The organism is Desulfosediminicola sp. (assembly GCF_048381775.1).
Lineage (GTDB): Bacteria > Desulfobacterota > Desulfobulbia > Desulfobulbales > Desulfocapsaceae > Desulfopila > Desulfopila ganghwensis.
In genome coordinates, this window is record NZ_JBLXGE010000002.1 from 57,672 (window position 1) to 391,712 (window position 334,041).

A 334,041-nucleotide genomic window follows, 5' to 3' on the forward strand; every position below is an offset into this window, starting at 1 on the left:
CGGCTAAAGCATTTGCGACCTTAGCAACCTTTCCCTGGTCCTCCCCACTAAACGAAATCTCAAAAGTGTCACCACGACGGGAAGGTTCGATCGAAATATCCATCCGCATCATATTAATGACATCTTCCATTGGATATTCCTCGCGAGCATCTCTGTATAGATCAAAGCTCTTGATTATCTCTTCTAAATTTGTTCTGGAGGTTACAATCTGCGTGAGTGTACTGACCACGTCACGAATTCGTGCAGTTACATCACGGGGCGTCTTGTTGGGACTTATCTGCGGCTGCTGATAACTCAGCAAAGATGTTGCCATGTATGTCTTCGGGGTGATTATGTAACTCACCATTCCACCCACCAGGCCAACCACAAACAGCAACAGCAGCAGATACTTCCAGCGAAACACAAGATCAACATACTTCTTCAGCATTAAACTCTGTTGTGTGTCCATGGGAAACTCTTGTGTCGAACAGATATTAAATGTTTACCCCCAATCGCCAGAGAGGCATCCAGTAGTTAGGTAGAGCATATTCGATTTATATTTATCCCGCAATAAAACATTCGATCTATGTCATATAATCGTATTAAACAATTACTAATTATGAATACGACCAGCCAGATTGACAGCTGCGAGTCACCTGATTGCAAACACTTTTGTCTGCTGGCCGACACAATACCTGAAAATTCCCGTCAACCTCTATTATGTGTTGAAAATATTAGGCTTTGACCGTTAATGGAAAGGGGTCTCTCCTGATAGAGTCAGTACCTTTTGTGGATAGAAATAAACAGGACAATTTAGACCCTTCGGACGAATCGATACGACCAGCTCTTCCGCGTCTTTTTTTGAGCTTTACACACTAAAGCATCATAAACCTCAAGCCTCCTTGACCTGGCAGACCGTCTCAACTCTAGAGTTAGGAGGCTAGATCATGTCATCGGGGGCAAAAGTCACTACTGACTGAATAGTATCACTTCCTGTAAGGAGCATAAGTAAGCGGTCGAGGCCGAATGCGATACCTGCTGCATCCGCCAGTTGGTTAAGATCGTTCAGAAATCTTTCGGGTATCTCCTGCTGTCGACCCTGATCGTTTTTAATCGCAGCCTGTTCGGCTAAAAATCTGGTTCTCTGCTCATCCGCATCGGTCAACTCAGTAAAACCATTTGCGAGCTCAATGCCATCTATGTAGAGTTCGAACCGCTCGGCAACCTGAGGATTATCTGCAGATACCTTTGCCAGGGAGGCGAGCTGGACAGGGTAATCCGTAAGAAATGTCGGTTTGCCGATTCCAAGCTTTGGTTCAATGTGTTCAACAACGATTTCGTCAAAAAGATCCTGTTCCAGCGCACGCGCCATCGGAACAGGAGAAAAACGGTTAAACGCTTCTTCGACTGTTATATGTTCTGCTGGTTCAAGAAATTTTGAGAAATCGATATGTGCAAGACGCCTTGTCTCAAATTTTTTCTCAGCCTCGAAGGCTGGCAGACCCAGCACCACAAATCTCAGCAGATCCTCACAATCAGCCATTAATGAACGGTAATCCTCACCACGCCTGTACCACTCAAGCATGGTAAATTCCTCCAGATGACGGCGCCCCCGCTCACCTTTTCTAAAGCATGGGCAAATCTGAAATATTGTGTCTGCACCGGCCGCGAGGATCCGCTTCATGCACAATTCCGGCGATGTCTGCAGGAACTGGCCTTCAGCAGTAATTGGCTCTATATACTGTTCCGGGATTATGACTGGTTGGCGGACAGGGGTATCCACCTCGAGAAAACCGCGTTCGAAAAAAAATTCCCTCAGCAGTCGCAGGAGGGCTGCACGAATGTGCAGCCCGTGAAGATCCAGCATGGAGTTACTCTTTTACTCGAGTCACATATTCTCCGGTGCGGGTGTCGATCTGAATTTTATCACCCTCTTCCACAAATGGTGGAACCTGAAGCTGATATCCGGTTTCTACGGTTACAGGCTTGGTATCTGTCCCGGAAGTGTCGCCTTTGACCCATGGATCAGCTTTGGTCACAGCCAGATTAACGAAAATCGGTAAACTGACATCGATCGGACGATCATCAAAAAACAGAACCTCAAGCTCCATATTGTCCATCAGGAAGTTCACATTGTCACCCAGCTGCTCGACGGTCAGAAAAAGCTGATCGTAATTCTGGGTATCCATGAAGTGATACTCTTCATCCTGGTGATAGAGGTACTGCATCTTTCTCTCTTCCAGGTTCGCTTTCTCAAACTTATCACCAGAGCGATAGGTCTTGGAAAACTGGTTACCGTTGATCATGTTTTTCATTCTGCAACGGTACAGGGCCTGGCCCTTTCCCGGTTTTGAAAATTCAAAATCAGTTATAATGTATGGATTGCCATCAATCTGCAGTTTAAGCCCTTTACGCAAGTCCGAAGCGCTCAGCATAATTTTTTCTCCATCTACATCGGCAAAACCGATCTTCGTGATTATTTTGCTCATTCCCGGCGCTGTTGCAAGGTAAGCACCGAAAAATCACTATTTGCTATTTAGATCTGAACAAAGCAGTATACCTGTCTTTATGCCTGTTACGCAACCGTTAAAGCCTGATTCAGGTAGAAGCCTACTTGCACGTATCAATCAAAATAATCACTGCCCTCTCAGGTTATAGTGAGTAAATCTATTTTTTCTCATGCTTCCCTTCGCTCTCTGTTATACTATCTTCCGAAATTTCAGTGGAGACCACACATGATCAGAGTAGGAATATTATCGGATACACATCTTGACAACTGTAAACCCGCATTCGTTAAGACAGTACAAAATGTCTTTTCAGAGTGTCAGGTGATCATACATGCCGGGGACATCACAGATATCTCACTGCTTGATTCCTTTGTGGGAAAAGACATCTACGCTGTACATGGCAATATGTGCAACCACAAAACCTGCACGACCTTGCCTGAAAAGCGCCTTGTCTCTCTTGGTGGCTATGCCATTGGTATCTGCCACGGTGCCGGTCCACGTCATAATATAGAAGATCGCATGTATGACCTGTTCCCACTTGCAGATTGTATAGTTTACGGCCACACTCACCAGCCGGTCTGTCACAGGATCGGCAAAACGCTGATAATCAACCCCGGCAGTTTTCAAGCTACCGGCCGGTATGGTGCTCCCGGTACTTATGCACTGCTGACAATTACTGCGGATGGGCTGAACGCCACCCTGCATGAAATACCAGCCCAGCCATGAAAACCGCGCGCTCATCGACATGGTCTGGACTGCTACCGCTCCGCTATCCTACCGAAATTTTTCTTACCGGACGGAATGCGCACTATAGCAGAATATATCGACGTAACCTTTGACAAGCCCTTACCAGAAATCAACAAACTCAGCTAAACAGTACCTGGAATGACCGCTAATCTAAAACTCACCCCAATGCTTCAGCAGTACCTCGAAATCAAGGAACAACACAAAGACACCATTCTCTTTTACAGGATGGGTGACTTTTACGAAATGTTCTTTGACGATGCAGAGGTTGCTTCGAAAATATTAGGCATCACGCTTACATCCAGAAATAACAAGAGCGATGCCTCTAAGGTTCCTATGTGCGGGATCCCCTTTCACGCTGCCCAGGCATATCTTGCAAAACTTGTTCGGGCAGGTAAACGTGTCGCCATCTGTGAACAGGTCGAAAACCCGGCTGAGGCCAAGGGAATTGTTAAACGAGAAGTAGTTCGGGTCGTCTCCCCCGGTGTGATCACCGATGACGGTTTGCTTGACGACAAAGACAACAATTATGTCTGTAGCATCTGTTGTGATATCAGCGGTGCCAGAGCCCTCTTCGGCTTGAGCTTTCTCGATGCCACCACCGGCGAATTCCTGGTGGGCGAATTTATCGATGAAGACCAGAGTGCGGAAATCGTTCTCGACCAGCTGACCAGACTCACCCCTTCTGAGATATTAATCAGCGACAAGGAAAATCAGCTGATAAATGAATTACTCGACACTGCCCGGATTCTCCTGCCAGGTCTCTGTGTAACCACACGCTCTTCCTCATTGTTCCATAAGGCCACCTTGGAACAGCAAATGCTTGAGCATTTCCAGGTTACCACCCTGGACGGGTTCGGCTGCTCCGGCTACACGCAAGGGATAGTCGCAGCTGGTATATTGCTCGATTATATCGTTGAAACCCAAAAGGCAGGCATTGACCACATCAGTAAGGTTGTCCCTCTGGACCTCGAAACGATTCTGCAGATCGATGATTCTTCCAGGAGAAATCTCGAACTGACCCAGACCCTAATCGGTGGCAAACGGGACGGGTCGCTGCTCTCTGTCATGGATCAGACCTGCACCCCCATGGGTGCCCGTATGTTGAAACAGAATCTGCTTTTTCCGCTTCAGGATCTCTCCCGAATCAAGCTCAGACTGAACGCAGTAGAATTCCTCTTTGGCCATCCGACCTTGCGCCAACAGCTCCGTGAACAGCTCGATTCCGTCTATGACATCGAGCGACTCACCAGCCGTATGATCCTTGGATCAGCTAACGGCAAAGATATGCTCGCGCTTGACCATTCTCTCGCGCGTCTTCCGGATCTGCTTGCCACCCTGGCCAAATGCCCTGCCGATAAGCTTATCGAACTGCATGAAGATCTTGATCCGCTTGAAGATCTGCACGAACTCCTAAACCAGGCTATCAACCCGGAAGCGCCGATCACCCTGAGAGACGGCAACCTGATCCGCGAGGGATATAACGCCGAACTGGACGAGTTGATAGCAATTCAACGAGATGGCAAACAAACTATCCTCCAACTTGAGAGTTCAGAACGGAAAGCTACCGGAATAGCTAAATTGAAAGTAGGGTTCAACAAGGTTTTCGGATATTTCTTTGAAGTGAGCAAACTCCATTCTGAAAAAGTTCCTTATTATTACATTCGTAAACAGACACTGGTCAATGCGGAACGCTTTATCACTCCTGAACTCAAGGAATTCGAAAATAAGGTTCTCGGAGCCCAGGACCGTCGCCTTGAACTCGAATATGACCTGTTCATCGAAGTCAGGAACCATATGGCCGCACATAGCGGACGGCTGCTTTCCACAGCACAACTGCTGGCAAAACTCGACTTTCTCTGCTCTCTTGCCGAGATCGCCCATAAATACAAGTACAGCAGGCCAACTGTGACAGAAGGTGACCTCATTCAAGTCACCGAGGGCAGACACCCTGTAATCGAACGTTCACTCCCTGCCGGCAAATTCGTCCCCAACAACGTTCATCTTGATCAGGCCGACCAGCAGTTGCTTATTATCACCGGCCCTAATATGGCCGGTAAATCCACGGTGCTCAGGCAAACGGCCCTCATCGTGCTCATGGCCCAGATGGGAAGCTTCGTCCCTGCGGAGTGTGCTGAAATCGGCATCGTAGACAAGATCTTCACCAGGGTTGGCGCCATGGACGATCTTCGCCGGGGCCAGTCAACATTCATGGTAGAAATGAGTGAGACGGCAAATATTCTCAACAATGCGACCCCGAAAAGTCTGGTCATTCTAGATGAAATCGGCCGGGGGACATCCACGTACGACGGTTTATCAATCGCCTGGGCGGTCGCTGAGGATCTGGTTCAAAAAGATGGGCAAGGCGTTAAAACCCTGTTCGCCACTCACTATCACGAACTTACAGACCTGACCTCGACCATGCCACGGGTAAAGAACTTTTCCATCGCAGTCCGTGAGTGGAATGATTCGATCATTTTCCTCCACAAACTGGTCAAGGGATCTGCCAATCGCAGCTATGGTATCCAGGTTGCCGGTCTTGCCGGTGTGCCCCAGGATGTCGTTGCGCGTGCCGGGGAGATACTCACCAATATCGAACGAGGAGAATTTGATCATGCCGGCCTGCCCAGGATCGCACACTCTGTCAAACCCAAAACTACCAAGCGTAAAGCACACCCGGACCAGCTATCCCTATTTCGTCCTCCTGCTGAACCTGATCCCGTCAAAGAAGTTCTGGATGAGCTTGATGCCGACGAGCTGACCCCAAAAATGGCTCTTGATGTTATCTATAAGCTCAAAGAGTTGATGAGAAATTAGTTTTTTATCATTTTCATGACCAAATGTAGCCGTGTCGCGCTATTATTTCATTGGCTCGACTCGGCTACTTCATATGCGATATACACTTCACACCTTTTTTACGTCGCACTGCATGCCTGCCAAGATTGTTTTGTTTTGCCTTACAGGGTCCTTTTTTGTATACTCATTCTGCATATTTCAAGCAAATTCGCTTCTCTGGATTGTATCCAATTATTCCTGTAAGTATCGGCTGTGAAAAAAGGTAAACAACAACTCGAAGCATCTGCGTCGCTCAGATTTTTTTCAAATCTTCTGATAGGATTAGCACTTATCCTCATCATTTCGACACTTTCGCCATTAGCTATTGCTTCTTCAATAGCTGGCAGCTCCCAGGGGAGCGAAGTCGAACTCCCACTGGATAAGCGATATGACAAGGCTAAGTTCTACTTTAACCAGCTGCTTACCAATCAGTCTCTCGCACAGGAACGATATAATTGGTCCAAGGGTGCGCAGAATTTTCGCAGAATCTATCTCTCCAACAGTAAATCCGAATTTGCAGCCCCCTGCCTCTATATGCTTGGCAGGATGTACCATTTGATGTACAAGCAGTTTGATCACGATTCAGATCTCAATGAATCTATCAGTTATTACAAAGATACCGCACGGCTGTTCTCCAACCACTCTCTGGCAGACGACGCATACTATGCTCTTGGTTTAATCTACCTCGGTGATAAAAACAGTGCGGAGGAATCCGCAGAATATTTTGCGCGCATTGTAAGGAAGTATCCCTCCGGTGATATGCTTGCACGAGCCGAGGATATGCTCAAGCAAATCTCCAGAGACCACGACATAGCCCTGCCCAAAAGCATGGTCGGCAACTCTCCACTTGGTAAACTTAACAACGTGCTGCCAGTCAAATACTGGTCATCCGATAACTATACCCGGATTGTCGTCAAAGCTTCCGGCCCGGTCAGTTATGAAGACAGTATCCTTCCCAAAACCAACAATGCCCCGCGTCGTCTGTACGTCGACTTTCACGATAGTTATATAGAACCTCGATATCGTGCACCAATCCCCATATCCGATGGCCTCCTCAAATCTATCAGAACCGGTCAGTATTCGAAAAATACGGTCAGGGTTGTATTGGACATAGACCGTATTGACAGCTATAAAATATACAGCCTTCCAGACCCTTTTCGAGTGGTCATTGACGTGCGCGGAGATAGCATCACCTCTGCCAAGTCTATTCAACGGATAGCCTCTCAGAAAACCAAACGATATTTTGGGTCATCCTCTTCAGTTGAAGCGAGCGGTATGGTCGTTCTCAAGGACCGCAAGAAATACGTACCTGGTGAAAATTTATCCTTTCCAGCTGCCACTGGTTCGGAATCAGACCAGGCACCAGATCAAACCGAACTTTCCCTCGCCCAGCAGCTCGGCCTCGGAGTCCGGACAATCGTGCTTGATCCAGGCCATGGCGGCAAGGATCCCGGAGCCGTAGCCAATGGCGTAATGGAAAAGGACATTGTACTCACTTTGGCCCATCAACTTAAGCCCCTGCTTGAGAATCAACTGGGATGTGAGGTTATTCTCACCAGAGATGATGACACCTTTATTTCCCTCGAGGAGAGAACGGCGATTGCCAACACCAAAGGAGCCGATCTCTTCATTTCACTTCATGTGAATGCCCATCGTTCCAGCAAAGTGCGCGGCGTTGAGACCTACTTCCTGAATCTGACAACCAGTACTGATGCCATGAAGGTTGCAGCGAGGGAGAATGCCACCTCAACTCATCAAATGAGCGATCTGCAGGATATCCTTTCGGATATTATGAAAAACTCAAAGATCGAGGAATCATCGAGGCTTGCCCAAAAAGTCCAGACGGCAATTGTTCAGGGACAATCAGGCACCTCCTTTAATGAGCTGCGCAATTTAGGAGTCAAACAGGCTCCCTTTTACGTCCTTATTGGTGCGGAAATGCCCGCAATCCTGCTTGAAACCTCATTTATCAGCAACGGGGGTGATGTGGAAAATCTCAAGTCACCTTCCTTTATCAAGGCACTGGCTGATGATATCTCCATTGGCATAGGGTCGTATATTAATGGCAATCTGGTCGGTTTCAACAATACCCTGTAGCTCTATAAAACCCTTGTAATCAACTCCCCATCTTCTCCGGAACCCTGCCTGAAACAGGCAGCTACCCTTTATCATGAACTCTTTGCTCAGGCTGAGCTTTTCATTGAGTTCGTATACAAAAAAAAAAGGCCTCCCGAATTTCGGGAGGCCTTTTTTTATATGACTATTTCGGCTGCTGCTAATTACAGCTTTGCAGTCTTAAGTCTGGCAACCGCACGCTGCAAAGATGCTTCAGCGCGGGTCAGGTTTAAGTTTTCGTTTTGTGCTGAGGCTTGGGCAAGGCGCTTTTCAGCGCGCTCTTTTGCCCTCATAGCCCTGTCCACATCAATGTCACGACCGAATTCGGCACTCTCTACAAGAAAAGTGATCTTGTTATTTGAGACTTCACAAAAGCCACCACTAATCATTAGTGCATGACGCTCTTTGCTCGCCTCATAAGTCAGAGTTCCGATCTTGATGGTAGACAAAAATGGGGCATGATTAGCCAGCACACCAAAGTCGCCACCATAACCAGGTGCGTTAACGATATCAACATCTTCGTTAACCACTGCCCCGCTCGGTGTAACAACTTCAAGTCTAATCTGCTCTGCCATCGGTTTGCCCTCTCTAGTTCAATGGTTGTTTATTCTTTGGACGCTGCGTCTTTTGCAACTGCCTCGTCGATGGTACCAACCATATAGAAAGAGTTCTCATTCAGGTCGTCATGCTTACCTTCGAGGATCTCTTTAAAGCCCTGTACGGTGTCAGCAACCTTTACGAATTTACCTGACATACCGGTGAAAACCTCAGCAACGGTGAATGGCTGAGAGAGGTAACGCTGAACCTTACGGGCACGGGCAACAAGAATCTGATCTTCTTCAGAAAGCTCGTCCATACCAAGAATTGCAATAATGTCCTGAAGATCCTTATACTTCTGCAAGGTAACCTGAACACCACGGGCAACCAGGTAATGCTCTTCACCGATAACGTTCGGATCGAGAATCCTGGAGGTGGAATCCAGAGGATCAACCGCAGGGTAGATACCAAGCTCGGAAATCTGACGGGAAAGAACAACAGTACCGTCAAGATGGGCGAAAGTGGTAGCTGGTGCAGGATCGGTCAAGTCATCCGCAGGTACGTATACGCACTGTACCGCGGTAATGGAACCTTTGGTGGTGGAGGTAATACGCTCCTGCAGGGCACCAAGATCGGTGGCCAGTGTCGGCTGGTAACCAACAGCAGAAGGAATACGTCCAAGCAGCGCGGATACCTCAGAACCTGCCTGGGTAAAACGGAAAATGTTATCAACGAAGAAGAGAACGTCCTGGCCTTCCTCATCACGGAAGTACTCTGCCGCGGTCAGACCGGTCAGAGCAACACGTGCACGTGCTCCTGGAGGTTCAGTCATCTGACCGTAGATCAGGGCTGCTTTCGGCAATACGCCGGAATCCTTCATCTCATGGTAGAGATCGTTACCCTCACGAGTACGCTCACCAACACCACAGAATACTGAAATACCACCATGATGCATGGCGATGTTGTTAACCATCTCCATCATGATAACGGTCTTGCCACAACCAGCGCCACCGAAGAGTCCCATTTTACCACCAAGTGGGAATGGAACCAGAAGATCGATTACCTTGATACCGGTCTCAAGAACACGTACCTCGGTGTCCTGCTCGGTGAAAGCAGGTGCCGGACGATGAATCGGCATTTTCTTCTCGGATGCGATATCACCAAGACCATCAACAGGCCGGCCGACAACGTTCATAATGCGACCAAGAGATGCCTCACCTACAGGAATCTCAATCGGCTTGCCGCTATCACGAACTTCCATTCCACGAACAAGACCATCGGTCTGATCCATGGCGATACAGCGACAAACGTTGTCACCAAGGTGCTGAGCTACCTCAATAACAAGGTTGTCGGCAACATCAGAGATACCTGGGTTGCTCACAAAGAGCGCATTCATGATTTCGGGAAGATTCCCGGCTTCGAACTCAACGTCAACTACAGGACCAATTACCTGTGTTACTTTACCAATTCTCTGCTCACTCATAGGGCCTTACCCCTCCTAAAAGTATTTAGATTTTCTGTATAGTCAAAAATTATTTCAGGGCTTCTGCACCGCCAACGATATCCATAAGCTCATTTGTAACGGCGGCCTGGCGAGCCTTGTTGTATACAACTGTCAGATTAGCAACGATATCCTTACATGCGTTGGTCGCATTATCCATCGCCGTCATACGTGCTGCATGCTCACCTGCTCCGATTTCGAGCATTGCTGCGTACATAACAACGTTGAGATATAACGGCTGCAAGACATCCATGATCTCTTCTTCTGAAGGCTCATAGATGTAGTCACCAGAAGTACTTGCTTTAGCAGCCTCATCGGATTCAATCGGCTGAACCGGAAGCATCGCCGCGACTGTCGGTACCTGTGATGCTACTGACTTGAACTCGCTGTACAGAATTTCCACTTTATCAGATCCACCTTTGAGGAACTGATCAGCAAGGTCCGAAGCGATCTCCCTGGCGTTGAACATCTGGAAGTTCGCCATGATATCACCATAAGATTTCCGGACTTTGCCGGTCTTCTTCAGGACCTGAAATCCTTTTTTTCCTACACATACGAGGCTAACTGTTTTCCCTTCCGCTTCGTAGGCCGCCATCATTCTTTCGGCAAGCTTAACGACATTCGCGTTGAAGGAACCACAAAGTCCTCGATCAGAGGTGACCACGACGAGCTCTACAGTTTTCACATCACGGGCTTCCATGAGTGGGAACTGATCTGGGTTGGCACCTCCGGACAAATTCGACATAGCCTCATTGAACTTGGATGTATAAGGACGGAATGCTTCCATCTTATCCTGGGCACCACGCAGTTTCGCTGCGGCGACCATGTTCATGGCTTTGGTGATCTGGGATGTCTTCTTGACACCCGTGATCTTAGTTTTGACCTCTTTTAAACTCGGCATATCGGTACCTACCTGTATTAGTTAAGACCTTTAGTTGCCTTGAAAGTTTCACCAAAGCTGGTCAGCACTTTATTGAGTTTATCCTTGATTCCATCAGTAAAAGTCTGCTCTGTCTGCAGATCGGTAAAGATGCTTGGCTCGTTGGATTCGATGTAGTTATAAAGTTCCTGCTCGTAGTCGGCAAGGGTATCAACCGGCAGAGGATCAAGATAACCATTAGAACCTGCATAAATGATGGTAACCTGCTTTTCCATCGGCAGCGGCTGGTACTGTGGCTGCTTGAGGATCTCAACGAGACGCTCACCACGGGTCAGCTTGGCCTGGGTTGATGCATCCAGATCGGAACCGAAGGCTGCGAACGCCGCCAACTCACGATACTGAGCAAGGTCAAGACGGAGGGTACCGGCAACCTGCTTCATAGCTTTAACCTGGGCAGCACCACCAACACGGGATACAGAAAGACCTACGTTAATCGCAGGGCGTACACCAGAGAAGAACAGGTTTGGCTCAAGATAAACCTGGCCATCGGTAATGGAAATAACGTTGGTAGGAATAAACGCAGAAACGTCACCGGCCTGGGTCTCAATGATCGGAAGTGCGGTAAGCGAACCTGCACCCAGATCATCGTTAACTTTAGAAGCGCGCTCAAGAAGACGGGAGTGGTTGAAGAAAATGTCACCAGGATACGCCTCACGTCCCGGTGGACGTCTGAGGAGCAGGGAAAGCTCACGATATGCAACAGCCTGCTTGGAGAGATCATCATAAATGATAAGAGCATGCTTGCCGTTATCACGGAAGTACTCACCCATGGAACAACCGGCAAAAGGTGCGATGTACTGCATTGGTGCTGGATCAGAAGCACATGCGGCAACAACAGTGGTGTACTCCATGGCGCCGTGCTTTCTGAGTGCTTCAACAACCAGGGCAACAGTGGATTTTTTCTGACCAACAGCTACGTAAATACAGTGCACATCGGTGTTTTTCTGGGCGATGATCGCGTCAACACAAAGAGCAGTTTTACCAATCTGGCGATCGCCGATTACCAGCTCACGCTGACCACGTCCAACAGGAGTCATAGCATCAACTGCTTTTGCGCCGGTGTAACATGGTTCATGAACACCTTTACGAGCAATAACACCAGGAGCAAGAACCTCGATTTTAGCGCTCAAGGCTGCGTTGATTGGCCCCTGTCCGTCAATCGGAGCACCAATAGCATCAACAACACGACCTTCCATTTCCGGTCCAACAGGAACCTCAGCGATCTTGCCGGTACGCTTAACGATATCGCCTTCTTTAATACCTGAAACATTACCGAGAACAGCACAACCAACGTTGTCTTCTTCAAGGTTCAGGGCAAGACCCATAATACCGCCAGGGAACTCGAGAAGCTCCATGGCCATACAATTCTGAACACCATAAACGCGGGCAATACCATCACCAACAGAGATAACGGTACCTGTCTCGTTCAGGTCAATGCTTGTCTCGTACTCACCAATCTGGTCTTTGATAATCTGACTGATTTCTTCGGCTTTAATCTGCATCTATTCTCTCCCCTTAATGGAATCTTTTAAACCTGCAAGCTGTGCTTTAATACTTCCATCCAGTACCAGATCACCTACCTTGGCGATCACCCCGCCGATAATGGACGGATCAACACTGGTTGTAAGTTCCACCTTCTTGCCTGTTAACTTTTCAAGTGTAGCCTGAACCTTGGCTTGTAATTCATCACTAAGTTCAACTGCTGAAATAACACTGCCATGACTGATGTTTTTCTCATCATCAACCATGGCCTTATATTCTTCTGCAATTTCAGGAAGTATTTCAGCACGTTTCTTCTGAACCAGCAAATTCAGAAAATTCCCCATGACCTTATCAGCATCCATCGAGCTGACTATGCCGGTCATGACTTTTTCCCGGATATCCATCGGGTAGAGTGGGTTGGTCAAAGCATCTGCAACTGCAGGGGTGCTGTTATAAAGCGCCGCTACCGCCTGGAGAGCGTCGCCATATGCTTCGAATTTATCCTGCTCTTTTCCAACCGCAAATAAAGCCTTGGCGTATCTTCGTGCAAGGATTGTCTGTTTCACTGTACGGCCCCCACTTTAGCTAAATAATCTTCAACAATCTTCACCTGATCATCGGCGGTGAGATTTTTCACGATCAGTTCTTCAGCCATTACAGCGGCCTGCTCGGCGACATCATCCTTTAAGGTGCGCTTGGCTTCCATAACTTCTTTCTGGATGGCCATCTCAGCCTGTCTTTTGATATCAGCTGCAGCAAGTTCAGCTTTTTCGATAATTTTGGCTTTTTCAACCTTTGCCTGGGCAATGGCTTTGTCTACAACCGTATCGATCTCCTTCTCAACACCAGCAAGCTTGGTCGTAAATTCCTGATACGATTTCTCAGCCGTGGCTTTCTTGGCCTCAAGCTCTTCGATCTCATCTCTGATCTGCTTGCGCCGTGCAGAGAGTCCGTTACCGATTGGCTTGGCAGCAAATTTAACCAGCAGAAACACCAAAACGGCGAAGTTCATGATCCTGAAACCAAGATCTTTGATCTTCTCCGCTGAGAGACTGCCACCGGCAGCTGCGCTATGCCCGCCGGCAGCTTCACCGTGTGCGTCAGCAGGTGCTGCGTGGGTTGCCTGGTCTGTTGTGCTGTGACTTGCCTGGTCTGAAGAAGAGGCCCAAACGGGTGCCGATGACAGGGTAAAACACAGCGTCATAATTGCCAGAATCGTCAGTCTGACTGCTTCCTTCACTCCTCTCATCGTTAAAGACTCCTTCCCAGAATTTTACTGGCCATTTCGGTTGCGAAGCCGTCGAGATTCTCCTGAAGGCTTTTCTTAGCACTCTCGAACTGAGCACTGATATCAGCCAGCTGCTTTTTCTTTTCACCATCAGCCTCAGCCTTGATCTCAGTAAGTTTAGCATCTCCGGCTGCCTGTGCCTCAGCACGGGCGGATTCCAGAGCAGCTTTCGCTTTACCGGATGCCTTGGCCATCTTGGCATCTACCTCTTCCTGTCGGAGTTGGGCGTTTTTCTCGTAGTCCGAGACTTCCGCTCTCATCCCCTGCAGCTTTTCAGATCTCTCCTTCAAGATTTTCTTTACTGGTTTGTAAAGAACACCATTAAGGAGAAACATGAGTACAAACATGTTGATGATCTGAATCACCAAAGTAATGTCCATCGTAATCATGTTAGTAAGCCCCCGATTAACTTGGATAAAAAAATAAAAAAACTAACATCCATAAAAATGAATGATGACCGCAACCAAGACAGAAAACATGCGTCAATGAATGGAATTATTACTGATTTTACACTGAACGACCATTCACAATAGCAAAAAATCAATACTCAATATAGTGTTACCTGTCAACCACTTTATAAGATTTAACCCTGTACCTTTTCGCCTGAAACTGGAAAGAGTTAGCCCCATCAACATCTCAAAAAAACAAAATCCGGTTCCCGCCAGGAAACCGGATTTCTCTCTACTTACTCCCCTTTCAACAAACTACCGACTATAACCGGCACCTGCTTAATCGACTCCGACAGCTTATCCGTCATTGGCCCTCCGGCCTGGGCCATATCTGGCCTGCCGCCGCCTTTACCGCCGACAATCTGCGCAACCTGGCTGACCACATCTCCCGCCTTTATTCGCTTAGTGAGATCCTTGGTGACGATGGCTAAAAGGGCCGCTTTACCCTTAATAACTCCACCAAGAACGGCCACACCTGAGTCAAGATTGTCTCGCACCTTATCACCAACCTCACGTAATGTTTTCGGGCTATCAAGCGGGATTTCAGCAGCGATGACCTTGATACCGTCCACCTCGACGCCTCCACTCAACACGGAATCAAGATCGGAGGTTGCAAGCTTGGCGGAAAGTTCGCCAACCTGCTTTTCCAGAGCCTTCTGCCCGGCCAGCAGTGCCTCGATTTTTACGATAACCTCATCGTCCTTGGAGTTAAGCAACTCAGAAATCCTGCTTTGACGGGCAAATACCTGCTGCACGTGGACAAAGGCCGAGCTTCCGGCGATCGCCTCAATACGACGCACGCCAGCGGCAATACCCCCCTCAGAGAGGATTTTAAAGAGCCCGATATCACCAGAAGCGTGAACGTGGGTACCGCCACAGAGCTCTTTGCTGAACTCACCCATTGAAACAACCCGCACCTTTTCATCATATTTTTCACCGAAAAGGGCTGTCGCGCCTTCTTCAATTGCCTGCTCACGGTCGAGCAGGGAAGTGGCGATGTCAATATTGGCTCGAATTTGTTCATTAACGAGATTTTCAACACGAGCGATTTCTTCATCAGACAGCGGTGAAAAGTGGGTAAAGTCAAACCGTAGTCTGTCAGGCCCCACCAGAGAACCAGACTGCTTGACATGATCCCCGAGAACAGAAATGAGAGCTGCCTGCAGCAGGTGTGTGGCAGAGTGGTTCGCAGCAGTTGCCTGGCGAGCGTCAGTGGAGACCTGCAGGTTCACCTCATCCCCGACTGCGAGTTGCCCCTCGCTTACCTCAATCTCACTTAAAATGAGGTTATCGCCCTCTTTAATGGTGTTCAGGACCTTCGCCTTGCCAGCTTTTGAGGACACCTCACCGGTATCTCCCAGCTGGCCACCAGCCTCTGCATAAAATGGCGTTTCCGGAACCAGTAAACGCCCTGAGGCGCCGGCAGCCAGCACCTGGACAGACTGCCCGTCAGCATCGACCAGACCGGCGATTGTCGTCGCAGCAGCAAGCCCGTCATAGCCGACAAATTTTGAGGTCAACCCTTGATCGGCCAGGGCCTTCACACCCTCATCCTTCAAGCGGACACCTTCACCTTTTCTCGAAGCACGGGACTTTGAGCGCTGCTCTTCCATCGCCGTCAGAAAACCGGGTTCATCGAAACCAACATTTCTCTCCAGGGCAATATCACGCACGATATCGAATGGAAAACCGAAGGTGTCGTAGAGCTTGAAGATGAATTTGCCATCGATTACTTTCTTGTCTTCATCTGCCAGCCCGGCAATTTTTTCATCAAGCAGCTGCAGACCATTTTCCAAAGTTTCGCGGAAACGCTCCTCCTCATTATTGACAACCTTGGCCAATAGAGTCGCTGCATCGTTGAGCTGCGGGTAGGCATGGGACATAGAGGCCACAACTGCATCCGTGACCTCCTCCATGAACGGTTTGTCGAGTCCCAGATTTTTTCCATACCGAACCGCGCGGCGCATGATACGTCGCAGGACATACCCCCTTCCCTCGTTGGATGGCAGCACACCATCCGAAACCAGAAAGGATGTCGCCCTGGCATGGTCTGCAATGACCCGCATGGCTACATTTACCGCATCACTCTTGCCGTATTCTTTGCCGGAGAGTTTCTCAAGACGCTCGATGATCGGAGAGAAAAGATCAGAGTCGTAATTATTCAATTTGCCCTGCAGCACCGCAGCAACACGCTCAAGCCCCATGCCGGTATCAATACTCGGCTTTGGCAGCGGTGTCATGGTGCCATCTTCTGTGCGGTTGAACTGCATGAAAACCAGATTCCACAACTCGAGAAAACGATCACAGTCACAACCCAGTTTGCAATCAGGGCTGCCGCAACCAGCAGCTTCCCCTTGATCGATATGGATTTCCGAGCATGGTCCGCAGGGACCTGTGTCCCCCATAGCCCAGAAGTTATCCTTTTCACCCATACGGACGATGCGGCCCTTGGGCAGATCTTCGACCTTATCCCAGAGTTCATAGGCCTCATCATCGTCATCAAAAATCGAGACCCAGAGATCTTTCGGATCAAGTCCCAGTTCTTTGGTTAAAAAGGTCCAGGCAAAACTGATAGCCTCTTCCTTGAAATAGTCACCAAACGAGAAATTACCGAGCATCTCAAAAAACGTGTGATGGCGTGCAGTATAGCCAACGTTTTCCAGGTCATTGTGTTTTCCACCCGCACGGACACATTTCTGAGAGGTCACTGCTTTGGTGTAGTCTCTCTTATCCTCACCCATAAACACGGTCTTGAACTGAACCATGCCAGCATTGACGAAGAGCAGTGTCGGATCGTCCTTTGGCACAAGGGAAGAACTTTCTACCTTTTTGTGCCCATTTTGTTCAAAATATTCCAGAAATTTTCTACGTATTTCGTCGCCTTTCATGTCTTTCGTCTATGCTCGTATGAATAGTGAGAAGGTCATCCGCACTGCCAGAATTTCAGCAGATTGGCACAACCGATCTAAAAATCCTAAATTTATCTTTTTATCCCTGTTTGAGGATCAACGGGAGAATTTCCTTGAACCTCGGAGTCCCTGCCTTGTGGAGCAACTCGTATATCAACATCTCGGCAGGACCGATATCGGCGCCGACTCCTGCCAGTCGTTCCAGAGCCATCTGGTGATGCTCTCGTCTCCGACTCGATACACCGTCTGATACAATCCAGACTTTAAGACCCAGGTCCAGAGCCGCCATGGCTGTCTGGTAAACACAGATATGAGTCTCGACTCCTACGAGAATCATGGTGTCTATTGCCGACGGCAAGGAATTAACCCTGGCCATTGTCTCAGCATTCGCCAGCGCATTAAACTCCACTTTGTCGTGCCGGGGTATGTCCTCAAACAAAGGCTCAAGGTCAGAAACATATGGCCCGAGACCTTTTTTATACTGAGTATTACCCATGATAGGCATACCGAATATTCTAGCACTGTGGACCATCATACCGGTAATATCCGCAACCTTATCCGCGCCATGCACATGTTTCATGAGGCTCTCTTGGACATCAATAACATGCAGGTAACATGACTCAGGTGTCAATAGCTTCGTATTTGCCATACCAGCTCCTCCGCCTCTCATCGGTCATATAGTGTTCAACATGGAGCCTGGGTGCAGATGAATACCCAAGCCGGACATCTCATTCATTAACGACCTAATAAACTCTTTTCTCAGCCGAGATTCAAGAGTATCCTCTTTTTCCAGCAAAAAATGAGATCCATCACAGTACACCCTTTATTGAAAATCCTGATATCCTTAGCCCAATCCATTTTTTTACCTCAACTCCTTCAACCTCATCACCAGGTGACCGCAACTGACCCGGAACACGATAAACACCCACTCATATGCCAATCACCTGCCATCAGCTTCTTTTCTACAACAGCCAACGGCTTTCGCCAGCCACTTCATTAAATATGCTTCCTATGGGTTTTATAGGGAAATTATATTTGATCAGGCGCCAACATGTTCAGATCAGAACAATTTTCTCAGCGCTGCAAAGATGGTATGGTATTTTTTTTATGCCCAGTCTCGACAATTCCTGGTAAATAAAGGAACCAAAAAAAGCTTTACAAAGAAAATATTACTATTAAATTAAAAGCTAAAAAACAATAAGGTACAAAATGGAAGACCAACAGATTGACGCAATGTCAAAAATCCTCAAATCGATGTCTCATCCGATCAGACTTAAAATCCTCTGCCTTCTTCAGGATAAAGAACTTTCGGTTGGGGATATTCGCGATCAGGTAGAGACAACCAACGCAAATGTTTCTCAACACCTTAACATTTTGCGCGGCCAGGGAATCATCGATTATAGAAAGGACGCTAATTTTATCTATAACCGGATAACAGATCAGCGCATAATCGAACTCATTCATACCATGCGCAAGTTGTTCTGCCCGACTTTTGATGATTAAATTGGGATGATTGTTCCCTGAAGACAAGAGAGGTGCGTCATGATCATAACAGATTGGATACACTCTATAGCCGGTTCATTGATTCTCGTCAGCCTTGCTCTTGGCGTTGAGGCCAGCCCGGCATTCCTGAGTCAATACTGGCTGCTGCTAGCCGCTTTTGTGGGCCTCAACCTTTTCCAATACGGAATCACCAAGTTCTGCCCCATGGAACTCATTCTGCGCAAGCTCGGAGTAAGGGAAATCAGATAGCCCTCAAGTACTATTCCGGTCTGTCAGGCGCAAACTCCCCTACGCCTTTCCAGTCTTCCCTTTATTTATCATCTTGGTGTTGCATGATGCCTGCCAGCAACAGTTAAGCTGAGTACATACCTCACGACGCTGATAGCACGGCAGATTCCCCTCTCTCTCCTGTATCCTGCAAATCAACTCGGAAAGCTTTATCCCCTTATGTTGGGGAATATCCATCCGTAACGCTTTTTTACGAGCAAGAGAGAATAATTTCGGTCCTTTGAGATAAGCCTTTGGTGCCATAAACCTTCACCTCATCCGGATTGGAATATGAATATTTACACACTCTTTTTTGACGAAAAAATAAATGACAATAACAAGGAAAACTTAAAGCACATATCGGAGGTTCGCGCTGCCGATCCTAACAAGTTTTAAACATCGTTCAATTATATAAAAATATCACCTAAAATGTCCACAACAATCGGCAAATCCCACAAAGATGATCCATATTTATTACTCCATCGCTGACGATGAAAAATTGTAGCTCAACACCACGAGCCAGCGACGGAGTTCACAAAGGCCACAGCATCCGACCGAAAAGTCCATGTCATATTGCTAGATTGGCAAGATATGGTGTTCTTCCCTGATCTTATGCATACCCATCAAAACAACACCATTTCGGCCATCTATGGAAACAGCATCCCCAAAGCTGATTCGATGTTCGCCTATTTCGCAATATTGCGCTGTTTCATATACTTTGAGCTGGCGCACACCAACGACACAGGTTTTCTCCAGCCGCACAGCAACGACGGATGCGTGGGACGTCTGGCCTCCCCTGGATGTCAGGAGCGCGTCAGCCATGCTGATAACTTTTATATCCTCAGGAACAGTATCGGCACGTATGAGCACCAGTGGCGCATTCGGATCTTTTGCCCGCATCTCAAGAATATTTTCCTCGGTGAAAACTGCCCGACCAGAAAGTGCTGAACCTGACACACCAACTCCCTGCCCAAGATAGGCCTGCTCGACAGCATCCGGCTCGTCGAACACCCTGAAGTGCTCCTTTTTCTTGATAGTGATCATGTCACGGGTTTGCAGAAGATAGAGATTTTCTGGCTTGGGACCTTCGAAAGTAAATTCTATTTCCTGCGGATTCCACCGCTTCTCGTAGACCAGTTCCCTTGAAATTTCGAGCAGTCTGGAATATATCTGGGGAAAGCGTCTCTCTAACGTTTCATCTATATTTCGGCCATCCAGCTCGGCCTGCTCCACGGAAACAGCACAACTCGTCACCAGGCCTGACACGATATCCTCTCCCTGATCGCCGTAGGCATAATCCCCCCAGAGAGCGACACGCTGAACCTTCCGGTAAGGATGAGCTGTAAAAACTACACCCGCACCGGATGTGTCACTGAGGTTACCCAGCACCATCGCCTGCACAATAACAGCAGTACCCCAGGAATCACTTACATCCATAATACTCCGATATTCTACTGCTTTTTGAGAGTTCCATGAATCCTGAACCAACTCAATAGCGTTAACAAGCTGCAACCATGGATCATCAGGAATACCGAGCCCTCTCTGGCGAACAAGTTTCTGGTAGGCCAGAGCCAACTCCTTCATCTGCGTGGAAGAGAACTGCCTCTTCAGAGCCACCCCATGCTTTGCTTTGGCCTCGTTCATAAGACCCTGAAAATCCTCGCGCTCAACTCCTGAAATCATTGCCCAGCTTTGCAGAAAACGGCGGTAATTGTCCCAGGCGACATATTCATTCCCATGCCGTAGGACATATTCTTCAATCAGGTCCTCGTTATAGCCGACATTGTGGACCGTAGCCATCATACCTGGCATTGAGATAGCACCACCACTTCGTACGGAAAGAAGCAGTGGTGTATCCACAGAACCGTATTTCTTACCTGTGACATTTTCAAGCTCAGTCAGCGATTCACGTATTCGCTGCATAAACTCATCCCTGGCCTGTGAATAGCCAAACACCACCTCCCGGCAGCGGAAAATCTCTGTGGTTATCACGAAAGCAGGCGGAACTTTGATATTTTCTGCCATCAAAGTGGTGAGATTGAAGCCTTTATTGCCTAACAAAATCAGGTTATCCGTAAAAGGATTTTGCTGATGCAAAAGGGATATCGCTCTCTCCTGATTGTACGTCATGAGCAAATCGAGATGTTCCTTATTTAAAACATCCTTCTGACTCTCCAGGGTCTGGATAATTCGCAAAATAAAATTATCGAGATGTTGCAGACCGAACGTTGAGGCAATCAGTTCACGCAAAAATGTTTCGGACAGGCGCTGGATTGAATTCGCCTGCTCCTCTTCATCATATAGCCCCTTGTATTTCGCGAGGAGATTCTCCTTACCGATCTGGGGGATGATGATTGACAGATTATTTTGGTGGATATTGGTGTAGTAGGCATAGATAATATCCTTCACACCTTCTGAAAGACCCCGGAAAATATCAAGATATTGCGTATATGAAAAGCGCCTGATTTTCAGTGAGTTCACCAGGAGGTTGAGGTGGATCGTCAGCCTCCTCGAGGTGATACCATCTATTCGCAGAGCTTTCATAAAGAGCCGCAGACATCGTATGATATTCCAGAATGTTGCCTGGGTTATGAGGTTCAGGTTCACCGTATCAGGCAATTTCTCCAGATAGATATTGGCAAGGTTTTCCAATCTGAAGCTCAGACTCAGAGCATCGAATTTCTTCTCCTTGTATCTGCCGTAAACAGACGGAATATCTACCGCAATATGTCTTTTATAGTAAATATCCTCCCGCGACTCAAACTTCTCATCCGAGAGAATGATTGCCTTGAGCCCTTCCAGGGCGTCGAGTATAACCTCCAAAGCCTGTTCCGTATCATCTGACTCGAGAACCTGCAGTACTTTCTCCATATCAGTGAAGCCATCATTTACCGCAGCCTGCAATTCAGAGCGAATCTCCTGAAAACCAAGCTTGTACTTCTGGTGCAGCAGCTTGAACATTTTCACCAGCAACTCAAACCGTCTGGTCTCATGGGCCTGAAGATCGGTCTGGGTCGCCAGAAATTCTTTCAATTCACCCTGATCAAGAGTGAGCAAATCATTTACGCTCTTGAGGCTGAAGCGCAGAATAACTCTATCGCTTAGAATCTGCTGATCATCGATAAACGGCCCTGATGACTCTACCTGGGCATACACGTCCTCCGGCAGATACGGGACCAACAGCATTTTGTCCTTGGTACGCCAGAATTTAAAAATTGCCCGGATAAAATCGACAATCAGATTGGAACTTTCCACATGCCCCTGCTTTCGCAGAAAGTGAATGAGCAAATCCTTACGCTTGTGAATCTCATCCAGTTCAGTCGAGACATCACGCAGCTCCCCTTCTGAGCCGATCTCATTATAAAAAACCGGCATCAGCTTGGTGAACTGTTTCGACAAATTATAGATGGGCTCAATCGGATGGTTGAGCAGCTGGGTAATATCCCGTTGGAACAGATCAGTATCTTTAATGCAGGTTCCCGATAATTTCAGATGAATTATCAGTGCCGAAAATAGCGTTCCACACCACTTCGGCTCGCGCATGATCAGATGCAGCCAGACCCTGATATTGCTCAGATGCGCCGGGTTGACAAGTGGTTGCCAGTTCTCATCCACACCAACGACATTCGCATGCTGGAAACCAAAGCGAACCACTCCCCACAGGAACGCCTCAACCATCCGGCTATTGCCCCTGTCAAAGATCTCCCCGCCAAGCACCTGAATGCATTGCAGGGAAGTATGGGGAAACTTGACCACATTAGCCTTGAGTAACTTGAACGTGGTCAGCAGAAAATCCTCGATTTCCTCAAAAGATTGCTGACGAACCAACAGGACCAGGCCACGATTGATCTCACGCAATGTCTCTTCGTGGATCAAGTATAAGCCTTTGGTGTCCATAATACGGAATAAGAACAGCAGCCTCTGGTTTTCGATAAAATTATGTACTCTCTTTTCATCCTCCCCGCTATCGAGGTGCTGCTCCGCCTTGGCAATAACTGACGGGATCTGACGATAATACCGCACAACATCGACATGCCCGGGTAACTTCAGAATCTCTTTCAGCCCTCCCAGAGGGTCTTCGTCAATCGCTATCTCTTCCAGTATGGCAATGTTGTTCCGCATTGCTCCGTGGGAAATTTTTTCAAAAAGTTCTTTCGAGTCCGTATCGTCTTTCAATATCGAACAATGTTCAAAGAACCATTGCTGCGGGTCACCTTCACTGAGCCAGTAGTCATAGTTTCTTCTGAGAACTGTACGTACCATGGAGGCAAGGTTGAAGTAATCGAACGTCAGGGATTCGGCCTCACTGAATTTGACCAGACGGATAGCCAGTTTTTTCACCGAATGCTGGCCGTGGACGATATTCATAATGATTTCATCATTGGCCCTGTCCAGCTCTGCAATTCGATAGAACATCTCGTTGAGCGGATCTGCGAATCGCTCGAGATCGCTGGTGCTGAACAAAGTGATCATCTTGTCTATCCAGGCAAGCTTGGCAGCCACCACCTGGCTCAGCAGGAACGGATATCTCAACGAATCTTCCAGTGCTTCGAAAAACAGCCCGCTAAACAGACGAAAGGCCTCGGGCCCTTCGGGATGGGCACGATAATGCCCGCTGTTTTTCAGCACAAAGCTCCGCAGTTGTGGCAAAATCATCTTCCAGTTGCGAAAAGGATGACACACTTCATAGAGCAGTTTTTCTAAAGATGCGTGAAGCCCCTTGTACCTCTCCACCACCTCCAGAAGAAGCATATACTTCGGCTCGATTTCAACCTGCCCTGCTGTTTCCAGAAGGTTCGCCCTCAACGCATCCGATTCAATCGGGTCAACCTTATTCAGCGGCCCGTAGAAATCCGAGTTGCTCATGATCTATCCTGATGATTCTGGTTTGTCGCAACTCCATCGACTGGATTTGCAACCTTGATGAAACCAGAAGTTACCTTGTAAGCATCTGGCTACCCTGCGGGACACTGGTGCGCAAACATTACAGCCCCTGGCCCGCTGTCTCTTATTTGCTATAATCGCATTCTTGAGCAAACGCAATAACGCCCCGGAAGTGAACCTTACGGGGCGTTATCATTATGCCACATTTTCTCTACAGCCTGCTACAGAGCTTTATTTGCCTCCATATGTCTGATGAGATCGAGCATTCTGTTCGAATAACCCCACTCATTATCGTACCAGCTCATTACTTTCACTGTTTTCCCGATAACTTTGGTCGACTGACCATCCACAATTGAAGATCTTCCATCACCCTGAAAATCAATGGATACCAGCGGCAGGTCGGTGTAGCCGAGATAACGATTAGCAGCGTCCTTCAAAGCCTGATTCACTTCGTCCACCGTTGTTTCACGCCCTACCTCCATAACAGCATCGACTAAAGAAACAGTCGGCGTAGGAACACGCACCGCGAGGCCATCGAATTTCCCTTTCAACTCTGGAATAACCAGAGATACGGCGGCAGCTGCGCCGGTTTTGGTTGGTATCATCGACAGAGCTGCAGCACGTGCCCTGCGTAAATCAGAATGGGGGAAATCCAGCAACCGCTGGTCGCCGGTATAGGCATGCACGGTGGTCATCAGACCACGCTCAATACCGAAATTGTCGAGAATTACCTTGGCAAACGGAGCCAGGCAGTTGGTAGTACAGGAAGCGTTGGAAACAATATGGTGCAGGGTGGCATCATACTCATCCTCATTTACACCCATGACAAAAGTCTTCACGTTACCTTTGGCAGGGGCGGAGATAACTACTTTACTGGCACCGGCATCAATATGCGCCTGAGTGGAGTCTGCGTCCCTGAAAATACCTGTGCATTCAGCGACATAATCAACACCCATATCACCCCAGGGGATATCAGCAGGGTTGCGATGGCTGGAAACAGCGACACGCTTTCCACCGACAGTTACTCCAGTATCATCGCTTTCGACTTCAGGTTCGAATTGGCCCATCACCGAATCATACTTGAGCAGGTGGGCAAGAGTGGCATTATCAGTAAGATCATTGATAGCGACTACTTCAATATCCGAAAATTCAGGATCCTTAGTCATTGCCCTGAAAATATTCCTGCCAATACGACCAAATCCGTTTATACCGATCTTTATTGTCATCGTCGTTCTCCTAAAGTTACAAGATGTTCAACACATCTTCATTTCATCAGGTACCTGCAGCACAAAGGTCTGATGCACATGCTTTCAGATTCTATTTATGATGCCTTTTGGCGGCGTAACATTGCTTGCCGATACAACTCCAGATATTTTGTCTTCACAACATCCCAGGTATATTCTTCCCTGATCTTTCTGACAGCCATCCTTTGCATTTTTCTCATCTTGTCAGGCTGCAGGTAAAGTTCCTGCGCCCTGACAAGTGCCCCATACAACTCATCGGCTGAATCACCGCGATACGCGATGCCTGTCTCGTTATCCACAACCTTAACCAGCCCGCCCACATGGTGCACCACAGGAACGGCACCGAATAACTGAGCCATATAGTCAGTCAGGCCGCACGGTTCATAACGGGATGGTATGACGAAAAAGTCTCCTGCTGCATAAATATGATTAGCCAATTCCAGGCTGAACCCTCTTACAAAACATAACCGGCCTGCAAGCTCTTTCTTCAGGCTCAATGATCGAATGGCTGCATCGAGATACTCACTACCGCTCCCAAGAATTACGGCCTGACAATCCTCGTACTCACTGAACAAATTCTCAATAGCGACCAGGAAATGATCGACCCCTTTCTGCTCACTGAGTCTGCCGATAAAGGTAAAAAGCGGGTCGTCTGGCTTAACGGCGATTTTCCCGAACAGCTCCAGCCCTGCAGGCAATTTCTTTTCCGCCAACGTCTGCAGCAAACGCTCCTTGCACTGTCTCTTGCCAGCCAGCTCATCTTCTTCTGAAGAAGGATCATAACTGGCAGCCAGACCAAGCTCTTTTGCCTTCAATGGGTTAAATGACTCGGGCTGAATACCGTTTGTTACACCTTCAATGGTGTACCCCCGGGCCGCAAGGGCATGCCCCAGCCAATCAGTACGTGCGTCTTCCTCACTCTCCATGAGTTCTTTGGCATAGTTGCTGCTTACCGTATTTAAGACAGCATAGCTCCCTGCGGCTAACAGGGGATCAAACTTGCCGGACAGCCTGTTCTCACCGATCACACTCCAGGGCAATCCGGTAATACCATGAGCAAAGGGCAGATCCGCAACTTCCTGGTGATAACCAACGCCAGCGTTGTGTATTGTTACCAGACAGCCCGTGTCTTTAAAGAAACAGCGCCAGCCCTGGCATTCATAGATAAGGGCGGGGATAAGCGCAGTGTGGCCGTCATGACAATGAATAACATCAGGTTTCTCATCCAGACAGACCATCAGTTCAAGAGCCGCCTTCTGCAAAAGGACATTCATGGCAAAATAATCATAATGCCCGGTACCGGTTTTCTTCCAGGCCTCTCTGGCCGCCTCTTCATCCGTATAGGTATAGACATCGAATTTTTCTGAAAAGCGGTCGGCCTCGATGAGATAAAGGGTTACAGCTTTTTCTTTCTTGAACCAGACCATGCAGGATTCCCTACGCTCTTCAAGGCCATAATTCATATCCACGCCGAACCGCAGCCTATCCTGCCGCTTGCCTCGTCTGTAAATTGGCTTGAAGCCGGCTTGTTCAGGGTTGATAAACCCGTATCCAGGCAACACAATGCTCACCCGGCAGCTATCCTCTTTGATCAGACTCTCCGACAGCTGGAACACTACATCCTTCACCCCGCCGGCCCCTGCAAGATCATTGTACTCGCGACTTATCATCCAGATGTTGCTTATGATGCCGCCACCGTTTAACGCCGGAATCTTTTCCATCAACCTCCGCCAATATCAGTGATGATGCTCACCAGTGTCTCCATCGCTGCCTACTCACCTTCCGGAAAACATGTTGCGTTTTGTCTCAACAGTTGGTCAAGCAAGGTTATGCGAACCATTGCCTCACATACCGGAATAACTCTTGGAATAGCGGAGATATCGTGACGGCCACCTATCTTGATTTTGACAGCCTCACCATCGCTACCCACTGTTTGCTGCTCTTTGGCAATAGAGGGGATGGGTTTTACGGCTACCCGTATGACCAATTCCTGCCCGCTGGAAATTCCCGCCAGCATGCCACCAGCATTATTGCTGGCAAATCCTTCCGGGGTAATCGGGTCATTACTCTCTGAGCCGACCATGTCAGCCACCGCAAAACCCGCACCGAACTCAACCCCCTTCACCGCTCCTATGGAGAGAAGTCCGTGGCCCAGTTCTGCTTCAAGTTTATCAAAAACAGGTTCACCAAGTCCCGGCGGGCAGGTGGCGCGAATCTCCACGATGCCTCCCAGAGTATCTCCCTGCTTTCTGACCTCTTGAACGCGCATATCCATCTTTTCCGCGGCAACAGGGTCCGGACAGTAATAGAGATTTTCGTCAATCACTGAAAGATCACAACTTTCGATATGCACCCCGCCAAGCGCCACAGTGTAACCAATCACTTGAATATCGAAGTGATTCAGCACCTGTTCCGCAACAGCCCCTGCGGCTACCCTGGCTGCCGTCTCACGAGCGGAAGCTCTGCCCCCGCCCCGATGATCCCGCAGACCATACTTAGCATCATAGGTTATGTCCCCATGCCCCGGTCGGTAGATCCCTTTGAGGTGATCATAGGATTTAGAATGGGCATCCTTGTTAAAGATGGCAAGCGATATAGGTGTCCCCGTAGTCACTGGAGGAAGATCATCTTCCAGTTTTACGATTCCTGAAAGTATCTCAAGCTGATCAGGCTCCTTCCGGGGGCTTGATGCACCACCCTGGCCAGGCCGTCTGCGGTCCATCGTCTGCTGCAATGCGTCGAGATCAAGAGATATACCTGCGGGACAACCATCTACCACAGCGCCGATCGCCGTGCCATGAGACTCTCCCCAACTGGTTACCCTGAAAATTTTACCAAAAGTGCTTCCTGCCATATTCAGCTATTCTCCCACTGCGATCGAATGAAATTTCTCTGTAATCGAATCCACGGCAACCGCAATACTCATCCTGCCGGTATCCACTGCGTAATCTGAAAGCTCCCTGTAAATCGGAGTTCGTACCTCCAGGATATCGGCAATTTCCTGGTCTATCGCCTTACCGGTTAAAGTTGGCCGCTCAGAATTACCTGTATCGTTGCCGCCAAGTCTGCCTGCCAATACGGATAAGTCTGCTGTGAGCCATACCACGAGCGCCTTTCTGCCATATTGCGCCCATATGTCACGATGCATAATCGCCCCCCCACCGGTTGCGACAACGGTGTTGGACGACTCAAACGCTTTGATGAGAGCTTCAGCCTCGTATTTCCTGAACGCGTCCCACCCCTGGCTTCCCACAATTTCCTCAATTGATGAGTTGCACTTTGAGCGAATGAGCGAATCGGTATCTAAAAAGGAAAAGCTGAGTTTGGAGGCTAACGCACGGCCAATCGTGGACTTACCAGTGGCTCGATATCCAATGAGAACAATCTTATCTATCATAATCCATTACCAAATTTTCATTATCTATACTATTCGCAAATCAAATGATGTCAAGCATTGTTGCAGTAAACATGTACTTCAAATTTATTGATAAACCGTAGGTTTTATAGTGATTTCAGCCTCGATTCCCCATGGATCATTCCCAGCTTCAAGATGTGCAACCTTCGTTTCAGAGACATTTGGGCGCGGATTGACTGGAATTACGAAACAACCTATAGTAACGACAAATTATTCATTTCGGCAGGTCATTGTTGCAGTTGCAGAAATACTCTCGTATTTTCCAAGACTGCTGCGACAGTGGTCAGTCAGAGGTGCTCGATTTTGGCATCGATTCCTGTCCCAGACAAAACGATTTTACTACCTGCTGCCTCTACATTCAGCAACTATCCGGAGCTATCATGTTATCAGGAACTTTTTCACTCAAGACAAATACATACATGAAAATGGTCGACATTACTGACTCTGTTGATGCCATCCTGCATGAGCATAGCATGCAAAACGGGTTCTGCTATCTGTTTAACCCGCATACCACCGCGGGCCTTACGATCAACGAAGGTGCGGATCCCGATGTCCAGACAGATATCATTGCCGCTCTGCAGCACATTGTCCCCTTAAAATTTAATTACCGGCATAGCGAGGGAAATTCTCCATCGCATGTCATGGCCTCGCTAATGGGTTGTTCTCTTACCATAGCTGTAGAGAACGGTAAACTTCAGCTAGGTACCTGGCAACGCGTTTTTTTCTGTGAGTTTGACGGCCCGAGGACCCGCAAAGTATACTGGCGACTTGACAATAACCTTAATCAATAGCAGATTACCTGCCTTATTATGAAATCAATAACACCTGATCAGATCTGTTTCGGCCTCAACAGGCAACTTGACGAAGCATCGTTTTCCTGCTACCTGCAGCTTCTTGGACGTCCCGAATTTGCAGATGTCCTGGCAGAGAGAATGACAAGCGAAGAAATCAATGTCTTCATCGACAACATGACGGCATTACTCAAAAAGCATCTGCGGGGTAACGAATATCACGCCTTATTTCTCCAACAACAAGGCCACCACTCCCATGCTCACTCCCATGATGAATAGAGAACACCTGTGAAAAAAGAAAAGCTCCAAGATTTACGCGGATTTATAGATTTACTCAAAGAGGATGGCGACCTTCTGGTTATTGAGGAAGAAGTTGACCCCTATCTGGAAATTGCCGAAATCCACCGGCGGGTGATTTCCCGCGGCGGCCCTGCACTCCTTTTCACCAATGTAAAAGGCTCCGATTTCCCTGTGGTCACCAACCTGTTTGGCACCAGCAATCGGCTTGAGCTGGCCTTCGGCGGCAAACCAAAACAATTTGTCCGCGACATTGTCAACCTTGCAGAAACCGCAATGCCGCTTACCGCCAAAAAAATATGGGACAACCGTTCCCTGGTTGGCGATTGCATGAAGCTGGGCCTGAAGAAAACAAAGCGGGCACCAATCCTCGAGAATTGCCAGCAACCTGCCGAACTGTGTAAACTCCCAATGCTTACCTCATGGCACAGCGATGGCGGACCATTCGTCACCTTGCCATTGGTTTATACCGAGCATCCTGATGGTCATGGCCACAACCTTGGCATGTACCGCATTCAACGTTTCGATGATACCACCACCGGTATTCACTGGCAAATACACAAGGGAGGAGGCTACCACTATTTCGAAGCCGAGAAACAGAACAAACCCCTGCCTGTCACCCTCTACATAGGCGGACCACCGGCTCTTATTCTCTCCGCCATTGCCCCACTGCCGGAAGATCTGCCGGAACTGATGCTTGCTTCCCTGGTCATTGGCGACAAACTTAAAATGGCCACGGACCCCCTTGGCAGCCACGATCTCGTTGCCAATGCCGAGTTTGCAATCAAAGGCGTAGTCCCTCCCCACCTGAGACGCCCTGAAGGGCCTTTTGGGGATCACTACGGCTACAACTCCCTACAGCATGATTACCCAGTTTTTCAGGTAAGCCACCTTTATCACAGAAATAATGCTATCTACCCGGCCACCGTTGTTGGCCGTCCGCGGCAGGAGGATTATTTCATAGGCGACTACCTCCAGGAAATGCTCTCCCCCCTCTTCCCGCTGGTAATGAAAGGCGTGAGGGAATTAAAGACATTTGGCGAGACGGGTTTTCATTGCCTTGCTGCTGCACGGGTTACCGATCGCTATCCCCGCGAGGCATTTGCCTGCGGTCTCCGCATTCTTGGTGAGGGGCAGCTTTCGCTGACCAAATTCCTCATCATCACAGATGGTGATATCGATATTACTGATTTTGGCGCACTCTGGTGTCATGTATTAGAACGCGTGAAGTGGGATCGTGACCTTTTCGTTTTCGCCAACGTCTCACAGGACACTCTGGATTACACCGGTCCTGCGGTAAACAAGGGCTCCAAGGCCTTAATGATGGGGCTTGGTGAGGAAAAGCTGCGAACTCTTTCACACGAATTTACCGGTACTCTTCCTGCAGAATGCAGGAAACCGAAAGTCTACCTGCCTGGTACTCTCGTGGTCGAGGGAACTTCTTATGTAGAAAACCAGGAGCTTGGAGCCCAGCTGGCGTGTTGGGACGGTCTCGGTGACTGGCCTTTCGTACTCCTGGTGGATAATGTTGAAGAGGCAACCTGTTCAATGCAGGAATTCCTCTGGACGTTTTTTACCCGGTTTGAACCTGCCAACGATATTCACGCCTCTGCCACGAATGTCCGCAGATTCCATATCGGCCTCCGGGGACCTATCGTGATCGATTGCCGAATGAAGCCGTGGTACACAGATGTCCTGGAAGTCGATCAGGCTACTAAAGATCTTGTCGATGAAAAATTTGAACGAATCATTCCAAAGAGATACCGATGACAGAAAAGGTACGTTTACAGAAATACCTCGCCAGTTGTGGCGTCGCCTCCAGGCGAAAGGCCGAAGAGTACATCAGTCACGGTCGGGTCAAGATCAATGGCCAGACCATCATCTCAATGGGGGAGAAAATCACTCCCGGAGAAGATCTGATACAATTTGACGGCAAAAATGTAGTGCCGCCGGAAGAGTTTGTTTATGTTCTGCTCAATAAACCAGCAGGCTATGTCACCACTTTATCTGACCCCCAGGGACGCCCCATCGTCACCTCCCTGGTTAAAGACATTGGCCACAGACTCTTTCCCGTGGGTCGACTCGATCTTGACACAGAAGGCGCACTTATTCTGACCAACGATGGCAGCCTGGCCCAAAAAATTCAACATCCAAGTCACAAGACCAACAAAACATACCACGCACTCGTCCAGGGCCATCCAGGCAAAAGCAAACTCCGCCAGCTGGAAGAAGGTGTTGTAATAGAAGAAAAAATTACAGCCCCTGCAAAAGTGAAAGTCGTCAAACACTATCAGAAACAAACCCTGGTCGAAATTACCCTCCACGAAGGCCGAAAGCGGCAGGTTAAAAAGATGTTTGAGTTGATAGGCAATCCTGTCATTCAGTTGAAACGAATCTCATATGGGAAGTTACACCTAGGAAAACTCCCTACCGGCAAGCATAAGATACTTAACTCCAGAGATTTAAATAAAATATTTTTATAAAATTCTCTTTACAAACCAAAAATTAACTGATTAAATCTAAACAGTTAGGCATGCATTGGTGATTTTGCAATTTCCTCCAATCGCCCTAACGCTCTGGTTTTTAAAGACTAATCACCCTAACACCAGTAACATCATCCAGAAAAGTTTGAACTGTACCAGTTCAATTTTGCTGCATGACTAGAAATGAGTGGGTTTTTTCAATTCCCTACAGGCGGGGCCATAATCAGACTTCTTGACAGGAGTACAGCATGAACAAATCAGAACTCATCGAGACTTTAGCACAGGACATCAACATCCCACACCGTGAAGCAGCTGCTATCACAAATACCGTCATAGAAACAATGACGGAAGCCCTTTCACGGGGCGAGAGTATAGAGATACGGGGATTCGGGAGCTTTGTGATCAAGAAGTATGATGCGTACGAAGGAAGAAATCCTAAGACCGGTAAGAAAATACTGGTGAAGCCAAAGAAGCTGCCTTTCTTTAAAGTGGGAAAGGATCTTCGCGAAAAGGTAAATATCAGTAAATAATAGCTGACCCCCACCAGATATTTTATCTGAGTGGGGGTTTGGTGTCTTAGCCCTCCAACCTGCCAGAATAGGCGGAGGGGTGATCCTCAATAATGAAAAACGCTTTTCTTTTCAGTGGTGCCAGCTGATTCTTGGCTTTGGCGAGCGGTGAAGAATGTCTCCAATTCCAAGTGACATGTTCTCACTGTGCCCACGGCTCAGTATCGTTAGCGCACAATTCCACCGACCAGATCATAAGTCTGTGCCTCACTGATCAGAACCTCAACCAACTCACCAGGGCTGGCTTCCCCGTCGTTGATGTAGACACAGCCATCCACATCCGGTGCCTGGAATCGCGTTCGTCCCTCAAGGAGAAGGTCCGTCTCCCTGCTGAGCCCTTCCACCAGGACCAACTCTTTTCTCCCAACATATTTTTGTTGTATGCCTGCCGATAGCTCAGCCTGCAAAGTCAATACAGCATCCCGTCTTGCGATTTTGTCTTCTTCTGTGACCTGATCAGGGAAGAGCTGTGAAGGTGCGCCTTCCTCGTTTGCATAAGGAAACACCCCTACATGATCCAGCCGGACGTCTCTCATAAAAGCCATTAATTGTTCTACATCAGCCTCTGTTTCACCCGGAAAGCCAACAAGGAAGGTCGTACGAATCGCAACGTCAGGCAAATAGTGACGAATGCGCTCAACAAGACTGTAAAGGTCTTCGGTTGAATATCGCCTGTTCATCCTGTGCAGTACGCTCGTCGATACATGCTGAAAGGGAATATCCAGATATGGCACAATCCTGCTGTTTGCAGCCATAAGCTCCAGCAGCCTGTCGGTGATCCCCGAAGGATAAAGATAAAGCAACCTGAACCACGGTATTGCCGTGTCTGTCAACAAGCGCTGCAGCAGGTTTGTGAGGGTGCTCTCGCTATCCAGGTCGTTACCATACGCTGTTATATCCTGGGCGATGAGGGATAGCTCACGGGCCCCCTTTTGTTCGAGATTAACCGCTTCCTGAACCAGGTCATCAATGGGCCTGCTTCTGAGATCTCCTCTTATTGATGGAATCATGCAGTACGAACACCTGTTATCACAGCCTTCGGTAATCTTGAACCAGGCCCTGAAAGATGGTGTAGTGAGGATTCTGGGCATGCTGCTATCCATAATAAAGCGATCAGGCAACTGGACCTTGGCGTGCTGCTCTCCATGGTTTTCAAAGAGCCCAGCAAGCCTGGCCGGCATGTCGTGACATCCTTCTGTACCAACAAAAAGATCGACCTCCGGCAACTCGGCCGGCAGGCTGTTTCCATAACGCTGAACAAGGCATCCCACTACCACGAGTTTCTGACCGGGGTTTTGCGCCTTGATCTCGGCAAGACCAAGTATCTCATCAACAGCCTCCTCTACAGCCGGTTGGATAAAGCCGCAGGTATTCAGCATAAGCACCTGCGCTTTTTCCGGTGACTCTTCATAGGTCCACCCGGCTTCAGCTAAACCACCAATAATCATTTCGGAATCAACAAGATTTTTGGCACACCCCAAACTCACCAAATGAAACGAATGCATGAGTAAAACTCCATTTATGTTTTCAAATATATGCTATCTAATGAAAGAAGTAAGAATACGAGCTGCCCATCTTATTTTGGATAATACAGCAGTCCCTGAGAGACTATTTGCCAATAGTCGTTAACAATGCCACGAGTTCACTACTTTTATCTCGGAAATCCCGCCTTACGTAACCTGGTTGCCATTTATCCCGATAGAGTTCGTCCGACACCAGAAAGAGTGCACTGAATTCTACATTTCTGAATTGAGCTACTGCACACAAAGCTGAATACTCCATATCAACGCATTTAACATCTGCATTTTTGTGGAGTTCTGCAAGATAACTTCGCTCTTCTCTGTATGGAGCATCCGTTGACCAGATATTCGCATGTGAGTGCTGAATCCCTGCCCTATCCAACAAATCAGAAAGGCTATCGCATAAAGGCATGGACGGCATTGCAGGAGAATCCAGTGGGTAGTGGTGACTTGTCCCTTCCCCGCTCACAGGCACTCCACCGACAACCACATCCCCAACGGAATATTCTTCAGTGACTGCACCACACCAGCCGAAAAGAATAATTTTCCTGGCACCAAGCGCAATAAGTTTCTCCATGGTCATCACTGCAAATGGAGCCCCGATAGTAGGCCCGGCCGCAAATAGATCAGCCTCAGCGGAGACAGCAAGTTTTGATATATATATGTTTTGCTGTCTACCGCCGTTATTCATCAACAGCTTTTGGGCCAATCGTGCTTCACCAGCTGTTGCAACCAGTAGCCCGGTCTCAGGAACCGTTTTTTCCTTTTTCCCCTTAGCAGGGTGGATAATAATTTGTTCTTTCATAGTGGTATACGACTAGCAACTGATGGTAGAAAAAGTAATCATATATACGCCTTCACCAAACGCAAAAAGGGCCGCAGATTTCTCTGCGGCCCTTTCACTTCGATCTTAAGTAAGATCGAAACAATCTTTTTGCTTATCCGAGCAGCGGGTTAGCATAAAGAAGGATCAGGGAGATAACCAGTCCGTAAATCGCGATGGACTCAGCAAGAGCGATACCAAGAATCATGAATACCATGAGCTTCGGCTGTACTTCTGGGTTACGAGCAAGACCCATACATGCGCCCTGACCGATAGAACCGATACCAATACCTGCTCCAAGTCCTGCAAGACCGATTGAAAGTGCTGCACCAATACATACGAGAGCTAATTCCATTGCTTTCTCCTTACGTGTTTAAAAATTGTGTGTTTGGCCTTCTTCGATTACTGCAAAATATTCAAAGACTCACTGTGAGCCCTTTAAATTGTACAAGTCTTTTCTCAAATCAGTGTGCATGCTCCTGGGCCTGTGCAAAGTAGATGACGGTCAGAAGTACAAAGACCATCGCCTGCACCAGGGATACCAGAACACCAAGAACCATGATCGGCAGTGGTGCGAAGAACATTCCCGCCAGGGTAAACAGGATACCGAGCAGGGTCTCTTTCGCCATGATGTTACCGAAGAGACGAATTGAGAGAGAGAGAATACGAGCAAAGTTACTGATAAGTTCGATTGGCAACATCAGCGGAATGAGCACCGGCATAGGACCAAGAAAGTGCTTGATGTATCCTGCACCATGCTCCTTAAAGCCAATGATGTGATGGGTAAACCATACGATCAGTGTCAGGGCGAGAGTGGTGTTGATGCTGGAAGTCGGTGACATAAAGCCTGGAATCAAACCAATCAGGTTTGCAACTGCGATGTACAGTGCAAAGGTGGCAATCATCGGAAAGAACTTGTCAGCCATCTCTCTGCCCATGTTTTCGACAAAGAAATCATCAAGGCCACCAATTAAGATTTCCCAGAAGTTCTGCCCTGCACCAGGAATCATTTCAAGATTTCCCAAGGTCAGCTTGGAAACAAGAAAAAGAAATGCCATGACCAACCAGGTGTAGGTCATATACGGTGCACACAGTTGCTCCAATATCCCGTGGCCGACAAAGCCATGAGGAACCGGCAAGCCGAGCTTCTCAAGGATAATTGAAATAAATAGTATCGGATGTTCCATAACTTCTTTTACCTCCTCCCACTGAAGTAATAGTGTCTAACAATCTCCACTGCTGTGAGTGCGACCGCAAACACTACTGTTGACAACCCCATAATAAGCCCAAAGGCGTTTATTGAACTGAACCGAATCAGGAGCAGGACAACAACACCTATAATTACAATGCGAATCCAGAATCTGAGCAAAAACCCGCTTTTCTTGAATTGTGATTTGGCCTGCCCCTCGGTCATCTCTTCACCCACCGGGAGCGTCTCAAGAAACTGTGTCAAATCACGCTGAGAAACCCAAAAGCTCAGAATCGCTATCAATCCACCGACGAGAACCGACCAGGCCAAGGCCCAGGAAAACAACCCCCATGCCCCCAAGGTCAAAACCGCCAGGTAGACCCAGCTCACAACCTGCATCTTCTGCAGGGAAATAATACCTCTGGTCACGTTATCCTCAATCGTCCGTCTTATCGTCTTTATCTTTCGGTTGATTTTTCCACAAAACATCTAGCAAGGTCTTAAACCCTGCAGCAATACCGAATGCCAGACCGATAAACGTGAACCATGGAGCGGTCCTCCCATCAAAGACTTTCTGGTCCAGATAAATGCCACCTCCCAACCCGATGAAGATGGAGGCAACAAAAGTAAAACCAACATGGCCGTAGTGAGCCATCAACTGAACCAGCTCTTTTCTCATTCCCGACATCATTTTCCTCCTAAATCCCGAGAGGATAAATCGGTTACATTACTAGAAGGTTTTGGTATCATGCCTCCCTTCCAAAGTCAACGCATTTTTCATTTTTCGAGCAATTTTTTGAATGACCATTCAGTCATTTCTGCTGCTTTCAGCAGCTCTTTTTCGGTATGAGCTGCTGAAACAAATGCCACCTCAAACTGAGATGGAGCAATGTTAAATCCGCTACCAAGCATCTGCCTGAAGTGTTGAGCATAGCGATCAGTATCGGCAGTCATGGCGCTATCAAAATCAAAGACTGCGCTTTCAGTAAAAAAGCCGGTCATCAGTGAACCGACCCTGTTCAGGGTAACCGGTACACCTGCACGCTCTGCCGCAGCATTGAGCTGCTCTGCATAAGCAGACGCCTTTCCATTGAGCTTCGTATAGAAATCAGACTCCTGCAGTTGCTTCAGGGTTGCAATACCTGCCGCCATCGCCAATGGGTTACCAGAGAGCGTTCCAGCCTGATATACCGGTCCATCCGGGGCAATGCAATTCATGATATCAGCTTTACCACCATACGCGCCGACTGGCAGACCACCGCCAATAATTTTACCGAGGCAAGTGAGATCAGGCTGAACTCCGAAATACTCCTGAGCCCCACCATAGGCGAGTCTGAAGCCGGTGATAACTTCGTCGAATATGAGAACAATACCCATCTCGCTGGTCAGCTCACGCAGTTTAGCGAGGAACCCATCAGCTGGCGGCACACAGCCCATGTTGCCTGCGACCGGTTCCAGGATAACGCAGGCAATGTCCAGCGATGCGTCACGCAATGTCTTTTCAAGTATTTCCAGATTATTATACGGAATAGAAATGGTGTTTTTGACGATATCATCAGGAACTCCAGGGCTACCGGGAATACCAAGGGTCAAAACACCTGAGCCCGCCTTCACCAGAAAAGAGTCGGCGTGACCGTGGTAACAACCGTCAAATTTAACGACCACCTTTTTACCGGTGTAGCCCCGCGCCAGGCGAACCGCACTCATGGTTGCCTCGGTGCCAGAGTTCACAAACCGCACTTTCTCAATTGAAGGCACCGCCTCAACTACCATCGATGCAAGTTCGATCTCAGAGGGTGTGGACGCGCCGAAACTGGTGCCCGAGGCAGCGGCCTCATTGACAGCTTTCAAAATCAGAGGGTTAGCGTGGCCCAGGATCATAGGACCCCAGGACCCAACAAAATCCAGGTATTCATTGCCATCGACATCATAGACATAGGTGCCCTGAGCACGTTCGATAAACACCGGATTACAGCCTACAGAACGACACGCTCTTACCGGGCTGTTCACGCCACCCGGAATATATTTTTGCGCTTCCTGAAAGAGACGCTGGGAAGTTTCAGTTTTCATAGAGTCACATCCTCATTGATAGTATTTAAAAAAACTCCCTGGTGAGAGCTTCATTCACATAGTATTGATTCCAACTGTTGAAAAGACGCCGAAAATCAGTATCAGGCAGCGGACACAATAACCTGAATATATAGCACGGAGATCATTTTAATGTCAAACATCCTGATACTTGATTTTTCCTGTTTCATACACAAAATAGGTAGGCAAATTAGCCACCAGTAAGGTTAAAGGTGCTGTCCAACATTTTCCTTGTCAGCTTTCCGGCCAAAAGGTAAACTGAGCCCGGAATTCATGAACTTCGAGAATTCAACAGCATAGACATACATGACCTTCTGATAACATCTAAAGGAAAGGAGCACATAATGGCAAACGATAAAGTCCAGCAAGTTAACGATGCTGAGTTTGATACGCTGATCGGCTCTGATCAGCCAACCCTGGTTGATTTCTGGGCCCCCTGGTGTGGTCCCTGTAAAGCTATCGGGCCGGTCATCGAGGATCTCGCCGATGAATTTACAGGCAAAGTCAACATCGCTAAAATGAATGTAGACGATAATCCCGTCACACCAGGTAAGTATGGCATTCGTGCTATCCCTACACTGATCCTGTTCAAGAGCGGTGAAGTTGTAGACCAGATCACCGGCGCCGTTGGCAAGGCCCAGCTGGTAGACCTCATCAACAAAGCCCTGTAACAGCGTTCACCATACACGCTGCCAATCGCGATTGCATGAGCTCCGCCGGTCGGCAGCGTTTTTCTTTCAGCAGTACGACACATAAAAATCATGATTAAAGAGCACTACGAATTGGTAATCCTTGGCGGAGGTCCGGCTGGTCTTTCTGCCGGTCTGTATGCTGCCCGCGCCCGCCTGGACCATGTGGTTATTGAAAAAGGCGCTCCTGGTGGTCAGGTCCTGAACACTGACTGGGTAGATAATTACCCCGGTTACCCCGAAGGGCTATCCGGTTTTGAACTTGCCGACAACATGCTCAAGCATGCACAGCGGTTTGAAGTTAATATACAGCACGGTGAAGTCGAGCGAGTTGACCTGAGCAACCCTGATAGCAAAATCCTGCACATGGGTGACGGCTCTACCGTACGGTGCGATACCTTGATACTCTGCACCGGAGCTCGTCCCAACACCTTGAATGTACCCGGTGAGAACGAATTTCGCGGCAAGGGAGTATCTTATTGCGGCACGTGTGACGCACCTTTTTACAGAAACGTGCCCGTCGTCGTTGTAGGTGGTGGAGACACTGCCGTTGAAGAAGCATGTTACCTGACACGTTTTGCCAGCAAGGTAAGTATCATCCATCGTCGCGATGAGCTCAGAGCTACCAAAATCATTCAGGAACATGCGTACGCCAACGATAAAATCGAGTTTGTCTGGAACAGCCAGGTAAGCTCCATCGAAGGAGATAACGGCGTAAAGGAAATCAAACTGTTAGACAACGATGGCAACACCTCCACTCTGGAGGCAGAGGGTATCTTTGTTCTTATCGGCATTACGCCAAACAACAGTTGTCTGCCACTGGAGTTGCTGAATGCAGATCAGTGGGGTTTTATTCCCGTCGATAGCGAATGCCGTACTGCTATTCCCGGAGTTATGGCCGCAGGTGACATCATCAGCAAAAACGTTCGTCAGGTTGTCAACGCAGCAGGTGAAGGGGCTGTCGCAATGCTTGCCGCCGAGGCATACCTGAACAGATTAAAAGAAAAATAACAGACATGATTGCATGAACTTCTCTACTCAGCAGTTCCGGAAAATTGCAGCTTCAAGTCTGGCAGGGGTATTTCTCGCCAGCATACTCGTTCTTAGTGGATGCAGTAAGGTTTCTGATTATTTTGATTTCACCTCTGATGCCGACCTCGATCTTCAAGTACCATCCAAGACCCTCGCAACCAAGGGTATGGAAGACTATAACGTCGGGAAATACTTCACAGCGATAGAGTATTTTGAGGAAATTCTAGACCGCTACCCGTTCAGCCCCGAGGCGACCCTTGCTGAGTTGAAGGCAGCCGATTGTAACTATCAGATGGGCAGGTACATGGAAGCCCTGGTACTTTACAAGGAGTTTGAGGAAAGGCACCCCACAAATGAGGCAATTCCTTACGTGATGTTCCAGAAAGGCATGACTCATTACATGCGTATCGACCGTATTGACCGTGATACCAGCGGTGCAGTCGAGTCTATCAAGGCATTTAATCAATTGCTGCGAGCATACCCTGATTCGCCATATAGTGCCGAAGCAAAGGGACGAGTGGCCTCCGCCAGAGAGTTCCTGGCGAACCATGAATTTTTCGTAGTCGATTTCTACGTGCGCACAGAAGAATATGAACAGGCCAAAAAGAGACTCGGTTATCTTTTGGCAATGTATCCTGACTCGACAATCTCAGGCGACGCCCAGGAGTTGCTCGCCCAACTTGAGGCCGGCGAACCACCAGAACGGGGGATACTGCATTATCTACCAAGCCTGTCACTGCCGGACTGGAAACTTTTCAAATAAACCTCTTGTCCCGGTAGTCTCTTCACGTAAAAAGCCCGGCTGGATTTCAAATATCCACCGGGCTTTTTTTTTGTATTCTCTACTGACTGGTTACAGGAATTTCCTTGCCTCTGCCCGCTATACCGCCTGAATTTATCAGCTCAGGCAGTGTCATGCCTCAAAGCCCCTGCCAGCAAACCACAGCAGCCAGCAATGGCAGAGCTGATATCTCGAGGGACCAGCTGTCATTTTGCAAAATGTATAAGAAGATCATACTGCGTGCACTGTGGTCCCGGCCATTTTTCCCCGGGGCACACTGGATGGACACCAGATTACACCTTCTCTGCTGGCGGTAGCATCCAGTCTTTATCCAGTGAGACTTCCATGGCACGTACAGGGCAGATAGGAACGCACAGGCTGCAACCGGTGCATTTTTCCGCATCAAAGATCACTTCCATTTCAGGCCGCTTCAGGTAAAGGGCCCCAACGGGACAAATACCTGTGCAAGCTCCACACTGAAAGCACTGCTCATCGTCTCTGCGAATTCTGGTAGCCAGCCGCTCGGTCTGCACCCCAAGTCCACCCAGAAAAGACAGCCCTGCATCGACACTGGTTTTACTACTCCCTGTCAGTTCGAGGATCATCACCCCTTCACGCTGCAACAGGATATCGGCCTTCAGTATGTTGAATTCGAGATCATACTCTTTGACCAGCTGATAAATAAACGGTTTGTCACTGGTATCTTTTGGAAAACGTAAAATATAAATCTGAGTATACACGTGCGGTCCCTTCGGTAGTTATTGATTAGGCGAGGCATCCTTCCTGTCGGCGGAAGGTGCAGAAGTGACAAAATCCTCAAGACGGGCTATAAGGTGCTCAACTGACGCGTCGGTATCAAGCTCAAGCAGCAGTTCATTCGGTATCTCAACTGGATATTCGAATTTTTTCAACTGATCGAGGTAGACCTCCAGACGACCATCCGACACCGCGTCAGGCTCTGCAAGACGCTTCTTCAGACGCTGTAGCGTAACATTTTCACTACAAAAACAATAGATAAACAGTACCTGATAATCTCTGCTGAAGGTATCAATAACGCGCTGTCGCTGATTTTGCAAATGAAAGGAAGCATCCAGGATCGCAATTGGATGCCCATCCTCCAGTGCTCCGAGCGCACAATTCAACATCTCTTCATAGGTTTTTTTGCTGTATTCAGGGTGATAAATGCCGCTGTTAATACCATCCCTGCACTGTTGGGTAGGCACTATCCCCACAAGCTGTTTACGTATGACATCTGAATTAAAATAGGCAAAACCATTCTTTTCGGCCCACCGGCTTGCCAGGTAACTTTTGCCTGAACCAGTAAGGCCAAAAAAAATCAGTAACCTTTGTACGTTATCTACACTCAATTTGCTCTCCATACTCCTCAGCCAACATGAAGTACTTCTTTGCAGATTCTTCAGCATTCTTTCGGGTCTCGGCTGACACATGGCTATCAGCTGAAGTCAATAACCCTATTTTTCCACGAACATACGCCCGGTAGCACATATAAAAAGCCAGCACGTCCATAAGTTTTTCATCTTCAGACCTCTCCAGATAACTGTTGATGAAGAGATCAGAGTAATCGTGCAAGCTATGATAATCGAGATCCATAGCCATAAAAGCAAGGTCTGCTGCAATATCTGTACACCTGAGTCTCTCGTTGAACTCAATACAGTCAAATATCGCCACCTCCTGCTCCAGGCATATATTGCCTGAATGCAGATCCCCATGACACTCACAAATTTTATTGAGTCGTACCCTCTGCGCAAAAATCTGCTCTTTTCCCAGGAACCGCAGAGCAATACGTTGTATTTTTTTAAAGCGACTCTCCGGCAGTGCGACACCGCCCACAAACTGGCGGGTCTCCATGAAATTTTCCTGGATAGTCCTGCTTACAACTCTGACATCTCCAAATTGTTTCACCCGGTCGGAGCGACCGGCACGTTCATAAAAAGGTATAAGGACATCGGCTATTCGTATGATATCAGCCTTCTGAAGCTGCCCTCGCGCTATGAGCAGACCCATCATTCTGTCTTCCTTCAGACGTCTCATTTGAACCGCATATTCGATCGGCTCATCGCCTTCTCCCCAGCAGAAGTCATCGCAACATTTGCCGAGTTCTACAGTACGCAGATAAACATTGGGGCATAATCGTCTGTTCAAGCGCAGCTCTTCATTACAGAAATATTTTCGTTTCTCCAATGATGTAAAATCCAGAAAACCAAAATCAACGGGCTTTTTAAATTTATACGCATACGCCCCGGCCAGAACAATGTAGGAGATATGTGTCTGAATAAGTTCAACTGACTCCACCTGGTGTGGATAATTCTCTTTATCCATAAGCCATTGGACATAATCAGGGAGTAGAGCATCCATCTGTACCTCCGAAAAAAAACCGATAACCTGAAACGACCATGATATTACCAACAATCTTTTCGATAGTTATTGATGTCAACGGAACCGGTTAACTCGCTGGCCCAGCCTGCAGGCCAGCCGACGAACACTTCTAAATGGCAGTGTTGAATTTCCATTTCCGGCACAGTACGATTATTACTTTACCACTACACGAAAGGACGTGAAAACGGGATGTATCCTCTCTTTCTTTCATCTTCCAAAGCCCGTATACTTATCTTGCTTTTTCAGTACATCAACGTCTGACAGCATGAAAGTTTGATACAGATTTATTCGCACCGGCCCCATGAATTTGGCTGGACCCAGCATAAATCATCGGCCTGTTCATGCATCATTACGTGAATAATTCGACGCATAACCTTGCAAGAATCAGTCATCACGTTATAATCGCTGCATTTGAAACCATACAATGATAGTGGTTTACCGCTTGAATAGATCATAACCTATTACAGATACTTTCTTTAGGGCTATCAATGAACACATCACTAAAGCTGAAACTTGGTCTCATGGCCATGTTGGTCGTACTCTCCGTAGTCACGATTGTCCCCTCATTCTATTCTTCCACCCCAAACTGGTGGAAGCAATATCTTGCCCCTGAAGGGCTCAGGCTTGGCCTTGACCTTCAAGGAGGTATGCACCTGATCTTAAAGGTCAATCTTGACAAAGCCCAGGAAAACGCCCTCGAATTTTCAGCCAACGATATCAAGGATACCCTGGCAGAGGAATCAATCAGTGCTGTACGCACACCGTCCAATGACCCTGCAACGGTTATCTTTACCCTGCCCAATACGGGAGCGGTAAAACAGGTTCAGGCCCTCATCACCGATGACTTCCCTGACATTGACGCCCGTCTCGAATCAAAGGAAGGAACCTTTCCCCGCATTTTTCTCAGTTTGAAAGATGAGCGAATCTCCTACATCAAAACCCACGCTGTTGATCAGTCTCTTGAGATCATCAGAAACAGGATTGACCAGTTTGGTGTGGCCGAGCCTGTTATTCTCCGTCAGGGTGCCGATGAGATCGTTATTCAGCTTCCAGGCATACGTGATCCGGAACGCGCCATGAAACTCCTTGGCGACACCGCTCAGCTCGAATTCCAGATGGTTGCAGATTCAAGCGGACTCAATCTCCGTGAGCTGGTGAATCAGGCTGTTCAATCCGGACAGTGGCAAGACGGTGAAGAAATCGGCAAGCTGAATCGTGCACTCAGTTCCATTTTGCCCGAGAACACTTCTATTCACTTTGAAAAATCCATCGACCCCAACACCAAGCAGGAAGTCTCCGTACCTATTCTGCTTGAGAATCAGGTGTTAATGACCGGCGACATGGTTAAAGACGCCCAGGTACGCATAGGCGGCACCTTCAATGAGCCGTACGTCAGCCTTGATCTTACCAGTCGCGGCGGCAAACTCTTCGGCCACATCACCGAGCAGAACGTCAACAAGCGGATGGCCATTGTCCTTGATAACGTTGTGCGCTCAGCGCCTGTTATTCGTGAGAAAATTCTTGGTGGCTCGGCACAGATCTCCGGCAGCTTCAGTCACGAAGAGGCATCAGATCTGGCAATCGTGCTCAGAGTTGGCGCCCTGCCGGCTCCTGTTGACATTATCCAGAACATGACCGTTGGCGCAACACTTGGCCAGGACTCCATCCAAAGGGGCCTGAGTTCCGGCGTTTTCGGGGCGATACTCGTCTTGACCTTTATGTTCATCTACTACAGGCTCTCCGGTATTATTGCCAACTTCGCCCTGACCCTGAACATATTGCTTCTCTTCACCGGTCTGGCCATTTTGAATGCCACACTTACCCTTCCTGGTATCGCCGGTATCGTCCTCTCCATCGGTATGGCCGTTGACGCGAATGTCCTTATTTTTGAACGAATGCGGGAAGAGTATGCGCTAGGAAAATCGGTGCGCTCAAGTGTCGACTCCGGTTTCGGCAAAGCATTCTGGACCATTGTCGACTCCCAGGTCACCACACTTATTACCGCAACTGCACTGTTTCTCTTCGGCACCGGCCCGATTAAAGGTTTTGCCGTTACCCTCTCTCTGGGTATTATTTTCAACCTTTTCACCGCTCTATTCTTCTCCCGCCTGCTCTTTGACACCTTCAATTCTGGCAAGCCAATGAAGAAACTGCGCTTCATGCAGTTCACCAAGAAGCCGAACCTCGACTTCATGAGCCTACGCAAATTCACCTATGTCGGCTCCGGCATAATGGTTTGTATTGGCCTTTTCGCATTCATGCAGATCGCTCGTGGTACTGCCAACCTTGGCGTTGACTTCTCCGGTGGCTCCCTGCTCCAGTATCAGGCAAGCCAGAACTTCACAATGAGTGAAGTTCGTTCAGCTTTTGACGGCAGTAACCTCGAAGGTTTTAACCTGCAGGAGGTTGAAAACGAGAACCGTCTGATCGTCAAAATAAAGCAGGATGAAGCAACCGTCGCCAATCTCGCTGAAAGTGTTGACGTCATCTTGCATGAGAATCTTGCAGATAAAGGCTTTGTCCTCGAAAGCCAGTCTGAAATCGGCTCTTCCGTCTCCGCTGCGCTACGTAATAAGGCTATCCAGGCTATCCTGATTTCCCTTGTCGGTGTTATCTTCTACCTGGCAATGCGCTTTGACATCCGTTTTGGCCTGGCCGCAGCGGCAGCTACAGCCCATGACGTACTGGTGGTGCTTGCAATTTGTTACCTGTTGAATGTGGAAATCACGCTGCTTATCGTAACAGCCTTACTCACTATCGCTGGTTATTCACTCAACGACTCCGTTGTTGTCTTCGACCGCATACGTGAGAACCTGAAGAAGGCCAGTGAGGATAAGCTTATCCCCATTATCAACATGAGCGTTAATGAGGTAATCAGTAGAACAATCGTTACTTCGCTTACTTCGGCAATGGTATTGGCGGCCCTGTTCGTACTTGGCGGTTCCGTAATCCATGACTTCTCGTTCGCACTGCTTACAGGTGTACTTGTCGGTACCTATTCCTCGATTTTTATCGCGAGTCCGCTGCTGACACTTTGGAAACGCGAACAGTAATCACAGGAGATACGTCAACATGTCACGACCACAATTCCCTGAGGCGGTTTACCGCCTCAAGTCAGACGAGCCTTTCAACTTTGCCTGCCACCCTGGTGTGCCATGCTTCACCGACTGCTGCAAAATGCTTGAGCTTGCACTGACACCATATGACGTACTGCGAATGCGCCGGGGTACCGGTTTAACCTCCCAGCAGTTACACGACCAGTACATCATTGAGGAGCGCGGGGAGCAAGACATGTTCCCCAAATATTACCTGACCATGATAGATGATGGGCAGGCAAGTTGTGCCTTCGTTGACAAGGAAAAGGGCTGTGCGATCTATTCGCACCGCCCTGGGGCCTGCCGGGCATACCCGCTCGGCAGAGCAGCCGTTCGGACTCGAAGCGGTGAACTTCATCAACATTTTGTGCTGATGAAAGAGTCTCATTGTAAAGGGTTTGCTGAATCTGTGGAACAGACTCCTGAGAAGTACTCGCAGGATCAGGATCTGGTCTCCTATAATCGGTTCAATGACGCCATCGCCACCCTGATCCAGCACGATAAAATCAGGCAGGGGTTGTTTATGCCTAATGATGAGCAACTCAGGTTTTACACCCTGGCTCTGTACAATATTGACGTATTTAGGGCCCAGGTTCACGCCGGTACACTAAATATTGGCGAAGTACCTTCTTCTGTTTTAGATAATGATGAAGAGTTATTGCTTTTTGCCATCGACTGGCTGAAAGATCTGTATTTTCAATCTTAGATTCCCGTTCCCGACGCTGTACCCATGCTGAAAACTATTATTTTTGACTGCGATGGCGTGATGTTCGACTCACAGAACTCAAACCGCCACTACTATAACTCTCTCCTCACCCACTTCGGATTCTCTGAGATGAACGAGGATGAACTGCACTATGTGCATATCCATAGTGTCTACGACTCGGTTAAACACATTTTCCGCAATTATCCGCAACAGTCCATCGAGCAGGTGCACGAATACCGCAGGGCTAACAGTTATCTGCCTTTCCTGAAACACATGGATATGGAACCGGATCTACTCAATTTCCTGGAAAAGACCCGTGACAACTATAATCTGGCTATTGCCACAAACAGGTCTGATACCATGATGCCCCTCTTAAAGGAATTTAAGCTTGAGCACTATTTCGGTAAGGTAATGACCGCTGACAACTCGCCAAGACCCAAACCGGCTGCAGATCCATTGCTCGAAATCATTAAACATTTTGACTGTATGATTGGTGAGGCCATTTACATTGGGGATTCTACAGTGGATGAAGAAACTGCAAAGAATTGCGGGATGCGGCTGATCGCTTTTAAAAACGATGAATTAGACGCGGACTACCACGTGGAAAGCTTTACGGAAATTCTGAAGCTGCCTGTTTTTGCCGACTAAAAAGACCTGATTTCATACTCTGGGGATGCAAGGTGCTGAACTGACCGGACTGCTCAGCCCTTGCCCTCTTCGTCGACTCTTTTAATACCTTCCATGAGCAGTGCCATGAAATCGCCAATTTCGGCGGCGCGCATCTCTTTGGCTGACAATCCTGTAATGAAGCGATAGTAGCCACTCCTTTCGGCCAGAATTGCAAAAATCGCTTCCTGGCTTTCTTTGTCGCCATACGTGGCGTTGATAATACAACCTTCCCGGAATGAAACCCGCGCCTCCCCACCATCAAGATTCATCGACAGCACACCTGTTTTCTGGTGCATGTGAAACACCTGGAATAATTCAGCAGGGAGGACTTCGTCGAGTTTCCCGGTCATGCACGATTCGAAATCACGAGCACGAGCCTGGTTGATCTGTTGTAGTCTATTCGCCAAAAGGCGGGCCATATAACTCTGTACGGAGGATTCAGATTCGAGCATTTCGCAAAAATCCTCTATGGGTACAGTAAGGACCTGTGCATCATCCAGTGACCTCACGGTGGCAATTGCCGTGCCGGGACTCAAATAGCTCATCTCGCCGAAAATATCACCGGCAACAAGGGTTGCTATCTGCTCCCCCCTCGTTTCCACCGCAAACTCTCCAGTTACCACGAGATAGAGATTGGAGTTTTTGTCGCCCTGCTCTACCAGCACGGTATTACCCGGAACAACAACTTCCTTGAAGGATTTCAGCACCTGATGGAGTTTTTCAGGCGGGATGGAATGCAGGAATTGACTCTCAACGGTTGTACCGTGAATCTCCTGCATGACTGTCTCAACACGGCTATCGATATTTTCTTTTCCCTCTGGTATCCCCTGTACCGGTTCCTCGGCCTGCCTGAATTTAATCAGCCCAGTGCAACCGCTACAGCTATGTAGTTTAGGAGATATTTCTTTACGTCCTTTTCCGGCCTCGTTCAGCAAGGTGAATAAGAGCTGGGTCATATCCCTGACCAGGATGAGACACACCTCCTTGCCAACTGGGCAAGTGAAGGTTTTGTCACTGAGTTGCATGAATTCACCCTGAGCATACAGGGGGCAATTTATATCTTCTGCTATTTCAAAATAGGCTTTGAGGGATTTCATAAATTTTACGACGAAGCTATCAGAGCAATGACCACAACAGCTTCAGGAATTCCGTGTAAGTGTTTTTTGCTGAATATTATACATGATTCACCGTTGATTGACCGACCACCTGAAATCAACCTTTCAATTCCCTGCACAACAAATCACATCATAACCTTTTTATCATGGAGTTCGCAGGGTGAAATTGATATAGTAAGCGGAAATTATGATTTTTTTCTTAACTATATTATTTATTTGTGATGACTGTAGACAATCAGACGCTTGGTAAGCTGTTCTCTGACATCGAGAACGAATTTCAACAGGACTCCGATATAACCATAACTCCTGTTGCAGGTGATCCACCAAACGAGTATGAGATTACCTTTCATATTCCTTGTACCACGAAGGATGAACAAGGTAACATAGAGATCACATCTGAACATGTGGTCAGCATGTCAATACCGTTTGGTTTCCCACACTTCCCACCAAGTTGCAAGCCGAAAAGCTCTATATTTCACCCAGACTTCGATAACTCTGCTGTCTGTCTTGGGGATTTCTGGAGCAACACGCCTTCGCTGGTTGAGTTGATCCGCCACCTCAAAATGATGATTGGTGGGGAAAGATATTCCACACAGAATCCCTTTAACCCCGCCGCCGCTGACTGGTTCCTTGCCAATCAATCCCAATTGCCTTTTGCAAAAGAGCATACTGGGGATTTAAAGCAGCCGCCACCCCTGGAACTTGAAAAAACAAAACAGGAGTTCGATGTAGTTCAGGATTCTGATTTCGCCGATGATTTCACCTTCGAGGAGGAAACCCTCGAATACCATCCACCAGACCAAAGCAACATTTCCCAATCCGTTCCTGTTGAGCAATCTGTACCAAAAGATGTGGCGCCACGGCCATATATTCTCAGTGACATTGATCTCCAACGATTTAACCTTTTGGCATCCAAGAGACATTTTCAGGAACTGGACGCTGAACTGTCAGCGCTACCCGACACCGCAGACTCCAAAGAGATCAGACAACTTCGAAAAATTGCCTCTACAGCAATGGAGAAGGGTTCTGCTCTTCATCAGCAGGCTTTGCAATTACAGCAACAGGATGAACCGTTAAAAGCCCTTGAATGTTTCCAGGCGGTCGAAAAACACGTTGCAGACTTTCCCAATATCCTGGAGAAGATCAGTAAGATTGAGCATCTTTTAGAAAATGAAACTACCGAGCCAGACGATTTCAGCGACCTGCAGACAGATTTTGCTGTCGATGCGCCTGTGGCTCAAAAGGTAGAGAGTACCCCCACTCGCAAAAAAAACGCCCCCCCAGTTACCAAACAGGCTTCAGTGCTAGAGCATAAGAAAGGCCGAAAGGGTAAACTGGCCGTGCCGAAGTTTAGCAGACCTCTCGTCTACTCCCTAGCCGGGCTGGTCGTAATAGCCGGTTCCGGGTTAGGCTTTCTTGCCATAAACGGCTCAAGCAAGCTCGAACAAAGTCGATCTTTTTTGCAGCAATGCACTACCGCCGTAAAGAATCAACAGTTCCGTGCAGCACAGAATGCCTGCCTGGACTCCAGAAAAGCAAGCGATTCCATAATACTATTTCATCAGGCTGAGGTTGCCGCTTTACAGCAACAGATACATTCGGCGCTTAACTCGCAGCCCTTACAACAGGGGCTCAAGGGTAAGGTACTGTTCGAAGGAGAATACGTCCTCAAAGCTACAGTCTCGCAACGTCAGGAACTCATCCAGGTACTGGCCTCCGGCGAAACCGCGTTCAGTGAATCCGATTGGCTTGCTGCCGAGACCAACCTTAGAAGAGCCATCGAACTTGACAATGACCTGAAGATTCTACCTGATGAAGAACTGACCCGGCTTTCCCGACAAGCCGCTCATGCAGCTTTTATTGCCAAGCTGGAGGCGATAGAAAATGCTTTTCTTCAAGGGAATGATTCTGTTGATCTGGCCGCACTTAACTCTTTAAGTGATGAACTCAACTCGCTGCCTGCCGCAAGCGCTGCTCCCTTGCGTTCAAGGGTTGAAGTCATACTCGCCAAATATCAATTTTCTTCGCTGAAGGAGCAGGCAGATACCCTCTTTTCACAATCTGACTGGCCAGGTGCGATGTCGCTTTTCGCCAAAGCGGCCGAAACCGGCAAACTCCTCTCAGAGACTGAACCGCCAGAACTCACCGATATCAGAAAGAACATCACCCGAGCTGAACTTTACTCAAACATTGACGCCGGAAATAGTCTCTTTGCCGATGGCAGATGGGACGATGCCATCAGCCACTACCAACAGGCCATTGCAATTCTAAAAAGCAGCTACCAGCTGCTCAATCAGGGAGATTATCAACATTCAGTTGAAAAGCTTGAGCGGATCATCCTGCAATCCACCATAATACGAGACCGTCAAGCGGTGGAAATACTGAGAGGAGAAGGTAAATTCAATGAGGCTCTGGACAAACTTGCTGTAGTCATGGCAAGTATCACCGGTAGCGCTTACGCTGATGAGGCTGAGTTTTCTGAGATTCTCACCGATGCCAGGGACACATCTCAAGAGTTGAAAAGAATGGCCCTCCTTGATTACTGCACGACATACCTGGTGGAAAATTATTATTCCTTTGTAACCAGAAATTACGTTGCAGCCAGTAAAGACACCATTTCCTCACCATCGGCTGAGTTTGTCAAAGAGCTCGACCCCAGCCATTATCTTTTTAAGCTTGAATGCACGGAAAGCGGGCGAGGACGTCCACTCAAGCTCGTAATGTACTACTCATATGACCTTAACCAGGACAAATGGGAGTTTGCAAACGCCGATAGTTCGCAATAAAAAGGGGCATCCGGTTCTGACGTAAACCGGACGCCCCTCTGCAAATGCTGACTTTGCGTTTATTTCAATCAGACGAGGAAGCGAAATTCACCTTTACCAAGCAAGTCGTGGAGGTGAAGGATACCCACCAGTTTTTCCTCTTCCCCCTGCACTGGCAACACAGTAATCTCATGCTGCTGCATGATAGACAGAGCATCAGCTGCCATTGCCTCACCGGTTATCGATAAAGGATTTCTTGTCATAATATCACCAGCAGTCTTGCCGGTAAGATCTGCTGCTTCTGCAAGCAGCCTGCGAACATCACCGTCTGTTACTATTCCTCCCACCAGGTTGTCAGCACCCACCACCAATACTGCACCAATATTCTTGGCATTTAAAATAGCAATTGCGGCAGACGCTAGCTCAGTCTCAGAAATGACCGGCATCTCGTCCCCCTTAAGCATCACCTCTTCAACTTTGACTTTAAGTCGTTGACCGAGACTACCGCCTGGATGGTTGAAACGAAAATCCTCAGCCTGAAAGTTTCTTCTGTTCAACAGCACAACAGACAGGGCATCACCCAGGGCCAGGGTTGCGGTGGTGCTGGCTGTTGGCGCCAATCCCAATGGGCACGCCTCTTTCGGGACTCGGATATTCAAAACGATATCGGCATAACTGGCCAGGGTCGAAGTGGCACCACCCGTCATGGCAATAATAGTATTGCCTCTCTGTTTCAATGAATTGAGCAGACCATTAAGCTCCGCAGTTTCACCCGAGTACGAGATCGCGATAACCACATCGGATTTCATAACCATGCCGAGATCGCCATGCAATGCCTCTACCGGGTGCAGAAAAAACGATGGCGTGCCTGTACTGTTCAGCGTAGCTGAAATCTTCTGACCGATGAGGCCAGACTTTCCAATTCCGGTGATAACAAGCCTGGTCTTGCAGGCGAGAATCTTCTCCACCGCCTCAATAAACTCGGAACCGATCCGTTCCCTTACAGCGGCAAGCCCCTGCTCCTCAATTTTCAGCACATTTTGTGCTTCAGCTATAGACATTTTTTGATTCCTTCACCAGCATTTGCATATAACAGGCAGTTGGCCGGCAAACGCAGTCTTAAGTAATTAAAATTCAATGTATTTTTCAAATCAGCCGCGTGAACTGCTGCTTTTGAAAGGTCTCTTCTCTTTCGCTTGTATCTTTATATCACTTACCTGATTGTTACAGATAAGATGAGAACCTGGTCATAGTTCAATATTCTTGGCATGCTTTCAAGCCATTTTAAGCGTCCCGAAAATTTCGGCCAAAATGCGCATGGCAATATCTCAAATAGTTGATTCATGCTTATTATTTTTTAATATGAAAACTGCCTCTGCACCTAACACACCAACTGCCCGCACAATTTCACTACCCTTTTACTGCAAATCTGGTATAAAGTACGATGTTTTTTTGCATCTTCCTTGATTCAGCAGCGACTTCGTATTACAAATCTCGGATAGTCCTGTAACATTCTTGGTTACCAAATATAAACTCGATGTAATATTTACGGTTTACAATCTATATACTGGTTTCATCCAGCACAATTACAGCGGAGATAATCCATGTCTAACTATCTTTTTACTTCTGAATCTGTTTCCGAGGGACATCCGGATAAAGTCGCCGATCAGATTTCAGACGCAATTCTTGACTCCATCCTCGCCCAGGATGCAAATGCCCGTGTTGCATGCGAAACACTTGTTACCACCGGCATGGCCCTCATTGCAGGAGAGATCACCACATCTGCGTGGGTCGATATGCCCGATGTAGTTCGCCAGACCATTAAGAGCATTGGTTACAACTCCAGCGATATGGGTTTTGATTGGCAATCCTGCGCTGTGATGACCTCGATTGATAAGCAGTCTTCTGATATTGCCCAGGGTGTTGACGAAGGCAGCGGTCTTGACCTTGATCAGGGCGCCGGTGATCAGGGCCTCATGTTCGGCTACGCCTGCAATGAAACAGAAGTGCTGATGCCAATGCCCATCTACTATGCACACAGGCTCACCAAAATGCAATCGGAAGTACGTAAGAATCGTGTCCTCCCATGGCTTCGCCCAGACGCAAAAAGCCAGGTTACAGTTGAGTACGATCAGGGCAAGCCCAAACGCATAGAGGCTGTTGTCCTCTCCACGCAGCATGATGAGAGTGTATCCCATAAGGATCTCAAAGAATCCGTGCTCGAAGAGATCATCCGGCCTGTACTGCCTGCAAACATGATTGATGCCAACACTAAATTTTACATCAACCCAACCGGACGCTTTGTTATCGGTGGCCCTGTCGGCGACTGCGGCGTTACCGGCCGTAAGATTATTGTCGATACCTACGGCGGACGGGGATCACATGGCGGAGGCGCATTCTCAGGTAAAGATCCCTCCAAGGTAGACCGATCCTCATCTTATATGGGACGCTATGTTGCAAAGAACATCGTTGCAGCAGGGATTGCTGATGAGTTTGAAGTGCAGGTGGCCTATGCCATCGGTATCTCCCATCCCGTTTCCATCAATGTAAACAGCTTTGGTACCGGTAAACTCTCTGACCAGGAGATCAAAGCACTTATTGTTGACACCTTCGATCTTCGTCCTAAAGCTATCATTCATCACCTTAATCTCCTCAGACCGATCTACAAAAAGACTGCTGCCTACGGCCATTTCGGTAGAGAGGATTCTGATTTCACCTGGGAAAAAACCGACAAAGCAGAACAACTGCGGATCGCTGCTAAACTGTAATCGCGTCCACTAAAAGATTAACCTGAATTATAGCTGGTACACACTATGTCTACTCAAACCCAAGACTATAAAGTCGCTGATATTTCCCTGGCTGAATGGGGACGTAAAGAAATTGAGATCGCCGAAACCGAAATGCCGGGACTGATGGCGCTCCGTGAAGATTATCGCGATCAGCAGCCGCTGAAGGGTGCACGTATCGCAGGCTGCCTGCATATGACCATCCAGACTGCGGTATTGATGGAGACTCTCGTCGAGCTTGGCGCAGAGCTTCGTTGGTCAAGCTGCAACATATTTTCCACCCAGGATCATGCCGCAGCAGCAATGGCTGCCGCCGGCCTTCCGACCTTTGCCTGGAAGGGTGAAAGTGAGGAGGAATTCTGGTGGTGCATCGATCAGACAATCTTCGGTCCCGACGGCTGGACCCCGAATATGATTCTCGATGATGGCGGTGACCTCACCCAGATAATGCACGAGAAATACCCGGAAGAGATTAAAAAGATTAAAGGTATCAGTGAAGAGACCACTACCGGTGTTCTTCGTCTCAACGAGATGGCCGCTGAAGGCACACTTAAGTGCCCAGCCATCAATGTAAACGACTCTGTAACCAAATCAAAATTCGACAACCTCTATGGCTGCCGCGAGTCACTGATCGACGGTATCAAACGCGCCACTGACGTAATGATCGCAGGCAAAAATGCCGTGGTGGTCGGTTATGGTGATGTTGGAAAAGGTTGTGCACAGGCACTTCGCGGCATGGGTGCTTCTGTCTATGTTACTGAAATTGATCCTATCTGTGCTCTTCAGGCGGCCATGGAAGGCTTTAAAGTCGTTACCATGGAAGAGGCTGCCAGTTACGGTAACATCTTTGTAACCTGCACAGGCAACGTCAACGTAGTCACCCGCGCCCACATGGAACAGATGCCTAATGAGGCTATTGTTTGCAACATCGGCCATTTTGATTCAGAGATCGACATCGCTGGCATCCGCGATCTCCCCTGGGAGAACATCAAACCACAGGTGGACCACGTGGTCTTTCCTGATGGCAAGAAAATAATCGTACTGGCAGAAGGTCGTCTGGTTAATCTTGGTTGCGCCACCGGCCACCCGAGCTTTGTTATGAGCAACTCCTTCACCAATCAGGTACTGGCGCAGATTGAGCTTTGGAATAACTCAGAGAAATATGAGAAGCGTGTCTACTTCCTTCCCAAACAACTCGATGAGATGGTGGCCAAACTGCACCTGAAAAAAATCGGTGCCAAGCTTACCGACCTTACACCTGAACAGGCCAAATACATTGGTGTTTCAGTCGAAGGCCCTTACAAGCCTGATTATTACAGATATTAGAACAATAACTGTACAGGTCAGACGCAAAAGCCCTCACGGATACTCTCCGTGAGGGCTTTTTTTATTTCAAGTAGCCTGTACTTGGTTGCCTCAGCTTGTTCCCAGCTGCACATCACCTGAGAGTACTTCGTGAACCTTTCCTGAATCGTCACGAATGTGGAGTCTGCCAAGATTGTCAGGTCCCAGCGAGATACCTTCTACCACCTTACCATTGACCGCAACCCAAGCCAGTCTCTTCCCAAACATACAGTCTAACTCTCGCCACCTCTTAATTACAGGTGTAAAACCGTGACGTTCGAATGATTGAACCTCGAGCAGCAGCTGGGCATGGATCTTGGTGAATACCTCATCTACGGACATTTCCCGGCCAGATTCTATAAACAGAGACGTTGCCCTTGTGACTACCTCAGCAGGAAAATCATTTATTGTAGTGTTCACATTCAAGCCTATCCCAACAACAGCAAAACGGCAGGACGGATCTACGGTTAAAGCCGAAGACTCACTTAAAATACCACCGCACTTCTTCATGAAAAAGTAGATGTCGTTAGGCCATTTCAGGCCAGGCTGCAAATTGTACAGTTGCTTGATAGCATCTGCCACCGCAAGACCTGCCACAAAAGTCAGATATGGAAAGTCCTCAGCCTTGAGGACAGGTCGAAGTATCACTGAGGTATACAGCCCTTTTCCGGCTGGAGACTGCCATACTTTACCTAACCGGCCACGTCCCTTGGTCTGAGTGGCTGAGATAATCGCAGTTCCATGAGCTGCACCGTCCGCAGCCATCTCCATGGCTACACGATTTGTTGAATCGGTTGATTGCAGGCGAACAATTTTCATAGTCAGAAATCCAGGCAAAAAAAAAGTGCAGAGTCCTGAGACTCTGCACTTTAACAACGATCTACTCAGTGACAGGTAATAATAAATTAATTAATACCTTCTTCACCTTCCTCGTTCTTGATACGACTTGGTACACCGTACATGGTTGTAGAACCGGAAGACCAGAACATCAGTTTTCCTTCACGTACAAGCTCATTCGCGATGTTTTTGATCTGACGAGGCTTGGTATCAGGATCACATTTGTAGAAATCCTTGATGTACAGCTGTGGCTTCGGAGACTTTTCAGCCTTCTCAATCATTGCTGCTTTGATTTCGTCTATGCTTTTAGGCATAACGACCCCTCCTAGAGATAGGTAGAAGTCCAACGGCGCCGTCTTTTCACCGCGATATTGCGATGAAAAGACAAACGTCTGTCAAGGCTTCAATTACTTGATATGGCTGGTGTACTTAAACTGAGTGGTTGTACGCCAGGTGTCATAAGCAAGACGATAGTCATCAATAGACTTATCGGTAAATGGGATCTCACACTTTTCGAAGAATTTCTCCCAACCGATACGCTCTGCCCACTCACCAACACGCTCATATTTGCGAGCGTCTGCAGCGTAAGCCTCAAGAATTTTCTTGATAGCATCAACAGTCTCAGGCCAACGTGGAGTGGTGTTTGGCAGGAAAGGAATAACCAACTTGGAGAACTTAGGAGCAGTTCTGGAGTTAGAAACCTTACCACCAACGAGGATAGCAATACCGTCACCCTCTGGATCAGCAAGAGGCATAGCAGGACACATGGTGTAGCAGTTACCACAGAACATACAACGCTCAACGGTAACTTTTACGGTCTTGATCTCTTTACCATCAACCTCTGCTTTAGCAGGCTTAACAGCACCAAGCGGACAAGAAGCGATTGCGAGCGGAAGCTCACAAACACCGGTGATACGCTTGTTATCGATCATAGGTGGCTTACGATGTACACCAAGAATAGCGATATCGGAAGCATGTACAGCACCACACATGTTGAGACAACATGCGAGAGCAATACGTACCTGTGCAGGCAGGGTCATGGAAGTGAAGTAATCAAACAGCTCATCCATTACCGCCTTAACAACACCAGAAGCGTCGGTTGCAGGGGTGTGACAATGTACCCAACCCTGGGTGTGAACGATGTTGGTTACACCAGCACCGGTACCACCTACCGGGAATCTGTTACCACGGCCAGCAAGGTCATCCAGCAGAGGCTGAACTTTATCCTTGGCATCAACCATGAACTCTACGTTGTTACGGGTGGTCCAACGCATGAAACCATCACAATGTGCATCAGCAACATCGCAGATCTCACGAATGAGATTGATGGTGATCAGACGTGCGGTACCAACACGAACGGTGTATACCTCGTCACCGGTCTCTGACTTATGCATCAGAACGCCAGGCTGGAGGATTTCGTGCCAAAGCCACTTACCTTTGTTAGCTTTGATTACTTCAGGAAAAAATTGCTCGTAATGTGGTGGACCAAGATCGGAAATACGTCCGTCCATCGGTTTATCTGGATTGTAGCCCATGATAAATCTCCTTATATTTCTTTAATATGAATTGTTAGCTCAAATTAAAACAGGTATTAGGCTGCGTGCTTAGCACGGAACTCATCAATGTCACGCTCAAAGCCGCCCTCAACCTCTTCCTCTTTCCAGAAGACGTATGGGTTAGAACGAGGCTCTTTAACGTGCTGCGGAATCGGATCGAGTCCCATAACCTTGATGAAGGTCGGCAGGCCAATACGCTGCATGGTCTCACCTACACGCTCACGGTTCTTACCAACTTCCATCCACCAGTCCCAAACGTTCTCAATGAAGTCAACGAGTTCCTGGAACTCATTGTCAGCAGACATTGGGATGAACGGGAGAACCAGAGTAGAGAACTGAGCACCATCGAGGATCGGAGCTTTCGCACCAACCAGAATGGAAGCACCCTGCTCTGCACCCGGACGAAGCGCGCGTGGCATTACGTTGATGCAATGCATACAACGGGTACACTCTGCGTTATCGATCTTGAGCTCATCGCCTTCCATCCACATACACTCGGTAGGACAGAGACCAAGAACCTCTTTCTCGATGTCAAACTTACCCCAGTCACGACCAGCATGGGCGCCACCGTTTGCAGGGTAATTACCAGCTACGTACTCTTTTACCGCTGCCTGGTCGATACGGATATCGTCTTTCCAGGTACCGATAACGGAGATGTCGGAACGTGCGATAGAAGCAACACAGTCGTTCGGACAACCGGAGAACTTGAACTTGAACTTGTATGGGAACGCTGGACGATGAATCTCATCCTGATACATCATGGTCAGCTGATGACAACACTCTTCAGTGTCGTAGCAGGACCACTCACAGCGGGACTGACCGATACAGTTCGCAGGGGTACGAAGGTTTGAACCGGAACCACCAAGATCCTGTCCCATGTCGTGGGTCAGATCCCAGAAGAAAGGCTCAAGGTTCTCGGTACGGGTACCAAGAAGAATGATGTCACCGGTGGAACCGTGCATGTTGGTAACACCAGAACCATGCTTCTCCCACAGATCACAGAGCTGACGGAGATTTGAAGAAGAATAGTATTTAGATGCAGGCTGAGCTACACGTACGGTGTGAAAGTGCTCAACACCTGGGAACTGCTCGGGAACGTCAGCGTAACGTCCAACGATACCACCACCGTATCCGAAAACACCAACGATACCGCCGTGCTTCCAGTGGGTGATTCTGTCCTTGAAGGACAGCTCCAGGATACCAAGAATGTCCCAGCACTCAGGCTTGGTCTCAGCCTGCTGCTTTAAGTCGGTGACGAAACTCGGCCACGGGCCTTTCTCAAGTTCGTCCAACAAGGGCGTCTCATGTTTTGCCATGATTTCCTCCTTTGAATTACTGTTTAAACTACAACCTCTACCAAAAGATATAGCGAATCTTATAGTTCTTATCCTGAACAGGCAGGCAAGCAACTTGCAGAGCAATATGTGCCCACCCGACTACTTCATGTTCAACTTTCGAACCGGCCCTGACATGTTTCTCCTGTCAAGACAATACAAAACACTATCACAGTGTATAGTGATTCAGCGGCTGAGAATATCGCCCACCGGAAATTTTGTCAACAAAAAACGGTGTAATTGTCTTTGGGAAAATGAACGCATATTCACCGTGCAATTCTACTGCTACTGCCATTTCCAGCAACTTTCAGAAACCGATTTTCAAGCTCATTATCTTCGACACCCATACCCTTTATGAGTTTCAGGATTCTGGTAGCCAGCACCTTTCCGAGTTGCACTCCTTCCTGATCAAATGAATTGATATCCCATAAAAAGCCCTGATAGACTATCTTTGCTTCATAAATAGCCAACAGAGCTCCCATAGTGTGAGGTGTCAACTTATCAGCCAGCAGCAATGAACTCGGACGATTGCCTTCAAACTTTTTATTTGGATTTTCATGCAATCTGCCAACCGCCATGGCGATCGATTGCGCCAGGAGATTCGCAAAAAGTTTCTGTTGCGAGGTGGTATCTTCAACAATGAGATCAAGATTTCGCTGATTTTTTATAAAACCAATGAACTCAACAGGAACTATCTCAGTTCCCTGGTGAAGCAATTGATAAAATGCATGCTGCCCGTTGGTGCCAGGCTCCCCCCAGACAATCGGTCCGGTTTTGATTTTTACCTGGCTGCCGTCCCGATGAATCGATTTGCCGTTGCTCTCCATATCACATTGCTGGAGATGGGCAGGGAAACGATGGAGCGCCTGGCTGTACGGCAATACCGCCACAGTAGAACGGTCCAGATAATTATGATTCCACACCCCGATCAAGGCCAATAGTAAGGGAAGGTTACTCCTAATGTCGGGGATAGTTTCCGCAGCCTGATCCACCTCATTTGCACCCTTGAGAAATTCGAGCAATTGATCATAACCCAGATAAAAACCCAACATAACAGAGCCCACCATAGAGGTAGAACTGTACCGTCCGCCGATGTAGTCGAACATGTAAAATGATCGAAGATATTTGTCAGGGTCATCCATGGGGCTGCCTTCTCCGGTCACTGCCAGGCAATGCTTCGCAGGATCGATGCCGGCCGCGCGCAACTGTTCAATTACCAGTCTCTCGTTGGTCAGGGTCTCAAGTGTGGTACCGCTTTTTGAGACGATATTTATCAGGGTTCTGCTCAAATCCACCCGACTGAGCACATCAGCAGCATCATCGGGATCGACGTTGGCAATGAAATGGACGGATCGCCCACTGATACCGAAAGGTTTGAGTGCCTCATAAATAGAGCGCGGGCCCAGATCCGAACCACCAATGCCAACGTTGACCAGAGTAGTGAAACTCTCTCCCTCTGCGTTTGTTATCTTACCGTTCTCAAGATCTGTTAAAAATTCTTTGAGCTTGGCGAGTTCATCTCGGGCCCTGGCCGACTCGGCCGGAGCGGCGGCCGTATCACCGAAGACATCTCTGGTCGCGGTATGCAGAACCTGCCTCTCCTCACTCTCGAAACCTTGAATGCGATTCATCACCGCGCCACTTCTCATCTCTTTAAACTGAGCGGTAAGAGCGCATTGATCGGCAAGAGCCTGCAAAGCGTTCAGGACATCATCATCCACCCGTTGCGTGGCATATAGCATTCTGAACGGACCAGTCTCGCAAATATATCTCTCAATCCTGCCGGTTTCAGTCAAGGCCCCGCTTGCCGTTAGATCATAAGGCTGACCTGCCAGACGACTCAAACTTTCTGCAGCTTCCGCTGTGGTCAGATTCTTATATTTGGGATCCATAGTCTTCTCCGCAAGGCTAATATAAAAGATTCATTACCAGTGGACCTCTGCATTGAAACTCAAGGTCCACCTAAGCCTGAAGTCGCCTGTATTACTGACAGTCGACCGCGCTACTCAATTCTCGCAGCAGCACCATTTTCGGCAAGCTTCCGTAATTCGCCGATAGTAGCGGTATAATCGTCACTGTTATAAACAGCAGAGCCAGCCACAAAAATATTGGCACCAGCCTGGGCTACATCCTGAATGGTCTTTTTGCTCACGCCACCATCCACTTCGATTCCCACCTCAAGCCCCATACTATCGATACGTTGCCTGAGCTGCCAGATTTTCTCAAGCGAGGATGGGATGAATGACTGCCCGCCAAATCCAGGGTTTACCGACATCAGCATGACCAGATCAAGATCTTCAAGCACATAATCAAGTGTTGAAAGAGACGTTGCCGGGTTTAATACCGCACCGGCTTTCAAACCGCGCTGCTTGATCTGGCCGATCACGCGATGCAGGTGGGTGCACGCCTCAACATGCACTGTAATCCAGTCTGCGCCAGCATCTGCGAAAGCGTCTATATAGTCACCGGGATTACTGATCATCAGATGGACATCCAGAACCCGGTCTGTCACTCTCTTCGCCGCCTCGACAACCAAAGGCCCGATGGTGATGTTTGGTACGAAGTGTCCGTCCATGACGTCAATATGAATAACCTCTGCACCGGCCTGATCCACCGCCCTGATCTCATTGCCCAGTTGACTGAAGTCGGCTGAAAGTATTGATGGTGCAATCTGTATTTCCCGCATGATATCTCCTGATATGTAAATACATTCAAAGCTGTTTTACCTGATGGAAAAACAGCATAATACTTAATTTTTTCGTAATTAGACCGTTCTTCGTACCATATCACCGGGGCCCATTTCAACCACCCCTTCCAGTTCCAGATAAAGAAAGAGTTCGCTCAACCGGGCAGGGCTCAGATGAAGCTTCTCTGAAACCTCTTCCCTGGAAACAGGGTACGGCTCCAATTGCTTCAACAGTTCAATGGCATCCGGTTCAAGCCCCGGAGCCAATTGTTCTATATTATTATCAGGTTGATTGTCAAAAGTTCCTACGCCGCAAGTGTTATAATAGGCAGAAGTGCCTGCCACGATATCGGCAGCTGACATTACCAACTGCGCGCCCTGTTGCAGCAGCCAGTGTGCGCCTTCACTTTTATACGAATCAACCTGGCCGGGCACAGCAAAAATCTCACGGCCAAAATCCAGGCCAAGCTGGGCAGTAATCAGAGAACCTGACTTTCTGGCAGCCTCAACCACCACAACCCCTTTGCTCAGGCCCGCAATAATTCTGTTTCTTGCCGGAAATCTAAATCCCTCAGGTCTCGTCCCGGGAGGATACTCACTGATAAGCAGTCCCTTTGTTTTGACCTCATGATACAGAGAACTATTCTGCCTCGGATAAACGACATCAATACCACACCCGAGAACTCCAATAGTGCCGCCCCGGCCCTGCAGGGCACCGATGTGTGACTCCGAATCGATGCCAAGCGCCATACCGGAGACCACGGTCAGGCCTTCGCGCGACAGCCCCTCGGCCAATGACCGTGCCACCCTGCGACCATAACTGGTCGCTGATCGTGATCCAACCATGGCTACGCTGGAAGATGTCAGTAAACCGATATCCCCAAGACAGTAAAGCACAGCAGGCGGGTCGGGTATCTCGCGAAGTAATTCTGGGAATGCCGCATCGTCAATGCTCAGCAATTGCCCTCCCATGGATATTGTCCGGTTTGCCAGCAAACGGGCTGTTTTACTGCACTCATCAATGCAATTCCAGGCCGCAAGCTGTTTTGAGCCAAGCCCTGACAGATCACTCCATTGCCGTCTGGTAGCAGCAAGCGCTGCCCCGGGGGAACCAAAATGATCGACCAGTTTCCTGATAGTTCCCGGACCGCAGCCAGGCAACAATGTCAGGGTCAGCCAATCGGCAACAGCCGGATCGTATGCAGACTGCTCCGCAGCCTGAGAAGTTGGAGGTGGAGGATTACACGACGTGTTTTGGCTTTCAACCAAGTCCATCTTACTTTGAACTCCAGGATCAACTACCGCTTCAGACGACATAGTTCCCCTCTTCCCCAAAGACAATGGCACCTATCCGTTTCCGAATTGGTGCCATTTATAATGAACCCGCTATCGGATTTCTCCGGCCAATCAGCAGATACATACTCCCAGAAAAATACCTGATGGGCTGTACGGGTCTGCCAATTACCTTTCTGTCATGAATACCCGCAGTTCTTCAATACGGGAAGGATGCTTCAATTTTGATATCGCCTGCGCCTCGATTTGACGAATACGCTCCCTGGTCACGGCAAAGCAACGCCCTACCTCCTCAAGAGTATGGTCATATTCGACATTGATGCCATAACGCATGCGCAAAACTTTTGCCTCACGAGGTGAAAGCGATGACATTACCTGGTTAAGGCACTCTCTCAGGCTGTTGATCATGGTCTGCTCGTGGGGGCCGACCCGTTCACCATCTTCAATAAAATCGCCTAAAAAGGTTTCTCCATCATCACCCACCGGCGTATCAAGAGAAATTGCATCCTTGGCTATCTTTAGAGCTGATTTCACCTTGTTTACATCAGAGCCAAGAAGTTCGGCCATCTCTTCCGGGGTCGGCTCTCGGTGTTCTTCCAATAGAAAATCCTTGGAAACCCTGAGCAACCTGTTGATGGTCTCGATCATGTGAACAGGCAAACGGATTGTTCGCCCCTGATCGGCTATACCACGGGTAATGGATTGACGAATCCACCAGGTGGCATACGTGCTGAACTTGTAGCCGCGGTGGTAGTCAAATTTCTCGACAGCTTTCATCAGGCCAATGTTCCCTTCCTGAATGAGATCTGAAAACTGCAATCCACGATTGACAAATTTCTTGGAAACAGAGATGACAAGCCTGAGGTTGGCCCGAACCAAGGCCTCTTTGGCATGTTTCGTCATCTCCTTGCCAACTTCAATTTCTTTTAACAGTTTCTGTATCTTTCTACCATCCAGGCCTGCATCGATAATAAACTGCCTGTTGACAAAACGTTCTATTTTTTCTGGCGGCGGCTCCGAGCCATCTTCCGTCACCAGTTTTTTGGACCGTACCAGGTCAACGAAGACGCGCCGAAACTTTCTGGAAATTTCCTCTAAACCTTTGGCGGCCGCATTAACACAATCTGCACAAACAACCTTATCCTTAAAAAGTGCTGCTATCTCTTCGCCAATTACCCCGACTTTGTCGTACAGTTCGGCAACCTTTTCAGGCTTGAGATCAAAATCCTGTAACTGTTTCAGGAGAGCACTACGTTTTTTATCCAGTTGCAAAGCCTTCTCGACGTTCTTCAGGAAAAGCTTGCTCTCTGACTCTATGAGCTCAGGATTATTATCCGGGACCCCCATGATAGTCTGACAGATCTTGCCTTTGTTTTTCTGGAGATCTGCGGCCAGAGCCTGAAGGGATGGAATGGCGAGAACCGTCTGGAAAGCGCACGCCTGTACCCTCTGCTTGCCCTCTTCCATCATCTTCGCAAGCTTCAGCTCCTCATCATGACTGAGGAGCGTGAGCGTTCCCATCTCACGGAGATAGATATTCATCGGGTCTATGGAATGACTTCCATTTTTGCCAGCTTTGGGTGAGCGCGCAGCCCTGCGCTTCGCTCCTTTACGACGACCAGCCACTACTCCGACCTGATTTTCTTTATCAGAACCGGCTGCTATGTCATCCGGTACGTCATCTTGGAAACCGTTCCCTCTTCTATCTTCGTCTGAACCAAAGATCCCTGTTAAATCATACATCGCAGGATCATCTTCATTTTCATATGAATCCTCATCCTGTTCGTACTCATTATCATTTGCGCGTTCATCGTGATTCATGAAATTCTCCCTGATAGCACAGAAGCCTACCGATAGTGCTTCTATGGAAAATCTCTTCTTTTTCCCTTAATGGAAATTTCCACTTTCTCCTCTAGTGCTCAACGAAACCATCGCTATTCCTTTAAGCACAAACATGCATCCTAACAATGCACACCATTGAAGCAAAATGTCAAGAATATTTCCTTCAATTCTCTATCGCAAAAAAAACAGCAGAAACACAGTTAGTAAAATAAATATCCGAGCTGGCTTATAATTCCGGCCCCTTGAGTTCTCTGTCTATATTCTGTTTTTTTTGCAGTAACTCCTGAAGTAAGGAAAAATCCCCACCAGTCTTCATCCCGGAGATTTGATCAAGCAATTGCCTGGAAGCACGTTGCAACCTGTAGACACGCATCCATTCGAGCAATTCCTCTGCTTCAGCACCAATCAGCGAATCAGCCTCATGTTCATCCCCTGCGTCAGGAGCCTCAAGCAGCAGGTCCGACACAAGTTCCCGCTCGGCTCCCCCCGGCAGCTTTGACAGCAGTTCCTCCGGTTCAATCTCGCCGTGCTCGGCAATCAGCGATCGCAACTGCAGAAACAGCACCTCCCCAACACTTCCGGCTATACACTCCCGCAATCCGCCATCTTCAAGGCGACCGAGGTACGAGGGATTGAGAACCATGAATTCCACCAGTCGCCTCTGTGATTTCGACAACGGCTCAATCTGCTCTACTGCCCGCATTACCGGTGGCTCCGGTGGTGGCGGCGGAGCTTCCTCCACTGGAGGTGGTACCGAACGGTCCAGCATGGAATCAAGCTGTTCGGCTGAGATACCAAGCTGCTCGGCAAAATGAGTAATAACAACAGTCCGCTGCAATGGTGAAGCCGCAGCTTTTACCAAAGGCCGCAATTCTTCAACAATCTTACTTTTACCATCCAGGGTAAGGCCATATTCCTTTACCAGCTGACCGAAAACAAATTCAGGCAGAGTCTCCGCCCCGGCGACCAACTCCTCAACGGCCACGAGCCCTCTTTCGCGCACAAAGGTATCCGGGTCATGTCCTTCAGGCAAAAGTGCCACCCTGCCGGAAACCTGTTCTGCCAGAAAATGAGGAACAGAACGCACCGCAGCCTTGACCCCTGCTTCATCACCGTCGAATAACAGTACTATTTCGTCACAGAACCGCTTCAGTAAGCGAAGCTGCTCGCGGGTAAGTGCTGTCCCCAGCGGTGCAACAACGTTTTCATACCCATTGCAGACCAGGGAAATAAGATCGAAATTTCCCTCGACAATTATTGCCTGGTTCTTCTTGCGAATAGCATCTTTTTGTTGATAGAGCCCAAGCAGAAGCTTGCTCTTGTTATAAATTCGGCTCTCCGGGGAATTCAGGTATTTCGGTTGACCTTCGCCGATGATACGACCGCCGAAACCACACACCTGACCACTGATCTCATAGATTGGAAACAGTACACGATCACGGAATCTGTCGTAAACCCCGCCTCTGTCGTTTTTCACGGAAAGGCCGGCTTCAAGGGATGCCTTCTTTTCACTTTCGGTCAGCTTGTCGGTGAAATAGTCCCAGCCTTCCCCCTCCACCGATGGCGCATATCCTATGCCGAAGCGGGTAAGAATGTCTTTGGGGATACCTCTTTCAGTCAGGTATGCTCTGGCGCCGGCAGCCTTGCCGGTACCGAGATAGCGGCTGTAGAGCGCTGCTGCCTTTTCACTGACCGCATACATCTCCTTTTTAAACTGGTCCTGCTTTGCCTGCTCGGCTGAGCGTGGCCGCTCAGGGAGAGCTATCGAGTATTTGGCTGCAAGCTCCTTTAAAGCTGATGGAAAATCGAGGTTGTGATACTTCATCATGAATGAGAAAACATCACCAGACTCCCCACAACCAAAACAGTGAAAAAACTGTTGCCCGGAATGGACCGAAAACGAAGGTGTTTTCTCGCCATGAAACGGGCAGAGCCCAAGGTATCGTGCACCACTTTTTTTCAGATCGACAACCTCGCCTATGATCTGTACAATATCAGCGCGTTCTTTGACCCGGGCTACTATATCTTCTCGTGATTCGTTTATTGCCATTTTTTATTTTCACTTGGGGAATTACGTCTCGCATCGTGCCATACTGCAAACGTTGCAATAAAGTACCAGGATTCTTTTTTCCTGTGGGGAGCATATCAGCGCTATGAGGCTGAGTAAGCAACGAAGTCAGGAAATCGGAGTAAATATGCTCTGGTCAACAGGTTAAGCGCGACAGGGCACTAACTGCTCAACTGCCAGCCCATAAACATATCACGGGAGGTGTGTTTACGCATGCCCTTTCATGACTGCAACTTCTCAGGCAGCAATACATAATCTGGTTAATGCACCGATATGGAAGATATTACACAGGTCCTGGCTTTCCAGGTAAAAAAGGATATGGCGGAGCGCTATTTCGGCTTTCGCAAGCGAATCGAAACCGACACCATCAATTACAAGCAGATGGTCACACAGTCAGCCGTGCAACTTGAAAACAACCTGGGTACCTCCCTGGTTCGCATCTATATCCTTCTTCAGCGTCGTGAGCTGATTACTGAATTTATCCATTTGATCGGGCTCAAAACGCCCCCATATTACGAGCCGTATACCGTCGAGTCCCCTACCATAAAAAAACGCGTATTCCAGGGCCTGAACTACAGAGGGTTAACCCAAAAAAGAGCGTACAAAAACATGCTCTACGACAGCTATTGTCAGCTCTACGAATATGCCTCAGATTATCTTGAAACCTTTCGGAATCTCCAGGAGGAGCATGAGACAATTCAAGAGGAAATAGCGCACTTTTACAGAAACAACGACATCGACACCATTCTGCAATTCCTCCGTCGGCTCGATCTCTATTCCGACGAACATTCCTCCAGCCAGCAATATCAACAAACCCCATCAAACTATCAGAAGTTATCCGACCAGATCAAGCTTCGCCCCCCCTTGCCTCCAGGTGAATTACTCCCCACTTTCCCGCCGCTTCCACCACCGAAGTCTATTCGAAAAAAGCTCGATAAGCTCATTGACAAAGCCATTCCCTACGAAAAGCCGTTCAATCTGCGAATGCTTACCCGGGAAGTCGGATAGCCTCTCAATTTCACAATTGATCCCGGCAGATGTACCTTTTCCTTTGCGCGAGACCATGCAACCCGGCAAAAAGAACGACAGCCTTTTCAGTGGCTCCTGCTGTCGCTATAATTAATAAGAATCAGCCCTTTACACTGAACCTCTTTTGGGTACTTGCAACAATACTCAGCAATTTCAGTAACAAAACATTGTATGTTGCCAAGCAGAAAACCCTGGCGGAACAATCAAATTTCGTGTGAAGGTAACTGTAGTACTTTAATAACATTCTTTTCCAATTCATTTGCTCGCAACATCTTTTACTTCTCCTTCTCATTATGAAGATAGGCAATATAAAACGCACCATCCGCAATACCAAGCGCCTCGCCGAAATCATACGCGTTCTGTCCCGTTTCGGTTTTCAACAGGTAGTTCTCGATACCGGAATATACCGGTTACTCGACCTGGTCAAAGAAGACGTTGACACCAGCCTCAGCCCCTCTGCTGCCGACCAGCCCCGTGCCGTCCGTTTTCGTTTGGTTCTTGAGGAGCTGGGACCAACCTTTATCAAGATTGGACAGATCCTTTCCACCAGGCCTGACCTCATCCCCCCTGAATGGGCAGATGAGTTGAAAAAACTGCAGGATCGCTGCACCAACGTCCCATACTCAGACATCCATAATGTACTTATAGAAGAGTTCCCCCAAGGGCTCGAAACTTTTTTTGAAAAAATCGATGAAGTACCTATGGCGGCGGCCTCCCTGGCCCAGGTACACAAAGCGGTAACAAACGAGGGTGACGAAGTTGTGCTCAAAGTGCTGCGGCCGGGCAGCCGCAAAATGGTTGAGGAGGATACCTCTCTGCTGGAAGGCCTGGCACAACTGGCAGAGCAATATTTCTACGATCTTGGATACAGCCCTACAGCAGTTGCCAAGGAATTTTCCCGCGAGTTGCTCAAGGAAATCAATCTGGTCCATGAGGGGCAGTCCACCGACCGGTTGAGAAGATATTTTGCAGACGACCCCACCGTGTCATTTCCCAGGGTCTATTGGCAGACCACTACCCGCAACGTATTGACCCTTGAAGAAATAAAGGGGAGAATTGTCTCCTCACTGACTCCAGGCGACCTTTCTGCCCAGGAGCGGCGGACTCTCGTTTCCAGAGGTACGGATGCCGTTTTTGCCCAATGCCTGCAGTTCGGTTTTTTCCATGCCGACCCGCACCCTGGCAATATCATCCTCAAACATGACAACACCATCTGTTTTATCGATTGCGGCATGACCGGCCAGCTCGACAAACATACCACCGACCAGCTCATAGATCTTGTCGCGGGGGTAATAAAAGCTGATATCGATAAACTCTGCAGGGTAGTCATCGAACTTACCGAGGCGGACCCTGCAATTACAGACCGCAGGGACTTTCGCACTGACCTGCAACATCTTATTTCCCATTTCCAGAGTAATGAACTGAAAAATCTTGATATCGCTTCCCTGCTCTCCGAGTTTTTCAAAATGCTCCAGCGCTACAAGATCAAGTGCCCGGGAGATCTCATTCTGCTCACCAAAGCCCTGACGACCATTGAGGGCGTTGCCGAGCAGTTCGATCCTGAATTCGATGTCATTTCCCACGTGGAGCCACGTATTCAGGAGATCGTCATCAGCCGTTACGGCTTAAATGCCCTTTACGGCCGGCTGCAAAGAACCATGAGCGGCTACCTCGAACTCTTCGAGAGCCTGCCCTCCGATCTACAGAGGTTTCTCGGCTATTTTCGCCATAGCCGCTTCACCCTCAACCTCGAACTGAAGCGACTTGAACATCTTGCCGATAAAATCGATCTCTCCAGCCGCATCATGGGCATGGCCATGATTATTGCCGCGCTGATCGTTGGTTCTTCGATTCTGATTCTCGCCGACAGCCTTGCCAGCAAACATGGTATTTTCGGTACCTTGGGTGTAATCGGCCTGATCCTGGCCGGAGTGAATACAGCGGGCTTTATTGCCTCCTTTCTGTTACCCAGAAAAAAGAAATAGCCCGCCAATATTTTTTTTTGTAAATCCCAGTCCTATCGATACGGCCACCATACCATCAAATCAAACCACGGCAGCCATTCATCGGCAGGGGCTGGTTGCTAAACTGCCACAAAATCCGGCTCGATGACCCTAATCATGGCATATCCACCCTGAATGATCCGGGTATTTGAGATACCCTGCGAATCGAGGTAGACCTGTGCCTCATAAGCTCTTGGGCCCGTATCGCAGAGAATGGAGATGTCTTGGTCGACAGGAATTTCCCTGGCTCTTTTGCGCAGCTCCGACTGAGGGATATGTAACCAGCGACTGCCATATTTTTCTTTTCCCGCACTCGACTCACGATCACCCCGGATATCAAGAACCGTAGTCCCGTTGTCGGCAAATCTATCCAGGAACTCAGGTACATCAATAGGCCTGTTCATGCCGCAAAGGATATTATCCAAAGCATTACCTGCGTTATTTACAACATCCATGGCCGAGGCAAATGGCGGTGCATAGCCGGTTTCAAGGCAGCAGACATCGTCAACGGTGATACCGTGCTCCAGCAACACCGCGAGAGCATCAACTCTTGCCTTCACTCCGTCTCCGTTCTTTCCAGCTGCCTGAACACCGAGTATTTTTCTTGAGTTACTATCTGCTATAAGCGTCATGTAAACGAGCTCGGAATTGGGGTAGAAATGGGCATGATCGGCCTGTGAGACCGTGGCACAGACAGGATCATAACCGGCATCGCGCGCCTTGGCTGCTGTAAGCCCTGCTGTACACACGCCAAAATCAAAGATCTTTATGCAAAACGTCCCGACAGTACCGCGAAAATACCCCATCCCACCAGCTATATTGGTGGCGATAATTCGCCCCTGTCGATTGGCAAGTGACCCAAGAGGCATCGGCATCTTCTGACCGTTAACATGATTGGTCAACTCTGCACAGTCGCCACCCGCATAGATGTCAGGATCACTGGTTCGCATCCGCTTGTCGACGACTACTCCGCCGCTTTGACCAATTGAAAGTCCGGCGTTGGCTGCCAGCTTTGCATTTGGGCGTGCACCCGTGGCAAGAATCACCAGATCACAGGTATATTGTTCCCCACCGGCATAAACAATCTGCTGACCACTCGTGGCATCCGTCTCTATCTTGCTCACGGTTGTCCCTAACCGGACCCGAACCCCTTTGTCCTCAAGCTCCCTTTTGGCAATTCTGGCGATATTTTTGCCCAGGACCATTGGCAATACTTTTTCGGCAACTTCAATGAGAGTCGTTTCAACTCCCCAAAGATCAGTGAAGGCTTCTACCATCTCCACACCTATAGCACCGGCACCGATGACCACAGCGCTGCCGATTTCGCCCTTTTTCATCTTGTTCTTCACCTGCTCTGCATGGTGCAGGTTGGTAACCGTCATGACTTTAGGAGAATCTATGCCAGGAATGGGAATACGAAAAGGTTCGGCGCCGGTTGCCAACACCAGGGTATCGTATTCCATCACCCCTTCTTCACCGTTTCTGAGATCCCTGACTGTAACTGTTTTTTCTTTCCTGTTGATTGACAGAGCCTCCATCTCCGCACGGATATGCACTCCTTTGCAATCTGTAAAAAAATCCTGATCGCGTACCGCGTGGGCTGTGGTCGAATAGAGATCCTCAAGGTCATTGACATCTCCACCCACATAATATGGGATTCCACAACCTCCATACGAGAATAAATTATCTCGTTCAATAACGGTTATCCTGGCCTCTGGATCAAGCCGGCGTAAACGACATGCAACCTTGGGCCCTAATGCGACTGCTCCGATAACGAGTATTCGTTTTGACATGCAACCTCCTTTCAGGTCAACCTGCACAACTACCGCAAACTGGTCGGTCGAATCCTGTTATCCGGCCTTCCGGTCCATTCCAATTGAATCAGAAACAGCCTCATCTTAAGTCTACATATGCACAAAACCAAGAACTTTTTCGCTCCTTTTCTATTTACATGGAACTTTTCTCAAAAACCCAATAATATAACAATATTAGATATATACTGCATTGTAAGACATCCCGGGGACAGATACCACAATGTCAGGTTTTTTCGAAGTGAAAGTGTATCTTATGTTGCGGGAAGAAATTAGTGCATGTCTGAAGCGACGTAGATATGAGGGTTGCTGCGTACCTTGAGATAACGATGTTATACAAGGGTCAGTTGCAGCAACCCGGATCGGGCAAGGAGGAGGGCGGGAATTAAGCAGCTTTGGAGACGATCCTCAGAAAGGAGCTGGCATCGAGACTGGCTGAACCGATAAACAGGCCGGAGACATTACCGAGGCGGAAATACTCATCTACACAGTCAGCTGTGAGAGAGCCACCATATATTACAGCTCGATCCGGATATATTCCCCTGATGAAATCAACAGATTCGGCGACCTTCTCCGGAGATTCGGGAATCCTGAAGCTGAGAGCATCCACCGGCGAGTAGGCAATGATGATATTCTCGTTTTCGATATCAGAAAGCGCGGTAAGCTGGGACATGGCATAGGGCTGATCGACACAAACTATCGGTCTGATCCCGGCATCAACGGCCTCGGCGACCTTGTTGGTTACATCGAGGGATTTTTCATGAAAATATCTGCGTCGCTCAGAGTGACCGACTATAACGAAATCAACAAGCCCTTTGAGCATATCTGCTGCCACAGCACCTGTATAACTCCCCTTGGGGAAAGGCGAGACATCCTGGGCACAGAGATAAAAGTTGTCGAGTTTCAGGCTGTCCAGATGCTTTCGGACATTTTCAAGACATAAAAAAGTGGGGGCTACGATAACATCAACATTTTCGGAAGCCTTGTAGCCTTCGGCAAACTCATCGAGCCATGCTTTTGCCTCATCGCTGTTCTTGTAACACTTCCAGTTGGCAATTACCAGACGATGACCGGAATGTTCCGGAATATCTTTTGGCTTGGGTGTCTCATTTTTTAAGAACCGATTCAATATACCCACGGATTTCCTCTTCAGTTATACCGCTGATTGCAATGGTCTTACGACGGGAGGTATGGCCGGAACGCAACTGAACGTCACGCTTGGCGACCTTGAAGGTCTTTGCCAGAAAGGCAGTCACAGCACTGTTGGCCTTGCCATCGACAGGCGGGGTGGTGATCGAAATTTTCAGGCTTCCATCATGCACTCCGCTTATCATGTTACGTGAAGCCCTTGGCTGAATGTAGAGGGACAGCAGGGCTGTTCCATCAGTGCCGCAGGTGAGATATGGCATCCATCAATCCAAAGTCGACTCAGGCTTACTCAGTAAAAAGAATCAGACCTTCTCCATCTCATCGTCATTGAGCCTGATGGACTGGAAAAGATCGGTAAGATCTTCATCCGCATCAGAGCCCATGGCGTGAACCACATCAAGCTGCTCGAGGTAGGTGTTGAGGACTGCTCTCAGATCCTCATGCACCTGCACTTTCTTCTCTTGTAGTTTTTTAATTTCCACCGGAAGGGCTGCCAATTCAGCTTCAGCTTTCATGCGGAAATCATCTACTTCCTGATGGGCACCGGAAATTATCTGATCTGCCTCCTGCTGAGCTTTACTCTTCACATCCTGGGCAAATTGCTGCGCAGCTACCAGAGTCGACTTGAAGTCCAGCTCTTCCTTCTTCAGTTCAGCGATCTGGTTGTTCAGCATATCAACCCGGGCCCGCAGCTTCTCGGCTTCGTTACTCGTTTCTGAGTCGGTCGCACTTCGCTCTTCAAGCTCAGTGGTCAGCTTTTCTATCTCTTCACGAAGTTCTGCTTCCTGCTTCTCCCAGGACTCCTGCTGGATCAGCTTTTCCTGCTCGGAGCTGTCAATCTTGCTTTCGAGCTCTGTAATGCGCTGGTCTTTTTCCAGGAACTCTTTCTCGCTTTCCTCAGAACGTTCTTCACGTACTCTGCCTTCCTGCAGCAACGCATCCCGCTCTTGCTTCAATGCCTTGTTTTCCACGAGGAGTTCGTCATAATCCTCTTCCTGTTTTCTCAGCTGTTCATGCAGCTCGAAAAACTCCTCTGCCAAAAGTTCCAGATACGCCTTGACTTCAATAGAGTCATAGCCCCTGAACTTAACCTGAAATTCCTGATCTTTAATAGCCTGTGGAGTAATAGACATTATGTTGCCCCATTAAGGAAAATTTTACTGTCAAAACAGAGGTTCCTATCCGATCCCCATGGCGATCTGTTTCATGGTTGGCACGATAAAGCTCTGCAGAAAAATGATCACCATGATCAGAATCATCGGAGAAAAATCTATACCGCCCATATTCAGCGGTATCAGGTTGCGTATTCTACTCAAAACCGGCTCGGTCGCTTCGTAAAGGAAGCGAACGATTGGATTATATGGGTCCGCACTGACCCACGACACTATGGCACGGCCAATGATGATCCATACATAGGCGGTAAAGAGGAAGTCGACTACTCCTGCAAGAGCCATCAGAAAGTTATTCACTACAAACATCTTCTCTCCTTCTCATATCAGGCAACGGTGCTGCCGACAGCTACAGGCTTGCTGACCGTGGCCAGAACCAGTCTGGTTTCTCCGTCAACTTCAGTCTTGGCGGCCAGTACCATACCCTGGGAGGGAATTCCCATGAGTTTGGCCGGCTTCAGGTTCGCAACGATCAATACCTGCAAACCAACGACTTCCTCAGGTGCATAATGTTCAGCAATACCTGCTACAATGGTACGTTCCTCAGGTGCTTTTACGGTAAGCTTGAGCAGTCTGTCCGATTTTTTGATCTTCTCGGCCGCCACGACCTCGGCTACCCGGATCTCCACCTGCTGAAACTGCTCAAAGGTGATCAACCCTTCAGCATCTGCAGGAACGCTCTTGTTCGCTTTCTTCTTCTCTTTTTTGGATGTATCGCTCTTTTTCTCATCTTTTCCCATATGCTGTTTTACATCAACACGTGGGAAAAGCGGATCAGCTTTCTGCAGCACTGTGCCTGGGTTCAGCACGTTCCACGCACCTCCCACAGCCAGCAGATTAACAGACGCGTCATCAGCGGCAATACCCAGCCCCGCTACCATCTTATCTGCAGTCTCGGGCATAACCGGCTTGAGCACCAGGGCCAGCAGACGCAAACATTCAGCCAGGTTATACAAGACGGTCTCAAGACGCGGACGCTGCCCCTCATCCTTGGCCAAGGCCCAGGGTTCGTTGGTCACGATATACTTGTTGGCATAGCTCACCAGCTCCCAGACAGCCTTCAATCCCCGATGGAACTGGAATGTCTCCATATTTTTGGTGTAAGCGGCCAGCATCTTTTCGGCAATTTCAGCGAGTTGCTTGTCATTTCCACCTTCCTGTTGCGGTGCAGGAACAACGCCATTGCAATACTTCTGCAGCATGGCCAGCGATCGGCTATAAAGATTTCCCAGGTCATTGGCCAGATCGGAATTCTTCCTGGAGACAATGGCCTCACTGGAAAAAGATGCATCAAGGCCAAACGACATCTCACGCAGGGTGAAATATCTGAGTGTGTCGATACCATACGCCTCCACCAGCTCTTTGGGGCGAACCACATTCCCGATGGATTTGCTCATTTTGGTGTTGTCTACGTTCCAGTAACCATGAACATGCAGTTTTTTGTAGAGCGGCACCTCCATGGAAAGCAGCATGGTCGGCCAGTAAATGGCATGCGGCTTCAGGATATCCTTGGCGATGACATGTTCAGCAACAGGCCAGAACTTATCGTATTTTTCGCCATCGGGATACCCGAGCCCGGTCAGGTAGTTAATGAGCGCATCAAACCAGACATAGGTCACAAAATTTTCATCAAACGGCAGTTCAATCCCCCAGGTAAGACGAGTCTTCGGCCGGGAAATGCAGAGATCCTCCAGTGGTTCACTCAGAAAAGAGAGCACCTCGTTCCGGTAACGCTCGGGGGTGATAAATTCCGGATTAGCCTTGATATGATTGATCAGCTGCTGCTGATATTTCGACATTCTGAAAAAGTAGTTCTGCTCGGCAATCTCCTGCGGCGGCTGCTGATGATCCGGGCAGTTGCCGTCAACCAGTTCCTTTTCCGTGAGGAATCGTTCACAGCCACGGCAATACAGACCTGAGTATTCGTCAAAATAGATATCGCCCTTGTCATAGACATTCTGCAGAATTTCCTGAACAACGGCTATATGATCAGCATCGGTGGTGCGGATAAAATTATCCGGCTCTACCTGGAGAATCGGCCAGGTGTCACGAAACATGCCACTGATACGATCCGCATACTCTTTTGGAGCGACATCTTCCTTATCGGCTGCTTCCGCAATCTTGTCGCCGTGTTCATCGGTTCCGGTCTGAAAGCGAACATCTTCTCCGGAGATTCTGCGGAAGCGGCTATAGGTATCCGCAACAATAGTGGTATATGCGTGTCCCAGGTGAGGCTGGGCGTTTACGTAGTAAATCGGGGTTGTGATATAAGTCGTCATTATCTATTTCGCCTTAGGCGGTCGACCGCCGCTTCTGCTGTTTCAGGGAAGAAGTAACCCTTACTCCCTGTTCTTTTTCTCTTTTTTTGGACCTTTGTCAACTCGGATAATCTCGTAATTTTGCCATTCTGCAGCTTGCAGAACTGTTTCGTCACCCGAATCGGTCTGAACTAATATAGATTGCTGTAACGGATTCTGGCGACGCACCTTGTAAGTTCTGCCATCAATTCTAATCCGTTTACCCGGCTTCGGCATACCTTTACGTTGTTGCCGATAGGTATCGTACTCGTAGGTGAGGCAACAGAGCAGCCTGTTACAAAGGCCTGATATCTTAGAAGGATTTAACGGAAGATCCTGTTCCTTCGCCATCTTGATGGAGACGGAATCGAATTTTTTTATAAACGAAGAGCAACAGAGTTCCCGCCCGCATGTTCCCATGCCACCGATCATCTTGGTCTCATGGCGAACACCCACCTGACGCATCTCGACCCTGGTACGGAACTCCTGAACCAGGTCCTTGACCAGTTCACGAAAATCGACTCGATTGTCAGCGGTGAAGTAGAAAATCATTTTGCTGCCGTTGAAAAACCGTTCGACACGAACCAGGCTCATTTCCAGCTTGTGGCGAACAATCAACCTCTGGCAAATATCAAAAGCTCTGTTTTCCTGATCGGGTAACTGTGTGTAGCGCTCAAGCTCATCATCCCCGGCCCTTCGCAATATCTCGTAGTTCACCTTGGCTTTCGCCTTGCAGCCGCAGATGGGGGCAGGACCGGATACCGCCGCCGGTTCCAGACCATGATCTGTCTTCACCATCACAATATCGCCCCGGACCGGCTTCTCCAGCTGTGAAGATGCGGTGAACATCTGTCCGTCTTCGCGAAAGCGTACCCGGTAATATTCAAGCTGTTTATCGGGTGATGTACCCTCAACTTCCTTTTCAGCTTCTTTATCCGACATGTAGATGTATCCTTTACGATGTGCCGCCATGCAGATGAAAAATCAGCACTTCGCACACAAGAGTTCGATTACAATTTCTTTTCAACTGTTTTTCAGCTGTATCAACCGCCTGCAGTTTAGCAAAAAGGTCTTCCGAACTCCAGCTTTTCAGTTGATGTGCAGTATCCGGATTAACGGCCACCAACGGTTTTTGCCAATTATTATAAGCGTCACCACCACCTTCAGGAATAAGCAATAAATCTCGCAGCCAAAGCCGCAACAAGCCGAGGAGTGGCGGAATGTGCTCTTTCAATTCGGAAAGTTCCTGGGCAACCTTGAGCAGCACACCAACATCACGGTTGGAATCAACCCCTGCGTCGCTGACCGTTGCAATTATTTTTCCGGCGATAGAGAGCAGTTCTGTTTCATGCAGTAATAACGCCTTACCCGGACTCCCTTCGGCGAGCCTGGCCAGGAGCATGGCCTGCTCTTTATCCATGACTGGCACCAGTTGCCGCAGAAGCTCTGCACACTGTTCCGCCGGCAAACCGAAAAACGGAATCACCTGACAACGGGAGGAAATGGTGGTCAGTACCTCCTGGGATGCCTCTGCGGTCAATATGAGCAGATTACCAGCCGGAGGTTCCTCGAGGGTTTTCAAGAGGCTGTTGGCTGCCTCCTGGCGCATGGTGTGAACATCCTCCAGCAGCACCACTCTCAGATCAGATTCATATGGCGCATAACCGAGGGTGCGACACATCTCCCGGATCTGATCAATTTTAATGGTGCCTTTTTCGGGTCGTATCACCATATAATCAGGATGATTATCCGAAAGGAACTTTTTACAGGAACTGCAGACGCCACAGGCTGACCCGGGAGTTTCACCACGACAGTTCAAGGTCGCCGCCAAACCACGGGCGAAGAGCTTTTTGCCAACGCCATCCGGCCCTTTAAAGACGTAGGCGTGAGGCATTCTGCCGGAGCGCATGGTTCTCTCCACCAGAGACTTTGCCTTATCCTGGCCGATGAGCTCCATATGGCTGAGTATGGTAGTAGGCTGATCCATGGCTTCGTAGCGTTACAGGGCGAAGTCGGTCTGCTCTGTCAGAAAGTATATTGTTAGAAAAGAGACTGCTGTTTCTGGCGGGCTATCAGCTGGGCTGGCTGCTCTACCGCCAACGCTTCCTCTTTTTGCAGGGCGTTGAGGTACAGATACCGTTCCAGAGAGCGCTGATAATCACTCCAGCTGAGCTCCGTACTGTTCAATTTTCGTCGTAACTGCTCCACCACGTTCATCTTCGAGTCCATCTCATCGATGTGATTGAGCAACATCGCCTCGACGGTCATCGGTACCACCGGGGAGCCAAACTCCTGCTTGCCGTGATGACTCAGGATCAGGTGCTGCAACTGTTCCAGCAGGTCTTCGGGAAAATCACGGATACCGGCAGCGACATTGCTGACCATCTCACTGCCCATGACCAGATGCCCTTTGAGCCGCCCACTATCAGTGTAATCAATGATACCGTTTTCCATGCGCAACTCATTCACCTTACCCAGATCATGCAACAGGGCACCGGCGATCAGCAGCGACCTGTTCACTCCCGGATAATGGGAAGAAAGCATGTCAGCGAGCTTGGCCATAGAGAGGGCGTGCTCCAGCAACCCGCCCACATATGCGTGGTGGATTCCTTTGGCAGCCGGCGCCTCTTGAAACATGGTCCAGGTCACTTGATCTTTCTTAAAAAAATGGCTGAGCAGCTTCTTGATAAACGGGTCATTGACGCTGCGGACCAGAGCTTGCAGCTCAGCGGCCATTTCTATGCGATCATGGGGCGTCGAGGGTAAGAAATCGGAGAGATCAACCTCACTGACAGGTACCGGCTGGATCTCATCCACCTTCAGCTGCAACTTGTCCCGGTAGGACTGCACCTGACCACGGACCCGGACACAATTTCCCGGCTTGCAGATATCGTGCAGCTGCTCGGCGTTATCCCAGACAGGCCCGCCAAGCTCACCGCTCTTATCCATCACTGTCAGTATCAGGTAGGGTTTGCCTGCCCGCGTTTCCGAAAGCCTGGCGGACTTGACCAGAAAGCGGTCATCTACTCTGGCTCCCTCCTGCAACTCCTCTATAAACATTCGTTTCGACATAGAGCTGGCCGTAATTATCAGACATTAAATCGAAAGTGCATGCAGTCGCCATCGGCCACTACATATTCCTTCCCTTCAACCCTCATAAGTCCTTTTCCCTTGGCTCCGTTTTCACCATTGCAGGTGACATAATCATCGTAGGCAATCACCTCTGCTCGAATGAAGCCATGCTCAAAATCCGTATGGATTTTTCCAGCAGCCTGGGGAGCCTTGGAACCGACCGGGATCGTCCAGGCGCGAGTCTCTTTTTCACCTACGGTGAAAAAGGTCTGCAGACCAAGCAGCTGATAACCGGCGGTGATCAACCTGTTCAGACCAGGCTCTTCCATACCGAGGTCATTCAGGAACTCCTGCTGTTCGTCTACTTCAAGCTGACTCAGTTCCTGCTCGATGGAACCGGCAATCATTACCAGGAGAGCACCCTCATCTTCAGCAGTAGCCCTGAGCTGGTCAACGTACTGGTTGCCGTCTATCACTTCTTCTTCAGTGACATTAGCAACGTAGAGTACAGGCTTGGCTGTAAGCAATGAAAGCTCTTTCACCACGCCCTCTTCCAGTTCACTCTGAATGTCGATCTTACGAGCCGGCTGACCGGAGTCGAGCAGATTCTGCAATCTCTCTAAAAAGACAGCCTGGGCCTTGTAGGTCTTATCACCGGATTTGGCCATGGACTGCGCCTTTTGCAGTCTCTTCTCAACGCTGTCCAGATCTGCCATGATCAACTCCATGGTGATCACTTCCCGATCACGATTCGGATCGATGGAGCCCTCAACATGGACGATATTGTCATCTTCGAAACAGCGGATTACATGAACAATTGCTTCAACTTGGCGAATATGGCCAAGAAACTGGTTGCCCAGCCCCTCACCTTTGCTTGCACCTTTTACCAGACCAGCGATATCAACAAACTCCATCTGGGTGTTGATTTTTTTTCTGGTTTTGGCAATATCCGCCAGTACGTCAAGACGCGCATCAGGCACCGGCACTACACCGACGTTTGGCTCAATTGTACAAAACGGGTAATTTTCAGCATCTATCCCAGCGGCAGTCAAAGCATTAAAAATAGTGGACTTGCCAACATTCGGCAAACCAACGATACCACAACGAAAACCCATTACAACGACTCCTTTCCTTCAATCACAGCAAGCTACAACACGCCTGTGTGCGCTCTTTCACGATATATGCATTACAGCAGAATACAGCTGACGACATTACTTTACTCTATGCCATGTCAGCCATTATAAGATGGCATCCTTTTTTACGCAGATGCAATCTGCAAAACAGAGTATCATACACGGAATTCGAGGAAAATACCCTCTTTTTCACTTTGAGGTTTCCAAAACCGACTGAATCCCATTCACCACAACGACCATGCAAACACTTTTCACCAATTGCACACTCTACACCGGGCCCGGCGCAACACTTGAGCCTGATTCGTATCTGCTTACTGATACCAGCTACATAGCCGATATCGGGCCAATGACCAAGGTAACCATCCCTCCCAGAGCCAGGGTGATCAACTGCAAAGGCCGCATGGTAATGCCCGGCCTGATAAATAGCCATAACCATGCTGCCATGACCCTTTTTCGTGGTCTCGCCGATGACCTGGAACTTTCCGAGTGGCTGCATAAACATATTTTCCCGGCTGAAAAGGCCCACGTGAACCGGGAAATGGTCTACTGGTGTTCACGCCTCGCCATCGCAGAAATGATACTTTCAGGAACCACCTGTGTTGCCGACGCCTACTTTTTTTCCGGTGACTCCGCCCGTGCCCTGCGCGACTGCGGCATGCGCGCCGTGGTCGGGCACGGCATTGTCGATTTTCCAGCACCCAGTGTGCCGGACCCGAAAAAGAATATAGACACTGTTGCCGACTTTATCGAAGAGTGGCTTGATAAGGACGAGTTGATAACCCCTGCCGTATTCGCCCACGCCCCCTACACCTGCTCCCCCAGGACGCTGGTAAAGGCCAAGGCACTTGCAGAAGATCGAGGCGTTCGCTTTTTCACCCATATCGCCGAAAGCCCAAAAGAGATGGAGATGATTATCGAACCCCAGGCGGACACCCCGCTAAGCCATCTTGCCGCACTCGATATCCTGGACCCCGATTCGACACTTATTCACGCCATCTGGCTCTCAGACAGTGACATTGCAATACTTGCTTCAACGGAAACGAAGATTGTCTGTTGCCCGCAATCCAACCTGAAACTTGCCTCAGGTATAGCCCGGGTCCCGGAAATGCTTGCAGCAGGTATACCCGTCGGCCTTGGCACTGACGGTTGCGCCTCAAACAATGGACTTGATATGTTTCGCGAGATGGATATTTTCGCCAAGCTCTACAAGGCCAGATACCTGGATGCCACAGTTATCCCGGCAGCCACCGCTCTTGCCAGTGCCACTTCCATCAACGCCGAGACCCTCGGCCTGCCCAAAATCGGCAGACTGGCTAAAGGTAATTACGCCGATCTCATAGTGATCGACACCAACTCACCTCACCTCACCCCAATGTACAACGCAGACCTGCTCGTCTACAGTGCGAGGGGTAGCGATGTGCACTCGACCATGATCCACGGCCGCATGGTTATGGAAAACAGGGAGATTCTCTCGTTTGACCTTACCGAAACAATGGCAAGGGTTCGGGAACTGGCTGGTACTATTTCATAAGGTGCATGGCTCCAGGCTATAGCCTCGCCCCGGAGCCTTGTTGTATCAGCTTACTGTCACCCGCCTGCTCACACTCTCCATGAGACTGTTGATACTCTCAAAATGTACGTTATGGTGTTCGAAATTGATAAAGACCCGCCGCACCGGTATACTGGTCGGCAACCTATGCCCCGCCTCATTGATAACTTCAAGCTGACCAATCAACTCATCGCCCACCAGGCTTTTGTGTACAATCTCAATTGTCCAGCTTTCGCAAGACACTCACTGCCATCGTCGATTGCATCGCTCAAATCTAGAATGTCAATCCCATCCTCTTCTGCAATTGACCGGATCACGCTCACTTGTCAGCCACAACCGAGTTGCTCTTTTTACGCCGTGATACTTATCTATGTGACAGCTGGGGTAAGGCTTGCCGCCAGCCTCATAGACAAATGCACTCGCCAGCCACTTTTTGGTGGGGAGTCTGCTCAGGAAAACGGCCTTCAGGATTTCGAGGATGGAAAAAACTACCACTTTTGATTATTTTCTTAAGAATCCACCAGCCCAAAAGGAATCGTTGAACTCATTCAGATTACCAGCTTGCCGGTGCCGATCGTTCCTGTTAACATCTTTTGGAAGTTGCTGAGTCGTAGGATAAAAAGTTACACCTGCTTTCAGCAACCACCTGTTTCCAACAGAAACACCAGCTAGAAACAGAGATCGCACATCACAAACCCATACGCCTTCCCATAGACATATTTCATAAAGGAAACATAATGACCAGACACGTTGCTCTGATAACAGCCGCCGGCAGTGGCATGGGGGCAGAAATAGCCCGTAATCTCTCGCAAAACGGCTATATAGTTGGCATCCTCTCATCCTCTGGTAGAGGCGAAAAACTCGCGGAGGAACTCGGTGGCTTTGGTGTTACCGGTTCCAACCTCAACCAGGATGATCTGAAAAAACTCGTCGATCTGGCCATGGAGAGGCACGGCAGAATAGATGCACTCGTAAACAGTGCCGGTCACGGCCCTAAAGGTGATATCCTTGAGTTAAGCGATGACGACTGGCACCGCGGCATGGATGTCTATTTTCTCAACGTCGTTCGAATGTGCAGGCTCATTACCCCTATCTTCGAAAAGCAGGGACAGGGAGCTATTGTCAACATCTCCACATTTGCAACCTTTGAACCGGAATCAGCCTTCCCCACCTCGGGGGCATTTCGGGCCAGCCTTGCCGCATTTACCAAACTTTATGCTGACAAATACGCTGCCGCAAACATCAGGATAAACAACATACTGCCAGGATTTATCAACAGCCTGCCAGAAAAAGAACACTTCAAATCCCGTATCCCCATGGGACGTTACGGGACTGTGGAAGAAATCGCTGCTACAGCAGCTTTTCTACTTTCCGACGGGGCAAATTACATCACCGGACAAAACCTGAGAGTGGACGGAGGCATTACCCGTTCTGTGTAAAATGAAAAGACAGCAAAAAAGGCCAGCCAAAAGCAGGCCATCCAGGCTAAAACAAAAAACGCATTTTCCCTTTGTCCCCCTTAGTCTTGGCCTGGCTTCTGCCCTGCTGTTTGGCCTTGCCACCCCTGCCAGCAAAATTCTTCTGGGTGAATTAAACATTTTCCTGTTGGCGGGGCTGCTCTACCTTGGAGCAGCCCTGGGAGTTATCCCCATATTTATCTTCGAATCACGCCGCCCCGGCACACTCGGGAAAAACAGACACTCGGCTTTTCCACCTAAAGCTCTCTCAGCCCCCCAGACCAGATACATTTCCGCAGCAATCGTTTGTGGCGGTTTTCTCGGTCCGCTGCTGATATTACAGGGCTTGAAAGCCGCCCAGGCCTCGTCCGTTGCCATCTGGCTGAACCTTGAACTGGTTGCCACCGCAATCCTCGGGGTACTGTTCTTCAGGGACCACCTCGGACGCAACGGTTGGACGGGTGTGCTCCTTGCCACAGCAGCCGGAGTGATCATAACGTTTTCAGAGGGTACTTCCGGCCTCACTGCCGCACTGCTTGTTACACTTGCCTGCATCTGCTGGGGATTCGACAATCACTGTACTGCTCTCATCGACAGTTTTTCCGCAGCAGGCATTACTCTCCTCAAGGGCATATTCGCAGGCAGTTTCAGTACCTTGATCGGCATTATCAACTCTCCTGTTCTGCCCGACCCTCTCCTGGTATTGAAAGCGTTGCTGCTGGGTGTAATCTGTTACGGCTTGAGCATTGTTTTATATGTAAGCTGCGCTCAACAAAGCGGTGCCACACGGGCGCAAATCCTCTTTTCCAGCAGCCCTTTTTTTGGTGTTGCCCTGGCTGTACTCCTTCTTGGTGAAGAGTTTTCGCCCGCCCACCTGGCCGCCCTTTGCTGCCTTGCCGGAGCCATCTACTTTTCACAAAAAACGAAGCATTATCATTTGCACAGCCACGAACCGCTCAGCCACACCCACCTGCACCGCCACAACGACGACCACCACAACCACGACCACAACGGCAGCAACCAGCCTAAAGAAGACGGATTTCACTCACACCACCACGACCATCGGCCAATCTGCCACAGCCATCCGCACTATCCAGACCTGCACCACCGCCACCAACATGATAATTGATTTTCCACGGAAACGAACTTGACCTGATATGCACATTAGCAGTACGTTCAACAGTCCACCTGTAAAAAGATCCGTTTAACAGCCACAAACGCTACAATAACTACCTACCTAAACCAGAAACACCATGCGCAAGATCATCCGCCAGATACTCACATCCCGGGTCTATGAGGCCGCGGTCGAAACCTCACTTGACCCCGCACCAGCCCTTTCTGCAAAATACAACAACACCATACTGTTGAAACGTGAAGACCAGCAGCCGGTATTTTCCTTTAAGCTTCGAGGGGCGTACAACAAAATTGCCAATTTGAGCGAGAATGAACTCTCCCGGGGAGTAATCGCCGCTTCAGCCGGCAACCATGCCCAGGGTGTTGCTTTCTCTGCCAGAAAGCTCGGCATCAAAGCGATGATCGTTATGCCGGTAACAACACCTGAGATCAAGATCGAAGCCGTTAAACGATTTGGCGCCGAGGTGGTACTCCATGGCAATAGTTATTCCGAAGCAGCAGAACGGGCCACCCAGCTTATTGAAGAGACCGGCATGACCTTTGTTCACCCATTCGACGACGAGCTGGTAATCGCCGGCCAGGGAACAGTGGCAGATGAGATCTTAAGACAAAATCCCGGCAGGCTGGATGCTGTCTTTGTGCCAGTCGGAGGTGGCGGCCTCATTGCCGGCATAGCGGCCTATATTAAAATGCTGCGGCCTGAGGTAAAAGTTATCGGAGTGGAGCCGGAAGACAGCGACGGTATGGCCTGCTCCCTTGAAGCAGGTAAATTAGTCAGCCTCCCCTCTGTTGGGATCTTTGCCGACGGCGTCGCCGTGAAACAGGTTGGCCGTAAAACCTATAACCTGTGTAAAGAGTTTGTCGATGACATCGTCCGGGTCAACACAGACGAGATTTGCGGGGGAATCAAGGCAATTTACCAATCCACCAGATCCATTGTCGAACCGGCCGGTGCCTTGGGCATAACCGGACTTCTGAAGTATATTCGTAACAGCGGCTGCCAGGGGGAAACCCTGGTCGCCATCAATTCAGGCGCAAACATGAATTTCGAGCGGCTGCGATACGTGGCCGAGCGCACCCTGGTTGGTGATAGCCAGGAGGCACTCTTCGCTGTGACCATTCCCGAAGAACCCGGCAGCCTGAAGAAGTTCTGTCATGATCTGGTCGGCGAAAGGAACATCACCGAATTCAACTACAGGCTATCAGACCGCTCCAAGGCTCATATCTTCGTCGGAATTTCCATTACCGACAGTGACGAAAGAGAACAATTCAGCAATGAACTGACTGCGGCAGGCTATATCAACATCGATCTGACCGACAACGAACTTGCCAAGACCCACATACGCTACATGGTTGGCGGTAGATCCGAAGAGGTGAAAGATGAACGACTGTTCCGCTTCTGGTTCCCTGAAACCCCGGGAGCACTGGTTCGATTCCTCGATGCCACCAAGGGCAGACGCAACATCTCGCTTTTTCATTATCGCATGCAGGGAGGGGATTTCGGCAGGGTTCTGATCGGCCTGGAATCAGCAAACGGAGATGACAGAGACCTGATAAGACGGCTTGATGAACTGGGCTACACCTACTTCGAAGAGACGGACAACCCGGCATACTCACTCTTTTTGTAGAGTATGCCTTACTTGACCCACAAATAGAAAGGAATTACCCGTAATGATTAGCTGTTTATCAATTCACTGACAATATTTTCCTTCTATATATTCAGGACTTAACCATGGACGTATTCGACGCGATCAACACCAGACGAAGTATTCGCAGTTATACAGACCAACCTGTTTCAGATGAAATGGTACAGGATATTATCAAAGCAGGCATGCTCGCACCTTCCGCCGGTAATCAACGCCCCTGGCATTTCATTGTTATCCGGGACCAGGAGTTACTTGCCAATGTCCCGGATTTTCACCCCTATGCCAAAATGGTAACCAAGGCGCCGGTCTCCATTCTGGTCTGCGGTGATCCTGAAGGAAAAAAATGGCCCGACTTCTGGCCGCAGGACTGCAGCGCAGCTCTCCAGAACATGCTGCTTGCCGCCCGCGGGCTTGGCCTGGGTACGGTCTGGGCAGGAATTTATCCTCTGGAAGAGCGTATCGTCGCCACCCGGAATCTGTTCGGCATTCCCGAAAACGTCATCCCTTTCGCCATAATGCCGATCGGTTGGCCCAAAGATGAGTTCACCGCCAAAGACAGATTCGAGCCGGAACTGATCCATCACGATCGCTGGTAAGCGGCCCTTATTTCCTGCAGCCGAAAAGCAACCAGACGATAGAACCTGAAACTGCGACGGGCTTAACGCATCTGAAGCAGCAGCCCGCAACAGTATCCGGATGCTGCTTCAGGCCAATCACATCCTGCCCATCCGTTCAGCGCATCACCTTCGTCCCCTCACATCCAGTGTGATTATCTTGATATCCCCAGGACCATCCGGTATTACCTTGAACCTCTTCACGGCATAGTTACAATTGAAATACCATAGTCCTACCGGGGCCCCGGGGCATTTCTACCCAGGGGACAGTGCCGTTACTATCAAGTACCCCCCGCCCTGATTCTGGCATACCCCTAAAGCTGTCACGATTATTTACCTGCTTCACACCCCGCTATTCACCGATCTTTGTCGGATTTTTTTTTTGCTTTTGCTTTTGCTTTAACCCGGCCAGGGCCGAAGCTGCTTTAAAATACGCTGCTCAGCGAGGAGGATGTATGAAAAGACCGACACAATTGGCGGCTTGCAAGCGGTTACTGTATGCGATGTGCCTGACCTTCTTTTTCACCTACCCTCTCTCAAAATGCATGGCCCATCGGCGAGATGTTCAATCATGCTGGCAAGCTTGATGACAACAAATCCGCCCGCCCCGGAGGATAACGATATAGTGGATGGAATGGCCAGGATCGGCCAGATTGAAATGGCACTGTTTCTGAAAAAGCAGAAAACCACCAACGGCTGGCTCTGCTTCACCAAAAGGGTCGGCAACTTCGACACCGATTACCTGCTGCGTGCCATGGCCAATCTGCTCGGTCCCGGCTGGAACAGGCCGGCTGATGCCGTCTATCCGCTGTCTCAAAAAGATGGTGATGCCAACAAGTATGACGGCTCCAGATACAACTATGTCATCCACTTTGAAAAGGGTCAGCTTCCCCCTGTTGATGGTTTCTGGACGCTCACAATGTATGACAAGGATCTCTTCCTGGCCCCCAACCAGATAGACAGGTACTACCTCAGCCAAAGCGATGATTTTATCTATAACCAGGACGAATCTGTGGATTTTGACCTCCAGGCCGAATCGCCGGGAAAGGATAAAAAGGCTAATTGGCTGCCTGCTCCCAGGGACACGTTCAGCCTGTGTCTGCGGGGATATTGGCCCTCCGACACCTCACCGTCAATCCTCGATGGCAGCTGGCAACCGCCACCGGTACTAAAGGTGTCAAAGGGCAAAGAGTAAAACATGTTTTCATCGCCCCTTATTCAATAACCGGCAAGCAAGGCAGATAAGCGCAGCACTACTGCGCGAACCCAATTTTTTAAATTTCAAAAAATGGAGACATGACAATGCATGCAGATACAAAAAAAACAATCGGATTTCTGACTATGGCTTGCTTTATGGTCGCTCTGCTCTGCGGTTTTGCAGATGTTCCCAAAGATGACGAGGATATTAAACTGCTACGATTCGACGGCATAAACGGCAACCGCTATTCCGAAATTTTTCTAATCAGCGGCAGCCCTGAGACCAAGGAACTCAAGGGTGGGGTATACCAGACCATCGGCCTCAATGACCCGAATAACGTCGGGGATACCGCCCCGGCTGCCATCCTGGACAAGATTGACATGAAAGCTTTAGCAGAAGAGTACGGCATTGTAAAAGCATACAAAAATGGCCCACGACTGTGGACCTTGGACTGGCCTGAAGTCAATGTTGGAACACAGAGAAATTTCCAGGGGTTGAACGGTGGCTGGATGTGCCGGAACATCTGGGGGGCAGTCAGGATAAAGTTGCCTATCGGCCGATGACAGGAAAGCGGGATACGCAATTTGGGATTAACAAGGGAACACGAGTCTATCTCCTCGATAGCCCCCGAGGGGATAACCTATTGCATGAAGTCAGCCAGCCAAATCCTCTTTCCTGACCAGACCTATGACAGCCTCAAGGATCTCGGCAATACGCCGACGCTCCCGGAAGGATGGAAATTCAGGACTGTTGTCCTGGATAAAGACCTCGTTTTGACACCAAACGACGGTAAATGCGAGATCTGCCAGGACAGTTTTGGCAACACCTACGATCGAACCGGTGGCCCTTACAGTAACTACAAACCATGATAGCTGACCGTGCAAAAGACAACCCCGGGCACACGGAGCCGGGATTATCTATCTGAATAACGATTGCCTCCCCTGCACACAAAATTGCAACAAGAAAGGCCAAGGCCGCAGTGCAGGCAGCATAAAATTACTGGGACGCGGTATCGGACTGTTCCATTTCTTCAACAAGCTCTTCAAAACTCTCTTTAATTTGTTCACCATCCTCAGCCATGGCTGCCTCGAGCTCATCGAGTTCAACTTCAGGGTTGAGGGAGGCAGAAAGTGGTGTTGGCGCAATGACTACGAACTTGCCGCGTTCGTCTTTGACCTCACCTCTCCGTTGTGATCGGTACGCGGCAAAAATACTTATAAACAACATCATCACTGCCAGGCTGGCATAAAAGGCTGAAGGGCCATAGAAATCCATAGCAAAAGCGGTGAGCGGTGAGCCGATCGTTGCCCCGGTCGCACTGAGCAGAACCAGGGTGCCGCTGGCGGCGACCATTTGGGTGGGAGTCAGGTAATCGTTGGTATGCACACCACAGAGCGCATAAAGCGGCATGGTGAGCCCGCCGATTACAGCTATCAGGAAGTATTGGAGCAAACCGGATTCCGGCAGGAAGATGGCGTACAATGAGGCACAGCCCCCTGCCAGTGAGGCAAAGATGATGACCTTGCTTCTGCCAACAGAATCGGACACCCAGCCCAGCGGATACTGGAGGACGAAACCTCCGACAACCAGTGCCCCCATGAAGAGAGATACCTGCTGCGCAGTCATACCGACTTCAGTGCCGTATACTGCGCCCATGCCGAAAATCGCTCCATAGCACATGCCGTTCATCAACATACCGACCACACCCAGCGGCGTAACCCGGTAAAGCTGGATGATAGAAATGTTCTCCATCAGCTCAAACTGCGGTGCCCGTGCTGTGGAGAGCAGGATGGGAATAACCGCGATGCTTATCAGCAGGGAGGAGAGCACGAAAAGCTCATAACTGTCGGGAGAGGAGATGTTCAACAATAACTGGCCGCCCGCCAGACCGGCCAGTGAGACCACCATGTAAATGGAGAGCAGCTTACCGCGGCTACCGTTGTCGGCAGCTTCATTGAGCCAGCTTTCCGCCACGATATAAAGACCTGCATAGGAAAAACCGGTGACCAGCCTCATGCACCACCAGACGGGAGGATTGACGAAAACGGCCTGTACCAGAATCGAGGTGGAAGCGAGGGAGGCGAGCGCACCGAAGGTCCGGATGTGGCCGACATTCAGCACCATCTTCGGAACCCGTCTGCAGCCGAGGATCAGGCCCAGGAAGTAACCCGACATGACGATACCGGTCAGGGTAGTGCCGAAATCCTCCATGGAGGCACGCACGCCGAGCAACGTACCCTGCAATCCGTTACCGAGCATAATGAGCCCCATACCAAGAAACAGTGCCCAGCAATTGGAAATAATCGGTAACATGTTGCTATGTCGGCTCCACGATGATTAGTACGTTGTCGGATTTATCCTGACAGCAACACCACTTTTTATAAACGTGGCTGCTCATCTGGACAGAGTGTTTTCATCCTTTAACTAATCTTACCGCCCGTTTCAATCTGAAACAGATGAATCTATAGAGAAATCGTCGAATCGTTCTTCTCGTAACGAGCGGTCAGTTTCCCCGCTACCTCAACGTTTCGCTCTTATCGATTATCCGGCATGGCGGCAAAACCGACTTCTACCAAGCAGGCCCGCATATCAGCAGGGAAGACCCTGAAGCACGGCCAGGCGAAGCCTCCGAACGGCGTTACCGGTATCGGTCAGGTACTGGATAAAGAAGTTAGAGAAGATAAGCGTAGACTTCCTGTGCGCGGTAGTCAGTGCCAGCTAACCTGGCCTGAAGGTGCGTTAAAGCCTGCACCTCCGGGAGATCATTTATCAAGTTACGCTTTTAAAACTTTTCAGGCGACACTATTGTATAAAAAATCACAAAAACACCCGACTCGTCCCACATCAATCATAACTCCACTTCCTGCGAAGTGACCAGATTCCACGCTGGCCCCCGCTCGGCTCAGGCTGGGTGACGATGATCTGATTGCCCTCACCCCACCAGGCAACTACATAATAATATTTTGTGTAGAGCATACCGATCCGCTCACAGTTTTTACCTGTTATCTCGATCTCGAAGTTGATTCCAACCTGAGCGTAAACGGCACCCGGATCTCAGGATCTGCTGGACGGGCTCATAGGAATTCGTGGTTATCTCAATTTTCAAGACAAATGGTTTCTGCCATACTACGCAGATGTCGGTACCGGTGATTCCGAAGTAAGCTACAACCTTTTTGCCGGCGTCGGATACCGGTTCAGCTGGGGAGATGTCAGGCTCGGCTACCGATATCTCGACTTTGATATGGATGATGAGAAGTACATGGAGGATCTATCAATGAGCGGCCCCGTACTCGGACTGGGGTTTCGATTCTAACCTGGATATTTCATGAAACATCCAGGTTAGAATCGTCAAACAGGGCTGCCTCAGGCACCATCGGTATTTATACCCTTTGTCAGTTCCTTATAGTCGATCTCCTGAACCTCTTTAGTGCTGAGCTTCGTCTGTTCCTTCGTATGGTTCTTTTTTGTCGAGGCAACGAAAAGGGGCACGGCATTCTCCTGTGTTGCCGTTTCATAAAATTTTGGAACGACTTCCCAGCCGCAAAGAACCATAAAGCCTATAAAAAGAAGAATTGAAGCCATCTTTTTCATTTCACTATCTCCCTGACTGGCTGTGCCTTTGCAGAGGCTGGCTGTGGTGCGAACGCCCTCCTTGCAAATCGCAAGTAGGAAATGATGGCACTGGTCGGGCAAAAGAGATGGCACCAGGGTCGCTTGAACATCAATGATGCAAGTACCACCAGGATTGTAATACTGTAAATTATCCCTGAACCAATGAAATTGAACACCTTCCCAAAAGGCTCATACATCGCGTATGAAGGCGATTTGTAGTAAAGGGCCGCCATCAGCACCATCAATACCCAGCTCCGGCCTGCCCATACCATCCATTTTTGTTGAACAGGTGCTGAACAACCGGTGATCTTGCCAAGCCCCTCCTGGATTGCTCCAAAAGGACAGATATAGGTACAGAAAAGATTCTTTCTGGTAACAAGGAAAGCGAGGATGGCTAACACAAGGCAGAGAAGTGCGGCATAGCTGGACATCCCTTTCACCCAGGAACCGTTAAGCAGTGAAACGACGGTGGCCAGCGAATATTGGGCACCAAGCCAAAAGCCGAGCACCACTACAGATGTGCTGAGAAGTACGGCCCGGGCTCGATTTTTCTTTTTGATTTTTCCAGTCGTTATGATAAACGCCGCGACAAAAAACAGGCAGATAACCGCAAGCTTGAGTGTTTCAGGAGTTGCAGGCTCCGCCTGTTTTTTTACCTGCCGTATTCCGAACTCTGTGGAACCTATCTGCTGGGCAGCGCGCTCGATCCCCCTGATGACAGCAGCCGAGGAAAGAGTCGCGCCACTCACCGCATCAACTTGCGGTGAGTGATCGATTCTTTTATCAATAAATCCTTGCAACACTCCGAGGCCTGTGATCTTTTCGAGATACGAACGAGTATCGGAACTGGAAAGTATTGCCGTATGGCGGATCTGCTTATCATTGTCGATAACCGCGGCAACCTCCATCAGGCCGCCGTAACTCGGTTCGCAGGCAGTGGCAACATAGAAGATTGTATCCTGATTGGTGCGGCTTTTGGCCTTGTAGAGGTTATCGCCTATCGGGCGTACCTCAATTATGTCATCAGCAATATTGGACAGCTGTTCTAATACAACTCCAGTAGCTCGATATTGCCCTCCCGCCCAGGCAAGAATCAGGGCGAGAGGAACCAGCAAAGAAGCGATTAGCCGGGAAAATCTAGACACAGGATCGTCCTCACAATTTACGCTTTTGCCTTTTTGAAGACGAAGAGTTTGACCAGTATAGCCATGATAATAACATGGGGGACCCCAAGGTATCCAATGAAGTAGTAGCCACCATGTGACTCGTATTCACCCATCAGGGTCGTGCCGCCAGCCACAACGAGGCAGAATGAGAGAAAGCAGCCGTACATCGCCGCCATCTGCCACCAGGCAACCTTCTTCTTGTAGTATTTCAGCCATTCGTAAGCGCCTGCAATGACCAACACCTGCAGAACTCCCATCCCCATCCAAAAGAGATAATCAAGTATCGTTGTTCCGGGAAACATCCTGTTCTCCTTATATGTTTTCTGATGTTCGATTGTAAATATAGGCTCTGTTAATCCATACCGTGGTATTCCCAGGTTTTTTCAATATCCTTGAACACTTCTTCAGCCCGCAGATACCATGGCGGATTGTGATAGACCGCTTCCTTGCCACCAAGCCAGTCCGCCTGAAAGTCTTCCCCTTTAGGGTACTTGAAGAAGTTTTTCTGCATGGCGAGCAAGCCTGAGGCAACCAGTCCGGTAGGATCGCGGGGCTCAATCTCTCTTGATAAGGTGTGAATCCAGGTGTTTTTTCTTGAATACGGGCAGACCCCGATGCAGACCCGGCAACCCAGGGCATCGACGGTATGTCCGGCAGCCCACTGGCTGTAACATTTTTCGTCGTCGAGCAACCATCGCTTGAAGCCACGAACCACAGTAGTAGGTTCATCTTCAAAGGAAATGGCTCCTGAAGGACAGGTCTCAGCGCAGATTTTGCATTTCATGCAGAATTCCGACATCTTTACGCTGATTGGCTCGTCGTACTCGAAATCGATATTGGTAACAACCGCCGCGGGCCTCACGTTGCAGCCGAGCTCCGGCACCATTACCATACCAGAGCGGCTGTACTCGCCGAGACCTGTGGTCAGCATGTAGGGCTCCATCATGATTTCATAATGGTAACCGGGGAATTGGGCACGGGCCGGGTAGCCGAGCTCATTGATAAAACGCTCAAGCAGACCGGCTGTGATACGAGAACGGAAATAGGCGTCATAGGATGTGCAGTAGCCGATGGCAGAATAGGTCTGATCCCAGTACATCGGAACCCCGAAAACAATGATCGATTTCCAGTGCTCAGGCACCTTGTCACCCCAGTCTGCACCGCCGTTCGGCATGCCGCGCATCTTGTTGGTAAACATAAACCTGGGATCGAACTTGCCAATTCCGACGATGGATGTACCGAAGAGATGTGCCATGCGTTTGATCAGGTCCGTTGCATGTTTCGGCGACTTGAACTCCATCGGTTTCTCACGCTTGACATGGCGGTAATCCCACTTTTCAGGCGGTTGTGGCTCACCTGTTTCCTTGTAGGCATCATCCGGTTCTTCCGGGACGGTGGAACCGTAGCGGTTGTACATACCGCCGTGAGCCAGCGCTTCGGTGTATGCTGCCGGCAGGGTGTACCGCTCATGTTTGCCCTTTTCCCAGTCTTCCCTGCTTTTCGCCCGCTTTTCGAGAGAGTCCAACATTATTCGATACTTTTCAGGATATTTCCTATAGTACTCTCCGACCTTGCCTGGAAGCTTTTCAAGCCCCATCCCGGGATTCCACTCCCCTTTTTGCAGCAGACCGACAACCTCTTTGAGCCTGTCGAAGATGAAGTCATACCGGTCCGGGCGCTCCACTTTACCCACAGGCTCCATCATAGCGGCAGTTTTTACCCGAAACGGCTCCCGGTTAAAAAACATGTCACCGCCCTGGTAGGTGCGACCATATCCTGTGTAGGCATCATCTGAACGGCCGATCTTGAATCCCGCCGCGCCTGCTCCCGCCAGGGTTGCGGCCGCCGCGGCAACTCCTCCGACCTTTAAAAAATTTCGCCTTGAGAGATTGGCGCAATCATCGACTGATGGATCATCGTTCACCTCCTGGTCCAGCTTTGTGTAATTTTTAGGATCGGTTATGATATCCATCGCCTCATTCTTTTCAGCCATTTACCTATCTCCTCTTTTTTCTTTTTGCGGCTGGTTGGTTGAACAGCCTGAGCAACTCTTTTTCCCCGCCGGTAATGATGACTTCACAAAAGCTGCAAATTCCGGGTAGGACTTTTGAACAATTTCGGCATAGGCATCATGCGCCTGCTTATCTCTGTTTTTCAGAATCTGTAGCCGGGAAACCACGAAGTCCCGGCTATCCAGGTCAATTCGGCATAAATCGATGTGACAGCGCACCGCCTCTTCGTACCTATCAAGGGCCAGCATCGCGTCTCCTTTCAATTGGAGGGGAAGAGTCGCTGTACCGTGTACCCTCATCGTTTCATCACAAATACATGCCGCCTCCTCAAAACGTTCCATGCTGAAGAGTGCTATGGTAAGCCCCTGGAGTGTCTCGAAATGGGCTGGATGAACACCATATGCGCCCCTGAAATATGGCAACGCCTCTTCTGCACGCCCGAGATTGAGGAGAATCTCCCCGGTGACATACTGCACCTGCCAGTCCTCGGGCTTAAGGGCCGCAGCCTTACTAAACCAGATTAGGGCCTGTTCTTTCTTTTCCAGATGCAGATGACACAGGCCGCCGTTGAATAGTGCTTCGAAATAGTCGGGACGCGAATTCACCGTATCTTCCAGACATTGCAATGCATCGTCCAGCCGCCCCTGCTGCATCAGTAGCGTCCCCAGCTTGCAATAAATGACCGGATCTTCATCGTGCGGGTCGATGAGTGCTTTCAGGAGCTCTTCGTCCAGGCTGTACATCTCCTGCAACTCGTCCACCATCGTTTCCCTTTGCTTCTCACTCACTTGCTCAGATGCTTCCATATCCATCACCTCTCGGTTGAACTGTTTACGATCACATCGATTTTAAAGCAAAGGGTGTGCCATAACATTTTATCCTGAAATTACAGACCTATAGGTTGTCGAAGAGATCAGACAACCGTTGACATTACGCTATTTCGTGAATATAAATGCTATTAGACAAGATGTATCAAATAGGGTAATCTCTCACACTCTTTAACTCTTAAAGGGATTTTATTTATGAAAGATGACGATTTTTTCCGTACTTTAGCGATCCATATATCCAACAGCCTTGAACTCTCCAAGTCACTCAGGGCTATCTATGATTTTCTCTCCAGGGAATTCCCCCTGGTGGGCATCTCACTTCACCGCTACAACCAGGAAATGCGCTCTATGCAGCTGGATTTCCTGGTAACATCCAGGGATTTTCATGAACTGGACCAGATCATTCCGATGGATGATGAAGATATTGAAATCATCATGGAACACGAGCAATGCTCACTGATCAGTTACTCCCCGACATCTTCCCAAAACTGTTTGGCCGCCAAACACCAGCGGGCAATTGCCGAGTACATTCCAACCGGGGATCGTGCCTACCTGGTTGTCATTCTCACTGCCGGCCAACAGACAGTCGGCCACTTCGCCCTGATTGGAGAAACGGTGGATTGCTTTTGCGAAAAGCATCTGCACAAGCTTAGCCTGGCCAGAATTCCGTTGAGCCTTGCCATGGTCAATATGCTCCACTACAAGAAAATAAAGATGCTGCAGCAGCGACTCGACGAGAAGAGAAAGCAGCTGGAGGGAGAGGTCGAACTGTTACGGGATACGGCAATCATCGGCCGGGATGGTGGCTTGCGGGATACCCTCAAAATGGTTGAACAGCTTGCAGGCAAGGAGATCCCGGTGCTCATCCTGGGTGAAACCGGAACCGGCAAAGAGGTTATAGCCGATGCTGTTCAGAGAGTATCGCCCAGGCGCGGTAAACCGTATGTAAAGGTAAACTGCGGTGCAATCCCCGAAAGCCTCATGGACAGTGAGCTGTTCGGTTATGAAAAAGGTGCTTTTACCGGAGCACTGACGACAAAGCCGGGGAAGTTTGAACAGGCCGATGGCGGCACCCTTTTTCTTGATGAGGTGGGAGAACTGTCACCGCAGGCCCAGGTACGACTCCTCAGGGTATTACAAGAGCATGTGGTGGAACGGGTTGGCGGAAGCAAATCCATAGCCGTGGATGTCAGGATTATAGCCGCAACGAATCGACCTCTCGAAAATATGCTGCAGGATGGAAGCTTCCGCGACGACCTCTTTTACCGCCTGAATGTCTTCCCTGTCACCTTACCGCCACTCAGGGAAAGAAAACAAGATATCCCCCTGTTGATACATACCTTTGCTCAGGAGTATGCAAAACGAATGAAGCTTTCCCACGAAATTCAAATTGAGAGCAACTCGCTGGACAGACTGGAGCGATATTCCTGGCCGGGAAATATCAGAGAGCTGAAAAACATTGTCGAAAGGGCACTCACCTTAAACAACACCAGTCCAGTCGACCTGGCCCGACACCTGCCCAAGGATGACGGCTGGTATCTTACTGAACAAGAAAAGGACGGCTATTTAAAAAAGCTGATCAAAGAGCAGTTGCTCGAGGTGTTGGATGGAGGGCTGGCAAAGCTTCCAGAGCACAGCAGCGAAAAGTCGCAACATGAGCAAAAAACCGAACTGCTCTCACTGGATGAAATCAACACCCGGCATATACGAAATGTTCTCCAGCACTGTCGTGGCAAAATAAGTGGCCCAGGAGGCGCGGCCGAGATACTCGGCATAAATCCCAATACTCTGAGAAAGAGGATGCAAAAACTAAAGATACCTTTTGGTGGTCGGGAATATGCATGACAGATTGTTGCGGAATGGCCTCGTGCTGCTGCAACAATCTCGCAATTCCACCATCACAGCTGCTACCCGGAGAAGACCACTCTCCCCATTTACCCGGCAAGCTAATGCGCTTTTAGTTTTCGATACAAGGTTGCAAGTCCGATCCCAAGCAGTTTTGCCGCTTCCCGCTTGTCGCCCCCTGTCAGTTCCAGTGTTCTTTTAATGTGATCTTTTTCTAATTGCCTTAAAGTCCTGCAACCTTCTGAACCGGTATAGGAGTCTTCTGCTTGCCGCAGCTCAACAGGCAGGTCCGCCCTGGTTATCATTCCCCTGTCACACAGGGCGGCAGCTCGGTAAATTACATTTTGCAATTCACGGACATTGCCGGGCCAGTTATATTGAAGTAGTGATTCTGCGGCAGCGGAAGAGAAACCGGTTGCCACGGATTGCATCTCATGGGCTGCCTCTTTTAAAAAGCAATGGGCCAAGGGCAAAATATCTGCTGCTCTTTTTCGTAAGGAGGGAATCGTCAGTTCTATTACCCTGAGGCGGTAATAGAGGTCCTGGCGGAAATTCCCCCCTTTAATCTCATCTGTCAGAACCTTATTCGTTGCGGAGATAATGCGAACCTTTACCTTTCGCGCACCGTTCTCCCCTATACGCCTGATCTCCTTTTCCTGTAACACCCGCAACAGCTTGACCTGCATTTTCAGGGAGGTTTCGCCAATCTCATCCAGGAAGAGTGTGCCGCCCTCCGCCTCTTCAAAAACGCCCTTGTGATCTCTTTCAGCACCTGTAAACGCTCCCTTTGTGTAACCGAAAAGTTCACTCTCCAGCAGCGTCTCGGAAAATGCACCACAGTTAACTGCAATAAAGGGCTTATTTCCACCGCAGGAGGTGTTGTGGATATAGCGGGCAAGGACCTCCTTCCCCACACCGCTTTCGCCGGTGATTAAGACAGGAGAGTTGACACGGGCTGTCCTGGAGGCCAGATCAACCACATCCTGCATTGCTTTGCTGCGCACAACCATCCCCTCCAGAAAAGTCCTCTTTCGTTCGAGATGTTCAAGGCTATGCCGGGTTTTTTTAAGTTGCTGCTCAGTATCACGAATCCGGGAGGTCAGTTCCTCGAGAATATCGTTTGTTGAAGCCATACCATAGAATGGCAACTGGGTTTGCAAGGTGCTTCCCCATTTTTCTGCATAACGTCCTTCCATTTCACAATATTCATCACCCTTTCCAATACATTTCGTTTCCAGAAAATAGACATCCTTTTGACGTTTGAAGGATTCATAGCCACTGGCAAAACCAGTCAGGGTCCAGCAGACGGCTTCATCTGCCACCCCGAAATGCATGAGGTGCTGCTCTGCCTCATAGGAATGTTCCAGCCGTGAATGGATAAGGGGTTGGTCGCTTTCACCGTCAGTCTCGGAGATCGCTGTGGTGAAGACGAGACCATAGAGCATATGCAGATGTGCTCCGCCCTTTGTTGCATGAAAGAGTTTGGGGGATTTACTCTTCAGCATCTCGGCTGTCCTCCAGCCATGTGCATAACCATAGCGAGTCAGTACGTTTTTAGCTCCATACTCCCCGAACACCTGAATAAGTTCTTTGCGTAAGAGACCGCGAGATATGGAATCGCCTATGAGTACCCGCTGATCAAGAAAAGAGATGATTTTAGTTTCCGAATCAACTTTGAGCAGGTCTTTCAAATGTAATTCTCTCATATCCATCCGCATTTTTCCTTATCTGGTTCAGTCCCTTGTTTTTGTTAATAAGAAATTAACATAACAGAATTTTTCAGTTTGAGAATCGTTTTCTCAAGTTGAGAATATATGACAGGCGCCATACACACAAAAACCCCTAAAAACCTGTTATTGTGCACATATGGCAAATGGCACTCAATTTGCAACTCCAGTCTCAATCAATGCTGGGCCTATGCCCTGACAAAAAAACAACAGGAGATGAGGATGGGTAAGAATACGAAAACAGATCTTTCAAGACGTACGTTTCTCAAAACCAGCGCAGTTGGTGCGGCAACACTGGCTACCGCAGCAGCTTTTCCCGGCGCTGTCAGCGCGAAAGAAAAAGAAGCAAAAGCCGTTGGTGAATGTGAAAGCAAATGGAGTTGGGAAAAACCGGCTAAGCCAATTCCTGCCAGCAAAATAAAAGAAACGGTTTCAACCGATGTTGTCGTTATTGGCGCGGGCCTGTCTGGTATAGTGGCGGCACTTTCTGCAGCAGAGCAGGGTGCCAGGGTATGTTTGGTGGAAAAGAACAAAAGCTGGGCAGCACGTGGAGGGCATATCACTGCTTTTGACAGTAATGTGCAGAAACAACTCGGCATTGAAAATGACTACCGGCAGATCATTCGTGCCTGGGTGGCCTGGGCACAGGGACGTGTCGATGAAAAACTTCTCTGGGACTTCGCCAGAAAAAGTGGCGGCTGCATGGATTGGGCAACAGAAATAGGTAAAAAGCACGGGCTTGAGGTGACCATGTGGGAAGGCTATTACAAAGGGCCAGACTACACGGAGTTCCCGGTCACCCATTTCTTCCACGAAGAAGATGCCGACCTTTCCTATGTTTATGGACACTCCAAGGGTATTGGCAACATCACCTTGCTGCCTGTACTCGAAAAAGAGGCCATATCCCAAGGGGTGAAATTCATGTACAAAACCCCCGCGGTGCAGATTCTGAAAGACGCACAGGGAAGAGCGGCCGGGATCATTGCGGGCAAGCCGGGCAAATACACCAGAATAAATGCAAAAAACGTCATTATTGCCACTGGCGACTATGCTTCCAACAATGAGATGGTCGAGCGCTTCTCGCCATTTAGCCTGAATGCTGACGCCCAGATCTACTTTCCCAATAAGTGCAATACTGGTGATGGTATGATCATGGCTATGCAGGCAGGTGGCGCGATGCAGAAACATGAGCCGCATGCAGCCGTAATTCACCTGGAGGCGGGAGCTGCAAGCTACGGCTTTCTGCATGTAAACGCCAATGGTGAACGTTTTAAAAACGAGGATGTCAATACCCAGTCCAAGAGCTGCACCAAGGAACTGGAGCCGGAGGGAATCGCCTGGACCATTTACGATAAGAACTGGGCCAATCAGGTCAAAGAGCAGGTGGATTCAAATCTCGCAGGCGGACTGTTCTATGGGCAGATGTGGCAGCCGTGGGGTAATGGCTGGAATCAGGAAGTGGAGGAAATGACCCAGCAGGCGCATATCAAGGACGGAAAAGTCCTCGTTGCAGACACCATCGAAGAACTCGCCAGGAAGATGAATGTGCCGGTCAAGAAGCTGGTTGCAACCATCAACCGTTACAATGAATTGCATAAAATGCAGGATGATCCGGATTACGGTAAACGCAAGGAACTGCTGACCCCGATAGCAAATCCTCCGTTTTATGCAGGAAAACTCGCCAGTACCCTGCTCACCATGTGCGGTGGCCTGAGAACCGACAGCAGCCTCCTGGTTATGGATGAAAATGATACCCCGATTGAAGGGTTGTATGTTGTAGGTGCCGCTCAGGGTGAGTTTTTTGCAAACGATTATCCGACCATCTGCCCGGGAATCGGACACGGCCGTTGTCTGACTTTCGGCAGGATGGCAGGGCTCATGGCAGCAGGAAAAGATCCTGAAAAACTTATCCCATCAATAAAAGTGTGATGTTGATCATGTTTAAAGACCTGGTGAAACTTCAGGCGGCAACTTTTCTGGCGGCAGCGCTTTTGGTCTGTTTCAGCGGCGTATTCAGCAAGGCGTCGGCGGACGCCTCGTGTGCAAGGTCCTGCCATATCATCGAGCCTTATGTTGAAAGTGTACGTGATATAACCCTGCTTGCTTACGCCCATGCCGAGGCTGGCCTGTCTTGCATGGACTGTCATGAGCAAACGGAAGAGACTCAAGTTTACGAACAGAAAATCTGGGACAGGGGGGAATATGACGATCCCCTTCCTGCCAGAGAGTATGACTCTGATTTTTGCTTCCGTTGCCATGATTCTTATGAAACGTTAGCTGATAAAACAAAAGACTTTTTAGAAAAATATGATAAGAACCCTCATGACTCGCATCTTGAGGAGCCTGACTGCTACGAATGTCATCGTGTCCATAAGCCGTCAAACTTTATCTGTGCCGGATGTCACACTGCGAACTGGCAGGAGAGGTTGCCACAAGGCTGGACTGCCGAATAAAGCCTGTAAAAAGGGGTGGGATCCTCCACCCCTTTTTACAGACTATCATAGAGCCGTATGCGTCCATTGCATTGAAACTTTCGGAAGATAAAATGTATTTTCCGAAAATTTCAATGCACTTCTGGCACTTTCCTGCAGTCTCAGTATCAATATGACGATGCCAGCTTGAACCAACTTGTGTAATGGGGCTGGCAGGTAAGATCTCACAACAGACTTTTCCAGGAATCCCGACCGTTTTAGAGGGCAGCCGATTTCCCTCCTGTAGATGTGCAAAAAACCAGTCTCCTGGAATTAATCATGGATTTGTCCCGGAAAATACGCTTAATGGGTTGAGGAGGTTATTCATTTGAACACTTCCAGGATATGCATGTGTGAATCTGGAAGATCAAGTTCCTGGTCACAGAAACACCAAACAGTACAATCCGCCTCCGAGATGATTGAAAAGGGAAAGATGGTCAAAGACGTTTACCGGGCTGGGGGAAGCAGTCGATCCAGGCACTGCAGTGCTTCGAAATTCTGGCTAAACATACAGTAAGCAGCTGTCATTGAGTCGATGACCGAAAATGGCAAGTTTTAATATGGACACGTTGCTGATAACCAAATTTCACAGACCTCATCTTCCGGGCGAGACTGTTACAAGGCCACGCCTCAGTGACAAACTGTCGTCCACGGCCAGGGTGTCTCTGATCTGTGCACCAGCCGGATTCGGGAAAACCACCCTCGCCAGCACCTGGCTCAGCCGGCAAAAAGCTGCTGCTGCCTGGCTATCCCTGGATGAAAACGACAATGAGGCGCAACGCTTTTTCAGCTACCTGTTTACAGCCTTGAACCGTATTGTGCCCGATATTGCCACAAAATCCCTCGACCTTCTAAAATCACCAATTCCAGCCATAATAACTTCAGCAATTACACAACTGATCAACGACCTCGAACAGGCAGGCCATACTCTCATCCTGGCCCTTGACGATTACCACCTGATCGAAAATCAGGAGATACATGAAGCCATTAGTTTTTTAATCAACCACCAGCCACAACACCTTCACCTGCTTATCATCAGCCGTACAGCCCCCCCGTTGCCAATTGCCAGGCTACGTGCTAAAAACCAGCTCAATGAGCTTGGAACCGAAGACTTGCGTTTTAACACAGAGGAGACCTGCGCCTTTCTCAACCGTGCCATGGCGCTGAGTCTGACAGGAGAACAGATCTCCAGACTGGAAAAACAATCCGAAGGATGGGTTACGGGATTGCAACTTGCCGCCCTGTCCCTGAGGGACCTCCCGGAGGCCAATGCATTCATCGACAATCTGTCAGGCGAGGATCGTCACATCACGGATTATCTTATAAGTGAAGTTATTGCCCATCAGAAAAAAGAACTACAGGAATTCCTGATTCGGACCTCTATTCTTAAACGGATGAATGCGGATATCTGTGACAACCTGCTTGGAATTACCAACAGCCAGCAGATTCTTGAGCAAATGGAAAAGGACAATCTGTTCATCATCCCCCTGGACAATTCCCGCTGCTGGTACCGCTATCACCATCTTTTTGCCCAAATGCTCAATAACCGCCTGCGTAGTGGTGACCAACAACAGCTCACCCATCTTCACCGACAAGCGGCAAATTGGTTTATGGCCCATGATATGTGGGAAGAAGCCATCGATCACGCACTGGAAGCAAAGGATTATGATCAGGTCATCAACCGTCTGGAGACGAACATCGACCAGATTCTGGCCCGGGGGGATTTCCACATTTACCTCCAGTGGTTCAATAAAGTTCCCGCAAACTATCTGCCTCCGGCCCTGACCCTGCATCAGTTGTTCTTTCTTCATGAAATGGGGGAGTTTGAAGCATTTGATCAATGCTTGCGACGCATTGAAAAACAACTCAGGCCACCAGCAGATTGCAAGCCTGGACAAGAAACTGCACAACATGGGATTCTTTCAGCCATCAAGGGGATTCGCAGTGCATCGTTCTTTGCCGTTGACGAAGCGAGAGTCCATTTGAACGACGCGCTGACCAGGCTTGACGAGGGGCAGAGTTTCTGGCGTATCCTTGCTCTCGGTTGCTACGGATTTTGCCACAGGGTCAGCGGCAACCACAGTGAGGCAATAGAGATTTTCAAACACGCCGCCGCAATGGCGCTGAAGGCAAATCTCCCTTTCTGCTTTTTTATGGATTCGATCGCTCTGACCAAACTTTACCTGGATTATGGGCAACTGGAACAAGCATTGCAGACCTGCCGAATGGTGGTTGACTACAGCACGGGTGACGACGGAGAAGTTCCTTTTTCCGGCCTTGCCCATGTGGTCATGGGACAACTGCTCTACCATTCCGGCGAGCTTATTCAGGCAGAACAACACCTCAGGCACGGCTTGAAAAGAGTATGCAAAGATGGCGACGTATTTTCAATCGTTGATGCCTATCTGACCCTGGCACGGTGTCTGCTCAATCAGGGAAAACCGGAACAAAGCATCGCGGCAATAAATGAGATGAGCACCACCATCGGCAGCCTGGCGCCTTCACGTGCGGTGACCATTATCGCCAGATCCTGTAAAGCCCTGATTCAAACCTTGAGTGGCCGGCCCGACCTGGCTGACAGGTCGTTTTCGCAAAACGATCAGCAGTATCTTGCAGGAAAAAGATATCCTGATCTATACCCACTGAACTTTCAGGGAATCTACCGCACCGGCCAGCAGCCTCTGACCTTTTACTCAAACGTCACCCACCTCATTACCGCCAAACTAGCCATCGAAAAAGGGAGGCCGGAGGATGCACTTGTCCTACTCAATGAGCTCGTTGCAAAGTGTGACGAAAAAACCAGCCTGCTGTTTCGATCCGAAGTACTGATCCAGGTGGCTTTAGCCCATCGCTTGCTCAGCCGTGAGCAACGAGCGCTGCACAGTCTGGGTAAAGCAATAGCCCTGGTCGCACCTGAAAACTACTGCCAGATATTCATAAGAGAGGGACGGGCCCTGTATGAGCTGCTGAAGCAGCTGGTCCAGATCACCGCTGATTGCGAAACCGTGTCTTTCATCAATGTATTATTAAAAAGAATTTCCTGTTCCGGCTGTTCTCTAAAAGCACAGCAGCCTCTTTTCGATCTGACCCCGCGTGAGGTAGAAGTCCTGAGCTACCTGACCAAAGGCAAGAGTTATCGGGAAACAGCCGGGCAACTGTTTGTCTCCGTCAACACTCTGAAAACACACGCCAAAAGAATATACAGCAAATTAGGTGTCGGCAACCGGACACAGGCGATCAATAAAGCCAAAGAACTCAGTCTGCTCCCACCGTATTCATCCTGAAAAAAACCTCCGCAAATTTCCTTTTCCCGGTCTATCACCCTTTTGGGTGACTTTCATCAAAAAGCAAAATCACCCGTAGGGGTGTTTTATTAATCCCCCCTCCCTCTAATATACACTCCCAAAAATCGATCTAGGCGCAGGGAACCAATATCCCTGTATTTTTTTAAACGATGGGAGGTATAAACATGAGCCAATCGGGTTCGCGAAAATCAACCTATCACTCAACAGTCGGGCGGCGAGACTTCCTGAAGATGTTGGGTCTGGGAGCCGGAGTCGTCGGTGCAGGAGCTATCGGGCTTGGCTCAACGTCCAAATCATCCTTTGCCGATCTGGATGAGATGATGGCCTCACCTTATGCGGAACGTAGTCTGCCCTGGTGGGTCAAGGAGGTCGATGAACCAACCGTGGAGATCGACTGGGACAATATGGAGATATTTCCAGGCGTCCATAAAACCCTGTTCAACCCTGAAAGCTGGGATAAGCCAGAGGAATACATGGCAATCCATGCCCAGAACATTGCCTCGACAACAGAGAAGGTCAGAAAAAACGTTCCAGGCTATTCTCTTCGTGACCGTGCCCTGGGAGATGCCAACTGTTGGGGTTGGGGCGCGCTGAGTTCAATCGCCCCTTCATGGACCGGTCCCGATATCAAATCGTTCAACGGCTGGGAACATCCGACCATGTTCTATACCCCGGATCAGTTTGGAGTCCCTCGGTACGAGGGTACTCCTGAGGAAAATTCTCGCATGTTACGGGTGGCCGGACGCATCCTCGGCGCAGCCGACATGGGCTTTGTCAAGCTCAACAAAAGAACCAAAAAGCTCCTGTACGGCTCCGTCCGCTTTGAAAACGTTGAAAAAGGCTACGATGCCGGGGACGGCACCTTCATCCTGCCCGACAAGGACCTGTGGGTCATCTGCGCAGTCATTCCACAATCGTTGTGGATGGCACAATACACCGACCGCATGAGCTGGGCATCTGCCAATACCGCCGCCTATTCCAGAGCCAATATTTATTCCAACCGCATCAACGTATTCCTGCGCGGCCTCGGCTACCAGCACTACGGCGGCCATACCGGCTCCGTTGGCCGCACCGTCGGTTTCGGTGTCATGGCCGGACTGGGCGAATACGGTCGTGCCGGCATTTTAGTCAGCCCGCAGTGGGGTACCAATTTCCGCACAGTCATGCTGACCGTAACAGATCTTCCGCTGGCAGAAACCAAGCCGATCGACGCGGGAATTCTCGAATTCTGCAAGGCCTGCAAAAAATGCGCTGAAATGTGTCCGTCTGAAGCAATTCCGAAAGACAGCGAACCTTTCTGGGGCGGCGATAAATCCTGGCAGGCAAAAGGGATCAAGGGCTGGTATCAGGATGCCAAGAAGTGCTACTCCTATATGCTCGGCGGAGACCCGGACTGCAGTCGTTGCCAGGCCGTCTGCCCTTTTACCAAGTTCGATGAAGCGGTCATGCATGATCTGGTTCGCATCGCCATTTCCAAAGCACCTGCTCTTAACAATGCCATACGCGAGCTGGATGATGTCTTTGGCTACGGTCAGGAACCTGCACAGGAGAAATCTCCATGGGATGTCAATCCGATGGACATTCCCCTGTTCGGTCTCGACAAATCACGCTCATAAAGAAAGGAGAATATCATGCGTATCGTTAGCTGGAACTGGTTCTGGTATGTGCTGCTCGGCTTTATCATGGGCGGTGGAGCGTTTTTCCTCTACTCATTGCTCAAGGAAAAATGTGTCAAGTTAGTCTGGCATGAACTGACCCTTACAACCCTGTCCTTTGTAACCTTCATGTTTCTGGGACAAACCTTTATCTCCTCATTTAATGAAGGTGAGCCCCGAGCTGCCTGGTTGAGTGTTGTGTTTCTGGGACTGCCGATCATTATCATGGCGGTTATCGTTCGACGCTCCATTCGAGGCAGGATGATTTCCAACCAGTAACCCTGAACAGGTTGACTCCATATCTTCCACGGCACTGTGGCACAGAAGAATTTCGACTGTCCGCAATAAAAATGCAGGCACTCTATAACAAAGGCAAAACAGCGGTACAACACGATGCAATCTGAATCCTTCACTGAAACGCCCACCCAGGCGGACAGCAGTCACAGGGCCAGATACCAGGCAGCACGAGCGGCTCAACCCGACAGGCGAAAAAAAAGAGAACGCGTTTTTGCCGTAGTAACAATCGTGCTGATCATTGCTGCCTGGATGATCGGCTTCAACCGTGAAAATGGGGACATGGAGCCTTATCTTCACCAGGCGATGCCCGAGGCCGAGCGCCTTGAAAAAACCCGAAGCGGAAGCTATGCGGCCTATAGTTCAGAACAGGTTATAGGCTACATCGTTGTCGGAGAAGGGAACGGCTACGGAGGACCGATGAACCTTGCAGTCGCAACCGATCTGCAGGGCAGGATCGTCGGTCTGGCTGTTGTCCGCCATCGTGAGACTCCCAGTTGGTTTAAACGGGTTCAGGAAAACGGATTTTTCTCCGGCCTGATCGGTAAAAGCTTTAGGGACCCGTTTACCCTCGGCCGTGATATTGATGCTGTCAGCGGAGCGACGTACACCTCCCGCGGGATTGCAGATGCCGCACTGCGCGGGAGCCGTCTGGTGGCCGAAAAGAACCTGAATTTTTCTGTTCCTGCGCAGGCACCGCCAAAAATTGTATTCGGTCTGCCGGAAATCGTGCTGCTGGCGCTGTTTGCCCTTGGCTTCATCGGCCATCGAAAATCGTTTCGCTACAAGAAAAAATTACGCTGGTTCTGCATGCTGACCGGCATGTTTCCCCTCGGCTTTATCTATACAAATCCTCTGACCATTTCTCTTATCAACAAGATGCTGCTCGGGTTCTGGCCGGACTGGCACACCCATCTCTACTGGTATCTGTTGCTCGGTGGGATCCTTTTCACTTTGACGGCGTCAGGCAAAAATCCCTACTGTGAATGGTTCTGCCCTTTTGGGGCCGCACAGGAGTGTATGGGCAAAATCGGTGGCGCCAAGCCCTATGCCATATCTCGCTACAGGTCTTTGCTGAAGTGGCTGCAGCGCGGCCTGGCCCTGGCAGCGATCCTCGTTGCCCTGATGTACCGCAATCCTGGAATATCCAGTTATGAAATATTCGGCACCCTGTTCGATCTGAAAGGGAATATCCCGCAGTTTTTTCTACTGGCCCTGGTGATATTGGCTTCCCTTTTTGTTCACCGCCCATGGTGCCGCTATCTTTGCCCGCTCAAGCCACTAGAAGCGTTTATCAGATTCCTTAAAACCTGGCTGAAAAATATATGGCCCAACAAAAACACAGTAACAGTAACAGTAACCCCAAAGAACAACTGATTGTTGCTTTTGTTCTTGTCAGCTCCATGTTGATCATGACCGACGTGGGGATGAATCTTGCCGAGGAAATCCGCATTACGTCTGAACTCAAAACCATTTCCACGGAATTGACAAAGCCCCAGCCGAAAATTGAGCCAACACTTTCGGGAGAAGAGCTGCAGGAATGGACTGAGCGCCTGAAAAAACAATCAGATACATGAACCCGCTAGACGAGCCGTCCCTCGAAGCAATGTCTAAATGAGAATACTGGTTTTCGTGCCGGAATCGCTAAAGAACAGTGTTTACCGATCCGGCTTAATTTGCAGCATAATCATTTCAAGGAAGGTAGATGAACCATGCGTCAAATCACCAAACTGTTGGCCACACTTGCTTTATGCGTCCTACTATTATGTTCAGTTGCAGGAGCCTTTGCTGCAACGTCAGGTTCTCATTATCCCTTCGGCGGCGAGGGCGTCATGGCCGCCTCCATGCCCCCTCCCGGGTTCCATTACCGAGTCTATAACACCTGGTACAATCCTACCCAGACAAACAACGATAGTGGCGATAACAGCGGCCTCGACTTCAATCTTGACGTGTTCTCCAGCGTTCACCGTTTTATCCATGTTACCGGCATCAAAATTCTGGGAGCAGATTACACCTATAACCTCATTGTGCCTTTGGTTTCAAAGGATATCAGCATCACCGACTTTGGCATTTCCGACAGCAAATCATTATCGATGGGAGATATAGTCCTTGAGCCGTTCGCGCTTGGCTGGCACGGCAAGCGCTGGGATGCTTCTCTCGGGCTGGCGATAATAGCACCTACAGGAGAGTATGACGCGCATAAGCCAGCCTCTCCAGGTCTGGGATACTGGTCCGGTATGCTGACTTTAGGCGGCACGTACTTCTTCGACGAACAGAAGACGCTCTCTTTCAGTGCCTTGACGAGAACCCTCGTCAATACTGAACAGGATGACACGGGCGTGACTCCCGGCTCCGAGTTTGTGGTCGAATACGGCCTGGGTAAAATGTTCCACGTCAGTGATAATTTTCTGGTACGACCGGGAATTGCCGGATGTGCTTACTGGCAGCTCGAAGATGACAGCGATGACGGCCCGGGCACATTTGCCGACGAACGCAAAAGAGCTGCGGCACTGGGGCTCGAGATCAACCTGATGCATCTGCCCAGCCTGATACAGGCCAACCTGCGGGTTCTGCGTGAATTTGAAGCCAGGAATACCGCAGAAGGCTCAATGGTTACCCTGACGTTGACCAAGTCATTCTAAGCCGGATTTCTCATGACTTTTTTGATCTGAATCTCAAATTATTGCTGACACACAATGAATTAGTTGAGTTGAAAATCGGAGTGTTTTTCGTTTCAGGTCAAAACAGGTCACCCTGCCGGTCAAGAGATTTCTTCCGCATACTCTTCGATACAGGCCATGGGCGGTAGATTAATACAGCACCACGGCCTGTATCTCGATCTGCGGAAAACTTTCTTGATGAGAAATTCGGGCTAATCCACCCTGAGCCACACGTCAAGGCAGTCCGATACTCGGACTGCCTGCCCCCCACATCAGATAACAGGAGAGAGTAGATGTTCGGAATTGGAACCCAGGAATTACTCATTGTCCTGATGCTGGTAATGATTGTCTTTGGTGCCGGCAAATTGCCGCAAATAGGATCTTCTCTGGGACAGGGAATTCGAAATTTCAAACACGGAATCAGGGGTGATGAAGAAAACACAGCCTGACCCGGGCTGCTCTGCTCATTACCCCGCCAGGCCCTGACCTGGTCCCCGGTATCTTCTGCTATGGTTCGGCACCCGGTATAACCTGCACAGGAGATACCGGTTTTTTCCCGCCAGGAATAATGCTGGTGACATTCAACACCCATAGGCTTGAATGTATCCCGGCTGTCGCCTCTCGCCTCTCAACAACAGCTCGGATATAATTTTTTCCTTTTCAGCCAGCACGATTGTATAGAAATCTCCAAACCACTCGACTCGCACCTGACTTCCGCCCCTGTTAATCATAACTCCACTTCCTGCGAAGTGACCAGATTCCACGCTGGCCCCCGCTCGGCTCCGGCTGGGTGACAATGATCTGATTGCCCTCACCCCACCAGGCAACTACGTAATAGTATTTTGTGTAGAGCATACCGATCCGCTCACCGTTTTTTCCTGTTATCTCCATACCGCGATATTTGATCTGGATATATTCTATATCATCGACTTCACCGAACTTACCGGGAAAGTTTTCCACCCAGCTCTTCAGCTGACCACCCACCTTGAACTCATGCCAGAACTCTGATTTGAGCTGATACTCTTTTCTCAATGCCAGCAAAGCGGTCGGCTCCCCCGAGGGACCGTTAAAATAATAGCGATATTCAGGTTGGAGTTTTCCGCTCTTGAACTCCTGATCAACCTGCCAGTTCATAGTTACCCTGGCATAGTCTTTTGCCGGCCCACAGCCACTCAAAAGAACCAGGAAACTGAACAACGCCATTACCACCAGTACATTGCCCCGATTCCCGAGAATACTTTTTATCACCATAACTTGCCTCTTATGTCTTTCTATGCTCCGTTCCATGGATTTTTTTCAACGTTTGGTAATTACGATTATAACCACATTTGTTCAATTTCACTTTTGAAACAACCTCACCCAACTATCTAAAACCATTTTCTGCAATATTTGGGTTGCTCAATCACAAAAACAGTGCGATATTGTCTGTCCATCTAGATAATCTACATCCTCCGCGTCACACAGTGTTTCGAGACGCTTATCAATTTCTTTCCCCCTATCGGACAGGAGTACCTTCCATGAAAAAGCAGATGATTATTTCCGTTATGTCAAAAGACAGACCCGGGGTAATTGCCGATATTACCGGAGCAATCTATACCCTCGACGGCGATCTGGCAGACCTCAACCAGTCTGTACTCTGCGGCTATCTGAACATGATCCTGATCGCCACGTTTGACGAGGATGTCACCCCCGAAGACGTGCATGCGGAAATTTCCCACATCAACACTCCAGTCAAGTTTGAGGTCGCTATCAAAGTGATGCATGAGCATGTCGAGTTAGCATCAATGCCGCTTCCTCCAGACACCTATGTGATGACCGCTCAGGGTAAAAACAAGAGTGGCCTGGTACATAAGGTCAGCAAATTCTGTCAGCATCACAATATAAATATCCGTGACCTCGCAACGACCCTGCGCGACGGCCAGTACACCATGGTGCTGCAACTCGATCTTACCCAGGTTGAATCCATTGCCACCGTTCAGGAGTCGCTGGCTCTGTTCTCCGAAGAGACCGACCTGAAAGTAATGATGCAGCATAATGATATTTTTCAGGCAACCCACGAAGTTACTTTGCATTAATCCTCACATTTCACGACCAGGAGTTGATCATGTTACGTTCAGACCAGATTCTCGCCACCGTTGAGATGATTCAGAAAGAGAATCTCGACGTGCGCACCGTCACCATGGGTATCAACCTGCTTGATTGCCGTGGCACCGATGTTGAGGATACCTGCCGAAAAGTTGAAGAAAAGATCGTCAGATTTGCCGGAAATTTCGTCGCAACCTGCAATGAGATCAGTCGAAATCTCGGCATCCCCATCGTTAATAAGCGTATTTCCGTCACCCCAATCGCCTTCGTTGGCTCGGGCTTTGATCAGCACGGCTTTGTTGAACTTGCCAAAGCTCTTGATCGCGCTGCTACAGCAGTGGGCGTTGATATCCTGGGTGGCTTCTCTGCCCAGGTGGAAAAAGGCATGACAGCCACCGACCATGAATACGTCAAGTCGCTGCCCGAAGCTCTTGCCCAGACTGATAAAATTTGCGCATCCATTAATATAGGTACCAGCCAGAAAGGTATCAACATGGATGCTCTGGCCATGATGGGGCCCACCATCAAGGAGATCGCCGAAAAAACCAAAGAGCAAAACGGCTTCGGCGCCGCCAAGTTTGTTGTGTTCTGCAATCAGCCCGGCGACAATCCTTTTATGGCCGGTGCCATCCACGGACTTGAAGAGGCTGACGTTGTGCTTAATGTCGGCGTCAGCGGTCCCGGCGTTATCGCCAGGTCACTGGAGAGACTGATCGAGGATCACAACGGTACCAAACCCCTGCCCCTTGACGAAATCGCAGAAGAGATCAAACAGACCACCTTCCGGGTTACCCGTTGCGGTGAGCTCGTCGGCCGACAGGTCTCCAAGGCCCTCGGTATCGAGTTCGGTGTGGTTGACCTCTCTCTTGCCCCAACCCCTGCTATCGGCGACAGCGTCGGCGAGATCTTCAAGATTCTCGGTGTTGACGCGGTCGGTGCTCCGGGTTCCACCGCTATTCTTGCCATGCTGAACGACGCGGTGAAAAAAGGCGGTATCTTCGCCTCTAAAAATGTCGGCGGGCTCTCCGGCGCCTTTATTCCGGTGATGGAAGATTCCGTGCTTGCCGATGCGGTCGGCGAGGGCGCACTCTGTATGGAAAAACTTGAGGCCATGACCTGCGTCTGCTCTGTTGGTCTTGATATGGTGCCCATTCCCGGGTCAACTGATGCCGACACCATCTCCGCCATTATCGCCGATGAAATGGCACTCGGCATGATCAACAACAAGACCACCGCAGCCCGCCTCATCCCTGTCCCCGGCATGGAAGCTGGTGATCATGTCAGCTTCGGCGGCCTGTTTGGAGCCAGCCCGATCATGGAGTTGCGCAATACCGGTAAGTCTTCCCGATTCATCGGTTGGGGCGGCCGTATTCCGGCCCCCATCCACAGCTTCAAAAACTAATTGAAGCACCACACGATTTGCCCACCCTGGCAAGAACTTCTAACCAGGGTCAGATAATCGGCAGGTACAAAACAGAATATTTTGTACCTGCCGATTATTGCACATTCTTTCCTCCCGGCTGCAGCCCCTTCTGGGGTTTGACATCCTCTCCCCCCCTCCAATACAATAAAAGAAAAGAATGAGCACAGTTCATGATGCTGCTCACGATCTGCATCCGGTTCCAGCTGTTTGCACGACCGGCTCCCCACTTCAGGCAGCAACCGTACCGCAACGGTCCTATCACCAAGGAGGCCCCGCAATGAAAAAATTCACCAAGATCCTGCTCCCCGTCGATGGTTCCAAAACATCCCGAACTGCCAAAGAGCATGCCATCGCCCTAGCCACGGCAATGGAGGCCGAAATCGTGCTGGTGTACATTACCGGGCTTATTCCTGCCATTATCACCGGTAAACCACGCGAAGAAGCTATTAACGCCCAGAAGGAAGAGGCGGATACCGTTCTCAAACCGTATCGCAACTACCTCAACGATCACAGAATTACCTATAACGAAGTCATCAGCTCTGCCTTTCACCCCGGTGATGAGATTTGCAAAATTGCCAATAACGAAGGATGTGATCTGATAGTCATGGGCTCAAGGGGACTGAGTGACATTGAGGGTCTTTTTCTGGGCAGTGTCACCCATCGGGTACTATCCCGCTGCGACATCCCGGTAATGGTCGTTCGCTAACTGAAGTCATTCGTCACCATTAAAAAAAAGAACACATTCCCATCTGAGAGGACTGGCTGCCGTATTTCTATCGCTCCTGCCGCGACCCTTATTGCCGTCTTTTACCGGTATAATCATTCAAGCTGTGATAAAAGGCGCCGACAGCCAGTTCTGCACAATGATGATGGTCAGCTGGAAGTGTTTTCAGGTACTCAATAATTTTTTCCGGCGTAATCTCCCAGCATTCACTTAACTGGCACCCCTCTGCCAGATAGCTGATAGTATTGGCGCAGGCAAATGTATTCAGACAGCCGTTTATTTGAAAAGTGAGCCCCTCGACACGCTCGTTCTCCACCAAAAGATAAAATTCTACAGTATCACCACAATCCCCGGTCCTGGTGCCGAAACCGTCAGGCGCTTCCATCACACCATAACGATCATAGCTGTACGCCATTATGATAAACTCATCTGAGTAGTCATCCAGAGACATCGTCAACCCTCCTGTAAAAAAATTCCCCTGCCCCTTGCTTTAAAAAACGCACCATAGCGCACGGAGATGCTCTTTTGCAACAATCCCCAAAAGATATCTTGTTGCCAGCACTGCCAGGCACAGGTATATAGAAAGCTAGCGGGTGCGTCCGGGCCTGATTACCAGTCAGGCACCGGGGATAATAGGAAAGCCGGTGCAAATCCGGCACAAGCCAGTCATTGCTGTAAGCGGAGTCTGCTGCGGCTGGGCAACGAACCGTTTTTTTCACCAGTTACCGGTCAATGTCCATGCCCTGAACTATTCGGCTGATCACTGGAGCTTATGCTCTGGGAAGGTGGCCGCAACAGGTTAATCCGTAAGTCAGAAAGCCTGCCCGCAGGCGATATGTTCATGTCGCCTTCAGAGTTCCACTGGAGTTCTCTGTATTGCCTGACAGATCCCGCCGAGGCATTTTTTTTTTAATGCAGCGGCAGGGCTTGCAGGAGATACAGAGAGAGGACCCACCTGCTTTGCCAGAATCCGCTATGAGGTCCCTCCTCTCATCCCTGCCAGGCTGATACTGCAGAGCTGTCCCGGGCTGCATCACACCTCGGTCAGTATTTTTTTACAACCTTCAGCCGGACAAAATCTCATGGACATTGATAACAACCAGAAATTCGGGGGACTCATCAGTCAGCTTATTAACAAGACCGACCTGAGCGAAGCTCAATCCTATGAAGCCTTCTGCATGGTACTCAACAACGAGGTAACCGAGATGCAGCAGGGCGCCTTTCTCGCAGCCCTCACCTCCAAAGGTGAATCCGCTCCCGAGGTTGCCGGTGGATGGCGAGCGATTTACGACCTCGACACCACTAAAACTCACCTGCGTTGTGCTGACGAGGTCGTTGACAATTGCGGTACCGGCATGGACAGTTTTAAGACTTTCAATATCTCCACTGCCGCCTCAATTATCGCCGCTGCCGGTGGCGTAAAGGTTGCCCGTCACGGCGCCCGGGCCATTTCCTCCACCTGCGGAACAGTGGACATTGCTGAAAGTCTCGGGGTCGATGTCGAATGCAGTGTCGATATTGTCGCTAACTCCATCGAGACCACAGGGCTTGGCCTGTTTAACGGTATGAGCCCGCAGGTTCACCCCCTGGCATTGGGGAGAATACTCTCACAGATTCGCTTCGGTTCACCATTAAATATCGCAGCCTCCCTGGCTAATCCCGCCCTGCCCAGATATGGAGTGCGCGGTGTCTACTCCCGTGAATTACTGATGCCTGTCGCCAGGGTGATGGACTCCATCGGCTATCTTGACGCAATGGTCATGTACGGCTCAATTGAGGGAAGTGATAAGGGGATGGACGAGGCGTCCGTCTGCGGCACTACCTACGGAGTCCGTCTGCATGGAGGTACGCTCACAGAATTCAGTTTCACCCCAGAGGATTGTGGCCTGATACAACATCAGCCTGAAGAACTTGCTCCCGAGACAGATCGTCAGGAAGCAGCAAAACAGATGCTCGCGCTGCTTGCCGGTCAGATAAACGGGGCGAAACGCGACGCAATCCTCTTAAACAGCGCCTGTATTTTCCACCTGCGTGGCCTCTGTACCACCATGAAAGAGGGTGTCAAAATGGCCGATGCCATCCTTACCAGCGGCAAGGCTCTTCAGCTTTTGCATGAGTGGGTACGAGCCCAAAGCAGTGACCGGGAGGCCAGCCTTTCCCGTCTTGAGAAACTGAAAAGCGAGGTTCTCAACTGATGAAGCTATTGGTCCTTAAAGAAGCCGACCGCTACTTCCGCTTCAGGCAGGAGAACATTGAAATCTGCAAGATGAGCAAAGCCAGTGTCTATCCCCCTGAGCAGTATCAGCTGGTTGTAGAGAACCTGAAACAGCTACATGAAAATGGTTATCCGGATGCCAGGATTATGCAGCTAACCATTACCGAAACCGAATACACTCCCTGACATGCAACAGCGAATTCAACTCACCGCGATACAACAGCTTTCCTCGACAAGCGTCAACCCCAAGCAGCTTGACCAACCGACTGAGGGCCACATCCGGCTCAAGGTGCTCTATTGCGCCATCTGTCGCACAGATGCCAAGATGTGGAAAAGTGGTCATCGCGATCTGAAACTGCCGAGAGTACTCGGTCATGAAGTGGCGGCGATCAATGAAAGCAGCGGTGAGTTGTTTACCATCTGGCCGGGCCAGGCCTGTTGGAAATGCAGCTATTGCCTCAACGGACGAGATAACCTCTGTGAAGAGATGAAAATCATCGGGTTTCACTCTGACGGGGGGTTCAGCAGTTGGCTTGATGTTCCCAACCGTTCACTCATACCGGCAGAAGGCATACAAGATCCCAGACTGTTGGTCTTTACCGAACCCATCGCCTGTGTTCTCCATTGCCTGGCAACGCTCAACATCTCAGGCCGGGAACGTGTCATTATTTATGGCGGTGGAACCGTAGGACTCCTCACCGCCCTGGCCTGCCAGGTCCGGGGTTGCATGGTTACTGTTATCGAACAAAGTGAAGAGAAGATAGCGAAAACGACACCATTCACCTCCACCCACCAAATTGCCGTGGTGAAAGATACCGTGGATAGCGATTTTGATCTGGCCATCAACTGTTGTGACAGCCCGATCGCCTGCGCACTTTGCATCACCAAGTTGAAAAAAGGCGGCAAACTTGGTTTTTTCTCCGGCCTCAAGAAAAATGAGGAGTTGGACACAAACCTCCTGAACCTACTACATTATAAAGAAAATCAGCTTATTGGCAGTTACGGCCCTACCAGGGCAGACATGTTCGAGGCTGTCAAATTCTGCAGGCTGCACGGGGAAGGGCTGCTCCTTCTTATTGAAAAGTTTTTAACGGCTGAAGACGCTGCCTCGGTAATGCCCGCAATAGCAGATGGCAACGCGCTGAAATATGTTCTCGATTTCAGCTCAGATACAACCACGTCTACTACATTTTCACCCGGCCCACCTGCCAGGGCCGTTCCTTCTACCAGCAACCAGTCTGCCGCCAACTCCCTGCTCTCCCTGCCACTGACCAATCTCATCCGGAAGATTCAGCCGCTGTCTGAAGAAATACGGACAGCAGCTCAAAAGAAAATTGACATGAAGACCAAGCCTCTTGGGGCCCTCGGCAAGATAGAGCGACTCGCCGTCAGGATTGCCGCCATCCAGTCCAACCTCATGCCTCGCATCGAGAATAAACAGATGGTCGTCTTTGCAGGAGATCACGGAGTAGTGGAGGAAGGTGTTTCCGCGTATCCGTCCAAGGTAACCAAACAAATGGTCGAAAACTTTCTCGATGGCGGAGCCGCGATCAATGCCTTTTGCCGACAGTTTGACATTAGTCTCAAAGTGGTCGATATGGGAGTCAAGGGGCAATTCGCCGCCCACCCATTGCTCATTCATGGCAAGGTGCGGGAGGGTACCAGCAATTTCACCCTGCAGCAGGCCATGACCATAGAAGAAGCTGTTGCGGCTATGGAGGTAGGCGCGCAAGTGTTTTCTAAAATACTTGATGCCGGCGGGTGCGACGTAATCGGCCTTGGTGAAATGGGTATTGGCAATACCAGCTCCGCTTCGGCGATAATCTCTCTTATTACCGGAACTCCTGTGGCGGAGCTGACCGGGCGCGGCACAGGGGTAGACAACAAAGGGTTAGAGCGAAAGATAGAGGTACTTGAAAAGGCACTCCACCTGCACAGGCTAAAGCCTCATCAACCGATAGAGATTCTCGCCGCAGTAGGCGGCTTTGAACTCTGCGGCATTGCGGGTTGCGTTCTTGCAGCCGCAGCCCATGGCAAATGTGTTGTCCTGGATGGACTCATATCCACAGCAGCCGGACTTGTCGTTTACCAGATCTGTCCTGATGTCGGTCCATACCTTATCGCTGGACATCGCTCAGTGGAGCAGGGGCAGATCGCAGCCCTGCAACACATGAATCTTCACCCGGTAGTGGACATGGAAATGCGTCTCGGAGAGGGTACCGGCGCAGCCCTCACCATCAATATGATAGAACTTGCAGCACGGGTAATGCGAGAAATGGCAACATTTGAAGAAGCAGGTATAGAAGCCGTTCACCGTTAACGAAAATTTCCCGTTTATACTCCAAAAAGAAACCTTCTGAATAGGTCTTGTCTATCGACCAGACAGCAACAGGTCTTTTAATGTCTTGAATCAAATATTGTCAGGATAGTATTCGACAGTCCCCATCGATACATTGTGCCATAGAAAAATACCGCACAATCGCCACAACACCACCCCTGCCTTCCCAACCAGGTTCAACAGCAAAAGATGGATAATATTGGGTCATCATTGGGTTTATATCAACCAATCAGAGACAAATCTGACACGCCAATCAGGCCGAAATTTACGGGACTACTACATTGTAGGTATTCGAAATTCCAGAAATAGAAACGGTCGGAACATATTACCAATTCAAGATAATTCTACGGTAAGCCTTTACCAGTAATAGCATTATTGGTGATACCAATATGCCTTTACTGTTTTAAACGCCGTTTTTTTTGCATTGGTATGTATTTTGAGGTATACGAACGAAGTGGTTTATGTTAGCATATGCTCCATTTGGTACCACTACGTCGCGCACGACTTTGTCGCATCCGACAATGTAGCATTTTTTTCAGTTGGTGCAACAAAGTTTTATCGAATATATGCAGAACCGGGCCTTAGTTTTCCGGAGCCGGATTTTTGGTGCCAGGCCCGCGAATTGCTCGACAGATTTAGATTACATGTGCAGTGCGAGACTGCACTCGAAGAGTTGTTACGGAAAATATACGAACGGGAATGAAACGATGAACGAAGCTTTGATTCTGGAAAAGTTGGACAACCTTGCAAGCGAAATTCAGTCGCTGAAATCAGAAGTGCAGGCTTTTAAGGACGCAAAGCCAGTGCCCGCCACTTCCGCACAACCGGCTGTTTCTGCATCTGTCCCAATGCTCGCCAAATTCGATGGCAAATACAATGAGAAGGATCTTGACTGCCTGGTCGAAAACCTGCTGATCAGTGTCAACGACATTAACTCCATGCTCTTTAAAATGAAGGCTGGTAACGAGTTGTGTCGCGACATCGAGCCCATTGCCCATCAGGTTTACCCACATCTCATCAAATTCCTTTACGAGATTGAAGGAGCCGTTACCCTCACCGATTTCGAGGCACTGCTGAGAAATCTGCTGATCAGTGTACCTGCCATGAACGAAGCTCTTGGCTTCCTCCGTGCCGGTATCGAACTGACAGACGATCTCATGCCTGTCGCCAAGATTGTCTATCCGAAGGTAATTGTGGCGCTTAACGAGCTGCAGCAAGCCATCGACAACTCTGGTGGTATCATCAAAGTTGTGGGAGCAGCCGCTTCCAACGTCAAGGAATTCACCATCTCCGAGGAACAGGCTGAAGAGATCATCAAAGTGATGAACTCTATTAATTTTAACAACATCAAGCCAGTATCACCTATTGGAGCTGTTAAACAACTCATGAATCCGGATGTCCAGAAATCACTTGGCGCAGCATTTATGATGCTTCAGTCCATGGGTGCCTGTGTTCAGATCATGCAGAAAAAATAATAACAGTCAATCGCTCGAAGTTACTATACAGAACAGGCCGGCAACAACCGTCCCTGTTCGAAACCTGCCCTAAAGGAGGCGATCAACGTCATGAAGAAGTTAGTCATTCTCGGTGCCGGTTGCGGTGGCACCATGATGGCGAACAAAATGAGGAACCACCTGGGTGATGACTGGTCTATCACCATCATCGATCGTGATAACAATCACGATTATCAGCCAGGCTACCTCTTCGTACCGTTCGACATCAATAAACCAAAGGATATCAGGCGAACCAAGAAAGAGTTCATGAATCCCGGAATTGACTTTGTTATCTCCGAGATTACCAACGTGGACTGGAATGCGCAGGAAATCACCACTGCCACCGAAGGTAAGTTCACCTATGATATCCTGATCATGTCCACCGGCTGTGATATCAAACCTGAAGAAGTTGAAGGCCTGAAAGAAGGCTGGGGTAATGATATTCACGGTTTCTACCGTTACGATGATTCCATCGCCCTGAACAAAGCTCTCAAGCAGTTCAAAGGCGGTAAGCTCGTTGTGAATATAGCAGAGATGCCTATCAAGTGTCCTGTTGCTCCTCTTGAGTTTGTATTCCTCGCTGACTGGTGGTTCCACACCCAGGGCATCCGTGAAAAAGTCGAAATCGAGTTTGTCACTCCGCTTTCCGGCGCTTTCACCAAGCCTGTTGCCACCAGAATTCTCACCGAGGCGTGTGAGCAGAAAAACATTAACATCACCCCGAACTTCGCTCTCGGTTCAGTAGATCCTGAGAAGAAGATTATCGAGGCGTGGGACGGAACCCAGGTCAACTACGACATGCTGGTCTCCATTCCGCCCAACTTCGGTGCTGATGCAATGATCGACTCAGATGTCGCCGACCCGATGGGATATATTCCTGTCGACAAGCACACCCTGCAGCCTGCCGGATATGACAATGTCTGGGTACTTGGTGACGGAACTGATGTTCCTACCTCCAAGGCTGGTGCGGTAGCGCACTTCCAGGGTGATATTCTCGAAGAGAATATTATGGCGTACATCGAAGGCGGTGAACAACATGCCCGGTCCGACGGGCATGCGGTCTGATTCATTGAATCAGGCTTCGGGAAAGCCTACATCATCGATTTCAACTACGACACTCAGCCATTCACCGGAAACTATCCGCTGCCAGCGGTAGGTCCACTCGGTCTTTTGAAAGACACTGAGATGAACCACATTTCCAAGCTGATGTTCAAATGGGTTTACTTCAACATGCTGCTCAAGGGCACCTGGCTCGGACCGCCAGCTCTTGACATGAGAGGCAAATGCGTTGAGTAACCCGCGTTGATTGGTGCTATACACCAGACGTGAGGAAGCGGCGGAATCAGAAATGATTCCGCCGCTTTTTTTGTTTTAGGATACAACTCATCAGCTGCCCTGGATAAGAGCAGCCAGTCGCTTCAGGGAAACCCGGAATTGCCAAAGCTTCAGACAATACGACAATTTGGGCAGATGGTATACTGAAAACGGGGATCATCTTTCTTTTCAGTATATTCCTCCATTGTGTGCCAGGAATCATCAAAATCCCTGATTTTGTTGCATATTGTGCAAGCTGGCAGGTTCGACTGAAGCATTTCGACATGATCCAGCACTGTTCGCAACTCGTTGTTTGAGATAACGAGTTCCTCCTGGATCGACACCAACCGTTCCGCGACCCGTACCCTGGCTCGCAATTCGTGCTCGTCAAAAGGCTTGGTAATATAATCGTCAGCTCCGGCATCAAATCCCTGAAGGATATCATTCTGGGCATCACGAGCAGTAAGAATGATCACGTACACCGGAGTGTCACGCTCAAGCATCTTTACCTTCTCACAGAGTTCCACGCCGTTTATGCCAGGCATCTCCCAGTCAAGAATCGCAATCTGGGGGCCATCCGGTTTTTTCAGTATCTCCCAGGCTTCGGTACCCTCTTCAACACCATCGACCTTGTAGCCCCAGCGTTCGAGAACTACCTGCACGGTAAGTCTAGTCGTATACTCATCCTCAGCAATCAGTAACTTCAAGGATATATCCTCCGTTTGCGATGTTTCATCAGGGTGCTGCCAATTATTGAGTAACACCTGCCAAACACACAAGATTATGCTCCATCCGCACCAGCTGCATGTTAGCTGATACAACACTCAAATACAGTTTATCCACCCGCTATTATCCTGAACAGATTGTGTTTTGTCCACCTTTTGTGCATAAAAAAACGTATTTTCGCGAATATTGCTCTACCAATACCTCGCTATGATCTCCTGAGAAAATACTTTTCCTTCGTTTTTCAACTGAGTATAGTACCAGCAATTTTGAACTTTTCACTTACACCAGTAGCTGCCCTGCCACATTATAATTGCTGCTTATCAGGCCTTTTTTGCTCCAGCCGGCCTTCATCTTCGACAAATGCAACTTGCCAGCCCAACTATGCAGACACTCAAAAATTTCAGCATTGGATTCCTTATTGGCCTCGCCAATCTTATACCTGGAGTATCCGGTGGCACTTTTGCGCTGATCCTTGGCGTCTATGAAAGGCTGATCCACTTTCTTAATCAACTGGGGCCCAAATCCGTTCGCACCCTGCTGTCGCTTATCAGCCAACTGTTCCGGTCAGGATTCACCAGAGACAACAGAACACGACTCTGGCGCTACCTCCAGGAAAACGACTATCCCTTCATGTCTATTCTTGCCCTGGGCGCACTGGTCTGCATCTTTAGCATGTCAGCCCTGATGAAACATCTGCTGCTTCATCACTTTGTCTATACCTACGCCTATTTCTTCGGCTTGATTATCGTCTCGATACTTGTGCCCTGGAAAATGATCAAGAGACGCCATATCGCACTGATCCTGCCTGCCTTAATCGGTATTATCCTCACTGTTTCAATAACGGCAACAGTCGACCCGTACCAGAAAGCCCTGCATAAATCTGAACTGTTGCAAACTGAATTCATCGGTGACAGTACCCAATCGGGCCAGTCGCTGCAACAGACTGCTACCGCGCCTTTGAGCTATGTAGGCAAGTACAGTTCCGGTGAATTCGCGTTTATCTTTATCTGTGGCGTACTGGCTATATCCGCCATGGTACTCCCTGGAGTGAGCGGCTCACTGGTGCTGATTCTACTTGGCCAGTATTTCACTGTCATCTCGGCAATTGCAGGAATAAGCAGCCTGTTGTTGGATGACATTAGCTTTCTGGCCGCAATGGCGCTTGGCATTGTCGTGGGGCTGCTCAGCTTTGCCCGGGTTATCGAATATGCGCTGACGCGATTTCACGACCTGACCGTGAGCTTTCTTATCGGACTGATCGGTGGTTCACTCTATACACTCTGGCCATTTAAAAGGGCCGAAATAATTGCCGAGTATTATGTCAAGAACGGTTCGATGATTGAAAAAATTGACAATTTCCAGGTCTATTCAAACATCAATATCCTGCCCGATGATCTGAAAACTGCCATGGTCGCCCTGGCAATTGTTATTGCCGGAATGGCGACCATGATCCCGTTTATTCGAGGGGGGAAAGCGTAATTATTCTCTGTTATACGATTAAGCCAGCGGCAAAGAGGAGGGAGAAGAAGAGAGAAAGCTTAGCCGTCCTGGCGAGGGTATAGTTGAGGTCGCTGCCGCTGATACCCCGGACTTCATCACAGAGCATAATTGCCATGGGCAGGGTGAAGAAGGTAAACAGCACAGAAAATCCAACGCCGGCAAAGGCGAGCGGTACCATCATAAAATACGGAACCAGCACCATAGCACGATAGAGGGTAATAGTTTTCATTCTACCAAGCCGAACAGCCAGAGTCCTCTTGCCAGCCTCTTCATCGGTCGGTATATCGCGGAGGTTATTGACCACCATGATAGCTGAAATCAACAGGCCCGGCGCGATAGATGCCACCACAACCAGCCAGGACAGGCTCAGCGCCTGAACCCAATAGGTTCCGCAAACTGCCACCAGCCCGAAGAAAATAAAGACAAACAACTCCCCGAGTCCATGGGATGCCAGCGGATAGGGGCCCCCGCTATATGCCAGGGCCGCCAGCACTGAAGCCACAGCCACCAGAAATATGACCAGCCCGCCAACCAGGGTGAGATAGCAGAAAACCAGACCGCTGGCAACCAGAGTCGCCACCATTGCCCCCTTCACCTGACTGGGTGGGATCAACCCGCTCTGGGTGACACGCACCGGCCCCAGCCGTTTCTCACCGTCGATCTCATTTTTGGCATCGAAATAGTCATTGGCCAGATTAACCGCTATCTGCAACAGCAGTGCCCCGAGAAACGCCGCAAAAGCAGGTAGAAAAGCAAAAACGCCATCGGCTATGGCCGCGGCACTGCCTACGGCAACAGGAGCCGCCGCCGCTGGCAGAGTTTTGGGCCGGATCGCCAGGTACCATAGGTATAATTTAGATTCTGAACCGTTCATCAAATTCGTTTCATTCCTTTACAATTATCTTAACTACAATCTCCTACCTGAGGTAGAGATGTTTACTTACCCGCAACTCGATAGAGTAGATGAGAAAATAGAGCGCCACCCCGAGCAATCCCATGGCGAGGATACCGGTATACATCTCCGGATACATCAGCACCTGGTAGGTTTCGACCACGATATAGTAGCCAAGACCATACTGGGTCAGGGACTGTTCCGCGATAAAAAGTACAGCGATTGCAGTGCCCACAGAAACCCGGAGAGCAGTCAATACCGCTGGAAGCGTTGCCGGCAGATAAACATATCGAAATAATGCCATTCGCCCTGCCCCCAGTGAACGTACGGAAAGGATCAGTTCTTTTCTCAGACAGGAGGCCTCGTCACGCACCACCACCAGAATCTGGAAGAAAATGATAATGGCAATAAGTGTTATCTTGGAAAAATCGCTTATGCCCATTACCACATAGATAACAGGCAGAAAGATGATCTTTGGTATGGGGTAGATTATCGCGATAAGCGGCGCCACCACCCTGTCCACCTGCGGCATCTGCCCAAGCAGCAACCCCGTCGGCGCAGCGAGTGCCGTGGCAATAAAGATGGCGGCCAGGACCCTCGCGCTACTCGCCAGAAGATGTAGGCCAAGTTCACCGAAGATGGTCTGGCAAAAGAGCGGTACCACCACCAGGGGAGAAGGGAGAATAGGTCTGTTAAGAAGCATCGCCCCTATCTGCCAGAGCATGAAGAACATGGCGAGACCGATCAATGTAGAACCAAGGGTTACTGGTTTTTTCATAATTACTGCTGTACTGCTGAATTTTGGGTGACTGTCTTCGAGCCGATGGTCATTCGCAATTGCTGGCAACGCTCAAGAAATTCAGAATCATTTCGTTTGTCGATCCTGCCGGTGAGGTTATTTTCTATCACCACCGGTTCGCGATTGGTATCGTTACCGAGAACCAGGATCTTCTCCCCGAGCACCACCGCCTCCTCAATATCGTGGGTAACGGTAATGGAGGTAAGACCTGACTCCAGGTGGAACGAGTTCATAACCTTCTGCAGCTCTTCCCGAATCGGTGCATCCAGGGCGGAAAACGGCTCATCCATCAGCAACAGATCCGGCTCAAGCACCAATGTCCTGGCAATGGCCGCCCTTTGCCGCTGCCCACGGGAGAGTTCGGCAGGATATTTCTGCTGCAACTCACTGATGCCTAGCCAGCTCAGCCAATACTCAATCCGCTCTGCAAGCTTTTTCTCATCGGTCTCCATATCAACCGGGCTGTGAACACCGTCTGGCCCGTAAAATTTACGGATTTTCAGTCCAAGTTCGGTGTTTTCTCTCACCGTGGCCCAGGGTAGAAGGCCATGATCCTGCAACACCAGCCCGGTTCTGGGCCTGGCCCGGAGCAGTTCCTCGCCATCCATGCGAATAACACCCTTATCCGGCTTCAGCATCCCGGCTATTATGGAAAGCAGCGTGGTTTTACCACAACCGGATGGTCCGATAATCGTCCAGGCTTCCCCGCTGCCAATCACCAGACCGAAGTCGGCAAAGATCTGTTTGCCATCTCCATAGGAAAAGCCTAATCCTTCTATTTCAATCATCTCACACCCTGCCGGCACATGCTGCACGTTACCTCTTCAGCCCTCAATGTTACACCCGATCAAAGTTACTGACGGTTAATATACTTCTCCGTTACCGAGTCTTCGTAGCTCACCTCTTTTTCAAGCAGCTTCTTCTCAAGCAGCCACTGCTGAACATCATCCCATTGCAGCTTGCTCGGAACCTGCCCCCTTGGAAAAGGTGGAATGCGAAACGACTGCTGAACATTTTTAGGCACTCGAATCCTGGCCAGCATCAGTTCCCGGTATCTGTCCGGATTATCATTCAGATCCGCAGCGGCCCTGTCCCAGGCCCGCATGAATTTTTCTATAGCCGCATGTTTCTCGTCGGCTGCTGCAACACTGAAGCTGATGACACTGGCACTCAACCCTGCCACTTTCAGATCATTGGTAACCTCCACCGCACCCGCCTGCAAAGCGGCAAAAGCGAGGGGATCAGGCAGAGTCGCCGCCTTGATCTGACCGGCGAGGAGCAGTTGCATCCGCTCTGGCAAAACCGGCACCGAGGCGAACTTGATATCCTGTGCAGCAACACCTCCACTGGCCATTAAACGACCGGTGATATACTCGATTACTGTATTTTTTGAGACCGCCACGGGTATTCCGGCAAGATCGCTTACGCTCGCCACCTCACTGCCGGGCGCAGCGAGTATTCTGAAAAGGGGTGCTTCATCAATTGGCACACGCGCATAGGAGACAATTTTCATCTGCACCCTGTCACGGTTAAAGAGCGCCGCCCCACCAACCTCATTGATCATGCCGTCAATTCTGCCAGCCTGCATCAACTGATCACGCTCCACGGCACTACCCACCGGCAGTGCTTCAACCACGATACCTTCCTCGGCAAAGTATCCATTTGCTTCCGCCACATAAATCGGCAGAACATCCGGGATTGGCAAGACTGCCATACGCAACTGATTGTCCACTCTTTCATCACTGGCCACTGCTGCACCAGCCACAGTGGCAATCACCAACAGACCCGCAATCAGCGCCACAACCAGCTCCCGCATACTACCGATTCCTGCTTCTTTCTTTTTCATCCCTCTCACCGGACTCCCCCCAGCTTTTATCCTGCACATTATTAATGAAATTCTAATCCTTGATTATTCCACACTATTCGGCCAGTTACCTCGTGCCACTGCACACATAGCACATTTCCTGCAACATATACAGTGTCAACTCAACCGGTACACGAGACGACACGTTTTTTATGGCGATTATTGCCAGCTCGAAATTGCTGGAAGACCAGATGGAGAGAATGGGAAATACATTTTTCCGACTCTCTCCTTAGCAGGGACGGTAATCAGCGTAACAGCGAATTACGGTAATTGAGGAGCTTTTCGGCAGTGTCTGGAATATCTTCGGAGGAGAGCTCCAACTCAAACATGTTCCGCGCCATGGAATTGCCATATCGTTTATCGTAGTACTCAACGAGCAGCAAGCGCACCAGTTCGGCGAGATTACCATGGCTCAGAAGCACAATCATTCTATCCACCAGCCCATGTCCAAGCTTTCGCCTCATTGAATTGAGTATCGCTTCAATCTTTTCCACTGTCTGTTCGTCTTCTACCGGGTAATCTTCCAGTATACGTGAAACCCGGGTCTCAACCGAGGCGGTGACCAGCACATGGTGCCCGCGTTTCATGGAATCCGCCACGCCTTTCGGCAAGAAAACCCCACCCATTTTCCTGCTTTCCCCTTCCACGAAAACCGGGCCTTTGTCAAGGGTGACTATCTTCGCAAAGAGGTAGGAATCAAAGCTTTTTTGAGTTCGTGGCGATCTGTTCAGGCCGCCAAAGAGAGAGCTTTGGTGTTGGGCCAGATCTTCAAGATCAATTACATTATCCAGATATTGCAGAATTCTGGTTTTACCAGTTCCGGTGAGACCGTGAAGCACTATGCATTCTGCGCTATAGCGTTCAAGTTCTTTAAGCACCAACTGGCGGTACGCCTTGTAACCACCTTCAACCTGGATGGCATCATAGCCCTTCAGGTTTAAAAGGTTCACAACAGAGCGGGAACGCATCCCCCCCCTGGCACAGAAGACAGCGATCCTCTCACCTCTATAGGGTTCAAGCTCTGCGAGCAAGGTACTCAGTCGCGAGGTAACCAGATCAAACCCGGTATCAATAGCCTCATCCCGTCCACCAAAGCGGTAGATGGTACCAACCAGTTCGCGTTCTTCATTATCAAAAACCGGAATATTTATAGCGCCGGGCAGAGAGCCTTCGAGGAACTCCTTGGGGGAACGAACATCGATACTTACGCAATCTGAGGTCAGAACCTCTGTAAAGCTGAGCGTTTTGGGGGAAGCGCCCAATATATCATTTTGCGACATCCCATACTCTTCATCCATCGTCTCTCACCACTCAGCCTTATCTCGTAACCAGTTACAATCGTATTAATCGTTATAATTCAATCAGCTCACAGCAGCCTGCGCCACCATAGCTCATCTTCTCGGTATATACCATGTTCCATCGGGGGTTCTGCAACCGATACCGGGATAGCGCCTCGTCAGCTCAGCGACCTGCACTTCCTGGTTATACTGCCTGCAAATGATGCCATTTTCATCTGCATAGACCGGCCCCGGAATCATAGTGATGACACTGTCACCCCCTGCCGCAATCCACAGATCAGACTGCCCCACGGCGGTCTCCTCCATAACCTCTTGAAATTGATGCTGAACCTGAACAAGGGCCTGGGGTGTCCTGGTTATCTTCTGCAAATCCGGAATAATTGCCACCAGCTCTTTTCTGGTGTCCGGTTTCAAGCTTCGGTTATCACGGGTACGCAACACCCAATGTCCGACGGAAGGGGCATAATACCATGTTTTATATTCACGTGCCCGCGATTTGGGAAATGAATAGCTGTCCCTGAATCTCGAGCAGCATATCCGCCAGGTGTCAAATTCTCCCGCTGCCACCTTTACCCTCTCCTGCCCTTCAACGTCGCAACGCCAGAACGAGTCGTAAACCCTCTCGATACCATCTTTGCCGATCCATTTCCCCTTCTCGTCATAACGGGTCTTACTCTTTAACGTGAGTGGCCAGAGGGTGGTGGTCGGTTTATCAAAAAGGTAAGAAGTCTGGGCAAAACTGCGCAGACCGACCCTGGTGTTTGTCTGCCATTCCGAGCGCTTGTAAGTGAAATCCGGAAAACCCACAGAACGGTTTCCATAATGATTCTGCCATTCAACCCGCTCGTTATCGGCAACAACAACCTGCTCCCAGCTTCCATCTGAATAGACATATGTGTCACCTTCTTCATACTCAGGCAGCGGTACATATTGATCAGCCATCGTTTCCGTCGTGCTCTGCTGCTCGTGGTCATGCCCCTCTTCCTGCGGCACAGAAAAGCCCCGTTCTTTGGCAGCGGTATCGCTCTCAAGTTCCGTAACACCTGCAGCGGTCTCAGCCAATAGCGGTTTCAATTCACCTATAAATCCAAGCCTGTTCCTGATAACCGCCCCAGCTGATGTACTGCACAATCCATCCACACTCATTTTTTTCTGCATGCTCATCGACTCGCTGCAGATACCCAGCATATCATCCGGCTCCGAATCGTCATCGCTGTCGGCGTCATCACTCAGATTGTCCAGGGCGTCTTCTCCATCGCCACCCTCGCCATCGTTGTCACCATCATCACCGGAGTCATCAGAATCATCCTCTTCGGCAGCGCCATCATCCTCATCCGGCTCATCTCCCGAATCCCCGTCTTCGGTGTCATCCTGATCATCAGTGTCGCCACCATCCTGATCATCATCGCCGCCGTCAGCATCTCCTGTCCCATCCTCCTGGGCTGTTGCATTTGCTGCCTGGCCCGCAGCCACACCCGTTGCACTCCCATTATCCCAACTCAACTGATACGTGGCGAGAAACAGTATCCCGATCATGAGCCAGGACAATATCCCGCCAGCGCCTCTCAACATCGTTCCTGCAATTTTCATCCACCCTCCTGAAAAGCTGCGAGTCAGTATGTTCTCAAAGACAACTGTTACAGAAAGCCCCACCTGCAACATCATCAATAGATATCGCACACAAGAGGGACCTATCCTCTGTTCAGCAATTCTGCTTCAGTTTGTATAAGGCTATGGAAAAATACTCTGTAAATAAACCGGGATTGCGTATTTTCAGTATATCTGAATGATTTGCGCAGTTGAAGAGATCTATTGATTTTCTTGACTTTAAGCCCTTGGGGTAAAGGCGTAGTCACGTAAAAACAGGCCTTGGGGTGGAACTCAACCAGACATTATTTCACACTATTACAAACACTAAACCGACCTTGCCAATATCCGACCGGGTTACACCCCGGCACCGGGGAAGAGAGCTTATCAGCAATACGGCGCTAACCACTCTTCGCAGGTACCGGGATGAATCTCACCACGTTCGGCCGGTTAACACATTTGCCTGACCGAAGCCGTTCCAGGCTACGCCGAAGCTTTCAACCAGGCTTCCTGCAGGCGTGACTTGAGATAATCCACCATTTCCCTGTCAGGAGAATACATGTCGAAGCAGTAGCCGTCATCCCCGGAAAGACCGCCTGGAATAACTTCGCCACGCTGGTCCGGATCGCTGATCATATCGCCATAGAAACAAACTGACAGCCAGCGTTCAGCCGGGTCATCATCGATAACATCAATGATAGCAAAGAGGTTACGCTCGCTCTGCCTGGCGTGTTTCGGCCGAAGCGAGTAACTCACCCCGGGCCTGCCGATAAATGTCAACGAAGTCTCCGCCAAATCAGCGGCAAAATTATACAGCTCCTGGAAGCTTGATTTCATCGGATCATCGGCCGGTCCCCATTCAGCCAGAAATGTTTCCACCTCCCTTGTATTCCCCTGTTGTTCAGACATAAAGTACCTCCTTGAAAGTATTTTTACTGCCAGCTACCCATTTTGACTTCCCGCTTCTGCCGTTTCAATCACTATTCAAATCTGGGCAACCGGCATCACAAAGTGTACACTTCATGGCAGATTAGCTTCTGATCTGCCGGTCCATTTTCCAGTCAGTCAGCTGCAGAAATGGCCCATTTACTGACAAATGCCCATAACTGGACACCTCACAGTAATAGCCGAAATGTATTTCGGCCGAAACATTTTTCTTTATGATTCCAAGTTAAAGAGGCTTGCATGCTTTTGATTACCGCCCCCTCCAAGACCCAGCGAAGTCAACTGTCCAATCCAGTGATGGCTTCGGAACACTTCACTCTGCCGGTATTTTTAGAGCGCAGTAAAAGGCTTAATTCAGAACTTGCCAAACTTTCGCTGACGGAACTCTGCCAACTCATGAAGATGAGCGAGACCCTGGGCAAAAGTACCCACCTGCGAATCTCACATTTCGTCGAAGAACCGACATCAACAAATTGTCTGCCTGCTCTCTTTACATTTCAAGGTGACGCTTACTCAAGCCTTACCCCTGAGAGTTATGATCAACAGCAACTGCTTCATGCCCAGGCTCATTTGCGCATCCTCTCCGGCCTTTACGGCATCCTGCGTCCCCTGGACCTGATGTCTCCATATCGACTGGAGATGGCAACCAGACTGCAAACGGAAAATTCGGCAAATCTCTACCAGTTCTGGGGCGATATGATCACCGAAAACATAAACGAAGACCTGGCCGGACTCGCTGAACCGGTTGTGGTCAATCTGGCCTCTACGGAATACTCTAAGGTCATACATGCCAAAAGACTCGAAGGCCGAATGCTGACTATCACCTTCAAGGAAAAAAAAGGCGATGACTACCGGACAGTTCCCATCCATTCCAAGAGAGCCCGTGGCATGATGATTCATTTCATGATCACCGAACAACTTACCGCCCCTGGACCCCTCCGGGATTTCAATCTCGGTGGATACACATACCGGGATGATCTCTCAAGTCTCTCCCAAAAAGATGAGTGGATCTTCACCAGAGGGTAACGTTTTCTCGATAAAAAGCCAAAAGGGGCAGCGCTAGCGCGCTGCCCCTTTTGGCTTTTTCGTCTCTTTTCAATACCCTGGAACAAGCCGGGCCATTTCAGGTTAGCAGTTGCAGTACCTCATCCGCTGCGACAGGGATTGAAGCGGCAACGCTCTCACTCAACTTTTCACCGAGTTGATCGAAACACTGCCCCTCTATGCCAACCAGCCATATAGTATGCGGCATCCGTTCCGGGTACAATTTTCTGCCAACTTCAATGGCCTCTTTCACCCCGATACCATGACCGCTGACCGGTCGCTCCGTCATACCGGGCAGCTGCTCCCAGGCAAGCACATGCACTGTGCCGCAATCAGCTCCGAGCTGTACCGCGTCCACCACCACCAGTACCTCTTCACCAGCCAGCTCCTCCAGCAGATCTATGCCGCCAAGCCCTAAGAACTTCAGGTGTACATCCGCTGGCAGCTGTCTCTCCCTTAGCTCCTCATACACGGCCGCGCCGGCACCATCATCACCGGCAATGGAGTTGCCAATACACAGAACAGTCGCGGTAGCCATTACCTGCCCACAGCTCTGGAAAAGGCCAGGTTAAAGGTACAGGTCTCTCCGGTCTCCACAGTTTTCGGCCGTACCGGCGAACCAGTGAGTTCTGCCATGATTCCTGCTATATAGTAATGAAACATCTGGCAGGTAAGACCGTCTATCTCCATGTTACGCTGCTCACAGACACTGCGGATCGGGCAGCGATGCAAGGAGATCACGGCTTCACCATCATCCACGTGACCGTTGATCTCCATCTGCTGATTCCGAAACACCCGGATAAACTCAGCCAATGCAGCCGCCGGAGTCGGGCTTTCAAGATGAATGGGCATATTCTGGGCCATTCTTCTGCCCGCCGCCACCGCCAGAGACGGAGTGGATTTACCGACAAATGTTTCAATGGTACCGACAAACATATCGAGCAGAAAGGACACCTCGGTGAAGGCCTTATCGTAGTCCTCGTCGGTGAGATTGAGTTCATTGGTTGTGATCATAAAAACTTCTCCATTCTCTGGCTGAAGTGGATGTTTCTGTAAAAGTTCTTCACCACATGGATATTACTATGGCTGATCGCCTGAGAGGGACAGATATAGGTGCAGCTCAGACAGGCAATACAATTCTCAACCGTCTTCACCACCGCTTTTTCATTTGCTTCGTCAAAGCTGAAGCAATCTGTCGGACAGACCTCCAGGCAGAGCCTGCAGCCGCGACAGCCTTTTTCCCTGATTGTCATTTCCAGCATCTCATCCCCTCCTCAATGTGCGGATGAGTTCTCCGCTCTTGCGAACTTCCACATCAAGCTCCATCCTGCCGATCGCATGTGTTGAACAGGCAAGACAAGGATCATAGCAACGGACAATGAACTCAAGACCATTCAGCGCCGCCTCATCATTTCCACTGGCAAAGAGTGAGTTCGCGCCTTCTTTTAACGAGCGATTGATAGCCGCTGTATTCTGCTGGGTGGCAATGATCATGTTGGCCGAACGAACAATACCGCGCTCGTCGATCTCATAGTCATGGATCAAGGTTCCCCTCGGGGCCTCAACGTGACCAACGCCCCGTTTGCCACGAAAATCCGCAGCTACCCGGGTATCGTCGCGCAGTCTGGGATTGTTGATAATCGCATCTGCCCGTTCTGAGGCATAGATCAGTTCGATCAGCTTGCAATACATCTGCAGCACTGCGTTATGATTGGGCTTGCCGAACCTGTTCCTGAACTCCTCAAATTCGGCCTGGGCGAGTGGAGTGTCGATGGAATCAATGACGTTCATTCTGGCCAGGGTGGATACACGATACAAATTCTCCCGGCCATCCAGATCGAAGTACACCTCTTTGGCATAGGAATTATCCACAGCCCGCTCGACAATATAGTTGGTATAGTCGGTGGCGGAGAATTCCGCCTGCACCACACCTGAATCATCCACCACTCGCAGGTCGCCGTCATAAAGATTGAGCGCACCGTCCTTCACAGTGCCCATGTACCATGATGGCATATTGAGCTGGTCCAGCAGCACCGGGTGCTTATCCAGAAAATTGAACAACAGCTTTTTGATGGCTGGCGCCAACTCTTTGGACAGGCTTACCGCCTCGGCGGTCAACTCCTGCAGCTTGGCATACTGGGCGTCGCTCAGTTTATAGGAAATTCCGCCAGCCACTGCGGTTACTGGGTGAATCCCCCTGCCGCCGATGGTCTCGTTGATCTTCTGACCGAGACTTCTTAATCTCAATCCTTTTCTGGTCAGATCCGGTTCTGCATCGACCATACCGACAATGTTCTGGGTGGCCGCATCGCCACCAAGCCCAAATACCAGATCCGGACCTGCAAGAATGAATAAAGAAAGGGCATGGGAGTGAATCACATGACCCATATACATGAATTCCCGTAGCAGCTTACCAGCCTCAGGCACTTCAATTCCCGCCGCATTATCAAGCGCCTTAGCTGCAGCCAGATGGTGCGCCGTAGGGCAGACACCACAGATACGAGCTGTAACCTGGGGCAGAGTTGAAGCCTCCATGCCCACCAGAATACGCTCAAAACCACGAAGCTCATTGACGCAGAAGAACGCCTCGTCAACCTTTCCTGCATCATCACACTCCAGCAGGATGCGGGCATGGCCTTCAATTCGGGTTACCGGGTCAATCTTAATTGTTTTTGCCATCAGCTTGCCTCCACATCCGCAATCCACTTCCTGATCAGGAAAGTCGGTTTGTTGCCTATCATTTTGGTTGCCATCGCATAGGCGTAATGGGTCTTGGCAGACTGCTCCATCCGCGCCTTGATAGCCTCTGCCGGGATACTGGTGAGTTGCGACATTCTCTGGCTCACCTCCGTTCTGAGATCCCGGTTGGGCTCTGTCAGAATCTGCATGGTGGGTCCTGCACAACCGGTACACATGATACCGTGGTTGGGGCATGGGGCCAGACACCTGTCCAGCGTTACGGACCCAAGGCAGATATGTCCCTGGCTGAGGAAACAGAGTTCTTCATCCATCACTTCATCAACACTGGATTTCAGCTCTGCCACCTCGGTTTTCTTCATCACCCTGTTGCAGGCACCGCAGATCGATTCCTGGCGCACACTCGGCTCCCTGCCCTCAACAATTGCAGTCAGCGCCTCAAAGATGAAATGGGCGTGGGGAGGACAACCCGGCATGTAGAGATCAACATCGATAACCTCATCAATTGGAATGACCACCTGTTCAAGCCCGTCGACAGCTGTAGCTGGCACAGTATCGGTTTTGGTCGTTGGACATTTTTTATAGACGTGATCGATAATCTCTTCTTTGGAGTGAGCCAGACCTGCTCCATGCAGACCGCCATATACTGCACAGGTACCGAAGGCAATTATGGTCTTGCACTTTTTGCGCATCTCAAGGGCCGCATGCCGGTCATGCTCTGTCCGGATAGAACCGGTGACAATACCGATCTCCGCTTCAGGATATAATTTTTCATCGGTCAGAACCGGACATTTCTGGATCTGAACGCTCTCTAAAAACTGCAGGATTTTTTCATGCAGGTCTACGATGGCCACGTGACAGCCTCCGCAGTCACACAGCCATTCGGTATTGAGTCGAACCTTACTGTTACTCATCTCTTTATCTCCGCGGAAACCAGGCTAACCCTGAATGGTAAGCAGCTTTAGACAGGCATTTTCACCTGCATGTTTAATCTCCAGAGTCGTCTTCTTACCCATGATCGTTTCCAGAGCACCCGCAAAGAATCCGTACATCATATTGCACAGGGAGCCCTCCTGGCTATGACCGAAACGAAACAGCGCCTGACGAATCATGCAGTCTCTGAATACCAGCAGAATCTGTGATTCACCTTTGTCATTGGTAGTAATCAACTCAGTCTGACCCAGCGGCTTGAAGGTTTCGAACCCCCAGAGACAACTATTTGCTGCGAGAATATTTCTGACCTCGTCGATTGCTTCCAACAGGTCATCAGTCTTTTGAGCGTTTTCCGAAAATGTCCTGCCCAGGTTACGACCTGCAGACATTGTCATGCTGTTTGCACCGCGTCCGAGAATGGGCTCTATACCGGCAGAAAGCGCTGCCATGAAATTCATGGTCTCCTGCAGCGTTCGCCGTTTTTTCAATACTTCCTCCACCTCATCCACCTCCCTTTTATATTGGCCGTATCCCCAAAAACAGCGAATCTGCATTTCAATGCTGCAGCTTCACTCTTTTCGTGCTGGAGAAAACCCTTTAAAAATGAACCACTTCAGAAATATCAGTGTAATGAGTATATTGGATAAGAACAAGAAAAAGTTAGCTATTTGGCCTCTTGGGCCTGTTGGGCTGATGAAGACAGGGGTGGTACAGCTGAATTGAGGGAGGCCCGACACACACCTTCAGATCGTCAGGCCACGGGAAGAAAATTCGTTGAACGAAGAATTGAAAATAGATGGAGGATGCTATTTTACAGATAAATAAACTTAAGTACCTGGTTACCAGCCATGCTCGCCGATAAGATCGACGAAACGAACACTGCTCAGGCGATCAATGCGTATTTTGTCATCTATTTTTTTTACAAGCTGGAGCTCCTGCACATTCTGGTCTCCCACCGGCATTATCAACCTGCCGGAATCAGCCAGCTGATCCAGAAGCGGTGTTGGAATCTCGGGACCGCCAGCGGTGACGATAATTGCATCATAGGGGCCATTTTCCGCCCACCCCAAAGTGCCGTCGTCAAGTTTGGCGACAATGTTAAAATATTTCAATTTGTCAAACACCTTTCGGGCAGTGGCCAGCAAGGTATTGAGTCGCTCGACGGTATAGACCCGCCGGCAGAGACGTGACAGCACAGCAGCCTGATAACCGGAACCGGTCCCGATTTCAAGAACTGTTTCATGTCCCTGTAATTGCAGGGCCTCTGTCATCAATGCCACGATGTACGGTGCGGAAATTGTCTGACCGGAAGCGATGGGCAACGGATAATCGCCATAGGCTCTCGCCCGCATGGCGTCATCCACAAAGAGATGTCTGGGTACCTCCGACATCGCCGCCAGGGTTCTTGGGTCAACCACGCCACGGGCCAGGATCTGTTCCTGCACCATCCTCTCCCGTGCGGTCTTATATCGATCTATCACTGCGGTGTCTTTTGCCAATCGAAGTCATTCGCCCAGGACGAGGAGTCCTGTAGTTGCGCGCCATATTTACACTCGGTAACCACGTTGTCTTTGATCAGTACGATAACAGTACCACTGTTCGGCTGACCGAAGTACCTGCCGACAACCGGCGCATTTTTAAGCTTAGATCTCTCATATTCGGTGTAAATCCACTTCTCTGCACCGTCATCGAGAACGAATTGTTCATCGGGCTCACCAAGAAAGGTCAGCACATCGTCCCGGCCGGAAACTCCGACCTCTACAAGGGCCGCATCGGAAGCCAGATGTCGTACTGGTTTATTATAGCATCCCGAAAGGGTAAATGTGGCCAGTAAAATTAGTATCAACGGTCGAAACATGGCAGGCATCGTGTTTTCTCCAGTGAATTACACAGCTATGGGATAATGAAAAGCTCTATAGTCTGTCCGCAAACATTTTTCAACACCAAATGTCAGGGAGGTTTGCCACGCCAGGCTATCGGCCAGACCGACCCGGCATAGAAAATCACAGCTGTCTATATAATCAGACAGCTGTGATTGATGCAATGTTTAAGGTGTGATCGAAAAGGGATGTGATCAGTCCTGAAGGGCTCGACCGAGGATTTTGTAGTTCCGCTCCACCATCACCAGCGGATCGACGATCAGGCCAGCCTGAATCATGGCGTTGTCGTAAATCTGCAAAGCAACGTCTGCGGCAAAATCAGCATCTGCTTTCTGCAGGTCGGCGAGCTTTTTGATAATCGGATTTTTGGGGTTGATCTCCAGATTTTTCTTGGAGTCACCTCCCATACCGAGCCCTTTTTCCGCCCTGCTGGCAGCAAGCACCCGCTCCATGGAAGATGTCATATAGCCATCGGGATTGACAATCATAGCCGGGGCATCAACCAGACGCTTGGAGACAATGACATCTCCGACCTGAGCTGCGAGGGTCTCCTTCAGCCAAGCAACCAGGGAGTCAGTCGACTGATCATCAAGCTTCTCACCGCTCTCATTTTCCGCCTCCTTACTCTCCTCTTCGCTCTCGCCAAGATCAAGATCCGCCCTGTCGGCAGAGACCAGTTTCTTGCCCTCAAACTCACCAAGATGACTCAGCACGAAGTCATCAATTGGCTCCATGGTGTAGATGATCTCAATATCCCTCTTCTTGAACATCTCCACATACGGACCCGCCTCGATCGCGTTCCTGCTCGGACCATTAATATAATATATGGTATCCTGATCTGCACCCATACGAAGCACGTAATCCGCCAGAGAAACCGGCTTACCCTCTTCAGATTTGGAAGATTCAAAGCGCAACAGTTTGCCTAGCTCTTTCTGGTACTCATAGTCGGAAGTCGCACCTTCTTTGATAAAAATGCCGAATGTCTTCCAGAACTCGAGATACTTCTCTTCGTCTTTTTTCGCCTCTTCAATGAGGTATTTGAGAAAACGCTTGGTGACAACTTTTCTTAACTTGGCAACCAGGGCGTTATCCTGCAGAGCCTGCCGTGAAATGTTCAGCGGCATATCCTCACTGTCCACCACACCTTTCAAAAAGCGCAACCACTCCGGCAGGATATTCTTGGAATGCTGATCGATGAGAATCCGCTGGCAGTAGAGATTGACACCCGGGTCCATCTTACCGAAACCAAGAACTTCAAAGTTCTCTTTCGGCACGAAAAGAAGAGCGTTGATCATGAGCGGTGCATCAGCGGAGAAGTGCAACCGATAATTCGGTTCATCCGTAGCGTTACCGATGAATTTATAAAATTCGTTATATTCTTCGTCAGTTATCTCGGCACGGTTTCTGGTCCAGAGCGCCTGTACGGTATTTACAACCTCTTCATCAAGCTTGATAGGGAAAGGCACAAAGGCTGAGTACTGTTTGATGATCGACTCGACTTTCCACTTGGTGGCATAATCCTTGGCATCATCTTTCAGTTCAACGATGATCCTGGTTCCCCTGCGTAATCCTTCCATCTCGGTGATGGAGAAAGCACCGGTTCCGTCAGAGACCCATTCATGCCCCTCGCTGCCATCCCAGGAACGACTCTGTACCCGCACCCTGTTACCAGCCATAAAGGCTGCATAAAACCCCACACCAAATTGGCCTATCAGGCTGACATCCTTCTGTGCTGCTTCGGCAAGTTCTGTGAGAAACGTGTTGGAGCCGGAGTGGGCAATGGTTCCGAGATTATGCTCCAGTTCACTGCGACTCATGCCGATTCCGGTGTCGGTAATGGTCAAAGTGCTCTTCTCTTCATCAAGACTGATGGTGATCTCCAGAGGCACATGGCCATCGAAGGGATCTTCTGCCGTCAGGCTCTCATGCCGGTATTTCTCAAGGGCATCAGAGGCGTTGGAGATCAGTTCGCGGATGAACACATCCCGCTCGGTGTAGAGCGAGTTTATTACAATATCCAGTAGTTTCTTGGTCTCCGCTTGAAATTCATGGGTTGTTGTCTTTGCTGTCATTGGCAAGTCCTCTTATATTAATTAAATAGACAGTCATATGGTGGCATCCGCTGCCATTGCTTTTTTCATAAAAGTCGGCGAAAATGTTAAGCATGTTGACCCTCGTGTCAAGAGTTTCTCCCCCCTGTATCTGTCCTTTATGGTAATGAGGATTTCCCAATGAGAATCATAGCCTTCGGTGATGTCCATATGTCAGTGCAAATCTGTGCAAACATCCCCGGCATCCGCGAGGCGGATCTGCTAATTGCCAATGGTGATCTTACTAATTACGGCAGAAAAGCAGACGCCAAAATCGTTCTCGACCAGTTACTTGCCATCAACCCGAATCTATTGGCCCAAATTGGTAATCTTGATAATTTTGAAATCAACGACTATCTTGAACAGCTGGATATGAACCTGCATAAGCAGGCGCGCTTACTACATTCCCGCATCTGCTTGATAGGTCTGGGCGGCTCCAACATCACCCCGTTTGGAACTCCCACTGAGTTCAAGGAGGACCAGCTTTGGGATATGCTGATGCAAGCATACCAACAGGGGACCGACTTCATCCATCTTGCGGCCCCAAAGGGAGAAGCTAAAATCCCCCTGGTACTTGTATCTCACACACCTCCCTATGGAACCTCGGTTGACACCATCCATGGCGGGCACCATGTGGGCTCGACCAGCGTAAGAACTTTTATTGAAAAATATCAACCAGAGCTATGCATAACAGGCCACATCCACGAGGCCAAAGGTGAAGACCGAATCGGCAAAACACACATAATAAACCCCGGCATGCTGCAACAAGGCGGCTGGGTCGATATTCAACTCATCCAATCTACTCTATCTGCGACCTTACAATGACCACACACTTTTCCACAATTATCGTAGGCGGCGGACTCTCCGGACTGACCGTTGCCCATAAACTTCGCCAGCAGGATCCTGAACATAAGCTTTTGGTGCTGGAAAAAAACGATGCAACCGGCGGCGTCATCCGCACCCATCGGGAAAAAGGTTTCATAACCGAGATAGGCCCCCATGGCTTTCTCGACAACTGCAATGAAAGCAAAGATATCCTGCGCGAAACCGGCCTGGATAAAGAGGCTGTTAAAGCGCCGCTTATTGAATTTGTGCGTTATGTCTACTTACGGGGCAAGCTCCAGTTGATTCCCCAGACGCCCTTGAAAATCAGCATGGCTCCCCTCATTCCCTGGAAAGATAAATTCAGGGCCGTCTCCGAAATATTCCGGCCGCCTCTGGCTGGTGAACCAACTGTGGCCAAATGGGTCGACTACCGCTTCGGCTCCGCCATGCTGCCCTATATCGACGCTGTCTTTACCGGAACCTACGCTGGTGACTTCGACAAACTGAAAATCGATGCGGTTATGCCGGGTGTACGCGCTCTCGAAAAAGAACACGGCTCTGTCATCAAAGGCGTTTTTGCCAAGATGATGGCTAATCGCAAGTCCGGCACAAAAAAGAAAATATCCATGCCCGCCATGACGAGCTTCCCTACAGGCATGAGCAGGCTACCTGAAAGGCTCACCGAACAGCTCACTGAAGGGAAAGATCTGTTACTCAACTGCGGCGTCAGCGCTGTTGCCAAAACCGAATCCGGCTGGCAGGTTGAAACAGAACAAGGGGTATTCACCGCCGACACCCTGGTCCTGGCCACACCGACCAACGTTGCCCTTAAGTTCCTCGAAGGTGTAAGCGACACAATGCCCATGACCAGCATTCCCGAAACCTGGATCGGCACCGTGGTTTTCGGCTTCGGACCCGGCGTTACCATTCCGCCTGGATTTGGTTATCTCACCCCTGAGGTTGAAAAACGATTTACTCTCGGCTCGCTGTTTTCTTCCAACATGTTTCCAGGAAGAGCACCGGAAAACCATGTGGTTTTTGAAACCCTTATCGGCGGAAGACGTCATCCGGAGCGCCTTGAACTGCCAAAGGAAGAACTCGTCGCCAAAGCTCTTGCCGACGTCAAGGAGATCCTGAAAATTGATCAAGAACCTGTTTACACGACCGTTCTCCAGTCAGATGGAGGCATCCCCCAGCTTGAAGAAGGGTATCCTGAATTGCTGGAATGGCGTGATGAGGTAGTACGCAGTAACCATGGCCTGCATATTTGCGGCTTTGGCTGGGAGGGCATCGGTTTAAACGATATGATGAAAGCTGGCACCAAAGTGGCCAAGGCTATAATAGATGCCACCGACAGCACGACCTCCGATGCCGAAGTAAAGAAAATCTACTTCTAGCCCCTATTTCTCATAATCAGGGTCAATTTTTGCAATTCAACCTGTCTGCCAGGCTCTGCAGCCGAGTGAGTATACGTCTCAGAATTCACAAACGTTCACTCAATTGCACCTGAACTGAAGAGAAATCCTGATTATCCTGAAACCCCTCCACGGGCAATCAAACAAAAAGGCCCTGGTCATATTCTGACCAGGGCCTTTTTTCAATTGTATAACTCTGCTGAGGGTTGGCGATAATTAGATATCAAAACTTGATATCAGAGATTCTTCACCTTACCGTTCAACAATTCCAGCTGGGCGTTGACAGAAGCATCACGGGCGGTCATCGTGGTGACCTTTTTAATGGAATGCAGTACCGTTGAGTGATCCCTGTTAAACGCTCTGCCGATTTCCGCAAGGGAGTCATCTGTATACTTCCGGCAAAGGAACATAGCGACCTGCCGTGGAAACGTCAGACTTTTTTTACGGGATTTGGATTTCATATCCCCAAGGCTCACCTTGAACTGGCTGGCAATCAGGTCACTGATCATGGCAATGGTCAACACTTTGTCGCCACCAACCACCTCCGCTACAACCTGGCGTATCATGTCCATGTCAACCTGGCCACCCATCAACCGTGACTTGGCCCGAATGGCAACAATCGCCGATTCGACCTTACGAACATCACCACGGATATGCTGGGCAAGGTAGTCAACACCATCTTCATCGATGCCGAGCTGATGTAAAGTCGCCTTTTTTTCAACAATACGAAAACGGGTAGCCGCATCCGGTTCCCTGATACTGGTCACCAGACCTGAAGACATCCGCGAACGAAAATCGTTATCGATCCCGACCAATTCCCGAGGAGTCTGGTTAGAGGTCATCACAACCCGTTTGCCAGACTTGATCAGGCAGTCAAGTACCTCATTCAGCTCTTCCTGGGTTTTCTTTTTGCCTGTCAGGGAGTGGACATCCTCAACCAGCAACATGTCGCACTGATCATGATATTTCTGTTTAAAGGAATCCATGGTTTTGGTCTGGATATTCCTGACCATCTCAGCGGCAAACTGCTGAGCAGTGACATAATGCAACCTGGTCATCGGTGACTCTTTAAAAACGCGGTGAGCAATGGCATGGGTCAGGTGACTCTTACCAAGCCCGGTTGTACTATTAATGTACAGGCAGGAACCAAAAGAATCATCATGCATGGAAATCGCCTTACAAGCTGACTCTGCCAGGATGTTAGACTCCCCCACCATGAATTCATTAAAAGTGTACCTCGGGTGCAGGGCCCGGATTGAGGAATTGTTTTGTGGTACCGTCGGTAGTCTCAACTGCGCCTTCGGTGCAGCGGACTCACTCTTGGCCGCACGATCATCCTCACAGAGCACAACTCGTCTCTGAACAGAACCGGACTCCTTTACAGTGGCCTCAATGACTGAAAGAAATTTCTGGGCAACATAGGCGCTGAAGTACCTGTCAGGGCTTAACAGGTAAATAGAATCATCGCGCACCTCAAGACATTTCAACGGTTCAATCCAGAGATTATAGACTGAGCTGGAAAGAGTGTCTTTAAGTATATCCTGTGTTTTATCCCAAAGCATAAACTACCCTACAATTCCCCAAAAAGAGCGATTTAGAATCGTTTCAATTAAATTCCAAAATTGACAATCACTATTATAAGACCTCCAATGCCATTAAAACCGGCCTGGAGCACCTACAGCTAAAACAAATTTGAGTACTTCAAAGATTTACCCGGGAAGACCCTCCCGGAAAACTGTTCGTGGGAAATGAATACCCAAAAACATCACATCCAGTCAAAGACTATTTTTCGATATTTTCCTGATAGCCTATACGGTTATTATCCGTAGTCGCAAAGACTGTCTTCGCGTGGCTTTCATCGAAATCACGCCCCTTTCCACCGACAAAACCGTCATTTTTGTCGGTTCCTTCTTAACAACGATATATAAAGGCTTTAGAGCGACCCGTGCAAAGTTATCAACAATTTAATCATAATGTTTAACTTCATTTTTCTGCACATATCTCATTTTTATTAAAAATTTCTCAATTTACTATCTATTCTCAATGGAGATTTCAGTAAAACAACCGCTTATACAACTATTAGCCATGCTATTTTTTTTTTAACTTTTATTTTTTTTTCTCATACTCATCCCTAACCATAACTACACCCTTTCAAAAAACTTTTTAGCGATTGACAATAACCCGCGCAAGAGTAACCACATAAATTTCAGTTGCTCCACCTTTTGACAAGGCATGACAACACTCCATTACCGTGGTACCGGTGGTGAACACGTCATCCACCAGGCAGATAGTTTTTCCCCTGAGCGATGCTTTATCATGTACCACAAACGCCCCTCGCAAATTTCGCCGCCGTTCAATACCGGTCAACCCCGTCTGAGGAATAGTCACCTTACCTCGCTTTAATGAAGAGCAATCCACCAATCCCGGCTTGAAAATTGCCTTCGCTATATAGGCAGACTGATTCAAACCTCGCTCTTTCAACCTACAGGGATGTAGCGGTACCGGCAGCACCAGATCCACATTTTTCAACTCCTGATGCATTGTTGTTGAAAGAGCTTCACTGACAATACTTTGTAGAGCCGGCATCACGGAGGTGTCAGCTCGATACTTGAGATTATGCAATAAATCAGATACAGGAGAATCATACTGGACAAGGGAAAAACATCTTTTCCATGGAGGGGGTACTTTTAAACAACTGCCACAGATTTGCTCCTCCAATAACGCTCCGGCAATGGGCCTTCCGCAACAATGACATGTCTGCCTGTCCAGTATTTGCATTTTATTCAAACAAATTCGACAGATACCTGGCCGATCAGCCTGACTGATAAACTCACCACACACCCGACAGCGGTCCGGCACAATGAGTTGCAGTACTGTTCTGACAAAATTAATAAATATTAACGATTTCATTATCTCCAGCTTGATCAGGTAATTATCACCCCACTCATTATCAACCATTCAGCAATAAAGCCGCTACTCTCATATGATGGTTAAATCATCTTTTTCTTCCTTATCCTTTTGTGACCTTTGCATTTTTCAACAAACATGGCATAATGGTCGCAATTTTCAGCGGCTCGACTTCACCGCTCGATTAACTGTTTTTACACGTGATATCAATAGTTAACACGGCACAATAAACACCGCAATACGGCTTTTGGCCCGGGGTGTATCCCCGCGACATTTTCAAGGAAAGGGATTTTTATGAATTTTTACAGAACACTACCGGTTTCAAACAGAGAAACCCGTACCTCTGTATACTTGGCTGTATATATGTTCGCAATCTTGGCCATGATGTTCAGTAGCACCGCTTCTGCAGCTGATAACAACACCGCCTTTTTGCCGCTGAAAATCAATACAGGCAAAAACCCTGGAGCTTTGACCAGCCAGGCCGATACAGCTTTGAGCCGTGCTCTTGCCGAGCACAACCTCACGCCGCTTTCCAGGTCCCAGGCCCAGAGTGTTGCCAACTACCAGGGGAGTTGGCCACCGCCTGCTGAAACCCTGCAGACTATTGCCGCCAAGAGCGACACCGATAACGTGGCTGCAGGCAGTCTCACCCAGATCGGCCAGCAGATCAGTATCGACATAAAAGTTTTTGACGCTCTTTCCCCATCGACCCCAAAATATTTCTTCCAGACCGTCAACAGCCCTGCAGAAATCCAACGGGCTCTGAATACTGTTATTCTTGATATCCTGGCCTACACCGGCAGGGAATACCGAATTGCCTCCATCGCCCCTGAAGGCAACACCCGGGTCGATTCCGGCGCGATACTCCGTAAAATCAAAAGCCGGGCAGGTGGAGCATATAATCAAACGATCCTCCGTGAAGACCTGCGAGCCATATATTCAATGGGCTATTTCAACGACGTCCAGATCCGCGTCTCTGACAGTGACAACGGCAAAGATGTTGTCTTCAGGGTTGTTGAAAAACCTGTCATTGCCTCCGTCACCTTTTCAGGCTTGAAAGACCTCTCAGAAGAAGATGTTCGCGGTGCCGCGAATGTTCGCGAACATTTCATCCTAAACCCCACTGCGGTCAATGAGGGTGTTGAGGCAATCAAAGAGCTCTACAAGTCGAAAGGGTACTATAATACCCAGGTCAGTGTTGAGACCACGTTCCCCAGCGATGCCGGAGCAGTAGTTCGCTATACCGTAGATGAAGGAAAGAAAATCTACATCAAAGAGATCTCTATCGAAGGCAACACCGCGTTCACTGACAAAGTGCTGCTCAAGCAGATAGAGGCTAAGGAAAAGGGATTTTTCAGCTGGCTGACAGCGTCCGGCCTGCTCGACATGGAGGTTATTCGCCAGGACTCAGGCCGTATAGCTGCTTTTTATCATGATAACGGCTACCTTGAGGCTAAAATTGGCGACCCGCAGATCAGACAGGAAAAAGAGTGGATCTACGTCACATTCAAAGTTGAAGAAGGCGACCGCTTCAAGGTAGGCAGTATTGACGTGAGCGGAGATCTCATCACCGATAAAGAGACCCTGCTGAAATTCATCACCCTGGGTAAGCAGACGTACATCAGCCGCAGCGTTATCCGTGAGGATGTAATGGCCATCACCGATTATTACTCCGAACAGGGATACGCTTTCGCCAACGTCCGGCCGGATATCCAGGAAGGTGCTATGCTGGAGCATCTCGACGTAAATTTTGTGATCGATAAGGCCGATCTGGTCTATATCAATCGTATCACCATAAGTGGCAATGACCGTACCCGGGACAATGTTATCCGCCGCGAACTGCGTATCGCCGAGGGAGGTGTCTTTAATTCCAAGGCGCTGCGCCAGTCAAGCCAGTCCCTGCAGCGGCTCCAGTATTTTGATGAGGTCAATATTACGCCCGAGCCCACCATTGACCCGACCCGAATGAACATTAACATTGAAGTGAAAGAACGCAGCACCGGCTCCTTCAGCATCGGTGCCGGTTACAGTTCGGTTGATAGTATTATCGTTATGGGCTCCATCTCTGAAAACAACTTTCTGGGACGCGGTGACACCCTGCAATTTTCTGCCAACCTCGGTGGATCAAGTACAGCCTATAATCTCAGTTATACTGATCCACGCCTGAATGACTCCCAGCTCTCCTGGGGTATTGATCTGTTTGACACCGAGCGCGAGTATGATGACTATACCAGGGAGTCTACCGGTGGTGGTATTCGTGTTGGCTATCCGATCTGGGAAAGATGGCGGGTGTACGGCAATTACAGTTATACAGATACAACAATCTCTGACTTTATCGAAGACGAAGATGATCCCGACTATAACTTCAGGATAGCCGAATCAGCCAAGGTACCAATTACCAGTGCCATGAAAGTTACCTTCTCCCGCGACACCAGAAATAAACTGTTCGGTGCCACGAAAGGTTCCAGGCACTCCATCAGCACCAAATATGCGGGTGGGCCGCTGAGTGGTGATTCTCAGTTCACAAAGTTAGAAGCATCGACTGAGTGGTACTTTCCGTTTATCATGAGCACCACCTTTCATGTTAAAGGTGCTGCCGGCCAGGCTTTTGAGAATGAGGACGATAAGTTCCCCATCTATGAACGGTTTTTCCTTGGTGGCATCAGGACCATGCGCGGTTTCGAATATGCCAAAATCAGCCCCACGGATGACAATGGCAACCGGCTGGGTGGCGATAAGATGTGGTACACTAATTTCGAGTTTATCTTCCCCATCATTGAAGAACAGGGTATCCAGGGCCTGACCTTCTTCGATGCCGGTAATGTTCTTGATGACTCTGAAGACTGGAATGTCGATAATGTCCGTACTTCAGTGGGTCTTGGTCTGCGCTGGCTGTCACCCCTTGGCCCGATCAGTTTTGTTTACGGTGTGAATCTTGATCCTGAAGAAGATGAGGACAGCTCAGTCTTCGATTTCAGTATCGGAGGCACCTTCTAATAATAATCGTATTTGCGCCAATGTGTGGCATACAGGACATACAATGCCGGTTGCAGATACTGCAACCGGCACTTTTTTTTCTATCATGGACAAGCAACTCCTCAAACAGTTCGACACCGATAAAATTGTCCGCGTTTCCGGACTCCGAGGCAGCAGTTCCGCCTGGTTATGCAGTCAGCTCGTCACCCAGGTAAACTGTTGTTGCATTCTTCCCGACGAACATCAGGTCTCAGTTTTTGAACAGGATCTCAGGCTTTTCACCACTGCCCAGGTGCTGGTCTACCCAGGGTACGAGATTCCTCCCTATACCCAGCTGAGTCCGGACCAGCACACCACCGCTGCCAGACTGGCGACCCTGTACCAACTGCATGAGCGAAAAGACCAGCAGATAGTCGTCACTTCGATAGAGGCCCTGATGCGAAGGGTACTGCCGGTTTCCGCCCTTACCGATTCTGCTGAACTTGTCATGTCCGGTGAAGACTGTGACCAGGATGAATTACGCACTACCCTGATTCGCCTGGGCTACGAACAGGTCGCACTGGTTCAGAACGTCGGTGATTTTGCTGTTCGGGGCGGCATTATCGACCTCTATCCACCACCGTTTATCAGCGAGGGCGGAGAGCTCCACGATGGTCCCCTGCGGTTGGATTTCTTTGGTGACACCATAGAATCCCTCAGATTTTTCGACCCGACCAGCCAGCGCTCCAGTGGAGAACTTCAGGAAGCGGTGCTGCTGCCTGTGCATGATGTGATTGCCAACCGCCCCGAAATCTCCAACAGACAGCTGGGGCGGGCCTTCAAAAAGTACGCCGAAAAGAATGGCTGGGAGGAAGACGAGGCATATAGAATGGCTGACAGGGTTTCCACCGGCAGGCGTTTTGCCGGTATGGAATTTTTTCTGCCCCTCTACTACCAGGATCCTCCGCCGGCCTCGGTTTTTGATTTCCTGCCCAAAGATATGCTGATGGTTCTGGTCGACCCGGAAGCCGTCAACCAGAATCTTGAACTGGTCTCTGAGCGGATCCAAAACAACTTTTTAGAGGCAAAAGAGACAGCCAAACCCGCCCTGCCCCCCGACTCAATCTTTTTATCTCCCGAGGCTGTAACCGACCAACTGGCCAATCATCGCCAACTCCTGATGAGTGATTTCTCCAGGGACGGTGTACCGGAAATTTCACTTGCCACCGCCAGCCACCAGCTCTTAAAGCAGCAGGTTTCTCTGGAACGTACCCAACGCGGACTTGTCGCTCCACTGAGCGAGCAGATCACTCACTGGCAACAGGAGAATGAGCGTGTACTATTGTGTTGTCGCTCACCCCGCCATACCAAAAATCTTGCCGAGCTCCTGTCTAAACACCAGCACAATGTCTCCATCGTTGAACCTCCATTAACCATCGAAAACCTGTTCAGCGGAAAAGCGGAAGACGAATTGCTGCTCTGCAACCATGAACTTTCCCAGGGTTTTTCACTTCGTCAGGAGAAAATCCACGTTCTCTCGGAGAGTGAACTGTTTGGCCAGATGCGCCTCGGCAAAAAGAAAAAGGGTCGCCATAAACAGGGTGAACCTATCCGTTTTGCCGAGCTCAGAGATGGCGACATCGTGGTGCACAGAGACCACGGACTTGGGCACTACCAGGGACTGCAGACTATCGATATCAACGGTGTCACCAACGATTTCATGCTGATTGAATATCGTGATGGCGACAAGCTGTACCTGCCGGTTGACAGACTCAACCTGATCAGCCGGTACGAAGGGCTATCCGACAAGCAACCGAAAATCGACAAACTTGGCAGTCAGAACTGGAAAATCACCACTTCCAAAGTCAAGGAAGAGGTGTGGAAGGTGGCCCATGAACTGCTTGATATCTATGCCAAGCGTGAGATGCAGGAAGGCCGCCGTTTCTCAGCGCCCGGCGGGTTATTCTCGGAACTTGAGGAATCCTTTCCTTTTGATGAAACTCCCGGCCAGGATCAGGCCATTACCGATGTAATCAATGACCTCACCTCTGATCAACCCATGGATCGCCTTGTTTGCGGCGATGTTGGCTACGGTAAGACTGAGGTTGCGATCCGGGCCGCATTCAAGGTCATGGAAGACTCGATGCAGGTTGCGGTACTGGTGCCCACCACGGTACTGGCCGAGCAGCATGCCAAGACCTTCAGGGAGCGGCTCTCCGGTTTTCCGGTTACCGTGGAGTGTATCAACCGGTTCCGCACCCCCGCCCAGCAGCGTACCACGCTGAAACGTCTCAAGGCCGGGGAGATCGATGTGCTGATCGGCACCCATCGCCTGCTCTCAAAAGATATCCAGTTCAATAATCTCGGTTTGCTCATCGTTGATGAAGAGCACCGCTTCGGGGTCAGCCATAAAGAAAAAATCAAAAAGTTGCGAGCCGAGGTTGATATCCTCACCCTCACCGCTACCCCGATTCCACGCACCCTGCAGATGTCACTGCTCGGTATCCGTGATCTCTCTGTTATCTCCAGCCCTCCCGAACACCGCCGACCGGTCAAAACCTTCATAGCCCGCCACGACACTCTGGTTATCAAGGAAGCCGTAAGCCGGGAACTGCGCAGAAACGGTCAGGTGTTTTTTATCCACAACAGGGTCAAATCCATCCACAAGACCGCCGCGGAGATCCAGAAACTGGTGCCGGAAGCACGGGTAGCCGTGGCCCATGGCCAGATGGCCGGCAAAGAACTTGAAGATATCATGGTGGCCTTCGTCAACCGCGACATAGATGTGCTGGTCTGTACCACCATCGTCGAGTCCGGCCTCGATATTCCCACCGCCAACACGATTATCATCAACCGGGCGGACATGCTTGGCCTGGCAGAAATATATCAGCTGCGGGGTCGGGTTGGCCGTTCGTCAACCCAGAGCTTCGCCTACCTGCTGGTCCCATCCATCGACAGCCTGAGTAAAGACAGCCGGGATCGGCTGCGGGCACTCATGGACTGTAACGAGCTGGGTGGTGGCTTCAAGCTGGCCATGAGCGATCTGCAGATCAGGGGTGGGGGAAACATCCTTGGCGTGTCTCAATCCGGGCATATCGCAGCCATCGGGTACGATCTTTACCTCGACCTGCTGCAAAAAACGGTGGCCGATCTCAAGGCCCGCGCCCTGGCCGGTGAAGAAGACATCTTCAAAGAAGAGCTCGACCCTGAAATCAACTTGCAGATCTCGGCCTATATACCAGAAAAATATATGCTCGACATCAGTCAGCGCTACGTTACCTATCGTCGAATAGCCGCCCTCGCCAATACCACTGAAGAACAGTACCTCGACCTTCGGGACGAACTCGAAGACCGCTACGGACCACTGCCCGAAGAAACCCGCAACCTGTTCAAATTAGTGGCACTCAAAAGATCATTAATCAAGCTGCAGATCAATAAGCTTGAAAAAGGTCGGGATACCCTGGTGTTCTCATTTCTTGACACCACCCCGATCAAGCCCGAGCAGCTGCTGGCCTATATCGATCAGCACAGTAAAAACCGTAAGGGTCCCCAGGTTAAGCTCACCCCGGATGGGCGGCTTGTCGTCTCTTGTGCCATGCCTACCCCCGAAACCGTTTTCAGCGTGGCTGAAAAAATTCTTTCCGACCTGGAGACTATGATTGATGTCCAGCAGTAATTATGCCCCTATCAAACCGTCTTTCACCTGGCCCGAGATCGATACCATCCTGCTCGATATGGACGGTACGCTTCTCGACAGCTATTTCGATGACTATTTCTGGGAAGAATACGTGCCGGTTGCATTCGCCGCCCATCACAACCTGAACCCAGAACAGGCTAGGCAAGCCCTGCTTGAGCGGTACCGGAGTGTTGAAAAAACCCTGCAATGGTCAAATGTTGATTACTGGTCTGAACAACTTGAGCTTGATATCCCCGGCCTGAAATGTACAATAGATCACTTGATCCAGGTTCATCCCCATGTAATTGATTTTCTCGACTTTATTCAAGGGGAACAAAAAGATATCTGTTTAGTCACCGCTGCCCACGAAAAGACCATTGAGATTAAACTGGGCAAAGCGGCAATCGGCACATACTTCGACCGTATCATTCCTATCGAGGAAATCGGCGAAGCTAAAGAGCAGCCACCGTTCTGGGCAGAACTGGAGCGGGTGTTGGGGTTTGATAAAGACCGCACCCTCATGGTGGACGACAACAGCAATGTGCTGCGCGCCGCTAAAAGCCACGGTGTAAAACATCTCGTTCATATTGCCAAACCAAGCTCGAAGAAGCCGGTTCGGTATTCAGAGGAATTTCCATCCATTGAATTTTTTAAAGAACTCTTGTCAGACCACTATGAAAACCGTAATCCTGCAGCTCATCCCTAGCCGCCCACGTTCAACTGTAAGTATTGGACTTTTTCTCATTGCCACCCTGATCTGTTGTGCAACAGCCACATCTTTTGCCCAGGGAAAAATCACCATCGCTGCCAATGGCGGAGGTAACGGCCCGCTCGCTGATACCCTGCCGGCCATTACCATCTCAGGCCTGGCAGACATTGATTTTATCGAGCTTAACCTTGCTGTTACCAGTGATGACGAGTTAATCATCTTCCCCCGGAACGACCTCGGCAATCTCACCAATGTTGATCAACTCTTCCCTGACCGTGCAAATGATGATGGCTCGTACCAGACCACGGATTTCACCCTTCAGGAAATACGCCAGCTCCGCAGATCCATTGATACCGGTTCTGATTCCGTCAACCCCGCCGCACCGGTACCACCGTCACTAGGCATTGCCAGCCTGGAAGAGACCCTAGCTCTTTTACGAACCATTGAACACCAGCAACAGCGTAGAATCGGGATCGCCCCCAAACTGAATGCAGTCAGTCAGTATACGAAGGCCGACAAGGATGTGAGTCGCCTGCTTGTCGCTATGCTGGTGACTTTTGGCTACGACCAGGATCAACCTGTCATGCTGCAGAGCAATAACGGCGATGAACTCCAGAGAATCAAGGAAGAATTATTGCCTATGTATGGGTTGGCAGTACCCCTCATACAACGAATCGATACAGCAGACGATGACACTCAGTCGGCGATATCTTCAGTGAAGAAACCGGATAACAGCTGGATTTTCACCCGACTTGGCCTACGCATGGTCAGCTCATACGCTGACGGTCTGCTCCTGCCAGGCAGTTATATTCACAAAGGGCTTCCCTCACCACTCCCTCCGGGATTTATAGATGACGCCAAAACTCTGGGCCTCGACCTGTTTGTAACAGATACCGTCTCCGGCTCCGATCAGCTCCCTGATTTTGCAGCCAGCTACGATGAACTGCTTGACTATTACTATCGGGAGTTGGGGGTCAACGGGGTTCTCACCACTGTTCCCGAAAAAGCGGTGGGTTACTTTCAGCACCAGGCCCAAAAAGAAGCTGAGAAACTGCAGCAGCAAGCTGAAAACCAGGTACTTCCTCTGTCAGTCTATCTGCAACGCCAGGCTGCTGCGCAGGAAAAGATCGCACAGCCCGAATCTGCGAACCTTTAGCCTGGATCTGGGAGTGAGAACATTGGGTCCTGAATGAAAACGAAACAACAGGTTTTTTGACACAATGTTCCCGCCCCCAAGTGGCCTTACAGAAAAAACTCCGGACCACAGTCCAAGTGCTGCAACTCAGGTCACTATTTTCTTATTGCAGCACGAGTCCATTTTGATTTACCGCCAGCGATATTGAATGATGCTTTTCCCGCCTGAACTGGTAACAGCTTCACTTTAACTCTTACAGATCGAAAATTTCCGGGTGAGCAATTGCTCCATTCGCCCGTATCTCCCACCCCTGCACCTGCGCCATGCCGCCATTGCCAAACCTCGACATTTTCACCCCTTTAGTTGACCACTACTGATCTTCGTAGTATAAAGACGAGCTTTACCAAAGAGAGTAGTCGGAGATATTTCTCCACCCAAACCGACTGTAGCAAAGCCACTTGTATCATTACATTTATGAGCAGTTTTTCCTTGCAGTCCATCTAACCCGAATTTCTCATGAGTATTGTGCTCAATATTACAATCATACCAACCAGATGATGAATACAGGAAACAGGATAAGATTTGGCACTTCCAGCAAATCCCAGCCCAGCTCCTTGAAGATAATCCCATGAGAAACCAGGGCTAATCGCCTGCGTCATTTTTCCGGCGCCACTTCACAGGTACAACCCGATCTGTACAGCTGTATTCAGGAGAACCCATGACCACGAGAGACCACCTCGATAAACTCCATGCCCTGCGAGCTGAAGCCCGTATGGGAGGAGGACAGGCACGTATTGATAAACAACACGCCCTCGGTCGAATGACCGCACGTGAGCGTATTGACCTGCTTCTTGACCAGGGCTCTTTTGAAGAGTTCGACATGTTTAAGACCCACCGTTGCCACGATTTCGGCATGGAGAAAAAGACTTTCCCCGGCGACGGTGTAGTGACCGGGTACGGTACGGTCAACGGACGCCTGGTCTATGTCTACGCCCAGGATTTCACTGTCCTCGGCGGTTCTTTGTCTGAGACCATGGCTGAAAAAATATGTAAAGTCATGGAATTGGCCATGAAAAACGGGGCTCCGGTCATCGGTCTTAACGACTCTGGCGGTGCACGCATACAAGAAGGTATCGAGAGCCTTGCCGGGTATTCCGATATCTTCCTGAAAAACGTTATGGCCTCTGGCGTAATCCCCCAGATATCAGCCATTTTCGGCCCCTGCGCCGGCGGTGCGGTCTACTCGCCCGCGCTCACAGACTTTATCGTCATGGTGCAGAAGAACTCCTACATGTTCCTCACCGGGCCTACTGTGGTAAAGGCTGTTACCCATGAGGATGTCACCGTCGAACAGCTTGGCGGTGCGGAAATGCACTCCAGCCAGTCCGGTGTTGCCGACTACGCAGCAGAAAGCGGCATGGACGCCATCGACTATGTCAAGACCCTGCTCAGCTATCTGCCCCAGAACAACATGGAGGCCCCGGCCACCATTGAGTGTACCGACCCTGTCGAGCGTCGCTCGGAGCTGCTCAATGAGATTGTCCCAACCAGGCCGAGCGCTGCTTATGACATGAAGAACGTCATCAATGAGATCGTCGACCATGGCGATTTTTTTGAGATCAAAGAGAATTTTGCCCCCAACCTTATCACCGGCTTTGCCCGCTTAGACGGCATGAGCGTCGGCATCGTCGCCAACCAGCCCTACAGCCTCTCAGGCGTGCTGGACATCAACGCCTCCGTAAAAGGCGCCCGCTTCGTACGCTTCTGCGACTGTTTCAACATCCCGGTTATCACCCTGGTTGATGTACCCGGCTTCCTGCCCGGAACTGTGCAGGAGTATGGTGGCATCATCCGCAACGGCGCCAAGATGCTTTACGCCTATGCCGAAGCCACCGTGCCGAAAATCACTGTCGTTACCAGAAAAGCTTACGGCGGTGCCTACTGCGTTATGTCTTCCAAACACCTGCGGGGTGATATCAACTACGCCTGGCCTACCTCCGAGATCGCTGTAATGGGTGCTAAAGGCGCTGCTGGCGTGCTTTACGCCAGACAGGCAAAGGGTACCGAAGACCCAGCCGCCTTTCTCGCTACCAAAGAGCAGGAGTATCAGGATGCCGTAGCCAACCCGTATGTCGCTGCTCGTCGGGGTTATGTGGACGATATTATTGAACCTGCCAACACCAGATTCCGTATCATCCGTGCCCTGCACATGAGCAAAAACAAGCAGGATGTAAACCCGATGAAAAAGCATGGCAATATGCCCCTGTAAAGGAGAGTTGTCTTTTCCCTGTACCACCGTATAAAAACCAATTGCTGCCCTTAGGTGACCGACCAAAATGAGACAGCAATGAGTTTTTCTCCAGCTCTGGTCAATTCCCGTGAACTGACCAAAGCTGAGGGGGGAAATGTACTTTCTTGAAATTTTTAGATATTGAGATCAACACCCTGAGCAGGAACAGATATGAACGACTCTGAAAAGCAGCAACTCATGGCGGAAGGAGAGATCCTGCTGGCCATAGCCACAGCTGTCCACCTCGAAACCAATTTCCCGGAAGGCAGGCAAAACCTCACCATCAAGGATGACCAGCAGTCACCATGGGGCTTCACCGGTAAGCTGCAGCGAATAACCAGCAGAAAAAATATTCAGATCCGGAGCAGAAAGTGAAACAGTATAAACTCGCCATTAATGGCAATCCGTATACCGTAAAGATTCTCGAACTTGCCAAAGATGTTGTTACCGCAGAGGTCAATGGCATCCGGCACACCGTCGCTATAGATGAGATAGAAAACCTGGCACTGTTTGGTACCGGACAACAGCCACCGCAATCTCAACCTGTGCCGGCAGCACCAAGCCGCAAAGCCGGGGAACAGAAAGCCACAGCAGCGCGCACCGCACCATCACTGTTTGGCTCAGACAATGTGATTGCCCCCATTCCCGGCCAGATTATCGCCATCAACGTGGCCAGGGGACAAGAGATCTGCAAAGGCGAGCCGGTTCTCGTTCTGGAGGCCATGAAGATGGAAAATATCATCACTGCCAAGCGTGACGGCGTCATCGCGGAAATTTGTGTTAGCGCAGGTGAAGCAGTGACCCAGGACCAGGTGCTGATAACCATGGCATAACCTTGCCAGGCCAGGCCTCCACTACCCGCCCCAATGCATAACCTGCTGCAGCCTGTTGAAGTCATCACACCCTTCCACAGGCTGCACCTCTCAACAGTGCACCTCTTTTTTTCCTTGCCTCTTATCTCCTAACTCATAAGATATAAGAGAATCAGCAGCAAACCACCAATCCCAGGTTTTGACCACAGTCGTGGAGACAACATGGCAACACCACCAGTCAGGCTCTTTGCACTCAGCACCTGTATCCACTGCAAGGCTCTCAAGAAACTGTTAACCAGAAACAACATTACCTTTGAGTGGACTGATGTCGACCTGCTCCCCAAAGAGGAGCGCGATCATTTTTTTGCCCAGATTGCCGAGCACAATCCGAAAAAAAGTTTCCCCATCGTCATGATAGGCAACAAAGCAATTATCGGAGATCAAAGAAAGCTTATACTCAAGGAGCTTGGACTCGTCGATGAACAGTGAAACGCTTTACCGGATACTCAAAAAAACGAATGAGCCCAAAGGGTACTTTTTCAACCGGGACCGTAAGATAACCATGGAACTGCTCGAAGGGCTGCTCACTAATAAAGCACGATATGGCTACATGTGCTGCCCATGCCGCATGGCCCAAGAGGATGTTGAAAAGGACCGTGATATTATCTGCCCCTGTGATTACCGGGAAGACGATGTACAAGAATTCGGCAGTTGTTATTGTGGACTCTATGTTTCCCGCAACTGGAATGATGGTGTAATTGAACACGCAACAGTTCCCGAGCGGCGTCCTGCGGAGAAATGCTGACCTGAAGATTTCACCTTCCCGCTCGCTCCAACCTGACAAGCTTCTGTCATCCCTCTCTTTTTCTATTGCAGCCCGATCATGATCTGTGCTAGTACTCAGCCCTTCCCCAACAATTTCTATTGTCGCATCAGCAATTTCTAATTTCCGGAGCGCAGGCCATGCCCCATAGCCGTTCATTTTCCATCCCTACTCTGGCCCTGCTGCTCGCCATGGTTCTCTGGGCAAGCTCATTTATCGCCCTGAAAATAGCCTTCCGGGAATATGACCCGATGATCGTTATTTTCGGCCGTATGCTGATTGCCAGTCTCTGCTTTTTATGTATCGGCAAAAGACTGGCCAAGTCCCTCGATTACCAGAAAGGTGATTACAAACCGATACTCTTCATGGCCTTCTGTGAACCATGCCTCTACTTCATATTTGAAGCCAAGGCCATTGAAAATACAACTGCCTCCCAGGCTGGCCTGATCACAGCCATGCTGCCGGTACTGGTTATGGCCTCGGCTTCCGTACTGCTCAAGGAGTTGGTCAGTAAAAAAGCATGGACCGGGGCCTTGCTGGCCGTGGCGGGGGTCTGCTGGCTAACCGCTGAATCGTCGCCCAGCGCCGATGCCCCTAATCCCGTACTCGGCAACTTCTATGAGTTTCTGGCAATGGTCTGTGCCGCTGGCTACACCATCTCTTTAAAAAAACTGACCAGCCGGTACTCTCCCTTTTTCCTTACTGCCATGCAGGCAATGGTCGGCTGCGTCTTTTACCTGCCACTCATCTTTTTACCGAGTACGGAGTTGCCAGAACGGTTTGTCTTCCTGCCCGCCATGGCAATCGTCTACCTGGGCGCAATTATCACCCTTGGTGCTTACGGGCTCTACAATTTCTCACTGAAACATGTACCGGCCAGCAGAGCTGCAGTCTTCGTCAATCTGATCCCGGTTTTTTCGGTACTCCTTGGCTGGATGGTACTGGGTGAAACCCTTTCGCCAAGACAACTTGTCGCCGCAGTGCTGGTGATGGTCGGGGTTTTTCTCAGTCAGCATGAGAGCAGGGAATAGCTGAGAGTTACCCTGACGGGCAGGGCAGCAGCAAGTGTAGAAACCATGCAGGATCGGCAAGCTGTATCTACTTCATATTTGCTCTCTCCAGGGAAGGGGAATCGGCAAACACAAGGTCAGTTCGCTTGTTTTTTACTGCCCCGATACCCCTTGTTTGAGTCCTGAAGTTCGTTGAAGCGCTCTTCAGACATAAATGACTTGAATGCAGGCATAATTATCTGGTCATGCCTACCCTCCCGGGCCAGCTCCTCGGCCTGATCCATGGCCTCACGTATCTCGCGATTGGCCTTTTTAGCCTGATATTTATCGTCATACCTGACATATGGCCGCTCTATAGAGTCTGGATTGGCCCCGTTCATCAACTGCCCGATATATGTTCTGGCATTCATCTGGTTCCTGGTGACCTTCTCCTGCCAGCCAGCAATTGCCGGAGAACTGCTGAAAATCAGCGCAGTAACCAGGACAAAAACTGTCAGGGCTATGTTTCTCATTTCCATCACCTTGCTACTTCTTTTCTATAAATATCAAAAGCTTGTCGAAGTCCTGCTCAGAGAGCATCGACTTGAAGCGAACATGCAGCATAAAATCATTGTAGTGCAGATCACTGACCCGAACAACCAGGCCAGGCAGATGCAGAATTCCCGCTCTAGTACCAGTGCTGCCCTGAAAGGCCAGATCCAGCTCGCACCCCAGGAGCATACGGGCATGGTCAGGTTGGGAACTGTGGATATCAAAGCTGACTCCGCCCAATGATATATCGACCAGAGAGCCGACGCCGTAACCATCGCCTTTCTGCAATTCATCAGTAATCAACGTGATCTTGACCCTGCCCTCCACGTTCTGTCTCTCATGGGAGCGCTTCTCAAATGAATTCTTCTTTAGTAACTCCAGAGCTCTTGAGTTTTTCTGACAGTACTCTGCAATCTTCGCATAGAGACCAGGGTGCTGATCTTCCCACCCCTCGGTATCACTTTTATTCAATACGTAGAGTTGTACGTCGCTCTGCGAGCCTACTGAAAAGGTTGGCGTGCTTAAAGAGAAGAAGGTCTCATCTCCAAGAATATCTCCACGTGAGAGTTGACCGAGCAAAATACGCTGACTTCCTCTGGTGTGAAAGAACGTTACCCGACCGCTGTCGATAAAAAGTAATCTCGTCTCCGGCTTTTCCTGCCGTATTAGAAACTTACCCTTCGGAACTGTTATCTTCCTCATGGAATGGAACAGGCAGTTTTTCTCTTCGAGGGTGAGCTGGTTGTAGAGCGTAGCCCAGATAGTCAAATGATCCTGGTCCAGCTTCCGGCTCATCTGCTCTTCGATAATTTCTGCCGAACGAACAATGGAACCCAGTTCCATCGGAAAGCGTTGCATCAGCTCTTCCCTGACGCTTCGGGCTCTGGCGAATTGTCCTTCCTGTGCCAGCGTTCTTACGCTTTCCACAAGTGACTCAGGCGTCTGTAAACCAATACTGCCTTTTTTCCTTAGCTCGGTCATCGTCTCACCCGTTTTGTTTATAACTTCAGCAATAGTTGCTCCTACCACAAGTTAAAACCAGACTCCCGCTTAAAATCAAAGTACCAGGAAATTGACAATGAGACTCGTATTAAAATTTAATTACCTATTAATTACAGTTTCTTCAACCCACCAGGCAGACACCGGAAGATGACAGTTGTGACTGTATCAGATCCCCAGGCAGTTCTCATTTTTATAAAAAAATGATGTGCACCATCCCCGGGTACTCAGGGCCCCCAGCCCCCAAAAGTCCAAGCGCTTAAACCCTGTCTCAGCCATTATCTGATAACCGGACTGATAGTGCTCTCTATCGCTGTTATCGACAATGACCACTCCTCTATCACGCAGGGCACCAAGCCCGTTTTCCATACAGGCAACCCGTTTTCTGCCATCCAACACCAGGATATCAAAGCTGTCCCTGTAGCATAAAATTTCCTCCTGGTAATCACTGTCCCCCCCTTTATAACGCCTCAGCAGATAGGTAACATTGTCTGGTACCAGTCGCCGATACCTGGCATACCACTCTTTGTCATGCTCACAACTCACCACCCTTTTCACCCGTTTACTCCACCAAAGCGTCGAATTACCGCTTCCATATTCAAAGATCTCCATCTCCGACTCTAACCTGGGTGCAAGAAACTCAATTGCAGGATAGGTGAGCCACGGTATCGGATCGCCCCTGCAGTCGACCACCTCTCCACCTTCCATTGAACGGAGCCAGCCAGTGGATTCCAGGTAGCCCGGCTCCCTGGCAAAATGCAACACCGTTTCGGCCACAGCGCTCTCCTCACTATTCTTGGCACTCAAATCTTCCGCTCCTCTACTGGTTTTTTTCCACCCTCGCTTTTCACCTGCCGCAGAGATCTGTACTCACCCGAAAGATCGGGTTCCCCAAGCCGGGTCAGAATTTTATGGCGGGTCATGTTCTTCAGTTCTATCGCCCCCTGCCAACCCTTTTGCTCCGTTGTACAACTGCTGCAAATAGTGATCCGGATAATGCCACGCCTTGGAAACCAGGATCCTCCCCGCAATATATTTCGGGTACCACTAATGACTATGGGAATAATCGGCAGCCGTTCTTCACTGGCCAGCACGAAAGCACCAAGCTGAAAAGGCAACAAACCCGGCATTCGCTGCAAGGTTCCCTCGGCAAAAAACAGCGGCCTGCTCCCTTTATGAATTGCCTCACCAATCGCCCGGGCATCCGCCACCCCCTTTTCCGCATCAAAACGCTCGACCAGATGCACCTCCAGCTTCTTTAAAGCCGGACTCAGAAACCAATTCCGGCCAAGTTCCGCCTTGCCTACAAAATTGCACGGCTGAGGCAGTATACCGGTCAAGACAATTGAATCGATATAGCTGGTGTGGTTACTGACCAGAATGAATCTCCCACCGTCAGGCCAATTTTCACCACCGACCAGGTTAGCCTGTATTCCTGTAATTTTAAGCATAAACCGTACCGCAGAGGACGCCACCTTCCAGGCGGGTCTGCCCGCCGGCACGACCATAATCGCACACCACACCGCCGCTCCAACCAGACACAGACTCAACCAGCAGTAACAGGCAAAGGCTGTGGCGACCATTCTCCTGCCGAGACGCCGCATTGTCGGCACTACTCCAGCCAGGGCCATACGCAATAATTGTAACCAGACCGCAGCCTTTTTCTGCCCGACATGACCACTCTCATAGAGCATGCGACACGCTGCCCTGCGTATCTTGCCACTTGAGGTTTTTAATACCGTCCCCGGACCTGCTATCACAATTTCATCCGGCGGCAATCCAAGCAGATCCATGGTGGCGGAAACGATATCTTTCTTCATTCTCAGCAATTCACCATCTTCTTTAAGGCGCGATTCAGTCAACACCACCAGCCGATCCGGACTGTCGCTGCTGTCCCGGGTGGCAAACACCGCAGTGCAGCCTTTACGGATCCCGTCAATTTCACCGATAACTTCCTCGAGTTCGTGGGGATAAATATTTCTACCAGCGCGAATAATGATATCTTTCTGCCTGCTGGTGAGATAAATCTCCCCTCGCACCATATAAGCCAGGTCCCCTGTTTCCAGCCATTCCCCGCAAAAGAGTTTTCTATTCTGCTCCGCATTTCGATAATAGCCACCGGTTGAAGACGGCCCCTTGAATTGCAGACGTCCCTCCTGCCGCTCCGGCAATTCCCTGTCGTCACTATCCACAACCCGCAACTGATGGCCAGGCAATGGTCTGCCGCAGCAGACGAACTCCAGAGCATCACCGGTCTCATCTGCAACCGTTTCCGCCATCCCGATTGAAGTGAAACAGTTCCGGTCCACCCTGTCGATCCGCATCCCCGTTCCGGGTTCAGGAAAGGCAAGACCGACAGTGGATTCAGCCAGGCCATACACCGGCGCCATAGCATTGGCCGAAAATCCGTATGGTGCAAATCTATCGACAAACTTTCTCAGCGTCGCCGGCAGCACAGGCTCAGCCCCATTAAAAGCTAGCCGCCAGCTTGAGAGATCAAGCCCCGCCAGATCTTCGTTGGCAATGCGGGTGGCGCAGATCTCAAAACCAAAGTTGGGGGAAGCCGAGAGCGTTCCTCCATATTTTTCTATTGTACGTAACCACCGAACAGGCCGGGCCAGAAAAGCCAGAGGTGACATAACCACCAGCCGGCAACCATGGCACATCGAGCCGAACCAGGCGCCGATCAACCCCATATCATGGTACAGAGGCAGCCAACTGACGAACCTGTCGCTGGTGGTGACCCTGCAGACCTTGCCCATGGCAGCTATATTGGCCAGCAGATTGCCATGCGTCAGCACAACCCCCTTCGGGTCACCTGTAGAGCCGGACGTATACTGGATAAAGGCGATATCTTCTCTCTGCGGCTCCCAGAATATCCCGGAAGAACCACTCGCCAGCTCACCGGCAACAACGATTTTTGCCAGTTCAGGAACCTGGCTTTTCAACAGTCTGCCCACCGCCCTCACTTCCGGCACGGTGATGAGTATCCTGGCTCCTGCATTGGCAAGAATCCGACGGTGACGACGTACATGCTCCTCTATCTGGGTAGGCCGGGCCGGCGGATAAAGCGGCACCGGTATACCACCAGCAAGCATCACGCCCATAAAACAGTAAAAATACTCGGCACTGGTTGGCAGCATTATAGCCACAGTGTCACCCCGCTCCAGCCCCGACCCATGCAATCCGGCGGCAACGCGCATGGCCTCTTGCCACAAGCGGAGGTAACTGATGTGAAACTCCCGGTCATCTTCAAGCAGGGTGATATGTTCAATTTCAGGCTGCGTCCGGGCATAGCTGTAAAGCACCTCCGGCAGGCTTGCGGCTGCTGAAAAGTTGAGCATATGCCGTTTATCCGAAGCTCTACTTTCCACCCCGGCTGAGACTTGGGCAATTTCACTTGCCATGGCCGAGACTGCAGAATCAGGGCGACTGTCTGCCATACTTCGCAGAGAGCGTAAGAGGTCCCTGGGCGTTTGTGCCGAGGCCAGTACTTTTTCCGGGAAATGAATCGAAAATTCTCTTTCAAGCCGTGTCAGCAGTTCCATTCTGGCCAGACTGTCGAGCCCGAGTTCACGGTCCAGTTCGGAATCGAGAGTAATTTTCAACTCTGAGGTTCCGGCCGGATGAATTTCCCCTACCAAGGCGGTAACTATTCCGAGCAATGTGGACTGTATGGAATCGGTATCATTCATGATGAATTTTAGCACATCCCATAATCTGCAGGCAAACAGATGCTACGCAACTTCGCGCACCTTTCCCTGAGAAAATTCTTGGTAAAACAGTCTATTATGCGATTACTTCGCGGGCACTTTTTTCAACAACCAGCCACCGATAAGAAAGAGCAGCAGAATACTCAGCACGCCCCATCTGGTTTCACCTGTCAGACGCCCCACCACGCCCATGAGCAACGGACCGGTGATAGCCGCAAATTTGCCGAATACATTATAAAAGCCAAAATATTCAGCACTTTTTTCGGCAGGGATAAGTTTTGCATAATAACTGCGGCTCAGCGCCTGAATCCCTCCCATGGATGAGGCGACCAGAAAGGCGATCAACCAGAACAAGGTACTCTTCACCGTAATATTTTCCACAGATGGCAGGGAAAAGCCAATGAGGGTGGCCAGGCTGAAAAGACCGATACCCGCCAGCAACATCGTTTTTGTGGTGAAGCGATTCGCCAGTTTACCGAAAATAAGGGCACAGGGAAATGCAACTATCTGGATGAAGAGCAGAACTGCAATCAGCATCACCACCCCGAAACCCAGGTCCCTGCCATAGGCCGTGGACATGGAGATAATGGTACCCACCCCATCGATGTAAAAGAAATAGGCCGCCAGAAAGAGAAACACCTGCCGGTGCTGCCGAACATGATGCAACGTCTGCCAGAGCCTGGTGAATGCGTCACGTACAGGTTTTGCGGATGGTTCTATGCCATGTGTCTGCTGCACATTTTTCAACATCGGCAAAGAAAATAGGAGCCACCAAAGCGCCACCACCACAAAACCGGTCTTCACGTGCAGCGTCGGCAACCCATCTGCCATACCACCGTAAAGAATCAGACCGGTCACCACCAAAAATGGAACCACGCTGCCGATATATCCCCAACCATACCCTTTGGCCGAGACGACATCCATTCGCTCCCGGGTCGTAACATCTGTTATAAATGCATCGTAAAAGATGTTGGCCCCGGCCCAGCCTACTCTGGCGACCACAAAAATCGCCAGGCAAAGTAACCATTGTCCGGCCTGGGGAATGGTCAAGGCCAGGGTGGAGCATATACCGACCAGCAGGAATCCTGTAAAATAGAGCTTTTTACGGCGGTGGTAATCGGCCAGTGCCCCAAGCATCGGCGCCAGGATTGCCAGAATCAGCGATGCCGTCGAATTGGCGAACCCCCAGTTCGCGGTGGAGATGGCTGCAGGTAGATCCTGTGCGGCATAGTCCTTAAAAAAAATAGGCATAATCGCCGTCACCATAACCAGCACAAAGGCAGAGTTGCCGACATCGTACTGAACCCAGCTTCGCTCTGTTCTGGTCATTGTCGTTGTGCTCTTCACCTGCGTCAGGCTCCTTTTTTTTGAGAAACGCTCACACATCCTGCCGTCGTGGTGCTGCATGCCCGATATATCGTCTATATCCAACCAGTAACTATTCAATATTGCCAGGAACTTTATCACAGCTAAATGATTCAGGCAATTTTCCTTGATGCGTGTGGTGGAAACCTCTACCTGACAAACGTCAACTTCCTGGAATAATAGTGTGCAACACTGACCCAATATAATCAAACACCCCAAGCTGCTCCGAAGCGTTAATTCTTGCATCGCGAGGTCGACAATTTCCTTTATGCTCCATATACTCTGCAACGAGTGGGGGCATCATCGGGTGGATTGCATGATGTTCCGCGTTGTTCCTCCAGCTCTTCGGAGTAGATCATGAATGCACAACTGGATAGATATATCCATGAGGTTCACCTCAACCTCAACGTCCGCGGTCTCGGTATTTCCCCCACCCTGGCCATCAATGAACTGAGCAGGAGCCTGGTAGAAAATGGCAGGAGTGTCTTTAAACTTGGCCTCGGCCAATCACCGTTTCCTGTGCCGGAGCCGGTGGTCCAGGCCCTGCGTGATAACGCTCACCAGAAAGATTATCTGTCAGTACATGGGCTTGAACAACTTCGCAAGGCCATCGCCACCTACTTCAACAATCGTCATGGGCTGCACGCAGACTGGCGGAGTATCCTGATTGCTCCAGGTTCCAAAGAGCTGATGTTCCTGCTGCAACTTGCCTATTATGGCGATCTGATTATTCCGATCCCGAGCTGGGTGAGCTATGCGCCCCAGGCGCACATCGTTGGCCGGCCCGTTCGTTGGATTAAGACCAGCAGGGAAAATGGCTGGCTTATCACCCCTGAAGATCTTGAACGGATCTGCTGCAGCGATCCGACCAAACCTCGCGTCGTGGTACTCAACTATCCAAACAACCCCACCGGCAGGACATACTCAGAACAGATGTTGCAAGAGCTGGCGGCGATCGCCAGAAAATACCACGTAATCCTGCTGTCAGATGAGATCTATGGCGAGCTGAATTTTTCCGGAAACTACTCTTCCGTTGCCAGATATTATCCGGAAGGGACCATCATCAGCAGCGGCCTCTCCAAGTGGTGCGGCGCCGGCGGCTGGCGACTTGGCCTGTTTACGTTCCCCGATGAACTGGACTGGCTCAGGCAGGGAATGGCTGCTGTCGCCAGCGAGACCTACACCTCCACCAGCGCCCCCATCCAATACGCAGCTGTGCATGCTTTTGACGGGGGAAAATGGCTGGAATCGTATCTTAAAAACAGTCGCAGAATTCTTGCCGCTCTGGCAGAATATAGCCGGCAAAGACTCGAAAAGGCAGGAGTCCTGGTGGAGAAAGCACAAGGCGGCTTTTATCTCTTCCCTGATTTCTCCCAGACTAATCTGCTTGACAGGAGATCGTTCAATTCCTCCGAGGAATTCTGCAACAGTCTGCTGCAGGAAACCGGTGTTGCCATTCTGCCAGGCTCCGCCTTTGGCCTGAACGGTGATAATATCCTGGCCAGACTTGCCTTTGTAGATTTTGACGGTGCCCGGACACTCCAGGCACTCGCCGACCTCACCGACGAAGCAGAACTGGATGAAGCCTTTCTTGTCACCTATTGCGAACGGGTCACCACCGGAGTAGAGAGAATATGCGATTGGTTGCACTCCTGAACCAAAGTACTACCCTGCCACGCTGTTGCGCTGATCTTTCAACCAAAATTTGTTACAATTCCCACAGATAAAAACACGCCTTCTCTATTCACCACCGCTGTCTCAGGAATTTACAGCATGAACTTCTGTTCCCATTGCGGCCACAAGGTAATCCAGAGCGTCCCGAACGGCGATGACCGCTCTCGTTTCGTCTGCCCCAACTGCGGGACGATCCATTACCAGAACCCAAAACTGGTGGTGGGCTGCATTCCCGAGTGGCAGGGAAATATCCTGCTCTGTAAAAGAAATATTGAACCCCGGCTGGGGTTCTGGACACTACCGGCCGGGTACCTGGAAAATGGGGAAAGCGCCAGAGAAGGTGCTATCCGTGAAACCTACGAGGAAACCTGCGCCAGGGTCAATGACCTGAAGGCCTACTTTCTCGCCGACCTGATCTCGATCAATCAGCTCTACCTGATGTTTCGCTGCAGCCTGGTGCGCCCTGATTTCAGAGCAACAGCCGAAAGCATAGAAGTGCGGTTATTCAGCGAGGAGGAAATCCCCTGGAACCAGATTGCCTTTCCTGTCATCCACACAGTACTCAAAAGCTATCTGGATGATCGCGCGCAGAATTCATTTCCCTTTCGCAATCAACGCCTGACCCAGATAATGCATTCAGATTGATCATTTTGGTTTGACAACAACAGAATGACTCACTTCACCGACGTTGCTCCAGCCATCGACTGAATGTTCAAAGCTCTTTTCGGTGAAAAAGATGTCATCGTTATAATCAATCAAGAGTACAGAGGAAGAGCGGGTGCCATAATTGCCACTATGGATAAAAAGTGAGCCAAGCAGTCGCTCCCAATCAAGTCCCACTCCGGTATCCGGCAACTGCTCATCCGGGGGGTGCACGTTGTTTGTCAGAGCAACAAAGAATTGCTCCCTGTCGGGCAGCGCAGTTGCGGCCAGGAGATTCTTCAACAAACGTTTGCCGAGGGTCACTTTAGGCCATGCCGTATCAAGCAGATGGTTGGAAAGCCCGTAGAGACCCGGACCAAGTCGCCTGCTTTTCATGGTTACATTGGAAAAGTAGCAAAGTTCCTTGCTATCTCCCAAAAGCAGGTTGAACGGATTATAGCGTGAAGACGTTTCAGCAAACCCGGCCAGAAATAATGAAGGACTTTGCCCGGAGCGAAGGTAATCGAGCACTATCTCGCCGCGGGACGGCGCCGCCGCCAGTTGACATGTGGGATCACGGTAATTGGTAATGGCCCCGACGCGGCCATCGCCGCCTGTCACCAGCCAGCTTCCACCTGCTTTCAGGTCCCGGCCACCAAGAATGTTCTCACCTGGGAAGTTATAGCCAAGAGGGGCCGTTGGACGATCGAGGAACTCATCCCGGTTGGCGGCAAAAATCAACTTGAATCCCGGATGATATTTATAGGCGAAGAGAATAAGGCACATGATTTACTCATCCTTCCGGATGCCGGAAACGGCCATTCAGCCCGGTTTCAGCTTCCCGACCGGCAGCTGAAACATGGGTACCGAAGCCCCTGTGATATGTTGCATTTTTCAGCACAGCGGTTACTGTACAATTGGTACCGTAAGCATCCAGGGCACATTTTTCATGAACATTGTGCCAAAGTAACGAAGGTATCGGTTTAGATGAGCGGTTCAGGCAATTATTGGTGATTGTTTAATTTTCACAACACCCGCAATGTTCTCTGAAACTGCCGTGAAAAGAATCCTCCGGGCTATGTTTTCATGATAACCATCAGGACAGGCTTGACACTATGTCATCAACACCAGCTGCAGCAGTCGCGATAATACGGGTTAGCGAGCCCATAGACAGCTTTCTCCTGCTGCGCCGCACCACGAATCCGCACGACCCATGGTCTGGCCATTTCTCATTCCCCGGGGGGCGCTGCGAGCCCGAAGACCGGCACCTGCTCGCAACCTGTATACGTGAAACCCATGAAGAGACCGGGATTTGCCTCTCTAAGGAGCTTGTCCAGGCAGAACTGACAGCAGCGTATGCCGGCAGCCGCACCGACTCAAGAATCCTGGTGCAACCTTACCTTTTTCAGCTGCAGACCCGCCCGAAACTCAAGCTTGATCCCCGGGAAATCCAGAGTTACCGCTGGCTCGATGCCACCATGTTTCAAAACAGGGCACTCCATGTAAAAGCCGAGGTACTCCCTGATCATTATTTTCCCGCCTTACCACTGGATGACTACTATCTCTGGGGCTTTACCTACAGGCTGATCAGCGAGGTGTTGGCCGCGGAAGAGATTTACAATTAGTCAGGTGGTGACAGTACAAATCACAAAAACACCCGACCGCAGTCTATTTCGCAAACCATCCTGTTTCAAAAAACACGCTGAGCTATTCGCTGCCAACAGTCTCTTTTAAGAAACTTCGCAGAAAAGTAATGTGCTGGAGCATATACCGGCTGGCACTGCCGCCGTCATTGCATTTGATGGCATCTAAAATCTTAAAATGCTGCTGGTCGATAATTTCGAGATTATTGTTCTTTTCATAGAGCATCACGTGCAACTTGTTAATGCCATGGAACATATAGTCATAAAAGCGGCGGGTCAGATCGACGTGAACAGAGTTGTGCGTGGCATAGGCGATCCCCATATGAAATTTCATATCCGCCTCTTTTGCCATCTCCCGATCCTGATGCATCTCGTTCATCTCGCAAAAAGCAGCTTCCAGAAGAGCGATGTCCATCTCGTTGGCCCGCTCCGCAGCCAACGCTACTCCCTGGCACTCCAGGCCAATGCGCACCTCCATGAGTTCATCCAGCGAAGACTGGTTAGGTGACATGGTATAGGCCAGCGGATTATTCAGGTCCCTCGCCCTGGGAAGTTTGACGAAGGTCCCGTGCCCGGCCCTATGTGCCACATACCCCATATCCACAAGTCTGCCGATTGCCTTTCGCACCGAAGACCGGCTCACCAGCATAACCTCGGCAAGTTCTCTCTCCGAGGGCAATTTATCCCCAATCTTCAATTCTCCCCGGTAAATGGATTCCCGAAGTTGTTCAAAAACCAGGTCTGATATCTGCTGTTTTTTTACTGGTGAAAAGCCCATGAAATTCTATATAAAACCGGCACCCGTAACCTGTCTCGAACGTGCTGCGGATTCCGCAAGACAAACCAGGCCAAAGATGACATAAGTAATAAATTTGAGTTGTTACCTTCCGAAATGGGTCAAGGGGAAATTGTTGCAGTTCTGCCCATGCCTGCGGTTTTGCCAACGTATCAACAATACCTGAATCTCTGAGAATTACAAGCTCACCGCCAGCGGCAATCACTCTTAGTCACAGCTATTTGCTACAATCAGCTAATCTGCTTACAATCATATAAGTATGCATTTTTCCACGGCGCTCAGCTGAATGCAGTCAACCATCGATAGGAGCGAAGTCAGTAATGGCCAATTCCCCCGCGAAACATAACATACTCATCACCGGCGCCACCGGCTATATCGGTCGCCGTTTGATGCGCAGATTGATTCGTCTACCCAACCTCAACGTTCGTGTCCTGGTGAGAAACAGATATAAGCTCCAGGCGCTGGTCCTGGATAAAATTGAAATCGCAGAAGGGGACACCTTAAAACCAGAGAGTCTGGTACGTGCACTTGAAAATATAGACACTGCCTTTTACCTCATCCATTCCATGGGCTCCGACTCTGACTACCAGCAATTGGATCGCGAGAGTGCCGAGAATTTCAGATCAGCCTGTGTCGCGGCCGGTGTCCGCCGAATCGTCTACCTGGGCGGTCTGGGAGTCAGTGAAACTGCCAGCAAACACCTTCTCAGCCGCATCGAAACAGGCGAAATTCTGTCAAAGGAGCCTGAAAAAATACAGACTATCTGGTTCAGGGCCGGCGTTATCATCGGCTCCGGGAGTGCCAGCTTTGAAATAATCCGTAACCTTGTTCAGAAACTTCCAGCAATGATCACCCCCAAATGGGTGAAAACCTATACCCAACCGGTTGGTATAGATGATGTCATCGAGTATCTGACCGCTTCCATCAATCTTCAAGTCCACGAAAACCTTGTCATTGACATTGGTACCGAGACCTTGAGTTTTAAAGAGATGATGCACCAGGCCGCAGAAGTGATGGGATTGAAGCGTGCTATGATCCCGGTGCCCGTGCTCAGCCCGAGACTTTCCTCCTACTGGCTTATTCTTTTTACTCCCGTACCCCTGAAGATCGCCGCAGAATTGGTTGAAGGGCTCAAAAGCGAGACGGTAGTGCAAAACGATAACGCCGGCAGGTACTTCCCAGAGATAACTCCGGCCAGCTATAAGCAGACTGTTCGCCAGGCAATAGACGAACTTGAGAAGAACCAGGTGGTGAGTCGCTGGTGTGACAGCAGCGGCAATGAAGCCTGTGACATCAAGGACTTTGATATCGCACCCGGCGCCATCCTCCGCGATATCCGCGAAGTACCTCTGGAAGGTACGCCCGCCGATCTGGTCTTCGAAAGCGCCTGCTCACTTGGCGGGGAACATGGCTGGTACCGTTACACCATACTCTGGAAAATGCGCGGCCTGATGGATAAACTCTCAGGCGGCTACGGGTTAAACCGCGGCAGAAGGATCAGCGGTGAGGTACGTATTGGTGACGCCATTGATTTCTGGCAGGTCGCAGACGTAAAGCACAACAAGCGGCTGTTGCTTTACGCCCAGATGAAAGTGCCGGGAAAAGCCTGGCTTGAGTTTGACATTCAGCCCAACATGTTGATCCAGACGGCTCACTTTCTGCCACGAGGTGTTTGGGGTCGGTTGTATTGGTACGCGGTCCTGCCCCTGCACTATTTCGTTTTCAGCGACCTCTCCCGAAAACTGGTACTCCGTGCCCGCCAGGAGCATAAGCAACGAACCGCCCAACCCTCGTCATAACAGCTCATCAGCTCTTGTGCCGTGCAAACCAGATAGCCAGTCCCTGCGCATTCAGTACCAGATCGTCCCGTAAAAATGTGGCCAGGTCGATATCTCTTTCCACCCCGTCGAGATAGGTGGCATAGGCGGACTGCAGCAGCTCAGTGAGGCCTTCGATTATCAGGCTCGAATCGCCCCCCTTATCCCGGGCCAGCGCGGCATGATCCACGACCAGTTTTTTCAAGCTCTCCACCGATTGAGCATCTGCGGCAACAGGGCCAAAGTGGGTCAGATAAAGGGTTTCCGGCTTCATTTCCATAACCCGCTCGATGGAGGCAACCATCGCCTCCGCCTCAAAAGCCGACGGGCTGGTGGTACAGATCAGAAATGGCCTTTTCCCTTCAAGCTGGAGTTGCGGATAGGCCAGACCGAAAGCATCGCCGGTGAATACTCCGCCACTCTTCTCATCCCAGACGCAGAAATGATGACGCGCATGGCCGGGAGTATCAATAAAGAGCAGCTGGCGACCATTGAAATCAAGCTGAAACCCATCACCGGCCTCAATGATTCGCTCTTTGGCAATAGGTCTGACCTCACCATACAGGCTATCAAACTTTTGCTGCCCGTAAACTTCAACGGCTGCCGCCATGAGTTTTTCCGGATTCACCATGTGACGGGCTCCTTTCGGATGTACCACCAGTCGTGCCCGGGGAAACATCTCCATGAGCTTTCCCGCGCCACCTGCGTGATCCAGATGAATATGGGTAACAATCACATACAGAACATCCGCTGCCGTGAGACCTCCATCAGCTAAAGCTGCCAACAGACGATCAGCTGAGCGGGTCGTCCCCACATCGATGAAGGCCGCCTTGCCATTTTCCACTACCATGTGGCTGGCGGCAAAGCCTTCTCGCAAATAACCTGTGTCGACGGTGTAAACACCTGTACTCTCTTTCATAAGCTCAATATTCCCTGCACTGATACATGAAGCATGCCAGATTTTTTCTGGTCAATTGCATATATTTTTATCATCTTCACCAGACTTGTTGAAAGCGATGTTACGGCAATTGGTCTCCTGCACCCAAAAGGACGAAAGTAAACCAAACACAAGAAAAGCCAGCATCATCAGCAAGCCGCTGCGATAATCAATGTTGCTGTACACCCGAACACCATTGTCGATAGTGCCGTCCCAGGTCCGATCAGCAAGCCAGCCGAACAACGGCTGGATCACCGTTGCCCCCACAAAACAGCCCGCATTGGAAATGCTTACCGCTATTCCTGAAAACTCGGGGTGTATAACCTCCTTTGCACTTGCAAAGGTAATTACGAATGAAGCCCCGGCAAACCCCAGGCAGCCAAAGAGCATCATGCCCGCCAAACCCGGCGTCCAATTCGCATATATCAGCACTATCCAGCAGAAGATGTAGGCTATGAGCCCGCCGATCAGCACCGATTTTCTCTTGCCGATCCGGTCTGAAAACCAACCGAAAAATAATGCTCCCAAAGCAAATGCGACCAGCATGGTAGTCATGTAGTTTGCGGCCTCCGGGCGACTGAGACCATGCACATCCCGAAGATACGGCACTCCCCAAAGCCCCATAAAGGCGTAGATGGAACCCGTTACGCCAAGCTGCACCCAGAAACATGGCCAGATCCTGCCAACACTCAGCACCTGTATCAGGTTCTGCCACCAACTCCGGGTATCGACCTGCCCTGTTACGGAGGGAACTACAGGATTGGGTGAGACAAAGCCCATATCCTCCGGCTTATTGCGCACAATAAGAAAACCGATCACAGACAATACCAGGGAGAAAATACCGATACCAATAAAAATGGTTCGCCATTCCAGAAATGTAAGCGCCATGGAAAGCGGGCCTGCTGCCGTTACTGAACCGAGATTACCTATAAGCAGAGTCACTCCGCTCATCAGCCCGAAAACCCTGGCAGGAAACCAGACAGCATTATTTTTCATAATACTTACAAATACAACCGATACCCCTAATCCAACCAGAAACCTGCCGACACAGGCCATCTCGAACGAACCGGCCAGGGCAAACACAATGGATCCTAACCCGGCGGCAAGGTTGCCACCAACAATAGACGTTCTCGTTCCCAGCGTATCGGCAAGCACCCCGGAAGGGAGTTGCATAACGGCATAGACCATGAAATATATGGCGGACAGGCTACCAAGCCGGGCACCCGTCGCCTGAAAATCAGCCATCAGGTACTCAGAGACCACGGCCGGTGCCATGCGATGAAAATAGACCAGAATATAGGTAAGTATCAGAACCAGGAAAATAGACCAGCGGGCAGTCTCAAACTTCATGTCACGAGCCATGACACTCTACTCCTTGCAAGGCGACTATAGAAAGGAAACAGGCAGGGTGGTGGATATTGCCTGGGCGCACGCGACCGGTGCACCTCTGATCGGGACATATGCGAACCTGTCCGGACAGTCGGAAAAACAGCGAACAAAATTTTATAAACTATTCCAAAACTTGACGCAAACCTATTCCCCATGGAGCATGGAAATTGTTTATCTCAGCCACCGTCCATGCCAAACGGCTTAAAACTACAACTGTTAGCGGAACCTTCAACCGGTCATAAGTCTACTCCCACTTCACTTCGCCGGCCCTTTTCAGCTATCCTGTAAAGAGAGATCCATTACGTGCATCCCCTTCATTTTTTGCTGAGAGGTACTACATGAAAGTAGAATTCCCCTGTGATAACGACCAAATCGCCCTCGAACTCCCTGAAACTGTAAAGATTATTCAAACAAGCGAATTCCTGACTGAAAATTATCCTGAACATGCTGTTTCCAGTGCCCTCGAAAGCCCCATTGGCACACCGGCTTTAAGTGAGTTAGCCAGAACCCGCTCCAGCGCCTGTATTGTTATCTCCGATATTACCCGGCCGGTCCCCAACAAGATCATATTGCCGCCCATCCTGAAAACCCTTGAAGAGAGCGGTATTGAACGGCAGAACATCACCATTCTCATCGCCACCGGCATGCATAGACCGAATCTTGGTGATGAACTGGAATCGATGATAGGGGCGGACATTATGAACAGCTACCGTGTCGTCAACCACTATTGTCAGAAGCAGGATGAACTCAAGGAGATAACCAGGATCGACGATGCACCGATTGAAATCAACACCCACTACCTGGACGCCGACCTGAAAATCCTCACCGGACTGATCGAACCCCATTTCTATGCCGGATTCTCCGGGAGCCGCAAGTCAATCCTGCCTGGTATTGCCAGCTTCGACACCATGAAATTTATGCATTCCTATAAAGTCATCAGCCAGCTCGAAGGGGCCAACTGCAGGCTCGACAACAACCTGTTCCACCAGTACGCCATGGAAGTAACACAAAAAGCCGGTGTGGATTTCATAGTCAATGTGGTGATCAACAAGATGCGGGAACTGTGCGGGGTTTTTGCAGGGCATTTTGAACAGGCACACCTTGCCGGCTGCGAGATGGTCAAGGATCACGCAGTGGTGGAGCTGGACCAGAAAGTTGACCTCGTTATCACCTCGGCCGGGGGCTATCCACTCGACTCCACCTACTACCAGGTGAGCAAATGTTTGATCAGCGCCATGGATATCCTCAACAAAGGCGGTACAATCGTGGTCTTCTGCGGCTGCAGGGAAGGACTCGGCAGTGAGGAGTTCTGCACTATCATGCGCAGCAATCCAACCCCTGAGGATTTCAGAAAGCATCACAGTCAACCTGATAATTTTGTTATAGACCAGTGGTGCGCTCAGAATATCTACCAGGCTCTTGACCATGCCGGTCAGGTCTATATCTACTCGCCTGGCTTAAGCGATGAAGATGTAGCCAGATTCAGCGGGAAAAAGCTGGCAGATGCCGCAGAATGTCAAGCCGTGGTGAAAGAGCTGTTGACAACCCACAAGCGGGTTGTCGCCATTCCTGAAGGGCCTTACGTGGTCGGCAAAGTGGTAGGGAGTTAGGTGACAGGTGTGAGGAGTTGGACGGTGGACGGCGGACGGTGAGTGTAGCTTTGATAATGGCTATATGTCATTATCCTCTAAGAATTTAGCCGCCCGTGCCTCAGACCAGTAGACTTCGCCCGGTTGCATAAAGCCGACATGACCGCCATATGAAGGAATCTCCAGATGGAGATAGGTCGAAGCTTCAGCTTCTTTAACCGGGTAACAGGAATCGGCCAGAAAAGGATCGTCTTTTGCCTGCACCAGGAGCGTTGGCACCTTGATCGAAGGTAAGAACTGCAGGGAGGCACACTTGGTATAATAGTCCCTGGCATCTTTAAACCCGTGGATCGGTGCCGTGTACTTATCATCAAAGGGCAAAAAGGTTCGCATCCCGGCAAGTCCCTGGGTATCCAGGATATCGGGAAACATCTGCGCCTTTATCCTCACCTTCTCCCGCAAGCCCTTCATAAAATACTCCATATACAGACGGTTCTCTAATCGATCCAGCCGCCTGGAGGCATTGGCCAGGTCACACGGCACGGAAAAAGTAACTGCCGCCACGACCTCTGTCGGCACCTTAGCCGGATCTTCGCCAAGATATTTCAGGGTCTGGTTACCACCCATACTGAAGCCGATCAGTGCAGCTTTCTTATAGCCGCCGGTTTGCAATGTGTGGCAGAGCACGGTATGCAGGTCATCCGTAACCCCGGAATGGTAGAACCTGGGCAAGAGATTAGGTTCCCCTGAACAGCCCCGGAAATTGAGGCAGACCACATCCCAGCCCTGCGAGTTGAGATGCCTGGCCATCCCCAGCGGATATTTTTTTCTGGAGTTACCCTCAAGGCCATGACTGACGACAACAACCCGCTCTGCGTATCCCTGGCCCGCCAGATGCCAGTCTATATCCAAAAAATCACCATCAGGAGTGTCGATGCGCTGCCTGCGGCAACCGCCTGCCTGCATCTTTCTTAACAGGGTCGGATACAGAGTCTGCACGTGGCCATAGATAAAGGGAAACGGCGGCTGATATGAAGGTACAGTTCCAATCGGCATAATAGTTATTCCCCTGGGCTGACTTTAAAGGTCGTCATGGCAATTCCGGTAAAAATCAGGGCAATTCCCTGAAGATGATAGCTGTATATTTTCTCACCTAAAAACAGCACCGCCAGGATGGCACTGAACACCGGCATCAGGTGAATAAACGGCCCCGCCTTGTTGGCGCCGACATCACGTACCGCCCGGTTCCAGAAAATATAGGCCAGGATCGAGGCAAAGAGTGCCACATAGACAATAGTGGCTACAGAACCGGGAGTCACGCTCATCACCTTGCCGCTGGCCATCTCATAGAGATAGAGCGGCAGCAGCACAACCAGGCCTACCATTACGATTCCCGACTGGTAGGCAAGCGGGTGCAGCCCTTGGGGATACCGTTTCAGGTTTGCCGAATAGAGCGCCCAGATCACTGCTGCCACCAGCATATACAAATCGCCCCGGTTAAAACTCACCTGCAGCAGATGGGCCAGCTCGCCATGGGCTATGATCAACACCACGCCGGTAAGCGATACGAGCACACCGAAGCACTGGCGCACACTCATTATCTCCTTATATAGTACCCAGGAGCAGACCGCGATCAAGACCGGAATGGAGGAATTAACCAGAACCGCGTTGATCGCGGTGGTGGTCTGCATGGCCAGATAGACCATGGTATTGAACCCCCCCACACCCAAAATCCCCTGCAGGATAATAAAACGCGAATGCGTGCGGGCAAGTTCCCGTTGCCGCCAGAGATGGACTACAGCAAAAGAGAGCAGAATCAAAAGAGCGGTCATCCAGCGCCAGAATGCGAGGGTAAACGGCGGAATTTCCGTGTGCATTCCCCGGCTGATGACGAAATTACCAGACCAGAACAGCGTCGTTAACACCAACAACACGTATGACATAACAACCTGCTAATATAATGAGAAGAAATGGCTTCTGCCAGCGAAAGGGAAAATTGATCAGAGGTATCTCGGAAATTGCTATTTTTGTTCAGGCCAAGGACTTGAGAGAAAATTAAGCGGAGCGATATGAACAGATATTGCAAGCAGTAATTTTCTCTCTATAGCGCTGAGCTGGGCCCAAAGAGCATTTCCAACCGGTTTTACACCACAGTGATATCAAACTCCGGCGGATTCAGTATATGCTGCTTGACCACACACTGGTCCATGGCCCGTAAAATCGCAGAATGGTATTTCTCGGGAAAACCCTCCGGCAGGGTCAACTCCAGATTCATTTTTGGGTACCGTTTTTGTTCCTTATCCCATTCATACTTCATATTCACCTTCATGCCGGTGGTATCTATCTCGCGGGCACGACAGAACTTTAAGGCAAAATATCCAGCGCAGGTGGCAATCGAGCTGGCAAACAGCACAAAAGGAGAAGGCGCACTCCCGTCACCACCCGATTTTTCTGGCTGATCGGTTTCGATGACAAAATCACCGATTTTAGCTTCAACTTTCAGATTACCGGGAAAACATACCTCGATCTCACTCATTATCGCGACTCCTTGATTCTTCTTTACAGTCGGCTGCAGCGGCATAGGACACGATGCCACCTCAGCGATTAGATACGTAGCACAAAATGGTTGAGCAAACCATTGAAACTACCACTTTCATCCACGTATTTCACGAATAGAGATAGTCTGTTTATGGAATTTTGGAGGTTAACCGGGTTTTTCATCGGCTTTGGTCTACAGCGACTGCAACAAATGCTTTCCGGGTTTCGGCTCAACGCGCTGCAGAAGACTGGTTAACGCACCGCATATCTCCTGGCAATTTCGCATAACATCCTGATAGCGGTGGGGATGGCTTCATCGTTGAAATCGAATTGAGGGTGATGCAGGGAAGGAAGGGGATCTCCCTTTGGCTGCAGACCGAGCCAGAAAAAAGCTCCCGCCACTTCGCCCAGATAAAACGAGAAATCCTCTGCCCCCATGGAGGGAGGATAATTACGGATTATTTTTCTGCCCGGCAAAAAGGATGAAGCAATCTCAGCCACATAAACTGCCTCTCCGGGGTCGTTTTCCAAGAGCGGATATCCTCCATAAAACTCGATATCAGCCGAAGCTCCATGGGCGGCGGCGGTCTGCTCCACCAGCTCCTTCAACCTTCTCTCCAGTAGCTTGCGGTTCTTGTTGGAAAGCGCCCGCAGGGTTCCCTCGAGTACCACCTTCTCCGGTATCACATTCGGTGCGGTTGATCCGGTAAACTTGGGGATGGTTATCAGCGCAGGTTCCAGAGGACTTACATTCCTGGTTATAATCGACTGTACCGCGCAGATGATCTGGCTGCCGATCACCACCGGATCAATACCACGGTGCGGGGAAGCTGCATGACAGCCACGCCCATTGATAGTGATGGTGAAATATTTACTAGCTGCCATCATGGCCCCGGGGTTTAGGCCAACACTCCCCAACGGGAGAGCGGTTGTGCCATGCAGACCGTAAACCACGTCAACTTTTGGATCTTCCAGGCAGCCCTCGTCAATCATAACCCTGGCACCACCCTTATTTTCCTCTGCCGGCTGGAAGATGAATTTAACAGGGCCGGCCAGGTCGTCTACACACTCGGCCAGAACCATCGCGGCCCCAAGCAGGCAGGCTGTATGGCCATCATGTCCGCAGGCATGCATCAAACCGTCTTTTACCGAGGCATGGTCGATGCTGCTCTCCTCCTGCATCCTGAGGCAGTCCATATCGGCCCGAAGCCCGACACAGGGCCCGCTTTTGTCGCGCCCCAGAGTTGCCACGATCCCGGTACCGGCCACATCGGTGCGTACTTCCATGCCACCTATAGCACCAAGCCTGGTGGCAATGCGGGCTGCGGTTTCATGTTCTTCGAATGCGGGCTCAGGGTGCTTATGCAGCTCTCTTCTAAACTCCCGGATTGCTGGAGTAATATCTTCTATCAAACGTCTGAAATCTGTCATTGATCTTCTCATAAGTAGTCTGAGTTTTTGGCAAATTGTCTACGATTGCATCAACTCTTTCACGCCCTGCTCCAGCCCTTCCAGCGAAAGCTCATACATGGGGAAAATATTTTTAATCACCTTGATTGTGTGCGTATACGGCCAGTGACTTTCAGGGATCGGGTTGAACCAGATCGCGTGGTTGAAGAGCTCGGTCATATATTTCAGCCGTTCCACACTGGGTTTACCGCTGCGCTCAAAGGCATAGATAGAACCATCCTGGGACATAAGCTCATAAGGCGCCATGGAGGCGTCGCCAACTACAATCAGGCGGGTATCAGGGTCCAGCGAAACCATGCTGTCGATGGAAACCGGCTCTTTTCTCCGAGCGGGGTCCTTCCAGAGGCAGTCGTAGATAGTGTTATGAAAATAATACGTCTTCAGTTCCTTGAACTGAGCCCGCGCGTAGGAGAAAAGCGTCTGTACAATCTCAACATGGGGCTCCATGGACCAACCACCATTATCAATGGCCAGAATAATTTTTAACCGATCAACCACTCTTCGGTCAAAGATCATCTCGATCTCTCCGCCATTTTTTACCGTTCTATAGATGGTTTCCTCTACGTTGAGCCGGTCCTTCGCTCCCTGGGGAACCAGATGCCGCAAACGCTTCAGCGCTTCACCGATCGTGTGCCTGGTGAGTGGACCATCAGTTGCGTAATCACGGTACCTGCGTTCGCCGGCCACCTTGACAGCCGACTTATTGCCCGATGTGCCACCCACCCGTAACCCTCCAGGGTGATAGCCCGAGTGACCGACCGGCGAGGTGCCGCCGGTGCCGATCCATTTCGAGCCACCATCGTGCCGCCCTTCCTGATCACGCAGTCGCTCCTTGAAATATTCAAGCAGTTCATCCTGGCTCATACTACTCAGCTTTTTCTCATCGAGCCCGAGTGATTGAGCCAATTCCTTCGGATTTTGCAGCCACTCCTGCAATAAACCCGAAGCCAGCAGCTCAAACTCTTCCTCTTCCGGCGTTTTCAGTTCAACCCCTGAAAAGGTGTAGGCAAAAACCCGGTCATAGAGATCAAAATACTTTTCGCTTTTCACCAAAATGGTGCGGGCGGCTGTATAAAAGTCTTCCACCGAATTCACCAGGCCACTGTGCATGGCGCGATGAAACAGCAGAAAAGCGGTGGGGCTGACTGGGATGCCAACCTCTCGCAAGGTATAGAAGAATTGGATAAACACCGTGTTCTCCCTTACTGTTCTTGACCGTACAAACTTAACGGAAAAATCGCTTCTTCATCACCATGTTGGCCGAGCGCTCATAGTCACCGCTCTTTTTAAAAAGCACTCCCAGATAGGGAATCTCCTTGGTCAACCTATCGCCCTGGGCAAAATCAGGGTCAGCCTGCAAGGCTCGAATCCAGTTGATCAACTCCCTGGTGGCAGGCTTTTTCTCTACCCCGTCGATTTCACGCAGATCATAAAAGGTCTGAATGGCATTATCGGCCAGCTTCCTGTTCAAATCCGGGAAATGGGCGCGAAGAATTTTCCTCATCATTTTCGGTTCCGGGAAAGCGATATGATGAAAATTACAACGCCCGAGAAAAGGGTCGGAAAGATCCTTTTTGGCATTTGAAGTGATGATGACCACAGGCCGGTGTCGTGCCTGGACCACCTCATCCGTCTCCATGATATCAAACTGCATCTGGTCGAGCACATCGAGCATATCATCCTGAAACTCCGTCTCAGCCTTGTCGACTTCATCAATCAGCAGTACACAGCGAGAGTCAACCGTGAAAGCCTGGCCGATCTTGCCCATCTTTATATAGTCTGAGATGTTACTGACATTACGGCTGGAGTCACCGAAGCGGCTGTCATTGAGTCGAGTCAGGGTATCATATTGATACAGCGCCTCGATCAATTTCATGCTCGATTTGACATTCAAAATAATCAATTCCATCTCAAGGGATGCCGCAATTGCATGAGCCAACATGGTCTTGCCGGTACCCGGTTCGCCTTTCAACAATAACGGCATCTCCAGGGCCATTGAAATATTAACAATCTTTGCAAGCTCTTCATCCAGGACATAATTGGCGGCACCTCTGAAACGATTCACATTCATTGTTTGCCTCTTAAAATAATTCCGGGGATTTTCTTCTATTGCTGTCTCCGCTTTCCTCACCTGCCCAACTCATCAACATTGCACCAATTTGTCAACTACTATTTTACGTAAACGGAAGCCGCTTGCCCCGAAAAACGTTCTCTTTTCAATTTCCTCCAGAATAGTGGCTTAATCTCCGTACAACGCTGCGTATTGCAACCTCAGCATGAGAAAACTTCAACTCAGCAATACAAACATTCACCCAGGGGAGCCCGAAACAAATGTCTGACATGTGACAACCCTATTTATTTCTCCCTGTGTTATACAATTTTAAGATACGAGCACTGGGTAACCGGGTCAGATTCAGTGAATTGCTGGCGAGCTTTTTATGACGGTTTTTTCCCTCTATCAACGTAATGCTCCACACGCCCATGGACAAGGTTATGGATATGAGACCTCTCTCAGATGAAAGCAAGGAGGCATTCACTACGCGCTCCGGAGATTACTCAATTTTTCTGGATATCATGGAAAACTAGAAAAGAGGCCAGGATCAGTTTCTCACCTCCCTGTTTCAGGCAATCGGAATCGATCAGGAGATCGTGCCGGACCTCTACACCAATGCCGTGCACTACGCAGATGAGCTAACCAACCGCTCAACTATACATTTCTCATTCCATATCAGGAAATCACAGGCTCTACCCTCACGACAACTCACGAAGTACAACTGCATTTCAGATACTTAAAAAGCCGAACACCTTTACATAACCCTCCTTCGATGACCACGACTTTTGTGCCAAAAGATTTACCTGGAAAAAACAGCACCCCTTTACCCCTGACTCTTGATTTATCCATTACAGCATGCTATTGTCGTTTGTCTCTGTGACCGGGGCTTATCGGTTGCAGAGACCCGGTCGGGACGTGGCTCAGTCTGGTAGAGCACAGCGTTCGGGACGCTGGGGTCGGAGGTTCGAATCCTCTCGTCCCGACCATGTTATCGCACATTTCAGCCCGTTGAGTTTTTCTCAACGGGCTTTTTTTTATTTGCTTATACTCTCTCTGAAACTCAGCAGGAACTGATCGGGCGTGAGGTGCCAGGCGCAACAGTTAAAATACCTGATGTCCACACGAACAGATTTGCAAACAATTGGCAGAGACCTCCATCACCGAAAGCGGTACTTATTCATAATAAGTGAGTAGACAAGCCTGAATACACTTGCATCCAGATATCGATTTGCCTAGGATGATAACAATCAATAGCATTCCAAAATCATAGACCCTGGCCAGTCCCCGACCGGATCGCCGAACTCCACATCAGCTATGGAAAAAACATGAAAATATACCCACTCATAGGATTTGATGATATTCAATTTGGTTATACCAGGACTCAAGTACAAGACATTTTGGGCGATCCATCATTTTCTGAAATTATAGAATTTCCTGATGGAGGTTCTACCGATAGCTGGATTTATGAGGATTCAGGAATAGAGCTTAACTTTGATTCTGAAGAAAAGTTCAGATTAACAAGAATAACCTTTTCGTCAGAAAATGCTCAATTCGAGGGTGTCTGCGTCATAGGCAAAAGCGAAAAAGAATTATTGCAGAAGTTCCCTCAATTATTCTTGGACGAGTCTGCTGATGAATTCGGAAAGAGCTATGAGTATCCCGAGAAAGAGGCATCATTCTGGTTTGTGGATGGGAAAGTGGCAAATTTCACCTTATTTGTTCCATTTGATGATTCCGGTAAAAATATAATTTGGCCCAAATGAAATCAAGGCCCAGCTTATCTTCCGGTCAACACTGACCGGAAGATTTCCCGAACTGAGCTTCAATCCAGCTTTTATTGATTCCTTCTGGTGAAGAACCCGTATCTATCCTGCCCGGGACGATAGCCTCCCCACGTACTTACTCCCTAAAGATTAGCGCGAGGATGTGAGTACAAACCCTATTCCATTGTTCAGTATCCACCGACCGCCCTTCTATCAGACTGAGGCAGTAACGTTCCGTGAAAATTTCAAGCAATTACTGGTTCTCCTCTATTAACCATTGCCTCCTGCATGCTGAAAAGCTAAGTTAAGCGCCGAAAGCATAAGCAACTGCAAATCGTTGCTGTAAATAAGATTGCATTCCGCTGCTTTTTTTCAGCAAGCAAATCAGGTATGAATCAGAGGATTGAATGAACTTTCCGTCAATTTCGCTCAAACATGTGCTGGTATCCTTCGGCTGTCTCTTTGTTGCTGCCGTTATCTTTGTCTCTATTCTTGGCGAAAACAACAATGGCGTCAACGCCACCAGAATATTTCTTACCGCAGTAAAGGATCGAGATCATAACGAGATGCAACGCTCCTACTCCAGAACTGCGAAGAGTTTTACCAGTCAAGAGGAATCCACCCGCTATCATTTTATGGTCGAACTTGCCATGCTGGACCACTTCGAATTGCTCGACGCTGATGATTACCGAATGGATATTGATGCCGAATCACTGTGGTTCCCTTTTATCAGCGACCGCCATCTGCAGATGAATGTGCGATTTACTCCGATGGATGGAGGAAGTCTCTTGCACAGCAGCAATCAACTCCCGTATATCGAACGGGCAGTTACTGCAATCCGTGAGGATGGCCGCTGGAAGATCGAAGGCTTTAACCTGAAGGATTCTGATCTGAAGCGCTACTACCAGGAAACTGTTGCCAAGGTTGAATACCACAAGTTTATCGCCATGGCCAATAATGTAATTACTCTCAACACCCAGGCAATCGACCTGAGACAGATGAGCTCACTTGATCGCAAAGTCTTTATACACAGTCTGGAAAATGCAATTGCAAGTACCAGGGCAAGCACCGGAACTGCAGCCGCTATGGCTGCGGTCCAGTAACTGCTACCTTTATTGGTAATTCCTGCCACAGTATGACTGAAAAAGTTTTTCAGCCATACTGTGGTCGGTCCCGGTCGGGAAGAACAGCAGGCCCAACCCAGGCCTATGTCAAGTAACTTCACTAAATCTGAAACATATGGACGTAACCATTGTCGATATATCCAGGCTGGCAGGAGTGAGCCTGGCCACGGTGTCACGGGTGATTAACACCCCTGAAAAAGTCTCCCCTGGCACACGGCAAAAAGTGTTGAAGATAATGGAGGAGCATAATTACATCTATAATTCTCTGGCGGGAGGGCTGGCAAACAAGAATACCCGTACTTTGGGGATCATAATTCCGACCATTACCAATCCGGTCTTTGCTTTGGCAACAAACGGCTTCCAAAAAGCCGCTGTGAGCAAAGGATACTCGGTATTACTCGGCAGCACTGAATATTCAGCGGCCCAGGAATACCATTTAATACAACTTTTCATTGGAAAACAAGTTGATGGCATAGTTTTCACTGGAAGACCAATGCATAGTCAATCCATCGAGTACCTGAGACAGAGAAACATCCCCCTCATCATTACCTGGGAAAAAATTACAGACGAAGAGATATCTTATGTGACTTTCGATAATGCCCTTGCTGCCAGAAAAGCTGTTGACCACCTTATCGCTTTGGGACATCGGCGTATTGCATTTATTTCCGGAAAATTTGAGGCAAGTGGCAGGTCAGAAAGACGCTGGAAGGGGTATAAGGAAAGTCTGCAGCAGGCCCATATTGCCTATGATGATGATCTGGTTGTACTGACAGAATTTACAGTAATGGCCGGAAAAACTGCCGCGACCCAGCTCCTTCAACTCGATATGCCACCAACAGCCATTTTCTGCACCACCGACCTGCTGGCCTATGGTGCCATGGCCTCGGTCCAGGATGAGGGCAAAAAAGTCGGTCCGGAGGTCAGCATAATCGGATTTGACGACCTCGAAATGTCAGGTGTGATGAACCCACCGTTGAGCTCCATCAGGATACCGGCCTTACAGATGGGGGAGATTGCCGCCAAGACACTGATCGACAACATCTCCGATAAAACCAAAAGTGCTGTAAAACACATCCTGGATTCAAAGCTGATTGTCAGAAAATCAGTCGCACCTCCATGCGGATAATCTGCAAAAAAGAAGGCCCGATCCCTCACAGGGAACAGCCTTAAGATGCAGAACGGTCAATCAACTACCGCATACCTGTAATATTCAGGATTTATCCCTAGTTTCTTGAGGCGGTATACCAGCGTCGACCGAGGCATATCGAGCAGGTTCGCAGCACCTTTTTTGCCACCGACCATGCCCTTCGTAACTTTCAGCACTCTGATTATATTTTCTTTTTCCGCCTGATCTCTGGTTACCAGTTGCGTCGACCGGGCAGGTGCACTGGTACTCATCAGAAACATTCGCTCGATATCGTGGGCACTGACACGCTTGCCGGGCTGGAGGATGATGAGGCGCTTGACCATATTCTTCAGCTCCCTGATATTGCCCGGCCAGGAGTACCCGCTGAGCAGGGCGAAAACCTCGTCAGTAAAAACCGGTGGAGCCTTATGCATTCGCTCAGCTTCACTGGCGGTAATACTTTTCAACAGAATCGGTATGTCTTCAGCTCTTTCGCGTAACGCAGGCACTTTAATGGTCAAGGTATCAAGGCGGTAAAACAGATCTTGTCGGAACTCGCCATCCTGCACACACTGAAAGAGATCCTTATTGGTTGCCGCTACGATCCTGGCATCCACCGGTGTTGAAGAACTCTCCCCTACCCTTTCGAATCTTTTTTCCTGTAGAACCTGCAGTAACTTTGCCTGCAAGCCCAGAGGCAACTCCCCAATCTCATCCAGAAATATTGTGCCCTTGTCTGCAAGTTCAAAGCGACCCAACCTCTGTTTGTCCGCTCCGGTGAACGAGCCTTTGACATGACCAAACAACTCGCTTTCAAATAGTGAAGTAGTCAGTCCGGGACAATTGGTTTTAACGAGAAGATGATTTTTTCGATGACTTTTTTCATGGATGAGACGTGCCAGGAAATCCTTACCGGTACCAGTCTCACCTGTAAGTAAGATCGTTTCATCAGTATTTGCAACTTGTTCTATTGTCTCAACAACCTCTTTCATTCGCTGGGAACCGTAGTAAAAGCCGTCGACCTGATAATCGTGGCTGTGAGTCAACAGATATTCCTTTTCTTTCTGCAGATGCTGATTGGTCTGCCTAAGCGCCGTATAAGCCAGCATATTGTCCACCGCAATGGCAATCTGCCTGGACAAGGCATCAAGTAACTCGGTCAATTCCGTAAACGCAGGTGGCTTCTCCATATAGCTGAAATGGAGTGTACCGAGAATTTTTTCTCTGACAATTAACGGATAAGCAAGAGTAGTCCTGAGGCCCGCCTCTACCAGGTAACGGATTGAGCTGATATCTGAATATTGGGTCAAGTCGTCAAAAATTGCCGGTTGACCGGACGAGATAACAATTCGTGCTATCGCGCTCTGGTCGAGCGATCGCGCTCGATCATTAACATGACCACCGGGTTGAACTCCCACCGCACTGGCAAAATATTCAATGGCCTTTTTGTCATGATCGTAGACATTAATGGACAGACGGTCGTAGCTGAAATGTTTATGCAACTCTTTGGAGAGGGATTTAAATAGCCCTTCCCGACTCTTGCGGGCAGCAATGGAGTTGTTGATTTCAAGGATCAGCTTATAGCGGGTCTCTGCATTCCATTTCATACTGGCTTCCTTTGTAGTTAGGCTGCTCGAGTTTGATGGTTCCGGCGCTATTGTTTTGTGAAAAGCCGACAGATAATCCGCCCTTGGTGAGATACCTATCTCAAGGACCAACCTCCTCCACCGACAAGCATTGCGCATTTGCAGCCAGATTTCCGGCTGCACAGCTTCAACGGCCACTATGCAGCTACCCCTCACCGGATTGAGTGATTGAGGAGATCAAGAACATTAGCAAACACTTTAACAGCTGTGCTGATATACCCCAAATCGCCCTCTGCTCAATCACGCCTGAGGCAGCTAGGACCGAAGATGTTTCCGGTTGTATGTTTCACCTGAATTTTCAAAGCATGAAGCCAAATCATGCACCTTAATGTTTAAGATCTTTACTCGATTGTGACCAATTTTCAAGTCCAATATTCACCTCGAAGACCAATATTAAACTCGGTTTCAAACTCTTCAACCTACCGCGATATTCTTTTTACCGTGTAATAACAGGTCACTCACGGCATTCTCCAATGTGGCATAGGATTTGTAATGTATATTTGAATATTTACCCAAGGATACGAATGGACATTGAACTCAAATACGGCACCGGGAAAATTGAATTACACGTACCAGAGATGGTAGAAGTGACGATTCTGGAACCACAGGCAAGAACTCCTGTAGCCTCAGTTCAGGAGGCGTTGCAGAATGCTCTGGCCGCAATTCAACCGTGCCATCCCTCTTTTATGCAACACCGCAATAAAGAGTTCAGTGCCGCAATTGCAATCCCTGACGAGACCCGGGCATTACCAACGTCGGAAATACTTGCCGGCCTGTATGACTGGCTTCTCAGCTCTATTCCTTATTTACAGCCTGGGCGGATTACCATCGTTATAGGCGGTGGCCTGCAGTCGCAAGACGCGCAGACCGATATAAGCAAACTCGTTCCGGCTCATATCATCAGCAATTGTAAAATCATTCGCCATAATGCAAGCAAGAGCCAGGTCGCCGACTATGGGCGCACCTCAAACGGCACTCCTGTCTATCTCAACCAGGCGTTTGCATCCGGAGATTATAAAATCGTTGTGGGTCAAATAGAACCACATCAGATTGCCGGCTTTACCGATAGTATGTCAGGCATGGTCATCGGCTGCAGCAATGAGGCCACCATTGAGCATAATCACAGCCTGATGTTCGACGATAACGCCCGGGTTGGTCTCCTGCACGGCAATCCTGTGCGTGAAGATCTGGATGAAGCGGGACGCTTGATCGATGTTGATTTCGCAGTCGATGTTGTTCTGGCCCCCAACAAAGAAGTCGTTGAAATATTGGCGGGACCACCAGCAGACAATCTGGCCAAAGGGGCGAAAATCGCGGCGGATCTATATGGCGTCACTCTTGATGAGAAATTCGATATTGTTGTTGCAGGTTGCGGCGGGTACCCGAATGACATCAGTCTTTACACTGCACAAAAGGGCTTGCATCTCGCCTCCCAGGCAGTCAAGGCCGGTGGACATATCTTTCTGGTAACAGCGTTACCCCAAGGAGACGGTAAGGATATCTATTTTGATTACGTCTCTCAGTTCACAACTCCCGAAGAGGTATTGGCCGATTTCCGCAAGCAGGAATTCAATATGGAAGCGCCCAAGGCCTATCTCTTTGGAAGGACCTTTTGCGAATTTGATGTGGCAGTTTACTCAAATCTCGACAAGGGAATCCTGAAAAAATGCCACCTGCGGGCCGCCAATCCATCGCAGGTTATCGCAGAGTGGCTTGAAAGCTATACGGACACCAAAAAAATTGGCGTAATCACCGACGCCGGGACAACCTATTTTCGCACCTAAAAGCTAGGTCCCGATGGGTTATTGGTAGATGATTGGCGTTGAAATGTAAACGTTTACATTGAGGTCGACCGAGGTCGTGTAACCGGCATTAAGAGCGTGACGTTGTACCCCTTGCGCTCATACTCGGCTCGTAAGTTATAAATTTCTGGGGCGTATTTCTAAAATGAATATGTGGAAAAATGACAAGCGAAAAAGACAAAGCTGAACAATCCAACGTTGGGAAAGTAGGTGTCATTCTATTTGCTATCTCTTTCGGCTTGTACGTACTGAACGTGCTGGTCGGAAAAGCATCAGTTGTTTACGGATGGGAGATTTTCCACCTGGGCAATGTGGGTGAATTCCTGCTGCTGTTCACGGCATCCATAGCATTTATCGTTGCCGCGTTACATTCTGAAGCGGTTTTGAAAAACCGAAAACTAAAAGGGTAGGAGGATATTATGAGTGAGAAAAAGCTAACCGATGGTCCAAAGTCAGTAGAACGCCGCCGTTTCATGGAAATTACTGCTAAAGCTGGTTTTACCGCCGCAGTTGTTGCCATGGGAGCAGGTGTACTCGGTTCCAAAGAGGCCTCTGCTCAGGTTGTCAATGAGGAGAAAGAGCGCCAGAAGACGGCAAAGTACACCATGAATGTGGCCACAGCCTATAGACTCGGCGCGTCACGGACATACCCGATTATGCAGCTCGACTTCAAGGAAAACATCCAGAATGCCACCAACGGTCAGGTCTACGTAAAACTTGCTCCCGGCGGGCAGCTGGGTGCAGGCAGCGCGCTGGTCCAGAAGGTTCAGGCGGGCACCATCCAGGCCGCGCAACACTCCATTGCCAACTTCGCTCCTTTTGCCCCGGCAGCGGACGTTATCAACATCCCTTACTGGTGTGGCGAGAACCAGAAATTTATGAATCTCGTTACCTCTGATGCCTGGAAACAGGAATTGGATCCTAAAATTGAAGCAAAGGGGTTCAAGGCACTCTGGTATGTATGTATCGATCCACGCACCGTTGCCGTTCGCCAGGGCATCGACGGCCCGATCAGAACCCCGGACCAGCTGCGCGGTATCAAATTTCGGGTACCAGGTTCCAAAATCCTGCAGCAGTTCTATCAACTTATTGGCGCCAACCCCACCCCGGTCGCCTGGGGAGAAACCTCGTCTGCCATCAAGCAGGGTGTAGCAGATGCCCTCGACCCATCTGTTGAGGCATTGCTGGTATTCGGTTTTAAGGAAATACTTTCAAGCGTTACCTTCAACGCTGCAGTACCTGATTCCCAGGTCTTTTCCTGTAACCTGAAATGGCTGAGGAGCCTGCCAATCGATGTTCAGGAAGGTATCGAATTCGCCTCAGAGATTACCAGCCGGCAGAACCTTGCCAAGGTACCCGCGGCACGTAACTATGCCATGGCCGAGATGGCCAAAGCCGGTGTCGACTTCTATGTACCCACCGAAGATGAGATTGAGCAATGGGTTGCCAAGGCTGGTGCCCAGTTGCCTGCCTGGGATGCAATCAAGAAGGAACTGGTCGGCTCACTGGCCAATTTCGATAAATTGCAGGAAGCAGCGAATTCCTATAACAACTTCTACGTTCACGACATTTAAAAACACGTAACATCTCGGAGTGACAGGTAGAATCATTCTACCTGTCACTTCACCGATTAGCGAATTGAGGCTGGTGTATGCAATTTAATAAAATTATTAGAGAAATTGACAAGAATGGTGAGCGTTACCTACTTTTGCCTTTCTACACTTTAATTGTGCTCACGATTTCCATAGAAGTGCTCAGGCGTTCTCTACTCTCCTATTCATCAATATGGGCGGAAGAAGTTGCCAGATACGCCTTTATCTATGTGGCCTGGATTGGTGCCTCGTCTGCTATTAAGGAACGGGCTCACATCCGCATTGATGTGCTCCTTCCTCTGTTCTCCCAGCGGATTCGCGGTTTCATCTTTCTCTTTGGCGATATTATCACCCTGATTTTGGCGATCCTCGCTATTTACTGGTCTATGGAACCTGTGCTTACCTCCATTCATTTTGACTCCGTCACCCACGGCTTACGGATCAGTCAGGCCTGGTTTCTGGCATCGGTTCCTCTTGGATTTTCCATGATGGTTGTCCGCCTTCTGCAATCGATGAAGCGGGATATTAGTGATTTGAAGGCTGGAAGACCAGTATTCGAAGGAAACAAACTTTTTGATTAGGGGTAGAGGAAATGTATTATGAACACTTGATGCAGGCACCTGTAATATCACTGGGATGGGAATTCTACCTACCCGTCATCGGAATGCTGATCATGATCCTGATGGCGGTTCGGATCTGGGTCGTAATCGGGCTCGGTTCACTGGTGATGCTGCTGACCACCGGAGTTCTGCCCCCCACCTTGATGGGAGAGGCATTATTTGAGGGCATAGACTCATTCGCCCTCATTGCCGTGCCATTATTTATCCTGACAGGAGATGTCCTGGTTCGAACAGGGTTGTCAAACAAACTCCTGAATGTCGCTGAAGCGACAATGGGCTGGCAGAAGGCCGGCCTGGGCACATCCACCGTTTTAGGCTGTGGTTTCTTTGCCTGTATCTCCGGCTCTGATGCCGCCGATGCCGCAGCAATCAGCCGGATCACCATTCACAGGCTGGTAGAGAAAGGATACCCGAGGGGTTACGCCTGTGCCCTGGTGGCAGCCGGCGCCTGTACCGGAATCTTGATTCCACCTTCCATCGCCTATATCATTATCGGTCTGGTACTTGGAATATCCGCCTCGACCCTGTTTCTTGCCGCAGCCGTACCGGGAGTGATGATACTGACCTCGGTGATGATTACCAACACGATCGTCAACAAATTTAAGCTCTACGAAAATTCGAATATCGGCTTCAGCTTCAAACACTGGCTGGCGGCAATTTATGATGGTCGTTATGCGCTTCTTATTCCGTTTATAATCCTGGGTGGAATCTATTCCGGCATTTTCACCCCCACCGAATCGGCTGCCATAGCAGTAATGACAACCATCTCTATCGGTTTCTTGCAGGGTACCCTGAAGATCGCTGATTTTCCTGAAATGCTTGAGACATCGGCCAAGGTGAATGGTGTTATCATCCCGATCATCGCCATGTCCCATCCTCTGGCTCAGGTGCTGGCTTCTCTACAGGTACCCCAGGCATTCGTCTTCTTCATGACCTCACTCACAACCAGTAAAGTACTGATCGTCCTTATCATGCTCTTTATTCTTATGGTTGCTGGCTGTGTTATGGAGACAACACCCAATATTGTTATCCTCTCGCCGCTGCTGCTCCCACTCGCATTGGAGATCGGTATGCACGAGATCCATTTCTGCATTTTTATGATTACTGCGTTGGGTATCGGTTTTATCACTCCCCCACTTGGGCTTAACCTCTTTGTGGTGTCGGGTGTTACCGGGACCTCGGTGCTGGAGATATCGCGATATGCCCTTGCTTTTGTGGCGATGATGTTGGTTGTGGTTTTGATCATTGCCTTTGTACCACCTATTACCATGTGGTTAATCTGACCAGGAGTTATATAAGTGATAATCTGTAACCTTCTTCAGGCAGGGGCCGGATGACGGCAGGAAGAAGTATATAGAACGCTATACTTGTAAAATCAGAGAATTTTCCTTCCATTGACCAGAAATTTGTGGAAGGGGACAGGGTTCGGAATCTATTCGCCCCCTGAACAGTTTTCGAATACCTGAGCCCGTTGGACCCTCCTCAACGGGCTTTTTTATTACAGTAGCATTGCAATCCAACCAGGAACTGGAAGGCACTTTATGGCTGGCCGTGTCCGTTACTACTTACCTGGTATTTCCCTCGGATCTGTCATGTTCTCCGGTCTTAGCAAGTCATCCAGCTCTTGCTGCGAAAGCAGTTCTTTCTCCAGCAATAATTCATAAACGCTGGCACCAGTCTTTAACGCCTCTTTGGCAATTGCCGCAGACTGTTCATAACCGATAACAGGCACCATTGCCGTGATCAGGCCAATACTGTTTTCCACATATCCGCGACAGACATCCCGATTAGCTTCAATCCCGGAAATACAACGGGCAGCCAGAGTCACGCAGCCGTTTTTCAACACCATCATGCCGTGGAGCAGGTCGTAGGCAATTACCGGCTCCGCCATGCAGAGTTCAAGCTCACTCGCCTCCGCCGCCATAGAAACCACCATATCGTAGCCCATAACCTGATAACAGATCTGGTTCACCAACTCCGGGATAACCGGGTTGACCTTGCCTGGCATAATGGATGAACCTGGCTGCATGGCCGGCAGATTGATCTCATTCAAGCCGCAACGCGGACCGGATGACATCCAGCGAAGGTCATTGCATATCTTGGAGATCTGCACCGCAGCCAGCTTGAGATTGGCAGACATCTGCACAAAAATAGAGGCATTTTGTGTGCCTTCCACCAGGTTTTTCGCCCTTCTGAGCTCAAAACCACTCACTTCTGCCAGCTTCTCAGTCACCAGGTTCGCGTAACCTGGAGGCGAGTTGATCCCTGTGCCGATTGCGGTTGCCCCCATATTGATATCAAGCAGAGCATAGGCTGCCCGCTCAATGGACTTGATCGCCCCCTCGATCATCACCGCATAGGCACTGAACTCCTGTCCCAGCGTCATCGGCACCGCATCCTGATTTTCGGTACGCCCCATCTTCAATACATCGCTGAACTCCTTCCCCTTTTCGTCCAGAGCATTTTTCAGATCTTCCATGGCTCTGATCAGGCTTCGATTCGAGAGCAATACCGCAAGCTTGATAGCCGTCGGGTAGGCATCGTTGGTGGACTGGGAACAGTTGACATGATCATTGGGGTGCAGGTAACGATATTCACCTTTTCGCTTGCCCAGCAACTCCAGGCCACGGTTGGCAATCACCTCGTTGGCATTCATATTGGTCGAGGTACCGGCACCGCCCTGGAACATATCCACCGTAAAAAATTCGTGCAGCTTACCGGCTATAATCTCCTCGCATGCATCGCAGATCGCCCCCGCTTTTTTCTCATCAAGCATACCCAGTTCATAGTTGGCCATTGCTGCCGCTTTTTTAACCATGGCCAACCCTTCAATCAAATGATCGAAATTTTTAACCAACACGCCGGAAATAGAAAAATTCTCCATTGCCCGCTGGGTCTGCACGCCATAATAGGCGTGATCACTAATCTCACGCTGCCCCAGGGAGTCACTCTCAAGCCTGAAACCGCTCATCTCGGCAATCTCGTGCTGGTTCTCATACAGGCGGGTTGAAAGTACCTTGAGCCTCCTGTTGATTCCCACTGCCACGCGCTCAACAATGCGAAAATAGATCTCTGGTTTCGACTTTTTATACTCATCCAGCTGTTTGCGGTTGATACGCCACACCACCGCACCTTCTCTGGTATACGCGCCGTTGCTGTGGGCATCATCTTCTAAAAATGCGCCTTCACTTATCAGGGATCCAGGTACCATCGTCGCTATATGCCGAGAAGCACCATGTAGCCCGCGAACCAGTTCAACCCTGCCCTCGAGCAGGATTCCAGCCCACTGCCTTGGTGTCGATTCCTGAAAGAGCCACTCATTGGCCACATACTCCCTCCGCTCTCCCTTTTCAAAAAAGAACCGGATTTCTTCCTTGTTCAAGCCTGTAGCCTTCTTCACCTGTTGAAAAATAGCCTGCTCAATCTGCATGTACATCTCCTATTAATAAGAGTTCCATTTCATTATAATTACAGAACAACACCACCGATCAGAAAGCCCAGAGCGACTGCGACTGTAATGGTCACTACACCTGGAATTAGAAAAGGGTGATCAAATACATATTTTCCGATTCTGGTTGACCCTGTATCGTCAAACTCAACTGCCGCCAGGAGAGTCGGATAGGTCGGCAACACAAAAAGCGCGCTCACTGCGGCAAAGGCCGCTATAGCTGCGACAGGGCTGACTCCCAGAGCCAGTGCCGCCGGCATCAGGGCTCTGGTTGTAGCTGCCTGCGAATAGAGCAGCATGGCGGCAAAAAAGAGCACAACGGCCAGCAGCCAGGGTTTTGCTTCTAATAGATTTCCGGCAAAGATATTTATTTCATCGAGATGGGCTGCCACGAAAGTTGTACCCAGCCAGGCCACACCAAGTACACAGATACAGGCGCTCATTCCCGACTTAAAGGTGGCGGCATTGAGGATGTTTTTTGCCTCGATCTTACAAAGTAACGTGATCAGCGTCGCCGCTGAGAGCATAAAGGTGATAATGGCGTGATCACGAGCCAGGATAGGCTCCTTGAGCAACCCCACCATGGGACTGATTGCCGTGGCATAGAAGACTACACCGATAATCGCCACACAAAAGATCAACACCGACCGTTTTGCTTCTTTGGTTATTTCGCGCCCCTTGTCACTGGCCGATTCGTCAGACACCAGCCCCTTGGCAAGTCTATCCTGATATACCGGGTCATCTGCCAGCTCTTTACCAAGAAAATTTGTTACCAATGCCCCGACCATTACCGCAATAAAGCTGCTGGGAATAGCGATGATCAGCAATTGCAGATAATCTACCCCGACCTCTTCAAGCTCAGCTGCAAAAAATACCACGGCGGCGGAAATAGGAGAGGCCGTTATAGCAATCTGTGAGGCCACAGTCGCGATTGCCAGCGGCCTGGAAGGTCTGATTCCTTCCCTCTTGGCTACCTCAGCTATAACAGGAAGGGTTGAAAAAGCGGTATGCCCGGTTCCTGCAAACATGGTCATTACGTACGTTACAACTGGTGCCAGAAAGGTGATGTATTTGGGGTTCGCCTTCAATACTTTTTCAGCCAGCCAAACCAGATAATCGAGTCCGCCCGCTTCCTGCATTGCTGCGATTGCTGCGATCACTCCCATGATTATCAGAATAACATCCATGGGAATGGCACCAGGTTCAATACCGAAAACCACCGCCAGAGTCAGCACACCAAAACCACCAGCAAAGCCAATACCGATACTGCCAATCCGTGCCCCCAACCAGATAAAAAACAGCACAACAAGCAATTCAATAATCCACATAATATCCCCACAAAATCTCTTGAGTATTTGGTAAATTAACTTGCATAACTTTTGTTACTCACACCCGTTTACTGCTCTTGCGCCGGCAGCACATAACTGCCGCTCATCTCCCGGGCATACCCGCCGATAGTGGTAATGTTGTCCATAGACTGGAAAATAAGTGACGACCAGACAAACTCGATAGTACCCGATATTCCTTTCGCTTTTCCGCTACCGCCTATAATCTCTCCTGTGACCCTGTTGCCCTCTTCTAATGGCTCGGTATCCAGCAGAAGATAAATTTCAAAACCATCCAGGCTCCGCCAGACACAGCGAACATCACCACCTGTTTCACTATCGGCCAGACCTATACACTTTCCCCAGAAATCAGTTGAGCCGATCACTGGCTCCTTTAAATTGACATGACCTGCCAGCTGCACCAAAGAGGCCGTTCTCTCCTCTCCGAGAACCATATTGGTTGCTCTACCGTTCGCTACCCAGGTACCGGTTATAATGCCTGATTCCTCTCCATGGACCTGACTCGGTCCGCCGCATAATACTGCCATATGAAGGCCGACAAGTAGTACGACCACTGCTATTCGACGCATATCTCCCATAAGCTTCGCTCCTGAATCTGTTCCCGTTGCTGGGATGAATTTTGTTACTGTAATAGACAAAAACATCTCTCTGCCGGAATCGTTTGAAAGCGCACAACTTTCCAAGCGAACAGCTGCTGGTGGTGTTATCACCAGCAGCTGTTATCCGACGAGATGTGAAGTTACTGTTTCTTAAAACCTGAACTCACACTACACAGACACAACATGGTAAAAGGCAATACAATTTATTATGTATTACGCTCCAGCTTTTAGTCAATTTTTTTAGAAAAATTATGAGGATAAAGCCACAATGCAGGACTTGAAGAGAGGCGACAGGGAAGTCGCATATGGGAAGGGGATACCTGACTCACACGGCAAAGTGAATCAGGCAGTCTGGCAATACAGGATATTTTTAGCAGGCTTTGAACCTGCGCCGCACTTTACGGTAGAGCTTTTCGGCCTGGTAGGAACTGCGTACAAAAGGTCCGGCAGCAACACCTGAGAAACCGCGTTCAAGTGCCCGTTCTCCGAGTCGGTCAAACTCTTCTGGTTCAACAAACCGTTCCACCGGCAAATGATTTTTTGAAGGTTGCAGATACTGCCCCAATGTGAGGATATCACAACCAGCTTCAAGCAGATCATCAAAGGTTTTCATGAGTTGATCAGGGGTTTCGCCAAGCCCCACCATGATGCCCGATTTGGTCACCATCCGGGGGTCCTGTCGCTTCACCTCAGCAATCAGTTCGAGAGAACGCTGGTAAATCGCCTCCGGCCGCACCCGGGGATATAACTCAGATACAGTCTCCATATTGTGGTTCAGCACATCAGGCCTGGAGTCGGTAATGGTCTTCAAGGCCTGCCAATTCCCCTGCAGATCTGGTATCAGCACCTCGATAAGCGTCTTTTCCCTGCGAATGCGCACCGCGCTGATGGTCTCTGCGAAAAGAGTCGCACCACCATCTTCCAGATCATCTCTGGTTACAGAGGTAATCACTGCATATCGGAGCTGAAGAATGTCAACGGCCTCCGCCACCCGGCCTGGCTCATCAGGGTCCGGCAGGGTAAGCGGCTTATGTTCAACAGCGCAGAAATGGCAGTTCCTGGTACATCTCTCCCCCAAAATCATAAAAGTGGCAGTGCCTTCCGAGTAACACTCGTATTGATTCGGGCATTGTGCTTCCTGGCAGACGGTGTGCAGATGGTTATTCTTGAGAAGATTGCGCATCTTCTCATATTCCGGACCAGTGGGCAGACTTCTGCGCAGCCAGCGTGGCTTGCCCCTGGTGATCCCGCCCTTGTTATTACATCCTGCCATTACATTTTTCCTCTGTTGAACTCGTTCAACTTTCTTCTGCCGTCTTCGACAAAGGAAGCTGATCCGGGCGTATTTCTGTAAATGTATGTGGGAAAATTCGCTCTAACTGTTGGGGAAGGCTCTGAGTCAGCCGGTCAATAGTCACCTCGCCGCCAACCTCATGGGCAAGAGAAGTCATGCTGACACCGGTCAGGCCGCAGGGATTGATCCAACCGAATGGCTCAAGCGATGGATTGACGTTCAAGGCCAGCCCATGGAAGCTGACACCATGCCGGATGGCGATACCGATACTGCCCATCTTCTTATTACCAACCCACACCCCATGATTGCGCTCGTCGCGGCGGGCAGTCACTCCCACCCCGGCAGCAAGATGAATCATCAACTCTTCGAGCTTTTCAACATACTCTGTTACTGTCAGGCCGGCCTGTTTCAGGTGGATAATCGGATAGATCACCAACTGCCCTGGCCCGTGATAGGTAATCACACCGCCACGCTCAATCGGTATCACCGGGATGTTTTTCTCGGCAAGGAACTGATCTGAAACCATCAGGAACTCCCGACCGCCACGTCGGCCGAGGGTGTAGACGGGTGGGTGCTCCACCACTAAAAAGATATCGCCGCAGCCAGCCTCTTTGTCATTGGGCTTTAGGTTGCGGCGATATTCTACCAGACTGGTTTGCAGCTTATAGACAGCCTGGTACTCCATGAGTCCCAGGCTGCAGAATGAGCCGTTCATAACACTCCTACCTACCCGCAAAGACACGGCTTACGCGCCGCCAGTGTCTCATCCAGACGCTTCAGCTTGGTGCGGGTCGGTGCCTCGTGGAGTAGATCCGGGTTGGTTTTGGCCTCCTCCAGAATATGCAGGATCGATTCGATAAACTGATCGATATCTTCCTTACATTCAGTCTCCGTAGGTTCAATCATGATCGCACCCGGCACCACCAGCGGGAAATAGACCGTCGGCGGATGAAAACCATAATCAATCAGGCGCTTAGCGATATCAAGCGTGGTGATCTTCAATTCCTGCTGTCTACTGTCGGAGAAGACACACTCGTGCATGCACGGCTTATCGTAGGGCAGATGCAGGTATGGTTTGAGCTTCTCCTTGATATAGTTGGCGTTGAGCACTGCCAGCTGACTGGCCTTCTTCAGGTTCTCGCCACCCATGCTGAGGATGTAACTATATGCCCTGACCAACACGCCGTAGTTGCCGTGGTAACCGTGAACCCGGCCGATTGAATCAGGGTTGTCCCAATCAAGACGATAGCTGTTACCATCTTTTACCACATGGGGTATCGGCAGAAATTTTTTCAGCTCTTCGACCACACACACCGGGCCGGCGCCCGGCCCGCCACCGCCATGCGGGGTGGAGAAGGTCTTGTGCAGGTTGAGATGGATAACATCAACCCCACATTTTTTCACATCCACCACACCCATAACCGCATTCATATTGGCGCCGTCACCATAGACCAGACCGCCCTTGGCATGAACGATCTCGGCAACTTCCCGGATATTGGTCTCGAAAAGCCCAAGGGTGTTGGGATTGGTGACCATGATGCCCGCAGTCTCCTCATCCATCAGCTCTTTTACCGTATCGATATCCAGTACTCCGTCAGCGCTGGATTTCACCGGCACCGGCTTATAGCCACAGAGCGCGGCAGAGGCCGGATTGGTGCCGTGAGCTGTATCTGGAATAAGGATCTTGGTACGTTTTGAACCTCTTGACTTATGATAGGCGTCGAATATCAGCATACCGGTCAGCTCACCCTGGGCTCCGGCTGAAGGCTGCAGGCTGGCAGCATCAAGGCCGGTGATATTGACCAGGTACTGCTGCAGATCATACATGATCTTCAGGGTTCCCTGTACATATCGATCATCCAGCATCGGGTGCGCTGCGGCAATGGCGGGGTTGGCCGCCTGCTTCTCGTTGATCTTCGGGTTGTACTTCATGGTGCACGACCCCAGGGGGTACATACCACTGTCAACTCCGAAGTTCCACTGGGAGAGGCGGGTATAGTGGCGAACCACATCGACCTCGCTCAGATCGGGGAAATCGGGGCCAGCGCCAACCAGGGCACTATCGAGCTCTGCTGCAGGCACATCGCAGGCCGGAATCGACATACCCTTGCGGCCTTTCTTACCCTTCTCCCAGAGCAGCGGTTCCTTAAAAATCAGACCGGTAGTACCGGGACCATTTACGGGTTCGTGTTTCATCGCGACACCTCCTGAATGACAGCATCGATATCTTCCCTGGTCACCGTCTCGGTGGCACAGAAGAGATAGCAGCCCTTGTATTGCGGATAATATTTACCGACATTGATGCCAGCGACAAAACCCCTTTCAAACAATTTTTCGTAGACTGGCTCAAAATCGAACGAAAAGCGAACCAGAAACTCATTGAAGGTCGGGGAGTCAAAGACAATCTCTGCTCCTGCTTTCTTCAACTCCGCTTTCAGGTACTCGGCCTTACTGTGATTGAGCCGGGCAAGCTCACGCAGACCGGTGCCGCCGAGGGTGGCCATGAACATACCCGCCATCATGGCACAGACTCCCTGGTTGGAGCAGATGTTGGAGGTGGCCTTCTCCCGTCTGATGTGCTGTTCACGGGTAGCAAGGGTTAAAACGAAACCGCGTTTGCCGTCACGGTCAACAGTCTCGCCAACGAGACGTCCCGGCATATTGCGGGTGAGTTTCTCGCGGCAGGCGAACATGCCAAGCCCGGGGCCTCCGAAAGAGCGATTCAGCCCCATGGACTGCCCTTCACCGCAAACAATATCGGCACCACATTCACCAGGATTTTTGATCAGGCCGAATGCCAGTGCCTCGGTAAAGGAAGCGATATAGATTGCATCAATTGCGTGAATTTTCTCGCCTGCTCCAGACAGATCTTCGATCACCCCAAGAAAGTTGGGTGACTGAATGGCGACTGCGGCAAGATCATCCACACCCTCCAGAAGACTCAGGTCGGTGCGACCGTCGTCACCAATCGGCAACTCGACAATCTCGAACTCCGTGGCCTGCAGGTAGGTCCTCACCACCTGGCGATGATGGGGGTGAATACCTTTGGAAACAGCGACCTTCTTATTTTTCTTCTTGATCCTCAACCCCATCAGCAGTGCTTCAGCAAGCGATGCAGCCCCATCATAGATCGAGGCATTTGCCACATCCATGCCAAGCAGACGAGCAGTCAGGGTCTGATATTCATAAATACCCTGCAAGGTTCCCTGAGCCATCTCAGGCTGGTACGGGGTGTAGGCGGTGAGGAACTCGGACCGGCTGGCCAGAGCCCTGATCATTTCCGGAATATAATGATGATAGCTGCCTGCCCCGACCAGCACCTTATGCTGGGGGGTAACTTCCAGCATATTACCGATTTCGGTCATGTGAGCATCGAGTTGCCACTCGGTCATAGCTTGAGGCAAGGCTATCTCATCATCTCTTCGGCAATCGGGAGGGATTGTGCAGAACAGATCATCCAGCGTCTCTTTGCCAACGGCTGTCAGCATTTCGGAAATTTCTTCCTCGGTATGGGGCAGGTATCTCATGGCTTATCCCTTGAGTGAATCCAGGTACTTTTCAGCGGTCATAAGCGCATCATAGTCGCCGCTGTCCGCAGGCTTTATTTCTACGATCCAGTTGGCATAGGGGTCTTCGTTGATCAACTCCGGAGAATCTTCGAGGGCCTCGTTGATGGCAACGACCTCACCGCCTAATGGCAGATAGAGTTCGGAGACCGCCTTAACAGACTCAAGCGATCCGAATTCATCACCTTTTTCCAAGCTGTCACCGACCTCAGGAAACTCCACAAAGACGATGTCTCCCAGTTGATCCTGGGCATAATCGCTGACACCTATCTTAATGGTGTCACCGGTCACCTGTGCCCACTCGTGATCTTCCGAATATCGGACATCGGCAGGCAGATTCAACTCACTTAATTCTTTCATTGGCCATCCTCCTTGAATTCTTTTTGCTTAAAGCATCTCTTTCATCGGTCTGCGCGCGGTTCTGTCGGGACGCACGTCAGAGACAATCTCAACTTTGATTTTCTTTCTTTTACCATCAGTTAAAATAACCTCCGTACCAACCGGGAGATTCTCACTGATTTGCACAAATCCACAGCTCAGTCCCTTGGGACTGAAATCTGCCGGTTTGCCGCTTTCTTCACTGCTGACGATGGAATAAATTCTGCCGTCTACCCGGCCTATGGCCATATCAGTGGCGCAGGTAAGAATCCGGCCGAGATGGTTCCCTTCAAGATCGGTGACAAAGGTAGTGTCGGCCACCACAATTTTCCGTGGATCGTAGCCGGCAAATGGCAGGGTGTGCAGGTAATTGGCAGTATCGGCAAGCGCATCACTGCCGATAAAGGATTTGGTAAAACCGCTGCCGTCGTCATTATAGGCTACGGCAAAGGGCCAGGGATTTGCCTTAAAAGGCCACGGCCCTATATCCTGATGGGAAAGCGGCAGAACAGCACCGGCTCTCAGCGAATCACGTGCAGCCAGACCGCAGGGCAGTACCCCAAACTCCTGACCGGCCTCAGCCACAGCCCGCCAGACTTTTACGAAATCATCGATACTGAGGAAAAGTTCAAAGCCGAACTCACCGGTATAACCGGTTCTGGAGAGCATTATGCTGGTGCCATCAACCAGGATTACCGGCTGTTCGGAAGAAATATCGTCAAAACCACCTTTGAAAGAGAAATAGACCAGTTTGTCAAAAACGGTTTCGGGGTCGGCCAGTAGCTTCTTCATCACTTTGGCAGCGAGCGGCCCCTGGATGTCCATCTTGCCGACACGATCAGTGCGGTCTGTCACCACCGCGCCATATTCGCCGTTATTTTCTACGAGTCTGGTTGCAATCCCGGCTCCCATACCGGCGTTGACCACCACCATATAAGCGGTTTCGCCGGTCTGGTAGACAATGGCATCATCAAGGGTGGTACCATCCTGGTTGAGAAAAATTCCGTAAACGCAACGGCCGGTACTGAGTGGATTTTTTTTCAGGCCGACACAATGATCGAGATCCTTGCTGAAGCAGAATTGCAGAAGAGCTCTCGCGTTTTCACCCGTTACGGTTACCACGGCCATGTGACTGGTATCGAATATGCCGGCACCGGTAATAACTGCGAGGTGCTCGGCTTTTACCCCGGCCCGATACCAGAGGGGCATCTCATATTGACCAAAAGGTGCTATATTTGCACCATGCTCCACATGCCAGGAATGCAAAGCGGTACGTTTCAATTCGTCCATGTAGATCCTCGGATAGTTGGCCCCGGTCCGGCAGCGCTCACAATCGAGGTGCTAACTGACCGTTACAAGGGCATGGGCAGTTTCAGATTAAAACTTTTATAAACCACAAAGCTTTCTACTGAGCGTACGTTTTCTATAGTGGAGACTTCCTCGGTATAAAACCTGAGCATGGTGAAATCCTTGGTCAGCAGTACGGTTACGATGAGATCGTAGCGCCCTGTAACAACACAGACCGAGGTGACACCCTTCAGCTTGCTGAACTCTTCGCCTTTTTTGACCAGATCCATGTCCTTGACCTTAACTCCGACCATAACTACCCCGAGATCGGGTATAGCTTCAGGGTCGACCAGGCCGGCGATATCCAGCACACCTTCGTCTGTGAGTTTACGGACACGGGTACGAACAGTCCCCTCCGATACACCAAGTAAATCGGCAATCTTCTTGAATGGCACCCTCCCATCCTTCAAGTGACGTATAATTGCCAAATTGATTTCATCGATGATCATCACATTCCTCCCCACTTCTCTCTATTCTCTTTAAAAGATTACGTCAAACTAAAGATACTGTCAACTTAAAGCGTTAAATTTCACGCATATCGTATTTTCAAAGCATTTTTCTGACATGTTCAACGCGTTTACCTGAATTTCAGCTGTATCTTCCTATAACTACAGCACGAACTGTGCAGAGAACCTGAATATGGGTAGAGCTATCCTGTGCAAATGAAGAAAACCAGGCGTTGGTTTTCTGCCTGTGCAACCTGCAACTGGTGGGAAATGGAGGCGAAGCAGATTTGCCGGAACGCGCCCTTAAAACTCAGGCATGGGAAGAAACAATCTGACCGTAAAAACCGGATTGGGCTAATAATATACTCTATTTTCGGGAAATAGTTTAATATCATTTTGCTTTCACTATTGCACTCTACAGCCCATCCTCCGGTCGACCCATACATATAAATCCATGTGGGAGTCAGGTTTTTAAATCTTGACAAGCTGCCAACCACTGAACATGATTTTATGTTGAATCAGTAATATATCTATTCCTGGTGCGTTACAGTTGCCCGTCTGCTCACTAGCAGCGCCACCAGCCCTCTAACCTCAAGGAGTGAATATGGATTTCAATTATTATATCCCCACCAGGATTCTTTTTGGCCCAGGCAAGCTCAATGAACTCGCAAACGAGCAACTGCCAGGAAAAAAGGCACTGGTCGTAATTTCCGGCGGCACTTCCATGAAGGCCAATGGGTATCTCGACAGAGTGGTCAGCCTGCTCAACACGCAACAGGTTGAAGCTGTCGTTTTCGATAGAATTCTGCCCAATCCAATAAAACAGCACGTCATGGAGGGAGCGGCGATCGCCCGCGAAAAAGGTTGTGACTTTGTCATTGGTCTTGGCGGCGGCAGCAGCATCGACAGCGCCAAGTCCATTGCCGTAATGGCCAAAAACCCTGGCGACTACTGGGATTATATTGGTGGTGGCACCGGTAAAGGCCACCCGGTTGAAGGTGGTGTGCTGCCTATCGTCGCCATCACCACCACCGCGGGCACCGGCACCGAAGCCGATCCCTGGACCGTAATCACCCACGAGGAGCGCAACGAAAAGATTGGCTTCGGCACCCCCGAAACTTTTCCGGTACTCTCCGTGGTCGATCCTGAGTTGATGCTGACAGTCCCGCCCGAGCTTACAGCCTACCAGGGCTTTGACGCCTTTTTCCACGCAGCTGAAGGGGTTATCGCCAACATTGCCACACCGGTGAGCGATATTTACGCGCTGAAATCAATTGAACTGCTGAACACTTCACTCCCGGCTGCAGTGGCAAATGGTCAGGACCTGGAAGCGAGAACCAACGTCGCCCTGGCCAATACCCTCTCGGGTTTCGTGGAATCCACCTCTTCCTGCACCTCAGAGCACTCTCTGGAACACGCTTTAAGTGCCTACTACCCCAAACTGCCACATGGAGCCGGACTCATCATGCTGAGCCAGGCCTATTTCACCTTCTTTGCCGATAAGGCACCAGAGAGGCTGACCCTGATGGCTCAAGCCATGGGTAAAGATGTGAACAGTGTTGAGCCTGAGCGTCAGCCACTGCTGTTTATAGAGGCCCTGGCAGAGCTGCAGAAGAAATGCGGAGTGGACAACCTGAAGATGTCTGACTACGGAATCAGCGAGGAAGATATCCCCAAGTTAGCGCAAAACGCTTTCGATACCATGGGATTTCTATTCACTCTTGATAGATATGAAATGACGCTGGATGATGCCATATCCATAATCAGGAAGGCGTATAAGTAATCCGTGGGACGTTGGAAGTACACGTTATCTGTTACTTGAGGTGACTACACAATTACTTCCAACGTCCAACTTCATGCCTCCAACGCCTTCCACCTCACTCCTCACCGTAGCCCTCCGATTCTGACAGCGTCTTATACCCACCCCACACCCGGGTTGCCGTGGTCAAGAAACAGAGTACGGCAAAACACCAGGCCATTACCGGAAATGCGGCCGGGAACAGACAGATCGCCACAAAAAAGAGGATTGTCTCAGTACCCTCGGCGAGACCTCCCAGATAGTAAAAACCTTTATGGGGGTAGGTAATATTTACCAGTCCCCTACGCTCAGCCATGATGGCGTAGGCCAGAAAACTCGCCCCCGTTCCCACAAAAGAAAAGATCAGTACGGCTGCCGGCAGGCCATTGACCGCGGGATCGGCCAGGCCAAAGCCGACGACTACCCCGGAATAGAAGATAAAGTCGAGCACAATATCAAGGAATCCACCCGCGTCGGTGGTGACCTTGATACGAGCCAGTGCCCCGTCCAACCCATCTGCGATTCTATTGATCAGGATTAAAGCAAGTGCTGTCAGATACCAGCCCATTGCCAGGGCCGGGATGGCCAGCATACCAACCAGAAAGCCAGCCAGGGTTACCTGGTCTGCAGAGACACCCCGTTTATTGAGCCACTTTGCTCCGCACTCCAGTCCGCCCTTAAGCCAACCAGTTGTCCAGCGATCAAGCATTCATGTCTCCTGCCAGTTGCGGATTTTGGCGTAATTCAATCACCGCACCACCACAGCTATCCTCAAAATCATGAGTCACCAGAAGGGCCGGGATAGCCAGAAAAGCAATCTGCTCGTGCACAAACTCCCTGAAGCTTGCCCGCAGTGGTTTATCGAGCTTTGAAAATGGTTCATCAAAAAGAACAGCCTCCGGCTTGGCCAAAAGTGTTCGAAGCAGACTCACCCTTGCCTTCTGTCCACCCGAAAGGGTCGCCACATCACGCCGGATAAACTCTTCAAGTCCGGCCCGTTTTAGATTGTGCACGATAATTTCCTCCCGCTCAGTCCGTGACAGGCCCTGGGGTAAACCAAAGGCCAGGTTGCCGAACACATCAAGATGGGGGAACAACAGATCGTCCTGGAAAAGGATACCGACCCGGCGCTTTTCCATGGGCATATCATTCAATCTTCTACCATTTAAAAAGATATCACCGACAACTTTAAAACCGTGTACCAGATTACCGGCAACGGCGCCAAGGAGAGTTGATTTACCGCAACCGCTCGGCCCCATGATGGTGGTAATCTCTCCTGCACCGATGCTCACGTTAACCGGTGCAAAAAGCTGCTCCCCTTTATGATGAACCTGTACCTCATCCAAACGTAAAGTCATCACCATTCCCCTTTTTCATTCTGCATCGCACGTCTGTTACGAAAGGCCCAGGCAGGCAGAAAAATTGCCAGGGTGTACATCAGCATCGGCAACAAAAACTGACAGAGCGCATAGACCGCCACAACCCTTCGATCCGACCCACCGGCAAGGCTAACTGTCTCGGTGGTAATGGTCATAAACCGGCCCGCTCCAAGATACATCGTCGGCAAATATTGAGCCACACTTACCGCGAAACCGGTTGCTAACGCAAAAACAATCGGCTTGGCCAGCATCACCAGTTTGACCCTGAAAAAGCTACGTAGCGGTGAACCGGATAAACTCACCGCCACCTGGGTATAACGATTGTCAAAACCTCTATAAACACCAGAAAGCGTAAGAAAGACATATGGCAGAACAAAAATAAGATGAACTCCCACCATGCTCAGCCAGGTTCCCTCAACACCAAACAAGACCGCAATGGTCTGGATACCGAACAGGAATGCAATCTGTGGCACCAACAAAGGCAGATAGACCAGCCACATGACCTTCTGGCTATCCGCCCTGCGCCCTTTTCGTGCCAGCTCAATCTCATTTTCGAGACAACCTATTACCAGCACTACTGCAATGAGAGTTGCCAACACCCCGACCACAAGAGCAATCCATACCGGCTCAGCAGTCTGGGACACTCCACGGGCCCAGAACCTGAGGCTGTAGACCCCGGGCAACGACTCAGGAAATCGCCAGCTCCGCGTGAAAGACCAGAGAACAAGCACCAGAAATGAAAGCAGACTGACCAGCAACAGCAGGGCAGAGCTGAAATATGCGGTCGCTCCCGACAAACCGAATCGCTCTGAGATTGAACTGCGGCTGCCGTCAATGAGCCTGTCCCTGCTCAAACGATTGATAATCTTTTCGGCCAGCAGAAAAACGGCGATTGCCGCCATCACCAGCAAAAAAAGCCAGGTCGCACCCGCGGCCCCCAACAGACGATACCCCACGTCTGAATCATTAAACCAACGATCCACCAGGACCGATAACGTCGGCGGTAGATTCGGCCCCAGAATCAAGGCCACATCCACAACACTTAAAGAATAGGCAAGTACTGCTAAAACCGGCAATCGCAGATGAGGGTAAAGTTGCGGCAGTACCAACCGGGTCCAGATACGGGACCTGGAGTAGCCGAGACTGTGGCCGACCCAGAGTGTTCTGCGGATATCCAACTGATTGAGACCGCTGAGGCACATTAAGAGTAAAAAAGGAATTTCCTTGAAAGCAAGGGCCAAAGTCAGGCTGATCCCGTATGCATCCTTCACGGTTGCCCAGCCCGGCGGCACCTCAAACCCTGTTAACTCTGGTGAGATAATCCGCACCAGCCAACCGCTGGGCGCAATCAGGAAACCGAAACCAATAGCAAAGGCCGCATGGGGCATAGCCAGAAGGACAGCCAGTGACCGTTCAAGAAGGCGCCAGAGGGAAGTTCCGTAAATCTGGATTGTAATGAGCAGAGAAAGCCCAAGGGCAATCAGGGTTGCACCAAGGCCGGTCGTGATAGTGTGAAAGGTTGCAGATGAAAAGCCGGGCTCACGAAAGAGTGTGAAAAAAACCGATACATTCAGATCATACGCCCCGATTGCCGGTAAGTAACCGAGCGCTGGCAACCAGGTGCCGGCCAGACCAATCAGGATGGGGATACAAAAAGCCGACAGGGTCAGAATGGGAAAAAGCGCAAGTCTGCTCCCTGGTCCGGTAGGTTTATCCACAGAACTCATCGATAATTACGCCTCAGGAGTCTGGTGGAGAAGAACATTTTTTTGTTCAGGTCCTGATTTCGGGTTACAGCTGAGCTGAGCCATTCAGTTGATATCACCAGCATCAATTTTCAACCAGCAAAGTCGAACATGGCCCAGGAGGTTATGCCTGCAGAGGCCTACTTCCGGTAGCGGGCAAGCCAGGTCGTCTCCAACGCCTCAACCCAGGACGCATGGGGTTCCAGGCGAACTTTGCCAAGCTCCTGCGGGCTCAAGGTTGCAACACCTGCCTCAATATTGTCAAAAAGCTGTTTCTGCTCCGGTGTCAGCTTGCCCATGGCCAGAACGGTAGGATCACCCCAGATAGCCGGGTCCGCTTTTCTCGCCTGGGCTTCAGGCGACATCAGAAAATCTGCGAAGACCATGGCGCCCTCTTTGGCAGATGAGTTGAAGACCACCGCCAGGAAATGGCTATTTCCGATGGTGCCGCCCTCATGCACATAGGTCCGGATACTCTCCGGCAATTCACCGCTGGCGATGGCATTGCTGGCATCATTTGGGTTGAAGCTGAGGGAAATGAATATCTCACCGTCACTCAGCAGCTGCTTCATCTCAGGAGCACCATTGGCAAAAGTTCTGCCACTCCGCCACATTACCGGGTGCAATTCATCCAGAAACGCCCAAAGCGGCGCGGTAATTTTTTCGAAATCGACCGCATCCACAGGTTCTTTCAGTAACTCAGGATTTTCAACGAGTTCCAGCAGAGCCTGCTTCAAAAAGGTTGTGCCGTGAAATTCGGGCGGAGCCGGATAGGTCACCCGGCCAGGATGGGTTTTAGCGTAAGCAAGCAGCTCCTGCATGTTAGCCGGTGGATTCGTTACATGAGCGGTGTCATACATGAACACCAGCTGAGCCATTCCCCAGGGTGCTTCAAGGTTTTCTACAGCAATGGTGAAATCATATAGAGTTGTTGGTTTGTTCTCAGTATCTACAAGCTGATAGGAGGGAAGTTTATGGGTAAATGGCGGACCAAGCAGGCCCTGTTCTTTCATGGCCCGAAAGTTTTCACCATTAATCCAGACCAGATCGACTGTGCCGCCGCTGGTTCGTCCGGCGCTTTTCTCTGCCAGGATGCGGCCGACCACATCACCTATATCGGTGACCTTCACGTGTTTGACCGTCACGCCATATCTCTTCTCGACTTCAGCCGAAGCCCAGCGTATGTACTCGTTTATAACCTCGGAGCCGCCCCAGCCATTATAGTAAACAGTCTGCCCCTTTGCTTTGGCGACGATAGACTGCCACTCACTATTTTCTGTTTCCGCCTGCAACTGGTTGACCAGCACCAGCATTGCAAGCAGTACAGCTCCTACAAATCTACCCAGCTTCATTCTTCCCCCTTGTGCGATAGTCGGCGGCAATGCCCCCCCTGGATTCAAAGCGAGTTTGTGTAAGATTTTTGAGAAATTAATAAACCTCGGCGAATTTCATTTCCGCTTCGGTTGTGCCGATCAGGATAAGTTCATCTCCATCACGGAGTGGTAAGGTCGGGTCAGGCCCCACCAGCAGATCCCCATCTGATTTGATGGCGACAACCGAGCAACCGGTAAGAGGCCTGATCCTGCTCTCGACTAAGGTCTTGTCCACCAGTTTTCCAGGTACAGGCAGGCTGAAGATATTGAGTCCCTCAGTAAACATGGAAACCTCGTCTGTCTTCAGCGAATTGATAACGGCGTTTGCGCCCATGGACGCGTAAGAAAGTACCAGATCCGCTCCGGCCATGTGCAGTTTCGGAACGTTACGCTCATTCGTGGATCGACAGATGAGCTGTACATCCGGTCGTAGCTGGCGGCAGTAGAAGCTGAGATAAATATTCATCGCATCATTATGTGTCGTCACGATAACAGCGCGAGCTTTATCGATGCCAGCCTCCTTCAGAATGTTGAAATCCGCAGCATCCCCCATGATGAACTTCTCGTCGCTTGAAGCGACGGCTGCCCGTTTTTCAATGATCCTGTAAGGAATATTATGCTGTTCCAGTACCTCTGCAGAAGCGAGCCCGACCCGGCCGCCACCGAGAATAAGGACGGGTGCGTCTTCGTCAAAGCCGGTTTCGACAGCCACATAGAGCTTTTCAAAATTTCGCAGCTGTTCTTTGGTACCGGCCAGTAAAAGCAGAGTGCTGTCAACGATCCTGGCATCCGGGTGGGGAGCATCGAAACGCCCTTTATCCCATAGACCAATGATGGTGGTTCCGGTGCGTTGTCGGAGGTCTACATCAATAATCGCCTTACCGGCAAGACTCGTTCGTTTTGCCGAAATCTCCGCAATATACAGTTCATCGAAATTACTAATAATTGTCGTAGCACTACCAAGGCCCACCGTCCGCTCGGCAAGTGCAAAACCCAACATCTTCATAAACTGAAAGACATGGGTATTGCCGGGATAGTTCAAAATATCCAGAGAATGATCCCGGTCTGCGGAAGTCACAATGGGCACACTCTTGCTGATCTCGCGCACGGTAAATGCGATATTTGTGTTCATCAGATCATCATTGGTGGCCACAACCATCGCCGCATCGTGAATGCGGAGTTTTTTAAAAGTCTCAGGATCGTCAGGTTCCCCGACCACCACCTTGTAGCCGGCATCATGAAGTTCGCCACCCTGCTGCTGGTCGGCTGCGATCACCACATACTCATAATTTCTGCGCGAAAGTTTTTCGATCAGTTTTTGGGTAATAGGCTCCAGGGTGGTTATGATCACGTGTCCCTTGGTACCTTCCGGAAGCTCGCGGGGAGTACGGCTTTTGACCTGTGCCTCGAGCCAGGGTTCGTAGAAAAACTGAATAAAGGTAAACGGCAGCATGATCAGCATACAGATCACACCTGTCACCAACACAAAAATAGTAAAGACCAGCCCGAGATCACTATGGAATGTGATATCGCCGAACCCCAAGGTGGACATGACGGTGAGAGCCCAATAAAACCCGGTCACCCAGCTGAACTGTCTGCCCTCATAGACCATCAGGACATGGAACATTATACTATAAACAGTTACCAGGCTGCACAAAAAGCCTAGAAACTTAGCTAGCAGCACCAGATTGCGCTTGGTCGTCTTATTTTGAAAAAAATAGAGGATTTGAGACGGTAAATATTTCATAGCTACTGGTATAATACGTACAAAAGGCTATTTAAAGCGTAGTCAGGGTCAGGGCGATTTCCGCTGACGTAACCCCTCACCTGTTTTCACTTCTCACCTGCAGACAACCATGCACCTGAACACAAGACAATACCCAGGGTAATCTCCTGTTCAGGCAACAAAAAATCAAACACGGAATCCGGGTAACAAAGTAAACCAATTCCAACGAAGTGCAGAAGCTATAATGGAACTAACTAATTATCAATGAAATTTTTCCGATCAAATCCTGTTACACTGCATCAGTTGTTCACCGAGAGATTTATTTTAAAATTCAATAATTCATTTTATGCCAGCATACCACCCTGTCTGGCGTAACTCGCAAAGATAAACCTGATGATTTATCAACAGCATCTCATTACAGTATATAAAACGAGTTGAAAACATTTCTCCCCCCGGAAGCCTTTAAATGCGCCAAATGTTATGTACCTTGCCACTCTTTTTCATGGTGAAGATATTCAGTACCAGATTCGCCAGTCTTATCAGGTTGACAACAGTGGGCTGTTTTCTCACCGGATCATCCACGACCTAGGTCGGGAGCCACGCCAATTTATAGAACAGCCTTATGACAATGTAATTTTGTTTGATAGCGGGCTCTTCAAGTCCGTCGCAGAGTTCACCGACCGGGACCCTGATCTGTTGCTTGAAAATTTGTTATGGAATTTTCTCCCCAGGGGTTACCGCGACAGGCTGGCTCAATTTGACCGCTGCAATGGTGACCCCGGCCCGATGACCGACCAGCAGAGGGCAGCCATCGACAGACAGATCCATATGTTCGACAGACGCCGGATCTATTATCTCTATTACGGTGCGGTCGATCAGAGCAAAATTTTCTCCATGCGCCCACCCGTTTTAAGACCGTTGCTTAACCAGAGCAGAGATGAACGGGAGTATGTTTTTGTAGAGATGGAAAAGGCACTGGACCCTGGCGAGTACCGCAATTACATTTATGCCATCCTCAACCTGCATGTGTATTTTACCGCTTCTTACGCCACGTACATGCCTGAAGCATTGCCCGAGCAGGAAGTTGCCGATTATTTCGTTGAGGCGCTATGCAGTTTAAACAGCGCTCATTCTTTCTGGCAACACGAACCGGAGCAGACGTGGCTGCACCCGCATCTGGTACGATATATGATAATGTTCTTTGATTACATTCCCAGAAACAGAAGTTATCAAAATGACTTTATTCGCCAGTTCATGAACGACCATCGCCGCTTCTTCTGGCCCGATCGCACCAAAGATATTGCAGAAGACGAGGTCGTCAAACTCTATGGACAGTCATTAAAGTCTCTTAAAGAAATGGAGTCAAAAGAACTCAGCAGACTCTATAGGAAAAAAGCTCTCGAATTGCACCCCGACCAGGGTGGCGACCATGACGCTTTCGTGGAGCTCAACCGAATCTATCAGCTCCTGCAGAAATCCGCCCGGAACTGATCATCCACTCCAACCAGGAGCGCTGACGATGAATCGGCGCCTACAATAAAAGAAAAATACATGAAAATCGAAACCTTGCTCGGCAAGGACGTACAATACAGTTCTCATTACGATCCCAAACTGCTGCAACCAATTCCCAGAAACCTTGGTCGTGGCACCGCCCAACTCCCAGGGGCCACCGGCCAGTACCCTTACCACGGTGAGGACATCTGGAATGTTTACGAAGTCTCCTGGCTATCCGCCAATGGAAAACCCGAGGTTGCCATTGCCGAGATCAGAGTTCCGGCCACCTCAGAATTTTTGATCGAGTCTAAATCGCTCAAGCTCTATTTCAACTCTTTCAACATGACCCGCATTGAAAATGCTGCATCTCTTACTGCAATACTTGAAGGAGATCTCGGTCAGGCCGCCGGCGGGAAAGTCAACGTCACACTCACCCTGGCCAATCAATTTGACGGGGTACAGGTGGCTGAGCCGACCGGAATCTGCCTGGATGAACTGGAATGCAACGATTTCAGCTATAAGGTAGACCCTTTGCTGCTCACGGCTGATCCTGAATCAACCTCCGCCTCTGAGACCCTGTTCAGCCGCTTATTCCGCTCCTGCTGTCCGGTAACCGGCCAGCCCGACTGGGCCACGGTACAGGTCAGTTATGAAGGCAGGAAAATAGAGCGTGCCGGGTTACTCCGTTATCTCGTCTCATACCGGGAGCATACCGGCTTCCATGAGGCCTGCGTTGAACAGATCTTTCATCACCTTATGGAACAATGCCGGCCTGATTACCTTGAAGTCTCTGCCCGCTTTACCCGTCGCGGCGGTATCGATATCAACCCGGTCCGGTCCACTTCTGCCTCCAACTCAGCCAGGCAGTGGCCGAATATCCGTGATCCCCGCCAGTGAACCTGACAGCATGAAAGAAAAAACCCGGAATCAGTCTGGAGCTGATTCCGGGTTTTGGCCTGTATGATTGTTACAACAACTGAATATCAATAATTGAGATTAACCTGCTCTCCGTTCAGGTAGAGTTTCTGTTCGCGGGTCTCGGCGTGGTGTTTCAGTGTTTCACCTTCTTCCACAAAAAATCCCTTGCTCATTCCCGGCAATAGCGGAGTAATCATTTGAGCCTTATTTTCCGCCAGCACTGACGGCATAACAAAGTCAGAAGTGTAGTCGAGATATTCAAAAATCATCTCAGGATCATTCATCATGGGCATGATTTGGGCCATGGTCAGATCTTTTTTCATTTTCAGCACGACACCACCGCTCAAGTCCCCCTGGGGCAAGGTGGCCGACATATCCTTCACATACACCTCAAATCCCTCTTTGAGGAATTTCTCGTAAATGGCCATGAGCTGCAGCCCATAATTCATCATTTTGTCCTGCAGCACCCTTTCCAGCGCTTTCGGATCATCCCCCACGGTGGAAATATCGGTAAAGAGCTTGCCGGCAAGTTCCAGATAAAGCCGCATTGCTTCTTCATATGCTGCACCATCAACACCTTTTGCGCCAATAGTGACCGTCGCGTCTTCTACCTTTTCAACCCCATCGCTGATTTCTTCGACTCCATAGAGCGCCTCTATGGCCAAGGCCTTTTTCTCCTGGTCATACTCTACCCCATACTCGACGCTGAGATCAGTCATAGCAATTTTCTGAGCCTGCTCCTCGGCAGTGATGGAGGCAACTCTGAGTGCAGTCACACCTTCCCATATATACGTCGAAATCTTGGTTACATCAGAGCTGAAGGCGACATTATTCACCGCCACCGTACCAGGAATTGCCGCACCTCCCCAATCTCCCGTCATCACGAAAGAATCAAGCTGCAGATCAGTATCAAAACTCATAGTGCCAGGCTGCACTTCAATGGTCTGGTCTTCAACCGCAAGGGAGAACGCGCTGATATCAATCTCGGAATGAATGTCACCGGTAACAGCGTAGGTAGTAACCAGGCTTACCGGCTCTTTACCACCAAGTTTTTCCTCAATAAATTTCAGGTACCAATCATTTTTTTCCAGACTGCTGTATGAAGTTACATCGGTAAAACCATGCTCGGCTCGTTCAAGCAGGATAATCTCATCAATACCATAAAGTGCTTTCAAATCTCCGAGATTGAGCTTCCACTCGATCTCCGAGTTCAAAAAACCCCGTTCATAACGCACCAGAGTTGCCGACGCGTTGGTTCCACTCTCGGTATACATCCTGTTCAGTTCGTCCAGGCACCGGTTGAACCCTTTTTCCATAATGATGCCGTTTACAAACGGCATACAGCATGCAGCTATCGCCAGAATCAGGACGATACCGATAGCTATCTTTTTCATGCCTACTCCTTGATGTACGTGTTAGTTGCCAAATACTTCTCAAAAACGGCAGATTTCAATTACAGGTCAAAACTCAAGGCTCTGAAAAGAGCCTTACTTTAGCATAGCTACCCTATCAGGCTTATGGAGATGTCGCAAGATTTCAATGAAGAAAAAACATCAAAAAAAGCAGGATGTTCAATCCACAGGGAGGGCGTTGGAGCTTACCTGGGAAGAGAGGAAAATCAGCTCTCGGTTGCATCGAACTTATAGCCTGCGCTGTAAACGGAATGAATCAGTTCCCCGCTATACACCTCGCTGATTTTTTTACGCAACTTTTTAATATGGCTGTCGATGGTACGATCGCTCACCACCCGCTGATCCGGATAGATTTTGTCTATCAACTGGCCACGGGAATAGATCCTGCCCGGCTGCCCGGCCAACAGAGCAAGCAGATGATATTCCACCACAGTCAGGTTGAGCAGATTGCCGTTCAATCGTACCTGCAGCTTGTCGGCATCAAACTGTATTCCCACCTTTGTATTTTCCGAAAGGGTTCTTTGAGAACTCCGCCTGAGCACCGCCTTTACCCGTGCTACGACCTCCCGTGGGCTGAACGGCTTGCAGACATAATCGTCCGCCCCGAGTTCAAGGCCGCGCAGTCTGTCCTGCTCTTCCACCCGCGCGGTCAACATGATTACCGGCACCGTCGAAAATTGCCGAAGCTCTGCACATATTTCCAGCCCGCCACGCCCCGGAAGCATCAGATCGAGCAGAATCAGGTCAGGCTGGTTATTCTTCACCCAATCAATCACCCTATCACCACTGTACAGCTGATGGCTGCCAAAGCCGGCCTGGCGTAAATAGTCGCTGAGCAGTTGTGCCAGCTCCCTTGCGTCCTCAACTATGAGAATTGTCTGTTCCATATAGAATCTATTTTCTCAAATATCTGCCAAAGGCAAGGTGACCTCTACCCGCAAACCACCGAGATTTGAGTGCGTTGCCTTTATTGTTCCATTATGTCCTTTAACGATATTCCAGCAAATAGACAAGCCGAGCCCGGCCCCGCCGGATTCCCGGCTGCGTGAACCGTCTACCCGGTAGAGCCGTTCAAAGAGCCGCTCAAGATGCTGATCCTCCACCCCCGGAGCACTGTCCTCGATGACAAAACTGAGGCTATCTTCCCGCTGGCCTACACTGATCAACAACCTTCCGCCGGGGTCTGTATAGCGGACAGAGTTTGCGATAAGGTTGGTAAAGAGCTGCTTTAATCGTTCGTTATCGGCAAAAAGAGTCGCATCACTCTCAATATCCGCATGCATTTCAAGACTCAGCCCTGCCGCTTCGATCTGTGGCTTGAACAAAGAGACAGCCTGCTCAAGAGCCCAGCATGGTTCTACCTCTGCCCGATTATAGCTCATCGCGCCCTTATCGGAGAGCGATAATTGATACAGATCATCAACCAGCAGGTTGAGATACATCACTTCCCGGTACAATTCAGAGAACAGCTCCGGTGTCGGGCTATAGACCCCATCCTGCAAGGCTTCGACTTTACCGCGCAGAATAGACAATGGCGTGCGCAGCTCGTGGGAAATATCCGCCACCCACTGACTGCGTGCAAGTTGATTTTTCTCCAGTGTTGCCGCGAGGTCATTGAAGTTTGCCGCCAACTGACCTAGTTCGTCACCTGAGGTATTGTCAATTCGGGTCTGGTACTTACCTGAAGCAAGCTCTCTGGTGGCCGAGGTTAATTCACGTATGGGCCTGGTCAGGAAAAGAGCCAGAGGGAAAAATAACCCGGCGGCAATGAGAACACCGGCCACAGAGACAAGTATCAGGGCCAGGCGATGCTGTCTCATAAATACCACCTGCTGACTTTCTGTGAGCTGTTTGGTCGGGTATGCCCCCAGGTAACCGACGACCCTGTTCTGATAGCGTATTGCAATGAGGTCACTGTTCTTCTGACTCTTTTCAAAACCGAAGATCGTTCGCTCGTTCTCATCTAAAAGAAAAATACGCTCAAAAAAATGTGGCGGCAAATCCTCCGGCGGAGGCCCGGCCCTTTTAATATGAGGATGGAATCTGCCTTTCTCAATCCGCCTGAGCATTGCCTCCTTGAATTTTCCCTCCGGGTAACTGCCCACCACGATTTTCGCAACGTCGCGCGGATCATGCAGTACCCATTCCCAGCTTCCAAAACGTTCATACTGCTGTTGCAGCTCCCCGGCAATATGTTCGAGCTGAACCTGCTCTTCCGTATTGATATAGTTGAGAAATCCCCGATCGAAACTCCACTGCAGCACCAGGGTCATGTAGATGATGACAGCGAGAATCGCCGCAAGCAGCGCTGCAAAGAGTTTGTAGTGAATTGAAATTTTCATGGTATCTATCGGGTTGAGTGTAGGCGGTTGCAGGGTACAACAGAGGCATTAACTACCTGGTGGTCAATATCTGTCTACTACCAGATTCTCATCATTTTACCCGGCAAAATCAGTACGCTGCAAAAACTTTCACATTCTTTGCATATTGTTGTCACATTTCGTCCTCAATCATTATGTATGGTATTTCGTTGATACATATCCGCTAACTTCAAACTGTGTAAATCATCAATGACTGAGCCAAACTACATCTGCTTGACCGGGACACCGGTCCGGACAGGGAGTATGAAAAAGTTTTTCTTGCCTGCTGCAGCGGCCATGCTGCTCGTAATCAGCGGCTGTGCACCCAAGACCAACATTGCCACAGATCAGCTGCCAGTGCATATGCCGGAGCGTTTCTCACAATCAGGCTTTGAGCAACAATCCTCGCACTGGTGGCTCGAGTTCAACGATGCCACCCTCGATGAACTTATTTCCAAGGCACTGGCAAGCAACCTTGATATCCTTGCCGCCCGGCAGAGACTTCTGCAGGCGGAAGCTGTCAGTCGTCAGGCCGGAGCCGCTCTTTCTCCCACACTGGACTACCGCACCAGCGCCACGGAGAGCCGCACCCGCAATGATGGCAACGAAAGCTCATCCACCAATTTGTCGATTGGCCTCGCCGCCGGGTATGAGATTGACCTGTGGGGCAGACTTTCCGCCGCCCGTGAGGCAAGTATTTTCAGCGCCCAGTCATCGTCTGAAGACGTTCAGACCGCAGCCCTGACTGTGGCGGCACAGATCGCCTCCTCCTGGTATCAACTTGCTGAAAGCAACAGCCAGCTGCAGCTCCTGCAGAAGCAGCAGGACCTTAACCGAACCGGTTTGCAGCTTATTCAGCTACGCTTCAATGCTGGACAGGTGGGAATAGCCGATGTGCTTCAGCAAAAACAGCTTATTGAGGCCCAATCCGGTGAACAGTCACAGCAACGGGCATCAGCAACTGTTCTCGAACACCAGCTTGCGGTTTTGAGTGGCATGCCACCCAAATCGCTCGCACTGCCTGATCAGCCCCAGCTGGTCGAGTTGCCCCCAATTCCGGCAACAGGCGTTCCGCTGGAGATCCTGAACAACAGGCCGGATGTGAAAAGTGCCTATCTCGACCTGCTGGCCGCTGACCGCAATGTGGCCGTGGCCATTGCAGACCAATACCCAAGACTCAGTATCTCGGCAGACCTCAGCACTTCCGGCACCGCCAGCCAACTCTTTGACAACTGGCTGACATCAATGGCCGCCAACATCGTCGGGCCGATTCTTGACGGTGGCTTACGCGAGGCCGAGGTGGACCGAACAACCGCTGTCGCCCGTGAGCGATTTTACAATTATGGCCAGACCATACTGGAAGCCATCCGCGAAGTTGAAAACGCCCTGACCCAGGAACAAGAACAGGACAAGCTTATCAGCAGTCTTCAGCTCCAGCTCAACCTTGCCAATGACACACTTGAAAACGTGCGGGACAGATACAAACAGGGGGCAGAAGACTATCAGCGCGTCCTTACCGCACTGCTCTCACAACAAAATCTCGAGCGTAGCCTGCTCACCGCCCGTCAGCAGCGCATTGGCTTTCGAATCAGCCTCTACCGGGCCCTGGCGGGACAGGTCCTGAGCAATCCGTTACACAACCTCGAAACCGTCAGTCAGGCTAAACCAGTTACTCCATTACACCCAGACGCCTTATGAAAATGAACGAACGCCAACCAGCTAATACTCCAGGGGAAGTACGCAGAAAACCAAACAAGCTCGGCGGCTTCCTGCTGCACTTTATGCTGCCGGTCATCGCCCTGGCCTGCGGCATAGCGATAACGGTTTATCTCCTAGAAACAAAGCCGGAAGCGAAACCGCGCAAACGACCCGCTTCGGCTACTCTTGTTGAGATTCAACAGGTCCAGTCAGGCCCCCAGCAGACAGTGGTATACGCAATGGGTGAGATTGTGCCGGCACGGGAAATTGACCTCAAGCCTCTGGTCGATGGTGAGGTTATCGAAATGAACAGGGAGTTTGTTCCTGGCGGATTCTATCGTGCCGGAGAAACTCTTTTACAGATTGACCCCACCGACTACCAGCTTGAAGTTGATCAGCTTCAGAGCGAAGTGAACCAGGTTGACAGTGATCTGCTGATGGAGATGGGTTATCAGCGCATTGCCGAAAAGGAGTTTACACTGCTCGGTGAACAGGTCAGCAATGAGGAAAAGGCGCTGATATTACGAGTGCCACAACTGGAAAAGCTCCAGGCAGTTCAGGCCCGGGCACGTGCCGGACTCGCCAAGGCTCAACTGAACCTGGAGCGCACCCAGGTTCGCGCACCTTTCAACAGCGTGGTCAGCAGCCGTAATGTTGATACCGGAGCAGTCGTTGGCGGCTCAACCGTCCTTGCCCACATGGTGGGTACCGACCAGTTCTGGCTGAGACTGACCCTGCCCGTGGAACAACTTGACTGGGTCGAGATTCCTGCAACCAGCGATGCTACCGGATCAACGGTCCGGGTATATACCCAGGGACATACCAAACCTGACTCCTACCGAATTGGTCACGTTATCAGGCTTGAGGCCTCCCTTGAAGACCAGGGCAGAATGGCCCAGTTGCTAGTAGCTATAGACGACCCGATGAGCCGCAACCCAGAAAATGTCGGCAAGCCACCAGTGTTGCTGGGTTCCTATGTCCGTGCTGAGATAGTTGGTAAGACCATCGAATCAGGCATCATGGTTGATCGCTCCTATCTGCGTGACGGCAACTCTGTGTGGCTCGTGGGGGATAACGGTATGCTCGATATCCGCACAGTTGATGTTCTTTTTCGCAATAGAGATCAGGTGATTATCAATGGAGGAATTCACGACAACGATCGTTTAGTCACATCTTCGCTCGCCTCTCCGATTGCCGGTATTCCATTAAAAGTTGCCGGTGACGATTCAGATAAACAAGCAGTTGCAGGTAACAAAGCTCAAGCTGACAGGCAGCAGGTGGAGGTAGCACGTGATTAATAAGTTGACGCAAAAGGACCACAGCGGACCAATCGGCTGGATGGTCCATAACCGCGTGACACCCAACCTGATCATGCTTTTCCTGCTTCTTGGCGGTCTCTTTGTGACCACCAAGATCAAGCAGGAAGTTTTCCCGGACTTTGAGCTTGATCTTGTAACTGTCTCCGTATCATATCCCGGTTCCAGCCCTGAAGAAGTCGAGCAGGGAATCATTCTGGCCATTGAAGATGGCATCGACGGAATCGATGGCATAAAAGAAATCACCTCCACGGCCTCAGAGGGCAGCGGCCGGGTTAACGCCGAGCTTATGGAGGACGCCGACGGACAAGCAGTACTCCAGGAGATTAAACAGGAAGTTGATCGAATCACCACCTTCCCCAAAGACTCCGAAGAGCCTGTGGTGTCGCTTGCCGCCCGTAAACGCGAAGTGGTGCGCATGAATTTTTATGGTGATGTACCTGAAGGTTCGCTGCGGGAAGTCACCGAACAGGTCCGTGACCGGCTGCTCCGCGCCGAAGGTATCACCCAGGTTGAGATTACCGGCGCCCGTGATTTCGAAATTCATGTCGAAATACCGCTGGAAAAGCTGAGGATGTATGGCCTTACCCTCTCCCAGGTGGCACAGATCATCCAGCAATCTTCAATCGAAGTCCCTAGTGGCAAACTGGATACCAGCAGCGGCGAAATCCTGTTACGGATAGATAACAGGCGCGACTGGGCCAGCGAGTTCGCTCGCATTCCGGTTGTCACCACACCCTCCGGAGCGACAGTTTATCTTGAAGATCTCGCCGAAGTACGCGAAGGATTCGAGAGTACCAACAGGGAAGCTTCCTACGAAAAGGAATCCGCACTCTCCATACGGGTGTTCAGGGTTGGCAAACAGACACCCATCGGGATCTCCGAGGCGACCCTGGCCGCCATGTCCGATATCGAAATCGACCTCCCCCCCGGAATTGAGTGGGCGGTAACCAGAGATCTATCAGAAATTTATAAACAACGACTCGATCTGCTCCTTAAAAATGCCTTCATCGGCCTGACTCTGGTGTTAATCCTCCTGGGCTTGTTTCTTGAACTTCGCCTGGCCTTCTGGGTAACCATGGGCATACCCATTTCCTTTCTGGGCGGGCTGCTGTTTCTGCCAATGATAGATGTGTCGATTAACATGATCTCCATGTTCGCCTTTATTGTCGCTCTTGGTATCGTGGTCGACGACGCCATTATCGCCGGTGAAAATATTTACGAATATCGACAAAAAGGACTCAGCAACGTAGACGCAGCCATCGCTGGTGCAAAGGATGTGGCCGTACCTATTATTTTTTCTATTTTGACCAATGTTGTAGCGTTCATGCCGCTGCTCTTTGTCCCTGGAACTATGGGGAAAGTGTGGCTGGTAATACCACTGGTGGTTATCACCGTGTTTCTGGTTTCATTGTTCGAATCACTGTTTATTCTGCCAGCCCATCTGGCCCATAGCAACAGCCAGTCATCAAACCGTGTCCTCAAAGCTGTTGCCAGGGTGCAAAAAAAATTCAGCAATCGGCTCAGCTGGTTTTCAGAAAATATCTACGGGGCAATGCTCGATCGTGTCCTACAGATAAAATTTCTTACCGTGGCCCTGCTCTTTTGTATGCTTTTTGTTACCATTGGCTGGGTTTTCAGTGGCAGAATCAGCATGATCCTCATGCCCAGGGTAGAATCGGACCGTGCGGTTGTTACTGCCACCCTTCCCTATGGCAGCCCATATTCCGAGCTCGTCGCTGTACGCGACCAAATCGTCGATGCCATGGAGCGTGTTCGTGAAGACAATGGAGGTGATGATCTTGTTACCGGTGTGTCATCGTTGATTGATGAAAACACAATAGAAGTAAATGCCTATCTGACTCCTCCCGACATACGTCCCCTTTCAACCGGGAATGTGACCAGGCTCTGGCGTGAAGAGGTGGGCACCATCGTTGGCCTGCAATCGTCACTCTTTGAATCGGATCGCGGCGGACCCGGCAGCGGAGCCGCACTCTCCATTGAACTCAGCCACAGGGACATTGAAATACTTGACCAGGCGAGCGCCATGCTGGCTGAACAGCTCGCCGATTTTCCCAATACCAAGGATATCGACAGTGGCTATACGCCCGGTAAACAACAGTTTACCTTCCAGATCAATGAGAGAGGTGACTCCCTTGGGCTTACCGCTGCCGAAGTAGGCAGTCAGGTTCGAAACAGCTTTCAGGGCTCAATCGCGCTCCGCCAGCAGCGCGGTTCAAACGAGGTTACTGTGCGACTGCGGCTCCCGGAATCCCAGCGACTCAGCGAGTTTGATATTGAGAGCATGCTGATCGCCACCTCGGCTGGAACCTTCGTGCCACTCTCCGATATTGCCACGGTTGATCGCGGCCGGGCCTATACCTCTATCACCCGAAAAGATGGTCGCCGGACGGTCACCGTCAGGGCCAATGTTGACCCGCTGGCCATGACTTCCCAGATCATGACTTCCCTCAACTCCAACATACTCCCTGAACTGGCCGGCACGTTCCCCGGCCTTGGCTACGAGTATGCAGGAAGACAGGCTGATCGTAAGGAGAGTGTACAAAACCTGTTCGGCGGTTTTGTTTTCTCACTCATTGCCATCTACTTCCTGTTGGCAATTCCTTTTAAGAGTTACAGCCAACCCATAATCGTCATGACAGCCATTCCGTTCGGCATGGTGGGTGCTGTTATTGGCCATATAATTATGGGCTACAATCTCAGTTTGATGAGCATGATGGGTGTGGTCGCGCTGTCTGGCATCGTGGTGAACGATTCGCTTGTACTTGTCGATTACGCCAACAAGAGAAGACTGGAGGGTTTTTCCCCAAGCGAAGCCATCCGTGCCGCAGGCATCCGCCGTTTCAGGCCCGTATTGCTCACCACACTCACCACCTTCTGTGGGCTGGCGCCAATGATTTTCGAAACCTCCAGGCAGGCACGATTTCTCATTCCCATGGCGCTCTCGCTCGGCTTCGGAATTCTTTTTGCCACGATCATCACCCTGGTGCTGGTGCCGTGCCTGTACCTTATGGTTGAAAGAACACGAGTATACCTGAAGGAAGCCTCTGGCGAGGAACCCATCGCCGATACCAGCGCCCTCTTGCGCCATGGAGAATCGGCAGGGTTACAGGAAAAGAGTCAGCACTAATCAGTAAGTTGTTCAACGGACAGCGACTACGCCACGCCTTCCTGGTGGCGTGGCAGCTGTCAACGCCTCTCTTTATCCCCCCAATCGGACAGCAGCTTTACTTGCCACAGAATTGGCAACAGGGTAAGTACTACATTGCAGTGACCACCCTCATTACTCAACCTGGTCACTGCAATCAGTCATCTGAAAATTTACGACTTTTATAGAGGTATGTCATGGCACGTGGAAGAAACAAGATTCGTTACTGTTATGAAGACTATATGAAAACCGTTACCGATACGGAACGGTTGGAGTATCAGCGCAGATATGCACCATTGATCGATATCATCGCCAGGGGAGAAAATGACCGGGAGGTCATGACCATGGCCAGGGAGTATGACAGTGAGCACTCAACAGAGATGCTTGCCGAAGCCATACACTTGACGGTCTACTGTATTGCCTGCTCTAAATTTGACTGCGACTGCTGAAGTCAGCCGCCCCACCCCGAGCAATACCAAGGCGAATTCCACAGGTACGAACCCGCACTTCTCATGACATTTTCGGGTTGAATCTCAAGAGGTTGCCAACACTAATAAGAAATTCGGGCTAACGGCTATGCCCTCACAGGCATCCTGCCTACATCATACTGCAGCGCATGGCCGAATCTGGAATGGATATCATAATCCGGCCTCCGATAATCGGCGTAATGTCCCGATACTGGTCCGGGGTAAGAAAGAAAAAGAGCTTTACCCCGATATCCACTCCCACATGAATCCGACCTTTGTCCTGATTCAGCTGAAAGACCGTGCCTGCGACAATATTAGCGGCTGGTTCCGCACAATCCAGTTCAGCAGTGGTCTTTGTCGGGTCGATGTAGAGTTTGAAGTCCCCGCTGCTGTCCGCAACACTCTCTTTAGGCAGAGTCAGTTCAGCGCCGTGACCAACCTGGCAGAGCAGCCTGCCGTGTTCTTCAGCTATCACCCTGGCCCTGAAGATATTCTCATTGACCATATCTGATAGCTGACCATGCTCCAGCATCAATGAGTGATCAGCCAGCCTGCGTCCCTGGGAGAGGTAGTGCGTGGAAAAGATCACGGACGTACCGTAACTCTTGTTAATCTTGCCCAGAAGAGCCAGGATGACCTCCTGATTCTCCTTATCTACATTCGCCCCGGGTTCATCACAGAGCAACACTTCAGGCCGAACTGCCAGGGCTCTCGCCAGCGCGACCCTCTTGGTCTCGCCACCCGAGAGCTTATGGGCGTCCGCTTCGATAAACTTCTCCATTCCGACCAGATCGAGCACCTCAACCACGCGCTTGCGACGCTCAGCCTTATCCACTCCCCTGACTTTCAGGCCAAACTCCACATTTTTCCAGACCGGGCCGGTAAAAAGGATGGGATACTGATCGAGAAGCACCACCCGACGGCGCAATTCCAGCAGCTGCCTGGCGGAGTATTCCACCCGTTCGCCTTTAAAGCTCAGCGCTCCATGCTCCGGCCTGTCAAGAAAGGCCAGCACATTCAAAAGGGTACTCTTTCCTGCGCCATTTGGCCCGATCAGGGTGTAGATCTTGCCGGGTTTAATGGCAAGTTCCTCAATGTCCAATATTTTACGGCCCTTGAATTCCCGGGCGAGATTTTCAAGTGTATAAAGATTCAAATCCTGGTCCTGCCCTGGAAAAAGAGAAACAGTAAGTTGACCATGAAGGCGATCATCATCAAAGAAAGGCCAAGCGCCACAGCAAGAACAAACTCACCTTTGTCATATTCGAGCGCCATAGCCGTAGTCATGGTCCTGGTAAACCCTTTGGCGTTACCACCCAGCATCATCGACACACCGACTTCGGCAATAACCCTCCCGAAAGCTGCAATTACGGCTGCACAGATCGCGAATCTGGCTTCTTTTACCACCACAAGCGCCATCTGCAGTCTGGTGGCTCCCAGAGTAAGCGCCGTATTACGGTACCTGCCGTCAATTCTACTGATGGCCGCTATGGTAAGCGAGGTTACCAGGGGCACGATGAGCAGGGTCTGACCAATGATGATTGCTTTCTGGGTATAGAGCAGCTCCAGCGAGCCGAAAATACCACGGCGGGAGATAAAGGAATAGACCACCAGACCTATGACCACAGTCGGCATAGCCAGCAGGGTGTTCAGACAGGTGAGCAGAAAACGCTTCCCGTAAAAATTGGTTTGAGCAATGATAAAACCGGCTGGTATGCCCAGTAACGAGGCAGAAATAGTCGAAAAGCCACTCACCTTGAGCGAAACTGCTATAATTTCCAGCAATTCCGGATCTAAAGAAATCAGCAGCAGAAAGGCTGATTTTGTGCTGTCAATAAGCAGTCCCATGAATCTCCGATATAAAAAACACACCCTCCCCCAAAACTCCCGCAGGGCCGGGGAGGTTGCAACTGACAGTTACATTATCATTTCCAACGGTGTGGAATCCATACACCACAATCATACGCGGTGCAAGCCTTGCCGTGCCACGTACAAAAGGAGAAGCCCGCAGAAGGCCTCTCCTTTTTCAATTTGAACAGATTCCAGTCGCAAATTTCGTCGGTATAACCCGCTTACTTGATTGCATCCGGATAGAAGAGCTGCTTGCCTTCGAGGCGATAGTCAGCGATCAGCTTCTGTCCACGGGGACCGGTAATCCAGTTAACGAATTCCATGGCCATGTCATACTGAACATGGGCATACTTCTTTGGGTTTACCGGAATTACACCATAAGGATTGGCAAGCGCCTCGTCACCTTCTGAGAGTACATCGAGCTCGATGGCAGGAGTTTTGCCATACTTGTATTTGATGTAGGTTCCGCGGTCGGAGAGGGTGTACGCCTGCTTCTCATCTGCGAAAGTGATGGTTTTACCCATTCCCTGGCCGATGGAAGTGTACCATGCCGCGGAATTCTCAGGACGGCTGAAGGTGATATCTACATTTTTACCTTTCTTGGTAATGGTCATGGTCTCACTCCCCATGGCCAGACCGCTTTCCTTCCAGAGGTTCTGCTCTTTGGTATGGGTACCGCTGTCATCACCGCGAGAAATAAACTGAGCCCCGGCAGCGGCGATAGCTTTCAGAGCATCGGCTGTGGATTTGGTCGCTTTAACACCAGCCTTGTCGGCAGCTGGTCCAATCAAGACAAAGTCGTTGTGCATAACAGCATAACGCTCAGTCCCGTATCCTTCCTCAACAAACTTCAGCTCACGGCCTTTGGCATGTACGAAAATTACGTCGACGTTTCCGTCCTGACCATCACGGATAGCAGCACCGGTACCTTTAGCAATAACCTTGATCTTGATGCCGGTATCCTTTTCAAGCTCTGGCAGCAGTACGTCAAGAAGTCCGGAAGACAGGGTACTGGTAGTGGTGGACATTTTCAGCACTTTATCTGAACTGAAACCGTTTCCGGCAAAAGCCAGTGCCATGACAGCAACGCTTGCAACGGTAAAAATTTTACGTAGCATATCCTTACTCCTTCTCATTAAAATTATTTGGAAACATCATTTTTCCACAAAGCGAAATATCGTACCCCTGCAACGAGGCTGCGGCGTTACGAAATTCTTTTTCATGCAACAACGTCAAAAATTCCTGAATGCCCTTTTCGAAGAAGCGCTCTCTACTCACCAGCAGATCGAACCTCTCCCAACGTAAGGGGAGAAAATCAAGATCCAGCATGCCGGCAATGGTTCTGATTGCCGGGGCAGCATCGGCCTTACCAGACAAAACCTCTAGTCCTGCATCGAGGTGTCTGGAAACCAGGTGGTGATAACCTGTTATATCGCTTACGGAAATATCTGACCTGGAGACCTCGTAGTCGAATAACAGTCTGGTTCCTGTACCCAGGTGACGATTGACAATCTTCACATCATTTCGTGCCAGGTCTTCAATGGATTTGATATTTTTAGGATTGCCCGGAGCAAGTAAAATTCCCTGCTCACGCTGACTGAAGTTCACAAATACAGGGGAACGCTCCAGCTCCTGCTCCGCAAACTCGAAATTATATTCCTTATTGTCATCCTGCAGCAGATGGCAGACACCTATGTGACAAAGCCCACGACGCAGACTGGTCAACCCGCCCATACTTCCAAGATTGGCGAAAAAGGCCAGGGTATCTTTTCGGTGCTCATGGAACAGGGAAAGACAGCGTTGAAAGAGCGGATCATCGCTGCCGGCCAGTAGCAGGATTCCCTCCTCTGAGGAAAACCCCGCATGTTCCTTGCTGAAGTTGAGAATGTGCGCATCAAGCCAATCCTCAACCAGCCTTCTTGGAAAAAGCCACTTGCCCGTCACCTTGGTCGCCGGCAGTCCTTTCTCGTTAACGAGAGTATAAATCATCTTCTCATTAACCTTGAGCAACTCGGCCACTTCACGGGTTGTTAAAAATTTATTCGCAGCAGTCATTCCCATTGCCTTCCCCTATTCTTAAACACACATATCAAAACCTAGCCTGAATACATTGGACCCAGTCTTTTTGCCATCCTTTGTGCTTCATATTACCAATACTAACCAAAACAAACCCAAAATTACACCACGCCTCTTCTCCGCTAAATCCCCGCAACACAGCTCAAGCCAGGCTCCACAAAAATTTAATTTCAGATGCTTAAACAAGCTCAGCCCAAGGACAGTGCTCTTTTTTCTACGACTATCTGATATTTTGACTGTCAAACTACTTGACTATCAAAGTAGTGTCTGCTCTATTGCTAACACCTCAGACATCACCCGCGCTATCTTGTTAACTTAGGAAATTTTGAGAAATTATCATGGAACTACAACCACTCTACCTGGCCGCCCTGCAATCGAGCTTCATCTTGGGTCTCATTCACGGCGTCAATCCCTGCGGTCACTCCTGGCTTGTCATTGCACCTTTTGTTGCAGGCGAAAAAAATGGCAAAAGAGTTTTTTCACTCACTTCTGCTTTTCTGTTCGGCACAGCTGTGGCCTGCCTTGTCCTTGGCGCCACCCTGGGTTCAATTTCCATGCTTTTTCCACCATCTGCGGCGTATTGGATGGAATTATCCACTTCTCTCATTCTCATCCTGATAGGCCTTATACTCTTATACGACCCTCACATTCTGCATAGTCACGACCATGACCACGACCATGAGCATGAGCATGAGCATCATGATCATTCAGGTCATCACCACAAGCACCATCCTTGCGAGCATAAACATCATCACAGCCATGGCCCGACATGCGGCCACGCAGCGAATGGGAATAAACAGACCAGGAAAAAATGGATGGCAGCCAGTCTTTTCAGCATAGGTTTTGTCAACATGATCATCCCCTGCCCTACCGCAGCTGTAATGTATGGTTATGCACTCAACTCGGGCTCGGCATTTACCGCGACTCTCGTTTTCGGCACGTATGCTCTTTCCACCGCCCTTTCAGTAGGACTGGTGATCTATTGTATCTTTCGCATTACCACCATGGCTGGTACATTACAAAAAGACTGGCTGGAACCGCTAATAATGAGATCGGCAGGAGTAATTATCATATGCTTTTCCGGCTACAGCCTTTACTCGTCACTTGCAACCTGAGGTCTTTAAATGACAGTGCCCGGTGAAAATCAGACTGAGCTTGATTATCTCTCTCATCAACTGCTCGAACTTTATGACAAGATCAACTCCTGGGAACACTCCGTCGTCAAAGGCAGCGGCTTGTCACCTTCACAGATGCATGCCATCGAGGTGATTGGCCACAGGCAGGACATGCGGATGAAGGAATTGGCTGAGAGACTTGGAATCACCACCGGGACGCTCACGGTCACAGTCGATAAACTTGAGAAAAAGGGCTTGGTTGCCAGAAAACCCCACCAGCACGACAGACGCTCCTGGCTTATCTCTCTCACTGAAAGCGGTCACCGAATATTCAGACAGCATGATCGCTTTCACCTCGACTTCACCAAGGATATTTCTGCAGATCTCAACACTCAAGATATCGAGACCCTCTCTAAACTGCTCAGCCGTGTTCTGGCACGGATGTAAGACCTGTGGCGGGTAGTCCCACTGATCGGGTTATTACCAGCCAATCGCCTTCCACTCCTTCCCCCCTCAACACACTCAACTTCCCGCAGCAAACTGGACTCTGACACATATCACCCCGTTGCTGATTGACATTTCCTTATGGAAAATTGTATGTTTTCTGGGTATTAACCTGACATAGGAACATCCAGGAGCCCCTTGGTTTGACGTTAGGGGGGCCATCCCACAGCCTAGGCTGCTGTAGTTTTTTATATTGCACTCGTCTTCGCAAGGAGCCTCTACACGAGAGGATTATGGAGCAGGGTAACCAGCATACGCAACAAATAATCAGTACGGAATATTTCCGAGACAACCAGATTCAGCAGATCATAAACGACATTCTGCGAATCTCACTTGAACCATATCTGTTCAAGGAGTTGCTTGAGAGAATTCTGCGATATCTCATTTCCAGAGAGCAGCTCCAGCTTGCCCCCAAAGCAGGCGTCTTTGTTGTTGAGCCTGAAGAGAAAACACTCTCCCTGCAAGCCCACATCGGTTTCGCGGATAAACAGATCGCCCGCTGCAACAGTGTAAAATTCGGTTTGTGCCACTGCGGTCAGGCTGCCAGCGAAGGTGATATTCTCTTTTTCAAAGACCAGCCCCCCCTGTTAAAAGGACAGCCAAAATCATTTCCCCGTTACAGGCACTACAGTGTACCCATTGTCCGCGACAACCAACCCATTGGCGTTCTGGTCCTTTACGTCAAGGAGCTGCATCAACTCAGTGTGGGCATGGAACAATTGCTTGAATCGGTCAGCAACATTCTTGCCACCGTTATCGAAAACCAGAAAGTGGATCAGCAGATGGTGGAGCTGGTCAACGACCTGCGGATCTCCATTATCAGCCTGCAGGAAGAGAAACTTTTCTCCGAATCCGTTATCCAGAGCCTGGACCATGGCCTCATCGTTACTGATCTTGCCGGCAACATTCTAAAAAGCAACACTGTTGCCAGACAGATACTTCAACCCATGGCCAAGAGTATCGAAGGAAAAAGTCTCAAAAGCCTGGTAGGCCCCAACCATACAGCCAGACTCACCAGAATTGACACCACTCAGACCGACAGCAAGGAAAACCTGCTCAATCTCCAGGCTCTGAACGGTGATGAAAAAATTATCAGTTATACCACAGCGCCAAGAAAGGATGCCCGGGGGAACCAGGTCGGGATGGTCATCTCCTTCACCGATGTCACAGAACTGAGCTATGTCCGCCGGGAAATGGAAAAAATGAACCGGCTCTCCACTGTCGCCGAAATAGCTTCCGCCGTTGCCCACGAAGTTCGCAATCCGCTGGCTGGTATTAAAATCATGGCCCAGTCCATCGAAGAAGATGCCGCAGACAATGAGCAACACCTTGAATGTTCCCAGCGCATTATTCGCCAGGTCGATCGCCTGAACGAATTGCTGACAGAATTTTTCTCATATGCCAGACCAGTTGAACCCAACAAACGACCAACTTCCCTTTCCGGGATCCTGGCTGAGACCAAACCACTGATCCACAATCGTCTACTCAAGAATTCCATCGAACTCGTCGAAAATGTACCGGAAGAGTTACCGATGATCCTTGCCGACCCGAACCAGATGCAACAGGTGTTTCTGAATCTGATGCTCAACTCGATCGACGCCATCCGGCAAAACGGTGCGATCACAATCAAGGCATGCCTTGTCTCTGGCAAAACTCTCTCCCACTATAAGAAAAAGTTCCCCGGTCTCCTCACTAGCAGCCGCTATGTGCTGATCAATTTCTCTGATAATGGCAAGGGGATGCCGGCTGAGATCGCCGATAAGGCTTTTGAGCCGTTCTTCACCACCAAGAGTACCGGTACCGGTCTTGGCCTGTCCATTGTCTACAGAACCCTGAGAGAAAATGATGCTGTTGTCACTCTTGAATCTGAACAGGGTAAAGGGACGACTTTCTATATGTTTATTCGGGCGGTGAGATAATGAGCACGGTACTGATTGTCGATGATGTCGAGGACCTTCAATTTTCGCTCTCTCTCGCTGTTAAAAAGGAAGGCTACGGGGTTTCCGTAGCTTCCACGGGGCAGGAAGCACTCGAGCAGATGCACTCCTCAGTTATTGAGCTTGTTTTCCTCGATATAGGGTTGCCCGACGGTAGCGGTATCGACCTTATCCCTCAATTTCTGGCCATAAATCCCGATGTGGACATCGTCATGCTTTCAGGCCTGAACGATGCCAAGACCGCTGTCCAGGCGCTGCGGGAAGGGGCTGTGGACTATATTGCCAAACCATTTGATCTGATTGAATTTAAATCGGTCTTGAAACGTTTGATGGAATCGCGGCTACTCGGCAAAAAGGCGCTGCTGGCCGAAACCGAAAATGGCGTTGAATCCATAGTCGGCTCTTCTCTGAAAATGCGACAGGTTAAAGAATCTATCCTGCTGGCCGCTGATGTCAATGCGCCTGTTCTCATTACCGGCGAGACCGGTACAGGCAAAGAACTTGTGGCCAGGTCAATCCACAGCTCCCGGGCCAGACAAAGTGGAGTATTCGTCAAAGTCGATTGCGGCACGCTGTCTGCCAACCTGATTGAGTCCGAGTTGTTTGGTCACACCAAAGGTGCTTTTACCGATGCGGCCTCCGACAAAAAAGGGTTGGTGGAAGTCGCGAACAACGGCACACTCTTTCTTGACGAGATTGGCAACCTGCCCATTGAACTGCAACCGAAACTACTGCGTCTGATTGAAGAATCAATCTTCAGGAAAGTCGGCGGGGTCAAGGATATTGAGGTAAACGTCCGGATCATTGCCGCCACGAACGCCGATATCAGGCAGCAGATTGACCAGGGGGTTTTCCGGGAAGATCTTTACTACCGCCTCAATGTTATCCCACTTGAGCTTCCTCCCCTGCGGGATCGTGGCCAGGACATTCTGCACCTTGCCGAATTCTTCCTGCACAGTCTCTGTAAAGAGCTGAAAAAGGATATAAAGAGCATCGCTCCGTCTGCAAAAGACGCAATGCTGACCCATGATTGGCCCGGCAATATCAGGGAACTCCGCAATCTGATTGAACGAGAAGTCATCTTTTGCAAAAATGACAGACTTGCCCCAGCCGGGTTCACGGCAGCGCAGACTCCCGCCCATCCGGTCCAGGCCGAAAAACTGCTGACGCTGAGGGAAAATGAGCGACACTACGTGCAAAAGGTGTTGGATTTCACCAACAACAACAAATCTAAAGCGGCCCGTATTCTGAATATCTCCCGCACCACATTGCGCGATAAATTGACCGACTAGCAGAGCGCATGACTCAGCCTTTTGGTAAATCCTCATTATACTCGCCTGCCTGAATTTCGAAAAATAGGCCAGGCTCCGCTATGTCCCATGCCAACTGGTCAGTTCCTGGCCAGTTGACCAGTTTCTGACCACCTCTCTTGACGGCCAGCATTCAGCCCCTGCCCGCCACACCAGCAAACACACTCGCATTATCATACACTTAAAAAACATTTTCCCAGGAGCCTTACTCTGGCATCTTACTTGCTCTTTATCCGGTAACAACGTGTAGTAATTTGGACTTTTGTGGACAGAAACTGACCACTTCTCCTATTTGCACCATATAACGTCATGAGGTAGACAATGAAACGAGTCCTGGTCGTCGACGATGAAGCGGACATGCTCTGGATGCTCCAGAGAAACCTCAATAAAGGAATGGAGGATGTCGAGATCCTCGCTGCTGAATCCGGTGAAGAAGCGCTCTCCATTCTCAGCGATAAAGGGGTAAATCTGGTAATTACCGATATAAACATGCCGGGCATGAACGGTATCGATTTGCTGATGGAGATTTCCTCTCGCTATCCGCAGACCGGGGTTATTATTATGACCGCCTACCCATCCAATACCTATGAAAGCCAGGCGATGCTGAGCGGCTCCCTGCGATTTGTCGAAAAACCATTCGACATCAATGACATGCGCCAGATAGTCAAGGACACTCTGTTTTCAGAGGAAGGCTTTCAGGGCACGGTGGACGGTGTTGACCTCATGGATATTGTTCAGTTCAACGGCCTCTCACGGGCAACAGCGGCCCTCAAGGTGACCACTGCCAACAATGAAGGCATGATCTTCTTCAAAGATGGTGACGTTGTACACGCCATGTGCGACTCAGAGAGCGGTGAGAACGCTTTCTTTCGCATTCTTTCTTTCCAGGGTGGCTCACTGCAGAATATACGAGGCGTTGAACCGCCGGTGATGAGTATCAAGAAAGGGCTTGATGGTCTGCTGCTTGAAGCCGCAAATCGCTCTGATGAAACTGACCCCAAAGAATTTCGCTCGGCAGCGGAAGCTCCAAAGATCGAAGATATCGACCTTGATGTATTTGAGGCGGAAGACAGTACAAGTAACCAGGAACCGGAATTCGACGAGTCGTTTTCCCCTGAAGATGATATTGCAACAGATCAAATATTGAACGACTTACCAACTACAGCAGAAGAGGAATTTGAAATGACAAATATTCAACAGATCCTGGCAGAGTTCACCAATATCGAAGGCGTTCATACAGCATGTCTGGTTGGTCGCGACGGCTTCCTCCTGGATAGTCTCGCCCGCCCCGGGATCGATGCGGAGATGATTGGTGCTATCGCCTCCTCCGGTTTTGGTTCTGCCGAGTCTATGGGAAATCAACTCGGCCAGGGCGATCTGAACATGACGATGTTCGAGTATGGTAATGGTCCGGTTATGTTTGCTCCAGTTGGCTCCGAAGCTTTTCTGGTAATAGTCGCAGACCAGGACACCAACCTTGGCTGGATTCGTATCGCTATCAAGAAGCACTCAAGCAAAATTGCCGACGTGGCTCAGCTCTAACGAGCAGCGGCCGATCTATCACTCATTGCCGCCTGATGATAAAACAGTCAGGCGGCAATGGGTGAGATGCAAGTTTATTCAGACAGACAAAACCACCCGTGGCAACGACATTCCGTATACACTCCAGCAGTATCCGAGTGTTACACCTCGTAGTGCTTTTCCAAAAACTCCTTGAACTCGCCAAAAGATTTTTCATATTCCTTGATCAGCATCCTCGCTTTACCAAGCCAGGTCTCTTTAGTGGTCATCAGGAAAATAAAAAACGGTTGCCCCGGCTGATGGCGGATGATGAAGTGATACTGGCTGGTGGTAACCAGAATGTCATCGACTTCTTCGTCGTCTGCAAGCAGCTTAATTGCCTTTGCATTCGATTTTACAATGGAAGCAAGGTAAGCGGACGCCGCTGCAGTCTCAAGATCTTCCCGGCTACTTGCCTCGGCTATGGACATGCCGTCTTCGATGGTAACGACCGCTGCGGCAAGAATACCCGGTAGCTCACCGGACATTTTCTCGATGAGGCTTTGAATTGAATTGATCATGGTCTTCCCTGGAAATGCAGAAATTAGCAATGCGCATCAAAATTGGTGCGTATAACCTGAGCACTATACCATTCATGACAGCCGAAGTGAACTGAAGAATGCTCTTCAGTTCCACAAGGGTATTGTAATTGTTACAATCATCGGAATATCTGCAGACATCAGATTGTTTCCTTACCAGGTCTTTCAGACTACTCTCCAGCTACTATCTGACCGGATTGCTGTAGGCCCCCCTCAGATCTGTTATATTTTATCAGGCAATCGCTTCATTCAAAGCTTGCTTACTCTCCCATCATCCTTATAATTCTTTGGATTCGTCCGTCCCTATCAGCAGCGTATCCCCTTGATGGACAGTCACCGAACAGCACCACGGCCTGAGCCGAGTCGTAACGATTACACCAGCAAAGATCACCCGATGCCAGCAGTCGATTTGGCTAGAAAGGGTAAAATCATATACTATATGAAGACAGAGGCATGCGAGCAGTAATCCAGAGAGCAACAGAGGCACAAGTAACAGTAGACAACAAGGTAACTGGCAAAATTGGCCCGGGTCTCGTTGTCCTGCTTGGTATTCACCGTGAGGACGGTGCCGGAGAAATCCAATGGATGGCGGAAAAAATCATCAATCTCCGCATCTTCGAAGATGATGAGGGGAAAATGAACCGTTCTCTGGCTGATACCGGCGGTGAGATGCTCATTGTCTCCCAGTTCACCCTATACGGAGATTGTCGCAAAGGTCGCCGCCCAGGCTACTCCAGTGCCGCACCTCCTGAAATTGCTGAACCGCTCTACCTGGAATTTGTCCATGAAATAGAATCTCGCGGCATTACAGTAGGTACAGGTACCTTTCAGGCAATGATGCAGGTTGAGCTGATCAATGACGGTCCTGTCACCCTGCTACTCGACTCACAAAAGACTTTTTAACGCAATTCCTGCGATCCAGGAGGGAAAATTGCCTTCCATAACCACTAAACAGGACATCACATGACATTTCAGACAAGGAATACCTATTCAGGCTTTACCCTTGTAAAACATGCCAGGATCGACGAGATCCATTCCGATGTGTACCTTTTTGAGCATGACCTTCTTGGCTGCCCATTGCTGGCCATTAAAAATAGTGACAATAACAAGACTTTTTCCGTAGCCTTCAACACAATACCAACCGATTCCACCGGTGTAGCCCATATTCTTGAACATTCAGTGCTTATGGGCTCGAAGAAATACCCGGTAAAGGATGTCTTTGGCGAGATCAACAAGGGCGGACTGATGACATTTCTCAACGCCATGACCGGTTCGGATGTCACCTACTATCCTTTTGCCACCAGGAATATTAAGGAATATTTCAACATCATGGACGTTTACTGCGATGTTGTTTTCAATCCTCTGCTTGAGCGCTCCACCTTTGATCAGGAAGGCTGGCACTATCACCAGGAGAGTGAGGATGCACCACTGGAATATCAGGGAGTTGTCTTTAACGAGATGAAGGGGGCATTTTCCGACCCGATCCGGCTCATCTTTCATCACATCTTCGGCGGCCTGATGCCGAACTCAACCTATGCCCATGAATCTGGCGGTGATCCTGCTAATATTCCAGATCTCAGCTATGAGCAATTTTGTGATTTCCACAAAGAGCACTACCATCCCTCCAACGCCTTCTTCTTTGTCTATGGTGATGCACCACTGGAAGAAGAGCTGAGTTTCCTCCAGGAGAGGTTCCTCTCCGCCTACTCTGAAAAGGGTAAACGAACCACCATCGAGGAAGGCGACGAGACCACCAGACCAGTTTTCATTACAGATCATTACGCTGTTGACTCTCACGATACCAAGGAGAAGACGTTCCTGGCCGTCGGCACCCATGTTTCTACGGTACTCGACCGGCAACAGAGTGCCGCCTTCCAGGTCATCGCCAACATCCTCTTTAACTCCGACGGTTCACCGTTGAAAAACGCCATCACCTCAAGTGGCATGTGCAAGGACTTTGGTGGGTTTTACCTTTCGTCCTCATGTTTCAAGACCTTTATGATCAGCTATCTGGTCGGCAGCGAACCGGAGCATCGGGACAGCTTCCTCGAGCTCTACAACACCACCTTGAGGGAAATGGTGGAGAAGGGGCTTGATGAAGACCTGGTACTTGCTGAACTCAACAAATATGAATTCAGCCTGCGCGAAGAGGCAAGTAAGGCTCAGCGTGGACTTGACCTGATCGGCAAGGCGATGACCGCCCTGAAGTATGGCACCGATCCTTTTGAAAACCTGGTCAATGAAGAACTGATCAGCTCATTGAGGCAAAAAGCACTCAGCGGCGATTATTTCGAGTCGCTGATCAGAGAATACCTGCTCGACAACCAGGCCACTGTCACGGTCACCCTCATACCGGATCCCGACAAGCAGGCTGCAACCAAAGCCGTTGAAGAGGAGCGACTGGAAGCTTATGCCGAGACGCTCACCAAAAAAGAGCGCAAGGAACTTATCAACCGCACCCGCAAGGTGATGGAGCAGCAACAACTGCCTAACGACATTGAGACACTTTCCCTCTTGCCTCATCTCAGCCGCGAGGATCTCACAAGCGATATCAATTTTCACGTGACCGAACCCAGCAGGCTGTTCGGCCAGGAAGTTCTGGTGAACAGGCTGGAAACCAACCATATCAGCTATTTAGACATTGGTTTCGATGTCAGCTGTCTGCCTGTAAAGTTGCTCCCTTTTATCGACTTATTCGGTACCATCATCACCGAAATTGGTACCGAGAGGTTGGATTTCAAACAGTTTGCCAAGGAGATAGCGACCTGTACCGGCAATTTCTCCCACTCCCTCAGCACCTATTCACACGGGCCGGTGGACCAAAACCTTAAACCCGTATTCTGGCTCCACCTCAAATGCCTGCCCAGTTACCTTGAACGTTCCCTGAAACTGGTGGCCGAGATTTTACAGGATCTCTCTTTGAAAGACAAAGCCCGTATACGTGAGATCGTTGGCAGGGAATTCGCCTGGTCTGAGCATTCCGCCCAGAGTGAGGGCTATACCCTGGCCTCCGCCCGGGTTTTTGCCCATCTCAGTCAAGCCGGTCAGTACAATGAGTATTTCAACGGCATCACCGCCTATAAGAGCCTGAAAGATCTTGCACTCAATTATGAGAGCAGAGAGGAAGACTTTCTCGATAACCTGCAGGCAATCGCCAACACCCTCTTCAACCGACGCAACCTGCTGATGTCCATCACTGCGGAGCCAGAAGAGGTCGAACTGTTCGAAAAAGTCGGCAATTGCCTGATTGAGGGCCTGTCTGACGAGCCGGTCAGCAAGCAGGAGTTGCCGGCCATGGACCTGCCCCGGCACGAGGCATTCATAACTTCATCCGAGATCGTCTACAACATTCAGGGAGCCAATCTTCTTGACGCCGGTAATGGCTATAACGGGCATTTCGAAGTTCTGAAGACCTACCTCTCAAGAGATTACCTCTGGAATACTGTACGTCAGATGGGAGGTGCCTATGGTTGCTTCATCCAGTTCAGCCAGATTACCGGCAACCTGGCCTATGTGAGCTACCGTGACCCCCAGGTGAAGAAGACGTTTGACGCCTATAACAACGTCCCGGCAATTGTCGCCGGCCTCGACGTTCCCGACAAGGTACTCCAACAACTGGTTATCGGCACCTATGGGAATTTTGACCCGCACCAGAGTGCCGCCGCCAGGGGCGCAAGTGCCCGAAATGAATATCTGAGTGGTATTGATTCCGATTATAAACATCGACGATTGGCGGAAATCCTCGACACTACGGTTGACGATCTGCGGCATTTTGCCGGCTCATTTGAGCGAATGATTCCCAACAGCTATCGTGGAGCTATTGGCAACCGTGCCAAAATCGAAGCTGACAGAGATCTGTTTGACGCACTGACCGAATTATAGGACTGTCAACACAACTGCCCCTTGGTGGCAGTTGTGTTGGCACATTCTCTATAATTCCCTGAACAACAAGCTTGGGGAGACCGCCAGTTACTCCTTCACTGGGCGGTCTCCCCAACTGCTTTTCCCTCGCCTCAACCTCGTTCCCCTTTTCAATTACCCTTTCATATTGACCTACAGCTGTCCGAATCTGCGGCTTTTATGTCATTGCGGACAATTCGTTTTTCTGTGACTATCAGTTCACAACAAACTCACCAATATTAAGGGTAGATAATGTCCAATCCAACGCAAGACCATACCAGCAGGCACATTCTCCAGTTCGTCTTCCATGGAGCCCAGGCCCTCGATATTACAGGCCCGCTTGAGGTTTTCTCCCTTACCAATGAATTCCTGGCACGCAGGTCGGCAAGCCTGAATCATCCCTATAAGATCGACCTCATTGCTGAAAAATCCGGCCCGGTCACTCTCTCCTCAGGGCTTCGATTAGTTCCGAATTACTGTCTTGAATCTCCGGTCGAAACACCTTGCTTCACTGCGGTCGATACTTTTCTGATCCCAGGTGGAAACGGTGTACAGGCAGTGAGAGAAAATGGCACTGTGCTCTCTTTTATTCGGCACCAGTCAACAATAGCCAGACGTCTCGCCTCCGTATGCTCTGGAACATTCCTGCTTGCCCAGGCCGGATTACTTGAAGGAAAGACCGTCACCACCCACTGGCAGGTTTCCTCCCGGCTTGCCCACGAATTCCCGGCATTACAGGTAGAACCAGACCTCATTTATACAAGAGACGGGAATATCTATACTTCTGCAGGTATTACAGCGGGTATAGACCTGGCTCTCTGCCTGGTCGAAGAGGATTATGGCCGTAAGGTATCCCTCGCTGTGGCCAAGGAACTGGTAGTTTATATGAAACGTCAGGGTGGTCAATCCCAATTCAGCAGTGCGCTCAACCTCCAACATGCCAGCCCGACTGTATTGGGGGACATCATTTCCTGGATTCGGGCCAATCCCACAGCTGATCTCTCCATTCAAAACCTCGCCAGCCTGACACGCCTGAGCGATCGTCACTTCTCCAGGAAATTTAAGATAGAGACAGGATTTTCTCCCGGCGTTTTTGTCGAGAAAGTGCGAGTTGAGCACGCTGCCAAGATGCTCGAAAACAGCTGTGACGGGCTGAAGTCCATCGCTGCTGATTGCGGATTTTCAAGTGAAGAGATGATGCGTCGCTCATTCAAACGACAGTTGAATGTTTTGCCCAATCTTTATCGCCAGCGCTTCGGTAAATAGCTGGATGGCTTATTCATCCAGGGATGCTCCTCTGCCGGCCAGCCATACTCGTTCATGGCGTAACCCCCTTTTTCTCCGATCATCCAGATACGTAAGCTGAAATCACTAAAGGAAATACAGATGAAGACAGACATCGCCCTGCTGCTTTTTGAAGATACTGAGGTCCTTGATTTTGCAGGTCCATTTGAGGTATTTTCCGTCACCGACGAATTACACCAGCATCAATTCTACAATATCTACACCGTTGGCCTGGAATCCATTCCGGTTAAAGCGAAAAACGGTTTGCAAGTTGTGCCGGACTATTGTCTAAGTAATTGCCCAGCTCCGGAAATTCTGATAATTCCAGGCGGCTCCGGAACTCGCGCTCTGCTCGAAAATGCAAATTTTCTCGACTGGATACGGTGTACTGCTGCATCCTGCAAACATGTGCTTTCAGTCTGCTCAGGCTCCCTGGTGCTCGCCAAATGCGGCCTGCTGGCCGGGCTTGGCGCAACGACTCATCATCAGGTACTCGCCGAGCTTGAAGAACTGGCTCCGGACAATGATATTTTCCCGCAGAGGCGTTTCGTAGATAACGGCAAAATCATCACCTCCGCCGGAATCTCAGCCGGAATCGATATGTCACTCTATGTCGTCGGGTTGCTTCATGGCCCCGACGCCGCACGAAAAACGGCACAATATATGGAATACCCACTCAACACCCGGGCTAACAATGCAATCTCCTGAATTTTCAGATAGTAACAAACCCACAGTGCTGCCATATCTGGCTTGCCTCTTTTTCATTTTTACCTGGGCGGGCTGGATTGTGGTTTCCCGCCACGGCACCCAGACAGCAATGACACCGGTGGACCTCATCTTTATTCGCTTTATCACCGCGCTGATTGTCTCCAGCCCACTCTGGTTTTTCTATAAATGGCATAAGATACCGTGGTATCGTGTGATCCTGATGGCCTGGGGAACCGGCGCGGTCTACCTGCTCTTTTGCTTTGGTGCCATGAGCAACGCCAAGGCAGCCAGTGCAGGCGTACTGATAAATGGCTTGTTGCCTCTTTTCGGGGCGATCATCAACTTTGCCTGGACTGGTCAACGGGCCAGCCGCATCACCCTGTTGTGCATTGCGGCAATTATCATCAGTAACAGTCTGCTCATTCAGGGTGATATGGTCTTGCTCAATTCCGGCCAGGGAGCACTTTCAGTACTGTTGTTTACCGCCGCATCATGTACCTTCAGTTTTTACATGGTAACTGTAAAAAACTGGGGATTCACCCTGATGGATGTCGTTATCTGGGTACCGATCGTCAATGCTCTTACCATAATCCCGATCTGGTTCTGCAGCACTTCCGGTCTTCCTGCCACCCCGATCTCTATCATCGCCAGCCAGGCCGCCTTCCAGGGAATCCTTATCACGCTTATTGCCGGAGCAATAATCGCCTATGCGATTCGCTCTCTCGGCCCAATGACCACTTCCATGTTCGGGTCGTTTGTGCCCGCCGTGGCCGCTGTTCTGGGGCTCATCTTTTTAGGGGAGCAACTCACCCCCCTCGAAATTGGCGCTATCGCTCTATGCACCTGTGCCCTGCTGGTCAACAGCAGATGGGGAGCCGGCACTCAGGGGAAAGCACTCAAATAAAGGCTGGTTGTTTCCAGGAGATTGCCTTGAGTGCCCATAAATTTCTTCTGCAGCACGTTCTTTTCTGTAAATCGAGTGCCGACAAACTCAATAAAAAGCACTGTGTTATTAAAGTCTAACGGCTTATGAGCGCATCAGGTATCTCCACCCCCATCTCCCGATAGTATCTGGCAGCGCCCGGGTGAAGAGGTACCGGCAAACCGGTGATTGCCTGCTCAAGCTTCATCGCCTCGGTGATCGGATGAATATTATAGAGAAATTCCAGATTGTTATAGATTGTCTTCACGATATGATAGACATCCTGATCGCTGACATCTGCACGAACTGCCAGGAAGTTCGGCTGCGCTATAGTCCTTATCGGACGGTCCTGCCCCTGATAGGTGTTGGCTTCGATAATATACTCACTCCACAACTGCTGCCTGCTATTCACAAGCCCCACCTGCTCAGCAGTAAAATCCAGTACCCGAATGTCCTTTCCTAGTGCTGAAAAGGCCTTATTCACTGCCGTAACCGGCGGGCCTCCCGGGATACTCATAATCTGGATGGTACCCTTTCGAATTGCATCGGCACTGTCGTTATAGGTCAGATTGACCAGCTCGAAATCTCCCTTCGCTTCCAACCCAAGCCGATCGAGAATATAGCTGCTGGACCCTGCACTGCCTGAGTGGACCTCACCAAGAGATATCTTTTTGCCGGTTATCTGCTCAAGGTCCGCAACCGTGCCGCTCTGCACGTAATCCGACTGGACTATAAAATGCTCAACATTCTGCCAGAGCATGGTTATCGAGCGTAGGTTTTTCTGCGGACCCTGTTGCACGAACGGCCCCTTGCCATCCCAGGCCCATGAGCCATACAATCCCTGCAGGATAGCGAACTGCGCCTCTCCCTTTCTCATCAGTTGAAGATTTTCCGCTGAACCTGCCGATCTGATGGCTGTGAGCGATAAACCATACCCCGGCTCAAGCTTTACCTTGGTAAGGGTTGCCAAAGCCACACCAACCGGATAGTAGGTACCTGCGATATTGGCTGTGGCCAGCACATATTTCCGCTCTCCCGCCGACTGAACTGACCCTGGAACGATCACGGTAAAAAGCAGACAAGCGAACAGCACACTACAGGTCCATGCCCACCACCCCTTACTGAAACACAATTGCAGATTCATGCCCGCCCCCTCTCAATCGTCCAGATAATCCGTTCTTACCAGACCATGCTTTACCATCTTCTGGTTCAGGGTACGCCTCGGCAGGTCCAACTCTTCCATTACCGCCGTGGCATTGCCTTTATGTCGCTGCAGTGATTGTTCAAGAACACATTTCTCGAAACACTCGCTCTGTTCAGCCAATGATTGCTGAGCCTCCATCACACCATGTGGTTCCGTGTTTCCGAGCAGGTAGGCTATACGATTGTCACCACGTTGCGAGGTAAGCACATAACGCTGGGCAATATTTTTCAACTCACGCACATTGCCGGGCCAGCTATGGGCCATCAATGCTGTTATGTCGGCCGGTGTCAGCGGATCAATCCCCCGATTATAGCGTTTGGCTGCAAGATCTGAAAAATATTCAAAGAGTAACACAATATCCCGCCCCCTTCTAGACAAAGGCGGCAAGGTGATCCTGGCCACATTCAGCCGATAGTAGAGATCTTTTCTGAGCAGTCCCTTTTCACAGGCAGACTCCGGCTCGACGTTGGTGGCGCTGATTACCCTGATATTTATCGGTATTGTTTTGGTGCCGCCAAGCCGTTCTATTTCCTTTTCCTGCAACACCCGTAGCACCTTGGCCTGCATGTTCAGCGGCATGTTATTGAGTTCATCGAGGAAAAGCGTGCCACCATCAGCCTGTTCGAACTTGCCGATCCGACGGCCGACAGCCCCCGTAAAAGCGCCCGGCTCGTGACCGAACAACTCATTTTCAAAGAGCCCTTCCGGAATTGCACCACAATTGATAACCACAAACTCCTGGTCAGCCCTCTCGCTGGCATCGTGCAGGCAACGGGCGGTCACCTCCTTGCCTGAGCCGGTTTCGCCAAAAAGGAATACGCTGGCATCGGTCGGTGCAAGCTCCTGAATCTCCTGATGCAGAAACTGCATCGCCTCGCTGGTCCCGAGCAGTTTACTCTCAATGCTGTCCCGATCCTGCTGAAGACGCTTTTTCAACAGACGGTTTTCCAGCACCAGAGCACGCTGTTCCTTGGCCCTGCGCACTGTTTCAAGCAGGATATCCGGCTCAAACGGTTTTTCGATAAAATCGTAGGCACCTTTGCGTATCGCCTCCACCGCCATGGGAATATCACCATGGGCAGTGATCAGTACCACCGGTATCTTTCGGTCAATGCTCTGCACTTCATGCATCAGTTGCATACCGTCGATATCTGGCATCCGAATGTCGCTGACGATGACCCCGTTGAAATTGCGGTCGATTATCTCCAACACTTCGCGCCCGCCGCTGAAAGCCTCAACGTGCAAATCAGCAAGTTCAAGCCACTGACTCATAGCAAGGCGCATCGCCTCCTCGTCATCAATCAAATAGATGTTTTCCAGCCCCTTACTCACTCTTCAACACCTCCAATTTCTCGTCTCATATTATTGCATCTGCATGTCAGCATTATTACCGAGAGGAAAACTGAGCAGAAAACAGGCTCCGCCTCCATCACCATTACTCGCAATAATTGTTGCTCCCAGCTCCTGCAATATCGAGTAGCTAATTGACAGCCCCAGCCCTAAACCGTCGCCATCTTGCTTTGTGGTAAAAAACGGCTCGAAAAGATACTCCATAACATCGGCCGCGATGCCTGCGCCATTATCTGTAACCTGCAACCGGGCTTTGCCGTCACCTGCTGTAATCTCAATATCAACCCTGCCATCATCCCGCTCTTTGAGTGCATCCATACTGTTCACCAGCAGATTAATCACCACCTGCTCCACCCTGACCGGATGCCCTTGGATAACTGCACAGCCTTTCGGCAACAGTTCAGTGGAGACAGCGATATTCTTTTCTGCTAACTGAGCCGAGAGAAATTGAAGTACATTCTCTACACAGACCACCAGGTCCACCGGTTCACTTCGACCGATATTTTTCCGGGAAAAATTTTTAAGCTGCGCTGTGATTGAAGCCATCCGGTCCGTAAGAGAACCGATCAACGACAGGTTTTTCTTCACCTCATCATGCCTGCCCCGCTCCAGTAAAATAGAACAACTCGCCAGAAATGTCCGGATTGCTGTCACCGGCTGATTGAGTTCATGGGCCACGGCGGCCGACATCCGGCCCAGCGCAGCAAGCTTTCCTGTCTGGATAAGTTCCCGCTGGGTTTCCCGAAGACTCTTCTCGGTCCGCTTATGCTCCTGAACCTCCTTTTGCAAAAGCAGGTTCAGCTCGCGAACAGCCTCTGCTTCCGTGGCTTTTGTGAGTGAAATTTGTTTCGCCTTTCGTTCCCTCAGGTAGAGGACCATCAGAAAAATAATAACCGAGGCGGCAATGGCCGCAATCTGGGTTGCCCGCATCAAGGTCGCCACCGGTGCCAGGCTTTGCAGGTAGTGCAGCCTCCAACCATATTCCGGCAGCTGATTCGATGTTTCCAGATAGGTGTCCTGACCGATTTCCAGGATGTTGCCGAATGCGCTGTTTTGTCGCACCATGGGCAGGACTTCCAACTCTTTTTCAAGATACTGGTTGGTAATGAGCCTTTTTCTGGTTGGTTTTGAGAGCTGCTCTATAGTCCGGTAACGGTATTCGTCACTGGTTGATAAAATAAAAACCCCGTAAAAATCACTCACCAGAATCGTCTCATCACCATCCCGCCAACTCTGCTGCAATGATCCGAGGTCCACCTTTACTGCAACTACCCCGAGCAGGACCCCATTTTCATAAACAGGAGATGAGATGAAATAACCTGGCTTTCTCGTTCGAAGCCCAACCGCATAATAACCGCCGGAATCCCCCCTTCTGGCGTCGAGGAAATAGGGGCGAAAGTTAAAATTCTGGCCAAGCAGGGAGAATTCACCGCGCCAGTTACTGGCTGCTACCGTGGTCCCACCCTTATCCAGTACGAAAATGAGGCAACCTGTCGCTGCGCCGAAATCTTCCAGATGCGGATTGACCCGTATCTCATCCAGCTCACCTTTCAACAGGGAGCGAATTCGCGCATCCCGTGCCAATACATAGGGAAGATGACGGTATTTTTCCAGGCTGTCCACCAACACCCGCGAGTAATACCCTGCCCTGGTACGCCCGTCGCGCTGTAGATCGTGCATAGCCTGCTGCTCCACATAACGGCACAGTGCCCAGGCAGCAGCGCCAAGCAGCACAAGAAAAGACGCTGCCAGCAGCCATGTGACTTTCTTATTGCGGTGGGCTGTGCCGCTTGCAGTGGCAGGTCTCATGGTTGAACAACTGTCTTCCCGCCAGCGATACCGGTTTTCTGTTTCGTGACCAGAAGAGAACTATTCGCGACAATCCCAACCCTGCAATCAGTATCAAGATCGTCAAGTACCAGCTGTGCCTGATCCGGCGATATTTTTTTCACCCCGATCTCACGACAGATTTCCTCATCAAGATCGGTGATCAGAGCAATACGAATACGTCTGGTCTTCTCCATCATAGCCAGGGCCGTACCACCGTTGCCGACATAGCACGCAACCAGTTCAGTAAAGGCCTGCTTCCAGCCCCCCATCCGAAAATATGGTAAAAAGGTCTTGGAGCCTATCCCGTCCCGGCACTCAGCAAACATTATCAGCGTACCACCATCTTCAACCAGCGGAGCCGCATTATGAATCGACTTATGGCTCTGGATGAAATTAATATCCTTGGGAAAGCCGCCGGCAGAGGCAATTACCAGCGGATATTGTTCTTTTTGTTCAACGGTATAATAGCTGTCCAGCTCATCACAGGCTGCCAGGAAATCCTGGTAGCTGTCACCAAAAATGAATCTCGCCACCTCACCTTTGCTGTCGAGAATACCGTGAATCGAATGGTAGTCCGGCATCCTTGACTGCATATCACGCAAATCATCAGCCAGGGGATTGCCCACCAGATTTCCGGGTCGGCAGCCGGCTGATAGAGTTGATTGCTCTGGGTCGAGGAAAAGTCGATGATTGGCATAAATCGCCTCCCGTTCACCGAGCCCGGGAAAAATAAGTTTTCTGCCGCCCCCGTAACCGGCAAAGTAATGGTGAGACAGGGCACCGACAGTCAGTACCAGCCCGGCGGAACAGAGTTCTTTGCGGACCCGAACCGGTGTCCCTCTGCCGGTTTTCCCCAGTTCCTGGAACTGTTCTTTCTTTTCACAATCGTGGTGAATAAAACGATAGTTGTTATACACTTCACCATAGGCTTTCAGACACTCGTCATCGCTCTGCCTCGGATGAGTGCCATAGGCGATAAAAAAGGTTATCTCTGCCGGATCAACGTCCAGCTCCTGCAATGTAGTCACCACCCAGGGAAGGATGGTTGTATACCCGCAGAGCCGTGTCTTGTCAGCCACCACAATGGCGACATTGGTACTTTTGCCCCGTTGCATCAACACCGGCTCAACGAGATCCCGTAACCTCATTCGGAAATCACTCTCTTCAACCGCATATTCCGGTTCCCTGAATGAGTAGTGAACCGCATCCTGAGAAATGTTGAGCGAGCGATATCCCTTACCGCCATCTAATCCCTGTCCGTAGGGAAGTTCTATCTGCTGCATTTACCCTCCATATTGCCAGCCATCATTGAATTCACTCTCGCAGGCGTCAGACTCTTCGCCTTTCCCTGCCGTCAAGCAACATAAAGAACAAGAACCGTTCCAGTTGTCAGACTCTTCTCACTGCTGGCCCAACTCTGATTCATAGCACGAAATCAATACGATATGCAATCAATGCCAAATCATGAGCGAAACCATAAGCAAGATCTTGCCGATAGCCAGTTCCCCATAGGCAAAATTTTGCCGATTGACTCCCGGACTCTATGCGGGCATTCTTGTAAATAGCCTAATACGCGTCTCTTTCACAACCGCCATTCTGCAATCCGCCATGGCCCGCCTCTTGCTATATGGCAACTTGGAAATCTAACAAACACGAAGTAACGGTTGGAGGTCAACCCACCCATCTATCAAGGAGGAAGTTATGAAAATTACATCGGCGATAGCCCGTTGTGCCCTGGTAGCCTTTACTGCCACCCTGCTCTCGACTGCCGCTGCCACCGCGGCCGAAGAGAAGAACTACCTGCTCGCCACTGCCAGCACAGGCGGCACCTATTACCCTGTTGGCGTAGCCATCTCGACCCTGACCAAGGTGAAGCTACAGCCTACAGAAGGGATCGGCATGTCTGCTATCAACTCTGCAGGCTCAGGTGAAAACATCAAGCTGCTGCGGGACAATGAAGCGCAATTTGCTATTCTTCAGGGCCTCTATGGCTACTATGCCTGGAACGGCAAGGGTCCGATCAAAAACGAAGGCCCACAAAAAGGGCTGCGCTCGGTAACCATGCTCTGGCAAAATGTTGAACAATTTACCATCGCCGCCGACAAAGCCGCCACCGGAACCATCGAGGATGTTCTCGCCTTAAAAGGCAGCCGTATGGCGCTTGGCAAGAAGAACAGTGGCACCCTCGGCTCCAATACCGTCCTGCTTGAAAATCTTGGCATGGATCCAGCCAATGATTTTGACCTGGTTTATGTCGGCTACGGCCCCAGCGCCGATGCCCTGCAAAATGGTCAGGTGGCAGGAATGTCCACCCCGGCAGGAACCCCTACGGGAGCTGTAACCCGCGCCATCGCCGCCATGGGAGACAAAGCAAAACTCCTTGAGTTCACCGATGAGCAGGCCGCAAAAGCTGACGGCGGCCTCGGACTCTGGACTGAATACATTATCAAGGCCGGCACCTATCCGGGCCAGGAAAAAGACATCAAGACCATCGCACAGCCAAACTTTCTTGCTGTCCGTGCAGATGTGGATGACGAAGCCGTCTATAAAATCACCAAGACCATTTACGAGAATCTGGCATTTTTAAACGCAATCCACAAGGCCACTGCCGTGATGCAACTTGAAAAAGCCATCGCCGGTCTGCCAATGCCCCTGCACCCCGGCGCCGTGAAATATTTCAAGGAAGCTGGTCTTGAGATCCCTGAAAAACTGATCGCCGATTAATCGACAGCAAGCAAATTTCTTTGTTCGAACATACCGGCTCCCCTTTTTTCGGGAGCCGGTTTTCTGTATTACCTTCTACCAGTAATTGAATCAGCATTACGGGAGCACCTCATGCAAACCGACGACATTTTCATGCCAACCAAGGGATTTGCCGGTAAAGCTATCTTTTATATAGGTATCCTCGTCTCTTTGGTTCACATCTACTTCAATATCTTCGGTGTGCTCCCAACGCTTACCCAGAACGCACTGCATTATTCCGGCTTCGCCATTCTCTGCGCCCTTGTCTACCCCTTTCGGGGAGTAGGTAAAAAACGAGGCCGCTTCGGTCTGGTCTTTGACTGCCTGCTCGGTGTTACTGCAGCATTCTGCGCGATTTATATGATCGCTATGGAAGATGCCATTTACGCCCGCGGTGTTCATCTCAGCAGCATTGAGTGGGTTGCAGGTACCATCCTCATCCTCACCGCAGTTGAGTTTACCAGAAGGGCCACCGGTTGGATTATCCCGGTGCTGATCCTGCTCGCCCTGAGTTATGTGGGCTGGTGGGGTGAGTATGTGGGCGGAGTATTCAGATTCAGCGGACTTTCGGCTGAAACAATACTTTTCCGCTCGGTGTATGGTGATGATGGTCTGTTCGGCAACATCGCCAGAATATCGTCAACCTTCGTTTTCATGTTCATCCTCTTCGGCGCATTTTTACTTCGCTCCGGAGCCGGGGACTTTGTCATAAATCTTGCCAGGGCCGTGGCCGGCAGGATGATTGGGGGCCCCGGACTGGTGGCGGTTTTTGCTTCCGGGCTTACCGGTACCATTTCCGGCTCTGCTGTGGCCAACACAGCCTCCACAGGAGTCATCACCATCCCGCTGATGAAACGGGCAGGCTTTGAAGCCCGCTTCGCCGCAGGTGTTGAAGCAGCGGCTTCTACCGGCGGTCAGCTTATGCCGCCAATCATGGGTGCCGGCGCCTTTGTAATGGCCAGTTACACCCAGATCCCTTACACCACCATCGTGCTCTACTCGATCCTGCCCGCGATACTTTATTTCGCCACAGTCGGTTTTTTCGTGCGCATCGAGGCTAAACGTACCGGTATAGGTATCGTCGAAGATGAAAAACTGGGCGTCATGAAAGTTTTGAAAGAAGGCGGCCTGCCCTTTCTGCTGCCGGTATCTATCCTGATCGGTATGCTGATTTATGGCTTTACTCCCACCTACGCCGCAGGCTTTGCCATTCTCTCTGTTGTCGTCTCATCGTGGATGACCCCGAACAGGATGGGTGTTCAGGCGATCATGGAGGCGCTGGCCCTGGGTGCGCGCAATATGGTGATGACCGCCATTCTGCTCTGCAGTGTCGGCCTGGTTGTCAATGTTATCGCCACCGCCGGAATCGGCAACACCTTTTCACTGATGATTACCGAATGGTCCGGTGACAACATGCTGATAGCAATCCTGCTTATCGCCCTGGCCTCGCTGGTGCTCGGCATGGGGTTGCCGGTCACTGCTTCCTATATCGTGCTTGGCACCCTGTCCGCCCCGGCGCTTTATACACTCATAGCAGACGGCCAGATCGCCCAGACCATCGCCAGCGGTATGCTGAGTGAAGACGCTAAAATGATCTTTATGATGGCGGTCCCCGACAAAGCTGAGCTTCTGGGCCAGGTCATGCCCCTGGCCCAGGCCAGGGAATTGTTTGCTTCGGTGCCACTGGAGCTGAGCGATACCCTGCGCACTATGCTCATTGCTCCGGAAGCAGCCACTTTCGCTCTACTTTCGGCCCATATGATCATCTTCTGGCTCAGCCAGGACTCCAACGTCACCCCGCCGGTCTGCCTCGCCGCCTTCACCGGCGCCGCCATTGCCGGTACACCGCCGATGGCCACCGGTTTTCAATCCTGGAAGGTCGCCAAAGGCCTTTATATCATACCGCTTCTTTTCGCCTACACCAATCTGCTCGGCGGCTCACTTGCCGAAGTTCTCACCATCTCATTTTTCGCCCTGCTCGGGCTCTATTGCTTCACCAGCGCCATTCAGGGGCATATGGAAAATCCCGTCCCGCCACTGGTACGTATTGCTCTGCTGGTACTGGCTTTTTTCCTGTTAAAACCAGCTTCACTCGTCATTCATGGCGTTGCCGCAATACTTTTCTTGCTGCTATTTGTCGTAAACTTTACAATGAAAGCCCATAAAAAAAATCCTAACGCGAGTCAACCGGCTTCAGCGTAAAGAGATACCCGCAAGGAGATATGCAGTGCCATGAACAACGCAATTCAACGCGAAATTGAAAACATAGTAGGTAAGGATAAGGTCTTTGGCTCCGTTGAGGATAAAATTGCCTACTCCTACGACGCCACCGGCGAAGAACATATGCCGGATCTGGTGGTTCACGTGTCAACCACAGAGCAGGTTTCCCAAATCGTCAAACTCGCCAACAGGGAAAATATCCCGGTCATCCCCCGGGGTGCCGGCAGCGGCTTCAGCGGCGGCACCGTGCCGATTAAGGGCGGTATCGTCCTGGTTCTGACCGATATGAACCAGATTCTTGAGGTGGATGAAGACAACCTGGTGGCGGTTATCCAGCCTGGAGTCATCACCTTGCAGCTTCAGCAGCATGTGGAAGCTCTCGGCCTGTTCTACCCGCCGGACCCCGCTTCACTCGATTTTTCGACCATGGGCGGCAACGTGGCCGAATGCGCCGGAGGCCCTCGCTGTGTGAAGTATGGAGTCACCAAGGATTATGTCCTCGGCCTGGAAGTTGTTACCCCCACCGGCGATATTATCCGCACCGGTGGGCCGACCATGAAAAACGTGGTCGGCTACGACCTCACCAAGCTCTTTACCGGCTCCGAAGGAACTCTCGGTATCATCACTGAGATCACCCTGAAACTGGTGCCAAAGCCGGAAGCCAAGCAGACCATGATGGCTCAATTCACCTCCATCGATGGTGCTGCCCGCGCAGTATCGGCAATCATCAAGGGCAAGATCATTCCCACAACTCTTGAATTTCTGGATAAATCCACCCTCGAGTGCCTGCGGGAAGGGGTGAATGCAGATATCCCCGAAAGCTCCGAAGCCCTGCTGATCATTGAAGTCGATGGCGAACCCGAACTGCTGACCAAACAGATCAACCGAATTATTGAAATCATTGAACCTTTGGGTATCGTTACCACCCAGGTCGCAACCACTCCTGAAGAATCAGACAAAATTTGGAAGATGCGCCGCAGTGTCAGTGCGAGCCTGAGAAATGTAGCACCGGACAAATTCAACGAAGATATTGTCGTACCCCGTTCCCGAATCCCCGAGATGATCAGAAAACTCGAAGCGATCTCGGAGAAATTCGGCGTGCCGATCGTCAATTTCGGCCATGCTGGTGATGGCAATATCCATGTCAATGTGATGGTCGATCTGAAAGTTCCGGGAACCCAGAACAAAGTCGACAAAACCCTGAAAGAGGTCTTTGCCGCTGCCCTTGAACTGGGCGGGTCTGTAAGTGGGGAACATGGCATCGGCATTACTAAGCTACCCTTTATCGCCATGGAGCTTGATCAGGCCACCAGAGATTGCATGGTGACTATTAAAAGAGCACTGGATCCGAAGAATATCATGAACCCCGGGAAGATTTTTCCTTCGGAAAAATCTTCGTGAGAAGTCAGGAGGAGCGAGTGAGGGGATGCCCCTCACTCGCTCCTCCCCGCCTGCCTTAATTTTTTCTCAAATAGCCCTGCACATACTCCACCGCTTCTGATCGGCCCAATGGTCGCAATGCAAAAAACAGTTCCCGGCACGCATTCAGATCAAGCATCCGGGCAATCTTTATGGTCTCCAGGTCATTTCTGGTGTAAGGAAAGTTTTCTTTGTCTTCCAGAATCTCTTCTTTCCAGACCAGCTTGGCATAGACCAGGGTCTGGGCACAGAGCATTTCGGCGCGGGCTTTACTGATCTTTCTGCCAAACATATATGCCAGGGTCAATTCATCGCCCGGGGCAACCATGCTGCCCATATAGCCGCTTGCGCGCATCTCCTCAAGTTCGATGAAATGTGTTTTCAACCGCCAGCCCCCGCCTTCGGCGGCTAACTGCTGAAAGAGGTATTTCTTCAGCAACAGGTGCATGGCCCCGGCTTCCACATAGATGCTGTCGCTGTGCGGCAATAACTTCATGATCTCAGTCGTCCGCAATTGGTCGCGCAGCCTGAAGCGCGCCGCATCAGCCCGGGCGAAAAGGTCCATGGTCCTTAGGATTTTCAGATAATCTGTTCCCCGCACCGCCTTGTAATAGGCTATCAACCGCCCGGTGGCTACCCGTTCGTGATCATATACCTGAAACTCCACTGAGGAGCGATCTATATCAGCCGGACCATTACCATCCGCCAGGAAATCCTGTATCCGATAGAGATGATGCCAGAACGGCTCAACCTGCATCACCTTTTTGCCCAGTCTGTGAAAATCCCTGACCAGCCGGTACTGCTCGGTAGAAAAAAGCGGATATTCGACGTCGAGTTCCAGCAGGTGATCTTCAATAGACTGCTGGCCCTCCAACATCCTGTAAAAGTCAGGGTGCGACGGCTCTTCAAGCACTATCAGCTTGCTGAGAGACATCAACTCGGCAGTTCTCTGCAGGGTTTCCGGTCGATGGGTAGACAAGGCCAGGGTCAGGGTTTTCATTCGGTAACAGTAGGTACTCTTTGGGCAGAATCCAGTATTGCTGATCTCCGCACCGGCGGATTGATACCTTTTGCCCACACAATAACTCTTCGTGTACCCATACAAATATGCCACCAGGCTTATTTCAGAAAAAATGCTATGACATTATGATTCAATTTCATTATGTTAGAGGGGTTTGTGAGTTCTATATACACTGGTTATCCCTGTTCACTTTCACATTTTTTTCGCAGGTGACAACCTGTAAAAATCATAAGAGATAACTTTTATTTATCATCCAGTTCAAGGAGTTGAGCATGCAATACACTTCAGAAATCATGGAGATGTGCCGCGTTGCGCAGGGGGCAAATCATGGCCCCTCCCCCATACCCCAGGAAGGCGGTTGGACAAAGGCCAGAGAAGTAACCGATATCAGTGGTCTTACCCACGGTGTTGGCTGGTGTGCACCACAACAGGGTGCTGCCAAACTGACCCTCAATATCAAGAACGGCATAATTGAAGAAGCGCTGATCGAGACCCTGGGTTGCACAGGCATGACCCACTCTGCCGCCATGGCCTCAGAAATCCTGCCAGGTAAAACCATCCTCGAGGCGATGAACACCGACCTGGTTTGTGACGCCATCAACGTCGCCATGCGGGAACTGTTCCTGCAGATCGTTTACGGCCGCAGCCAATCAGCATTTTCAGAGGGCGGGCTGCCTGTCGGCGCCGGTATGGAAGATCTCGGCAAAGGCCTGCGCTCCGTTACCGGCACCACCTACGGTACCGCAGCCAAAGGCCCCCGCTATCTCGAGACTGCAGAAGGCTATGTTACCGAGATCGGTCTGGATGAAAACGATGAGATCATCGGTTATACCTTCGTCAACCTGGGCCGCATGATGGATGCTATTAAAAAAGGTATCGATCCCGCCGAAGCATTACAATCCGCATCCGGCACCTATGGCCGTTTTGCAGACGCAGTTAAAACCATCGATCCAAGACACGAATAAGGAGACTGACAATGGCACTGTTTGAAAGTTATGACAGACGGATCGGTCAGATTACTCCGGTCCTGGAAGCGTATGATATGAAGAGCCTGGAAGAAGCGCGTGAGATTTGCCTGGCCAAAGGTGTGGATGTGGCCGAGATCGTTCGTTCCATCCAGCCGATCTGCTTTGACAACGCCTGCTGGGCGTATACCCTTGGTGCTGCGATCGCGATCAGAAAAGATCTCACCAGGGCCGCCGATATCGCCGCCACCGTTGGAGAAGGTCTGCAGGCTTTCTGCATCCCCGGCTCCGTCGCGGATGATCGCAAAGTAGGCTTAGGCCACGGCAACCTCGCTTCCATGCTCTTAAAAGATGAGACGAAATGTTTCGCTTTTCTGGCCGGACACGAGTCCTTTGCCGCTGCAGAGGGCGCCATCGGTATCGCCAAGTCAGCTAATCGCGTACGCCAGACTCAATTGCGGGTAATACTGAACGGGCTTGGTAAGGATGCCGCCAAGATCATCTCCCGTATCAACGGATTCACCTATGTGCAGACCCAGTTCGACTATGCTGCCGGTGAGGTGAAAATCGTCGGCGAGACCGCCTATTCAAAAGGTGAACGGGCAGAAGTCCGCTGCTACGGTGCAGACGATGTTCGCGAAGGTGTGGCCATCAATCATCTCGAGGGTGTGGATGTTTCTATCACCGGTAACTCCACCAACCCGACCCGTTTCCAGCATCCCGTTGCCGGCACCTATAAGAAAGAGTGTCAGCAGGAAGGCAAGAAATACTTCAGCGTCGCCTCAGGCGGCGGTACCGGACGTACCCTGCACCCGGATAATATGGCCGCAGGACCTGCCTCTTATGGTATGACCGACACCATGGGCCGCATGCACTCCGACGCCCAGTTCGCAGGATCATCCTCCGTTCCAGCCCACGTTGAAATGATGGGTTTGATCGGCATGGGCAACAACCCTATGGTGGGTGCTTCTGTTGCTGTTTCGGTTGCCCTTGAACAAGCTAAATAGCAGTTAGCATGTCCAGAACGTGCCAGAACTAAAAGCCGGTCTACCGCAATGGTTGACCGGTTTTTGCTGTTCTAGCGGATAGAGGATAGATGTCAGAAGTAACGTTACAGACTTCTCACCTCTCACACCCTAGTGATCTGAAAGCATGATATTCACTTCAAGCACTTCACTGTCATCCTGCCGGTCGACGTTTAAAGAGATCTGGTCTTCATGAACCTGAACATACTTGCGTACCACCTCGAGGATATCCTGCTGGAGTTGAGGCAGATAGTCGGGACTGGAGGCGTGTCGTCGCTCATGGGCGACGATAATCTGCAAGCGTTCCTTGGCAATGGAGGCAGTACCCTGTTTTTTCGATCCGAATACGTTAAATAAACTCATGGCATCAGGTTCCAAAAAGACGGGAGAGAAAACTTTTCTTTTCTTCATCCATAAAACGGAATGGATGGTCTTTACCAAGGAAGCGGTCGATAACATCGAAATAGGCATCGCCCGCATCGTTTGTGTCGGCCAGAGTAACGGGTACACCTGAATTTGAAGCATTCAGAACATATTCCGATTCCGGCACAACTCCTAAGAAAGGGATGGCGAGAATCTGGTTTACGTCGTCTGCACTCAGCATCTCTCCCTTGTTTACCCGGCTCGGATCGTAGCGGGTGATGATCAGATGTTCCTTGATGGGCTCAAGATCCTGCTCTGCCCGCCGGCTCTTGCTGGCAAGAATACCAATCATCCTGTCTGAATCACGGACGGAAGAAATTTCCGGATTAGCCACAACCAAGGCCACATCCGCGTAATACATAGCGGTCATGGCACCCTTTTCGATACCGGCAGGGGAATCACAGATGATGTAATCAAATTTTTGCCGCAAAGCGTCAATAACCTCACCGACACCTTCCAGGGTCAACGCATCCTTGTCACGGGTCTGGGAGGCCGGGAGAATTGAGAGGTTGGCAATCCTTTTATCTTTGATCAGAGCCTGATGAAGTGAGCCCTCGCCATGGATTACGTTTAGGAGATCATAAACAACACGCCTCTCGCAGCCCATGATAAGATCGAGATTGCGCAGACCGACATCAAAATCGATCACAACCGTTTTATATCCACGTACTGCGAGGCCTGCAGCAAACGCTGCACTGGTGGTGGTTTTACCGACACCGCCTTTACCGGAGGTGACAACCACGACCTGCCCCAGCGGTCTTTTTTCATTCAAGGGCTGTATTGTATCTTCCATGACGTATACCTTACAAAAGGTTGAATATATTTATTTTTATTTATCAAGTCGGTGTGAATGAGCCAACCACCTGAGCCTTCAGGCTGCCATCACTGAGGGAGAATACCGCGCTGTGGTTCAGTACATTCTGGTCAAGTGACTCATTAACCATATACTCCCCTGCGATAGCGATCAGTTCAGGGTCTGACTGCAGACTAAAAATGCGTGAAGTTGAATCTCCGTTAATTCCAGCCAACGCACGCCCACGCAGTGCTCCATAAATATGAATATTTCCGGCAGCAAGCACCTCGGCCCCGGCATTGACCGACGAGAGGATTACAAGATCACCCTCCGGGGCAAATACCTGCTGCCCGGATCGGACCGGCTGATTGATAACTTTGGTGGGTGCTACAGATCTGGATTCATTAGCGGTTTTTCTATCCCGCGATTCAGATTGAGTTTCTGATTCTTCAGTATCATCCTGAACGATTTTGCTACTTCTGCTCTTGACCGGTGGAAGTAAACCCAAGCCTGCCTCCACCACCCGTTCACATAAAAAGGCATCACTGCTCCGGACACCAACCAGAACCAGGCCGAACTCTCGCAGGGTATTGACCAACAGACCAAAATCCAGTTCGGCCTTCCCCTTTTTATCTATCTCTTCGAGGTCCAATATCACCGGGGCATTCTTGAAAAACGCTTGTGCCTTGCCGAATTTCTTCTCCAGCTGCGGATACAGGCGGTCAGGCTGCGTTTCCATGATATGCAGCGTGATTATGGTCAGGACGCTGCCTTTCACTTCCAGGGCCGGGCTTACAACTTCTCCGTTATTCTGTCTCATCGAGTGATCACGGTTTTCTTGAATTTAAATAGAACACACCAATTCCAGATAGTACTTATCAAGGAAAATTCAATCGGTCAATTAGCTTGTGATTATAACGCGTTCAGACAGGGGTTCTCGACAGGAATGAAGAGCGGATATTAAGCAGAAAAAGTATGGCAGCATTTTCCAACAACGAGAAAAAAACGGTGCGGCGGTGTCTTATTAAGAACACCAGAACCAGGTATCCGAGACTCAGGCAGTCATCCCGGCGCAGAAAATCCCCCTGCGCCAGGAGAGGACATCACCATGTGCCAACCGGCCTCAGACGAGTCTGGGATCGATTTTTCCCGGCCCACCGCAGTCGGGAGTATAACAGCTGACATCTTTGAATTCGCATTTTTTGGAACAACTTGGGCATTGCTCAGGCGCGGCAGGAGCCTGCAGCGTATTACCGCAATTTCCACATTTCCAGAAGGGATCCATATTCTTTGCAGAAGCGGTCTGTGTTTTCTCGATCATAAGGTCACCTGTAAGTAATCTGGTTTTATCACCGGCTCTCCTTCCCCTACCCGTGCGTGTGTAACTGGCGGGCCGGCCTGCTATTCAGGCAGCGCCACCCAGGCAACTGCCTGAATAGCTAAAGGATAAGACAGCCTGCCAAAAGAGAAAGCCCTTTGCGCAAAAGAGTGTGAACTGTCTCTACCAGAACACCATACTGCAGGACAGATCACCGTTTAAAGGAATTGGGAGTTGACTTCAACTCCACACCTTAGAGCGAAGATGTTTCCTGATAATTCTGGATATACTGCTCCCGTGTATATACACCACGATCCAGTACCCAACCTGTCACCAATTCAGCGGGAGTTACATCAAAGGCGGGGTTAAACGCAGGACTGGACTTCGGTGCCCACAGATATGTCCCCTCCACTCCAGACACCCCGCGTACTTCGTTCATGCCCCGTTCTTCAATCTCAATTTCAGCACCTGTCGGGCAGTTGCCATCAAGAGTGGTGGACGGTGCAACAACGTAGAAAGGAATTTCATGAAAGGAAGCCAATACTGCCAGGCTATAGGTGCCTATTTTATTCGCGAAATCGCCGTTGGCAGCTATCCGGTCAGCACCCACCAGCACGGTATCAACTTCGCCGCCTTGCATAAGCATTGCTGCGGCGGAATCACAGATAATTGAATGGAGAATACCAAGCTTGCCGCATTCCCAGGCGGTGAGCCTGCCGCCCTGTAAAAGCGGTCGGGTCTCATCAACCCAGACCATGGGGTTCTTGCCCTGCTCATGGGCTCGGCGGATTACGCCCAGGGCTGTTCCGATTCCGGCAGTTGCAAGCCCGCCGGTATTGCAGTGGGTAAGTATGCGTTCATTTTTGCCTATCAAGGCTGCACCGTTATCTGCAATACGATCACAAAGGTCTCGGTCCTCGTTAAAGATTGCCTGTGCTTGCTCAAATACCGATTCCGGGTAATTCGGGCTGTCAATTTTCTCTACCAGGCGATCAATATTGTTTATCAGGTTAACTGCTGTGGGGCGGGCCTTGCGTAATCGGGCAGCATCCCTGGCGAGTTCAAAAGGTGATGCACCACGTATGGCTAAAGTTGCCAGGAGCAGAGCCGAAGATATGCCGATGGCCGGTGCACCACGAATCGCCAGGCGTTGAATAGCCTCAATCAAGTCATCTATAGTATCGCAAATCAGCCAGTGCTCTTCATGGGGCAGAATAGTCTGGTCCAGGATGGCGAAGGTGTCATGCTCCCAACGCATTCCCATGGAGATGAGAGGCGTGATTGCATCGACCACCTATTTCCCTCCTCCAAGTGCCACCGCTTGAGCAAGTACCGCTATCATTGTCTCACATGCTTCCTGGATTGATACACCAAAACTGACCACACCATCCTCGTGTCCGCCCATAACGAAACACTTTGCACTCTGACCTGAAGATTCTCTGAAGATTCTGGCCACCTCCAGGGCCATTTCCACAGTGCCATAGGCTGCCCCTTCCCTGGTGACCGGCAGACCAAGTTGCTCCCGATAGTTCCAGATCCGTGGCGAATGGACGTGCAGCACAGACTGAATCGCATTATCTATCTGATAGAGCTGACCATGGGTCAGAGCTTCGGAAGATGGCTTGGTCATGCCTGTGGCGGTGATGCTGTTATCAAACGGATCACAGGCAGTTACTTTGCTATATTCGGTATGGGGCAGAAACAATGAACCGCCTGTCTGGGTTCCGGTAATGATAAAGCTTTGCGGTTCATCATCACAACGTTTGCTGAGGTTGCCAAAACCGTACCCCATATAGCGAGCCTGATCCTGCCCGATCAGCTGCAGTTTATGCATGATATACCGCCAGCCACTCAGCTCCGCAGTCATCTCCGGTGTGACGCAGGGTTGCCGGGTATAGTGGAGATTGAATTTTATAACACCTTCCATATGGCATCCATTCTCTGAATTAGAGCGGTTTCTTTAAAGCTCGCGGCCCGCCAATTACCAGGAGCTCTACTCAACTGATATTGTACTCTCTCACATATCAGCACACTACGATAAAAAAAAGGGAGAGTTTCGAAAAACTCTCCCTTTTCCTGCATCACTAACGTGCCTATTTCGCGTGTTGAAACAGCCTGCTCAAATTTGAGGGTTGTATCGACCTGCATCCCAGGGGCGCTTCTCACGGACGCCCGGAGGGTGAAAATCACAACCTCGATGTAACCGGATGAGGTAGTTTGCGATTTTCGTGAAATTTGCCGGTCAGGTTGCAGCCAACCACGCCCGTATGTACTCTCCTCTCCTGCTTCTTAGTTCTCAGTAGTTTCAGGCGCGGTCATATCATGTACTTTCTTTTTGGTTTTATTGTACCATGAACTGGTACCTTTTTTGGTCTTATCCCAGAGGCTTGCGGCCTTATCCCCTGCTGACTCCAGAGCGTCTCCGCTTTTATCTACAGCCTTGGAACTCCCGTCCTTTGTTTTATCCCATGCCTCGTGACTTGTTCCTTTGGTTTTATCCCAAGTCTCGCCGCTTACGTCTTTGGTCTTATCCCAGGCATCTGAACTGGTCTCTTTAGTCTTCTGCCAGGTCTCGGCAGAAGCATCACCCACAGCTCTGGCCGTCTCCCCAACCTGTTGCCCGACCTTGTCCCAGGCGCTCTGTTCAGCTAAAACAAACCCCGGCGCAATACAATAGATCGCCAAGGTCACCACAAGAGCCTGTAACAAATTAATTTTCTTGATATTTTCCATAATTATCTCCTTCGAACATCTGCGATCAGCGCCTATTTAAACTTCAAAAACACTGTCAGATCAGCCATTTTTAACAACTACAAACTGTAGAAATATATCTCGCTCCACATTTTTTGCAATATGGCCGTATTTTTAGATGTTCATCAGGAGATTGTCACAGCTTACTCTTTACCCCTCTCATCTCTCTCACTTCTACCTTGAAGCTTCCCGCCTCACACCTTAGAGAATCTGGCTCAGGAAAAGCTGGGTACGTTCCGACTGGGGATTACTAAAAAACTCCTCCGGCTCATTCTCTTCTACAATCTCGCCAGCATCCATAAATATGACACGATCCGCCACTGTCTTGGCAAAGCCCATTTCATGGGTAACACAGATCATGGTCATGCCCTCTTCGGCCAGATCGACCATTACATCGAGCACTTCCTTTATCATCTCAGGATCCAGCGCAGAGGTCGGTTCATCAAAGAGCATAATGGAGGGGTTCATGCAGAGACTCCTGGCAATGGCCACACGCTGCTGCTGCCCCCCGGAGAGCTGGCCGGGGAATTTGTCTGCCTGGTCACCTATCTGCACGCGATCGAGAAATCTGCGGGCTGTTGCTTCCGCCTCCTTTCTCGGTTTCTTCTGCACCCAGACCGGTGCAAGGCAGCAATTTTCCAACACTGTCAGATGGGGAAAGAGATTGAATTGCTGGAACACCATGCCGATATCCCGTCGCACCCTATCAATCCCCTTGAGATCATTGGTCAACTCCACACCGTTGACGATAATATCGCCTTCCTGGTGCTCCTCGAGCCGATTCATGCAGCGGATCATGGTCGATTTTCCGCAGCCGGAAGGACCGCAGATGATGATGCGCTCCCCTTTGTACACTTTCATGTTGATATTTTTCAGCACATGAAAATCGCCATACCATTTATTCATGTTCCTGAGCTCGATCATTATTTCGCTGTTCATGGCCGGATCTTCCTTTAATTGCGTATTATTCATTATCTTCCTTGGTCGTTGCCGGCTGCTGTTAATGTCCGGTATGCAGTTTTTTCTCAAGATACATGGAATAGCGTGACATGGAGAAACAGGACACCCAGTATATTGCCGCCACAAACACATAGCCTTCCACGGAAAACCCCAGCCAGTTCGGGTCGGAGAAAGCAGATTGCACCACCGCCAGCAGATCGAACAGGCCGATAATCAATACCAGCGTGGTGTCTTTGAAGAGCGCGATGAAAGTGTTGACGATTCCGGGAATTACCAGCTTCATCGCCTGGGGCATGATGATGAGAAACATCGATTTCCAATAGGAGAGGCCTAACGCCTCCGCTGCCTCATACTGCCCACGTGGAATAGCCTGCAGGCCGCCCCGGATAACTTCCGCCATATACGCAGATTGGAAGAAGATGATGCCGATCATGGCTCGCAACAATTTATCAAAGCTTATTTCCTCGGGCATAAAGATCGGCAACATCACCGAAGACATGAACAGCACCGTAATAAGGGGTACGCCCCGCCAGAACTCGATAAAAAAGATACAAACCGACTTAGCCACCGGCATTGAGGACCTTCGTCCCAGGGCCAGCACCACCCCAAACGGGAGTGAGCAGAACATACCCACCGCTGCCAGGATCAGGGTCAGCATCAGGCCGCCCCACTTGTGGGTCTCGACCACCGGCAGACCAAACAGGCCACCATAAAAGAGACCGTAAGCAATCACCGGGTAGATGAAGATGGCAAAAAACGCGACCTTCCCCTTATGCCGGGTACGTTCAACCAGCAACCAACCGACCAGTGCCACAAACATCACAAAGGCCAGGATGACACGCCAGTACTGCTCAGAAGGATAAAAACCGAATATAAACTGTTCGAATCGCACCGAGATGAATACCCAGCAAGCGCCATCGGCGCTACAGGCATCCCTGGTGGTTCCGACCCAGCTGGCCTTGAAAAAGAGCCACTCCAGTGCCGGCGGTACGGTCTTGAACAGGAACCAGAGCGCCACGACAGTGAACAGGGAACTGATCCAGGAAGAAAACAGGTTTTGCCGCAACCAGCCAACCACGCCGGCCTTGGCTACTGGCGGCATACGATCAATTGCAGGGGTATAGGAAATTACTGCCATTCTATCTCTCCACCAACATAATTTTCTTGTTGTACCAGTTCATTAAGAAGGAGATCGTCAAACTGATGAACAGGTAGACCGCCATGGTCATGGCCACAACCTCAATAGCCTGGCCAGTCTGATTCAGGGTCGTTCCGGCGAACACCGAAACGAGATCCGGATAGCCGATTGCTGTTGCCAGTGAGGAGTTTTTCACAAGGTTCAGATACTGACTGGTGAGCTGAGGAATGATCACCCTGAGCGCCTGGGGAACGACCACCAGCTTCAGCACCATGGACTGATGCAGACCGAGTGCCGAGGCAGCTTCAGTTTGCCCTTTGTTTACCGCCAGAATACCTGAGCGTACCGCCTCAGCGATAAAAGCACCGGTGTAGATTGAAAGTGCCACCAGAAGCGCTGTGAACTCAGGGATGATGGAAATGCCACCTTTGAAGTTAAAGCCTTTTAATGCCGGCAACTCCCAGGAAACTGGGCTACCCGCAAGAAAATATGTAGCGAGTGGCAGGATAATCACGAGCAGGCCGGCGGCCAGTGGAGTGTTGAATTGCTGACCAGTCTCCCGCTGGCGTTTACCTGCCCATATTGCCAGAGCGATCGTCACTGCTACAGCGATTGCCAGAACTACCAGCACCAGACCGAAGCCACTCTCAAAGATCGGTTTCGGTAAATACAGACCACGGATATTCAGAAAGATCGTCTCCCCCAGCGACATACTCTGCTTTGGCGAAGGAAGGGCCCTCAATACCGCGAAATACCAGAAAAAGATCTGCAGCAACAGAGGAATATTTCGAAAAATCTCGATGTAGATCCCGGCCATGGTCGACACCAGCCAGTTTTTCGATAATCTCGCCACACCTACAGTAAACCCGAGAATAGTGGCAAGAATGATGCCGCAAAACGATACCAGGAGCGTATTCAAAAGGCCGACGACAAAGGTCCGGCCAAAACTGTATGACTCGTCATATGGAACGAGGCTCTGGATAATACCAAACCCCGATTCCTGTGTTAAAAACTTAAATCCGGTAGATATGCCGCGTTTTTCCAGATTGGTCATGGTATTGCCGGCAATGGTCCAGACGACCAGTGCCAGGCCACCAATCAACAGCACCTGAAAAAGCAGTGCCCTGTGCTGGGCATTATTCCACCAATGCTTTGTACTCTTGGTCTGGTAAGACATAGTAATCCACAACTCATGGGAAGACGAAAGACAGAGCTGTCCCACATTCCCCTCAATGGGTGAAAAGCATGATCACAGGGAGTGGCACTAAACCGCCCCCAGGATCTATTTTGACTTTGTGAAAAAGTAAGACGCCACCCTCATCTGTTCAGACGGCGCCATATTCGAAGTTTTCGTTAGTGCGCTATAGATTATGCTATGCGCACTAACGAAACACTGAAGAAGATGGCGCTGTATGGACTGATGAGAGATCTAGCGGATAGGCGGGGCATACTGCAGCCCACCCTGAGTCCAGAGTGCGTTCAGGCCACGGCCGATTTTCAGCGCAGAGGAGGTACCAACGGTGCGGTCGAACATTTCACCGTAATTGCCAACCTGCTTGATAACCTGGTAACACCAGTCATCTGCCAGGCCGAGACCTTCACCCTTGATGCCTTCGAGACCAAGCAGACGCTTCACGGCGGGGTTTGGGGTATCTTTCATGGTATCGATATTGGCTGAGGTGACACCAAGCTCTTCACCATTCACCATTGCATAGAGGCTCCACTTGACGATATTAAACCAGGCATCGTCACCCTGACGTACAACCGGCCCCAGAGGCTCTTTGGAGATTACTTCAGGAAGTACAATGGCCTCTTCAGGCTTGGCAAGCTTGATGCGCAGACCGTAAAGCTGGGACTGATCGGAGGTGAGTACATCACAGCGACCAGCTTCGAAACCTTTAACGGTCTGATCGGAGGTATCGAAAACTATCGGCTTGTACTCCATCTTGTTCTGCTTGAAGTAATCGGCAAGGTTCAGCTCGGTTGTGGTACCGGACTGGATACAAACCGCCGCACCATCAAGCTCGAGTGCGCTTGCGACCCCGAGATTTTTGGAGACCATGAATCCCTGTCCATCGTAATAACTGGTACCGGTGAAGTTCAGACCGAGGGAAGAATCTCTGGTGAGGGTCCAGGTTGTGTTTCTGGAGAGAATATCAACTTCGCCTGACTGCAGGGCGGTGAATCGCTCTTTGGCTGTGAGCGGTACGAACTTAACCTTGGTGGCGTCACCCAGTGTTGCGGCAGCCACGGCTCGACACATTTCAACATCGAGACCGGTCCAGTTTCCTTTCTCATCCGGATTGGAAAATCCCGGCAGACCTGTTGAGACCCCGCACTGCAGGTAGCCACGTTTCAGAACCTCATCCTTGGTAGCTGCCTGGGCGAGGCCGGCTGAAAGACAAAGCGTCAGTGCTGCAGTTGTAAGTGTCCGGGTAATTCTCTTCATTACGTTCTCCTGAATTTTGTAGTTGCTCTGTTCATTATCTCAAACTGTACATCTTCAAACCACCTGTCAGCACCTTGCTTACGTCCCATCATCTCTTTCCCCCCGCAGCGCAAATCCAACTGCCGTGGTATCCGACAGGACCCGAATATCATTTATTACATTCTCTTTATTGCAAGACGCACATCTTGACTAGCAAGGGTTGTGCCAGCAACCACACTTCTATGTTCTGAAAAAGCGCACCAAAGTCAACATTATCGTGTTTACAACATTTTAGTAATGAACTCTTTCACCAAAATACTGTTTTTTCTTTGTCGAGCTGCCATTTAGCAACCAATGGCGGTCAGACCACATTACAATTTTGCAGGAACCACACACGGCCAAAAGGGGTGCCAACAGACCTTACCACAATTTTGTGACGCAGCATTTTTCACTGAAGCTCCTGCCAATATTGCATTAACAGCTCTACCCCTGCCAACCGGATTACGTGACCCTTCTCCCGACTTTACAAAATTTACATTTTTGTTATTCATCGCCAGGCAAAAAAAAATCATAATACAAGACCGTAAAAACAGTGATTAAAAGCGACACTTCCTGAACGAATGAAGAATCTCCGGTCCAGGAAATAAAAAAAGCCGTCCCCGGAATGGACGGCTTTTATATTTCCTGGAGGAGGCTGTGATAAACCTGAATAGCGTTTAAATTGCGTTCTTCCTGCCTTCTTCAAGGTACAGTTGTCCCAATCTTCTTGAGACCGCACCAGGTTTGCCGTCATGCAGCTTAACACCATCAATTTCCACAACCGGATAAACAAAGGCCGTGGCGGAAGTCATGAACGCCTCTTTGGCCTGTTGCGCTTCCTCGATGGTAAACGGTCGCTCAACCACTTGCATATTCTGCTCTTTGGCAAGTCTCAGGACTGCAGAACGGGTGATGCCATGGAGAATCGAGTTTGAGAGATTTCTGGTAACAATGGTATCATCGGCAGTGACGATGTACACATTGTTGGAAGTACCTTCGGTGACATAACCATCCTCCACCATCCAGGCGTCGTCCTTGCCCTCCTTTTTCGCCAACATCTTCAGCATACATGGGGCAAGCAGTTGCACTGTTTTGATATCCCGGCGTCCCCAGCGGATATCCGGCGCGGAGATCACTCTGATGCCGGCTTTTACAGAACTCACCTTCTTGGCCTGGGTGAAGAGCACCAGGGTTGGGGTAAGGTCATCAGAGTATGCAAAATCCCTGTCGGCAGCTCCCCTGGTCACCTGCAGGTAGACCAACCCTTCCGCCACATCGTTTCTGCGCACCAGCTCACGATGAATTTCCAGCATCTGGTCCGGAGTGACCGGCATCTTCATGCCGAGTTCTTTCAAAGAGCGCTGTAACCGGTTGGCATGCCCTTCATAATCGATAAGCTTTCCGTCCAGAACTGCGGTAACCTCATATACACCGTCACCAAAAGTGAAACCACGGTCAAAAACGGAGACAGTGGCCTCCTCTTCCGGCACATAGTCGCCATTCACATATACTGTTCTGCTCATCTCGTAACCTTTTCCTTGTATAAGTTCAGAAAACTCACCTTAAAACAATGTGCTGCTTCGGATAATTTCATAAAATATTATAATTACAATCGCTGTCTCCAGCTATCAGTTACTCTCTATCAACCCCACAAGCTTTTCGTTGCAGGATGCACTCCTACCTGATCGTATTTCAAACCATCCGGCCGATCATGGGCCAGCAAGAGCGGGCCGTCCAGGTCTGTAACCGCACATCCCTGTGCCACCAGCACAGCAGGAGCCATGGCCAGTGAAGAACCAACCATGCAACCCACCATTATATGGTAGCCTGCCCGTTCAGCTTCTTCTTTCAGGGCCAGCGCCTCGGTAAGCCCACCGGTCTTATCGAGCTTGATATTTATCATGTCATATTTGCCGACAAGCTTGGCTAAAGAGCTGCGATCATGGCAGGATTCATCAGCGCAGACCGGCAACACCCTTTCTATATCTGTCAGGGCCTCATCTTCACCGGCAGGCAACGGCTGTTCGACCATTTCCACGCCCAGCCTGACCAGCACCGGCGCAAGTTCGCCATAGGTCTCAATTGACCAGCCCTCATTGGCGTCGACTATAATTTTGGCCCCGGGAGCGCCGCGCCGTACCGCCTCTATTCTTGCCACATCACCGGTGCCACCCAGCTTGGTCTTGAGTAACGGCCTGTGACTGTTTTTCCGGGCAGCGGCTTCCATATTCTCGGGAGTATCCAGCGAAAGGGTATAGGCCGTAACTTCTGAGCCAGGTTCGGAAAGCCCGGCCAATTGCCAGACCGGACGACCTTTCAGCTTGGCCTCAAGATCCCACATGGCACAGTCCACAGCGTTCCTGGCAGCACCGGGGGCAAGCAGATTCTGCAGTTCCTGCCGGGTAAAAGATGCCGGCAAACCGGTGATTTGATCCATAACCCCAGCCACGGTCTCGCCATAACGGGGATATGGTACGCACTCGCCCTGACCGATCGCGCCGTCACTCTCTATCTCAACCCGCACCACCACCGCCTCGGTGCGGGAGCCCCTTGAGATGGTGAACGGCTGTGCAAGGGGAAAGACTTCCCGAAATACCCGTAGTATCATAACAGCGCCTCAACCAGTCTTTGTGCCCCTTGTCGGAACGGATCCACAACCGGAAGTCCCAATTGTTCTTCCAGGCCAGAGAGATAAACCTGAGCCTGTTCCTCATCCATATGCTGGGTATTCACGGAAACCGCAGCCACTACACATTCCGGATTCACCACCCGTGCCAGCTGCAGCGCCACATCGCGCAATTCTTCGAGCGAAGGCTGACTATAGCCCGGCAGACCACGCATATGCTCACGGGTAGGCTCATGGCAAAGTATGAGCGCATCCGGCTGGCCACCATGAACGAGAGCCATTGTAACACCTGAATAGGATGGATGAAAGAGGCTTCCCTGCCCCTCTATCAGATCCCAGTGATCCGGATCGTTATCAGGAGTAAGCCACTCGATGGCACCGGCCATAAAATCCGCCACAACCGCATCCAGCGGCACACCGTCACCGGTGATAAGTATTCCGGTCTGCCCGGTTGCCCTGAAAGTCGATTTAACCCCACGCCTGCGCATCTCTTTATCCATCGCGAGGGCTGTGTACATCTTGCCCACAGAACAGTCCGTACCGACGGCGAGGCATCTCTTGCCGCTACGCTTTTTACCATTGGCAATCGGGTAATCTACCGTCGGTACCCGTACATCATATAGGCTACGACCATATTTTTCGGCCGCTGCCACCAGTTCAGGTTCATCTTTCAACAGGTTATGCAGGCCCGAGGCGATATCCATCCCCTTCTCTAGGGCTTCCAGCAGCACGGATTTCCAGGAAGATGAAATCACACCGCCCCTGTTTACCACCCCAATGACCAGAGTCTTTGCTCCCGCAAGCACCGCATCGTCAATTGAGATATCCCCAATCCCAAGATCCGCCTTACAACCCTCCATACGATACTGGCCCGCTACTGCCTCCGGGCGCCAGTCATATATCCCCTGGGCAACCTTTGCCGCCAGTCCATCAGGTGCATCTCCCAAAAACAATATATAGGGTGACTCAAACATAATATCGACTCCGTAATGTGAAATGATTTGCGCATCAACCAGCTTTCTTTTGGTAACCATATTTCAGGCAATGCCTGGCAGTGTTCTTATCAATTCACGTGCCAGTTCAGGCCCCCTCTCATGCCAGGGAAAAGATGATGTCCACCTCCAACCCGGAATCATTGGATTAACAAATGGTTACCAAAATCCGTCTGGGCTGAACAGTATCACACCTGTCATTTCAGTTCCAGCATTTTTGTGACATTTACGCAATATACAGGCTCGAGATTTACATTTTTGGAAACTTTTCTTGCTTGTTTTTATTTTTAACGAACTTTAACCAGCGCCGCTCAGCCGTCATCTTCCAATTTTGCAGTATCTCTGTTGCTTCGAATTTAATGATTGCAATTCACCTCTATCTCTCTACTATTACCCGAAACCCGCAGACCGTTCATAAAGTACCAAAGAGCAAGCCCGCAAAGTGGTCAACCATTTCAACGAACAGCCAAGTGACAACAAAATCCCGAGCTACAGGTAACATAGCCAAAGGCACTCCCTTCAGTAGCCGCTATGCAGCCGCCGAAACCCTCGTCCGTCTGCAGCAGAGCAAGCTGCCCCTCAAGCCACTTTTCGACTCGGTTACTCTGGAATACCAGGTTACAGGTGCTGAGAGAGGGCTGGCCATGAATCTGGTCTACGGCGTGTTACGCCGACGGGAATACCTTAATCACCTGCTCTCCCTGTTAGCCAGAAAGCCCTTCCAGCAACTCGAACCATTTATCCATGCGACCCTGCTGGTTGGTTTGTATCAGTTGTTCTGTCTCGATCGCATTCCTGAATCCGCCGCAGTCAATGAAGCGGTCAATGCTGTAAAAAAGGCCAGGCCAGGTAGCCATCTGCACGGTTTTGTAAATGGTGTGCTGCGAAGCGCAACGCGGCAAAAGGAACAGCTTCCCGGACCGCAGGACCGTTATCCCGATGGACGGCCATTTCTCAATCACCCGGGTTGGCTCACCAAGCGCTGGGTCAAACAGTATGGCCGGCAGGAGATGGAGCGAATCTGTGCCGTCAACAGTCTTGAACCGCAGTTAGTTCTGCGGGTCAATACCGGAACGGTCTCAAAAGAGCACTACCTGAAACAACTCAATCAGCTCGGCATCAACGCCACGAGTGGGAGCTATGCTCCGGACAGCGTGGTCCTCAGGGATTTCCAAGGTGCTGTCACTGCGCTTCCCGGTTATCAGGAGGGGTACTTTCAGGTTCAGGATGAGGCTGCTCAACTGGCGACGCTGCTGCTCGCCCCATTTAAAGAATCAGGCAGTTACCTCGACTGTTGCGCCGGACTTGGCGGCAAGACGGGACACATCTGCCAGCTAACCAAAAATACAACGGAAGTTGTGGCGGTGGAGCCTGAAAAACACCGTCAGAACCTCTTCCATGAAAATATGGCGCGGCTCTTTCCCGATAAAAACGTTGCACTGTATCCCATGCCACTTGAGCAATTCGCCCGGGATTCTGAGTCAAAGTTTTCCGGAGTGTTGATTGATGCCCCCTGTTCAGGGACCGGTGTCATCGGCAGACACCCTGATATTCGCTGGAACAGGAAAAAAAGTGATTTCAAGCGCTATCAGCAAACCCAGAGTAAACTTATTGAGTTGGCCTCACAGTTGGTGGCCGAAGATGGTATACTGGTGTATGCGACCTGCTCTCTTGAACCGGAAGAAAACCGCCAGGTGGTCGACCACTTCCTGTTGGAGCATCCTGAATTTGTTCTTTGCGACTGCAGAGACACCTTGCCGGAACCGGCTGCAAAGTTCATAGAAGACAAATGTTTTTGCCCGCGACCTTCATCATCTATCGATGGTTTTTTCGCAGCGCGCATGCAACGCAAAAACTGATACAAAAACGAAAAATCATTCACTTAACCACACGACTGAAGCGTCGATGAAGGCCCTCCTTTTTCTTTGCGCTCCATGGGTGTGTATTGTACACTCCGTGTTTATTTTATTTTAAATTTCATTACTCAACACAACAGGTGTTTTATGGCTGAGATAAAAAGTACCATGGATCTGGTTATGGAGCGTATGGCGAAAATGACCGCCAACTCCGAACCGGTAAACAATGACGAAGAATTTGAAAAAGCAGGAATGCGCCTTGCCGCAGACTTTTTAAGCGGAAAAGTCACCGATCTTGCTGGGGAATTGGCTCAACAACCGGCCGAATCTCAGAAGGCTGTCTACAAAGGCGCTGCTGATATCCTGATGCGCAACATCACCTTACCGCGCGACGAAGAAGTCAAAGATCGTGCAGAAGCCTCATTAAACGGTGTTATGGAGCTTGCCGGTGCTCTCGGTGTTTCTGCTGTATCTCAAACCTGTTCAGAGTTGCAGCAGATTCTGCAGCAGTACAATCAGCACAAGGAGCAGGTCGTGCAACAGCTTGAAGAGGCGTTGCGCGGTCAGCTTGAACAGCAGTATGCAGCCCAGGGTGTCGATCCTGGTCAGCTCAGGGCTTCCATGCACCCCAAATATGGTGAAGAGATGGGTAAGATGCAGCAGGATCTTAATGGCCAGTATCTCCAGGCAATGGATCAGCGTAAGGAAATGATCCTCGAGCAGCTCGGCTTAGTCTAACCTCAGACCATTTCAGTACAAAATCTGGAGTAGTATCCCATGGACTATAGCGGTAGAGTCAAGGCACTGCAGAAAAAACTGCGCCGCAAAAAAATAGACGCGATACTGGTAAGCCAGCCCAGCAACAGGCGTTACCTGAGCGGTTTTACCGCGTCAGATCACGACATAACAGAAAGCTCCGGTGTGCTGCTTATCCCCGCCAGAGGGAAAGGACTGTTGCTCACTGACTTTCGCTATATGCAGCAGGCTGAGAACGACGTAGATGGCTTCAAGGTTAAAATCTACACCCGGGGGCTGCTGGCGCTCCTGAAAAAACTGCTGCCGAAGATGGAGATCCAACGTCTCGCTTTCGAGACCGACTATCTGCTGCACTCGAGCTATGTGAGTTACGGGAAAGCGTTCAAAAAAATCGGTGTCTCATTAATCCCGCTTTCTGGAGTTATCGAGAAAATGCGGGAGGTCAAGGATGGCGATGAAATTGACGCCATCCGCAAGTCGGTGCGCCTGAACGAGCAGGTTTTTCAGGAGGTTTTTCCAAAAATCTCCTGCTCGATGTCTGAGATTGAGGTGGCCCTTGCCATCGAGCAGACCATGCGCAAGCTGGGAGCGGAATCGGCCAGTTTTGATTCAATAGTCGCTTCCGGCGATAACAGCGCCCTGCCCCATGCGGTTCCTTCCCGCCAGATGGTGATGCGAGACCGGCCGTTGACGATCGACATGGGACTGGTGTTGAAGGGTTACTGCTCTGACATGACACGCACCTTTGTCCCCGGCAAGGCATCAAAGAAATACAAAAAGATCCACCGGATCGTTCGTGAAGCACAACGTGCCGGCATCGCGGCAATACGACCGGGCATTACCGGAAAAGAAGCGGACAAGGCTGCCCGGGATGTGATCGATGATGCCGGATATGGCAAGTATTTCGGCCACAGTCTTGGCCACGGCGTCGGCCTGCAGGTACATGAGGCACCCCGGCTTTCTAAAATTGGCAACCAGAAGCTGAAACCGGGCATGATCGTCACCGCCGAACCAGGCATTTATATACCCGGTTGGGGTGGAATCCGGTTGGAGAACATGTTACTGGTTACCGATGACGGCTGCGAAGATCTTAATAGCGATGCAACGTGGCTTGATATCTGATCTATATCTCAGATAAATATTAAACTCTCATCCCCTTTTCCCTGTTGAAGGAAGAGGGGATTTTTGTATGTTGAGAATTCTTTTAGGCTTTCGCATGCCGGTGCGAGAATTTTTCCTGTACGGTCTGAACCGGCCAAAACATGAGGCAGGGAGTTAAACACCTGCCAGGGCAGACCAGACATTTACTCAATACGATCTTATGCGCCAGTTTGTTATTGATGAACTTTCCCCTATGGAGCGAGATAATATCGACTCCTACCTTAAACGAACCCTTACCGCCGGACCGATGATCGGCCTCTACTGGATCGTTTTAACTCACGACCTTCTCTCCGAGGCCCAGCAGGGCCACGAAGACCATGGACCATTTTACCTCGCTGTAGAGGTTGAGCAGTACCGGGTTCGCTTTGAGCTATTGGTTCGCAGCCATTCCAACCTGCATTGCAGCTGTATTGCCCATGCAACGCCCATCCAACGCCAGTTTGTACTGGATTATATTGACAGGATGGTGCAGGAGGAGATGATCAACTCGTAATTCTGGAGAATGCTCCTTTTATCCAGATCTTCGTTATCTTGAGGAAATCAATGTTCGCAGATGAATGAAAGAAGTGAGACTTCGATATTCATTATCTTGCTCCGACTGATTTCCTCAAGATACTTCGCCTTGGCACAAAATCAGCTGTTCTCCAGGTACCCCGCACGTAGATTCAATCTCCAATTCTCCGACCTCTAAAACACGATCTCCCTTGGACAATGAATTGAAAAAATTCGTCGCAATACTATCAAGTAAAAGCAAGGACCGGTTCTCTGAGGGGTTGCTGCAGGAGCACATTGACCATCTGCAGAAACTCTATGATGAGAAGGTCCTTGCGCTATGTGGACCCTTTACCGACGATGATTCTGCGATCCAGATCATACGGGCGGCTGATTTAACTGCGGCTGAGCGGATTATTTATCAGGATCCTTTTGTCAAACACAACTATTACAGCACGGTCCGGATCAAGGAGCTCATCGAAGCGAATCCAGCCAATAACTGGTTGGTTTCACATCCACAAACTGAACAGAAACGATAGCCCTTCGATCCCACGAAACTGCGCCGGCAAATCCTTTTTAACCTTCTTCCCTCAACCCGCCTGAGTATTTCGCCTGAAAAAATGAGGCTTTTACCTCTTGCATTTACCCCTCTGGAAACGTTACACATATTTACATTGATTTAAAATTCCCAGATTCAGCCTAAATCACAGGTTAATGCAATGAAACGCTGGTTTATTCCGATAATTCTGTTCTTCACCCTCACTGCTTGCGCCACCAGCCCCACCGGCCGCTCCCAGCTTATGCTGGTTTCCCCTGAACAGGCCATAAGCGCCTCCCAGGAAGCATATGTTCAGACATTGCAACCGCTGCAGAAAGAAGGGAAGCTTGACCCGGACCCGGCCACCACGGCCCGCGTGCGTGAAGTCACCGGCAGGGTTATCGCCCAGGCTATTCAACTTTTTCCCGCATCACGCAACTGGGACTGGAGTGTTCGGGTGATCGATGAGCCTGAAACAGTCAACGCCTGGTGCATGGCCGGCGGCAAAATGGCCGTTTACACTGGTTTACTCAACAAAGTCAACCCCACCGATGACGAGCTTGCCCAGGTCATGGCCCACGAGGTTTCACACGCCCTTGCCAACCATACCGCAGAGAAGATGTCCATGGCAATGGCCACCCAGATGGGACTTATGGGCGTCGCTGTTGCAACCCAGGACAGCGCCTATTCAGGGCTCGCCATGAGCGGCGGCGCCATGGCTGCTGCAATGGCCATCACTCTGCCTAATTCGCGAACTGCAGAGACCGAAGCTGACGTAATAGGCATCGAACTTGCCGCCCGGGCAGGTTACGACCCCAAAGCGGCCGTAACTCTCTGGGAGAAAATGGCCCGGGTTGGTGGCTCAAGCCAGCCTGAGTTTCTCTCTACTCACCCTTCACCCGGCAATAGACAAGCCAACCTCAGTGCGTTAGCGGACAAAATGATGCCATATTATCTGCAGCCCGGACCGAGGCCGGTCTACCAACTCAGATAACCGCCAAGGCAGTTACCGCTTCGACAGGAACCATTTCTCATCGATCCAGACAGATGCACACAACACCCTGTTGCGCTTCTGTCCGGATCGATGGAAATTACCACCAAGTGGATGCCAACCCTGTGCTGCACCACCCAAGCTTTCTACCACTTGTGCGCCCCATTGCCCCGGCACGTCTGCCTGCGTCTGCAATAACCAATAAAGGCAGGCAATTAGCTCTCAACCAGAACACCATCATTTCTTCTTCAGGCCCCAGACAATCTTTGCGCTATTTCCAAAGTATGGTAGTGTCATTCGTAAGGTCTGGCGTACAGAACTGCACGCCAGTAACGATTGAAAAAGCCCTGCTGACAGCGATGCCAGCATAAACATATAGCACGACTTCAACTGTATTCATGCAGATTATAGCCACTCACAAGCAGACCGATTTTGACGCGCTCGCGTCCATCATAGCAGCGACACTCATCTACCCCGGCAGCGTCGGCGTTGTGCCCAAGGAGGTCAGCCGTAACGTCCGCAGATTTCTTTCGACACATAAAACCGCATTCAATCTCATCCTGCCCAAAGAGATCCAACACGACCAGGTTCAACGGCTCATAGTAGTTGATACCCCGAACTGGTCACGACTGGAGCGCATGGAAAAACTCCGGGACAGGGATGATCTCGAAATTCACCTCTGGGACCACCATATGCACGGAGGAGACATCGAAGCGGACATGGTTTGCCAGGAGGACGTTGGTGCCACCGTCACGCTTTTTATCCGGGAACTGAAAAAGCGCCAAATGGAGCTGAACCCGCTGATGTCCACGGTGCTGCTGCTCGGGCTCTATGAAGACACCGGTCATCTCACCTACCCTTCGACCACTCCGGAGGATGCCTATGCCGCCGGTTGGCTGCTTGAAAATGGTGCCGACCTCAACGTCGCATCATATTTTCTCAATCCCCCATACGAAGAGAAGCAAAAAGATGTTCTCTTTGAGATGATGAAGGCCACTGAAAAGCTGACCATCAACAGTTTCAAAATCGGATTCAATATCATCACCCTCGAAGATAAGGTCACGACACTTTCCGGTATCGTCAATATGTACCGCTCCATCATCAACGTTGACGCAATCTTCGTGATTTTCGTCACCAATGGAAGGTCTACCGTGATCGGCAGAAGCGGTGTCGAGATGATCGACATTGGCTGGATAATGAGCAAACTCGGCGGTGGTGGCCATGCGGGTGCTGGCTCGGCCACCATCAAGACCAGTGAACAGAGTCCTGAGTCTGTACGTGAAAAAATAATCAGCCTTCTGGAGTCTGAGCAGAAAGAGAGTATCCGTATCGCAGACCTGATGTCCTTTCCTGTTCAATCGGTCTCACCCGACACTCCCATGCATGAGGTTCATTCACTCATGACCAACGAACATATTCGCAGTGTAATGGTGATTGAAAATGACAAATTACAAGGGATTGTGGTTCTCTGGGATTTCAAAAAACTCAAACATGAAAAACACTGGAATAAACCGGTAAAAGCGTACATGGCCCGGGACCTCACCTGCATTCCGCCCGACGCTATCCCTTCCCAGATCGGCCGCCTGATGCTGGAAAAAAATATCGGCCACTTCCCGGTTGTCCAGGATGAGAAGGTAATTGGAGTGGTTAGCCGCACTGACATTTTAAATTATTTCTACGACCTGCTTCCAGAGTAGAAAAAACCAGTCCAGGCAATGTGGCAACTGCCTCTCTGCTCTTGTAAATCTGGCTACCGGCCATATAATTCTCTCAAGCCTAACACCTATTACCGCTTGTCAAATGAGGATTATACGATGCTTGAATTGAAAAAACTTGAGCGTGGAGCGATTTCCGCAGCATTGGAAAAAGCACACAAGTACCGTTTACTCAACGAACCTGAGGACGCAGAATCAATCTGCCTCGACATATTGGCCACAGAGCCGGAACATCAGGAGGCGCTTATAACCCTGCTGCTGGCATTGACCGACAAGTTCGCTCACTCCGGACTCAATCCTTCATTTCAACAGGCCAGGGAACTGCTGAGCCGGATTGAAAGCACAACCTGCAAAGCTTACTACCTGGGCATTATCTATGAACGGAGGGCTAAATATCACCTCCGTCAGGGCGGCCCCGGTGGCGGAACTGCTGCTCACGGTTGCTTTGAACGAGCCATGCAGGCCTATGAGGAAGCCCTTACCGATTGCGACCCGAAGAATCAGGACGCGGTACTGCGCTGGAATTCCTGTGCACGTATTCTCAATTCCAACCCCGATGTTAAAGCGGATGACACTATAGGAGCAGATCTGCTGCTCGACCCGTTCGAGGTACCGCATTAAGCCGATCTAAGCATCAGGAGATGGCTGTGAGTGGGATAGGAGTATAAACAGATAAATATCGATTTATCGGTATACGCAAGTTCATCCCCTCCCACCTTTACTTCTCACCCTTTATCTTTCTTGATCATCTGCTTGGTCTGATTGATCCGCTTGGTAATCATGATAGATCGTGGACACGCCTTGGTGCATTTGAAATGGTTCTCGCATGGCCATACCCCGTTGGGAGTATCGAGTACATCAAACCGCTCCCTGGTGCCACTATCTCTTGAATCGGCCAGAAAGCGATAGGCCTGCACAATCGCCGCAGGACCGATGAACGCCGGTTCATCATCCAATACGGGACAGGCAGAATAGCATGAGGCGCAAAGAATGCAATTGGTGGTATCATCGAATACCATACGCTCATCCTGGGATTGTACACGCTCCTTTCCCTCACTCTCTGTATCACTGATCAGAAACGGCTTCACAGCCCGGTACTTTTCAAAAAAATCGGTCTGATCAACAATCAGGTCCCTCTGGACCGGTAAGTGAGCGAGCGGCTCCACCGTCACCACCTCGCCATCTTTCCCGGCCACATCTTTCACCAGTGTTTTACAGGCCAGGCCGTCACTCCCGTTTATCCGCATACCGTCTGAACCGCATACCCCGTGGGCACAGCTTTTGCGAAAGCACAGGCTGCCGTCCTGGAACTGTTTCACCTTCATCAAACCGTCAAGCAGCCGGTCATTCGGATCAACCTCCACAGAAAATTCCTGGAAATAAGGCTCCTTATCCGTATCAGGGTTGAAGCGCTGTATTTTCAATATGATATTCATAGGCTGCACCTTTAGGGGACATCAATATGTTCGTGGTTTCGGTTCCCAGATCGAAGTATCCACCTTCTTGTAGTCCATCCGCACTGACTCATTTTCCAGGTAGGCCAGCGAATGTTTCAACCAGTTTTCATCATCCCGCTCGGGGTAATCTTCCCGGCTATGGGCTCCGCGGCTCTCCTGTCTGTCCAGCGCGGCAGCCGCAGTAATGAGTGACAAATCCAGCAGGTTACCCAATTCGATCACCTCGAGTAGATCGGTGTTAAAACTCTTGCTGGAATCCTGGACCCGTACCTGTTGATAACGTTCACGTAATTTCTGGATATCCCTCACCGCTGCCCGCATATCCTTTGCATTGCGATAAATGCCGATATGCTCCATCATGATGGTCTGCATCTGTTCCATGATATGGCCGCCATGGGGTGCGTCCTCAGCTGTCGTTTCTGTCAGGTGACCGATTATCGCCCTGGCAGTATCAGCCGCACTCTCATCCACTTCAACAGCCTCACAATCCTGTACATAATCAGCGATATGCAATCCGGCTCTGCGGCCAAACACCACAAGGTCGAGCAGGCTGTTCGTGCCAAGCCTGTTCGCCCCATGCACCGAAACACAGGCGCATTCACCAGCTGCATAGAGTCCTTTCACCACTGTTCCTTTATTGTCACAGATCACCCTGCCATGCTCATCGGTTGGTATGCCGCCCATGGCGTAATGGGCGGTCGGCAATACCGGGATAGGCTCATCTGCCGGGTCAATACCCAGATATGTTTTGCAGAACTCAGTTATATCCGGCAATTTCTTCATCAAGGTCTCTTTTCCCAGATGGGTTGCGTCAAGGTGTACATAGTCATCTATTTTACCGTCACCCCGAATCCCCTTGCCAGCCCGCACCTCAGTGAGGATGGAACGGGCTACGATATCCCTTGGGGCCAGGTCCAGGAGGGTTGGTGAATACCGTTCCATGAACCGTTCCCCATCACAATTACGCAAGATTCCTCCCTCGCCGCGAACAGCCTCCGAGATAAGAATACCCAGCCCTTTTATTCCCGTCGGGTGAAACTGGAAGAACTCCATATCCTCCAGCGGAATGCCTCGCCTCGCGCAGACCGCAGGCCCGTCTCCGGTATTGGCATAGGCATTGGAAGTTATCTTGAACATCCTGCCAAAGCCACCAGTCGCAAAGAGCACTGCTTTGGCGGCAAAGACATGCAGCTCGCCCGTGGCAAGTTCCACAACCACTACCCCCTGACAGTGGTCGTCTGCCAATATCAGATCAACAACCTGATATTCGTCAAAGAAGGCCACTTCATTTTTTATGCACTGCTGATAGAGGGTCTGCAAAATCATATGCCCGGTCCTGTCCGCTGCGTAGCAGGCTCTGCGCACCGGTCCCTGGCCAAAATTCCTGGTATGCCCGCCGAAGCGGCGCTGGTCTATCCTGCCCTCCGGGGTTCGATTGAATGGCAGGCCACGGTTCTCGAGATCGTAGACAGCCTGCACAGCCTCTTCAGCCAGTGTCTTCGCCGCCTGCTGATCAACAAGATAATCTCCGCCTTTCACTGTATCGAAGGCGTGCCACTCCGGTTTATCCTCCTCAACATTTCCAAGCGCCGCGCTAATACCACCCTGCGCTGCCCCGGTATGACTGCGAACCGGATAGAGCTTCGAAAGCACTGCCGTTTTTGACCTTTTACTCGCTTCAAGAGCTCCATACAGGCCAGCACCTCCTGAGCCAACGATAAGGGTATCAAATTGATGAATCACTGGCACCTCCGGGTTCGTGGGGTTGGTTCGTAGATTTATAGATGCTAAAGGCAAGATTCCACAAGCGGGCTTTCACTGCCGCCACATGTCAGGCATATGTCATATATTAAATCAACTCAACAGCCCATAAACAAGTTGTTTCTCCCCAGCAACGACTGCCAGGTCTGCTATGTTACTGGCTCACATGCAGACCTGGCTGCTTTACATCTTGCCAAGGCTCTGGCAGATGGTCAGTGCCGCAACGCAGCACTTGCCCCCACTAGACTTTTCGCTATTTATTTACGCTTATTCAAACAGTTCCGAGCCAACACTACTCCTGCACCTTCTTCCATACCACTAACTTACAGGATATCGTCAAAATTATAAGGTGTATGATGTCCGGGTTGTTTTTATTTGTGCATGTAAACGAGTGGACTCATTCTGCGAGCACTGACCCCATCCCGATTTCAATGGATACATCCTGGCTGAACTCAAAGCCAGAGGTTTTGATGGTACAATCCTGGGTGATTACAAAGTTCGCCCCCTCGACGGTTATGAATTTCGACCCACTATTCAAAAGCTGCAGCCGGCCTGCTCGGCTTCATCACCTACGAGGAAAATATTGATCGGGTACGATTCTGGGCCCGATTTCCCAAGTTTCTCAAACCTGACATATCTTGATACCCATATGCAGGTGGTTCATGGAAATTCGTATTGACTGCCAGCGAACTTTAAAAGATGAACGGACTTACTCTGGCCTGAGGAATGTACCCAGAAACCTGCCAATGACCCAGACCAGCAAAACTGTGAGCACAATAAGCAGAGAGCCATATGCCATTGCCAAACCGATATTGTATTCAAAAATACCGTTCACCATGGCAATAGAAACCGGTTTGTTTGAGGCATTATAGAGAAACACCGACATGGTATATTCACCAATGCTCCTGATGAATACCAGCAGAAACCCTGCCAAAAGACCAGGTGACAGGACAGGCAGGATAATCTGTGTAAAAGTCTGGAGTCTGTTAGCACCCAGACTTTTTGAGACTTCCAGGTAGGTGTCGTTCAATTTCCCCAATGAGATATTGATGGTCCTGATCATGATGGGCAACGACTTAATCAGGTAGCCAAGTGGCAGCAATACCGAGGAGCCCACCAGGACGGCACTGAAAGAGAACAGTGATGGCTCATTAAAGGCGTTGATAATATTTATAGCAATCGCACTTGCCGGAACGGCCCAGGGCAGGACAGTAAGAATCTCAACCAGCCACTTTATTCTGATTTGAGACCTGACGATTATGTACGAACAGGGCAAAGCGATAATTGCCCCCAGCCCCCCTGCGGCAAGTGCCATTACCACGCTGTTCAGAAATGGCGCCAGTCTTCTCGATCTGGAGAAGATGTCAGCATAATTCTGGAGAGAAAAATCGGTTGGATAATAGCTCACCATCCATGAACCGGATGGCACGAAGGAGATGAGAATAATGGTCACGACAGGTAGCAGGATTGTGGCAATGACTATACCTGCCGACAAAAGCACAAGCAGCCGCACTCCCTGGCTCCTTATCCTGACCGGTTGAATCGGCACCACATTTACCGAAGAGGTGAAACGGGTCCGCCCTTCATAGAACCTGAACACACCAAAGAGAAAAAGGGATATGGCAATCAGGGTGACGACCTGTGTGGCGGCGATATCCATATAGTTGTTCGCTTTTGCCAATAATATCTGGGTAGTCAGAACCTTGAAGCTGCCACCGACAATACTGGGTGCGGTGAACGCCCCAATACCTGTCATAAAGGTCATCGCGCTGGCTGCGATAAGGGCAGGCGCCAGAAATGGAAAAACAACGGTTCCCAGGATTCTGTGCTTTGAAGCGCCCAGACTCCTGGCACTCTCGATAACCGAGATATCGATATGCTTTAAAGCGATTGAGACACTTATATAGAAATAGACGTATTGCGTATAGGCGTGGATAAAGAGAATACCAGGCAACCCGGAGATATTCAGGGGAGGCTCTTCAAGGCCCAGGGCAAATTGAAGGGTTTTGGTGATCAGACCACTCTCACCATACAGCTGGACAAAAGAAAAGACGATGATAATTCCTGGCAACAGCATCGGCAGGAGAAGGAGTTTATCGACTACCGACTTATGGGGAAATTCAAAGAAATGGATAAAAAAGGCAAGCAGTGTGCCGATCACGCCACAGACCAGTACCGTCAAGCCTCCGAGCACAATTGAATTGACAACGGGCACCCTGTACGACTCGTTGGTAAACAGCAGCAGGTACGTTGACACTGAAAAGGTCTGATCCTTTAACAGGCTAACTTCCAGGGTCTTCAGGATTGGAAAGAGAATATAGCCGATAAGAAAGAATAACAGAGCGGCAATTCCGGCAATTTTCAAGAGTGACAGGCAGCTGCCTGTCTCGCTAAGCGGTCTGAATGTACTGAGTTTACTGCTGAAGCTCATGGATACTGCCGTTGGTAAAAGTGATGGTCACTTCATCTCCGGGCTCGAATGCCCCAGTAGACAAAGTGGTATTCAGGGCACTTGTTTTAAAACGAATTCCCCCGGAAACAATCGAGTAATCAGTAGATATTCCGTTAAATTCCCTAAACTCAATCCTCCCGATCAAGCCGTGGTCAGTGGAGCCTGCCGCAGAATGAGATATGTTGATATCCTGAGGACGGATAGAAATATAGCGGGTATCCGGCTTCAGGTCAGCATTGAGCCTGATACGATTTTCCATATACCAGTACCCGTCTTTCCTGTTCACTTCCAACAGGTTGGTATCTCCTACGAAACCTGCGACAAACGAAGTAGCCGGCCTGGAATAAATGCCCTCTGGAGTGTCGACCTGAACGCACCTGCCATGGTCAAAGACTGCTATGCGATCCGACATGGTCAGTGCTTCCCTTTGGTCGTGGGTTACGAAAATAGTTGTTATACCAAGTTTCTTTTGCAACAGTTTCAGCTCATTTCTCATTCTGTCCCGTAACCTGGCATCAAGGTTCGACAACGGCTCATCGAGCAACAGCACCCTGGGCTCAACAACAAGTGAACGTGCCAGCGCGACACGCTGTTGTTCTCCGCCGGACAATTCATTGACTTTGCGATTTTCAAGTCCGCCAAGACCTATCATTTCAAGTTGATATCGAAGTTTTTCCCGTATCTCCGCAGCTGCCCTTTTCTGAACCTTGAGACCATATTCAATGTTCTGGCGAACTGTCATAAACGGGAACAGAGCGTAATTCTGAAAGACCATGCCGATCTTGCGCTTTTCGGCATCAAGTGAGGTCACCTCCTGATCCGCCAGATGGATGGTTCCTTCATCTGGAAAGATGAACCCGGCAATAAGTCTCAAGATCGTCGTTTTGCCACAACCGGACGGGCCGAGAAATGTGAAAAATTCCCCATCCTTTACTGTCAGATTAATATCTGAACAGGCGAGATCACCGTTATACGATTTACAAATATTTTTTAGAACAATGCTTCCCACGCAACACCATAATGTCCAATTTCGAGGCAGACGAACATCAGAGGTGATGCTCATCTGCCCGAAATAAAGATTCTATTTTTTATCTTTGCCGTTGGCCTTTACTTCCGTATCCCATTTCTGCATCCAGGCTGATTGCTTTGCAGCAAGATCCTGCCAATCCACGTCCATCACCTTGAAGGTTGTCTCAGACATCCACACCGGAGAATCGGCAAGAGCATCGGGATGAGTTGGCAATCTGTTGAATTGATTTGCGAGCAAGGCCTGTGTTTTCGCACTGCCGGCAAACTCGATAAACGCTCTGGCTGCCTGGGGATGTTTTGCGCCCTTGATCAATGCTATACCATCAGTGATTACCGGCGAGCCACTTTCGGCATCGATCACCTCAAGCGGCATATTGTTATTTTCCCTGTTGTCTATGATGGAATTAAGTACCATAAAACTGACCGCAGCTTCCTGTCTGCCTACGGCCTGGAACAACAGTGAGCCGCTTCCGTAATACTGTTTGGTGTTCGCATCTACAGCTTTCAGAAATTCCCAGCCATCATCGAGCTGCCCATCTTTTTCGAACTGCTGCAAAAGTGCAGAATAGGTTGCGCGCGCCGATGATGAAAGTGCATTTCTGAAGACAAGTTTCCCTTGATACTGCGGTTTGCTTAAATCACTCCAATCCTTCGGCGCTTCTTCCGCCGACAGCATTTTATTATTATAAAACATCAATACCGGCGTCTGAATGGTCCCGAACCAGGTTGCGTCGCTGTCTCTGAAAAGCGGGTCGATCGTGCTGGCCCAGCCGGGCTTAAAGGGCTCAAAAAGATCTTCCTTTTTCAGTTCAAGATATACAGACGAAGATCCTCCGTACATGACATCCGCCTGAGGGTTCGCCTTCTCCGCCCTGACTCTGTCTGCAAGCGCACCTTTCAGATTGATAAAATCGACCTGTACTCCGGTTTCTTCGGTGAACGCATCGGCAACCACTTCAAGCAGGGATTCGCTGTGTGTTGAATAGACTGTTATTTTCTTCTCAAGCTCTGCAGATGCAGTAGCGGTCAATAACGCAGTTGTTAAAGTAAATGCGGCAAGAGTGCCCAGTAATTTTTTCCCCATGAGTATCTCCTTAATTTAAGTAGAGCGGATAGAACAGTGCCCAGTATCTTTCGAACAATTGTTGTGTATTACCAAATCAGATACGCGTGCGACTCAGGACTCTGCCGATAGCAGCGTATTCCGACAGACACCTGGCGCACATGATAGTTGCTGCTATCTAAAGCTTTAGTTTTTCAGGTAAGGACTGTTGAGCAAATAGTGATCCATGACAAGACTCCGGGTCGTCTCTACCTCTTCCGGGGAATCAAGTTCAATGGTCCACCAACGGCAATCGGTCTCAAGCAATCTGTCTACAATGTCACCGAGAATGGTCATATCCTGAGGTGCATGATGGGTATCAGTTTCCGACTCATACAGATGTACCTCCTGGAGATTTCCCTCAAACATTCCGACAATATCCAGAACTGAAAAATCACCATTTCGCACTCCCTCGCAGGAAACGGCATGACCAACGTCCAATGTAATTCCGGCCCCGCTCCGCCGGGACCAGTCTACTACAGTTTCAGGATCACTGGTTACTCCATGCTTGAGGTTTTCCAAGGCCACGGAGATGCCGAGATTAGAAGCATGCTCGACAATTCTGGCAAGGTTTGAAACCGCCCGCTCCTGGTCAATTGTTTTTTCTGGTGTCAAACCAATATGAACCGTAACATGCTGTTCCCCGATTCCCTTAATCGCCTCAAGATGACTCAGGTGAAGCTTTGTTGCCCGTTCCGCCAGGTGCTGGTCCCTGTCAGCAATCTCGTACTGCGGGAAATAGGCATGATGCCGTATGGCTACTCCTTTTCTCAGGTAGGGAGCAACATGGTGAGGGATAGCGCTTAAATCGGAGGGATTCGGACTATATTCCATGGCAAAATCATGGGCCGTTATCCACTCTGGCTTTCTCGGAAAAGAGTGAAAATGAGCGGAAACCGCCAATACAACATCATGCAGATTACCATTCAACAAAGTCGCGTGAGACATAATCTATTATAGGGTCAGGGTGGCCCTGCGTTAGGGCAAAAAGTATGCGTGAACAAAAAATAATACAATTCACAGTAAACATCGGCAAAACGCTTAGAATAGTTACAGCAATTCCCCCGATGAGTCAAATCGACAATACCTATCGATCCAAGCCTAACTATCGCAAGCACTAATAGTGACTGCTCAAAAAGTGCAGAGTGGGGTCGGACCAAGGACAGAGTGGGGTCGGGCCACAATAACACCCTGATACAGCGTCTTTCTATCTTGAAAGAACATCGTGATTCAGTTTAATATTTCGATTTTCTGGGGAAAAAATCAAGATATTGAACTTCTTACGACGAGACAAATAATGGCAAGAGACAAAAGGCACTATCTACCTGGGCAGGTGTGGCACATCACGCTCACCATACCTGGATGACACCCTGGGTGTGCGTGGTAAGTAGAGGGCTATTCTATTCTCTTCGCGCGGCTGTAACGGTAACTGCTCTTTCTGTTACACACCCTGAGCCTCTGATCGGACCATGCAATTCCACTCGATGGAACGGGTGGTCGAAGAAATGCGCTATCTGAAGAAAAAAAGGCCTGATGATTTCTGGTTCACCGATCCCAACTTCGCCAGCTCAAAGAAGTGGCTTGAACAAATCTGCAACGGGATTAGCAACGGAGTACATGATATCCGCTTCTGGTGCCAGGGTCGCTATAATCTGCTTGATAAAGATCTTATCAGGCTGCTCAAGTGTGCTGGTGCCCACACCATAGCTTTCGGACTTGAGTCGTCAGACATATGTACCCAAAAAAAACTAAAGAAAAGCGTCAACCCGGATAAACTCGCAGCGAGCTGGCGTGACGCCTCGTAGACGGAAACACCACCTCCAACAACTAATTTTACGGCTTCGATTCGGAACTCTTTTGAGCATCGGCCGTTGATTCGCCTGGTCATTGGGACACCTCTATGGCGTTGTTTTCTTGACATTGGTGTCCATTTTATTCAACTTACCCCATACAACATTAGGAAAAAGGGCAGTCCTGTTCCGCATGGGGCTATCGGGAAACGAAAAATCGAAGAATCCGCTCGAGGAGGGTTGAGGGTATTTCAAATATTGCAGTCAGAGTCCCACGAGACTCGATCTTGTTTGTACTTCCAATCTTGAAGTCAGAAGCGAATTTTGTTTTGCACGATGGACATGCCATAAGCACTCCCCCTATGCGTTTAGGGAAGCGCAGCTGCTGGTCACATTTAGGGCAAGTTTTTACGATATATTCAGACATGAACAAAATATAACTGTTTTGTAAAAATATTGCCAATCTGAGAGACCATTGGCATCCTCCCTTCATAGAAGCGACATACTATCTGCATCCATCCTGGAATGGAGCAACTATTCGAAGTGATTTTTGTCGAAGAACCTACTTGTTGAGTCAGAAACCAACAGGAAGAACCTTAACATGAAAGGTATTACTGGCTGTTAAAATTGCCTATACCACCTTAATCATACCCCAATTCTGTTCTATATACCTGGGCCAACTCTCTATTGCGATTAGAACGTCTCAAAATCGTCTACGGTCGCAGGATAAAAAGGAACTTCACAAAACTGCTAGTGCAAACATAGCACATAGTGGTACAGTAACTATAGTTTTTAACTAATTGCTTATACATCTAAGCATTTACTGCCATCTTATCGTACAAGGAGTCATCATGTGGGGAGCTAACGCAACTGAATGGGGAAACTATTTTTGCAGTTGGGGACCATCTTGGGGCCACGGCCCATGGTTTATGGGTTGGTTATTTCCTCTCCTCTTCTGGGGCTTGATTGCCTATCTGGCAGTTAGCATTATCAGGGGTTTATTTTCCAGCACTCGTTCAAAACAAAATGATAACGCACTTGAAATTTTGAGAAATCGTTTTGCTGCTGGCGAGATAGACGAAAAGGAATATAACGCTCAAAAGGCTGTTTTGAGCAGAAGTTAATTATTTTTGGCATGAACGGAGCATTTTACCCTCCTACTGTGAGTTTACAGGCCCGAGAGGTGAGTGCCAGATTAAGGCTGCTCCTGTTGTTTCAGAGGGCAAGGAGGTACAATAGTACCTGCTCCCTGGGATATGCTCCTTTTGCCATCAGCCGTTTTTGGCATGCAGCAGCCGTAGCAGTTCCTTTTCCAAAGACAGCCACTGGGCCTCTTCTGTTATTTTCCCACTCTCGACTGCCGCCAGGCACTTGGTCAGCAGGAGTTTGATTTCTTTGAAGTAGGCCAGTTTGGCCTTGTTGATATTCATGCTGTGACAACGTTCTGCAAGGGCAGCTATCAGTTCTTTCTTAGGTTCAGATATGCCTGAGCCCGTGAGTCTTGAGTTCAAGTTGTCTATTTTTTCAATGGTGTTTTCCTTAGGTTTACCCATAGCTTTTTTCCTGCATCTGAATCGTCAGTTCCTTCGAAAGAAATAAGCCGGTGGAAATTACGGCGACATAAAACCAAACTGGCCAGAGTAAAATCAAATTCAAACAACTCGATTCCCACTCCTACCCTATTTATCTCTGACCCTTATTCAGCTGTAGACAGAATAACTGCAGCAAAGCCATTTCATGGCATGGCTTTAGCAACGACTGACATGATCAAAAACCATGGAACTTGTCAATACGTACTAAGGGTTATCATAGCTGGCTCAGCAGTGAAGACATATAGTTGTCATGCCTATGGCAGCATGAGGCAGGTGTTCTCAGGTAGGACTGTTGATTCTTGGACAGTACCAAGCACCCAAATTCACACCAATATCCACACCGAACTCATCCCCCCATTGCACAATCAAACTCAATACCATGCCCAACTTTACCCAATTGACACATCATCAGTTCATCCCTAGCCTCTAACAAGAGCCAACTGCAGCCGAATATCTGCGCTTACGCTTTACGCACCACTGTCGATTGCATCCTGTTTCACGAAGCCAATAAAGAGGAGGTACATATGAAAAAGCTAGCTCTTGGACTACTTACAATTGCACTTTTTGTTGGATTTTCAACTGCTACCATCAAAGCAGCCGACATTGGCGATACGGCTGCCGATTTTACCGCACAGTCCACCATGGGGGAGATAACCCTTTCCGGGTTTGCCGGAAAAAATGTGGTACTCGCCTTTTACTACGCAGCGTTTACCCCCGTCTGAAGCAATGAACTTCTTGCTTTCCAGCGTGATCTGGAACAATTCACCTCACTGAACAGCGTTATAGTGGGAGTCAGTCCCGACAGCCTTGAAGATCTGGAACGTTTCAAAGATGAGAACAACATAGGTTTTGCCATGATCAGCGACCCTGACAAAACGGTTCAACGGATGTATGAATCAGGCCGCGTCACCTATGTAATCGATGCTCAAGGTATCATTCGCCATCGCCAGGAAGGAGTGCCTGACAACCAAAAAATATTGGAGGCGTTGCGATCCCTTCAATAATCCATAACAATTTATAGCTCATTTGATCTATACTGAAAGTTAATACCGCACGTTATCGTAATCAGAACAAGATGGTGCCAACAGATGAGGTTCAGGTTACAGACCAGACGACACCACGAACACCCCGGAGTTATCAGCACAGGAGACCGTAATGGCAGAATTTATCCATAAGACCCTTATCGTGGGGTCAGGCCCCGCTGGGTACACAGCGGCCATCTACGCCTCCAGGGCAAACCTGAAACCGGTACTCTTTACCGGTCGTGAACCGGGCGGGCAGCTGATCACCACCACCGAGGTTGAAAATTTCCCCGGTTACCCGCAGGGAACTGATGGGGCAACGATGATGGAAGATTTTCGCATGCAGGCAGAGCGTTTTGGCACCGAAGTCATCTACTCCTCCATCACCAGAGTTGATTTTGCCACCGGTCAAGGCTACCACTCCATCTGGACGGAAAGTGATGAAGAGTATCACACTCATACCGTGATCATTGCCACCGGTGCCGGGGCCAACTACCTGGGACTGGAGTCTGAACAGCGATTAATAAGCAAAGGAGTCAGTGCCTGTGCTGTATGTGACGGTTTTTTCTTCAAGAACCTGGTGGTGGGTGTGGTCGGTGGTGGAGATACTGCCTGTGAAGATGCCACCTATCTCGCCAAACTCTGCCCGACAGTGCATCTCTTTGTTCGCCGGGATGAACTGAGGGCTTCAAAAATCATGCAGCAACGGCTGTTTGCCACCGAAAACGTGCACATTCACTGGAACACGGAGGTCGAGGAAGTGCTCGGCCATAACGCCGTCACCGGGGTACGGCTAATCAACAACAGGACCAATCATACTTCGGTGATGGAACTCGCCGGCCTGTTCGTAGCCATTGGCCACACACCAAGAACCGAGCTGTTCAAGGCATACCTGCAAACAGATGACACCGGATATATCATCACCCAGCCAGGGACATCCCGAACCGATGTGGCAGGTGTCTTTGCCTGCGGAGATGCCATGGACAGAGTCTACCGTCAGGCGGTTACCGCCGCAGGAACCGGCTGCTGCGCCGCCCTTGATGCCGAACGCTATCTGGTAAGGAATAATCTCTGAAAGACAGAACGTGAGGTGAGAGGTGTGAGGAGCGCGTTAATCGCGACTCCTCACGCCTTGATCCTGACTGGTAGCTCAAGGAAAGCACACCTTCAGCACTTCATCAAAAGTCGCCACGAAATGCGGGGTAATGCCTTCCTTGATATGATCAGGAAGCAATTCAAAATCCCCCTCATTTTCCTTGGGCAGCAACACCTGTTTGACGTTGGAGCGCTTGGCTGCGATAATTTTTTCTTTTACTCCGCCAATTGGCATAACCAGACCGCTCAGGGTCAGCTCACCGGTCATTGCAGTGTCCTTTAAAATCGGTTTGTTCACCGCCAGAGAGTAAAGCGAGCAGGCCATGGTAATACCCGCCGATGGACCATCTTTCGGAGTGGCGCCCGCCGGTACGTGGAGGTGGATGAAGCTCTTTTTAAAAAACTCCGTTGCTTTTTCATCCTTTTCCAGCATTGAACGCACATAGCTGTACGCGATCTCAGATGATTCCACCATCACCTTGCCAAGCTGGCCCGTCTGCTTGAAGCCAGGATTACCGGTAGGAATCGGGATTGATTCGATGTAAAGCGTTGCACCCCCCATCGAAGTATAGGCCAGGCCGCGAATCACGCCGACCCGTGGCTTCTTGAATGCCTGGCCCTCGGTAAACATGCGCTTGCCCAGCAGATCTACCAGTTCACTTTTTTGAATTTTTACCACCTCGTCCGGATTCTTGACGATTCTGGTGACGGCCTTGCGAATAATTTTCTTGATACAATTCTCAAGACCGCGGACGCCAGCTTCCCTCGCCCAGCCGTCGGCAATACCCGTAAGTACAGCCCGGGAAATCTTTACCTGCTTGGAGGTAATCCCATGCTGCTTGAGCTGCTTGGGCAGCAGATGCCGGGCACCGATTTCCACTTTCTCCTTCAGGATGTATCCCGGCAGCTGAATTAACTCCATACGATCGAGAAGCGGCCCGGGAATAGTCTCCAACTGATTCGCAGTACAGATAAAGAGCACTTTCGAGAGGTCAAAACGCACATCAAGATAATGATCGAGGAAATCCTTGTTCTGTTCAGGGTCGAGCACTTCAAGAAGGGCAGAAGCAGGATCGCCTCGGAAACTTGCCCCGATTTTATCGATCTCATCGAGCATGATGAGCGGATTCGAGGTCTTGCAGGTCTTGATGGCCTGAATAAATTTACCCGGCATGGCACCTATATAGGTCCGCCTGTGGCCTTTGATCTCAGCCTCATCACGCATACCGCCTAAAGAGAAGCGATAGAACTCACGCCCCAGACTTTTAGCGATTGACTGACCGATGGAAGTTTTACCGACTCCCGGAGGGCCGGAGAGCAGAATAATCGAACCGCTGAGATCGCCTTTGACGATACCGACGTTGATCAGTTCCAGGATACGCTCCTTGACATCTTCGAGTCCGTAGTGATCCCGGTCGAGGATCTTCGCCGCCTTTATTGGGTCGTAATTATCCTCTGTGTAGACTCCCCACGGCAAAACGGTGAGCCAGTCGAGGTAGGCACGACTGACATTGAACTCGGCGGATGAAGGGCCGAGCAACCTGAGCTTGTCGATCTCTTCCTTTATCTTGTCGAGCGCTTCCGTGCTTGGACGCAGTTTTTTCAGCCGCTGCTCATACTTCTCAATTTCAGCCTGGGTATCATCCTTGGCTATACCCAGTTCCTTTTTGATCTCCTGCAGTTGCTGTTTGAGGAAAAACTCGCGCTGCTGCTTGGAGAGTTGCTCTTCTATACGCTTGGAGATCTGCGCTTTCAGCTTGGAGATCTCCAGCTCTTTTTTCAACAGTACCAGGGAAGCTTCGATACGCTTGCGTACATCTTCAAGCTCGAGAATCTTCTGGATATCAGCACCGGAAGAAGTAGTCATGGAGGCGGAAAAGTCTGCCAATGCGCTGGGGTCGCTCAGGTTAATCCGCTCAATGAGCAACGACAAACCTTCCTTGAACAAGGGGTTGAGCGCGACCAGCTCTTTTATACAATCGATAATAGCGACAGAGTACGCCTTCAGTTCCTCTGTGTTGTCAATCTGCTCCTCAGGGAGATAATTGACATCGGCATAAAAAACGGTTTCTTTGCGGTAGAGGTTCAGCACCTCAAAACGCTCAAGCGCCTGCGCCATCAGCGTCAGAGGTTCACCAGGCTCCCTGGGCGGGGTTGCCTGAACCACGCGCACCACCACGCCAACATTGAAGAACTCCTCCGGATTTTCCGGGCGCCTCGGCATGGCATCTTCGGTCGGCCTGGTAAGCAGCAGACCGAGATACATCGGGGTGGACTTTTCGCCGACATCGAGCAACGCCCGCTGGACCTTTGGATCATCGACAATAATTGGCCCCATCATCTTCGGAAACATGGGCCGATCGTGAAGGGGAATAATCAGCAGTTTTTCCGGAAGCAGATCCTTCGAGACAACGAGGGACTTGTCGTTATTTTCTTCAACATTCTCTTCTTCAAGTGAATCAAATTCTTCGGGTGTTAATACAGTTGGTTTTTCAGCCATGTAGTCACTCCTTTAGAGCAAATATATCCCATCACGAAATCAAGCTTGAATACTTGATTTTATATAGGTTTTGTGCGTTATTCAGGGCGGGACTTCTATTAAAACCTACAGGTTTGAATTGCCGAAAGTCAAGGCAATTGTCCCGCCCGTTCTTCTCGTAATCTACCTGAACTGATAATCATTATCCTTTCACAAGTGAAGTAGTTCAATATTAAATTATCTTCATTTTCCTGTTCCATTGCAAATAGTTGCGGAAAAATCGTTAAATAAAATACACCATTCTTCAACAAGTCCCTGTCTGGCAGTAGCTTTCAGTTATTCCTCAACCACCAGCTTTCGCAGCTGCTCGTGAATCAAGCCGTTTGTCGCCACCAACCCTCCCGCCGGATAATCAATTCCTCCACGATAATCTGTCAACATCCCGCCAGCTTCCTGAACCAGCAGCACTCCTGCGGCAACATCATAGATATTCAGGCATTGCTCCCAATAGCCATCCAGCTTCCCCGCTGCTACCCAGGCCAGATCGAGGGCTGCAGAACCGTGTCTCCTGAAATCACGGACGTTTGGAATCACTCTGGAAAATGCCCCCAGATTATCAGGCTGGAACCCCTCTCTGATACAGGCAAAGCCTGATGACAATACAGAATCGATCAGCTTGGACGTGCCCGAGACGGTAATCCTATTATTGTTCAGGCAGGCGCCTTTGCCACGCTCCGCTGAAAACATCTGGCCGAGCACGGGCGCATAGACCACTCCCGCCACAATCTCCCCCTTTCGCTGCAAGGCAATGGAGACAGTGTAACCCGGCAGTCCCTGAATATAGGAGTTCGTACCGTCGATCGGGTCAATTATCCAGCAGCTGTCACTCTGTTTATCGAGTAGCCCTTGCTCCTCTCCCAGGATTGAGTGGTTGGGAAATTTGGCAGCTATCCGTGAACGCAGGTAGGCTTCTACTTTTTTATCTACTGAGGTCACCAGATCCCTGGCACTTTTATACTCAATCGACACTTCTTTGAAGCTGGCGGACTCCGCGACACAGATGGCCCCCGCCGCTTCGGCCAGTTCATTTAAAAACGCATGATTCATCTATTATTCACCATAATTAACCAACTATGATATCGTATAAAAATCAGCTCATAGCTGTTACAGCCTACATTAGAACAGCACTAAGCGATTACCATCTTTGCTGACTTCCGGGAGACACGTCGTGGCCTTATATCGTGCATTGGATTTCCCAATCAGGCACGTGAATTCTTCAGGTTACGTTTGCCCCTCGCTAAATCGAAACGTAATACGTATGATTAAATAATATACTACAAGCTGTTAGAGGATGACATGATGACCGTATGATATTGCAAACATTATTTTCTTAACTGACTGCGATCCAGCAAGACGAGGGAAACTATGACTGAAAACAGCAGGAGTGATTTCAGCGACTACCAGCGAACATTCAAGGCCGGCAAAAAAACATACCGCTATTTTTCCATAAAAGAACTCGAGGCCCGGGGGCTCGCCGATATAGGCCGCCTGCCCTACTCGATCCGCATCCTGGTTGAAAACCTGTTGCGCAACTACGACGGAGCCATTGTCAGGGCAGAAGAACTTGCCGCCATAGCAAACTGGCAGACCAACTATGATGCCCCTGTCGAGATCCCCTACCATCCTGCCAGGGTGCTTATGCAGGATTTTACCGGCGTACCGGCCGTGGTGGATCTTGCTGCCATGCGTGACGCTGTTAAAGAACTTGGCGGCGATCCCGATATCGTCAACCCCACAGTTCCGGTCGAGCTGGTGGTCGACCACTCGGTACAGGTGGACTACTCCGGCACCCGTTACAGTCTGACCCAGAACGTGGAGCGGGAATACGAACGGAATAGCGAAAGATACAAGTTACTGAAATGGGCTCAGAAAAGTTTCAGTAACTTCAAGGTGGTCCCGCCAAACTCAGGCATCTGCCACCAGGTGAACCTCGAGCATCTCGGCCAGGTTGTCATAGCCGCAGACCAGGCAGGCGACAAACAGCCCCTCGCCTATCCCGATACGGTGGTCGGGCTCGACTCACACACACCTATGATCAACGCCATAGGAGTCATGGGCTGGGGAGTTGGCGGTATCGAGGCCGAGGCGGTAATGCTTGGTCAACCCTACTACATGTCGATCCCAGAAGTTATCGGCGTGCGCCTCACAGGCTGTCTCAAGCCCGGCATCACCGCCACCGACATGGTGCTGACCATTACGGAGATGCTACGCAACTATAAAGTGGTAGAAAAGTTCGTAGAGTTTTTCGGCCCCGGTCTCAAGAACCTCTCCATCCCCGACAGGGCCACCGTTTCAAATATGACCCCTGAATATGGGGCAACCCTCGGATTTTTCCCGGTGGACGAGGCCACTCTCGACTATCTCGAGATTACCGGCAGATCCGAACAAGCTGTCAGAACCAAAGCATACGGCATCGCGAATGCATTTTTTTATGAAGAGGATGAATCCATCGAGTACACGGCCACTCTCGAACTCGATCTCTCCAGCATCGAACCATCTCTGGCCGGCCCTGCCCGGCCCCAGGACAGGGTGCCACTTTCCGAAATGAAAGACACCTTTGGCGACATTCTGGGCTGCACCTATAACCGTGATGCATCGCTTGAGAACATCTCTACCTTTCTCGATGAATCCGGTTCCTGCACTACCAGGAAACCGGACTGTAGCGCTGTGGCAAAACGCGATATCGAAATCACCCTGCACAACATCCCTGAGAAAATCGGAGACGGTTCCGTGGTGATCGCCGCCATAACCTCCTGCACCAACACCTCCAACCCCAATGTTCTGATTGGTGCCGGTCTCATGGCCCGCCAGGCAGTCCAGCGCGGCCTGAAAGTTCCGGCCTATGTTAAGACCTCCTTCGCTCCGGGTTCAAGGGTGGTGAGCAACTATCTTGAGACTGCCGGTCTGATGCCGTATTTCGAAGCGCTTGGGTTTCATATCACAGCCTTTGGCTGCACTACCTGTATAGGCAACAGCGGCCCCCTCAACCCGGAAGTGGAAAGCGCCATTGACGAACATAACCTCAACGTTGCCGCCATGCTCTCCGGCAACCGAAATTTCGAGGCGCGTATCCACCAGAAGATCAAATCCAACTTTCTCGCCTCACCGATGCTGGTTCTGGCATTCGCCCTTGCCGGACGCGTCGATATCGATCTCACCACAGAACCGGTGAGCCTCGACCCAAATGGAGACCCGGTTTATCTCCATGAGCTCTGGCCTGACAATGAAGAGATCGAAGCACTGGTCAGGGAGAACGTCACTAAAGAGAATTTTACCCACCAGTATTCAAAGATTTTCTCCGGCGACCAGTTCTGGGACAACCTCCATGTCAAGGAGTCTACGACCTATCCCTGGGATGATACATCAACCTATATCAAGCGGCCGCCCTACTTTGACGATTTTTCAATTGAGCCCGGCATCACCCCGGATCTTGAAAATGCGCGGGTCTTTTTGCTGCTTGGCGACAGCGTCACCACCGACCATATTTCTCCGGCAGGGGCCATACCTGTTGAATATCCTGCCGGCAGCTATCTCCTCCAACAGGGAGTCACACCAGAACATTTCAACTCCTACGGTTCACGACGTGGTAATCACGAGGTCATGATGCGCGGTACTTTCGGAAACATCAGGATAAAGAACCAGATGATCAAGCCCAAAGAAGGGAGTTTCACACTAAAATTTCCAGAAAAAACCGAGTTGTTCAATTATGAAGCGGCAATGCGTTACCAGAAGGAGCAGGTACCGCTGGTGGTACTGGCAGGTAAAGAGTACGGCACAGGTTCCTCAAGGGACTGGGCTGCAAAAGGCTCGAGGTTGCTTGGAGTCCGAGCTGTAATTGCAGGCAGCTATGAGCGGATACACCGCAACAACCTGGTGGGAATGGGTGTGCTTCCCCTGATGTTTGCCGAAAATGACTCAATCGAGAGTCTCGGCTTAAAAGGTGATGAGCTCTTCTTTATTGCCGGACTCGAAGGCATGACGCCGCGTAAAGAACTGCAGGTGCGTGCCCAGTCACCTGATGGCGCTGAGACCAGATTCACTGTAACCTCCCGCCTCGATACCCTGGTCGATATCAACTATTTCGAAAACGGCGGCATCCTCCCATTTGTGTTGCGGAAGATGATGAAATAACATGTCATGGCAACAAATAAAAAATGCCCGCTCCAAAATTGGAGCGGGCATTTTTTAATGCGTCGTACTTTCCGTTCTCTACCAGACTCAAGCAAAGAGGATGACTTCGAGATTGAAATCTATTTCAGCAGTGCTGCCAGATCCGGCTTCTGATTGATGATTATCTCCTTCAGCCTTGGGGCGAGTTCATTTTCCGGGTTGTTTTTTACGAAATCATACGCCTTGACGTAGTTTTTCGCCACCAGGGTATCAAGCATTACACCTGCTTGCTCATGGTCGGAGGCAACTTCCAGGATAAAGATAATCGCATCCGGTGTCATCTGTGCTACCGCTTCTTCACTGATGGAGTAAATACCTTTAAAAATCGCATCCACCTGTGGATGATCCATTACCTCATGTAGCAGCAGGGTAGCGATATTGGCATCACTATCAAACATTTTCCGGATAACGAGAGGTACACATGGATGGTTGGGAAGACCAACAACGAACCCAAAAGCTTTGGTCAGGTTCTTATCGGCAAGGGCGGCTGCCAACTGATCTTTCAACGGATGATCGGGGATTCGCTCCAGCATGTAGGTGATGACATCTGAGGAAAGCTCGCGAATATAATCTTCCTCAAGCTTGGTCATGCCCTTGAGGATCGAGGGCACTCCAGGGTGATCCGGCAGCTGCTTCAGCACCTTCACCGCGCTGGCATAGCTCAGGCCTTTCAGGGTATCACTATTGGTGGAATACATCTCCTGCCTGACTTTACTGACATAGTCAGAGGTCGGGTACTTCTCCATAAAATCGAACGCCCGATCAAAATCCCAGCCGGTTATCTTCTCAGGATTCTGCTTGATGAGATTATACTCCTCGATCATCTCGAGATTATCCGAAGCATCCGCCTCAACATTCTCAGCGTCATCCTTCTGCTCCTGCTCACCATTTGCGGAAAGCTTTGATGTAAGCTTGGCAAAAAGCCCGCCACCTTTCTTCACGTCATCGTTCGTATTGGTCATTCGGAATCACTTTGAACTTTCAGGTTTAGCAACTTGGTCCTGACACGAGAAGGTGCCGGGAAACGCTTTTCCTGCCAGAGCATTTCACAGTTCAACAACTGCCGCCATAGAGGGAGAAAAAGTCATGTAGTACGCTGACCGATGAGCGTAAAGTGCTCATAGGCCGGTCAATTTTCTATATCAGCTGGAAAGTATAATGCGAATACAGCCGCTCCTGCAAGCCAAAAGGATAAACGAAGGGGCAATTCCTTGTGCATCGCTCCTATGATAAGGCGATACCACTGATATCGTCGTTCATCTTGAAGCGTGGATAGGCAAGACATCTAGGGTCATCCTGCTGGAGAGACCGAACCCGGTCGCGAACTGCTGAAAGTCCGCCTTGTTGAAAGATCGTCGCCAGAAGATCCTGATCATGAGGGAGGTTGAGATCGTAGTTAGGAAGGACAAGACCGTCCGTGTAGAGAATGATCGCGGCTACACCGTCTAAAGTTTCTGAACCTCTTGAGACAAAATGCAAGGCATCGTTTTCACCGTTGAGTACACCATAATCGACATTCATCCTACGTCGAACGCGCAGTATCTGCTCTGCCAGCGCCACGCCAATAGGTTCACTGCTTGCCGGGCCGATTTTCTGCCACAAGGAGAGTGTCTCAGCATCATGGTCTTCCGGCTCGACGAGTTGACGGCTGGTACCGTCATGGCCAATAAGCTGGATTCGGCAGTCTCCGGTCTGGCACCAGTGAAACTGGTCACCATCCATTTCGATCACAGCAAGACTGGTGGTCCAATGTTCTTCCTTTCTGGTAAGGTCAACGCCTGAGGATAGCATTTTGCTGTGTATGGCTTCATTAGCCGCCACCATACGCTCAGTCAGGGAAAGGTTGCGGTCTGCAAATACATCCGCAGCAATATTGGAAGCGAGAAAGCCACCGGTCACACCATCGTAGAGGGTGCCGCTCAAACTGGTTGCCCCGTCAAACACACCATAGAGCCCATCGGTAATCAGTTGTGCATCCTCATTAAAGTTACCGCTCCCCTGTTCAAATACAGCCTCAACCTGAGAAAGTTCGGCAGATGGAACAGGGATTACTCGCTTATCGGCACTGTTTTCTGAATATGGGCAAAGCATCAGGGCAATAATCTCCAGGTACGTTTTATACGGTTATGAAAACGTACTATAGAACACTGGGCTGACACATCAAATCGTTAGTTCCGATAGCAGGATTACCACTCATGCCAATTGATTATATCAATTCATCAACAGACCGAAGTTCTATTCAATTCCCTGTGGGTTATGATGATTTCATGCCTCTTCCAACAGCTCTGTTCATTCTGGAATCTGCTATTTCGCGGGACTTTTCGTTTACACTCGCTATAATCCCGATAGAATTGCAGTGACTCGACTCCTCATCTTACGGCAGTAACAATAGCTGGCCCCTCCCCTCTTTGCGCTACCTCTATTGAGACGTCTGAACCTGAAACACATCCGCACCGCTGCAATCATCTGCGGCAACATTCAAAAGACAATCTATAGAATTTCATGAAATATCATTTCATTAACATAACATCCTGTAAAATATGAAAACCAACATCATCAAAGAAGCCCATCGCTGTCTGCAATGTAAAAAGCCCCTATGCAGGAAAGGCTGCCCTAACGGAACCAGAATTAACGAAATGATCTCTCTTTTTCTTAAAGGAGATCTCGAAAAGGCCGGCAGGATGCTTTTTGAAAACAATCCGCTGTCGGTTGTCTGCTCAAAAATTTGCCCCCATGAAAATTTCTGCGAGGGGCACTGCATACTTGGCAAAAAATCGGCCCCTATCAACATCAGCGGCATTGAACACTTCATCTCTACCTACTATCTCGATCATCTCGAAGCGGAGAGCTGTAATGTGCTCACCAAAGAAAAAGTCGCTATCATCGGCTCTGGTCCTGCCGGCATAACCGTCGCCTTCATCCTGGCGACAAACTGCTACGATGTAACGATTTTTGAGTCTGAAGACAAAATCGGCGGCATTCTCCAGCATGGCATACCTGAATTCCGTCTTTCCAGGGATCTGCTGGCAAAATTAAAAGATGCCCTGATCAAGATGGGAGTCAAGATTCGCCCCAACACTCTTATCGGACCGGTTATCACCATCGACGATCTCCTCCGGGACGCCTACAGTGCCGTCTTCATAGGCACCGGAGTCTGGAACCCGAGGCCACTCAGGATAGCTGGTGAAACCCTGGGCCATGTTCATTATGGAATCAACTATCTGAAAAACCCCGAAGCATATTCACTTGGCCGAAAACTGGCCATCATTGGCGCAGGTAATGTGGCCATGGACGTGGCGCGAACCGCACTTCGCAACGGGGTGGACGAAGTTGTGGTGCTCTATCGTAAAGGTGAAAACAACATTTCCGCCACCCGCCATGAGTATGAAAGTGCAGTAGAAGATGGGGTAAAATTCGCCTTCTTTCATTCACCGAATAAAATAACTGACGCCGGTGTTCTCTGCACCCTGACCAGCGCAGAAGGCAATACAGAGGGACAGGAAGTACTGGTAGAGGCAGATGCTGTTGCTATCGCCATCAGCCAGGACCCGAGAAGTAACCTCTCCGGCATCGGTAAAGAAAAGAATGGACTGGTTATAACAGATGGGGATGGTCGCACTACCCGCGAAGGGGTCTTTGCCTCAGGCGATGTGGTCACAGGAGCCAAAACAGTGGCAGAAGCTGTGAGTTGCTCAAAGAGAAGTGCGGCAGCTATTATGGAGTTTGTTGAATCAAAGCGCACCACTCTGAAAACAGTTGTTTCCAAACAATAAACTCCAGTACCCATGAACCCGGAAGCATTATCCAGAGCAAAAAAAAACCGGTGAGATTTTCATCTCACCGGTTTTTACTCTTGGCAGAAGTATGAATTTTTCAGCAATTCACAAGCGAACTTAACCGTTCAGGGCATTACGGCCATCATCGGTGATGGAATATTTGCAACGAACCGGACTTTCAACCAGTCCCTTCTTTTTTAAAGCCGTAATACGACAGCTGATAGCCTTACTCTCAAGACCGGTTGCCGCGGCTATATCTTTGGAGCCACACGGCTCTGCACTGTTGGCCATTGCCTCGAGAATCTGTTTTTGCTCATCGGTAAGTGGTTTGCATCCGCAACTCATTGGACTTTCTCCTTAAATTTTAGTTCTTTCTGACACTTCGGGCAAATCCCTGCAACTTCAAGGCGATAGCCTTTTACGGAGTATCCATCCGTGTTTTCCCAGTCTATCGATCCCAGCTTGTCCCTGTCCAGCTCCAGGTTATCAACCCGGTGGCATTTAACACAACAGATGTGATCGTGTTCGCTTACATCATAATCAAATCGTTTTTGCCTACCACTGATCTCCAGCTTGGCAATGATGCCAGCACCTGATAACACCTCTAGATTTCGGTAAACAGTTGCAAGGCTTATGCGAGGCATGACCTTTTTCACCCTCTCGTACAGCTCATCCGCCGTGAGATGCTGTTTGCTCTCCCGCAGTTCGCGAAGGATGATCTCCCTCTGGTTGGTCATTCGTAGCTGCATAATCCCCTCTTAATGATAATTAATATCATTTGTAAACGATAACTGTTCTCCGGTCAATATTTTTTTTCACCAAACTGTTATCGTCTGGCCAAAGCTCAAACCAGGACATATATTCCTGTGTGGTGTAGTGTTCTGTTAATCTTGAATATTTTTTATCGGCACATTTGATCTTTCGCCAAGAATGCTGATATCATTATACATAAATCTCCATCCAGACTCAAAATCCGTCTATTGGCCATGACAACGCTGCTTCACGTTCGTAATCTGAGAAAAGTGTTCAAAGAAACTGTCGCGGTAAAAGATGTCTCTTTTACTGTCAGCCAGGGAAGGTGCTTTGGCCTCCTTGGGCCGAATGGTGCTGGAAAAACTACTTCCATAGAAATAATTGAGGATATAATCCCGCCAACATCAGGTGAAATTCTCTACAGAGGTTCTCCGCGCACAGCTTCGTTCCGTGAAGAGATAGGCATTCAGTTTCAACACACCTCCCTTCTCAACTTTCTCTCTGTCAAAGAGACACTACGCACTTTTCAAAAACTTTTTGCACAACCGGAAGATCTCGATACGCTCATCAGGCTTTGCGAACTCAAACCGATAATCAACCGTGCCAACAACAAACTCTCAGGTGGCCAGCAACAACGCCTGATGCTGGCACTGGCATTAATCAACAAACCAAACCTGATCTTTCTCGACGAGCCGTCAACCGGCCTTGACCCGCAATCAAGACGAAACCTCTGGGCAATCGTGGAGAAGATTAAAGCAGAAGGCAAAACTGTGATCATGACCACCCACTCCATGGAAGAAGCCCAGTATCTCTGCGATGATATCGCCATCATGGATCAGGGAGTGATTATTGCCCGGGGCACTCCGAGAGAGTTGATCAATACCCACTGCAGGACAACAACTCTTTCTCTGCCTACGGAAAATCTGAGTGGCCTTGAATCGCCCGACCTGAGCTGGCACGAACGAAACAACCGGGCAGTTATCCATACCGATAATATTGACTCGCTACTGCAGAAACTGAACACGAATGCCGTCAGCCTGAATGGTATGAACATCCACACCCCAACCCTGGAGGATGTCTTTCTCCATCTCACCGGCAGAACCTTAAGGGACTGAAACACGAGATACGGGAAAAATTGCCATGCACCTACCCAGCTTTCAGCGCATATGGGCCTTGTTCGTTGCCCGCAATCATGAATTTTTCAGGGACAAAGCCGCCTTCGGCTGGAACTTCGCTTTCCCGTTCCTGCTCATAGTTGGCATCGGCCTGGTCTTCAACCACAAAGATTTGCAACACTTCAAAGTTGGGGTCTTCCCGGTCAGTTCGGACGCTGTTGAATTAGCTGAAACCACAATCCCCAAACCCTTTTATGAGAGTGAACACCTCACCTTCATTCCCATGGCCAGTTATAAAGAGGGAGAGCGTAAGCTAAGCCACCACAAGATTGACCTGCTGCTTGATGCAACCTCACGCAACCACACCTACTGGATAAACGACTCATCCCCCAGTGGTGCCCTTGCCGAAAAGATCTTCATCGCCTCATTCCTTGCAGCTGACGAGGTGGCTGATAAACAGTTGATCGAGGGAGAACAGATACGATATATCGACTGGCTCTTTCCGGGGATTCTGGCCATGAACATGATGTTTTCCGCGCTTTGGGGGGTCGGCTATGTAGTCGTCCGATATCGTAAAAACGGCACCTTAAAACGACTCAAAGCCACTCCTCTCACCGCCTTTGAATATCTCACAGCGCAGATGCTCTCCCGAATTTTCCTGCTGATGTTCACCCTGCTGATCGTCTGGCTCGGGGCTGACCTGATCTTTAACTTTCAGGTGCAGGGTTCCTATCTGCTGCTGGCATTCATATTTTTACTTGGAGGTCTGAATCTCTCTTCTATCGGCTTGATTCTGGCCGCGCGTGGAACCAGCGAGGAATTCACCAGTGGCGTGCTCAACTTTATTTCCCTGCCAATGATGTTTCTCTCTGAAGTATGGTTCTCCCTTGAGGGTTCACCACGCTGGGTACTGATGCTCTCTGACCTCTTCCCTCTCACCCACCTGCTGAGGGCAGCGAGAATGGTGATGAGTGAAGCGGCAACATTAAGACAGGTACAATGGGAATGTGCGATTTTACTTTTTTCTACACTGATCTTCCTGTCTATTGCTGCCAAAATTTTTTCATGGAATGAATAGATGCAGCAATTCGGCAGCAGCCAATTCTCAACGACAACAATTCACCTGGAATAGATATAGATATATGGAACGATTTTCAAGAACTCAGCGCTTATTGGGCAATGACAGTTTTGGTCGCCTGCAAAACAGGAGCGTGACCGTGGTCGGCCTCGGGGCCGTCGGAGGTTATGTGGTGGAAGGGTTGGCCCGCGCCGGCGTCAGCAATCTCAGAATTGTCGACTTCGACACCATCCAGCCCACCAATATCAACAGGCAGATCCTGGCCCTGGAAACCACGCTTGGCCGCCCTAAAGCAGAAGCCGCCCTGGAACGAATAAAGGCGATCAATCCTTCCTGCAACGTTGAAAGCCTGCAGATGTTTACCGCCGAAGAGACTCTGGAGGCAATTCTCTCCCCCCGGCCGGATCTGCTGATCGACGCCATAGACTCACTCAACCCCAAAGTCCAACTGCTCGTCGGGGCCTACCAGCGTGCCATTCCCACCCTCTCTTCCATGGGTGCGGCGTTACGGACAGATACCACTAAAATACGTATCGGTGATATATTCGAGACCACTGTCTGCCCCCTTGCCAAACATGTACGCAAACGCCTCCGCCGCCGTGGAGTAGGTAAAGGGATACGCTGTATCTATTCGAACCAGAAGGTTGATTTCGATTATACTCAGGAAAATGAGGAATCCAGGGTTGGCGAAACACCGCATTCAGATCGGGGGCGGGAGCGCAATGTGCTGGGCAGCCTGCCTACTATTACCGGCATTTTCGGATTGACCATCGCCAATGAGGCAATCACCATACTCGCCTCCGAAGAAGGCCCCTATTTTACTGGAGATCGCTTATGATACGACTTTTCGTCGCCTACGATATGCCTGACGATGTCCGTATGCTGATATGCGGCATGGGAGCAACTATTCCCGGTGCCCGGGCGGTGCCCGCTGAGCAGCTGCACCTCACCTTGAAATTCATCGGTGATGTGGAAGGGAGCATGCTGGCCGACATTCGTCGGGCACTCGCACAAATTTCCACACCACCGCTGATTATCAGTCTGCGGGGTGTAGGCCATTTCCCTCCCCGGGGCAATCCCAGGGTTCTGTGGTGCGGTATCTCTCCCGAGATGGAGACCATTCAGCTCCGCAACTCCATCGAGAAGTCACTGGCCGACATCGGCATCCCCCGGGAGCGACGAAAATTCTCCCCCCATGTAACCCTAGCCCGCTTGAGAAACAGCCCGCTGAAACGGGTAACGCAGTTCCTGGCAGGTAACAGCATGTTCGAAACCCCGTCTTTTCGTGTCGATACCTTCCGCCTCTACTCAAGCTCCCTCTCACATGGAGGGGCCGTTCATACAGTGCAGGCAGAATTCCCCATGACAACCGCCCACCCAGACGAACTGTAGCAACTTCACCAAGCCGGGAATCGGAGCAGAGATACGCTTTTTCTATTTCGACAAAATGGCCCCGAACGATACTGGCTAGCGACGTTCCCGCCGCAAGGAAGAGTATTGCAACACCACCATCGCCAACAGTACCATGCCGACTCCAGGCAAAGTACCCACTGGTGGTAAACCCTTGCCCAGAAAAAGATCGATCAGCAGCACCAGCCCCGGATAGAGATAGGAATAGGCCATTGCCCGGGTCGCGCCGATATGGGGCGTACAGTATTGAGTGAGAAAGAACGTGATGATCGTGGTAAACACCGCCAGATAGAGAAGAGCCCACCAGACCATTGGCCGGACTGATCCCAAATCAACAGCCAGCAACTTGTTTGCACCGAAAATCAACAGCCAGACAGTCCCGGTGACCAATACCCAGAAGGTCATCAGCAGCATTGACTCGCCACGATACAGAAATTTGACCAGGGGGGTGTAGAGAGCCATGGAAAAACAACCGAGCAAAAATATCACGTCACCCTTATTCCAGGCCATAGCAAAAAGCAGCTGAAGATCGCCTCTGAAGATTACCCACAAAGCCCCGGCAAGCCCAAGTACCAGTGCAATCCGTTGAGGCCGTCCCAGCCGCTCCCGCACCAGGAGTATGGCAAAAACTCCAGAAATAGCAGGTACCAGGGTGAAGATAACGCTGGTATTCAGGGCGCTGGTGTATCTCAGCGCGAGAAACATGCACCAGAAAAACAGCACCAGACAGCTGCTGATAATTGCCGAGCGACCGATGAGCGACCAGTTTGGCCGCAAGCTATGTCGCAGGTAAATGACAGGGGTCAGCAGGATGGAAGCAATGAGGAAGCGCAGCAGGGTCAACACCACAGGGTCAAGATCACCCGCGATAGCCTCCCCCACTGTAAATGATGTGGAAACAAGCGTAGCGCTGATCACCATCAGCAGATGGAGAACCGGCCCGGGAGGTGCAGTATCAGACACAATCAACTACCTGGAGTACACTTCGCTCGTTTCACTATCTTGATAATACGCGTTCAATCAGGATTGCGGAGGGGTAAATTTTACATCCTGGCCCTTGGTATGCTCCAAGGTCTTCATGGCTGTAGCCACCATTCCTGAAACGTCTGTAAGGTTACCCGGAATGATCATGGTGTTATTCTCTTTGGCAAGTTTACCGAATTCATCGATATACTTTTTGGCTACTTCCAGATTTGCCGCCTCGGTTCCGCCCGGACAGTTGAGAGACTCAGCGACCCTGCGGATACCCTCTGCGGTTGCCTCGGCCACTCGCAGGATTTCCTGGGCACGGCCTTCAGCCTCATTAATCCGTTTCATCTTCTCACCTTCTGAGAGAGAAATAGCCTCGGCCTTATCACCTTCCGCCTGATTGATAGTGGCCTGTTTCTCACCTTCGGATCTGGCAATTTCAGCACGTTTTTCACGCTCGGCTTTCATCTGCTTTTCCATGGCTTCAAGCACGGTGCGCGGCGGCTGGATATCCTTGATTTCGTACCGCAGTACCTTGACACCCCAGTTTGATGCCGCCTCATCCAGTGCATCCACAACCTGGGCGTTCAGGGCTTCACGCGCCTCGAAAGTCGAATCGAGAGTGATCTTACCAATTGCGGAGCGCAGGCTTGTCTGGGCCAGCTGGGATGCGGCAAAGTGGTAATCTTCGATTCCATAGGCTGACATCTGAGCATTAACCACCTGCAGATAGAGGATACCATCCACCTCCAGGGTCACGTTGTCTGCGGTGATACAGGTCTGCGCCGCAATATCAATCGGCTCTTCTTTCAGGTTTCTCCTATAGGCAACCTTATCCAGAAAAGGGATAAGGATATGGAAGCCGGCTCCGAGAGTGGCCCGGTACTTACCAAGACGCTCAATCACGAATTCCGAACGCTGGGGAACAACCACCGCGGTCTTCACCAGTATAACCACAACCACTGCCAGTAAAGCGACTAAGAAGACAAGATTTTCCATTATATCGTTTCCTTGCTGACACCTTACGGATCAGCCATTGTTTTTTTCAGTTTGTTTTTTATTTTCAACAACGGGTTTGACAACCATCACCAAACCATCCTGTTCAACAATTTCCACGATCCTTCCGGCCTCGATCGGTTCATGTGCCCGGGCTCGCCAGGTTGTACCGGAATATCTGATCTTCCCCTCAGCGGGCGGCACTATCCCGGTTTCTACCGTCACCAGCTCTCCCTTTGCCGCATGGGGCTCATCGACGAAAGAGTTTTCACTGTCACCGGTAAAGGCTCGTTTGACAAAACGCCTCAACAGCACCAGTGAGAGCAGAGAAAAAATTATAAAAATGAGCAATTGCCCATTCAGGCTCACCTCAAAAACCAGGCAGGCCAAGCCAGTGGCGAGGGCCCCGAGGCCAAAAAAGAAGATAACAAAACCGGGGACAGCCAATTCAAAAAGCAACAGGCCGAGACCTACCAGGCACCAGACCAACCACGGAGAAAGAACCTGCATGTTCAACATTCCTCTAAAGCGAGCCGCCGATTCCGGCGGCATCTATGAACTTTCTTGTATTATGCACCTATTCAGCGGTTAGTCAGCAATTATCTCTTTGGGGATAATCGTTTGATAGACCACACCGAAAAGCACCACACTCATCGGAGCCACCCAGATCAGGCCAATGCCAAGAGGAATAGCTGCAAGAAAAGAGATCAGGCCAAGCAGCAACATCAGCGCGAAAAACTTCCACCAGACTTTATGGATTGCCTTGCGCGAAGTTTCAAGAGCCTGCCAGGGAGACAGCTTCTTATCCACGACCAGGGGCAAGGCCAGAGCATATCCCACGGTAAGGTAAATGCCTGGCAAAACCAGCAGCAGATAACCAATAAACAGCAAAATCAGTGACAGCAGCCAGGTAACAATAACTTTACCAGCCACCTCAAATCCACTGAACAGATCCTGCCAGCGGATATCGCCTTCTTTCAAGCGCTTAACGCCCATATATATGAGTCCGGCGGTAAGGATGGTTGAGACAACACCTGAGCCCAATTGGCCAATCACGGTGACGGCGATGTTGACATTACCCTCGGGAATCAGCCAGGCAAGACCGGTAACCATACCATCTATAGCTGCAAGCACCAGAATATTAATGAGAATCGCCAGCCAGATCTGACCTTTCACTCCGTTGGTCTGCTCCCAGGCCTCTTTGAGGCTACCGAGGATGGGAAGCTCTACTTTTCCCTGATCCCCGGCAGAAGTTGCGGAAACTCCTCTGGTCGCCTGCGCTACATCCTCAATCGGCTCATCAAGGTCGTTTTTTGCGGCGGCCCCTTGATGACTTACAGCAGGTGACGGCATGATTTCGTCCTGCCCGGGCTCTTCCAGGACTTCGGGATCGGCATCCAATAGTATATCGCCAGCCTCACCGGTTTGTTCCAAGGCCTCGTCTGCTGCCATTTCAGATGCTGCTTCCGCGGCGATATCGTCCTGCCCGCCGCCCACCTCCGCTTCCTTTGCAGGGGCAACAGGCTGGTCGGATACCATTTCAGGGACAGCCTCGAACTTCGATTTACATTTAGGGCATGATAATGTCCTACCCATATATGCATCATCAACAGAACCGCTTACCCCGCAGTGGGGACATCGCATCTTCATTTGTTGCACTCCCAAAGTATTGCCAGATAATTTTGACAATTCCTGCCGTTACGACTTCATCATCAGGCTCAGCACCTTTGACTGCAAGGCTTGAAACCCATTTCTATCTAAGATGGCCGCACATTGACAAACGAACCGTGAACCATGTATAGTTTTGGTTAGAGACTACAAAAATATTCTGTAATTACAAGATATTTCAGAAGAGCGACTGAATTGCATCACCATGAAAATTATACTGATCGCCGTCATGGCAACCAACAGGGTTATCGGCAGAGACAACAAGCTTCCCTGGCATATCCCGGAAGAGCTGCACTTCTTTAAGAAAACCACCATGGGACACCCGGTGGTCATGGGACGGCTTACCTATGAATCCATTGGTGCCCCACTGCCCGGCAGACAGAATATCATCGTCAGCAGTAACCCTGATTATACCATTGAGGGAGCCGATACCGCCACCTCACTTGATAAGGCGATAGCGTTGGCGGATAATAGTGAGAAGCTTTTTATTCTTGGGGGATACAGAGTTTTTAAAGATTCACTCAAGTTTGCAGACAACATTATCCTTTCGATACTCGACCGCGAAGTTGAGGGAGATATCTACTTTCCTGATTTTTCAGACGACGAGTGGCAGGAGATCGCCCAGGAACGACATGATGCCGGGAAAGAGCCCTTCACGGTCCACTATTACCAGAGGATTCCACCTGCCGCCTGAGCAACCGGGAGCGAATCTTTTACGCGTCAGAATCCGCCTTTTCCCCAACAACCAATAGCCTCCATATCTCTATTGGCCGCTCGCTTTTGCTGCTCCCGACCCGCTAGAATGCCCCAGCTGCCACGCATCCTCCTGATAGTGTCTCCTTCACTGCTGGCCGCCCGCAGGCGCCCCTCACCCAGCTGTTGTTTTTCTCGACATATTTCAACTAATTTCCTCCACCTGCCGTCCGACAACATAATCCTCTCAGCTTAGTCGACTTGTTATACCGAGCTCACCAATCTAGTACTTTTTTTACCCTTTTGGATAATTGTTTCTGAATGTGGCATTGCTACAATTAGTTCTATAGGCGGGATATTCTCTACATTCCAATTCACCCATATCCACCCGGAAATTTTTAAATAAATCTCTCAAAAGGTGTATCATGGAAAATTCTTCCCATCAGGCTGGTTCACGAAAACTCTTCATCTCTCTTACCGCCCTGTTCATTCTCACGGTGCCCATTGCCTCCCCGGCATCCGACAACTCGGTCACTACATATGTGGTTGGTGGCTCCAACTCTTTCGACCTGGCCCAGACAGGTGATCTCAACCAGGCCTCCTCCTGGCAAATCGGATTTGGTCAGGATATCAACATCAACCAGCTTGGCCGCGACAATACAGTCGGCTCCCAAGCTGCTCCGGTCGTGCAACTAGGCTTTGATAACAGCCTAGACATCGCCCAATACGGATTCAACAACTCGGTCAATGGCTCCCAGGTTGGTTACAGCAATACGGCGACCTTCGTCCAATACGGACTGGCCAACAGTCTCGACTTCTCTCAGCACGGTGTCGGCAACTACATGGATGCCACGACCCACGGTTACGGTATCAATCTGGATCTCAGCCAGGCCGGAAACGGCAATACCCTGAATGTACATTTAGGCGGCAGCAATATAGAACTGGGAATTTCCCAGCAAGGAGGAGCGACGGCCACGGTAACCGGCAACTGAGGTAGCATCGGGGGCTATTGCAAGGCTCGTAATGAGCAATTTATCTACATCAACAAGGGGGATTAATTCCATGATGAAAAGAAAAATATTTGCGACTGCGGCAGCACTCACCTTAAGCACAGCGGGGTTTGTCGCAGCATCAGACAACAACATAGCTGATGTCTACAGTGAAGGTGGGTATAACACGGCAACCGTCAACCAGGTTGAGTACAGCTATAATAACTCTGCCACGATCGACCAGCTGGGTTTTTTAAATAACGCTCAGATAGATCAGGAGTACACCTATAGCGCCACTGCTGAAATTTCGCAGGAAGGAGTCGGCAACCTCGCAACAATTGGCCAGTACGGTGCAAGTCTTAGCGATGCATCAATTGGTCAGCTGGGAATATTCAACCAGGCTGAGATACTTCAGCAGGCTGCCTTCGACTCCAGCGCCTCCATCGAGCAAGCGGGCCTTGGCAACACCGCATTCATCCTGCAGACCTTCTCGCTGTTTGATGAGGCCGAAATATCCCAGGCTGGTGTTGCCAATGATGCGACTGTGGTGCAATACGGCTCGTACACCTCAAGCGGGGCAATTGACCAGGCTGGCAACTTCAACGTTGCCAACATCTATCAGCTCGCCTCGGCTGGTTCCATGGCCGAAGTCGTCCAGATGGGGAATGGCAACCAGGGCAATATCGTCCAGTTTGCCTCCCTAAATGATGAGGCAAGAATTCTCCAGTCTGGTGACTTCAACTACGCGGCCATTGCCCAGGCATTTTCCTACGACAATGAGGCGCTGATCGAGCAGTACGGTACCATGGATGTCTCGACCATAAACCAGTCTGGCGCCAATAACAGCTACGCCTATATCTACAATGACAGCACATCATTCGAGAACCGGGTAGAAGTCACTCAGCAGGGCGACTCACACTATGCCACCGCCTCTACCTACTTTGGTCCGGGCAGCACCATCACCATCAACCAGTACGATTCCGGCAATACCGCCACCGCCACCTCGGTAGGCGCGTACAACACCATCACCATCAACCAGGGCTCGCCATAACAGCCTGATATCCCGCCCCCCTCCTACCGCTTGTCTTCCAGCAGCATCGGGAGGGGGGACTTTGCGTAACGATCACACCTTCACAGCAATCACTTGCCCTCTGCCCCCCACTCTCATCGCGGCATAACGTTTGCTTCTCGATGAGCAGTATTCTCCATTCAAAAACTGATATGCGGGGAAATGGTTTCCCCAACAGAATCCTGCAGATACTGCTTGTCCTGGTTCACCGAGGCAAACAACGCTGCCGATCGTCACAGTCGCTTGAAATATCATCATTTTTCAAGAATGCTATCACGATTAGAGAACATCTTAGACAATACAGCCACGGGCAGCCATTACCACGACTCCAGCTCATCTCAATTCCTGGTTCCGAGGTACTTTTGTGAACTGAAGAAAAATCTGGGCTAGCAGCTACTACTGGCTACTACCAGGCCACCTTCCAACTGCGGGCGGCAAGAGAGAGTTCGACCACTTCAAACCGCCTCATCGAAAAATAACAGTTCAGGATCAAGTTGCAGCGTAGTGCACAGCTGAACGCATGTATCAGATGATTACTCTAATTCATTTGATTAGGACCTACAGTCGAGGCAACGTCATGTCGGCTCCTCAAGTGCTAGCCGATGGACTTAATACTCGACAACATTTTATATTCCACCTAGTTGTCAACTCCATCTAGCGCCGACCCACCAGGATAGGCTGTAGGCACTAATAATATTGACAATACCTTTTGCCTAACATAAACTAATACTACCTTTGAGACGATATCACGCGCCGCTCAAACTGCGTGGGATACATTGTTGTAGTTGATGAAAAATACGTGCGATTGAAAATCATCCGAATTCATTACTTAACTTTTTGCTGAGCAATGTCCGGATTGAGGGGAGAGGGGCTAAATGGTGCAGGAGGAGCAGGGGACCCGTTAATAGTGAGCGAGAGTTGACAGCTATTTTCAGCACGACTCGGCCAGGAACTCGTCTTACGCGGGATATAACCTTATCAGTGACAGGCTATAGGACAAGACACCAATCGTTCTAACACCATATTCGACCATGAGATATGCCACAACAAGCCATCATATACTTTCCGCTCCCTTCTAACCTGATGGACGATCTGTTGAAATTCTATCTTAAGGATCATTTCAACGAGCAGTGTACCGTTACAGACAGTTTCGACACCGACTCACCCAAGGTGCACACATATTTAATGTACGACTTCTTGGAAATTCACCGGAACCCAAATGACAGCAGTACCAGTTTGCACGAATACCCATACCATGCTGAACCTCGGGTTCATTACATTGTCGTCAACATGCAACCCGGCACTGAAGACAGCCTCTCCCGCTTTCTGCACCTCAACAAAGTAAGGGGAATCTTTTATAAAAATGATCCGTTGGATGTCCTCCACAAAGGGTTGCATACCATTTTGCAAGGTGAGGTATGGGTCCCCAGGAAGGTCCTGTTGCAATGGATGAATTCGTCCGAAAAGATATCTCCGGCCAGCCAGCCCCAACAGGTTCTCAGCTCACGGGAAATGGTTGTGCTGAAACTTCTGGCAGCCGGTAAGTCGAACCAGGACATTTCTGAAGAACTGTGCATCAGTACCAATACGGTAAAAGTACATCTCTACAATATGTATAAAAAACTCAAGGTCTCTAATCGTATCCAGGCAGTTCGGTGGTTTTCTGATTATTCCGGAGGGTAACTTGTGGGAAATTACTGCACACGCGATCGGGCTTTGCGGATTTGGTCTTTCCACAAAAGAAAACAGTGCTTACGGCCAGAAAGACGGGCAGGACCGATGATGGTCGTATTCTTGTTTATCGCATTGTCTCTTCTTGTTCGGCCGCCCTGCACTGTAGCTCAAGATGTCGAAATCGGTGCACTGGTGATCAACAAAACCATCACCCGCCTTGGCGATGATTTTTATGATGAATTTACTAATAGATGGGATCCTCCGAAACAACTCGGGCCAATGCATATTTCTATTCAGGAGGCACCAAGCGCTCGCTGGGGGACCATCATAGCTGTTTTCGTAGGAAGTGAACGGTATTTCGTCACCAGGGTTTCCTCACGCCAGGTGGATATCGAGGAAATTGCGGAGGCTGCAGTAAAGCAGGTCACCATCACCCTCATCAGGCAGCATCTGCTCAGGATACAAAACGGAGAAAATGGCGACCTGGTGGGAGATGGCCTGTAACCACTTTACAATCAACAAATAACCAATAGGGGAGTATTATGAAGAAGACACGAATGGCAGGTATTCTGATCGGTATCTTCCTGGGGTTCAGCTGTGCGGTGGTGCAGGCTGAGCAACTGAATTTTCGGTTTATTAACCCAAGATTCGGTGGGAGCCCGCTCAACTACGCCTGGCTCCTTGAGTCAGCCTCTATTCAAAACGATAATGAAGTTGATCTGCTTGATGAATTTGAAGATAACCTGAACAGATCTATTCTCAACACCCTCGCCAGCCAGATCGTCCGCTCCGCCTTTGGCGACTTTGGTGATGAGCTACAGCCCGGCAATTATTCGATCGGCAAGTACAACATTAACGTCTCTACTGGAAGCAACATTCAAGTGGACATTGTCGACCAGACGAACGGATCATCTACCTCCGTGAGTGTTCCATACTATTAAAAGGAGAATCATTAAAAGGAGAGAGCCGTGAAAAAGATACTGACAACTGTAACCTTCCTTGCCTTGACAGCACTTCTGTCATCCTGTGCCGGGCCGATGACTGAAACCATGACCCCAGCTCAGCTGGGTTTCAAGACCCGTGCCAGTGAGGACCTGCTCAATCTCCCCAAGCCGAAGGGTAAGGTTATCATTGCCGTATACAAATTCAGCGATCAGACCGGACAATACAAGCCCCATCCAACCAGTACATCTTTCAGCACCTCGGTCACCCAGGGAGCCACTTCCATGCTGCTTGAAGCACTCAAAAAGAGTGACTGGTTCATACCTGTTGAGCGCGAAGGCCTGAACAACCTCCTAACAGAAAGAAAGATCATCATGGCCAAGCTCAAAGCTGAAGGCATGGAAAACGCCTTACCGAAATTGCTTCATGCTCCTGTGCTGCTGGAGGGTGGCATCATCTCTTATGAACACAATGTCTCCACAGGAGGCTTAGGCGCAGCCCATCTCGGAATTAGCGGATCGACCCAATACCAGAAAGACCAGGTGGGGATTTACCTGCGGGCTGTCGATGTGCAACGGGGCGATGTACTGCTGGCCGTGTCAACCACCAAATCGATACTGAGCTTTGAGGTGAGGTTTGGCTATTTCAAGTTCATAGAAATTGATGAAATCGCCGAAGGGGAAGCGGGCTACACCAGAAATGAACCACCTCAGCTCTGTGTATTAGAGGCAATGGAGAAAGCGGTGATGAGCATGATCATCGAGGGCATTCTGGAGCGTAAGTGGGAACTGGAAAATCCGGAGGACATCAGGCACCCGGTCATCCAAAAGTACCTGGAAGAAAAAGGCATTGAAGCACCCGAGACAATTTACAACCAATACCTGGCAGGTGCTTGAGTTAGCCAGGGTCCAGAGGGGAAAGGGAGTAGTTATAACTCTTTTTCCTCGGGACCAGCCTTCTCTCTCGGTAAAAACCCTCCACCACTCTCGAGTGGTGAGGAGGTTGAACCAAACCATGCCGGCTACAAAGCTCGCACAGTCAATGGCTGGCCCCCCACAACACAGAACCTTAGCTATCCGGCCCACCACAGCCAGCTACCATGAGCCACCTCATCGCCATACTTCTCGTAGCAGCGCAACTCAGTTTCGCAGCAGCAGCGACCTGCGGGGACACTCCCCACCGGGGCAGCCTGAAAATAGAGTTAGTTGACAACAATATCCTGCTGGTGCGGGGAGTTTGTCTTTCCACCCTTGCCGGACAACAGCTGCAATACAGTTTCACGGCCAAAAAGTCAGGTTCAGCCGGCACCGCCACCAGCAGCCAGAGCGGATACTTCATATCACGGCAGGGTGAAGCGCTTGAGCTCTGCAAAACCCGGCTGAACAGCCAACAGGGAGACCTCTTCCTATTTTCCCTGAAAATCTATGATCAGAACGGGGAAATATTCGTCGTTGAGGAAAAGTTTGAGGTTCTCTGAGCACGACTGTCACCTGGCTGCTGTCTTTATGCCGGCTCATGAAGCCTCGACTCGGCTTTCAGCTGACGTTGCAACTGTCCTGGCCGTCGATTCGCCTTGCTCAGGTAGATGACCTGTAGCTGGCCGTCTCTTCTGGCTAACCGCCAGCAAGCCCTTGATAGCTGCAAGGTGCCCCAGCCAACTGCTGGCCGGGGAAAAGTGGTTTTCTTGCGCGGGTGCTTAGATGGTGGGGAATGTTTCCTTATGTGGTGCAATAGCCGCGCCAAGCCACTGAATTGTCTCTCCAAGATTTTTCATATTAGTCAGTCCTTCCGCATCGTCACGAACTTCTCCTTTGTCACGGCCAATTCCCAGGTTCCAATAGGTAGAACCTGGAATAATCATCTGATTCATCAGGAACATGTGGTTAATGGTGTCGTATACGTGAGTCGCTCCGGCTCTACGCACAGCAACCACAGCAGCACCGATTTTGCTTCTGAAAATCCTGCCGTTGGCCAGGGCAACATAGCCGGAACGGTCAAGTAGAGCCTTCATCTCGGCACTTACATCTGTAAAGTAGGTGGGAGAACCCAGAATAAGCGCATCCGCCCTTACCATCTTCTCCATAATCTCGTTAAAAATGTCCTTGCTCTGGATACATTGCATATTCTGCGTCTCACGACACTTGCCACAGGCAAGACAACCGCGTATTGCCTTACCGCCCACCTGAACCAATTCTGTTTCCCAGCCAGCTTCCTGGAGCGGCTCAAGTGCTGTACTCAAAAGAATCTCGGTGTTACCGCCCTTTCTTGGACTTCCGTTAACAGCTAATGCATACATAATATTTTCCATAGGTTGTGTGTTATTACCGTTGATAAGCGTCGACATAGTTGAACTTCTGCACTGGTCGACTATAGTTCACGCCCACACCACAAACAAGTACTGTCTTTTTGCGCCGGTACTTACACCATGTATAGTGCAGAGAAAACAAATGACCGAATCAACGTGCAAAATCAAGCAGTTAGGGGACAAGACATATAGATGTTATTTTGAACTCACCCTGCAGGTGATTGGTGGCAAGTGGAAACCGATCATCCTCTACCAACTGGCAATACATGGTGTTTTACGTTTTGGGGAGTTACGCAGAGCGATCCCCGACATTACCGAACGAATGTTAACCAGGCAGCTGCGAGAGTTGGAAAAGGATGGCGTCATTCACCGAGAGGTATACAAGCAGATACCCCCCAAGGTTGAGTATTCATTACTTTTTGCAGGCGTTCAGCTTATCCCCGTTCTACTCAGCCTCCGCAAGTGGGGTGCGGACTACGAACACCATCATCCCGAAGCCCCAACCCTGCCAATATCAGCAGAGCATGAACCGGTATCTCCACCCCGGATAGCACTCATGTATCAGGATCAATTGAATAACTGAGTTCACTTTTTGGCAGATGCCGGCATTGAAGTTCACCCCAGCCATGCCGGCATCTATCAGTTACAACAGTAATCCGTACTGATTTGCTGCTGATTTTCACCATCGCTGCGCCAGGCCTGTCCGAATATAGTGGCAGCCTCGTCCTTCGTCCCTTCAACACATCGATATATCGTCCTTCCTGCCACAATCTATTTGATCTTCATTGAGTTCGCATTTCATCATTCCCTTAATTAATACAGATACCTAACACATATACCTATAGATATCACCCTGTAGTATACCACTCTGTATCACATATTATTACGATATTTCAATTATTTACACAGCGCAGGACTTCTCTATTTTAGACTTGCATTTACTCCTATAGCGTGGTATCTCGGAATTGTGCATAAGAAAAGAACAGGCCATATACAGTTTTTTATCTTGTGCAATTTGAGCCAGGTTGCACCCTTCTCGGCACAAGCAGGTGCAAGGGGTGAACCAATTAGTATCAGTGGTGTTTTTCTGAAAGTAGTTATGCTACAAGGAGTATCCAGTGAACGAGGAGGCCTCAATGAAAGATCTGATGTACAATGTGGAAGTAAATGGCAAGCAATACACTCTTACGGGTGAAGGTCAGCTGACAGACATGAACAGCTGGGACAATGACATCCTTAAGTGGCTCGCTGACAAAGCTGACATAGAGCTGAAAGAGGAGCATCGCGCCGCACTCCTCTATATACGCGATAACTATATGTCACGCGAGAGGTATCCTGTCGTTCGGCTTGTGGCTGACCACCTCGGACAGAAATATGGGGCAGATCAGGGGACGCCTAAATTCTTTTACGATCTCTTTCCCAAAGGCGTTGGCCAGGCAAGCACCCTCGCAGGCATTCCTGTGAAAGAACTCTGTTTCTGATTTTTGCCAGGCATAGATCGGCACCAGAACCGATACATTAAGCAATCGGAAGCCGGTCCATCAGCCGTATCTCCTCCTAAGTTTCCCCGCGCCTGATTTTCACTGGGGAAACTTTTTTCGTTTATCCATCCTGATTTCAGTTAAATACCTTCCGACACCCTGCCTCACCACTGAAATATCAACGACCCGGCTTCTCTTTTTTCTCCTCAGGCGCTAAAATTGTTTTGGGTGTTGCATTAATCACTTTTTATGCTCACTTACAACCTGTGCGCTCCCTCACCTGTTTGCAAATGACGTTTCTGCCAATGACTGTATCGAGGGTCGCCCGGACCGTTGAGGCATGCTGCCAGAGTCGATTGTGACCCAGTCGTCGCCGGCTGCACAGTTCGCCCAAGAAAATGCATTGTTTCAGCTTGTCTAACCTTCACCAACAAGGAGACATGATGCCAGAAAGCGTATACAAAATTATAGAATTGGTTGGCTCCAGTCCTTCCTCATGGGAAAAAGCCGCAGAAAATGCAGTAGAATCTGCCGGACTCAGTATTCGTGACCTGCGTATCGCAGAAGTAACCAAGCTAGACATGAAACTTGATGAAAACGATGGCCTCTGCTACAGGGCCCGTCTCAAGCTTTCATTTAAAATCCTGTCGGAATAGTCCGGGCTTAGCGACCAGACTACGTTCAAGCCAAGGGCCGGCCATCAGCTGTAAGTGAACAATCTTCCATGTACGCACTCCACTTTGCGTCGATAGAAAGTTACGCCTCCTTCACCCCATTCTTCCCACATCTAATTTCCCTGGTATAATTGAGATGATAGCTCCAAAGCACCATGAGGCAGCCAGAATTTCTGCAGCGAAATCCTGGCTGCCTCATGGGTCGATACTCAATTACACCCTTCTCAGAAAATGCACCCAATGAATCCAGACATACGCCATACAAAACCGGACCAGGAGTTTTATACCAGTGAACGATGTCACATAATTGAAATATCAAACTGCAGCAACGATAACGAAGCGTCTATAGCCAGGGCACGCGTAGAGCCGGGGATAACGACTGAGTGGCACCAACTTACAGATATTACAGAAAGATATCTTATCATATCAGGTACAGGCATGGTTGAAATCAAGGGGTTGAACCCCACCCAGGTTACTGTGGGAGATGTTGTCGTCATACCTGCCTCCACGCCTCAGCGCATAACCAATACCGGTGATGACGAACTTCTTTTTTATGCGATCTGCACGCCCAGATTCATCCCGGATGCATACATCAGTCTTGACGGAAAACAGTGAATTCTCAGCATCGATCACTGGCAACAACCAGCCAAAAGTGGTAAAGCGAGTCTCGCGACTGCATCCTTACAACGATCTATCTAATTACCCGCCTTGTACTCCACAGGCAATTACGCTTTGAAATCAATAGTTTTATCCTGGAGATATCGTTTGAAACTTTCTCAACAGGCTCAAGGTCTGCTCATCACCACCGCCGGCGTTCTGGCAATTTCCCCGGATACGCTCCTGGTTCGACTTCTTGAACTCGAAAAGTGGTCTCTGCTCTTTTACCGGGGAATTATCATTGCTACCTGCCTGACACTGTTCACGGTCTGTGTTCACCGCCGAAAAGCTGTTCAGCAATTTCGCAGCATTGGCATACCCGGACTCTTCGTCGCCCTGCTCTTTACCGGCAGCACAACCTGCTTCGTTATCTCTCTCTATTACACCAGTGTCGCAAACACCCTTATCATTGTAAGTGCTTCCTCGATGTTTGCAGCGCTCTACAGCAGGGTATTCATGAAAGAAACCGTCGCCCTGCGTACCATAATCACCATGCTGGTCGTGATAGGGGCAATTGGTTATATAGTCCAGGATGGTATCGGCAGCGGCTCTCTGCATGGCGATCTGCTCGCTACCTGCAGTTCCATGTTCATGGCTGGCGCATTTACGCTTACCAGGGTCTCCCGGTCCCGCAACATGATCCCGGCATCTGCTCTTTCGGGGCTGATCACCGCAACCATCGCGTTCTTCCCGGCAACATTTGTTCTGCTCGACTTACAGACATGTGTTTTACTTGTTACCCTCGGCATCTGCCTTGCCACCGCCTTTGGCCTGTTAACCGTTGGACCTCGCTATATCTCTGCCCCGGAGGTCAGCCTCCTGATGCCACTTGAGACAGTGCTGGGACCATTGCTTATCTGGTGGGTTATCGGAGAACAGCCTGGGAATACAGCTATTACAGGTGGAATTGTGGTAGTTGGCGCGCTGACCATCCATTCCCTGCTCAGCCTTAAACGCACGGCGCGACCAATCCATTAAAGCGCAGAGAGCAACTCACACAAACTGCCATAACCGTAAGAGTCATGGCAGTTTGAGAGATTCAGATTTTAAATGAGGAAGGCATTTCCGGCATGGCACCTTTCTGGGAGCAGACCCATGCCGCCACCCGGTTGGCCTTTTCGTTGATGTCATCCAGAGAGTAATTATTCAACAGACTGATAACTGTTGCTGCGGTAAAAGCATCACCTGCACCGATGGTATCACCTATATTTTCCGTTCTGATTCCAGGGTGATCCGACACTTCCCCCCGACGTACCAGCAAACTGCCGCGATCTCCACGGGTCAATACTGCCAGGGTGAGGTCATGTTTTGCAACCAGCTGGTCGAGAATCTCTTGTTCACTGCCGGAGATTGCAGCCATCTCTGCCAGGATCTGCAACTCGTCATCATTGAGTTTAATAATATCAGCTAACGCAATCGACCCCAACACCACTTCAGCTGAATAGAAATTCTGCCTCAGGTTGATATCAAAAATCTTCAGCGCCTTTTCCGGCAACATCGACAGGTAATCAGTAAGCACCCGTCGCGAATGCTCCCCACGCTGCACAAGGCTGCCAAAACACACACCATCCAGCCGCGAGGCCAGTTCGGCAGCCGCGTCATTGATTGCCAGATGATCCCAGGCAATATCGTCCGGGAATTCATAACTGGCAACACCGGCCCCATCAACCCGGGCAAGCACATACCCCGTGGCATACCCCGTTATTGTCGTAATACAGGAGGTTGGCACCTTTCGTCGACTCAACTCAGCAAGTGCCCTGCGGCCTCGGGTATCATCACCAATTGTCGATACTGCGTACCCCTCCGCTCCCAGCATGCTCGCATGGTAGGCAAAGTTAATTGGCGCTCCTCCCAATTCTTCACTATCTCCTACAATATCAAATAGAATTTCGCCTACTCCTGCAATAACCGGTCGCTCCATGATCACTGACTCTCCCAATTGCTTGTGCCATGTCGGGTTACCTTTTAATCTTCTCTGGCAACAGACATTTTTCAATTCGTTTTTTAGCCTTATATCCGCCTGTTTCAGTTGTACCTGGCAACAATCACCAAGACAAGTTCTCAAGTAAGAAAATAACGGCCAAGGGCAACCAATACCATTCCTACAGCGACGGTACCAAAAAAAGATTTGAACTTCCAGGCCACCAGGAATGTGGGCAAGGCCACCAGTAAAAAGAGATTCTCATCTGATGTATTCAGCGTGCCCTCCGGGCAGAGCAAGCCCGGAGCCAACAGCGCAGCCAGCACCGTGGCCGGCACAAAACTCAGCCACCTGCCGATCCAGGGAGCAAGGTTTCTCCCTGAAAGGAGCAACATCGGCAACACCCTGGGCAGGTACGTTACCAATCCCATACCGACAATTGTCATGAAGATGATCGACTGGTCCATTGCTCCACCCCCAGGCCGACGGTCGAGGCAATGACCGTTGCGGCAATAACATGAAATTGTTCAAAACCAAGCAGAAACAGAGATACCGAGAGTAGCGCAGCGAGGGCTGCCATCATCAGGTAAACCGGCTTCACCAACTGTGGCACCAGCAGCGCGATAAACATCGCGGGCAAAGCGTAATCAAGCCCTATTGGTCTGACGTCCGCTATCTGGCCACCGGCAAAATACCCAAGCACCGAGCCGATTACCCACGATGACTGGGCGGTGATATTAACCGCAAAGGTCTCGGTCAACCGCGGCATCTCCCCCTTCATACGCATGGTGTGCAAGGCAAAGGTTTCGTCAGTCAGCTCATAGCCGAAAAAAGCGATCTGTCTCTTTTTCCACCCTTTCAGTTTGGGGGCCAAAGCCGCTGACATCAAAAGATGGCGCAGGTTAACCACAAAGGTGGTCATAATAATCGCCAAAGGAGCCACTCCCGCGCCGAACAGGCCTGCTCCGATCAACTGAGCACTGCCTGCAAAGACGATTAATGACATCCCCACGGCATTCACTACGCCAAGGCCGCTCTTCTGTGCCAGAACACCATATGCAAAACCGACCGGTATATAACCAAGCACTATGGGTAACGCCTGGCGGAATCCACTTAACAACGCTGACTTCACAACTCCTCCACCTGTTATTTATTGTTAACGACACACTTCTTTTCCTTATTAAAACAGCTCAGTCTCAAAGAAACAGATACAGCTTTCCTGAAAATTAGCCAGTACAGTCGTTTGCAGGCAAGCGAAACATCAAGAGTAAAAGCTCAAGTTGTGGTATGTTTGCCACCGATTTAACCGGAATTTGCAATGAACCTGCCCCGTATTGTGCTTTTAGCTGAGGACAATGCTTAACTATCTTTTTTCCATACATACCGCTATGAGAGCCCTCTCTTCACGACATACTTTTTCCTATAAATACGTATACTTGTCTCTTTGGATGTGCGGGTTTGCGCTGGGTGCCAAAGACGTTCTGCTAACCGGCTCATCCGACCCAAGGTTCATGCAATACATTGTTATCTGGGCACTATTTTCCATTTTTATCTATTTCTGTACCGGTTCAATCAAGAAAGTCATTATCAAAGATCAAACACTCCTGGTTTCCAACTACATTACCGACAGGCAGATACCATTGGCCGATATCCAGTCCATAGGCGGATCATCGTTTATGAGTCCTAAGCAGGTGTGGTTCACCCTCAAAGGTTCAGGCACGTCCAGTGTGAAAATCAGCTTTATTCCGGTGGGAAAACGAGTGCGCGGACCAGGGAAACATCCCATGGTCAAAGAGTTGGCTGAAGAATTGAATATTGAAGTAGCAGGTTGAGTTTCAGGAACTACCGGCGGGGGGGGAGAGAAAAGCCTGAACCTGAATTTTTCATGAACGGCTCCACGTACCTATTCGCCCTTCCGGGCAGGGGAAGCAGTGCGCATTATCTGTCACGCTGAGTTTTTTTTACAGCAATCCTTTTGATAAGGGCACACCCGCTGTGGAATGCGCCCTTATCACTAGTCTTGCTTCTTTGACAATCCATTAAAAAACTGCAACAGCCGCTGATTGGTACCAAAAAGGTGATCCCGCATAAAAAGCCGTGCTTTTTCAGGATCTTGATCTTTTATCGCCTGATAGATCCCCTCGTGTTGCTCCCATACTGTTACAATACGCTCTTCACTGGAGATAAAGCCATTCAGTACCGGCTCAAGGAATTCACGGGCAAAATCAAAAATGGCTTTGAGGGCATGCGCGCGCAAAAAGTTATGAGAAGCTCTGGCAATGGCTAAATGAAAAGCGATTTCATTTTCCCAGGTAAAGGATTTGCCTGAGGTCTCCTTAAAAGCCTTCAAGGCGAGGTGGATCTCCTCCAGGTCCTCTTCCGTACGTTTTTCCGCTGCCTCCCTGGCCGACGACTGCTCAATACTGCGGCGAACCTCATACAAATCGACAATACGCTTCTGGTCCACCTCCATGATTTTTTTAAGAGGACTAAGGGGAACCGCTGCGTCCATGTTCTTTACATAATTTCCCTTACGCTTTTTAATCTCTATAAAACCGAGTGTTTCCAAGGTGTTCAATGCTTCGCGCAGTGAAGACCGGCCTACTCCGAACAACTCGGTAAGTCTTCTTTCACTTGGTAGCTTTTCCCCCGGAAGCAACCTGCCTTCAGTTATCAAATCAATCAACTGAGAAACAATCTTATCTGAAACTTTTTCGACCTTTACTTCCCTAAACACATCGTCCATGCATATTCCAATATTTTGAACTTTGGTCTGACCAGAAACCTGGTTTTATTCCTCCAATGCAAGATAAACTAATCATGTTCAAGTTACCAACAAAAATAGCAGACATACCGCAACTGCGAAATGTAAAATAAACTTGACAACAGGCCCATAGTAAAATAAGTTGTGGTCAGACCAGCCAACAATGTGACCACAAGCTTTCAATTAAAACAACAAATTGCTTGGGCCAGACGCTGGACATTACTTCATTCTGGCTTCCGTTCCGGAACCTCCCGTCATGGAGGAGAGTCTGCCCTCCCCCCATGACACCCCAATTCGCAGCAAGAGGTGTCTGAATGTTGATGACCGCGACATTTCAGACGTACAAGCCTCTGCTCCTGTTCCTTGGTCAAAGCAGCGTTTTAAAGCCTGAACTCCTCCTTAGACTGCTTTGACCTTGGAACAGTCTTCTTATTCTATCCGCCTCAACCTGAATTGCGGCCCAGTTTTCCAGCCTTTCCGCTATCGTGAACCTGCCCTTATATTTCTAAAAATTTGAGGATATGCATACATCAGCGGCAGGCTCTCCCTGAAATATCAGAAGAGCCTTCAAAGGTGAACGTGTAACGGGTTACATCTCAACCAATAACTGGTAGATCACTAAAAAGCTGGCAACGCCGAACCTGAGTAGTGCCAGATGTTAAATTATCAGTCACTTCACAATTGGAACCTCTCCCTGAAAATTTTCTTTTCGAGAAACCCCAGGGCCCTGCAATCTTCAGAAGCCCTCTGCATCATCGGCATCGGCCCACAGATATAAACCGCTGCTGAGCTGCGCACATTTTCAAGCCCGGTGATGCTCCCTGTTCTGCGGATTGACCATAACCTTGCCAGTTTCCTTGAGCCCACCATTGCAAGAACACAGCCTGCGATCACATAGACCGTCAAGCGCGGCAACCCATCGAGATAGGATTCAGAGACATTGAGAAGGTGGACGATAATTCCCGTGAAAGCCAAGTAGCCGAGTGGCTTATGGAACCTGAGCCAGAGCTTATCGCGAATGTCGTATCTTTGCCTGAATATTGAGGTGCCAACAAGAACGAGAAGTACAATCAGCATTATGCCCCCAACAAGTGCAGGCCAATGTTGCCACCTGAACGGCAGATTTCCCCAGCCGGTTGAGAAGATAATCAATGCGGCATGAGTCAGCCCGAAATTCAGGATCAGCATGCCATTCAACCGGTGCAATATCAAAAGATTCTGCAACCCAAAAACCCGATCAAGGCTAGATATTCTCGCCACCAGCACATCCAGCAGTCTCCTGAAAAGAGTAAGGCCCCGGAAATCAACTCATGGTGAATTGTTTAATTTCCAGGGCCTTTAGTCTAAGGTTGAACAGTTTTTTTTGCGCTGAGAGCGGATTATCGTCTGATTCTCTGAAGATAATCGGCAACCGTCAGCATACCTAGCCGGAGCTGGGTCAGGCTGAATTTTTCATTGGCCGCATGGGCACCGTCATCAGGCAAACCAAACCCCATCAGAATGATAGGTGCCTGCAACACAGAATCAAATAGAGCGGCAATTGGGATTGAGCCACCTTCACGCATCAGTACCGGCCTGTTCTGGTAGGTTTCTGCCAGGGAATCGGTGGCAGCCTTAAAAAATGGATTTTCCGCTTTTACAGAAACACCTCTGCCAGAATGCATGTTGACCGCAGTCGCCTCATGACCTGCCGGCAGATTTTTCTGCACAGCTTTTTCGAACCAGCCGAAAACTTCATAGGGATCAAGTTCTGCCGGCAGACGCATGCTCACCTTTGCCAAAGCCCGCGCCGGTATCACCGTTTTAGCTCCTTCGCCGGTAAAGCCGCCGCGAATACCATGCACCTCAAGAGTCGGCCGTACCCCAAGACGCTCCAGCGGTGGATAATCCTCTTCACCGACCAGTGCATCAACTCCCATCTCATCTTTGAGGGACTCTGCAATGTTTAAAGGATCAGCATCCCAAAAGGCTTTCTCCTCCGCTGCCGGTCGGCCCAGGGCCTCATGCAGTTCCGGGATATTGATCACACCATCCTCACCTTTCAACCTGCTTATCAGCACACAGAGTGCATGAATCGGGTTTGGCGCCACGCCGCCGTAACTGCCCGAGTGCAGATCAGTTCTGGCGCCTGACACCGCAATCTCGGTATAGAGGATACCACGCAACCCCTGAACGAGAGACGGCTGGGTCTCACTCACCATATGCGTATCGCAGATAAGTACTGCGTCCGCTTTTAACAGTTCCGGGTTTCTTTCGACAAAACGTTCAATTCCGGCACCACCAGACTCCTCCTCCCCTTCCAGCAGGATTTTAACATTGACGGGCAACTTTCCCTCTGTTTTCAACCAGGCCTCCAGGGCACCGATCACCACCATGATCTGCCCTTTATCATCGCTCGTCCCCCTGCCGTAAATATTACCGTCACGCACCTGGGGTTCGAAGGGAGGTGTGTCCCAATCCGAGACCGGGTCCACCGGCTGGACATCGTAGTGACCATAGATCAGTACGGTCGGTTGCTGCTCGTCCACCATCCATTCGGTATAAATCAAGGGATGACCGTTGGTGGGAATAGTCCGCACTTCGGAAAAACCCAAAAATACAAGTTTATTGCGTACCCATTCAGACGCTGCGTACACATCTTCGTCATGTTCACCCAGAGCGCTGATACTCGGAATAGCAAGCCATTCACTCAACTCCCTGATAAATTTTTCCTGATTCTTCTCAATATATGCAACTCTGGTTTCAGCCATGATTCATAGCTCCTTTCCTGAGAACGTGGATTAAAATGTTTGCTGTATGCCCAACATACCAGCACCTGTCCCCCAATAATATATGAGGTTTTTAGCAGCAGCAATATTTATCGGCCAAGCCGGATTCCCCCTCGAGCCAAAACCCACACCATGCCGAGCCGTGGGATGCATAACACGTATCTTTTTTGGGCCACTTCAATATAATTCGAGCAACTTTATAACTTTTGTGTAAAATTATTTATTGATCACCAGTGCACTACGCTCTGCTGTAGCCTTTCGCATGTGCCGCCCCTGGCACATCACCAATACCCTTCCCGGTACCTGCCCTCATGGCGAGCCACCCTATCGGTGCAGCTTTCAGGTACAACGTGATCGTGCATCACTATTTTCCCCCTTATTATACCCAGGCAACGAGCAGACCAGGCAACCGGTAATCATTTCAAACTAATACTTTCTTTTCAAAAGAGAATTCAACAACGGAGTCGAAGATGCTCAAGGTAGGTTTTATTGGATGGCGCGGAATGGTTGGATCCGTTCTTATGGATCGGATGCGTGCAGAGAACGATTTTCAGGGATATGAGCCGGTATTTTTTACCACCTCACAAGCCGGTCAAGCTGGTCCTGATGTCGGTTTTGGCGCAAAACCCCTCGAAGATGCCATGAATATTGACCGCCTGGCGGAAATGGACATCATCCTTTCCTGCCAGGGTGGTGGCTACACGACGGCTGTTTACGAAAAACTGCGCCAGCAATGGGATGGGTACTGGATCGATGCCGCCTCCACCCTGCGTATGGCTGATGATGCAATCATCGTGCTGGATCCGGTCAACCGTTCGGTTATTGACCAGGGGCTGAAGAGCGGTGTTAAAAATTATATTGGCGGTAACTGCACCGTATCCTTAATGATGATGGCTCTCGGAGGACTCTTTGAAGAAGATCTGGTGGAATGGATTTCTTCCATGACCTACCAGGCCGCAAGCGGTGCCGGGGCCAAGAACATGCGGGAGCTTATCACCCAGATGGGTCAGCTGGAAGACGAGGTTAGCGACCTGCTCGCCGACCCGGCTTCCGCCATTCTCGATATCGATTCAAAGCTTACCGCCAAACTGAACGACCCGAGCCTTTCCACTGACAACTGGGGTGTTCCCCTGGCGGCCAGCCTCATTCCCTGGATCGACAGAGCAATGGAAAACGGTCAAACCCGTGAAGAGTGGAAAGGTATTGCCGAGACTAACAAGATTCTCGGGTATACCGGTGATTCCGTAATTCCCGTTGACGGTCAGTGCGTACGTATCGGCGCCATGCGTTGTCACTCCCAGGCGTTCACCATTAAGCTCAGGAAAAACCTGCCCATTGAAGAGATTGAAAAAATCATCGGCAACCATAATGAATGGGTCAAGGTGATTCCGAACGAGCGTGAGATCACAACTCAGGAGCTGACTCCGCAAAAAACCTCCGGCACCCTGACAGTGCCTGTGGGCCGTATCCGCAAGATGAACCTCGGTGAAGAGTACCTTACCGCCTTCTCCGTGGGCGATCAGTTGCTCTGGGGAGCAGCGGAACCGCTCAGACGAGTGCTGAACATCATTCTGCCGAGTCTCACGAAATAGACATCTCTCAGACAGGCGTTGCATCGGTTTGGCAGCTATGGCCTTTCACCGTTGCAACGCCTCATTCAGCACTGCTTACTCTGCACATCCGTGAACTATTGGTTACACTAGACACATGACAGAAACAATTGAACAACCCTCAGGGGATATGCTGCTCAGGACACTCGCCATGCCTGCCGATACCAACCCCAGCGGAGATATCTTCGGCGGCTGGATCATGTCGCAGATGGATATGGCTGGAGGAATCCTTGCCAAACAGGTGGCCCAGGGAAGAGTGGTAACCGTGGCCGTGGAGTCTATCCATTTCATCAAGCCGGTTTACGTTGGTGATGTGGTCTGCTGCTACGGCAAGATCATCCAGGTCGGCAACACCTCTATCACCATTGACCTGGAAGTATGGGTTCGCAGGGTTTCCGGGGCTGAAGGCGGCAGAGATAACCACTACAAGGTGACCAGGGCAGCCTTTACGTATGTGTCTGTCGACGAAAAAGGCAACAAACGGCCGATCAAGGATTCAATATGCCCCATCTCCTGAGTTAACTCCTGAGACCGGCGCTCGCTCTTCAGCAACAGATCTTTCTGCCGACTCTCATTGCTGTTTTCCCATAAATTGGTCTGGCCTTTAGTTTTCAGTCGCAAGCAGTCGTGATTGGTACGGATGCTCTTTTCAGGCAGTACGGCATTTTGCAAAAATGCTCCATTGTACCGCCTTTGCCGGGACAGCCCGGATCATACCGATGAGCCACACCGATTACATTGTGCGCAGGATTACCCACCGGCATTTCAACTGATTCATTTCCCATGATTTCTATTGAACAGATGTGGTATCATGGGCCTCTAACGTGTACGGCAGTGGAATATCAGGCGCGGGACAATACGTCTCATACCGTGTACCCAGCATTTTCCTGCCCCAACTTTCTCCCCTTCCCTACAGCTTTTTACTCACATTTACAACCCAATGCGAATTTCACAACTTCACCACCCGCGACTAAAGGTAGAAAACTTCACCACCTCCCCCGGTGAGATCTGGTGCGGCTACGGCACCGGACGCTCAGGCATCAACGAATTTCTCGCACTTTTAGAAGGAGAACTCGTTGGAGATTTTTCTGACTCTATTACGTTTGACCAACCACCAGCCATCATCTCATTCGGTATCCAACAGGAGATTTTCGAAGAAGAGATACGAAATGATAACAGTGATTTCATGGACAAGCCCGATATCGGCACTCCGGCCAGCGACTTTCTGCCTGAAGATTCACTGTCCGACCCACTGATTGACCTTTTCGATCTTCGAGCATCACTTGCCAAGGGCTATCGCCAGCTCAGTTCCGGCCAAAGTAGAAAACTGCTTATCCTGCAGGCAATTCTGGAGGGTGCACAAAATATCATCCTCGACTCTCCCTATGACGGTCTTGATCCTGTCGCCTGTGAAGATCTTGATCGTGTCTTCAGGGAATTACCGAAAGAGCAACTGAGGCTACTGGTGCTGGTTCGAAATTTTGAAGACATTCCAGACTGGTGTGACCACCTTGCCCTCTTCGCCGACAGCATGCTGGTACGTCAGGGCAGTCGAGACTCGCTCCTTGGCGAAGCCCAAACCCTGCACAGCCAAAGCAAGGCTCTCTTTGAGAATGTCTTTTACAATGGTGCCGAAAGTACCGAACAGGGCCTGGATCTGGAACAACACCAACTGGTTACGCTCAAAGATGGTTTTGCCAAGTATGGCGACTACCCTGTCTTCTCCAGCCTCCAGCTGACTATCAACAGGGGAGACCACACCCTGATCACCGGGCCAAACGGCTGCGGCAAGTCCACACTTTTGCAGATCATCACCGGTGATAATTCCAAGTGCTATGCCAATGAACTGTATATGTTCGGCAAAAGAAGAGGTCGTGGTGAATCAATCTGGGAAGTAAAAAAGCACATGGGCATCGTCTCCCCAGATATCCACCGCAATTACCGGGTACCCGGCAGCGCTCTCCACGTTGTGCTTTCCGGTCTCTTTGACTCCATCGGCCTCTACTCCAAGGTAAGCGCGGCACAGGAAAAAGAGGCGCTATCATGGCTGGCCGCCATCAACATGGCCGACGAGGCCAATAGACCATTCCGCAAACTCTCCTATGGGGAACAGCGACTGGTGCTCATAGCCCGTGGGCTGATAAAACGACCGCCCCTGTTGATCCTCGATGAGCCGACCCAGGGACTGGACAGCCCTTCACGCAGGTCGTTACTCGATTTTCTCGAATCAATCAGTTCGGGTAAACTGACTACCATTCTCTATGTCAGCCATCGACAGGACGAGTACCGGGGATTCTTCAAACACCACCTGCGGCTTGGTTCATCGTGATTCATCCCCGCAGCAGCTCTGCCGGCCCGGCACCTCGTCAACCAGTGACGTACCTTGTCGGGCCATATTCCCGGCCACATTATTGCCTCACACTTTCAAAAAGTTATCTTACAAACGCTATAATAGCCACCGGTCATCAGGAATCTGGCAAACACTTCCCTTTCAGCACCACAGCCATCTGTACCGGTTGAAATTCATTGCGGCTGCATCTGTTACTTTCCCTCGCTGCCGGATATAGTTTTCGCATCATTTGGACTGATTCAACTGTTTCCAACTTTCTACACGACATGTACCATTCCCATGTCGTGCGTTATATATTTTCACGCTGTTCATTTTAGAGGAAGCCTATGAAGAATTTTTTGTTTTACACCGCGACGGTTCTTATCTGGGGCTCAACCTGGATCGGCATAAAGTTTCAGCTCGGTGTTGTTGAGCCGATGGTCTCAGTTGGCTACCGTTTTGCCCTGGCAGCGCTGCTGCTCATGCTCTGGTGCCACTTCAGGAGACTGCCCATGCGTTTCACGTCAACCCAGCATCTCTTTATCGCCATGCAGGGGACCTTCCTTTTCGCAGTGAACTACCTGCTGTTTTATATTGCTGAGCTCTACGTTGCCAGCGGCCTGGCGGCTGTCATTTTTTCCACCATTCTCTTAATGAACATGGTGAACGGAGCCATCTTCCTCCGCTCGCCCATAGACATGAAGGTTGTTTGCGGCGGTATTCTCGGCCTGGCCGGCATCGTTTTGGTATTCCGCCCTGAAATCGCTACATTCACTATAGACAATCACGGATTGCGGGGAGTCCTCTTTTGTATCGCAGCCACCTATCTCGCCTCTCTCGGCAATATTCTCTCTGCCCGCAACCAGAAGAACGCCTTACCCGTTGTCCAGACCAATGCTTACGGTATGGGATATGGCGCATTGCTCATGCTCGGATTTGCACTTATTGCAGGTAAAAATATGCAAATCGACACCAGTTTTGCTTATTTGGGATCACTTGCCTATCTTGCTGTATTCGGCTCAATCATTGCTTTTGGTTGTTATCTCACGTTAATTGGTAATATTGGTGCCGACCGGGCCGCCTATTCCACTCTGCTCTTCCCGATCGTGGCACTGGTAATCTCGACCATCTGGGAAAATTATCAGTGGAGCTCTTCCTCCATCTGTGGAGTAACCCTCATTCTCTCGGGAAACCTGTTGATGCTCCAACGTAAAAAAATGGCTAAAACGACTGATACCACGAACCTTACAACCAGAAATGAAACGGTTCACAAAGAGGGCATCAGCTGCAAAAGAGAGCCATTACGCAATCCTGCAAAATAAAACAATATCGTGAGTACCATGAAAACTGTTGGCTTACTGGGTGGCATGAGTTGGCAATCGACCTCTCTGTACTATAAGATGATCAATGAATTGGTACGCAACCAACTTGGCGGGCTGCATTCTGCCAAAATCTGTATGGTCAGCGTTGATTTCCATGAGATAGAACAGCTCCAGTTCGCTGGAGAATGGCAAAAAGCAGGTGAGTTGCTTGCCGAACAGGCCAGGAAGGTTGAATCAGGTGGAGCGGATTTCCTGCTGCTCTGCACCAACACCATGCACAAGGTTGCCGGTGCAATTGAAGGGGCTATAACCATCCCCATGCTGCACCTTGCAGACGCCACCGCTTCAGCAATCAAACAAGATGGTAAAAGAAAAGTCGGCCTGCTCGGTACCCGATTCACCATGGAACAGGAATTTTACAAAGGTCGGCTCAAGCAACAGGGACTCGAAGTCATTATCCCTGATGACCGGGGGATGCAGCGTGTCCATGACATCATATTTGATGAGCTGTGCAAAGGGGTGGTGCGCAACAGTTCGCGCCAGAGCTATCTGGAGATTATGGATTCAATGATTAAGCAGGGGGCCGAGGGTATTATTCTTGGTTGTACTGAAATCTGCATGCTCGTGAACCAGACGCATGCCCAGGTGCCACTGTTCAATACTACGGAAATTCATGCAGCCGAAGCCGTGAAACTTGCCTTGACGTAATCCCGGTCAGCCACAAACCAAACATGACTGAATATATTCATATATTACAAGATATTATGCTGACACTCCCCGTGTGACGATTTATTGTCTCTCATCTATGTTTGTGCTCCATGCACTGACAAACTCATCATAAGGAGAACGACGATGCATACTTTTCGTTTCAGAAATAACGACACCATCCCGGCTCTTGGCCTGGGAACCTGGAAATCAGCTACCGGAAAAGTATACGAGGCGGTTAAAACAGCTCTTGATATTGGCTACAAACATATTGATTGTGCGCCAATTTATGGCAATGAAACAGAAATAGGCCAAGCCTTCGGTGAGAGTTTTTCTTCTGGGATTCTCAAACGAGAGGAAATATTTATAACCTCAAAACTCTGGTGCAATGCCCATGCGCCGGAGATGGTGCAACCTGCCCTTGAAAAAACCCTCGCCGATCTCCAACTTGAATATCTTGACCTTTTCCTAATCCACTGGCCGGTACATTTTGTGCCGGAAGTTGTTTTCCCAAGCTCAACCGACCAGTTTATCCCCTATAAGGAATTACCTATCGCTCAGACCTGGGAGGCAATGGAGGATCTTGTCGCCCAGGGGCTGGTTCGCCATATCGGGGTGAGTAATTTCAGCATCAAAAAGCTCCAGGAACTTAGTGAAAATTCACAAATAGCTCCTGAAATGAATCAAATTGAGATGCACCCGTATTTACAGCAACCGAAGATGATCGAGTTCTGTAACACAAACGATATCCTGCTCACCGCCTACTCTCCCCTCGGGTCTCCCGATCGACCTGCCGACTTAAAAGCTGCCGATGAACCGCTGTTGCTTGAAGAGCCGGTTGTCCAAAAGATTGCTGAAGCTCATAATGTGAGCACTGCACAAGTACTGATCAACTGGGCCGTCAATCGCGGTACTGTGGTGATCCCCAAATCTGTGACACCCTCCCGTATCCAGCAGAATCTCGAAGCTGCAGATCTGAATCTGAGCGAAGAGGAGTACAGGGAAATCGACACAATCGATCGCCACCGACGCTATGTGACTGGAGAATTCTGGGCACCGGAAGGAAGCCCCTATACCATTGCCAATATCTGGGATGAGTAACTGCACGTGGAACGTGGAACGTGGGACGTGGGACGTGGGACGTGGGACGTGGGACGTGGGACGTGGGACGTGGGACGTGGGACGTGGGACGTGGGACGTGGGA

General features: G+C 50.0%; 297 protein-coding genes, 1 tRNA gene, 1 pseudogene and 1 riboswitch (1 of these 300 cut by a window edge). Of the genes and pseudogenes, 136 read left to right on the plus strand and 163 right to left on the minus strand.

Annotated features, from left to right (window positions below; translation table 11 throughout):
• The 3 genes from ACN5NT_RS03165 to efp form a co-directional block, all read right to left on the minus strand.
• On the minus strand, positions 1 to 448 hold the 5' end (the start) of the coding sequence (locus tag ACN5NT_RS03165) for a GumC family protein (protein WP_419174487.1). The gene continues 1,112 nt to the left of window position 1, outside the view; 448 of the gene's 1,560 nt are visible here — the first part of the coding sequence; its start codon is at positions 446 to 448; the stop codon falls past the left edge of the window.
• Between the two features lie 471 nt (positions 449 to 919).
• Complete coding sequence (gene epmA, locus ACN5NT_RS03170) at positions 920 to 1,846, minus strand: EF-P lysine aminoacylase EpmA (RefSeq protein WP_419174488.1); 927 nt, start codon at positions 1,844 to 1,846, stop codon at positions 920 to 922.
• Positions 1,847 to 1,850: 4 nt separating this feature from the next.
• Positions 1,851 to 2,414: an elongation factor P gene (gene efp / locus ACN5NT_RS03175; RefSeq protein ID WP_136795523.1), complete on the minus strand. Its 564-nt coding sequence runs from the start codon at positions 2,412 to 2,414 to the stop codon at positions 1,851 to 1,853.
• A 300-nt stretch (positions 2,415 to 2,714) separates the two neighbouring features.
• Here efp and ACN5NT_RS03180 point away from each other — a divergent pair, with 300 nt between their 5' ends.
• From ACN5NT_RS03180 to ACN5NT_RS03190, 3 genes are all read left to right on the plus strand, one after another.
• Positions 2,715 to 3,212, plus strand: a complete 498-nt coding sequence (locus tag ACN5NT_RS03180) for a metallophosphoesterase family protein (protein WP_419174489.1) — start codon at positions 2,715 to 2,717, stop codon at positions 3,210 to 3,212.
• A gap of 159 nt (positions 3,213 to 3,371) precedes the next feature.
• Positions 3,372 to 6,047, plus strand: a complete 2,676-nt coding sequence (gene mutS, locus ACN5NT_RS03185; protein WP_419174490.1) for a DNA mismatch repair protein MutS — start codon at positions 3,372 to 3,374, stop codon at positions 6,045 to 6,047.
• A 231-nt stretch (positions 6,048 to 6,278) separates the two neighbouring features.
• On the plus strand, positions 6,279 to 8,162 hold the full coding sequence (locus ACN5NT_RS03190) for an N-acetylmuramoyl-L-alanine amidase (protein WP_419174491.1): 1,884 nt from the start codon (positions 6,279 to 6,281) through the stop codon (positions 8,160 to 8,162).
• Between the two features lie 182 nt (positions 8,163 to 8,344).
• On the opposite strand, the gene ACN5NT_RS03195 is transcribed toward ACN5NT_RS03190, so the two are convergent.
• The 9 genes from ACN5NT_RS03195 to ACN5NT_RS03235 all read right to left on the minus strand — a co-directional run bounded on the left by ACN5NT_RS03195 (position 8,345) and on the right by ACN5NT_RS03235 (position 17,956).
• The gene (locus ACN5NT_RS03195; protein ID WP_136795149.1) at positions 8,345 to 8,755 is read right to left on the minus strand and encodes a F0F1 ATP synthase subunit epsilon; all 411 of its coding nucleotides are present in this window, start codon (positions 8,753 to 8,755) and stop codon (positions 8,345 to 8,347) included.
• A 29-nt stretch (positions 8,756 to 8,784) separates the two neighbouring features.
• Positions 8,785 to 10,200: a F0F1 ATP synthase subunit beta gene (atpD, locus tag ACN5NT_RS03200; RefSeq protein WP_136795150.1), complete on the minus strand. Its 1,416-nt coding sequence runs from the start codon at positions 10,198 to 10,200 to the stop codon at positions 8,785 to 8,787.
• Between the two features lie 49 nt (positions 10,201 to 10,249).
• The gene (atpG, locus tag ACN5NT_RS03205; RefSeq protein ID WP_136795151.1) at positions 10,250 to 11,119 is read right to left on the minus strand and encodes an ATP synthase F1 subunit gamma; all 870 of its coding nucleotides are present in this window, start codon (positions 11,117 to 11,119) and stop codon (positions 10,250 to 10,252) included.
• A gap of 17 nt (positions 11,120 to 11,136) precedes the next feature.
• Positions 11,137 to 12,660: a F0F1 ATP synthase subunit alpha gene (gene atpA / locus ACN5NT_RS03210; protein ID WP_136795152.1), complete on the minus strand. Its 1,524-nt coding sequence runs from the start codon at positions 12,658 to 12,660 to the stop codon at positions 11,137 to 11,139.
• Complete coding sequence (gene atpH, locus ACN5NT_RS03215) at positions 12,661 to 13,206, minus strand: ATP synthase F1 subunit delta (RefSeq protein ID WP_136795153.1); 546 nt, start codon at positions 13,204 to 13,206, stop codon at positions 12,661 to 12,663.
• The gene (locus ACN5NT_RS03220; RefSeq protein ID WP_136795154.1) at positions 13,203 to 13,889 is read right to left on the minus strand and encodes an ATP synthase F0 subunit B; all 687 of its coding nucleotides are present in this window, start codon (positions 13,887 to 13,889) and stop codon (positions 13,203 to 13,205) included. Before ACN5NT_RS03220 ends, atpH begins: the two co-directional genes overlap by 4 nt.
• A gap of 2 nt (positions 13,890 to 13,891) precedes the next feature.
• Positions 13,892 to 14,317, minus strand: coding sequence for an ATP synthase F0 subunit B (locus ACN5NT_RS03225; RefSeq protein ID WP_136795155.1), 426 nt, complete (start codon positions 14,315 to 14,317; stop codon positions 13,892 to 13,894).
• Positions 14,318 to 14,613: 296 nt separating this feature from the next.
• Positions 14,614 to 17,265, minus strand: a complete 2,652-nt coding sequence (gene alaS, locus ACN5NT_RS03230) for an alanine--tRNA ligase (RefSeq protein WP_136795156.1) — start codon at positions 17,263 to 17,265, stop codon at positions 14,614 to 14,616.
• Between the two features lie 100 nt (positions 17,266 to 17,365).
• Positions 17,366 to 17,956 carry an isochorismatase family protein gene (locus tag ACN5NT_RS03235; RefSeq protein WP_419174492.1) on the minus strand — a complete coding sequence of 197 codons (591 nt, stop codon included), beginning with the start codon at positions 17,954 to 17,956 and terminating at the stop codon, positions 17,366 to 17,368.
• A gap of 539 nt (positions 17,957 to 18,495) precedes the next feature.
• Between ACN5NT_RS03235 and ACN5NT_RS03240 the strand changes: the two genes are divergently transcribed.
• A complete protein-coding gene (locus tag ACN5NT_RS03240; protein ID WP_136795158.1) occupies positions 18,496 to 18,789 on the plus strand; it encodes an ArsR/SmtB family transcription factor in 294 nt (97 codons plus the stop codon).
• 39 nt (positions 18,790 to 18,828) lie between these two features.
• Positions 18,829 to 19,038, plus strand: a complete 210-nt coding sequence (locus tag ACN5NT_RS03245) for a YgaP family membrane protein (protein WP_136795159.1) — start codon at positions 18,829 to 18,831, stop codon at positions 19,036 to 19,038.
• Between the two features lie 39 nt (positions 19,039 to 19,077).
• Here ACN5NT_RS03245 and ACN5NT_RS03250 read toward each other — a convergent pair whose 3' ends face one another.
• The 6 genes from ACN5NT_RS03250 to ACN5NT_RS03275 all read right to left on the minus strand — a co-directional run bounded on the left by ACN5NT_RS03250 (position 19,078) and on the right by ACN5NT_RS03275 (position 28,581).
• Positions 19,078 to 19,320: a hypothetical protein gene (locus ACN5NT_RS03250; RefSeq protein ID WP_136795160.1), complete on the minus strand. Its 243-nt coding sequence runs from the start codon at positions 19,318 to 19,320 to the stop codon at positions 19,078 to 19,080.
• A 312-nt stretch (positions 19,321 to 19,632) separates the two neighbouring features.
• A complete protein-coding gene (locus ACN5NT_RS03255; RefSeq protein ID WP_419174493.1) occupies positions 19,633 to 23,922 on the minus strand; it encodes a PEP/pyruvate-binding domain-containing protein in 4,290 nt (1,429 codons plus the stop codon).
• Between the two features lie 239 nt (positions 23,923 to 24,161).
• Positions 24,162 to 25,166: a type I glyceraldehyde-3-phosphate dehydrogenase gene (gap, locus tag ACN5NT_RS03260; protein ID WP_136795162.1), complete on the minus strand. Its 1,005-nt coding sequence runs from the start codon at positions 25,164 to 25,166 to the stop codon at positions 24,162 to 24,164.
• Between the two features lie 95 nt (positions 25,167 to 25,261).
• On the minus strand, positions 25,262 to 26,905 hold the full coding sequence (locus ACN5NT_RS03265) for a glycogen synthase (RefSeq protein ID WP_419174494.1): 1,644 nt from the start codon (positions 26,903 to 26,905) through the stop codon (positions 25,262 to 25,264).
• A gap of 50 nt (positions 26,906 to 26,955) precedes the next feature.
• Positions 26,956 to 28,038 (minus strand): chorismate synthase, encoded by a 1,083-nt coding sequence (gene aroC / locus ACN5NT_RS03270; protein WP_136795163.1) that lies wholly within the window; start codon positions 28,036 to 28,038, stop codon positions 26,956 to 26,958.
• A gap of 6 nt (positions 28,039 to 28,044) precedes the next feature.
• Entirely contained in the window at positions 28,045 to 28,581 is a 537-nt protein-coding gene (locus tag ACN5NT_RS03275) for a shikimate kinase (RefSeq protein WP_419174495.1), read from the minus strand.
• 398 nt (positions 28,582 to 28,979) lie between these two features.
• On the opposite strand from ACN5NT_RS03275, the gene ACN5NT_RS03280 reads away from it, so the two are divergent.
• The 5 genes from ACN5NT_RS03280 (at position 28,980) to ACN5NT_RS03300 (ending at position 32,700) form a co-directional block, all read left to right on the plus strand.
• A complete protein-coding gene (locus tag ACN5NT_RS03280; RefSeq protein WP_136795165.1) occupies positions 28,980 to 29,390 on the plus strand; it encodes a secondary thiamine-phosphate synthase enzyme YjbQ in 411 nt (136 codons plus the stop codon).
• A gap of 18 nt (positions 29,391 to 29,408) precedes the next feature.
• Positions 29,409 to 29,669 (plus strand): hypothetical protein, encoded by a 261-nt coding sequence (locus ACN5NT_RS03285; protein ID WP_136795166.1) that lies wholly within the window; start codon positions 29,409 to 29,411, stop codon positions 29,667 to 29,669.
• 9 nt (positions 29,670 to 29,678) lie between these two features.
• On the plus strand, positions 29,679 to 31,457 hold the full coding sequence (locus tag ACN5NT_RS03290; RefSeq protein WP_419174496.1) for a UbiD family decarboxylase: 1,779 nt from the start codon (positions 29,679 to 29,681) through the stop codon (positions 31,455 to 31,457).
• Entirely contained in the window at positions 31,454 to 32,170 is a 717-nt protein-coding gene (locus tag ACN5NT_RS03295) for a pseudouridine synthase (RefSeq protein ID WP_419174497.1), read from the plus strand. The genes ACN5NT_RS03290 and ACN5NT_RS03295 overlap by 4 nt, the downstream gene beginning before the upstream one ends.
• 248 nt (positions 32,171 to 32,418) lie before the next feature.
• Entirely contained in the window at positions 32,419 to 32,700 is a 282-nt protein-coding gene (locus ACN5NT_RS03300; RefSeq protein WP_136795169.1) for an HU family DNA-binding protein, read from the plus strand.
• Between the two features lie 206 nt (positions 32,701 to 32,906).
• On the opposite strand, the gene rimO is transcribed toward ACN5NT_RS03300, so the two are convergent.
• The 7 genes from rimO to hemL all read right to left on the minus strand — a co-directional run bounded on the left by rimO (position 32,907) and on the right by hemL (position 38,341).
• A complete protein-coding gene (gene rimO / locus ACN5NT_RS03305) occupies positions 32,907 to 34,244 on the minus strand; it encodes a 30S ribosomal protein S12 methylthiotransferase RimO (protein ID WP_419174498.1) in 1,338 nt (445 codons plus the stop codon).
• A 103-nt stretch (positions 34,245 to 34,347) separates the two neighbouring features.
• On the minus strand, positions 34,348 to 35,064 hold the full coding sequence (locus ACN5NT_RS03310; protein ID WP_419174499.1) for a hypothetical protein: 717 nt from the start codon (positions 35,062 to 35,064) through the stop codon (positions 34,348 to 34,350).
• 133 nt (positions 35,065 to 35,197) lie between these two features.
• Positions 35,198 to 35,437 (minus strand): ATP synthase F0 subunit C, encoded by a 240-nt coding sequence (gene atpE / locus ACN5NT_RS03315; RefSeq protein ID WP_136795172.1) that lies wholly within the window; start codon positions 35,435 to 35,437, stop codon positions 35,198 to 35,200.
• 109 nt (positions 35,438 to 35,546) lie between these two features.
• Positions 35,547 to 36,269 carry a F0F1 ATP synthase subunit A gene (atpB, locus tag ACN5NT_RS03320; protein ID WP_419174500.1) on the minus strand — a complete coding sequence of 241 codons (723 nt, stop codon included), beginning with the start codon at positions 36,267 to 36,269 and terminating at the stop codon, positions 35,547 to 35,549.
• A gap of 8 nt (positions 36,270 to 36,277) precedes the next feature.
• Complete coding sequence (locus ACN5NT_RS03325) at positions 36,278 to 36,700, minus strand: ATP synthase subunit I (protein WP_419174501.1); 423 nt, start codon at positions 36,698 to 36,700, stop codon at positions 36,278 to 36,280.
• A 7-nt stretch (positions 36,701 to 36,707) separates the two neighbouring features.
• Complete coding sequence (locus ACN5NT_RS03330; protein WP_275942946.1) at positions 36,708 to 36,962, minus strand: AtpZ/AtpI family protein; 255 nt, start codon at positions 36,960 to 36,962, stop codon at positions 36,708 to 36,710.
• Positions 36,963 to 37,048: 86 nt separating this feature from the next.
• Positions 37,049 to 38,341 carry a glutamate-1-semialdehyde 2,1-aminomutase gene (hemL, locus tag ACN5NT_RS03335; RefSeq protein WP_136795175.1) on the minus strand — a complete coding sequence of 431 codons (1,293 nt, stop codon included), beginning with the start codon at positions 38,339 to 38,341 and terminating at the stop codon, positions 37,049 to 37,051.
• A 362-nt stretch (positions 38,342 to 38,703) separates the two neighbouring features.
• Between hemL and trxA the strand changes: the two genes are divergently transcribed.
• The 3 genes from trxA to ACN5NT_RS03350 all read left to right on the plus strand — a co-directional run bounded on the left by trxA (position 38,704) and on the right by ACN5NT_RS03350 (position 40,843).
• Positions 38,704 to 39,030: a thioredoxin gene (trxA, locus tag ACN5NT_RS03340; protein ID WP_136795176.1), complete on the plus strand. Its 327-nt coding sequence runs from the start codon at positions 38,704 to 38,706 to the stop codon at positions 39,028 to 39,030.
• A gap of 90 nt (positions 39,031 to 39,120) precedes the next feature.
• Positions 39,121 to 40,059 (plus strand): thioredoxin-disulfide reductase, encoded by a 939-nt coding sequence (trxB, locus tag ACN5NT_RS03345; RefSeq protein ID WP_419174502.1) that lies wholly within the window; start codon positions 39,121 to 39,123, stop codon positions 40,057 to 40,059.
• Between the two features lie 13 nt (positions 40,060 to 40,072).
• Positions 40,073 to 40,843: an outer membrane protein assembly factor BamD gene (locus ACN5NT_RS03350; RefSeq protein ID WP_136795178.1), complete on the plus strand. Its 771-nt coding sequence runs from the start codon at positions 40,073 to 40,075 to the stop codon at positions 40,841 to 40,843.
• Positions 40,844 to 41,154: 311 nt separating this feature from the next.
• Here the strand turns inward: ACN5NT_RS03350 and ACN5NT_RS03355 are convergent, their stop codons facing one another.
• From ACN5NT_RS03355 to ACN5NT_RS03365, 3 genes are read right to left on the minus strand one after another with little or no spacing between them, the layout of a single operon-like run.
• A complete protein-coding gene (locus ACN5NT_RS03355; protein ID WP_136795179.1) occupies positions 41,155 to 41,601 on the minus strand; it encodes an NIL domain-containing protein in 447 nt (148 codons plus the stop codon).
• Positions 41,602 to 41,619: 18 nt separating this feature from the next.
• A complete protein-coding gene (locus ACN5NT_RS03360) occupies positions 41,620 to 42,228 on the minus strand; it encodes an AAA family ATPase (protein WP_419174503.1) in 609 nt (202 codons plus the stop codon).
• Positions 42,215 to 43,237: a hypothetical protein gene (locus tag ACN5NT_RS03365; protein WP_419174504.1), complete on the minus strand. Its 1,023-nt coding sequence runs from the start codon at positions 43,235 to 43,237 to the stop codon at positions 42,215 to 42,217. Before ACN5NT_RS03365 ends, ACN5NT_RS03360 begins: the two co-directional genes overlap by 14 nt.
• Before the next feature lie 509 nt (positions 43,238 to 43,746).
• Here ACN5NT_RS03365 and secD point away from each other — a divergent pair.
• Genes secD through ACN5NT_RS03380 form a run of 3 tightly spaced genes read left to right on the plus strand, consistent with a single transcriptional unit; the run spans position 43,747 to position 47,707 of the window.
• Positions 43,747 to 46,311 (plus strand): protein translocase subunit SecD, encoded by a 2,565-nt coding sequence (gene secD / locus ACN5NT_RS03370; RefSeq protein ID WP_136795182.1) that lies wholly within the window; start codon positions 43,747 to 43,749, stop codon positions 46,309 to 46,311.
• Between the two features lie 19 nt (positions 46,312 to 46,330).
• A complete protein-coding gene (locus ACN5NT_RS03375; RefSeq protein ID WP_419174505.1) occupies positions 46,331 to 47,059 on the plus strand; it encodes a YkgJ family cysteine cluster protein in 729 nt (242 codons plus the stop codon).
• 24 nt (positions 47,060 to 47,083) lie between these two features.
• On the plus strand, positions 47,084 to 47,707 hold the full coding sequence (locus tag ACN5NT_RS03380; protein WP_419174506.1) for an HAD family hydrolase: 624 nt from the start codon (positions 47,084 to 47,086) through the stop codon (positions 47,705 to 47,707).
• A gap of 53 nt (positions 47,708 to 47,760) precedes the next feature.
• Here the strand turns inward: ACN5NT_RS03380 and ACN5NT_RS03385 are convergent, their stop codons facing one another.
• A complete protein-coding gene (locus ACN5NT_RS03385; RefSeq protein ID WP_419174507.1) occupies positions 47,761 to 48,753 on the minus strand; it encodes a DUF4388 domain-containing protein in 993 nt (330 codons plus the stop codon).
• A 503-nt stretch (positions 48,754 to 49,256) separates the two neighbouring features.
• Between ACN5NT_RS03385 and ACN5NT_RS03390 the strand changes: the two genes are divergently transcribed.
• Positions 49,257 to 51,629, plus strand: coding sequence for a hypothetical protein (locus ACN5NT_RS03390; RefSeq protein ID WP_419174508.1), 2,373 nt, complete (start codon positions 49,257 to 49,259; stop codon positions 51,627 to 51,629).
• Positions 51,630 to 51,697: 68 nt separating this feature from the next.
• Here ACN5NT_RS03390 and ACN5NT_RS03395 read toward each other — a convergent pair whose 3' ends face one another.
• A complete protein-coding gene (locus ACN5NT_RS03395) occupies positions 51,698 to 52,669 on the minus strand; it encodes a KpsF/GutQ family sugar-phosphate isomerase (protein WP_136795187.1) in 972 nt (323 codons plus the stop codon).
• Between the two features lie 543 nt (positions 52,670 to 53,212).
• Here ACN5NT_RS03395 and metK point away from each other — a divergent pair.
• Together metK and ahcY are read left to right on the plus strand one after the other, a co-directional pair.
• On the plus strand, positions 53,213 to 54,376 hold the full coding sequence (gene metK, locus ACN5NT_RS03400) for a methionine adenosyltransferase (RefSeq protein ID WP_136795188.1): 1,164 nt from the start codon (positions 53,213 to 53,215) through the stop codon (positions 54,374 to 54,376).
• Positions 54,377 to 54,421: 45 nt separating this feature from the next.
• Positions 54,422 to 55,720 carry an adenosylhomocysteinase gene (gene ahcY, locus ACN5NT_RS03405; protein WP_136795189.1) on the plus strand — a complete coding sequence of 433 codons (1,299 nt, stop codon included), beginning with the start codon at positions 54,422 to 54,424 and terminating at the stop codon, positions 55,718 to 55,720.
• A 90-nt stretch (positions 55,721 to 55,810) separates the two neighbouring features.
• Here the strand turns inward: ahcY and ACN5NT_RS03410 are convergent, their stop codons facing one another.
• From ACN5NT_RS03410 to dnaG, 9 genes are all read right to left on the minus strand, one after another.
• Positions 55,811 to 56,557: a biotin--[acetyl-CoA-carboxylase] ligase gene (locus ACN5NT_RS03410; protein ID WP_419174509.1), complete on the minus strand. Its 747-nt coding sequence runs from the start codon at positions 56,555 to 56,557 to the stop codon at positions 55,811 to 55,813.
• 86 nt (positions 56,558 to 56,643) lie between these two features.
• Complete coding sequence (locus tag ACN5NT_RS03415) at positions 56,644 to 56,889, minus strand: dissimilatory sulfite reductase D family protein (RefSeq protein ID WP_136795191.1); 246 nt, start codon at positions 56,887 to 56,889, stop codon at positions 56,644 to 56,646.
• A gap of 93 nt (positions 56,890 to 56,982) precedes the next feature.
• The gene (dsrB, locus tag ACN5NT_RS03420; protein WP_136795192.1) at positions 56,983 to 58,110 is read right to left on the minus strand and encodes a dissimilatory-type sulfite reductase subunit beta; all 1,128 of its coding nucleotides are present in this window, start codon (positions 58,108 to 58,110) and stop codon (positions 56,983 to 56,985) included.
• Between the two features lie 56 nt (positions 58,111 to 58,166).
• Positions 58,167 to 59,447 carry a dissimilatory-type sulfite reductase subunit alpha gene (dsrA, locus tag ACN5NT_RS03425; protein ID WP_419174510.1) on the minus strand — a complete coding sequence of 427 codons (1,281 nt, stop codon included), beginning with the start codon at positions 59,445 to 59,447 and terminating at the stop codon, positions 58,167 to 58,169.
• 284 nt (positions 59,448 to 59,731) lie between these two features.
• Entirely contained in the window at positions 59,732 to 61,357 is a 1,626-nt protein-coding gene (locus tag ACN5NT_RS03430; protein ID WP_419174511.1) for a glucose-6-phosphate isomerase, read from the minus strand.
• A 110-nt stretch (positions 61,358 to 61,467) separates the two neighbouring features.
• Complete coding sequence (rpe, locus tag ACN5NT_RS03435; protein ID WP_136795195.1) at positions 61,468 to 62,151, minus strand: ribulose-phosphate 3-epimerase; 684 nt, start codon at positions 62,149 to 62,151, stop codon at positions 61,468 to 61,470.
• Positions 62,152 to 62,229: 78 nt separating this feature from the next.
• Positions 62,230 to 63,468: a DNA-processing protein DprA gene (gene dprA / locus ACN5NT_RS03440; protein WP_419174512.1), complete on the minus strand. Its 1,239-nt coding sequence runs from the start codon at positions 63,466 to 63,468 to the stop codon at positions 62,230 to 62,232.
• A gap of 144 nt (positions 63,469 to 63,612) precedes the next feature.
• A complete protein-coding gene (locus ACN5NT_RS03445; RefSeq protein ID WP_419174513.1) occupies positions 63,613 to 65,265 on the minus strand; it encodes a sigma-70 family RNA polymerase sigma factor in 1,653 nt (550 codons plus the stop codon).
• 247 nt (positions 65,266 to 65,512) lie between these two features.
• Complete coding sequence (gene dnaG, locus ACN5NT_RS03450; RefSeq protein WP_419174514.1) at positions 65,513 to 67,336, minus strand: DNA primase; 1,824 nt, start codon at positions 67,334 to 67,336, stop codon at positions 65,513 to 65,515.
• A gap of 291 nt (positions 67,337 to 67,627) precedes the next feature.
• Here dnaG and ACN5NT_RS03455 point away from each other — a divergent pair, with 291 nt between their 5' ends.
• Positions 67,628 to 68,362 (plus strand): hypothetical protein, encoded by a 735-nt coding sequence (locus ACN5NT_RS03455; RefSeq protein ID WP_136795199.1) that lies wholly within the window; start codon positions 67,628 to 67,630, stop codon positions 68,360 to 68,362.
• A 314-nt stretch (positions 68,363 to 68,676) separates the two neighbouring features.
• Positions 68,677 to 70,368 carry an ABC1 kinase family protein gene (locus tag ACN5NT_RS03460; RefSeq protein ID WP_136795200.1) on the plus strand — a complete coding sequence of 564 codons (1,692 nt, stop codon included), beginning with the start codon at positions 68,677 to 68,679 and terminating at the stop codon, positions 70,366 to 70,368.
• Between the two features lie 98 nt (positions 70,369 to 70,466).
• On the opposite strand, the gene ACN5NT_RS03465 is transcribed toward ACN5NT_RS03460, so the two are convergent.
• From ACN5NT_RS03465 to ychF, 10 genes are all read right to left on the minus strand, one after another.
• Positions 70,467 to 72,179, minus strand: coding sequence for an FAD-dependent oxidoreductase (locus tag ACN5NT_RS03465; protein WP_136795201.1), 1,713 nt, complete (start codon positions 72,177 to 72,179; stop codon positions 70,467 to 70,469).
• A 403-nt stretch (positions 72,180 to 72,582) separates the two neighbouring features.
• Entirely contained in the window at positions 72,583 to 73,335 is a 753-nt protein-coding gene (locus tag ACN5NT_RS03470) for a triose-phosphate isomerase (RefSeq protein WP_167495608.1), read from the minus strand.
• Positions 73,304 to 73,606, minus strand: a complete 303-nt coding sequence (locus ACN5NT_RS03475) for a DUF167 domain-containing protein (RefSeq protein ID WP_136795203.1) — start codon at positions 73,604 to 73,606, stop codon at positions 73,304 to 73,306. The genes ACN5NT_RS03470 and ACN5NT_RS03475 overlap by 32 nt, the downstream gene beginning before the upstream one ends.
• Positions 73,607 to 73,648: 42 nt before the next feature.
• Positions 73,649 to 74,479, minus strand: a complete 831-nt coding sequence (locus ACN5NT_RS03480) for a DivIVA domain-containing protein (protein WP_419174515.1) — start codon at positions 74,477 to 74,479, stop codon at positions 73,649 to 73,651.
• A 45-nt stretch (positions 74,480 to 74,524) separates the two neighbouring features.
• Positions 74,525 to 74,824: a YggT family protein gene (locus tag ACN5NT_RS03485; RefSeq protein WP_136795205.1), complete on the minus strand. Its 300-nt coding sequence runs from the start codon at positions 74,822 to 74,824 to the stop codon at positions 74,525 to 74,527.
• A 17-nt stretch (positions 74,825 to 74,841) separates the two neighbouring features.
• Positions 74,842 to 76,794 (minus strand): methionine--tRNA ligase, encoded by a 1,953-nt coding sequence (gene metG / locus ACN5NT_RS03490; protein ID WP_419174516.1) that lies wholly within the window; start codon positions 76,792 to 76,794, stop codon positions 74,842 to 74,844.
• A gap of 60 nt (positions 76,795 to 76,854) precedes the next feature.
• Positions 76,855 to 77,754: a PSP1 domain-containing protein gene (locus ACN5NT_RS03495; protein ID WP_419174517.1), complete on the minus strand. Its 900-nt coding sequence runs from the start codon at positions 77,752 to 77,754 to the stop codon at positions 76,855 to 76,857.
• A gap of 13 nt (positions 77,755 to 77,767) precedes the next feature.
• Complete coding sequence (gene holB, locus ACN5NT_RS03500) at positions 77,768 to 78,799, minus strand: DNA polymerase III subunit delta' (protein ID WP_419174518.1); 1,032 nt, start codon at positions 78,797 to 78,799, stop codon at positions 77,768 to 77,770.
• 53 nt (positions 78,800 to 78,852) lie between these two features.
• A complete protein-coding gene (locus tag ACN5NT_RS03505) occupies positions 78,853 to 79,884 on the minus strand; it encodes a 3'-5' exoribonuclease YhaM family protein (protein ID WP_419174519.1) in 1,032 nt (343 codons plus the stop codon).
• Between the two features lie 17 nt (positions 79,885 to 79,901).
• A complete protein-coding gene (gene ychF / locus ACN5NT_RS03510; RefSeq protein ID WP_136795210.1) occupies positions 79,902 to 80,999 on the minus strand; it encodes a redox-regulated ATPase YchF in 1,098 nt (365 codons plus the stop codon).
• A gap of 256 nt (positions 81,000 to 81,255) precedes the next feature.
• On the opposite strand from ychF, the gene ACN5NT_RS03515 reads away from it, so the two are divergent.
• A complete protein-coding gene (locus ACN5NT_RS03515) occupies positions 81,256 to 82,548 on the plus strand; it encodes an amidohydrolase (RefSeq protein WP_419174520.1) in 1,293 nt (430 codons plus the stop codon).
• Between the two features lie 45 nt (positions 82,549 to 82,593).
• Here the strand turns inward: ACN5NT_RS03515 and ACN5NT_RS03520 are convergent, their stop codons facing one another.
• Complete coding sequence (locus ACN5NT_RS03520) at positions 82,594 to 82,809, minus strand: hypothetical protein (RefSeq protein WP_419174521.1); 216 nt, start codon at positions 82,807 to 82,809, stop codon at positions 82,594 to 82,596.
• A gap of 494 nt (positions 82,810 to 83,303) precedes the next feature.
• Here ACN5NT_RS03520 and ACN5NT_RS03525 point away from each other — a divergent pair, with 494 nt between their 5' ends.
• The 7 genes from ACN5NT_RS03525 to ACN5NT_RS03555 all read left to right on the plus strand — a co-directional run bounded on the left by ACN5NT_RS03525 (position 83,304) and on the right by ACN5NT_RS03555 (position 89,484).
• Positions 83,304 to 84,005 carry an SDR family oxidoreductase gene (locus ACN5NT_RS03525; protein ID WP_419174522.1) on the plus strand — a complete coding sequence of 234 codons (702 nt, stop codon included), beginning with the start codon at positions 83,304 to 83,306 and terminating at the stop codon, positions 84,003 to 84,005.
• Between the two features lies 1 nt (position 84,006).
• The gene (locus ACN5NT_RS03530) at positions 84,007 to 85,152 is read left to right on the plus strand and encodes a DMT family transporter (RefSeq protein WP_419174523.1); all 1,146 of its coding nucleotides are present in this window, start codon (positions 84,007 to 84,009) and stop codon (positions 85,150 to 85,152) included.
• A 124-nt stretch (positions 85,153 to 85,276) separates the two neighbouring features.
• Positions 85,277 to 86,785, plus strand: a complete 1,509-nt coding sequence (ilvA, locus tag ACN5NT_RS03535; RefSeq protein WP_419174524.1) for a threonine ammonia-lyase, biosynthetic — start codon at positions 85,277 to 85,279, stop codon at positions 86,783 to 86,785.
• A 104-nt stretch (positions 86,786 to 86,889) separates the two neighbouring features.
• Complete coding sequence (locus tag ACN5NT_RS03540) at positions 86,890 to 87,399, plus strand: nitroreductase family protein (protein WP_419174525.1); 510 nt, start codon at positions 86,890 to 86,892, stop codon at positions 87,397 to 87,399.
• A gap of 604 nt (positions 87,400 to 88,003) precedes the next feature.
• On the plus strand, positions 88,004 to 88,612 hold the full coding sequence (locus ACN5NT_RS03545; protein WP_419174526.1) for a DUF1214 domain-containing protein: 609 nt from the start codon (positions 88,004 to 88,006) through the stop codon (positions 88,610 to 88,612).
• Between the two features lie 107 nt (positions 88,613 to 88,719).
• The gene (locus tag ACN5NT_RS03550; RefSeq protein WP_419174527.1) at positions 88,720 to 89,178 is read left to right on the plus strand and encodes a hypothetical protein; all 459 of its coding nucleotides are present in this window, start codon (positions 88,720 to 88,722) and stop codon (positions 89,176 to 89,178) included.
• Between the two features lie 84 nt (positions 89,179 to 89,262).
• Positions 89,263 to 89,484 carry a hypothetical protein gene (locus ACN5NT_RS03555; RefSeq protein WP_419174528.1) on the plus strand — a complete coding sequence of 74 codons (222 nt, stop codon included), beginning with the start codon at positions 89,263 to 89,265 and terminating at the stop codon, positions 89,482 to 89,484.
• A 127-nt stretch (positions 89,485 to 89,611) separates the two neighbouring features.
• Here ACN5NT_RS03555 and ACN5NT_RS03560 read toward each other — a convergent pair whose 3' ends face one another.
• From ACN5NT_RS03560 to ACN5NT_RS03590, 7 genes are all read right to left on the minus strand, one after another.
• Positions 89,612 to 90,928, minus strand: a complete 1,317-nt coding sequence (locus ACN5NT_RS03560) for an MFS transporter (RefSeq protein ID WP_136795218.1) — start codon at positions 90,926 to 90,928, stop codon at positions 89,612 to 89,614.
• Positions 90,929 to 91,459: 531 nt separating this feature from the next.
• The gene (locus tag ACN5NT_RS03565; RefSeq protein ID WP_267313999.1) at positions 91,460 to 91,591 is read right to left on the minus strand and encodes a hypothetical protein; all 132 of its coding nucleotides are present in this window, start codon (positions 91,589 to 91,591) and stop codon (positions 91,460 to 91,462) included.
• Between the two features lie 387 nt (positions 91,592 to 91,978).
• Positions 91,979 to 92,206 (minus strand): hypothetical protein, encoded by a 228-nt coding sequence (locus tag ACN5NT_RS03570; RefSeq protein WP_419174529.1) that lies wholly within the window; start codon positions 92,204 to 92,206, stop codon positions 91,979 to 91,981.
• A complete protein-coding gene (locus ACN5NT_RS03575) occupies positions 92,203 to 93,372 on the minus strand; it encodes a 4Fe-4S binding protein (protein WP_419174530.1) in 1,170 nt (389 codons plus the stop codon). Before ACN5NT_RS03575 ends, ACN5NT_RS03570 begins: the two co-directional genes overlap by 4 nt.
• Positions 93,373 to 93,389: 17 nt before the next feature.
• Complete coding sequence (locus ACN5NT_RS03580) at positions 93,390 to 93,695, minus strand: hypothetical protein (protein WP_136795222.1); 306 nt, start codon at positions 93,693 to 93,695, stop codon at positions 93,390 to 93,392.
• Positions 93,696 to 93,745: 50 nt separating this feature from the next.
• Positions 93,746 to 95,386 carry a 4Fe-4S dicluster domain-containing protein gene (locus tag ACN5NT_RS03585; protein ID WP_217907625.1) on the minus strand — a complete coding sequence of 547 codons (1,641 nt, stop codon included), beginning with the start codon at positions 95,384 to 95,386 and terminating at the stop codon, positions 93,746 to 93,748.
• On the minus strand, positions 95,387 to 96,211 hold the full coding sequence (locus tag ACN5NT_RS03590; RefSeq protein WP_419174531.1) for a tetratricopeptide repeat protein: 825 nt from the start codon (positions 96,209 to 96,211) through the stop codon (positions 95,387 to 95,389).
• Positions 96,212 to 96,427: 216 nt separating this feature from the next.
• On the opposite strand from ACN5NT_RS03590, the gene ACN5NT_RS03595 reads away from it, so the two are divergent.
• Positions 96,428 to 98,077 (plus strand): sigma-54 interaction domain-containing protein, encoded by a 1,650-nt coding sequence (locus ACN5NT_RS03595; RefSeq protein WP_419174532.1) that lies wholly within the window; start codon positions 96,428 to 96,430, stop codon positions 98,075 to 98,077.
• Between the two features lie 101 nt (positions 98,078 to 98,178).
• Here the strand turns inward: ACN5NT_RS03595 and ACN5NT_RS03600 are convergent, their stop codons facing one another.
• Positions 98,179 to 99,789, minus strand: a complete 1,611-nt coding sequence (locus ACN5NT_RS03600) for a sigma 54-interacting transcriptional regulator (RefSeq protein WP_419174533.1) — start codon at positions 99,787 to 99,789, stop codon at positions 98,179 to 98,181.
• 237 nt (positions 99,790 to 100,026) lie between these two features.
• Here ACN5NT_RS03600 and ACN5NT_RS03605 point away from each other — a divergent pair, with 237 nt between their 5' ends.
• The 9 genes from ACN5NT_RS03605 to ACN5NT_RS03645 all read left to right on the plus strand — a co-directional run bounded on the left by ACN5NT_RS03605 (position 100,027) and on the right by ACN5NT_RS03645 (position 110,638).
• On the plus strand, positions 100,027 to 101,733 hold the full coding sequence (locus tag ACN5NT_RS03605) for an FAD-dependent oxidoreductase (protein ID WP_136795225.1): 1,707 nt from the start codon (positions 100,027 to 100,029) through the stop codon (positions 101,731 to 101,733).
• An 8-nt stretch (positions 101,734 to 101,741) separates the two neighbouring features.
• Positions 101,742 to 102,257, plus strand: coding sequence for a cytochrome c3 family protein (locus ACN5NT_RS03610; RefSeq protein WP_419174534.1), 516 nt, complete (start codon positions 101,742 to 101,744; stop codon positions 102,255 to 102,257).
• 563 nt (positions 102,258 to 102,820) lie between these two features.
• Entirely contained in the window at positions 102,821 to 105,559 is a 2,739-nt protein-coding gene (locus ACN5NT_RS03615) for a LuxR C-terminal-related transcriptional regulator (RefSeq protein WP_136795227.1), read from the plus strand.
• A 185-nt stretch (positions 105,560 to 105,744) separates the two neighbouring features.
• Positions 105,745 to 107,196, plus strand: coding sequence for a reductive dehalogenase (locus ACN5NT_RS03620; RefSeq protein WP_419174535.1), 1,452 nt, complete (start codon positions 105,745 to 105,747; stop codon positions 107,194 to 107,196).
• Positions 107,197 to 107,211: 15 nt separating this feature from the next.
• Complete coding sequence (locus tag ACN5NT_RS03625; protein WP_136795229.1) at positions 107,212 to 107,514, plus strand: hypothetical protein; 303 nt, start codon at positions 107,212 to 107,214, stop codon at positions 107,512 to 107,514.
• A gap of 114 nt (positions 107,515 to 107,628) precedes the next feature.
• The gene (locus ACN5NT_RS03630; RefSeq protein WP_419174536.1) at positions 107,629 to 108,906 is read left to right on the plus strand and encodes an FMN-binding protein; all 1,278 of its coding nucleotides are present in this window, start codon (positions 107,629 to 107,631) and stop codon (positions 108,904 to 108,906) included.
• Entirely contained in the window at positions 108,855 to 109,106 is a 252-nt protein-coding gene (locus ACN5NT_RS03635) for a hypothetical protein (protein WP_136795231.1), read from the plus strand. Before ACN5NT_RS03630 ends, ACN5NT_RS03635 begins: the two co-directional genes overlap by 52 nt.
• Before the next feature lie 135 nt (positions 109,107 to 109,241).
• Positions 109,242 to 110,171: a SphA family protein gene (locus ACN5NT_RS03640; protein ID WP_419174537.1), complete on the plus strand. Its 930-nt coding sequence runs from the start codon at positions 109,242 to 109,244 to the stop codon at positions 110,169 to 110,171.
• 311 nt (positions 110,172 to 110,482) lie between these two features.
• Positions 110,483 to 110,638 (plus strand): twin-arginine translocase TatA/TatE family subunit, encoded by a 156-nt coding sequence (locus tag ACN5NT_RS03645; RefSeq protein WP_419174538.1) that lies wholly within the window; start codon positions 110,483 to 110,485, stop codon positions 110,636 to 110,638.
• Between the two features lie 274 nt (positions 110,639 to 110,912).
• Here ACN5NT_RS03645 and ACN5NT_RS03650 read toward each other — a convergent pair whose 3' ends face one another.
• The gene (locus ACN5NT_RS03650) at positions 110,913 to 111,440 is read right to left on the minus strand and encodes a hypothetical protein (RefSeq protein ID WP_419174539.1); all 528 of its coding nucleotides are present in this window, start codon (positions 111,438 to 111,440) and stop codon (positions 110,913 to 110,915) included.
• Positions 111,441 to 111,706: 266 nt separating this feature from the next.
• Between ACN5NT_RS03650 and ACN5NT_RS03655 the strand changes: the two genes are divergently transcribed.
• The 3 genes from ACN5NT_RS03655 to ACN5NT_RS03665 all read left to right on the plus strand — a co-directional run bounded on the left by ACN5NT_RS03655 (position 111,707) and on the right by ACN5NT_RS03665 (position 114,403).
• A complete protein-coding gene (locus tag ACN5NT_RS03655; RefSeq protein WP_136795234.1) occupies positions 111,707 to 112,264 on the plus strand; it encodes a glycine cleavage system protein R in 558 nt (185 codons plus the stop codon).
• Positions 112,265 to 112,293: 29 nt separating this feature from the next.
• A complete protein-coding gene (locus ACN5NT_RS03660) occupies positions 112,294 to 113,676 on the plus strand; it encodes a PFL family protein (RefSeq protein WP_136795235.1) in 1,383 nt (460 codons plus the stop codon).
• 298 nt (positions 113,677 to 113,974) lie between these two features.
• Entirely contained in the window at positions 113,975 to 114,403 is a 429-nt protein-coding gene (locus ACN5NT_RS03665) for a universal stress protein (protein ID WP_167495611.1), read from the plus strand.
• Positions 114,404 to 114,491: 88 nt separating this feature from the next.
• Here the strand turns inward: ACN5NT_RS03665 and ACN5NT_RS03670 are convergent, their stop codons facing one another.
• The gene (locus tag ACN5NT_RS03670) at positions 114,492 to 114,872 is read right to left on the minus strand and encodes an iron-sulfur cluster assembly scaffold protein (protein WP_136795237.1); all 381 of its coding nucleotides are present in this window, start codon (positions 114,870 to 114,872) and stop codon (positions 114,492 to 114,494) included.
• A 123-nt stretch (positions 114,873 to 114,995) separates the two neighbouring features.
• Positions 114,996 to 115,264: riboswitch (cobalamin riboswitch) on the plus strand.
• Positions 115,265 to 115,503: 239 nt separating this feature from the next.
• On the opposite strand from ACN5NT_RS03670, the gene trpD reads away from it, so the two are divergent.
• From trpD to ACN5NT_RS03695, 5 genes are all read left to right on the plus strand, one after another.
• A complete protein-coding gene (trpD, locus tag ACN5NT_RS03675) occupies positions 115,504 to 116,616 on the plus strand; it encodes an anthranilate phosphoribosyltransferase (RefSeq protein WP_419174540.1) in 1,113 nt (370 codons plus the stop codon).
• Complete coding sequence (locus ACN5NT_RS03680) at positions 116,616 to 116,822, plus strand: hypothetical protein (protein WP_136795239.1); 207 nt, start codon at positions 116,616 to 116,618, stop codon at positions 116,820 to 116,822. The genes trpD and ACN5NT_RS03680 overlap by 1 nt, the downstream gene beginning before the upstream one ends.
• Before the next feature lies 1 nt (position 116,823).
• Positions 116,824 to 118,956: a nicotinate-nucleotide--dimethylbenzimidazole phosphoribosyltransferase gene (cobT, locus tag ACN5NT_RS03685; protein ID WP_136795240.1), complete on the plus strand. Its 2,133-nt coding sequence runs from the start codon at positions 116,824 to 116,826 to the stop codon at positions 118,954 to 118,956.
• A gap of 725 nt (positions 118,957 to 119,681) precedes the next feature.
• On the plus strand, positions 119,682 to 120,449 hold the full coding sequence (locus tag ACN5NT_RS03690; RefSeq protein ID WP_419174541.1) for a DUF1641 domain-containing protein: 768 nt from the start codon (positions 119,682 to 119,684) through the stop codon (positions 120,447 to 120,449).
• Between the two features lie 90 nt (positions 120,450 to 120,539).
• Positions 120,540 to 121,532 carry an NAD(P)/FAD-dependent oxidoreductase gene (locus ACN5NT_RS03695; protein ID WP_419174542.1) on the plus strand — a complete coding sequence of 331 codons (993 nt, stop codon included), beginning with the start codon at positions 120,540 to 120,542 and terminating at the stop codon, positions 121,530 to 121,532.
• A 9-nt stretch (positions 121,533 to 121,541) separates the two neighbouring features.
• On the opposite strand, the gene ACN5NT_RS03700 is transcribed toward ACN5NT_RS03695, so the two are convergent.
• Entirely contained in the window at positions 121,542 to 121,787 is a 246-nt protein-coding gene (locus tag ACN5NT_RS03700; protein WP_217907629.1) for a hypothetical protein, read from the minus strand.
• Positions 121,788 to 121,912: 125 nt separating this feature from the next.
• Positions 121,913 to 122,488 carry a response regulator transcription factor gene (locus ACN5NT_RS03705; RefSeq protein WP_167495613.1) on the minus strand — a complete coding sequence of 192 codons (576 nt, stop codon included), beginning with the start codon at positions 122,486 to 122,488 and terminating at the stop codon, positions 121,913 to 121,915.
• Between the two features lie 400 nt (positions 122,489 to 122,888).
• On the opposite strand from ACN5NT_RS03705, the gene ACN5NT_RS03710 reads away from it, so the two are divergent.
• On the plus strand, positions 122,889 to 123,986 hold the full coding sequence (locus ACN5NT_RS03710; RefSeq protein ID WP_419174543.1) for a DUF368 domain-containing protein: 1,098 nt from the start codon (positions 122,889 to 122,891) through the stop codon (positions 123,984 to 123,986).
• A gap of 10 nt (positions 123,987 to 123,996) precedes the next feature.
• Here ACN5NT_RS03710 and ACN5NT_RS03715 read toward each other — a convergent pair whose 3' ends face one another.
• From ACN5NT_RS03715 to ACN5NT_RS03745, 7 genes are all read right to left on the minus strand, one after another.
• Positions 123,997 to 124,881 (minus strand): 1,4-dihydroxy-2-naphthoate polyprenyltransferase, encoded by an 885-nt coding sequence (locus ACN5NT_RS03715; protein WP_419174544.1) that lies wholly within the window; start codon positions 124,879 to 124,881, stop codon positions 123,997 to 123,999.
• Between the two features lie 43 nt (positions 124,882 to 124,924).
• Positions 124,925 to 125,677 (minus strand): ABC transporter permease, encoded by a 753-nt coding sequence (locus tag ACN5NT_RS03720; RefSeq protein ID WP_217907630.1) that lies wholly within the window; start codon positions 125,675 to 125,677, stop codon positions 124,925 to 124,927.
• Positions 125,678 to 125,679: 2 nt separating this feature from the next.
• Positions 125,680 to 126,486 carry an ABC transporter ATP-binding protein gene (locus tag ACN5NT_RS03725; protein WP_136795245.1) on the minus strand — a complete coding sequence of 269 codons (807 nt, stop codon included), beginning with the start codon at positions 126,484 to 126,486 and terminating at the stop codon, positions 125,680 to 125,682.
• 65 nt (positions 126,487 to 126,551) lie between these two features.
• Positions 126,552 to 127,544 (minus strand): ABC transporter substrate-binding protein, encoded by a 993-nt coding sequence (locus ACN5NT_RS03730; protein ID WP_419174545.1) that lies wholly within the window; start codon positions 127,542 to 127,544, stop codon positions 126,552 to 126,554.
• Positions 127,545 to 127,807: 263 nt separating this feature from the next.
• Positions 127,808 to 128,842 carry a tRNA 2-selenouridine(34) synthase MnmH gene (gene mnmH / locus ACN5NT_RS03735; RefSeq protein ID WP_419174546.1) on the minus strand — a complete coding sequence of 345 codons (1,035 nt, stop codon included), beginning with the start codon at positions 128,840 to 128,842 and terminating at the stop codon, positions 127,808 to 127,810.
• 111 nt (positions 128,843 to 128,953) lie between these two features.
• Positions 128,954 to 130,450, minus strand: a complete 1,497-nt coding sequence (locus ACN5NT_RS03740; RefSeq protein WP_419174547.1) for a hypothetical protein — start codon at positions 130,448 to 130,450, stop codon at positions 128,954 to 128,956.
• Positions 130,451 to 130,930: 480 nt separating this feature from the next.
• A complete protein-coding gene (locus ACN5NT_RS03745; RefSeq protein ID WP_419174548.1) occupies positions 130,931 to 131,356 on the minus strand; it encodes a hypothetical protein in 426 nt (141 codons plus the stop codon).
• 276 nt (positions 131,357 to 131,632) lie between these two features.
• Between ACN5NT_RS03745 and ACN5NT_RS03750 the strand changes: the two genes are divergently transcribed.
• The gene (locus ACN5NT_RS03750) at positions 131,633 to 132,418 is read left to right on the plus strand and encodes a YaaA family protein (protein WP_419174549.1); all 786 of its coding nucleotides are present in this window, start codon (positions 131,633 to 131,635) and stop codon (positions 132,416 to 132,418) included.
• 97 nt (positions 132,419 to 132,515) lie between these two features.
• Here ACN5NT_RS03750 and ACN5NT_RS03755 read toward each other — a convergent pair whose 3' ends face one another.
• The 9 genes from ACN5NT_RS03755 to htpG all read right to left on the minus strand — a co-directional run bounded on the left by ACN5NT_RS03755 (position 132,516) and on the right by htpG (position 140,018).
• Entirely contained in the window at positions 132,516 to 132,974 is a 459-nt protein-coding gene (locus ACN5NT_RS03755) for a hydrogenase maturation protease (RefSeq protein ID WP_136795251.1), read from the minus strand.
• Complete coding sequence (locus tag ACN5NT_RS03760; RefSeq protein WP_136795252.1) at positions 132,974 to 133,450, minus strand: L-2-amino-thiazoline-4-carboxylic acid hydrolase; 477 nt, start codon at positions 133,448 to 133,450, stop codon at positions 132,974 to 132,976. The genes ACN5NT_RS03755 and ACN5NT_RS03760 overlap by 1 nt, the downstream gene beginning before the upstream one ends.
• Positions 133,447 to 133,698 (minus strand): 4Fe-4S dicluster domain-containing protein, encoded by a 252-nt coding sequence (locus ACN5NT_RS03765; RefSeq protein ID WP_136795253.1) that lies wholly within the window; start codon positions 133,696 to 133,698, stop codon positions 133,447 to 133,449. The genes ACN5NT_RS03760 and ACN5NT_RS03765 overlap by 4 nt, the downstream gene beginning before the upstream one ends.
• Before the next feature lies 1 nt (position 133,699).
• The gene (locus tag ACN5NT_RS03770) at positions 133,700 to 135,115 is read right to left on the minus strand and encodes a Ni/Fe hydrogenase subunit alpha (protein WP_136795254.1); all 1,416 of its coding nucleotides are present in this window, start codon (positions 135,113 to 135,115) and stop codon (positions 133,700 to 133,702) included.
• Positions 135,115 to 136,047 (minus strand): methyl viologen-reducing hydrogenase, encoded by a 933-nt coding sequence (locus ACN5NT_RS03775; RefSeq protein WP_136795255.1) that lies wholly within the window; start codon positions 136,045 to 136,047, stop codon positions 135,115 to 135,117. The genes ACN5NT_RS03770 and ACN5NT_RS03775 overlap by 1 nt, the downstream gene beginning before the upstream one ends.
• A gap of 24 nt (positions 136,048 to 136,071) precedes the next feature.
• A complete protein-coding gene (locus ACN5NT_RS03780; RefSeq protein WP_217907631.1) occupies positions 136,072 to 136,620 on the minus strand; it encodes a hypothetical protein in 549 nt (182 codons plus the stop codon).
• A 285-nt stretch (positions 136,621 to 136,905) separates the two neighbouring features.
• The gene (locus tag ACN5NT_RS03785) at positions 136,906 to 137,547 is read right to left on the minus strand and encodes a protein-L-isoaspartate(D-aspartate) O-methyltransferase (protein WP_136795256.1); all 642 of its coding nucleotides are present in this window, start codon (positions 137,545 to 137,547) and stop codon (positions 136,906 to 136,908) included.
• Positions 137,544 to 137,933, minus strand: coding sequence for a hypothetical protein (locus ACN5NT_RS03790; protein WP_136795257.1), 390 nt, complete (start codon positions 137,931 to 137,933; stop codon positions 137,544 to 137,546). The genes ACN5NT_RS03785 and ACN5NT_RS03790 overlap by 4 nt, the downstream gene beginning before the upstream one ends.
• A gap of 207 nt (positions 137,934 to 138,140) precedes the next feature.
• Complete coding sequence (htpG, locus tag ACN5NT_RS03795) at positions 138,141 to 140,018, minus strand: molecular chaperone HtpG (RefSeq protein WP_419174550.1); 1,878 nt, start codon at positions 140,016 to 140,018, stop codon at positions 138,141 to 138,143.
• A 159-nt stretch (positions 140,019 to 140,177) separates the two neighbouring features.
• On the opposite strand from htpG, the gene ACN5NT_RS03800 reads away from it, so the two are divergent.
• The gene (locus ACN5NT_RS03800; RefSeq protein ID WP_136795259.1) at positions 140,178 to 140,861 is read left to right on the plus strand and encodes a metallophosphoesterase family protein; all 684 of its coding nucleotides are present in this window, start codon (positions 140,178 to 140,180) and stop codon (positions 140,859 to 140,861) included.
• Positions 140,858 to 142,258, plus strand: coding sequence for a protoporphyrinogen oxidase (hemG, locus tag ACN5NT_RS03805; protein WP_419174551.1), 1,401 nt, complete (start codon positions 140,858 to 140,860; stop codon positions 142,256 to 142,258). The genes ACN5NT_RS03800 and hemG overlap by 4 nt, the downstream gene beginning before the upstream one ends.
• A 254-nt stretch (positions 142,259 to 142,512) precedes the next feature.
• Here the strand turns inward: hemG and dnaA are convergent, their stop codons facing one another.
• Positions 142,513 to 143,838: a chromosomal replication initiator protein DnaA gene (gene dnaA / locus ACN5NT_RS03810; protein WP_419174552.1), complete on the minus strand. Its 1,326-nt coding sequence runs from the start codon at positions 143,836 to 143,838 to the stop codon at positions 142,513 to 142,515.
• 601 nt (positions 143,839 to 144,439) lie between these two features.
• Entirely contained in the window at positions 144,440 to 145,186 is a 747-nt protein-coding gene (locus tag ACN5NT_RS03815; RefSeq protein ID WP_419174553.1) for a ComF family protein, read from the minus strand.
• Between the two features lie 360 nt (positions 145,187 to 145,546).
• Between ACN5NT_RS03815 and bamA the strand changes: the two genes are divergently transcribed.
• The 10 genes from bamA to ACN5NT_RS03865 all read left to right on the plus strand — a co-directional run bounded on the left by bamA (position 145,547) and on the right by ACN5NT_RS03865 (position 158,614).
• On the plus strand, positions 145,547 to 148,180 hold the full coding sequence (bamA, locus tag ACN5NT_RS03820; protein ID WP_419174554.1) for an outer membrane protein assembly factor BamA: 2,634 nt from the start codon (positions 145,547 to 145,549) through the stop codon (positions 148,178 to 148,180).
• 43 nt (positions 148,181 to 148,223) lie between these two features.
• Complete coding sequence (gene mfd, locus ACN5NT_RS03825) at positions 148,224 to 151,814, plus strand: transcription-repair coupling factor (RefSeq protein ID WP_419174555.1); 3,591 nt, start codon at positions 148,224 to 148,226, stop codon at positions 151,812 to 151,814.
• Positions 151,801 to 152,520 (plus strand): HAD family hydrolase, encoded by a 720-nt coding sequence (locus tag ACN5NT_RS03830; RefSeq protein ID WP_419174556.1) that lies wholly within the window; start codon positions 151,801 to 151,803, stop codon positions 152,518 to 152,520. The genes mfd and ACN5NT_RS03830 overlap by 14 nt, the downstream gene beginning before the upstream one ends.
• Entirely contained in the window at positions 152,489 to 153,679 is a 1,191-nt protein-coding gene (locus ACN5NT_RS03835; RefSeq protein WP_419174557.1) for a glycerophosphodiester phosphodiesterase family protein, read from the plus strand. Before ACN5NT_RS03830 ends, ACN5NT_RS03835 begins: the two co-directional genes overlap by 32 nt.
• 697 nt (positions 153,680 to 154,376) lie before the next feature.
• A complete protein-coding gene (locus tag ACN5NT_RS03840; RefSeq protein WP_419174558.1) occupies positions 154,377 to 155,927 on the plus strand; it encodes an acyl-CoA carboxylase subunit beta in 1,551 nt (516 codons plus the stop codon).
• A 192-nt stretch (positions 155,928 to 156,119) separates the two neighbouring features.
• Positions 156,120 to 156,323, plus strand: a complete 204-nt coding sequence (locus tag ACN5NT_RS03845) for a hypothetical protein (RefSeq protein WP_136795266.1) — start codon at positions 156,120 to 156,122, stop codon at positions 156,321 to 156,323.
• Positions 156,320 to 156,781, plus strand: a complete 462-nt coding sequence (locus ACN5NT_RS03850) for a biotin/lipoyl-containing protein (RefSeq protein WP_419174559.1) — start codon at positions 156,320 to 156,322, stop codon at positions 156,779 to 156,781. Before ACN5NT_RS03845 ends, ACN5NT_RS03850 begins: the two co-directional genes overlap by 4 nt.
• A 201-nt stretch (positions 156,782 to 156,982) precedes the next feature.
• On the plus strand, positions 156,983 to 157,249 hold the full coding sequence (locus ACN5NT_RS03855; RefSeq protein WP_136795268.1) for a glutaredoxin family protein: 267 nt from the start codon (positions 156,983 to 156,985) through the stop codon (positions 157,247 to 157,249).
• Positions 157,239 to 157,565, plus strand: coding sequence for a ferredoxin-thioredoxin reductase catalytic domain-containing protein (locus ACN5NT_RS03860; RefSeq protein WP_419174560.1), 327 nt, complete (start codon positions 157,239 to 157,241; stop codon positions 157,563 to 157,565). Before ACN5NT_RS03855 ends, ACN5NT_RS03860 begins: the two co-directional genes overlap by 11 nt.
• 158 nt (positions 157,566 to 157,723) lie before the next feature.
• Positions 157,724 to 158,614 carry a DMT family transporter gene (locus ACN5NT_RS03865; RefSeq protein ID WP_136795270.1) on the plus strand — a complete coding sequence of 297 codons (891 nt, stop codon included), beginning with the start codon at positions 157,724 to 157,726 and terminating at the stop codon, positions 158,612 to 158,614.
• Positions 158,615 to 158,730: 116 nt separating this feature from the next.
• Here ACN5NT_RS03865 and ACN5NT_RS03870 read toward each other — a convergent pair whose 3' ends face one another.
• The 5 genes from ACN5NT_RS03870 to ACN5NT_RS03890 all read right to left on the minus strand — a co-directional run bounded on the left by ACN5NT_RS03870 (position 158,731) and on the right by ACN5NT_RS03890 (position 165,222).
• The gene (locus ACN5NT_RS03870; RefSeq protein WP_136795271.1) at positions 158,731 to 159,105 is read right to left on the minus strand and encodes a hypothetical protein; all 375 of its coding nucleotides are present in this window, start codon (positions 159,103 to 159,105) and stop codon (positions 158,731 to 158,733) included.
• A gap of 13 nt (positions 159,106 to 159,118) precedes the next feature.
• A complete protein-coding gene (locus ACN5NT_RS03875; RefSeq protein ID WP_419174561.1) occupies positions 159,119 to 160,105 on the minus strand; it encodes a cyclic nucleotide-binding domain-containing protein in 987 nt (328 codons plus the stop codon).
• A gap of 186 nt (positions 160,106 to 160,291) precedes the next feature.
• Positions 160,292 to 160,930 (minus strand): FkbM family methyltransferase, encoded by a 639-nt coding sequence (locus ACN5NT_RS03880; protein WP_419174562.1) that lies wholly within the window; start codon positions 160,928 to 160,930, stop codon positions 160,292 to 160,294.
• On the minus strand, positions 160,927 to 163,818 hold the full coding sequence (locus ACN5NT_RS03885) for an AMP-binding protein (RefSeq protein WP_419174563.1): 2,892 nt from the start codon (positions 163,816 to 163,818) through the stop codon (positions 160,927 to 160,929). The genes ACN5NT_RS03880 and ACN5NT_RS03885 overlap by 4 nt, the downstream gene beginning before the upstream one ends.
• Before the next feature lie 102 nt (positions 163,819 to 163,920).
• Positions 163,921 to 165,222: an MFS transporter gene (locus ACN5NT_RS03890; RefSeq protein WP_419174754.1), complete on the minus strand. Its 1,302-nt coding sequence runs from the start codon at positions 165,220 to 165,222 to the stop codon at positions 163,921 to 163,923.
• 336 nt (positions 165,223 to 165,558) lie between these two features.
• Here ACN5NT_RS03890 and ACN5NT_RS03895 point away from each other — a divergent pair, with 336 nt between their 5' ends.
• Positions 165,559 to 166,857, plus strand: a complete 1,299-nt coding sequence (locus ACN5NT_RS03895; RefSeq protein WP_419174564.1) for a pyridoxal phosphate-dependent aminotransferase — start codon at positions 165,559 to 165,561, stop codon at positions 166,855 to 166,857.
• 117 nt (positions 166,858 to 166,974) lie between these two features.
• A complete protein-coding gene (locus ACN5NT_RS03900; protein ID WP_419174565.1) occupies positions 166,975 to 167,520 on the plus strand; it encodes an NUDIX hydrolase in 546 nt (181 codons plus the stop codon).
• Here the strand turns inward: ACN5NT_RS03900 and ACN5NT_RS03905 are convergent, their stop codons facing one another.
• Complete coding sequence (locus tag ACN5NT_RS03905; RefSeq protein ID WP_419174566.1) at positions 167,521 to 168,303, minus strand: NRDE family protein; 783 nt, start codon at positions 168,301 to 168,303, stop codon at positions 167,521 to 167,523.
• Positions 168,304 to 168,632: 329 nt separating this feature from the next.
• Between ACN5NT_RS03905 and ACN5NT_RS03910 the strand changes: the two genes are divergently transcribed.
• Complete coding sequence (locus tag ACN5NT_RS03910) at positions 168,633 to 169,142, plus strand: NUDIX hydrolase (RefSeq protein WP_136795279.1); 510 nt, start codon at positions 168,633 to 168,635, stop codon at positions 169,140 to 169,142.
• 82 nt (positions 169,143 to 169,224) lie between these two features.
• Here the strand turns inward: ACN5NT_RS03910 and ACN5NT_RS03915 are convergent, their stop codons facing one another.
• Complete coding sequence (locus ACN5NT_RS03915; RefSeq protein WP_136795280.1) at positions 169,225 to 169,938, minus strand: FadR/GntR family transcriptional regulator; 714 nt, start codon at positions 169,936 to 169,938, stop codon at positions 169,225 to 169,227.
• A gap of 338 nt (positions 169,939 to 170,276) precedes the next feature.
• Here ACN5NT_RS03915 and ACN5NT_RS03920 point away from each other — a divergent pair, with 338 nt between their 5' ends.
• Positions 170,277 to 171,755, plus strand: a complete 1,479-nt coding sequence (locus tag ACN5NT_RS03920; protein ID WP_419174567.1) for an SDR family oxidoreductase — start codon at positions 170,277 to 170,279, stop codon at positions 171,753 to 171,755.
• Positions 171,756 to 171,762: 7 nt separating this feature from the next.
• On the opposite strand, the gene ACN5NT_RS03925 is transcribed toward ACN5NT_RS03920, so the two are convergent.
• Positions 171,763 to 172,692 (minus strand): MBL fold metallo-hydrolase, encoded by a 930-nt coding sequence (locus tag ACN5NT_RS03925; protein WP_419174568.1) that lies wholly within the window; start codon positions 172,690 to 172,692, stop codon positions 171,763 to 171,765.
• A 51-nt stretch (positions 172,693 to 172,743) separates the two neighbouring features.
• Positions 172,744 to 174,072: an MFS transporter gene (locus ACN5NT_RS03930; protein ID WP_419174569.1), complete on the minus strand. Its 1,329-nt coding sequence runs from the start codon at positions 174,070 to 174,072 to the stop codon at positions 172,744 to 172,746.
• Positions 174,073 to 174,437: 365 nt separating this feature from the next.
• Here ACN5NT_RS03930 and larA (ACN5NT_RS03935) point away from each other — a divergent pair, with 365 nt between their 5' ends.
• Entirely contained in the window at positions 174,438 to 175,709 is a 1,272-nt protein-coding gene (gene larA / locus ACN5NT_RS03935; protein ID WP_419174570.1) for a nickel-dependent lactate racemase, read from the plus strand.
• A gap of 60 nt (positions 175,710 to 175,769) precedes the next feature.
• On the opposite strand, the gene ACN5NT_RS03940 is transcribed toward larA (ACN5NT_RS03935), so the two are convergent.
• The 6 genes from ACN5NT_RS03940 to ACN5NT_RS03965 all read right to left on the minus strand — a co-directional run bounded on the left by ACN5NT_RS03940 (position 175,770) and on the right by ACN5NT_RS03965 (position 181,767).
• Positions 175,770 to 176,744, minus strand: coding sequence for a YheT family hydrolase (locus ACN5NT_RS03940; RefSeq protein WP_419174571.1), 975 nt, complete (start codon positions 176,742 to 176,744; stop codon positions 175,770 to 175,772).
• A gap of 5 nt (positions 176,745 to 176,749) precedes the next feature.
• On the minus strand, positions 176,750 to 177,631 hold the full coding sequence (locus tag ACN5NT_RS03945) for a DMT family transporter (protein ID WP_419174572.1): 882 nt from the start codon (positions 177,629 to 177,631) through the stop codon (positions 176,750 to 176,752).
• A 200-nt stretch (positions 177,632 to 177,831) separates the two neighbouring features.
• Positions 177,832 to 178,224 carry an OsmC family protein gene (locus ACN5NT_RS03950; protein WP_136795287.1) on the minus strand — a complete coding sequence of 131 codons (393 nt, stop codon included), beginning with the start codon at positions 178,222 to 178,224 and terminating at the stop codon, positions 177,832 to 177,834.
• Between the two features lie 254 nt (positions 178,225 to 178,478).
• Complete coding sequence (locus ACN5NT_RS03955; protein ID WP_419174573.1) at positions 178,479 to 179,657, minus strand: M20 metallopeptidase family protein; 1,179 nt, start codon at positions 179,655 to 179,657, stop codon at positions 178,479 to 178,481.
• Between the two features lie 39 nt (positions 179,658 to 179,696).
• A complete protein-coding gene (locus ACN5NT_RS03960) occupies positions 179,697 to 180,887 on the minus strand; it encodes a vWA domain-containing protein (RefSeq protein ID WP_419174574.1) in 1,191 nt (396 codons plus the stop codon).
• A gap of 34 nt (positions 180,888 to 180,921) precedes the next feature.
• The gene (locus ACN5NT_RS03965) at positions 180,922 to 181,767 is read right to left on the minus strand and encodes an AAA family ATPase (RefSeq protein WP_419174575.1); all 846 of its coding nucleotides are present in this window, start codon (positions 181,765 to 181,767) and stop codon (positions 180,922 to 180,924) included.
• Between the two features lie 891 nt (positions 181,768 to 182,658).
• Here ACN5NT_RS03965 and ACN5NT_RS03970 point away from each other — a divergent pair.
• The 4 genes from ACN5NT_RS03970 to ACN5NT_RS03985 all read left to right on the plus strand — a co-directional run bounded on the left by ACN5NT_RS03970 (position 182,659) and on the right by ACN5NT_RS03985 (position 185,762).
• Positions 182,659 to 182,735, plus strand: a tRNA-Pro gene (locus ACN5NT_RS03970).
• A gap of 339 nt (positions 182,736 to 183,074) precedes the next feature.
• Entirely contained in the window at positions 183,075 to 183,512 is a 438-nt protein-coding gene (locus ACN5NT_RS03975; protein WP_136795291.1) for an outer membrane protein assembly factor BamE, read from the plus strand.
• A gap of 407 nt (positions 183,513 to 183,919) precedes the next feature.
• Entirely contained in the window at positions 183,920 to 184,615 is a 696-nt protein-coding gene (locus tag ACN5NT_RS03980) for a hypothetical protein (protein ID WP_419174576.1), read from the plus strand.
• Between the two features lie 136 nt (positions 184,616 to 184,751).
• On the plus strand, positions 184,752 to 185,762 hold the full coding sequence (locus ACN5NT_RS03985; protein WP_419174577.1) for a LacI family DNA-binding transcriptional regulator: 1,011 nt from the start codon (positions 184,752 to 184,754) through the stop codon (positions 185,760 to 185,762).
• A 56-nt stretch (positions 185,763 to 185,818) separates the two neighbouring features.
• Here ACN5NT_RS03985 and ACN5NT_RS03990 read toward each other — a convergent pair whose 3' ends face one another.
• On the minus strand, positions 185,819 to 187,369 hold the full coding sequence (locus ACN5NT_RS03990) for a sigma 54-interacting transcriptional regulator (protein ID WP_217907633.1): 1,551 nt from the start codon (positions 187,367 to 187,369) through the stop codon (positions 185,819 to 185,821).
• Between the two features lie 563 nt (positions 187,370 to 187,932).
• Here ACN5NT_RS03990 and larA (ACN5NT_RS03995) point away from each other — a divergent pair.
• From larA (ACN5NT_RS03995) to ACN5NT_RS04015, 5 genes are all read left to right on the plus strand, one after another.
• Positions 187,933 to 189,192: a nickel-dependent lactate racemase gene (gene larA, locus ACN5NT_RS03995; RefSeq protein WP_419174578.1), complete on the plus strand. Its 1,260-nt coding sequence runs from the start codon at positions 187,933 to 187,935 to the stop codon at positions 189,190 to 189,192.
• Between the two features lie 179 nt (positions 189,193 to 189,371).
• A complete protein-coding gene (locus ACN5NT_RS04000) occupies positions 189,372 to 189,620 on the plus strand; it encodes a hypothetical protein (RefSeq protein ID WP_136795295.1) in 249 nt (82 codons plus the stop codon).
• Positions 189,621 to 189,629: 9 nt separating this feature from the next.
• Positions 189,630 to 190,784: a TRAP transporter substrate-binding protein gene (locus ACN5NT_RS04005; RefSeq protein ID WP_419174579.1), complete on the plus strand. Its 1,155-nt coding sequence runs from the start codon at positions 189,630 to 189,632 to the stop codon at positions 190,782 to 190,784.
• 77 nt (positions 190,785 to 190,861) lie between these two features.
• On the plus strand, positions 190,862 to 191,383 hold the full coding sequence (locus ACN5NT_RS04010) for a TRAP transporter small permease (RefSeq protein WP_136795297.1): 522 nt from the start codon (positions 190,862 to 190,864) through the stop codon (positions 191,381 to 191,383).
• 11 nt (positions 191,384 to 191,394) lie between these two features.
• A complete protein-coding gene (locus ACN5NT_RS04015; protein ID WP_419174580.1) occupies positions 191,395 to 192,705 on the plus strand; it encodes a TRAP transporter large permease in 1,311 nt (436 codons plus the stop codon).
• Between the two features lie 278 nt (positions 192,706 to 192,983).
• Here the strand turns inward: ACN5NT_RS04015 and ACN5NT_RS04020 are convergent, their stop codons facing one another.
• From ACN5NT_RS04020 to ACN5NT_RS04065, 10 genes are all read right to left on the minus strand, one after another.
• Positions 192,984 to 194,852, minus strand: coding sequence for an aspartate ammonia-lyase (locus tag ACN5NT_RS04020; RefSeq protein WP_419174581.1), 1,869 nt, complete (start codon positions 194,850 to 194,852; stop codon positions 192,984 to 192,986).
• A 38-nt stretch (positions 194,853 to 194,890) separates the two neighbouring features.
• Positions 194,891 to 196,198, minus strand: coding sequence for an anaerobic C4-dicarboxylate transporter (locus ACN5NT_RS04025; RefSeq protein WP_419174582.1), 1,308 nt, complete (start codon positions 196,196 to 196,198; stop codon positions 194,891 to 194,893).
• A 68-nt stretch (positions 196,199 to 196,266) separates the two neighbouring features.
• Positions 196,267 to 196,794: a hypothetical protein gene (locus ACN5NT_RS04030; protein ID WP_419174583.1), complete on the minus strand. Its 528-nt coding sequence runs from the start codon at positions 196,792 to 196,794 to the stop codon at positions 196,267 to 196,269.
• A gap of 391 nt (positions 196,795 to 197,185) precedes the next feature.
• The gene (gene lipA / locus ACN5NT_RS04035; RefSeq protein ID WP_136795302.1) at positions 197,186 to 198,088 is read right to left on the minus strand and encodes a lipoyl synthase; all 903 of its coding nucleotides are present in this window, start codon (positions 198,086 to 198,088) and stop codon (positions 197,186 to 197,188) included.
• Between the two features lie 25 nt (positions 198,089 to 198,113).
• A complete protein-coding gene (lipB, locus tag ACN5NT_RS04040; RefSeq protein ID WP_419174584.1) occupies positions 198,114 to 198,824 on the minus strand; it encodes a lipoyl(octanoyl) transferase LipB in 711 nt (236 codons plus the stop codon).
• 11 nt (positions 198,825 to 198,835) lie between these two features.
• Complete coding sequence (gcvPB, locus tag ACN5NT_RS04045) at positions 198,836 to 200,305, minus strand: aminomethyl-transferring glycine dehydrogenase subunit GcvPB (RefSeq protein WP_136795304.1); 1,470 nt, start codon at positions 200,303 to 200,305, stop codon at positions 198,836 to 198,838.
• Positions 200,302 to 201,636 carry an aminomethyl-transferring glycine dehydrogenase subunit GcvPA gene (gcvPA, locus tag ACN5NT_RS04050; RefSeq protein WP_419174585.1) on the minus strand — a complete coding sequence of 445 codons (1,335 nt, stop codon included), beginning with the start codon at positions 201,634 to 201,636 and terminating at the stop codon, positions 200,302 to 200,304. Before gcvPA ends, gcvPB begins: the two co-directional genes overlap by 4 nt.
• A gap of 3 nt (positions 201,637 to 201,639) precedes the next feature.
• On the minus strand, positions 201,640 to 202,035 hold the full coding sequence (gcvH, locus tag ACN5NT_RS04055; protein WP_136795306.1) for a glycine cleavage system protein GcvH: 396 nt from the start codon (positions 202,033 to 202,035) through the stop codon (positions 201,640 to 201,642).
• 27 nt (positions 202,036 to 202,062) lie between these two features.
• Positions 202,063 to 203,343 carry an aminomethyltransferase family protein gene (locus tag ACN5NT_RS04060; RefSeq protein ID WP_136795307.1) on the minus strand — a complete coding sequence of 427 codons (1,281 nt, stop codon included), beginning with the start codon at positions 203,341 to 203,343 and terminating at the stop codon, positions 202,063 to 202,065.
• A 62-nt stretch (positions 203,344 to 203,405) separates the two neighbouring features.
• Positions 203,406 to 203,849, minus strand: coding sequence for an Lrp/AsnC family transcriptional regulator (locus ACN5NT_RS04065; RefSeq protein WP_136795308.1), 444 nt, complete (start codon positions 203,847 to 203,849; stop codon positions 203,406 to 203,408).
• Between the two features lie 601 nt (positions 203,850 to 204,450).
• Here ACN5NT_RS04065 and ACN5NT_RS04070 point away from each other — a divergent pair.
• Positions 204,451 to 205,629, plus strand: coding sequence for an iron-containing alcohol dehydrogenase (locus ACN5NT_RS04070; protein ID WP_419174586.1), 1,179 nt, complete (start codon positions 204,451 to 204,453; stop codon positions 205,627 to 205,629).
• Between the two features lie 94 nt (positions 205,630 to 205,723).
• Here the strand turns inward: ACN5NT_RS04070 and ACN5NT_RS04075 are convergent, their stop codons facing one another.
• The 5 genes from ACN5NT_RS04075 to ACN5NT_RS04095 form a co-directional block, all read right to left on the minus strand.
• Entirely contained in the window at positions 205,724 to 206,353 is a 630-nt protein-coding gene (locus ACN5NT_RS04075; protein WP_419174587.1) for a CDP-alcohol phosphatidyltransferase family protein, read from the minus strand.
• Positions 206,346 to 207,002, minus strand: a complete 657-nt coding sequence (locus tag ACN5NT_RS04080; protein ID WP_419174588.1) for an ATP-binding cassette domain-containing protein — start codon at positions 207,000 to 207,002, stop codon at positions 206,346 to 206,348. Before ACN5NT_RS04080 ends, ACN5NT_RS04075 begins: the two co-directional genes overlap by 8 nt.
• A complete protein-coding gene (locus ACN5NT_RS04085) occupies positions 207,002 to 208,741 on the minus strand; it encodes an ABC transporter permease (protein WP_419174589.1) in 1,740 nt (579 codons plus the stop codon). Before ACN5NT_RS04085 ends, ACN5NT_RS04080 begins: the two co-directional genes overlap by 1 nt.
• A 167-nt stretch (positions 208,742 to 208,908) precedes the next feature.
• Positions 208,909 to 210,120, minus strand: a complete 1,212-nt coding sequence (locus tag ACN5NT_RS04090) for an ABC transporter substrate-binding protein (RefSeq protein WP_419174590.1) — start codon at positions 210,118 to 210,120, stop codon at positions 208,909 to 208,911.
• A gap of 76 nt (positions 210,121 to 210,196) precedes the next feature.
• Positions 210,197 to 211,888 (minus strand): potassium channel family protein, encoded by a 1,692-nt coding sequence (locus ACN5NT_RS04095; RefSeq protein ID WP_419174591.1) that lies wholly within the window; start codon positions 211,886 to 211,888, stop codon positions 210,197 to 210,199.
• Positions 211,889 to 212,347: 459 nt separating this feature from the next.
• On the opposite strand from ACN5NT_RS04095, the gene ACN5NT_RS04100 reads away from it, so the two are divergent.
• Together ACN5NT_RS04100 and queF are read left to right on the plus strand one after the other, a co-directional pair.
• On the plus strand, positions 212,348 to 213,358 hold the full coding sequence (locus ACN5NT_RS04100) for a hypothetical protein (RefSeq protein ID WP_419174592.1): 1,011 nt from the start codon (positions 212,348 to 212,350) through the stop codon (positions 213,356 to 213,358).
• A gap of 60 nt (positions 213,359 to 213,418) precedes the next feature.
• The gene (gene queF, locus ACN5NT_RS04105) at positions 213,419 to 214,258 is read left to right on the plus strand and encodes an NADPH-dependent 7-cyano-7-deazaguanine reductase QueF (RefSeq protein ID WP_419174593.1); all 840 of its coding nucleotides are present in this window, start codon (positions 213,419 to 213,421) and stop codon (positions 214,256 to 214,258) included.
• An 86-nt stretch (positions 214,259 to 214,344) separates the two neighbouring features.
• Here the strand turns inward: queF and ACN5NT_RS04110 are convergent, their stop codons facing one another.
• The 3 genes from ACN5NT_RS04110 to ACN5NT_RS04120 form a co-directional block, all read right to left on the minus strand.
• On the minus strand, positions 214,345 to 215,673 hold the full coding sequence (locus tag ACN5NT_RS04110) for a DUF945 family protein (protein WP_419174594.1): 1,329 nt from the start codon (positions 215,671 to 215,673) through the stop codon (positions 214,345 to 214,347).
• 224 nt (positions 215,674 to 215,897) lie between these two features.
• The gene (locus tag ACN5NT_RS04115) at positions 215,898 to 216,578 is read right to left on the minus strand and encodes a response regulator (RefSeq protein ID WP_419174595.1); all 681 of its coding nucleotides are present in this window, start codon (positions 216,576 to 216,578) and stop codon (positions 215,898 to 215,900) included.
• Positions 216,579 to 216,593: 15 nt separating this feature from the next.
• The gene (locus tag ACN5NT_RS04120) at positions 216,594 to 218,033 is read right to left on the minus strand and encodes an ATP-binding protein (protein WP_419174596.1); all 1,440 of its coding nucleotides are present in this window, start codon (positions 218,031 to 218,033) and stop codon (positions 216,594 to 216,596) included.
• Between the two features lie 282 nt (positions 218,034 to 218,315).
• Here ACN5NT_RS04120 and ACN5NT_RS04125 point away from each other — a divergent pair, with 282 nt between their 5' ends.
• From ACN5NT_RS04125 to ACN5NT_RS04140, 4 genes are all read left to right on the plus strand, one after another.
• Complete coding sequence (locus ACN5NT_RS04125; protein WP_419174597.1) at positions 218,316 to 219,749, plus strand: efflux transporter outer membrane subunit; 1,434 nt, start codon at positions 218,316 to 218,318, stop codon at positions 219,747 to 219,749.
• A complete protein-coding gene (locus tag ACN5NT_RS04130; protein ID WP_419174598.1) occupies positions 219,746 to 221,047 on the plus strand; it encodes an efflux RND transporter periplasmic adaptor subunit in 1,302 nt (433 codons plus the stop codon). The genes ACN5NT_RS04125 and ACN5NT_RS04130 overlap by 4 nt, the downstream gene beginning before the upstream one ends.
• Positions 221,040 to 224,216 carry an efflux RND transporter permease subunit gene (locus tag ACN5NT_RS04135; RefSeq protein WP_419174599.1) on the plus strand — a complete coding sequence of 1,059 codons (3,177 nt, stop codon included), beginning with the start codon at positions 221,040 to 221,042 and terminating at the stop codon, positions 224,214 to 224,216. Before ACN5NT_RS04130 ends, ACN5NT_RS04135 begins: the two co-directional genes overlap by 8 nt.
• 215 nt (positions 224,217 to 224,431) lie before the next feature.
• A complete protein-coding gene (locus ACN5NT_RS04140) occupies positions 224,432 to 224,683 on the plus strand; it encodes a hypothetical protein (RefSeq protein ID WP_419174600.1) in 252 nt (83 codons plus the stop codon).
• Between the two features lie 148 nt (positions 224,684 to 224,831).
• On the opposite strand, the gene ACN5NT_RS04145 is transcribed toward ACN5NT_RS04140, so the two are convergent.
• The 4 genes from ACN5NT_RS04145 to ACN5NT_RS04160 all read right to left on the minus strand — a co-directional run bounded on the left by ACN5NT_RS04145 (position 224,832) and on the right by ACN5NT_RS04160 (position 228,613).
• On the minus strand, positions 224,832 to 225,857 hold the full coding sequence (locus ACN5NT_RS04145; protein WP_419174601.1) for an energy-coupling factor ABC transporter ATP-binding protein: 1,026 nt from the start codon (positions 225,855 to 225,857) through the stop codon (positions 224,832 to 224,834).
• Positions 225,854 to 226,549, minus strand: a complete 696-nt coding sequence (locus tag ACN5NT_RS04150) for an ABC transporter permease (RefSeq protein WP_136795324.1) — start codon at positions 226,547 to 226,549, stop codon at positions 225,854 to 225,856. The genes ACN5NT_RS04145 and ACN5NT_RS04150 overlap by 4 nt, the downstream gene beginning before the upstream one ends.
• 224 nt (positions 226,550 to 226,773) lie before the next feature.
• Entirely contained in the window at positions 226,774 to 227,670 is an 897-nt protein-coding gene (locus ACN5NT_RS04155) for a substrate-binding domain-containing protein (RefSeq protein ID WP_419174602.1), read from the minus strand.
• Between the two features lie 4 nt (positions 227,671 to 227,674).
• A complete protein-coding gene (locus ACN5NT_RS04160; RefSeq protein ID WP_419174603.1) occupies positions 227,675 to 228,613 on the minus strand; it encodes a substrate-binding domain-containing protein in 939 nt (312 codons plus the stop codon).
• A 353-nt stretch (positions 228,614 to 228,966) separates the two neighbouring features.
• On the opposite strand from ACN5NT_RS04160, the gene ACN5NT_RS04165 reads away from it, so the two are divergent.
• From ACN5NT_RS04165 to ACN5NT_RS04185, 5 genes are all read left to right on the plus strand, one after another.
• Positions 228,967 to 229,743, plus strand: coding sequence for a sulfite exporter TauE/SafE family protein (locus ACN5NT_RS04165; protein ID WP_419174604.1), 777 nt, complete (start codon positions 228,967 to 228,969; stop codon positions 229,741 to 229,743).
• Between the two features lie 9 nt (positions 229,744 to 229,752).
• Positions 229,753 to 230,190 carry a MarR family winged helix-turn-helix transcriptional regulator gene (locus ACN5NT_RS04170; RefSeq protein WP_136795328.1) on the plus strand — a complete coding sequence of 146 codons (438 nt, stop codon included), beginning with the start codon at positions 229,753 to 229,755 and terminating at the stop codon, positions 230,188 to 230,190.
• Between the two features lie 290 nt (positions 230,191 to 230,480).
• Positions 230,481 to 232,166, plus strand: coding sequence for an ATP-binding protein (locus ACN5NT_RS04175; RefSeq protein WP_419174605.1), 1,686 nt, complete (start codon positions 230,481 to 230,483; stop codon positions 232,164 to 232,166).
• Positions 232,166 to 233,476 (plus strand): sigma-54-dependent transcriptional regulator, encoded by a 1,311-nt coding sequence (locus ACN5NT_RS04180; RefSeq protein ID WP_419174606.1) that lies wholly within the window; start codon positions 232,166 to 232,168, stop codon positions 233,474 to 233,476. The genes ACN5NT_RS04175 and ACN5NT_RS04180 overlap by 1 nt, the downstream gene beginning before the upstream one ends.
• Positions 233,477 to 233,815: 339 nt before the next feature.
• A complete protein-coding gene (locus ACN5NT_RS04185) occupies positions 233,816 to 235,036 on the plus strand; it encodes a response regulator (protein WP_136795331.1) in 1,221 nt (406 codons plus the stop codon).
• 140 nt (positions 235,037 to 235,176) lie between these two features.
• Here the strand turns inward: ACN5NT_RS04185 and ACN5NT_RS04190 are convergent, their stop codons facing one another.
• Positions 235,177 to 235,575: a roadblock/LC7 domain-containing protein gene (locus ACN5NT_RS04190; protein ID WP_136795332.1), complete on the minus strand. Its 399-nt coding sequence runs from the start codon at positions 235,573 to 235,575 to the stop codon at positions 235,177 to 235,179.
• A 471-nt stretch (positions 235,576 to 236,046) separates the two neighbouring features.
• Between ACN5NT_RS04190 and dtd the strand changes: the two genes are divergently transcribed.
• From dtd to ACN5NT_RS04215, 5 genes are all read left to right on the plus strand, one after another.
• Positions 236,047 to 236,496 carry a D-aminoacyl-tRNA deacylase gene (gene dtd / locus ACN5NT_RS04195; RefSeq protein WP_136795333.1) on the plus strand — a complete coding sequence of 150 codons (450 nt, stop codon included), beginning with the start codon at positions 236,047 to 236,049 and terminating at the stop codon, positions 236,494 to 236,496.
• Positions 236,497 to 236,556: 60 nt separating this feature from the next.
• Positions 236,557 to 239,475 carry an insulinase family protein gene (locus ACN5NT_RS04200; protein ID WP_419174607.1) on the plus strand — a complete coding sequence of 973 codons (2,919 nt, stop codon included), beginning with the start codon at positions 236,557 to 236,559 and terminating at the stop codon, positions 239,473 to 239,475.
• Between the two features lie 270 nt (positions 239,476 to 239,745).
• Positions 239,746 to 240,759, plus strand: a complete 1,014-nt coding sequence (locus tag ACN5NT_RS04205; protein WP_419174608.1) for a GlxA family transcriptional regulator — start codon at positions 239,746 to 239,748, stop codon at positions 240,757 to 240,759.
• 120 nt (positions 240,760 to 240,879) lie between these two features.
• Positions 240,880 to 241,485, plus strand: coding sequence for a DJ-1/PfpI family protein (locus ACN5NT_RS04210; protein ID WP_419174609.1), 606 nt, complete (start codon positions 240,880 to 240,882; stop codon positions 241,483 to 241,485).
• A complete protein-coding gene (locus ACN5NT_RS04215) occupies positions 241,472 to 242,389 on the plus strand; it encodes a DMT family transporter (protein WP_419174610.1) in 918 nt (305 codons plus the stop codon). Before ACN5NT_RS04210 ends, ACN5NT_RS04215 begins: the two co-directional genes overlap by 14 nt.
• Before the next feature lie 115 nt (positions 242,390 to 242,504).
• On the opposite strand, the gene ACN5NT_RS04220 is transcribed toward ACN5NT_RS04215, so the two are convergent.
• Genes ACN5NT_RS04220 through larA (ACN5NT_RS04235) form a run of 4 tightly spaced genes read right to left on the minus strand, consistent with a single transcriptional unit; the run spans position 242,505 to position 248,074 of the window.
• Entirely contained in the window at positions 242,505 to 243,551 is a 1,047-nt protein-coding gene (locus ACN5NT_RS04220; protein ID WP_136795338.1) for a TAXI family TRAP transporter solute-binding subunit, read from the minus strand.
• Between the two features lie 12 nt (positions 243,552 to 243,563).
• Positions 243,564 to 244,943, minus strand: a complete 1,380-nt coding sequence (locus tag ACN5NT_RS04225; RefSeq protein WP_228721414.1) for a sigma-54-dependent transcriptional regulator — start codon at positions 244,941 to 244,943, stop codon at positions 243,564 to 243,566.
• 30 nt (positions 244,944 to 244,973) lie between these two features.
• Entirely contained in the window at positions 244,974 to 246,770 is a 1,797-nt protein-coding gene (locus ACN5NT_RS04230; RefSeq protein ID WP_419174611.1) for a sensor histidine kinase, read from the minus strand.
• Entirely contained in the window at positions 246,767 to 248,074 is a 1,308-nt protein-coding gene (gene larA / locus ACN5NT_RS04235) for a nickel-dependent lactate racemase (protein ID WP_419174612.1), read from the minus strand. Before larA (ACN5NT_RS04235) ends, ACN5NT_RS04230 begins: the two co-directional genes overlap by 4 nt.
• Positions 248,075 to 248,492: 418 nt before the next feature.
• On the opposite strand from larA (ACN5NT_RS04235), the gene ACN5NT_RS04240 reads away from it, so the two are divergent.
• From ACN5NT_RS04240 to ACN5NT_RS04250, 3 genes are all read left to right on the plus strand, one after another.
• The gene (locus ACN5NT_RS04240) at positions 248,493 to 249,515 is read left to right on the plus strand and encodes a TAXI family TRAP transporter solute-binding subunit (RefSeq protein ID WP_136795341.1); all 1,023 of its coding nucleotides are present in this window, start codon (positions 248,493 to 248,495) and stop codon (positions 249,513 to 249,515) included.
• 111 nt (positions 249,516 to 249,626) lie between these two features.
• The gene (locus ACN5NT_RS04245; RefSeq protein ID WP_419174613.1) at positions 249,627 to 251,735 is read left to right on the plus strand and encodes a TRAP transporter permease; all 2,109 of its coding nucleotides are present in this window, start codon (positions 249,627 to 249,629) and stop codon (positions 251,733 to 251,735) included.
• A 30-nt stretch (positions 251,736 to 251,765) separates the two neighbouring features.
• Positions 251,766 to 253,154, plus strand: a complete 1,389-nt coding sequence (locus ACN5NT_RS04250) for an FAD-binding oxidoreductase (RefSeq protein ID WP_419174614.1) — start codon at positions 251,766 to 251,768, stop codon at positions 253,152 to 253,154.
• Between the two features lie 55 nt (positions 253,155 to 253,209).
• Here ACN5NT_RS04250 and ACN5NT_RS04255 read toward each other — a convergent pair whose 3' ends face one another.
• Positions 253,210 to 254,250 (minus strand): hypothetical protein, encoded by a 1,041-nt coding sequence (locus ACN5NT_RS04255; protein ID WP_419174615.1) that lies wholly within the window; start codon positions 254,248 to 254,250, stop codon positions 253,210 to 253,212.
• Positions 254,251 to 254,465: 215 nt separating this feature from the next.
• Here ACN5NT_RS04255 and ACN5NT_RS04260 point away from each other — a divergent pair, with 215 nt between their 5' ends.
• Positions 254,466 to 255,158, plus strand: a complete 693-nt coding sequence (locus tag ACN5NT_RS04260; protein WP_136795345.1) for an iron-sulfur cluster assembly scaffold protein — start codon at positions 254,466 to 254,468, stop codon at positions 255,156 to 255,158.
• Between the two features lie 11 nt (positions 255,159 to 255,169).
• On the plus strand, positions 255,170 to 256,165 hold the full coding sequence (locus ACN5NT_RS04265) for a GGGtGRT protein (protein ID WP_136795346.1): 996 nt from the start codon (positions 255,170 to 255,172) through the stop codon (positions 256,163 to 256,165).
• Positions 256,166 to 256,294: 129 nt separating this feature from the next.
• On the opposite strand, the gene minE is transcribed toward ACN5NT_RS04265, so the two are convergent.
• The 14 genes from minE to dgcN form a co-directional block, all read right to left on the minus strand.
• Positions 256,295 to 256,546, minus strand: a complete 252-nt coding sequence (gene minE / locus ACN5NT_RS04270) for a cell division topological specificity factor MinE (protein ID WP_419174616.1) — start codon at positions 256,544 to 256,546, stop codon at positions 256,295 to 256,297.
• A gap of 4 nt (positions 256,547 to 256,550) precedes the next feature.
• On the minus strand, positions 256,551 to 257,399 hold the full coding sequence (gene minD / locus ACN5NT_RS04275) for a septum site-determining protein MinD (RefSeq protein WP_228721415.1): 849 nt from the start codon (positions 257,397 to 257,399) through the stop codon (positions 256,551 to 256,553).
• Positions 257,400 to 257,442: 43 nt separating this feature from the next.
• The gene (gene minC / locus ACN5NT_RS04280; RefSeq protein WP_419174617.1) at positions 257,443 to 258,219 is read right to left on the minus strand and encodes a septum site-determining protein MinC; all 777 of its coding nucleotides are present in this window, start codon (positions 258,217 to 258,219) and stop codon (positions 257,443 to 257,445) included.
• Positions 258,220 to 258,522: 303 nt separating this feature from the next.
• Positions 258,523 to 258,720, minus strand: a complete 198-nt coding sequence (locus ACN5NT_RS04285) for a rubredoxin-like domain-containing protein (RefSeq protein ID WP_419174618.1) — start codon at positions 258,718 to 258,720, stop codon at positions 258,523 to 258,525.
• A 250-nt stretch (positions 258,721 to 258,970) separates the two neighbouring features.
• A complete protein-coding gene (mtnA, locus tag ACN5NT_RS04290; RefSeq protein WP_419174755.1) occupies positions 258,971 to 259,981 on the minus strand; it encodes an S-methyl-5-thioribose-1-phosphate isomerase in 1,011 nt (336 codons plus the stop codon).
• A 30-nt stretch (positions 259,982 to 260,011) separates the two neighbouring features.
• Positions 260,012 to 260,644: a class II aldolase/adducin family protein gene (locus ACN5NT_RS04295; RefSeq protein ID WP_419174619.1), complete on the minus strand. Its 633-nt coding sequence runs from the start codon at positions 260,642 to 260,644 to the stop codon at positions 260,012 to 260,014.
• A gap of 362 nt (positions 260,645 to 261,006) precedes the next feature.
• Positions 261,007 to 261,450 carry a hypothetical protein gene (locus tag ACN5NT_RS04300; RefSeq protein ID WP_419174620.1) on the minus strand — a complete coding sequence of 148 codons (444 nt, stop codon included), beginning with the start codon at positions 261,448 to 261,450 and terminating at the stop codon, positions 261,007 to 261,009.
• A gap of 219 nt (positions 261,451 to 261,669) precedes the next feature.
• Positions 261,670 to 262,440 (minus strand): amino acid ABC transporter ATP-binding protein, encoded by a 771-nt coding sequence (locus ACN5NT_RS04305; RefSeq protein WP_338031716.1) that lies wholly within the window; start codon positions 262,438 to 262,440, stop codon positions 261,670 to 261,672.
• A 28-nt stretch (positions 262,441 to 262,468) separates the two neighbouring features.
• Positions 262,469 to 263,566, minus strand: coding sequence for an ABC transporter permease subunit (locus tag ACN5NT_RS04310; protein ID WP_419174621.1), 1,098 nt, complete (start codon positions 263,564 to 263,566; stop codon positions 262,469 to 262,471).
• 1 nt (position 263,567) lies between these two features.
• On the minus strand, positions 263,568 to 264,743 hold the full coding sequence (locus ACN5NT_RS04315) for an amino acid ABC transporter permease (RefSeq protein ID WP_419174756.1): 1,176 nt from the start codon (positions 264,741 to 264,743) through the stop codon (positions 263,568 to 263,570).
• Positions 264,744 to 264,995: 252 nt separating this feature from the next.
• The gene (locus tag ACN5NT_RS04320) at positions 264,996 to 266,015 is read right to left on the minus strand and encodes an amino acid ABC transporter substrate-binding protein (protein ID WP_136795353.1); all 1,020 of its coding nucleotides are present in this window, start codon (positions 266,013 to 266,015) and stop codon (positions 264,996 to 264,998) included.
• 695 nt (positions 266,016 to 266,710) lie between these two features.
• The gene (locus tag ACN5NT_RS04325) at positions 266,711 to 267,556 is read right to left on the minus strand and encodes a D-amino-acid transaminase (protein WP_419174622.1); all 846 of its coding nucleotides are present in this window, start codon (positions 267,554 to 267,556) and stop codon (positions 266,711 to 266,713) included.
• Between the two features lie 119 nt (positions 267,557 to 267,675).
• The gene (gene dgcA / locus ACN5NT_RS04330; protein WP_419174623.1) at positions 267,676 to 268,641 is read right to left on the minus strand and encodes an N-acetyl-D-Glu racemase DgcA; all 966 of its coding nucleotides are present in this window, start codon (positions 268,639 to 268,641) and stop codon (positions 267,676 to 267,678) included.
• Positions 268,638 to 269,633, minus strand: coding sequence for an N-acetyltransferase DgcN (gene dgcN, locus ACN5NT_RS04335; protein WP_136795356.1), 996 nt, complete (start codon positions 269,631 to 269,633; stop codon positions 268,638 to 268,640). Before dgcN ends, dgcA begins: the two co-directional genes overlap by 4 nt.
• A 488-nt stretch (positions 269,634 to 270,121) precedes the next feature.
• On the opposite strand from dgcN, the gene rsmB reads away from it, so the two are divergent.
• The 8 genes from rsmB to ACN5NT_RS04375 all read left to right on the plus strand — a co-directional run bounded on the left by rsmB (position 270,122) and on the right by ACN5NT_RS04375 (position 277,781).
• On the plus strand, positions 270,122 to 271,510 hold the full coding sequence (gene rsmB / locus ACN5NT_RS04340; protein ID WP_419174624.1) for a 16S rRNA (cytosine(967)-C(5))-methyltransferase RsmB: 1,389 nt from the start codon (positions 270,122 to 270,124) through the stop codon (positions 271,508 to 271,510).
• A gap of 144 nt (positions 271,511 to 271,654) precedes the next feature.
• Positions 271,655 to 272,245, plus strand: a complete 591-nt coding sequence (locus tag ACN5NT_RS04345) for a hypothetical protein (RefSeq protein ID WP_419174625.1) — start codon at positions 271,655 to 271,657, stop codon at positions 272,243 to 272,245.
• 39 nt (positions 272,246 to 272,284) lie between these two features.
• Positions 272,285 to 273,385, plus strand: a complete 1,101-nt coding sequence (locus ACN5NT_RS04350) for a M24 family metallopeptidase (RefSeq protein WP_419174626.1) — start codon at positions 272,285 to 272,287, stop codon at positions 273,383 to 273,385.
• Positions 273,386 to 273,584: 199 nt separating this feature from the next.
• Positions 273,585 to 273,917, plus strand: coding sequence for a hypothetical protein (locus ACN5NT_RS04355; protein WP_419174627.1), 333 nt, complete (start codon positions 273,585 to 273,587; stop codon positions 273,915 to 273,917).
• 223 nt (positions 273,918 to 274,140) lie between these two features.
• Entirely contained in the window at positions 274,141 to 274,455 is a 315-nt protein-coding gene (locus ACN5NT_RS04360) for a YciI family protein (RefSeq protein WP_419174628.1), read from the plus strand.
• A gap of 180 nt (positions 274,456 to 274,635) precedes the next feature.
• Complete coding sequence (locus tag ACN5NT_RS04365; RefSeq protein WP_419174629.1) at positions 274,636 to 275,448, plus strand: M48 family metallopeptidase; 813 nt, start codon at positions 274,636 to 274,638, stop codon at positions 275,446 to 275,448.
• A gap of 395 nt (positions 275,449 to 275,843) precedes the next feature.
• The gene (locus tag ACN5NT_RS04370; protein ID WP_136795363.1) at positions 275,844 to 277,142 is read left to right on the plus strand and encodes a CBS domain-containing protein; all 1,299 of its coding nucleotides are present in this window, start codon (positions 275,844 to 275,846) and stop codon (positions 277,140 to 277,142) included.
• A gap of 117 nt (positions 277,143 to 277,259) precedes the next feature.
• Positions 277,260 to 277,781, plus strand: a complete 522-nt coding sequence (locus ACN5NT_RS04375) for a hypothetical protein (RefSeq protein WP_136795364.1) — start codon at positions 277,260 to 277,262, stop codon at positions 277,779 to 277,781.
• Positions 277,782 to 277,885: 104 nt separating this feature from the next.
• On the opposite strand, the gene ACN5NT_RS04380 is transcribed toward ACN5NT_RS04375, so the two are convergent.
• The 6 genes from ACN5NT_RS04380 to ACN5NT_RS04405 all read right to left on the minus strand — a co-directional run bounded on the left by ACN5NT_RS04380 (position 277,886) and on the right by ACN5NT_RS04405 (position 285,909).
• On the minus strand, positions 277,886 to 278,596 hold the full coding sequence (locus tag ACN5NT_RS04380) for a succinate dehydrogenase iron-sulfur subunit (RefSeq protein ID WP_419174630.1): 711 nt from the start codon (positions 278,594 to 278,596) through the stop codon (positions 277,886 to 277,888).
• Between the two features lie 21 nt (positions 278,597 to 278,617).
• Positions 278,618 to 280,360 carry a succinate dehydrogenase flavoprotein subunit gene (gene sdhA / locus ACN5NT_RS04385; RefSeq protein WP_419174631.1) on the minus strand — a complete coding sequence of 581 codons (1,743 nt, stop codon included), beginning with the start codon at positions 280,358 to 280,360 and terminating at the stop codon, positions 278,618 to 278,620.
• A 727-nt stretch (positions 280,361 to 281,087) separates the two neighbouring features.
• Positions 281,088 to 282,809 (minus strand): ABC transporter permease, encoded by a 1,722-nt coding sequence (locus tag ACN5NT_RS04390; RefSeq protein ID WP_419174632.1) that lies wholly within the window; start codon positions 282,807 to 282,809, stop codon positions 281,088 to 281,090.
• Positions 282,793 to 283,839, minus strand: coding sequence for an ABC transporter ATP-binding protein (locus ACN5NT_RS04395; RefSeq protein ID WP_419174633.1), 1,047 nt, complete (start codon positions 283,837 to 283,839; stop codon positions 282,793 to 282,795). The genes ACN5NT_RS04390 and ACN5NT_RS04395 overlap by 17 nt, the downstream gene beginning before the upstream one ends.
• Positions 283,840 to 283,911: 72 nt before the next feature.
• Entirely contained in the window at positions 283,912 to 284,943 is a 1,032-nt protein-coding gene (locus ACN5NT_RS04400; protein WP_419174634.1) for an extracellular solute-binding protein, read from the minus strand.
• A 165-nt stretch (positions 284,944 to 285,108) separates the two neighbouring features.
• Entirely contained in the window at positions 285,109 to 285,909 is an 801-nt protein-coding gene (locus tag ACN5NT_RS04405) for a TIM barrel protein (RefSeq protein WP_419174635.1), read from the minus strand.
• Positions 285,910 to 286,430: 521 nt separating this feature from the next.
• On the opposite strand from ACN5NT_RS04405, the gene ACN5NT_RS04410 reads away from it, so the two are divergent.
• Positions 286,431 to 286,766 (plus strand): hypothetical protein, encoded by a 336-nt coding sequence (locus tag ACN5NT_RS04410; protein WP_419174636.1) that lies wholly within the window; start codon positions 286,431 to 286,433, stop codon positions 286,764 to 286,766.
• An 836-nt stretch (positions 286,767 to 287,602) separates the two neighbouring features.
• Complete coding sequence (locus ACN5NT_RS04415; protein ID WP_136795367.1) at positions 287,603 to 287,875, plus strand: SHOCT domain-containing protein; 273 nt, start codon at positions 287,603 to 287,605, stop codon at positions 287,873 to 287,875.
• A gap of 147 nt (positions 287,876 to 288,022) precedes the next feature.
• Here the strand turns inward: ACN5NT_RS04415 and ACN5NT_RS04420 are convergent, their stop codons facing one another.
• Entirely contained in the window at positions 288,023 to 288,304 is a 282-nt protein-coding gene (locus tag ACN5NT_RS04420) for a hypothetical protein (protein ID WP_419174637.1), read from the minus strand.
• 563 nt (positions 288,305 to 288,867) lie between these two features.
• Here ACN5NT_RS04420 and ACN5NT_RS04425 point away from each other — a divergent pair.
• From ACN5NT_RS04425 to trxB (ACN5NT_RS04435), 3 genes and pseudogenes are all read left to right on the plus strand, one after another.
• Positions 288,868 to 289,065, plus strand: coding sequence for a redoxin domain-containing protein (locus tag ACN5NT_RS04425; protein WP_419174638.1), 198 nt, complete (start codon positions 288,868 to 288,870; stop codon positions 289,063 to 289,065).
• A 15-nt stretch (positions 289,066 to 289,080) separates the two neighbouring features.
• Positions 289,081 to 289,347: pseudogene (locus tag ACN5NT_RS04430) on the plus strand (redoxin domain-containing protein); the annotation flags it as partial.
• 151 nt (positions 289,348 to 289,498) lie between these two features.
• On the plus strand, positions 289,499 to 290,440 hold the full coding sequence (gene trxB / locus ACN5NT_RS04435) for a thioredoxin-disulfide reductase (RefSeq protein ID WP_419174639.1): 942 nt from the start codon (positions 289,499 to 289,501) through the stop codon (positions 290,438 to 290,440).
• Positions 290,441 to 290,515: 75 nt separating this feature from the next.
• On the opposite strand, the gene lon is transcribed toward trxB (ACN5NT_RS04435), so the two are convergent.
• The gene (gene lon / locus ACN5NT_RS04440) at positions 290,516 to 292,960 is read right to left on the minus strand and encodes an endopeptidase La (protein WP_136795372.1); all 2,445 of its coding nucleotides are present in this window, start codon (positions 292,958 to 292,960) and stop codon (positions 290,516 to 290,518) included.
• A gap of 315 nt (positions 292,961 to 293,275) precedes the next feature.
• Positions 293,276 to 294,046 (minus strand): inositol monophosphatase family protein, encoded by a 771-nt coding sequence (locus tag ACN5NT_RS04445; protein WP_419174640.1) that lies wholly within the window; start codon positions 294,044 to 294,046, stop codon positions 293,276 to 293,278.
• A gap of 318 nt (positions 294,047 to 294,364) precedes the next feature.
• Between ACN5NT_RS04445 and acnA the strand changes: the two genes are divergently transcribed.
• Positions 294,365 to 297,130 (plus strand): aconitate hydratase AcnA, encoded by a 2,766-nt coding sequence (acnA, locus tag ACN5NT_RS04450; RefSeq protein WP_419174641.1) that lies wholly within the window; start codon positions 294,365 to 294,367, stop codon positions 297,128 to 297,130.
• 119 nt (positions 297,131 to 297,249) lie between these two features.
• Here acnA and ACN5NT_RS04455 read toward each other — a convergent pair whose 3' ends face one another.
• A complete protein-coding gene (locus tag ACN5NT_RS04455) occupies positions 297,250 to 298,131 on the minus strand; it encodes a hypothetical protein (RefSeq protein WP_419174642.1) in 882 nt (293 codons plus the stop codon).
• 262 nt (positions 298,132 to 298,393) lie between these two features.
• The gene (locus ACN5NT_RS04460; protein WP_419174643.1) at positions 298,394 to 299,260 is read right to left on the minus strand and encodes a protein phosphatase 2C domain-containing protein; all 867 of its coding nucleotides are present in this window, start codon (positions 299,258 to 299,260) and stop codon (positions 298,394 to 298,396) included.
• Between the two features lie 449 nt (positions 299,261 to 299,709).
• Here ACN5NT_RS04460 and ACN5NT_RS04465 point away from each other — a divergent pair, with 449 nt between their 5' ends.
• Positions 299,710 to 300,942: an NAD(P)-dependent oxidoreductase gene (locus tag ACN5NT_RS04465; RefSeq protein WP_419174644.1), complete on the plus strand. Its 1,233-nt coding sequence runs from the start codon at positions 299,710 to 299,712 to the stop codon at positions 300,940 to 300,942.
• A 120-nt stretch (positions 300,943 to 301,062) separates the two neighbouring features.
• Here the strand turns inward: ACN5NT_RS04465 and ACN5NT_RS04470 are convergent, their stop codons facing one another.
• On the minus strand, positions 301,063 to 301,290 hold the full coding sequence (locus tag ACN5NT_RS04470) for a MarR family transcriptional regulator (RefSeq protein ID WP_228721418.1): 228 nt from the start codon (positions 301,288 to 301,290) through the stop codon (positions 301,063 to 301,065).
• Positions 301,287 to 301,694 (minus strand): Fur family transcriptional regulator, encoded by a 408-nt coding sequence (locus ACN5NT_RS04475; RefSeq protein WP_228721419.1) that lies wholly within the window; start codon positions 301,692 to 301,694, stop codon positions 301,287 to 301,289. The genes ACN5NT_RS04470 and ACN5NT_RS04475 overlap by 4 nt, the downstream gene beginning before the upstream one ends.
• A 273-nt stretch (positions 301,695 to 301,967) precedes the next feature.
• Here ACN5NT_RS04475 and ACN5NT_RS04480 point away from each other — a divergent pair, with 273 nt between their 5' ends.
• From ACN5NT_RS04480 to thpR, 4 genes are all read left to right on the plus strand, one after another.
• Positions 301,968 to 302,813, plus strand: coding sequence for an ABC transporter ATP-binding protein (locus ACN5NT_RS04480; RefSeq protein ID WP_419174645.1), 846 nt, complete (start codon positions 301,968 to 301,970; stop codon positions 302,811 to 302,813).
• Positions 302,814 to 302,838: 25 nt separating this feature from the next.
• Entirely contained in the window at positions 302,839 to 303,891 is a 1,053-nt protein-coding gene (locus ACN5NT_RS04485; RefSeq protein ID WP_136795379.1) for an ABC transporter permease, read from the plus strand.
• Between the two features lie 64 nt (positions 303,892 to 303,955).
• Positions 303,956 to 304,729 carry a tRNA threonylcarbamoyladenosine dehydratase gene (locus ACN5NT_RS04490; RefSeq protein ID WP_136795380.1) on the plus strand — a complete coding sequence of 258 codons (774 nt, stop codon included), beginning with the start codon at positions 303,956 to 303,958 and terminating at the stop codon, positions 304,727 to 304,729.
• A complete protein-coding gene (gene thpR / locus ACN5NT_RS04495) occupies positions 304,726 to 305,283 on the plus strand; it encodes an RNA 2',3'-cyclic phosphodiesterase (protein WP_136795381.1) in 558 nt (185 codons plus the stop codon). The genes ACN5NT_RS04490 and thpR overlap by 4 nt, the downstream gene beginning before the upstream one ends.
• A gap of 75 nt (positions 305,284 to 305,358) precedes the next feature.
• On the opposite strand, the gene ACN5NT_RS04500 is transcribed toward thpR, so the two are convergent.
• From ACN5NT_RS04500 to ACN5NT_RS04515, 4 genes are all read right to left on the minus strand, one after another.
• Positions 305,359 to 306,264 (minus strand): DMT family transporter, encoded by a 906-nt coding sequence (locus tag ACN5NT_RS04500; RefSeq protein WP_419174646.1) that lies wholly within the window; start codon positions 306,262 to 306,264, stop codon positions 305,359 to 305,361.
• Between the two features lie 57 nt (positions 306,265 to 306,321).
• Positions 306,322 to 307,269, minus strand: coding sequence for an SPFH domain-containing protein (locus ACN5NT_RS04505; RefSeq protein ID WP_136795383.1), 948 nt, complete (start codon positions 307,267 to 307,269; stop codon positions 306,322 to 306,324).
• A 30-nt stretch (positions 307,270 to 307,299) separates the two neighbouring features.
• Positions 307,300 to 307,776 carry an NfeD family protein gene (locus tag ACN5NT_RS04510; protein ID WP_419174647.1) on the minus strand — a complete coding sequence of 159 codons (477 nt, stop codon included), beginning with the start codon at positions 307,774 to 307,776 and terminating at the stop codon, positions 307,300 to 307,302.
• 78 nt (positions 307,777 to 307,854) lie between these two features.
• Positions 307,855 to 308,916: a hypothetical protein gene (locus ACN5NT_RS04515; RefSeq protein WP_419174648.1), complete on the minus strand. Its 1,062-nt coding sequence runs from the start codon at positions 308,914 to 308,916 to the stop codon at positions 307,855 to 307,857.
• 223 nt (positions 308,917 to 309,139) lie between these two features.
• On the opposite strand from ACN5NT_RS04515, the gene ACN5NT_RS04520 reads away from it, so the two are divergent.
• Positions 309,140 to 309,628, plus strand: coding sequence for a dihydrofolate reductase (locus ACN5NT_RS04520; RefSeq protein ID WP_419174649.1), 489 nt, complete (start codon positions 309,140 to 309,142; stop codon positions 309,626 to 309,628).
• A gap of 26 nt (positions 309,629 to 309,654) precedes the next feature.
• On the opposite strand, the gene ACN5NT_RS04525 is transcribed toward ACN5NT_RS04520, so the two are convergent.
• Entirely contained in the window at positions 309,655 to 309,867 is a 213-nt protein-coding gene (locus tag ACN5NT_RS04525) for a hypothetical protein (protein ID WP_419174650.1), read from the minus strand.
• Between the two features lie 185 nt (positions 309,868 to 310,052).
• On the opposite strand from ACN5NT_RS04525, the gene ACN5NT_RS04530 reads away from it, so the two are divergent.
• The 7 genes from ACN5NT_RS04530 to csgH all read left to right on the plus strand — a co-directional run bounded on the left by ACN5NT_RS04530 (position 310,053) and on the right by csgH (position 315,778).
• Positions 310,053 to 310,619, plus strand: a complete 567-nt coding sequence (locus ACN5NT_RS04530; protein ID WP_419174651.1) for a hypothetical protein — start codon at positions 310,053 to 310,055, stop codon at positions 310,617 to 310,619.
• 70 nt (positions 310,620 to 310,689) lie between these two features.
• Entirely contained in the window at positions 310,690 to 311,667 is a 978-nt protein-coding gene (locus ACN5NT_RS04535) for a hypothetical protein (RefSeq protein ID WP_419174652.1), read from the plus strand.
• Positions 311,668 to 312,723: 1,056 nt separating this feature from the next.
• Positions 312,724 to 313,368: a helix-turn-helix transcriptional regulator gene (locus ACN5NT_RS04540; RefSeq protein ID WP_136795389.1), complete on the plus strand. Its 645-nt coding sequence runs from the start codon at positions 312,724 to 312,726 to the stop codon at positions 313,366 to 313,368.
• A gap of 96 nt (positions 313,369 to 313,464) precedes the next feature.
• On the plus strand, positions 313,465 to 313,863 hold the full coding sequence (locus ACN5NT_RS04545) for a CsgE family curli-type amyloid fiber assembly protein (protein ID WP_136795390.1): 399 nt from the start codon (positions 313,465 to 313,467) through the stop codon (positions 313,861 to 313,863).
• A gap of 38 nt (positions 313,864 to 313,901) precedes the next feature.
• Positions 313,902 to 314,300 (plus strand): curli assembly protein CsgF, encoded by a 399-nt coding sequence (locus ACN5NT_RS04550; RefSeq protein WP_136795391.1) that lies wholly within the window; start codon positions 313,902 to 313,904, stop codon positions 314,298 to 314,300.
• 27 nt (positions 314,301 to 314,327) lie between these two features.
• Entirely contained in the window at positions 314,328 to 315,197 is an 870-nt protein-coding gene (locus ACN5NT_RS04555; protein WP_136795392.1) for a CsgG/HfaB family protein, read from the plus strand.
• 203 nt (positions 315,198 to 315,400) lie between these two features.
• The gene (gene csgH / locus ACN5NT_RS04560; protein ID WP_419174653.1) at positions 315,401 to 315,778 is read left to right on the plus strand and encodes a curli-like amyloid fiber formation chaperone CsgH; all 378 of its coding nucleotides are present in this window, start codon (positions 315,401 to 315,403) and stop codon (positions 315,776 to 315,778) included.
• Between the two features lie 219 nt (positions 315,779 to 315,997).
• Here the strand turns inward: csgH and ACN5NT_RS04565 are convergent, their stop codons facing one another.
• The gene (locus ACN5NT_RS04565) at positions 315,998 to 316,597 is read right to left on the minus strand and encodes a flavodoxin family protein (protein ID WP_419174654.1); all 600 of its coding nucleotides are present in this window, start codon (positions 316,595 to 316,597) and stop codon (positions 315,998 to 316,000) included.
• A gap of 151 nt (positions 316,598 to 316,748) precedes the next feature.
• Here ACN5NT_RS04565 and ACN5NT_RS04570 point away from each other — a divergent pair, with 151 nt between their 5' ends.
• The 5 genes from ACN5NT_RS04570 to ACN5NT_RS04590 all read left to right on the plus strand — a co-directional run bounded on the left by ACN5NT_RS04570 (position 316,749) and on the right by ACN5NT_RS04590 (position 320,396).
• Positions 316,749 to 317,189 (plus strand): winged helix-turn-helix transcriptional regulator, encoded by a 441-nt coding sequence (locus tag ACN5NT_RS04570; RefSeq protein ID WP_136795395.1) that lies wholly within the window; start codon positions 316,749 to 316,751, stop codon positions 317,187 to 317,189.
• A 553-nt stretch (positions 317,190 to 317,742) separates the two neighbouring features.
• Positions 317,743 to 318,087, plus strand: a complete 345-nt coding sequence (locus ACN5NT_RS04575; RefSeq protein WP_136795396.1) for a TusE/DsrC/DsvC family sulfur relay protein — start codon at positions 317,743 to 317,745, stop codon at positions 318,085 to 318,087.
• Between the two features lie 443 nt (positions 318,088 to 318,530).
• Complete coding sequence (locus tag ACN5NT_RS04580; RefSeq protein WP_136795397.1) at positions 318,531 to 318,743, plus strand: dodecin family protein; 213 nt, start codon at positions 318,531 to 318,533, stop codon at positions 318,741 to 318,743.
• 258 nt (positions 318,744 to 319,001) lie between these two features.
• The gene (locus tag ACN5NT_RS04585; RefSeq protein WP_419174655.1) at positions 319,002 to 319,376 is read left to right on the plus strand and encodes a cupin domain-containing protein; all 375 of its coding nucleotides are present in this window, start codon (positions 319,002 to 319,004) and stop codon (positions 319,374 to 319,376) included.
• 150 nt (positions 319,377 to 319,526) lie between these two features.
• Positions 319,527 to 320,396, plus strand: coding sequence for a DMT family transporter (locus tag ACN5NT_RS04590; RefSeq protein WP_167495624.1), 870 nt, complete (start codon positions 319,527 to 319,529; stop codon positions 320,394 to 320,396).
• A gap of 61 nt (positions 320,397 to 320,457) precedes the next feature.
• On the opposite strand, the gene ACN5NT_RS04595 is transcribed toward ACN5NT_RS04590, so the two are convergent.
• From ACN5NT_RS04595 to ACN5NT_RS04605, 3 genes are all read right to left on the minus strand, one after another.
• A complete protein-coding gene (locus ACN5NT_RS04595; RefSeq protein WP_419174757.1) occupies positions 320,458 to 321,339 on the minus strand; it encodes a PfkB family carbohydrate kinase in 882 nt (293 codons plus the stop codon).
• A gap of 140 nt (positions 321,340 to 321,479) precedes the next feature.
• Positions 321,480 to 321,806: an AzlD domain-containing protein gene (locus tag ACN5NT_RS04600; protein WP_419174656.1), complete on the minus strand. Its 327-nt coding sequence runs from the start codon at positions 321,804 to 321,806 to the stop codon at positions 321,480 to 321,482.
• The gene (locus tag ACN5NT_RS04605) at positions 321,782 to 322,471 is read right to left on the minus strand and encodes an AzlC family ABC transporter permease (RefSeq protein ID WP_217907637.1); all 690 of its coding nucleotides are present in this window, start codon (positions 322,469 to 322,471) and stop codon (positions 321,782 to 321,784) included. Before ACN5NT_RS04605 ends, ACN5NT_RS04600 begins: the two co-directional genes overlap by 25 nt.
• Positions 322,472 to 322,694: 223 nt before the next feature.
• Here ACN5NT_RS04605 and ACN5NT_RS04610 point away from each other — a divergent pair, with 223 nt between their 5' ends.
• Entirely contained in the window at positions 322,695 to 323,171 is a 477-nt protein-coding gene (locus ACN5NT_RS04610) for a hypothetical protein (RefSeq protein WP_136795402.1), read from the plus strand.
• Positions 323,172 to 323,353: 182 nt separating this feature from the next.
• Here ACN5NT_RS04610 and ACN5NT_RS04615 read toward each other — a convergent pair whose 3' ends face one another.
• From ACN5NT_RS04615 to ACN5NT_RS04625, 3 genes are all read right to left on the minus strand, one after another.
• The gene (locus ACN5NT_RS04615; protein WP_136795403.1) at positions 323,354 to 324,085 is read right to left on the minus strand and encodes a FadR/GntR family transcriptional regulator; all 732 of its coding nucleotides are present in this window, start codon (positions 324,083 to 324,085) and stop codon (positions 323,354 to 323,356) included.
• A gap of 693 nt (positions 324,086 to 324,778) precedes the next feature.
• Entirely contained in the window at positions 324,779 to 325,363 is a 585-nt protein-coding gene (locus ACN5NT_RS04620) for a ferric reductase-like transmembrane domain-containing protein (RefSeq protein WP_136795404.1), read from the minus strand.
• A 119-nt stretch (positions 325,364 to 325,482) separates the two neighbouring features.
• A complete protein-coding gene (locus ACN5NT_RS04625) occupies positions 325,483 to 326,853 on the minus strand; it encodes a dipeptidase (RefSeq protein WP_136795405.1) in 1,371 nt (456 codons plus the stop codon).
• Positions 326,854 to 327,341: 488 nt separating this feature from the next.
• Here ACN5NT_RS04625 and asd point away from each other — a divergent pair, with 488 nt between their 5' ends.
• The 6 genes from asd to ACN5NT_RS04655 all read left to right on the plus strand — a co-directional run bounded on the left by asd (position 327,342) and on the right by ACN5NT_RS04655 (position 333,938).
• A complete protein-coding gene (asd, locus tag ACN5NT_RS04630) occupies positions 327,342 to 328,463 on the plus strand; it encodes an aspartate-semialdehyde dehydrogenase (RefSeq protein WP_136795406.1) in 1,122 nt (373 codons plus the stop codon).
• Between the two features lie 115 nt (positions 328,464 to 328,578).
• Positions 328,579 to 328,998: an acyl-CoA thioester hydrolase YciA gene (gene yciA / locus ACN5NT_RS04635; RefSeq protein WP_136795407.1), complete on the plus strand. Its 420-nt coding sequence runs from the start codon at positions 328,579 to 328,581 to the stop codon at positions 328,996 to 328,998.
• A gap of 423 nt (positions 328,999 to 329,421) precedes the next feature.
• Positions 329,422 to 330,810, plus strand: a complete 1,389-nt coding sequence (locus tag ACN5NT_RS04640) for an ATP-binding cassette domain-containing protein (protein WP_136795408.1) — start codon at positions 329,422 to 329,424, stop codon at positions 330,808 to 330,810.
• 347 nt (positions 330,811 to 331,157) lie between these two features.
• Positions 331,158 to 332,132, plus strand: coding sequence for a DMT family transporter (locus ACN5NT_RS04645; RefSeq protein ID WP_136795409.1), 975 nt, complete (start codon positions 331,158 to 331,160; stop codon positions 332,130 to 332,132).
• Positions 332,133 to 332,150: 18 nt separating this feature from the next.
• Complete coding sequence (locus ACN5NT_RS04650) at positions 332,151 to 332,840, plus strand: aspartate/glutamate racemase family protein (protein WP_136795410.1); 690 nt, start codon at positions 332,151 to 332,153, stop codon at positions 332,838 to 332,840.
• 144 nt (positions 332,841 to 332,984) lie between these two features.
• On the plus strand, positions 332,985 to 333,938 hold the full coding sequence (locus ACN5NT_RS04655; protein ID WP_136795411.1) for an aldo/keto reductase: 954 nt from the start codon (positions 332,985 to 332,987) through the stop codon (positions 333,936 to 333,938).
• Positions 333,939 to 334,041: the final 103 nt, after the last annotated feature.

Coding starts and splice junctions, on each gene's coding strand:
- ACN5NT_RS03415 (WP_136795191.1), bottom strand. CDS start 56,889: ATGCCTAAAAGCATAGACGAAATCAAAGCAGCAATGATTGAGAAGGCT.
- ACN5NT_RS04575 (WP_136795396.1), top strand. CDS start 317,743: ATGAAAGATCTGATGTACAATGTGGAAGTAAATGGCAAGCAATACACT.
- ACN5NT_RS03255 (WP_419174493.1), bottom strand. CDS start 23,922: ATGAGCAACTCGGATTTCTACGGGCCGCTGAATAAGGTTGACCCGATT.
- ACN5NT_RS04010 (WP_136795297.1), top strand. CDS start 190,862: ATGCAATTTAATAAAATTATTAGAGAAATTGACAAGAATGGTGAGCGT.
- ACN5NT_RS03605 (WP_136795225.1), top strand. CDS start 100,027: ATGGGTAAGAATACGAAAACAGATCTTTCAAGACGTACGTTTCTCAAA.
- ACN5NT_RS03875 (WP_419174561.1), bottom strand. CDS start 160,105: ATGACCGAGCTAAGGAAAAAAGGCAGTATTGGTTTACAGACGCCTGAG.
- ACN5NT_RS03780 (WP_217907631.1), bottom strand. CDS start 136,620: ATGCAGATTCGCTGTTTTTGGGGATACGGCCAATATAAAAGGGAGGTG.
- ACN5NT_RS03275 (WP_419174495.1), bottom strand. CDS start 28,581: ATGATAGATAAGATTGTTCTCATTGGATATCGAGCCACTGGTAAGTCC.
- atpB (WP_419174500.1), bottom strand. CDS start 36,269: ATGGAACATCCGATACTATTTATTTCAATTATCCTTGAGAAGCTCGGC.
- ACN5NT_RS04180 (WP_419174606.1), top strand. CDS start 232,166: ATGAGCACGGTACTGATTGTCGATGATGTCGAGGACCTTCAATTTTCG.
- ACN5NT_RS03430 (WP_419174511.1), bottom strand. CDS start 61,357: ATGGATCCCAAATATAAGAATCTGACCACAGCGGAAGCTGCAGAAAGT.
- ACN5NT_RS03475 (WP_136795203.1), bottom strand. CDS start 73,606: ATGCCATATCTCACCTGCGGCACTGATGGAACAGCCCTGCTGTCCCTC.
- ACN5NT_RS03715 (WP_419174544.1), bottom strand. CDS start 124,881: ATGAACGGTTCAGAATCTAAATTATACCTATGGTACCTGGCGATCCGG.
- ACN5NT_RS04080 (WP_419174588.1), bottom strand. CDS start 207,002: ATGACTTTACGTTTGGATGAGGTACAGGTTCATCATAAAGGGGAGCAG.
- ACN5NT_RS03295 (WP_419174497.1), top strand. CDS start 31,454: ATGACAGAAAAGGTACGTTTACAGAAATACCTCGCCAGTTGTGGCGTC.
- larA (WP_419174612.1), bottom strand. CDS start 248,074: ATGCAGCAGATAGAACTTCCCTACGGACAGGGATTAGATGGCGGTAAG.
- ACN5NT_RS04545 (WP_136795390.1), top strand. CDS start 313,465: ATGATGGTCGTATTCTTGTTTATCGCATTGTCTCTTCTTGTTCGGCCG.
- acnA (WP_419174641.1), top strand. CDS start 294,365: ATGACTGAAAACAGCAGGAGTGATTTCAGCGACTACCAGCGAACATTC.
- ACN5NT_RS04390 (WP_419174632.1), bottom strand. CDS start 282,809: ATGAGCTTCAGCAGTAAACTCAGTACATTCAGACCGCTTAGCGAGACA.
- ACN5NT_RS03310 (WP_419174499.1), bottom strand. CDS start 35,064: ATGAAAGAACAAATTATTATCCACCCTGCTAAGGGGAAAAAGGAAAAA.
- ACN5NT_RS03885 (WP_419174563.1), bottom strand. CDS start 163,818: ATGAATGATACCGATTCCATACAGTCCACATTGCTCGGAATAGTTACC.
- ACN5NT_RS04365 (WP_419174629.1), top strand. CDS start 274,636: ATGAAACGCTGGTTTATTCCGATAATTCTGTTCTTCACCCTCACTGCT.
- trxB (WP_419174502.1), top strand. CDS start 39,121: ATGATTAAAGAGCACTACGAATTGGTAATCCTTGGCGGAGGTCCGGCT.
- trpD (WP_419174540.1), top strand. CDS start 115,504: ATGGACATTGATAACAACCAGAAATTCGGGGGACTCATCAGTCAGCTT.
- ACN5NT_RS04600 (WP_419174656.1), bottom strand. CDS start 321,806: ATGGACCAGTCGATCATCTTCATGACAATTGTCGGTATGGGATTGGTA.
- ACN5NT_RS03240 (WP_136795158.1), top strand. CDS start 18,496: ATGGAAGACCAACAGATTGACGCAATGTCAAAAATCCTCAAATCGATG.
- dtd (WP_136795333.1), top strand. CDS start 236,047: ATGCGAGCAGTAATCCAGAGAGCAACAGAGGCACAAGTAACAGTAGAC.
- ACN5NT_RS03265 (WP_419174494.1), bottom strand. CDS start 26,905: ATGGAAAAGATTCCGGCGTTAAACGGTGGCGGCATCATAAGCAACATC.
- ACN5NT_RS04580 (WP_136795397.1), top strand. CDS start 318,531: ATGCCAGAAAGCGTATACAAAATTATAGAATTGGTTGGCTCCAGTCCT.
- ACN5NT_RS04505 (WP_136795383.1), bottom strand. CDS start 307,269: ATGGAAAATCTTGTCTTCTTAGTCGCTTTACTGGCAGTGGTTGTGGTT.
- yciA (WP_136795407.1), top strand. CDS start 328,579: ATGACAGAAACAATTGAACAACCCTCAGGGGATATGCTGCTCAGGACA.
- ACN5NT_RS04005 (WP_419174579.1), top strand. CDS start 189,630: ATGAGTGAGAAAAAGCTAACCGATGGTCCAAAGTCAGTAGAACGCCGC.
- ACN5NT_RS04110 (WP_419174594.1), bottom strand. CDS start 215,673: ATGAAAAAGATAGCTATCGGTATCGTCCTGATTCTGGCGATAGCTGCA.
- trxB (WP_419174639.1), top strand. CDS start 289,499: ATGGCAGAATTTATCCATAAGACCCTTATCGTGGGGTCAGGCCCCGCT.
- ACN5NT_RS03515 (WP_419174520.1), top strand. CDS start 81,256: ATGCAAACACTTTTCACCAATTGCACACTCTACACCGGGCCCGGCGCA.
- efp (WP_136795523.1), bottom strand. CDS start 2,414: ATGCTGAGCGCTTCGGACTTGCGTAAAGGGCTTAAACTGCAGATTGAT.
- minD (WP_228721415.1), bottom strand. CDS start 257,399: ATGGAAGATACAATACAGCCCTTGAATGAAAAAAGACCGCTGGGGCAG.
- dsrB (WP_136795192.1), bottom strand. CDS start 58,110: ATGGGCTACAATCCAGATAAACCGATGGACGGACGTATTTCCGATCTT.
- dsrA (WP_419174510.1), bottom strand. CDS start 59,447: ATGGCAAAACATGAGACGCCCTTGTTGGACGAACTTGAGAAAGGCCCG.
- ACN5NT_RS04075 (WP_419174587.1), bottom strand. CDS start 206,353: ATGCTTGATCGCTGGACAACTGGTTGGCTTAAGGGCGGACTGGAGTGC.
- ACN5NT_RS04380 (WP_419174630.1), bottom strand. CDS start 278,596: ATGAATATCATATTGAAAATACAGCGCTTCAACCCTGATACGGATAAG.
- ACN5NT_RS03410 (WP_419174509.1), bottom strand. CDS start 56,557: ATGAAAATTGTTCGCCTGCAATCAACCGATTCAACAAATCGTGTAGCC.
- ACN5NT_RS04165 (WP_419174604.1), top strand. CDS start 228,967: ATGGAACTACAACCACTCTACCTGGCCGCCCTGCAATCGAGCTTCATC.
- ACN5NT_RS04185 (WP_136795331.1), top strand. CDS start 233,816: ATGAAACGAGTCCTGGTCGTCGACGATGAAGCGGACATGCTCTGGATG.
- ACN5NT_RS04260 (WP_136795345.1), top strand. CDS start 254,466: ATGCAATACACTTCAGAAATCATGGAGATGTGCCGCGTTGCGCAGGGG.
- ACN5NT_RS04200 (WP_419174607.1), top strand. CDS start 236,557: ATGACATTTCAGACAAGGAATACCTATTCAGGCTTTACCCTTGTAAAA.
- ACN5NT_RS03380 (WP_419174506.1), top strand. CDS start 47,084: ATGCTGAAAACTATTATTTTTGACTGCGATGGCGTGATGTTCGACTCA.
- ACN5NT_RS04640 (WP_136795408.1), top strand. CDS start 329,422: ATGCGAATTTCACAACTTCACCACCCGCGACTAAAGGTAGAAAACTTC.
- ACN5NT_RS03595 (WP_419174532.1), top strand. CDS start 96,428: ATGAAAGATGACGATTTTTTCCGTACTTTAGCGATCCATATATCCAAC.
- ACN5NT_RS04615 (WP_136795403.1), bottom strand. CDS start 324,085: ATGGACGATGTGTTTAGGGAAGTAAAGGTCGAAAAAGTTTCAGATAAG.
- ACN5NT_RS03690 (WP_419174541.1), top strand. CDS start 119,682: ATGAACGAAGCTTTGATTCTGGAAAAGTTGGACAACCTTGCAAGCGAA.
- ACN5NT_RS03465 (WP_136795201.1), bottom strand. CDS start 72,179: ATGTCAAAACGAATACTCGTTATCGGAGCAGTCGCATTAGGGCCCAAG.
- gcvPA (WP_419174585.1), bottom strand. CDS start 201,636: ATGAGATACCTGCCCCATACCGAGGAAGAAATTTCCGAAATGCTGACA.
- mtnA (WP_419174755.1), bottom strand. CDS start 259,981: ATGGGAATGCGTTGGGAGCATGACACCTTCGCCATCCTGGACCAGACT.
- ACN5NT_RS04525 (WP_419174650.1), bottom strand. CDS start 309,867: ATGTTGTCGGACGGCAGGTGGAGGAAATTAGTTGAAATATGTCGAGAA.
- thpR (WP_136795381.1), top strand. CDS start 304,726: ATGATACGACTTTTCGTCGCCTACGATATGCCTGACGATGTCCGTATG.
- ACN5NT_RS03570 (WP_419174529.1), bottom strand. CDS start 92,206: ATGAAAAAGATGGCTTCAATTCTTCTTTTTATAGGCTTTATGGTTCTT.
- ACN5NT_RS03670 (WP_136795237.1), bottom strand. CDS start 114,872: ATGTCTCTGGATGACTACTCAGATGAGTTTATCATAATGGCGTACAGC.
- dnaA (WP_419174552.1), bottom strand. CDS start 143,838: ATGCTTTGGGATAAAACACAGGATATACTTAAAGACACTCTTTCCAGC.
- ACN5NT_RS03350 (WP_136795178.1), top strand. CDS start 40,073: ATGAACTTCTCTACTCAGCAGTTCCGGAAAATTGCAGCTTCAAGTCTG.
- ACN5NT_RS03695 (WP_419174542.1), top strand. CDS start 120,540: ATGAAGAAGTTAGTCATTCTCGGTGCCGGTTGCGGTGGCACCATGATG.
- ACN5NT_RS04160 (WP_419174603.1), bottom strand. CDS start 228,613: ATGGGAATGACTGCTGCGAATAAATTTTTAACAACCCGTGAAGTGGCC.
- ACN5NT_RS03730 (WP_419174545.1), bottom strand. CDS start 127,544: ATGAAAAAGAAAGAAGCAGGAATCGGTAGTATGCGGGAGCTGGTTGTG.
- ACN5NT_RS03505 (WP_419174519.1), bottom strand. CDS start 79,884: ATGTCGAAACGAATGTTTATAGAGGAGTTGCAGGAGGGAGCCAGAGTA.
- ACN5NT_RS04420 (WP_419174637.1), bottom strand. CDS start 288,304: ATGGGTAAACCTAAGGAAAACACCATTGAAAAAATAGACAACTTGAAC.
- ACN5NT_RS03245 (WP_136795159.1), top strand. CDS start 18,829: ATGATCATAACAGATTGGATACACTCTATAGCCGGTTCATTGATTCTC.
- ACN5NT_RS03710 (WP_419174543.1), top strand. CDS start 122,889: ATGCAGACACTCAAAAATTTCAGCATTGGATTCCTTATTGGCCTCGCC.
- ACN5NT_RS03845 (WP_136795266.1), top strand. CDS start 156,120: ATGAACGACTCTGAAAAGCAGCAACTCATGGCGGAAGGAGAGATCCTG.
- ACN5NT_RS03990 (WP_217907633.1), bottom strand. CDS start 187,369: ATGAAATGGAATGCAGAGACCCGCTATAAGCTGATCCTTGAAATCAAC.
- ACN5NT_RS03720 (WP_217907630.1), bottom strand. CDS start 125,677: ATGAAAAAACCAGTAACCCTTGGTTCTACATTGATCGGTCTCGCCATG.
- ACN5NT_RS04465 (WP_419174644.1), top strand. CDS start 299,710: ATGAAAACCAACATCATCAAAGAAGCCCATCGCTGTCTGCAATGTAAA.
- asd (WP_136795406.1), top strand. CDS start 327,342: ATGCTCAAGGTAGGTTTTATTGGATGGCGCGGAATGGTTGGATCCGTT.
- ACN5NT_RS03655 (WP_136795234.1), top strand. CDS start 111,707: ATGAAAAAGCAGATGATTATTTCCGTTATGTCAAAAGACAGACCCGGG.
- ACN5NT_RS04240 (WP_136795341.1), top strand. CDS start 248,493: ATGAAAATTACATCGGCGATAGCCCGTTGTGCCCTGGTAGCCTTTACT.
- mnmH (WP_419174546.1), bottom strand. CDS start 128,842: ATGTCGCAAAATGATATATTGGGCGCTTCCCCCAAAACGCTCAGCTTT.
- ACN5NT_RS04220 (WP_136795338.1), bottom strand. CDS start 243,551: ATGAATCTGCAATTGTGTTTCAGTAAGGGGTGGTGGGCATGGACCTGT.
- ACN5NT_RS04355 (WP_419174627.1), top strand. CDS start 273,585: ATGCGCCAGTTTGTTATTGATGAACTTTCCCCTATGGAGCGAGATAAT.
- ACN5NT_RS03950 (WP_136795287.1), bottom strand. CDS start 178,224: ATGAGTGAGATCGAGGTATGTTTTCCCGGTAATCTGAAAGTTGAAGCT.
- ACN5NT_RS04655 (WP_136795411.1), top strand. CDS start 332,985: ATGCATACTTTTCGTTTCAGAAATAACGACACCATCCCGGCTCTTGGC.
- ACN5NT_RS03895 (WP_419174564.1), top strand. CDS start 165,559: ATGAATGCACAACTGGATAGATATATCCATGAGGTTCACCTCAACCTC.
- ACN5NT_RS04210 (WP_419174609.1), top strand. CDS start 240,880: ATGAAGACAGACATCGCCCTGCTGCTTTTTGAAGATACTGAGGTCCTT.
- ACN5NT_RS04470 (WP_228721418.1), bottom strand. CDS start 301,290: ATGAGTTGCGGATGCAAACCACTTACCGATGAGCAAAAACAGATTCTC.
- ACN5NT_RS03615 (WP_136795227.1), top strand. CDS start 102,821: ATGGCAAGTTTTAATATGGACACGTTGCTGATAACCAAATTTCACAGA.
- ACN5NT_RS03920 (WP_419174567.1), top strand. CDS start 170,277: ATGGCCAATTCCCCCGCGAAACATAACATACTCATCACCGGCGCCACC.
- ACN5NT_RS03640 (WP_419174537.1), top strand. CDS start 109,242: ATGCGTCAAATCACCAAACTGTTGGCCACACTTGCTTTATGCGTCCTA.
- ACN5NT_RS04000 (WP_136795295.1), top strand. CDS start 189,372: ATGACAAGCGAAAAAGACAAAGCTGAACAATCCAACGTTGGGAAAGTA.
- ACN5NT_RS03600 (WP_419174533.1), bottom strand. CDS start 99,789: ATGGATATGAGAGAATTACATTTGAAAGACCTGCTCAAAGTTGATTCG.
- ACN5NT_RS03680 (WP_136795239.1), top strand. CDS start 116,616: ATGAAGCTATTGGTCCTTAAAGAAGCCGACCGCTACTTCCGCTTCAGG.
- ACN5NT_RS04250 (WP_419174614.1), top strand. CDS start 251,766: ATGAACAACGCAATTCAACGCGAAATTGAAAACATAGTAGGTAAGGAT.
- ACN5NT_RS03725 (WP_136795245.1), bottom strand. CDS start 126,486: ATGATTGAAATAGAAGGATTAGGCTTTTCCTATGGAGATGGCAAACAG.
- ACN5NT_RS03180 (WP_419174489.1), top strand. CDS start 2,715: ATGATCAGAGTAGGAATATTATCGGATACACATCTTGACAACTGTAAA.
- ACN5NT_RS03565 (WP_267313999.1), bottom strand. CDS start 91,591: ATGCTCTACACAAAATATTATTATGTAGTTGCCTGGTGGGGTGAGGGC.
- ACN5NT_RS03300 (WP_136795169.1), top strand. CDS start 32,419: ATGAACAAATCAGAACTCATCGAGACTTTAGCACAGGACATCAACATC.
- ACN5NT_RS04375 (WP_136795364.1), top strand. CDS start 277,260: ATGCTTGAATTGAAAAAACTTGAGCGTGGAGCGATTTCCGCAGCATTG.
- metK (WP_136795188.1), top strand. CDS start 53,213: ATGTCTAACTATCTTTTTACTTCTGAATCTGTTTCCGAGGGACATCCG.
- ACN5NT_RS03815 (WP_419174553.1), bottom strand. CDS start 145,186: ATGAAATCGTTAATATTTATTAATTTTGTCAGAACAGTACTGCAACTC.
- ACN5NT_RS04030 (WP_419174583.1), bottom strand. CDS start 196,794: ATGGGAGATATGCGTCGAATAGCAGTGGTCGTACTACTTGTCGGCCTT.
- ACN5NT_RS03235 (WP_419174492.1), bottom strand. CDS start 17,956: ATGAGAGGCGGAGGAGCTGGTATGGCAAATACGAAGCTATTGACACCT.
- ACN5NT_RS04065 (WP_136795308.1), bottom strand. CDS start 203,849: ATGATCATCGATGAAATCAATTTGGCAATTATACGTCACTTGAAGGAT.
- ACN5NT_RS03750 (WP_419174549.1), top strand. CDS start 131,633: ATGCTTTTGATTACCGCCCCCTCCAAGACCCAGCGAAGTCAACTGTCC.
- dgcN (WP_136795356.1), bottom strand. CDS start 269,633: ATGTTTGAGTCACCCTATATATTGTTTTTGGGAGATGCACCTGATGGA.
- ACN5NT_RS04475 (WP_228721419.1), bottom strand. CDS start 301,694: ATGCAGCTACGAATGACCAACCAGAGGGAGATCATCCTTCGCGAACTG.
- ACN5NT_RS04570 (WP_136795395.1), top strand. CDS start 316,749: ATGACCGAATCAACGTGCAAAATCAAGCAGTTAGGGGACAAGACATAT.
- larA (WP_419174570.1), top strand. CDS start 174,438: ATGAAAGTAGAATTCCCCTGTGATAACGACCAAATCGCCCTCGAACTC.
- ACN5NT_RS03770 (WP_136795254.1), bottom strand. CDS start 135,115: ATGGCAAAAACAATTAAGATTGACCCGGTAACCCGAATTGAAGGCCAT.
- ACN5NT_RS04485 (WP_136795379.1), top strand. CDS start 302,839: ATGCACCTACCCAGCTTTCAGCGCATATGGGCCTTGTTCGTTGCCCGC.
- ACN5NT_RS04265 (WP_136795346.1), top strand. CDS start 255,170: ATGGCACTGTTTGAAAGTTATGACAGACGGATCGGTCAGATTACTCCG.
- ACN5NT_RS04405 (WP_419174635.1), bottom strand. CDS start 285,909: ATGTCTCACGCGACTTTGTTGAATGGTAATCTGCATGATGTTGTATTG.
- ACN5NT_RS04175 (WP_419174605.1), top strand. CDS start 230,481: ATGGAGCAGGGTAACCAGCATACGCAACAAATAATCAGTACGGAATAT.
- ACN5NT_RS04095 (WP_419174591.1), bottom strand. CDS start 211,888: ATGAAATATTTACCGTCTCAAATCCTCTATTTTTTTCAAAATAAGACG.
- ACN5NT_RS04645 (WP_136795409.1), top strand. CDS start 331,158: ATGAAGAATTTTTTGTTTTACACCGCGACGGTTCTTATCTGGGGCTCA.
- lipB (WP_419174584.1), bottom strand. CDS start 198,824: ATGAACGGCTCATTCTGCAGCCTGGGACTCATGGAGTACCAGGCTGTC.
- ACN5NT_RS04345 (WP_419174625.1), top strand. CDS start 271,655: ATGGCTGAGATAAAAAGTACCATGGATCTGGTTATGGAGCGTATGGCG.
- ACN5NT_RS03930 (WP_419174569.1), bottom strand. CDS start 174,072: ATGGCTCGTGACATGAAGTTTGAGACTGCCCGCTGGTCTATTTTCCTG.
- ACN5NT_RS03390 (WP_419174508.1), top strand. CDS start 49,257: ATGTCAATACCGTTTGGTTTCCCACACTTCCCACCAAGTTGCAAGCCG.
- ACN5NT_RS03925 (WP_419174568.1), bottom strand. CDS start 172,692: ATGAAAGAGAGTACAGGTGTTTACACCGTCGACACAGGTTATTTGCGA.
- lipA (WP_136795302.1), bottom strand. CDS start 198,088: ATGGCAGGATGTAATAACAAGGGCGGGATCACCAGGGGCAAGCCACGC.
- ACN5NT_RS03775 (WP_136795255.1), bottom strand. CDS start 136,047: ATGAGTAACAGTAAGGTTCGACTCAATACCGAATGGCTGTGTGACTGC.
- ACN5NT_RS03905 (WP_419174566.1), bottom strand. CDS start 168,303: ATGTGCCTTATTCTCTTCGCCTATAAATATCATCCGGGATTCAAGTTG.
- ACN5NT_RS03870 (WP_136795271.1), bottom strand. CDS start 159,105: ATGAGAAACATAGCCCTGACAGTTTTTGTCCTGGTTACTGCGCTGATT.
- ACN5NT_RS03865 (WP_136795270.1), top strand. CDS start 157,724: ATGCCCCATAGCCGTTCATTTTCCATCCCTACTCTGGCCCTGCTGCTC.
- ACN5NT_RS03545 (WP_419174526.1), top strand. CDS start 88,004: ATGACAACAAATCCGCCCGCCCCGGAGGATAACGATATAGTGGATGGA.
- ACN5NT_RS04585 (WP_419174655.1), top strand. CDS start 319,002: ATGAATCCAGACATACGCCATACAAAACCGGACCAGGAGTTTTATACC.
- ACN5NT_RS04540 (WP_136795389.1), top strand. CDS start 312,724: ATGCCACAACAAGCCATCATATACTTTCCGCTCCCTTCTAACCTGATG.
- ychF (WP_136795210.1), bottom strand. CDS start 80,999: ATGGGTTTTCGTTGTGGTATCGTTGGTTTGCCGAATGTTGGCAAGTCC.
- ACN5NT_RS04020 (WP_419174581.1), bottom strand. CDS start 194,852: ATGCAGATTGAGCAGGCTATTTTTCAACAGGTGAAGAAGGCTACAGGC.
- ACN5NT_RS04150 (WP_136795324.1), bottom strand. CDS start 226,549: ATGGGACTGCTTATTGACAGCACAAAATCAGCCTTTCTGCTGCTGATT.
- ACN5NT_RS04090 (WP_419174590.1), bottom strand. CDS start 210,120: ATGAAGCTGGGTAGATTTGTAGGAGCTGTACTGCTTGCAATGCTGGTG.
- ACN5NT_RS03760 (WP_136795252.1), bottom strand. CDS start 133,450: ATGATCACAACCAATGAACTCAATCTCACCGACGAGGACTACGATAAG.
- ACN5NT_RS04530 (WP_419174651.1), top strand. CDS start 310,053: ATGGAAAATTCTTCCCATCAGGCTGGTTCACGAAAACTCTTCATCTCT.
- ACN5NT_RS03585 (WP_217907625.1), bottom strand. CDS start 95,386: ATGGCTGAAAAGAATGAGGCGATGGATATCATAACCGATCCTAAAAAT.
- ACN5NT_RS03530 (WP_419174523.1), top strand. CDS start 84,007: ATGAAAAGACAGCAAAAAAGGCCAGCCAAAAGCAGGCCATCCAGGCTA.
- ACN5NT_RS03915 (WP_136795280.1), bottom strand. CDS start 169,938: ATGGGCTTTTCACCAGTAAAAAAACAGCAGATATCAGACCTGGTTTTT.
- ACN5NT_RS04190 (WP_136795332.1), bottom strand. CDS start 235,575: ATGATCAATTCAATTCAAAGCCTCATCGAGAAAATGTCCGGTGAGCTA.
- ACN5NT_RS03610 (WP_419174534.1), top strand. CDS start 101,742: ATGTTTAAAGACCTGGTGAAACTTCAGGCGGCAACTTTTCTGGCGGCA.
- ACN5NT_RS03280 (WP_136795165.1), top strand. CDS start 28,980: ATGTTATCAGGAACTTTTTCACTCAAGACAAATACATACATGAAAATG.
- ACN5NT_RS03195 (WP_136795149.1), bottom strand. CDS start 8,755: ATGGCAGAGCAGATTAGACTTGAAGTTGTTACACCGAGCGGGGCAGTG.
- atpE (WP_136795172.1), bottom strand. CDS start 35,437: ATGGAATTAGCTCTCGTATGTATTGGTGCAGCACTTTCAATCGGTCTT.
- ilvA (WP_419174524.1), top strand. CDS start 85,277: ATGCGCAAGATCATCCGCCAGATACTCACATCCCGGGTCTATGAGGCC.
- ACN5NT_RS04060 (WP_136795307.1), bottom strand. CDS start 203,343: ATGGACGAATTGAAACGTACCGCTTTGCATTCCTGGCATGTGGAGCAT.
- ACN5NT_RS04595 (WP_419174757.1), bottom strand. CDS start 321,339: ATGGAGCGACCGGTTATTGCAGGAGTAGGCGAAATTCTATTTGATATT.
- dgcA (WP_419174623.1), bottom strand. CDS start 268,641: ATGATACTACGGGTATTTCGGGAAGTCTTTCCCCTTGCACAGCCGTTC.
- cobT (WP_136795240.1), top strand. CDS start 116,824: ATGCAACAGCGAATTCAACTCACCGCGATACAACAGCTTTCCTCGACA.
- ACN5NT_RS03550 (WP_419174527.1), top strand. CDS start 88,720: ATGCATGCAGATACAAAAAAAACAATCGGATTTCTGACTATGGCTTGC.
- ACN5NT_RS03910 (WP_136795279.1), top strand. CDS start 168,633: ATGTCATCAACACCAGCTGCAGCAGTCGCGATAATACGGGTTAGCGAG.
- ACN5NT_RS03800 (WP_136795259.1), top strand. CDS start 140,178: ATGAGAATCATAGCCTTCGGTGATGTCCATATGTCAGTGCAAATCTGT.
- ACN5NT_RS03830 (WP_419174556.1), top strand. CDS start 151,801: ATGTCCAGCAGTAATTATGCCCCTATCAAACCGTCTTTCACCTGGCCC.
- ACN5NT_RS04510 (WP_419174647.1), bottom strand. CDS start 307,776: ATGCAGGTTCTTTCTCCGTGGTTGGTCTGGTGCCTGGTAGGTCTCGGC.
- gap (WP_136795162.1), bottom strand. CDS start 25,166: ATGACAATAAAGATCGGTATAAACGGATTTGGTCGTATTGGCAGGAAT.
- ACN5NT_RS03855 (WP_136795268.1), top strand. CDS start 156,983: ATGGCAACACCACCAGTCAGGCTCTTTGCACTCAGCACCTGTATCCAC.
- ACN5NT_RS03560 (WP_136795218.1), bottom strand. CDS start 90,928: ATGTTACCGATTATTTCCAATTGCTGGGCACTGTTTCTTGGTATGGGG.
- ACN5NT_RS04300 (WP_419174620.1), bottom strand. CDS start 261,450: ATGGAAAATATCAAGAAAATTAATTTGTTACAGGCTCTTGTGGTGACC.
- ACN5NT_RS03745 (WP_419174548.1), bottom strand. CDS start 131,356: ATGTCTGAACAACAGGGGAATACAAGGGAGGTGGAAACATTTCTGGCT.
- ACN5NT_RS04350 (WP_419174626.1), top strand. CDS start 272,285: ATGGACTATAGCGGTAGAGTCAAGGCACTGCAGAAAAAACTGCGCCGC.
- ACN5NT_RS04115 (WP_419174595.1), bottom strand. CDS start 216,578: ATGGAACAGACAATTCTCATAGTTGAGGACGCAAGGGAGCTGGCACAA.
- ACN5NT_RS03860 (WP_419174560.1), top strand. CDS start 157,239: ATGAACAGTGAAACGCTTTACCGGATACTCAAAAAAACGAATGAGCCC.
- lon (WP_136795372.1), bottom strand. CDS start 292,960: ATGGCTGAAAAACCAACTGTATTAACACCCGAAGAATTTGATTCACTT.
- ACN5NT_RS04025 (WP_419174582.1), bottom strand. CDS start 196,198: ATGTGGATTATTGAATTGCTTGTTGTGCTGTTTTTTATCTGGTTGGGG.
- ACN5NT_RS03330 (WP_275942946.1), bottom strand. CDS start 36,962: ATGATGTCGGGAATGAGAAAAGAGCTGGTTCAGTTGATGGCTCACTAC.
- ACN5NT_RS04305 (WP_338031716.1), bottom strand. CDS start 262,440: ATGAATAATACGCAATTAAAGGAAGATCCGGCCATGAACAGCGAAATA.
- ACN5NT_RS03955 (WP_419174573.1), bottom strand. CDS start 179,657: ATGACAGATTTCAGACGTTTGATAGAAGATATTACTCCAGCAATCCGG.
- gcvH (WP_136795306.1), bottom strand. CDS start 202,035: ATGAAAGAATTAAGTGAGTTGAATCTGCCTGCCGATGTCCGATATTCG.
- rpe (WP_136795195.1), bottom strand. CDS start 62,151: ATGCGGGAAATACAGATTGCACCATCAATACTTTCAGCCGACTTCAGT.
- ACN5NT_RS04410 (WP_419174636.1), top strand. CDS start 286,431: ATGCAATTCCACTCGATGGAACGGGTGGTCGAAGAAATGCGCTATCTG.
- ACN5NT_RS04245 (WP_419174613.1), top strand. CDS start 249,627: ATGCAAACCGACGACATTTTCATGCCAACCAAGGGATTTGCCGGTAAA.
- ACN5NT_RS04325 (WP_419174622.1), bottom strand. CDS start 267,556: ATGAGCAGAACAGTATATGTGAATGGCGACTATGTGCCGGAAGAGGAG.
- ACN5NT_RS03755 (WP_136795251.1), bottom strand. CDS start 132,974: ATGGCTACCGCGACTGTTCTGTGTATTGGCAACTCCATTGCCGGTGAT.
- ACN5NT_RS04535 (WP_419174652.1), top strand. CDS start 310,690: ATGATGAAAAGAAAAATATTTGCGACTGCGGCAGCACTCACCTTAAGC.
- ACN5NT_RS04215 (WP_419174610.1), top strand. CDS start 241,472: ATGCAATCTCCTGAATTTTCAGATAGTAACAAACCCACAGTGCTGCCA.
- ACN5NT_RS03445 (WP_419174513.1), bottom strand. CDS start 65,265: ATGAATCACGATGAACGCGCAAATGATAATGAGTACGAACAGGATGAG.
- ACN5NT_RS03365 (WP_419174504.1), bottom strand. CDS start 43,237: ATGGATGCTCTACTCCCTGATTATGTCCAATGGCTTATGGATAAAGAG.
- ACN5NT_RS03945 (WP_419174572.1), bottom strand. CDS start 177,631: ATGTCATACGTGTTGTTGGTGTTAACGACGCTGTTCTGGTCTGGTAAT.
- ACN5NT_RS03975 (WP_136795291.1), top strand. CDS start 183,075: ATGAAAATATACCCACTCATAGGATTTGATGATATTCAATTTGGTTAT.
- ACN5NT_RS03840 (WP_419174558.1), top strand. CDS start 154,377: ATGACCACGAGAGACCACCTCGATAAACTCCATGCCCTGCGAGCTGAA.
- dnaG (WP_419174514.1), bottom strand. CDS start 67,336: ATGGCAATAAACGAATCACGAGAAGATATAGTAGCCCGGGTCAAAGAA.
- ACN5NT_RS04650 (WP_136795410.1), top strand. CDS start 332,151: ATGAAAACTGTTGGCTTACTGGGTGGCATGAGTTGGCAATCGACCTCT.
- ACN5NT_RS03835 (WP_419174557.1), top strand. CDS start 152,489: ATGAAAACCGTAATCCTGCAGCTCATCCCTAGCCGCCCACGTTCAACT.
- alaS (WP_136795156.1), bottom strand. CDS start 17,265: ATGAAAGGCGACGAAATACGTAGAAAATTTCTGGAATATTTTGAACAA.
- ACN5NT_RS03660 (WP_136795235.1), top strand. CDS start 112,294: ATGTTACGTTCAGACCAGATTCTCGCCACCGTTGAGATGATTCAGAAA.
- ACN5NT_RS04130 (WP_419174598.1), top strand. CDS start 219,746: ATGAAAATGAACGAACGCCAACCAGCTAATACTCCAGGGGAAGTACGC.
- minC (WP_419174617.1), bottom strand. CDS start 258,219: ATGAGACAGAATAACGGAGAAGTTGTAAGCCCGGCCCTGGAAGTGAAA.
- ACN5NT_RS03965 (WP_419174575.1), bottom strand. CDS start 181,767: ATGAATGTGAATCGTTTCAGAGGTGCCGCCAATTATGTCCTGGATGAA.
- mutS (WP_419174490.1), top strand. CDS start 3,372: ATGACCGCTAATCTAAAACTCACCCCAATGCTTCAGCAGTACCTCGAA.
- epmA (WP_419174488.1), bottom strand. CDS start 1,846: ATGCTGGATCTTCACGGGCTGCACATTCGTGCAGCCCTCCTGCGACTG.
- ACN5NT_RS04445 (WP_419174640.1), bottom strand. CDS start 294,046: ATGAATCATGCGTTTTTAAATGAACTGGCCGAAGCGGCGGGGGCCATC.
- ACN5NT_RS03495 (WP_419174517.1), bottom strand. CDS start 77,754: ATGTCGGATAAAGAAGCTGAAAAGGAAGTTGAGGGTACATCACCCGAT.
- ACN5NT_RS04140 (WP_419174600.1), top strand. CDS start 224,432: ATGGCACGTGGAAGAAACAAGATTCGTTACTGTTATGAAGACTATATG.
- aroC (WP_136795163.1), bottom strand. CDS start 28,038: ATGGCAGGAAGCACTTTTGGTAAAATTTTCAGGGTAACCAGTTGGGGA.
- ACN5NT_RS04625 (WP_136795405.1), bottom strand. CDS start 326,853: ATGGCTGAAACCAGAGTTGCATATATTGAGAAGAATCAGGAAAAATTT.
- dprA (WP_419174512.1), bottom strand. CDS start 63,468: ATGTCGTCTGAAGCGGTAGTTGATCCTGGAGTTCAAAGTAAGATGGAC.
- ACN5NT_RS04320 (WP_136795353.1), bottom strand. CDS start 266,015: ATGAAGAGAATTACCCGGACACTTACAACTGCAGCACTGACGCTTTGT.
- rimO (WP_419174498.1), bottom strand. CDS start 34,244: ATGCATTCGTTTCATTTGGTGAGTTTGGGGTGTGCCAAAAATCTTGTT.
- ACN5NT_RS03455 (WP_136795199.1), top strand. CDS start 67,628: ATGGAAGATATTACACAGGTCCTGGCTTTCCAGGTAAAAAAGGATATG.
- ACN5NT_RS03765 (WP_136795253.1), bottom strand. CDS start 133,698: ATGCTGGAAATGACAATCAGGGAAAAAGGCTGTCGCGGCTGCAGGCTC.
- ACN5NT_RS03790 (WP_136795257.1), bottom strand. CDS start 137,933: ATGCCTGCCATGTTTCGACCGTTGATACTAATTTTACTGGCCACATTT.
- ACN5NT_RS04170 (WP_136795328.1), top strand. CDS start 229,753: ATGACAGTGCCCGGTGAAAATCAGACTGAGCTTGATTATCTCTCTCAT.
- ACN5NT_RS03625 (WP_136795229.1), top strand. CDS start 107,212: ATGCGTATCGTTAGCTGGAACTGGTTCTGGTATGTGCTGCTCGGCTTT.
- ACN5NT_RS03665 (WP_167495611.1), top strand. CDS start 113,975: ATGAAAAAATTCACCAAGATCCTGCTCCCCGTCGATGGTTCCAAAACA.
- ACN5NT_RS03635 (WP_136795231.1), top strand. CDS start 108,855: ATGGCCCAACAAAAACACAGTAACAGTAACAGTAACCCCAAAGAACAA.
- ACN5NT_RS04100 (WP_419174592.1), top strand. CDS start 212,348: ATGTACCTTGCCACTCTTTTTCATGGTGAAGATATTCAGTACCAGATT.
- holB (WP_419174518.1), bottom strand. CDS start 78,799: ATGGATCAGCCTACTACCATACTCAGCCATATGGAGCTCATCGGCCAG.
- ACN5NT_RS03250 (WP_136795160.1), bottom strand. CDS start 19,320: ATGGCACCAAAGGCTTATCTCAAAGGACCGAAATTATTCTCTCTTGCT.
- ACN5NT_RS03385 (WP_419174507.1), bottom strand. CDS start 48,753: ATGCAACTCAGTGACAAAACCTTCACTTGCCCAGTTGGCAAGGAGGTG.
- ACN5NT_RS03395 (WP_136795187.1), bottom strand. CDS start 52,669: ATGTCTATAGCTGAAGCACAAAATGTGCTGAAAATTGAGGAGCAGGGG.
- bamA (WP_419174554.1), top strand. CDS start 145,547: ATGTTCGCAATCTTGGCCATGATGTTCAGTAGCACCGCTTCTGCAGCT.
- ACN5NT_RS04120 (WP_419174596.1), bottom strand. CDS start 218,033: ATGAAAATTTCAATTCACTACAAACTCTTTGCAGCGCTGCTTGCGGCG.
- ahcY (WP_136795189.1), top strand. CDS start 54,422: ATGTCTACTCAAACCCAAGACTATAAAGTCGCTGATATTTCCCTGGCT.
- atpD (WP_136795150.1), bottom strand. CDS start 10,200: ATGAGTGAGCAGAGAATTGGTAAAGTAACACAGGTAATTGGTCCTGTA.
- minE (WP_419174616.1), bottom strand. CDS start 256,546: ATGAGTTTATTTAACGTATTCGGATCGAAAAAACAGGGTACTGCCTCC.
- csgH (WP_419174653.1), top strand. CDS start 315,401: ATGAGCCACCTCATCGCCATACTTCTCGTAGCAGCGCAACTCAGTTTC.
- ACN5NT_RS03645 (WP_419174538.1), top strand. CDS start 110,483: ATGTTCGGAATTGGAACCCAGGAATTACTCATTGTCCTGATGCTGGTA.
- ACN5NT_RS03985 (WP_419174577.1), top strand. CDS start 184,752: ATGGACGTAACCATTGTCGATATATCCAGGCTGGCAGGAGTGAGCCTG.
- ACN5NT_RS04610 (WP_136795402.1), top strand. CDS start 322,695: ATGCTTAACTATCTTTTTTCCATACATACCGCTATGAGAGCCCTCTCT.
- ACN5NT_RS04565 (WP_419174654.1), bottom strand. CDS start 316,597: ATGTATGCATTAGCTGTTAACGGAAGTCCAAGAAAGGGCGGTAACACC.
- ACN5NT_RS04460 (WP_419174643.1), bottom strand. CDS start 299,260: ATGCTTTGCCCATATTCAGAAAACAGTGCCGATAAGCGAGTAATCCCT.
- ACN5NT_RS03580 (WP_136795222.1), bottom strand. CDS start 93,695: ATGTTTCCCGGAACAACGATACTTGATTATCTCTTTTGGATGGGGATG.
- hemG (WP_419174551.1), top strand. CDS start 140,858: ATGACCACACACTTTTCCACAATTATCGTAGGCGGCGGACTCTCCGGA.
- ACN5NT_RS03900 (WP_419174565.1), top strand. CDS start 166,975: ATGAACTTCTGTTCCCATTGCGGCCACAAGGTAATCCAGAGCGTCCCG.
- ACN5NT_RS03375 (WP_419174505.1), top strand. CDS start 46,331: ATGTCACGACCACAATTCCCTGAGGCGGTTTACCGCCTCAAGTCAGAC.
- ACN5NT_RS03590 (WP_419174531.1), bottom strand. CDS start 96,211: ATGGAAGCATCTGAGCAAGTGAGTGAGAAGCAAAGGGAAACGATGGTG.
- ACN5NT_RS04155 (WP_419174602.1), bottom strand. CDS start 227,670: ATGCTACGTAAAATTTTTACCGTTGCAAGCGTTGCTGTCATGGCACTG.
- ACN5NT_RS04425 (WP_419174638.1), top strand. CDS start 288,868: ATGAAAAAGCTAGCTCTTGGACTACTTACAATTGCACTTTTTGTTGGA.
- trxA (WP_136795176.1), top strand. CDS start 38,704: ATGGCAAACGATAAAGTCCAGCAAGTTAACGATGCTGAGTTTGATACG.
- ACN5NT_RS03525 (WP_419174522.1), top strand. CDS start 83,304: ATGACCAGACACGTTGCTCTGATAACAGCCGCCGGCAGTGGCATGGGG.
- ACN5NT_RS03555 (WP_419174528.1), top strand. CDS start 89,263: ATGAAGTCAGCCAGCCAAATCCTCTTTCCTGACCAGACCTATGACAGC.
- ACN5NT_RS03620 (WP_419174535.1), top strand. CDS start 105,745: ATGAGCCAATCGGGTTCGCGAAAATCAACCTATCACTCAACAGTCGGG.
- ACN5NT_RS03890 (WP_419174754.1), bottom strand. CDS start 165,222: ATGTGTGAGCGTTTCTCAAAAAAAAGGAGCCTGACGCAGGTGAAGAGC.
- ACN5NT_RS04205 (WP_419174608.1), top strand. CDS start 239,746: ATGTCCAATCCAACGCAAGACCATACCAGCAGGCACATTCTCCAGTTC.
- larA (WP_419174578.1), top strand. CDS start 187,933: ATGGACATTGAACTCAAATACGGCACCGGGAAAATTGAATTACACGTA.
- htpG (WP_419174550.1), bottom strand. CDS start 140,018: ATGACAGCAAAGACAACAACCCATGAATTTCAAGCGGAGACCAAGAAA.
- ACN5NT_RS03940 (WP_419174571.1), bottom strand. CDS start 176,744: ATGCCGATTGGAACTGTACCTTCATATCAGCCGCCGTTTCCCTTTATC.
- ACN5NT_RS04230 (WP_419174611.1), bottom strand. CDS start 246,770: ATGAGACCTGCCACTGCAAGCGGCACAGCCCACCGCAATAAGAAAGTC.
- ACN5NT_RS04285 (WP_419174618.1), bottom strand. CDS start 258,720: ATGATCGAGAAAACACAGACCGCTTCTGCAAAGAATATGGATCCCTTC.
- ACN5NT_RS03540 (WP_419174525.1), top strand. CDS start 86,890: ATGGACGTATTCGACGCGATCAACACCAGACGAAGTATTCGCAGTTAT.
- ACN5NT_RS04295 (WP_419174619.1), bottom strand. CDS start 260,644: ATGGAAGGTGTTATAAAATTCAATCTCCACTATACCCGGCAACCCTGC.
- ACN5NT_RS04370 (WP_136795363.1), top strand. CDS start 275,844: ATGCAGATTATAGCCACTCACAAGCAGACCGATTTTGACGCGCTCGCG.
- atpA (WP_136795152.1), bottom strand. CDS start 12,660: ATGCAGATTAAAGCCGAAGAAATCAGTCAGATTATCAAAGACCAGATT.
- ACN5NT_RS04455 (WP_419174642.1), bottom strand. CDS start 298,131: ATGACCAATACGAACGATGACGTGAAGAAAGGTGGCGGGCTTTTTGCC.
- ACN5NT_RS04015 (WP_419174580.1), top strand. CDS start 191,395: ATGTATTATGAACACTTGATGCAGGCACCTGTAATATCACTGGGATGG.
- ACN5NT_RS04070 (WP_419174586.1), top strand. CDS start 204,451: ATGGATTTCAATTATTATATCCCCACCAGGATTCTTTTTGGCCCAGGC.
- ACN5NT_RS03650 (WP_419174539.1), bottom strand. CDS start 111,440: ATGGTGATAAAAAGTATTCTCGGGAATCGGGGCAATGTACTGGTGGTA.
- ACN5NT_RS04515 (WP_419174648.1), bottom strand. CDS start 308,916: ATGAAGATGCGATGTCCCCACTGCGGGGTAAGCGGTTCTGTTGATGAT.
- metG (WP_419174516.1), bottom strand. CDS start 76,794: ATGACGACTTATATCACAACCCCGATTTACTACGTAAACGCCCAGCCT.
- ACN5NT_RS03740 (WP_419174547.1), bottom strand. CDS start 130,450: ATGAAAATTGCAGGAACGATGTTGAGAGGCGCTGGCGGGATATTGTCC.
- ACN5NT_RS03225 (WP_136795155.1), bottom strand. CDS start 14,317: ATGATTACGATGGACATTACTTTGGTGATTCAGATCATCAACATGTTT.
- ACN5NT_RS03480 (WP_419174515.1), bottom strand. CDS start 74,479: ATGTCTATTACTCCACAGGCTATTAAAGATCAGGAATTTCAGGTTAAG.
- hemL (WP_136795175.1), bottom strand. CDS start 38,341: ATGAAAACTGAAACTTCCCAGCGTCTCTTTCAGGAAGCGCAAAAATAT.
- ACN5NT_RS03980 (WP_419174576.1), top strand. CDS start 183,920: ATGAACTTTCCGTCAATTTCGCTCAAACATGTGCTGGTATCCTTCGGC.
- ACN5NT_RS04400 (WP_419174634.1), bottom strand. CDS start 284,943: ATGGGGAAAAAATTACTGGGCACTCTTGCCGCATTTACTTTAACAACT.
- mfd (WP_419174555.1), top strand. CDS start 148,224: ATGCCGGTTGCAGATACTGCAACCGGCACTTTTTTTTCTATCATGGAC.
- ACN5NT_RS04550 (WP_136795391.1), top strand. CDS start 313,902: ATGAAGAAGACACGAATGGCAGGTATTCTGATCGGTATCTTCCTGGGG.
- queF (WP_419174593.1), top strand. CDS start 213,419: ATGAAAATCGAAACCTTGCTCGGCAAGGACGTACAATACAGTTCTCAT.
- ACN5NT_RS03485 (WP_136795205.1), bottom strand. CDS start 74,824: ATGTTTGTAGTGAATAACTTTCTGATGGCTCTTGCAGGAGTAGTCGAC.
- ACN5NT_RS04490 (WP_136795380.1), top strand. CDS start 303,956: ATGGAACGATTTTCAAGAACTCAGCGCTTATTGGGCAATGACAGTTTT.
- secD (WP_136795182.1), top strand. CDS start 43,747: ATGAACACATCACTAAAGCTGAAACTTGGTCTCATGGCCATGTTGGTC.
- gcvPB (WP_136795304.1), bottom strand. CDS start 200,305: ATGAAACACGAACCCGTAAATGGTCCCGGTACTACCGGTCTGATTTTT.
- ACN5NT_RS04315 (WP_419174756.1), bottom strand. CDS start 264,743: ATGTCTTACCAGACCAAGAGTACAAAGCATTGGTGGAATAATGCCCAG.
- atpG (WP_136795151.1), bottom strand. CDS start 11,119: ATGCCGAGTTTAAAAGAGGTCAAAACTAAGATCACGGGTGTCAAGAAG.
- ACN5NT_RS03460 (WP_136795200.1), top strand. CDS start 68,677: ATGAAGATAGGCAATATAAAACGCACCATCCGCAATACCAAGCGCCTC.
- ACN5NT_RS04310 (WP_419174621.1), bottom strand. CDS start 263,566: ATGGCAGTAATTTCCTATACCCCTGCAATTGATCGTATGCCGCCAGTA.
- ACN5NT_RS03220 (WP_136795154.1), bottom strand. CDS start 13,889: ATGAGAGGAGTGAAGGAAGCAGTCAGACTGACGATTCTGGCAATTATG.
- ACN5NT_RS03285 (WP_136795166.1), top strand. CDS start 29,409: ATGAAATCAATAACACCTGATCAGATCTGTTTCGGCCTCAACAGGCAA.
- ACN5NT_RS04415 (WP_136795367.1), top strand. CDS start 287,603: ATGTGGGGAGCTAACGCAACTGAATGGGGAAACTATTTTTGCAGTTGG.
- ACN5NT_RS04125 (WP_419174597.1), top strand. CDS start 218,316: ATGAAAAAGTTTTTCTTGCCTGCTGCAGCGGCCATGCTGCTCGTAATC.
- ACN5NT_RS04520 (WP_419174649.1), top strand. CDS start 309,140: ATGAAAATTATACTGATCGCCGTCATGGCAACCAACAGGGTTATCGGC.
- ACN5NT_RS03630 (WP_419174536.1), top strand. CDS start 107,629: ATGCAATCTGAATCCTTCACTGAAACGCCCACCCAGGCGGACAGCAGT.